The sequence below is a fragment of the Microbacterium aquilitoris genome, assembly GCF_031932285.1.
GTDB lineage: Bacteria > Actinomycetota > Actinomycetes > Actinomycetales > Microbacteriaceae > Microbacterium > Microbacterium aquilitoris.
The window spans coordinates 1-448856 of sequence record NZ_JAUZVT010000001.1 but is presented as its reverse complement, the minus strand read 5'-3'; the positions used below and the strand labels follow the sequence as shown (position 1 = coordinate 448856).

Sequence of the window (448856 nt, the reverse complement as noted above, 5' to 3'; positions counted from 1 at the left end):
GGTCACGGAGACCCCGGACGACGGTGAAGAGCTGCTCGACCTCGCTGCGGTCGAGGCTCGAGGTCGGCTCGTCGAGGACGAGCACGCGGGCGTCGGCGACCGTCGCGCGGCTGATGGCGACGAGCTGCTGCACCGCGATGGAGTGCGACGACAGGGCCGAGCGCGGGTCGATGTCGAGCCCGAGGGCCGCGAGGTAGCGCGTCGCCTCGCGGTGGGTCGCGCGCCAGTCGATGAAGCCGGCCCGCCGCACCTCGCGGCCCAGCATGACGTTCTCACCGACCGACAGGTTCGTGCAGAGGTTGACCTCCTGGTAGACCGTGGAGATCCCGGATGCCTCTGCGTCGGCGGTCGAGCGGAAGACGCGCTGCTCGCCGGCGACCTCGATCGTCCCGCCGTTGATGGCGTAGACGCCCGTGAGCGCTTTGATGAGCGTCGATTTGCCGGCGCCGTTCTCGCCCATGAGGGTGTGGACCTCGCCGGCGCGGAGCGTCAGATCGACCCGGTCCAGCGCGAGGACCCCGGGGAACCGGATGGTGACGTCCCGCATCCGCACGACCTCGTCGTGCTGCGGGGCGGTGGCCGGCGAGGCCGGCGTGGCTGCGACATCGACCATGAGGCGCGCCTTTCCGTGATGACCGCCGGGGACCGGAATCCGGTCCCCGGCGGTGGTTCGGTGATCGTTGAGGATCGTGAGGGTGGCGATCGATCAGTAGGGGCGGGAGTCGAGGACCTCGGCGGCCTGCTCCTGCGTGAACGACTGGTCTTCGACGATCGTGCGCTTCTCGACCGACTTGCCGTCGACGACGGACTTGACGAGGTCGGCGGCCTTCTCTCCCAGGAGGGGGTTGCACTCGACGATGAAGTTGAACTCGCCGTTCGCCAGGGCGGTCATGCCGTCCTTCACCGCGTCGATGGTGACGATCTGGATGTCCTTGCCGGGGGTCAGACCCGCCGCCTTGATGGCGTCGAGAGCACCCAGGCCCATGTCGTCGTTGTGCGCGAAGAGGACGTTGATGTCCTTGCCGTACTTCTGGAGGTAGCCCTCCATGACCTTCTTGCCGCCGTCACGGGTGAAGTCACCCGTCTGCGAGTCGAGCACCTTCACGTCCGTGCCCTTGATGGCCTCGTCGAAGCCGGTGGCACGGTCGAGCGCGGCGGACGAACCCGTCGTGCCCTCGAGGACGACCAGGTTCGCGCCCTTGCCGTCGAAGTTCTCCTTGACCCACTCGCCCGCGGTGCGACCCTCCTGCTCGAAGTCGAGACCGACCCACGAGGCGTAGAGGTCGTCACTCGCCGAGACCGTGCGGTCTTCGAGGATCACCGGGATGCCGGCATCCTTCGCTTCCTTCAGGACGTCGTCCCAGCCGTCGACCGTGATGGGCGCGATGACGATGGCGTCGACGCCCTGGTTGATGAAGTTGCGGACGGCGGAGATCTGCGCCTCCTGCTTGTTGTCCGCCGCGTTGAACGTCAGCTTGAACCCGTTCTCCTCCGAGAACGCCTTCTTCATCGACTCGGTGTTGGCTGCGCGCCATCCGGACTCGGAACCGGTCTGTGCGAACCCGACCGTGATCAGGTCGCCGCCACCCCCGTTGCCCCCTGCGCCGGGTGCGCCGTTGCCCGCGCATCCGGTGACGACGAGTGCCAGTGCCCCCAGCATGGCCGCTGCTGCGAAAGCAGTCTTCTTCATCCCAAAACCTCCTTGTTCGGGTCCGGCTGACCGCCGGTGTTCCGGGCCGCCGTGGCCTCCGGTTGCTCGAATGTTAGCCTTCACATTTCTCGCGGCGCTAGATTGTGAGCGATAACATTTGCGTAACGCGGGTGCCACCACCGAAGGACATCCACGTCCCCCTCCGTCGCCCGCCTCCATGGATGTGAGCACTCACATCCGCCGTCGAGCGAACGGCGGAGATCCCGGCCGCCGCGCCGGGCCCCGGCATCCGCCCCACGGCGCGTCGGGCGGATCTCCGCCACACGGTCCCCCGCGTAACCGCGCCGATCGCGGCACGGCCCCCTCGATAGGATGGGGACCATGTCGAAGGTCCTTCAGTCCCTGCCCGTCGGCGAGCGCGTCGGCATCGCCTTCTCGGGGGGTCTCGACACCTCGGTCGCCGTCGCCTGGATGCGCGACAAGGGCGCCGTCCCCTTCACCTACACCGGCGACCTCGGCCAGTACGACGAGGACGACATCGCGTCGATCCCCGGCCGTGCCCTGCAGTACGGCGCCGAGGGCTCCCGCCTCATCGACTGCAAGCCGATGATGGTCGAGGAGGGCCTCGTCGCCCTCTCGTGCGGCGCCTTCCACATCCGCTCGGGCGGACGCACCTACTTCAACACCACGCCGATCGGCCGTGCCGTCACCGGCACGATGCTCGTCCGGGCCATGAAGGAGGACGGCGTCGACATCTGGGGCGACGGCTCCACCTACAAGGGCAACGACATCGAGCGGTTCTACCGCTACGGGCTGCTCGCCAACCCCGCCCTGCGCATCTACAAGCCGTGGCTGGATGCCGACTTCGTCACCGAGCTCGGCGGCCGCACCGAGATGAGCGAGTGGCTCGTCGCGCACGGCTTCCCGTACCGCGACTCGGTCGAGAAGGCGTACTCCACCGACGCGAACATCTGGGGCGCGACCCACGAGGCCAAGACCCTCGAGCACCTCGACGTGTCGCTCGAGATCGTCGAACCCATCATGGGCGTGCGCTTCTGGGACCCGGCCGTCGAGATCGAGACCGAGGACGTCTCGGTCACCTTCGAGGCGGGACGCCCCGTCGCGATCAACGGTGTCGAGTACTCGGATGCCGTGGCCCTGGTCATGGCCGCGAACGAGATCGGCGGTCGCCACGGCCTCGGCATGAGCGACCAGATCGAGAACCGCATCATCGAGGCGAAGTCGCGCGGCATCTACGAGGCGCCGGGCATGGCGCTGCTGTTCATCGCGTACGAGCGCCTGGTCAACGGCATCCTCAACGAGGACACCCTCGCGACCTACCACGAGCAGGGTCGCCGCCTCGGCCGCCTCATGTACGAGGGCCGCTGGCTCGAGCCGCAGTCGTTCATGTTGCGCGAGTCGATCCAGCGCTGGGTCGGCTCCGCCATCAGCGGCACCGTGACCCTGCGCCTGCGCCGCGGCGAGGACTACACGATCCTGAACACCGAGAGCCGCAACCTCTCGTACTCCCCCGAGAAGCTCTCGATGGAGCGCGTCGGCGACGCCGCCTTCGGTCCTACCGACCGCATCGGCCAGCTCACGATGCGCAACCTCGACATCGCCGACTCCCGGGCCCGCCTCGAGCACTTCGTGTCGCTCGGCATGATCGGCGGCGCGACCGCCGAGCTCGTCGGCGAGCTCGAGCAGGGCGGCGCTGCGGCCATCACGGGGAACACCGGTGAGGTCGACGAGCTGGCGGGTGCCATCGACGAGTCGGGCGACTCGGCATCCTTCGACTTCGGCGCCGACTGAGAGGTCGCTGAATTAAGTTGCACACGACTGTGCAACTTCGTACGATCGTGGGGTGACCACGACCGCATCGCCGCGTCGTCCGCGAAAGGATGCCGCGTCGAACCGCGCCGACATCCTCGCGGCGGCGGCGGCCACCATCGCCCGCGACCCCCACGCCCCGATCGACGCCATCGCGCGCGCCGCAGGGCTCAGTCGACGCGCGCTCTACGGGCACTTCGACGACCGTGACGCGCTGCTGCGCGCCATGATCCTCGGCGGCGCGGAGCGGTTCAACGCCCTCGCCGACGGCGTCGACGACAGCGGTCCCGCCCCTCTCGCGCTCGCCCGCCTCGCCCTGGCCCTCTGGGACGGCGCAGCCGACGTGCAGTTCGCCGCGACCGTCGCCCTCGACGATTCGCACATCGAGGAGACCGCCGCGGTACTGACCCCCGTCCGCCGCCGGGTGCTCGCGATCGTCACGCGGGGGCGCGACGAAGGCACGATCCGCACCGACATGCCCGCGGCAACGGTCGCCCGGCTCGTCGAGGAGGCGGCCCGCACCGTCATCACCCGGCTCGACACCGGTCGCCCCGAAGCCGCCTCGGTCGCGGTGCGGACGATCCTCGGGGTCGCCGGTCTCGGCTGGCGCGAAGCCGACGAGGTGCTGGACGGAGCCCGCGCATGAAGATCGTGCTCGACGACGTCTCGAAGGGACGCAACGGCGGCGTCCTGCCGGCGACCCGGCTCGCCTTCGCCTCCGGTCGCGTCACCCTCACCACCGCCGAGACCGAGCAGCGCCCCTCCGTGCTCGGTCTCATCGCGAGCGGCCGCATGCGCCCCGCCACCGGTACCGTCACGATCGACGGCCGCCGCAGCCCTCGCAGGATGCGGAAGGTCGTGGCACTCGTCGACGCCCCCGACGTCAACGACCCGGCTCCCGACATCGCCGTCGTCGGCGTGGTGGAGGAAGAGCTGATGTTCGCCGGGCGCCGTGCCGATCCGCTCTCGGCGCGCCGGTGGCTCGACGACCACGGCTGGCGGACGCTCGCCCGCACCCCGATCGGACAGCTAGAGGCGGACGACCGCATCCGGATGCTGCTCGAACTCGCCGCCCTGCGCCGCGGGATCGAGGCGCTCGTCCTCGTCTCGCCCGACCGTCACGGCGGCGACCCGCGGCACTGGCAGCGCATCGCCGAGGACTTCGCCGCGCGCGGCTTCGCGGTCCTGGTCATCGCCGGCACCGCCGCCGCGACCGCGCTCGAGGCCGAACCGCCGGCCCCCCGCGGCCGCGTCGGGAGGCCCCGCATCCGGCCCACCTCGGCGCTTCGCCCCCGGCGCCGCCCGCTCACCCCCACGTCTACCGAAGGCATCCTCTCGTGAAGATCCCCGCTCTGTTCGCGGCCGAGCTGCGCCGCCTCACCTCGACCCGCATGCGGGTCATCGCACTGATCGCGCTCATCCTCGTGCCCGTCCTCTACGGCGGCCTGTACCTGTGGGCGAACCAGGACCCCTACGGAAACCTGTCGGAGGTGCCGGTCGCCCTCGTCGTGCAGGACGACGGCGCCTCGCTCAACGGCGCCGACCGCAACCTCGGCGACGAGGTCGCCGACTCGTTGATCGAGGACGGCAGCTTCGATTGGCATGAGGTGGATGCCGCGGGTGCCCACCGGGGCCTCGACGACGGCACTTTCGACTTCGCCGTCACACTGCCCGCCGACTTCACCTCCGCCGTCGCCTCCATCTCGTCGAAGGACCCGCGTCAGGCCGAGATCGACCTGACGACGAACGACGCCAACAACTACCTCGCCTCGACCATCGGGTCGCAGGCGGTCCAGCGGATCCGGACCACCGTCACGGAGAAGGTGGTCCGCGAGGCCGGCCTGACCATGCTCGACGCCCTGAACACCGTTCGCGTCAAGCTCATCGACGCCGCCGACGGCGCGGGAAAGCTCACCGACGGGCTCGGAAGCGCCGGTGACGGCGCCGACACCCTCGCCGACGGCGCCGGGACCCTCGCCGCAGGGACGTCGAAGCTCCGCACGGGCGCCGCGTCGCTCGCGTCGGGCGTCGACACGCTCTCGAGCGGCCTCTCCTCGCTCACGTCGGGCGCCGAGCAGGTCTCCGGAGGCACGGCGAAGCTGCGCAGTGTCGCCGACCGCGTGGGATCGGCCGCCGACCGCGTCTCGTCCGCCGTGCCGACCGTGCGCAAGGACCTCACGGCCGCCCTGAAGAAGCGCGGGCTCGACGACGCGCAGATCGCGGACGTCCTCGAGGTCGTCGATCCGATCGGCACGCGGGTGGGTGAACTCGACTCCCGCGTCCAGCAGGCCGTCGCCCAGATCGACGCGCTCGACAACGGCGCCGCCCAGGTCGCCCGCGGCAGCGCGAAGCTCGCCGCCGGTGCCGCCACCGCGGCGACCGGAGCGCACACGCTCGCCGACGGCGTCGCGAGCGCCGACAGCGGTGCCCACAAGCTCGACGACGGGGCGCACACCCTGGCGACCGGCATCCACAAGCTCGACGACGGCGCCGCCACGCTGCGCGACGCCCTCCGCGCGGGTGCCGAGAAGCTCCCCGACGACAGCGCCGACACCCGCAAGGCGCAGGCCGCGACGCTCTCCGACCCGGTCGGGATCGCCGAGGACTCCCTCACCCAGGCGCAGAATTACGGCGCCGGTCTCGCGCCCTTCTTCGCCGCCCTCGCCGGCTGGATCGGCATCTACGCGCTCTTCCTCATCGTGAAGCCGATCTCGAAGCGGGCCGTCACGGCGCTCCGCTCCCCCATCCGCGTCACCCTCGCCGGCTGGCTGACGCCGGCCGCCCTCGGCGCGGTGCAGATGGTGTCGCTGTTCGGCGTGCTCTCGATCACCCTGGGGTTCGCGTTCACGCATCCGCTGCCGACCCTCGGCATCCTGCTGCTCGCCTCGGCGACGTTCGCGGCGATCATCCTCGCGCTCAACGTCTGGCTGGGGTCGGTCGGCCAGTTCGTCGGACTCGTCCTCATGGTGCTGCAGCTCGTCACGGCCGGCGGCACGTTCCCGTGGCAGACGCTGCCGGCACCGCTCGCGGCGCTCCACCACGTGCTGCCGATGGGGTTCGTCGTCGACGCGATGCGGCAGGTGATGTACGGCGGTGTCGCCGGCAGGGCATGGACGGATGCCGCGGTCCTCGCGACGTGGCTGGTCGGCGCGCTGCTGGTCGCCATGGCCGGCGTGACCCGGATGACGTTCCGGCGCACCATGCGCGACCTGCAGCCGAGCCTCATCGGCTGAGGGTCAGCCGCCCGCTCCCGGCGGGGTCTCCTTCGCGTCGGCGAGTTCGTCGACGTGCAGGTTCCGGCGGTCGATCGTGCCGTTGCGGTACGCCTGCCGGCCGACCATGTGCGCCGACAGCGGTGCGGTCGCGAACTGGATGAGCAGCACCGGGACGAGGAAGGCGACGACCGGCCAGGACTGCAGCTCGAGTCCGACGGCGATCGCGATGAGCAACAGGCCGAGCACCTGCGGCTTGGTCGCGGCGTGCAGACGGGTCGGGACGTCGCGGAACCGCAGCAGACCGATCGCGGCAGTGAGGCAGAGGAGGGCCCCGGCGAGGATCAGCAGCAGCGACACGACGTGGAGGATCTCGGTCATCGGTCGACCTCCGAGTCGCGACGAGCGACGAAGCGGGCGATCGAGACCGACCCGAAGACGCCGACCGCGGCGACGATGAGGAGCACCGGCAGCGTGCGGGTGTGGTGGTTGATCGCCATCTCGGCCCCGAGGGCGCAGATGAGCAGCGTCAGCAGGACGTCCGAGGCGACGGCGCGGTCGAGGATCGACGGGCCGACGATGATGCGCCAAACCGTGAGCAGCGCGGCCACGCCGAAGACGGCGCTGATCACGACGATGAGGACGGCGGTCACGAGCGCTCTCCCTTCACGGAGGTCCGGACGTCCGCCTGGGATGCGCGGATGGCGCCGAGCTGGGCCCGCGACCCGACGGCCCGAACGAGCCGGGCCTCCCACCGCTGCACCAAGCGACGCTGCGCCTCGACCTCGGCATCCGTCGACGCTCCGAGGACGTGCAGGTACAGGATCCGGCGGTCGCGGTCGGTCTCGAGGACGAGCGAGCCCGGGATGAGGGATGCTGTGACCCCGACGTGCGCCATGATCAGGTCGTCGTCGGTCACGAGCGGGACGGCGACGACCGAGACGCCGGGCTGACTGCGCGGCGAGACGACCTGCCACGCGACGACGAGGGAGCCCTTCACGACCGCGCCCAGGAACTGGAGCAGGAAGACGAGCAGCCACCACGGGTTGAGGCGTCCCGACAGTTCGACGGGGGGCAGACGGAAGACGCTCGTGACGAAGACGGCCACGACGACGCCGGTGAGGAAGGCGAGCACCGTGAACTGCCCCCACAGCAGCATCCAGAGGGCGATGAGCCACAGGAAGAACGGCAGCTGCCGCCAGATGCCGGTCAGCGCACTCCGTCGGATGTCAGTTCCCACCGTTCACCTCGTCCTGCAGCTGCGTGAGGCTCACGGGGTCCAACAGTGACGCTCCCATGCTCGCGCACAGGTGGTAGAGAGGCCCGGCGAAGACGGTGAGGGCGATCGTGACCGCGACCATGCCCGTCGTGGAGGCCGTCATGATCTTTGGGATGACGCGACGCTCGGTCTGCACACCGGCGGCGGGAGCGTCGTCGAGGTACGAGATCCGGTCGATGACGCCGGACTCCTCGTTCGCGTCCTCCTCCTCGCGCCAGAACGACAGGTTCCACGCGCGCATGAGGGCGTACAGGGTGAGGAGGGACGTCACGATCCCCGCGACGATCAGGGCGTACATGATCGGCGTGCCAACCGCGGCGGCCGCGTCGAACAGCGCGTATTTGCCGATGAAGCCCGAGAAGGGCGGCAGGCCGCCGAGGTTGATCGCCGGGATGAAGTAGAGCACCGCCAACAGGGGCGCGGCCCGCATGAGGCCCTTCACCTTGAGGATCGAGGTCGATCCCGCGCGCCGCTCGACGAGCCCCACCGCGAGGAAGAGCGTCGTCTGCACGACGATGTGGTGGACCATGTAGTAGACCGTCGCGCCGAGCGATTCGGGCGTCGCGATCGCGAGCCCGAAGACCATGTATCCGATGTGGCTCACGAGCGTGAACGACAGGATGCGCTTGAGTTCGGCCTGGGCGACGGCGCCGAGGATGCCGACGATCATGGTGGCGAGCGCGACGATCAGCAGCAGCTGATTCACGTCGTTGTCCCGGAAGATCTGCGTCTCGGTGCGGATCATCGCGTAGACGCCGACCTTGGTCAGCAATCCCGCGAACACCGCGGTCACGGGAGCCGGCGCGGTCGGGTACGAGTCGGGCAGCCAGAACGACAGCGGGAAGACGGCGGCCTTGATGCTGAAGGCCAGCAGCAGCATGAGGTGCAGGACGAGCTGCACCTCATCGGGGAGCTCCCCCATCCGGTCGGCCAGCTGCGCCATGTTTACCGTGCCGAGGGCGCCGTAGATTGCCGCGATCGCGGCGAGGAACAGGATTGACGAGACCAGCGAGACGACGATGTAGACGACGCCGGTGCGGATGCGGGACTCCGTCGACCCCAGCGTGATCAGCACGTACGAGGCGACGAGCAGGATCTCGAAGCCGACGTAGAGGTTGAAGAGATCACCGGCGATGAACGCGTTGAAGATGCCCGCGGCGAGGATCAGGTACGACGGGTGGAAGATCGAGACCGGCGTCTCCTCGTCGCCGTCGGCGGCACCCTGTCCGACGGAGAAGAGCAGCACCGCGAGGAGCACGATGCTCGAGACGAGCACGAGCAGGGCGGCCAGTCGGTCGACGTAGAGGACGATGCCGAACGGGATCGGCCACCCGCCGACCGAGACGGCCAGCGGCATCCCGCTCACGTCGACGTAGTAGAGCAGCACGGCGGCGATGGCGGCGGCCACGGTGAGGGTCACGATCGAGACGCCCACCTGCACGCGCCGACGGCGACCGAAGATCAGCGCGATGCCCGCGCCGAGCAGCGGCAGGGTGACGAGGAGGGGGACGAGCGCGCTCACCGGTGGCCTCCCGGCTTGTCGAGGCCCGCGTCGTCGCGAAGTTCGGCGATGTCCTGCGCATGGAGGATCAGGATGGGGGAGGTCTCCGTCCCGATGAAGTCGGTCGTGGCGTCGTCATCCTCTTCGGTGATCTCGTCGTCCATCGTCTCCTCGTCGCGAGCGCCGCGCTCGCGCACCTCGCGGTCGGCCTCGTCATCGGCGACCGTGTCGGCCTGCCCGAGCTGCCACGACCGGTAGATCAGGGCGAGCAGGAAGGACGAGATCGCGAACGTGATGACGATGGCCGTCAGTGAGAGGGCCTGCGGAAGCGGATCGCTGAAGGTCTCGCCCTCGGTGGCGCTGCCGAAGAAGGGGGCGACGCCCGGCGCGCCCATGACGATCAGGAGGAAGAGATTGGCCGCGTTGCCCAGCAGCAGGAAGCCGATGAGGACGCGCGTGAGGCTGCGCTCGAGCATCGCGTAGACCCCGGCGGCGAACAGCGCACCCATGATGATGACGAGGACGAGCGAGACGGTCATGCGCTCACCCGATCCCGCTGCGCCTGCGTCTGGCGGTCGACCTCGGCGCCCAGCGAGCGCAGCACATCGAGCACGAGACCGATGACGACCAGGTACACGCCGACGTCGAAGATCGTCGACGTGACGAACTCGACGTGACCGATGACCGGGATGTTCGCCTCCCAGAACGTACTCGTGAGGGGTGCAACGCCGAAGAAGAGCGGCACGATCGCGCACGACAGCGCGAGGACCATGCCCGCTCCCAGCAGCCGACCGGCATCCGTCGGCGCGGCCGCACCCAGCTCCCACCGCCCTCCCGCGACGTAGCGCATGACGAGGGCCATACCGGCGACCAGACCGCCGGCGAATCCTCCGCCGGGCAGGTTGTGCCCGGCGAAGAGCAGATAGACCGACACGACGATGATCGAGTGGAAGAGGACGCGGACGATCACCTCGAGCAGCAGCGACCGGTTCTCGGGTCGCACCTTGAGCCCGCCCACGAGCCACGCCTGCCGGGTCGAACCTGGTGCGGTCGAGCGGGGGCGAGGACCGTCGGCCGTCTCGACGAGCGGCCGACGGCTGCGACCCGTGCTCGACGGGAGCGACGGCAGGACGCGGCTGTCGGAGCGGTTGGTCACGAACACGAGGGATGCCACGCCCGTCGCCGCGAGGATGAGCACCGACAGCTCGCCCATCGTGTCCCACCCGCGGAGGTCCACGAGGGTCACGTTGACGACGTTCTTGCCGTGCCCGATCTCGTAGGCGAGGTCGGGGAACGGGCCCGAGACCGGGTCGGCGACGCGTGCACCCGTCGCGATGAGGGCGACCGCCGCCATCGTGACGCCGACGCCGATGCCGATGACGGCGCGGACGACCGGGAGCACCGAGGCGTTGTGGTCTCCCAGGCGAGCCGGGATGCGGCGGAGGACGAGCGCGAACGCGATGAGCGTCACCGTCTCGACGAGGATCTGCGTGAGCGCCAGGTCCGGTGCGCCGCTCGTCGCGAACAGCAGCACCATGCCGAGACCGGTCACCGAGACGAGCACGACGCCCGTGTACCGCTTGCGCGCTCGGATCGCCACGATGCCCGCCAGAATCATGACGGGAGCGGCGAGCAGCTGCGCGGGGCTCTGCCAGGCGTCGACCGCGATGCGCCATTCGGTCGTCGCCGCCAGCGCGGTGGCCTCGGCAGCGATGAAGACGACGAAGATCGTGCCGACGTAGAAGGGCAGCGATCCGCGCTGGGTCAGCGACGTCGTCCAGACCGAGAGCTTCGCGATACCGCGCAGCGCCAGGTTGTAGATGTCGTTCGCGGTGAACGGCAGCATGCGCGCCGAGAGCGGACGTCGCTGCGTCGCCCAGAAGAAGACTGCACCCAGCGCGATCGACCCCAGCGACAGGAAGAGCGCCGGTTCCCACCCGTGCCAGAGGGCGAGGTGGTACGCCGTGCCGGCGTCGTCGAGCGGGATGCCGTCGGCATAACCGGCGAGGGCCGAATCGAGCACGGGCGCCGCGAGGCCGGCGACCATCGTCAGACCGCTGAGGACGACCGGGGCCACGAGGAAGCCGATGGGCGGGTCGGGCCACTCGGTGCGCTCGCGCGGCGAGCCCGAGGCATCCTTCTTCGTCCAGAAGGCGCCCCACACGAAACGGATGCCGTACGCCGCCGTGAGCGCCGACCCGCCGAGGATGCCGATCAGCGGGATGAGGGCCGCGGGAGACGCGCCGCCCTCGAGGAAGGACGTGAGAGCCGCCTCCTTCGCGACGAAGCCGACCGTCGGGGCGACGCCGGCCATCGACGCGATCGCGATGATCGAGAACGTGGCGAGGGTCGGCGCCTGCCGCCCCACCCCCGACAACTCGGTGATGTCTCGGGTGCTGAGCTGCCGGTCGATCACGCCGACGATGAGGAACAGCGCGGACTTGAAGAGGGCGTGGCCCACGAGCAGAGCGAGGCCGGCGAGCGCGCTGTTGCGTTCGCCGTAGCCGAGGACGACCGTCAGCATGCCGAGCTGGCTGACGGTGCCGAAGGCGAGGATGCGCTTGAGGTCGGATTCGCGGAGGGCCTGGAAGCCACCGAGCACCATCGTGAAGACCCCGAGGCCGATGACGATCGGGCGCCAGGGGTCGGTGTCGGCGAACGCGGGCGCGAACCGGGCGATGAGATAGATGCCGGCCTTCACCATGGCCGCCGCGTGCAGGTAGGCGCTGACCGGTGTCGGCGCGGCCATGGCGCCGGGCAGCCAGAAGTGGAACGGGAAGATGGCCGATTTGCTGAGGGCGCCCACCAGGAGCATGACGATCGCGGCATCCAGCGCGACCGCTTCGCCGCCCTGGAAGACGGGTCCGGTCTCGATCATCGTGGTGATGCTGGTCGTGCCGTAGAGGACGACGAGCATGACGACGCCGATCAGCATGACGAGTCCGCCGAGGGTCGTCACGAGCAGCGCTTGCAGGGCGGCGCGCCGGCTCGCGCCGCGGCGGTGATAGAAGCCGATGAGCAGGTACGAGAGGACGCTCGTGACCTCCCACAGCATGATGAGCACGACGATGTCGTCGGTGAGCACGAGTCCGTACATCGCGCCGGCGAAGGCCAGGAGGACCGCGGAGAACGTCGCGAGGCCCTCGCGCTTGCCGGCGAAGTACCAGCGGCAGTAGATCATCACGAGCGCACCGACGCCGGTGACGATGAGCGCCATGACCCACGAGAGAACGTCCATCCGCATCGAGAGCTGGACGTCGAGATCGGGGATCCAGACGTATGTCTCGAACGGGATATCACCCGAGAGGACCTGCGGCGCCTGCATCGCCGTGTGGAGGAACGCCGCGATCGGCACGAGAGCGGCGACGAGGAAGGTGCGCGATCCCAACCGGGCGACGAGCGTCGGCAGAACCAGGGGGACGAGCGCGAACGCCGCGAGGAGGATCAGCAACCTGGCCTCCTCTGCGCAATCGGGGGTCGAGGATTTCAGTCTACCGGCTGAGGCAAAGGCGGCGCCCGGTTGCCTCTCAGGTCAGACCGTTAACGGACCGGTTGTGTTCCCCCGGCGGAATGTGCACGTCAGGGTGACGGACGCCGGATCCCGCCCGTCGAGCATCGCCACAACCGCCTCGCCCGCAGCGCGACCCTTCGCGAGGGAGTCCTGCTCGAGGGTCGTGAGGGCGTACGGCGCGAGACCGTCGACCGTGATGCCGTCGAAACCGGTCACGCTGAGGTCCTCGGGCACACGCAGGCCGGCCTCTTCGGCTGCGCGGATGACTCCGGCTGCGAGCAGGTCGCTCTGCGCCATGATGGCGGTCGGTCGATCACCGGCGAGCAGGACCCGGCCCGCGGCGAGGCCCTCGTCGATCGAGCTCTCACTGACCGCGTACGCCGGCGCGTCGGGAAAGACCTCTCGCGCGCCGCGCAGGCGGTCGCGGGTGACCTCGACGGTGATCGGAGCGGAATCGTCGATGAAGCCGCGGGCCCGCGTGGCGTCCGTGGACAGCGTCACGAGCGCGACGTCGTCGTGGCCCAAGGAGCGCACGTGCTCGGCCGCGGCGCGCTGCGCGTCCACGTTGTCGAGCAGGACGCGGGGGACGTCGGATCCGGCATCCCCCTCGATCACGACGACCGGGATGCCCCGGCGACGGAGCACGTCGACCGAGGACTGCAGGATCTCGTTGCAGCCGAGCAGGATCGCCGCGTCGAGCGGGGCGGTCGTGAGCGTAGGGCCGGACTCGGCGGGCCCCTCGTCGGTGAGGAGCAGGATGCCGGCGCCGATCGGACCGAGCGCGTCGGTGAGGCCGTCCATCATGGCGGTCGTCACGGGGTCGCGGAACGCGACGCCGAGACGTTCGCGGAACAGCACCGCGACGACGCCGGCCCGGCCGGTGCGCAGGGAGGCGGCGCGAGGATCGGGGCCCGTGTAACCGAGCGCGTCCGCGGCCCGCATCACCTTCGCGCGCGTCGTGTCCGAGACGGCGACTTTGCCGCTGAAGACGACGGATGCCGTCGAGGCCGACACTCCGGCTTCGCGCGCGACATCCGAGATCGTCGCTCGGCGGCTGCTCATGTTTTCGATCGTAGCCGCCGGAATCCGTTTGTCGAATCGATTCGGAGATCCCGCTAGAGTGACGGTCATGACCCTCGAGCTCACCTCCGCACGCCTGTGGACCTGGCGTCTCGCCGTGTTCGCGATCTTCACCGCGAGCGGTCTGAGCATCGCCACGTGGGCGTCACGAGTTCCGTCCATCAAGGCGGCGCTCGACATCGACAACGCCACGATCGGGCTCCTGCTGCTCGGCATGGGAGCCGCGTCGATCATCGGCCTCTCGGTCTCCTCGATGATCGCGGCACGCATCGGTACCCGACGCGGCATGCTCGCGGTCATGCTCGTCCTGTCGGTAGGGCTCTTCCTCATCGGCGTCGGCACCGACGTCATCCCGTCGCTCCCCCTCGTCCTCATCGGGCTCGCCCTGTTCGGTTTCGGCAACGGCACCCTCGACGTCCTCATGAACGTCGACGGTGCCGCGATCGAGGTCGAGGTGAAGAAGACGATCCTGCCGCTGTTCCATGCGTTCTTCAGCCTCGGCACCGTGATCGGTGCCGGCATCGGCGCCTTGGCCGCGAGTGCGCGGCTCGCGGTGTTCCCCCACACCGCCGTGATCGCGATCTCGATCGTGGTCCTCGCATTCGTCGCCTTCCGCTACGTGCCGCACCGGGAGTTCGGTTCGCCCGAGGACGCACCCACGGGGTGGCGCAACCGACTCGCGACCGCACTGTCGGCGTGGCGCGAGCCGCGCACCTACGTCCTCGGTGTCGTCATGCTCGGCATGGCGTTCGCCGAAGGCGGCGCGAACGACTGGCTCGCCCTCGGCGTGAGCGAGGATCACAAGGGCGGTTTCGCGCTCGGCGCGGCAGCCCTGACCGTGTTCTCGATCGCCATGACGGTCGTGCGCGTCTTCGGCGGCCCGCTCGTCGACCGCTTCGGCCGGGTCGCGACGCTCCGCGTCCTCGCCGTGACGGCGGTGGCCGGCATCCTGCTGTTCATCCTGGCGCCGAACCTGCCGCTCGTGTTCGTCGGCGCGGCCCTGTGGGGCATCGGCGCCTCGCTCGGCTTCCCGCTCGGGATGTCGGCGGCGGCCGACGATCCGGCCCGCGCGGCGGCACGAGTGAGCGCGGCGGCGACGATCGGCTACGTCGCGTTCCTGTGCGGCCCGCCGGTCCTCGGCCTGATCAGCACGCACATCGGTCTGCTGAACACGCTGTTCATCGTCGCGGCGCTGGTGGCGGCGTCAGGGTTCGCCTCCGGTGCGGCGAAGCCGCTGCCGGGCACGCGCGGCACCAGCCACTGACGGGGATCAGAAGAGGCGGGGCGCGCCTGACTCGATGCCCTTCATCTCGTCGTAGTCCAGGGTGACGCAGCGGATGCCGCGATCGGTCGCCAGGACCTTCGCCTGCGGCTTGATCTCCTGCGCAGCGAACACCCCTGTGACAGGGGCGAGGTGCGGGTCGCGCCCGAGAAGTTCGAGATAGCGCGTCAGCTGCTCGACACCGTCGATGTCGCCGCGGCGCTTGACCTCGACCGCGATCGTGCCGCCTTCGGGGTTGCGCAGCAGGAGGTCGACCGGACCGATCGCCGTGGGGAACTCGCGTCGCACGAGCGTCAGGTTCTCGCCGATCACGCCGACCTGCTCGGCGAGCAGCCGCTGCAGATCGGCCTCGACGCCGTCCTTCACGAGACCGGGATCGACGCCGAGTTCGTGCGACGAGTCATGGAGCACCTCGTAGATGCGGATGGTGAGCTCGTCGCCGGTCTTGGCGTGGGTGACGCGCCACTTCTCGACGACGTCGATATCGTCCTCGCCGGGCTCGATCATCGTCAGGGTGCACGGCGGGCTCATCCAGTTCAGCGGTTGGTGCTGGATGTCGCGGTGGAACGCGACCGTACCGTCCGCCTTCACCATGATGAGACGGGTGGCGGGGGGCAGATGCGTGTTCAGGCGACCGGTGTAGTCGACGGAGCAGCGGGCGATGACGAGACGCACGGCGACGAGCCTACCCGCGGCATCCGTCCCCGTAGGCTGGACGCATGACGACGAGCTCCCCCTGGTCCTGCATCCTCTGGGACGTGGACGGCACGATCGTCGACGCGTCCGTCGGCATCCTGAGCCGCCTCGATCGCTGCCTCACCCACTTCGGGTACGCGGCGCCGACGCGCGCGGAACTGGTCCACTGGATCGGTCCGCCGATGTACGACTCGTTCCAGAAGAACGTCGGGATGACGCCGGAACAGTCCACCGAGGCGGTCGCCTACTACCGGGCTCTCGGCAAGGCCGACGGCTACACCGCGAACGTGGAGCTCTACCCGGGAGTCGGGGAGCTGATCGCGGATGTCGCGGCAGCCGGCATCGCGCAGGCGACCGCGAGCTCGAAGCCCGAGGTGCAGGTGGTCGCGCTCATGGAGCACTTCGGTCTGTCAGAGCACATGCAGGCCATGGCCGGTGCGACTCCGGACGAGATGACACTCGCCACGAAGGCGGACATCGTCGCCGAGGCACTGCGCCGCCTGAAGGCGGCGGGGGCGGACACGAGCCGCCCGGTCCTCATCGGAGACCGCCATCACGACGTCGACGGGGCCGCCGCGAACGGCGTCCCCGTCATTTTCGTACGGTGGGGCTTTAGTTGGCCCCACGAGAGTGAAGGGGCGCAGGCGGCGGTCGACACGATGGCCGAACTCCGCCGCCTGCTCCTCACTGCTGAGGTGTGAAACCTCAGACGGGGCGAATGTTCTCCGCCTGCAGGCCCTTGGGGCCCTGGGCGATGTCGAACTCGACTCGCTGGTTCTCTTCCAGCGAGCGGTAGCCCGAAGATTCGATGGCTGAGTAGTGGGCGAAGACGTCGGCGCCGCCTTCATCGGGGGCGATGAACCCGAAGCCCTTTTCCGAGTTGAACCACTTGACGGTACCGCTGACGCTCATGAACTGCCTTACTGATTGTTGCCGGCGACACGTCCGCCGGTCCTTCCCCAACCTAGCCCCCGCAACCTGTACAGTCACCCCCTCCGTAGGAAGGTGACACAAACGTTGCCCGCCGGACACCGATCGGTGACCAATATGACAAGCCCGCGACATGTCGTAATACCCCCCGGGGTATAGTCAGAGGTATGCGCACCATCATCATCGGTGGCGTCGCCGCCGGCATGTCCGCGGCGACCCGACTCCGCCGGCTCGACGAACACCGCGAGATCGTGGTCTTCGAGCGCGGCTCCTACGTCTCTTTCGCGAACTGCGGACTCCCCTATTACGTGGGCGGAGTGATCGAGGATCGCTCCTCGCTGCTGCTGCAGACACCGGCATCCCTCGCCGCGCGCTTCGCGCTGCAGGTCCACGTCCGCCACGAGGTCGTCGCGATCGATGTGGCCGCGCGGACCGTCACCGTTCGCGACCTCGACGCCGGCGACGAGCGGATCGAACCGTTCGACGACCTCGTCCTCGCGATGGGTGCGACGACAGTCGATCGCCTTCCCGGTGACGGGATGCCGGTGGTCACCCTGCGCAGCGTCGAGGACGTCGACGCGATCACCGACGCCCTCGCCGATGTCGCGTCGCCTCGGGCGGTCGTCGCGGGGGCCGGGTTCATCGGCGTCGAGGCGGTCGAGAACCTCGTCGCCCGCGGCGCGCACGTGACGCTCGTCCAGCGCGGACGCCAGGTGCTGAGCCCTCTCGACCCCGAGATGGTGTCGCCCGTCCATCGCGCACTCGCCGACGCCGGCGTCGACCTCCGCACCGGTGTCACGGTGTCGAGCGTCGACACGGAGGCCGTCACGCTCTCCGACGGCACCCGGGTGCCCGCCGATCTGGTCGTTGACGCTCGCGGCGTCCGTCCCGACGTGCGGATCGCCGAGGCCGCCGGGATCGCGCTCGGGGCGACAGGCGGCATCGCCGTCGACGACCGACACCGCACGAGCGTCCCCGGGGTGTGGGCCGTCGGCGACGCGGTAGAGAAGACCGATCACCTCGACGGGCAGGCGACCCTCGTCACGATGGCGGGCCTCGCGAACCGCCACGGGCGCGCGGCGGCCGACGACATCGCCGGTGCACCCACCCCGGCCGCGACTCCCGCTCTCGGCACGACCATCGTCGGGGTGCTCGGTCTCACCGTCGGGCTCGTCGGCTGGAGCGAACGCCGACTCGTCGCGGCGGGCCGGCCGCATCGGGTCGTTCACACGCATCCCTTCTCTCACGCGACCTACTACCCCGGCGCGGCGCAGATGGCGATGAAGCTCCTCATCGACCCCGAGACCGACCTCCTCCTCGGCGCTCAGATCGTCGGGCGGGCCGGCGTCGACAAGCGGCTCGACGTCCTGGCCGTCGCGATGACGACCGGGCTCACGGCATCCGCTCTGACCCAACTCGAACTCGCCTACGCACCGCAGTACGGGTCGGCGAAGGACGCGATCAACATGGCCGGGTACGTCGCCGAGAACCTCGCGACGGGCGCCGATCGCACGATCCAGTGGCACGAGGTGGATGCCGCCCGCGCCGCCGGCGCCGTCGTGGTCGACGTCCGCACGGCCGGCGAGCACGATGCCGGCTCGATCCCCGGCTCGGTCCTGCTCCCGCTCGACGAGCTCCGCGAGCGGCACGGCGAGCTCCCCGATGCGCCGCTGATCGTCCACTGCAGGGTCGGCCAGCGAGGTCACACGGCCAGCCGGCTCCTGCAGCAGCTCGGTCACGACGTCCGCAACCTCGACGGCGGATGGCTCACCTGGACCGATGGCGTCGAGGCGGGGCTTCCGCAGGGCGGGTCCGCCCAATAGCGTGACCGGATGACCGGACTCACTCCGTATCTCCACTTCCCCGGCGTCGCGCGCGATGCGCTCACCTTCTATCAGGAGGTCTTCGGCGGCGACCTGGTGCTGCACACCTTCGGAGACTTCGGACGGGAGGACGGGCCGAGCGACTTCATCGCGCACGGGATGCTGAGCGGGCGCGTCGAGCTGTTCGCCGCCGACGGTGGGCCGGGCGATCCACCGCTGGAACTGCGCGGCGTCATGTTCTCTCTCCTGGGCACCGCCGAGCCCGCCGAGCTCGAGACCTGGTTCGCGACGCTCGCCGACGGCGGCAGCGTCATCGATCCGCTGCAGCTGCGCGCGTGGGGCGACCATGACGGCACCGTGACCGACCGCTTCGGGGTCACCTGGCTCATCGGTTATCAGGGCTGACCGGGCTATCAGGGCGGACCGGGCCCCGGGCGCGTGAGTATGCTCGGCCGCGTGAGCGTACTAGGGATCGGCGGGCTCTTCTTCCGCAGTCGTCATCCGCAGGCACGGGCGGAGTGGTATCGCCGACACCTCGGCATCGATGCTGGCGCCGAAGGCCAGGGAGCCGTCTGGCAGCAGGATGCCGGGATGACGGTCTTCGCGCCGTTCTCCGCCGACAGCGACTACTTCGGGGCGGACCAGCCGTTCATGCTGAACCTTCGGGTGAGCGAGCTCGACGCCCTCGTCGCGCGTCTGGAGGGCGCCGGGGTCCCGGTCCAAACCCGCCCGGAGTGGGAGACGGAGTACGGCCGGTTCGTCCGGATCGTCGACCCGGAAGGACTCGAGATCGAACTGTGGGAGGCGCCCGAGGACGGTTCCGGCTGACTTCAGCGGGCCGCCCGACGGCTTCGGACGAACGCCGAGACGACGGCGACGGCTGTTCCCGCGACGATGCCGATGAGCGTCTCCCCCAGTCGGTCGCTCAGCAGCACGCCGACGGTGGTCGGTGCCGCGAGCTGAACCATCAACAGCGCGAGCGGCGTGATGAAGATCATCGCGATCGCGTAGTTGCGACCCACGAACAGTTCGGCAGTCGCCTGCAGACCGACGGCGATCAGGATGACCCCGAGGGGAGGCACGCCCAGGGCGAGGATGGCTGCTGCCAACAGAACTCCGAGCCCGGTCCCGATGAGCCGCTGCAGTCCGCGGATGATGCGCGCCTTCACGTGCGGACCGCTCACCGCCGCGACCGCCCCGACCATCGCCCAATACCAGTGGGAATCCAGGAGCAGAAGCCCCGCGATCCCGCCGAGGAGCGTCGCCACCGCCACCGTGACGGCCATCTCCGTGGCCACGGCGCCGACGGCGATGCGGTTCTTCGTTCGCACCAGGCGCGGAAGCCCTCGGGCCGAGACGGCCTCGTACACGAGCGTGATGAGGATCGAGAAGACCACGGCCGTGAGACCCACAGCGAGGACGTCGATCAGCCGTGTGGCATTGGCGGGAACGGATGCCGTCGCCCCCGCGGCGAACACGATGAACAGCGCTCCCGGCGGATGCCACTGGGCCGAGTACGCGAGCGGGGTGACGACCGAGGCGACCGCCGACACGACGAGGATCGCCCACGGCGCCGCCAGCTGGGCGACCGACGTGGCCGTGCCGATGAGCATGGCGGTGACCAGGACCGCGCCCGCGGCCGCCTGCATCCTGACGCGATCGCCGATCGGATCGGTGCGCCCGTAGAGCGAGGCGAAGGCTCCGAAACTCGCGTAGATGCTGAGATCGAGCCGGCCCATCGCCCAGAGGACGAGCAGGGGGACGCCGACGCTGATCGCGGCACGGATCGCCACCGTGTGATCGCGGTCGTAGGGCGCGACACGGATGACCCCGGTCCAGATCCGGCCACGCGATGCACTCACCTCAAGAGCCTACGCGCGCGGAAACAACGAAGCCGGTCGGTGGTGAGGTTCTCACCACCGACCGGCTTCGTGTCGCACTGTCTGTGGCCGTGTTTGGATTTCCGCGAGCCCAGGCGGCTCAAGGGCTCGCGAACGGTCGTTCCCGACGCTTTCCACGATCGGCCAGAATATTTTCCAACACCCAGGTCAGAAGTCGTTTCTGATGAGACATTTCGAGGGTCCGATTCGGGCGCCTGGAGGCGGCCATTCGATCACCGTGGAGCACGAAAACAGGTCCCCGACGAACGGTGGCGACCCGCGCTCAGTACTCCATCGTGCCTCCTCCAACCAAACTGGCTCTTGGCCGAAGCGCGGGGCGGAGCGCGCATGGCAGCGGTCCGGAGTGATCGTTTCGGCGTCGGACCGGCGAAAGCTCACTCGTCGCAATCGATCAACGAGGGTTGACTGTCGCGCCGTCGAGGCGTCCATGGCGTACTTCTATGTGGGACGCAATGGGCGCGGCGGCGTCCTGAACCATGGGTGGAAGACAGATCCCTCTCACGTGAGGATCGACACCGACGGCGCCGACTTCGCACGTTGGTTGGGCTATCGTCCCGCCCGCTATCGGCGCTGGGACGGCGCCATTGCCGTCGAGGGCACCTACGCCGGCCCGGGCCGCGTGAGCGACCTGGTGTCCCCACGCCGCGATCGCCGCGGAATCTGACGGCTCCCCGGTCGTCAACGCTCCTGGCCGCGCGCGATGCCATGGACGCGGCCGTCGAGAAGTTCGCCCTGGGATCATCTGTCGCTCCCGCCCCGAGCTATCGACGCGGCGGGAATTGATGGGGCAGACTGAGGTCATGCGCCACAGATTCGGCCGAGCAGCCGTCGAGAAGTTGCTGCCTCTAGCGCCGACTGTCGCCGTTCTTGTTATCGGCTCGGTTCTTTTAGTCTCAGGGGTCGAGAAATCATCGGGAGAGCCCATGGAAGACAGCCCGGCGCCCTACAGTCGTGAACAACAATTGCGCAACCTCGGGGTACCCGAAGACGAGTGGCAGCTCGAGGAGCCGTCTTTCTCCCAGCAAGTCCCTCAGCCAGTAGGCGATGAATCAGAGTCCCCGGTTCAGGTGGTCTCGATCGTGGTCAGCGAGGAGCAAGCCGACTGACGGTTTGCATCGAAGAAGTCATATCCCCATAGAATCCAGGTTGCCTGGCGAATGCCAGACAACCTGGGGGGGAAATGAGCTCTACTTCGTCGCGCAAACTGCGCAGGCCCACGATCGTGGCTGCTGTCTTGGGCTTGGTGGTGTCGCTTCTATCGGGGACGCCTGCGAATGCGGTCACGCCCACGGGTGACGGAGGGCTCTTCGTGCCCTCCAGCGGCCGTTTGCTTGATACCTCGAGCGGGAACGGTGGCTATAGCACGCCGATGGAACCACGAGTATGGCGTGAGGTCGCGCTAGGCGGGAGGTACGGAATCCCTGCCGACGGAACGGTCGGTGCAATTGCCTTCATCGCCACGGTACTCGAGGTGCCTGGGACATCCGCTGAGCTTCTCGGGCGCCCTAGCTCCGCTTACCCCTCATCGATGCTCGGGAAGTACGGCGGCCTCGGCGCGCAGTCGACCTCTATCTCATCCATCCTTGCTGTCGAAGCGGACGGGACGTTCGACGTGCAAACGAGCACGTCGTCTCGTCTTGTCATCGACATCCAGGGCTACTACACAAGAGACCCACAAGGCGTCGCGGCCGGCGGGTTCGTGCCGCTCAATGGTGCTCGGATCGCGGATACCCGCTCCGGACTAGCCGTTCCCGCGGGCGAGCTGACTGATGATGCTTCCGTAGACATTCGCGTTGCGGGGGTGGGCGGCGTCCCCGCCGATGCTTCGGCAGTGGTGGTCAGTTTGACAACGGTGAACACAACGCAGGCGCAGGGGATCCTGACGCCGTACCCCGCGGGCCAGTCGCGGCCCAGGAATTCGCTTCATTACGCCAAGAACTTGAACACCACCGTCCAAGCCCAAGTTCGAGTTGGTACCGGTGGGAAAATCACAGTCCACAACGCGGGAGCAACCGCCCATCTAGTCGTCGACGTCCAGGGGTACTTCACGGCCACTCCGGCTGGGGGCGGTTCGATGTTCACGCCCGCTGCGGGAAGAATCTTCGACTCTCGGTATTCCCAGGCCCTTACCGCTGACGAGACGAGAAAAATTCAGATCGCAGGCAAAGCCGACATGCCAGAAATGGACATGGGTATCGTTGCTGCCGTTCTTACCCTTACGTCTACCGGCATCAGTTCAGGGAGCGGACGGGCTGTCGCGTGGGCCGGGGGAGCAACGCAGCCCCCGACGACCTCGCTCAGCTTGGGAACCGGTTTGCGGTCCAACACCATAACGCTCCCTCTGGGTCCGGATGGAACCATCAACCTCAAAAACGGAGGTCCTGAAGGCGACTACATCATCGACCTGCAGGGGTGGTACGCAGAGTTTGAATCGGATGCAGACCTAGGGTTCTCCTCGACCCAAGAGATCGAAGATCACCTCGCCGATGGATCGGTCTGTACAGAGGATGATCCGTCGGACCCCGATTCCCCGGTTATCTGTGTGAGGGAAGCTCCGGTTCCCGAAGGGGAACCAGCCGAGGTGCCTTCCGACCAGGTCATCGGGGTCGATTCTGAGGGAATTGCCAACCTGGACATCGACGACACTGAAGAACCGTCGGGTTGGCAAGACGAGAGCGAACTCTACGACGGCGAAGAATCCGCAGGCGATGGAGTCGGCGAGACTAGCTCAACCACAGCCGAGGGGGCGGGCGTCGAGGCAGCGCCTACAGCCGTCACCTCTTCAGAAGCTGCCGTGACTCCCTCGACCGCACGCTCTGGGGGCCTCAAGGAGATCAAAGCGCCCTCCTGGTGCGAGCGCACGATGTTGCAGACTCGATTCGAGACGTGTCAAATCAAAGACTTTACGATCAAAATGTATCTGAGAGTGAACGGGCGAGACGTATACCAGGGGACCGCCTACGGCAAGACGACCGCCTACTCTTACATGGCCTGGAACAGTCCCGCTTTTATCCATCAAGCGGGCTTTGTCGTCACACGGAAAACTGGCGGCTATGCATTGAAGGTTGATGGCGCGTTCCTGTGCACGGGTAAATGCACCGACAAGTCAGGCGGATTCGGGTCGCGCGCCGTCTCTGTCGGGACAACTATCTATGGTGTCGGGGGTGTAAACCCATCGGTCGATTGGGGCGCGCGAGCGACGGTGGGTACGCACTGGTCGTTCAAAGTCAGCGGTGCCAGTTCGCTGTCGTCGGTGGCTTTCCTGTCGGCATCAACTTTCAACGTCAGGTGCGATAACGCTAGGAAGGGCACGACCAAAAAGGGGTGTGTCATGCCCTCCTACGTTCCTACCCTCTTCTACTCAGCGAATGGGTACCCCGCATTTGCGAACCACGTGAGGCAGGCGCTGACGTCGCGGTTGCCGTCCACGCTCACACGTACGACAGATGACGATTTGCGGAAGAAGAACTACAAGGCCTCGTGCCCAGGAGGTCTCACGCGACCCAGCGGGTATTCCTGTGATGAGTATCCGTTCGCGTCGACGTATCAAGGTGCTGCTGCGGGCGGGGCTCTCCGCGTGTTCCCCAATTGCAAACTCCCCACTGTCAGCCGCTCTGGTGCGGGGTACAGCAGATGCATGATTCCCGTCTCCCAGAATTCGGGTGCGGGCGGCGTGCTTGGCAACTTCTACGTCCAGAACCGAATCCACGACGGTGATCGGTTCCGAGTGCAGGTCGGAGGGTGACCGATCTCGCAAAGGAGCTGGAGATACCAGCGGACTACCATCAGTTCCATCTGACACTGTCGGAAGGCGCCGACCTGTGGGATGGAACGGTGACCAACGGATTGCTCGAACCCCTCGTTGGGCCCGGACTCGCGGTCCTGACGGGAGTACGGATGGGACTCGTCAAGTGTCGAGTCCTCGCAACGAGCTCCACAACGTCATCGCTCGACGATCTAGGCGCCTGGGATGACGCGGCGGAAGCGGTGTTGGAGGCGCCTCGAGGAATGCTCCAACTCCGCGGATGGGGAGGAGACATGCCCGATCCGGCCAACTTCGCTCTCGACGGCCCCGGGTACTACAAGGTCCAGTGCGCAGCGAGAGGCCGTAACCGCCAGTGGGACGAGGCACCCGACATAGCGGTTGAGGATTACCTATTCCAGATCTCTCCCGCCGTTGGGCCGCCAGGTCACGTCCGTACCCTCAAGCGGAGTCGGTTCCCCGAGCGTTGGCAGCTGGACGATAACGCGTAGACAGCCGAACCCTCTCGACGGAAGCAACGAGACAATTTGCCCCAAAACGGCCCGCGTCGCTCAAAGCGCGGAGGGGCCGTTTTGGGGCGAATTCCACTGCGTAAAAACGGTTGTCGGTCGCTGTCCATGTCGCCACCAGGCCAGGAACCTCCTCGGCCTATCGCAGACATTCGTGCACCGCATAGCGAGCCAGTCGACCATCCCGAGTGACGGATGCCCTGAGTTCGATGCAATCGAGGAGGCTGTCGCTCGGTACGTGCTCGGCTAACGCGCTGCACGCCGAACGGGTCAATCGAGGTTGGCGGTGGACTCTTCCATGCCGCGGATGACGGCCGTAGTCTGCATGTCCTCAGGCTGCCAGAACAGGTAGTACTGGACGTCGCGGCCGCGGACCCTCACTGGAACGACGTAAGCATTCGCAGGCCGGATGAGCCTCTTGCGAAGCCTCCAATGCCCGTCGTCGTCGGGATTGTCCCTCTCCAGGAGTTCGAGGACTTCATCGAACGCATCCGCCAGATCGGGGTCGTCCCGATCCCAGGCGTCGAACTGTGCAGTCAGTTCGGGGCTCATCAAGATCTTCACAACCTCACTTTACCACGGCAATGCCCCAATGCCCCAGAACCCACTTGCCATCATTACACCATGAGGGTATTCTGTACTACAGAAGTCGCCTCCCCTAAGGCGCTTCCAGTCTCACCAACACCGACGAAACAAAGCAGGCAACAATGAGCACGCTTATCCAAGTCGACGGCAGAAAGCGCGTGAGCCTCGGCAAGCTCGCGCAGCACGGCCAGTACCTCGTGACGGAGGAGCCTGGAGGGCGCCTCGTTCTCGAGCCGGCTGTGGTCCTCACCGTCGCAGAACAGAACTTCCTCAACGACCCCAAGCTCGTCGCGGCCCTCCAGGCCACCGCGGACACGAGCACGGCGACGGACGGACGCCCGCAGCGGCGAAGCCGCACCACGAGCGCCGCGTAAGACCGAACAGAAAGGCCGGAGCCCTGAGGCTCCGGCCTTTCTGCGTGCCAAGGTGTCGCTTATCGTTCCTGTCCGAGCGAGGCGGTCCGCTGCCGCTGCGCGGCCGCGTCCGTGGCGATGCGTGTTGCCTCTGAGTCCTTCGCGGTCCGCGCTGCGACCTCAGGACTCCGCACGGCCTCGGCCTCCCGCGCCGAGGTAACGTCGGCGCCGCTGCTCGGTTCCGTCGAGGCACGATCGACGGGGCGATCGACGTCGACGCCCCACCATGCCGCCTGCTCGCGCTGGCTCTTGGTGAGTGTCCGTGTTCCCACGGTGCCGTCGAGATCCCTGTGGGCGGCGTCTCGCTTGGCTTCTACACAGTCACGGATCAGTTGATCGGCGCGAGGCCCACGACTCACGGGAAACCTGTCCATCTGTGCAAGAGAACGGAGGGCGCTCCGTGAAAAACACGAGAGGGAGTGCATTTGCACTCCCTCTCGGCCCCACACGGGGAAAATCGCTGCCTTGGACGATGTACCCGACGCCGCTGGCGCCTGTAGAACCGCTTGACCCTCGGCTTACGAACACAACCCTACGGCAACTGCACGACGGGAATCAACCGTCGTGGGAATCTAGAGGGATGACTCAGCTTTCAGAGCCGGAGAAGGCGCACTTGAAGGCTGTCTTCAATGCCCTACCCCGCGAACGCATCCGCTTCTACCTCGAAGCGAGCAGCCGCAACCCCTATGAAGCTCTGCGGCGGTACGACTGGAACTCCAAGCTCTCCTCGGCCCTGTTCGAGACGATAGGTCACTTCGAAGTTGATCTCCGAACCACCATCGATGCCGCTTTGACCGAGCGCCACATCTTCAAGAAGCGAAGTGGAGATTGGCTTGATAATGCCCATGATGAGCTCTCCGAACGGGCCGGCGAGGCCTTAGCGAAGGCGAGAGAGGACGCGATTGCCAATCGGCGGACTGGTCACGGTGATCACCAGAGCGGCCGCGGGCACGTCATCGCCGAGCTCAATTTCTCTTTCTGGCGCCGGCTACTGGACCGTCGTTACGAGCAGTCCCACGGGAGCGCGATCATGCGACGGTACCCAGACCTCCGCCGACTCGGAACCACCAATGCTGATATGAGTCCATTACGCGACCTGGTCGAGCCCATATACGCCCTACGCAACCGGATAGCGCACCACGAACCAGTGTGGCGGCTGTCTTGGCGCCAACGGAATGAGGACATGCTGAGGCTGATTCGAGCATCGAGTCCAGAGCTCGCCTCATGGGTCGAGAAGAAGTGTCGACTAGGTGAGGTGGCTGCCATGAACCCCGCAGCGCCGCCCACGGGACATCGCTCGTAATGATCGGCGGGGATACGTGCGCGGCGTGGCTACCTACATCGCATGGGCCGAGAGGCCCCACCGAGACGGCTTACCCGCGCACTGACAAGCGCCGAGGGTAGAGAAGGACGATGCCGTAAGGCGTTCTGTATTCATGTGGTGATATCCGCTCGACTCTGCCAGGCTCAGGAGAAAGCGGAGCAGGCGGTCGCCGTGGCAGATCGTGGTTTGCGGTCTGGTGCGGAACTGCAGCGGAGGTCCTCGACCTTCTGCGCTCCAGAACTGTTATGGGGGGAAATGTGATGGACATCAGTCGTGGCCGGAATCGGCTCGCGGTTGGCGCCGGGGTCGGTGCAGCAACGTTGTTGATTGCGATGCTGGCAGGGGGATCGTCGGCCAGCGCCGAGGAGGATGAGTTCGGTGTAGACGGGCTCGAGTCGTCGTCTGACCTCGAGGGTCAGCCATTTTTCGAGGCTGATCTCTACGCCGAGGATCACAGTGCTACTGACGAAGGAGCATTTGCGGTTGTTTATGCTTCGCCGAGCCAGGAGACGATCGAGGCTATGCAACTTGGGGAGTCAATCAAGCTTTCCCCGGTCGCATTCGATCGAACTGACGAGTCGGGACACATTGAGATGCGCCTAAGCGACCCAAACGCGCTTGAGCCATTCGCGGACGATGAAGGCAACGTGAACCTCGAGATGCTGGCATCGGATGGGACTAGCTCCTATTCGCACAGCTTCACCGTGGACGCGTCAGCGGTCGGGGAGGAAGCTACAGAAGGCCTTTCGAGGCTAAGTTCGGCGAGGTCCACGAGCGTTCGTCGATCCGCACCAGAACCAGTGAAGGTTCACGCGGTCGGCCCGGTGACGGGCAAGAGCTCCAAGATCGAGAAGTCTGGCTGCACATACACGTACGTGAAGAACCTCGGCCTTATGAATGTCAACGTCGGCTACGGCTACGCGGTAAAAGGTGCGGCAACCGTGAGTTTCAACTACAAGTCGGGGGCTTCCACCTCGCTCGGCATCTCGACATCGGCATCAGGCGTTGCCGGAACGTTCACGTCGGGGGGCACGCAGTCGATGTCGTCAGACGAAGCTCAAGGCTTCCCCGCGACGGATGGCGGCAACATATTCAAGACGAAGTTCCGCTACGGGATGTGGAAGAACCAGTGTTCTGGGCAGCCGTGGGGCAACATCCTCATCTACCAGGTGAAACCCAAGAACTTCGAGGGCGGTTCGATTGTGACGTCCGCTAGCATCCCTTCGGCGACTTACTGCGTGCCGCAGGTGAAGGGTGCCGATTACACCCAGAACAAGTCCACGGCATACGAGAGCTCGGTTGGCGTGGCTTCTGCGCCCCAGATCGGCATCAACATGAGCTCGCGCACGGGGTACAGCAATGCTGCAAGCCTCCACTTCGTATGGAAGAAGGCCGGAAAATTGTGCGGCACTAACGGCACACCGGGTAGCTCTCCTAAGCGGCTCGTCGCCAAGTGACCCGGAAGACACGGGCGATCGGTTCCGCCCTGATCGTGGGAGGCATCATCCTTTGCGGGGCGGCCTGCGCGCCGACTCAGGCGGAGGATTTGCTGGCGTTCGGGAGCGAGCCCGCCACGATCTGTGTGCCCGTCACATCGGGCGCACAGATCGTGGTCGCCGATCAGGTGAGACTGCTTCACTCGACGACGCCGGTAACTCTCGAATCTGCTCACCTCGTCGAGGGAGAAGGCCTTGAGATCGCTGATGCTTTCATAGTCCGGAACAAGGATGGGATGGGGGTCGGGACCATGCTTCTCGATGCACCAGATCCTCTCTGGGCTGACCGCGTACCCCTCGAAGGCGCAACCCTCACGGGGAATCATGTTTGGAGCGTTGCGCTAGTTCTCAAGCGCGAGGGCTCTGCAGCTGGCCAAGCGGACGCGATGTCCGTGACCTATCGGACTCAGAGTGGTGCTGAACTCGAGGCAGCAGGGGCGATGGAAATCCAACTGAGGGAGCGATGCGGCTAGCTCGAATTATGCTGGTCGCGCTGATAGCGACTGTCGGACTTGTTGGGTGCGCTCAGACGTCTCTATCGGCGCCTGTAGGAACCTATCGCGTAGTAGCTCTGGTCAACGCGTCTGCCGTTGATGGGGACCTCTACTCCGGTCAATTCTGCGGCGGCGTGGTCATGAGTCCGGATCAAATCGTCACGGCGTCTCATTGCGTCGCGTCCCGGAGCGCTTCGACAGTTGCAGTGGTGGACGGCATCGAGGACTTGTGCGTGGGGCGTGCTGGTGCGAGTTCGATTGCACTAGTTGAGGCAATTGAGGTACGGCCAGGTACATCAGGCGAACTCACGTCCCTTCAGCTGACGACGCCACTCCCGGGACGTGCGTCATCAGAGAGCCTCCCCATTCCAGCGACCGGGATGACCGCGCTGGGATGGGGTCGCGCGTCCCACGGCGGCATCGCGCCCTGCGACCTGAGAGCTGTCGATCTTCGAGAAGTGGCGGTCTCAACGTGCACCGATCTGCTCCCGCGCGCGCTTGAACAGGGAAGAGTCTCATGCACCGTCCCGAAGTCCGAGGTGAACACGTGCGACGGAGACAGTGGTGGACCGGTTTACACCCTGGCGGACGGGAGGTTGACTTCGGTTGCGATAGTCGTGTCTGGGTTCGGCTGCGGAGAACACGATGCCGGACTGAACATCAAGATCTGGGACACCAAGTGGCCCTCTCAGCCTTGAATCCTGCTCCGGCAACAGAGCAGATCAGTAGGGTTCGACCGTGGGTGAGGTCTCGAGAGAACCGAGAGCAAGTTTGTCCGGTCGACGCCGCCAACACGTCTGACCTGAGGACTAGCCCCTACCGTTGCTGCAGTGTCTGTAGTCGCTTGCCGAGCCTGTCCCGTAGCTGGCGCCGGTCTTCGCTGCCCAGCCCATACTGTAAATAGCGGATCGACTTGAGGTCGAACGGTACGTCGTCGGCGCTCTGCGTCAACAAGATCGTGGGGCGCGGAAGCGCGTGTGCCAAGCCCGCTTCATAGAACACATTCGTGTTGCGGCCCGTGAGATCCGCAACCACCACCTGCGCGCGCCACAGGATCGATGCCACGTCGCCCATAATGTGGTCTTGTTCCCAGATGTCGTCAACCCGGACCGTGACCATGCCAGCGTCAACCGCCGCTGCTGAGATCGTCTCGTAGACGATGTCGAACGCCGGATCGAACGGCATCATCACAGCGACAAGGGAGCGATCGCGCGCCTCAGAGGTCGGGAAACTCACGGCACCCGCGTCCTTCGCGCCAGTCACCTCCGGGGCCTGCTGAAGGGACGCGTAAAGAGCCTCGAAGAGATTCTCTTCTTTCACGGCCCAATGAGTTCGGACGAGCTCCCAGTCATTGATGCCCAACTCGGAAGCAATCCCTTGGACCACGGAAAGCGGAATGGACGTGAACCGCGGGTCTGGAACGAACTTGAAGCGGTGCTCACGATTGACCTGTTTCACGGCCAGCGTCGAGCCGATCTGAGCCACCTGCGGGTATCGATCGTCGCCAACCTCAGGCATGCAGAGCGCTGGTACCGAATGGAGCCCGGAGAGATCATTGGTGAACCGATCGCGCAGATCCACGTGAGTGTGTTCAAACATCCTGCTCGACGGAACTGTGCCGTCGATCAGACCAACCAACAGACTGAACATTTGATCCCTTCTCGACCGATTTCGCTGAGGAGCAAACATCGGTTTGTAGCGGCTCAGCACCCGAAGTCTGGGGGCAAACGCGATCCGAGACGCTAAGCCTTGCAGCGACGCAACAGCCTGCGCCTGGGCTCGCATACGTGCGGAAGAGCAACGCTGCGAACGCCTACCTGTCCCCTCGTTACAAGGCCTCAGGGTCCGGGGTGTAGCCCGCAGCTTGAAGTTCCTTGAAAAGCTTGGCCTTCACTTCATCGATCTTTGCCTTGAACGGGAGGTAGAGCAGACCTTGAATATCGCTCGGCTTCTCCACGTCCTCTTGGTAGAGGATGGCGACCCGCTTGCGGCCCAGATTGGCGAGCACCATGCCTAGCTCGAGTATGACGTTCTGGCGCGCCCGGGCTTGCGCCTTCGTTGCGTCCGACTTCACGTGACCAATGTCGTCCGCGGTGAGCAGTACGCACGCGTATCCCACGTCGCCAGACTGGCGGAGATAACGTTCGAGCTTCTCGATGACTGTGTCCCCTGCCGCTGGGAGGTTTGCCAAGATGATCGGCTTCAGCCCCATTTTGCGCAGGAGGAGCTCGAGAGAATCGGTTGCACCCGTATCGTGCCCATACACGACGAACACGTTCTTGTTTGGACCCGGCGTCGGCTGGATACCCGTGGCTTCACCCGGCTCTGGATTTGGGACGCCGCCGTCCTTCCAGGCCTGAAGCTCCTCCCGCAGAACAGTTTTCTTCCCCTGGATCAGCACAGTACCGGTGTGAAAAAAGCTAACCATCTCGCCCGATTGGGCCCGCACCTGCGTGCAGTGATCTTGCTGCCTGACCTCATACTCGACGCCTCGTTGCGTAAGCAGCGCTTCCACTTCAGCCTGGTTCACTTCATGCCCCCTCTTCTCAGGAGTCAACCTATCCCCTGAGTCCACCGGCTGCGCGGCAAGGCGGAGGTGACCTCTCGGGGGCCACCCCAGGCGAGCCGCCCGGTCACCCGGCCGGTCGGCGCCGAACGTGGTCGCGTGCGTGCAGCGTTTCATGAGCTGGCGGTGTCGGGCTCACGACATGGAACGGTCAGATCCGAGCATTCGGCCGCGCATAGGTTCGGTGAACCCTTCACAATGGAGTAGCCGATGAATACCCCCCCGACCGCCGAGACGCCAAGCCTGCTGGACAGTACCGCTCTGCCCATTCTCGAGCTGGCTGAACTTGCGCGACGCGAGTCCCACCGCCCCCGCCCGGTTTACCTCGCCCACAAGTGGTTTGCGCGTCGGTTCGGCACCGCGATGCGCGCACTTCTGGTGGGGTCACAGACGAGGACCGAGCGCGACTTCTGGGAAGCGTTCGAAAGTGGCGCCTCGCTGACCGGCCTGACGGTGCTGGACCCCTTCGTCGGCGGCGGTACCAGTTTGTACGAGGCTTCCCGTCTGGGCGCGAACGTCATTGGGTCGGACATCGACCCTGTAGCGTGCGCCGTCACCGAGTTCGAGCTCACTGCCCAAGATTGTCCGGACCCGTGGGATGTCTACGCGGATATCGCAGAACAACTGGTTCCCCAGCAGTCGCTTTACGCCACCGTCGGTCCAGAGGGAGACCCGCGCACTGGCCTACATTACTTCTGGGTCCAGAGAATCTCCTGCGGTCTCTGCAGTGCCAGTTATGACGCGCATCCAAATTTTCGGATTGCTGTCGACGGCGATGCACAGATCGCGATCTGCCGCGAATGCGGCGAAATCCATCGCCTCGGTAAAGAAGTCACCAAGCTCGCGTGTCAGTGCGGCGCGGATACGGTGATCGCGGAGGGCCATGTCAGGCGTGGTGTCGCGTCCTGTCCCCAGTGCTCGCACTCTGAAGCACTCATTCAGCATTCCCGGCGTACTGGGGCTCGCCCGAAGTTTGAGCTCTTTGCGGTCGAATCCATTCCGGCTGGCCAAACGTCCCATCGGGCGGTGCCCATCCGGGAACGACTGATTCACCGCCCGAGCGAACTTGACTTCGCAAACCTCGATCAGGCTCAGAGGGACCTGGTACGCGAAAGCGACCGACTTCCCTCACGCAGCATCCCCCGCGCCGGGCGAAGCGATGACCGGCTGACCTCCTACGGTTACAGCAATTACACGGAGCTCTTCACCGATCGTCAGCTTCTCCACGCCAACCGTCTGTTGACGGCGATCTCGAGCCTCTCCAGCGAACATCAGCGTTCCTACGCGCTCGCCTTCTCTAATCATCTGACCTCCAACTGTCTACTCACCCGCTACACCGAACGGTGGCGCCAGGTCACACCCCTGTTCTCCCTTCGCGCCTTCGCTCACTCATGCCGCCCCGTCGAGCTCAACCCGTGGTTGCGCGGAACCGGTCGCGGCACCTTTCCAAATGCTCTAAGGAAGGTGGCGAACGCCATCGCCTTCGCGAAGAATCCCCGGGAGTACACGTCTACCGGCTTCATCGATTCGCCGCTGCCGTCGAATAAGCGGACCGCACGCGTGCTCAACGACGACAGCCGTAACCTCTCGCAGATACCTGACGCGAGCGTCGACATTGTTCTCACCGACCCGCCCTACTTGGACAACATCGACTACTCGGAGCTGGCGGATTTCTTCATTCCTTGGCTTGCCGCGGCAGGCGCAATCGTCGACCCTGGCGGACCGTCGCCCGCCAGTTTGGCGGCAAAGGGGCGCGGGAGTGAACATCAACCTCAATTCAGTGAGGGCCTCCAGGACTGCTTTGCCGAGGCCGCGCGCGTGCTCAAGCCCGGTGGCCGACTTGTCTTCACCTTTCAACACGCAGCCCCCAGTGCGTGGATCGCGCTTGGCACGGCTTTGCGAGGCAGTGGTCTGCACCCGGTGTCGGTCTTTCCATTGCGCGGCGACAGCGACATGAGCCTGCACCGTCGGGACGGCTCAACGGTCTGGGATGCCGTGTTCGTGCTCTCGAAACAGAACGAATCCCCGACGCGTACGCTCGCCTCGCGTCCTAGGGACGTCGTTCACGCGGCCCAGGACATGGCTCGCGAGTGGGCGGTGAAGCTGTCCTTGAAGGGACCGGACGTCGCGAATCTCCGTCGCGCCTTACTCGTGGCTGCATTCCTGGACAACGACGAGGACGCAGGCGATGCGCCGGTGACACTTGAAAGTGCCTTGACTCCGGTTTCATAGGTCCCGCGTAGAGTGGAGCCACTCGTGGGGGACGAGCCCTACGCCGGTCACAAGGTGCGACTATGCCTCGCGTTGCGAAGACAACTATCACGCAGTTCGTCGGATCGGGATGCGAGAGACAACTGCGTCTCTCTATGCACCCCGACGACGCGTCATTCATTCATGAACGTGTCGCGTTGGGTCTCCCACATCGTCAGGTCCGACCGGCGCTGAGGGGTATCCAAGATGCCGGCGATGAATGGGGCCAGGCGAAAGTCCACGACCTGCAAACTGCGTTCGGGGCAGCGAGTCTCCTTGGTGGCTCCTTCACCGTGACGGGAAGCACGACACAGCCCGGTTTGCGGTATCGCGCCGCGCCGCTGGTGCAGTTCCTCACCCCAAGCCTGAGGGTCGGACAGTTTCTCATAGAGACAGAGTTTCAAGCGGACACATCCACGTTCCGTCGTGAACACGATCTCGACGCCATCGTGTTCGCCGAACTGCCCGGTCCGCTGCAATTCACCAGAGTCAGGCCTGATGTGATAGAGGTTGTGGCGGCGCGCGATTCGGGACTCGGATCTCGAGCAGTGAGCGTCGAAGGAGACATCCTCGCTGTCGACGCGAGCGACACTCGCCTGGGCCTGCGGATCATCGACGTCAAGCTCACCAGTGAGCCTGGACCACGCTACTTCGCGGAGCTTGCGTACTACGCGCTGACTCTGGCGGCGTTCCTAGAGGAGGAAGGACTCGCAGATCGGTTCTTTGTCAGCGCCCACCCGGCAATCTGGCCGGGCAGCGAGGCGGAGTCCGCTCTTCAAACGTCCACAGCCGCCGGCCTTGCCCTATCGGCCCGTTACGATGCGTTCCACGAGGACCTCGAAACCGTTCCAATGCGTACTTTCCTCGCGCAGGTCAGACGGGTCCTGCGCGTCGACATTCCGCGCGTTCTCGGTGAACGTCTCGAGGGCTTGCCGTGGTCTGTGACTCCGGCCTGCCAGGGATGCGAGAACCTCGGTCAGAAGTTTTCTACAACTCCGGGCACCAGCGGATCCGCATGGGATCCGCGTCACTGCTTACCCGAAGCTGAGGCGAAGCAACATCTCTCCCGGATCCCCTTTCTTACCCGCGGTGCCTTTCAGGTGCTCCGGTCTCATGGAACGACGACCGTCACAGACCTGGCGGGTATGGATACAACCGATGAGACCTTCGACTCGCACCATCGACTGCGGGGGCAGCGGCAGATCGTCAGCAGACGGGCACAAGCGCTTAACGGCGCTGATGTAGTTGCCCTCGACTCGGACGTTTACACCACCGCGGCAATCCCTTCCTGGGCACGGCTACGCATCTACCTCACAGCGGATTTTGATCCAGGCAGCGCGGTGAGTCTTGCCTTCGGATTGTCCTGGTCCTGGCTCGAACGCGGTTGGCAGCCTTCCAGCATCGGACGTACCCGTGTCCACCACACTGACGTCAAGTCGCCAGATGCCGAATGGAACGCACTCTCTGCGTTGCTCGATGATCTTTCGACGCTCATCGAGGAGTGCACGGCCCGCGACAACACTGAAACAGTCCAGGTGTACGTATGGGACACCGTCACGTTCGAGCACATGACCCGCGTCGTCGGCCGCCACCTTGAGCGAATACTCGCTAGCGGACGCCTCCAACGCTTGGTGTGGCTATTCCCACCCGATGAGATCCTCAATAGTCCCGTGCTGACCGAGGCCCCCGCCGTCAGCATCGTCCGTAATGCGGCCAAGGCCACGCTGGCGCTCGACCTCGCGCACACCTACACCCTCCTTGGAGTGGCACGCCAATTGCGCGACGGGGATTCGCCCTACCCCTTGAACGTGCCTGCCTTCTGGGAAGATCCCTTCACGGACCAGATTCCTCCGGAGCGCGCTCATCAGGTCTGGAACCCCCGTCGCGCCCCATCAGCGCCGACGCCCGCCGAGCTGTCATCGCGCCTGCTCCAGACGGTCTCAACCAAACTGCGCGCACTTAGTGAGGTGACAGGGATCCTCACCGATGCCTTTCGCGACCGGAACGCTCGTCGCGCACCTCAGCTCCGCCAGCTCTCGGCGCCGGCGTTGCAGGGGGCGACAAGCCCTCTCGGAGTGCTTCTCGTCGCCTACGCAAAGCTTGACCGCGCCGTGGCGAAGCTCGACGCAGCACAAGTACGAGCGCTACCTACCGAGGAGAAGGAAGCTAAGTTCGAGACCGCCGTGTTGACGGAAATCACGGGACAAGAGCGGGGAGTCGAGCTTGAAGGGCTGAGCCTTCCAGCTCTGCCGAACCGACGTGTCTTCCGGTTACGCCCGGGAAGCGTCGACGTGAAGGTGAAACCCGGTGATTTCTCCTGGGCCGTGGTTCCTGAGGGCCTGGCCATGGACCTCGACACTACGGTGAACAGTTTTGTGCGCCGCGTTAGCATTCCCGGTCTGAGCGCGTGGTGGGCGGGGCGTGACGATTATCGCACCACGCTCGGGGATGTCCTCGGGGCGACCATCGTGGCCATTGACAGGAACTCCGGCACGCTAGTCGTCGACCTCGACACGTGGGGCAATCGCGCTGACATACGACTTCAGCTGCTCCAGGCAGGTGCTCTACGAGGCCACGGTCTACTAACTCTCGAAAGCGTTCAGAAGGAGTTCTTCGTCAAGCGACTCGAGGAAGCGACGAAAAACATCGGCAACCCACCTGCATCAGTTCGCGATCCCCTCATCGATTCTGCCTTGGGCAGAACCCTACGACCGCGCGCCGGGGACGAGCACCCCGCGGGTGAATTGTTATGGGACGCCGCGACGCTGAATGCAACGGACGTCGGACGCGATATGCAGACCGTGCGCTCCACCGCGGCGACGGTGGTGTCCGCACTGAACGAGTCCCAATCTGCAGCGTGGGAAAGCGCACTGTCCCGACGCGTGACCCTCATTTGGGGTCCTCCTGGAACCGGCAAGACGGCGACCGTCCGTTCCATACTCCAGGGCTTCGCAGCCACGGGCCAGCCGCTTCGTGTCGCTGTCGCTGCCTTCACCTACACCGCGATCGACACCGTCCTTCAGAGCCTCATCCCCAACTTGGGAGCGGAGGTACTGGTGCGTCGCCTCAGTTCAGGCTCGCGAGAATCTCCGAGCTGGCTCGCTCCGGACATGAACGTCCAGCGCAACACCCCCGAGTACGGCGACTTCATTGAGGATCTCGACTCGGGTTCCCCTGTATTCGTGTTCGGCACGACAGAGCAGCTCCATTCTGCGATCACCACACGGGGCGAACGCGGGAACCGCGCGACCTTTGACGTCATCATCATCGACGAGGCCGGCCAACTCGATGTGGGCCATGCTCTCCTGTTGCTGTCTGGCGCCAGTCCTGGTGCGCAGTTGATCGTCGCTGGTGATCATCTTCAGCTTGCCCCCATCCACGCGGCTGAACCCCCGCTTGGATTGGAAAACAAGGTCGGTTCCATCTACAACTACCTGCTCTTGGACCAGGGAGTTCCTCAGGAGAAGCTGTTGGTGAACTACCGTTCGAACAGCACGATCGTCGAACTCGGCAAGCTCGCAGGATATCCAGACGCGTTGCACGCCCACTCTCCCAATTTGCGCATTCAGTACCGAGACGATGTCGATCTCGCCGGTGTACGCGACAGTCTCGAGGTCAGCTCGCACCTACTCGAGGCGGCAGATCCGAGCCGGGTCGCCGTTGCCCTTACGTATGTGGAGGGGGTTTCGGGCCAGTGGAACGATTTCGAATCAGCCACAGTGGCGGGTCTTGTCCGCTGGTACCGCGCAACCCTGTCCCGAGGACTCAGCACCGCCGATGCCTCCCCCATGACGGAAGAGTACTTCTGGACCCAGGCCATAGGCATAGTGAGCCTGCACCGGGCGCAACGTTCCCGCATAATCGAGCTTCTGCGTGCCGCGTTCGTGACCGACACCTCCGACGAGCGGGTTCCCGGATGGATTGATGGTGCGGTCGACACCGTGGAGCGCTTCCAGGGTCAGGAACGTGACGTCATCATTGCCACCTACGCCGTGGGAGACCCGGATACCGTCGCGGAGGAAGAGGACTTCCTGCATAACCTCAATCGATTCAATGTTCTCGCCACACGAGCCCGCGCCAAACTCATCGTGCTTGCCAGCCGGGAGATTATTCAGCACACCAGCAATGACCTGGAAACGATCCGCACCAGTGAGATGCTCAAAGACTTCGTCGACGTGTTCTGCGCGGACGAGATCGCGATCCGTCTTCCATCCCCGACGGGTGACGTCGACGTGGAATGCCGTTGGCGGACCTGACCTGAACCACCCGGCGAGGCTCCTGACCGCAGTACCCGCACCGAGGTTGTTGCCCATCTTCAAACCCGTCGACCTCGCGCGACACGACCGTGCGAGAGTTCGGACTCAGGCGCCGAGCTCCACCCGATCGAACACCCCGGCCCACGCTGCCTCATGACCAAGCCATCGCCCACTCCTCATCAGCATCCACATCGATTCGTGTGAGACCCTGCACTCGGTCCTCTCCGTGGTTCCGCACCGCGTTCGACACAGCCCCTCATCGGTGGATCGGCGGCCGCAAAGCCCCCGTCAAGCTGAGGGGAGCGACGTCGATGCCGGTTTACGAGACTAGAACAAATCTGCGAAACTGGGAGCTATGGCTCCATGGCACCCTCTGCTCGCGTCATGGGAGGATCGCCCGGGTTGGTGGGAGCTCCGGACGCCTGACGGTGAACCCTACGGGCACGTGGAGATCCGGCGGTCAGGCGCGCTGGTCTTCTACCGCTGCTGGTTTCGGGAGACTGAGCTGAGTCCCGCCAGCTCGCTACGTTCCGCAACGATGCGAGTTCACCGCAGGTACATCTCCACGCTGTCACCCGGTCCACCTCCGGCCGGGATCTATCCTGACCTGAAGGGCATCATCCAGTCACCGCGCTCGAGCGGAGACTAGTCGGCGGTGGTTTCTCCTGAGGAGCGACCGCCGGCGGCGGTGCGGAGAACGATGAGGTCGCAATGCGAGCAGCTGTAGCCGCCGACACTGTCGCGCATAACGGTGCCGCAGTGTTCGCACCGGGGTTGCTGTGCGTCGTCGAAGCCGTCATCCACCATCATGCGTGGCGACTCTAGCGCAAAGAACCGGAGGCTCGGAGTTGTCCACACGCTCTGCATCCGGGCGGCCTGTCACAGCCAGGTCGATAGCCACTGCTCACACGCGTCGGCGTCGGCTGGGGTGAATCCGCACTCTCGGTCTGTGACGCGGTGGTACCGGGTGGCGTCGCCTCCACCCTGTCGCCGGACGAGGTGAAAGGCACCTGCCCAGGTGGGTTCGATCTCATCGTCGATCCAGAGCAGCGGGTGGCCTGGTCGGTACTCGGCGAGCTGCCTCGCCTTCCAGATGATCGCGTCCTCGTCGTGGATGCCATCGTTGACGACGGCGACGGGCAGGGTTGGGAGCCCGAGCGGGCCGGCGAAGTGCTGGTTGACGTAGTGGACCCACGTGGTGGCCCAAACGACTTCGACGTCCCTGGTCAGGAGGCTGCGGATCCAGTCGATGGCGACGCCTGAGAAGGAATGCCTTTCGCGCCAGAGGCCGTGCTCGTCCCAGAGAGGTGGCATGTGGTGTTCGGTCGGGAACGCGTCCTCACTGATCGCAATCTCGGCGGTGAGGATGTTGTCGCGGTACTCCTGGCCGGGCCTCGCGTTTGGGATACGGATCACGCCGTCGAAGTCGAAGGCGATGATAGGGCGGTTCGATTCGTTCATGCGTCTGTCTTCCTGTTCGAGTCGGTCTTGCGTGCGTTATCGGCTTGCTTGATCACGGCCTCGATCAGTCCCACGATCTCCTTGACGGAGCCGAGGTCAGCCAGGTCGTAGCCTCGCTCCTGGAGCACACCTTGGATCCCGCCGATGAGTTGCGTAACCCACGCGTCCACCATCGGGAACCGTTGGTTGAGGAAGTCGACTTCAGCCCTAGGGGGAAGCCGTCCTCCGATCGGCACGGTCCGTGGCGCGTCGCGGGGAGGCCGCGCGCGCGTCCTCCGTCGGTGACGTCGCAGAGCCTCCTGGCCCGGGGCGGTGCGACTGAGGGCGAGCCACGCATCCATTTCCGCCATCGTGGTGAGGGTGTGTTCGTCGGAGCGCGTGATCGTCCTCAGCGCCGTGATCGCGCGGTCTGCGGGCCGGCGCGAGCGGATGTAGTCCTCCTCGATCTTCTGTAGTCGGAGGTTGGTGACGATTAGCAGCGGGCGTCCCTTGGCCCGCGTGTGGAGCGGTGACTCCACGAACTCGCTAGGCGACGGGTCGCCGGACTTGTCTGGATGTCGCGCCGAAGGCATCCGCGGCAGGCCCGGGGCGTGACCGAAGTACTCGTACCCAGAGTCATGCCACCGTGACCACCAGACAACCTCGATACCGCGGGCAAGAAGGCTGAGCACCCACGATCGCCCCTCATGCGACAGCCACCCCCAGCGGTCCCCCCGACCGGGCTCATCACCCTCACTGCACTCCGTCTCCCCGGCGTCATCGGGCGTCTCGGCCTCGCGGGGGTACGTCATCGCCGCGAAGCGCGGTGGCGGGTCCTTGTCGACGGCGAGCAGACCCTCCAGCTCGATCGCGACGACCGGTCGGTACCGGTCATCGACTGGCTCGCTCTCCGTGCCCGCACCCACCGCTACTTCTCCGTCTCTGCTTCGTGAGCGCGGAGCTCACGCAGCGACGGCACCTCGACGGACAGATCACGCAAGTCCACGATCGCCACATTGCCTTCCTGCCCGTTGCAGCCCAGGCTGATCAGTCGACGGCCATCCGGGGTGGTGCCCCCGCCTGGGGCGTGCATGTGCCCGTGAAATGCGAGCTTCGGGTTGACGGCATCCCACACCTGACGGACACGCACGCGCGACGCGGCCGACTCGACGATTGACTCGCGAGGGAAACCGAGAGGGTTCGTTCGAAGGATGTGACGGACTGCTCGGACCGGGGTGTCAGACGGGGATTCGTGGGTGACCATGATGTCCGCAGGCCCCCCGCTGATAGCCGCGGCCACATCCTCATCCCGGATGGTCTCGTCTGACGACCACTCCTTCGGGAGCCGCCAGTACCGGTCGACCGAGGTGGCACCGGACAGGGCCAGAACGGTTCGACCGCCCACACCAATCCTGAAGGGCCTGGGCAATAGCCAGGTGCTTCGACTCTCACGAACGGCCACACCGGGGTGCGCATTCAGCACGTTCGACAGGGCGGGGTAGTCGTGGTTACCCGGAACCACGAGGACCCGCTCGATCCCGAACGCGGCGCAGATCTCGTCACTCTTGCTGAGGTTCATCGACCAGTCGCCGGCATGGATCACGGTGGACACGTCTGGTGCGATTCGCGAGAGGCCCCTGAGCACCAGCCGGGCCCAGCCAGATTGACCGTGCCAGTCTCCGCAGACTGCAACGCGGCGATCAGGGAGGTTGATGACGGCCGCGGTCTCCAAGACCTTCATGTGTCCTCCTCGATACTGGGCGGAACCCGTGTCGACTGATCATGACCGACCACATTAATCAGGTCAAGTATCCGCTCACCTGAGGGATATCGACGCTTGCGGCCTGCGCCGATCAGGAGCGTTCGCGCGCGGCCGAGATCACAAGTTGCTCGGGATACACCCACCCCGGCATGCTCTCCACGAATGCCCGCTCAAAGGAGTTCAGTTGATCCCGGTGCTGATTAGTCATCCAGCGGAAGTGGCGGGGCTCCGCCCCGTCATCTCCAGGTCGCGGCATCCTGCCAAGGGTTCTGGCCAGGAACCAGACCTCGTTACCCAGCCGCGCCCATCGTCTGAGGGTCGGAGAGCCTCGGCCACACGTCTGATCCATCACCTCGATCAGCGACGCGCACGCCGCCTTCTCGTCCGTCGTGAGCTCCGCTGGCGCACGTAAGAGGAGAGCCTCGAAGGGGGCAGCGAAAGCGAACGGGTCCGACTCCGGCCGTTCCGAATAGAACTGACGAGACTCGCCGGGTCCTGGCCGACGTGATGCGGACTGCGTTCTCGCGTTGGCGGGGACGACGACGGATAGACGGTCTTGCTGAAGGTGTTGGCCCATACGGACTCCATGCGCGGTCGCTCCGGAGAGTGTGACTATGAAGGTGCCCGGGCGAGCCGACTCAGAGATCAGCCGCCATGAGAAGACCGGACACGCTTATGCCGAAGACGTCGGCGAGGCGAGTGAGGGTGGCCATGCCAGGGTTCGACGGACCCGTACTGTCCTTCGCTCCCGATGACCTCCCGGCCTCGATGATCTGCAGCTGGTTCTTCGTGATGCCGGACAAGGTCGCCAGCTGCTGCTGAGAGAAGCCAGCCCTCAGGCGGAGAGCTCGCACGGCCGCTCCCAGACGACGAGCGCGATCATCGTCCCAAGTCACCGCAGGGACACAGTCTCTGATCTAGTCCCGGAAAGCCGGGGTTGCCTGACCTTTTTCATCAGGTCTAACATGCGGAGGCATGTCGATGTCGGCGGGAGCACCGAGTGTGTGGTAAAGCCTGCCGTCATGGCGTCCGCCTCGCAGGTCGCCCGGGCCACTGGCGCTGGTCCTGCTGCCCGCGCAGCGCCCGCTGCTCGAGCTCCTCACGCTTCTCGAGTTCCTCGCGGATGCGCTCGGGCTCCTTCACCCACCAGTCGAGATACTCATTGAGCCGCTTGAGCACGTGGGGGAAATGTCCACCCCAGAACAAGATGTCCGCGATCGTCGCGATCTGCTCGCCGCGGAGGACGCGCCCCATTCTTCCGGCGCTGAGGCTCCGAACATCCGCGAATGGGGCGAGGAACTCTCCCCTGTGGTGGCCCCGCATGCGAAGGTTCTCGTTTACGGCGTGCGCGAATAGATGCTGCGCGACAGCAGCGCGGAATCGCCAATCCGACTCCTCCACCCCGTCGGCAACAGCGGGCACCGTGTGCACCGAACCGAAGGCCTTCGGCTGCGCGAACATCTCGCGCGGCACGAATCCCACTTCGGATTCTCGCGTCGCCATTAAGTGCCCTCCGATCGAGAACACTCTGCGGCCAAATCCTGACGCCATTCAAATACAGATGACGTTATTCCGACGGCGATGCGAATACCGATCAAACTGCTCGCAGCACTTTTCGTCGGGCCGCCTAGGGGGGAGGTGTCCGACGAATATCAGAACAACAACGAGTCCACCCCGTCCGCCCCTATCTACCGCAATCGCCTCTCCCGCTGGGGCGACACCTCGGAGGCCGCCCGGCACTCCGAGACGCTCGCGGAGCACATCGGCAAGTACGCGAGCAAGAACCTGCCCAAGCGCCTCGCTCGCACCGTCTCGCGGTGCAGCTACGAAGCCCTCCCGCCGGAAGCGCTGAACGTCGTGAAGGGTCAGAAGCTCGGAGACGACTCCGCTGACCTGCACGACTTCATCCGCGACTCCGTCGCCCTCGCCGCACCCCACACCGCCTATGCCGCGACCCTCCTGATGGAGACGGTGACCCGCTACGTGAAGTGGTGCGTCCGCGACAACGGCTGGCCGCTGAACCCGCACGTCATCTGGTCCGTCCGCGCTATCGACATCTACTCGACTACCGCGAACCGTGACCGGAGCGAAGGCACGCGCCGCAACTACCGCTCCCGCCTCATGCGAGTCAGCGAAGTGCTGCTGCCCGAGGAACACCCGGAGAAGCCGACGCCGCTGAACAAGCGCAAGGCCGGCGCCCCCTACACCAAGTCCGAGATGGCCCAATTCCGGGAGTGGGCCACCAGCCAGCTCACCGACAAGAAGCGCGACCGCGCGATGGTCATGCTCGTTCTGTGCGCCGGAGCGGGAATCCGCCCCAGCGAGATTCCGCTCATCTATCCGTCCGACATCACGGTCGACGACGGCGGCATCCTCATCAACGTTCGCACCGACGAGCCCCGCGTGGTGCCGCTGATGGCGGAGTGGGAGGAGTGGATGGTCGCGCTGCTCGAGCGCAGCCCCGCCGACGAAACCCTCTGGGGTGCCATCACCCGCAGCACCACGAACAACCTCACCTCCACCTTCACCGAACGCAGCAACGGGAAGCCTCCGCGCGCGGACCGGCTCCGCCACACCTGGGTGGTCCGTCACCTCGAGGCGGCCGTCCCCCTCAAGGACCTCTACCGCGCTGCGGGCGCCAGGAAGTGGCAGGACCTCTGGCTGATGCTCGAGTACATCGAGCCCAACACGGATGCCGATTACCGGCGCGCACTTCGTGGCGAGGTCGAGGCGTGACCGCCGTGGTCGCCGCGGCGGAGACCGCGATGGAGCGCTTCGACCGTCACATGCTCGAGGCCACGGGGTACGTGCTCGAGGACTACAGCCTCATCCGAGACTCCCCCCTCACGTCACTCGAACGCATGCAGCTCTACGGCACCCTCGTGGATGAGTCCGGTGCCGTCCAGGCACTCGAGGAGTGGGACCAGGAGGACCGGAAGTCCAACGCGGGTCGCAAGCCCCTCTTCACCTTCCGGGCAGTGCTCGTCCTGTACATGATGCACATCGACGACAAGAACAACCGCTACGACCACATCGCCCGCACCCTCTACGCCCAGATGACCCCCGAGACCAGGGCATACCTCGAGCTGCCCAAGAAGTGGGGCAGCAGGCGGGACTGGTACTGCAGGTACTGGCGCGCGATGAACCGCATGCTGGAGCTCTGCGAGCCCTGGAAGGTCGACAAGAAGCACCACCTGACCGCGAAGCAGTACAAGCGTGCGCTGAAGTCGTACTCGCAGTCCAAGCGCGACCGGATGGACGAGCTGATGAACATGCTGGTCCATGCCACCGTCCGCCGGCTTCCCGCAGACATCCGCGCGATGTACAGCGGCAACATCGCCATCGACGGGACCCTCATCGAGGTGGCCGGTCGGCCGAACCCGGGAAAGAACTACGACCACGAGGACCGCCGGAACCTCGACGCGATGAGCGGCCGTTATCGCCGAGGTGGCAAGCACGACGGCAAGGGGAAGGTCACCGACAAGGCCGGGTGGGAGATGCAGACCGTGGTTACGGTCCCCAACAGCCCCAAGCAGCCGAACAGCTTCCCCATCCTGACCACCGGGCTCGCGTTCCACCACCCCGGCCGCATCAAGCACGGACCCCGCATCGCGATGGAGGCCCATGCCCGCGAGTTCACCGAACGCGGGTACATGATGGCCGACCGCGCCTACAACGGCTCGAAGACACCGGGATTTCAGCTGCCCACCCGTCAGATGGGGTTCCGCGGTGTCTACAACTACAAGAAGAAGGAGTCAGACGTGCAGGGCGCGATTGACGATGTCATCTTCATCGGCGGTCGCCCCTACGTGAAGTGGATGCCGCCCGCGCAGAAGACCGCACGCAAGGACTTTCTCGACGGCAAGATCAGCCGAGACACCTACGAGAGCCTCATCGAGAAGCGCAAGGCCTACGAGCTGAAGGACAAGGGAAAGCCAGCGGCGGACGGAAGCCAGCGCTTCACCTACCCGGACCTGTCCGGAGCCATGTGCATCGACCCCGCCACCAAGAACCCCGTCAAGCCGAAGCTCAAGAAGACGACCTTCACGCTCCACCCGAACACCGAAGAGGCGATGCGCGTCATCAAGCACCTGAGCGGCTTCGCCTTCAAGTCCGAACAGTGGAAGGAATGGCACGGACTCCGCAGCCACGTCGAATCGAACAACCAGTACGTTAAGGCCGACGCGGAAACCGACCTCGGTAACCCCGAGAAGCGACGAGCGCGCGGATACGCGTACCACGCACTCACCTCAGCCATGGCGTTCGCCGTCTCCAACATGCGACGCATCGTCAGCTTCATCGAGGCGCAGGCCGTCGCGGCGCTCGGCGAGAAGGAGCTGAGGCAGCGAATGAGAAACCGGGCCGAGTAGCGCCGTCCACCGGGGCGCTGAACCCCGACACTAACTGAACAGAAGCGAGCAGCCCCGAAAGGGGCTACTCGTGTTGGGTAAGTGCCCTTCGGATCACGAGGATCAGCATTCAAAGCGGCCGATTAGCCCAGAAACGACGAAGCCGGTCGGGATTTTCATGACCGACCGGCTCTGCCTATTGATTTCCACACAGCTACTGCCTGTATTTGCACACAGACCCGTCTGTGCGCGAGGGGGGAGTTGAACCCCCACGCCCTTTCGGGCACTGGCACCTGAAGCCAGCGCGTCTGCCTATTCCGCCACTCGCGCGAACCCGTGTCGCCACGGGATCAACTTTCCGAGGATATCATGGCGCGAGCCCGCCGGAGAAACAGCCGCAGCCTTGTTCCCCAGACCCTGCCAGGGTCGACAACTAGCATGTGAGCACCGGTCCAGACTGCCTGAGGAGCCCCGTGGGACTACTTGACAGCTTCGAGAAGGGAATCGAGCGCGCCGTGAACGGTGCGTTCGCCAAGACCTTCCGCAGCGGTGTGCAGCCTGTCGAGATCGCCTCGGCACTGCGGGCCGAGCTCGACGCGAAGGCCGCCGTCGTCTCGCGAGACCGCATCCTCGTTCCCAACACGCTGGTCGTCCGGCTCGCGCCAACGGACCACGAGCGCATGGGGACGCTGGGCCGTGCCCTGCACGACGAGCTGCTGCAGCTCGTCGAAGCCCACGCGAAGAGCCAGCAGTACAGTTTCGCCGGGCCCGTGTCGCTGCGGATCAACCCCGACGAGTCGCTCAGCACCGGGACGGTCCGCGTCGATTCCGCCTCCGCGAGCGTCGACGACGTCTCGTGGCACGGTGTCGTCGAGATCGACGGCACCCAGCACCCTCTCACGGCCAGCCGCACGGTCATCGGCCGGGGGACGGATGCCGACATCACGATCTCCGACGCCGGCACCAGCCGCCGGCACGTCGAGATCCTCTGGGACGGCCGCCGCGCGATGGTCCGTGATCTCGGCTCCACCAACGGCACGCAGCTCAACGGTGTCAAAGTCTCGGAGGCGGCACTCGAGCCGGACTCCGTCGTCACCATCGGGCGCACGCGCATCACCTTCCGCGTCGTTGCGCAGGCCTCCCGCATCCCCCCGCGGCCGCAGGATCCCGCGACCCGCATGTTCGACATCGGAGGCCAGGCATGAGTGAACTGACGCTCCTTCTGCTGCAGATCGGGTTCCTCATCCTGCTGTGGTTCTTCGTCTTCGCGGTGGTCTACTCGCTGCGCGCCGATCTGTTCGGTGTCAAGGTCCGCAAGATGCCCGAGCCCGTCGCCGCTGCGCCCGGCCCCGTGGCGACAGCGCCGGCCAACGCCGAGACGTCGATCGTCTCGCCGATCACCAATCGCCCCGCCGCCCCCAGCGGGCCGCAGAAGGCCACCCGCACCACGGTCTCCCGCATCGTCATCACGAGCGGTCCGAAGGCGGGTCTCGAACTCCCCCTTGGCGACGAGCCCTTGACGATCGGCCGCTCGAGCGAATCTGGTCTCGTCATCCGCGATGACTACACCTCGAGCCACCACGCGCGCCTCGTCCTCTGGGGCGAGCAGTGGATGGTGCAGGACCTCGATTCCACCAACGGCACCTGGCACGACGGCGAGCGCGTCGCCTCTCCCGTCCCCGTGATCGTCGGAGCGCCCATCAAGGTCGGCGCAACGACGTTCGAGCTGCGGAAGTAACGGCCCGCACCGATGGTCTTCGAGGGTTCGAGCGCCGCGATCTCCCATACCGGGAAGGTCCGGTCCAACAATCAGGACTCGGGCTTCTCCGGCTCGAACCTGTTCGTCGTCGCCGACGGCATGGGCGGCCACGCCGGTGGCGACATCGCCTCGAGCATCGCCGTCCACCACCTCGAAGGCCTCGACCACGGCTTCCCGACTCCGGCCGAGGCCGAGCGCGAACTCCGCGAGTCGATCGTGGATGCGGCGCACGTCCTCGTCGACACGGTCGCCGAGCGTCCCGAGCTGGCCGGTATGGGAACGACGGTCAGCGCCGTCCTCATGGTCGACGAGTACGCCGTCATCGCCCACATCGGCGACTCGCGCGTCTACCTCTTCCGCGACGGCGTGCTCACTCAGATCACGACGGACCACACCTTCGTGCAGCGTCTCGTCGACTCGGGACGCATCACGCCCGAAGAAGCGCGGTACCACCCGCGGCGCTCCGTCCTCATGCGCGTCCTCGGCGACATGGGCACCGACCCCGAGGTCGACGCCTTCATCATGCAGACCCAGCCCGGCGACCGCTGGCTGATCTGCTCCGACGGTCTCTGCGGCGTCGTCGACGATGCGCAGACCGCCAAGGTCCTCCGGCAGGACCTCGCCCCCGGCCGCACCGCCGACATGCTCTTGAAGCTGGCGTTGGATGCCGGTGCCCCCGACAACGTCACGATCGTCCTCGTGGACGTGGGCGGGCGGCATCCGATGTACAGCGGGACCGCGACGATCGTCGGTTCCGCCGCGACGCCGAAGGGCATCGAGATCCCCGTCGCGCGACCGGCGCGTACCGGCTGGTTCCAGACCGGGCGCCAGGCGGCCAACGAGCCGAGCCACTTTGAGCCGGCGGCGGAGTACCTCGAGGAACTCATCGAGGAGGACCGCCGTCGTGCCCGGCGCCGTCGCGTCTGGTGGTTCGTCGGCTTCCTCGCGATCATCGCGGTCATCGCCGCAGGTGTGTTCGCGGGCTACGCCTGGACGCAGACGCGGTACTTCATCGGCGCCGACGACGACAGCGTCGTGATCTACCGCGGCATCCAGCAGGACATCGGCCCGATCTCGCTGTCGACACCCTACGAGGACACGAACATCCTCCTCGCCGACCTGGACGCCCTCGAGCGGCAGTCGGTCGAGCAGACCATCTCCGCACGATCCCTCGCCGACGCGCAGGCGATCGTCGACAACCTCCGCCAGGGGACCCCATGACAGCCTCGGTAGAGACCGACACCACGGTCATCAAGGCACTGCGCAAACTGCGGATGCCGGCCACCCAGCGCAACCGCGAGCTGGGGCTGCTCCTGTTCGCCATCGTCGTGACGACCGTCGCGGTCATCCTCGTCCAGCTGGGCACCCGCGACCAGATCGACCCGACGTTCCTCTCGTACTGCGGCGGCCTGGCCGGACTCGCCTTCGCTATGCACATCGTCACGCGGATCTGCGCGCGCGACGCCGACCCGTTCGTCCTGCCGATCGCGACGCTGCTGACCGGTCTCGGGATCGCGATGATCTACCGCCTCGACATCGCCGAGGACCGTGCGGGCTGGGGATCGCTCGGTTTCCGTCAGCTCGTGTGGGCGGCAATCGCCATCGCCGGCGCGATCCTCATCGTCATCTTCCTCCGCAACTACCGCGTCCTCTTCCGCTACACCTACGTGTTCGGCCTCAGCGGCATCCTGCTGCTCCTGCTTCCCTTCGTGCCGGGGCTCGGCATCAAGGCCGGCGCGGACGTCTGGGTGTCGATCGGCGGCGTCTTCTCGTTCCAGCCCGGTGAACTCGCGAAGATCTGCCTCGCCGTCTTCTTCGCGGGGTACCTCGTGCGCACCCGCGAGGCGCTCAGCTCCGTCGGCACGAAGTTCCTCGGCATCACGTGGCCGAAGGCCCGCCAGCTCGGCCCCCTGTTGATCATCTGGGGGGTCTCGCTCGGGATCATCGTTCTGCAGCGCGACCTGGGCACCGGCATCCTGATCTTCGGAATGTTCATCGCGATGCTCTACGTCGCGACGGGAAAGGCCAGCTGGGCGATCCTCGGGGTCCTCCTCGCGGCGGGCGGCGCGATCGTCGCATCGCGGATCCTGCCCTACGTCGGGTCCCGCTTCTCGAACTGGCTCGACGCGTTCAACCCCGACTACATCAACGGCAGCAGCTACCAGCTCGTGTCGGGCATCTTCGGTCTCGCGCACGGCGGACTGATCGGCACCGGATGGGGCCTCGGCCGCCCCGACCTGACACCGCTCGCGCACAACGACTACATCCTGCCGAGCCTCGGTGAAGAGCTCGGCCTCGTCGGTGTGTTCGCGATCCTCGCGCTCTACATGGTGTTCGTGAGCCGCGGCATCCGCATCGGCATCGCCGGTCAGGACGACTTCGGCAAGCTCCTCGCGACCGGGCTCTCGTTCACGCTCGCCCTGCAGGTGTTCATCATGGTCGGCGGTGTCACACGCGTCATCCCGCTCACGGGTCTGACCATGCCGTTCCTCGCGGCGGGCGGTTCGTCGCTCATCGCGAACTTCCTCATCATCGCGATCCTCCTCCGGATCTCGGATGCGGTTCGCTCCAGGCCCCGGGTGGTGATCGGATGACCAAGCAACTCCGCCGACTGAGCGTCGTCGTGCTCTTCATGTTCCTCAGCCTGTTCGCGGCGACGAGTGTCATCCAGGTGGCCCTGGCCGGTCAGCTCAACGAGAACCGGGAGAACCGCCGCACCCTGTACGACTCGTACGAGGTGCAGCGCGGCACGGTCTACGCGGGCAGCACGGCGATCGCCTCGTCGAAGCCGAGCGACGACGTCTACAGCTGGATCCGGACGTACCCGGATGCCGAGATGTGGGCGCCCGTGACGGGGTTCATCAACCCCGTCCTCCGCTCGTCGACGGGCATGGAGTACGCCATGAACGCGGCCCTCGCCGGAACGGGAAGCCAGCAGTTCCTGACCCGTCTCGACCAGATCGTCAGCGGTCAGCCGGCGCGCGGATCGAACGTCCTCCTCTCGCTCGACCCGAAGGTCCAGAAGGTCGCCTACGACGCGCTCGACGGTCTCGAGGGCGCGGTCGTCGCGATGGAGCCCGACACCGGTCGCATCCTCGCGATGGCCACGAGCCCCAGCTACGACACGAACCTGCTCGCCTCGCACAACAGCTCGTCCGTGAACGCGGCGGATCAGAAGCTGCAGGCCGACCCGCTGCGTCCCCTCACCAACCGGGTGACGCGCGAGACCGAGCCCCCCGGGTCGACGTTCAAGCTCGTGGTCGCCTCGGCGGCGCTCGCGTCGGGCAAGTACACGCCGGACTCGACGTTTGACAACCCCGCCACCTTCACGCTCCCCGGAACGACGAACGTCCTGCACAACTTCGATCGCGGCACGTGCGGTCCGGGCGAGAAGACGACGCTCGAGACAGCTCTGCGGCTCAGCTGCAACATCCCCATGGCCGAGCTCGCGCTTGAGCTCGGCACTGACGCGATCCGGGAGCAGGCGCAGAAGTTCGGGTTCAACTCGGCCTTCGAGATCCCGCTCGACGTGACCGCGTCCAGCTACCGTGAGGGCTTCGATGAGCCGCAGACCGCGCTGAGCGGCATCGGCCAGACGGATGTCCGCGCGACGCCGCTGCAGATGGCCATGGTCGCCGCGGGGATCGCGAACGACGGCGTCGTCATGAACCCGCGCATGGTCGACCGCGTCGTCGCGTCGGACCTGACGGTTCAGGACGAGCCCGCCGACACCGAGTTCGGCCGGGCCGTGTCGCCCGAGGTGGCCCAGACGATGACGCAGCTGATGATCGGCAATGTCAAAAACGGCGCCGCGTCGGGTGCGAGAATAGACGGAGTCGACGTCGCCGGGAAGACCGGAACGGCGGAGCACGATCCGGGGGACCCGTACACGCTGTGGTTCACCGGTTTCGCCCCCGCGGAGGACCCCAAGGTGGTCGTCACGGTGATGGTGGAGAACGGTGGTGGGCTCGGCCAGAACGGAACGAGCAACGGGATCGCGGCCCCGATCGCGAAGAAAGTGATTGAGGCGGTGCTGAGCGAATGAGACCGACGCAGGGTGTGAGCTTCGGCGGACGGTACGAACTGGCTTCGCGGATCGCGATCGGCGGCATGGGCGAGGTCTGGGAGGCCACCGACCACGTCATCGGGCGTACCGTCGCCATCAAGATCCTCAAAGACGAGTACATGGGCGACCCCGGGTTCCTCGAGCGTTTCCGCGCCGAGGCCCGCCACGCCGCGCTCGTCAACCACGAGGGCATCGCCAGCGTCTTCGATTACGGCGAGGAGAACGGCTCCGCGTTCCTCGTGATGGAACTCGTCCCCGGCGAAGCCCTGTCGACGATCCTCGAGCGCGAGGGCGCGCTGTCGACCGACAAGACGCTCGACATCGTCGCGCAGACCGCCTCGGCGCTGCAGGCCGCCCACGCCGCAGGCCTCGTCCACCGCGACATCAAGCCCGGCAACCTGCTCATCACGCCCGACGGTCGCGTGAAGATCACCGACTTCGGCATCGCGCGCATCGCCGATCAGGTGCCCCTCACGGCAACCGGTCAGGTCATGGGCACGGTCCAGTACCTCTCGCCCGAGCAGGCGTCGGGTCACGCGGCATCCCCCTCGACCGACATCTACTCGCTCGGCATCGTCGCGTACGAGCTGCTGGCCGGCCGACGCCCGTTCACGGGCGAATCGCAGGTCGCGATCGCGATGGCGCAGATCAACGACACCCCGCCGCCGCTTCCCGACACGATCTCGGAGCCCGTGCAGCGCTTCGTGATGAGCATGATCGCGAAGAAGCCCGACGAGCGTCCGGCGTCGACCTCGGCCGTCGCCCGCGCGGCAGGTGCACTCCGCCGCGGCGATGTCGCCGGCGCGGCCGCGATCGTTCCGGCGATCGCCGGCGCCGTGTCACCGGATGCCTTCACGCAGCTCCTGACGTCCAACAACGGCACCGACGCGACGACCCGCCTGCTCCCCTCTGCGGGCGCGGCCGGAGCGGCCGGAGCAGCCGCCGGCGTCGGCGCAGCGGCAGGCGTCGGAACCGGGACGGCCGCCCTCGCGACCGAGCAGCCCGCTCGCTCGCAGCCCGCCAAGAAGAAGCGCAGCCCGTGGACCTGGCCCCTCGTGGCCCTCATCGTCCTGCTGGCCGTCGTGCTGATCGGTGCCCTCGTCACCCTCTTCCAACCGACCGGCGAGACGGGACCGGCCACGCCGCCGCCCAGCAGCCCGGCCCCGGTCTCCAGCCCGCCGCCGTCCTCGCCGCCGCCGTCGACGCCCGCGGCGCCGACCTCGGCCGATCCCGAGTCCTTCGACATCGAGGGCAAGTCGTGCGAAGACGCGAGGCAGATCCTCAACGACAACGGATTCGCCAACGTCGTCTGCGAGCGCGGCGACCAGGCGAACACCGACGACCAGGTCGGCACGGTCTACAGCATCAACCCCACGGGCAACGTGCAGTTCGATCGTGAGATCACCCTGCTGTACTACGACAAGACGGCTCAGATGGAGACGCCCGCAGCGCCGAGCATCCAGGGCGGCAACGACGACGGAACCGTCACCGCCGGGTCGACCGTGCGGATCATGTGGGACAGCTACACCTGCCCCGCCGGCGCACCGCAGGCCACGAGCTACACGATGACCCTCTCGGGGGGCGTCTTCCAGAAGAACGGCGAGTCGACCGCGAGCTTCGCGATCGGCGACCGTCCGCAGGAGGTCGTCGTCGGCACGAACAGTCAGGCCCTTTCGGTCACCTACAACGTCACCTGCAACGGCGAGGGCACCGAACGGGTCTCGGGAGAGTCGTCGGAGGCTGCGGCATCCATCGTCCCCGCTCAGGAGGAGACCCCTCCCGCTGACGGTGGCGACGGCGGCGGCAACGGCAGCGACGGCTGATCACGACCGCATTCAGCAGGCTTTCGAACACGGTCGGATAGGCTGTCCGGGTTCCATTCCGGGGAGTGAAGTGTCCGTTACGTCACGCGTGCTGTCGGGCCGCTACCGAGTCGATGACCTCATCGGCCGGGGTGGCATGGCTTCCGTGTACCGCGGACAGGACCTGACCCTCGGTCGTCCAGTCGCCATCAAGATCCTCGAGGCCGACCTGGCCGCAGACAGCGCCTTCCGCACGCGGTTCCGGCTCGAGGCGCAGTCGGCGTCGCGCATGTCGCATCCCGCGATCGTCCGTGTCTACGACGCCGGCGAGGAGACGAGGACGGATGCCGCGGGCCAGCCGCATCCCGAGCCGTACATCGTCATGGAGCTCGTCACCGGGCACCTGCTGAAGGACATCATCAGCGACGGCCCGGTTCCGCTCGAGGACGCGCTGCGGTACACCGACGGCATCCTCGAGGCGCTCGAGTACTCGCATCGCGCCGGCGTCGTCCACCGCGACATCAAACCCGGCAACGTCATGGTGACGGATGCCGGTCAGGTGAAGGTCATGGACTTCGGCATCGCGCGCGCGGTGTCGGACTCGTCGTCGACGGTCGCCGAGACCACGGCGATCATCGGGACCGCGTCGTACTTCTCGCCCGAGATGGCCAAGGGCGACCCGGTCGACGCCCGCGCAGACATCTACTCGGCGGGGATCGTCCTGTACGAGCTGCTCACCGGGCAGCCGCCGTTCCGCGGCGAGAACCCGATCGCCGTCGCGTACCAGCACGTCTCCGAGGCTCCGGTTCCGCCGTCCGAGCTGGTCGACACCGTCCCGCGCTCGCTCGACGCCCTAGTGCTCCGCGCGCTCGCGAAGGATCCGTTCCAGCGTCCGCAGACGGCCGTCGCGTTCCGCGACGCCCTTGCGGCCGCGACCGGACGCAAGGCTCCGAGCAAGCGCCGCGTCGAATCGCTCAGCAACGAGCTCTACGGCCCCGATCCGAAGCAGGCCGCCGAGACGGCGCGGTCGCTGCGTCAGCTCACCAGCGACGACACGATGCGCCGCACCCAGTCGGGACCGCCCGTCGCGTGGGTGTGGGCGGGCATCGCGATGCTCGCGGTGCTGCTGGTCTCCGTCTTCATCTGGGTGAACACGCTCCGACCCGACGAGGGCACGGTCACGCCCAACGCCCTGACGGTGCCCGACGTCGTCACCATGACCTGGGACCGCGCGGAACAGGTGATCGACAAGGCCAAACTCGTTCCGCAGCAGATCGACGAGACGAGCGCCGACGTGCCCGAAGGCGCCGTCGTCCGCACCGATCCCGTTGCAGGGACCACGGTCGCACCCGGCGAGCAGGTGACGGTCTACGTGTCGCAGGGCGTCGAGAAGGCAGCCGTCCCCGCGCTCGCGAATCTCACCGTCTCGGAGGTCACCTCCTCGCTCGAGCAGGCCGGCCTGAAGCTCGGCTCGATCACCCGGCGCAACGATCCGCGGCTGGCGGCCGACGTTGTGATCAGCGGGTCTGTGAACGGCGCCGCGGTGACCGACGGGCAGGAGATCCCGAAGGGGAGCGCGGTCGACCTGGTCGTCGCCACCGGCACGGTCACCGTCGAGGACTTCGCGCTCAACTACACGGTCGACAAGGCCGTCGAGATCCTCGAGTCCGACCAGTACAACCTCGATCCGGTGGTGCAGGAGGATCCGTCGTGCCCCGCGACCGACCCGCGGATGGTGAAGGTGCAGTCCGCGATCGGCGAGGTGCCGGTCGGGTCCGAGATCACCCTCACGACCTGCAGCGGCTGACGCCTCAGGCTCAGCCGACCGCCCGATGCGGGCTCAAGCTCGCACCCCGACGCGCGGCATCCGGCAGTCCGACGCCCTCCAGCCAGGTGCCGAGCAGCTGGTAACCGCCTTCGGTGAGGACGCTCTCGGGGTGGAACTGCACCCCCTCGATCGGCAGCGACCGATGGGCCAGGCCCATGACGGTGCCGGAGTCGGTCCACGCCGTGACCCGCAGGTCGACGGGCAGCGACGCGCGCCCCACGGCGAGCGAGTGGTACCGAGTGGCGGTGAACGGCCGCGGCAGACCCGAGAAGACACCGGAACCGTCGTGGTGCACGAGCGACGTCCGCCCGTGCATCAGGTCGGCCGCATGCGAGACGACCCCGCCGAAGGCGACCGCGATCGCTTGGTGTCCCAGGCACACCCCGAGGAGCGGGGTGGCCCTGTTCGCGCACCGCTCCACGATGGCGATCGACGCTCCCGCACCCTCGGGGGTACCGGGACCGGGAGAGATGAGCACGGCGTCGGCTGCACCGACGCGGCCGACGGCATCGGCGGCATCCGACTCGACCATGTCGACCTCGGCCCCGAGCTCTAGGAGGTAGCCGATCAGGGTGTGGACGAAACTGTCGTGGTTGTCGACGACCAGTACCCGGATGCCGCCGCTCACCCGCCGCCGCCGACGGTGGACTCCTCGCTGGGCCACACCGTCTGGAACACCCAGGGGAAGACGTAGAAGTAGAGCAGATACAAGATGATGGCCGCGAGGACCAGCAGGATCAGCACCCGTACCCACCACGGACCCGGGAGCACGCGCCACAATGCCGCGTACATCAGGCACCCACCCCGGCGGTCAGCGCGGCCGGCGGACCGGCGGCCGCGGGAGTGAACTCGTCGAAGACGGCGTAGGCGATGATGCGCTCCAGGGAGTTCAGCTTCGGCGCGCAGCTCGTGAGCGTCAGGTAACGACCGTTCGCGGCGACGCCTTCTTTGTTGGGGACGGGGAGGAGCACCTGGATCTGGGTGTCCTGCACGTATTCGAGGGAACGGAAGCGGTACGTGTACCAGCCGGCCTTGGTCTGGATGACGAGGGCGTCGCCGATGACGAGCCGGTCGATCGGATCGAACGGCGCACCCGAGGTCCAGCGGTGCGCGGCGTAGACCGTATTGCCCTCCGCCCCGGGCATGGCGGTGTCGGGGTAATGCCCGATCTCACCGCGGTCGAGGATGTCGGGGCGCGAAATGCCGGAGGCGATCTTGAACTGCCAGTCCTTGCCGAAGCGCGGCACCTTCATGATGCCGAACACCTCGGCGTGCTTCTGATCTCCCAGGGTCGGGATCGCCGCCGGGTCGTCCGGCGCCGGCGTCGAGGGGGCCGAGGCGTCGGGGGTCGGGTCACCCTCGGCGGCCCACTGATCAGCCAGCGCCTGCGCGGCCGCATGCTGTTCGCCCTGCACGATCGCATCACCGATCCAGGTGTGCCACGTGACGTAGAGGAGGGTCACGACACCGAGCGTCAGCAGGATCTCACCGACGAAGCTCAGGACGGTGGCACGTGGACGAGGACGGTTCCGACGAGTGCGTCGGGTCTGGTGCTCCGTGGGCGAGGAGGCGGTCACGATCGGAGTTTAGCCAGCGCAGGCTGAAACAGGGCTGGCAGGTAGACTTCTCGCCATGGCACGTGGAGACAAGGACGAGGACCGACTGGTCCAGCCCGAGGGCGACGCCGCCCCCAACCCGGTCTGGTTCAAGCCGATCATGATCGGGCTGATGCTCATCGGCCTCGTCTGGATCATCGTCTTCTACCTGAGCGGCCAGGCATTCCCGATCCCCGACATCGGTCCGTGGAACCTCGCGATCGGTTTCGGCATCGCCTTCGTCGGCTTCTTGATGACGACGCGCTGGCGCTGAGCCGCGGCATCCCACCGACAGGAATTACACCGGTGTGATTCATCCCCAGCCTGGGGATGAATCTGTGGATAACTCAGAGGTACAGCAGAGCCGGCACCGTTGCGGTCACCGCGAGGAGACCCACACCGACAGCGACGAGCAGCGCTGCCTGCAACGGCTGACGCTCCTGCGCGCGCGTCCTCGAGAAGATGAACCCGACGAGCAGGCCCACCAGGCCGCCGCCGATGTGCGACTGCCAGGAGACACCGGAGCCCACGAACGAGAAGACCAGGTTGATCCCGAGCAGGATCGCGATCGGCAGGATGTTCACGCCGAGGTTGCGACCGATGATCAGCATCGCCGTGAGCAGCCCCCACACGGCCCCCGAGGCGCCGACGACGACGGTGCCCGGAGCGATGAGCGCGACGAGCGCGGAACCGCCGATCGCGCTCAGTGCGTAGAGCGCGACGAAGCGCGCCTTTCCGAGGAGCGGTTCGAGACTGCGGCCGAGCGCCCACAGCGCCAACATGTTGAGCGCGACGTGGAAGGGGAGCGGCGTCGAATGGACGAACGCGACCGTGAGCATCCGCCACGGCTCGAACGGCAGACCCGTGCCGGGCACCGCGTACGCCGGCACGAACGCGAGCGCACTCGTGACCGCACCGCCCACGACGGGGATGAGCTGCACGAGGTACATCGCGAGCGTGAAGATCACGATCGCGTAGGTGACGACGGGGCGGTCGCTGCGCATCTTGCGCGCGAACCGCCCCGGCATCCGCTTCACCTCAGCCGACCGCGCCCCCTTCTGCTGCTCCGCCAGGCACTCCGGGCAGATGACGCCGACGGGAAGCGGCGTCTGGCACTCGGGGCAGATGGTGCGCAGGCACCGCTGGCAGAGCACGAAGCTCTGACGATCCGGATGCCGGTAGCAGAAGTTGTCCGGATTGGTCCGGGGGTCGGCTGAGGTCACGAAGGTGTCAGGCCTCGGTGATGTCGATCGACGAGATCACGACGGGCTCGACCGGGCGGTCCTGCGCTCCGGTCGGAACGGCGGCGATGGCGTCGACCACGGCGCGCGAGGCGTCGTCGGCGACCTCACCGAAGATCGTGTGCTTGCCGTTGAGCCACGGAGTCGGGTCGGTCGTGATGAAGAACTGCGAGCCGTTGGTGCCCTCGGCCTTGCCGGTGATGGCGTTGCGGCGGAGGCCCGCGTTCGCCATGGCGAGGAGGTAGGGCGTGCCGAAGGTCAGCTCGGGGCTGATCTCGTCGTCGAAGTTGTATCCGGGTCCGCCGACGCCCTGACCGAGCGGGTCGCCGCCCTGGATCATGAAACCGGGGATGATGCGGTGGAAGATCACATCGGTGTACAGGGGGCCCTCGCCGGGCTTGCCCGTGGCGGGGTGCGTCCAGGTCTGGGATCCGTCGGCCAGACCGATGAAGTTCTTGACGGTGCGCGGCGCCTGATCGCCGAACAGGTTGACGACGATGTCGCCGTGGTTGGTGTGCAGTGTTGCGACAGCGGAGTGAATCGGCATACTCATCATCCTCTCACTTGCAACCCCCCGCGCCGCCTGAATGCGTCTGGCAGTATGGACCCACTACGTCCCCGGATGAACCCCGAAAAGGGAGGGCCCCGTGAGCCTCAACCGCAAGACCAAGAAGGAACTCCGCAAGCTGCAGAAGCAGGCTGCGAACCTGTGGGAGTCACAGCAGGTGCTCGTCGGTCAGGCCGGTGACGTCGCCCGCGAGGCGGGTCGCCAGCTCGGCAAGTACAACCACGACCACGTCGTGCCTGCCGCCAAGGACTCCTACGAGCGCTACGCCGCACCGTACGTCGACCGTGGCGTCGAGACCGGCCGCAAGGTGCTGAACGGCGCGATCGTTCCCGCCGCCGGCGCGGTCGTCGGCACCGCGATGTCGGTGTGGGATGTCGCCAACGACCAGCGCCACCGCCTCTCCAAGGGCAAGGGCCTGGGAGGGTTCGACGCCGACTCGTTCCGCAAGAACGCTGCCAAGGCCGGCAAGAAGGCCACCAAGAAGCTGTCGGTCCCCGAGAAGAAGGGCCTCGGCGCCGGTGGCGTCCTCGCCATCATCTTCGGTGTCGCCGCCACGGCCGGTGTCCTCTACGCCGCGTGGCAGACGCTTCGTGCTGACGACGAGCTGTGGGTGGCGGACGACCCGCTGCGCGCACCGGATGCCTGAATCCACGCCCGTACCGTCGGAGCGCGTCGCTGAAGCGGCGCGCTCCCGGTCTTTGTCGGTGGAGTTCGTGGCTCGTCCGGCGGCGGGGAGCCTCGACGAGGCCGCGGAGCTTCTCGGACTCGCGGCATCCGACATCGTCAAGACCCTCGTTGTGAAACGCAGCGACGACACGTACCTGTTCGCCCTCATCCCGGGGGACCGCGCGATCTCCTGGCCGAAGCTGCGCGCCGTCGTCGGGGTGAACAAGCTGAGACTCCCCGAACCCGAGCTGGCGCTTGCCGCGACGGGATTCGAGCGCGGGACCATCACGCCGGTCGGCAGCACGACCGCCTGGCCGGTCTACGCCGATGCGAGCATCGTCGGCAAACGGATCGCGATGGGCGCCGGGGCGCACGGGTTCAGTCTCTTCGTCGACGCGGATGACCTCATCCGCTCTTATGACGCCGTCGTCGACGACATCTCGCAGCCGATGAGCGAGCGACGGGTCTGACCCCTCTTTAGGGGACGCGGGGTGCCCGGCGCCAGCCTTTGTCGTCAGCGGGGGCGTGCACCAGCATGAAGTCATGACTTCCGCCGTCTCGCGTAGCCTGTTGCCCGCCCTCGCCGTGATCGTGACCGCGCTCACCCTGGTCGGTTGTTCCGGGGCTCCGACGGCGACGGGTCCGGCCGCCGGCACGACGGCGTCACCGTCGGCATCGCCGTCGTCCACTCCCACACCGACGGTGTCGGCAGAAGACGCCGCCTTCACGGCCGAGGTGACGGCGAAGCTGCCCGAGGCCGACATGGAGACGCTCATCCCGATGGTGCACCAGCTCTGCGAGGACCTGTACGACGACGACAAGGGCTACATCTTGGGGTACGGGGTCTTCAACGACAAGATCCGGAAGCAGTACGGCGAGGACGCGGTCGACATCATCGTGACGCCCGCCGTCGAGACGTATTGTCCGGGAGACGAGCCCAAGCTCGTCGAGGCCTTCAAGCAGTACACGGCCAAGGAGTTCCCCGACGTCGACATCACCAAGGCCCTCGCGATCTCGCGGGAGTTGTGCGCAGACCTCGAGACCCTGCCGATGAAGGATGCGATCGACAACTTCATCGTCACGGCCGGCACATTCCTCGACAGCGAGAGCGCGTCCGGGATGGTCGGGATGGGGCCGGTCACGTTCTGCCCCGAGCGCGTGGACGACGTGCTCGCCTACATCAAGACGATTCAGTGACCCGGCCGGGTCGCGGTCAGGCGCCCAGGCCCGCCATCCGCATCGCCGTGTCGACGAGCCCGACCCGTGTGAGGGAGGGGACGTCGCTGATGGGGAACCATGCGGCCTCGTCCGTCGAGCCGTCCTCTTCGTTCCGGAGCGCGCCACCGACGACGTGCGCGCGGTAGACGATCCGCAGCGCCTGGATCGGTCCGCTGCCGTGGAATCGGTCCTTCTCGGCGATCACCTGCGAGTCCGTCCCCAGGATCCCGTCGAGTTCCACGTGGAACCCCGTCTCCTCCAGGACCTCCCGCACCGCGGCATCCATCGGATCCTCACCGGGATCCAATCCGCCGCCCGGCATCGTCCACGCGGGACGCGTGGGGCTGTTCCAATGGGCGAGAAGGATGCGGTCTCCGTCGGTGATGACGGCGTAGGCAGCGACGCGGATGTCCACGCGTTCACCCTAGTGGGAGCGGATGCCGGTGGGCGCGCGACTGCCTGGAGCGCGGGCTCCCCAGCCACGCGCCCCAGGCGAATGTCGCGAACATGCTCCGCGTCCCCCGCGGGAGCCGGTGCTCATCGAAGGATCCGAGATTCGGGTCATCGGTTCTTTCGGCGACACGATCATCGTCGCCGCCTCGGCGCAACGAAGGCGCAAGGCCACCGCAAGAAAGCCGCAAGATCCGGCAACGAAACGATCACAGAACGACAGAACGCCGGCATCCGATGCGGATTCCGGCGTTCGTACTGTGGAGCCTAGGAGATTCGAACTCCTGACATCCTGCTTGCAAAGCAGGCGCTCTACCAACTGAGCTAAGGCCCCCGGTGCGGTGACGGTGGGGCTACCAGGACTTGAACCTGGGACCTCTTCATTATCAGTGAAGCGCTCTAACCGCCTGAGCTATAGCCCCGTCGTTGCCGGCTCACGCCTGCAACCTCCAAGACTTTACCCGACGATGGGCCTGTTTGACGAATCCGAGCGACGGGTGGGCCGCGGCATCCGCTCGTTCTGATTCACTGGGCTCATGAGTACGACGTTCCACACCGAACCGCAGGGCGCTGGCCTCGGGCAGCGCCTGAACTGGCTGCGCGCCGGAGTACTCGGCGCGAACGACGGGATCGTCTCCGTCGCGGCCGTCGCCGTCGGCGTCGCCGGCGCGACGACCGACCTCGGTCCCATCATCACGGCCTCCTCGGCGGCGCTCGTCGGTGGGGCGATCTCGATGGCACTCGGCGAGTACGTCTCGGTGAGCAGCCAGCGCGACACCGAGCGCGCCCTCATCGAGAAGGAGAAGCGCGAGCTGGCCGAGATGCCCGAGCAGGAATTGGCGGAACTCGCGGAGCTGTACCGCGAGAAGGGACTGTCAGAGGAGACGGCGCTGAAGGTGGCCGAAGAGCTCACCGCGCACGACGCGCTGGGCGCTCACCTCGACATCGAGCTCGGCATCGACCCGGATGACCTCACGAGCCCGTGGCAGGCCGCCCTGTCGTCGGCGATCGCGTTCACGCTGGGCGCCCTGCTGCCGTTCCTCGCGATCATCCTCCCGCCGGCGGAATGGCGCGTCCCGACGACGTTCGTCGCCGTGCTCATCGCGCTCGCGTTGACCGGGACGATCTCGGCCCGCCTCGGCGGCGCCGGCAAGCGTCGCGCCGTCACCCGCCTCGTCGTCGGCGGGGCGCTCGCCCTCGCCGTCACGTGGGCGCTGGGTCTGCTGCTGGGCACCTCCGTCGCGTGACGGGATGCCGCGGCATCCGACTCAGTTCGAGGTGAAGCCGACCAGCAGGCCGCCGGTGACCTTGACCATGAGGTTGTAGATCCCGGCCATGACCGCGCCCAGCACCGTCACGACGATGAGGTTGAGGATCGCCACGACGGCAGCGAACGCCATCACCTGCGGAAGGTTGATCACCGACGACAGGGTGAAGGAGTTCTCACCGTTGACGGCACCGAGGAGCTGGTCGACCTGGCCGATCAAGTTGGTCGAGCTGATCACGAGGTAGATCAGCAGCGTCGAGACCACCGTGACGATCGCGAGGGCGACCGCAGCCAGGAACGACAGCTTCACGGCCGACCAGAAGTCGACGTAGACGAGACGGAGGCGGACCTGCTTGGCGGTCGTCCGGCTCGAGGACTTCTTGGCGAGTTTGTCGGCAACAGAGCTCATGCGTCACTCTCTTCGGTGGTCTCAGGAGCCGAGGCGGCTGCGGGATCGGCCGGGGCTTCCGCGTCGGCCACGGCTTCGGCCAGTCCACGCTCGCCGTTGCGGGCGATCGCGAGGATCCGGTCGTCGTCGTCGGGCCGGGCGAAGACCACGCCCATCGTGTCGCGGCCCTTGGCGGGCACCTCAGCAACGGCCGAGCGTACCACCTTGCCGCTGGCAAGAACCACGAGGACCTCGTCGTCCGCGCTGACGATCAGCCCGCCGGCGAGCTCGCCGCGATCGTCGTGCAGCTTGGCGACCTTGATGCCGAGGCCACCACGGCCCTGCACGCGGTACTGATCGACCGCCGTGCGCTTGGCGTACCCGCCCTGGGTGACGACGAAGACGAAGCCCTCATCACGGACGACGGATGCCGACAGCAGGCTGTCGCCGTCGCGGAAGGACATGCCCTTCACACCCTCCGTCGAGCGACCCATGGGACGCAGGGACTCGTCGCTCGCCGTGAAGCGCAGCGACATGCCGAGCCGCGAGACGAGCAGCAGGTCGTCGGTCGAATCGACGAGCATCGCGCTGACGAGCTCGTCGCCGTTCTCCTCGTCCTGACCGCGCAGACGGATCGCGATGATGCCGCCCTGACGGTTGGTGTCGTACTCGGTGAGGGCCGTCTTCTTGATCTTGCCGTCGCGAGTGGCGAGCACGAGGTACTCGGCGGCGGCGTAGTCGCGGATGTCGAGGATCTGCGCGACGTCCTCGCCCGGCTGGAGCGCCAGGAGGTTGGCGACGTGCTGACCCTTCGCGTCGCGCCCGCCCTCCGGGAGCTCGTAGCCCTTCGCGCGGTAGACGCGACCCTTGGTCGTGAAGAACAGCAGCCAGTGGTGCGTGGTCGACACGAAGAAGTGCTCGACGATGTCGTCGGCGCGCAGCTGCGCACCCTTCACGCCCTTGCCGCCTCGGTGCTGCGAGCGGTAGTTGTCGCTGCGCGTGCGCTTGACGTACCCGTTGCGCGTGACGGTGACGACGATCTCCTCTTCGGGGATCAGGTCCTCCATCGACATGTCGCCGTCGTATCCGTGCAGGATGTGCGTGCGGCGCTCGTCGCCGAACTTCGCGACGATCTCGCCGAGCTCGTCGCCGATGATCGCGCTCTGGCGGTCGCGCGAGGCGAGGATGTCGTTGAGGTCGGCGATCTTGAGCTCGAGCTCGGTCGCCTCGTCGACGATCTTCTGGCGCTCGAGGGCCGCCAGTCGGCGCAGCTGCATCGTGAGGATCGCATCGGCCTGCGCGTCGTCGACGTCGAGGAGCGACTTCAGTCCCTCGCGCGCCTCGTCGACCGTGGGGGAGCGGCGGATGAGGGCGATGACCTCGTCGAGCGCATCGAGCGCCTTGAGGTACCCGCGCAGGATGTGCATGCGCTTCTCGGCCTCGCGCAACCGGTAGCGGGTGCGACGGACGATGACCTCGAACTGGTGCGTCAGCCAGTAGCTGATGAATCCGTCGATCGGCAGCGTACGGGGCACGCCGTCGACGATCGCGAGCATGTTCGCGCCGAAGTTCTCCTGCAGCTGCGTGTGCTTGTACAGGTTGTTGAGGACGACCTTCGCGACGGCATCCCGCTTCAACACGATGACGAGTCGCTGACCCGTGCGGTCGCTCGTCTCGTCGCGGATGTCGGCGATGCCGCTGAGCTTGCCCTCGCGCACGAGTGAGGTGATCTTCGCCGCGACGTTGTCGGGGTTGACCTGGTACGGGAGCTCCGTGATCACCAGGCACGTGCGGTTCTGGATCTCTTCGACGTTCACGACGGCGCGCATCGTGATCGAGCCGCGGCCGGTGCGGTACGCCTCGCGGATGCCCTTGGTGCCGAGGATCTGCGCACCGGTGGGGAAGTCGGGCCCGGGGATGCGCTCGATCAGCGCATCGAGGAGCTCTTCACGGGAGGCATCCGGGTTCTCCAGCGCCCACATCACGCCGTCGGCAACCTCGCGGAGGTTGTGCGGCGGGATGTTCGTGGCCATGCCGACGGCGATGCCGACCGAGCCGTTGACCAGCAGGTTCGGGAAGCGGGAGGGGAGGACGACCGGCTCGCGCGTGCGGCCGTCGTAGTTGTCCTCGAAGTCGACGGTGTCCTCGTCGATGTCGCGCACCATCTCGAGCGCGAGCTGAGCCATCTTCGTCTCGGTGTACCGCGGGGCGGCGGCACCCATGTTGCCGGGGGAGCCGAAGTTGCCCTGACCGTCGGCGAGCGGGTAGCGCAACGACCACGGCTGAACGAGGCGGACGAGGGCGTCGTAGATCGCGCTGTCACCGTGCGGGTGGTACTGACCCATGACCTCGCCGACGACGCGAGCGCACTTCGAGTAGCTCTTGTCCGGACGGTAGCCGCCGTCGTACATGCCGTAGATGACACGGCGGTGGACGGGCTTGAGGCCGTCCTCGACGCGCGGCAGCGCACGCCCCACGATCACGCTCATCGCGTAGTCGAGGTAGCTCCGCTGCATCTCGACCTGGAGGTCGACCTGGTCGATGTTGCCGTGCTGGTAGCCGGCAGTCGGGTCGGGACGCTCTTCGTCAGCCATGTTCTCTCAGTCTTCGTTCGTCGTCGTGGGAGTGCAGGGGCGGATGCGGCGGACTCAGATGTCCAGGAACCGCACGTCCTTGGCGTTGCGCTGGATGAACCCGCGCCTCGCCTCGACGTCCTCGCCCATCAGCACGGAGAAGATCTCGTCGGCCGCCGCGGCGTCGTCGATGGTGACCTGACGCAGCGTGCGCGTCTCGGGGTCCATCGTCGTCTCCCACAGCTCCTTGGCGTTCATCTCGCCGAGACCCTTGTAGCGCTGCACGCCGTTGTCCTTCGGGATGCGGCGGCCCCCCGCCAGCCCGTCGCGCATCAGCGCGTCGCGCTCGGCGTCGCTGTACACGTACTCGTGAGGAGCGTTCGACCACTTCAAGCGGTACAGCGGCGGCTGCGCCAAGTAGACGTAGCCGGCCTCGACCAGTCCGCGCATGTAGCGGAAGAGCAGCGTCAAGAGCAGCGTCGTGATGTGCTGGCCGTCCACGTCGGCATCCGCCATCAGGACGACCTTGTGGTACCGGGCCTTCGCGATGTCGAAGTCCGGACCGATGCCGGCGCCGAACGCCTGGATCATCGCCTGGATCTCGGCGTTGCCCAACGCGCGATCGAGGCGCGCCTTCTCGACGTTGAGGATCTTGCCGCGCAGCGACAGGATCGCCTGCCGCTCCGGGTCGCGACCCGAGACCGCCGAGCCGCCGGCCGAGTCACCCTCCACGAGGAAGATCTCGCTGATGGACGGGTCCTTGCTCGTGCAGTCCTTGAGCTTCTCGGGCATGGATGCCGACTCGAAGACGCTCTTGCGACGCGCGGTCTCGCGCGCCTTGCGGGCGGCCATGCGCGCCGTGGCGGCTTCGATCGCCTTCGTGATGATGAGCTTGGCCTGCTGCGGGTTGCGGTCGAGCCAGTCCATGAGCTGGTCGCCGACGACCTTCTGCACGAAGGCCTTCGCCTCGGTGTTGCCGAGCTTGGTCTTCGTCTGGCCCTCGAACTGCGGCTCGGCGAGCTTCACGGAGATGACCGCGGTGAGTCCTTCGCGGATGTCCTCACCGGCGAGGTTCTCGTCCTTCTCCTTGAGAAGGCCCTTCTCCTTCGCGTAGCGGTTGATGTACATCGTCATCGCGGCGCGGAAACCCTCTTCGTGGGTACCGCCCTCGTGCGTGTTGATCGTGTTCGCGAAGGTGAAGACGTTCTCGGTGTATCCCGCGGTCCACTGCATCGCGAGCTCGAGCGAGATGTGGCGGACGGTGTCCTCGGACTCGATCTCGATGATCTCGTCATTGATCACCTCGGCCTTGCGGACCTTGTTGAGGTACTCGACGTAATCGACGAGGCCGCGCTCGTACAGGAAGTCGTCGTGGCGCTGGGCCGTCTCGGACCCGCCCTCGGGCAGGTCGACGACGTCGAGGGCCTCGGGACGCTCGTCCGTGAGGGTGATGCGGAGGCCCTTGTTGAGGAACGCGGTCTGCTGGAAGCGCGTGCGCAGGGTGTTGTAGTCGAAGTCCGTCGCCTCGAAGATCGACCCGTCCGGCCAGAACGTGATGGTCGTGCCGGTCTTGTCGCTCTCCTCGCCCTTCGCCAACGGCGCCTCGGGCTTGCCGCCGCCCGAGAAGGTCTGACGCCACACGTGACCCTGGCGCGCGATCTCGACCTCGAACCGCGTCGACAGGGCGTTCACGACAGAGGAGCCGACGCCGTGGAGACCACCGGAGACCGCGTATCCGCCGCCACCGAACTTTCCGCCGGCGTGGAGGACGGTGAGCACGACCTCGACGGTCGACTTGCTCGGGTCGGACGAGTGCGGGTCGACGGGGATGCCGCGACCGTTGTCGACGACGCTGAGCCCGCCGTCTTCGAGGATCGTCACGTGGATCGTGTCGCAGTAGCCCGCGAGGGCTTCATCGACCGAGTTGTCGACGATTTCGTACACGAGGTGGTGGAGGCCGCGCTCACCGGTCGATCCGATGTACATGCCGGGCCGCTTGCGAACCGCTTCGAGACCCTCGAGCACCTGAATCTCGGAGGCGCCGTATTCGGCGGGAATCCGGGGTTCGGCGGGAGTTTCGGGTTCTTCGGGAACGGTGTCGGGGGTTTCTGACGTCATCGGTTTCGTGCGCTCCACATCCATCGTTCAGGCCTTGTTCCCAGTCTATCGGAAAGGGCGGGCGATGAGCGGCTGAACGGCGCTGTGAGCGCGTGAAAGCTTCCCGGATGGTGCGGGACGTGCCTCACCCGTAGGTATCGCGAGGGCCCCGCCCTGGAACGGCTCTGGGGCCCCATTTCCATGAGGGGACGTCCGGCCCCACGAAACGCACCGATTCGACGCCGGCCTCGGGGAATCGTCGGATGAGCTCCGTGACGATGGTCGACCGCATGAGGTGCAGGTTCTTCGCCCACGCCGTCGAATCGCACTGCACGGTGAGGACGCCGTCGCTCAGCGCGACGGGATCCGCGTGACGGGCGGTCTCCTCGCCGGCGACCTGGGCCCACTGGAGGACGAGGTCCTCCTTCGCGAGCTGCGCATCCCACCCGGACTGACGGGTCAGGTCTGCGAGCAGATCGCCGACCCCCTTCGGATCGCGTCCCGACGTGAACGGCTGGTTCTCGTCGTCGTCGTTCCGGCGGCGCTTGCGGCGCTTCTTGGCGGCCGACGGCTCGAGTCCGCGCAGGCGCATGTACGTCGCGACCGTCTCCGGGATGCCGGCGGGATCAGACATCGGCATCCGTCACGATCGTGCCCGCTTCGACTCGGACGGTCCGCACTCGGAGCGCTTCGGGGACGTCGCCTTCGACGGCGGCCGTCACGATGACCTGCTCGAAATCCGCCACCACGCCGGCCAGTCGCGCGCGTCGATCCGCGTCGAGTTCGGCGAAGACGTCGTCGAGGATGACGATCGGGTCGCCGAGCCGCAACTGGTCGCGCAGGAGCTGCGCGGACGACAACCGCAACGACAGTGCGGTCGACCACGATTCGCCGTGCGACGCGTAGCCCTTCACCGGCAGACCGCGCAGCCGAAGCAGGAGATCGTCACGGTGCGGCCCGACGAGCGTCACTCCACGCTCGAGCTCCTGCGAGCGCTTGGCGGTGAGTCCTGCGCGGAAGGATGCCGCGATCGCCTCGGCGCCGACGGCGGAACCGGCTTGTCCGACAGCGGATGCGTCGTCCTCGGGATCCGCGCCCTCGACGGTGAGCACCCACTCGAGCTTCGGGTCGTGATCCGCACCGGCGATCGCCTCGTAGGCGTCCCGCATGGGCTGCGCCAGATCCTCCGCCAGTCGCAGCCGAGCGAGGATGATCTCGGTGCCGAGCGAGATCAGTTTGTCGTCCCATACGTCGAGCGTCGTGAGCTGGTCGGCCTTGAGCCCGCGGGCCCGCGCGGATTTCAGGAGCGCGGTTCGCTGCTTCAGCACTCGGTCGTAGTCGCCGAGGACGCCGCTCATTCGGGGCGCGCGCTGCACGAGCAACTGATCGGCGAACCTGCGGCGGGCCGACGGGTCACCGCGAACGATCTGCAGATCCTCGGGCGCGAACAGGACGACCTGCGCATAGCGCGGGAGTTCGGAGGTACGCACGGACGAGCCGTTGACACGCGCCTTGTTCGATCCGGAGCGGTTCAGCTGCGCTTCGAGCTGAATGCGCCGGTCGCCGTAGCCGAGACGCGCGCGGACGAAGGCGGCATCCGCTCCGTACCGGACCATCGGTGCATCCTGCGAGACGCGGTGCGAGCCGAGGGTGGCGAAATAGCCGATCGCCTCGGCCAGGTTCGTCTTTCCCTGACCGTTCCGACCGACGAAGACGTTGGGGCCGGCGACGAGGCTCACTTCGGCCGACGCGTAATTGCGGAAGTCGACGAGACTCAGATGCTCCACGATCATCAGATCACCCTCCTTCGAGGCACCGACACGCCTCGAGGTGGACGGACGACGGGGTCAGCGCAGCAGCAGGTTCGGCTGCAGCAGGTACTTGAACGTCTCGGGCGTGCCCGAGGTCTGCGGCGTGATGAGAACCGGGCTGAGCTTGTTCGCGTTCTCGCTGGAGGTGAACGTCACACGCGTGAACTCGCTCTTCACTGCGCCGAGGGCCTCGAGCAGGTACTGCGGGTTCAGACCCAGCGTGACCTCGTCACCGGCGAGCGTCGCATCGACCGATTCGGTCGCGCGTGCCTGCTCGGTGCCGGCGGCATCCATCGACACACCCTCGTCGGAGAACGTGAAACGCAGCGGCGCGGAACGGTCGAGCACGAGCGAGACGCGACGGACGGCCTCGGCGAGGTCGGCGGTGTTGACGACGGCGTAGTGCTCGGTCTGCGCGGGGAACAGCCGCCGGACCGGGGGGAAGTTGCCCTTGATCAGGAGCGACGTGACGGTCTTGTTGCCCGCCGTGAAGGCGATGATCTCGCGGTCGCCCGACCCCGAGAACGACACCTGGATGTCGCCGGAGTGGGCGAAGGTCTTGCCGACCTCGGTCAGCGTGCGAGCCGGCACGAGTGCGGTGGTCGCCTCTTCGCGGGCGACGGCTCCGCTGTCGAAGTTGATCTCGCGGAGTGCGACGCGGTAGCGGTCGGTCGCGACGAGGCTCAGCTCGTTGCCCGTCACCTCGAGCTGGACGCCGGTGAGCACGGGGGTGACGTCGTCACGGGATGCCGCGAAGGCGACCTGCGCGATCGCGGTCGAGAAGTCGTCGCCCGGGACGAGTCCGGATTCTCCCGACACCTCGGGTATCGCCGGGTATTCCGCCACCGGCATCGCCGACAGCGTGAAGCGCGCGGATCCGCAGGTCAGGACGATCTCACCGTCGGCGTCCTGCGTGATCTGGATCGGCGCGTTGGGAAGACGGCTGGCGATCTCGGAGAGCAGGCGGCCGTGGACGAGGATCGTGCCCGGCTCGTCGACGGTGGCGTCGATACGGGTACGGGCGGATGCCTCGTAATCGAATGCGGCCAGCGAAAGGCCTTCGTCACTCGCCTCGATGAGGACGCCAGCCAGGATCGGCTGAGGGTTCCGCTGCGGGAGCAGTTTCACGACGAACGACACGGCTTCGCTGAATACATCGCGGTTGACGTGGAACTTCACTGATGCTCCCTTGACGGCGAGATGGGCCCTCTCATGCTAGTGCCCACGAGGAGCGGGTCCGGAAGCACAGGCGACGAGCCGTCGGCCGCTGACCGCTCCCCGTGGGTGTGATCGGATCTGGCTCTCATTAGATAGTTCTCTGTCTTCTTGTTAACAGTTGTGGAAACTGTGGATAAGTCGGTGGATCCCAGTCGTCGAGCCGGAACCACATCCGTGTAACTTGTGCAGAGACTGCGGAAACACGCGGGAGAACGTTGCGGCCGTCGATGCTCGGTTCAGACCGTCATCCACAGGTTGTCGCCGTTCGTTCACATTCGAGGGCCGCCACCGCACAGTTATCCACAGGCTTTCCACACTGTGGGAAACCGCATTGTGAGGGTCTGCCCGGAGGCGTGTCAAGTGCGCCGGAACACTCGGGCGTGTGCGAGCGTCAGCGTGGGTGCATTCGAGCTTCAGCGCGCCGAACGGCCGAGCTGCGACGTGATCTCGGACACCTGGTTGTAGATCGAGCGCCGCTCCTTCATGAGCTCGCTGATCTTCTTGTAGGCGTACATCACGGTCGTGTGGTCCCGGTTGCCGAAGAGCTGACCGATCTTCGGCAACGACAGGCTCGTGCGCTCACGGCACAGGTACATGGCGATCTGGCGGGCGGTTGCGACCGACTGCGAGCGGCTCGAGCCGTAGAGGTCGTCCACCGTGAGGCGGAAGTACTGCGCTGTGGCGGAGATGATGTCGGTCGGCGAGATGACGTTCGCGTCATCCTGGTCGACGATGTCGCGGAGGACGGTCTGCGCGAGGGAGATGTCGAGGTTCGACCGGTTGAGACTCGCGAACGCCGAGACGCGGATGAGGGCGCCCTCGAGCTCGCGGATGTTGCTCGACACCTTCGTCGCGATGTACTCGAGCACTTCGTCGGGGACCTGCAGGCGTTCGGACTGCGCCTTCTTCCGGAGGATGGCAATACGGGTCTCGAGGTCGGGAGCCTGCACGTCGGTGATGAGGCCCCACTCGAAGCGGCTCCGCATCCGGTCCTCGAACCCGGTGAGGTGTCGCGGCGGCACATCGCTCGTGATCACGACCTGCTTGTCGTGGTCGTGCAGCTGGTTGAAGGTGTGGAAGAACGCCTCCTGCGTCTCGGCGCGACCCTGCAGGAACTGGATGTCGTCGATCAGGAGGATGTCGACATCCCGGTAGCGGGCCTGGAACGCGGAGGCGCGGTTGTTCACGATCGAGTTGATGAAGTCGTTCGTGAACTCCTCGCTCGAGACGTACCGGACCTTGATGCCCGTGTAGAGGTTGATGGCGTAATCGCCGATCGCGTGCAGCAGGTGGGTCTTCCCGAGCCCCGAGTCTCCGTAGATGAAGAGCGGGTTGTAGGCCTTGGCGGGCGCCTCGGCGACCGCGACGGCGGCGGCGTGGGCGAAGCGGTTGGACTGCCCGATGACGAAGCTGTCGAACGTGTACTTCGGGTTCAGTCGGGTGTCGTTGCGGGATGCCGGGGCCGCCTGCTCCGCGTAGTCGTCCGCTCCGGGCCGCGTCGGCGCCGAGGGTGTCGGCGCGAGCGCCGACTGGACGGGGACCGGGGCGGTGAGGTGCGCGTCACCCAGTTCGGGATTGACCACGACACGGAATGTGCTCGCCGTTGGCTCGGCATCCACCTGGGCAAGGGCCTCCATGATCGGCCCGCGCAGACGCTTGTTGAACTGACCCGCGGTCAGATCGTTCGGCACATCGAGGTAGAGGGTGCCGCTCATCACGCCCTGCGCGACGGCGAGGTTCACGAACCCGTGCAGCTGCGGTGTCACGCGGTCGTCCTGGGCCAGCACGTCGAGCACAGCGCTCCAGACGGGGACATCTGGAAGTTCGTGCTCGGACATGACCCTCCCGGGGTGTGGACAATGGTGTGTACGGGTCTGTGCACAACCTGTGGATAAGTGTCCGGATCACGCTAGTCATCAGGGCTCCGCAAGGCAAAACCCACTGTAGAACCGGCCCGCGTGTCGTCGCCAGGCCGCTTCCGGCATCGGTGGATAATGGCCGGTCGGCGTCCCGGTTTGGGATCTCAGGAATCTCGACGTATCCTAGGTCGGTTGACTTGCGCCTTTTCGGCGTGGGTCCCCCATGTACCTGTGTCCCCGGTCTCGAGCGTTCGGGTGACCCCGCCTTCCCGGAGTGATCTTCATGAGCAAGCGCACGTTCCAGCCCAACAACCGCCGCCGCGCCAAGAAGCACGGCTTCCGCGCCCGCATGCACACGCGCGCCGGCCGCGCCATCCTCTCGGCTCGTCGCGCCAAGGGGCGCACCGAGCTCTCGGCCTGACGCCACACGGTGCTGGCGCGCGGGAATCGCATCACCCGCGGGGCGGACTACCGTTCCGTCGTCCGCGGAGGTTCTCGCTGTGCGGCAGCGCACACCGTGACCCATGTGGTCAGCACGTCTGAGCAGCGCCCCCCACGCTTCGGCTTCATCGTGAGCAAGCGCGTGGGGGGCGCTGTCGTGCGCAATACCGTCCGGCGCCGCCTGAAAGCGATCTGCGCTGAGGCTCTCGCCGACGTGCGACCGGGTGCCGACGTGGTGATCCGCGTGCTGCCGTCAGCGGCATCCGCCGACTATTCGGATCTCCGAACCGAAGTGGTCCGGTGCCTCGAGCGGAAGGCCGCCGCGTGAGCTCCGCACCACTCCCCTCGTACACACGAGGAGAAGCGGTGATGGATGCCGCGGCACTGCCGGCATCCGTTCTGCTTCTCCCCCGCAACGCCGTCATCGGTTTTTTGCACGGATACCGGGCCACCATCTCCCAGGTGTACGGCGACGTGTGCAAGTACTATCCGTCGTGTTCGGCCTACGCGCTCGGCGCGGTGCAACAGCACGGTGTGATCAAGGGCTCGGCTCTCGCAGCCTCCCGCCTCGCGCGATGCCACCCGTGGGCAGCGGGCGGCATCGACGACGTTCCCGCCCACACGCACTTCCGGCACGACCTGACTTCGCACGGCTTCGTCGTGCCCCGCAGAAAGGACTGATCCTTGGTGGATCTCTTCGCCGCCGCGGCGACCCTGCCTCCGCTTCCGAACCCGACGACCCCGAAACCGGGCGGACTGGACTTCTTCAGCACCATCCTCTGGCCGTTCAAGTTCGTCGTCGAGGCGATCCTCGTCTTCTGGCACTGGGTCTTCACGTCGATCGGGCTGCAGCCGGATGCCGGTCTGACCTGGGTTTTGTCCATCGTCGGCCTCGTCATCGTGGTGCGTGCCGCGCTGATCCCGCTCTTCGTTCGGCAGATCAAGAGCCAGCGGAAGATGATGGAACTCGCGCCCGAGATGCGCAAGATCCAGGAGCGCTACCGGGGTAAGCGCGACCAGCTCTCTCGCGAGGCCATGAGTCGCGAGACCATGGCGATGTACAAGAAGCACGGCACGTCACCGTTGTCGAGCTGTCTTCCCCTGCTCGTGCAGATGCCCATCCTCCTCGGCATGTTCTACACGCTCAGTGAGGTCAAGCGACACGCGGAGTGGGGCGTCGGCGGCACCGGGCTGCTCAACCCCGTCCTGACGCGCGAGTTCTACAACGCCGAACTCTTCGGTGTGGCACCGCTGCACGTCAACATGATCGATGCGATCAACACGAATCAGACCGCGACGGTCGTGATCCTCGTGATCCTCGTCATCCTGATGATCCTGTCGCAGTTCTTCACGCAGCTGCAGATCATCTCGAAGAACCTCTCCCCCGAGGCCAAGACCGGCCAGGCGTACCAGATGCAGCGCATCATGCTCTACGTCCTCCCCCTCGCCTTCATCTTCTCGGGCGTCTTCTTCCCCCTCGGCGTGGTCATGTACTGGTTCACGTCGAACATCTGGACCATGGTCCAGCAGTTCATCGTCATCCGTAACCTTCCGACGCCGGGCTCGGAGGCCGCCAAGGCCCGCGAGGAGCGCCTGGCCAAGAAGGGGAAGGCGCTCGACGCCACCGGCAAGGTCATCCCGATGGCCAAGTACGAGGCCGAGCAGCAGCGACTGCTCGAAGAGGCGGAGCGCGCGAAGGCGGCAGCCCCCAAGCGGCAGCAGCCCGTGAGCAAGAACCGTGCGAAGAAGCAGGCTCAGAAGGGCAAGCAGGACGGCACGTCCTGACGGAAGCGAAGGATCACGATGATGACGACCACTGAACAGAACCCCAGCGCGCGTCCTGAGCCCACCGTCGACGAGCTCGAGCAGGAAGGCGACATCGCGGCGGACTTCGTCGAGGGGATCCTCGACATCGCCGACATCGATGGCGACCTGACTCTCGACGTTCGCGCCGGCCGTGCCTACGTGTCGGTCGAGAACGAGCAGGCCGACGCACTGTCGCTGCTCGCCGACCCCGACACGGTCCAGGCTCTGCAGGAGCTCACCCGCATCGCCGTGCAGACGAAGACCGGACGCTTCTCGCGACTGATCCTCGACGTCGGCGGTTCGCGTGATGCACGTCGCGGTCAGCTGCAGAAGCTCGTCGAACGAGCGGTCGAGCGTCTCGATGACGGTGCGTCGCAGGCATCCCTTCCGCCCATGTCCAGCTATGAGCGCAAGCTGATCCACGACATCGCCGCCGAGCACGGTCTGGTGTCGGAGTCGTACGGCGAGGGTGCAGACCGTCACACGGTTCTCCGTCGTGGCTGACGTTTCACGTGAAACACCCGAGATCGAGCCGGCAGGCGCGGCATCCATCTTCGGTGAACGCCTCGACCTGGCACGGCGGTTCACCGACGCGCTGATCGCGCAGGGTGAAGAGCGTGGGCTCATCGGCCCGCTCGAACTCCCCCGCATCTGGACGCGCCACATTCTGAACAGTGCGGTCGCCGCACCCCTGTTCACGGCCGGCGCTCGAGTCGGTGACATCGGATCGGGTGCGGGACTGCCCGGCCTCGTGCTCGCGATCGCACGGCCGGATGTGCGCTGGGTGCTCATAGAGCCGATGGAACGTCGTATCGCGTGGCTGACAGAGCAGACGAACGATCTGCACCTCGACAACGTCGAGATCGTTCGTGGCCGTGGCGAGGAGTGGGCGGAAGGTCCGGTTCTGGATGCCGTCACTGCACGCGCGGTCAGTGCGTTCCGCACCCTCATCCCGATCACTGCACCGTTGGTCCGTGATGGCGGCGAGCTCATCCTTCTGAAGGGTGCGAATGCTGCAAATGAGATCACGGCGGCCGAGAAAGTGATCCGGAAGTTCCGGCTCTCCCACGTCCGGATCGAGCCGGTCGGCGATGGGGTTGTCGATGAGCCCACCCGCGTCATCCGCGCCACCGTGCGCTGACACGACGTTTCACGTGGAACATCACGGCCCGGTGCGGTGACTGGATTCCGTTTCACGTGAAACACACTCGGATCGAATCAGCTCGTTTCACGTGAAACATCATGACCGTCCGCGGTCGGGGGAGGCCTCGACTACAGTGGGATGGTCCTCGACACGACAGGAGTAACAGGTGCCGGATTCGGAGAACAAGACCTCTCCCGCACCCTTCTCTTTCGACGACAGCCCGATCGCGCGTGAACTCGCAGATCTCACGTCGCGTCGGAAAGCGCTGGCAGACGTGCACGTCGAGTTCGACGGCACGACCCGCGTCCTGACGGTGTCGAACCAGAAGGGTGGCGTGGGAAAGACCACGACCACCGTCAACCTCGCTGCGGGGCTGGCTTCAGTCGGCGCCCGTGTGCTCGTGATCGACCTGGATCCGCAGGGGAACGCCTCGACGGCACTCGGCATCCCGCACAGCGCCGACGTTGCGAGTATCTACGACGTCCTCATCGATGAGGAGCCGCTCGCCGACGTCATCCAGACGAGTCCGGAATCGCCCAACCTCCTGTGCGCGCCCTCCACGATCAACCTCGCGGGCGCCGAGATCGAGTTGGTGTCCAAGGTGGCACGCGAACACCGTCTGCGGACGGCTCTGGACACGTACCTGCGCGACAACCACATGGATTTCGTCTTCATCGACTGCCCGCCGTCGCTCGGACTCCTCACGATCAACGCCTTCACGGCTGCGACGGAGGTCCTCATCCCGATCCAGTGCGAGTATTACGCGCTCGAAGGACTGAGCCAGCTGCTCGGCAGTGTGACGATGATACAGAAGCACCTGAACACGTCACTGCACCTGTCGACGATCCTGCTGACGATGTACGACGGCCGCACCCGCCTTGCACAGCAGGTGGCGGATGAAGTGCGCACACATTTCCCCGAGACGGTGCTCACCACGGTCATCCCGCGTTCGGTCCGCATCTCCGAGGCGCCGAGCTTCGGTCAGACAGTCATCGCCTATGACGGCCAGTCCGTCGGTGCGGTCGCGTATCGCGAGGCCGCCGTCGAGATCGTTCGGCGCGGTCACCAGCAGAAATCAGACGAAGGAGCCCACTGATGGCTAAGAGAACCGGATTGGGCCGCGGCATCGGTGCCCTCATCCCCACCCAGGACTCCTCAGAAGCGCGACCCGTGGACGTGTTCTTCCCGGGCGCATCCCTGTCGGATGCCGCGGCGACGAAGACTGAGTCGGGGACGGATGCCGCCGCCGCATCGCCGGCCGATGACCTGGTGGCGGTCCCCGGTACGCGCCTCATCGAGGTCGATCCGAACGCCATCGTCCCGAACCCGCGTCAGCCGCGTACCAACTTCGATGCGGATGATCTCGCGGAGCTGGTCCACAGTGTTCGCGAGTTCGGTGTGCTCCAGCCCGTGGTCGTTCGCCGCAACGACGACGGTGAGTTCGAGCTCATCATGGGCGAGCGGCGCACGCGCGCTGCTCGCGAGGCAGGACTGACCGCGATTCCGGCTGTCCTGCGCGAGACGGAGGATGAGAACCTCCTTCGTGACGCGCTGTTGGAGAACCTCCACCGGTCCCAGCTGAATCCTCTGGAAGAGGCATCCGCGTATCAGCAGCTGCTCGAGGACTTCGGGATCACCCAGGAGGAGCTCGCGACGCGCATCGGACGATCGCGTCCGCAGATCAGCAACACGATCCGTCTGCTGAAGCTGCCGGTCCCGGTGCAGCAGCGTGTGGCCGCCGGTGTTCTCAGCGCGGGGCATGCCCGCGCCATCCTGTCGGTCGAGGACACCGACACCATGGCCCGGCTCGCCGACAAGATCGTCAACGAGGATCTGTCGGTTCGCGCCGCCGAGGCGGCGGCCAAGACGATCGGCAACCGGGTGCGGCCGCTCCCGAAGGCGGGAACGCGTCGCGCGCACCTCGACGACGTGGCAGAGCGGCTGGGGGACCGACTCAACACCAAGGTGAAGATCTCGCTGTCTGCGCGAAAAGGGCAGATCAGCATTGATTTCGCCACCATCCAGGACCTGAACCGAATCCTCGGCGAACTGGGTGAAACGGAGTTCGGCGGAGCCTGATCCGCAGCTCAGCGGCCCTCCTTCCCAGGGGTCCAGCGTAGGCTGGATGAGTGAGTGACAGCCCGAACCTCCCTCGTCGCGCCAGCCTCGAGGTGTTGCGTGCCGAGGCCGCGGACGAGCTCTCTGTGCTCGTCGAAGAGCGTCTTCGCGACGGTGAGGATCCCTGGGCCTTCATGGAGGACCTCCCCACGGTCGACGAGTTGGTCGTCCTGACACTTCGGGCGGAGAACATCGCCTCCGACGGCGGTCAGCGGCCGACGCAGGCGCGCAATTACCGGGTTCTGCGCCAGATCGCGCTGGATTACCCTGCGCTGAGCCCGGCTGTGTGGCGACTACTCGGCAGCGAGCCACACCGCACCTGGGATCTGTCCGTCCGCGCGTCCTGACCGTTCCACGTGAAACATCGCCGTTCACCGGCGATACGTAGGCTTGGGCCGTGCCACGCGACATCCGGATCGCCTCTCTCGATATCCGAGCCTCCGATGACATCACGGTCGACGTCGTTGCCGATTCACTCGCCCGTCGCGGTGTGCTCGGCGTGGTGGGTGTGGTGGAGGGGCGGACGGCCGCCCGGGCGGCGGTGAACGACGCCGGCGACGTCCTCGTCTCGATCGAGGGGCGACAGCCGACGGTGGAATCCGCCTCAGGAGTCGTCGAATCGCTCGCGGGCGAGTGGTCGGCGGACGTCACGCTCGAATCAGACGTGTGTTTCGTGGCGGCATCCGCTCGACCGGAGCCGACGCGCGACGCGGAGATGCCGCCGCGGCGGCGTGTGTACGTGATCGGCGGTGGCGTGACGGGGGACCCGGCGCGACGGCCTGATTTCGCCGCGCAACTCGAGGCCTCTGTCAGCGTCATCGCGATCGATGGGCGGTGGGTTCTGCAGGCACACGGGGAACCGCAGGACTACTGGCCGAGTGCGCAGCGTCCGGTCGTCGCCGTCACCGCTGTCGGGGATTCGCTGACGGTGGAGGTCTGGAGCCGCGACGCGATGCGCGGTGCGGTCGGGTCGCACGACGCTCAGATGCTCGGCATCCCGAATCTCACGTTCAGCTGGCAGGCGCGATGGCGACCGGTGTCCGATGCACGCGGCCAGATCGCGGACATCGAACGGATGCTGGGGCGCGGCCGGCAGTCGTCGTCGAGCGCCCTAGGACGAACGGTCGACCGGGATGCTGCGCTCGCAGAACTCGGAGTGGAGCGGAACGAGATCGAGGAGACGCTCACGCGGGACAACGACGACGTACTGATCGACGCCGTTGTCGGAGCGTTCCGGCTGCCCACCGAGGTGGGCCGGATCGTTCGGGGGACCGTCGACATCGACGCTCTGCTCGGTGCCGAGCACGTCGAGCGAACTCCGGCCGGCCGGATGGTGTGGCGGCAGTTGCACCCGGCCCGCCGGGGCTCGGTCTGGGCGCGATGGCGTCGGCGTTTCTCGCGTTGACCGGGTGAAACGACGAAGGACCCGGCGACCGGAGTCGCGCGGGTCCTTCATGAAGCGGTGTCTCAGCCGATGTAGTCGGCGAGGTCCTGCTGAAGGGCGAACTTCGGCTTCGCACCGATGATCGTCTTCTCGACCTCACCCTTGTTGAAGACCTTCATCGCCGGGATCGACGTGATCTGGTACTGCATGGCGAGCTGCGGGTTCTCGTCGACGTTGAGCTTCAGAACCGTGATCTTCTCGGGGTTCTCGGTCTGGATCTCGTCGAGGATGGGCCCGACCATGCGACAGGGTCCGCACCACTCGGCCCAGAAGTCCACCAGAACGGGGCCTTCGGCGTCGATGACGTCCTGCTGCCAGGTGCTCTCGCTCGTTGCCTTGGCGGTCATATGTCTGTCTCCTTAGGGGTCGACACGATCGTGTCAGGTGGGAAAACGCGGCGGATGCCGGAATTGTTCCGCGGTCAGGCCGGGGTCGGCAGGCCGTCGATGATCGAGGCGTCCTCGGCAGGCGCCCCGGCGTCACCGCGGGCGGCGAGGTAGTGCTCGAGGTCGAGGGCGGCGACCGTACCGCTGCCGGCGGCGGTGACCGCCTGGCGGTAGGTCGGGTCGATGACGTCGCCCGCGGCGAAGACACCGGCGACCGACGTCTTCGAGGTGCGGCCGTCGACCCAGACCGTGCCGTGCTCGGTGATGTCGAGGACGTTGTGCACGAGGTGGGTGCGGGGGTCGTAGCCGATGGCGACGAACACGCCGTCGAGGGCCAGGTCGCGCTCGGAGCCGTCGACGGTGTCACGGAGGCGCACGCCGGTCACGGCATCCTCACCCAGCACGTCGATGACCTCGCTGTTCCAGACGAACTCGATCTTCTCGTTCGCCTTCGCGCGGTCCTGCATGATCTTCGAGGCGCGGAGCTCGCCGCGACGGTGGATCACGTAGACCTTCGAGGCGAACTTGGTGAGGAACGTCGCCTCTTCCATCGCGGAGTCGCCGCCGCCGACGACGGCGATGACCTTCTCGCGGAAGAAAAAGCCGTCGCACGTCGCGCAGTACGAGACGCCGCGGCCCGACAGACGGGTCTCGCCCTCGATGCCGATCTTGCGGGGAGCGGAGCCGGTGGCGAAGACGATCGCCTCAGCCTCGTGGGTCTCGCCGCGTCCGAGGGTGACGCTCTTGATGTCGCCGGAGACGTCGAGCGAGACGACGTCGTCGTAGACGACCTCGGCGCCGAACTTCTCGGCCTGCTCCTGCATCTTGGCCATGAGGTCCGGGCCCATGACGCCCTCGGGGAACCCGGGAAAGTTCTCGACCTCGGTGGTGTTCATCAGCTCACCGCCGGCCTCGACCGAACTCGCCACCACGAGGGGCGACAGGTTCGCGCGGGCTGCGTAGATGGCCGCGGTGTACCCCGCGGGGCCCGAGCCGATGATGATGACCTTGCGCACGATGAATCCCTTCTCCATCGGGGCGAAATTCCTCGCCCCGACACGTCCAACCAATGCTAGTCGCGTGGCATTCCACGTCGCCTGGGGACGCGGGCCCGTGTCAGCGGCCGGGCAGGAAGCGTCGGAGCGCGCGGCCCGCCGTGGCGAGCTCGGGAGTGCGGAACGCCGCGAGGATGGCGGCGTACACGACGAGGGTGGTGCCGCCGATGAGTGCGGCGCCGAGGAAGCCGAGGAAGCGGTCGGAGACGGTCCAGCCGTGCACGCCGCCGAAGAGAAGGAAGACGCCCCACCCGGCCGCCGCGGCGGGGACCGCCGCGAGTAGGAAGCGCAGGATGCCGCGGAACGCACCGCCGAGTCCGAGCGGGCCGATCTTGCGTCGCAGAAGTGACACGGCGAGAGCGAACTGCACGATGTTGGCGACGGACTGCCCGAGGGCGATGGCAACGGCGAGCCAGGTGAGCGGGAGGATGCCGGCACTCAGCAGGGCGGAGGCGGTCACGGCCGTAGCGATGACCATCGCGGCCTGCACCAGGGTGTAGAAGAACGGCGTGCGCGTGTCCTTCAGAGCGTAGAACGTGCGTTGGATGCCGAACTGGAACGACAGGGGCAGGAGAGCGACGAGATAGGCGCCGAGCACGAAGGCGAAGGCGATCGCCTTCTCGGGCGTAGGGGTGAACAGACGCGAGAGCGGCACGGCGGCGACGGACATGGCGGCGAGGATGCCGACCATGAAGATGCCGACCGTGCGGGTGAGGGAGGACAGGTCGGCGGTGACGGCATCCGTCCGTCCCTCTGCCACGTGCTCGCTGAGCTTCGTGTAGTAAGGCGTGCCCAGCGACAAAACGATCACGGAGAACGGGAGCATGAACAGCAGCCAGGCGTTCTGCAGGGTCGCTCCGGCGGCTGCGGGGCCCGACGCGGCGCCCACGATGTTGACCTGGAACGCCCCGGCGACCTGGCCGACGACGACCATGAGGAAGGTCCAGCCGGCCAGTCGGCCGATCTGGCGGAGACCGATGCCCCGCCAGCGGAAGTCAGGCCGCACGCGGAGGCCTGCGCGTCGCCAGAACAGGAAGAGGATGCCGGCCTGCACGACGATGCCGAGGGTCGCGGTGCCACCCATCAACGCGATCATCCCCGCGGTCCAGCCCGTGGCGGCTTCGTACGTGCCGAAGAGCGCGATGAAGACACTGAAGCCGGCGATAGAGATCACGTTGTTCACGATCGGAGACCACGCGAACGGGCCGAAGACGCGGTTCGCATTGAGGATCTCGCCGACGAGCGCGTACAAGCCGTAGAAGAGCAGTTGCGGGAGGCACCAGTACGCGAGGGCGAGAGTCAGGGTCTTCGCCTCTTCCGTGAACTCGCCCGCGTAGATCTCGACCAGCAGGGGGGCGGCGATCACGGCGACCGCCGTGACGACCAGCAGGGCGAGCACGCCCAGCGTCAGGAGTTTCGACACGAAGGCGTCGCCCCGGTCGTCGTGGGTCTTCACCGCCTTGACGATCTGCGGGACGATCACCCCGGCGAGCAGGCCGGAGGAGATGAGCGCGAAGACGGAGTTCGGCAGCTGGTTCGCGATGGCGAAGGAGTCGGCCGCCTTCGCTCCGACGGTGCCTAGCGCGATGGTCAGGACGATGTTGCGGATGAGGCCGGTGATCCGGGACGCCATGGTCCCGGCGGCGACGGTGGCGCTCGCGCGGCCGAGGCCGGCCATCAGGCGGCCACCACCATCCGTCGGCGTCGTCGGATGGTGCGGACGACACCGAAGACGAGGAGGACGCTGACGAGGGCGCTGAGGATGATGACGGAGACCGCCTCCCATTCGGCACGCACCGAGACGCGGATCGTTTCACCGGGACCGATGTCGACACCGGCGCGGGTGCGCAGCTGGAGCTGGACCGAGGACTCACCGCTGCCGACGAGGGCCGAGACGGGGATCGCGACGCGACTGGTCTGCTGGGCGCCGATCTCCACCTCGGTGCGGGATTCGATCACCAGGCGGGCGTCGCCCGGCGAGGCGAGAAGGTCGAGACGGGCCGGCCACGGCAGATCGTTGCGGACCGTGAAGACGAGCGGTGCGGACGAGCCCGCGAGCGTGATGGGACCGCCGGGGACGAGGGCGACGCCGTCGGTCCAGGTCGCGATGCGTTCGCGCTGCGTCTGGATCGCGGCATCCCACCCCTCACGATCACCGAGCCACGCGTTGCCGAGCAGCTGCAGCTCTGTCGCCCGTTCGGACGAAGCGAGGAGCGAGGGATCCTCGAGGACGCCGGCGATGCGCGAGAGGCCGGTCTGCGCGTCGCGGAACTCGGTGATCACCGCGACGCGGTCGGCGTCGGGGGCGACGGAGGTCAGGGCGACGGCCGTCGGATCGGTGGCGAGCAGAGCGCCGAGGTCGGTGGTGGACCACGAGGGGAGCGCCGTCGCCGCGCGGATCGCGTCGCGGAGCGCAGCTTCGGAGCGGCCCGTCGCGCGATCCACGGTGACCAGGAGCGGGCCGGCGGGCGCCGTCAGTGCGGCGCGCGCCGTGTACTCCGCGAGGATGTCGGCACGTTCGGCGGCGTCTCCCGTGGTCGACGCCTGCGCGAGGAGCGACGAGAGCCCCTCGTCGTAGACGAGCAGATCGGCGCCTCCGGCGGTGGCGTGGGCCGCGGCATCCGATCCGACCACCGAGCTCGGCAGCAGTGTGACGGGGGCGTCGTCGGTGCCGGTCAGGGCGCCCAGGGCGGCGGCGGTCTCGGCGCCGGCCGTTCCGGTCGCGGGCCAGAACACGGAACCGCGATCGGCTCCGACGTCGAGGAGCTCGTCGAGAGTGGGCACCACGGGTGCGCCGGGAGTCGGGCTGGGGGCGGGCGTCGCTCCGCCGGTGCCGGTGTCGGCCTCGAAGTTGGCGGCGTCGAGGTAGGCCGAGTACGAGGTCAGCCGCGCCGGGGCCGTCGCTCCCGCGCCTACCTGCGCGGCGAGGTCGGCATCGCCGTACTGCAGTGCGAAACGGTCGTTCGGAAGGGCCATCAACTCATCGAGCCACGTCACGGCATCGGCGGGCGCGGCCTTGCCGAGCGCGCGGATCGACGCGGTGATGGCGGGGTCGACGGCGAGGATCGCGTCGGTTCCGGACACGGCGTCGAGCTGCTGACGCAGATCGCCGTCCTCCGCCGTCAGTTCGCGGAGGGCGTCGGCTCCGAGCGCACCGGTCGCCTGCGGTCCTGCCGTGATCGGGACGACGACACCCGCACCGCGCACCGGCTCGCCAGTCCGCGGCACGACGACGACCGTCTGCGCGCGGAGGGTCTCGTCACCGGTGCGGTAGACGACACGAGCCGGGTAGACCCCGGGGGCGAGGTCCTGGACCGCGGGCTCGTCGGGGTCGACGGTGACCGACACCGAGGTCGACTGCTGTCCGGCGACGGCCGGCACGTCCGTTTGACCGATCGCGTCGAACGGCACCGCCGCCGCGCCGCGCTCGAGCCAGGAGTCGAGGGTGTCGCTCGTGGTCAGCGCGCGCGTGCCGATCTCGAAGGTCGCCTGGCCGGCCGCGAGGGCGTCCGTGCCGGCGTTGTCGGCGGAGAGGGTGAGTGTGAGGGGGGCGGATGCCGAGAGCACACCGTCGTTCGCCGGCGCCAGGGCTGCGGTCGCCGTCTCGTCGTCCCCGGCACCGTCCACCGCGGCGAAGGCGGCCGGGGCGGGAGCAGCGAGGGCGATGGCCGCGCTCGCCGCTGTCGCCGCACGCAGCCAGCGCGGTCGGCGCGGCGGACGTCGGCCCGGAACAGGCGAGATGAAGGTCATGAAGAGGTCGATTCCCGTGCGATCCATGACCGCACCATCGGGAGCGATTCTAGGGTCACTGCCCTGCAGAGCCCCTGATTGCATGCGAGGGCCGGTTGAATGGGTGGGTGAGCGACTCCCGGCATCCCGACCCGTCTTCGATCGTCGCGCTCCGCGCGGACCTCGCCGCGGCGGGCTACACGGCTGACGCGGTGCGGGCGGCGTGGGGGGCGATCGCCGACGACGCGATCGGCCGCGGGCTGCTCGCTCCCGCCCGCCGGGGCCTCGCGGACCGCGCCGACGCGCTCGCGGTGCTGTGCCGACTCCTCTTCCTCGGTGACCCGGCGTCCGTCACCGACGTCGACGCCGCCCTGCCCACGGCCGGGGCGGCGGGCCTCGAGCGGCTGGGTCTCGTGCGGCTCGGCGCCGACACGGTTACCCCGACCGCGCTGCTGCGCCCGCAGGGGTACGCGGATGCCGGGGGTTCTGGTCAGTGGTGGATCGTGAGCGACCTCGACGAGGCGGCGCTCGGCGGCGCCCTGCCGACGGGACACGTGCTGGGGGTCGGCGGCGCGTCGCTCACGCTCGCGGGACTGCAGCTCGACACCCCCGCGCAGCGCGTGCTCGATCTGGGGACGGGATGCGGCATCCAGGCCCTGCGTGCTCGGCGGAGCGCACCGCGCGTCGTCGCCACGGACGTCTCGGAGCGCGCGCTGCGGTTCACCCTGCTCAATGCAGCCCTCAACGACGTCGACGGGGTCGAGGTGCGCCACGGCAGCCTGTTCGAACCGGTCGCCGGCGAGGAGTTCGACCGCGTCGTCTCGAACCCGCCGTTCGTCATCACCCCGCGCGTCGCCGGGGTGCCCGAGTACGAGTACCGCGATGCCGGTTTCGCGGGCGACGACCTCGTCGCCGCGTTCGTCTCGGGCGTGGGCGACGTCCTCGCCCCCGGCGGCACGGCGCAGCTGCTCGGCAACTGGGAGTACAGGGAGGATGCCGACGGTCTCGAGCGCGTGCGGGCGTGGGTCGCGGCATCCGCTCACCCGCTCGACGCGTGGATCGTGGAACGCGAGCGCCTCGACCCGCTCGCGTACGCGGAGCTGTGGGTGCGAGACGGCGGCACGACCCCCGGCAGCCCCGACTACGCGCGCCTGATCGACGCGTGGCTCGCCGACTTCGCGGAACGCGGCGTGACCTCCGTCGGGTTCGGGTACCTGCTGCTGCGGCGCACGCCGATCGGGATGCCGTCCCTCGCCCGCTACGAGCGGGTCACCCAGCCGGTGGGCGGGGCTCTCGGGACGCACCTCGGTGAGGCGCTCGCCGCGTGGGACCGGCTCGGACTGCTCGACGACGACGCGCTCGCCGACACGACCGTCATCGTGGGCCCGGACGTCACCGAGGCGCGTCACCACCGCCCGGGCGCGGAGGAGCCGTCGGTCATCGAGCTGCACCAGGGCGGCGGGTTCGGGCGCGCGCTGAACGTCGACCCGGCGCTCGCGGCCCTCGTGGGGGCATCCGACGGCGACCTGCCGCTGGGCGTGCTGATCGACGCGATCGCCGACCTGCTCGAGGTGGATGCCGGGGCTCTCCGCGCCGACCTCCTGCCGCGCGTGCGCGAGCTCGTGTTCACCGGGTTCCTGCGCCTGGTCTGACCGGCCGGCGCGCGGGGCGGTGCACACCCACCGGAGCCCCCGGCGACGCTCGGTAGGCTCGTAGGCATGCTGAACATGGCCGAGGGTCTCGCGCGCCTGGGCGCGCTCGCCGAGGCTCCCGTGTCGGCCGCGCTCGCCCGTGCGTTCGCGGATGCCGGGTACGAGCTCGCGATCGTCGGCGGACCCGTCCGCGACGCGCTGCTCGGCCGCAGGGTGAACGACCTCGACTACACGACGAACGCGCGCCCCGACGACATCCTGCGCATCGTGAAACCCCTCTCGACGGCGACGTGGGACATCGGTCGCGCGTTCGGCACGATCGGTGCGAAGGTCCGCGGCGAGCAGGTCGAGATCACGACGTACCGGGCCGACAGCTACGACGGCACGACCCGCAAGCCCACCGTCGAGTTCGGCGACACGCTCGAGCAAGACTTGGTCAGGCGTGATTTCACGGTCAACGCGATGGCGCTGCGGATCCCCGGTCCCTCCCTCGTCGACCCGACCGGCGGCGTCGAGGACCTCGTCGGCGAGTCGCTCCGCACCCCGACCGACCCCGACGTCAGCTTCGGCGACGACCCGCTCCGGATGCTGCGCGCGGCGCGCTTCGCGAGCCAGCTCGGCATGGACGTGCACCCGGCCACCCTCGAGGCCATGACCCGCCTGGCACCGAGCCTGTCGATCGTGAGCCCCGAGCGCGTGCAGGGCGAGCTGGTGAAGCTTCTCGCAACCGACGCGCCGGACCGCGGCATCCGTCTGCTCGTCGATACCGGCCTCATGGAACTGTTCCTGCCCGAGGTCCCCGCGTTGCGGCTCGAGGTCGACGAGCACCACCACCACAAGGACGTCTACGAGCACTCGCTCACGGTGCTCGCGCAGGCGATCGACCTCGAGAAGAAGCGGCACCCGGGCGCGGCGCCTGACGTGACGCTGCGCCTCGCGGCGCTCCTGCACGACATCGGCAAGCCGGCGACGCGCAAGCTGGAGCCGGGCGGCGCCGTCAGCTTCCATCACCACGACGTCAAGGGCGCCCGCATGGCACGCAAGCGCCTGCAGGCCCTCAAGTTCGACGGCGCGACGACGGATGCCGTGTGTCAGCTCATCGAGCAGCACCTGCGCTTCTTCGGGTACGCCGAGGGCGCCTGGACCGATTCGGCCGTCCGACGCTACGTCCGCGACGCGGGTGAGCAGCTCGAACGGCTCCACATCCTCACGCGGGCAGACGTGACCACGCGGAACAAGCGCAAGGCGGGTCGCCTGCGCTCGGCCTATGACGACATCGAGACGCGGATCGCGCAGCTCGCCGAGCAGGAGCAGCTCGAGGCGATGCGCCCGGCGCTGGACGGCAACCGGATCCAGGAGGTCCTCGGCATCCGCCCCGGTCGCGAGGTGGGCGAGGCCTACCGGTTCCTCCTCGACATCCGCCTCGATGAGGGCGTCGTCGAGCCGGAGGTCGCAGAGCAGCGCTTGCGTGACTGGTGGGCCGCGCGAGCCTGACTCAGCCGGCGTCGTCGGGCTCGAACACGGTCTCGATCGACGTCTCGAACAGACGCGCGATGCGGAACGCGAGCGGCAGACTCGGGTCGAATCGGCCGCGTTCGATCGAGATGATCGTCTGACGCGAGACGCCGAGCTCGTCCGCGAGGCGTTGCTGCGACCAGCCGCGGTCCTGTCGCAGCTTAGGCAGTGTGTTCCGCACCCTCAGCCCCGGCGCCGCGCGACGAGGTAGCGGACGGTGAAGCCGCCCATCGCGACGAGAAGGACGCCGATGAGGGCGATGAGCACGTCGATCCGGATGCCGGTGATGGCGAGGAACGCCGTGCCGAGCCCGACGATGAGGAGGATGTCCGAGAAGGCACCCTGCGCGGCCTTGTCGTACCAGGCGCCTTCGACGGACTCCTCGGGCCGGTCGATCGCGCCGCGCAGCGTGTTGCGATCGACCAGGAACGCCCAGACCAGGCCGACGAGCGCGGGGAGGGTGACGACCGTGAAGCCGATGCCCACGACGACGGGCGGGGTGGGGGCATCCCACATCGCGGCGGCGATGACGCCGACCAGGACGGCGAGGACGAGGCCGGCCGGGATCGCGATCGCCATCGCGGGAGTGCTGCTGCCGCCGCGGAGGCGTCCCCAGCGGGTGCGGTCGATGTCCGGCGCGGTCCCGTCAGTGTTCGTCATGATGCTCTCCCAGGTGTCAAGGTCGCTTTACTGTAAAGCAACCTTGACATGCCCGGGCGAGCGGCGCAAGGGTCGTGTCAGAGGCGCCGGGCCGCCGTCAGGTCGATGACGAACAGGGCCGCGCCCTGGATGACGATCGCCAGGCCGTGTCCGCGGGCATCGGCCGCGCCCAGGCGACCGCCGAACGAAGGCGTCCGTGCGGCGAGGTGCGCGCCGGTCGCGACGTAGCCCACGTCGAGCGCCGCGTTCACGAGCAGGATGCGGCGCAGCATCCGCTTCTTCGGGACGGTCTGCTGCCGGCGGGTGAACGCCGCGAGACCCGCGTCGATGGCCCCCCACATCAGCGTCTGCACGCCGAACGCGCGGGTCCGGGGGACCAGCGCGAGCGCACCGCCGACGAGGACGGATGCCGTGCCCCACCGGGTGAGGCGACGGACGACGGTGCCGGTGACGCTCTTCGCGGATGCCATGCGTCCATGATGCGGGAGCGGCGGCGCCGGGAGGCCGTTCGCCCGTCACGATCTGCACCGCCGCGCGGCGAGTCGTGACGGGCGAGGGTCGTCTCAGGCCGCGCGGGATGCCGCGAGGGCGCGACCGGCGTCGACCGCGGCCTGCTCCGCGCCGGCCTTGAGCTCGGCCGCGGCGTCGGTGAAGGCATCGAGCGCCGGGTTGACGCCCACCAGTGTGAAGGGGCGGTGGACGACGGTGAGCTCGAGACCCCAGACGTCCTCGAAGACACGGCGGAGCCACCCGGTCGAGTGGTCCCAGCCCTCGCGCGGGCTGCCGGGCGCGTAGTTGCCGCCGAGGACGGTCACGAGCGTCGCCGGCTTGCCGCGCAGCGCCGTTCCCTGCGGGTCGATCCGGGGATCCGTGTAGGCGAGGTCGAACCAGGTCTTCACGTGCTGCGAGACGCCGTAGTTGTAGAGGGGCACGGTGAACAGCAGCGCATCGGCGTCGATCAGCTCGTCAGCGAGACGCGTGCGGAGCGCGATGGCCTCACGCTGTCCGTCGGTCAGGTCCTCGACCGGCGTGAAGCCGGAGGTCACCGAGTCCCGCCAGGCGGTCGCGACGATCGGGTCGGCGGCGACATCGCGCCGCACGACGGTGGAGGACGGGTGGGCGGCGAGCCACTCCGCCTCGACGAGGTCGCCGAGCTCGCGGCTGGCGGACGTGGCGGGCAGGATGCTGGCATCGAGACCGAACAGGGTCATGTGCTTCTCCGATCAGAGTGACTATGGAAAACATAGCGGCTTTGGGAACGCTAGCACGCCTACGATTGAGTCATGGCCGATGATCACGACGCGCGACAGTGCGACGCCGCGGTCTCGCACGCGTTCTCGATCCTCGGCAAACGCTGGAACGGCATGATCCTCGACGTCCTCGGTGAGGGCGAGCTCTCGTTCTCGGGAGTGCGCCGTGCCGTCTCGGGCATCAGCGACGCCGTCCTGTCGGACCGACTCACCGAGCTCTCCGACGCCGGCCTCATCGCGCGCCAGGTCGAACCGGGCCCGCCGGTCGCGGTGACGTACGCGCTGACCGAGGCGGGGTGCCGCCTGGCACCGATCCTGACCCAGCTCGGCGAATGGGCAGACGGCAACCTCCTCCGTCGCTGAGCCTGTCGCCGTGCGGCAGCCCGACCTAGACTGGCCGGCATCGCTCCTTCGACGATGATCGGAGCCCCATGAGCTCGCCGTGGTCCGCACGGGTAGAGGTCGCCCCCGCCACCTCGCGCCTGCTGATCGAGCGCGCTCACGAAGAGCTCCTCGCGGGGAATACCGGGGATCCGCGTCTCGCCGACGTCCGTCCGCTGGTCCGCGAGTCGTGGCGTCGCTCGCTCGCCTCGGATGCCGCCGCCGAAGGCCTGCCGCGGCTCGACATGACCGCCGACGAACTCGAGGCGTACCGACGCGCGCACCCCCTGGCGGGTGTCATGGAGATGGTGCGCTCGCTGCTGCTCCCCGGCTCCGCAGAGGACTCCGGCGTCGTCGTCGCGGTCGGGGATGCCTCGGGCCGCCTCCTCTGGGTCGAGGGCGACCGCGGCATCCGCACGCTCACCGGCGACATGGGTTTCGTCGCGGGTGCGGACTGGGCCGAGGCATCCGTCGGCACCTCCGCGCCGGGAACGGCCCTCGCCCTCGACCGCGCCGTGCAGATCCGACAGGCGGAGCACTTCAACCGGTACGTGCAGCCGTGGTCGTGCACGGCGGCACCCGTGCACGACCCCGAGACGCAGCGTCTGCTCGGCGTCATCGACGTCACCGGCGGGTCGGAGGCCGTGACCCCTCAGGCGCAGCTGCTCGTCGACGCGACGGCCCGCGCCATCGAGAGCGAACTGCTCGTCGGACGCCTGCGCTCCCGGGCGGCGACGCCCAGGCGCCGGGCGACGCGCCCCGCGACGCGCCCCCACGCGACCCTGCGGGTGCTCGGGCGCGACCGTGCCCTGCTCGAGACGGCGGGGGATGCCGCGGCATCCGTCGTCGAGCTCAGTGCCCGGCACGCCGAGATCCTGCTCATGCTCGCGACCCACCGGGAGGGGCTGTCGGCCGACGCCCTGGCGGGGCTCGTCTACGGCGAGCCGGCCGTCGAGACCCTGCGACCCGAGATGGTGCGGCTGCGGAAGGTGCTCGAGAAGCGCGCGCCTCACCTCGTGCCGCTGTCGCGCCCCTACCGGCTGCCCGCCGAGCTCGAGACCGACGTGCAGCACGTCGTGTCGCTCCTCGGGCGCGGTGCGCACCGGGTCGCGCTCGCCGCCTACCCGGGCGCCGTCCTGCCCGAGTCCGTCGCCCCCGGGGTGGACGCGCTCCGCGAATCCGTCCGCGCGACCCTGCGCGAGACGCTCCTCACCGAGGCGGGCGTGGACGTCCTCCTCGCCTACGCCGACACGGCCGAGGGGTCCGAGGATGCCGAGGTGCTGCGCCTCTGCCTCGGGATGCTGCCGGCCCGGTCGCCGCGCCGCGCCGGGCTCGTCGCCCGCATCGAGGCGCTGGGCTGACGCGCTTGCGGGTGTCCGGGCACGGGGTCGTCCCGCCCGCGCAACCCGATGCAACCTCGGGCGGCGTAGCGTGCGGGCAATCCGATCCGCGGCGAGGACGCCGCATCCATGTCCGTCGAAGGAGACAGCATGACCATCGTCGAAGAGGGCGTCTCGAGCGCCTACGCCGCACCCGGCCAGCGGGGCTCGGTCGCCGAGTACCGTGCGCGCTACGGCCACTACATCGGGGGCGAGTTCGTCGAGCCCGTGAAGGGCCAGTACTTCGAGAACATCACCCCCGTCACCGGCAAGCCGTTCTGCGAGGTCGGCCGCGGCACCGTCGAGGACATCGACCGCGCCGTGGACGTTGCCTGGCAGGCGTTCGCGTCGTGGCGGAAGACGACGCCCGCCGAGCGCGCCGTCATCCTCAACAAGATCGCCGACCGCATCGAGCAGAACCTCGAGAAGATCGCCGTCGCCGAGACGTGGGAGAACGGCAAGCCGGTCCGCGAGACGCTGGCCGCCGACATCCCGCTCGCCGCCGACCACTTCCGCTACTTCGCGGGCGTTCTCCGGGCCCAGGAGGGCACGCTCAGCCAGCTCGACGAGGACACGGTGGCGTACCACTTCCACGAGCCGCTCGGCGTGGTGGGGCAGATCATCCCCTGGAACTTCCCGATCCTCATGGCGACGTGGAAGCTCGCCCCCGCGCTCGCGGCGGGCAACTGCGTTGTGCTGAAGCCGGCCGAGCAGACCCCGGCATCCATCCTGTTCCTGTTCGAGATCATCGGCGACCTGCTGCCCGCGGGCGTCGTGAACATCGTCAACGGGTTCGGCATCGAAGCGGGCGCCCCGCTCGCCTCGCACAAGCGCATCCGCAAGATCGCCTTCACCGGTGAGACGACGACGGGGCGCCTCATCATGCAGTACGCCTCGCAGAACCTCATCCCCGTCACCCTCGAGCTCGGTGGCAAGAGCCCGAACCTGTTCTTCGAGGACGTCGCCAGCCGCACCGACGACGCCTACTACGACAAGGCGCTCGAGGGCTTCACGATGTTCGCCCTCAACCAGGGCGAGGTCTGCACGTGTCCGTCTCGGTCGCTCATCCAGCGCTCGATCTACGACTCGTTCCTCTCGGACGGTCTCGAGCGCGTCGGCAAGGTCGTGCAGGGCAATCCCCTCGACCCGGCCACGATGATCGGGGCACAGGCATCCAACGATCAGCTCGAGAAGATCCTCAGCTACATCGACATCGGCAAGCAGGGCGGCGCGAAGCTGCTCACCGGCGGCGAGCGGGTCGACCTCGGCGGCGAGCTCAGCGGCGGGTACTACGTCGCGCCGACCGTGTTCGAGGGCACGAACGACATGCGCATCTTCCAGGAGGAGATCTTCGGCCCGGTGCTCTCGGTGACGAGCTTCGACGACTTCGACGACGCCATCTCGATCGCCAACGACACCCTGTACGGCCTCGGTGCGGGCGTCTGGAGCCGCTCCGGCGCCACCGCGTACCGCGCGGGTCGGGCGATCGAGGCGGGTCGCGTCTGGACGAACACGTATCACCAGTACCCCGCGCACGCCGCGTTCGGCGGGTACAAGCAGTCCGGCATCGGTCGCGAGAACCACCTCAAGATGCTCGACCACTACCAGCAGACGAAGAACCTGCTCGTGTCCTACGCCGAGGGCGCGATGGGCTTCTTCTGAGCCGACACCCCATGACCGACACCACCTACAGCAGGGTCGCCGTCTCGGACGAGGCGGCGGCTCTGCTGCGCACCCTCACCGCGCAGCACGGACCCCTGATGTTCCATCAGTCCGGCGGATGCTGCGACGGCAGCAGTCCCATGTGCTTCCCGATCGGGATGTTCCTCACCGGACCGGGAGACGTGAAGCTCGGCGACATCGACGCGGGCATCGACGATCCGATCGAGGTGTACATGTCGGCATCCCAGTTCGAGTACTGGAAGTACACGCATCTCACGATCGACGTCGTGCCCGGGCGCGGCGCGGGGTTCAGCGTCGAAGGACCGACCGGGATGCGGTTCCTCATCCGGTCCCGGATGCTAACCGCCGACGAGCTCGTCGCCTTCGGGCTCGCCTGACGCACGGCGCCCCCCGTCCGAGGGACGAGGGGCGCCGTGCGAACAGGGGACTCAGCCGTTGCAGGCTTCGCCGATCTTGCCTGCGGCGTCGGTGAACGCCGTGACGCCCGTGTTGATGTCGCCGGCGGCGGACTGCAGCGCAGCCTGGTCCTTGGCGTCGACCGCGTCGCTGATCTCGGCGAAGGTCTTCTCGAAGCTGCCCCAGGCCGTGGCGTACGCGTCGAACGCCTCGGAGACCTCGGGGTTGGTGATCTTGCCCGAGACGTCGTCGATCTTCCCGCCGATCTCGGAGAGGGTGTCGCGGACGGCGCTCGTGTCGCCGGACTGGATCGCGCTGTTGACCTCGCCGCTCGCGGCGTTGATCTCGCTCGACAGGTCGGTCATGTCGGACTGCAGGATGGAGCAGGCCTCGGCCGTGGTCTGGTCGCCGGCAGGCGCCTCGGCGTCAGCGGACGGGGACTGGGCGGCGGGAGCGGAGCTGACCGGCGCGGGGTTGGTGGTGGTGCCCGATTCGGCCGAGCCGCACCCGGTCAGGGCGAACAGTGCCAGCGTTGCGACGGCGAAGCCGGCGGAGATGGTGTGCGTACGTGACATGTGGGTCTCCTTGGTCTGCGGTGTGCGAGGACACGCACCATGACGACGCGCCCCCCGACGATCGACAACGGTAGCCGAGGAGTCCGAGCAGCTCGAACCGTGGACCGAGGGGTACTGCTGTGCTACGACGCGAACGAGGTCAGCGACCGTTCACCCGGGAGCAACCTCCCGGTCACGACCACTTGTTTGTATCGCGACGTGTCCTCTCCGATCGTGACCGTCATCCTTCCGGCGAAAGACGCGGGTCCCTACATCGGCACGACCGTCACGACTCTCGGACGCCAGTTCCAGGACCCCGGCCGGCTACGGCTGGTGGTCATCGACGACGGCTCGACGGACGACACCCGTGTGCAGGTCCAGCACTTCGCCCGCGACATGCCCCACGTGGAGATCATCTCCAATCCGCAGCCCGTCGGACTCGCCGCCGCCCGCAACCAGGGACTCGAGCGCGTGGACACCGAGTTCTTCTGCTTCGTCGACGGCGACGACTGGATGCATCCCGAGCGCCTCGAGAGCCTCATCGCCTCGATGCGCCGACTGGAATGCGACTTCGTACGCACCGACCATGTGACCGACACCGACGGCCGCCGCCGGTTGATGAGGGCGCCGCACGCGTGGCGCGGACGGGCGGTGTCGCCGCGCGAGGCGATCCTGCCTGCGGACGAGACCACCATGGTCGACTACCCCTATGCCTGGGCGGGAATGTTCCATCGCCGTATCCTGGATCAGGGTCTCGCCCACTTCGAGCCCGGACTGTTCACGGCGGAGGACCGACCGTGGATCTGGCGGCTCCATCTGCGGGCGGCATCGTTCGCCGTCGTCGACGCGCCCGCCATCCTGTACCGCCGCGGCGTCACGACCTCGCTGACCCAAGTCCTCGACCGCCGCCAACTCGACTTCCTCCCCGCCTTCGCCGAGGCGATCCGTGTCGTCGAAGACGACCACGACGCCGACAGGTTCCTGCCGAAGATCGCCACCACGACGATGTCGGTCTGCGCGTACCACCTGTTCCGCGCCCGGGCGATGTCGACCGCCGACCGCACGGCGCTGCGCAGCGGCATCCGCGATCTCCTCCGTGCCATCCCGGCGGACCAGATCGACCCCGCTCTGTCGCGCCTGTCGGATCGGCGACGCCGCATCCTTGCGCGCCTCGTGCGCGAGGTCCGCAGCGCATGACCCAGATCTTCGTCCTCAACTCGGCATACGGTCTCATGACGGCGGTTGCCGCGATGGATGCCGGTGCCCTCCCCGCCTCGTCGTCGGGTCGCATCCTGGTCGCCGTCAACGCCGCGATCATCCCCGAGGCCGGCGACGGCATCGTCGACGCCCCGCACCTGGCGGCGTTGCGGTCCCGCTTCGACCGCGTGATCGACCTCAACGAGCTGCTCGCGCCGGAGCGGCCGCCGCACTGGCGGGTCACCGTCGGCGAAGCGCCCGTGCTCGAGCGGCTGCTCCGACAGGCCTGGGGGATCGGCGACCACGCGGTAGAGCTGTTCCTGCAGAGCCCTCAGGTCGCGCCGTCGCGCGTGTTCATCGACGTCTTCATGGGCGCGCCCGTGTCGATCGTCGGCGACGGCCTGATGACCTATTCGCCCATCCGCAACCGGTGGCCGCACACGGTCGCCGGTCGTGTGGTCGGCGTCGTCTACGCCGACACCGTCCCCGGGGTCGAGCCGCTGCTGTTCGCCGGCACCGACCGGCTGCCCGTCCCGGCGACGGCTCTCCGCGCCGTCGTCGACGAGGTGGCCGCCGCGACCGACGATCCCGCCATCGACGCGCTCGGCGATCTCGATCGGCCCGCGCTCGTCCTGGGCCAATACCTCCCGGCGCTGAAGCTCATCACCGCCGACGAGGAACTGCAGATGCAGTGCGACATGATCGACCGCGCGCTCGAGTGGACGCCCGGCGCGATTGTGTTCAAGCCGCATCCGTCCGCCGCACCCGCGCTGATCGACGACCTCGCCGCGCACGCAGAGAGTCGCGGCGTGCGGTTCACCGTGTTCCGCGGCGGCACCCCCGCCGAGGTCCTGGCGCTGCGGGCCCCGTTCGTCGGCGCGGTCGCGGGATTCTCGACCGCCCTCCCGACGCTGCAGGCGCTGACCGGACTCCCCATCGCCGCCGTCGGCACCGAGCTGCTGCTGCAGCGGCTCACGCCCTATGAGAACGGCAACCGCATCCCGGTCACGATCATCGACGCGCTCACCCGTGCCGATTCGCCGTACCGGGGAGAGCGGATGCAGCACCTCGTCGACGCGGTCGGCTTCGCGATGCAGCCGGTGATCGCCGCGCACCTGCGCCCTCGCGCAGAGGAGTTCCTCACCGAGGCGACCGCCGACGAGCGGCACCGCTACTTCGCCCGCACCCGACTGAGCTCGCTCGGCCTGCCGGGCGGTGCCAGACCCGGACTGTTCGCCCGCGCCCTCGGGGCGCAGAGTGGCGCGAGTCGGATCACCGAGATCCAACTCGCCCTCCGCGGCGCTCGCCGCCGCGGCAAGCGGGCCTGGAAGGCCCTTCGAGGAGGATGACCGTGGCAGGCACCGTCGAGACGATCGCGATCATCCCCGCCCGAGGTGGGTCGAAAGGGGTGCCGGGCAAGAACGTGGCGCGCGTGGGCGGGGTGCCGCTCGTCGTCCGTGCCGTGCGGGCGGCGCACGCGTCCGGAGCCGTCGACCTCGTCGTGGTCTCCACCGACGACGAGGCGATCGCGGCCGCCGCACGCGACGCCGGCGCCCGCGTCATCGCCCGCCCGGCCGACATCTCGGGCGACACGGCGAGCTCCGAGAGTGCACTCCTGCACGCCCTCGACGTCCTCGCCGATGACGGCATCGCGCCGCGGGTGACGGCGTTCCTGCAGGCGACGAGCCCTTTCATCCCGGCCGACGCCCTGGGTGCCGGCATCGCAGCGGTTCGCGGCGGCAGCGCCGACAGCGCCTTCTCGGGACGGGAGAGCTACGAGTTCGTCTGGCGGCGGGATGCCGACGGCGCCGCATCCGCTCTCGGTCACGACGCGGCGCATCGTCCCCGCCGACAGGAGCGGGAGCCGCACTACGTCGAGACCGGCGCGTTCTACGTCTTCACGACCGACGGTTTCCGTCGCGCGCGGCACCGATTCTTCGGCCGCACCGAGATCGTCGAGGTGCCCGAGGCGACGTCGATCGAGATCGACGACCCCGCCCAGCTGCGCACCGCCCAGGCGCTCGCCCACCTCGTCGCGCCCGCCGAGCCGATCGCCGCGACGGTGGTCGTGACGGACTTCGACGGTGTCCACACCGACGACTCCGCATGGGTGGATGCCGCCGGCACCGAGCACGTGAGGGTGAGCCGCTCCGACGGCATGGGCGTCGCGCTGTTGCGCCGTGCGGGGGTGCCGATGCTGATCCTCTCGACGGAGCAGAACGCCGTCGTGCGGGCGCGGGCCGAGAAGCTGCAGGTCGAGGTCGTTCACGGCGTGGCGGACAAGGCATCCGTGCTGCGGCAGTGGGCGGCTGACCGCGGGGTCGACCTCGCCGAGACGGCGTACCTCGGCAACGACGTGAACGACCTCGCTGCGATGGCGCTCGTCGGCTGGCCGATCGCGGTCGCCGATGCGCAGCCCGAGGTCGTGGCGGCCGCACGCATCGTCCTGATGCGCCGCGGTGGCGACGGTGCGGTGCGGGAACTCGCCAACCGCATCCTCGCCGCGCGCTGACCGCACGCATCCGACAGCCAGTCGTCCGGTCCTCGCCATCGGGGGTTCATCCGTCATTCACGGTCGGAACCCACCCTGAGAGGAGTAACGACGAAAGGACTCGCCATGACGGTGACCATCGGAAACCACGTGCTCGGCGGCGGACGCCCCGTGTACGTCATCGCCGAGATCGGCCTCAACCACAACGGCGACGTCGAGCTCGCCAAGCGGCTGATCGACGTCGCCGCCGACGCCGGCGCGGACGCCGTCAAGTTCCAGAAGCGCACGCCCGAGATCGCCACCCCGGCGCACATGCGCGACACTCTCCGCGAGACGCCGTGGGGCACCATGACCTACCTCGAGTACCGCTACCGCGTCGAATTCGACCGCGACCAGTACGTCGAGATCGGCGACCACGCCACGATGCGCGGGCTGGACTGGTTCGCGTCGCCGTGGGACGTGCCGAGCGTCGACTTCCTCGAGGACCTCGGGGTCGTCGCCCACAAGGTCGCCTCCGCGAGCCTCACCGACATCGAGCTCCTCGAGGCGCTCCGCGCCACGGGCAAGCCGGTCATCCTGTCGACCGGGATGTCGACCATCGATCAGATCGACCGTGCACTCGAGGTGCTCGGCACCGACCGCACCGTGCTGATGCACGCCACGTCGACCTACCCGATGGAGCCCGAAGAGGCGAACATCAAGATGATCGCCTCGCTCCGCGACCGGTACGCCGGTATCCCCGTCGGCTACTCCGGTCACGAGCGGGGCCTGCAGATCTCCCTCGCCGCCGTCGCTCTCGGCGCCGTCGCGGTGGAGCGTCACATCACCCTCGACCGCACGATGTGGGGCTCGGACCACGCGGCATCGCTCGAGCCGACCGGCCTCGAGCACTTGGTCCGCGACATCCGTGTCATCGAGACGGCTCTCGGAGATGGCGTCAAGCGCATCTACGACGGCGAGCTGGCTCCGATGGCGAAGCTGCGCCGCGTCCCGGCATGATCATGCGCGGTGACCGTCCGGGACGCCTGCGCGTCGTCGCGATCGCCGACGCCGACTCCTTCGTGAAGTGGTCGGCGGCGCTCATCGATTCCGCGCCGTCCGCCGATCCGCACCTGCTGCTCGTGCAGACCCCGCTCGTGGTGAGCGTGACGCAGGAGCATGCGGCGTTGGCGGGCACAGGCATCCGTCCCGAGGCGGTCACCCGCGTGGCCTACGACGACATCGCCGCGTGGCTGGCGAAGGACCGCCCCGACGTCGTCGTCATCGGGGGCCGCGGTCCGTTCGTGCGCCTCGTGATGCGTCAGATCGACCGGGTCACGCCGCGCCCGGTGGTCGTCTCGGGTCTGCCCGGGATGTCGATCCCGGCCCAGCGGGGTGCGGCGCTCTACCGCCGGCACTGCGACCTGATGGTCGTCCACTCGAAGCGCGAGCTGCGCGCGTTCCGGCAGCTGGCGGATCGGCTCGGGCTCACGATGCGCTTCGGCCTGGCCACCCTGCCGTTCGCCCGCCCCGCCCACGAGGCCATGGGTGGCACGGACCTCGTCTTCGCCGCGCAGGCGATCGTGCCGCGCGAGCCCGAGGAACGGCGCCAGCTCGCCGAGATCCTCCGCGCCGCTGCCCTCGCCGACCCGACCCGGCGCGTGGTCCTCAAGCTGCGCAGCCGGCCCGACCTCGGCGAGGCCGAGACGCACTTCGAGCGCACCGAGCTGACCGACCTCCTGCGCGATCGGCCCGACAACCTCGTCTTCTCGCACGAGCCGATGTCTCGGGCGCTCGAGACCGCCGAAGGGCTCGTGACGGTCAGTTCCACGGCCGCGATCGAGGCGATGGCGATGGGCCTGCCCGTCATCGCGCTCACGACGTTCGGGGTCTCGAAGAGCCACCTCAACACGGTCTTCAGTCGGAGCGGCGTGCAGGGGGGTGCCGACGACGTGATCGCGCGGCGGTTCCGTCATCCCCACACCGCATGGCTGGCAGACAACTACTTCCACGACGCGACCGAGTCGACGTGGTGGTCGGACGTCGAACGGCTCGTCGACATGCGCCGCCGAGGCGCGCTCGCGCCGCGCGTCGTGCCGATCGCCCGCGGCGGGCGCCTTCACGAGGCGTGGCAGCGCAAGGCCGTCCTCGGCGCGGAAGATCACTCGGTCCTCGGAGCCGTCGCGCTCGCCGTGGGCGCCCCTCTCGTCTGGGGCATCCTGACGGCCCGCAAGGTGCTCGGCCGCCGCGGCGCCGAGTCGTGGTCCGACGCGGGCAGCGACATCACGGTGACGCCCGCGCGCTATCAGGACCCCATCGTGCGCCCGCGCCGATCCGTCCTGGCGACCGCCGTCATCGACTGAAGATCGCCCCGAACACCCCGCTCTGCAGCGCGAACCAGACGATCACGATCGCTCCGCCGATCAGGATGGTCGCCCACGGCACGGCCGTCTTCAGTCGGCGACCGCTCGGGGCGACGCCCGGCGGCGGGCGGAGCGCCTCGACCGGCGGCGCGAACGGGAGGGCGCCCGCCACCCCGTCGGGCGCGCTGCCCGCGGCGCCGCCGTCGACGCCGGATGCCGCTGCGCCGGCGGCGGGCATCGCCAACCGGTCGTCCCGCCACCGCTCCCACTGCGCGAGCTTGTCCATCAGTGCACCGACGACGGAGAACAGCCATCCCCACGTCCGCGGATCGAGGGTGGAGAAGTCGCGCTTGCCGTACAGGAACAGCCAGTCGTCGACGATCTCGACATCGAGCTGCGCGGCGTTGTCGATGAACCTCGCCATGATGTCGGGCGTGAAGAGGTAGAGCGCGTCCTGCTCGTAGCCCTCCGGGCAGTAGAGCGAGAAGTATTTGTCGAAGTCGCCCTCGAGGCTGAGCCGCTGGTGCTTGTCGAACGTCTGCGGCAGGTTCGTGCCCAGGAAGGTGTTGTTGCCCTCGGCATCCAGCACGATGTGGGGCAGCGGCGTGCCGAGCCGGATGGCGACGTAGCCCCAGCGGTGGGTGGTGCGGTTCTTGCCCGACCCGGTCGTGTACCGGTAGTTCCCGAACTCGACCAGGCGGGGCTGCTCGCCCCGGAGGATGTCCGTCGCCGTGCGCGAACTGCCGAGCGAGAAGATCATCCCCGGCAGCGGCGGGTTGGATGCCTGCGGGTACCAGGTCATGCCGTTCGCCCGGGCGAAGTGGTCGAGTCGGTACCAGCGCACACCGCCGTTGCGGTACGCCTTCACGATGAGGGCGGTCAGGCCGACCGCGATGAGGCCGACCACGAGGATGATCGCGATCGACCCGGCACCCTCGGGCGGTGAGCCCTCGAAGAACGGGGCGAACACGAGTCGGAAGACGAGGTTGACGACGACGAGGCCGAAGACCCCGACGACGGCGACGATGAGGCATCCCGCGGCCCAGCCGGCGGTCTTCGGCGCGCGCCCCGTCGACAGAAGCTGCTTGCGGTACGCCCGCGCCGTGGCCGCGTCGACGGGGTCGGTCAGAGGTCGCGCGTCGAAGGCGGGGCTGCTCATGCGGCCACGGTACCGAAAGCGCCACCCCGCGAGAGATCCTGCTCGCGGGGTGGCGTCGGGTGCACGTTCTGTGCCTGCGGCGGGTGTCAGCCGGCGTGGGCCGCGCGCGCGTCGACGACCCACGTCACTCCGAAGCGGTCGGTGAGCATGCCGAAGCCGGCGCTCCACGGCGACGCGGCGAGCGGCTCGATGACCGTCGCGCCGTCGGCGAGGGATTCCCAGCGCGCGGCGACCTCGTCGAGGGTGTCGCCCTGCAGCGAGACGAAGAAGGCCCGGTCGGTGATCGTGGCGCCGTTCTCGCGGCGGGTCGAACCGGCCACGGCCTCGGCGCCCCGCGTCTCGCCCGGGACGTCGTACGCCATGAGCTGGAAGCCGTCCGCCGCGAGGAGGATGCCGAACACGACCTTCTCGGCGCCGGGCGCCTCGGCGGGCATGCCGACCTGCGCGTACGTCGTCACCGAGACGGTGCCGTCGAACACGCGGCCGTAGAACTCGAGCGCGGCGCGGGCGTCGCCGTGGAAGTTGAGGTGCGTGGTGGTGGAGAGGGTCATGGTGGTCCTTCGGTCGGTGGCTGTCTGCCGGGATCCACTCTTCGCCGCATAGAGGACCGTTTCTGTCCGCTTCTCGAGCAGGATGGAGGAATGTCGTCGCCGTCGCACCGCATGCTGGATCTGCTGTCCGTCCTGCAGTCGCGCCGCGACTGGGGAGGTCAGGAACTCGCCGACCGGCTCGGGGTGACCGTCCGCACGGTCCGTCGGGACGTCGACCGGCTGCGGGAGCTCGGTTACGCGATCACGGCGGCGAAGGGCCCGTACGGCGGGTACCGACTGAGCCCAGGCGACGAACTGCCACCCCTCCTCTTCGACGACGAGCAGGCCGTGGCCATCGCCGTCGCGCTGCAATCGGCATCCGGAGTCGACATCACGGATGCCGCGGCCCGAGCCCTCGCGACGCTGCGGCAGGTCATGCCGTCGCACCTGCGCCACCGCATCGACGGGATCCGGTTCGAGGCGGGGCCGCCGGCCGAGCAGGTGGCGACCGCCGCGCTCGAAGCGGTGAGCGTCGCCGCACGCGAGAGCCGGACGCTGCGCTTCGACTACGGCGACGACGCCGATCGGCCCACCCGGCACGCGGAACCGCACGCCGTCGTCGCTCGGGACGGACGCTGGTACGTCGTCGCGTGGGACCGGGATGCCGCGGACTGGCGCATCCTCCGGCTCGACCGGCTGCGGCCCCGCCAGGGCGGCGGCGTCCCTTTCGAGCCGCGCGAGATCCCGACGGGGGATGCGCAGACGTATCTCGTGGCCAGGTTCAAGGGATCCGAGACGGCGGACCGGTGGCCCGTGACGGGAGAGATCGCCCTGCCGCTGCCGGCGCGGCAGATCGCGCCGTGGCTCGGCGACGCCGAGCTCGCGGAGCGCCCGGACGGCACGTGCGTCGTGCGGGTCGGGTCGTGGTCGTGGGCGGGGGTGCTCGCCTGGGCACTGCGGTTCGATGAGCCGTTCGAAGTCCTCGGCCCACCCGAGTTGGCCGCCGCGGCGGCCGAGGCGGGGAGCCGGATGGCGGCGTCCGTGGCCGGGCCGGTCATCCGCTAGACTGTTGTGGTTGTCCGTCTGCGCTCATGCGCGGAATCAGCGGACACGTGCATCAACCCTCCTGATGCCGGGAAATGCTCGGCATCCGTTCTAGTCCGAAGGAGGTGGGTTAGTGACGCACATCCACCAGTACGAACTCATGGTCATCCTCGACCCCGAGATCGACGAGCGCCAGGTCGCTCCCAAGCTCGACGGTTTCCTCAAGGTCATCACCGCAGACGGTGGCACCATTGACAACGTCGACGTCTGGGGCAAGCGCCGTCTCGCCTACGAGATCCAGAAGAAGAACGAGGGCATCTACGCCGTCGTCAACTTCACCGGCACGAGCGACGCGACGAAGGAGCTCGACCGTCAGCTCAAGCTGAACGAGCAGATCATGCGTACCAAGGTCCTCCGCGCCGAGGAGGCGATCGCTCAGGTCGCCGCCGAGAAGGAGCGCGCTGAGGCCAAGGCCGCCCGCAAGGCTGCGAAGGCCTAAGGCTCATGGCCGGCGAGACCATCATCACGGTCGTGGGAAACCTCACGGCGGACCCCGAGCTGCGCTACACGCAGAACGGCCTGCCCGTCGCGAACTTCACGATCGCATCGACGCCGCGCAGCTTCGACCGTCAAGCCAACGAGTGGAAGGACGGCGAAGCGCTGTTCATGCGCGCGTCGGTCTGGCGCGAGTTCGCTGAGCACGTCGCAGGCTCGCTCACCAAGGGCATGCGGGTCGTCGCGACCGGCCGCCTGAAGCAGCGCTCCTACCAGGACCGCGAAGGCAACAACCGCACGGCGATCGAGCTGGAGGTCGACGAGATCGGCCCCTCGCTCCGCTACGCGACCGCACAGGTCACCCGCGCCGCGTCCAGCGGTGGCAATGGTGGCGGCGGTGGCGGCAGCTTCGGCGGCGGTCAGCAGCAGTCGCGTCCGCAGGTGCAGGCAGACGAGCCCTGGGCCACGCCCGGGTCTTCGGCCCCTGACGCCTGGAGCGCGCCCGGGACGAGCTACGGCGACGACACCCCGTTCTGATTCGAATTCCGGATGCCGCGGGCTGCGGCATCCACCTCTCTTAAGGAAGACACATGGCTGGAAAGGCAACCGGCGATCGCCGCAAGCCGCGGAAGGGCGCGAAGAACGCCGCTCCCGCGAAGGCGATCCGCGTCGGCGTCATCGACTACAAGGATGTCGCGACGCTTCGCAAGTTCATCTCGGAGCGTGGAAAGATCCGCGCCCGTCGTATCACCGGAGTCTCGGTGCAGGAGCAGCGTCTGATCGCCAAGGCGATCAAGAACGCCCGTGAAATGGCGCTCCTGCCCTACGCCGGCGCTGGCCGGTAAGGAGTACCGACATGGCAAAGCTGATTCTCACGAACGAGGTCGCCGGGCTCGGTAGCGCAGGCGACGTCATCGAGGTCAAGAACGGGTACGCCCGTAACTACCTCATCCCCCAGGGCTTCGCTGTGGCCTGGACCCGCGGTGGCGAGAAGCAGGTGGCGTCTATCCGCGCCGCTCGCGAGTCCCGCGCGATCCACGACCACGAAGAGGCTGTGGCGCTCAAGAACACGCTCGAGTCGAACACGGTCAAGCTGGCCGTCAAGGCCGGCGCAGAAGGCCGCCTGTTCGGTTCGGTGAAGACCGCCGACGTGGCCGACGCCGTCAAGGCCGCCGGTTTCGGTGACCTCGACAAGCGCAAGATCCACATCACCTCGCCGATCAAGGCCGTGGGCGAGCACGAGGCGACCATTCGCCTGCGTGACGACCTCACCGCCGTGATCACCCTGCAGGTGGTCGCCGCCAAGTAATCCTGGCGCGCGGTTCGGATGCCGCGGTTCCCTCCCTTCGGGGCGGGGACCGCGGCATCCGGCGTTTGCGGGGCGTGTGTGCGGGGGTGCGGGTGTTCGCGGGTGTTCGCGGATGCAAGGGTTTCGGGGCGACACGCCGGGCTGAGGGGCTCGGAGTCGGGGTGTCGCTCGGGATCTATTGCACCCGCGCACGGGTGGGGCGGATGCCGCGGGTCGAGGCTCGCGGCATCCGCCCCCTCGGGGGAGATCAGACGGTACGGCGTCGCAGAGTGAGCAGCGCTCCGGCGGCGAGCAGAGCCAGGGCGAGCGCGGGGAGCCACGTCACCGCGACTCCGCCGGTCTGTGCCAGCATCCCGAACGGGGTGCTCGCGCTGGCCTGGGGGGCCATCGGAGCGGTGCCGGCGCCGGGAATTTGGTCGTCCGTGCCCATGCCCGGGGTGTTACCGGGGACCGTGCCCGGGTTCGCCAGGATGGTGCCCGGGTCCGTCGGGTCGGTAGGGTCCGTGCCGGGGGTTGCCGGGTCGACCGGGTCGGTCGGGTCCACGGGGTCGGTCGGGTCCACCGGGTCGACCGGGTCGGTCGGGTCCACGGGGTCGACCGGGTCGGTCGGGTCCACCGGGTCGACCGGGTCCATGGGGTCGACCGGGTCCACCGGGTCGACCGGGTCGACCGGGTCGGTGCCAGGGTCAGTCACCGTGCTGTCGCCGATGATGGAGACCGCGGTGTCGCCGATGGTGACGGGGATGTCGACCGGCAGCAGGATCTGGGTACCGCTGCCGACCCCGTTCTCACCCGAGGTGACCGGGGCGCCGGGCGTGGTGCCCGTGCCAGGAGTGCCGGCCGTGCCGCCGCCGACGGTGGTGCTGTCTCCGATGATGGAGACGGCGGTGTCGTCGATGGTCACCGGGAGGGTGATCGGGGCGACCACCTGGGTGCCCGAGCCGATGCCGTCGGAGCCGTCGGTGGACGGGGTTCCGGTGGTGCCGGTGGGTGCGGCCGGGGTGGCTGCGTCGGTGCTTTCGGTAGTGCTGTCACCGATGACGGAGATTGCGACGTCCTCGACCGTCACGGGGACGGTGATGGGCGCGACGACCTGCGTTCCGGAGACGGCGCCGTCGGACCCGTCGGTGGTGGCCGACGGTGCGGGCGACGACGGTGCAGCCGGGGCCGCGGCATCCGTGCTCTCGGTCTTGCTGTCGCCGATGACCGACACCGCGGTGTCCTTGACGGTCACCGGGGCCTTCACGGGGGCGACGACCTGCGTGCCGGACGCGATGCCGTCGGACCCGCTGGTCGACGCTGCGGGAGCCGTGGCGGGCTCCTTTGCGGGTGCGGCGGGTGCGGCGTCCGTGCTCTTGGTCGAGCTGTCGCCGATGACCGAGACCGCCGTGTCCTTCACGGTGACGGGGACGGACACGTCGATGATCGCCTGCGATCCGGAGGCAGCACCGTTGGACCCGCTGGTGGAGGCGGAGCCGGAGTCGCGCGACGGAGCCGCAGAGGACCCCTTGTCGCTCGAGCTCGTGGACGAGTCGCCGAGCAGCGAGATCGCGGTGTCGCCGACGCTGATGGGGGCGTCGACGTTGAGGAGCGCCTGGGTGCCCGAGAGCAGCCCGTCCTCTCCCGAGGTGTTCGGTTCTGCAGCCTGCGCGGCTGCCGCGCCGAAGAGGGTGATCCCCCCGGCGACAAGCGTGCCCAGCAGGGCGCGCGACAACATGGTGTTCATTTCTCTCTCCTGGAACATGACTGGGGATGGCGCGGATGCGCCGTCACGTGGGACGTGCGGGATGCGTGCCGCGGAAACGCGCGGCGCAATCCCCGTCAGTCGGGAGAAACGTCGGTGTCGAAGAAGGGTGCGGGCAGGCCGTGCTCATCGTTCGGCCGTCCGCGTCGCGCCCAGGCACGGTGCGCGACGGGGAAGCCGAACGTGAGCAGGGCGAACAACCCGGCACCTCCTCCAGAGGAGGCAGAAGTCAGAGAACCGGTTCCCGCCAGGGGCGCTGCGGCCGCGGGCGGGGCGCTGTCAGGCGCAGGGGATGCCTCGGGCCCAGCAGCGGCCGACGATGCGTCGGCGGCGGAACCAGCCGTCACGGCTGCTTGGAAGGCGTCACGCGTTGCCAGAGTGGCGGGGCTCACCCCGGCGGCGGGAGCGGGCGTCGAAGGTGCAGCAGCAGCGGTCGCGGCGGGGGTCGTGCCGGTCGCGGAAGCATCGGCGTCGGGCGACGCCGGTGACACCGGCAGAGGGTAAGCGGGAATGACGCCGAGGCCGGGTGTGGCGGGCTCTGTCACGGGGTCGACGGCGTCCACGGCCGGGGGGAGCACGGTGTCGATCACCGGGTCGATCGCGTCCACCACCGGCTCGATGACCGGGCGGACGGCATCTACGACAGGAGCCACGACACCATCCGTGATGGGCGTCACGACGGTGACAACGGGCGGCAGAACGGTGTCAGTGACGGGCTTGACCACCGTGTCGACGACGGGCTTCACGACCTTGTCGGTGACGGGTGCGACCACCTCGTCGACGACCGGCGTGACGACCTTGTCTGTGACAGGCCGTACGACCTTGTCTGTGACAGGCCTGACGACCTTGTCCGTGACGGGCTTGATCGCCTTCTCGACGACCGGCTTCACGATCTTCGTGGCCACCGGCTTCACAACCTTGTCGGCGACGGGCGTGAGGACCTTCTCGACGGGCGCGACCGCCTTCTCGGCCACGGGCGTGACGACCTCCTCGGTGACGGGCTTCACGACCTTTTCGGTCACCGGTGCGACGGTCTGTCCGACGACTTTGGTCACCCCGCTGAGCAGTCCATCGTCTTCGCGGTCGGCGGCGTGGGCGTGCGATGCGCTCAAGGCCACCGCGAAGGCCACCCAGAGCAGTGCGACGCCGAATCCGATCGCAGCGAGGAGACCGAGTCGGACGAACGCGCGTTGCGTCGTAAGCACAGGTCACCTCCACGATTTCTCATCGGAACACGCGCCGTGATAGCCGCGTTCTGCGGGGTGCCTGGAGCAGACACGGTATCCACTTCCTATGATTTTTACAAGAGCTCTTCGGGCATCCTTTTGAGGAGCCGGAAGACCGCAGCAACCGGCCGACTTTCTCATTTGACAAATCCGGGATTCTGCACATGGGTGGGGATAACCCTGAACCTTCAACCGGCACTTGAGGTCGGATATCTATCCACAGACTGTGGGAAAGAAAACTCCCGGTCGAGCAGGATTTATCGGCGTCGCTTCTGTGAGATTCCACGCGTTGTCCACAGCGTCTGTGCACAGGGTCCGCGGCGTTTTGCGCAGATTGTCCACACAGTTATCCACAGGCCGGTTTGCGTGTGTCGGAACCCCTCCATAACGTGTGCGAGGGCCTTCCAGCGGGCCCGGAAGAGGGGCTTGGATGTCGATTGCGGATCTGTCCGACGACCGGATCGGCGGAGCCCGAGGCCCCGAGAGGGTCCCTCCTCATGACATGCTCGCCGAGCAGAGCACCCTGGGCGGCATGCTCCTTTCGGGCGACGCGGTCGCCGACGTCATCGAGGCCCTCCGCGGCACCGACTTCTACGTGCCGAAGCACGAGCTGATCTTCGAAGCCGTCCTCTCGCTGTACTCCCACGGTGAACCGACCGACGTCGTCGCCGTCACGGACGAGCTGATCAAGACCGGCGATCTTCAGCGAGCCGGCGGTGCCGATTACCTGCACTCCCTCACGTCGATCGTCCCCACCGCGGCGAACGCGGCGTACTACGCATCGATCGTCCGTGAGCGTGCGCTGCTCCGCCGCCTCGTCGAAGCCGGCACCCGCATCGTCCAGATGGGCTACAACGGGCAGGGCGAGGCGCTCGACCTCGTCAACAACGCCCAGGCCGAGATCTACTCCGTCACCGGCGCGGAGCAGTCCGAGGACTACGTCCCGCTGCAGGTCGCCGTGGATGCCGCCGTCGAGGAGATCGAGGCGGCACGTGGCCGCGATGGTCAGATGACCGGCATCCCGACCGGCTTCGCCGCCCTCGACCAGCTCACCAACGGCCTGCACGGCGGGCAGATGGTCGTCGTCGCCGCTCGCCCCGCCATGGGTAAGTCGACGCTCGCGCTCGACTTCGCCCGCGCGGCCGCCATCAAGCACAACCGCCCGACCGTCTTCTTCTCGCTCGAGATGGGGCGCAGCGAGATCGCGATGCGACTCATGAGCGCCGAGGGTGCGGTGCCGCTGCAGAGCATGCGCAAGGGCATGCTCGACAGCCGCGACTGGACGACGATCGCCTCGACCCGTGGTCGCATCAACGATGCGCCGCTGTACATCGACGACAGCCCGAACATGACGCTCGTCGAGATCCGCGCGAAGTGCCGCAAGCTCAAGCAGCGCGTCGGACTCGAGATGGTCGTCATCGACTACCTCCAGCTCATGACGAGCGGTAAGCGCGTCGAGTCGCGTCAGCAGGAGGTCTCGGAGTTCTCGCGTGCGCTGAAGCTGCTGGCGAAGGAGCTGCAGGTTCCCGTCATCGCCCTGTCGCAGCTGAACCGTGGTGCCGAGCAGCGCGCCGACAAGAAGCCCGCCATCAGCGACCTGCGTGAATCAGGATCGATCGAGCAGGATGCCGACATCGTCATCCTGCTCCACCGTGAGGCCGCCTACGAGAAGGACAGCCCCCGCGCCGGCGAGGCCGACCTGATCGTCGCCAAGCACCGTAACGGCCCGACCGACACGGTCGTCGTCGCGTTCCAGGGACACTTCTCACGCTTCACCGACATGGCCGTCGGGATGGACTGAGCCACTCCTCACAGGCACGCGAAGCCCAAGCACAAAGAAAAGGGAATACGCGGGGGGTCGACGCGCTTATGGTTGACCAAACACAACTTGTTCTGCCGGCCGTTGCCGGACCCCCGTCGCGTGAGACCCGTCGCGCGGCATCCCTATCGGCCTTCACCCCTTCGAGGAACCGTGACCACTGCTGCCGTGTCGAGCCCGACCACCCGAAGCACCCCGGTGATGACCCACCGCCAGATCCTGTTCGTCATCTTCGGGCTCATGGCGGGTATGTTCCTGTCTGCGCTCGACCAGACCGTCGTCGGCACCGCGATCCGCACGATCGGCGACGACCTCAACGGCCTCAGCCAGCAGGCATGGGTGACGACCGCGTACCTGATCGTGTCGACGATCTCGACGCCCATCTACGGCAAGCTCTCCGACATCTTCGGACGCCGGCCCCTCTTCATCATCGCCATCGCGATCTTCATCGTCGGCTCGGTCGCCGCGAGCTTCTCGACCTCGATGATCGAGCTCTCCGCCTTCCGCGCGATCCAGGGTCTCGGCGCCGGTGGTCTCATGTCGATGCCGCTGGCGATCATGGGCGACATCCTCGCCCCCCGCGAGCGAGCCAAGTATCAGGGCTACTTCCTGGCCGTCTTCGGCATCTCCTCGGTGATCGGTCCCCTCGTCGGCGGCCTGTTCGCCGGCTCGGGTGAGATTCTCTTCATCGCCGGCTGGCGCTGGGTCTTCCTGATCAACGTGCCGATCGGCCTCGTCGCGTTGGCGGTCGTCCTGCGGTTCCTGCACATCCCGCGGCACCCGCACGGCGCGGTGCGCATCGACTGGTTCGGTGCGGCCGCGGTCATCATCGCGCTCGTCCCGCTGCTGCTCATCGCGGAGCAGGGTCGCGAGTGGGGCTGGACCTCACCCATCGCCATCGCCTGCTACGTCATCGGCGTGATCGGCATCGTCGCCTTCATCCTGATCGAGCGCGGCATGAAGGACGACGCGCTCATCCCGCTGAAGCTCTTCCGGTCGTCGACGTTCTCGATGGCGACGGTCATCGGCGTCTTCGTCGGCTTCGCGATGTTCGGCGCGATGCTCACGCTGCCGCTCTACCTGCAGCTCGTGCTCGGCTCGACGCCCACCGAGAGCGGCATCCAGCTGCTGCCGATGATCCTCGGGCTCATGATCTCGTCGATCGTCAGCGGTCAGATCATCGCCCGCACAGGTCACTACCGGATCTTCCCGACCATCGGCACCGCCTTCATGGTGCTGGGCTTCCTCACGCTGACCTTCGTGCGGTACGACTCCTCGTACTGGCACCTCGCCGGCGCGATGCTCCTCATCGGTCTCGGCCTCGGCCAGCTCATGCAGACCCTCACGATCGCCTCGCAGAACTCCGTCGGTCCGCGGGACATCGGTGTCGCCACCTCGGGGTCGACCTTCTTCCGTCAGATCGGTGGCACGCTCGGCACGGCCGTGCTGCTGTCGCTGCTGTTCACGCTCGTCCCGCTGAACCTGCAGACCAACTTCAAGGATCAGCAGTCACTCTCCGACGCCCTCGACGCCGCCCTCGACCCGACGGTCGCGAGCGCACCGGCCAACGCCGGCATCATGTCGAAGGTTTATGACCCCTTCGTGGGCCAGCTCTCGGACGGCGCGCTCGACGGTGCGCAGAAGGGCGTCGACGAGGCGAAGGCCGCGGCCGCCGACGCGGTCGCCCAGCAGGTCGCATCCGGTGCGATCCCCGCGGCCGCTCAGCAGCAGGCCACCGCCCAAGCCGAGCAGCAGGCCATCGCGCAGGCGGGAGCGAAGATCACCGAGCAGCTGCCCGTCGCGAAGGTGGCGGCCGACGGCACGGTGACGCTGGACTTCACGGATGCCGCCGCCCGTCGCGCCTTCGTCGACCAGGCGGTCCCGCAGATCATCGACGGGATGTCGAACTCGTCGGGCTCCTCCTTCGACGACAGCACGATGGACGACACCTCGTTCCTCAACGGTGCCGACCCGCGCCTGACGAAGCCGCTCCTGGTGTCGTTCAACCAGTCGACGGTGAGCGTGTACTGGGTGGCCATGGGCGTCGCCCTGATCGCGTTCGTCCTGACGCTGTTCTTCCGCACTCCGCCGCTGCGTCAGAAGTCGGCGCTGCAGGAGTCGGCCGACGCCGAGCGCCAGCCTGAGCCGATCGCGCTCGGCTGACGCCGGCGGGATGCCGGGGGTCCACCCGAGTTCCTAGAGTGGGGGAATGAGCTCGCGAGGCGACCGCACCCCGTCGCCGGCCGCGCAGATCGTGATCGTGGTCCTCGCGGTGGGCGTCGGGGTTCCGGTCGGGATCGGCGCGTGGATCGGCGGCATCCTTCTCGCCGAGAACCTCGGGGTGCAGATCTCGCCGGAGCAGGTCTTCGCGTGGATCATCGCCGCTGTCGTCGGCGTCGTCCTCTGGCCCCTCTCGCTCCGCGCTGCACGGCGAGGGTTCTCGAAGGCGACCGGCGCGGGTCCGGTGATTGCGGCGGCGACGCGGGGCGAGCGAGCCCTCCGTGCGTCCATCGTCATGGTGGGTGCCGTCGCGCTCGTGGCCCTCTGCGGACCGCGCGAGACGGCGAGCACGCTCGCCACCGCGTGGGAGGCCCTCGCGATCGGTCGGCGCGAGAGCGGTCTCGTCATCCAGCTGCTCAGCCTCATCCTGGTGGCCATCCTCGCGACGCCGGTCGTCGTCTACACGCACCGCGCGGCGAAGAAGCTGCCTGCGGGTGACCCGCGCCGCCTCGTACTGCAGGAGCGCGAAGCGTGGACCCTGGCCGCTGCCACCGCGTGGACGACCTCGCTCATGCTCGGCCTCATCCTCGCCATCGCCATCCTGCTCTGGCTCTGACACGCAGACCCCCGAAGGAGACATCATGCGCAACCTCGTCTACTACGTCGCCGTGAGCATCGACGGCTGCATCGCCGACGAGAACGGCGGGTACGACGCCTTCCTCATCGAGGGCGACCACAACGCCGCCATCTTCGGCGAGTACGCCGACGCCCTGCCCGGGCACGTGCAGCGCGCGGTCGGCATCCACCCCACCAACACGACGTTCGACACCGTGATCATGGGCTGGAACACCCTGATTCCCGCATTGGATGCCGGGATCACGAGCCCGTACCCGCACCTCCGGCAGGTCGTCGCCAGCCGCCGAGACCACGAGGTCGACCCGTCGGTCACCCTGACGAACGATCCAGTGGCGACCGTCCGGTCCCTCAAGCAGGAGGACGGCGCCGACATCTGGCTCTGCGGTGGGGGTGAGCTCGCCGGAGCCCTGCTGCCCGAAATCGACCGCCTCGTGCTGAAGCGCCACCCGGTGGCTCTGGGCTCCGGCATCCGCTTGTTCGGTGAGGCCGCCCCCGCGGAGTACCCCTTCACGCGGACGCGCGTGCGCGAGTTCGCCTCGGGTGTCACGATCGAGGAGTACGCGCGCCGCGCGAGCTGACGAGGGTCAGGCGGGATGCCGCCGGAGCAGCTTCTCGGCCACCATCATCGCTCCGCCGAGCACGGCCGGAATGCCGCCGCCCGGGTGCACCGAGGCGCCGACCCGCCACAACCACGGCCGCCGGAGGTCGTGGTGCGCAGGCTGGTGGAAGGGACCGCTCATCCACAGCGGGTGCGCGGCGCCGTACAGGGCGCCGTGGCGCTCGCCGAAGGTACCGAAGTAGGCGGGGTCGAGGACCGCGGCATCCGTCATCGAATCGGTGAGCAGCTCGTCGAGGCCCATCGTGCGGGAGATCCGTTCGACCTCGCGCCGCACGAACGGGTGCTCGAGGCTGTACCCCGACCCGTCGGCCGGCGCGGTCAGCAGCACGGCGAGCGTGCTCCGATCGTTCGGGTAGACCTGACCGGCGCGGTAGAGGTTGACGAACGCCATCGTGTCGGCGGGCTCATCGCCCGCGGCGAGGCTGCGGTGCAGGGCGTCGGGCTTCGTGGGGAGGATGACGCTGTGCGCGGCGATCCGCTCGGGCAGCGGCTCGCGGAGCGCGCCGTAGATCGCCACCGCGGAGCACGACAGGGCGCCCGGGGTGCGCCGCCGCCCGCCGAGCAGGTCATTCACCCGGTCCGCGTCGAGTGCGCTCACGACGATGTCGGCCGCGAACGAGCCGCCCGCCGTCGTCACCCGTCCACGCTCGATGCGCGTCACGGTCTCGCCGGTGCGAATGTCGACGCCCGCGGCATCCGCCATACGCTCCAGCGCGAGCGGTATCTCGTACACGCCGCCGCGGGGAACCCACACACCGGATGCCGCCATGACGGCCGGCATGCTCGCGTAGAGCGCGGGGGTGCGCTCGGGCGGGACGCCGGCGTTGAGCGTGTGGATGGCGATGATTTCGCGCAGGCCCTCGGGCATCCACGTGAGGCTGTCGAGGTACGCGCGGGTGCTCAGCCGCGGTCCGTAGACCGCGAGCAGCCGGCGCAGCGCCGGGAGCGATCGCCGATCGAGCGGATCGGCGACGAGGAGCGCGGTCACGTCATCGGCGAGGGGCGCGTGCTCGTCGCTGAACCGCTTCCACGCCGGGTACCAGGGGTGCTCCGGCGGCACGGGGAGGGTGACCTCCTCGCCGTCGTAGTAGTAGCGGCCGACCTCGGGGAGCCGCTCCAGCTCGATCGCGCGTGGGTCGGTGCCGAGGCGTGCGCACAGCTCGTGCCACACGCCCGGGAAGGTCACGAGCGAGGGGCCGGAGTCGATGCGCTCGCCGTCGACCTCGAGCCGGCGGCTCTTGCCACCGACCGTCGCAGCCCGCTCGAGCAGGGTCACGTCGTGCCCGGCGCGGGCGAGCAGAGCGGATGCCGCCAGGCCCCCGAGACCTGCCCCGATGACGACGATGCGGCTCATCCGTACACCTCGAAGAACATCTTCGTCAGCTGCAGCCCGCTCGCGACCGAGCCGGCGACGTAGGGGAAGGCGATCGACACCGGGTACAGGCGACGCCCGGTCGCGGGGGTGGGGCGCAGCAGCAGCCACACGACGAGGACGCCCGCGATCGCGAGGTTGAGAGCTGCGACCGGGATGCTGACGAGGGCGAACAGGACGGTGGACGCCAGCCACCAGCATCCGCTCCACACCGCCGTGCCGCGAGGACCCAGCAGAACGGCGGTCGTCCGGATGCCGGCCTCGCGATCCTCGTCGATGTCCTGCACTGCGTCGTAGGCGTGCTTCGCGACGCTCCACGCGAGGAGGCCGATGACGGCGGGCCACAGCGGCGGCTCGCCGAGCGCGACCGGGACGATCAGCAGGGGCAGGCCGTAGGCGGCGTTGCTGAGGGAATCGAGGAACGGCCGCTGCTTGAACCGCAGCGGGGGCGCCGAGTAGAAGACGAAGACCAGCGTGTAGAGGAGGATCAGCCCGACGGCCGCGGGCGGGTAGGCGATGAGGAACCAGACGAGGAACGGCACGTTCGTGATCGCGACGGCCCAGACGATCAGCCGCACCTCGCGCGGCTCGATCCGAGCGCCCTCGATCGAGCCCTTCCGCGGGTTCAGCGCGTCGGTCTCCTGGTCGAAGATGTCGTTCACGCCGTAGATCAGCAGATTGAACGGCAGGGTCAACCAGATGAGGAGCGGGATCGCCGCGGCATCCAGCAACTGCCCCGTGAGCCACATGCCGAGCACACCGGTGCCGATCGTGTTGATCCAGAGGACCGGGCGCGAGATGTGGACCAGACGGCCGAGCGTCGACCAGGCCGAGGCGCGGCGAGTCGGAGCGGGCTGATGGTCGATGGCGGGACTCCTCGGGTGGCGACGGCGCGGACGACCGTGTCCCGCGATTGTATGCGGCGGGGGTGCCGCACCGGCGGCTCTTGCGCCGGGGTTGCTCGCCTGTCGCGACGTGCGAAGGCGCGCGGCGTGTTGTGACAGGGGAGTAGGGGTCAGGGGCGCGGCGCTCGCTGCCCTGTCGCGATGTGCGGAGGCGCGCGGCGTGTTGTGACAGGGGAGCGCGGGATGCTGCGTGGAGCGGGGGTCAGGCTGCGGGGGCTCCCGTGCCCGACAGCCAGGGCTTCAGGATGTCGCGGGCCGTCGTCCAGGTCTGACGTCCGTAGCGCTCGTTGTCCACGTGGCGCAGTTCGCCCTCGCCGCTGAACATGCTCACGAAGTACTGCATCCCCTGCCAGGCGGGGAACGTCTCGTCGGGGTCGCGCGAGAGGCGTCGTCCCACCGCGGCCATCGCCGAGAGCGTCCTCGTCGTGCCCGCCCACTGCAGTTTGAACGTCTCGCCACTGAGCTCGGAGGCGAGCTCCGCCACCTGGCGGGCGGTGATCCGGTCGCCGGCGACCTCGACGACGCGAGGGGCGTCGGCATCGAGGGCGACCAGGGCGACGGTCCGGGCGGTGTCGTCCTTCGTGGTGACGTCGAGCACCTGGTCGGCCGACGACCAGAACAGCACGCGTTTGTGATCGCGGAGGATCATCGGTGCCTGACCGGCGAGCAGTTCGGTGAACATGCCGTTCAGCACCGACGTCGCCTGGATCGGCGCCGCGTCGAGATCCGCGGCGAACTCGCGGCGCAGCTCGAGGTTGCGGTTGGTCCCCGGGGTGAGGCGCCGGTAGTCGGCGGAGTAGTCCGACGGGAGGAAGCGGGGCACCCCGGCCGCGACCGCTGCGGCGAGGAGTGCGCGCTGCGCGTCGACGATGACCGGCCGGATGCCGCTGAGCGCCGAGACGACGACGTCGACACCGGATGCCGCGGCCACGAGCGCGTCGTGGTCCGCGTAGTCGGCGGTCACGACCTCGACCCGTGCGTCGTCGCCGAACCGGTCGGCGGCGGTCGAGCTTCCGGGGCGGGTCAGCACCCGGAGCTGGACGTCGTGGGACAGGAGCTCGCGGGAGATGCGGCTGCCGATGTCGCCGGTTGCGCCGGCGACGAGAACGGTGGTGGTCACGAGGGGGTCCTGTCTGTGGGGGTGGAGGTTCCGCGGCGCGAGCGCTCGGGCGCGGCGACGGGGTGTTCGAAGTCCGGGTCGGTGCGCGCCGCGTCGGCGGCGACGGCGACACGGGCGAGGAGGGTCCGGAGCGTCGCGCGCTCATCGGGGTCGAGCGTGCCGAGCAGGCGGTCCTCCGCCTGGCGGAGCTGTGCACGCGCGGTGTCGAGGGTGGCGCGGCCCGCGTCGGTCGGATGGACGTGGCGCACGCGTCGATCGGTCGGCGCCGGCCTGCGCGAGACGAGGCCCTCCGCTTCGAGCGCATCGAGCAGGTACGTCATCTGCGTCTTGTCGATCCCGAGGCGCTGGGCCAGCTGCAGCTGCGACGAGGGTTCCTCGGTCGTGATCGCGACCAGCACCTGATACCCGCGCGGACCCTGCGGCATCGCGCTCACCGCTTCGGTCCCCAGGCGCGTGAACGTCTGGAAGGTGAGGGGCAGGGCCCAGCCCAGCTCGGTCTCGATGCCGCCGGCATCCCAGTCGATCTCGGATGATTCTGTCTCGATCACGTCGCAACCGTACATGTGCAAGATCGTCTTCTGCAAATACGATCTTGCGATCGACTGAATCAGAGGCGACGGGAGATGATGTCGAAGACGTGCCAGTGCTTCGGCCCCCGACCCGACGGGCCGTCCCTCTCGCGTTCGCTGAGTTCGACGATCTGCCATTGCGCAAGAAGGTCCGCAACCTCGCTCGCCGAGTGTGTGAGCACGTCGTCGTGCGCAGCCCAATCGTCGCGATGTCCGAAGAGCTGACCCGCGAAGACGCCACCCGGGCAAAGCGCCGCAGTGATCAGCGTCCAGATGTGGGCGAATTCGGTCGCGCGAGCGAACGGCAACGAATAGCTTGCGAGGATGAGATCGGCATCCGGCAACTCGGCGAGATCGCCGAACGACGTATCACGCGCATCGAGACGCGGTGATGCGTCCGCACGTGCCGCGATGCGCTCCCGCAGTCCGGGTATCGCGTCGACGGACACGACCTTCCAGCCCCGATCAAGGAGGAATCGCGAGTCGACGCCGTCCCCGGCACCGAGGTCGATCGCCGTCCCCACGCGGGTCACGTGTTCGAGAGCCGCGATGAGGTGCGGTCGTGGCGCCCGGCCCGCCGCAGCGGAGTAGTACTGCTGCCAGTCGCTCGCCTCCGCCATCAGGCCATTCTCGCGCGGTGCGGGGCTCTCGGGCGCAGCATCCGCTCGTCTGTCACGAAGTGCGCGGGCGGGCGGCGTGTTGTGACAGGAGAAGCGGGCGCGACCGCGCGGCACCCCCTCGTCTGTCGCGAAGTGCGCGGGCGGGCGGCGTGTTGTGACAGGGGAACGGGATGCCCCCGGGGGCGCCCCTAGGCGACGTCGAGGGCGATCCGGGCGCGGCGCGCGACGTCGAGGATGCGCCCGACGTTCTCGACCGCGACGCCTGGTTCGTCCGCCCCGAGGTGCTCGAGGGTCGCGAGCTGCGAGGCCAGGAGCGCAGGCGGCATGAAGTGCTGACGCGACCGCATCCGACGGTCCAGCTCCTCGGGCGAGACGACCAACTCGACGAAGCGCACGTCGGGAGCGGCGGCGCGGATCCGGTCGCGGTAGCGCCGCGCGAGGGCGGAGCATGCGACGACGAGGCCCGGCGCCTCGGCGAGGGTCTGTCCGACGATGTCGAGCCAGGGCGCGCGATCATCGTCGTCGAGCGGGTGACCCGCTTCCATCTTCTCGACGTTGGCAGCGGGGTGCAGATCGTCCGCATCGACGAAGTCCACGCCGAGGTCGACAGCGAGGGCCGCGCCGACGGCGGTCTTGCCCGATCCGCTCGGACCCATGACGACGACGCGCGGTGCAGTGCTCACGATTCCACCTTCGCAGAGTTCATAGCGACGACGACCTTGCTGCTCTCGGCGGAGCGCCGTGCGGTCTCGAACGCGTCGACGGCCGCGTCGGGGCGGAACTCGTGGGTGATGACGGCCTCGATCTCGGGGCGACGCCGCAGGACCTCGATCGCCTCGTCGATCTCGTCGAGGAAGCGGAAGGCGCCCGTGAGCGTCGCCTCCTTGGAGATGAGCGGGGCGATGTTCACGCCGACCGGCTGGTTCGGCAACATCCCGATCTGCACGATGGTGCCTCGACGGCGGACGGCGGCGATCGCGGACGACACCGCGGGTGCGGCACCGGAGCACTCGAGGACGACGTCGTACGTGTCGGACGGGATCTCATCCTGGCCGACGCGCCAGACGCCGTCGGCCCCGAGCGCCCGTGCGCGCTCCAGCGGCTCGGGCAGCAGGTCGGTGATCTCGACGCTCGCCGCTCCCGCCTCCTGCGCGGCGACGACGGCGAGGAGCCCGATCGGACCGGCGCCGCACACGAGCACGCGCGCACCGGCGAGGGAGCCGGCGCGGCCGGCGCCGTGCAGGGCGACGGCGAGCGGCTCGGCCAGGACGGCGCGGCGCACGGGCAGGTCGGCGGGCAGGGTCCGGATCATGCCGGCATCCACCACCAGGTAGTCGCTCATCGCGCCCTGCGTGTGCGGGGTCGTCGCGGCGCTGCCGAGGTAGCTGCCGCCGGGGCGCAGGTGCGGCTCGACGGGAATGGGCTCCTCGGGACCGAAGCGGGCAGGATGCACCGTCACCGCCGTGCCGGGTGCGAAGCGACCGTCGGGGTCGAGGTCGACCCAGCCCGACAGCTCGTGCCCGGGAACGAGCGGCTCCGTCACCACGAACGCGCCGTTCGCGCCCTCGGAGTAGTAATGCAGGTCGGATCCGCAGATGCCCACGTATCCCACCCGCACGCGGACCTGCCCCGCGTCGGGCTCGGGGACGGGACGATCCGCCACCGTGAGGTCGAGCTTGCCGCCGATGACGACTGCGTCCATGTGTGTCTCTCCTCGGATCAGACGACCGCGGTCATGCCGCCGTCGACGAACAGGTTCTGGCCGTTCACGAAGTCGCTCGCCGCCGAGGCCAGGAACACGAGCGGTCCGCGCAGCTCCGCGACGTCACCCCAGCGGCCGGCCGGGGTGCGCTGGGCGACCCAGTCCGAGAAGTCCGCGTCCGCGACGAGCGCCGCGTTCATCTCGGTGGCGAAGTACCCCGGCGACAGCGTGTTGACCTGGATGCCGTGGCGCGCCAGATCCGCGGCCATCCCGCGACTGAGTTGGGCGATGCCGCCCTTGCTCGCGGCGTACGGCGCGATGGTCTGACGCCCGAGCAGCGACTGGACCGAGGCGATGTTGATGATCTTGCCCGAGCCGCGCGCGATCATGCCGGGGGCGACGAAGCGCGACACGTAGAACGCGCTCGACAGGTTGCTCGAGATCACCGCATCCCAGTCCGCCACGGGGAACTCCGCGAAGGGCGCCCGCCGCTGGATGCCGGCGTTGTTGACCAGGATGTCGGGGGCCCCGACCCGCTCGACGAGCTCACCGATCGCCGTCTCGACAGCCGCGGCATCCGTCACGTCGAACAGGGTCGTCTCGGGACGGATGCCGGTGCGCTCGGCGATCACGTCGGCGCTGCGGCGGGCCGCCTCGGCGTCGCGGCCATGCACGATGACGCGGGCACCCGCCTCGGCGAGACCGACGGCCAGGCTCTGGCCGAGCCCCCGCGACGATCCCGTCACGAGGGCCAGGCGGCCGGTGAGGTCGAAGACGTCAGACAAGGGACACCGCGCCGAAGATGCCGAGCACGATGAGGAAACCGACGACCGATTCGATGGCCTGCTGCACGGTCCAGGTCTTGAGCGTCGTCTTGACGTCCATGCCCATGAGGCGACCGACGAGCCAGAAGCCCGAGTCGTTGACGTGACCGGCGAAGACCGAGCCGGCGGCGGTGGCGAGCACGATGCAGGCGACCTGCAGCGGGTTGAAGCCGCCGGAGACCACGGCCGGGGCGACGAGGCCCGCGGCGGTCACGAGGGCGACCGTGGCCGAACCCTGCGCCACGCGGAGGAGGACGGCGATGATGTAGGCGGCGAAGATGACCGGCACGCCGATCGAGGCGAGAGAGTCCGAGAGTGCGTCGCCGATGCCCGAGGCGCGAAGGACCCCGCCGAACATGCCGCCGGCGCCGGTGATGAGGACGACCGAGCAGATCGGCCCCAGCGAGGACTCGACGATCTTGTCCAGAGCGCTGCCGCCGACCCCGCGGCGGGTGCCGAGGACGAACAGGGCGACGAGCACCGCGATGAGCAGGGCGACCTGGCTCGTCCCGATGAGGCCGAGCGCCTGCACCCAGACGGCGTTGCCGTCGACGGCTCCGGACGAGACGAGCGCGGCGGAACCGGTGTTGAGGAGGATCAGGACCAGCGGGATGGCGATGACGCCGATGACGGTGCCGGCCGTCGGCGGGTTCGTGGGCTCGACGTCCTCGCCGAACAGGCGCGGGATGGCGAGCGGGATGCGGCGGTCGATGAAGCGCGCCCAGAGGTAACCACTGAGGTACCAGGTGGGGATCGCGACGACGAGGCCGATGAGCAGGACGAGGCCGAGGTTGGCGCCGTAGGTCTCGCTGGCCGTGATGGGGCCGGGGTGCGGCGGCACGAAGACGTGCATGACCGAGAAGGCGGCGGCGGCCGAGATGCCGTAGAGCAGCATGTGCTTGCCGCCGATGCGCCGGGCCACCGCGAAGATGATCGGCAGCATGACGACGAGGCCGGCGTCGAAGAACATCGGGAAGCCCATGAGGAGCGACGCGACGCTGAGGGCGATCGCGGCTCGCTTCTCGCCGAAGACCGAGACCATCTTCTCGGCGAGCACGCGGGCGCCACCCGAGCTCTCGATGAGGGCGCCGAGCATCGCTCCGAAACCGACGAGGAGCGCGACCGTGCCCACCGTGGAACTGAAGCTGTCGATCAGCACCTTGCCGATGCTGCCGACGGGGATGCCGGTGGCCAGCGCCGTGAGCAGCGAGACCAGCACCAGCACGATGAACGCGTGCAGGCGCACCTTGATGATGAGCAGGAGGATCAGGGCGACCGCTCCGGCCGCGATCAGGAGGAGCGGTAGCGCTCCGAGTGTTTGCGTCCACTCATCCATGGGTGTGTTCTCCAGTGAATCGTCCCGGTGCCGGGGCCATTCCCGGCAGCGAGCCCACGGTGCCACATAAGTAGTACCTTTCGCAAGCGAATGATCGTACTTTTCGCGGTAGCGTGAGCATCGCTACGAAGGACACCGATGCCCACGCTTGCCACCACCGCATCCCACGCTCACATCGTCGAGACCCTCGGCCGGAGGATCGTCGGCGGTGAGCTGCCGCCCGGAACAGGGCTGACCCTCGCCGGTCTCGAGGAGTCGTTCACCGCATCGCGGACGGTCGTGCGCGAAGCGGTCCGGGTCCTCGAAGCGCACGGGCTGCTCACCTCGCGTCGCCGCGTCGGGCTCGTCGTCCGTCCGCAGGCGGAGTGGGACATCCTCAACGCGGACATCATCGAGTGGTCGCTCGACAGCCCGCGTCGGCGCGACGTGCTGATCGAGCTGACCGACCTGCGCGTCGCCGTCGAACCCGTCGCCGCCCGGCTGGCCGCGGAACGGGCGGGGGATGCCGAGCGCGACGAGCTCGTGCGGTGGGCGACGCTGCTCAGCGACCTCGGAAATCAGGGACTCGGTGACTCGGACGAGTACCTCGACGCCGACATCGCGTATCACCGGCTTCTGCTGAAAGCCTCGGGCAACGCCCTGTTCGAGAAGCTCGGCGACCCCATCGCCGAGATCCTGCGCGGCCGATCGGTGCGAGGGCTGACGCCCGGGATGCCGCGGGTCGGCACCCTCGAGGCCCACCTCGCGACGGCCCAGGCGATCCGCGACGGCCGCGAGGCCGATGCGGAGGCTTCTGCCCGGGAGCACCTGACCCTGGTCTCCGGCGAGGTCGAGGAAGTCTGACTCGCACAGGCCGCCGTGGTCGGCGCTCGCCTGTCGTAATGTGCGGGACCGCGCGGCGTGTCGTGACAGGGGAGGGCGTGGCGGGGTTGGCCGTCGGTGCTCGCCTGTCGCGATGTGCGGGACCGCGCGGCGTGTCGTGACAGGGGAGGGATGCCGCGCGGCGCCGGCTGCTTGACGCGTATACCCTAGGGGGGTACCGTATCTAGCATGAACGGATACGACGCGAACAAGGACGACCTGCAGAAGCGGCTGCGCCGCGTCGAAGGCCAGGTCCGCGGCATCGCGCGCATGGTCGACGAGGACAAGTACTGCATCGACATCCTCACGCAGGTCTCCGCCGCGACGAAGGCGCTCGAGACCGTCGCGCTCTCGCTGTTGTCCGACCACCTCAGCCACTGCGTCGCCGAGGCGAGCGCCGAAGGCGGCCAGGTCGCCGCCGACAAGATCCGCGAGGCGAACGACGCGATCGCGCGTCTCGTCCGCTCCTGAAACCCGGAGGAAGAACACCATGACCGACCGCATCCAGCTCGGACTCACCGACGTCTCCGCGTCCGCCGCAGCCCCGGCATCCGCTGTCAACGAAGAACTGCTCGTCACCGGGATGACCTGCGCGCACTGCGTCGCGAGCGTCCGCGAGGAGCTCTCCGAGGTCGACGGTGTCGAGGGCGTGTCCGTCGACCTCGTCGCCGGCGGCACCTCGCACGTCACCGTGCACAGCGCGACCCCCCTCGACGACGACGCCCTGACCGCCGCCATCGAGGAGGCCGGATACACCCGGGTGTCGGCGTGAGCACCTCCGACGTCGAGCTCGACATCTCGGGGATGACCTGCGCCTCGTGCGCCACCCGCATCGAGCGGAAACTCAACAAGCTCCCCGGCGTCGAGGCATCCGTCAACTACGCCACCGAGAAGGCGCGGGTCCGTGCCGAGGGTGTCGAGACGGCGCAGCTCATCGCGACCGTCGAGGCCGCGGGGTACGCCGCGACCGTACCCACGCCCGAGCCGGAAGCGGCCGAGTCCGAGGACGAGACGAAGCCGCTCCGCCAGCGGCTGCTGATCAGCACCGCCCTGTCGCTGCCCATTGCGCTGATGTCGATGATCCCCGCGCTGCAGTTCGAGAACTGGCAGTGCCTCGCGCTGACCCTCGCCGCCCCCGTCGCGGTGTGGGGTGCGTGGCCGTTCCACCGGGCCGCCGCCGTCAACCTGCGCCACGGCGCGGCGACGATGGACACCCTCATCAGCCTCGGCGTGATCGCCTCGTTCGGCTGGTCGCTTTACGCGCTCTTCTTCGGCGGCGCCGGCATGCCCGGCATGACGATGACCTTCACGCTGGTCGGCGCGCCGCAGGCGGGCGGGCACGAGATCTACCTCGAGGTCACCGCGCTCGTGACGGTCTTCATCCTCGCGGGCCGCTACATCGAGGCCCGCGCGAAGCGGGCGTCGTCCGAGGCGCTCCGCGCGCTCCTCGAACTCGGGGCGACGGATGCCGCGAAACTGCAGAACGGTGTCGAGACGCGCGTTCCCGTTTCACAGCTCGTCGTCGGCGACACGGTCGTCGTGCGACCCGGCGAGAAGATCCCATCGGACGGACTCGTCACCGCAGGGCTCAGCAGCATCGACGCGAGCATGCTCACGGGTGAGTCGATGCCCGTCGAGGTCGCCGAAGGATCCCGCGTCGTCGGCGCGACGATCAACGTCGGCGGGCGCCTCGAAGTGCGGATCACCCGCGTCGGCGCCGACACCGAACTCGCCCGGATGCGGCGGCTGATGGAGGAGGCGCAGACCGGCAAGGCCCAAGTGCAGCGCCTCGCCGACCGGGTCTCGGCGGTCTTCGTGCCCGTCGTGATCGGGCTCGCGCTCGCCGCGCTCGTCGGCTGGACGATCGCCGGTGCGCCGTGGGAGCTCGCCTTCACCGCCGCCGTCGCAACGCTCATCATCGCCTGCCCGTGCGCGCTCGGGCTCGCGACCCCGACCGCCCTGCTGGTGGGAACCGGACGTGGGTCGCAGCTCGGCATCCTGATCCGCGGACCTCAGGTGCTCGAGCAGACGCGCACCGTCGACATGATCGTGCTCGACAAGACCGGCACCGTCACGACGGGGCGGATGAGTGTCACCGATGTGCTGCCTGCGGGCGTGTCCCGCGAGGAGCTTCTTGCGGTCGCTGCGGCAGTGGAGTCGGGGTCGGAGCACCCGGTCGCCCGCGCGATCGTCGCGGCATCGGCCCCGGGGAGTGTCGAGTTGTTCCAGTCGCACGCCGGGTTCGGTGTGCAGGGCGTCATCGACGGCGCGGCCGTCGTCGCGGGCCGGCCGTCGTGGCTCGCGGAGCAGTGGGCCGTCGCCGTGCCCGCGGATCTGCCCGAGGGGACGGTCGTCGCGGTCGCGCGCGACGGCGCATACCTCGGTGCGATCGTCGTGGCCGACACGGTGAAGGACTCGAGCGCCGCGGCGATCGCCCGGTTCCGCGAGCTCGGGCTCGAGCCGATCCTGTTGACCGGCGACACGGCCTCATCGGCAGCGCGGGTCGCCGCCGACGTCGGGATCTCCCGCGTCGAAGCCGGCGTGACTCCGGCGGGCAAGCTCGACGCGATCCGTCGCCTGCAGGGTGAGGGCCGGGTCGTCGCGATGGTCGGTGACGGCGTCAACGACGCCGCGGCGCTCGCCGCTGCCGACCTCGGCATCGCGATGGGCGGCGGAACGGATGCGGCGATCGCGGCATCCGACATCACCGTCGTCTCGGGCGACCTCACCGTCGTCGCCGATGCGGTGCGCCTCGCGCGGCGGACCCTGGGCGTCATCAAGGGCAACCTGTTCTGGGCGTTCGCGTACAACGTCGCCGCGATCCCGCTCGCGATGGCGGCGCTGCTGAACCCGCTCGTCGCCGCGGCCGCCATGGCGCTGTCGTCCGTGTTCGTGGTGACGAATAGCCTGCGGCTGCGCGGGTTCCAGGGGGTCGGGCGGGGCTGAGCGTGTGCTCGGCGCGCGGGCGTCGCGCCCGTTCGCGGATGCGATAGTTCGAGCGCGACACGCCGGGCCGCGGCATCCCTCACCGGGGTGTCGCCCCGGATCTCTTGCATTCGTTGACAGGGTGGCGGGCGGGAAGCGTCGAGGGAAATGTTCACCGATGCAATGGATGCCGAGCGACACGTCGCACTCCGGCATCCATCACCCGCGTGTCGCTTCGGATCTCTTGCATCGGCGGACGCCGAAGCGCGTGGAGGTGCAAGCGATGATGGAGCCGATGCTCGCGAACAGCCACGTCCTCCTCACCCCGATCACTCCTGACATCGCCCGCCGGATCATCGATCGCACCGAGCAACCGGGTGACGACTGGCATCCCGACTACCCGTTCGTCGACGAACTCGACCCGTTGGCCGCGCTGGCGGCCTCGGAACTGTCGGAGACTCCGTTCACGATGTACGCGATCCGACGCCCTGATGACCGCGCCGCCGTCGGCGGATTCGGGTTCTTCGGGCCGCCCGATGCGAGCGGCGCGGTCGAATTCGGTTACGGCCTGATACCCGCGGCACGAGGGTGTGGGCTCGCATCCGCCGCGGTCATGCTGGCCCTGCATCACGCCGGGCAGTGGGGTGCGCTCCGCGCGAAGGCCGACACCGAACGCACGAACGCGGCATCCCGCCGGGTGCTCGAGTAAGCAGGGCTTCACGAGGTCGGCCGACGTGGGGACCTCGTGTTCTTCGAACGCGCCCTCGGCACCGTGACACGATCGGACCATGACTGACGCCGTGTACGCCGAGCTCGATCGACTGCTGGCCGCACGCGATCGCGACGACATGGCGCCGACACTGGCGGCTCTGAAAGTCATTTACGACGAGCATCCGACGGACGCGCGGGTGCTCTACGAGTACGCCGGCGCGCACGACACGGCCGGTCAGGAAGAGGCGGCTGCCGAGCTCTACGAACAGGCTCTCGCCGCTGGCCTCGAGGGAGATGTCCGACGCCGTTGCCTCCTGCAGTACGGCAGCACGCTGCGCAACCTCGGTCGTTTCGACGAGTCCCTCGCACTTTTCGCCGGAGCGCGGACGGAGTTCCCGGATGCCGCATCCCTCGCCGTCTTCGAGGCGATCACGCTGCACGCGGCGGGGCACGTCCACGCCGCGCTCGGATCGCTCCTCGATGTGATCGCCCACCACGTCGACTCTCCCGAGCTCGAGCGCTACAAGCCGGCGATCCGCGGCAACGCCGCCAATCTGCGCGACCTGGGCGCGGGAGAATCCGCCGGCTAGACCCCGGCCTCGCCGTGGCGCGCGTTCCGCAGCGGCGAGAACACGATCACCAACGCAGCGACGGCGAAGACCGCGGCCGCGACGCCGAGGCTGGCCGCGTACCCGAGCCAGGTGACGAGCACCCCGGCGCCGAGGGCTCCGAAGAAGAAGACGATGCGGTTCGTCGTGCGGATCGTCGCGTTCATGCGGCCCTGGATTGCATCGGGCGCGATCGCCTGACGATACGAGATGTCGTTCGCATCCTCGACGCCCATCGCCAGGCCGAAGAGGAACTGCGCGATCGACACGATCACGAGGAGCACCGTCATGGTCGTCGCGCTGCTGAGAGGGACGACCGCCAGGAGCAGCCACGGCACGACCGTCAGACTGCGGCCGACGAGGATCGCCCGCCCGGCTCCTATCCGCTCGCCGACGGCGGGCGCGATGATCGCGCCGAGGAAGCCGCCGACCCCGCCGACGGCCACGGCGATGCCGTAGGCCCAGGCCGGCATCCCCAGTTCTCGGAGCGCGAAGACGGCGAACACGGTCGCCACGATGCTGTTGCCGAGGAACCAGACGTGCACCGACAGCGCCAGCGGGCGAAGCGTTTTGTGCCGGTACGTGAAGCGCATGCCTTCGACGATGTCGTGACCGATGTGACGACCCGCCCTGCGGGGAGCGGGCGCGGACTCGGTGACCCGGATGCGGGACTGGAGAACGGCCGACACCGCATGGATGACGGCCTCGAACACGAAGATGAGAGGCGCGCCGACGAGGGTGAGGAGTGCGCCCCCGGCAGCAGGGCCCGCCGTCCCCGCGACGGTCTCGCTCTGGCCGAGTCTCGCGTTCGCCGACACGAGGGACGACCGGGGGACGATCTGCGGCACGAACGGCTGCTCCGCCGACTGGGCGAACAGGGTCAGGACTCCGAGCGTGAGCATGATCGCCGCGAGCGACCAGAAGTCGAGGTGGCCGAGCAGCAGCAGGACCGGGATCAGCGCGAAGACGACCGCGCGGCCGATGCTCGTCAGCACCAGCGTGCGCTGCCGGTTCCAACGATCCATCAGCGCTCCGATGATGAACCCGAGAAAGAGGTACGGCGCGACGCCCAGCGCGTTCAGGATGCCGATCTGCGCCGGCGTCGCCGCGACCACCGTGACGATGAGCACTTGGAACGCGACGTTCGCGATGGCCGACCCGAACCCGCGGATGGTCGTCGCCGTCCAGAAGAGCCGGAATGCCGGGATGCGCAGGACCTCGGTTCGGCCTTCGCCGGACGATCCCGGCGGGCCCGCGTTGCGCATGGTGCGACCCTATCCGCGCGGGTGGGCGGGTGATGCGCGGTCAGCGGAAGTAAGCATCCGGGAGCAGTTCGCCGACCGGCCGCATCACGGGACCGTCGGCAGTGGGGATGGCGACCAGGATGTCCGGGTGCTGGTCGAGCAGGACCTGACGGCACCGGCCGCATGGTGGGATCAGGCCGCGCCCACCGTCGCCGGCCGCAGCGATGGCGAGGAGTCGCGGTGCCCCAGCGGTCGCCGCGACGCCGAGAGCGACCAACTCTGCGCAGGGCCCGCCGGTGAAGTGGAAGACGTTCACGGCCTCGTGGACGCGACCGTCGATGTCGATCACGGCGGCGGCGACGGTGTGGTTCGCGTTCTCCCCCAGCGTGCGGGCACGGGCCTCAGCCGCGGCGATGACCTGTTGGTCAGGTTCAGAGGGTCGCATGGAGGGCAACTGTAGTGTGCGCTGGGTCTTGTCATCGCTGGTGCGCAGGTTCGGACGACGCACACCTTGTCGACCTAGGCGGCGGCGTCCGCTCAATGCACGGCGCTGGCGGGTCGGAGGGTCGCGCCCATCTGCACGCGCCGCCCGTAGCGGTCGAGTCCGAGGCGTGCCTCGACCTCGACGAGGGAGCGGTGGAACGCGGTCGAGGGCTCCTCCTCGGCGAAGCCCACCGTCGCGTAGAACGGTGCGTTCCACGGCACGTCCGCAAACGTCCGGAGCGTGATCCGCGAATGCCCGCGTTCACCGGCGTGACGCTTCGCGGCCTCCGTCAGGGCCCGGCCCAGGCCCCGCCGCGCGAACGCCGGACTGACGGACAGCTGCTCCAGGTGGCACGCGTCGTCGATCTCCAGAACGTGCACGAAGCCCACGACGTCCTCGTCGACCTCCGCGACGAGAACGAACCCCAGGTCCGTGATGCGCTCCGCACCCGGGGGCGCCGGCGACCATGCATCGGGTTCGAGCCGGTCGATCAGGAGACGGTCCGCGTCGTTCTCGATCCGTTCGATCGAGGTCGCGTCCGCCGTGGTTGCGAACCTGATGCGTGGCGACACCTGACCAACGTACAAGTAGGCGGCATCCGGGGTCATGGTCGGAAGCCCGCGAAGCCAGCCTGTCGAGGTGATCTTCCGGCCCCGCCGGTGACGGATGCAATAGTGCAGGGGCGGCACGCCGGTGATGGATGCCGGGGCGCGGCGTGTCGCGCGGCATCCATTGCATCGGCCTACAGCCTCCACGCTCAGCACGCCGGCCAGGAGCCCGCGTTCGACACGGATAGAGTCCCGGAGTGTCCACAAACCCGTTCGGCGAAGTTCCTGTCCTGCCGGTGGCGATTCCGCTCGGCGTCGCACTGTTCGTGCTGCTGATCGCCGTGCTGGCGCGGCGGAAGAAGCTCACATGGGCTCGCGCCGTGACAGCTCTCGTCGTCGCGGTCTACGCCGCCGGGATCTTCGCCAACACGATCTTCCCGATCTACCTGACCCCGGTTGACAGCGGTGAGCCGTGGACCCCGAAGCTCGCGCTGGTGCCCTTCTACGACTACGAGGTCGACGACGCGCTCATGAACATCGCGGTCTTCGCACCGCTGGGAGTTCTGATTCCGCTCCTCGTGCGCCGCGCGTCCTGGGCGAAAGTTGTGCTCATCGCCGTCTCGATCAGCCTGGGGATCGAGTTCCTGCAGCTCGCGGCGCAAGCCTTCTTCGCCGGCGGTCACATCGCCGACGTCAACGACCTGATGTGGAACACCGTCGGAGGTGTCGTCGGGTACGGGGTCTACCTGGTCGCTCTGCGGATCCCCGGATTGTCCGCGCTCGTTCGCCTGTTCCGGTGGCACGAAAGTCCGGCTTCGGATTCAGCGTTGGGCGCACCCGGTGTCGGCGGACCCACGCCCTCGAGATCACCTGCGAAAACGGACGCCTCTTAGTCACCGCGGCTGCGAAAACGTGAAGGCCCCACCGGCTGACCGGCGGGGCCTTCACACATTCAGTCCACCTGGCTTACTTGAACGCGTCCTTGACGTTCTCGCCGGCCTTCTTGAGGTTCGCTTCGCGCTGGTCGACTTCGCCCTCGCGGCGAAGGTCCTCGTCATTGCGGTGCTCGCCCAGGGCTTCCTTCGCCTTGCCGGCGATGTCCTGCGCAGCGTTCTTGATCTTGTCGTCGAGACCCATGGCACACTCCTCAGTTCGTGGGAATCCCAGGATCCGACTCGCGACGATTCCACTCAACCGCTTGATTTCGGCGCCGATTGGTGAGAGTCACAACTCGCGCCGCCGACTCGCCGTCGCCTCGTAGGCGTGCAGCCACACGAGGTCGAACTCCTCGCGGGTGATCCGGCCTCGCACGAGGTCCTGCTCCGCGTGGTCGAGCTCGTCGGCCTGCTGTTGGATGCGGTGGGCCACATCCAACGCCGACGGCGAGACCTCTCCGGCGAAGAACGTGCACCGGACGGAGTGCGCGTCGCGAGCCGCGGCTCGGCCCCGATACGACAGGAACACCCCCGGTCCGACGATCGCCGCGGTCATCAGCAGCAGCGTCGGTACCGTCGGAGCGCCCATCCCGACGAGGGCCATCCAGAGGACGAAACCGGCGCAGACGGCGACCTTCCAGAAGGTGGATGCCGCCAGCGCGAACGTGCGCTCAGCGTCCGAGGACAGCGGCGAGTACACGACGATGCGGTCGGTCACGATGCCGTGACGGGTGACACCGTGCCACACGTGACCCCAGTGCGGGCGGTCGGAGCGGAACAGCCGGATGCGGATGCCGGCCGGGTCTACTTGCCGCATCGCCCCGTCCAGTCCTCGTCGGATTCGCTGTCGACGGTGGGGGCGACCAGCTGGGACCGGGCGACGGTCCCTTCGCAGAAGAGCACGATCCGGTCGCCGGGCGACGTGATCGCCGGCAGCAGCGCGGACACCTTCCGGTGCGACGAGCCCGACCCCACGACGACGCTCGACACCAGACGGCGATCCGTCGCGCCGCCCAGGAGGAGGGCGAGCGTGACCTGGTCTGCGACGTCGTCGAGGTCGCTGTCGACCGACAGGTGGACCGTGCGGCATGACGGCCCCGGCTCCTCCCGGCCCGTGACCGTGGTCACTACGACGCTGACGAAACGCTCACGGTCGCTGCGTTCGGCCGGCGCGATCAGGACGCAGGGAGTCGTCCTCGTCTGAGCCAGCTCCCGTAGCGAACGTCCGCCGATGCGGATGTCGCGTTCCTCGAATCGCGTGCCTGCGGGGAGCAGAGGCGGTCGTGCGGGCGTGGTCCGCGAGTGCTGCCGCGCGGCGGCGATGATCGTGTGCAGAGCGCTCATCAGCGCACGACCGTCGGGATGTCGGCATCCGGCGAGACGCGACGGGGCTTCACGTCGCGCAGCGCGAGCGCGCCGGTGCACGGCACCGCGAGCAGGTCGCCCTCGACGAGGTCGGCGGGCAGGATCGCCTGCATGTAGGGCCAGGTGGGCGCGCCGACATCGCCGGGGACGATGTCGAACATCGCCTGCTTCGCGGTGGACGCGCGACCGATGAGGCGGCAGTGCTCCCACTGGATCGGGAGGTCGTGCGTGGTGCAGTCGACGAGCGCGAGACGGCGCCCGTCCTGCGAGTCGACGCGCAGCGTCACGCGGAAGACGAGGACGGTGACGTCCATGCCGATGCCGCGACGGCGGGCATCCTGCGTGTGCGGGTGGGCGAGGTCGCCGGTCATCACGCACGGCGTCCCTTCGAGCTCGGCCAGGCGCGTGAGCGACACACCCGCCACGGTCACATCGCGTACCTCCGCGACGGTGTGCTCGGGCCATGCCCGCCGTTCGATCGGATCGGGGATGCTGCGTCGCAGCGAGGGGAGGACCGTGGTCAACGTCATGAGCACAGTCCTAAGCGCTCGCCGAGGCCCGCGGAACAGGTCCGAACGGAACCCATACGGCCGGCCCGCGCGTCGCATCCGGCACCTAGGGTGAGGGGATGTTCACCGTCACCGAGTCCGTCACCATCGACCGCCCGGTGACCGAGGTGTTCGACTTCTTCACCGAGGGCCGCGCCCGCTGGGACGAATCCGTCATCTCCGAGGAGCTCACCTCATCGCCGCCCGTCGGCGTCGGGTCGACTCTCCACACGCGGATGCGGGCGGTCGGCCGCGAGGTCGACTTCGACTGGCGCGTCACGGCCTACGACCCCGGCGCGCGGATGGCGGTGACCAGCACGAGCGGGATCATGGCCACGACCTCCGACCTGCAGTTCGCCGACGCGAACGGCGCGACCGTCGTCGCCGTGCGCATCGACGCCGAGCCGACCGGGATCATGCGCCTCGCGGAGCCGATGATCGCCGACTCGATTCGCTCGACGCTGTCGACGTCGCTCGCCCGCGCGAAGCGGATGCTCGAAAGCTCCTGATCCGGCATCATCCTCTCGGCTGACACGGATGCCTCTCCTGGCCGACGCCCTGCGCGCGACGACTGCGTAGACAGGAGGCATGAAGCGCACACTCGCCGCCCTGCCCCTCGTCCTCGTCGCCGCCGGGCTCACGACCGCCTGCGCGCCGGGCAGCAGTGACGTCGAAGATCACGTCGTAAAGGCAGTCAGCGAAGGCTCGTCCGTCCCGGTCGCGGACCTGGTCGACGACGCGGACGCGAAGCGGTTTACGATCGTGTGCCCCTACGAGCTGCCGGCCGACGTCGCGACCCGCCTCGGCGTCTCGGCGAAGGACCTCCCCGATCTGTCGAAACGCGACGACGCGCAGGCGCTCGTCGCCGTGACCGCGACCGGCGTCGACGCGGCCGAGTTCCGACGCGAACGCGTCGACCTCTGCTCCTCGGAGGGGCCGTGGCCGGTGTACGAGAAAACGGACACGGCCACCGTCGCCGTCACGCGGAACGAGGATGACGTCTACATCGTCACCCGAGCGAGCTGACGGCCTGTCACTTCACGAGCGGGCGCACCGTCGTGAAGCCGCCGTCGACCGGGATCACCTGACCGGTGATGCGACCGGCATCCGTCGACAGCAGCCAGTCCATGACGGCCGCGACATCGTCGGCAGTCTGCACACCACCGAGCGGGTACTGCTTCTCGGCGCCGTCGCGCTGCATCGGCACGCTCAGCATGCCGGCGGTCATCGGGGTGTCGGTCATGCCCGGGGCTACCGCGTTGACCCGGATGCCGCGCGCGGCATACGTGGCGGCGGCGCTGCGCACGAGCGCCTCGACGCCTCCCTTTGCGGCGGCGATCGCCTCGTGGTTGGCGACGCCGATCCGCGCGACGACGGAGCTCGCGAAGACGGCGGCGCCGGGCTGTTTACCCGTCGCCTCGAGCCAGGCCTGCAGGATCCAGATGCTGCTCTCGAGGTTCACGCGCAGGATGTCGCGCGCGGCGTCGGCCTTCGTCCGATGCAGCGGGGTGATGAGCGTACTGCCGACCGCGTGCGCGAGCCACGCCGGTGCGTCACCCAGCTCGGACCGGCAGCCCTCGAGCGCCGCGGCGGCACCCTCGGGCGTCGTCACGTCGGCTTCGATGTGCGCGTCCGCATCGACGGAGGCGAGGGATGCGGCATCCCGCCCCACGGCGGCGACGCGCAGACCGCGCGCCCGCAGCCGTGCGACGAGGGCGCTTCCGACACCGCCACGGGCGCCGGTCACGAGGGCGATGTCGGTCGAGGTCATGATGCTCTCCTTGCTCAGGTGTGCGGAACCGCGATGTCGCCGCGCCGGAGCGCGTCGGCGCGCTCACGGATGCCGGTGATCTCGTCGTCGTCGAGGCGCGACACGTTCTTCACCTGCAGCGACATGCGGTGGTTGGCGGCGAGGGGCTCCTCGTGCCGGATGAGGTAGTCCCAGTAAAGGGTGGTGAAGGGGCACGCGTCGTCGCCTACCCGCTTGGCGGGGTCGAACGGGCACGTCTTGCAGTAGGGGCTCATGCGGTCGATGTACTTGCCGGTAGCGGCATACGGTTTGCTGCCCATCAACCCGCCGTCGGCGTATTGGCTCATCCCGAGCGTGTTCGGAAGTTCCGCCCACTCGACCGCGTCGACGTAGACCGCGAGGTACCAGGCGTGGACCTCCTTCGGATCGACGCCGAGCAGCATCGCGTACAGCCCGGTGACCATGAGCCGCTGGATGTGGTGCGCGTACCCGTTCTCGAGCGTCGTGCCGATCGCGTCCTGCAGGCACGCCATCGCCGTGTCGCCGGTCCAGTAGAAGTCGGGGAGCGGTTCGAACGCCTCGAACGCGTTCCGCTCGAGATACCCGGGCATCTGCGTCCAGTAGATGCCGCGGACGTACTCGCGCCACCCGAGGATCTGTCGGATGAAGCCCTCGACGGCAGGCAACGGCGCCTTCTTGTCGCGGTAGGCCGCCTCCGCCGCGGCGACGACCTCGCGCGGGTTCAGCATCTTCAGGTTCATCGACGACGACAGGTGCGCGTGCCAGAGCCACGGCTCGCCCGGCCACATCGCATCCTGCGTCTCGCCGAACCCGGGCAGGCGTTCCTCGATGAACAGGTCGAGGGCCTCGAGCGCCTGCGCGCGGGTGACCGACCACGCGAACGAGTCGAGCGAGCCGGGGTGGTCGGCAAACCTCGCCTCGACGAGGGCGATGACCTCGCGGGTGGTCTCGTCGGGGTCGAACCGAGCGCGCGGGGGAACCAGCCCGGGTCCCTGCTTCGGGAACGCCTTGCGGTTGTCGGCGTCGTAGTTCCACGAACCGCCGACGGGCTGACCGCGGGTCGTCATCAACACGTCGTGCTTCTTGCGCATCTCGCGGTAGAAGTACTCCATCCGCAGCGAGGTCCGTCCCTCGGAGTGTGCGGCGAACTCGGCGACGGTGCTGAAGAAGTGGCGGTCCTCACGGATGTCCAACGGGATTCCGCTGTGCTCGGCCACTTCGCGCAGCGCTTCGCGCACCCGCCACTCGCCGGGCTCCGTCACGACGAGCCCCTCGGGCTTCAGCTTGGTCACGTCGGCCGCGAGCTGGTCGGCCAGCGAGTGCTTCGTCGACCGACCGTCGAGCTTCGCGTAGTGCAGGGGACGCTCGGCATCCGTCAGCTCTGCGGCGAAGTGCCGCATGGACGCGAGGAAGACGGCGGTGCGCTGCTTCGTGCTCCAGACGTGCTCGGATTCGCCGGCGACCTCAGCCATCCAGACGGCATCCTGATCGGGGTCGAAGTCGTCGAACGCGCTCGAGTCGTGATCGAGCTGATCGCCCAGCACGATGACGAGGTGTCGCAGCATGGCGCCAGCGTAGGAAGAGGGTCGGACGGTTCCCAGCGCTTGTGTGCGCGACGGGGCTGCGCTAGCGGAGGGGTGTTCTGCCAGGGACTCCCTCGTCCGGGTCGCGGGGCTTAGCGTCGAGGGCAGGAGGTTGACACATGCACACCAGGACACTTGGACAGGACCTGCAGGTCTCGGCGATCGGGCTCGGAGCGATGGGGATGTCGCAGAGCTACGGACCCAACCCCGGCGACCGCAGCGAGATGATCGCGGTACTCCGTTCGGCGCTCGACGCGGGCGTCACATTCTTCGACACGGCCGAGGTCTACGGCCCGTACGTCAACGAGGAGCTCGTCGGCGAGGCCCTCGAACCGGTGCGCGACCAGGTCGTCATCGCGACGAAGTTCGGGTGGGACATCCAGAACGGCCAGTCGGTCGGACTCGACAGCCGTCCGGAGCAGATCCGTCGCGTCGCCGACGCCTCGTTGCGCAGGCTCCGAACCGACACGCTCGACCTCTTCTACCAGCACCGGGTCGACCCGGACGTCCCCATCGCCGACGTCGCGGGGACGGTCGGCGAGCTCGTCGCCGAGGGGAAGGTGCGTCACTTCGGGCTGTCCGAGGCATCCGCCGCGACGATCCGCGCCGCGCACGCCGTGTTCCCGGTGACCGCTGTCCAGAGCGAATACTCGTTGTGGACCCGCGACCCCGAGGTCGAGGTTCTGCCGACCCTGGCCGAACTCGGGATCGGCTTCGTGCCGTTCAGCCCGCTGGGCAAAGGATTCCTCACGGGAACGGTCAGCACCGACACCGCGTTCGACGACGGTGACATCCGGCGCCGGGTGCCGCGTTTCGAGGCGGAGAACCTGGCCGCGAACCAGGCGCTGGTCGATCACGTGAAGGTCCTCGCCGAGGCGAAGGATGCCGCGCCCGGCCAGATCGCGCTGGCGTGGTTGCTCGCGCAGCATCCGTCGATCGTCCCCATCCCCGGCACGCGGCGCACGTCGCGCATCCGCGAGAACGCCGCCGCGACCGAGGTGGCGCTGTCGGCGGATGAGCTCGCCGACCTCGACGGCCTCGCGCAGCGGGTCGGCGTCGCCGGCGACCGCTACAACGCGACCCTCATGGAGTACGTGAACCGCTGAGCGACGGCGGCCTGCGGCGCGCGGCACCGACGCGGGCTGGCATCCTGGGTGCATGCCCGCGACCGAGGATGCCCCCGACGTCGACGTCGAGCACGTCGGACGCGGCACCCACCGCACGCGGGTGACGCGCGTCGAGACCACGGCCGGCGACGGCGGACGGCCGTTCGTCCTCGTGGCCGGTGTCGGCGTCGCGGCGACGTACTTCGAGTTCCTCGCGCCCTCGCTCGCCGAGCACGGCGACGTCTTCGCGCTCGACCTGCCCGGCTTCGCAGGGATGCCGCGGCCCGGCGACCAGCCCACGGCCGAGTTCTTCGCAGACCGGGTCGAAGAGGTCCTCGACCACTACGGCCTCGATGATCCTGTCGTCATCGGTCATTCGATGGGCACGCAGGTCGTCACCGAGGTGCTGATCCGGCGGCCGCAGGTGCGTCACGCCGTCCTGGTGAGCCCCGTCGTCAACGACCAGGAGTCGTCATTCCCGATCGTCGCGCTCCGCTTCGCCCAGTCCGCGACGCGCGAGACGTTCCACCTCGCGATGACGGCGCTGTCGGCCTACGTCCTCTGCGGCTTCGTCTACTTCATGCAGGTGCTGCCGCACATGCTCCGATACCGGTTGGTCGAGCGGATGCCGCGGGTCGAGGCATCCGTCCTGTTCATCCGCGGCGAGTACGACGCGACGTCGCCGCGCCGGTTCCATTCGCGGCTGGTCGCGGCCGCGCAGAACGCGCGCCGCTGGGAGATCCGCGGTGCGGCGCACTCGATCATCAACGCGCACGCCGTCGGGGCGGCCGAGCTCATCGTGTCGCACGCGAACGACACGCTGCGGCCGAAGGGCCGGATGCCGGCAGAGGAGGCCGCCGTCCCGCCACCGCCGCACGCGGGCATCGGCGTGGTCTGGAGCGCGATGCGCGAACGCGCGGCCGAGTGGTGGTCGGCCGCGCGCCGCGACGAGGCCGGCGTCGAACGCGCGAAGGAACGGCACGCCCGCATCCTGTGGCGCGCCTACTCCCGCGCGCGCCAGGACCCGCGGCGCGAGGTGCGCTGAGCCGCAGGGGGTGAACGGATGCCCGAGGGCGACAGCGTGTACCGGCTGCGGCAGCGGCTGGCCGCGGCATCCGTCGGTCACGTCGTCGTCGCGGGCGAGCTGCGTTCCGGGGCGGCGGCGGGTGCAGTGCTCGCCGGGGCGCGGATCACCTCGTACGACACGCAGGGCAAGCACCTGCTGACCCGTTTCGACACCGGGCAGACGCTGCACACCCACCTGCGGATGCAGGGGAGTTGGACCGTGACGCGGCCCGGTCGTCGCATCCCCTCGCGCGAGGATCACCGGGTTCGCGTCCGGATGCGGCTCGACGACGAGGCGACGCTGTGGGGCATCGACCTGCCGGTCGTCGAGCTCGTCGCGACGGCCGACGAGGGTGCGCTGCTCGGGTATCTCGGTCCCGATCCGCTGCGCGAGGACTGGGATGCCGCCGAGGCCGTCCGCCGCCTATCCGTGCGACCCGAGCGCCCCCTCGTCGCGGCGCTTCTCGACCAGCGCAACATGGCAGGACTCGGCAATCTGTGGGTCAACGAGACGGCGTTCCTCTCGGGTGTGCATCCGTTCGCGCCGATCGCCTCGGCCGACCTCGGGCCGCTCGTCGAACGGGCAGCCCGCATGCTGCGGACATCGGCCACCGTGCCCGGCATGTACCAGGTGACCACCGGCTCGACGCGGAAGGGCGAATCGCACTGGGTCGTCGGTCGCGCCGGGCGCCCATGTCTGCGGTGCGGCACCCGGATCCTCGTGCGCGACGAGGTCGCGAACGACCCCGAGCGCCGCCGCACGTGGTGGTGCCCGCGGTGCCAGCCCGAAACGTGAGACTGCGCGACCGCAACCCCCTCGCCCGTGCTGGCCGCTCGACGTAGCGTCGCGGCATGGCTTCCACCCCTGCACCCAAGACGTGCGCCTCGTGCGGACGCGAGATCCAGTGGCGCAAGAAGTGGGAGAAGAACTGGGACGACGTGAAGTACTGCTCCGACGCGTGCCGGAGGCGCGGCATCCGTCCTGTCGACGAGAAGCTCACGGCGTCGATCCGCGAGCTGCTCGATGCGCGCGCGGCGTCGGCGACGATCTGCCCGTCCGAGGCGGCGCGCGCCGTCGGCGGCGAGGACTGGCGTGACCTCATGGAACCTGCCCGCCGCGCCGCGCGTCGCTTGGTCGCGATCGGCGAGGTCGAGATCACCCAGCGCGGACAGGTCGTCGACCCGTCGACCGCGAAGGGACCCATCCGCATCCGGAAGGCACACTGACGTGCAGACCTTCGTCCCGTTCGACGACCTCGCCCGCGGCATGGCGGCGCTCGACACGAAGCGGCTCGGCAAGCAGCGCGTCGAGACGCTGCAGGTGATGCGCGCGCTCACGATTCCGGACTACGGCTGGCGACACCATCCGGCCGTAAAGATGTGGCGCGGGCACCGAGCCGCGCTCATGGTCTACCAGGACCTCACGGTCGATGAATGGATGCGGCGCGGCTTCGCCGACACGACCCGCGCCTCGACCCTGGCGACCCTCGACGAGATCCCAGAGGACGGCGCCGAGTACCGGTCCGGAACGGTGCCGATGCCGCCCTGGTTCGGCCGCGAGGACGTCCACCGCTCGCACCGCTCGAACCTGTTGCGCAAAGATCCCGAGTTCTACCGGGCGCAGGGATTCGACGATCCCGACGACCTGCCGTACGTATGGCCGAAGGCCGAGGCGGACTGACTCAGGCGGATGCCGCCCACTCCCGCACCTGCGCGAGGAGGTCAGCTTTGCGCCCGGCATCCGCGAAGGACGCCTCGATCGAGTTCGCGGCGAGCTGCGCGAGCTCGGCCGTGTCGAAACCGAGCGAGGCGACGGCGGCGTAGTTGTCGCCGATGTATCCGCCGAAGTAGGAGGGATCATCGGAGTTGATCGTCACGACGACGCCCGCGTCGACGAGCTCCCGCAGGGGGTGGGCGCTCAGTTCGGGCACGGCCCGCAGGCGCACGTTGGAGAGCGGGCACACCGTCAGCGCGACGCGGTGCTCGGCGAGATGCGCCAGCAGCTCGGGGTCGTCGATCGAGCGGATGCCGTGGTCCACCCGCTCGACCTCGAGCAGGCGCAGCGCCTCCCACACGTATGCGGCCGGTGCCTCCTCGCCGGCGTGGGCGACGCGACGCAGTCCCAGCTCGGCGGCCCGGCGGAAGACGCCCTCGAACAGAGACGGCGGGTAGCCGACCTCCGCGGAGTCCAGGCCGATGCCGAGCAGCTCGTGCGCACGTGGCGCGATCTCATCGAGAAGGGCTTCGGCCGACGCAACCGGGTGGTCGCGGACGATGCAGACGATCAGCCCGCCGGTGATGCCGAACCGCTCCCGCCCGATGTCGAGCCCGGCGCGGAGCCCGTCGATGACGACGTCGACCGGCACGCCGTTGACGGCGTGGACCTGCGGGTCGAAGAACATCTCGACGTGACGGACACCGTCGGCCGCGGCCCGCTCGAGATAGGCGGTCGCGAGGTCGGTGAAGTCCTGCTCGGTTCGCAGCACCGCCATGCACGCGTAGTACAGGTCGAGGAACGACTGCAGATCCTCGAAGTCGTAGCGGCGCCGCAGATCGTCGACGTCCGCGAACGGCAGGGTCACGCCGTTGCGCTCGGCGAGAGCGAACGCGAGTTCCGGCTCGAGCGTGCCCTCGATGTGCAGGTGCAGCTCGGCCTTCGGGAGGGTGCGCAGATCAGGGCTCGTCACGGGGAGCCATCGTACGCACCCGCGTGAGGTGAAGACGGTCCGTCCCCGGCCCCGGATAAGACGGAAGGGTGCGGAGGCGGCGAGTCGGCCGTCTTCCGCACCCTTCCAGGTACTCAGCTCTGTGAGCTGATCAGCGCTTGGCGCCCTTTCGGCCGACGAGCGCGCCGTAGATCAGCAGCACGATGAGCGAGCCGCCGATGGCGAGCAGCCACGTCGACAGCGAGAAGAACTCGTTGAGGTTGACGTTGAAGATCAGCCCGCCGAGCCAACCGCCGAGCAGCGCGCCGACGATGCCGAGGAGCAGCGTGACGAACCAGCCGCCCCCCTGCTTGCCCGGCAGGATCAGCTTCGCGATCGCGCCCGCGAGCAGGCCGAGGATGAGGAAACCGAAAAAGCCCATGGTGACTCCTTAGTAGTGAATCGGATACCGCTGGAACGGATGCCGTCAGCTCAGTCGCTTGCGCACGTCGTGCGCTACGTCCTTGACGGCGGCGGTGATCTTCTTCGCTTTCCGTTCGCGGTCCTTCTTGGCCTTGCGCTCATCGCGCAGCCGCACGAGCTGGTGCGGCACCGATTCGGACTTCTTCACGGTCACCGACCGGCTGCCGATGACGTAGGCCGTGAACGCGATCGCGCCGAGGACCAGGATCTTGTTGCGCATGGTCAGGCGACGCGCGACTCGGTCTGCTCGTCCTCATCGTCGGCGATGTGGACGTCGTGGATCTCGACGTTGACCTCGACGACGTCGAGTCCCGTGAGCCGCTCGATGGCGCCGGCAACCGAGGTGCGGACCTCGTCGGCGACGCGTCCGATCGGCGCCGGGTACTCGACGACGACCTTCAGGTCGGCGGCGGCCTGCGTTTCGCCGACCTCGACCTTGACGCCCTGCGTCAGGTCGGTCGCGTTCACAGCCTCGCGGATCGCGCCGAGCGCGCGGGCTCCGCCGCCGCCGAGCGCGTACACGCCGCTGACCTCGCGAGCGGCGATGCCGGCCACCTTGGCCACGACGCCGTCGGCGATCGTGATCCGGCCGGCGACCGCGTGGTCGTCCTGGTGACGGGTGGATGCCGCACGGTCGACGCGCGTGGCGGGGGTGGTCGTCGTCTTCTCAGCCATGGAAGTGTCCCTACTGTGTGCTCTGTGCCGCGCCGTGCCGAAGCGGCCGCGCGGGAGGGCATCCCAATCCGCCCTCACAGATGAGAGGGCCGGAACGCAAGGAACGTCACAAAAAAGTCGCCGGGGATACCCTCGATGTATGACGACCCTGGCGTGCTGCGGAATCGAGCACACCGTGTCGTCGTTCGTCGGCTGTCCGCCGTCCGCGTCCTGAGGCACCCCTCCCACCACGTCTCAGCGACCCCCCGATCCCCCGCGGAAAGCGATCCGTCATGTCCTCTTCATCCCACACGGCACCGCACGAGATCTGGCGCGGGATCCGCCAGACCGTCCGCACCGACACCTTCGGCGGCATCCTGCTGCTGGCCGCCACGGTCGCGGCCCTCGTCCTCGCCAACTCGCCCCTCGCGGACTGGTACGTGGGCGTCCGCGAGACCTCGTTCGGCCCCGAAGCCCTCCACCTCGACCTCACCGTCGCGCACTGGGCAGCGGACGGCCTGCTCGCGATCTTCTTCTTCGTCGTCGGGCTCGAGCTGAAGGAGGAGATCGTCGCCGGGCGTCTGCGCTCGCCGCGTGTCGCCGCCGTCCCCGTCATCGGCGCGCTCGGCGGCGTCATCGTCCCGGCGCTCATCTTCACCGCCTTCACCGCGGCCGTCCCCGGCGACGCCGTGCGCGGCTGGGCGATCCCCACTGCGACCGACATCGCCTTCGCGATCGCGGTCTTCGCCGTCGTCGCGAAGGGACTGCCTCCCGCGCTGCGCGTGTTCCTGCTCACCCTCGCCGTCGTCGACGACCTCTTCGCGATCACCATCATCGCCACCGTCTACACCGACGACCTGCAGCCGGTCTGGCTCGCGGCCGCAATCGTTCCGCTGGTGCTGTTCGCCCTGGCGGTGCGGCGCGGCATCCGTCACTGGTGGGTACTGATGCCGCTCGCGATCGTCACGTGGGGCTTCGTGCACGCATCGGGCGTGCACGCGACCATCGCCGGTGTGGTCCTCGCCTTCATGGTCCCCGCGACGGTGACGCCGCGGGCCCGCGTGCGGGTGGGGACGGATGCCGACGGTTCCCCGATCCACGATGCGTTGACGGCGCACTTCGCCGACCGCTTCGGGCCGATCTCGACCCTGGTCGCGCTGCCGATCTTCGCCTTCTTCTCGGCGGGCGTCACGGTCGGCGGCTGGGAGGGGCTGACGGCGGCCTTCGCCGATCCGGTGACCCTCGGCATCCTGGTCGGACTCGTCCTCGGCAAGCCGATCGGCATCCTGCTCGCGGTGTTCCTGCTGACGCGCATCCCCGCGGTCCGGCGGACGTTCGAGCTGCGGTGGGGTGACATGGTCGGCGTCGGCCTGCTCGCCGGCATCGGGTTCACCGTCGCGCTGCTCGTGGGCGAACTCTCGTACGGGGTCGGATCGCTCGAAGACGAGCACGCGAAGATCGGCATCCTCGCCGGGTCGGTCGTCGCCGCGATCCTCGGCGGCGTCGTGCTCGCCTGGCGGGCCCGACGGGTGCGTCAGACTGGAACCACACCCCCGTCTTGAGGAGCCCCGTGAGCCGCACGCAGCCGACGCCCGCGATGTACCAGCGCAACGCCCTCGCGCCGAGCCTGCTCGCCGCGGCGGTCCTGTTCGTCGCGCCGGCGCTGCTCGAGAGCGACTGGTTCCTCACGGTGCGCTTCGTCGCGACGATCTTCGCGATCATCATCGGGTGGTTCGCGTTCCAGGCGAAGCACTGGTGGTGGATGCCGGTGATGCTCGCGATCGCGGTGGTCTGGAACCCGATCTTCCCGTTCGAGTTCTCGGGTCCGATCTGGAGCGCCGCTCAGGTCGCGGCCGCGTTCGTCTTCCTCGGCGCCGGGGCGACGATCAAGACACCGCGCGACGTCTGAGTCAGCGGAGGTCGAGCGTGACACCCGGGTGACCGGCGAACACCTCGAGCACGCGGTCGAAGTACGTCGCCCCCGTACCGGCGAGCAGGTCGTCGAGTTGCCCCTGCAGGTCGTCCGCGCGGAAGGTCCCCGGCTGCGCGAGCTTGCCGCGGAGCCACCGCTCGGTCTCGGCGACACCGAGCGCGTCGCGGCTGTGCGCGGCATCCCGCCAGACGATCCGGACGGCGTCATCCTCCGCCAGCGCCCCGTACCCGCCGTAGAGCAGGTCGTCGAGCGCGTCGAGGCTCGCGCCGAGCTGCCAGTCCTCTCCGGTCATGAAGAGGCGGTTCAGTTCGACGTACAGATCCGGGATGCCGCCGATGCGGCCCCCCTCGATGACGTACTCGGCCACGCGGCTCAGGGGACCTTGTGCCCTGCCGCGGTGATGAGGCCGTACCACTCGGGTCGGGTGAGGGGGATGTCCGAACCGGCGGCGGCATCCGCGACGCGCTGCGGGTTCGTGGTGCCGAGCACGACCTGCATGTGCGCGGGATGCCGGGTGATCCAGGCGGTCGCGATCGCGGTCGGCGTCACGTCGTACTTCGCGGCCAGGCGGCCCATCAGCTCGTTCAGCTCGGGGTACTCGGGCGCGTCGAAGATGACGCCGTCGAAGAAGTTCTTCTGGAACGGCGACCAGGCCTGCAGCGTGATGCCATTGATGCGCGAGTAGTCGACGAGGCCGCCGCCGTCACGGGTGATGGAGTCGTCCTCGCCCGCCATGTTCGACGCGAGGCCCTGCGCGACGATCGTCGAGTGCGTGATCGACAACTGCACCTGGTTGGCGACGATCGGCTGGGTCACTGCCGTCTTGAGCAGGTCGATCTGCCGCGGCGTGTGGTTCGAGACGCCGAAGGCGCGCACCTTGCCCGACGACTCGAGGTGGTCGAACGCGCGCGCGACCTCCTCGGGCTCGACGAGCGCGTCGGGACGGTGGAGGAGCAGCACGTCGAGTCGGTCGGTGCCGAGGGCCTGCAGGGACTCCTCGGCAGACGTCACGATGTGCTCGTACGAGTGGTCGAAGTGCCAGTCGTCGGCGACGATGCCGGTCTTGGTCTGCAGCGTGATCTCGTCGCGCTCCGCCGGGCTGAGGCCGAGCGCCTCGGCGAAGCGGCGCTCGCAGCCGTGGCGGCTGCTGCCGTACAGGTCGGCGTGGTCGAAGAAGTCGACGCCGGCGGCGCGGCACGCGTCGTAGAGCGCGCGGATGGCCTCGTCGGACATCTCCTCGATGCGCATCATCCCGGCGACGACGTTGGGGACCTGGCGATCGGTGGGACCGAAGGGGACGCGGCGCATCATGCTCCGTTTCTGCGCCCGGCGGGCGCGGTCGAGGGGTCGGTGTGGCCGACGGCGGCGCTCGCGTCGAGCAGGGTGCGCGCCAGGACGGTCGAGCCGGCGACGGCGGCGGGCATCGCGAGGACGGCACCGAGCGGCACGAGGAAGCAGAGCTGGGTCGCGACGCCGAACCCGAGGACCCGTGCGCGGTTGCCCTTGCGCAAGGCCCGGCGGGCCGCGGCATCCAGCCCCCGTGCGACCAGCGCGCGCGAGGTGAGTTCGTCGGCGAGCAGCCAGCCCGTAAGGAAGGCGGCGACGACGGCGCCGAGTGCGGTGCCGACGAGCGGGATGAGGCCGATGAGGCCGGCGACGACCGCCGCGACCAGGCCGCGGAGGATGAGGCCGATGCTGTCGCCGACCGAGCGCCAGAACCCGTAGTCCGACTCAGGCGGAGCGTCACCGAGGTGACCCTCGACGGAGCGCCAGATGCGCTCGTAGAAGGGGTCGCCGACCAGCAGGGTCAGCGCTGTGAACGAGACGACCGCGAGGACGATCGCCCCGCCGAGGATCGCCGCGCCGATGCCGAACCGCACGATACCCGCGAAGAAGTCGGACCACGCGTCGGCGAATCCGGTCAGGGCGGTGACGATGTCGCCGAGGAACACCGCGAGCGTGATGATCCCGCCGAGCAGCAGCGCGCCGACGATCGCCGCGGGGATCAGTCCGAGCGCCATCGCACCGGGCAGGCGCCCCCAGAAAGCGAAGCCGCGGCCCAGGTCGCCGACGCCGCGGAAGAACGAGGCGAGCGGATGCCGCGGGGCGGCGGGTGTGGTCATGTCCCCATCCTGCCGTGTCGCCGCGACGCGCGGTCTCGACACGGAGTGCTGTTTATCGATATACATAGATCGAATAACGATAGATGGGGAATGTATGATCGCACTCGCGAAGGCAGGGGCCAGCTTCGTCTTCACCGTGATCGTCGTTCTGCAGGTGTGGGTCGTGCCGGGCATCCTCGACGTCGTCGTGGGCTGGGTGCCGGAGCTCGCCGGGCTTCGGGATGCCGGTGTGGTGCTCACCGGCATCCTGTCGCTGTGCGTCCTGGCCGCCCTCGTCTGTCTCTGGCGGCTGCTCACCTGCGCCGACCACGGGCGGCTCTTCGAGGACGGCGCCATCCGCTGGGTCGACGCTCTGATCGGATGCGTCGCCGCGGCGATGATCGTGGTCGTCGTCGGCTGCGGGGTCGCCTTCGGCGCGGGGGCGGGGAGCCGCGCTGTGCTGCTGATGACCGGCCTCGCGATGGTCGCCGGGCTCGGCGTCGCGCTCATTCTTGGGGGGCTGCGCGAGGTGCTCAGGCAGGCGGTTCTGTTGCAGGATCAGGTCGCGGCCGGCGCGCACGCATGAGAGAACCCGCCGTGGAAGGGGTTGCATCGCAGGCGCATGTTGGTTGAAGTGGTGCGATGACAAACGACACCTCGGCTCCACCTGCTCAGGAAAAGCCCGGTCTGAAGCGTGCTGTCGGCACCTGGCTGCTCTTCGCCTTCATCGTGGGCGACACCCTCGGCGCGGGCATCTACACACTCGTCGGAACGATGTCGAAGGACGTCGGCGGCGTCATCTGGCTGCCCCTGCTCATCGCACTCGTCGTCGCCCTCCTGACGGCGGGCACCTACGCGGAGCTCATCACGAAGTACCCCCACGCGGGCGGTGCGGCGCGCTACGTCGACAAGGCGTTCGGTCGCCCGTTCCTGTCGTTCCTCATCGGCTTCCTCATGATGGCGTCCGGCATCACGACCGCGGCGGCCCTCGCGAACGCGTTCGCGGGCGACTACTTCGCGGCGCTGTTCAACCTCCCGCCGATCCCCGTCGCCCTCGGTTTCATCGTCGTGCTGACGCTGATCAACCTGCGCGGCGTGAAGGAGTCCCTCGCCGCGAACATGGTCGCGTCGATGATCGAGGTCACCGGCCTCATCATCATCATCGTCATCGCCGGGATCGTCTTCGGCAGCGGTGGAGGCGAGCCCTCGCGCATCTTCGAGTTCGCGCCCGATGTGGCTCCGCTGCAGGGTGCGTTCGCGGCATCCATCGTCGCGTTCTTCTCGTTCCTCGGGTTCGAGGCCGCGGCCAACATGGCTGAAGAGGTCAAGAACCCGACCCGGTCCTACCCGCGGGCTCTGTTCGGTGCGATCCTCACGGCTGCCGTCGTGTACCTGCTCATCGCCGTGGGCGCTGTCATCGTGGTCGACCCGAACGTCCTCGGGGCGTCGTCGGCTCCTCTGCTCGAGGTCGTGAAGGCGAGCGGCGCGGCCCTGCCGCCGTGGCTGTTCAGCGTCATCGCGCTGATCGCGATCGCGAACGGCGCGCTGCTGTTCATGGTCATGGCGAGCCGCGTCGGGTACGGCCTTGCCGAGTCGGGCCTGCTACCCCACGCGTTCGGCAAGGTCCTTCCGAAGCGTCAGACGCCGTGGGTCTCGATCATCGTGGTCGCCGGTGTCACGATGCTGCTCAGCGTGATCGGCGACATCGGGACGCTCGCGAACACGACGGTGCTGCTGCTTCTGCTGGTCTTCATCTCGGCGAACGTCAGTGTCCTGGTGCTGAAGAAGGACAAGGTCGAGCACTCGCACTTCTCCGTCCCGCGCATCGTGCCGATCCTCGCGATCATCGCGTCGATCGTGCTGCTCACCCAGCAGGAGGGTCCGGTCTGGCTCGGCACCGCGGTGTACGTCGTGGTCGGCGCCGTGCTGTTCTTCTTCGCGCGCGCCGGACGCCGTCGCGGCGACCGCAAGATCGCCGAGCGGACGGGTGCCATCCCCACGGTGGGCGGTCGGTGACTGAAAGGGTCAGCCCACGCTGTATAGTCAGCGTGTGCTGACCCTTTCGTCTCGTCTCGACGTCATGAATCGCCTGGGGCGCGCGATGGCCGACCCGTCGCGGTCCCGCATCCTGCTGTCACTCCTGGAGCGACCCGGCTACCCCGCTGACCTCGCCCGCGACCTCGAGCTCACGCGGACCAACGTGTCGAACCACCTCGCGTGCCTGCGTGGCTGCGGACTCGTCGTGGCGACGCCCGAGGGCCGGCGCACGAGATACGAGATCGCCGACCCGCATCTGACCGCCGGACTCGCACAGCTCCTCGATGCCGTCGTGGCGGTCGACGCGGGCCAAGAATGCGCGATCGACGGATGCCGGTGCTGCGGGTGACGGCTCTCGCTGAGGCGCCCTGGAGAGAGCTGCTGCGCCGCCGCATCCGCTGGATCGTCGCCGCAACGATCGCGTACAACCTCATCGAGGCCGTGGTCGCGGTGACGGCCGGGACGATCGCCTCGTCCGCCGCGCTGATCGGTTTCGGGCTCGACTCGACCATCGAGGTGCTGTCGGCGGCGGCGGTGGCGTGGCAGTTCACGCGGCGCGACCCGGAGCGCTGGGAACGGGGGACTCTGCGGGTTATCGCGGTCGCTTTCTTCGCTCTCGCGACTTACGTCACCGTGTCGTCGGTGACGGCGCTGGTCCTTCGCAGCGAACCCGAGACCTCTCCGATCGGGATCGTGCTCACGGCGGTGAGTGTGATCGTCATGCCGTTCCTCTCGCTCGCCGAGCGTCGTGCCGGCAGGGAACTGGGCTCGGCGACGGCGGTGGCCGATTCTCGACAGACCCTCATCTGCACCTATCTCTCGGCTGCGGTCCTCGTCGGGCTCCTGGTCAACGCCGCATTCGGCTGGTGGTGGGCGGATGCCGTCGCCGGCCTGATCATCGCGGTGTTCGCGGTGCGCGAGGGCGTCGAGGCGTGGCGCGGTGACGCGTGCGCGACGTCGGTGGGGATGCTGCTGGAGGACGAGCACGACCACTGATCCGGTCTCGTCAGCTCGACGGTCGGACGCCTGCGGGCACTCGCACGGTTGCGCGCAGTCCCCCCGTCGACCGCGCCGCGAGTGTCAGCTCGCCCCCGTGAGCTCCGACGATCGCGCTGACGATCGCCAATCCGAGCCCGTTCCGCTCCTTATCGGACCGGCGGATGCGGGCTGTGCCGCGCTGGAACGGTTCGGCGAGCGTGGCGACCGCGGCCGGGTCGAGTCTCGCGCCGCCGTTCTCGACGATCAGGACCGCGGCACCGTTATCGCAGTGAGTCGAGACCGTCACAGGTTCAGCCGCATCGCCGTGGATCAGAGCGTTCTGCAGGAGGTTCAGCACAACCTGTCCGAGCAGGCCGGCTGATCCGGACACGATCGTCTCATCGCCGTGGACGACCAACTCGACGCCGCGGGCCTCGGCGAGAGGCAGCAGGGTTTCGACGGCGTCCTCCGCGAGCAGAGACAGGTCGACGGATGCCTGGGGGAACCCGCCCCGGTCCGCACGCCCGAGGAGCAGCAGCCCCTCGACCAGTTCGACGCCGCGCTCGTTGACTGCGGTGAGGCGGTCGAGGAGATCATCGACGTCACGATCGGGGTCCGACCGGGCGACGTCGAGCAGAGTCCGCATGATCGCGAGTGGAGTGCGCAGCTCGTGGGACGCGTTGGTCGCGAACCGTCGTTGCTCTTCGACCTGCGATTCGATGCGCTGCAGCATCCCGTCGAAGGAGTCCGCGAGCTCGCGGAACTCGTCTCGCCGACCCGTCATCCGGACACGTGTCGACAGGTCCCCGGCGTCGGCTCGTCGCGTCGCCTGCGTCAGCAGGCGCAGCGGCGCGAGCATCCGCCCAGCGAGGAACCAACCGCCGACGGCACCGGTGACCAGCAGGGCGATCATCGCCGCTCCGGCAGGTGGTGCGAACGCGCGAAGCAGGTCGCGCTGACTGGGGGCGAAACCGGTGCCGGTGAACAGAGGCTCGTCGGGAACGTAGCGAAGCAGGAACAGCCACACGATGGTGAGGATGAGCGCGCCCGCGACGAGGACGAGCGCGACGTAGCTCAGGGTGAGCTTGATGCGGGCGCTGAGTCCAGGCGGCCGCGTCACGCGGACGCCTCGATGCGATACCCGACGCCCTGCTCGGTGACGATCAGCCACGGCTCGCCGAGTCGTTTGCGGAGCGCCGACACGGTGATGCGCACGGCGTTGGTGAAGGGGTCGGCGTTCGCGTCCCAGGCCTGCTCGAGCAGGGACTCCGCGCTGACGACCCCGCCCTCGGCCGCGACGAGAACGTCGAGCACGGCGAACTGCTTGCGCGTGAGCGCGACGTAACGACCGTCCCGATACACCTCGCGCCGGAACGGGTCGACGCGGAGTCCGCCGTACTCCCGAACGGGGGGCCGCACCGACGCGCGGCGCCGGTCGAGGGCGCGCAGGCGGAGGACGAGCTCACGAAGCTCGAACGGTTTGGTGAGGTAGTCGTCGGCTCCGAGCTCGAACCCGGACTCCTTGTCGTCGAGGCGGTCCGCGGCCGTCAGCATGAGGATCGGCATCCCGCTGCCGGAGTCGACGATCGAGCGGGCGACCTCATCTCCGGACGGCCCCGGGATGTCGCGGTCGAGGATCGCGATGTCATACGAGCCCACGGCGAGGAGCTCGAGCGCCGTGTCACCGTCGCCGGCGATGTCGGCCGCGATCGCCTCGAGGCGCAGACCGTCGCGGATGGCTTCCGCCATCAGGGGTTCGTCCTCGACGATCAGCACACGCACGTGTCGATCGTACGAAGCCGGCCGTATCGTCGGCGTATCGATTTCCGCGTACGCCCTCGCAACACCGCGACCCGTGGGATGGGGGCATGAGATCCACGGCCCTTCTTGCTCCGCTCGTGTTCGTCCTGGCCGCCGTCGTCGTCGGGACGGCGGGATGCGCCGCCGCGGGGTCGGGCGGAAGCCCCGGCATCCGTCCCGCCCTCTCGCCGATCGACCAAGGGGAGGTCCCCGACGACACGACCGTCTACGACACGGACGTCCCTGCCGTCGCCCGGCTCGACGGCGACCTGCGCGCGGCCCTGACCGCGGCATCCGACCGGGCGGCGGGCGAGGACATCACGCTCCGGATCAACAGCGGGTGGCGCTCGCCGGAGATGCAGGAACGTCTGCTGCGCGACGCCGTGTCGACGTACGGGTCGCTCGACGAGGCATCGCGCTGGGTGGCGACTCCCGAGACGTCGGCGCACGTGTCGGGTGACGCCGTGGACGTGGGCCCGTTCGACGGCGCCTACTGGCTCGATCTTCACGGGGCCGAGTTCGGCCTGTGCCGGACGTACGTCAACGAACCCTGGCACTTCGAGCTCCGCCCCGATGCGCCGATGGTCGGATGCCCGGACCAGTACCTCGATCCGACCGAGGATCCGCGGATGGCGGGATGATCCGATCCGGGTCGCGCGCGCAGCCGTAGGCTGGCTCGCATGAGCGACGGCGCAGGCGAGAACTGGTCCCGGAACATCCGCTACTCGGCTGAGCGGTTCGTCGCGCCGCGGACGGTCGACGAACTGCACGAGGTAGTCGCCGCATCCGATTCAGTGAAGGCGCTGGGCTCGCGTCACTCGTTCACGCGCATCGCCGATACGGCGGGGACGCTGGTGTCGACGGCTGAGCTCGACCTTCCGATCCGAGTGGATGCCGCGCAGAAGCGGGTGCGCGTCGGCGGCGGCGTTCGCTACGGAGAGCTGGCGCAGGAGCTCGACCGGCAGGGGTGGGCGCTCGCGAACCTGGCGTCGCTGCCGCACATCTCGGTCGCCGGCGCCGTCAGCACGGGCACGCACGGGTCGGGCGTGGGCAACCACTCGCTCGCCGCGGCGGTGACGGGTCTCGAGCTGGTCACTTCGACAGGCGAGCTGGTTCAGCTGACCGAACGCGACGACGCGCTCGCGGGGGCCGTCGTCGGTCTCGGCGCACTCGGGATCGTGACGACCGTCGAACTCGCGATCGAGCCGTCGTACGAGGTCGCGCAGACGGTCTACGAGAATGTGCCGCTTGAAGCGGTCCGCAAGAACTTCGACGTCATCGCCGGTTCGGCGTACAGCGTCTCGTTCTTCACGACGTTCCGAGAGGACATGTACGTCGACCAGGTGTGGCGCAAGGAGCGGACGGATGCCGCGGCGACCCCGATCCCCGCGGCGCTGCGCGATCGCGAGGCGTCGGGCGCCCGGCATCCGCTCCCCGGTGTCTCTGCCGCGTCGTGCACCGTGCAGGGCGGGAAGGCGGGGCGCTGGCTCGACCGTCTGCCGCACTTCAAGCTGGAGTTCACGCCGTCGAACGGCGAGGAACTGCAGTCGGAGTTCCTGTTGCCGTTCGCCGACGCGGTGGCCGCGTTCGACGCGGTGCGAGAGCTGAAGGATCGGCTGAAGCCCGTCCTTCAGGTGTGCGAGGTGCGCACGATCGCCGGCGACGACCTGTGGCTCTCGCCCAGCTCGGGCCGAGACTCGGTCGCGTTCCACTTCACCTGGACCGACGACGAGGCCGGGGTGGCCGAGGTGCTGCCCGAGCTCGAGGCCGCGCTGGCGCCCTTCGGTGCCCGGCCGCACTGGGGCAAGGTCTTCACCCCGCGCGATCCCGCGGAGCTGTACCCGCGGTGGGCGGAGTTCGTCCAGCTGCAGCGGGCGCTGGATCCTCGCGGTGCGTTCGTGAACGACTACCTCCGCGCGGTCGGACTGTAGGAGAGGCAGGCTATTTCCGGGACGCGCGGAGTGCGGGTCGCGCGGCTCGTCGCCGTCGCCCGTCGCTCTTCGCGCCTGGCTTGTGGCGCGTAGTCACGGGTCGTGCTCGCGAATGCACGGTTCAGCAACGTTTCAGAAGGGTGCGGGGTCTCCAGGTGACGCGGCGGCAGGGGTGAAGGCGACGGCCGGTGTGGGTGCGTCTTCTCTGTAGGTCCTGCCGAGGGGTGAGGTCCATTCGAGGACTCCACCCTGGAGTTGTCGGACTTTCCAGGCGGTGAACTGCTTCATCGAATGGTGTCTCTGACAGAGGTGGGCCAGGTTCGAGAGTTCTGTCTCGCCGCCGAGGGCGTGATCATGCGTGTGGTCTACTTCGCAGCGGATGGCGGCGACCCGGCATCCAGGGAAACGGCAGTGCTGATCCCGAGCTTGCAAGAACCGGCGCATCCCCGACGGGACACGGTACGAATCCGTGGCGACGGTGACCCCGGTGGTGGGGTCGTGGAACAAGCGCTCCCAAACGTGGGTCGCCCCGGCGAGAAGCCGGGTGGTCGCGGGGTCGATCGGCGAGCGTCCCGCGAGATCGCACGGCCCGTCATCTGCACCGGTGAGCGTCGCCGCGGGAACCAGAACCTGCACGCGGGCGCGGATCGCGCCGAGCGGTCCGGCGGTGGTGTCGCGCGTGTCATCGAGAGCGGGGGTGCCGGCGAGGAGCAGGTCGGCGAACACATCAGCCCGGACCTGATCCGTCGAGCGCCCATCGGTCGCGATCACGTCTGAGTTCGTCGCGCGCTCGCCTCGCGTGTCGACGATCGCCCGCGCCTGCTGCGTCAGCCGGTCGTGAATCCCTTCGGCGATCACCGTCGGGAGGGTCGCGATCAGATCGCTCATCCCATCCCGCCGGGGGACCAGCCGCACGCACCGCCCCGCCGCAGCTACCTCGTGCCGCTCCGCGAAGGTCCGAGGGTGCATCCGATGCGCGAGGATCTCCAGCTCGCCCCGCACCCGGTTCGGGGTGTCCCGTTCGCACCGATCGATCGCGACCTTCTCGAACTCCGCCCACAACTCGGCGGGCAGGTTCACCCCGGCATCCACGATCGCCGTGACATGTCCGCGCACGATCCGCCCGGCTTCCCACGCGGCCACCGCTGCCGGGAACCCCTCGATCGTCACCCGGGCCTCCCCGATCCGGCGTTGCACCGTCCGATCCGTCATCCGCATCGCCCCGGCAACTTCCGCGGCGATCGACCGCAGCGCCATGTCATGCAGGAGCACATTCGCGTCTGCGTGGGCGCTCTGTGCCTCGGCCACCCGCCCGGCCGCGGCCAGCGTACGAAGCTGGGCGATCTGCACAGACGCCATTCGCCGCTCGAGATCTTCGACGTCCGCAACGATCCCCGCGATCGCCGCGAGATACGCCTCGCCACCGGGGGTTTCCATCGCTTCCGTCATACCTGCACTATCGCACCAACCTCCGACATCGAGACCCCGAAAACCGCCGGAATCCGCGCTCCGGCGACACCTTGCAGATGAGAGATCGTTCATCCTCGGAGGCGTCGCGGTACCGAGCACCTCGTCGACGCAGACCCCTGCCTTTGCGGCATCCTGAAACCACCCCACGAGCGCTCCCAGAGGACCGATGCCCCACCTCCGCACCCGCCCCGGCGACCACGACGCGACGGTCAGCTTCTTCATCGTGCGCACCGACGGCCCGGAAGCGCGCCTGACCTACCACCTGCACCTCAAGGCGCAGAAGCTCATGATGTTCGGCGGACATATCGAGCGCGACGAGACACCCTGGGCCGCGGTGCTGCGCGAGCTCGTCGAGGAGTCCGGCTACCACCCGTCGCAGGTGCGCGTCCTCCAGCCGCGCGTCCGGATGAGGCAGGTGACGGATGCTGCGGCCCACCCGGTCCCCGTCATGTCGTCCACCGCCTGCACCTCAGCCGAACCGGTGCACTTCCACACCGATCTGCTCTACGCCCTCGTCACCGACGAGGAGCCGGTGGGCGCTCCGGATGCCGGTGAGTCCACGGACATCCGCGTGGTCACGCGCAGCGAACTCGACCGCATCCCCGACGAGGACATCGTGGAGATGTGGCGCGAGGCCGGACGGTTCATCCTCGATGAGATCCTCGACGCCTGGGAACCCGTTGCGATGGCCGACTACCCGGTCGCCGCGCCGCTCGTCGGCTGAGCGTCAGGCCTCGTCCGTCTCGACGTCGCCGTTCGCGATGGCGTCGGCGTAGGTGCGCAGGTCCGGACCCGGCTCCCAATCGATGAACTTGTCCTTCAGCGTGCCGGTCAATGCCGCGAAGGCCTCGTCCGAGGTCATCGCGCCCGACCCCGCGAGGTCCACGACGGCCTCCCGTAGGACGCGGTCGGCGTCGTCGAGGATCTTGCCGCGTGCTTCGTCGTTCCATCGGATCTCTGAGCTCTTCATGCCGGGACGGTAGCCCGCCGGCGGACACCGCAATCCGGGGTTGCGCTCCTGCGCACGATGCGCTTGCGCTCCGTACCCCATCGCCGCACCCCTGGCAACCGCATACCTCCTACCCGGCCCAGGCCGAAGGATGGCCGAAGCGGTCGAAGCTCGACTCCTCGGGTAGATCTGCCCGGTCGGGCCCCCGCAGGAGGAGTCGCCGTGAGCAGCACCACATCCCGAGGCGTCGCCGTCGTCACCGGCGGCAGCGCAGGACTCGGCCGCTCGATCGTCCGCGAGCTCGCCGACCGCGGCTGGGATGTCGCCGTCCTCGCCCGCGGCCGTGACGGGGTGGATGCCGCCACCGCCGAGGTCCGTGCGAAGGGACGCCGCGCCCACGGCATCTCGGTCGACGTCGCCGACCACGCCGCGCTCGACGCCGCCGCATCCGAGGTCGAAGCGGAGCTCGGTGAGATCGACCTGTGGGTCAACAACGTCATGACGGGGTCGATCGCCCCGTTCCTTGACACCACCCCCGAGGACTACGAGCGGGCGACGCAGGTCACCTACCTCGGCACGGTCAACGGCACCCGTTCCGCACTCCGACGGATGCGTGCGCGCGACCGCGGGCACATCATCCAGATCGGCTCGGCTCTCGCCCACCGCGGCATCCCGCTCCAGGCGGCCTACTGCGGCTCGAAGCACGCCGTCCACGGATTCACCGACTCGGTCGTCTCGGAACTCACCCACGAGAACAGCGCCGTCGCCGTCTCGATCGTCGACATGCCCGCGCTCAACACGACCCAGTTCGGCTGGGTGAAGTCGCCCTTCTCGAAGCACCCGCAGCCGGTCCCGCCGATCTACCAGCCCGAAGTCGGAGCGCGCGCCGTCGGCGACGTCGCCGACAAGCCCCGCCGCCGCACCTGGGTGGGGGAGTCGACCGTCGGACTCGTCCTCGGCACCCGCGTCGCGGGCCGGTTCATGGACTGGTACCTCGCCAAGAGCGCCTGGGAGGGCCAGTTCGCCGAAGACAAGGGCTCGTCGACGACGCCGCCGAACCTGTACGAACCGGTCCCCGGCGATCACGGAGCCCACGGCGCGTTCGACGACCGGGCCCGCGGCGAGAGCATCCAGACCCGCGCGCTGCGGCACCGGCCCGAGCTGTACTCCGCGGCATCCGTCGCCGTCGTCGCGGCACTCGCCGGGGTCGTGAAGCTGCTGCGGCGCTGAGCCTCCCGGGCCGCGCAGGCCCCGGGTAGCATCCCTACTCGTGCCCGCCTATTTCGAACGAACCGACGTCACCAGGTTCCAGCCGACGACATTCACCGGCGGAGCCTGGAACGTCACCGAGCAGCACGTCGCCCCGCCGATCGGCCTGCTCGCCCACGCGATCGAGGTCGATCACGCGGCGCGCAGCCCGCAGCCCATGCAGCTCTCGCGGCTGTCGGTGGACATCCTCGGGGTGATCCCGATCGACGAGGTCGAGGTGACCTGCCGTGTCCTGCGCCCGGGGCGGAGCATCGAACTCGTCGAGGCGACCCTCGCGCAGGCAGGTCGGCCGGCACTCAGCGCCCGCGCCTGGCTCATGCACACGCGCGACACCGACGCGCTCGCCGGGTCCGCGCACCCCGCGATGCCCCCGCGCGACGCGATCGAGCGCGCCGACCCCTCGTCGGCCTGGCCCGGCGAGTTCATCGCGACGGTGGGCGAGGTGCGCCGCCGGCAGGAGGCGCCCGGTCGCGCGTGGACGTGGATCCTCCCCGCCGTGCCCCTCCTCGAGGGCGAGACCGTATCGACGACCGCGCGCCTCGTCTCGCTCATCGACATCGCGAACGGCGTCACCCCGCGCGCCGACCCCCGCGACGTCGCCTTCCCGAACCTCGACCTCACCCTGCACCTCGTGCGGCAGCCCGAGGACGGCTGGATCGGGTTCGACACGACGGTCACCTTCGGCGCGACCGGCCTCGGCATGACCCACACCGTCCTCCACGACGAACGCGGTGTCGTCGGCTCCGTCGTCCAATCCCTCACCGTAAGGCCGCACCGATGACCCTTCCCCTCGCAGGAAAGACCGCCCTCGTCACGGGCGTCTCGCGTCGTCGCGGCATCGGCTTCGCGGTCGCCTCGCGCCTCGCCGAGCTCGGTGCGAGCGTCTTCGTGCAGCACTGGCGGCCGCACGACCTCGATCAGCCGTGGGGCGGGGACGACCTCCACGCGGTGCGCGACGGCATCCGCTCGGCCCTCGTCGGCGACGCCGGCTTCGGCGACGTCGAGGCGGATCTGACGGATGCCGATACGGTCCCCGGTCTCATCGACGCCGCATCCGCGCTCACCGGGCGCCTCGACATCCTCGTGTGCAACCACGCCAAGAGCGGCGACGACGGCAGCATCCTCGACATGACCGCCGACCGGCTCGACGCGTTCTGGGACACGAACGCCCGCTCGACGCTCCTGCTCACCGCCGAGTTCGCCCGCCGTCTGGCCCCGCCGCAGTCGGGTCAGCGGCGTCCGGGCGACGCGATCGAGGGCGCGAAACCGTACGCCGCGCCGACCGGTCGGGTGTTCTGGATGACCTCGGGGCAGGGCCACGGCGCGATGCACGGCGAGGTCGCCTACGCGACGAGCAAGGCGGCGCTCGCGGGCATCACCCGCACGGTCGCGGCGGAACTGCTCGAACTCGGGATCGTCCTGAACACCGTCAACCCGGGCCCCGTCAACACGGGCTACATGGACCCCGACACCGCCGACCGCGACACCTCCGCGCTCGAGGAGTGGCTCGGCTCGACGCCGTTCGGCCGGGTCGGCGTTCCGACCGATCCCGCCGCGCTCATCGGCTGGCTGTCGACCGCCGAGGGCGCCTGGATCGTCGGGCAGGTCCTCACCAGCGACGGCGGCTTCAGCCTGTAAGACGACATCCGCACGGCGGCTGGGGCAGGAGCAGCCTCACCCGGGCGGCGCAGGCATCATCCGCACCTCGGGTCGTGCATTCGTTACGGAGACCTGGTGCGAGCACGACCGATGTGGTGGGATCGGCGTCGGACGCTGCGGGGACTCGTCCGTTCCGGGGCAGTCGTTCTGCGAGTCGTACACGACGACGTTCGTGGGTTTCCGCATGGACGTGTGGCCCTGGCTCATCGCCGTCGTCGCCATCGTGCTGGTGACCGCCGTCATCGCGGTCCGTCGCCGCGGCGACCCGGCGGCTTAGAGTCTCTTCAGCACCCGTCACCGACGATGGGTGCGGCGGAGGAGACGCACGCATGACAACGGATGCCGCGGACGCGATCGTCGTCGGAGCGGGACTCGCGGGGCTGGTCGCCGCCTCCGAGCTCCTCGACGCCGGCAAGCGTGTCCTCATCGTCGAGCAGGAGCCCGAGGCGAGCTTCGGCGGGCAGGCGTGGTGGTCGTTCGGCGGCCTGTTCCTCGTCGATTCGCCCGAGCAGCGGCGCCTCGGGGTGAAGGACTCGCTCGAGCTCGCCCGGCAGGACTGGTTCGGCTCCGCCGGCTTCGACCGGCCCGAGGACCGCTGGCCGCGCGCGTGGGCCGAGGCGTACCTCGAGTTCGCCGCGGGTGAGAAGCGGGCATGGCTGCGTGAGCGCGGCATCCGCTTCTTCCCCGTCGTCGGCTGGGCCGAGCGCGGCGGCGATCGCGCGACGGCGCACGGCAACTCCGTGCCGCGGTTCCACATCACGTGGGGCACCGGGCCCGGCGTCCTCGAACCCTTCGTCCGCCGCGTGCTCGCGGGTGTCGCAACCGGTCGCGCCCGCATCGCCTTCCGGCACCGGGTCGACCGGCTCGAGGTCGAGGGCGGCGCGGTCGTCGGCGTGAGCGGCGCGGTCCTCGCCCCCGACACCGCTGAGCGCGGCGCCCCGAGCAACCGCGACGAGACGGGCGAGTTCTCGTTCCGCGCCGGCGCGGTGCTCGTCTCGAGCGGCGGCATCGGCGGCAACCACGACCTGGTCCGCGCGCAGTGGCCCGCCCGGATGGGGCGTGCGCCCGAGACGATGCTCTCCGGCGTTCCCGCGCACGTCGACGGACGGATGCTGGGGGTCGCCGAGACCGCCGGAGCCCACCTCATCAACGGCGACCGCATGTGGCACTACGTCGAGGGCATCCAGAACCACAGCCCGGTGTGGCCGCGCCACGGCATCCGCATCCTGCCGGGTCCCTCGTCGCTGTGGCTGGGTGCCACCGGTCACCGCCTGCCCACCCCCCTGTTCCCGGGCTTCGACACGATCGGCACGCTCGAACACATCGTGCGGGGAGGCCACGACCACAGCTGGTTCGTGCTCAACCAGGCGATCCTGAAGAAGGAGTTCGCGCTGTCGGGCAGCGAGCAGAACCCCGACCTCACCGGGAAGGATGTGCGACTCCTCGCGCAGCGGCTGAAGGGCGACCGGGCGACGGCACCCGTCGAGGCGTTCAAGGAGCGCGGCGCGGACTTCATCGTCGCCGACACGGTTCCGCAGTTGCTCGAGCGGATGCGGGCGGCATCCGCTCTGCTCGACATCGATCGCGTGCGCCTCGAACTCGAGGGCCGCGACCGCGAGATGACGAATCCGTTCACGAAGGACGCGCAGGTCACCGCGGTCCGGCAGGCGCGGCGCTACCGCGGCGACAAGCTGCTGCGCGTCGCGACACCGGGCCCGATCGCCGACCCGAAGAACGGACCGCTCATCGCGGTGAAGCTGCACGTCATCACGCGGAAGAGCCTCGGCGGCATCGAGACCGACCTGTCCGGTCGTGCGCTCGCCGCTTCGGGGGAGCCGATCCCGGGCCTGTACGCCGCAGGTGAGGCGAGCGGCTTCGGCGGGGGCGGCGTGCACGGGTACCGTGCGCTCGAGGGCACCTTCCTCGGCGGCTGCATCTTCTCGGGACGCGCCGCCGGCCGCGCGATGGCCGCCGCCGTCTGATCCTCGCGCGCGTTCCCCTGTCGCAACACGCCACGCGGAGCCGCACTTCGTGACAGGCGAGCGGCGTCCTGGCCTCGCCCGATCGTTCCCCTGTCGCAACACGCCACGCGGAGCCGCACTTCGTGACAGGCGAGCGGCGTCCTAGGCGACGGCGCCGGTCTGCGGTGGCTGGATCGGGGTGGAGCCGGTCAAAGGGAGCACGATCGACTCGGCGAGGGGGCGCGCCGCCTCGCGGAGCTGATCGAGCGCGCTGCGGGTGCGGGACTTCACCGTGGCCAGGGGAGTGCCCGTCATCTCGGCGATCTCGGGCTGGCTGTGGCCGCCGAAGTAGGAGAGCGAGACGACCTGTTCCTGCTCGTCGGGGAGCTTCCGAAGGGCCCGGTGATTGGCCGCGGTGCGATCCGGGGTGTGCGCCTCGGCGCCGGCGGGCCGCGCGTCGCGCAGGCTCTCGACGGCCTGCCGGTGGACGATGGCCAGGATCCAGGTGCGCGGGGACGTCCGGCGCGCCGAGTACCGTCGCGCCTCGTTCCACACCGACACGAAGGCGCTCTGCAGCACCTGCTCGGCGAGATGTCGGTCATCGGTCACGCGCACCGCGACGGCGAACGCCGCCGCGGATGTCGCGTCGTAGAGACGCGTGAAAGAGGCGACGTCGCCGGATGCCGACCGGGCGATGAGTCGCGCCAGCGCGGCATCCGTCGCGGACGCGGGTGTTTCGGACATGACTGAATGGTGCGCTTCCGCGACCCCCGCATCGAGCGCTTGCCGCACGGTCGGGGGAGTGCTAGGAGATTCCATTCATGTGAATCGCTTCACGTGTCGTCAGCGCACCGCTGCACCGAGCGTCGCCATCAGGCGCGCCACCTGCATCGCGAGGACCACGCGGTAGAGCGGTGCCATCACCCAGCCGAACGCGCTCCGTCGACGGGAGTAGGTGCGCTCCCAGGAGTAGTCGATGTGCACCGTCGTCCCACCGGCGGCGGGTTCCAGACGCAGGCCGATGCGTCGCGCGTTCGCCTTCGGTGCGTCGGGGTAGCGGAACGTCCAGGTCACGAGGAGCGCCTCGGCATCCATCGTCCGCGAGATGGACAGGTGACGGAACGCCGGCTTCGCTTCGACGTCGTCGCGAGGCGCTCCGGCCCATCCGCCGTCGGGTGCCTCGCTCACGTGCCCGACCGACTCCTCCCACTCCGGCAGTCGCTCGGGGTCGGACACGAGCGCCCAGGTCTCGTGGACGGGTGCGGCGACGAACGACGCGGCAGACCGGGCGAGCGGATGCCGCCGCCGCACCGTCGTCGCCGGCGGCAGCGCGCCGGCGGCATCGAGTCGCGCACGTAGATCGTCCACCGTCAGGTCCAGCCGGCGCAGCAGGGCCTCGATCGCACCGCTCGGCTCGTCGAGGAGTCGGCGCAGGATGCCGGAGCTCGTCCCGTCTCCCGGTGAGGTCAGCACCCGCTCGGCCACCGGAGACCACGCCCATCCGGCCGAGGGTCCGACCGCGATGTGGCCGGGCGAGAGGGCAGCCCCCGCTGCGCCGAGCGCGGCGAGGTGTGCGGCTTCCTCCGCGGCGACGGCCTCACGGACGGTCGTGATCGTCGCCCCCGCCGCTCGCAGGACCTGACCGGCATCCGCCTCGTCGAGGGTGAGGGCGAGGAACAGGTGCTCGACGCCGAGTTCGGTGCGGCCGGTGCGGGATGCCTCTTCCATCGCGTAGCGCGTGAGGCGATGCGCGTTCCCCAACGCCGTGGTCATCTTGCTCATGCTCTCCTCCGGGGGACCTCGATGGTCGGATCGATCCGCTTCGCATACTTCTTGTGCACGGCCTGGCGGGTGACGCCGAGCGCATCGGCGATGCCCTGCCACGACAGGCCGGCGCGCAACGCGGCCTCGACCTGCCGGAGTTCGAGAGTGTCGGCGAGGATGCGGAGCGATGCGACGGCGCGGAGCCCCGCGCGGGGGTCCGTCGTGTCGCTCGCGACCTCGATCGCGCTGGGAGTGTCCATGAAGCAACCTTGGTTGACAGAACGACGAGTTGTCAACCTTCGTTGCTCGACACGGCCACCGGTGCCGCATTCGTCGCGATTCGTCAAGGCGTAGGGATCGCTCATCCTGCGGTGGAAAGGTGACACCCATGACCGTTCCCACCATCACACTCAACGACGGACACACCATCCCCCAGCTGGGCTTCGGCGTCTTCCAGGTCGACCCGGCCGAGGCCGAGCGCATCGTCAGCGTCGCCCTCGAAGCCGGTTACCGCCACATCGACACCGCAGCCGTCTACGGAAACGAAGAGGGCGTCGGCCGCGCGATCGCGGCCTCCGGCATCCCCCGCGACGAGCTGTTCATCACCACGAAGCTGTGGAACTCCGAGCAGGGCACCGACACCCCCCGCCCGGCGATCGAGGCGAGCCTGCAGAAGCTCGGACTCGACCACGTCGACCTGTACCTGATCCACTGGCCGCGTCCCGACAAGAACCGTTACGTCGAGACCTGGCAGCAGTTCGAGACCTTCCGGTCCGAGGGTCTGACGCGCTCGATCGGCGTCTCGAACTTCCACCAGCCGCACCTGGAGCGACTGTTCGACGAGACCGACACCGTGCCGGCCGTCAACCAGATCGAGCTGCACCCGGCGTTCGCGCAGCGCGAGCTCCGCGCGTTCCAGGAGCCCAAGGGCATCCACACCGAGTCGTGGGGCCCCCTCGGGCAGGGCAAGTACGACCTGTTCGGCGAGAAGGCCGTGGCGGATGCCGCCGAGGCCCACGGTGTGAGCCCGGCTCAGGTCGTCATCCGCTGGCACCTGCAGGAGGGCCTCATCGTCTTCCCCAAGTCCTCGACGCCCGAGCGCATCGCGACGAACTTCGACGTGTTCGGCTTCGAGCTGAGCGCTGACGAGGTCGCCGGTATCAACGCGCTCGACCGCGGCCAGCGTGTCGGTGCCGACCCGGACACCGCCACCTTCTGATCCATCCACGAGGGGAGGGCGCCGAGGAATCGGCGCCCTTTTCTTGTGCGACCCCCCTTTCGGCTCCCAGGGTGAGCTCGGTACAATCGATCGTCCTCGAATCGATTCGAAATCCCCCGAAGCCCCGAAAGCCCGCATGGCCACCTCTTTGACGACGGGCCGCCCCTGGCGCGTCATCCTCCTGTTCACCCTGCCGCTCATGATCGGCAACGTGGTGCAGCAGATGTACCACTTCGCCGACACGATCGTCGTGGGTCGGCTGCTCGGCGTCGACGCGCTCGCCGCCGTCGGCGCCACCGGGAGTCTGCTCTTCCTCCTGCTCGGCTTCGCGTGGGGACTGACCTCGGGTTTCGCCATCCCGACCGCGCAGGCCTACGGAGCGATGGATGCCGCGGGCGTCCGCCGCTCGGTCGCGACCGGCGCGTTCCTCAGCGGCATCACGACGATCCTCCTGACCGTCGGCGCCCCCCTCATCGCCGAGCCGGCACTCGTCGCGCTGCAGACTCCGCGCGAACTCCTCGCCGACGCGACGGTGTTCACCCAGATCAGCTTCCTCGGCGCCGGTGCGCTGATGTTCTTCAACTTCCTCTCCGCCGTCATCCGGGCCATCGGCGACTCGCGGACGCCCCTCATCTTCCTCATCGTCTCGTGCGGGCTGAACGTCGTGCTCGTCATCGCCGCCATCGCCTGGCTCGGCATGGGCGTCGCCGGAGCGGCCCTCGCGACGGTGATCGCGCAGGCGACGTCGGTGCTCCTGTGCCTCGAGTTCGTGCGCCGCCGCATCCCCGAACTGCACCTGCGCCGCGAGGACTGGCGCATCACCCGCGCCGACATCGTCGCGCACCTGCGCCTCGGCCTCCCCATGGGGTTCCAGGCGTCGATCATCGCGATCGGTGCGCTCACCGTGCAGGTCGCGCTCAACACGCTCGGCGGCGAGGCGATCGCCGCCTACACCGCGGCATCCCGCGTCGACGGTCTGGCCGTCGCCCTCCTGCAGTCCATGTCGCTCGCCGTCTCGATGTACGTCGCGCAGAACTACGGCGCCGGTCGTCCCGACCGCATCCGCCGGGGTGTCGTGCAGGCGACGTGGATCGCGCTCGGCACGGCGGTGGCCCTCGGCATCCTGCTGATCTCCTTCGGCGGTCCCATCGTCCGGATCTTCGTCGGCGATGGCGCGGACGAGGTCGTCCATCTGGCCGTCTCGATGCTCGTGATCAACGGCCTGAGCTACACGGCCCTCGGCGTGCTGTTCGTCACACGCGGTGCGCTGCAGGGACTCGGCAACGCCGTCATCCCGACGGTCACGGGCGTCGTGGAGCTCATCGCGCGCGCGGCCGCGGCGATCCTGCTCGGCTCGCTGTTCGGCTTCATCGGCGTCGCGTGGTCGAACCCGCTCGCCTGGATCTCGGCCGCCGTCATCCTCATCCCGTCGTACATCCGCGCGCACAAGCGGTTGGCGACAATGCCGATGGCGCCCATGACGATCACCCCGACGACCCCGATCGCGGTCATCGGCCCGGTCGACGGATCCATGACGGTCGAGACGGTCGTCACGCAGCCGGTGCCGCTGCCGCAGCATCCGTCCCGCATGCGTCAGGCGCTCCGGCGTCGCCCCCGCGCTCCGCGTCGGCTCTCGCGCAAGCGCTGACCCCGCGGCGCCTCGCGCGGGTGCCGGCGCCGAGGTCCCACTCAGGCCGGGTACGGGCCCGCCATTCCCGGCCCGATCGGGACCTCGATCGGGCCCCAGGCCGCGGCCTGCGCGTCAGGAGGTCGCGCCGTCCTCCAGACGCGCCCGTGCGCGATCGTGGCGGCGGCCGATCTCGACCAGTCGGGTCGCGGCCCCCAGGCCCATCGGGGGAGTGTCGACGTAGATCGACTCCGCGGCCGCGACCCGATAGGTCTCGTGCCACACGCCGATCGCGCCCGGGTGCTTCCGCGCGTTGCGGTTGAAGCTCGTCCACGCGGGGCGGTGCGCCTGCTCGGGCGCCGACGCGTAGGCGTAGAGCTTCTCGAGCGACGACCAGTACTGAACGAGGTACGGCCCGCGGCGTCCGAGGAGCATCGTCGAACCGAGCAGGCCCGACTCGGGGTCGCTGAAAAGCTCGCCGAGCATCTTCGGCATGCTGGCGGAGACCGGCATCCACACGTCGGGACGCCACCACTTCTTGATCGTCATACCGATGTGGAAGACGACGAGTTCGCCGTCGTACGAGTGGGTCATGCGGGCCATGTCCACGCCTTTCGATAGTGTCGCTATCTAGAATGGATAGCGGTACTATCGATGTCAAGGGGGAATCGATGCGGATCTCAGAACTCTCCGCCGAGACGGGCGTCCCGGTCGCGACGATCAAGTACTACCTGCGCGAGAAGCTGCTCCCCGAAGGTGAGCGGACCTCTCCGACGCAGGCCGTGTACGGCCCTGCACACGTTGAAAGGCTGCGGCTGATCCGCGCGCTCGTCGACTCCCGCGTCGGGATCGCCGCCTCGCGACAGGTCATCGCCGCGCTCGACGATCCGCCCGCCAACCCGAACCATCTCCTGGGATTGGCGCATGCCGCCGTCTCGCCGCCGGCGCTCGACGATCTCGATCTGTCGGCGGCCGAAGCGCTGATCTCGCGGTGGGGATGGAATCCCGACGCCTGCGGTCCGCAGCAACTCGCCGGCGTCGCCCGTGCTCTCGACACCCTCGATCGGGCCGGCTTCACCGTGCCCGAGGCCACCATGGACGCCTACCTCGCCGGCATCCGTCGGATGGTCGACGCGGAGATCGACGCGATCCCCACGACATCGACCGACGCGGCGGTGCGGTACGTCGTGCTGGGGACGGTGCTCGTCGAACCGCTCCTCCTCGCTCTCCGTCGCGTCGCCGAGGAGTTCGTCTCGGGCGACCGGTACGGCGACGCGGTTTCCTGAGATAAACCTGGGGGTGCACAATCGGGGGATGACGACCGTCTTCCCCGCGTTGACCGAGACCCCCGACCCGCAGTTCGTCATGGTCGGCGACGGGTACCGGATCGCGACCTACGAGTGGGGACCGGCGGATGCCCCGACGGTGCTCCTCGTGCACGGGTTCGCCTCGAGCGCGCGTGACAACTGGGTCAACACGGGCTGGGTGCGCGACCTGCTGCGTGCCGGATACCGTGTGCTCGCCGTCGACCAGCGCGGTCACGGCGCCAGCGACAAGCCGCACGAGTCGCGGGCCTACGCGCTCCGGACGATGGTCACCGACGTCGAGGCGGTGCTCGACACCTACCTCGTCGACGAAGCGCTCTACGTCGGGTACTCGCTCGGCGCCCGCGTCGGCTGGGAGGTCGCCCGCGACCTGGAGCCCCGCATCCCGCGCGTCGTCCTCGGCGGCGTCCCCGACGGCGTTCCGCTCGGAAGACTCGACCTCGACCAGGTTCAGGCGTACGTCGATGAGGGCACGCCGGTGACGGATGCCGTGACCCTGAACTACATCACCCTCACCGAGCGCGTGCCCGGCAACGACCTGCGCGCCCTGCTCGCGATCGCCCGCGGCATGCGCGCGACCGGCACGGTCGACCCAGACCCGGGCAACGCTCCCGCCCAGCCGGTGCTGTTCGCGACGGGGACGAAGGACGGCATCATCGAGGGCTCCCGCACGCTCGCGGCGGCGACCCCCCAGGGCCGGTTCGTCGAGATCCCCGACCGCCACCACTTCAACGCGCCCGGCTCCCGCGCCTTCCGCGAGGCGGCGCTGGCCTTCCTCGCCGAGTAGGGCGCGGCATCCGTCGAGGTCCCGTTCCGGCCGGGAATCGCCGGGGCATACCCGGCCCAATCGGGACTTCGTGGCGGACTACGCTCGCGTCATGACAGACCTCTCGTCGTGGGGCGTGGCCTCCGACTCGCCGACGGCGGAGCACTACCGCACGTTCGGCTCCGTCGAGGCCCGCGGCTCGTCCGACACATACGAAGGCTGGGCCCTCGGCGTCGCGGACGACGCCGAGATACTCGCGCTGATCGACGAGCTGCCGCGCGCGAAGCGGCAGGCCAACCTGGTCTTCGCGGCGATGCGCGTCGCCGGTGTGCCGGTCGCGTCGTGGCGCGATGCCCGCGGCGCGGCGATCGCGCGCTGGCCGCGCATCCGCGACATCGCACTCACCCACGCGACCCAGACGAACGAAGCCGCGCGCTGCGCCGTGCTGCTGCCGCAGCTCGCGCGCATCCCCGGTCCGCTCGCGCTGCTCGAGGTCGGTGCCTCCGCCGGGCTCTGCCTGTATCCCGATCGCTACGCATACCGCTACACCTCCGACGACGGCACCGTCACGACACTCGACCCGACGGAACCGTCCGGCGTCGTGATCGACTGCGACTTCTCGGATGCCGCGCCCCCGACGCGCCTGCCCGAGGTCGTCTGGCGCGGGGGCATCGACCTGAACCCGCTCGATCCCGCCGACCCCGACACGCTCGCCTGGCTCGACGCCCTCGTGTGGCCGGAGCACGAGGACCGGCGCGCCCGGCTCCGTGCCGCCATGGCGGTCGCGGCATCCGATCCCGCACAGATCCGCGCCGGCGATCTCAACAACCTGATCGCGGATGCCGCGGCATCCGCCCCCGCCGACGCGACCCTCGTGGTCTTCCACACCGCGGTGCTCGCCTACCTGAGTCCCGAGGATCGCGAGCGCTTCCGCCGCACGATGGCCGACACGGATGCCGTCTGGCTCTCGAACGAGGGGCTCGGCGTGGTCCCGGAGTTCGAGCGGATCGTCCCGCCGGGGGAGCGGCACCGATTCGTCCTCGCCGTGGACGGCGAGCCCGTCGCCCTCACTCACCCCCACGGCCGCAGCTACCGCGGCCTCTGATCGCGCTCCGGGGACGCCACGCGCCGCTTCGGCGGCATTCCCGCGACACCACGCGTCCCCGGAACCGACCCCCTCGCCCCGCACCCCCGCACCTGGCAACATCGGCAGAAGACACCGAGAGGATCGACCATGGCAGGCAAGACCAGTGACGGCGCCGGCTTCAGCGACGCCGAGAAGGCGGCGATGAAGCAGCGCGCCGAGGAGTTCAAGGCGATGAAGGGACTCAAGGGTCTCGCGAAGATCGAGAAGGAGAACCAGGCCTGCCTCGACGCGATCGAGGCGCTCGAGGGCACCGACCGCATCGTCGCCGAGCGACTGCACGTCATCGTCCTCGAGGAGACGCCGCACCTCAACCCGAAGACGTTCTACGGCTTCCCGGCCTATGCGAAGGACGGCAAGGTCGTCGTCTTCTGGCAGCCGGCATCCAAGTTCACCACCCGCTACGGCACGGTCAGCTTCGACGAGACCGCGCAGCTCGACGACGGTCCCATGTGGCCGGTCTCGTTCGCGGTGATCGAGATGACGGATGCTGTCGAGCAGCGCATCCGCGAGATGGTCAGGACCGCGGCACCGCGAGACTGACGATCCGGTCGTCGCCCTCCCGCGGTGATCCGCGTCCGTCGGTGTTGTTCGTCAGGACGAACACGGTGCCGTCCGGGCCGACGGTCACGTCACGGAGCCGGCCGTAGTCGGCGCTGAGCTCGGTGGACGTCGACGGGTCCGCCACGGGGACGGCGCGCAGCACGCGCCCGCGCAGGTTGGCGATGAGGATCGTGTCGTTCACGATGGCGATGCCGCTGGGGCTGGCGGCATCCGTCGGCCAGGTCTGGACGGGATCGATGTACCCATCCGCCTCGCCGCCGGCGCCCTCGACGGAGGGCCAGCCGTAGTTGCCGCCCGGCTCGATGATGTTGAGCTCGTCGCGGTAGTTGCGACCGAATTCGCTCGCGAACATCGTCCCGTCCTCGGCCCACGCGAAGCCCTGCACGTTGCGGTGTCCGAGGCTGTAGACCGCTGACTGCGGGTCGGGATTGTCCGACGGGATGCCGCCGTCCGGGGCGATCCGCAGGATCTTGCCCGCCAGCGAGCCCGGGTCCTGCGAGGCCGGTTCGTCGCTCGTGTCGCCGTTCGCGATGTAGAGCATGCCGTCGGGACCGAACGCGATACGGCCCCCGTTGTGGTGGGTGCCGGCCGGCATCCCGTCGATGACGGCCGCCGGCTCGCCGAGACCGTACGAGCCGGGAGTCCCGGTCAGCGGGTACTTCTCGACGCGGTTGCCGCTGCGGGCGGTCGAGTAGACGTAGAGCGCGTCACCGTCGGTGGCGAGGCCCAGGAGCCCGCCTTCGTCGCTGTGCACGACGCCCTCGACGGTGGCGGCGACGCGCGTGGTCCCGTCGAGGGATACCTCGAGGATGCGGGCGGTGTCCCGCTCGCTGACGAACACGACGTCGCCGACCACCGCCATCGACCACGGAGCGTCGAGCCCGCTCGCGACGGTGCGGGGCGTCACCGGTACGGGCGTCGGCGTCGGTGTCGCGGTGGGGGTCGGGCGCGGGCTCGCGCTCGGCGCCGAGGAGGGTGTCGGGGATGCGGCGTCGGGGTCCTCCGCCGGCGTGCACGCGCTGAGCAGCAGGGCGGCGGCGACACCGACCCCGGCGACGGACGAGGAGGTGCGGCGACGCGGCGACATGCGCCCAGTCAACCGCATCGGGCCCCGCGGAGAGCGAACCCAGGTGAACGACCTAAACTGGGGGCATCCCGTTCCTGTCTGTGAGAACCACGCCTGTGTCTGACGTCGCCCCCCGCACCTTCGAGGTGCGCCACCTGCAGATGGGTCGCGCCCTCTTCGCGGCTCTCGCGGCGATCATGATCACGTTCTCGGTCGACCATTCCGCGCCGGTCGGGATGTCGGTGTTCAGCGGGTTCGCGATCGCCACCGCGCTGATCCTCCTGCTCTCGGCCTGGCTCGTCTTTCGCGCCGGCGAGCGTTGGCAGGCGGTGCTCCTCGGCACCCTGACCTTCGTCGCCGGGATGGTCGCGTCGTTCCCGGCGCTCCGCACGGTCGACGGCTTCTTCACGACCGTCCTCGTCTGGGCGCTGGTGACGGGGGCGGCCGAACTCGTCATCGGCGTCCTCGGACGCCGTCGCGGCGACGCCGCCGCGCGCGAGGCCGTGTTCGTCGGCAGCCTCACGGTGCTCCTCGGCGTCGCATTGCTGTTCGTCCAACGGGACTACCTGCTCGAGTACTACATCGCCCAGGCGCGACAGTCGTTCAGCCTCACCGGCATCACGATCGGCGTGGGTGTCCTGGGCGGCTACGCGGCGATCGTCGCCGTGTACTTGGGAATCGCGGCGTTCTCACCCCGCCCCGACGCGGCGGCCGCCGTCGAGACGGCCGACACGGATGCCGCTGGAGGCCGCGCATGAGCGAGAAGAACCCCACCCGTCGTGACCTGATGCGTCCGGTGCAGCTGCTCGGATTCGCCCTGCTGGCGGCGGTGTTCGCCGGTGTCGTCACGCTCGTCTCGATGGGCGTGCTGCAGGATCAGCGGCCGGGGAGCGACGTCGACCAGCACCTGCGTGCGTGGGCTGTCGCCGGCATCGTCACGGGCATCACCTTCATCGCGACCCTCGTGATCATGGCGCTGTCGCTGCTCGCCGTCGACCCCGCGCAGATGGCCAAGCCGGTCGAGCGGGGACTGCTGCTCGACGCCGAGGACGAGTCGACGCCCGGTGAGGGCGACGCGGGTCGCCGTCCGGCCCCGCCCTCCGGGCACTGACCCGGGCTTCGGTCTGCGCTGCGGTTCGGCCTGCGCGGTGCGCCGGCCAGCGCTGCGGCATCCGCTCGGCCCGGTTGTCGCGTTCGGTCGCGTCAAAGTGCGGCCTCGCGCGCGCTGAACCCGCCATTCGGCGCGACTGAACGGTAGGGCCGGCGTCCAGCCGCGTCAACGTGCGACTTCGCGCGCGCTGAACCCGCCATTCGGCGCGAGCGGATGCCGGGCCACACGCGCGGCGACCGACCGCACGCCTGGCGCCCCAGACCGCGCGCGTCAGCGCAGCAGGTCGACGAGCCGGTCAGCGACGCCCGCGTAGCCGGCGGGCGTCAGGGCGAGCAGGCGCTGCTTCGCGGCATCCCCGATGTCGAGCCCGTTCACGAACTCGGCGAGCTCCGGAGCGCCGACGCGGCGGCCGCGGGTGAGGTCCTTCAGCAGCGCGTACGGGTCGGTGATCTGCGAGCGGCCGGCGACGATCTCGGCGCGGACGACGGTCTGGATCGCCTCGGCGAGCACTTCCCAGTTCGCGTCGAGGTCCGCGAGCAGCACGTGGCGCGATAGCGAGATCTCGGTGAGGCCGCGCTGCAGGTTGTCGAGCGCGAGCAGCGAGTGCCCGAACGCGACGCCGATGTTGCGCTGCGTCGTCGAGTCGGTCAGGTCGCGCTGCTGCCGCGAGGTCACGAGCGTCGACGCGAGCGTCCCGAACAGGCCGCCGGCGATCTCGAGGTTCGCTTCGGCGTTCTCGAACCGGATCGGGTTGATCTTGTGCGGCATCGTCGACGACCCGGTCGCCCCCGCGACGGGGATCTGGGCGAAGAAGCCCATCGAGATGTAGGTCCACACGTCGGTGGCGAGATTGTGCAGGATGCCGCCCGCGTGCCGCACGCGGTCGTAGAGCTCGACCTGCCAGTCGTGCGACTCGATCTGCGTCGTCAGCTCGTTGAAGCCGATGCCGAGACCCTCGATGAAGCCGCGCGACAGGGCGGGCCAGTCGACGTCGGGCTCAGCGGCGAGGTGCGCCGACCACGTGCCGGTCGCACCGGAGAACTTCGCGAGGTACTCGCCATGCGAGATCTGCGCGGCGACGCGCTGCAGGCGCCAGGCGAAGACGGCGAGCTCCTTGCCCATGGTCGAGGGCGTCGCCGGCTGACCGTGCGTGCGCGACAGCATGACGGCATCCCGGTGCTCTTCGGCCAGCTGCGTCAGCGACTCGACCACGGCATGGAGCTTCGGCAGCCACACGCGCTCGACGGCGCGCTGGACGGTGAGAGCGTACGAGGCGGAGTTGATGTCCTCGCTGGTGCAGGCGAAGTGCGTGAGCTCGGCGATCGGGTCGAGTCCGAGGGTCGAGAGGCGGTCGCGCACGAGGTACTCGATCGCCTTGACGTCGTGGCGGGTGACCGCTTCCTTCTCGGCGAGCCAGCCGATCTCGTCGGCGCCGAAGTCGCGGTAGAGCGCGCGGAGCGACTCCTTCTGCGCGTCCGTCAGCGCGGACGAACCGAACAGTCCGCGATCGGTGAGCGTGATGATCCACTCGACCTCGACCTCGACGCGGGCCCGGTTCAGGCCGGCTTCGGAGAGGTACTCGGTCAGGGGAGCGACGGCGGGGGCGTAGCGTCCGTCGAGGGGGCTCAGCGACATCGAGGGCAGGGAGGACACGCGACTCCGTTCGGTGGGGGGTGCGCTCACCGGCGAAGCGCGGGTTCGAGCTGCCGGAACAGAGCCCGGCTCGCGCTCTCGATCATACCGAGCACCTCGTCGAACATCGTGGGGCCGCCGTAGTACGGGTCCGGGACGTCGAGCGCACCGTCCGCGCGCGCGTCGAAGTTCAGCAGGAGTGCGAGCTTGTCGACGTCAGCGGGGCTCCGTGCCCACTCCGACAGGATCCGTTCGTGCGAGCGGTCGAGCGCGATCACCAGGTCGTTGCGGTCGAAATCCTCACGCGAGAACTGCTTCGCCCGGTGGCGGGTGCCGTCGTAGCCGCGCCGCTCGAGCGCATCGAGGGTGCGGCTGTCCGCGCGCTCCCCGACGTGCCATTCGCCCGTGCCGGCGCTCGTCGAGACGACGCGGTCGCCGAGTCCCGCCTGATCGGCGAACCACCGGAAGACGACCTCCGCCATGGGGGAGCGGCAGATGTTCCCGGTGCACACGAAAACCACGCGAAAAGCATCATCGGGCGCGGGCACCACTCCATTGTGCTGATCGAAGCGCCTTCTGCACAGACCGGGGGGTTCCTGAGGCATCCACCGGGCTTCGTCAGGGTCGCTCGCAGACGGATGCCGCGGGCCACCCTCGACGCATGTCCGATGTCGTCGCGCCCTACCCGTACCTCTGGGGCACCCCTCTCGAGGAGCGTCTCGCCACCTTCGATCAGGCCCTGGCCCTCCTGCGGCAAGCTGACGGGGAGGCACTTCGCCTGCTCGCCGACGTCCGCGGTCTCGCGCACCTCGTGGATTGGAGTGCGGATGCCGCCGATGCATTCCGCGCAGCGGTGTCGGCCTGGGAGAGCGAGCTGGTGCAACTGACCGCCGTCATCCAGGCCGTGATCGACCAGACCTGTCTCGACCGGCGTGTGGCGGAGGCGGCGGGCTGATGGGCGATCTCGAGATCCGCAGCGGGCGGGTCGTCGCGGTGGACACCGAGACGCTCCGACATGCGGCCGCGCGAGCCGACCTGGCCGTGGCCGATGCGGAGACGCTCGGCACGACGCTGCGACAGGCGGACCAACTGCTCGACATCACCGTGACCGGTGTGATGGTCGGCCACCCCGTGACGATCGCTCAGACGGTGACCGAGCAGGGGCGGATGCTGGTGACCGCGCTGCGCGACACCGCAACGGCCTACGAGCTCGTCGAGCTGCAGGCGCGTCACGCTGCCGCGGCGGCAGGGGACGCCGCGGATCGTCGTGACGCGGTGCTTCTCGCCCGCCGGATCGAGCAGCTCGAGGCATCCTCTCCCGCGGCCGCAGCGCTCGCGGAGCAGGCGGTCGCCGATGCTCCGAACCCCTTCGCGACGGTCGCGCGCGAGCTGTTCTGGCCGAGCCTCCTCCTCGGCACGCTCGGCGCCGGCACCATGGGTCTCTACGGCGCGGGCGCGCTCGCGATCCGCGCTGCGGGGAAGGGGGCGATCCCCGACGGCAGCAGACTCGTGGGAACGCCGAGGACACCGACCGTCTCGCTGATCACGGTCGCGAAGGGCAGGGCGCCCGAGTCGATGTCGGCCCTCGCCCGGCGGCAGCCGTCGACGGAGCGACCGGGAGACATCCGCGTCGAGCGGTACACGATGCCCGGCGGAGGTCGGCGGTTCGCTCTCTACGTCTCGGGGACGCGCACCAAGGGCGACGTCGGCACCTTCGGCATGAGGACGAATGTGCCCCTGTACCTCGGTGCCGCGTCGTCGTCCTATGAGTCCGTCCGGATCGCGCTCGAGAAGGCGGGCGCGAAGCCGGGCGACTCGGTGATGGTCAGCGGGCATTCGCAGGGCGCGATGATCGCCAGCCGCGTCGCGCTCGAAGAGGAGTACGAGGTGCCGATGCTGGTCGGATTCGGCAATCCCGTGCAGGCCGACGTCGGCGCCGACACCCTGCAGGTCGACCTCCGCCACAGCGACGATCTTGTGCCCCTCCTGGCCGCCGGAGGGCATGACGGATCGATCGGCGCTCAGGGCAGCATGGTCGTCGAGCGGGACGTCAGTCCTTGGCCGGGTCTCGACTCCCACCAGATGGATGCCTACACCGAGACCGCCGAGATGCTCGACGCATCCTCCGACCCGCGGGTGGATGCCGTCCGGCAGCGTCTCGCCGAGTTAGGGCAGGCCGTATCGGTCGAGGTGTTCGTCTACGACACCGAGGAGGGCGTCACGCCTTCGTCTGCGGACGCAGGATGATCCCGAAGACGAAGTTGATGATCGAGATGATGAGGGCGGCGACGACGCCGAGCCAGAAGGACTCGACCGTGAGGCCCCAGCCCCACCACTCGGTGAACCATCCGGTCAGCCAGAACAGGAAGCCGTTGATCACCAGGGAGATGAGACCCAGGGTCAGGATGTAGAGCGGGAAGGCGAGGATCTTCAGCACCGTCCCGATCACGGTGTTAACGATCGCGAACACGGCCGCCACGGCGAGGAGCGACAGCACGAGCTGCAGCGTCTCGCCGGGGGCGAACGGGGTGACCTCGACGCGCAGCGGCTCGATGAGGGTGACGACCCAGATCGCGAATGCGTTGATCACGACGCGGATGATGAAGCGCATGCTCGCAGTCTCCCACGCGCGCCGCCACGCCGCTCGTAGACTCGTCGCGTGACCGACATCCCCATCCGGGTTCGCCCTGAGATCGCCGCCCTCCCTTCGTACAAGCAGGGCAAGCAGGCCGGCGCCACCGCCTACAAGCTCTCCAGCAACGAGAACCCGTTCGAGCCCCTGCCCGGCGTCGTCGACGCGGTGCGGGGTGCAGTCGCGTTCAACCGCTACCCCGATGCGCTCGCCGGCCGGCTCCGAGCCCGGCTCGCCGAGCGGTTCGGCGTGAGTGACGACCGCATCCACATCGCCGCGGGTTCCGTGTCGATCCTGTACCAGCTCGCTCAGGCCGCGGCATCCGTCGGCGACGAGATCGTCCTGCCGTGGCGCTCCTTCGAAGCGTACCCCGGCATCGTGACGGTCACGGGTGCGACCCCCGTCATGGTGCCGCTGAATGACGACGCCGCCGTCGACCTTCCCGCGCTCGCGGCGGCCGTCACCGACCGCACCCGCGCCGTTTTTGTCTGCACGCCCAATAACCCCACCGGTGCCGTGGTGACCCAGGCCGACTTCGACGCGTTCGTCGCGGCCGTCCCCTCGGATGTGCTGATCGTCCTCGACGAGGCGTACGTCGAGTTCGTGACGGATGCCGCAGCGGTCAAGGGCGAGCAGGTCATCGCCGCCGGGCATGACAACGTCGTGATCCTCCGCACCTTCTCGAAGGCCTACGGGCTCGCGGGTCTGCGCATCGGCTACGCCGTCGGGCACCCCCGCATCCTCGATGTCGCCCGCAGCGCCGGCATCCCCCTATCCGTCACGGCGCAGGCCGAAGCGGCGGCTCTCGCGAGCCTCGATGCCGAGGACGAGCTGCGTGAGCGGGTCGCCGTCGTCGCCGAGCGGCGCGACCGCTTGGTCACGCGGCTGCGCGAGATCGGCTGGGACGTCCCGACCGCGCAGGGCAACTTCGTCTGGTTGCCCGCGGGGGAGCGCTCGCTCGAGGTCGCAGCGGCGTTCGAAGCCGCCGATCTCGTCGTCCGGCCGTTCGCCGGCGACGGCGTCCGTGTGTCGGTGGGCGAGGACGAGTCGATCGATCGCGTGGTCGAGGTCGCGGCATCCGTCCTTCCCTGACCGCGCCCTGAGACGACGACGTCCCCGGAGCCCTGAATCGGGCACTCCGGGGACGCGTCGTTTTCTGTGTCGGGCGGTTCGGGCGACGTCTCGCGTCCCCGGAACCCGTCGCGGCTCAGCGCGAGGACTTCTCCTTCTGCTTGCGCACGAACAGGGTCTCGGTCTGCTCGAGCTCCATGCCCTTCGTCTCGGGCACGCGCCAGGCGACGTACACGAACGACAGGGCCGCGAACAGCGCGTACATGCCGTAGGTGAGCGGCAGCGACCAGCCCGACATCGCCGGGAACGACACCGTGATGAGGAAGTTCGCGATCCACTGTGCGGCGGCCGCGACACCGAGCGCCTTGCCACGGATGCGGCTGGGGAAGATCTCGCCGAGCAGCACCCAGACGAGCGGGCCCCACGACGCGCCGAAGCCGACGACGAACAGGTTCGCGGCGACGAGGGCGATCGGACCCCATGCACCGGGCAGCGATACCTCGCCGTCCACGGTCACCGCGAAGGCGAACGCCAGTGCCATCGTCGCGAGCGACAGGGTCATGAGCACCGAGCCGGTCAGCAGGATCGGCTTGCGGCCGACGCGGTCGACCAGCCAGATCGCGATGAGCGTGACGACGACGTTCGTGATCGAGGTGATGACGCTGATCGTCAGCGAGTTGCTCTCGTCGAAGCCGACTGCCTTCCAGAGCGTCGTCGAGTAGTAGAAGATCACGTTGATGCCGACGAACTGCTGGAACGTCGACAGGATGATGCCGACCCAGACGATGCCCTGGAGCCCCAGGACCGGGCCGCGCAGCGACGCGCTCTTGCTCTTGCGGTCCTGCTCGATCGCCGAGCGGATCTCGTTGACGGACTTGTCGAGGTCGGCCTGGGGGACCAAGCGCGAGAAGACCTCGCGGGCTTCGTCGTTGCGGCCCTTGGCAAGGAGGAACCGCGGGGACTCCGGCATCGTGAAGGCGAGGATGCCGTATACGGCCGCCGGGATGACGCCGACGAGGAACATCCAGCGCCAGGCCTCGAGCCCGAGCCACAGCTGCTCCGCGGCGCCGCCGGCACTGTTGGCGAGGACGGCGTCCGACAGGAGGGCGGCGAAGATGCCGAGGGTGATCGCGAGCTGCTGCAGCGACGCGAGGCTGCCGCGGATCTGGCGCGGCGCGATCTCGGCGATGTAGGCGGGGGCGACGACCGAGGCGATGCCGATGCCGATGCCGCCGATGACGCGCCACACGATGAGGTCGGGCACGCTGAAGGTCAGACCCGAGCCGATCGACGAGACGAGGAACATGACGGCGCCCAGCATCATCGTCTTGAGGCGGCCCCAGCGGTCCGACAGGTTTCCGGCGATGATGGCGCCGACGGCACATCCGAGCAGGGCGACGGCGACGACGAATCCCGTCAACACCTTGTCGAGCTCGAAGTTGCCCTCGATCGCATCGACGGCACCGTTGATGACGGACGAGTCGAAGCCGAAGAGGAAGCCACCGACCGCCGCGGCTATCGACAGCCCGATCGCTCGTCGCCCGTAGGGGCTTTTGATAGAGAAGGCGTCTGCGGGAATCGTGCCGGTAGTGCTCATGAGGGACGAGGTTACCCCCGCTCCCACGAGCCGAGAGTGGACTTGCGCGAGCGCGAGAATCCGGTAATGGATGCCTGTCGGCCCGCGGGTTCTCATCGTCCGGGTGCCGGATGGGGGTGTGTCACGATGCTCGCATGGGGATCCCGGTCACTGACGAGCTTCGCGCGTTGCGCGCCCGCGCCTACGGGCCGGCCGCCGACATCCATCTCGATCCCGCGGCCATGCGGCGCTTGGAGGAACTCGAGGAGGCAGGGCGGCGCTCGCCTGCGGTCGCGGAGCGGACCGATCCGCCGGCGCCTGCCGACACCGACGACACCGACGACACCGTCGACGACGCCGACGCGCAGATGGATGCCGCGCGGGAAGGGCCCGCGCCGTCCCTAGCCGTCCCCGCGCCGAGCGTGTGGCGCCGCCGAGGAGTGAGGCGGGGTCTCTGGGTGGTCTCGGTGGTCGTCGCCGCGGCGGTGGGTGCGGGGCTCGCGTACTCGGTCGCGGAGATCACGCCGGTCCCGAGCTCCGCGGGAATCCGGCAGAGTGCGACCCTCGAACCGACGAACGGCGTCGAGGTGCCGGTCGGCTTCTTCGGGCGGAGCGAGGACACACCGATCTTCGAATACGAAGGCCTCACGCTGTTCGTGCAGACGGTCAACTACGGGCCGGAGGCGAGGGTCGACCCCTTCCCCTGCCTGGCGGTCGCGCCCACCTCGCTGATCCCGTCAGCCCGGGAGTTCGATCCCGACACCGACCAGGGGATCGACGGGCCGATCTACAGCGGATGCGAGACGGGCGCCTTCCCCGCGACGGTCACCTTCGGCCTCGACGACTTCTCGCCCGGTGCGCTCCCCGGCATCCGCGAGGGCCGCGCTCTCCAGTTCGTCCTCGAGGGGGATCGCGTCGGCGTCTTCCTCGACCGGGGCTGAGCTCGGCCACCGATCAGGACGACAAGCGGCGGTAGGCGTCGCCGAGCCAGCGGTCGTAGGCCGCCCAGGGCTCCCCGATCCGGCTGCGCACGTCGGCGATATGCGTCGCCAGGTCGCCGGTCAGCGTGAACCACTCGCCTCCCTCGCGGAGGTCGGCGAACTCCACGTGCCGCTGATGCTCGACGTGGCGATCACCCGGTTCGAACGCGAGCAGCTCGTCGTGCATGATCGCGGCGAGGCGGCGTCGCGGCGTCGCGGACGTTCCGATCTTCACCCGGTCGCGGAACCGCAGGTAGTAGACGACGTCCACGCGCGGTCGGGGAAGGTCCGCGTCGGGGGCGTCGCCCAGTCGCCAGCCGCAACGATCGCAGTACCAGGCGTCGTCGAGACGATCGCCGGTGACGCCTCCGCACACGCGGCACGGGCGGGGGAGAGATGCGGGCACGCGCCCATCCTCGCCGCGACCGCCGACACCCGTTCGTCCGGCGGGAGGGTCCCGGGTCGGAGTCGAGGGGGGAGATCGACTCGACGAACCGGGCCCCCGGATGCGTCACTGCGACGTGCAGAAACGCGATCCCGCGCGGACACCCGGGGCTGGGTTGTCGGCGACGATACGCGCACGCACGCCGGGGCGGAACCCCTCATGGACGAACCCGGCTGGAGAGGGGCGTCCCCCTGACCCCAGCCGGGTCGTGTCGCTGTAGCGTGGCCCGCACGCGGGAACGCCTGGAATCCCCCAGAAACCAGTCCGGGTGCGGGCTAACCAGCTCCCCAACTGTTGGTCTACAGCAGGACGAATATAGAACCTCGCGAGGAGCGATTTGTCCCCCTTTCGGGGGACAAGCCAGATGTGCTAAAAACTTCTCCCACTCCCGCGAGGCAGCCAGGATGGAGGGATGTCCACCCTCATCGTCGTCGCACACCCCGATCCGGCCTCCCTCACCCACCACGTCGCGAAGCGTCTCGCGGCGACGCTCCCCACGGGCGACGTAGAGGTCGCCGATCTCGCCGCGGAGGGCTTCGACCCGCGATTCTCCCCCGCCGACCGGCACTCGTACGCCGTCGCGGGCGAGTACCCGGACGACGTGGCAGCCGAGATCGCGAGGATCGAGCGCGCGGACCACATCGTCCTCGTCTTCCCCGTGTTCTGGTGGTCGATGCCCGCCCTCCTGAAGGGCTGGATCGATCGCGTGTTCGTCAACGGCTGGGCATTCGGCGTCGGTGAGGGCGGCGGCATCCGTCCCGGACTCGGACGTCTGACCGCGCACCTGGTTCCCCTCGCGGGGTCGGATGCGGCGCTCTACGAACGGCGCGGGTACGACGTCTCGTTCTCGACGCAGATCGCGACCGGCATCTTCGACTACTGCGGCGTCCGGCGCGGACTCACCGAGTTCCTCTACGAAGCGGATGCCGGTGTCGCGGCATCCGACATCGACACGGCTGTCGAGCGCATCACGGCTGCCATCCGCGACTGAGAGCTCGCCGGCCTCACCGCGATCCTCATCGGAAGGCGTCGACGACCTCTGTGCGGCGCTGCGGAACGGTCTGCGAGACGGAGTCGAATACGCGGGTCGCGCGCGTCGCCCCGAAGGCCGGCCAGCCCGGGTCGCCGGTGCGGATGAACGACACCCACGCGCCGTGCATCTCGTCGGCGAGGGACTGCGGGGCATCCTCTCCCGAGAGCGCCACCGCGTCGGGGCCGCTCAGCCGGCCGAACGCGAACGCGATCTCGACGGCGTGCGCGGCGCGCAGACCGCGGACGGGACTCTGCCAGGCGAATTCGTACACGAAGGTGCGTTCGGGGCGGTTCTGCGCGAGCCGCGTCGCGGGCGCGCGCAGGATCTTGTCGCTGAGCGCCTGACCGAGCGCTTCGGCGCCGTGTGAGCCGTCGGCCCGGGCAGCGCGCATCGCACCTGCCGGGATCCGCCCGAACAGGGCGAGGGCGGCGACCTTGAGCGGGCCGAGCGCGGCGATCGCGGCCGGCGACAGCCAGAGTCGGTACTCGTCGGTGTTGGTGCCGAGGAGGATCGGGGCCGCGGCATCCGTCAGCGCCTTCTCGGGAGCGCGGGGCACCGACGCGGGGTCGAGGGCGAGGGCGAAGCCGCCGACGGGGATCGGCGACGACTTCCGCGTCAGCTCGAGTCGGGCGTCGACGAGCCGCTGCGGGCTGACGGCGGCGAACGCGTCGCGGGTCGCGGGGATGCCGAGGTGCTTCGCGATCGCCCGGGTGACGCGGCCGGCGCGTTCGGGGGTCGACGCGTCGAGCGGCCCGGACTGGATGATCGCGCCGTGCGCGCGCTCGCCGATGCGGGGGATCGCCATGGCGGCAGCGACCAGTGCACCGCCGGCGGACTCGCCCATGAGGGTGACGCGCTCGGGGTCGCCGCCGAACGCGGCGATCTCGCGGAACACCCAGTCCACGGCCGCCCCGACATCGAGCAGCCCGAGGTTGCGGGGCACCCCGTCGAGCACCGAGAACCCCTCGCTCCCCAGGCGGTAGTTGAGCGAGACGAAGACGACACCGTCGCGGGCGAACGTCGTACCGTCGTACCCCTCGAGCGCCGCCGTGCCGCGCTCGAGGGCGCCACCGTGCACCCACACCACGACGGGGGCGGCGTCGGCATCCGCGGGGGTCCAGACGTTGACGGTCAGGATGTCCTCGCCCGGGATCTCGACGCTGCTCAGCAGCGTCGCCGAATCGCCCTGGTACGGACTCTGAGGTGCGGTGGGCCCCAATCCGGTCGCCTCGCGCACACCCTCCCACGCACGTGCCGGGACGGGGGCGGCGAACCGCCGGTCGCCGAAGGGCGGTTCCGCGTAGCGGATGCCGAGGAACCGGCGGACGCCGGCGCTCTCCGTCCCGGCGACGGTGCCCGTCGTGAGGGTGACGCGGGGTGAGGGGTGAGGCATCGGCATCCTTCCGAGACGGTGCGGCGGATGATGGCCGCGGCAGTCATCGTGGCATCCGGGGCTATGCGAACGCCATGCTCGGGTGACGGACGCCGACGGGCGCGGACCCCGAAGGATCCGCGCCCGGAGCGAGGGATGCTGCGCCGCGGCATCCGCTCAGTCGTCGATCTCGGTGGCGATGACCTTCCCGCCGGCGTCGAGGGTGACCTCGACGATCTTGCGGTCACCGGTGAGGATCGACACGTCGAACGGCGAGCGGTTGTCGTCGTCGGCGTCGATCTCGAGGACGCGGCCGGGCTGCTCGGCCAGTGCGGCGTCGACCATGGTCGCGAGGGTCTTCGCGTCGAGCACGTTCTTCGGGGCGCGGTCGTCCGCGTCAGCGGCCTCGGTCTCGCGGACGACGGCCTTCCCGTCGGCGCTCACGCGCACCTCGGTCTCGGCGCCGTCGGGTGCCGTCAGGGTGACGTCCCAGCTGCCGTCGCGGTCGGCGTCGATCGAGGTCGGAGCACCGTCGGCCACCCCCTTCGCGGCGCTGACGGCCGCGCCGAGCTCGTCGGCGCCCGCCGCGCCGATGGATCCGGATGCCGCACCCGCCGCGTCGTCGTCCGCGCGGTCGTCGGTGCGGTCGTCGTCGGTGTCCGTCGTCGTCGCGGCGGGGACCCCGCTGGACGGGGCGTCGGAGAGCCGGCTCGAGGCGACACTGTCGAGACCGTCCTCGTCGCGGTCGTCGGCAACCGCGGAGCCGATGGCGACGCCCCCTCCGACGAGGAGGAGCGCGCCGAGCGTGGCGCCGCCCGCGATGAGGGCCGTGCGTCCGCGCCGCTTCGGGGCGGTGGGGGCCTCGGCGACGGTCGCGTACTGCTCGGTGGGGGCGGTGGTCTGGTCGGGGGTGGTGTTGTTCTCGCTCATGACCCCAGAGTGCCGAGTGGGCACTGAAGCGGACCTGAAGCGACCTGAAGCCGTCTTCAGGATGCCGGGGTGAGAGGATCGACGGATGTCCGAGAGCCTCTCCTCCGCCGCCTTCCCCCTCGACCGCGACGCCGCCGACCGGATGTGGGCCGACTACCGCGCGGCGCACCCTGCCGCCGCTGCGGCCGGAGCCGAGTACACCGTCGAGCACTTCGGCGACAGCCCGCGCCTCGCCGACCAGCTGCTCGACGCAGTGCTGAACGGTCCGAAGCGGGCGACCTCCGAGCTGGTCGCCGAGTTCTCCGAGCACGGCGACCCGCTGCCGCGGATCGGCTCGCACTGGATCGCATGCGATGGCACGGGCGCCCCGCGGATCATCATCCGCAGCACGGAGCTGCGCGTCGGGCCCTTCGCGAGCGCCGACGCGGCGTTCGCGTTCGACGAGGGCGAGGACGACCGGTCGTTCGTGAGCTGGCAGCGCGAGCACCGTCGCTACTTCACGCGGGTCGCCGCCGCGCGCGGCGCGGAGTGGTCGGAGGGCGACGAGATCGTCTTCGAGCGCTTCGCCGTGGTCTGGCCGCCCGAGCACGCCGACTGAGTCTCAGCGGTCCGGCTCAGCCGACGGCGGGGATCAGCCTGCCGCCGGCAGCCGAACCGTGAAGCGCGCGCCGCCCCACGGCGACTCGCCCACCGCGACGGTGCCGCCGGAGGCCCGCACCACGCCCGCGACGATCGCGAGGCCGAGGCCACTGCCCCCGGCATCCCGCGCCCGTCCCTCGTCGAGACGCACGAAACGTTCGAACACGCGCTCGCGCTCTGACGCGGGGATCCCGGTGCCGTCGTCGTCCACGGTCAGCACCGCGTCCGCTCCGTCGCGCGCGACGCCGACGGCGACGCGGGATGCCGCGTGCCGGGCCGCGTTGTCGGCCAGGTTGCGGGCGATGCGGCCGAGCAGGCGTTCGTCGCCCGCGACCTGCACCGCCGTGATCGCGGAGCTGTCGACCGTGACCCCGGCGGCACGCAGGCGCGACACCTCGGCGAGGGCGAGGTCGTCGAGGTCGACGACTCCTCGCCGCTGCGGAGCCTGTTCGTCGAGGCGGGTCAGCACGAGGAGGCCGTCGACGAGGTCCTGCATCCGCACACCCTCGGCGGCCACCACTTCGGCGAGGTCGTCGAGCGTCGTCGCATCGGGATGGGCGCGGGCGAGTTCGGCGTGCTGTCGCATGGTCGCGAGCGGGGAGCGCAGCTCGTGCGAGGCATCCGACACGAACCGGCGCTGCGCGCTCGCGGATGCGTCGAGCCGGTCGAGCATGCGGTTCATCGTGACGGCCAGTGCGGCGATCTCGTCGCCCGACGAGGGCTCGGGCACGCGACGGTCGAGTCGGTCGGCGGTGATGTCCTCGACCTCGCGACGGATCCGACCCACGGGACGGAGCGCCCGCCCGACGACCCACCAGGTGACGGCGGCGACCACGAGGACGACGAGCAGAGTGGATGCCGCGAGCAGCCAGCCCGCCGTGGCGAGCGTGGCCTCGTCGCCGTCGACCGGAGTCGCCAGCACGACCCGCATGTCGTCGTCGGTCTCCTCCACGACGATGAGGACCGGGTCGCCGTCGTACGTCACGACCTCGCCGTCGCGATCCGCGGGCAGGGTGCCGTCCTCCGCGTCCTCGGATGCCGCGATCACACGACCCGACTCGTCGATCACCTGCACGATGTCGTCATCGAGGTCGGGGATGCCGGCGGTGCCCGTGTCGTCGATGCGGGTGGTCAGCTCGGAGGCGCGCGTCTCGGCCGCTCGGGTGGTCGCGTCCCGCACCTCCGAACCCAGCACCGCGCTAAACCCGATCGACGCGAGAATCATGACGACCGCGACGATGACGGTCGCGGCGGCGGTGATGCGCGCTCGCAGCGTGCGGAGCACCGGCATCCGTCCGCTCGCGGACACCTGGTCAGCCACCGTCGGCCGCCAGTCGGTAGCCGGCGCCGCGCACCGTCTCGATCGCGGTCCGGTCGAACGGTCGGTCGAGCTTGCGGCGCAGGTGCCCGACGTACACCTCGACGATGTTCGGGTCGCCGTCGAAGTCGTCGTCCCAGACACCGGCGATGAGGTCGCGCTTGGACACGACCTGTCCCTTGTGGCGGATGAGGTGCAGCAGCACGGCGAACTCGCGAGAGGTCAGTTCGATCGCGGTGTCGCCGCGGTGGACGCGTCGCGCGGCCGGATCGACGTGCAGGTCGCCGGCCTCGAGCGCGACGGGGCGCTCGACGCCGCCGCGGCGGATGAGGGCGCGGAGCCGCGCGACCAGCACGGGGTAGGAGAACGGCTTCGTGACGTAGTCGTCTGCTCCGGCATCGAGCGCGTCGACCTGGTCCCACTCGCCGTCCTTGGCGGTCAGCATGAGGACAGGGGTCCAGTTCTCCTCGGCTCGCAGCGCCTCGCAGACCTTCCATCCGCTCATCCCCGGCATCATGAGGTCGAGCACGATCGCGTCGTACCGCGTCTCGCGGGCGCGCCACAGTCCGTCGACGCCGTTGTGCGCGACGTCGACGGCGAAGCCCTCGGCCTCGAGCCCGCGCCGTACGCCGTCGGCCAGGCGCACCTCGTCGTCGACCACCAGAACACGCATGCGCCCAGTGTGGCGTGCGCACGCTGAAGCGGGGCTGAAGCGGATGCCGGGGCGGGGCCGGCTTGTCCTGAACGCACGGCGAATCGCGGCATCCGTTGTCGACCTCATGCAGAACCGGCCATGCGCGGGGGGTTAGCGTGGGAGGGTGACCCCCTCGTTCGAGGCTCCGGCCGAAGCATCCGACGTCGTCCGCGTCCTCGCCGCCGACGGTTTGTACGCCCCCAGTGAGGCGGCCGAGCGCTACCTCCCCCTCATCAACGCGCTGACCGACGCCGAGCTCGAGACGTTCTACCGCGACATGGTCGTGGTGCGCGCCTTCGACCGGCAGGCGACCAACCTGCAGCGGCAGGGACAGCTCGCCCTGTGGCCCCCGTCCCTCGGACAGGAGGCCGCGCAGGTCGGTTCGGTGCGCGCCGCCCGCGCGCACGACCACGTCTTCCCGTCCTACCGCGAGCACGTCGTCGTGACGACCCGCGGCGTCGACCCGATCGACATCATCCGCCTGATGCGCGGCTTGACGCACGGCGGCTGGAACCCGGCCGACCACCAGAACACGCACATCTACACGCTCGTCCTCGGTGCGCAGACCCTGCACGCGACGGGCCTCGGCATGGGCCTCGTCTTCGACGGCCGCACCGGTACCGGCGACCCCGAGAAGGACGAGGCGGTCATCGTCTACTACGGCGACGGCGCCTCGAGCCAGGGCGACGTGCACGAGGCGATGGTCTTCGCGGCCAGCTACCAGACGCCGCAGGTCTTCTTCCTGCAGAACAATCACTGGGCGATCTCGGTGCCCGTCTCGACCCAGTCGCGCGTGCCTCTCGCTCGCCGCGGCGAGGGCTACGGCATCCCGTCGGTGAGGGTCGACGGCAACGACGTCCTCGCCAGCTACGCCGTCAGCAAGCTCGCCCTCGACGAGGCGCGCGCCGGTGGCGGTCCCCGCGCGATCGAGGCGCTCACCTACCGGATGGGCGCGCACACGACGAGCGACGACCCGACCAAGTACCGCACGGGCGACGAAGAGCAGTCGTGGGCCGAGCGCGACCCGATCGCGCGCATGCGGGCCTTCCTGCAGAACCGCGGCACACCGGCTTCCTTCTTCGACGAGGTGGACGCCGCCGCCGCCGCCTACGCCGACGACGTGCGCGTGCGCACCAACGCCCTCGGCGACATCCCGACGGGCATCATGTTCGACCATGTCTACGGCGACGCCCACCCGCTCGTGCAGGAGCAGCAGCGCTGGCTCGCCGAGTACGAGGCATCCTTCGAGGAGGGGAACGCGTGAGCGACATCCAGACCCTGCCCTTCGCGAAGGCGCTCAACGCGGGCCTTCGCGCGGCGATGACCGCCGACGACCACGTCCTGCTGATGGGCGAGGACATCGGTCCGCTCGGTGGCGTGTTCCGCGTGACCGAGGGCCTCCACGCCGAGTTCGGCTCGCAGCGCGTGCTCGACACCCCGCTCGCCGAGTCCGGCATCGTCGGCACGGCGATCGGCCTCACGATGGCCGGATTCCGTCCCGTCATCGAGATCCAGTTCGACGGCTTCGTCTTCCCCGCGTTCGACCAGATCACGACGCAGCTCGCGAAGCTCACGAACCGCCACGAGGGGAACGCGAACTTCCCCGTCGTCATCCGCATCCCCTACGGCGGGCACATCGGCGCCGTCGAGCACCACCAGGAGAGCCCCGAGGCGTACTTCGCGCACACCCCGGGTCTGCGGGTCGTCTCGCCGTCGACGCCGAACGACGCGTACTGGATGATCCAGGACGCGATCGCCTCGCCCGACCCGGTCATCTTCCTCGAGCCCAAGGCGAAGTACTGGATGAAGGGCGAGGTCGACGTCGCCGAACGCGCCCTGCCGCTCCATGCCTCGCGCGTCGTCCGCAAGGGCACCGATGTGACCCTCGTCGGTCACGGCGCCATGGTCACGACTCTCCTGCAGGCCGCCGCGCTCGCCGAGGGTGAGGGCACATCGTGCGAGGTCATCGACGTCCGCTCGCTCGCGCCGATCGACTACGAGCCGATCCTCGAGTCCGTCCGTCGCACCGGGCGCATGATCTACGCCCAGGAGGCCCCCGGCAACGTGTCGGTGGGCTCCGAGGTCGCGGCGACCGTCATGGAGAAGGCGTTCTACGCCCTCGAGGCGCCGGTCCTGCGGGTCTCGGGCTTCGACGTGCCGTTCCCGCCCGCGAAGCTCGAGGGCCAGTACCTCCCCGATGCCGACCGCATCCTCGAGGCCGTCGACCGCGCCCTCGCCTACTGACCCCCGACGATGCCCCCCTACCCGCGACCCCCGCACGTCCGCGAGACTGCACGTGTGCGCCGAGACTGCGGCGTGAGCCCGCTGTCTCGGCGCGCGACTGCAGTCTCGCGGGGATGGAGATGACATGAGCACGCAGACCTTCCACCTGCCGGACGTCGGCGAAGGACTCACCGAGGCCGAGATCGTGCAGTGGCGTGTGGCGCCCGGCGACAGCGTCGACGTCAACGACGTCCTCGTCGAGATCGAGACGGCCAAGTCGCTCGTCGAGCTGCCGTCGCCGTTCAGCGGCACGGTCGGCGACATCCTCGCCACCGAGGGCACGACCGTCGAGGTCGGCGCGGCGATCATCACGATCGCCGGTGGCGAGGGGCAGCCGGATGCCGACATCGGCCGCTCCGAGCACGGTGAGAAGCCCGCCGAGGAGCCCGGTGGCTCGGTGCTCGTCGGCTACGGCACCGGCGGCGAGGTGAAGTCGCGTCGCCGCAAGCCCGCCGAGAAGCCCGTGACCCGCGCCGTGGGCGTCGTCGCGAAGCCCCCGATCCGCAAGCTCGCCCGCGACCTCGGCGTCGATCTGGCCGACGTGTCGCCGAGCGGCACCGCCGGCGAGGTCACCCGCGAGGACGTCGTCCGCCACGCCGAGCAGGCCTCGGTCTTCCGCAACATCGCGACCCCCGACCTCCCCGAGGAGCGCGAGCTCTCGATCCCCGTCGCGGCACCGGCGGCATCCGTCCCCGCTCCTGCAGCACCTCAGGCTGACGCCCGCGAAGAGGCCATCACGGTGAAGGGCGTGCGCAAGGCGACTGCCAACGCGATGACCTCGAGCGCGTACACGGCGCCGCACGTGTCGGTCTGGACCGACGTCGACGCGACCCGCACGATGGAGCTCGTCAAGCGGCTGAAAGCTTCGCCGGACTTCGCCGACGTGAAGATCTCGCCGCTGCTGATCTTCTCGCGCGCCGTCATCTGGGCTCTCCGGCGCACGCCGATGATCAACGCCGCGTGGGTCGAGACCGAGAACGGCGCCGAGATCCGCGTGCGTCACTACGTCAACCTCGGCATCGCCGCGGCGACGCCGCGCGGCCTGCTCGTGCCGAACATCAAGGACGCGCAGGACCTCAACATGCGCGGTCTCGCGCGGGCTCTCGAGAAGCTGACCGCCACCGCGCGTGACGGCAAGACGACTCCGGCCGATCAGCAGGGCGGCACGTTCACGATCACGAACATCGGTGTCTTCGGGATGGATGCCGGGACTCCGATCATCAATCCGGGCGAGTCCGGCATCATCGCCATGGGCACGATCCGCCAGAAGCCGTGGGTCGTCGACGGCGAGGTGCGCCCGCGCTTCGTGACGACCGTGTCGGGATCGTTCGACCACCGCGTCATCGACGGCGACGGCATCAGCCGCTTCATCGCCGACGTTGCGTCGGTGCTCGAGGAGCCGGCGCTCCTGCTCGACTGAACGCCCTGCTCGCGCCCGTCGTTGACGAGACGATGCCGGGCACGATAGGCATCTCCCATGGCGATCATCAATCGCGGGTTCGGCGGTCGGCGCGGCACGAGTGACCCCCGGTTGCCGCCGGGTCAGACGCTCGTCGACGACTGGCCCGTTCTGACCGCCGGCCCGACTCCGGACATCTCCACGGACGAGTGGTCTTTCACGATCACCACCGAGACGGGCGTCCAGCATCGCTGGGACTGGGGCACCCTGCACGAGGTCGGCGTGGAGGACGTCGTCACCGACATCCACTGCGTCACCCATTGGTCACGCCTCGGGATGCCGTGGCGCGGTGTCTCCGTCAATCGGCTGTTCGAGGATGTCGAGACCTCCTGCGACTTCGTCATGGTGCGCACGCATGACGGGTACACCACGAATGTTCCCCTCGACGATCTGCTCGAGGGGCAGGCGTGGATCGCGACCGAGGCGGACGGTGAGCCGCTGACGGCGGAGCACGGCGGACCGGCGCGGCTGCTCGTGCCGCACCTGTACTTCTGGAAGAGCGCCAAGTGGGTCGCCGAGATGCGGATGATGCCCACCGATGAGCCCGGGTTCTGGGAGCAGAACGGCTACCACCTCCGCGGCGATCCGTGGCGCGAGGAACGCTACTGGTGACGGAACTGTTCCGAGCGGGCTGGCACGTCGGTCGCGTCGTCGCTCGGCGTCCGGAGACCGCGTCGGCTGTCCGCCTCGAGATCGACGTCCCGACGTGGCCGGGAAATCACGCCGGCTCGCATCTCGACATCCGACTGACCGCGCCCGACGGGTACCAGGCGTCGCGGTCATATTCGATCGCCTCGTCGGGGCCCGCGACACGGGTCGTCCTCGCGGTCGATGAGGTCACCTCCGGCGAGGTGTCGCCCTACCTGGTTCACGATCTGCAGGAGGGAGACGAGCTCGAGGTGCACGGACCGCTGGGCCGCTACTTCGTCTGGATGCCGGAGGACGCCGACCCCGCACCGGTGCAGCTCATCTCGGGCGGCTCCGGCGTGGTGCCCCTCTTCGCCATGGCCGACGCGCGGGAACGGCAGCCCCACGGGGCGGACTTCCGGCTGTTGTACTCGGCCCGCACACCCGACGACGTCTTCTTCGCGAGCGAACTGGGCGAGTTGACGCAGACGCAGGTCGATATCGTGCACACGCGACGATCTCCGATCGGGTCGCCGCGTCAGCCGGGCCGACTGACCCGGGAGTCCCTCGCCGAGCTGACGTTCCCCGCGGAGGTGGCGCCGCGCATCTTCGTGTGCGGGCCCACGCCGTTCGTGGAGACCGTCTCCGGGTGGCTCTCGGAGCTCGGGCACGGTGCCGCGCGGATACGGACCGAACGTTTCGGAGGCAGCGGATGACGCACGTGGACGGGAACGCGCTAGCGGGGATGCTCGCGGATCTGTTCGGGTTCGACTCGACCGGAGCGATCGGCGAGTGCGCGGGGTGCCGACACCGTTCCGAGCTCGCGAGGGCGCATGCCTACGTGACGGCGATGGGTGCGGTCGCCCGATGCGAGGCCTGCCACGGGGTGCTCGCGGTCGTTGTCCGCACGCCCACGGATATGCACGTCAGTCTGTCCGGACTGGCGCGCGTGTCGATCGCGCGACGGTGAACGCGAGGGCTCAGTCGTGCTCCGCGCCCGCCTTCTCTCTGAACCAGCCGCCGAGGGCGTCGGCCGACTCGCGCGTCGACGCGTCGTCGGGTGCGATCTGGATCGCGGCGACCGCCTCGGCAGACCCGTCACCGCGCGTCGTCGGTTCGTAGCCCATCGACCACGTCGAGTACTTCCGCTCGCTGCCCCGCTCGTCGAGGAGGATGCGGACATCGGTGTGTCGGGGATCGCGGCCGATGCGCTCGAGGAGCGCTCGGACTGCGGCATCCGGTCCTTCGAGGATCTGGATGAAGTCGGGGTCGCTGTAGACGAGCATTCCGGTGATCCCGTCGCGCTCGTTGTTCGCCCGGCTCTCGGTGAGGAGCTCGACCAGGCGCGCATGGTCGAAAGGCTCGGTGGCACGGCTCGCGTAGGCGATGAAGGTCAGCTGGTCGGTCATGCTCGAGCTCTCCCGGGGTAAGGCGCCGGGTGGTTCCGATCCCCCCGGTCCGATGACAGTAACACCGGGTGAAAAGCCGATCCGCCCCTTGCGCAACCCCTTGGAAGAACTCTGCGACGACGGGCACATTCTGGGAATGGACGCCGACGAGCAGCAGCAGATCAAGAAGGACTTCGACGATGCGGTCAACATGACGGCCGCTCAGATCGAGAAATGGCTCGACACGGACGAGTCGAAGGGCGTGGGCCAGAAGTCCGGGGGAGGCGAGTCCACCGGGCATGCCTCCGGGCGCCGGATCGTGAAGATCCTCCGTAAGAAGAAGGACGATCTGACGGATGCCGACTACGAGCACATGAAGAAGGTCCATGGATATGTCGCTCGGCACTCGGAGCAGCGCCCGAAAGGCGACGTGACCGACACCGATTGGCGCTACTCCCTCATGAACTGGGGCCATGACCCGAAGAAGTGATGGTGATGGATTGGCTGGGCGCTGGCGGCTGAGTTTGAGAACCGTTATCAACAGGACGTAGACTCGCGGTCATGACCTCTCGTGTGCCCGCTCTCGTCGCTCTCGCGGCGGGATCCGTTCTCGTCCTCGCCGGCTGCTCCACCGCGACCAGCCCCGCAGCGTCCTCGGGTGACGCTGTCCCTCTCAAGATCGTCGCGTCGACGAACGTCTACGGCTCGATCGCCGAGGCGATCGGGGGGAACGACGTCGAGGTCACGTCGATCATCGACTCTCTCTCGCAGGATCCACATTCATACGAGGCGTCCGCGCGCGACCAGCTCACGGTCTCGCAAGCCGACCTCGTGATCGAGAACGGGGCCGGGTACGACGCGTTCCTCGACGGACTCATCGAGGCGAGCGGTACGAAGGCTCCGGTCATCACGGCCGTCGAGTACTCGCACGACTACCCCGGCAATGAGGGGCACTCCGACGAGACGCACGCCGAGGGTGAGGAACACGATCACGCCGGCGACGGTGATCACGCCGGGCACGACCACATCGAGGGGTTCAACGAGCACGTCTGGTACGACCCGCACACAGTGGAGCACGTCGTCGAGGAGATCGCTCACGAACTGGGTGAACTGGATGCCGCCAAGGCCGACACCTTCGAGGCCAACGCGAAGAAGCTCATCGATGGCATCGCGGGGCTCGAGACCTCTCTCGAGAAGATCTCCGCCGCACACGCGGGCGAGAAGATCTTCGTCACCGAGCCCGTACCGCTGTACCTCACGGCTGCGGCCGGTCTCGAGAACGCGACCCCCGAGGCGTTCAGTGAAGCGGTGGAAGAGGGTCAGGACGTGCCGCCCGCGACACTGCTCGCGGCGACGAAGATCCTCGACTCCGGGGAGGTCCGAACCGTCATCGTCAATGCCCAGACCGGCGGTGCCGAGACCACCGAGGTGGTGAAGTTTGCGGAGAAGAACGACATCCCCGTTCTGAAGTTCACGGAGATCCTCCCGGATGGTCTGACCTACGTCGAGTGGATGCAGAAGAACATCGACGAGCTGGCGGGTACGCTGACCCGGTGACCCGGCACGCATCACCCCCTCTCGAGATCCGGGGTGCCGCGCTCCGGCGCGGCGGACGCGAGCTCTGGAGCGGACTCGACCTCACGGTCGAGCCGGGTGAGTTGATCGCCGTCCTCGGCCCCAGCGGCTCGGGCAAGACCACCCTTCTGCGCGCCATCCTCGGACTCGAGGACCTCAGCGAGGGCACGGTCGAGGTCGACGGCAAGCGGGTCGCCCGCGCGGGGAACCGCGGCATCGGCTACCTGCCGCAGACCCGGCCGCTCCCGCGCGACACCGCACTCCGCGGCCGCGACCTCGTCGCCCTGGGGGTCAACGGGCACCGCTTCGGGCCCCCGATCCCGCGGCGCAGAGACCGCGAGCGGGTCGACGAGCTGATCGCCGCGATCGGCGCCACCGACTTCGCCGATCGACCCGTCGGCATCCTGTCGGGTGGGGAGCAGCAGCGCCTGCGCGTCGGTCAGGCCCTCGCCGACGACCCCCGTCTGCTCCTCTGCGACGAGCCGCTGACCAGTCTCGACCTCGCGAACCAGCAGGCCGTCGTCGGTCTCATCGACCGGCACCGCCGCAGCGGTGCCGCGGTCCTGCTCGTCACCCACGACATCAACCCGCTGCTCGGCAAGGTCGACCGCATCCTCTACATCGCGAACGGGCGGTTCACCCTCGGCGCACCGAAGGACGTCCTCACCTCCGAGGTCCTCACCGACCTCTACGGCGCTCCCGTGTTCGTGCTCGAAGCGGGCGACCGTCTGGTCGTCGTCGGCGCTCCCGACGCCGAGGCATCCCACCACCATCACGAGGACCACGCATGAACTGGGACGACATCGCGAACGCCATGTTCGGCGGCGTACCCGTGTACGGGCAGATCCTCGCGCTCGTGCAGAACTCGGTGTGGGCGGGTGCCATCCTCGGCCTCGTCGGCGGGCTCATCGGCGTCTTCGTCCTGCAGCGCGACATGGCGTTCGCCGTGCACGGCATCAGCGAGCTCTCGTTCGCCGGTGCGGCGGCAGCGCTCCTGATCGGCGCGGACGTCGTCACGGGGTCGATCGTCGGGTCGATGGTCGCCGCGGCGTTGATCGGCTGGCTCGGCTCGCGCGCCCGCGACCGCAACTCGATCATCGGCGTACTCATGCCGTTCGGTCTGGGCCTCGGCATCCTCTTCCTCGCGCTCTACAACGGGCGCAGCGCCAACCGGTTCAGCCTCCTGACGGGGCAGATCGTGTCGGTGCAGTCCGACCAGCTGACCTGGCTGATCGCGATCTCCGCCGTCGTGCTGGTGGCGCTTCTGCTGATCTGGCGACCGCTGCGATTCGATTCGCTCGACCCGCAGTCCGCGGCGGCGCGCGGCGTGCCGACGGGGCTGATCTCGCTCGCGTTCATGCTGTTGCTGGGACTCGCGGTCGCCGTGGCCGTCCACATCATCGGCGCGCTGCTCGTCCTCGCGCTGCTCGTGACGCCGGCCGCCGCCGCGGCGCGCATCGCGCACGGCCCCGTCGCGGTCCCACTGCTCGCGGCCCTGTTCGGCGTCGTCTCGGCGGTCGGCGGCATCCTGCTCGCCGTCGCCGGAACCCTGCCGGTGAGCCCGTACATCACGACGATCTCGTTCGTCATCTACCTCGTCTGCCGTGTCGTCGGCGACCGGCGGGGCCGGGTGGAGCGCACGGATGCCGCGCACCGCACCCAGCCCGTCGCTAGCGTCCGCGCGTAGAATCCGCCCATGGCCCAGCGCAACACCTGGCAGCGAGAGCGCGTGCGCTCGGCGCTGTCCGACGCTCCCGGGTTCGTGAGCGCTCAGGATCTGCACGCCGCCCTTCGCGACGAGAACACCGGCATCGGTCTCGCGACCGTCTACCGGGCGCTCGCGACCCTCGCCGCGAGCGGTGAGGCGGATCAGCTCCAGTCGCCCGAGGGCGAGGCGATCTACCGCGCCTGCGCCAGTACCGGCCACCACCACCACCTCATCTGCCGGGTGTGCGGCAAGGCCGTCGAGATCCAGGCCGACGAGGTCGAGACCTGGGCGAAGCGGACGGCGGCGGCGAACGGGTTCACCGATGCCGAGCACGTCGTCGACATCTTCGGCACGTGCGCCGAGTGCTCCGCGAGGATCGCGCAGGGCGACGACCGGCTTGAGGCCCGTGCGGACTGAGGTCCGCCCCGCGGTATCCCGAGCATCGTCGACTCCCTCACCGGGGTCGGCTGCGCGCGGCGCGCTCTGGCTGGGGCTCGGGCTCCTCGCCGTCCTCGCGCTCATCGGCGTCGCCCTGTGGAGCCCGTCGCCCGAACTGCCCACGCGAGCCCAGGACGGTCTGACCCTCGCCCTCAGCGTGCTCATCGAGTCGCTGCCGTTCGTCATGCTCGGCGTGATCCTGTCGATCGTCGTGCAGGTGTGGGTGCCGCCGGGGGTCATCGAACGGTGGATGCCGCGGAACGCGTGGGGTCGCCGTGCCGTCCTGTCGCTCCTCGGCATGCTGATCCCGGTGTGCGAGTGCGGCAACGTCCCGTTCGCCCGCGGCCTCATGATGCGCGGGTTCTCGGTCGCCGAGACGCTGACGTTCCTGGTGGCGGCGCCCATCGTCAACCCGATCGTCATCATCACCACCCACCAGGCCTTCGGCTTCGACGACGGCATCCTCGTCGCCCGTCTGCTCGGCGGCTACCTGATCGCCAACGTCATCGGATGGCTGTACAGCCGGCATCCCGATCAGGACGCCCTCATCACCGACCGCTTCCGTGACGCGTGTCTGGCCGAGCAGGGCGTGAGCGGCGACCGTGCCCGCCGCAGCCTCGCCCAGTTCGTCGTCGAGCTGCGCGCGGTCATGCCGGCCCTCATCATCGGATCCGCCGTCGCCGGCGCTGTCCAGGTCATCGTCCCGCGCAACGTGCTGCTGTCGATCGGGTCGAACCCGGCCCTGTCGATCGCCGCGATGATCATGCTCGCGATGATCGTGTCGATCTGCTCGAACGTCGACGCGTTCTTCGCGCTGTCGTTCGCCTCGACGTTCACCCCCGGTGCGATCGTCGCGTTCCTGCTCGTCGGACCCCTCGTCGACGTGAAGATGCTCGCGCTCCTGCGCACCACCTTCCGGACGCGGGTGCTCGGCGTCCTCGTGGCGACGGTCGTCCTCGCAGCGGCGGCGATCGGAGGGGTGGTGAACCTCCTTGCGTGACACGGTGTGGTTCCGGATGCTGGGCGTTGGTGCCGTGGCATCCATCGCCGCCCTGACGATCGCCCTCGCGGTGACCGGCCGGCTCGGTCTGTACATCAACCCCGAGTCGTCGTGGTTCGCCGTGTCGATGGCGGTGCTCGCGCTGGTCGGCTCGGTCCTGAGCTTCCTGCTGCCGCTCGGCGCGGCCGAGGACCACGGGCACGACCACGGCGATGCTCCCGCGGTGGATGCCGACCACGACCACGACCACCACGATCACGCGCCGCGGACGAGCCGGCAGCTCATCGGAACAGCGGCGACGGTCGCGGGCGGCGTGCTCGCCCTCGGGGCCGCCACGACGATGCTCGTCGTCCCGCCGGCGACGCTGTCCGCGGAGCTCGCGGCCTCGCGCAACACGGGAGCCCCGCCGCTGTTCCAGGGGTCCGACACGGTGGCGCTGGCGATCACCGGAGACACCGCCTCGTTCGGCATCGGCGACTGGGCGAGCGTGTTCGCGACGGCGACCGACCCCGAGGTGTTCGACGGCACCGAGATCTCGCTCACCGGGTTCGTCGCCCCCGGTAAGGGCGGCTTCGACCTGACGCGGCTCATCATCACGCACTGCGTCATCGACGCGCAGCCGGCGAGCCTGCCGGTCACGGCCGACGACATTCCGGACGACGGCCAGTGGGTCACCGTCACGGGCACCATCCGCGACGTGAACGGGCAGCTGCAGGTGGCGGCGGCATCGGTGAAGCCGATCGCCGAGCCCAAGGATCCGTATGAGTTCTGACAGCCGCCGCTCCCATCGCCAGCGGCGGCGGGCGCGCGGGTTCTCGGTGCGCGTCCTCGCGGTCGTCGCGGTGCTCGGCGTGGTGGCGCTCGCCGGCGGCCTGGTGACCACCCTGCAGGGTCCCCGCGTCACCTCGGTGCAGTCCGACGCCGCGGCCGCGGTCAGCTCGGCCGGGTCGCGCCTCATCTTCGAGACGACGCAGTCGCTGCAGAAGGTGGATGCCTCGCAGGTTACCGTGACCCCCGCGGCGCCGTTCACCGTCGATACGTCGGGGCGGAGCGTCGGCATCCGTTTCACCGACCCGCTCTGGGACGAGACGACGTACACGATCCGCATCGACCGGCTCGCGGGCCTCGGCGGCGGGCCGACCTCGACGGTCGAGGAGTCGTTCTCGACCCCGAAGCTGCACTCCTACGTCCTGCAGCGCGGCGAGGGCGGCGACAAGATCTACCGCGTCGGCCTCGACGGCGACAACGAACCCGTCTTCGAGGACGAGCACATCGAGGACTTCCGGGCCACCGCGGCCAGCCTCGTCGTCTCGACCGTGAAGGACGGCGTCTCGCACCTCGTCGTCACCCGCACCGACGGCACACACCGGCAGGAGCTGACCCTGCCGGGCAAGGGCGTCGTCACGAACCTGCAGAGCGCCGAGCGGGGCAACACGATCGGCTACACCTTCACGGATGCCGACATCTCGGCATCCGGCGGCCGTGAGAGCCTGCTCTTCACCGGATCGACGGCCGATCCCGCGGCGAAGCCGACCGAGATAAAGGTCACCGGTGCGGACCCCCGCGTCGAGGACTGGCGCTTCGTACCGGGCACCGACACGATCCTCATGCTCACCTTCGACGGCGCCCTCAGTCTCGTCTCGTCGACGGGCGCCGCGCCCGTGGAGCTCGGCAACGCGACCGGCATCGACGACATCTCGGGCACGACGGCCTACGTCGAACGGCTTGAGGGACCCGTCGTCGTCGACCTCGCCTCGGCGAAGGAGAAGCCCCTGCCCCCGACATCCGCCGACCTCGGCCAGACCGGGTCGGTCCTCGCGATGTCCGATGGCTCGACGCTTCGCGCGCTCACCCCGTTCGACGGACTCAACCCGCTGGGGACGAACATCCTGCGAGTGGATGCCGCCGGCAAGACGAGCGTCGTCGCGAAAGTCGACACCGCCGACGGCCTGCTGCAGACCTGCGTCTCGCCGAGCGGTCGATACGCGGCCCTCGTCATCGCGCCCGACGTGGTCGACAACCCGTACGACGGGTACACGCTGCCCCTCCCGAAGAAGCTCGAGACCCGGATCTTCAGCTTCGACGGGAAGCAGATCACGACGCTCGAGGGGTTCGACGTCGCGTGGTGCCGCAAGGCTCCGTCGCAATGACCTCGCTGGTTCCCGCGACGCGCGAGGCGCTCGAAGGGCTCCCGGCCGAGGTCGCCCCCGCGCTGCTCGGTGGCGAGCTGCGGGTGCAGACGTCGATCGGTTCGGTGGCGCTCCGCATCACCGAGGTCGAGGCGTACCACGGGCGGGGTACCGGCCCGCAGGTCGACCCCGGCTCGCACGCCCGCATGGGGCCGACCGCCCGCAACGCGACGATGTGGGGCGAGCCAGGCCATCTGTACGTCTACTTGAGCCACGGCATCCACTCGTGCGTCAACGTCGTGAGCGGTCCCGAGGGCGTCGCCGGCGGAATCCTGCTGCGCGCCGGAGAGGTCGTCGACGGAGCAGATGCCGCGCACGCCCGCCGTCCCGCGGCGCGCGTCGCGCGCGACCTGGCCCGCGGGCCGGGCCGCCTCGGCGATGCGGTGGGGCTCCGGCATCCGATCCACGACGGGATCGACGCGGTCACGGGGGAGGAGCGGGCCGGCGCGAGCGCGCGGCTGTTCCTGCTCGCCGAGCCGCTGGCCGAGATCGCGACGGGACCCCGGGTCGGTGTCGCGGGGATCGCCGGGACGGATGCGTTCCCGTGGCGCTTCTGGATTCCGGGCGACCCGACCGTGTCGGCGTTCCGCTGGGGCCGCGGCGCGCGCGAGGCGGCGGGCTGATTCGGCGCCCGGGAACACCCGCCGGCCTCGGCGCGTTGCCGTGAGGGTGGGATGCCGCCTCCCACCCGACCCCGTGAGGTGACCCGTGACCGACACCACCGCCGCAGACCGCCTCGAGGCGGCGCTCGCGTCGCTCGACCCGTCGGCGCGTGTGCAGGCCGCCATGACGGCCGGCACCCACCCGCGCTCGGAGTACATCCCGGTGCTCGTGGCGCAGTGCCGCATCGAGCCGCAGTTCCTCGTGCGCGAGATGCTGACCTGGGCGTTGACCCGGCACGACGCCGATGAGGTCATCGACCGGCTCCTCGTCGAACTGGGCTCGCGCGGTGCGCAGATCCGCGCGCAGGCGCTGCACACCATGTCGAAGATCGGCGGGCCGCGCGTGTGGCCGGCGATCACCTCCGACCTCCTGAAGGATGCCGACGACGCGGTCGCACGCGTGGCCTGGCGCACGGCGGCCCGGCACGTGCCGGCAGCCGAGGCATCCGCTCTCGCGACGACCCTGGCGACGCAGTTCGCCCGCGGCGAGGACGACACTCGGCGGAGCCTCAGCGAGGCGTTCGCGACGCTCGGTGAGCCCGCCCGCCCGCAGGTCGACTGGGCCCTCGCGACCGGCGGCCCGTACACGCGCGCCCATGCGGCCGTGACGGCTCGACTCATGGATGACCCGGAGCAGACGTACGACGAGGCAGTGGCCGCGGCATCCGCCTGAGTCAAGGCGACACGCCCGGCCGTGCTAGACTCACTCTTCGTCTGCGCGCACTCCAGCACGCAGTTCGCATCCCACCCTCAGAAGACGGCCTACAGCCGTGTCCGGGAGCGGGGTGCAGACAAGGGATCTTGGGTGGCACCGTCCGGTGTCACGGTACTAAGGAGAATCACTATGGCAGCAGTGTGCCAGGTGACTGGAGCTGTTCCCGGCTTCGGTCACAACATCTCGCACTCGCACCGCCGGACGAGGCGCCGCTTCGACCCGAACGTGCAGAAGAAGACCTATTTCGTTCCTTCGCTTGGTCGCAAGATCACGCTGAACGTCTCGGCTAAGGGCATCAAGGTCATCGACGCCCGCGGCATCGAGTCGGTCGTGAAGGACCTCCTCGCGAAGGGTGTGAAGCTCTAATGGCGAAGAAGGCTCAGGACGTTCGTCCGATCATCAAGCTGCGTTCGACCGCCGGCACGGGGTACACCTACGTGACGCGCAAGAACCGCCGCAACAACCCCGACCGCATCGTGCTCAAGAAGTACGACCCGGTGATCCGCAAGCACGTCGAATTCCGAGAGGAGCGCTGATCGCATGGCGAAGAAGAGCAAGATCGCGCGCAACAACCAGCGCGAGGTCATCGTCGCCCGCTACGCCGAGAAGCGTGCCGAGCTGAAGAAGACCCTCGTGGACCCGAACGCGACCGACGAGGCCCGCGAGGCCGCCCGCGTCGGCCTGCAGAAGCTTCCCCGCAACGCGTCGCCGGTCCGCCTGCGCAACCGCGACGCCATCGACGGACGCCCCCGCGGCCACCTGTCGAAGTTCGGCATCTCGCGTGTCCGCTTCCGCGAGATGGCGCACCGTGGCGAGCTGCCCGGCGTGACCAAGTCGAGCTGGTAAGCACCACTTCCGCACGAAGCCCCCGTCTCCGGACGGGGGCTTCGTCGTTTCCGGGGGCTCAGTCGGCCCGACGTTCGATGAGGATCGTGTCGCGCCAGGTGCCGGCCCACGGGCCGTGAGTCATGTACGCGATGCGTTCGCGGCGACCGACCTGGCGGAAACCGGCCCGCTCGTGCAGCGTCAAGCTGGCGATGTTCTCGGGGAAGATGCTCGCTTGGACCATCCAGATGCCGGCGGCGGCGGCATCCGTCACGAAAGCCTCGAGGAGACCTCTGCCGACGCCCCGGCCCTGGGCGCTATCGGCGACGTAGACGGAATGCTCCACGACCCCTCGGTAGACCTCACGCGTCGAGACGGGGGAAGCGGCGACCCAGCCGAGCACCGTGCCGGTGGGGTCGGCGGCGACGAGTCTGCCGACCTGGAGCTTTGCTCGGTCGAACTCCTCCCACGACGGGGGTGCGCTCTCGAAGGTCGCGTTCCCCGCTGCGATGCCTTCGCGGTAGATCGACTCCACCTGGGGCCAGTCGTGCGCGGTCAGGGCCCGGATGGTGGCGTCGGTCATGGACGGAGGGTCTGGGATGCCGCGCCGAGCGCGTCGGTGACGACGCGGTAGTAGGCCCATCGGCCCCGCTGCTCGCGCGTCGCGAGTCCCGCGTCGACGAGCTGCTTCATGTGATGGGAGACGGTCGGCTGAGACAGCCCGACGGGCTCGGTGAGATCGCAGATGCACGCTTCGCCGTCGGCGGAGGCGGCGATCAGGGAGAGCAGACGCACACGGGTGGGGTCGCCGAGCGCTTTGAAGACCCGCGCGGTGCGCTCCGCATCCTCCACCGAGATCACACTGCCCGTAACCGTCCCGCAGCACACTGCACCTTCGGACGGGGCGAGAAGCGGGAGGTGTGCAGGCATGCGGTCATCTTCTCACGTCGTATTGACATCTGTCGATGGATCTGTGCATCCTCTATCCATCGAGCTTTGTCGATGCGTGTGAGGAGGCCCCAGGTGGACGATGTCCTGCCCGTCGTCGTCATCGGTGCAGGTCCGCAGGGGCTCGCCGCTGCGGCACACCTCATCGAGCGGAACATGCCCGTCGTGGTCCTCGAGGCCGGTTCTGCCCCTGCTGCGGCTGTCGCGGAGTGGGGTCACGTCCGCTTGTTCTCCGAATGGCCCGAGCTCATCGACGCGGCCGGCGCCCGCCTTCTGAGCACGTCGGGGTGGCAGGCGCCCGGTGCCGGATACCCCACCGGCGACCAGTGGATCGGGAAGTACCTCGCCCCCCTCGCCACGGCGTTGGGTGATCGGATCCGCTTCGGCTCCCGCGTTACGGGTGTCTCCCGGATGGGTCGGGACCGGCTCGTCGATGCCGACCGCGGGGAGCAGCCGTTCACGGTCCACATCTCGCCCTCCGAGGGGGAGGAGTACCGGCTGCAGGCGCGGGCCGTGATCGACGCATCCGGCACGTGGGCCAGTCCGAACCCTGCCGGAGCCGACGGCCTGCCCGCGCTGGGGGAGGCTTCCGCGGCGGACCTGCTCTCGTACCGCATCCCCGACTTCCGCGATCGGGCGGGTTTCTCCGGCAAGCACACGATCGTGATCGGCTCCGGGCACTCCGCGGTGACCGCCGTCCTGGCCCTTGCCCGTATGGCTCGTCGCGACCCCTCGACGACCGTGACCTGGGCGCTGCGCCGCGCGACCGCCGGCAACACGTTCGGTGGAGGGGATGCCGACGAGCTGCCTGCGCGCGGCGCATTGGGGATCCGGGCGAAAGAGTATGTCGAGGCCGGTCTCGTCTCCCTCGTCACCGGGTTCCGCGTCGAGCGGGTCACTCATGACGGAGAAAGACCCACTTTGGTCGCGGAGGACGGTCGCACCCTCACCGCCGACCGCGTCGTGGTGTTGACCGGGTTCCGTCCCGACCTGTCGTTCCTCTCCGAGCTGCGATTGGAGCTCGACCCGACACTCCAGGCGCCGGTGCGGATCGCCGCGGAGGTCGATCCGAACGTCCACTCGTGCGGTTCCGTCGCCGCGACGGGCGCAGCGGACCTCGCTCAGCCGGAGCAGAACTTCTACCTCGTCGGGGCGAAGTCCTACGGTCGTGCGCCGACATTCCTCGCCCTCACCGGGTACGAGCAGGTGCGCAGCGTCGTGGCCGAGCTGGCAGGCGATCACGAAGCCGCCCGCCGCGTAGAGCTGGTCCTGCCGGACACGGGCGTGTGCGGCGGCGCGGGACTGTTCGATGCGTCCGGAGCCTCGCTCGGTGGGGCGTGCTGCGCCCCGCCTGTCGCGCTCGTGCAGGTCGGCCGCGCCCCGGCATCCGTCTGATCCGTGGATATGCACACTGCATCGTGTCGGCCACCGGTGGCGCGCCGGATGCTGGCCGAGTTCGTCGGAACGGGGATGCTCGTCACCGTCGTCGTCGGCTCGGGGATCGCCGCCCAGCGACTCTCCCCGAACGACGTCGGCCTGCAGCTGCTCGAGAACAGCCTTGCCACGGCTCTCGGCCTTGCTGTGCTGATCCTCATGCTCGGCCCCGTGTCAGGGGCGCATCTCAACCCCGCCGTCTCGCTCGCGGACTGGGTGCTCGGTCGGCGCCGCGCCGGTGGCCTTCCCACGACCGACCTCGGGGGCTACCTGGCCGCTCAGCTCTCGGGCGGCGTCGCCGGGACGCTCCTGGCGGGCGTGATGTTCGACGTCGCGCCCGCGTTCTCGACGCATCAGCGAGCAACTCCCGGGCAGCTCATCGGAGAAGTCGTCGCCACCGCCGGGCTCGTGCTGCTGATCTTCACCCTCGCCCGTACGAGCACGCCGAGCGTGACCGCCGCAGCCGTCGGGGCGTACATCGGCGCTGCGTACTGGTTCACCAGCTCGACATCGTTCGCGAACCCTGCGGTCACGGTCGCCCGCATCTTCACCGACACCTTCGCCGGAATCGCCCCGGCATCCGCCGTGCCGTTCATCCTGGCGCAACTCGTCGGCGCCACCGTCGGGCTCGGCCTCCTCCTCGTCCTCCAGCCGACAGCCACACGCGCAGCCGGCCGTGCCGTCATCCCCACCGAACCCGAAACCACCCCGCAGGAGCACTCATGACCGAGACCACCAAGCCCGCCGTCCTCTTCGTCTGCGTCCACAACGCCGGCCGATCGCAGATGGCGGCCGGATACCTCCGCGCGATCGCCGGAGACCGCATCGACGTGTTCTCTGCCGGGAGTGAGCCCGGCAACGCCGTGAACCCGAACGCCGTCGCCGTCATGGCGGAGGAAGGCATCGACCTCGCCGGTGCCGTCCCGCAGGTCCTGACCACCGACGCCGTGCGTCAGGCCGACGTCGTGATCACGATGGGATGCGGCGACGCCTGCCCGATCTTCCCCGGCAAGCGCTACGAGGACTGGGAACTCACCGACCCCGCCGGGCAGCCCCTCGACGTCGTCCGTGAGGTCCGCGACGACATCCGCGGGCGGGTTGAAGGACTCGTCGCCAGCCTGGTCTAGGAGGCCGCGGTCGGCGATGACGCTCGGATCGGTAGTCTGAGGGCACATGGCCTGAGGTGTCGATCGGCGGGGGAATGAGAGTCGGCGACAGCGTCGTGAGAGGCAAGGCGTCGCTCGTCGTTTTCGCCGCAGCGCTCGTCATCACGATGGCGGGGTCGTGGGTGCCCTCGTTCTGGTACGACGAGGCCGCCACACTGCAGCTCGCACGGCTGCCCTTGCCGGAGTTCTTCGGCTTCGTGATGCAGCGGGATGCCGTTCACGGACTGTACGCGTTCGTCATGCACGGGTGGATCCAGGTCTTCGGAGAATCCGAGTTCTCGGTTCGGTTCCCCTCTGCGCTCGCCGTCGCCGTCGGGGCGACCGGTGTGTTCCATCTCGGCCGTCGGTGGTTCGGGGTGGCCCCCGGCATCCTGGCGGTGGTGGTCTTCGTCGCCCTCCCGAGGATCACGACGCAGGGCATCGAGGCGCGGTCGTATGCGATGGGCACCGCCTTGCTGGTCGTCGCCGCCGTGCTCGTCGCGTGGGCGCGTGAGCGCCGTGGCTGGGCACCGTGGGTCGCTGTGGGGGCGGCTGCTACGGCTTCGGTGTGGATGTTCGCGTATGGCCTGTTCGTGCTTCCCGCGCTCGCGCTGCTCGCGGACGACCCCACCCTTGCGTGGCGCACGCGCGTCGTTCGGGTTTCGGCCGCGCTGGTCGTTCCCGGATTGCTCGCCGCGCCCCTCGTGCTCGCGATGATTCCGCAACGAGGTCAGGTGGCGTGGCTGTCCGAGCAGGACGTCAACCTCTACACCGTGCTGATAGAGCCGATGTTCGGCTCGGCGTTCTGGATGGCGATCGGGTTGGCGCTGTTGGTCGCAGTGGCGGTGCGAGCGGGGTGGCGGGTCACGCTGTCGAGCCCCGTGGTATCGCTCCTCGTCTGGCTGTTGCTGCCCGGCACCGTGCTCGTGACGCTATCGCTGGCGGGGATGCCGGTGTTCACTCCGCGCTACCTGACCGTCTCGGCGCCGGCACTCGCGCTCCTGGTCGGCTCGCTTCTGGGGGGCGCACGTCGCCGGAGCCTCGTCGCTGCGACCGTCCTCATCTGCGTACTCGCCGTGCCGCACGTCATCGCGTCGCGGTTGCCGACCGCGAAACCCGGGGGCATCGACCTTCGCGCCGCGGCATCCTTCATCGCGTCGCATGCCCGACCGGGCGACGCCATCCTGCTCGAGGCCGGAGGCCCGGCGGGAACCCGGCCACGCGTCGCCATCGCCGCCTACCCAGACGCCTTCGCAGGCCTCCGGGACATCGCGTTCGCATCGAGCTACGTCGGAACCGGCACCTACTCAGACTCCCTCGTCGATCCGAAGTTCACTGAGGTTCCCGGCGACGCCGACATCTGGGTCGTGACGAGAGACGGGTCGGCGTTCGCGCAGCAACTGGCCGCGAACGGATACGCTCCGGCATCCGTTCGAGACGTCGGTGGTCTGACGGTGGGCGAGTGGCGCCGGGATGACGCGCGCTGAGCGGAAGGTCAGAACGGCAGGTCGCGTGACCCCGGCGGGGCGATGAGGATGCCGGTGATCTTGCCGGAACCGTTGTAGGCGACGCGTCCAATCCACTCGCCGGCCTCATGCTGGAGGGTCACCTGCACGATCGCTCCCGTGCTCAGATGCCGGTTGGCGAGCTTGGCCAGTGGTGTGCTGCCGTCGGCCGTCCGCACCGTCGCCTCGACACACGCGTCGAGGCGACCGGATTCGCCCCGGACCTCATCCCACACGCCCATCAGCTTGCGTTTGGTCAGCGCGCGGCCGCAGGTATACGTCATGTGCGCCCGCACCGCCTCGTAGTCGCCGGCGTCCAGGTGCGCGAACACCTCGCTGGTCCGATCCGTCAGGTCTATCCCCGGTGCTGCCATCGTTTCCCCCTCGCCCTTGGCGCCGAATCGCTTGAAGGCCGCCTGTCGGCTGACCCCGAGCGCATCACCGATCTCCTGCCACGAGACGTCGTGAGAACGCGCAGTGGAAACCACCTCCTGCAAGCGCTCGCGCGAACGTCGCACCAACTCGTCGGCGTGACGGATGCCCCGAACCTCACCACCCGAATCGGGAGGGGCGCCTGCTCCGGCGGCCTCCACGAGTGAGGCGAGCTCGGCAAGCGACATGTCGCTCGTGGATGATCCGGCCATGGGGCGAGCGTACGAGCGAAGATCGTGAGTGTCAACCAAAGGGTGACATCACGCAATGCGACGGCGTGACACACTCACGCTGGCGGGCTGGTTGGCTCGATTCGATTGAGAGGATCATCGATGGCGGATGACGCCGGTTCCGATGACGAGCGCTGGCTCACCATCAACGGGCGGCGGTGGCGGCGCACCGATCCGTCCTTGCCCGCAGACCTCGTGGCGGCGCTGACCTCCCACCTCGGGCGCGGTCGATCAGGTGTGCGCCGCGCGAAGGAAGATCCCGACGCCACGTCAGCGGCACGCCGACGGGTCGATCTCGCGAAGCACGGGCTCGGTGAGCGGGGCCCATATTGGTGGGACGAGCCGGAGGACGAGCGTCTCCGCAGAGCGAAGCAGGCGCTCGCCGAGTTGGAGGAACTCGAGGACTGAGAAGCTCAACGTCTTTCAGCGTGCTTCATCGACCTCCACGGCATGCATCAGGTCGCTGCTCGCGGAACGCGTCCTCGCGGCGCGAGCAGGGTGGGTTGTGGCCCGGAGTCGTGGGTCAGGAAGCCATTCGCCACCGCCGATGGGCTTAGTTACTCGTCTGTCCGGCGAAGGCTGCGTCTCGGGAATATCGACTTTAGGTCGACACGGGGAACGTTATGGTCGGAGCAACCTTGGGCAGCGGGTTCCCTGAATGCGCCGTTGTCGGGTTCGTCCGTGGTGCGGTGTCCCTAACATTCTGAGAAGCCCCGACCTTGAGTCCTTGTACTCACGTTCCGAGCTGTTGTTGATCGGGGTAGGGGGACTCATCCGTTCCTTTCCCGCCTCAATAGGCTGGTACTCATGTCTCCCGTCGAGTCCGCTCTTGCCGCTCAGCCCGTGCTCACCACCGAGCGCCTGACGCTCGTGCAACTGGGCCCGGACTATGTAGAAACCACGCTGGCGGGCCTCGAGGATCCCGATGCCCTACGTCTCACGGGCACCCGCGGCGAGTTCTCGCGCGAACGCGTCAACGCGCATCTCCAGCGTCTTCCTGGCGCACCCGACAGGGCGGACTTCGCCATCCTCGACCGGGACGGCATGCACATCGGTGAGGTGGTGCTGAACGAGCTCGACCTCGACAACCTCGCAATGAGCTACCGGATCGCGCTGACCGACTCCACCGTCCGCGGCCTCGGGTACGGCACCGAGGCCGGGCGTGCGGTCGTCGAATGGGGATTCTCGATCGGCCTGCACCGCATTTACCTCGAGGTATACGCCTTCAACCCGTCGGCGCAGCGCTCGTACGAGAAGATCGGTTTCCGTCACGAAGGCCGCGCCCGCGAGGCCCTTCTCTGGGACGACGAGTGGACCGATGCCGTTCTCATGTCGATACTGGCGACCGATCCGCTTCCCTGACCCCCGCTGAGTATGGTCGTCGCATGCGCCCTCCGTTCATGAATACCCCGGAGCAGCTCGAATCTCTCGATGGGCAGCAGTACCTGGTGCTTCGCCCGACTTCAGAGGTGGCGGATCGCTATGCGATGGAGCAGAACGACGCGTTGGCTCTGGGGGGACTTCCACACCCGCACACCGGGCACGTGACGCTACGAGGCTTCTACGAGCCAACACGTCGGGGCGAGCTCACGGCGCTGGTCCGCAGTTGGGCTTCCCAGCAACAGCCGATCGAGATCGTCGGCGACGCCGTCGACTCATTCCCTGAGCCGTGGCAGATCCTCATTCTGCGACTTGCTCGTACTCGCTCTCTCATCGCCGCCTACGCAACGTTGACCGACTTGTTGGATCTGACCGATTTCCACCGCCTCGGTGAGCTGCCCCTCGATGACTGGACCTTTCACATGTCCGTCGTCTACGGCAAGACACTGTCGAGTGAGGGTTGGAAGGCGATCGAATCCGCACGAGTTCAGGAGTTCGAGCATCCGGTTCGCGAGACCGTCAACGAGATAGAGCTCGTCTCGTATGCAAACGGCGAGGAGCACAGCGAGGTCATCCAACTCGGCATTTGAGGTGCGGCTCGCCCGCGCACCTATCGCTTGCGAGCGCCACGACCCGACCGCCGGAAACGATCTTTACCGGCGGAGGAGCGACCGAGCAGCTACGGGGCACCCAGAACAGTCGCGCGAAACCTACTGTCGGCGGGCGTCAGAAGGGCCGTTGTTGTCTCGATCTTGCCGTTCGCGTCTCCGCAGTTCGGCAAGCAGAATGATCATCGCGGCGCAGGTGCACACAGCCCCGAGGACTGACCACCAGTTGGGTGGCTCATCGAAGATGAGCGGAAGCGCGACGGCTGTGAAGATCGCCACCAGCGCCGAAATCGTCAGCACCACGATGACCATAGTGCGCTGTTTGCGGGGCGTCATGAAAGCCATGCTTGCATCACTCACAACACCCGCGTCGGTGGGTAGTTCGGCCTGCCGAAAACGATCGTTTTCGGTGTGTGCCTCCGAGATGCCGAGTATGGTGCGCCACAAACGGCAACCGCTACCTAGTTTTGGCAGACGTTTCTGGTGCACCTGCGATTAGCGGCAGGGGCGTCCAGAGCTGTTCCTAGTGGTGTTCGTACTCGCCGAGGCTCACTCGACGATCAGCCCACATCCGTTGCTCTGAGCGGATTCGAGAAATCAGGTTGGGATCTATGTCAGCTATGGCCATCCCCTCGGCGGTGGGAACGTGAGCGATACGTTGTCCAAGCGGGTTGAACACGGCGGATCCGCCGATGAACTGATGAGTGCCTCCGATGAGGCCGCTGAAAACGACGTACATGCCGTTGTCGAGTGCTCGCGCGGCGTAGTGCAAGTCGCGTCGGTGCTCGCCGCCGGGGAAGTACGCGCCGCTGTTGATGTAGACAACCGCACCGTTGAAGGCGGCCGCGGCCGCGTGCTCCGGGAAATTTGCGTCGTAACAGACCGACAACCCCAGTCTCAGGTCACCCGCGGATAGCGAGCACCCGTGATCGCCCGCAGTGAACCAGCGGCGTTCGCTGTCGTAGAGATGCTGCTTGTCGTACGCCAAGACCGGGGCTCGACCGGGTGCGAGAACGATGTCCGTCAAGGTCGATCGCCCGCCGCGGTCGAGGGCGGTGTTCAAGATGACCAGCAGTCCCGTTACGTCGACGGCTTCCTGGACGCGATCGAGCCAGTCGAGCTCTGCTGATGCAGGCAACGATCCGGTGAAAGCTGCGTCGTCGTAGCCCGTGACGAAAGCCTCCGGGAACACGATGACGTCGACCTTCTCCGAGGAGGCCCGCTGGATGAAATCGACGGCCTTCGCGATGTTGCGGTTGACCTCACCCGGCGAGGCCTCGGCCTGAACGGCCGCTATGCGAAGAGTCACCTTCACACTGTCGCACCTGGCGGGGTTGTAGCTCTCCGCAACCGGCCGAAACTGATGGTTCCTGACCGGGGGCATCTCGTCGACTGGGCCAGCCGGCATTAGACATCGGGCCCGCGGGATCCCCGTCCTCTCAGACTCTCGCGGCCCGATGAGACGGCTCCCAGCCCCAGACCGATGAGCGCGCCCACCAACCCGGATACGGTCCCAAAGGTGCCACTCCAACCCATCAGAACGTTTCGCGGGTCGACGAACTGCCGATTGTCCGCGAAGCTGGCCATTGCGTCAGGAAACCAGGCGATGAGCACATACAAGACGCCGAGGAGCACACCGGCCGCGAAGCCGGCAGCGACCCAGGGCAGCAGACGGAGGCAGCCTGCGGATGCTCGCCGGATCAACCGGGTCATGAGCCCACGATAGGGGTTCATGCTCAAGCCCGTCGTTTGTCCTGAGGCGAACGGGGCCGCCGCTCGACGCGCCGGAAACGATCGTTTCCGGCGGCCCCGAACGAGAGGCAGCAATGTGCCCACCGGAAACGTGTATCAGAACCTGGTTTCGGCGGACCTTTTCGGGAGAGTTGGCGACACGCGCTGGGGTGAGTGTCAAAGCTGCGCGGTACTACGAGCAGCCGGGGTTCACGAAGCTGTCTATGCATGCGCTGGACACGTTCTGTGGGCGTGCCCAGCACACGCATACGAAGATCAGCAGGGCTGGCTGACCGGCGCAATCCTCCCGTAGTCTGCGGAGACCCAGCACTTTTCAGGACTGGCCTTCCAGGCCCGGGTTTCGTTCAGGGTGCTGCGGGAAGTTGCATATTTCCAGGCGGGGTCGACACCTTGAAGTCCCATGCAGTCGGTGAACGCGAACGTTCCGTTGAAGGTACAGAGCGAACTGTCGACGAGCTGAAGGTTGCCACTGACAAGGCTCGAGGTCTTAGTCCCTACCTTCGCGTCGATGAAGGTTTCGAGGCTGGCATTCGGCCCAGCGGGGAAGTTTGGCAGATCGTAGGGAGACGCCAGCCCAACAGCCATCGAATTCAATCCACACGGGTCGAACAGATCGTTCAGATCAGCGTAGGGATAGGCCTTGCTGACGCCGCCGTAGTACGACGAAATCGACCAGCTGTTCAGGTTGTAGTTCTTTGCGATGAACTGATCCCGGAAGTTAGGCCCGCAGATCTGACCAGGAACCACGCTTCCTCGAGTGCCTGAGGCTCCGTTTTGGATGTTTATCTCGAACTCGATGCCGATTGGCCCTGTCAAGGTTTTCGGTCCGTAAGGGGCGTACCAGTCCAGGCTGTTGTAGAAGTACTGTGATTTGCCGCTCCGTATCGTTCCTGCATAGACGACCTGTGGTTGCCATCTGACCGTCGTGGCGGCGGCCGCCGCGGTAGCTGACGAGGCGGATACCTTCTGCGAGTCGGCGGACACTGTCTCAGGTCCCCCCCTGTTATTCTCACGCAGCTCTGCTGCATCCTCGGACGTCATCCGGGGCGCGACAAATGGAGTTCCCGGAACGTCGATCTCAGCAAGGGGCTCATATGTGGGCGAGCTCCCACGCGCGCTTCCAGCTAGTTCCGGATCGCGATAGTCGACAGCGACGAGGAGCGAAGAAGCCTCGGGCTGGGTGCCGTACATGTCAGCGAACTGCGCGAGAAACTCCGCTGGGCTCTTATCGCCGCCTAGAAAGTACTCCCCGACGACCTGATCGTTCTCGAAGCGGACGCCGACCACGTCACCGGGGTAGGACTCGCTGATGTTCAGAGCGTCATCGAGCTCGATGTGATGACTGAAAGCCGCTTGAAGGACGGATATTTTGCCAAGCTCCTCCTCCGTCTCGGCAGGCGTTGCCACTACGGCAGAAGACGCACTAGCCGGGCCGACGATGAGTATCGCCGCGGCCAACATTGCCCCTGCAGTTGTGCTTGTTTTCCTCACACTTACCCCCCGATTTTGCGTTTTGAGCGCACGGAAGCGTAGATCCCCCCAACAGCAAGAGCCATTCCCCCGTACACGATCAACGTACGAGACCACCCGTCGTCTGTCCACACGCGACCGTCCTCCACCGGCCACGAGCAGCGGAGCATCAGAGGAAAGACTGTTGTCTCGCCGCGCACCTCAGCTTCAGTGGCCTCCGTGAGCGGCAAGGCGGCAGGCGGGGCGAGCTCCTTTGTCTGCAGCACACAGCGGCGGTCTGGATCCTCTTTCCAAAAGAGAAACGGCGCGGCAACGGCCCCGACCAGAAGCAGCAGAACAATCGAGACAGTGAGCAGCGTCACCCGCAGCAACTTACGGTTACCAGTCGACGTCGGCGCCATGTCGTCACTCTAGGTGGCTCGCCTTATGCCTCGCATTCTTGAGCTCCGACGACGGAGACGCCAGAAACGATCGTTTTCGGCGCGCGGCCGGTCAGGGCCTTGCGGGCGTCCGACACGCCGTGGATCGACCCGCCGAAAACCCCCACCGAAATCTGCGCTCGCCGAAACTCCCCGCGAACGTTTTCGGTGGGGGCCTGCGGCCCCACCTCGACACCGCCCCACCGGCCGCGCCCGGGCTACGCTCGAACGGTCGGAGGGAGCCCAATGCCGCTGGATCCGTTCTTCCGCGAGCGCCTGCGCACGCATCGGCGATACCTTGCGAAGAAGGCGTGGACCGATCTGACCGCGCGGTTCCGACCGGCGCCGCCGGCGCCGCCGGCATCCGCTTCGGCGAAGAAGACGACGCCGCTCACCCCGCGCGAGCGGCACCGTCGCGCCGCGCTCAACTGGGACCGCATGGAGCTGCGCAACGCCGGCATCCCCGGTCCCGACATGGAGACCACCGACGTCACCGTGCCGGTCGAGGGGCACCCCGACGTCCGCATTCGCATCTACCGCCCCGCCTCCGCCCCGACCCCGGCACCTGCGTGCCTCGTGATCGGCGGCGGTGCGTTCCGCATCGGCGGCATCGACTATCCGACGGCGGATGCCTCGTGTCGCCGCCGCGCCGACCGCTCCGGCGTCGTGCTCGTCACCGTCGGGTACTCGCTCGCTCCCGAGCAGCGCTATCCGACGCAGATCGAGCAGGTCCACGCCGCGTGGGTGTGGCTGCACACGCACGCGCAGGAGCTCGGGATCGACCCGGACCGGATCGGCCTGAACGGTGCCTCGGCCGGCGGATGCCTCGCGGCATCCCTCACCCTCCTCAACCGCGACCGCGGCACACCCCAGGCGACGCTGCAGATCCTCGAGGTTCCGGTCACCGACCTCACCGGCCGGTGGATCGACCTGCGCGCGACGTACGCCTTGGGCGTTCCCGCCTTCATCGCGCTGCGCGAGCTGCGCTCCGTCGCGAGCACTTACCTCGGCGACCGGTCGCGGGCGCGCGAGCAGTACGCGTCGCCGATGCGGGCCGCCTCGCACGCGGGCCTTCCGCCCGCCGTCGTGCTCACGGCGGAGTACGACCCGCTCCGCCGCGACGGCGCGACCTACGCGGCGAGGCTGCGGGATGCCGGGGTCGACACGAGCGCGACCCGCTACCTCGGCGTGACGCACGACACCCCTCTTTATGTCGGCGCACTCCCGGCCGCGCGCCGCTGGGAGGACGACGTCGTCGCCGCGCTCCGCCGCATCTGAGGCGCACTGGTAGCGTGCGCGACGTGCATCCTCCGATCGAACCCCACGCCTCCGGAATGCTGGACCGACCGGACGGCGCCCGCCTCCACTGGGAGGTCTCGGGCTCCGACACCGGCCGCGCCGCGCTCTACCTGCACGGCGGACCCGGCGGCGGCCTCGGCAAGGGCGGCTACCGGCGCGTGTTCGACCCCGAGCGGTACCGCATCGTCGGTCTCGACCAGCGCGGATGCGGCGCCAGCACGCCCTGGGCGATCGACGACCTCGAGAACCTCGACACCAACACCACTCCCACGCTCATCGCCGACATCGAGGGGCTCCGCGAGCACCTCGGCATCGACCGCTGGCTCCTCTACGGCGTCTCGTGGGGGTCGACCCTCGCCCTCGCCTACGCGCAGGCCCACCCCGAGCGGGTGAGCGAAATCATCCTCCTCGCCGTCACCGCCGGTGCGCGCGACGAGATCGAGTGGATCACCGACGGGGTGGGATGCATCTTCCCCGAGGCCCGCGACCGGCTCGGCGACCTCGTGCCCGCGGGTGAACGCGTCGTCGACGCCTACGCGCGGATGCTGCGCGACCCCGACCCGGCCGTCCGCACCCGTGCGGCCGACGCGTGGGATGCATGGGAGTCGGCGCACATCACCCTCTCGCCCTGGGCGACACCCGGCCCGCTGCACGACGACCCGCGCTCGCGCGAGAACTTCGCCACTCTCGTCACGCACTACTGGTCGCAGGACTGCTTCCTCGACGCGCCCGTCCTCGAGCGGATGGACCGGCTCACCGGCATCCCGGGCGTCCTCATCCACGGCCGACGCGACGTGAGCGGTCCCGCACTCACGCCGTGGCTGCTGCACCGCGCCTGGCCGGGCAGCCGGCTGCACATCCTTGAGGAGGAGGGGCACGGTGGTCCGGCATCGGCGCAACTCGCCTGCGACGCGGCAGACGAGTTCGCCCGCGAGTGACCCGGATTCGGACATGTGCGCCGGACTCGGACGGGAGAGCGCCCCCCGATCCGAATCCGACAACAGCGTCCGAATCCGGCAACCGGCGGGCGGACACGCACACACGGCCCGAAAAGCAACCCCCTCCGCGGAATTCCGCGGAATCCGGCCGAAACGGCCTCATTCGCCTCAAAAGTCACATCCGACACGCGACACGCCGTCCGATTACGGCCCAGATGACCGAAAATCCGCGGAATCACGGGGTTCGTGGGTATATTCGGGACCGGTCGCAACGACCAACCGGCGGTCACCCCGTCGGTCCGAGTAACTGAAGACGGCGATCCGCCGTCTGGAGGAGCACCATGGCCATCACCAAGACCGAACTCGTCGCCAGCATCGCCAGCGCCACCGGCGAGAGCCAGGCCACCGTCTCGCGCGTCGTCGACGGCCTGTTCGCGTCCGTGTCCGAGGCTGTCGCCAAGGGCGAGAAGGTCTCGATCCCGGGCTGGATCGCGTTCGAGCAGGTCGAGACCTCCGCTCGCACCGGCCGCAACCCGCAGACGGGTGCCGAGATCAACATCCCCGCCGGCAAGCGCGTCAAGGTCAGCGCCGGCTCGAAGCTGAAGGCTGCCGTCAAGTAAGACGCTGCAGTCGTACGAAGGGGGATGCCGCGAGGCATCCCCCTTCGGCGTTCCCCCACCTGCCCGCGCGTAGGCTTGCAGGGTGAATCCGCGTGCTCTCCGCTTCGCCGGGCCCGCGATCCTCGCAGGCGCCGGTCTGATCGCGCTCCTGCTGGGTCTGGCCTACGGCGGCGGCGCGACGCCCCTCGTCATCGGCGATCCCGGCCCCGTCGTCCGCTGGGTGCTGCCGGTCACCGAGCTCACGGTCAACCTGTCGGCTGCTGTGCTCGTCGGCTCACTCGTCCTGGCTCTCTTCTCGCTGGTCGCCGGGTCGAAGGAGTTCGACTTCGCCCTGGATGCCGCCTCTGCCGGCGCCGCGATCCTCACCGTCGCGAGCGGTGTCACCGGGTACCTGACGTTCCTCAAGGTGATCCCCGCGCGGCCGAGCGCCGACGCCGCGTTCGGCGAGCAGCTCGGTCGCTTCCTCGTCGACACCGACCCCGGTCGTGCGTGGCTCATGACCACCGTCGCCGGAGCGGTCCTCACCGTGCTGGCCTTCGCCGTCCGCGGGTGGCTGCCCACCCTCCTCGTCGCCGTGCTCGCGATCGCCGCCATGGTACCGATGGCGACGGCCGGGCACACCGGCAGCGAGGCGAACCACAACATCGCGGTCACCTCGCTCGCGCTCCACATCATCGCCGCGGCGGCGTGGCTGGGCGGGCTGCTCCTGCTGATCCTCCTGCGCCCGTTGCTGACGCGCGACCGGCTCGCCGACGTCCTTCAGCGCTACTCGAGCATCGCCCTCGCCGCCTTCGTCGTCGTGACCCTGTCGGGCATCGCGCGGGCGGCCATCGGCATCCTCTCGTTCCAGAACCTCTTCTCGGCCTACGGCGCGATCCTCATCGTGAAGGTCGTCGCGCTGCTGGCCATGGGCGTCCTGGGTGCCGTCTACCGGCGTCGGTTGATCGCCGGCATCCGTGACACCGCCGTCGCGGCCCGCTTCTGGACGCTCGTCCTCCTCGAGGTCGTGTTCATGGGGATCGCCTCCGGCGCCGCCGTCGCCCTGTCACTCACGCCGCCGCCCGTCGACACCACGCTGCCGCTCGATCGCACGCCGGCCGAGGTGCTGACGGGCTCGGCCCTTCCGCCCGAGCTCACCATCGACCGCTTCTTCACGGCGTGGGACGTCGACCTGATCTGGGCGTTCGCCGTCGGCTTCGGACTGTTCTTCTACCTCGCGGGCGTCCGCCGCCTCGCCCGCCGCGGCGACCGTTGGCCGGTCGGCCGCACGGTGCTCTGGATCACCGGCCTGGTGCTCCTCTTCTACGTCACCTGCGGTCCCGTCAACGCCTACCAGGACTACCTGTTCAGCATGCACATGGTGGGCCACATGCTGCTGTCGATGGCGATCCCGATGTGCCTCGTCTTCGGAGCCCCCATCACCCTCGCCTCGCGCGCGATCCGCAAGCGGGACGACGGCACGCGCGGCGGTCGCGAATGGATCCTGTGGGCCATCCACAGCCCCTACGCCAAGGTGATCACGCACCCGCTCGTGGCCGCAGCGCTGTTCATCGTGTCGCTCTGGGCGTTCTACTACACCGACATCTTCCGGTGGACGCTCTACGACCACCTCGGGCACGAGTGGATGGTGCTGCACTTCCTGACGGTCGGCTACCTCTTCGTGATGTCGCTCGTCGGCATCGATCCCATTCCGTACCGGCTGCCTCACGCCGGTCGCCTGCTGACCCTCATCGGCGTCATGGCGATGCACGCGTTCTTCGGCATCTCGATCATGATGTCGTCGGGCCTGTTCGTCGCGGAATGGTTCGGGTCGATGGCCCGCCCGTGGGGGCTCGATCCGCTCGCCGACCAGTACATGGGCGGCGGCATCGCGTGGTCCATCGGCGAGATCCCGACGCTCATCCTCGCGATCGTGGTCGCCGTGCAGTGGAGCCGCTCCGACGAGCGTCGTCAGCGCAGCAGCGACCGTCAGGCCGATCGCAGCGGCGATGCGGAGCTCGAGGCGTACAACGCGCGACTCGCGGAGATCGCCGCCCGCGATGAGCGGGATGCCCGGCGCGAAGCGGCGCGCTGACCGCGCTCAGTCGGCGGCCGAGACCGCGATGGACGCCGTGCCGTCGGGGAGGATCGTGATCTTGCCGGTGAGGAAGAACGGCACGAGCTCGTTCACGTCGTAGACCGAGCCGTCGAAGATCGAGCGGATCTGCACGTCGATCTTCGCGACCGCCTGCGTGCGGGTGATCGCCCACCCGGCACCGTCGGGCTCGAGGGTCACGACGGGGTTCTCCTCGATCTTCCACCTCGGCGGCTCGACGATGCGGTTGCGCACGTAGTAGCCGAACGGGCACCCCGTGGGCTGGAGGACCTTCTGCGTCGCGCACTGTGCGAGGAAGTCGTCCACCTCCTGCTGCACGACACCGATGAACTTCTCGGTCGGCTCCGCCTGGAACGACACCGGGATCTCGGCGAGGGGAGTGTCCGAGAGGACGGCGACGCCGGGGCTCGTCGTGGCGGCCGTGTCGACGGTGATGGAGTACAGCCCGGGAGAGAAGGCGAGCAGCGGGATCGGTTCGAGGGGGTCGGCGTCGCTGCCGTCGGGCGAGACCTGACGCTTGTCGATCGAGAAGCCGTTCACCTCGAACTGCATCGAGCCGCGCACCGCGAGCTCGATGACCGCGAGCGGGCTCTGCGCGAAACGCCACCGGGGGAGGAGACCGCTCTCGTCCTCGTCGCGCTCCACCTCGAACGTCGTCGTACCGGCGTGGCCGCCCACCCGGTACGACACGGTGACCGTCGTCGTGCCGTCGGCATCCGTCGTCTCGGAGACCGGCTCGACGTCCGACAGCGGCGTCAGGGTGTTGCTGCGCAACAGGGCACCGCTCGCGTCGGCGGGCAGCTTCGCCGCGGCGAGGGTCGACGACGTCGTCGAGACGCCGGGGACGAGGAGCGCGTCGGTCGCGCGTCCGTCGGCGAGCAGGTGCAGGTAGTCCAGGACGAACGCGGTCGGGCTGTAGAGCTGTCGGTAGAGCACGGCGGAACTCGCACCGATCGCGCCGACGAGCAGGATGCCGACGACCCCCAGCACCGTCAGGTCGATCGCGAGCTTACGTCGGCGTCGGGGCCCCGCGACGGTGGCCGTGCGGGTCGCGACGACGGTGGCGTCCGGCGCAGCGGCATCCGCCGTCTGGTCGGTACCGTCGTGTTCCACGTGCCCAGTCTAGGAAAGCCCCGCTGGTAGCTAGCATGGTTCCGGTGAGCACGCCGCCCCTGTCTCCTGAACAGGACGCGCTCTTCCGTCTGATCGAGGACACCCGCGAGCACGTGTTCGTGACGGGACGCGCCGGGACAGGCAAGTCCACGCTCCTCCAGCACCTGTCGTGGAACACGAGCAAGCAGATCGCGATCTGCGCGCCGACCGGCGTCGCCGCCCTCAACGTCGAAGGCCAGACGATCCATTCGCTGTTCAAGCTGCCGATCGGGCTCATCGCCGACAGCGAGATCGAACAGACCGAGGCGACCCGCAAGATCCTGAACGCGATCGACACGCTCATCATCGACGAGGTGTCGATGGTCAACGCCGACGTCATGGACGCGATCGACCGCTCGCTCCGCCAGGCGCGACGCAAGCGCGCCGAGCCTTTCGGCGGCGTGCAGGTCGTCATGTTCGGCGACCCGTACCAGCTCTCGCCGGTGCCGCCCCGCGGCGACGAACTGCGCTACATCCAGGACCACTACCGCTCGTTCTGGTTCTTCGACGCGCAGGTGTGGGCCGGTCCTCGAGCGGATGCCGGTGCCATCCGCTCCGACGGTCTGCTCGACCTCGGGCGGGTCGGCGCTCCGCTGAACATCGCCGAGCTCCGCAACATCCACCGCCAGTCCGACGACGCGTTCAAGACGATGCTGAACGCGGTGCGCCACGGGATCGTGACCGCCGACATCGCAGGCGCGCTGAACGCGGCCGGTGCGCGGAAGCCGCCGGAGCCGACAGCGGATGAGGTGCCGATCATCACCCTGGCCACCCGCAACGACATCGTGTCGCGCATCAACCAGCGTCACCTCGACGCCCTGCCGGGCCCCGCGCAGACGGCTCGGGCCGAGATCAGCGGCGACTTCGGCCGCGGCGACGCGTCGTACCCCGCCGACCAGGAGCTGCAGCTCAAGGTGGGCGCTCAGGTGATGTTCCTGCGCAACGACGTCGGCGGCTTCGGCGGCGACGGCCCGCGCTGGGTGAACGGATCGATCGGCACCGTCACGCGCATCGCGGGCGGAACCGTCCGCGTCGAGCTCGACGGCGAGGAGCACGACGTCGAGCCGACGGTGTGGGAGAAGTTCCGCTACGCGTACGATCCCGGCACGCGCAAGCTGACCCGCGAGATCGTGGCGGAGTACACGCAGTTCCCGTTGCGGCTGGCGTGGGCGGTGACGATCCACAAGTCGCAGGGCAAGACCTACGACCGGGCGATCATCGACCTCGGCAACGGTGCGTTCGCCCCGGGGCAGACCTACGTCGCGCTGTCGCGGCTCACGACGCTCGACGGGCTCTACCTCTCGCGCCCGCTGCGCCCCGCCGACATCCTGGTCGACCGGGACGTGCGGCGCTTCATGGCCGGGGTGCGGGCGGCGCAGAACGCGGGCTGACAGGCGGCATCCGTCGCCGCGCGACGTGCGCGAGCGGAGGGAGCGGACGGGTGTGCTGTAATCATTGAGACGAAAACCGGGGGTGATCTGCGCGTGGCAGGACGTGTGTCGAGGCGAGTGCTCGCTGCAGTGACGGCGCTCGGCCTCGCGATCGGTCTCGGCGCCTGCGCTCCCGAACCCGACCGGGTCGACATCGGTGTGGACCAGGTCGACGGTGCTCTGCCGTCCGATCTGACGACGCAGATGCAGGAGCTCACGCAGACGGCCATGACGTCGATCGGCGCCAGCGGCGCGATCGTCTCGGTCTCGGTGCCCTGGTCGGGCGAGTGGACCGCGGGCGTAGGCACCTCCGGCGTCGGAGGGCCCAAGGTCGACCCGTCGATGACGTTCAAAGCGGTCAACGCGACCCGCCCCATGACGTGCGACCTGCTCTACGCCCTCGTCGAGAAGGGCACGGTCAAGCTCGACGACACCATCGGGAAGTGGCTCGACTCGTACCCCGGCGAGAGCACGGTCACGCTGGCCCAGCTCTGCGACAGCACCAGCGGCATCCACGGGTACCTGAACGAGATCTTCTCGCGTGTGCTCACGGTGCCCGAGCGCGTCTGGAACCCGCGCGAGCTCGTCGCCTACGGCCTCGGCCAGCCGGCGTCGTTCGCGCCCGGAGCGCGCTTCGGCGAGTCCGACACCGGCTACGTGCTCCTCGGCCTCGTCCTCGAGCGCGCCTCGGGGCAGTCCCTCGACGAGCTGTACGACGAGTACGTCTTCCAGCCGCTCGGCATGGGCTCGACGTCGGTGCCCATGGGCGTCGGCGGCGGCGACCGCCTCAAGGGGTCGTACCTCGACTCGGGTGAGGACGGCAAGCCGAACTGCAAGGCTCCGCTCGACATGACGGACCTGACCTCGAGCGTGGGCTCGTCCGCAGCGGGCGCGGTCTCGACCGTGTCGGACCTGTCGACCTACGTCCGGGCTCTCGCCGTCGGCGCGCGCCCCTACGACACCGACCAGCGGTTCGAGGGCGCCCCGCCCATCAGCGACAGCCTGCCCACCTGGTTCACGGCGAAGGGCGGCGCCTATCAGGGCGGCAGCCTCGTCGGGCAGTACGGGTCGCTCCCCGGTTACATGGTGGCCGCCTTCGCCGACCGCCAGACCGGCATGTCGGTGGTCGTCGTGCTGAACGACTCACGGGCGTCGTCGAACGTCGCGCGCCTGCTCGCGTGGCAGCTCGCGGCACTCGCGTCCAAGGCGCCGGCCGCCGACGGCCGCACGGCGCCCGAGGTCGGCCTGCCGTGGACGGTCGAGAGCCTCGGCGAGGAACTCGCCGGTTACGCCATCTGCGGCGGGTGAACGCGCGCAGCACATCGATGACCGCCATCGGGCTGGTCGTCGTGGGTCTGTGCTGCCAAGAGGTGGGTGCCTCTCTCGCCGTCGTGCTGTTCCCTCAGGTCGGCCCGCTCGGCATGGTGATGCTGCGGCTGGTCTTCTCTGCCCTCATCCTCGGTCTCATCGCCCGCCCGTCGTGGCGGGGACGGACGCGCGCGGCGTGGGTGGGCGTCATCCAACTCGGTCTCGCCTTGGCCGTGATGAACGGGTTCTTCTACCTCGCCCTCGAACGGCTCCCCCTCGGGGTGACGGTGACGATCGAGGTGCTGGGGCCGCTCACTCTGTCGATCATCGCGAGTCGGCGGGCCTCGGCGTGGATCTGGGCGGGGCTCGCGCTCGTCGGCGTGCTCGCCCTCGGCGGCGGCGGGTTCGACCGCCTCGACCTGCTCGGTGTCGTGTTCGCTCTCGGGGCGGCGGTCACCTGGGCGCTCTACATCCTCGCGTCGGCCAAGGTCGGCGCGGCGTTCCCGAAGCTCGACGGACTCGCCTTCGCGATGGCCGTCGGGGCGGTGGTCTCGCTGCCGTTCGGCATCGTGGACGCAGGGTCGGCGCTCCTGCGCCTCGACCTCGTCGCGCTCGGGGCCGCCGTCGCGTTGCTGTCGTCGACGATCCCCTACGCCCTCGAGCTCATCGCGCTCCGGCGTCTTCCCGCGGCCGCGTTCGCGATCCTCATGGCGCTCGCCCCCGCGACGGCCGCACTCGCGGGCTTCCTCCTGCTCGGGCAGCACCTCACCGCGCTCGAACTCGTGGGCATCGCGCTCGTCATCGTCGCCTCGGTCGGCGCGGTCCGCTCCGCGGGTCGTGGTGTCGAGGACGTCGCCGAGCCGATCGGCTGAAACCCGTTCAGGCCACGTCGACGGGAGCGCGGACGGCGGCGAGGTAGCGCTCGACCACGACGGCGGCGACGGCCGCGTCGGGTGCCAACGGGGTCGTGACGGCGTCGGCGCCGGCCCGGGCGATGACGTCGGCGAAGAAGCCGGGGGCGAGGACATAGCTCGCGGCCACGACGCGGCGGGCTCCGGCATCCCGGGCCGCAGAGACGGCTGCGTCGATGCGCGTCCCTCCGCCCGCGGCGAAGCCCACGGACACCGGCGCGGCGACGCGTTCCCGCAGCAGATCGGCCATCGCGGCGACGTCGACGGATGCCGCCGGATCGCTCGACCCCGCGGCGGCGAGCACCACCGCATCGCCCGGTGCGAGGCCGACCTCGCGGAGCCGCGTCGCGAGCAGGTCGGCCAGAAGGGGATGCGGACCGAGCGCGGCGGTCGCGGTCGCGCGGTGCCCGGCATCCGTCACCGCGCGGGCGATGTCGACCTTGGTGTGAAAGCCGGTCGACAGGAGGAGGGGGACGACGATCGCGTCGCGCGGGGCGGTGGCGCGGACGACGTCGTCGATCTCGGGCTGCTGCACGTCGACGAACGCCTCCTCCACTGCTACGCCCGGAAGGAGCAGGCGCACGTTCTCGACGAGGTCGGAGATGGCGGCGCGACCGTCGAGTGAGCTGGTGCCGTGCGAGCAGGCGATGAGGACGGGTGTCATGGTGTCTCTCCCGGGGTGACGACATCGAGGCGGTACCCGCGTTTGACGACGGTGCGGATGAGGGTCGGGATGCCGAGGGCTTCCCGCGTGCGCGCGATCGCCACGTCGACGGCGTGGGTGCTGTCGCCGGTTCCCGACCGGGGGAGGGCTGCGGCGAGCTCGCCGCGCGAAACGACACCGCCTCGCGCGGCGAAGAGCAGGGCGAGGATGGCGGCGGACGTGGGTGACAGGGTGAGGAGCGCGCCGCCCAGGACAGCGGCGCCGCTGCGCAGCTCGAGTCGCCCGGCGGTGGTCTCCAGGGCAGGCGCGCCGCCACCCCCGAAGTGGGTGACGACGGCGCGCACGAGGGAGCCGAGGCGGCCCCGCTCGGCGATGAGCGGAGCTGCGCCGGCGTCGACGAGCGGACCCGCGGTGATCGGCCCGACCGCGGCGAGCAGGAGCGTGCCCGCCGTCGACCGGCGGACGATCGCCTCGAGCGCGCCTTCGCGACGGGCGGTCGCGAGCCACTCCGCGGCGCCGGGCGCGGAGGTGAAGAGGACGGCGTCGACGTCGCCCTGCGCGGTCTGGGTGACCGAGCGGGCGACGGCGGCCGCGTCGGGCGGTGGCCCCCAGCGGTAGACCGTCAGGCTGACGACGTCGGCGCCTGCGGCCGAGAAGAGCTCATCGAGCCCGTCTGCTCCCGACCCGTGGTGCTGCACGGCGACGCGGCGACCGGCGACGCCCTCTGCCAGCAGGAACGCCCCGAGTTCCTCGGAGGTCTCGGACTCAGCCACCCAGTCCGCGGTGAGACCGGCCTGCTGGATCGCCCCGCGTGCCTTCGGTCCGCGCGCGACGATCTGCGCACCCGCCAGGGCGGCGTGGAGTGCGCCCTGGAGCCCGGCCTCGTCGGCGGCCTCCATCCAGCCGCGGAATCCGACACCTGTGGTGGCGACGACGATGTCCGGCGGATCATCGATCAGCGCGCGCGTCGCGCCGATGAGCGCGTCATCGTCGATGTGCGACTCGATCGTCAGCGCGGGGGCGTGCCGCACCGTCGCCCCGTGCCGCTCCAGTGCGGACGCGAGCTCGGCGGACCGACGATCGACGGCGATGACGATCGTGCAGCCGCCGAGCGCGGCCGAGAGGGCGGGGCGGACGGTCGTCACCGAGGCGGTTCCCCCTTCCCCGCGGCGACGGGCGCGGGCAGCAGGAGCCCTGCGGCGGCGACGTCGCCCACCACGATGACGGCGGGATTGCTCACTCCCGCGGCCGCGGCATCCGTCACCGCGGCGGCGAGGGTCGTGCGGGTGGTCCGCTGGGTGGGCGTGTGGCCGCGTTCGACGATCGCGACGGGCCGATCCGCAGGGGCGCCGGCGGCGAGGGCGGCGGCCACGAGCTTCGGCAGGGCGGCGACCCCCATGAGCACGACCGTCGTGATCGTGTCGTCCGCGAGCGCGGCGCGGGTGGCGGGGGTGACGGGACCTTGGCCGATCGTCACGTGGAGTCCCGCGGCGGTGCCGCGGTGGGTGACCGGGATGCCGGCGGCTTGGGGGACCGAGACGACGCTCGTCAGCCCCGGCACGACCTCGACGGGCACGCCCGCGGCCAGGCACGCCGTGACCTCCTCGCCGCCGCGCCCGAAGACGAACGGGTCGCCGCCCTTCAGGCGCACGACGCGCTTGCCGGCCTTGGCGTGGGCGACGAGGAGGGCGTTGATCTCCTCCTGCGGAACCGGGTGGTTTCCGGGCGCCTTGCCGACGTCGATCACCTCGACGTCGGGGTCGAGCTCGACCAGGATGTCGGTGGGCCCGAGCCGGTCCGCGATCACGACGTCTGCCTCGGCGAGCAGGCGTCGACCGCGGACGGTCATGAGGTCGGCGGGGCCGGGACCTCCGCCGACGAGGTCCACGCGCCCGGCGGCCTTCCGGCGGCGACGGAGCGGCAGCATCCCGTCGCGCAGGGCCGCCCCGATCGCGTCACGCAGTCGAGCGGATCGGCGCGGGTCGACGCCGGCGTCGGAGGCGACCGCGACGATGACATCCCCCGAGCGGGTCTCGGCGGTGAGCCTCGCCGTCCCGTGAGCGCCGTCCGACGCGTTCACGCAGAACACGCGAGCCGCCTCGCACCACGCCGCGACCGTCGCATCGACGGATGCCTGGGCCGTCGCCGCGTGCACGAACCACGCCTCGGCGACGTCGCTCTCACGGGCGGTGCGCGCGATCCACGCGACCCTGCCGGCATCGACGTGCGCGCGCATCGCGTCGCCCAGCGCGGGAGCGACGACGGTCACGAGCGCGCCCTCGTCGAGGAATCGCCCGACGCGACGCCCGGCGACGGCGCCGCCGCCGACGAAGACGACGCTGCGGCCCGAGAAGGTGAGCCCGAGCATGGTGGTCATGACTGCTCCCCCCGCAGGTAGACGATGCCGTCCGCGACGGCGGCGGGCCATACGCGCAGGGTGTGCTGCTCTTTGCCGTTCGTCTCGAGGCAGACGCCCGTACGAAGGTCGAACACCTGCTTGTACATGGGCGACGCGACCGTGGGGACGTCCCCGCGGGTGCCCACGATGCCGCGCGAGATGACATGCGCGCCGCTGTAGGGGTCGAGGTTCTGCACGGCGTGCACGCGGCCGGCGTGGGTGAGGAACAGCGCGATCTGCGTGGCGCCGAGGAGGGCGGCCCGACCGCGCTCGGTCTCGAGGTCGGTCACCGCGCAGATCGCCGTCCAGCCCGCAGGTGGGGCCGCGGCATCCGTGTCGTGCGTCACCGTCGTCACCGCCGCACCTCCAGTGTCGTACCGGCGATGAGCACACCGGCGTCGCGGTCCTCGGGCGTCGCGGGGCGCGCCTGGCCGCGCTCGGCGGTGTACGCCAGCGACGGGTCGGGAGTCGTGGGTGCGTTGACGAACGAGGCGAACCGGCGGAGCTTCTCGGGGTCGTCGAGGGTCGCCTTCCACTCGTCCTCGTAGTTCTCGACGTGCCGGGCCATCGCGGCATCCAGGTCGGCGCAGATCCCGAGCGAGTCGTCGAAGATCACCCGGCGCAGCTCGTCGATGCCGCCCTCGAGGTCCTCGAACCAGGGGGCCGTGCGCTGCAGCCGGTCGGCGGTGAAGACGTAGTACATGAGGAAGCGGTCGATCGCCTGCAGCAGCCCGGCGTCGTCGAGGCCTTCCACCAGCAGCACCGCGTGGCGGGGCGTGAAACCGCCGTTGCCGCCGACGTACATGTTCCAGCCCGCCTCGGTCGCGATGACGCCGACGTCCTTGCCGCGGGCCTCGGCGCATTCGCGCGCGCACCCCGAGACACCGAGCTTGATCTTGTGCGGTGACCGCAGCCCCCGGTACCGCAACTCCAGCTGGACGGCCATGCCCACGGCATCCTGCACGCCGTACCGGCACCAGGTCGAGCCGACGCAGGACTTCACGGTGCGCAGGGACTTGCCGTAGGCGTGGCCCGACTCGAAACCCGCGTCGACGAGGCGCTTCCAGATCTCGGGCAGCTGCTCGAGGCGCGCACCGAACATGTCGATCCGCTGCCCGCCGGTGATCTTCGTGTACAGCCCGAAGTCCTGCGCCACCTGCCCGATCACGACGAGGCCCTCGGGGGTGATCTCGCCGCCGGCGATGCGGGGGACGACCGAGTAGCTGCCGTCCTTCTGCATGTTCGCCATGACGTGGTCGTTCGTGTCCTGCAGCGTCGCGTTCTCGCCGTCGAGCACGTGCCGACCGGTGAGGGTCGACAGGATGCTGGCGAGCACGGGCTTGCAGATGTCGCAGCCGCGCCCGGTGCCGAACCGCTCGATGACCGCGCTGAAGGTCGACAGCCCCGAGACGCGCACGGCGTCGAAGAGCTGACGGCGCGACATCGCGAAGTGCTCGCAGAGCGCACTGCTGAGGGGGGCGCCGGTCTTCGCGAGCTCGCTGCCGAGGAGCTTCGTGATCATGCCCACGCACGATCCGCAGGCCGCTCCCGCTTTCGTGCAGGCCTTGATCGCCTTCACGTCCGTGCAGCGCTCGTCATGGACGGCCGAGCGGATTCCGCCGGCCGTGACGCTGTTGCAAGAGCACACCAGCGCCTCGTCGGGCAGCTCGCCCGTCGGGGCGGCGACGCCGTCCTGCGGCATGAGGTACGCGACCGGATCGCCGCCGAGCGCGCCGCCGACGAGGGGGCGGAGCGAACCGTAGGCCGACGCGTCGCCGACCAGGATGCCGCCGAGCAGCGTCTTCGCGTCGTCCGAGAGGACCAGCTTCTTGTAGACCCCGGCGATCGGGTCGGCGTAGACCACGTCGAGTGCGCCGGGCGTCTCGGCGAACGCGTCGCCGAAGCTGGCGACGTCGACGCCCGAGAGCTTGAGCTTGGTCGAGACGTCGAAGCCCGCGAAGGACGCCTCGAGTCCGAGCAGCCGCGCGGCCGCCACCTCGGCCATGGCGTAGCCGGGTGCGACGAGCCCGACGCACTGGCCGCCGAAGCTCGCCACCTCACCGATCGCGAGGATGCGCGGGTCGGACGTGTCGCAGCCGCCGTCGATGACGACTCCGCCGCGCGGATCGACCGTGAGCCCGGCGGCGCGGGCGAGCTCGTCGCGGGGACGGACACCGACGGTGAACACGACGACGTCGGTGCGCTCCCACGAGCCGTCGCGGAACTCGAGGCCGATCACCTGGCCGCTGCGGTCGGCGTCGAGCCGCGTCGTCAGCGCCGAGGTCCGCACGCCGATCCCGCGCTGCTCGATGAGCCGACGCAAGGCGTCGCCGGCGGGCAGGTCGAGCTGCGCCGACATGAGGCGGTCCGAGGACTGGACGACGGTGCAGTCGACATCGAGTCCCTGCAGTGCGCCGGCTGCTTCGAGTCCGAGGAGCCCGCCGCCGATGACGGTTCCGGTGAGCCGGCGTCCGAGCTCGGCCGACCGGCGCTCGACGAAGCGCTCCAGCGCCTCGACGTCGTCGAGGGTGCGGTAGACGAAGCATCCCTCGTGGTCGTAGCCGTCCACCGCGAGCCGGGCGGCGTACGACCCGGTCGCCAAGACCAGCCGGTCGTAGCCGATGCGCTCGCCGCGGTCGGTGACGACCTCGGCGATGCCCCGGTCGATGCGGGTGACGGTCGCGCCCCGGACGAAGCGCACGCGCTCGTCGGCCAGGGGCGACGCGTCGAGTTCGAGGTCCTCTGCGGACGCGCCGGCGAAGAACGAGGTGAGGCCGACGCGGTCGTACGGATGCCGCGGCTCCTCGCCGATCACGGTGACCCGCCACGCCTCGTCGGTGCGGCTGAGCAGGCTCTCGACGAAACGATGGGCGACCATCCCGGCACCCACCACGACCACGTGGGGCGGGGTGGGGCCGGTGGAGCTCATGTCGCGACCGTAGGCGGACGACGTTGCAGCCGAGGTCCCGTCGTGTTGCGGGCTCTTTACGGGGCGGGCCACGGTCGTCACCGGACGGCGACGGGCGCGTCCGCCGCGGCGGCGCGGGCGGCATCCTCACGGCGCGAGGCGCGCACGCGGCGGGGGGCCGCGGGGCGTCCGTACGTGAAGAACAGCGGCAGTCCGACGAACAGCAGTCCGCCGACGAGGTTGCCGACCACCGTCGGGATCTCGTTCCAGATGAGGTAGTCGCCGATCGTGAAATCACCGCCCAGCAGCAGACCCGAGGGGAACAGGAACATGTTCACGATCGAGTGCTCGAAGCCCATGAAGAAGAAGAGCATGATCGGCATCCACATCGCGACGATCTTGCCGATGACGTCCTTCGAGACCATCGCGAGGACGACGCCGGTGGCGACCATGGCGTTGCAGAGGACCGCGCGGACGAACAGGGTCAGCATGCCGTTCGCCCCGTGCTCGGCATAGCCGACGGTGCGGCCTTCGCCGATGTGGCCGATCGCCTGTCCGACCTCGTTGGGCGGGGTGGAGAACCCGTTCGTGAAGACGATCGCCATCAGCACGGCGATCGCGAAGGCGCCGATGAAGTTGCCGAGGAACACGAGTCCCCAGTTCCGGAGGATGCCGCCGAGCGTGACACCCGGGCGCTTGTCGAGCCACGCCAGCGGGGCGAGCACGAACACGCCCGTCAGCAGGTCGTAGCCCAGCAGGTAGAGCATCACGAACCCGATCGGGAACAGCACGGCACCGAGGAGCGGACTGCCGGTGGTGACGCTGATCGTGACGGCGAAGGCGGCCGCCAGCGTGAGGATCGCGCCGCCCATGATCGATCGGATGAGGGTGTCGCGGGTGGAGAGCATGACCTTCGACGCGCCGGCGTCGATCACGGTCTGGACGAGCTCGGTGGGCTTGACGTACGTCATCGCAGAATCCCTTTCAGTCGTGGAGCCGGGTGTGAGGCTCGACGCTAAAGGGCGGGTGTTTCCCCCGATCGCGCGGGGATCGACCGCTTTGGTTACCTCTTCCTCTCAAACGAAGAGGTCGCGATGTGAGAAAGGAGGGGTCTCAGGCGTCGTCCGGCTCGTCGTGACCGACGGAACGGGCTTCGAGGTAGGCGCAGAGCTCGGCGGCGACCGCGAGCTCGACGGCCATGCCGTGGAGCTGATGGCTGTTGAGGATCGTCGTCTCGGGCTGCGGTTCGATCGTCACGCGCCACGGGGCACCGCCGATCTCGACGGGCTCCATCGAGATCGAGACGGATGCGTTCTCGAGAGGAACGATGACGAGCCCCGTGTCGCCGCCGTCGGAGCCGTCCTGCACGATGACCTTGATGCGGTCGCCCGCGCCGCGGGCATCGTGGAAGTCGGACACCCACGCCTCGAGGGTTTCTTTACTGCGGAACGGCATCGGGACTTCCCCTCGTGGTCGGGCGGGAGACTAGCGGATCCGAAGAAACAGTGCCACGGGAACTGGGCCGCTCCTCCCCATCACCTATTCTCGACCATGGCGTCGGATACGGCGCGAACGACAAGGAGTGGATGTGGCGGACGGCGAAGATCGAACCTCCGCTGCGGGTGAGTCGAAGACCGGATATTGGTACGACGAGGCCCCCGGCCACCGTGATCGAGCCCGTCGAGTGCTCGAGGCGCTCCGAACCTATCGAGCTGCCGAGGCGGCGATGAGGCGCCGGACGCGGGACTCCATGGCGATGGGGGAGAACGAGCTCCTCGCCCTGCGCTATCTCTTGCGTCAGCCCGACCATTCTGCGCGACCGGCTGAGCTCGTCAAGTACCTCGGTGTCACCTCGGCGTCGATCACCACGATGCTCGACCGGCTCGAGAAGACCGGACGCATCGAAAGGTTGGCGAATCCGACCGATCGTCGCAGCATCTTCGTGCGCGCGACTCCGCATGCGAACGAGGAGGTGCGCGAGACGCTCGGACGCATGCACGGACTCATGTACGACGTCGCCGTGGGCATGAGCCCAGAGGCGCAGGAGCATGTCGTGGAATTCCTCCGACAGATGTCGGACGCCGTCGACGGCGTCGACCCAGTGGTCACCGAGGAGACGGTCGACGCCTGACGATCGGGATGCTGTACCCGGCTCGGGGCGCCAGCGCAACACCCCCGGGCAAACGCGTATCACCGCGCATAGTGGGGGTATGAGATGCATCACCTACGCCGGCGAGACCGTGGTCACGACCGATGACGTGGCGGAGGCTCTCATCACCCTGACCGCCGCCGTCGCCGAACTCGGACGGGCGGATGCCGTGACGATCCCCATCGTCTTCGAGAAAAATCACGAGATCGGCGAGGCATCCCTCGTCATCGGCGTGGGGAACGACGTCCTGTCGGTGGCGACCGAATGGGAAGGTCCCGAGCCGGACTTCGCGTTCGCTGCGGCCCAGCTGCGCCACCATCCGCATTTCCCTCGCGAGGCCGAGAGCTCGGGCGAACAGGCCTACGAGATCGAACCCGACACCTACTGGGACCCCGACCTCGACGGTTTCGGATCCCGCTGAAACGTTTCGCGACACGACGACCCCGCGCCTCGGCGTGACTCTAGGCTGAGCCTGGTTCACGTCTGAGCGAAGGGGCTCTCCATGCCGGTGTCCGCGTCACCCGTCCCTGTGTCGCCGCTGTCCGAAGCGGTCTTCCTCTCGGCCGAGGCCGCTGAGGGCGTCGCCCCGAGGTTCACCGCGACCGTCCCGCTCACGGCGCTCCGCGACGACGTCGTCACCGCCACGCTGTGGGCGACCGCCCGGGGTGTGTACGAGGCCGAGGTCGACGGCGTGCCGGTGACGGACTCGGTGCTCAACCCCGGGTGGACCTCCTACGAATGGCGCCTGACGTACCAGCAGTTCGACGTCACGGATACGGTCCGCGGCGGGCACGATGACGTGCGGCTGACGCTGATCCTCGGCAACGGGTGGTGGCGTGGGCATCTCGGATTCGGCGACGCCGATGCGGACTACGGCGACGAGATCGCGGTCGCCGCGACCCTCGAGGTCGTCTATCGGGACGGGTCCGTGCAGCGGGTGTCGACATCGGATGCCTGGGGTGCCGCGGCATCCGATGTCACCCGCAACTCGCTCTACCGCGGTCAGAGCGTCGACGCTCGATTGCGCGAGGGCGGTGCCCCGCTGGCCGTGCGCACGAGCGAGATCGATCACGGCGTGCTCGCCCCGCAGACGTCGCCGCCGGTGCGGCGCCACGAGGCGGTTCCCGCGCAACGCGTCTGGCGCTCGCCGTCGGGTCGGACGCTCGTGGACTTCGGACAGAACCTCGTGGGATGGCTGAGATTCACCGTCCAGGGGTCGCGCGGCGACCTCATCCGCATCCGTCACGCGGAGGTGCTCGAGGACGGCGAGCTGGGTGTCCGGCCGCTGCGTTCGGCCGACGCGACCGACGAGTTCGTCCTCTCGGGCGGGGTCGACGCCTTCGAGCCGACGTTCACGTTCCACGGCTTCCGCTACGCGGAGGTCGAGGGGTGGCCCGGTGAGCTGCGCGCCGCCGATCTGGAGGCCGTCGTGGTCCACTCCGAGATGGCTCGCACGGGTCGGTTCTCGTGCTCCGATCCGCTCGTCACCCGGCTCGTCGACAACTCGGTGTGGAGCCAACGCGGCAACTTCCTGAGCGTCCCGACCGACTGCCCGCAGCGGGACGAGCGGTTGGGGTGGACCGGCGATATCGCGGCGTTCGCGGCATCCGCGTCGTTCTCCTTCGACACCGCGGACTTCCTCGACAGCTGGCTGCAGGACCTGCGGCTCGAGACCGAGCACGCCCCCGACGGCGCCGTGCCGTTCGTCGTGCCGGCCGTTCTGAAGTACGCGAACTTCCCCGCGGGTCACCTGAGCGAATGGGCCGGTCCGACCGCGATCTGGGGGGATGCGGCGGTGTGGGTTCCGCAGGCGCTGTGGCAGGCCTACGGAGATGCCGATCGCCTCGCGGCGCACTACCCGGCCATGGCGATGCACCTGTCGTCGATCGAGCCGCTGATCTCGGAGCGGGGCCTTTGGGAGCGCGGCAACCAGTTCGGCGACTGGCTCGACCCCGACGCGCCTCCCGAGGATCCCGCCGCCGCGAAGGCGGATGCCGCGGTCGTCGCCACGGCGTGCCTGTACCGGTCGGCCTCGTTCGCCGCCGAGGCGGCCGCCGTCCTCGGGAACGATGCCGAGGCGCACCGCTGGCGCGGCCTCGCCGCGCGCACGCGGGACGCGTTCGTCCGCCATTACGTCGACGACGACGGCATCGTCCGGTCGGATTGCGCGACCGTCTATGCCCTCGCGATCACGTTCGGCGTCCTCGAGGGCGACCTGCGGAGCCGGGCCGCCGCGCGCCTCGCCGAGATCGTCCGCGAGTCAGGATTCCGGGTGACGACCGGGTTCGCCGGCACGCCGTACGTGACGTGGGCACTCTCCGAGACCGGGCACGTCGACGAGGCGTACCGGCTGCTGCTCGAGAAGGAGTGTCCGTCCTGGCTCTACCCGATCACGATGGGCGCGACGACCGTGTGGGAGCGCTGGGACTCGATGCTTCCCGATGGCTCGATCAACCCCGGCGAGATGACGAGCTTCAACCACTACGCTCTCGGCGCCGTCGTGGACTGGATCCACCAGGTGGTGGGCGGGCTTCGGCCTGCCGCCCCCGGCTACGCCCGCGTGCGCGTCGAGCCTCGGCCCGGGCCGGGCATCGAGTGGGCCGAGACCTCGCTGCGCACCCGGCAGGGGGAGGTCAGCGTCGCGTGGCGGGTCGCATCGGGCGAGCTCACCGTCGAGGTCGCGCTCCCCGATGACGTGCCGGCCGAGGTCGTCCTCCCCGACGGGCGGACGGTCGAGGTCCGCGGCGGAGGACACGTCTTCACGAGCACGCTCTGACCCGCGGTGCTTCCGATGAGACTCATCAGAGGGCGGGCGTAGCGTTTCCCGTGAGGGATGCCCCGACCCGAGGCATCCGTCTATCGATCAGCAAGGAGACCCCATGCCTACTGTCGCCGCTTACGCCGCGCCGTCCGCGACCGACCCGCTCGTCCGCACGACGATCGAGCGCCGCGAGACGGGACCCCGCGACGTCCTCATCGCGATCCGCTACGCCGGGATCTGCCACTCCGACATCCACCTCGTCCGCGGCGACTGGGGTCCGGTGACCTACCCGCAGGTCGTCGGCCACGAGATCGCCGGCGAGATCGTCGAGGTCGGCTCCGAGGTCACGGACTTCGCCGTCGGCGACCGGGTCGGCGTCGGCTGCATGGTCAACTCCTGCCGCGAGTGCGAGAACTGCCTCGCCGGCATGGAGAACTACTGCCTGAACAGAAACACCCAGACCTACGGGTCGGTCGACCGCGACGGCACGATCACCCAGGGCGGGTACTCGACGCACGTGGTCGTCGACCAGGACTTCGTCCTGCGCATCCCCGAGGCGCTCCCGTACGAGTCGGTCGCGCCGCTGCTGTGCGCCGGCATCACGACGTACTCGCCGCTCGCGCACTGGAAGGTCGGCGCCGGCTCCAAGGTCGCCGTCGTGGGCATGGGCGGGCTCGGACACCTCGCCGTCAAGATCGCCACCGCCATGGGTGCGGAGGTCACGGTCCTGTCGCAGAGCCTGTCGAAGCAGGAGGACGGCAAGCGGTTCGGCGCGACGCACTACTACGCCACGAGCGACGCGTCGACGTTCACGACCCTCGCCAACACGTTCGACCTCATCATCAACACCGTGAGCGCGCCGCTGAAGCTCGAGGACTACCTGCGTCTGCTGCGCCTGGACGGCACGATGGTCAACGTCGGCGCACCGTCCGAGCCCCTGTCGCTGCGCGTATTCACCCTGTTCGGCAACCGCCGCTCGTTCGCCGGCTCGAACATCGGATCGATCGCCGAGACCCAGGAGATGCTCGACTTCTGCGCCGCGCACGGCATCGCTCCCGAGACCGAGCTGATCGGTGCGGACGAGATCAACGACGCTTACGAGCGCGTGCTGCGCTCCGACGTCCGCTACCGCTTCGTGATCGACATCGAGACGCTGAAGGACTGAGTTCGGATACCCGACGGGACGGCGTCGTCCGGGGGTGTTACCCTCACGACAGAGCACGACGTCGTCCCGCCGGGGGCACCGGCACGCCGTCGCGCCAGGAAGACGAACACATGCCGTACCGCAGTCGCGAAACCTTGCAGCTCTGGTTGGACGAGTTCGTCGCCGCGCGGCAGGACGGGGACCTCATCAAGGTCGTCATCCAAGACGACTCGTGGGGGGATGACGGGGGTCTCGTCGTCGTTCCGCTGCGGAACGCGTCGACGACGGTCTACGTCCGCCCTCCGATGAACGACGATGCGCGCTGGCGCGTCGTCTTCGAGCCTCAGCTCGACGAGGTCGCGCTGTCGGCGGAGGAGACCGCCGCGCTCGTCGCGGAACTCGGGACCGCCGCGGATCTGTGCGGCTACCTCGAGGTGCGCTCGGTCGCCCACATCGAGGCGTCGCCGACCGCCTGACATGCAGGGGCGGCTCCGCCCCGCACGAGCGTCCTCGCGGGGGCGGAGCAGTGTCGTCAGTGGGCGGAGTAGCCGCCGTCGACGAGGTGGTAGCTGCCCGAGATGAAGGATGCCTCGTCGCTCAGCAGGAAGAGCGTGAGCGCTGCGACCTCGGCATCCGTTCCGAGTCGGCCGGCGGCGTGCTCCTTCTCGAGGGCCGACAGTGCGTCACCCGAGAGGCTCGCGCGCACGAGCGGGGTGTCGATGAAGCCCGGGCCGACCGCGTTCGTGCGCACACCCTGAGCCGTGTACTCGAGGGCCGCCACCTTTGTGAGGCCGACGAGGGCGTGCTTGCTGGCGACATAGGCCGCGTTCTGCGCGAGGCCGACCGAGCCGAGCACCGACGCCATGTTGACGACCGCGCCGCCGCCGGCAGCCACGATCGCGGGCAGCTGGAACCGCAGCCCGTAGAAGACGCCATCGAGGTCGACTGCGCGAACTCGGTCCCACGCCTCGATGTCGTAGTCGCCGATGTTCTGCGGGGCGGCGCCGATGCCGGCGTTGTTGACCGCGAGGTGCAAGGCGCCGTAGGTGTCCTGCGCGTAGCGGACGGCCGTCTCGGAGTCCTGCCATTTCGCCGTGTTCTGAGCGAACGCGGATGCGGTGCCCCCGGCATCCGTGATCTGCGTCACGACCTTCTCGGCCGCGTCGAGCTTGATGTCGGTGACCACCACCGACGCGCCTTCGGCCGCGAGCTTGCGGGCGATCTCCGCGCCGATGCCGCTGCCGCCGCCGGTGACCAGTGCCGTCTTGCCGTCGAACCGTGCCATTGCGTTACCTCTTTTCGCAGGCCTGACGCCGTGACTCTCGCGGCCGGTGCCATGCATCTGAATACAACGGATGCCCGGCGTTGGCATTCCTGCCCAGCGCGGAAAAGTGGGTATCAGAGGTACTGGTCCCGCGCGGCTCGCCGGATCGAGTGATCGCGGATGTCATCCCAGTCGAGCACCACGACGCCGTGCTGGCCCACGGGGTCCGCGCAACGGTCGAGAAGGCGCTCCGTCAGCGCCGGGACGTCCCCGCACTCGCTGACATCCAGGAACGTGACCTCGACGTCCCGCGCATTGTCGCGCTCCAGTTCCGCGTGGACACGCGCACCCAGCGCGGACGCGATCCGGTCGAACGCCAGCGCGTGTCGTGGCGCGAGAGTCACCGCGAACACGACCTGTCGCACCCCGACATGCCGCTTCGTCTCGACAGCCGCCAGGGTCGCGAGCGCTCGCAGACGATCCTTGCCCGTCACGCGGGAGTAGTCGCGCAGATCGGCGAAGGCGACGACCGCGCGCGGGCGGCTCACCTCCTCGCCGTCGAGGGGTCGGCGGGCGGTGATCCCGCGGGCGACAGCGGTGTCCGTGTCGCCGAGTGTCACTACGGGGTGTTCCATCACTGGCTTTCGTTCGAAGGGAACGGTCGAGCGACCGCTGCCGACCAGACTTCCCGGCTCACCATTTCTCGTGCGCAGGCGACGTTACCCCTGGTGCGGCGATGCGGGCGCAGGCGCTTCCTGATAGATGTCGGGCGTGCCGTCGGCATCCTCATCCACGGTCTCTTCGGCTGCGATCCGGCGGTAGCGGCGGTTGCGGGCGATGAGGATGCCGGAGGCGATCAGCGCCGCGAGTACGGACGCGATCATGATGGCGATCTTCGCGTCGTCACCCTCGGTCGAGCCGGCGGGGAAGCTGAGCTCGGCGATCAACAGCGAGACGGTGAATCCGATGCCGGCCAGCAGCGCGACGCCCAGGAGGTCGACCCACCGCAGCGCCGGGTGCAGCCGGATCTTCGTCACGAGTGTCAGCGCGCGGACGGCGAGCAGGATGCCGATCGGCTTGCCGAGCACGAGTCCCGCGACGATGCCGAGGGCGACCGGATCGGTGGCCGCGCGGAGGATGCCGTCGGTGCCGCCCACGGCGACTCCGGCGGCGAAGAAGGCGAAGACGGGTACGGCGAAGCCGGCCGACAGCGGGCGGAAGCGGTGCTCGAACTCGTGGGCGAGGTCGGCCGCGCGGGGGCCGTCGGTCGCGCCACGCGCAGCCTTGACCGGGATCGTGAAGGCGAGGGCGACGCCGGCGATGGTGGCGTGCACGCCCGACGCGTGCAGGAACGCCCACGCGACGAACCCGATCGGCAGGAGAACCAGCCAGGCCGCGAACGGGCGGCCGGCGAACAGCGACCGGTAGCGCTGCGCGATGAAGCCGTAGAGTGCGACGACCGCAACAGCCACCGCGAGCGGGACGACCGCGATGTCCTCGGTGTAGAAGACCGCGATGATGCCGATCGCGATCAGGTCGTCCACCACGGCGAGGGTGAGCAGGAAGATGCGCAGCGGGCTCGGCAGGTGCGACCCGACAAGAGCGAGGACGGCGACGGCGAACGCGATGTCGGTCGCCGTGGGGATCGCCCACCCCTGAGCGAGTCCGTCCTGCCCGCGCACCACGGCGACGTAGATCAGAGCCGGCACGGCCACGCCGCCGATCGCCGCCGTCACCGGGACGACCGCCGTGCTGAACCGCCGTAGATCGCCGACGACGAGCTCGCGTTTGAGTTCGAGTCCCACGAGGAAGAAGAAGATCGCGAGCAGGCCGTCGGCCGCCCATGCGCCGAGGGAGAGCTCGAGATGCCACGGTTCATAGCCGACGCGGAAGTCGCGCAGGGTGAAGTAGCTGTCGGATGCCGGTGAGTTCGCCCACACGATGGCTGCGACGGCGGCGATCACGAGCAGAGCTCCTCCGACGGCCTCCTTGCGGAGGATCGCCGACACGCGGGCGGCCTCGGTGTGACCGCGCCAGCGTGGCGCGCGCAGGTCGGTACGGTCAGTGCTCGGCGTGTTCACGGGGCGGTCCTCCGGAAGGGTCGACAGACAGAAATGTCGACCAGACTTCCCGACGCGCCGCACACCATCTTACGCGGGCCGGTCTGAGGGTCAGGCGAGCGCGGCGAACCGTTCCGTCTTCTCGACCGGACCGATGACGATGAGCAGATCACCTTCGCCGACCACGGACGACGCTCCCGCTGCGTGCCATTCGCCGTCCGAGCCCTTGATCTTGACGACCGTGACCCCGAATCGGCGGCGCACGGCCGACTGCTCGAGTGTGAGACCGGACATCTCCCGCGGGGCGACCGTCTTGGCGACGACGAGGTCGCGGTCGAACTCGACGTAGTCGAGCATCGCGCCGCGGACGAGGTGGGCGATGCGTCGCCCCATGTCGGCCTCGGGGAAGATGACGTGTTCGATACCGAGCTGCTCGAGGATGAGCCCGTGCTGCTCGCTGATCGCTTTCGCCCAGATGGACCGGGCTCCCATCCGTTTCAGCAGCGATGTGGTGAGGATGCTGGCCTGGATGTCCGACCCGATGCCGACGACGACGCGGTCGAAGTCGGCGACGCCGAGCTGTTCGAGGGCAGCCTGTTTGGTCGAGTCCGCGCGCACGACGTGCGTGAGGACGCCGTTGAGGGACTGGACGATGTCCTCATCGGTGTCGATCCCGAGGACCTCGGTGCCCGAGCGGGTCAGCTCGGTGGCCAGGGCTCCGCCGAATCGACCGAGGCCGATGACCGCGACCGCGTGGGCGGACGTGTCGCGGGGGCGGCGACGGGAGAAGAAGTGAGTCGGGTTATCCAATGATCGGACGCTCCTTCGGGAGTTCGTACATGCGCTTCTGGGTGGTGAGGGCGAGGGCGGATCCGAGGAGGACGGGCCCGAGGCGTCCGATGAACATCAACATGATGAGGATCAACTGGGCCGCGACGGGGAGGTCGGCCGTGATCCCCGTCGACAAGCCGACCGTCGCGAAGGCGGAGACGACTTCGAAGAGCACCCGGTCGAAACTGAACGGGCTCAGCAGCATGATCGCGAGGGTCGACCCCACCACGAGCGCGACGGCCAGGAGCGCGACGGTGAGCGCCTCCCGGTGGGTGGAGCGGGGCAGCCGCTTGCCGAACATGTTGACCGCGGTGTCGCCTCGCAGCTCGGCCACGATGATGAAGAAGAGGACGGCGAAGGTCGTGATCTTGAGTCCACCGGCCGTTCCGGCGGGTCCGCCGCCGATGAACATCAGGATGTCGGTGATGAACCAGCTCTCCTCGTGCATCTGCGAGACGTCGATGGAGTTGAAGCCGGCGGTGCGCGGCATGACCGACATCGTGAATCCTGCCAGGAGCCGCCCGGCGGGCGGGAGCGCACCCAGGGTGGCCGGATTGGACCACTCGAGAGCGGTTAGGGCCACGGTGCCGAAGACGAGCAGAGCGGCCGAGCCGACCACCACCGTCATCGTGTTCAGCGTCCATCGGCGGGGGAGCAGGATGCGGCGACGCAGCTCCATGATGACGGGGAACCCCAGCCCGCCCAGGATGATGGCGATGCAGATCGGCAGACAGATCCAGGGGTCCGTGACGAAGGACATGAGGCTGTCGCTGAACAGCGCGAAGCCCGCGTTGTTGAAACTCGAGATGGCGTGGAAGACCCCCAGCCAGATCGCCCGCCCGCCCGTCTCGCCGTACCCCAGCCAGAAGCGGAGAGCGAGAGCTGTCGCGACGATCGACTGAGTGATCAGCGTGATGAGCGCGACTCCGGTCAGCACACGCCGGACATCACCGACGGCGACCGTGTGGGTTTCGCTCACGGCCGTCAACCGAGTGCGCAGGCCGAGCCGGCGTGCGACGAGGAGCCCGAGCAGCGTGGCGAGCGACATCACACCGAATCCGCCGACCTGGATCAGGGCGAGGATGACGACCTGCCCGAACGGGGACCAGAAAACCGGGGTGTCGACCACGATGTGGCCCGTGACGCACAGCGCGCTGGTCGCCGTGAACAGTGCCTCGATGAAGGTCGCGGATCGGCCCTGAACGGCGATCGGCAGGCTCAGGAGAGCGGTGCCGAGTGCCAGCGCTCCGCCGAAGGCGAGAGCGATCACACGGCCGGGCGTGAGGAGAGGTGTCCGAGGGGGTCTGACTCCGCTATCGGGCCCCGAAGCTCCTCGACGCGTGATCACGTCGTTACGATCTCACATCGCGGGTCGGTCTCTACGACAGGGCGGCTCGCACCGCGCGTCGTTCGGCGCGGCTAAGGTGCCTCGCCGCCCGACGCAGGGACTCCTCCGCCATGCGGTCGAACGCGACCGCATCGTCCGGCGCTGTCAGCCGCAGGGCGCGCAGGCACTTCTGCAGTCGGATCTGCACCTCGACGAACCCGGCGCCGTCGCGCGCGAGGGGACGGAAGGCATCCGTCACCAACTCATCGACCCGGGGTCGCGCGATCCACACGTGGGGATGGTCGATCTGGCCGTCGGGCTCGCGGGAATCGAGGGCAGCGGTGAACACACGCTGCAGGGCGGCGATGACCTCGATGGCGGTGCCGGGGTCGTTGGTCGATGGAGACAGGGCGCGGCTGCCGATCTCGGCCAACGCGATCACCCCCAGACGCGGATCCTGGTCGTAGTCGCGGTGGCGTCCGAGAACGAAAGCACTGCGGATGCCGCTCTCGATCGCCTCGCTCACACGGCCGCGCACATGAGCGAGCGGATGCCGGTGGTCTGCGATCGTGCCCGGGATCGCGGTGACGAAGAGGTCGCACCCGTGTTTCTCCGCAAGTGCGTCGAGTCTTGCGACGTCGACGCTCAGGACGTACTCGCCTCCGGCCGCGGCGGTCACCGAGGAGGCGCCCGCGGGCACCCCTCGGAGCTCGCGGGCGCCGAGGGTGGGATGCTTCGCGTAGTCCACCAGGGTGCGGGTCGCGGCATCCTCGACCCGGTCGATGACGTCGGCCATCCTCCCGAAGCGGGCGAGGTGGCCGATCCAGCGCAGAAGTGTGGCGACGATGATGGCGATGACGACGAGGGTGCCGAAGAACAGGATCGTGCGACCCTGCTCGGTGTAATAGCCGGTCGAGAGGGCGATGATCCCCACGAGAGCGAAGACGAACCCGCCCAGGAAGATCGACAACGCGTTCTGCGACGTCGGGTCTGCGATGAGGAGCTTCGTCGAGCGCGGTGTCGCGATGGTGGTGGCCGAGGAGTAGGCCGTCACCATCGCCGTGATCGAGAAGGTCGTCGCGGTGAGCATCGCGGTCGCGATGATCTGGAGCAATGAATCGACGGAGTTCTGCCCCAGTTCGACGCGGAGCTCGAACGGGATCAGCGATCCGACGACGCCTGCCGCGAGAGCGAACATCACCGCGACCGCGGTGAAGGCGATCGCCCGTGCCCAGACGGTTCGCATGATCCGCCGGAGGAGTGCCAGTGAGGTCGTCATGGAGGTAGTCAACCTCGTTCAGTAGTCGGAGGTCGTGTCACTCGGCGCGCCGCTGCCGAGTCGCCGCAGATGCACGTGCCGAGCGAGTCGGATCACAGGGCGGATGAGCAGCTGGATGCTGCCGAGAAGGAACAGCCACGTACCGGCCGTCGTGGTCGACTCCGAGAAGAAGAGGATGCTGCCGACGATGAACCACCCCGCGACCATCACGTCGTTGAGGATGCTGACCACCTCGTACTTCCGGCGGATCACGATCTCGTCGTGTCCGATCGAGAAGCGGACGGTCCGGTCGGTCGGGGGATCCGTCGAAGCCATGCGTCCATGACACCACGGACATCCGAACCCTGCACTTTTGTTCGGTGCGCCTGCAAAAAATGCCGGCGAGGCGGGGTGCAGCCGGCATGGCTCCTGCACACGTGTGCATTCCGCACCGGGTTCATAGGAATCTCCATAGATTGGCGGTCGCGCGACGGGAATGAGCCCGGCGTGGATATCGGGCCCGATGTGGGGTCCGCGTGTGAAGGAGCACCTTTCGATGAGGCATCGAACTTTCCGGCGCAACACCTTCTGGTTGGCCATCTCACTTGTGCTGATGCTGGTCTCCAGCGTCGGCGCGTCGCTCGTGCAAACCGTCGGCGGGAGCGTCGCCGTCGAGGACCTGCGGTGGGAGGCCGCCTCTGGTCGCCAGATGAGCGCCCTGCTGTTCAAGCCGGCTGCGGTCTCGGCGGAGGATCCGCGCCCGGCGATCGTGGTCAGCCACGGGTGGTGGAACAACCGCGAGATGCAGGACGCCAATTACGTGGAGCTCGCCCGGCGCGGCTATGTCGTGCTGTCGATCGACATGTACGGGCACGGCAACTCCGACCCGCTCCCCGCCGGCCAGGAAGCCGTCGGCGGCACCGGCATGTACGACGCCGTGAAGCTCATCGCCGACCTGCCCTACGTCGACCCGAGCCGGATCGGCGTGACCGGCCACTCGAACGGCGCGCGTGCGGCGAACTTCTCGGTCGCCGTCGACAACGAGGCCGAGACGCCGCTCATCGCCTCGGTCCTGCTCGTCGACAACGACCCCGTGTACGTCGACGACACCGGCGCGTTCACGAACATCTACGGCAGTCGCGACACCGGCGTCATCCAGGCGCAGTACGACGAGTTCTTCTTCCGCAGTTACGACGCCGAGGGCAACGCACTGACCCCGCCGCGCGAGTACCTCTCGACCCCCAACGCCCAGTCGTTCCTCCACTTCGGGCAGGACCCGTCCGAGGCGACGGATGTTCGTTCGGCCGGCCAGGTCTACACCCAGGACGTCGACGGTGCCGAGGCGATGCGCGTCGTCTGGTCGCTGCCGCAGACGCACCCGTGGTCGACGATCTCGAGCACGGCCGTCGGGCACCTCGTCGACTTCTTCGACGAGTCCCTCGGCGCACCGAACCCGCTGCCGGCAGGAGACCAGAACTGGCAGCTCAAGGAGATCCTGACGACGCTCGGTCTGATCGGCTTCGGCATCTTCCTCGTCGCGTTCACACGGGCGCTGCTGTCGACCCGCGCCTTCGCGGGGCTGCGCGTCTCGGAGCCGATCGCGGCGGTGGCGAACACGCGCCGCGGTCTGGTGTGGTTCTGGGGCGGACTGGTCGTCACGGCCGTCTTCTCGATCCTCAGCTACGTGCTGCTCAGCCAGGCCGAGTGGGCCGGTGCGATCGCGTTCGGTTCGGTGAACCTCATCGCCCCCGGTGTGCCGTGGTTCATCGGCATCTGGGCCGCGATCAACGGTGTCGCCGGTCTCGTCATCATGATCGTGTCGTACCTGCTGTTCGGTCGCCGCAGCGGTCAGGACCTGCGGGCCGTCGGTGTCATCCCGGGCTGGCGGCGCTTCGGTCTCGGCGTGGCGCTTGCGCTGACGACGACCGTCGCCGCGTTCGGGATCGTGTTCGTGCTGGACTACTTCTTCAAAACCGACTTCCGGTTCTGGGTGATCGCCGTCAAGGCCTTCAACCCCGAAATGATCGGGTACTCCCTGATCGTCCTGCCGCTGTTCCTCGTCTACTTCATCGCGAACTCGGTGGCGATCAACTCGTTCAACCGCTTCACGCTGCGGGGACGCGAATGGGTGAACACCGCGCTGCTCGCGCTGTTCAACTCGCTCGGACCGATCGTGCTGGTCGTCGCGCAGTACACGACGTTCTTCATCACAGGGGAGACGATCGACGGCTTCGGTGGCATCTTCAGCATCTGGCTGTTCCCGGTGGTCGTCATCCTCGCCGTCGCCGCGGTCATCAGCCGGAAGATCTACCGCGAGACGAACAACCCGTACATCGCCGGCTTCCTCAATGCAGCCGTCGTGACCGTGATCAGCGTCACGAACTCCCTCGTGATGAGCTGACGAACCGGTGCCCGGGACGGCGTGGCCGTTCCGGGCACCGAGTCAACGTCGAGCCGCTGACGTCGCGGCGGGCGGCTAGTCCGCCGTCGCGAGGAGGCGCAGGCGACTTGCCATGCGGAACGCGTCGGGTCGCCGAGAGGCTGCCGCGAGGAAGTCGCCCAGGTCGACGTCGGCGTAGAAGTCGACGGGCAGGTCCTCGGCGACGAGCACGTCGATGAGGTTGATGAATCGCTGCTGCGCCGGCGGGTCGACCGCGTCGAAGCGGGGGACACCCGTCACGGTCCACCGGTCGAAATCCTGCGCCCATCGCAGGTACTCGATCGTCGATGTCGGGGTGCGGCAGAGCTGATCGAATGTCAGCGTCAGCTCGCCGGCATCCGCCGACGTCACCGGGAAGACCCGGCCGTTCAGAGTGAGATGCTGCGGTGGTGTCGTCGCCCGCGGCGGGGTCCGCGTCGACCAGGTTCCCGACGCGAATCCTCGCGTGTGGTTTTCGGTGACCGTCCGGTAATCCGTCGGTCCGTGGAGCGGCATCACGTCCATGTTCGCCTCGATGAGGGCGATGCCTGGGACGAAGATGTGGTGCCAGTCCGGGTCGGGGAGGAGGTCCTCGGGCGCATAGTTGGAGGTCGCGAGCACCGTCACCTTGCGGGTGAAGGCGTGGTCGAGCAGTCGGGTCAGAAGCCGCGCGTCTCCCGGATCGTGCACGTGCAATTCGTCGAAGAAGAGCAGTCTGCTGTCGCCGACGGCATCGTCGATCGCCCGCTCCGCCGCGTCGAGCTCAGCCCGGTGCCGCTGGATACTGCGGTGCAGTTCGTGGAAGAAGCCGTGGAAGTGGACACGACGCTTCTCGCGCAGCGGGATGGCGGCGTACGCGGCATCCGCCAACCAGGACTTGCCGCGGCCGGCGTCGCCCCACAGGTACAGGCTGCGCGCTTCTCCGGCCACCAGCTCGCTCCCCAGCCTCGCCAGCCGATCCAGGACCGCCCGCTGCCGCGCGTCGAGCGTGAACCCCTGAGCGGATGCCGCGGCCTCGACCGCGTGGACGAGTTCGTCTCTGCTCAGCACGCTCCCAGCGTGTCACGCTGCGAGCATCTCTTCTGCGTCCGGATCGTTATCCACTCCGGTGGTCCCACCGCCGCGGAGGCCGATAGCTTCGACGCACATGAGAGCTCTGTGGGGTGTGGCGACGGTCCTGACCGCGGTCTGCGTGACTCTGCTCGTCGGCTGCGCGCCCGTCGCGGAGAAATCTCTCGGCATCACGGTGGATGACGTCGCCTTCGTCGAGTACTACGAGTACCCGTGGGGCGACGTACCCGACACGATCGACAGGTTGACTCTCGATGTTCCTGAGGTCCTGAGCGAGTTCGTGCGCGCGTACTCCGACATGCCGGTGACCGACGCCTCTCCGTCTGATCTGAACGACCTCGCCGGTGGGCAGACGCAGTCGACTCGGTTCGTGTTGACGGACGGGCGGACGATCGAGATCAGCAAGGTCTGGCTCGGGCCGAAGGACGCCATCGTGCTGTGGCCGGATGGCACCGTGTCGAAGACCGAGTGGGGTTCTCCGGAACTATTCGACGCCTACGAGAGTGTCGGGACCATTGACGAGGTGGATGCGGCGGATCGGCCGGGAGCTACTTTGGGGCGATAACCCCCGCATCCGCCGGTCCCGGAAAAATCGGCTGGGAGGACGGTCGGAAGCCACACGGGACGCGGCACGAAAAGTGACAGTGGAGGGGCTGACGGGAATCGAACCCGCGCTATCTGCTTGGGAAGCAGATGTTCTGCCATTGAACTACAGCCCCATTGCGCCCGGAGGCGCCCCGTAAGCCTAGCAAGGCTCGGGGACGCCCGCCCGTCGCGGTGCTCAGAGGTTCGTCGGAGGCACCGGCGGAGGCGTCTGCGGCGGAACCGGCGGCTGGCCTCCCACCGGCGGCTGAGCGGGGCGCGGCGGCTGACCCGCCTGCGGTGCCTGACCGGGGTAGGGCGGCTGAGCTCCCGGATGCCCGGCTCCAGGCTGTGCACCCCCGGGGTAGGGCGCGCCGGGGCGGGGAGCGAAGGTCATTCCGCTCTCCTGCATCGCGCGCAGCATCCCGTTCTTCACGGCGGTGCGCTGGATCAGGTAGCCCACCCAGATCGCCAGGGCGAACGTGCCCACGTAGAGGACGACCGCCATGATGATCAGGCCGGCGCCGAGCCCCGCGTAACTTCCGTAGTTGTCCATGCCCGGCACTGTAGCGAGGGCTACGTCGTCAGTCCCGCACCTTGACGGAGGCCAGAGCGACCAGCACGCCGAGCACCGCGACGAGCCCGGCCAACGCCACCCATCCCGCCGCGGTCCACGCGGCGGCGCCGACGGTGCCGAGCACACTCGAGCCGATGTAATACGCGACGCTGTAGAGCGCGACGGCGTGCTGCCGACCAGAGCCGCCGGCCCGCGCCGTCGCGGCGTTGGCCGTCGCGTGGGCGAGGAACATCCCGGCCGTGATGAGGAGGACGCCGACCACGATGACGGCCACCGGCGACGCCAGCGTGACGGCGGCGCCGACGGTCATCGCGGCCCCGCCGGCGACCAGCGGCATCCGTGTCCCGAAGCGCTGGACGAGCGCGCCCGACAGCCGCGACGTCACCGTGCCCGACAGGTACGTCAGGAACACGAGCGAGACCGCCGTCGCCGACAAGAAGTAGGGCGCCGCCTCGAGGCGGAAGCCCAGCGCGTTGAAGACGGCGACCATCGCCCCGACCACCATCGCGCCGATCGCATACAGCGGCAGCGCGCGCACGTTGACGGCCTGCCGTCCGAGGATGCGCAGGCTGCGGGCGAGGGACACCGGCCGATGCTCCTCGGTCGGCGGCAGCAGTACCGCGAACAGCACCGTCAGGGCCGCCGCGAGGATGCCGAGGAGCTCCAGCGACAGCCGCCACCCGACGATCTCGCCGACCGGGGCGGCGACGAGGCGTCCCGCGAGACCGCCCACGCTCGTCGCGGCGACGTACGCTCCTGCGGCGACCCCCGCGCGCTGCGGGCCGGCGGCCTCGTGAACGTAGGCGACCGCAAGAGCCGGGATGCCGCCGAGCGCGACGCCGAGCAGGAACCGTCCCGCGAGCAGCCCGGCGAACCCCGGCAGCAGCGGCGATGCGACGGCGATGACCGCCGCGGCCACGGCGGCGACGCGCAGCATCCGTCTGCGTCCGAACCGGTCGGCGACCAGCGCCCACGGCAGGATCGAGAGCGCGAGCCCGAGGGTCGCGGCCGACACGACCCACGACGCGTCGGCGGCGGTGAGCCGGTACGTCTCGGCGATGCCCGTCAGCAGGCCCTGCGGCGCGTAGAGCACCCCGAAGGTCGCGATCCCCGTCGTCCACATCGCGGCGCCGAGCCGGCGGGGCGACGCGGTGAGGGGAGGGATGCTGACGGTCGTCACCCGCTCCACGGTAGGCATCTGTCGCATGCAGATCCAATACCCATACGCGTGGAGCGATAGCGTTCCTGCATGAGTCGTGATCGTGTGACCGACCTCCTGCCGCACCTTCCGCTGCTCGACGCGCTGGGAGACGACGAGCACGTCACCCGCGCGGCCGAGACCCTCGGGGTGCCGCAGCCGACCGTGAGCCGCGCGCTCCGCCAGCTCGAGTCGCGGCTCGGCGTCACCTTGGTCGCGCGGGACGGCCGCGGCATCCGACTCACCGACGCCGCGCGTCGGATGCTGCCCGGAGTGCGCGTCGCCCTCCGCGCCGCGCAGGATGCGCTCGACTCCCTCGACGACGCCCGGTCGACCGTCGGGCTCGCATTCCAGAACTCGCTCGGTGAGAACCTCGTCCCCCGGCTCGTCCGGCGGCTGCGCGAGGAGCGCCCCGACATCCGGGTGCAGCTGTGGCAGGGCGCGCGCGACGGGTGCCTGGCCGAACTCGACTCCGGACGGACCGACCTCGCGATCGTCTCGGGGGCCGCCGCGACGCATCCCTCCGGAGAAACGCTCCACCTCTACGACGAGCCGCTCGTGGTCGTCGTCCCCGAGGGACACCGGCTCGCGACGGCCGCGCGGGTCACGCTCGCGGACGTCGTCGGCGAGACGCACGTCACGCTCAAGCCGGGGTACGGACTGCGCCGCACGCTCGAGCAGCTCTTCGCCGCCGAAGGCGTGCCGCTCGACATCGCCTTCGAGGGTGACGATCTGCGCACGCTGCACGGCCTCGTCGCCGCCGGGCTCGGCATCGCGATCGGCCCCGAGGTGCCGCATCCACTCGACGGGTGTGTCCAGCGGCCGATCGACGATCCGCGCGCGGCGCGCGACATGAGCGTGGTCTTCCGGGCTGGCCCCCGCCCGCCTGCGGTCGACGACGTCATCGCCGTGCTCCGGGAGCTCACGCGGTCCTGACGCCCGGCAGAATCGAGGCATGCGCGCGATGGTGATGGAACAGATCGCAGGACCCCTCGTCGTCACCGAGGTCCCCGATCCGGTCGCTCCCTCGGGCGGCGCCGTCATCGAGGTGCACGCGACGGGCCTCTGCCGCAGCGACTGGCACGCCTGGGTCGGACACGACGACATCGCCCTGCCCCACGTTCCCGGGCACGAGCTGGCGGGCGTCGTCGTCGAGGTCGGCGCGGGCGTCGAGAAGTGGGCGGTCGGCGACCGGGTCACGGTGCCGTTCGTCTGCGGATGCGGCCGGTGCGAGTGGTGCCGCAGTGGCAACGCGCAGGTCTGCCCCGACCAGCAGCAGCCCGGCTTCACCCACTGGGGATCGTTCGCCGAGCGGGTCGCCCTCCACGCCGCCGACCGCAACCTCGTCGCCGTGCCGGAGTCGATCTCGTTCGCCGCTGCCGCCGCACTCGGATGCCGCTTCGCCACCGCCTACCGCACGCTCACCGCCCGTGCGCAGCTGGCCGCGGGAGAGTGGGTCGTGATCGTCGGGGCCGGCGGGGTGGGCCTCAGCGCCGTCATGATCGCGAAGGCGCTCGGCGCGAAGGTGATCGCGGTCGACCGGTCGACCGCGGCGCTCGACGTCGCCCGCACGCTCGGCGCGGACGAGGTCATCGTCGCGGACGGGCGTGACGTGCCCGAGGCCGTCCACGCGGTCACGGGCGGCGGGGCCCACGTCTCGGTCGACGCCGTCGGCAGCGAACAGACCTGCGCGGATGCCATCCACAGCCTGCGCCGCCGGGGTCGGCACGTGCAGGTCGGGCTGCTGCCCTCGGCATCCGGCCTCACCCCTGCACCGCTGGCACGGGCCATCGCGTGGGAGCTCGACCTGCTCGGCAGTCACGGCATGGCGGCCGAGGACTACCCCGGGATGCTGGAGCTCATCGCCCGCGGCACGCTCCGCCCGCAGGACCTCATCGAGCGGACCGTGTCGCTCGAGCAGGCCGCCGAGCTGCTGCCGGTCATGGACTCGGCCTCGCCGGCGGGGATGACGATGATCGACCCGCGGCTCACGCCTTCGGCTTGAGCAGAGCGCCCAGTGCGACGCGCATCGCGGCGACGGGGTCCGTGCCGTCGGCGAGCCACCGCACCTGGATGCCCTCCCACGTGCCGATCACGAGGTCGGCGAGCATCGTCGCGTCGGCCGTCGTGGTCAGGCGTCCGGCCGCGCGGTCGTGCTCGATCGCGTCGCGGTAGTCGGGGATGACCGACGCGTAGCGCTGCCGCAGCCACTCGTGCGCCTCGTGGTCGGCGTGCGTCGCCTCGGCCTGGACGACCGTGAACATGCGCACGAGCTCGCGTCGGGCGATGTTCCGCTCGACGATCGCGAGCACCGTCGGGATGAAGCTGTCCCGCGCGGAGCGCTCGAGGAAGTCCGTGTCGGCGGCATCCTCCTGCGAGAGGACGGCCGCGAGCAGCGACACCTTCGTGGGGAAGTGGTGCATGACGGTCGTGAGGCCGAGGTCAAGCTGCTTCGCGATCTGGCGCAGCGACCCGCCCCGGTACCCGTGCGTGCCGAAGACGGCCGTCGCGGTCGCGATGATCTCGCTGCGCCGCGCGGCGGACTTCGCGTACGGTCCGCGGGCCGGTGCATCGGTCATAGTCGAACAGTAGATCACGTGAAACCGTGCACCTGCACGTTTTTGGGCTAGCGTGGTCGCGTGCAGAACTATCGCTGGGTGAAGGACGGCTCGCAGGAGCCCGGGACCATGCGCTACGGCGCCGACTACAACCCCGAGCAGTGGCCTCGCGAGGTGTGGGACGACGACATCCGTCTCATGCGCGAGGCGGGCGTCAACATCGTCTCGCTCGGCATCTTCTCGTGGGGCCTGCTCGAACCGCGTCCCGGCGAGTTCGACTTCGCGTGGCTCGACGAGATCATCGAGCTGCTGCACGCGAACGGCATCGACGTCGACCTGGCCACCGCGACCGCGTCGCCGCCGTCGTGGATGGCCCGGCAGCATCCCGAGATCCTGCCGCAGACCGTCGACGGCACGATCCTCTGGCCCGGCGCCCGCCAGCACTGGCGGCCGACGTCGCCGGTCTTCCGCGAGTACGCCCTGCGTCTCGTGCGCGCGCTCGCCGAGCGGTACGGCGACCACCCCGCCGTCGTCGCGTGGCACATCTCCAACGAGCTCGGATGCCACAACCTCTACGACTACTCCGATGACGCCGCGCGGGCGTTCCGCGTGTGGCTCGAGGCCCGCTACGGAACGATCGAGGCCCTCAACGACGCATGGGGCACGGCGTTCTGGTCGCAGCACTACGAGGAGTGGGACGAGATCCTGCCGCCGCGATCGGCGCCGACGATCCGCAACCCCGGGCAGCAGCTCGACTTCGAGCGCTTCTCGTCGGATGCCGTCCGCGACCACCTGCGCGCCGAGGCGGCCGTGCTCGACGAGGTGACCCCCGGCATCCCGCGGACGACGAACTTCATGGTCGCCCAGAACGTCCGCGACATCGACTACCCGTCGTGGGTGGACGACGTCGACTTCGTCTCGAACGACCACTACCTGCGACCCGGCGAGTTCGGCCGCGACGACCTCTCGTTCTGGGCCAACCTGACCGGCAACATCGCCGGCGGGCTGCCGTGGTTCCTCATGGAGCACGCGACGAGCGCCGTGAACTGGCGCGAGGTCAACACGCCCAAGCGCTCCGGCGAGCTCGTGCGCGACGCCCTCACGCACGTCGGCCACGGCGCCGACGCGGTCTGCTACTTCCAGTGGCGACAGTCGCGCGCCGGCGGCGAGCGCTACCACTCCGGCATGGTGCCCCACGCGGGCGAGAACAGCCGCGTGTTCCGCGACGTCGTCACTCTCGGCGGGGCACTCCGCGACCTGTCGCCGGTCACCGGATCGCGTCGCGAGAAGGCGCGCGTCGCGATCGTCGTCGACTACGAGTCGTGGTGGGTGAGCGGGCGCGACGCGCACCCGTCGGACTCGCCCGCCTACGACGACGAGACCCTCGCCTGGTACCGCGCGCTGCTCGACCTCGGCGTCCGCGCCGACGTCATCCCCGTCGGTGCGGCCTTCGACGGGTACGAGGTGCTCATCGCCCCGATGCTGCACGTCATGCCCGACGCCCTGCGGTCGCGTCTCGAGGCGTACACGGATGCCGGTGGCCACCTCATCACGACGTACTTCTCGGGCATCGTCGACGAGAACGACCGCGTCTGGCTCGGCGGCTACCCCGGCGCATTGCGCGAGCTGCTCGGCGTCATGGTCGAGGAGTTCGTGCCGCTGTTGCCCGACGTGCGCATCGCCCTCGCCTCGGGAGCCGTCGCGCACGGCTGGACCGAGCGGATCGTGCACGTCGGCGACGACGTCGAGGTCCTCGACACCTATGCCGACGGCGACCTCGCCGGTGCACCTGCGGTGACCCGGCGGAGCCTGCGCGGGGGCGGGTCGGCGACGTACGTGTCGACCGACATCGGACGGGATGGCGTCCGCGCGGTGCTCGCAGGGCTGGGGCTGGACGCCCTCGCCGGCGACCCGCGGTCGGCGGACGGCCGGCTCGACGTCATCGAGCGCGGCGACGACGAGGCGCGGTATGTCTTCCTCTCGAACCGCACCGACGACGAGGTCGTGGTGCCGGTGGCGGGCGACGTGCTCGTCGGCGCGGCCGCGGCATCCGGTGTCGTCTCGGTGCGGCCGCGGAGCGTGGTGGTCGTCCGCGTCGCGCGCTGAGGGTGCGATGCGCCGGGTGGCTGGCCGCGTGCTGCCTTCGGCGGCCAGTAGGCTGGCCGCGTGCTGCTCAGCGACCGCGACATCCGAGGCGAGATCGACGGAGGCCGCATCGGCCTCGACCCGTGGGACCCGACGATGGTCCAGCCGTCGAGTGTCGACGTGCGGCTCGACCGGTACTTCCGGCTGTTCGACAACCACAAGTACCCGTTCATCGATCCGTCCGAGGACCAGCCCGAGCTGACGCGTCTCATCGAGGTCGCTCCCGACGAGCCGTTCATCCTGCACCCGGGTGAGTTCGCGCTCGGCGCGACGTTCGAGCAGATCACGCTGCCCGACGACGTGGCCGCGCGCCTCGAGGGCAAGAGCTCCCTCGGTCGCCTGGGTCTCATCACCCATTCGACGGCGGGCTTCATCGATCCCGGCTTCTCGGGTCATGTGACGCTCGAGCTCGCGAACGTCGCGACGCTCCCCATCAAGCTGTGGCCGGGTATGAAGATCGGGCAGTTCTGCTTCTTCCGCCTGAGCTCGCCGGCCGAGAACCCCTACGGCACCGGCCCGTACAAGAACCGGTACCAGGGTCAGCGGGGGCCGACGGCATCCCGTTCGTTCCAGAACTTCCACCGCACCGACGTCGGGACGACCGACGCCGGTGCGAAGGGGAACTGACCGCGCTCAGTCGCGCTGCGCCTGCTCATAGCCGCGGCTGAAGCCGCGCTTAAAGGCCTCGGCGACGGCGGGGTGCGGCGCGAAACCGCGGCGCTCGCCGTGGCCGCAGTCGCGACCGTGTTCGCCGTGCCCGTGCCCGCCGTGGCTGTGCCGCGGGCCGAACCCGTGTCCGTGCCCGAACCCGCCGCGCGGGCCGAAGCCGCTGTGCCGGTGGCCGCGCCCGGGGCGGGGTGGCATCGGCTGCGATTCGTCCCAGCCGAGTGCCCGCGCGATCGCGTCGAGCGAACGCAGCAGAGTGTCGTAGTCGTCCTCGGGGACGGCGGTGGAGATGCGGGCCTGGAGGTCCGCTCCGTCCGACGCCGTTTCGTCGTGGAGCTCGCGCGCCAGCAGGCGGTGGACAAGCTTGAGTCGGAATCCGAGGGTGTCGTTGATCGAGGTGTTCATGGGTGTCCTTCCGAGACGTCCTGTCATCGGCGGACTGTCCGCGATGACCATTGCATGTCACTGTGCAAGTACATGCAGTGTGACATGTATCCGTGTTGCATGTCAAGTGACATGGATGGCGCGCCGAGCGGTATCGTCGAGGGGTGACCGATCCCACCGGCGACCTCGACGCGCTCCTCGCCGCCTTCGCGCAGATGCGCGGCCGCGGTCCGCACCGCCACCATCCCGGCGGACTCCACGCGCACGGACCTCACTCCGACGGCGGCGGCCCGCCCTGGATGCGGGGGGAGCGCGGGTTCGGTCCCGGTGCGCGCCTCGCCGGCGCCCCTGCCCGCATCCGGTTGCTCGACGCCCTGGTGCACGCGGAGAACCCCCTCTCGGTGAGCGAGATCGCCGAGGCGATCGGCGTCGACCAGCCACGGGCGTCGCGGCTCGTGCAGCAGGCGGTCGAGCTCGGCTTCGCCGCGCGCGAGGCCGATCCCGACGACGCTCGGCGCACCCGCATCGCGCTCACCGCCGAGGGGCGGCGACGGGCGGGCGACTTCCGGGGCGAGCGCCGCGAGCGGCTGTCGCAGGCACTGGCCGACTTCACGGCGGAGGAGCGCGCGGAGCTCGTCCGCCTGCTCGGCAAGCTCGCGGCATCCTGGCCCCGCGACTGAGGCGCTAACCCGGCGCGCCTCGCCCGCGCAAGGAGATGAACGGATCCGCGTCGGATGCCACCCTGGAGTGGTGAGTACCGAGCAGCAGTCCTCCCCGAGCGCCGATGCCGAGTCGGGCGCAGCCCTGGTCGTCCCCAACGAGAACGGCAAGGGGACGAGCCCCGCAGCCTTCACCCGGGCGATCGCCCCATGGGTGTTCTGGCCGGCCGCGGTCCTGATCGTCGGCTTCAGCCTGTTCGCCATTCTGCTTCCCGCGCAGGCCGAGGCGTTCTTCGGCGGGGTGCAGACGACGATCGTCAACGCGTTCAACTGGTACTACGTGCTCATCGCCGCGTTCTTCGTCGCCTTCGCCATCTTCATCGGCTTCAGCCGGTTCGGTGACATCAAGCTCGGCCGCGACGACGACGAACCCGAGTTCTCAACCGGGGCATGGTTCTCCCTCCTCTTCGCCGCGGGCATGGGCATCGGTCTGGTCTTCTACGGCGTGAGCGAGCCGCTCAGCCACTTCGTCACTCCGCGCCCCGGGGTCGAGGGCAACAGCGCCCAGCTCGCGAGCGCGGCACTCACCCAGACCTACCTCCACTGGGGCGTGCAGGCATGGGCGATGTACGTCGTGGTCGGCGTGGCGCTCGCCTACGCGATCCACCGCCGCAAGCGCCCCATCTCGATCCGCTGGGCGCTCGAGCCGCTGCTCGGCAAGCGGGTCCACGGCGCCGCCGGCAACGTCATCGACGCGGTCGCCCTCGTCGGGACCCTCTTCGGCGTCGCCACCTCCCTCGGGCTGGGTGTGACGCAGATCGGATCCGGGTTGACGGCGGCAGGGATGCCGGAGCTCAACGAGTTCACCGAGATCATCCTCATCTTCGTCATCTCGCTCTTCGTCCTCATGTCCGTCATCTCGGGTGTCACCAAGGGCATGAAGTGGCTCTCGAGCCTCAACCTCATCCTCGCGGGCCTCCTCCTGCTCTTCCTGCTGTTCTTCGGCAGCACCGAGTACCTGCTGCGCGAATGGGTGCAGTCGATCGGCGCCTACATCCAGAACTTCGTCGGGCTCTCGTTCACCGTCAGCGCTTTCCAAGGAACGGAAGGCGAGGAATGGCAGGCGGCGTGGACCTCGTTCTACTGGGGCTGGTGGATCTCGTGGGCCCCCTTCGTGGGCATCTTCATCGCTCGCGTGAGTAAGGGGCGCACGGTCCGTCAGTTCGTCGCCGGCGTCCTGCTCGTTCCGACGCTGGTCGGCGTGATCTGGTTCGCCGTCCTCGGCGGTTCCGCGATCCTGAAGGAGACGACGGACCCCGGTTCGATGCTCGGCCCCGACGGCAAGGTCGACCTGCAGGGCGCGCTGTTCCAGCTGTTCTCGTACCTGCCCGGTGGCGCCGTCCTCACCATCGGAGCCATCGTCCTCATCGCCGTCTTCTTCGTGACCTCGGCTGATTCGGGTGCGCTCGTCATGGGCATGATCGCCTCCGGCGGCAACCCCGAACCGAAGCGCTGGGTGCGCGTGTTCTTCGTCGCCCTGACCGCGGTCCTGGCCAGTGCGCTCCTGCTCGCGGGCGGCCTCGAGGCGCTGCAGACGGCCGCGATCCTCATCGCCCTGCCGTTCTCGGTCGTCATGCTGCTGATGTGCTGGTCGACCGTCCTCGCCTTCCAACGGGAGCGAGCGGCGTATGCGCGCGCGGAACGGCGACGGTTCGTCGCCGACATCGGCGACCACTACGGTCTCGAGGTCGAGGAGCCCAACGAGCGCGGACTGAGCCTCCCCGCCTTCGTGCGGCGTGCGATCCCCACGCGGGCACCCCGGGGCGGTTCTGAGAAGCCGCCGGAGCGGGCCGACTGACCCGCCCCGGCGGACCTCAGGCGGTCTCGAACAGGAGTGCGAACGACGCGTCGCGGGCCGGCAGGCGGTGACGCGGCAGCACGCCGGGGCCGCACGTCGCCGTCCCGACGCCCGACTGCGCGATGTCGATCGATACGTGGGTCGCGGTCGGCGTCGGCAGGAGCGACGCGTGCGACGTCGTGCTGAGGGTCGTCCGGTCCCACGGTGACACGGTCAGGGCGACGCCCGCGTCGAGGGCCTCGCCGCCGACGACGCTCACGCGTACGCCTCCCTCGGTGGTGCGGATGACGGCGGTCCGCACACCGCGTCGCGATCCACTCTCCTGCGGCCGCACGTGCGGGGTGACGAGGTCGTCCGCGCCGGCGTCGAACCAGCCGAACTGGACGCCCGACGCGGTGTCGGGGTAGCTCGGACCGGGGCCGTACCCCGCGAACTCCATGCCGACGGGCGCCCCCGCGAACGTCACGTCGATGCCGAGTCGGGCCCAGTCGACGGTCCACGAGAAGGGCGCCTTCTCGATCCAGGAGTTGTCCCACGAGCCGATGCTGCGCAGGTCCAGCTCCAGCAGCAGTCCTTCGGGAACGGTCGACCAGCGCCACAGCGCGTCGACGCCGCTGTCGAACGAGGGTGCGCCGACGCGGGTGTCGACGACGAGGGCCGCGGCATCCGATTCGACGCTCCGGACGCGGGTCTGCATCCGGTCGATGCGCGCGAGAGCCCAGCGCTCCGCCATCGGCGGGAGCGTCGGCTCGTCCCACCCGGGGAAGAGGTCGTTGTCGGTCGGTGCGCGCCAGATCCCGATGCCCGGTCCGTCGACGACGCCGAGCGAGCCGAGACGCAGGGGACGGCCGCGGCGATCGAACTCGTCGGGCTCGGGCGCCGACGCCTGCCCCACGCGGGGAGTGCCGGCGGCGACGTGCTGACCGGTCGCGACGACGTGCCCGGCCGACGCCCAGCTCGTCCCCTCGCGCAGCACGGCGTCGACGGTGAGGACGTCGGCGACGGATGAGCCCGACACGACGCGGGCCTCATCGGGGAGGGGCACCTCGGCTCGCTGGCGCGGTCCGACGGCAGGAACGGTCAGCTCGCCGTGCGCGACCGTCTCGCCGTCGACCTCGCGCCGCCACCGGAAGGCGAGGTGGCTCGTGTCGACGTGGTCGTAGCGGTTCTGCAGCCGGATGCGGCGACGCGCGGCATCCACCTCGATCACGACGGGCGCGACGATCGCGGCGTAGTCGACGAGGCCGGGGCGCACATCGCGGTCGGCGCTGATGAGGCCGTCGATGACGAAGTTGTGGTCGTGGACGGACTCGCCGAAGTCGCCGCCGTAGCGGAAGGCCCGGCGGCCATGCTCGTCCTCGACCGCGATCGCGTGCTCGATCCACTCCCAGATGAAGCCGCCCGCCAGGCGTGGGAACCGCTCGTAGAGGTCCCAGTACTCCTTCACCCCGCCCGGGCTGTTGCCCATGGCGTGCCCGAACTCGCAGTGCACGAAGGGGAGCGACCGGCGCCGCAGCTCGGCCGCGCCGATGTCGGCGGGCGCGATCTCGTCGGCCTCCTCGCCGATCCGCCGGACCTCGTCGTGCGAGGCGTACATCCGCGAGTACACGTCGGTGTCGCGGCTCGAGTGATCGCCCTCGTAGTGGATGAGGCGGGTGCCGTCGTTCTCACGCACCCACCGCGCCATCGCGCGGATGTTGCAGCCCGCGCCCGACTCGTTGCCGAGCGACCACATGATCACGCTCGGGTGCGTGCGGTCGCGCGTGACGGTGCGACGGATGCGGTCGACGAAGGATGCCTCCCACGCCGGGTCGTCGCTCGGGTTGCCGCGCCACGACACGTACTCGTACTCGTGCGTCTCGAGGTCGCACTCGTCGATGACGTACAGGCCCAGCTCGTCGGCGAGGTCGAGCAGCTCGGCGTGCGGCGGGTAGTGGGACGTCCGGACCGCGTTGATGTTGTGCTGCTTCATCAGGACGAGATCGCGGCGCGCCAGCTCGGTCGTGTGCACCCGCCCGCGGTCGGGGTCGTGCTCGTGGCGGTTGACGCCGCGGAGCATGATCGGGCGTCCGTTCAGTGTCAGCACGCCGTCGTCGGCGCGGACGCGGCGGAAGCCGATGCGCACCGACACGGTCTCGGATGCCGTGCGGAGGGTCGCGGTGTAGAGGCGCGGCGTCTCGGCGGACCAGGGCCCGACCTCGCCCGCGTCGACCGTGCTGCGCCCGGCGGGGACGCCCTGGCGGATGCCGAGCTCCGCGATCTCGAGCACGGCGTCGGCCGACGTGGTGACCTCGACCGCACCCCGCCCGGTCTCGTGGTCGAAGTCGCCCGTGACGACCGCGTCGTCGATGCCGCCGACGGGGCGGGCGAGCAGGGTGACGCTCCGGAAGATGCCCGGCAGCCACCACATGTCCTGGTTCTCGAGGTAGGTCCCGTCCGAGAACTGCGCGACGCGCACGGCGACGACGTCCCCGGTGCCGGTGAGGTGGTCGGTGACGTCGAACTCGTGCGTCAGGCGGCTGCCCCGGGTCGAGCCGAGGCGCGTGCCGTTGACGAAGACGTCGGCGGCCGACTCGATCCCGTCGAAGCGCAGGAGCACGCGGCCCCCGGCATCCGTCACCTGTCGGATCGCGTCGTCGACGTCGATGCGGCGCACGTAGTCGCCGACCGGGTTCTCGTCGGGCGGGTAGGGCGGGTCGATCGGGAAAGGGAACTGCACGTTCGAGTAGGCCGGGGTGCCGAACCCGCTCATGTTCCAGTGCGCGGGGACGGCGATCTCGTCCCACCCGTCCGTGTCTCCGGCGGTCCAGCCGTCGTGCGGTGCGAGCGCGGGGGACGGCGAGAGACGGAACCGCCAGCGCCCGTCGAGCGACTGGGTCGGAGCGTCGGACGTCAGGCGCGTGCGGGGAGCGATCGATCCCTCACCGGGCCCGATGCGGGCGACGTCGAAGACGGGCGCGCTCATCGGGCGGCCTCGACGGGGAGCGATGCGGGGCTGAGGCGCGAGGCGGCTGCGGCGTCGAGGACGAGCGTCACGCGGTCGTGGCGCTGCAGGAAGGATGCCGGGAGTTCCGCGGTCTGCGGCCCCTCGACGGCCCGCGCCACGGCATCGGCCTTCGACTCGCCCCATGCGATCAGGACGATCTCCCGCGCGTCGAGGATCGTGCCGATGCCCTGCGTCAGCGCTCGCGTCGGGACGAGCCCGGCGTCGCCGTCGAAGAAGCGGCTGTTGTCGGCGACGGTGCGCGGAGCCAGGTCGACGACCCGTGTGCGGGAGTCGACGGCGGAGCCCGGCTCGTTGAACCCGATGTGGCCGTTCGCGCCGATGCCGAGGATCTGCAGGTCGACGCCGGCGGCGGCTGCGATCGCCGCTTCGTACCGTGCGGCGGCCGCGGCGGGATCGGCCGCGGCGCCTTCGGGGACGTGCACGCGGGCGGGATCGAGGCCGAGCGGCCCGGTCACCTCGCGCGCGATGACGGCGTGGTAGCTCTCGGGGTGGTCGACCGGCAGGCCGACGTACTCGTCGAGCGCGAACGCCGCCGCCCGCGAGAGGTCGAGACCCGCCTGCACGCGGTCGGCGAGCGCGCGGTAGAGCGGCTGCGGGCTCGACCCGGTCGCGACGCCGAGGACGGGAGCGGGTCGGTCGCCGACGGACGAGGCGATGATCGCGGCGGCGATCTCGCCGGCGCCGGCGGCATCGGGGGAGAGCAGGATCCTCACGAGAGCACCTTTCGGGGGGAGGGGGCGTCGGAGTGGGCGAGTGCGAGCGCGAGCGCGCCCGCGACGGGGGGTTCGTCGAGGACATGCAGACGCAGGGCCTCGTCGTGGCGCTGCAGGTCGGCCCGCAGCAGCTCGGCGAGCAGGGGTTGCGCGGTCATGACGCCGCCCGCGGCGATGACGTCGGTGCCCTGCGCGCCACGGCCGCGGATCGCCGTGACGGCGTCGGCGAGATGGGTGGCGGATGCCGCGATCACTCCGTGCGCGATCGTCGATCCGGCTGCGGCCGCGTCGAAGACCTGGGGGGCGAAGCCGCCCCACGAGGCCTCGCTCGCGCTCGCCTGGAAGCGCAGCGCGAGGTCGACGTGATCGAGGGCGTCGAAGGCGGCGAGGAAGCGCGCCGCGAGCGGGTCGCTCATCGCGCTCGCGCCGTCGCGGTCGACGGCGCGGAGCAGGGCGACGGCAGCGCGCCGCGAGATCCCGGGCGCGCTCGCGTCGTCGGCGATGAGCCAGCCGTAGCCGTCGGCCGTCACGGGCTCCCCGTCGACGTCGAAGCCGACGATCGCCGAACCCGTCCCCGCGATGACGCAGACGGCCGCCTCGAGCCCCATGGCCGGGGCGAGGAGCACGGCGTCGTTGACGACCGCCACGACCCCCGGCATCCGATCGCCGAGCAGAGCCGTGGCCTGGTGACGCTGCCGGGTGCTGTCGATGCCGTGGGCGCCGACGACGGTGACGGCGGGCGCGGTGCCGACCGTGTCGGTCACGAGCCGGGCGAGGCGGTCGAAGTTCTCGGCGTCGTCGAAGATCGCGCCCACGCGCCAGATTTCGCTCGGCACGATGCGGTCGACGACCTCGCCGTCCACGAGCGCGCGCACCTGCGTCTTCGTGCCACCGACGTCGACACCGACGATCGCGTCGGGGGTCGGGTACCGGATCTCAGGCAAGATAGACCGCCCCTTTCACATGGTCGATGGTGAGCTGGCCGATCCCGACGAGGGCCGCGTCCTCGCCGAGCGCCCCCACGACCAGGGCAGGAGGACGGGGGATGCGGCCGGCCAGTCGCGCCGCGACGCCGTCGATGAGTCGGTCGGTCCGTCGCGGCAGGCGCCCGGCGAGGATCACGACGCGGCAGTCGAGGATCACGGTGAGCGCGGCGACCGACATCGCGATGTGGTCGAGCAGCCGCTCGGCGCGGGCGTCGTCGCCCCGGTCGAGGACGGCCATCGTCGAGGCGTCGTCGGCCGATGCGGCGCCGAGTGCGAGCACGCGCGTCTCGAGATCGCCGCCCGTGCCGTGGTCCTGCGCGAACGCCGTCGGGTCGGTGATGAGATAGCCGATCTCGCCCGCGGCGGAGCCCGCTCCGCGCACGAGGCGGTCGCCCGAGACGATCCCGGCGCCCACGCCGATCCCGAAGACGAGGGCCGCGAGGTCTCCGGTGCCCTGCCCGGCGCCCCGGGTCCACTCGCCGATCGTGACGGCGTTGGCGTCGTTCTCGACGACGACGGGGAGTCCCGTGCGCCGGTGCATCAGATCGCGGACGGCGACGCCGTTCCAGTCGAGCTCGACCGAGTCGCTGACGGCGCCGTCGGTGTCGACGACACCCGGCACCGATACGCCGATGCCCTGCGCGGGCGTCCCGAGCTCGGCGGCCGTTCGGATGAGCCTGTCCGCGAGCCGGCCGATGCCGTCGAGTCGAGAGGATGCCGACGGCATCCCGTCCTCGCCGCGAAGGGATTCGCGGGCTTCGTGGCGGATGTCGCCGTTCAGGTCGATGAGCGCCCCGCGGGCGACGGTCGCGGTGACGTCGAGGGCGACGACGGTGCGCGCCTCGCCGAGGGGGCGGTACCGGTGCGTCGGGCGACCGACGCCGCTGGCGTCACGCTCCACGGCGAGGAGCCCGTCGGCGACCATCCGGGCGCACAGGCGGTGGACCGTCGCCGAGGCGAGTCCGGTCGCCTCGATGAGTTCGGCGCGGGTGAGGGAGCCGCCGGCCTGCAGGGCGTCGAGGATCGCGGTGCGGTTGATGCGGGTGACGTCGGCGTTGGTCGCCGTGCCCCTGCTCGCCGCGCGTTCGCCGCTCATCATTCCCCTGACGCCCTTTTCGTCTTACTCTGAGATAAAAGCAGACGGATGCCGCTCCCGCAAGACCACCGGCACCGTCCCCGACATCGGAGCAGCCGTGGCCCCCATCCTTTCCCCGTCCACCGAGTCCCTCCGCGCGGCGGGAAGGTTCGGCCTCGGTGCCGCACCCCTCGGCAACCTGTTCCAGGAGATCGACGACGCCGAGGCCACGGCGATCGTCGACGGCGTCTGGGACAGCGGCATCCGCGTCTTCGACACCGCTCCCCACTATGGACTCGGCCTCAGCGAACGACGCCTCGGCGCCGCGCTCGCCCGCCGACCGCGCGACGAGTTCGTCCTCTCGACGAAGGTCGGACGGCTGCTCGAACCCGACCCGAGCGGTGCGGGGCGCCTCGACGACGAGGGGTTCGTGGTCGAGGCGACGACCCGGCGCCGGTGGGACTTCTCGGCCGACGGTGCGCGCCGCTCGCTCGAGTCCTCGCTCGAGCGGCTCGGGATGGACCGGGTCGACATCGTGCACCTGCACGATCCCGAAGGGCGCGTCGACGAGGCGATCGACGGAGCGCTCCCCGCGCTCGTCGCCCTCCGCGACGCGGGCGTCATCTCGGCCGTCGGCGTCGGGTCGAAGGACCCCGCCACCCTCACCCGCATCATCGAGACCGACATGGTCGACGTCGCCATGGTCGCGGGGCGGTACACGCTGCTCGAGCAGCCCGCCGCCGCCGACGTCCTGCCCGCGGCGCTCGCGCACGGGGTCGCGGTGATCGCGGTCGGCGTCTACAACTCGGGGCTGCTCGCGACCCCGCATCCCGATCCCGCCGCCCCCTATGAATACGGCACGGCGCCCGAAGCCGTCTATCGTCGAGCTGTACGGCTCGCGGACGCGTGCGCGGCGCGCGGAGTGCCGTTGCCCGTCGCCGCCCTGCACTTCCCGTTGCGGCATCCTGCCGTGGTCAACGTGACGGTGGGGCTCGGCAAGGCATCGCACGTCGCGCAGACAGCCGGATACATGAACGAGCCGCCGACCGAGGACTTCTGGCGCGGCCTCGCAGAGGAGGGCCTGGTGCCCGAGGGAGAACGATGACAGAGCACGTCCTGTGGTACCGCCGACCCGCGGAGACCTGGAACGAGGCGCTGCCCCTCGGCAACGGTGCGCTGGGGGCGATGTGCTTCGGAGGTGCGACCGACGCCCTCCTGCGCCTGAACGACGAGACGCTCTGGTCGGGAAGCCCCGCGAGCGAGCTCGCTGCGCCCGTCGTCACGGCGGATGAGGCGCGCGACGCGCTCGCCGAGGCCCGCGCCGCCGTCGCCGACGGGCGTGAAGAGGATGCCGACCGTCACGTCCGCCGCCTGCAGCACCGCCACGCGCAGTCGTTCCTTCCGTTCGCCGACCTGCGCCTGCGCATCGACGGCGCGACCTCCGACGAGGTCGAGGACTACCGTCGCGAGCTCGACCTGGCGACGGCGACCCACGTCGCCACCGGCACCCGCGCCGGCGCGGGGCTGAGCCACCGCACGTGGATCAGCGCCCCGCACGGCGTGCTCGTCCACGAGCTCGAGAGCGACGAGCCGATCGACGTCCGCGTCGAGCTCGAGACGCAGCTGCGCGAACTCGGCCGCGTCGAGATCGACACCGCCACCACCCTGCTCGTGCAGGCACCCTCCGACGTGACGCCCCCGCACGACGAGGTCGACGAACCCGTCGTGTACGAGGACGACGCCGCCTCGGTGCGGGGAGCCCTGCACGCGCGCATCGTCACCGACGGCACTCCCGTGCGCGGCGGACGCGTGCTGCGCGCGACCCGGGTGACCGTCGTCCTCGCGACCGCGACGACCTTCACCGGTATGGGACGGATGCCGGTGGGCACCGAGCGTGCCGCGGCCCGCCGCGCGACCGAACGTGTCGACAACGCGATCGCCGCGGGTCTCGACCAGGTGCGGGCGGCGCAGCTCGCCGACCACGCGAGGTTGTACGCCCGGGCCGAACTCGCGATCGGCGTCGCGCCGGACCCGGAGCGCGACACCGCCGAACGCCTGCGCGACCTCGCCGAGGACGGCGCGGTCGACATCGGCCGGGACGCGGGGCTCGCCGCCCTTCTGTTCCACTACGGCCGGTACCTGCTGATCTCGGCCTCGCGACCCGGGGGACTGCCCGCGACCCTGCAGGGCATCTGGAACGAGGAGCTCCGCCCCGACTGGAGCTCGAACTACACGACGAACATCAATGTCGAGATGAACTACTGGGGCGCCCACACCGCCAATCTCAGCGAGACCGAGGAGCCCCTCCTCGCCCTCATCGAGGCGCTCGCCGACAGCGGCGCCGAGACGGCGCGACGGCTGTACGACGCCCCCGGCTGGGTCGCCCACCACAACACGGATGCCTGGGGCTACACCCAACCCGTCGGTGACGGCGTGCACGACGCCGCCTGGGCGTTCTGGCCGATGGCGGGCTTCTGGCTCTGCCGGCACCTCGCCGAGCGCGACGCGTTCGGTGTCGCCGACGAGGCCGAGCGCCGCCGCGCGTTCCGTCTGCTGCGGGGGGCGACCGCCTTCGCCCTCGCCTGGATGACGCAGGCCGAGTCGGGCGAGCGCGGCACCGCGCTGTCGACGTCGCCCGAGAACACCTTCCGCACCCGCGACGGCGGTTCGGCTGCCGTCGCCGAGTCCGCCACCCTCGACATCGTGCTGCTGCGGGCGCACCTCGACGAGTTCCTGCGCCTCGCGCACCACCTCGGCCACGAGGACGATCCGCTCGTCGCCCAGGCGCAGGACGCCCGTGCCGGGCTGCCCGAGATCCCGATCGAGGACGGCTCGATCGCCGAGTGGCCCGGCGGCCGCGAGGCCGTCGACCCCCATCACCGGCACCTGTCGCCGCTCGTGTTCGCCTACCCGGGGACCGGAGCCCTCACGCCGGAGCTCGGGGCCGCGGCATCCCGCTTCCTCGATCTCCGCAAGGACGAGTCCACCGGATGGTCGCTCGCCTGGAAGATCGCCCTCCGCGCCCGGCTCGGCCAGGCGGATCGCGTCGCGGACCTGCTCGCGCTCGTGTTCCGCGACATGTCGATCGACCGCGGCGACCAGTCCGGCGGTCTCTACGACAATCTCCTCGCGGCGCACCCGCCGTTCCAGATCGACGGCAACCTCGGGTACGTCGCCGGCCTCGCGGAGTGCCTCGTCCACTCGCACGGGGACGCGATCACGCTGCTGCCGTCGTGGCCGGCACCGCTCGGAGCCGGTTCCGTGCGCGGTCTCGTGGCCCGTCCCGGTGTCGAGATCGACCTCGCGTGGGATGACACCGGTGCGGTGACCTCCGCCCGCGCCCGTGCGCGCGTCGCTTCGGCGCACGGCGAGCACACGTTCCGAGCGGGCGAGCGCGAGATCGAGGCGACGCTCGACGACGCGTGGAGCGTCCTCATCGGCGAGTGATCGGGTTCGCACAGCGCGTGCCGGGAATGCGCGCCCGGCGCATGCGTTCTCCCGACGTATGACACACGTAGGAATCATCGGAGCAGGTCACATCGGTTCGGCTGTCGCGCGCGGTCTCGTCGCGCAGGGGCACCAGGTCGCGATCAGCAACTCGCGCGGTCCCGAGACGCTCAGCGATCTCGTCGCCGAACTCGGTGAGAACGCTCAGGCCCTGACCGCGAAGGATGCCGCAGCCTTCGGCGAGTGGGTCGTCGTCACCATCCCGCTGAAGGCCATCGACGGACTCCCCGTCGACGAGCTCGCCGGCAAGTTCGTCGTCGACACGAACAACTACTACTGGGAGCGCGACGGTCACATCGCCGAGCTCGACGAGAAGAAGACCACCACGTCGCGCATGCTGCAGGAGCGCCTGCCGCAGTCGACCGTCGTGAAGGGCTTCAACCACATCCCGGCCGCCGACATCCTCGCCGACGGCGCCCCCGCCGGCACGCCCGGCCGCCGCGCGCTGGCGACCTCGAGCGACTCGGCCGACGCCGTCACCTTCATCACGAAGATCTACGACGACTTTGGCTTCGACACCGTCAACGTCGGCGGTCTCGACGAGAGCTGGCGCGTCGAGCGCGACCAGCCCGCCTACGTCGTGCGCCAGACCGCCGACGAGCTGCGCGAGAACCTCGCCCGCGCGGAGCGCTGAGCCCCGGCATCCCTCGTCGACCCGACGCGACCTGCGTCCATTCGCGGTGAATGGATGCCGGATGCGTCGGGTCGACGCGTTCGCGGGAGCTGCCGCGGTCAGCGCAGGTGCGCCGGCCGCGGCAGCTTCACGAAGAGCATGAGCACGAGGCCGACGACGAGCACGATCGCGATGCCGAGGATGCCCCAGTAGGTCGCACCGAAGACGGCGATGAACAGCGTCCACATGCCCGGAGCCAAGAAGCTGACGACGCGTCCGGTCGTCGCGTAGAGGCCGAACACCTCGCCCTGCATGTGCTCCGGCGTGACGCGGGCGAGGAGCGAGCGCGTCGAGGCCTGCGCAGGGCCGACGAAGGCGCAGAGCGCGAGCCCGAGGATCCAGAACGGGAGCTTGCCCGCGTCGTGCAGCAGGAACACTCCCAGTGCCGAGACGACGAGCCCCACGAGCGACGTGAGGATGATCGCGCGGGCGCCGTACCGATCGTCGAGGCGGCCGGCGAGGACCGTCGAGATGCCCGCCACGAGGTTGGCGGCGATGCCGAAGAGGATGACTTCGTTCGGCGAGAACCCGAATGCCACGGCCGCGAGCACACCGCCGAAGGCGAAGACGCCGCCGAGTCCGTCGCGGTAGACGGCGCTCGCGAGCAGGAACCACGCCGTCGGTCGGTGCGAGCGGAACAGGTCGCGGATCGAGCGGAAGAACGCCCGGAACCAGGCGGCGAATCCGAGCGGCGGCTCACCCGGGGGAGCCGGCGGCTCGGGGACGTTCCGGAAGAGCGGGATCGCGAAGACGATCGTCCACACCGCGCAGCCGGCCGCGATGAGGCGGTAGGCGAGGCCGCCCGACGTGTCGAGGCCGAACCACTCGACGGCGTTCAGGACGACGACCGCGACGAGGGCCAGGATGCCGCCGATGTAGCCGAGTCCCCAGCCGAGCCCCGACACCTTGCCGACGGTGCGCGGCGTCGAGACGCTCACGAGCAGGGCGTTGTAGTTGACGCCGGCGATCTCGGACGCGACGGCACCGAGCGACACGAGGATCGCGCCGAGCCAGAAGTACGACGGGTCGGCGAAGACGAAGAACAGGCTGAACTGGAGCAGCGCGAGGAGGGCCGTCGCGATGAGCAGCCACCGCTTCTTGCGGCCCTTGCGGTCGGCGACCTGTCCGAGGATCGGCGCGAGCAGCAGGATCGCCAGTCCCGCGATCGTCGACACGAGTCCGTAGCCGGTCGACAGGTCCGCCAGAGCCGACTCCTTGATCGGGTCGTCGTCGGCGAGGCGGGCGACGTTCTCGGGCAGGAACGTGTCGGACACGAGGTACAGCGAGACGAAGACGAAGGTCAGGATGACCGAGTTGAAGGGCTGCGTCGCCCAGTCCCACATCGCCCAGGACGCGACGTTCCTGCGAGGGACGGGACGCTCCTCGAGGTCCTGGAACATCACGGGGAGGGCGCCGCTGTCGGCGGTGGCGGGGATCTCGGGCGTCCCGCCGGTGGAACGCGTCATGAGCCGCACCCTACCGCGCGTTCACGGCGCGCCGGTGACGTGGCGCGTCAGGCTTCCCGCGGGGGATCCCAGACCACGGGTGTGACGGTGCCGTCGCGCCAGTCGCGGCGGAGGACGCTGTAGGCGACGGATGCCAGCAGTCGCCCGTCATCGGTCGGCCACCCCTCGCGGTAATAGGCCTCCTGCACCCAGCCGCAGCGGACGAATACCCGCCGCATCGCGATGTTGTCCTCCCGTGTCTGCCCTTCGAACCTGTTGACCTCGGGCATCGTCGTGAAGACGTGGTCGGTCGCCACGCGCAGGACGTCCGTCGCGAGCCCGCGGCCGCGGTGCGCGGCATTCAGCCGCAGGTCGAACAGGGGAGCGTCGTCGCTGAGGTCCTCGAGCCGGAAGAACCCGATCCGGCCGTCCGCGTCCGAGTCGATCCAGAACGAGGCATGATCCTCGTCGGCGTACGCGCCGTCGTCGATCGCCTCTGCGATCTGCGCCGCCGTGGGATCGGTCCGCACGTGGCACGGGAACGACTGCGACGTCATGAACGAGATCAAAGCCTCGCGGTCGGCGCCGGTGGGATCGAGGGGCGTCAGGCGGATCGGCATCCGTCCACGCTAACGGCGATCGCGATCACGCCGAGCCTGCAAACTTGATATGCATCGGCTCAAGTTGGTTTGACGGTCGGCGAGGGCCGGAGTAGCCTTGAGTCATCGCGGCTCAGGTTGTGGCCAGAGCCGCCGGAAGACTTCAGATCTACGCAATCGCCACACGAAGGAGAATCACATGGCACGTGCAGTGGGAATCGACCTCGGAACGACCAACTCGGTCGTCGCCGTCCTCGAAGGTGGCGAGCCGAAGGTCATCGCCAACGCCGAGGGTCTTCGCACGACCCCGTCGGTCGTCGCGTTCACGAAGGACGGCGAGGTGCTCGTCGGCGAGACCGCCAAGCGCCAGGCCGTCACGAACGTCGACCGCACCCTGACCTCCGTCAAGCGCCACATGGGCACCGACTGGAAGACCCAGGCGATCGACGGCAAGAACTACACGCCGCAGGAGATCTCGGCCCGCATCCTCCAGAAGCTCAAGCGCGACGCCGAGCAGTACCTCGGTGACACGGTGACGGATGCTGTCATCACCGTCCCCGCCTACTTCAACGACGCCGAGCGTCAGGCCACGAAGGAGGCCGGTGAGATCGCGGGCCTCAACGTGCTCCGCATCATCAACGAGCCCACCGCCGCCGCTCTCGCGTACGGCCTCGACAAGGGCAAGGAGGACGAGCTCATCCTCGTCTTCGACCTCGGTGGTGGAACCTTCGACGTCTCCCTCCTCGAGGTGGGCAAGGACGACGACTTCTCGACCATCCAGGTGCGCTCCACCGCCGGTGACAACCGCCTCGGTGGTGACGACTGGGATCAGCGCATCGTCGAGTACCTGATCAAGCAGTTCAAGGACACGAGCGGTGTCGACGTCTCGGGCGACAAGATCGCCCTGCAGCGTCTGAAGGAAGCCGCTGAGCAGGCCAAGAAGGAGCTCTCGAGCTCGCAGTCGGCCTCGATCAACCTGCCCTACCTCTCTCTGACCGACTCGGGCCCCGTGTCGCTGTCCGAGACCCTGAGCCGCGCGAAGTTCGAGGACCTCACCAAGGACCTCCTCGACCGCACCAAGAAGCCGTTCGAGGACGTCATCCGCGAGGCCGGCATCAAGGTCGCCGACATCGACCACGTCGTGCTCGTCGGTGGATCGACGCGTATGCCCGCCGTGAGCGAGCTCGTGAAGAAGGAAGCCGGCAAGGAGCCCAACAAGGGCGTCAACCCGGACGAGGTCGTCGCTGTCGGCGCCGCCCTGCAGGCCGGTGTCCTCAAGGGTGAGCGCAAGGACGTGCTGCTCATCGACGTCACCCCCCTGAGCCTCGGCATCGAGACCAAGGGCGGCATCATGACCAAGCTCATCGAGCGCAACACGGCCATCCCGACCAAGCGCAGCGAGACCTTCACGACCGCCGACGACAACCAGCCGTCGGTGGCCATCCAGGTCTTCCAGGGTGAGCGCGACTTCACCCGCGACAACAAGCCGCTCGGCACGTTCGAGCTCACCGGCATCGCGCCGGCACCCCGCGGCATCCCGCAGATCGAAGTCACGTTCGACATCGACGCGAACGGCATCGTCCACGTGTCGGCGAAGGACAAGGGCACCGGCAAGGAGCAGTCGATGACGATCACCGGCGGCTCGTCGCTGCCGAAGGACGACATCGAGCGCATGGTGCGCGAGGCCGAGGAGCACGCGGCCGAGGACAAGAAGCGCCGTGAGGCCGCCGAGGTCCGCAACCAGGCCGAGACGCTCTCGTACTCGATCGAGAAGCTCCTCAGCGAGAACGCCGACAAGCTGCCCGAGGACGTCAAGACCGAGGTCCAGGCCGACGTCGACGCGCTCAAGACGGCGCTCGCGGGCGACAACGACGACACCGTCAAGGACGCCTACGACAAGCTGAACGCGTCGCAGACCAAGATCGGCGAGGCGATCTACGCCGCGAGCCAGGCCGACGCCGCACAGGCGCCGACCGATGCTCCGGCCGGCGAGCAGACGGCATCCTCCGATGAGGATGTCGTCGACGCCGAGGTCGTCGACGACGAGGACGAGAAGAAGTAAGCATGGCGGACAAGGACTTCGAGAAGCCGGACGAGGGCGACGACGTCGCCGCGACCCCGGCCGAGGAGTCGGTGGAGCCCGCCGGGGATGCCGACACGGAGCCGGACGCGCTCACGGTCGACGACATCCTCGGCGCGGCCCAGTCCGACGAGGCTGCTGTCGCGGATGCACCGGAGGAGGAGCACGACCTGCTCCTCGACCTGAAGCGCGTGCAGGCGGAGTACGCCAACTACCGTCGCCGCACTGAGGAGCAGCGCGAGGTGGAGCTCGCGCGCGCCAAGGGCGCCGTCGCGAAGGGGATGCTCCCCGTGCTCGACGACCTCGACCGCGCTGAGAAGCACGGCGACCTCGCCGAGGGCAGCGCGCTGGCGGCGATCGCCGAGAAGATGCGGGCCGTCGTGGCCCGCCTGGGAGTGGAGCGTTACGGCGCTGCGGGCGACGCGTTCGACCCGCAGCAGCACGAGGCGATCTTCCAGGCGCCCACGCCCGGCACGACCGAGCCGACGATCCTCGAGGTCGTCGAGATCGGTTACCGCCTCGGTGACCTCGAGCTGCGTCCGGCGAAGGTCGTGGTCGCGGTTCCGGCTGAGTAGGGGGCGCGCTGATGGCCAGTCAGGATTGGTTCGACAAGGACTTCTACAAGGTGCTCGGGGTGTCCAAGGACGTCTCCGACGCCGACCTGAAGAAGACGTACCGCAAGCTGGCGCGCACCTACCACCCCGACTCGAACGCGGGGGACCCCGCGGCCGAGGCGAAGTTCAAAGAGGTCAGCGAGGCGTACTCGGTGCTCAGCGACAAGGAGCAGCGCGCCGAGTACGACCAGCTGCGCGCCATGGGCTCGGGGAGTGCACGCTTCCAGCCCGGGGCTAGCGGCGGGTTCGAAGACGTGTTCAGCCGGTTCCAGCCCGGCGGCGCGGGCGGCCAGCAGGCCGACTTCGACGACCTCTTCGCGATGTTCGGGCAGCAGGGCGGGGGCCGGTTCGGCTCCGGTCGCTTCGGGCAGCCGAGCGGTGGATTCCGCGGCTTCGGCGGCCCGCAGCGCGGAGCCGACGTCACCGCCCGCACGACGCTCGACTTCACGACGGCCGTGAAGGGCGACACCATCACGCTCCAGGGCGACGACGGCAAGCCCATCAAGGTGAAGATCCCCGCAGGGGTCTCGGACGGGCAGAAGATCAAGCTGCGCGGTCGCGGCCGGCCCTCGCCGGACGGCGGCGAGGCGGGTGACATCGTCCTCACGGTCGGTGTGCGCCCACATCCCGTCTTCACGCGCGAGGGGCTGAACCTCCGCATCCATGTTCCCGTCACGTTCACCGAGGCGGCGCTGGGTGCGACCATCGAGGTCCCGACGCTCGGCGGCGACAGCGTCAAGCTGCGCGTCGCGCCGGGGACCCCGTCCGGGCGCGTGCTGCGCGTGAAGGGCCGCGGGGTGCAGACGGCGAAGGGCACCGGCGACCTGCTCGCCGAGGTCCAGGTCGCCGTCCCGACCCACCTCGACGGACCCGCGCGCGAAGCGCTGGAACGCTTCCACGAGTTGGAGCCCAAGGAGAACCCGCGCGCCGATCTGATGGCCAAGGCGCGCGAGTGAGGTGAGACGCATGGCGAACGAGCAGGTCGACGAAGACGCCCCGATCCTGGCGATCGCGGTGGCAGCTGAGCTCGCCGGCATGCACCCGCAGACGCTGCGTCAGTACGACCGGCTGGGACTCGTGGTACCGGCGCGCACCCGTGGCGGGTCGCGCCGGTACTCCCTCCGTCACGTCGCGCAGCTGCGCGAAGTGGCGCAGATGTCGGCTGACGGCGTGAGCCTCCCGGCCATCTCGCGCATCATCGAGCTCGAGAACCAGGTGCGGATGCTGCGCCGCGAGGTCTCGGGACTGCAGGGTCGCCTGCGCGACGAGGTCGCCACACGCCGCGGTGCCCGCGTGTTCGCCGCCGGCGCGACCGGCTCGGTCGTCACGCTCCGCCAGGGCACGCGCGTGCGCCGCGCGACCGACGTCGTCCTATACCGCCCGCACCCGCCGACTGACTGACGCGCCGGCGCCGGCCCGGGTCCGGCTCGTCGAGCCGACGCGAACTGCACTCACGACCGACGGATGCCGACAGTTCGCGTCGGGTCGAGCCTTCTGCCCGGGTGGTGAGCGCGAGGAGTCGTCCACAGAGGGGCGGATGCCGGGGGAGCTCGGGTGGCGGGCGGGCGAGCCTCTGGGGGTGAGACCGCCGACGCCGTTGCCTGCACACCTTCCACCTGCGTTCGCCCTCGCTGAGGCGCAGGATGCCGGGGTGACGTACGCGCGCTTGCGGGGGCGGGACCTGTCGCGGCCGTATCGCGGGGTCCGCGCACGGCACGATCCGACCGGCACCGTCGCCCGCGCGGTCGCGTACGTGCCAAAGCTGCGCCCTGGCGAGCACTTCTCGCACGCGACGGCGATCGCGCTCGCAGGCGGGTGGATCCCCGACCGTCTGAGGGCGGAAGTGGATGTCTCGGCTGTCCGGCCGACGGGACGTGCGCGCGGCACAGCTGTCCGGGGGCACGAAGCGGCGGCGCCTGTCCGTCACGTGGTCGGCGGGTTGCCATGCGTCGAACCGTCCGCCGCGTGGTGCCAGGCGGCATCCCTTCTCGATGACCGTGAACTCGTCGTCGCGGCGGACTCGCTCATGCGGAGGCAGCAGCCCGCTCTGGCGATCGGCGACCTCGCGCAGGCCGTCGAGGAGCGCGAGCGAACGCGCCATGTCGGCAGGCTGCGACGTGCGCTCATCCGCGCTCGTGAGCGGACGGATTCCGTGGCTGAGACGCTTCTCCGCCTCGACGCGGCGGACGTGGGCCTTCCCGAGTTCGCCGTCAACGAGGTCATCCGCGATGCGCGGGGCACCTTCCTGGCGTACGGCGACCTCGTGCACGCGCCGACGAAGGTGCTGCTCGAGTACGACGGGCAGCAGCACCGGCTGGACGATCGCCAGTATGCGCGCGACGTCGAACGCCTCGATGCGCTGGCCGCCGCCGGCTGGCGCGTGATCCGCGTGAATCGCTCGCACCGCGGTCCCGAGCGTCGCAGCATCCTCGCGCGCGTGCACGCCGCGCTCCTTGAGCGCGGCTATCGTCCCTGATGCTCGAGCCGACGCGAACTGTGCTCATCCGTTGGCGATAGGTGCAGATTGCGTCGGCTCGACGCCTCGCCGACGGCCGAGCGGATGCCGGGGGTCAGGCGGGGTCGATGCGGAGGGTGCCGGGGCCCTCGCCGACCGTCAGGTCGGTCACGAGGCGGAGCGAGCGGGCGAGGGCGTCGACGGCGGGGATGACGGTGCCGAAGCGCTCGCGGTCGGAGATGACGGCGGTGAGGGTGACGAGGTGGGTGCCGGTGTCCCACGTGTACGACGCGAAGGGCGTCTGGCGCGGGTTCGGCGGCAGGGGCATCTCGAGCTTCTCGGCCACGCCGAGCGGGGAGCCGGTGAAGCTGACCGTGTCGTCGTACTCGATCGGCATGCTCGCGCGCATGGTCCGCAGCTGGGGCGTGAGCTCCTGCACCTGCGCCATCGCGACGAGGAGTTCGGGGTCGTCCTTCCACACCCACGCGAGCAGGCGACCGTCGGCGCGGCGCATGAGGGCGGGGATCGCCTGGCTCATCGCCCACGCGGCGACCTTGCTGCCGGGCTGCTCGCGACCGAAGGCGGCGTTCGCCTGGGCGAGGAGCATCCCGATCGCCTTCTTGCGGGCGCGGCGCCCGCGGAACCCGAACGAACCGGTGATCGGGACCCACTGAGCGGGGTCCACCTGGGCGGAGAGGCGGAGGCCGGTGAGAGGCGTCATCGCTCCAGCGTAGGTTGCTAGGATCCGCCTATGCTGCGCGCCCCCCACGTCCGCAGCGCCGTCGCAGTGATCGTCGCGATCGCGCTCAGTCTCGCCCTCCCCGTCTCGCCGGCGGCTGCCGCCGGCAACGTCCCCGCCAAGCCAGGGCTCGTCAACTACGTCGGCGCCTCGCTGACGTCGCTGACCGTCGACTGGGCAGACATCCCCGGCGCGACGAGCTATTACGTCTACGCGAACACCAGCCACGACCTGGTCACCCGACCCGCGCAGCCGATCAACCAGAAGGTCACCTCCTCGAAGGCGACCGTCACCGGGCTGAAGCCGGGGGTCGCCTACTTCATCCAGGTGCGCGGCGTCTCGGCCGCGGGCATGGGGCCCCGGTCATCGCCGGTGGCCCACGAGACGATCACGGCGCAGGCGACGTTGCCCGCGGGCTCGCCGAGCTACCTCGCGGTCAGCTGGAACGTGTGCTCGAACGTCTGCTCCGGTTTCTCGACGCGCAAGAACGTCATCAACAAGCGCATCACCGAACTCGCCCCCGACATCGTCGCCCTGCAGGAAGCGTCGAAGTACACGACGCCGCCCAGCGGCTACACCTTCGCGTACAACGGGCAGAACGACATCCTCATCCGCAACGGCCGGTTCACCCGCGTCGCCGCCAAGTCGGGCGGCGCCACCTCGGGCGCCGTGCTGTTCCCGTCGCAGTACGCCTCGGCGGGCAAGGGGATGTCGTGGGCCGCCGTCCGGCACAGTTCCGGCGCCTACCTCCTCGTCGTCGACACGCACCTCGTGGTCGGGACGTCGGCATCCGTCGTCCGTCAACGCCAGTACGAGGCCGGCAAGCTGGCGGATGCCGTGACCGCGACGCTCACGAAGCTCAACAAGACGCACCGGTCGCTGACCGACTGGACGAAGGCGCCCGTCATGATCGTGGGCGACCTCAACTCGCACAAGTCGCGCGTGGGCGACGGCACCATGGCCGCCCTCGAGAAGCGCGGGTGGCACGACGCGTACGACCAGGCGCGCACCCTCAGCCTGCAGCACTACAACACGGCGAATCCGACCATGTCGCTGACGCCCTTCACGAGCGTGACCTGGGGCGACCACATCGACAAGGTGCTCGTACGGCCCTCGCGGTCGGTCGTCTACTCGTGGAAGAACGCGGGGAAGACCGCGCGCGGCAAGTGGATCGGACCACTCGGGTCGGACCACCATCCGCTCGCCGTCCGCGTGGGCCTCCGCTGAGGCGCGCCGATCCTCCACCGGAGGACGCCCCGGTCCCGGGCTAGAATCGAGCCCCGGCGCCCCGCACATCCCTGCGCCCCATCGGCGAGAAAGCCCCTTGCCTCCGACGCACAGATTGGCCCGTACCCCGTGACCATGACGCCCCCGGACGATCCCGCACCCGAGCGCGGACCCCTCACCATCGTGATCGCGGCCGACACGTTCGCGCCCGACGTCAACGGAGGGGCTCGCTTCACCGAGCGCCTCGCCGCGGGCCTCGCCGCACGCGGTCACGACGTCCACGTCGCGACGCCGAGCGTCGGGCACCGCAACCACGGCGTCTTCACCGAGGACATCGAGGGCCAGCCGCTCACGGTGCACCGCCTTCCCGGCTGGCGCTACCGGCCGCACGACTGGCTGCGGTTCGTCCTGCCGTGGATGGGCAAGCACTACTCGCGCCGGCTGCTCGACGAGGTCGACGCGGATGTCGTGCACAGCCAGTCGCACATCGTGATCGGTCGCGCCCTGACCCGTATCGCGAACCAGCGCGGCATCCCCGTCGTCGCGACGAACCACATCATGGCCGACAACATCCTGGACTTCACGCTGCTGCCGAAGTTCCTGTACGACATCTTCCTCAAGATCGCGTGGGCCGACGCGGAGCGCACGTTCAAGATGTCGCGCGCGGTGACCACGCCCACGCGCAAGGCCGCCGAGTTCCTCGAGGACACGATCGACATCTCCGGTGTCGTGCCGATCAGCTGCGGCATCCGCCAGAGCAACTACACGCCGAACCTCGAGCCGCGGGAGAACCGCCGCCGGGTGCTGTTCGTCGGCCGCCTGACGACCGAAAAGCACGTCGAGGTCACGCTCGAGGCGATCACGAAGCTGCCCGATCTCGACATCCAGTTCGAGATCGTCGGCGGCGGCGATCAGCGCAAGAGCCTCGGTCAGGTGACCGAGCGTCTCGGCCTCACCGACCGGGTGACCTTCCTCGGGCGGGTGTCCGAAGGGGAGCTCCGCGCCGCCTACACCCGCGCCGACGTCTTCGTCATCGCCTCGGTCGCCGAGCTGCAGTCCATCGCGACGATGGAGGCCATGGCCTCGGGCCTTCCCGTCATCGCGGCGAACGCCGTCGCGCTGCCCCACCTCGTCCACGACGGCGAGAACGGCTACCTGTTCGAGCCGGGCAACGCCGACGAGCTGGCCGAGAAGATCCGCACCGTGCTGACGGCGGACCAAGCCGAGTACTCGCGGATGCAGCAGGCCTCGCTCCACGGCGTCGAGATCCACGACATCGAGCGGACCCTCGACACCTTCGAGAAGCTCTACCGCGGCGAACCGCTCGGCGGCTGAGATGCGTCTGTTCTTCGACGCACGTTACATCCGCACCGACTTCCACGACGGCATCAGCCGCTACTCCGCCGAGCTCGCGCAGGCGGTTGCGGATGCCGCATCCGCCTACCGCACCGAGGTCACCTACCTGATCCACGACGATCGGCAGCGCGCCTTCCTGCCCGCCGATGCGATCACCCTGACGATCCACGCGCCCACGTCGGTGAAGGAACCGTTCTCGTCGCTGCTGCTGAACCGCCACAGGCCGGACGTGCTGTTCTCGCCGATGCAGACGATCGGGTCGGCCGGCCGGCGGTTCCGCCTCGTCCTGACGCTGCACGACACCATCTACTACCGGCACCGGACGCCGCCGCGGGCGCTGCCCTGGTACGTGCGTGTCGGCTGGCGGCTGTTCCACCTGTCGTACTGGCCGCAGCGGTGGACGCTGAACGCCGCCGACCTCGTCGCGACCGTCAGCGAGACGAGCGCGCGCCAGTTCGCCCGCGTGCGGCTGACGAAGCGCCCGGTCGTCGTGATCCCGAACGCGCCGCAGCGCCTCGCCGAACTGCTCCCCGACGGTGCCGTCGTGGGCTCCGGCCCCGTTCGGAACCTCGTCTACATGGGCTCGTTCATGCCGTACAAGAACGTCGAGACGCTCGTCGCGGCCATGCGGGAGCTGCCGGATCACACCCTCCACCTGCTGTCGCGCATCACGCCCGAGCGTCGCGCCGAGCTGGCGGCGCTGGCCGGCGGGGCGTCGGTCGTCTTCCACGACGGGGTGACGGATGCCGCCTACGCCGCGCTCCTGGCAGACGACGCCGCTCTCGTCACGACGAGTCTCGACGAAGGCTACGGGCTGCCGGTGGCCGAAGCGCTCGAACTCGGGGTGCCCGCGGTGGTGACCGACATGGAGATCTTCCGCGAGGTGGCCGGAGACGGCGCGCTCTACGTCGATCCGCTCGATCCGGAAGCCGTCGCCCGCGCCGTGCGGTCGCTCGATGAACCCGGGATGCGGGGGCGACTCGTCGAGGCGGGGACGCGTCACATCCGCTCGTTCGAATGGGCTCGGTCGGCGAAGATCCTGCTCGCCGCGGCGACCGATCTGACGCGGCGCTGAGCCGGGTCAGGGGCCGGGGTCAGATGCCGCCGGCGCCGCCCGCGTTGCTGCGGTTGTCGACGTAGACGGCCGTGGCCTTCGCCATGCGCGCTTCGGAGTCGGCACCGCGACGCGCAGCCGCGCCGTGACCCTCTTCATCGGTCACCGAGCGGTCGAGTCGCGCGCGTCGACGTGCGACGACAAGGCTCAGGGCGACGATCGCGACGACGACGGCTGCGAATCCGAGTTCCATGGTCACAACCTAGCCGTTACCGCAGCGGTTGGAGGAAAAGCGGTCAGAGGAACTGTCCGCCGACCGTGGAGGAGAGGAACCCCAGGACCGTCCCCACGAGGGTCGCGGCCGCGAGGCCGATCGCGATCCCGCCGAGGAGGCGGGCCCCGGCATCCCGGCGCACCGCGATGAACCCGAGGATGAGGGCGACGACGGCGAGGGCGCAGGTGAAGAGCGAGAACACGGCGTTGACGATGCCGTACAACTGCGGGTCGTAGACCGACCGATACAGCTGGATGGTGATGGCCGGCCAGAGTCCGCCGAGGAGGACGGGAGCCGCCGCCACGAGCAGCGCGGCGATGGCGAAGCCGCGGCCGCTTCCGGCACCGCCCGCCGGAGGAGGAGTGCCGTACGGGTAGGACGGCTGCCCCTGGGGTGGGTACTGGGGTGAGTACTGCGGCGGCTGGTGCGCGTCCGGCGGGACGGGGTCGGTCATGGCTGTCCTCTCGCGGGGACCCGAGTCTAGGGGCGTGGTCCCGCGGGGCGGAAGGGGGGTGCTCCGGGGGACATGCCGCCGTCGTGGCAGGAACGCTATGCTTGCTCGCATCCTGCCATCAATGGCCGCATCGACGCTGCTCGCAGGAATCCTGCCAGCCGAACACCATCCGGGGAGAACGCCATGATCCGCACCGTCGCCTGCGTCGTCCAGAGCGGGTTCGCGCCCTTCGAGTTCGGGCTCGCCTGCGAGGCGTTCGGGCTCGATCGCAGCGACGACGGCATCCCGAACTTCGACTTCCGGATCGTGACCCCTGATCCCGGCGCGATCCCCAGCAACCTCGCGTTCTCCATCAACGTCGATCACGATCTGACGTTCGCGGACGAGGCGGACGTCGTCGTCATCACGCCGATCCCCCGGGAGGCGTGGGGCAGCGTGGACGAGCGGGTGCTCGACGTGATCCGCAGGGCAGTCGCGCGAGGCGCATGGGTGCTGACGGTGTGCAGCGGGGCGTTCGCGGTCGCGGCATCCGGTGTCCTGTCGGGGCAGCGCGCGACGACGCACTGGCGCTACGCCGAGACCATGGCGAGCATGTACCCCGACATCGAGGTCGACCCGAACGTGCTCTACGTGCAGTCGGGGCGGATCATCACGAGCGCCGGAACGGCGGCCGGGCTCGACGCGTGCCTGCATCTGCTGCGGCTCGAACTCGGGGCCGAGGCGGCGAACACGATCGCACGGCGCATGGTGGTGCCCCCGCAGCGCGACGGCGGCCAGGCGCAGTTCATCGCGTCGCCGTTGCCGGTGTCGACCTCGCTCTCGCTGACGCCGGTGACCGAGTGGATGCTGGAGAACCTGCGGCGCGACCTGTCGGTCGACCAGCTGGCGGCGAAGGCGCACATGTCGCAGCGGACGTTCGCGCGGCGGTTCAAGGCCGACTACGGGACGACGCCGGCGGCGTGGTTGGGGCGGCAGCGGATCCTCCATGCGCAGCGCCTGCTCGAACAGACCGACCTTGGACTGGACGCGATCGCGTACGAGTGCGGTTTCGGTTCGGCGGCCGTGCTGAGGCAGAACTTCGGCCGGGTCCTTGGGACGACGCCGACGGCATACCGGTCCCGCTTCGCCTGCGCCGCCGTCATGGCGTCGTGATAAAGTTGAGCCTGACGGACTCAAGTTTTTAAGAGCTTTCAGGAGCAGATGATGAACGCACAACCGGCATCCGGCCAGGGCGGTCAGGGCAGCGCCCTGGAGCAGTTCGGAATCAACCTCACCGACCGTGCGCGGCAGGGCAAGCTCGACCCGGTCATCGGACGGGACGGCGAGATCCGCCGGGTCAGTCAGGTGCTCACGCGGCGCACGAAGAACAACCCGGTGCTCATCGGCGAGCCCGGCGTCGGCAAGACCGCCGTCGTCGAAGGGCTCGCCCAGCGCATCGTCGCGGGAGACGTCGCGGAGTCGTTGAAGGGCAAGGAACTCATCGCGCTCGACATCTCCGCGCTCGTCGCCGGGGCGATGTACCGCGGGCAGTTCGAGGAGCGGCTGAAGAGCGTCCTCAAGGAGATCACGGAGTCCGAGGGGCGCGTGATCACGTTCATCGACGAGCTGCACACGCTGATGGGAGCCGGCGGCGGCGAGGGGTCGGTCGCGGCATCCAACATGCTGAAGCCCATGCTGGCGCGCGGGGAGCTGCGCCTGATCGGTGCGACGACCCTCGACGAGTACCGCGAGTTCATCGAGAAGGATGCCGCACTGGAGCGGCGCTTCCAGCAGGTGTACGTCGGCGAGCCGAGCGTCGAGGACACGATCGCGATCCTCCGCGGGCTCAAGGAGCGGTACGAGGCGCACCACAAGGTCGCGATCTCGGACGGCGCCCTGGTGGCGGCGGCGGCGCTGTCGAACAGGTACATCCCGGCGCGGCAGCTGCCCGACAAAGCGATCGACCTGATCGACGAGGCCGCGTCGCGCCTGCGCATGGAGATCGACTCCGCGCCGCTCGAGATCGACGAGCTGCGTCGTCACGCGGATCGGCTCAAGCTCGAGGAGCTGGCGCTCAAGAAGGAGAAGGACGACGCGTCGAAGGAGCGTCTCGCGGCGCTGCGCGACCAGCTCGTGAAGGTGCAGCAGCAGCTCGACGACCTGCAGGCGCGGTGGGAGCGGGAGCGCGCGTCGCTGAACGCGGTCGGTGATTACAAGACGCGCCTCGATGCCCTGCGCGTCGAGGCGGAGCGCGCGCAGCGCGAGGGCGACCTCGAACGTGCGTCGCGGCTGCTGTACGCGGAGATCCCGGCGCTCGAGCGCAAGCTCGCCGAGGCGGAGATCGCGGAGGGTGCCGTCGGTGATGGGGCCGAGCGGATGGTGGGCGATCGGGTGACCGAGGAGGACATCGCCGAGGTCATCGCCGTGTGGACCGGCATCCCGGTCGGAAAGCTGCTGCAGAGCGAGAGCGCTCGACTGGTGCACCTCGAGTCGGAGCTGGGCAAGCGGTTGATCGGGCAGAAGCCGGCCGTGAAGACGGTGGCGGATGCCGTGCGTCGGTCGCGCGCGGGGATCAGCGACCCGAACCGGCCGACCGGCTCGTTCCTGTTCCTGGGGCCGACCGGTGTCGGCAAGACCGAGCTCGCGAAGGCGCTCGCGGAGTTCCTCTTCGACGACGAGCGCGCGATGGTCCGCATCGACATGAGCGAGTACGGCGAGAAGCACGCCGTCGCGCGGCTCGTCGGCGCACCTCCGGGGTACGTCGGATACGAGCAGGGCGGCCAGTTGACCGAGGCGGTGCGGCGCCGGCCGTACTCGGTGGTGCTGCTCGACGAGGTCGAGAAGGCGCACCCCGAGGTGTTCGACGTGCTGCTGCAGGTGCTCGACGACGGACGGCTGACCGACGGCCAGGGGCGGACGGTCGACTTCACCAACACGATCCTGATCCTGACGAGCAACATCGGATCACCGGTGCTGATCGATCCGACGCTGACGGACGACACGAAGCGCGAGCAGGTCATGGCGATGGTGCGGCAGGCGTTCCGGCCGGAGTTCCTGAACCGCCTCGACGACGTCGTGATGTTCACACCGCTGACCGAGTCGGATCTGGCTCAGATCGTCGAGCTGGCGGTCGATGCGCTGCAGCGGAGGCTGCACGCCCGCCGGTTGACGCTCGCGGTGACGCCGGACGCGCGGGCGTGGCTCGCCGAGCGCGGCTACGATCCGCTGTTCGGGGCGCGACCGCTGCGGCGTCTGATCCAGTCCGAGATCCAGGACAGGTTGGCGATGGCGCTGCTGTCGGGCGGCGTGCACGACGCTGATGTGGTCCGGGTGGATGTCGCGGTCGACGGCTCGCAGCTGGTGCTGACGAGCAACGGGCCGTCGCCGCCGGAGGAGTCGGGCGACGACACCATCGAGGCGGAGCTGCTCGACTGATGACGCCGGTCGCGCTGGGGCATGGCGTGGTCCTGCGCGAGGTCGTCGGATCGGATGCGGCTGCCCTCGCCGAGGCGTACCGCCGCAATCGAGAGCGGCTGGCGCCATGGGAGCCGGAGCGAGCCGAGCACTTCTTCACCGATGCCGGTCAGGAGTCGGCGATCGAGGCGATGCTGCGCGATCGCGAGGCGGGCACTGGTGTTCCGTTCGTGCTCGAGGCAGGAGAGCGGATCGTGGGGCGGGTGAACCTCTCGGGCATCGTGCGCGGACCGTTCCAGAGCGCGAACCTCGGGTACTGGATCGATGGCGAACTCGGTGGACGAGGCGTGATGACCGCCGCAGTGGATGCCGTGGCTCGAGTCGCCGCTGAGGATCTCGGCCTGCACCGCATCCAGGCGGCGACGCTGCTGCACAACGCATCGTCGCAGTCGGTGCTGCGGCGATGCGGGTTCACCGAGATCGGGGTCGCGCCGAGGTACCTGCGGATCGCGGGGCGGTGGCAGGACCACCTGCTGTTCCAGCGGATCCTGGAGGGCTGAGCCGGTCGCGTGTCGGTTCGTGGCGGTGTCGGTTCTGAGCGGTGTCGGTTCGTGGACGTGCCGGTTTGCGGGCGAGAGGCCCGTGCGCGAGCTGGGGTAGGCGCCCGCGGTCCACGCAGTGCGGGGTCGGGGAGCGGCGGTTCAGAACGGAGCGGGGTCTCCGGGCGTTGTGGTGGCAGGTGTGAAGGCGACGGCCGGGGTGGGTGCGTCTTCTCTGTAGGTCCTGCCGAGGGGTGAGGTCCATTCGAGGACGCCACCCGACAGTTGTCGGACCCGCCATGCGGTGAACTGCTTCATCGAATGATGTCTCTGGCACAGATGCGCGAGGTTGGAGAGTTCCGTCCGCCCGCCCAGCGCGTAGTCGTGCGTGTGGTCGACTTCGCAGCGGATCGCGGCGACCCGGCATCCGGGGAACCGGCAATGCTGGTCCCGAGCTTGCAGAAACCTGCGCATCCCGGACGGGACACGGTACGAGTCGGTGGCGACGGTGACTCCGGTGATGGGGTCGTGAAACAGGCGCTCCCACACCAAGGTGTCGCCGGCGAGTGTGCGAGCGGTGGCCGGGTCGATGGGCGAGCGGCCGGTCAGGTCGCACGGACCGTCGTCGGCGCCGGTGAGTGTCGCCGCGGGAACCAGCACCTGAACCCGCGCACGGATCGCGCCGAGCGGCCCGGCGGTGGTGTCGCGCGTGTCATCCAACGCCGGGGTTCCCGCTAGGAGCAGGTCGGCGAACACATCAGCCCGCACTTGATCGGTCGAGCGCGCATCGGTCGCGACGGCGTCGGCGTTCTCGCCCGTGCTGCGTTCGTCCCGGGTGTCGATGATCGCCCGAGCCTGCTGTGTCAGCCGGTCCTGGATTCCCTCCGCGATCACTGTTGGGAGGGTCGCGATCAGGTCCGACATTCCGTCCCGCCCGGGGATCAACCGGACGCACCGCCCCGCGGCAGCTTCCTCGTGTCGTTCCGCGAAGGTCCGGGGGTGCATTCGGTGGGCGAGGATCTCGAGCTCGCCTCGAACCCGGTTCGGGGTCTCGCCTTCGCAGCGTTCGATCGCGACCTTCTCGAACTTCGCCCACAACTCGGCGGGCAGGTTCACCCCGGTCTCGACGATCGCCCTCACGTGCGCCTGCACGATCCGTCCGGCCTCCCACGCGGCAACCGCGGCGGGGAATCCTTCGATCGTCACCCGGGCTTCGCCGATCCGGCGTTGCACGGTCCGGTCGGTCGTGCGCATCGCCCCGGCGACCTCGGCCGAAATGGACCGGAGCACCATGTCGTGCAGGGTGACTTTCGCGTTCGGGGGCGCGCCCTGCGCCTCCGCCAGTCGGCCCGCGGCAGCGAGCACACGCAACTCGCGGATCTGCACGCGAGCGAGCTCAAGGGCAACGTCCTCGACGTCCGCAACGATCCCCGCGATGGCCGCGAGATACGCCTCGCCACCGGGGGTTTCCGCCGCTTCCGTCATACCTGAACCCTGCCACCAACCTCCGACATCCAGACCCCGAAAACCGCTCAAAACACACGCTCCGCACGCGGCCGAAGGTGAGAAACGTCTCATCTGCGAAGGACCCACCCTCGGTACCTGAGTAGGCCCCAGCCAAGCCCTGTCCGGAGCGTGAAAGGATCGAGCATGCGAACCGCACGGGCCCTCTGGGGTTCCACTCACCCGGGCCCCTCGCTCGTCGTCACCGTGTTGTCCCTCGCCCTCGGCATCGCCGCCGGTCTGGAACCCTGGCGGCTCGTCGTCCTCGTCGTCGCGGTGTTCGCCGGTCAGGTCTCGGTCGGTCTCTCGAACGACGCGATCGATCTGTTCCGCGACGCGACCGTCGGTCGCTCCGACAAGCCCCTCGTCCGAGGCGACACCCGCGTCCGCACCGCGTGGATCGCGGCGGGGATCGCACTCGGGGTGGCCGTCCTGCTCTCGGCGGTGCTCGGCTGGGGCATGCTGTTCGCCCACGTCATCGCCCTCGTCTCGGCCTGGAGCTACAACGCCGGACTCAAGGCGACGCCCGCATCACTGCTGCCGTTCCTCGTCAGCTTCGGGATCTTCCCCTCGCTGGCGACGCTCTCGGCGCCCGCCCCGCAGCCGGCTGCGCTGTGGGCCGCCTTCGCGGGGGCCATGCTGGGCGCCGCGGTGCATCTCACCAACGTCCTGCCCGACCTCGACGACGATCGGCGCACCGGCGTCCGCGGTCTGCCGCACCGGATCGGGCCCGCGGCATCCGTCATGCTGGCGGTCGTCGGCATCGTGGTCGCCGCTATCGCCGTCCTCGTCGGCAGTCTCATCGAGGGCGCCTCACCGCTCGCGATGATCGCGTTCGCTCTGCTCGTCGCGGGAATCGCGGCAGCGGTGATGATCCGGATGCGGCGTCGCGGCCCCGACCGCACCGGTTTCCGTCTCGTGATGCTCGCCGCGCTCGTCCTCGCCCTCCAGCTCGTGGTGGCGTCGGGCGCCGCATGATCCGCGCGGTCGGGTTCGACCTCGACGGCACGCTCTTCGACCACCGCGGTGCCGCCGAGACATCCGCCGCCAGGTTCCTCGCTTCCCGAGGAGCGGCCGTCACTCCGGCCGCGGTCGATGCGTGGTTCGCGGCCGAGGCGACGCACTTCGAGCGCTGGCGGAGCGGACGGATCGATTTCGCGGAACAGCGACGCGCGCGCCTCCGCGATGTGTTCCACCACCTCGGCCTCCCGGTCCCGAGCGGGCCGGCCGAACTCGACGCCCTCTTCGCGTCCTACCTCGACGATTACCGTGACGCCTGGGCGGCGTACCCCGGCACCCACGATCTCCTTCGCGACCTCGGGCGGCGGGGGTACCGGCTCGGTCTGCTGACGAACGGCTCGACGGAGCAGCAGACCGACAAGCTCGACGCCGTCGGCCTCGCCGACCTGTTCGACGCCACCTGCATCTCGGAGCAGCTCGGACACCACAAGCCCGATCCTGCAGCCTTCGCCGCCCTCGTCGAGCGACTCGGCGTGCGCCCCGACGAGTGTCTCTTCGTCGGCGACGACGCCACGACGGATGCCGCCGGTGCGCGCGCGGCCGGCCTCACGGCCGTGCTCATCGACCGCACCACGATGACCCCGCACGACGTCGAGGTCGCGGTCCTCCGCACACTGGCGGGGTAGCTCCGACACTCACCGCGCGGCGCTGTCGAGCCCCATCGCGTAGGCGTGCGGCACAAGCGACCCCGTCGCGGCGAGCAGCGAACCGAGAACCCGCGACCGGACGGCGTCGGCGCCGCGTGACACCGGCCGACCGAGCCCCATGTTCACGGCCGCCATCCGGCCGGCGACACGGGAGGAGTGCAGGCGGTCGCGTTCCCACTGGGCGAGATCCGCCTCGGGCGCCGACCCGAGCCGCACCCATGCCGCGAGAAGGGGCGCGAGGGTCGCGGCATCCAGCAGACCCAGATTGAGGCCCTGCCCGCCGATCGGGCTGATCTCGTGTGCCGCATCCCCGATGACGAACAATCGATCGCGACGCATCGACGGAGCGAGCACGCGCCGCACGCCGAACGCGGTCGCCTCACTCACGACGTCCGCGGCCTCGGCTTCGCCGCGCGTACGCATCGCGTCCTTCAGCCGGCGAGCCAGCGCATGCGGCTCGAGCGATCCGCCGGCATCCCACGCGACGAACCGGCGCCGCCCGTCCGGCAGCGGGAACGACTCCAGCACGCCTCCCGGAGCCAGGTGCACGAGGGCGGTCTCGGCATCCTCACGCGGCGGGAGGGCGGCATCCGTCATCAGATACCTATCCGGGTATGCAGTCCGCCGGAGCGCATCGGGGCGGTACACGAGGTCGCGCGCACCGACACCCCCGGCGACCACGACGATCGGCGCGACCCGCTCCCCGTGATCGGTCTCGACCCGCACGCGAGCGCCGTCGGGCGCCACGCGCGTCACCGTCACGCCGCGTTCGGGACGCGCGCCGTCGCCGCGCAGGGCCGCCTCGGTCTCGACCTGCGGCAGCGTCGCGACGTACGGATGCCGCGCGTCGAGCCTCCCGAAGTCGACCACGCCGATCGCGCGCCCGCCGCTGCGCGCCTCGCCGCGGCGCACGCGGACCGCCCGGGTCAGGATGCGGTCGGTCGCCCCGCCGGCTTCGAGTGCAGCGAGCGTCGGGGCGTGCAGACCGATGGCCCGCGATCCGCCGCCGGCGGCGGGGCGGCGCTCCAGCACGGCGGCGTCGACGCCGAACCGCGCCAGCTCGGCCGCGAGCAGCGTGCCGACCGGGCCGGCGCCGATGACGAGGACCTCAACCATCGCCGTCCGCCACCGCGAGCAACCGGAACGGCGCCGGCGAAGCCACTCGCCACGGCTCACCCAGGGCCGAACGGAGTTCGCCTGCGCGATAGCTCCGGCGGATCGACCGCAGTCCGTCGGTGCGGAGGAAAGTCCCGCGCTCGAGCGCCGTGATCCCCATGCCGTAGAGCGCATACGCCAGAGCGCCGCGCTCGATGTCGGCGTGCATCACGGTCCCGTCGGCGAGCGCCCGGGTGTCGACGGCGAACTCGGTCAGCTCATCCGCCTCGAGATGATGCAGGACGTGGTTCGACAGGACGAGGTCGAACGTCTCACCGTCCGCGCGGAGGCTCGCGGCATCCGTGGCGGCGAAGCTCACCCGATCGCTCGCGCGCGTCCGCGCCACCTCGAGCGCCCGCGGGTCCGGATCGATCCCGAGCCAGTGCACGTCGAGCCCGTCGCGCTCCGCCCACTGCGCGAGTCGCGCGATCACGTCTCCGCCGCCGCTGCCGACGTCGAGCACGCGGGCGGGTCGTCCGAGGCGCTGCAGCCGGGGGCGGATGCCGAGCCGCCAGACCCGGCCCCACCCGCCGATCGCGCGGTTCACGAGGTCGAAGCGTTCGAGGGTTGCCGCGAGCGCGACCGGATCGCAATCCGGGTCGTCCATCAGTTCGCGGAGGGCCGCGTCGCGTTCGGCGAGGTTCATGCCGCCGCCCGCCGGAATGTCAGCCGTGCCGCCTCGAGGGTGAGCCCGGGGCCGAACGCGAGCGTCGCCACCCGGTCGCCGTCGTCGAGGTCGCCGGCGAGCAGCGCGCCGAGGATGAACAGGATCGTCGCGCTCGACATGTTGCCGTAGTCGCGGAGCACGTCGCGCGACACCGTCAGCGCGTCGGCGGGCAAGGCGAGACCCGTCTCGACGCGGTCCAGCACGCTGCGACCGCCGGGGTGGACCGCCCAGGTGTCGACGCCGTCGTCGCCGAGGAACGACTCGACCGCGCCGCGGATCTCGCGACCGATGATGCGGGGCACCTCCGCCGAGAGGATCATCTCGAATCCGGTGTCGCCGATCGTCCAGGCCATGTCCTTCTCACCCTCGTCGGTCAGCACGGTCGCGAACCGATCGAGCTCGAACGAGACCCCGGTCGCGCGCGACGCGTCCGCGCTGACGATCGCCGCGGCGGCACCGTCGGCGAAGACGGATGCCGAGACGATCTCGTCGTGGTCCGCCGGGGTCCGCACGTGCAGTGAGCAGAGCTCCGCGCAGACGACGAGAACCACGGCGTCGGGGTGGGCGGCGCAGATCTGCGATGCCGTTCGGAGCGCGGGCACGGCGGCCGCGCACCCCATGAACCCGAGATGTGAGCGCGCGACGGTCGTCGGAAGCCCCAGGTCGCGGACGAGGCGGTAGTCCGGCCCCGGCGCGAACATCCCCGTGCACGACACGGTCACCACGTGGGTGACCTCGGCCGCATCGACGGATGCCGCAGCCAGAGCCTTACGCGCCGCCTCGGCGAACAGCGGCGGGGCCAGTCGGATGTACGCGTCGTTGCGCGCCCCGGTCGAGGGCGACAGCAGGTCGCCCGTCGCGGTGACCGTCGGCATCCGCTCGTCGCCTTCGGGCGCGGCCGTCGCAGCGGCGGCTGCGGCGAGATCGTCGAGCACCGTGTGGCGGGTCTCGATCGCCGAGGCGTCGAACGCGGCGCCGATGAGGCGCTTGGTGAGGCGATCGGCGCCGGGTTGCCCGGCGAACAGATCGCGCACCTGGTCCTGTCGCAGGCGGGCGCGGGGCACGGCGGTGCCGATCGACAGGATCCGGGTGGTCATTGCCTCACCGTAACCGCCGGAGGCGCGCATGGCGCCGCGGGTTGACCGTGGCGGACCTATGTGGGCTGTCGCAGCGGCAGGCGGAGGGTGAACGTCGCCCCGCGGCCCGGGGCGCTGTCGACCCGGATGCTCCCGGAATGCGCGACCGCGATGGTCCGGAGGTTCGTCAGGCCCAGGCCGAAGCCCTGCACCTGACGGGCTCGGGCCTCGGCCGTGCGGTAGAAGCGGTCGAACACGCGCCGCTGCTCGGCGTGGGTGAGACCCGCGCCCGGGTTCGTGACGGCGATCTCGACGACTGCGCCGTCGGTGCGGCAGGCCACCGTCACCACGCCGTCCGGCTGGCCGAACTTGACCGCGTTCGTCACCAGTTCGGTGACCGCGACGAGCAGCTGCCGAGCGTCCGCCTCGACGACGACGGTGCCCGGGCCGACGATGTCGATGCGCATTCCGCGGGCGGATGCGGCAACCCGCGCCTCGCCGACGGCCTGCCGCACGACCTCCGCGACGTCGACGGGGGCGATCGTGAGCTCCTTGACCGTCTCGGTCGCGTGCAGCAGGTCGCCGACGCGGTGGAAGAGGTCGTCGGTCTTGCGGGAGACGATCTCGATGTACCGCTGCAGCTTCTCGTCCGACGGATCGGCGGCGTCGGCGAGCAGATCGAGGAAGCCGGTGATGCTCGTGATCGGCGTCCGCAGCTCGTGCGAGACGGTGCGCAGGAACTGTTCACGCACCTCTACCGCGTCTGCCAGTTCGGTGACGTCGTACGCGACGATGACGGTACCCAGGAGGCGGCCGTCCTCGCTGTGCACCTGGCCCGAGGACGCGAGGATCGCGACCTGCGAGTCGGCCGGGCCCAGCCACTCGACGTGGTTGTCGATGACCTCTCCGCGCAGCGCACGCGGGATGATCTGCTGGTCGTAAGGGATTCGGCTCACCCGATCGGCGGCGAGCACGTCGTCGCCGGCGTAGGGCGGTTCGTCGAGACGGAACCCGACCATCTCGACCATGCGATGGGCGAGCGAATTGGCGACGTCGAGGCGTCCCTCGTTGTCGTAGAAGGCCACTCCTGCGTTCACCGTGTTCAGGATGCCGAGCGCGATCGCCTCGGCATCCTTCGCCTCGCGGAGCGCCTCCTCCTGCGCCCGCGACGCCTCGGCGAGACGGATGCTGTTGCGATGGAGCTGGCGGGCGGCGAGGAACACGACGACGGCGATACCGACAATGAGGGTCGGGAAGGCGAAGACGTTCGCCCAGTCAGCGGGCGTCGTCGGCCAGGCCCCCGTGTACACGTATCGGAAGCCGATGACGAAGACGGCGCCCATGACCGCCACCGCGATGCCGTACCACGGGAAGCCGTAGGCGAGCCAGAGGATCGGGAAGAGCGCGAGGATCGTCACCGCGGGGACGAAGGGCATCAGTTCGGCCCGGAACAGGGCGACGGTGAGGAGGTCGGCCACCGCTATCAGGATCATCCACGCGCGAGTCAACTTCTCCCACGGGACGACCGCCGCGGCGAGCGTCGCCAGGGCCGCGACGGCGAGCCCCGTGAGCAGCGCGACCGTCCGCAGGCTGTCGGGGTGCGCGATCGCTCCCACCAGGGCGATGAAGACGACACCGATCGCGAAGGGCAGTTGCGCACGCAGGAAGACACGCATCCGACCGGATCGGCTGGCTTCCATCTCGAACAGCGGCACCGTCGCCTCGTCCTTCCTTCGACCGAACGTCAGGTACCCGAACGGTATCCCACTCCGGCCGATCCGCGATCACCGATCGGCGACCCACACTTCGACGCCCGATTCGCCCAGGGTGAAGTTGATCGCCGTCCCGGGCGCGTAGGCCTGCCGGGCGGCGGGCGGGCTCAGCGAACTGACGACGGCCGTCACCGAGACGGGGAACGGGCCAGCCCCGCACGTCGAGAGGGTCTCGCCGATGGTCGGGTCGGCGGCCTCCTCGGGGCTCACGATGCTGAGGCACCGCACGGGATTCGGGTCGGCGGGGGTCCCGACGGTGTTGGTGAACACCGAGAAACCCCGGAAGTCCGCGTACCGGCGACTGTCGGAGTCGTTCTGCGGGCGCAACGGGACGAGCTCGGACAGCCGGGTCACCTCGGTCGCATTCGGATACCGCGGCACGTCTCGCGGGACCGACAGGGTGACGGCCACGGTCGCCGCCACGAGACCGACGGCGCCCATGGCCACGGCGGCGGGTTTTACCCACCGCGGCCAGCGCCGTGGGGCCAGATACGGGCGCTCGGCATCACCGCCGGTGAGCGCGCCGGGAGGGTCCGTCTCGGCCGGACCGGGGGCGTCCGGGGCGCTCTCGTCCTCGTCGTCTGCGCCGGGCGCGACGCTCGGCGCCCGCACCGCGCGCGTTTCGAGCTCGCGCAGGCGCTGCAGCGCTGCAGCATCCCCTGCGATGTCAGCGGTGCGCCCGTAGGCGCGTTCGCGCAGGCGGGCCAGCTCGGCGGCGTCGTCGTCGTCCATCGGGACTACTAAACCAACAACGCGACCCCATCGGGGCGGAATGATCGAGAAGCGGCGGGCGCCGCGACCGGTCAGTCGTCGACGAGCACCGATTCGGCGACGGGGCGCCGTTCGCGGGGGGCTTCCTCACGGGCGCGCAGGTCGTCGCCGGCCGCGTCGATGTCGCCGAGCGGGCCGACGGCCATCACGGTGATCGCGCGCTGGTCGTCGGCCAGACCGAAGGCCTCCGCGACGCGGTCGGCGTGGAACCCGCCCATCTGATGCGTGCTCAGCCCGTTCGCGTGCGCCTGGATCGTGAAGTGCGCCGCAGCCTGGCCGACGTCGTACGCCGCCCAGCGCAACTCCTTGCCGTCCTGCCGGGTCGTCGCGACGAACACGACGAGAGCCGCCGCATCCGCCGCCCATGCCCGGTTGAACCCCATCAGGGTGTCCACCACGCTCGCGTGGGATGCCGTTCCCCGTCGCGCGACGATGAAGCGCCACGGCTGCGTGTTCGACGCGGACGGCGACCACCGTGCGGCCTCGAGAGCGGACGCCAGCGCCTGCTCGTCGATCGGCGCGGACGCGTCGAAGATCCGCGTGCTCCAGCGCTCGGTCAGAACGTCGAGGATGGGGGCGTCGGTGGATGCGGTGCGATTCGGCATCCGTCTATTCCATCACCACCGACGATGCCTTGGCCTCGCCGAGCCCTTAGGACGTGGCCCAGTCGGACGGCCCCGAGGTGCCGGCGACGTACTCGTCGAGAGGGACGCGCCCGTCCCGCCAGGCGTCGATGACGGGCTGGACGATGTGCCAGCAGTCGACGGCGGCGTCGCCGCGCACTGACAGCATGGCATCGCCGTCGAGGATGCCCGACAGCACTTCGGCATACGCCTTCAGCGCCCCTGCGCCGAGTTCCGCCTCGAGCGTCACCTTCTCGAGTTCGAGCGGGTCGGCCTCGCCGTTGACGTTCAGGTCGAGCGCGATGGAGTCGGGTCCGAGCGAGAAGCGCAGCACGGTCGGGCCGGGGTCGCCGGTGAACCCGCGAGGGAGGTGCCGAACGGGGTGGAAGCGCACCTCGACCTTCGCCTCGGCGTTCCCGAGGGCCTTGCCCGAGCGGAGCGTGATCGGAACGCCCTGCCACCGGGCGTTGCGCACCTCGACCGTCATCTCGGCGAGCGTCTCGGTCTCGCGGCTCGGGTCGACGCCGGGCTCGTCGACGTACGAGGGGAAGTCGCGGCCGTCGACGGCGCCGGCGGTGTAACGCGCGCGACGCGACGAGGCCACCGGATCGTCGCCCCAGACGGCGGTGGCTCGCAGGGCGGCGCCCGTCGCGTCGCGGAGGTCCCGTTCGTCGAGGGATGCCGGGGGCTCCATCGTGACGAAGGCCATCACCTGCAACAGGTGGCTCTGGATCATGTCGGTCAGCGCGCCGGCCTTGTCGTAGTAGCCCGCCCGCCCCTCCAGCCCGAGTGGTTCGTCGAACTGCACGAGGATCGACGCGATGTGATCCGCCGACCACGCCGGTTCGATGAGCCGGTTCGCGAAGCGGACGCCCAGCAGGTTCAGGACCGTCGAGCGGCCGAGGAAGTGGTCGACGCGGAACACCTGACGCTCGGGCACGAGCTCGGCGAGCGTCGCGTTGAGGTGCTCTGCGGTGGCGGCATCCGACCCGAACGGCTTCTCGAGCGCGAGGATCGTGCCCTCGGGGATCGTGACCGAGCGGAGCGCATCGCACGCCTTCGCGGCGACGGCGGGCGGCACGGCGAAGTAGAGCGCGGGCCGGCCCTCGGCGGCATCCAACAGCTTCTGCAGTTGATCAGCGTCGGTGATGTCGGCCCGCGTGTAAGTCGTGTCCGACAAGGTCTCGAAGGCGGACTCCGAGTCGGTCGTGGCGAACGCCTTTTGCACGGTCTCGCGCCACGCGTCATCGCTCCACTCCTCGACACCCGCCCCCGCCAGCCGCACGCGGCGTTCGGGCTCGCGTGCGAGCAGCTGCCCGAGCGCGGGGAGCAGCAGCCGCGAGGTGAGATCCCCCGAGGCGCCGAGGATGAGCAGGGTCGTGTCGGCCGTCATGGGCGTCACCCTAGCCCCGCTCCCGATGACGACACCCGTCGCGCCTCGTCTCTTGCCCCGCCGCCCGCCGCGAACGACAATGACGTCGATGCCTGCCCCGATCGAGTCCTATGCCCTGCTCAGCAACTGCCGGACGGGAGCCCTCGTGTCGGATGCCGGGAGCCTCGACTGGCTGTGCCTTCCCCGCTACGACGACGCGTCGATCTTCGGAGCACTCCTCGGCGACGACGAACACGGTCGGTGGAGTCTCCGCCCCGCGGACTCCGCCGCCACGTCTACCCGCCGCTACGACGGCGACACCTTCGTGCTCGTCACGCGCTGGCAGACGCCGACGGGCAGCGCCGAGGTCATCGAGTTCATGCCGATGCACGACGACACGGATGCCGTCGTCCGACGCGTCGTCGGCATCGAAGGCACCGTCGCCTTCGCGAGCGAGCTGCGCCTGCGTTTCGATTACGCTCGGGCGCTCCCCTGGGTGCGGCAGATCGGGCACGCGGACGCGCCGGTGTTGCTCGCGATCGCGGGTCCCGACGCCGTCGCCGTGCGCGGCCCCCGGCTGCACCCGGACGGCACGATGCACCGCGCCGTGTTCACGGTGGCGGCGGGCGACACCGTCGACTCGGTGCTCACCTGGGACCGGTCGTACCACCGGCATCCCGTCGGGATCGACGTCGACGCCGCGATCGCGCACACCCGCAGGTGGTGGAGCGACTTCGCGGCGGGCGTCGAGGACGGCGGACCCTGGGGAGCCCACGTGGTGCGCTCGATGCTCGTACTCCGTGCCCTGACCCACACCGAAACCGGCGGGATCGTCGCCGCTGCGACGACCTCGCTCCCCGAGGACCCCGGTGGCTCGCGCAACTGGGACTACCGGTTCGTCTGGTTGCGGGATGCCGCCCTCACCCTCGAGGCCTACCTCGCCCACGGCTACACCCGGGCACCGGAGCGCTGGCGCGATTGGCTGCTGCGCGCGATCGCCGGCGACCCCGCCGACGTGCAGATCATGTACGGCCTCGGCGGTGAACGGGACCTCCCCGAACGCGAGCTGACGAGCCTGCCGGGCTACGAGGGATCCGCGCCCGTCCGCGTCGGCAACGGCGCCGTCGACCAGTACCAGGGCGACGTGATCGGCGAGGTCCTCGTCGCCCTCGAGGCCGCCCGCCTCGCCGGGGTGACCGAGACTCCGTCGTCGTGGTCGTTGCAGCGCGCGCTGCTGGCGCAGGTCGTCGCGTGGGTCGACCGCCCCGACCACGGCATCTGGGAGATGCGCGGCGACCTGCACCACTTCACGCATTCCCGCGCGATGGTGTGGGCCGCGCTCGACCGCGGCATCCGCGCGGTGCGCGAGCACGGTCTGCCCGGCGACGCCGACACGTGGGATCGGCTCCGCGATCAGGTGCGCGCCGAGATCGATGCGACCGGGGTGGATGCCGCGGGTGGCCACTTCACGCAACACGACGGCACCGACGAGGTCGACGCCTCGCTGCTTCTCCTGCCCGTCGTCGGGTTCTGCGCCGCCGACGACCCGCGGATGCTCGCCACCGTCGCCCGCATCGAGCGCGACCTCCTGCGCGACGGTTTCGTCATGAGGTATCGCACCGCGGCGGGGACCGACGGGTTGCCCGGCGACGAGCACCCCTTCCTCGCGTGCTCCTTCTGGCTCGTCGAGCAGTACGCGGCGACCGGACGCTTCGAGGATGCGACGCGCCTCATGGACCGGCTCTGCGCCGTCGCGAACGATGTGGGTCTGCTCTCGGAGGAGTACGACCCCGGGGTGGGACGCCACATCGGCAACACCCCGCAGGCCCTCAGCCACCTCGCGCTCGTCGGGGCCGCGGACGCGCTCGCCGGGCACACCGGCCGCGCCGCGCATCGGACCTGACCGGGGTCGACACCGTGGCATCCGATCGTCCGTCAAGGCCGTGCGCGGCGCCGCGGCGCTGACTATCGTCGAGGGCACCGCGTCGGAACCCGGAGGAGGACGCGATGACGGACACATCCGAGCCCCTGCCCGGCGACGTGCTGGCAGAGCGCTACCGCCTTGTCGCGCAGATCGGACAGGGCGGCATGGCGCGCGTCTTCCGCGCCGACGACACGGCACTGGGGCGCCGCGTCGCCGTCAAGGTGCTCCGCCCCGGTGTCGAGGGGGCGGTCAGCGCGCCGGATCGGGCGCGCAGCGAGGTCACCCTGCTCGCCTCGCTCAACCACCCCTCGCTCGTGACACTGTTCGATGCGCACCTCACCGGTTCGCCCGACTACCTCGTGATGGAGTTCGTCGACGGCCCCACGTTGAGTGCGCGCATCGCGGAAGGCCCTCTGCCCACCGCCGACGTCGCCGCCCTCGCCGCAGAGCTCGGCGAAGCCCTGCACGTGGTCCACTCCTCGGGTGTCGTGCATCGGGACGTGAAGCCGTCGAACGTGCTCCTCGCCCCGCCGCACCTTCCCGGTGGGCGGCCCCGCGCGAAGCTCGCCGACTTCGGCATCGCGCTCCTCCTCGACAGTGCGCGGGTGACGACGCCGGGCACGATCATCGGCACTGCCGCCTATCTCGCCCCCGAGCAGGTCGAGGGCCGCGACCCTTCGCCCGCGTCCGACGTGTACGCCCTCGGTCTCGTCCTGCTCGAGGCGCTCACGGGTGAGCGTGCCTATCCGAACACCGACGGGGTGGGCGCCGCCCTCGCGCGCCTGACGACGCCGCCGACCGTTCCCGACACTCTCAGCGAGGGGTGGCGTTCGCTCCTCTCACGCATGACGGCGACCTCGCCCGAGGAGCGGCCCACGGCCCTCGAGGTCGTCCACGCCGCGGAGCGGCTGCGGACCGAGCCGATCGACGGCGCGCCGCCGCTGCCTCCGGTGCGTGCGGCGGTGGCCGCCGGCATCCCCGCCGCCGGCGCTGCCGATTCCCGTCGGGCCGGTGAGGAGACCACGGGGGATGCCCCGACCCGCCGCTACCCCCGCCCTTCAGCGACGGCGGCGACCGTCGCGCTCGCCGGGGCCCCGGCAGCAGCCGGAGCCTCGGCGGCATCCGGCGTCTCGACCGATCGGCCCGAGAAGCGACGGTCGCGTCGCCCGCTCGTGATCGGACTCGCCGCCGCCGCGGTCGCACTGATCACGGCGGGGAGCATCTGGGCGGGATCGCTCGCCGGTTCGCCGCAGCCCGCCTCGACCGACCCCGCGCAGACGGAGCCGCAGGAGTCGGCACCCGCCGAGGTCGTCTCGACGGATCCCACGCCGACCCCGACGCCGACCGTCACGACGACGAAGGTCGATCCCGCTCCCAACGACGACGCGGCCGACGAAGCGGCGAAGGACGCCGAGAAGGCGGCCAAGGACGAGCAGAAGCGGGCGGAGCGCGAGGCGAACAAGGACCGCAAGGGGCCGAAGGACAAGCCGTGAACGACGGAACCGCCCCGCCGCGGCTGCGGACGGGACGGTTCCGATCGAGCCGGACTCAGCGCGCGAGCGCGTCGCGGAGCTTGACGCGGGCACCCATCCGCAGGAGCGAGTTCTCGTAGATCTTCGCGCCGACGAGGATCGCTCCCACGCAGGCGGCGAGCATGACGGCCAGCGCGAGCAGCGGCTCCCACCACTGCGCCTCGCCGACGAAGATCCGCACCGGCATCCCGACCGGAGCCGAGAACGGGACGTACGACATGATCGTCAGCACGACGGGGTTGTCGTTGAAGAAGATCACGAGGAAGTACGGCGCCATCACGATGTAGGTGAGCGGTGTGATCGTCGGTCCGATGTCCTCCTGGCGCGACACCAGCGCACCCGCCGCGGCGAACAGCGCCGCGAGCAGCACGAACCCGAAGAGGAAGAAGACCGCGAACCAGGCGATCGGCCCGCCGAGACCGGCGATCAGGAAGTCCTGGCCCGTGACGGTCAGCCCGATGATCGCGACCGCGGCGATGCCGACGATCTGCCCCATCGCGAGGATCGTGTTGCCGAGCACCTTGCCCGCCAGGAGTGCGCGGGTCGGGATCGCCGAGATGAGCAGCTCGACCACACGCGTCTGCTTCTCCTCGACGACGCTCGTCGCGATCGTCGTACCGAAGGTCAGCGCCGCGGCGAAGAACACGCCGCCGAAGGCGATCGCGATGATGTAGCGGAGGAATCCGTCGGTGTTCTCCGGCTCGAGGATCTCGACCTTCGGGGCGATGCTCAACTGCTGCAGCAGGCTGTTCGACACCGACTCGTCGAAGACCACGGTGTAGCCGAGCGGCTCGTCGCCGCCGGGGATGACGGCTGCATCGACCGTGCCGTCGCGGACGAGATCGCGGGCCTCCTCGGCGGAGGCCGCATCGGTCACGTCGAACGCCTTCGGGTCGGTGATGGCCGACGCCGTCTCGGAGGTGACCGCGATCGGCGTGCGGCTGTCGCTCTGAGCCGAGAAGCCCGCCCAGAGGACACCGGCCAGCACGATCAGGAACATGACGGCGGTGGAGATGATGAACGACTTCGAGCGCAGCTTCGAGCCGAGCTCGCGCTCGGTGACGAGCCAGACGCTCTGGCCGAACGAGGGGGAGGCGGACGTGTTCACTGGATGACCTCCGTGAAGATCTGGGCGAGGGTGGGGCGGCGCGGCGCGAACGTGGTCACGTCGCCCGCGGCGACCGCGCGCTGCAGGACGCGCTGGACGGTCTCGTCGGAGTCGGCCTCGAAGAGGGCGTAGCCGCCGTCGAAGTCGACGACCTCGACGCCCGGCTCGTCGCGGAGCCATCCGGCATCCGTCCCCGAGACGAGTTCGACGCGGCGGGTCGTGTGCTCGGCACGGAGCCCCTCACGGGTGCCGGCGGCGCGGATCGTGCCGCCCGCGATGATGACGAGGTCGTCGCACAGGCGCTCGACGACGTCGAGCTGGTGCGACGAGAACAGCACCGAGGCGCCCTGCGCCGCGCGGGTCTGCAAGACGTTCGCGACGACGTCGACGGCGATCGGGTCGAGCCCCGAGAACGGCTCGTCGAGGATGAGGACCTCGGGGTCGTGCACGAGGGCGGCCGCGATCTGCGCGCGCTGCTGGTTGCCGAGCGAGAGGGTCTCGACGTTGTCGCCGAGGCGCTCGCCGAGCCCCAGCTCCTCGAGCAGAGCGGTCGCGCGGGTGGCGGCATCCGTCTTCGAGAAACCGTGCAGACGGGCGAGGTAGACGATGTGCTCGAGCACCTTCATCTTCGGGTACAGCCCGCGCTCCTCGGGCATGTAGCCGAACAGGCGCCGGTCGGCAGCGGTGACGGGGGCTCCGTTGAGGGTGACCTCGCCGGCGTCGCGACCGAGCACGCCGAGCATGATGCGCATGGTCGTGGTCTTGCCGGCGCCGTTGCCGCCGACGAACCCGGTCAGCCGGCCGGGCGCGACGTCGAAGGCGACGTCGTCGAGGACGCGCCTCGACCCGTAGCTCTTGGTGATCCCGCGTAGCTGCAGCATCCGTTCCTCCTGTGGTCGGTGCGCCACCGGCGGCGGCACGTGTCCCACGTTAGGAAGATCGGATGCCGCGGACCTCCCCCCGGCGGGTGAAACCCGTCCCCTCCCCACGGGGGAGAGGCGTTGTCGGTGCATTCATAGGAATAGGGATGCCGGGGGTCTCGTTGGATTCTGCGATGCCCACCGGCATCCCCATCCACTCTCTTTGGAGGACCCATGACGAATCGCACCATCGGCTACATCGTCGGCAGCATCTCGTCGACGTCGATCAACCGGACCCTCGCCAAGGCGCTCGAGCGCCTCGCCCCCGAGGGCACCACGCTGGTCGAGATCCCGATCAAGGACCTGCCCTTCTACTCGGTCGACCACGACGGGAACTTCCCGCAGGTTGCCGTCGACTTCAAGCAGGCGATCGCGGACGTCGATGGCGTCATCATCGTGACCCCCGAGTACAGCCGCTCGATCCCCGGCGTCCTCAAGAACGCGCTCGACTGGGCCGCTCGTCCGTACGGCCAGAACGCGTTCCACAACAAGCCCACGGCCGTCATCGGCACGTCGGGCAGCGGCGTCGCGACCGCTGTCGCGCAGCAGCACCTCAAGGCGATCCTCAGCCACTTCAACGCGCCGACGCTCGGCCAGCCCGAGGGCTTCATCCAGACCACGCCCGGCCTGTTCGCCGAGGACGGCGAGGTCACGAACGACGCGACCGCCGGCTTCCTGACCGGCTACCTCGAGGCGTTCAACGACCTCGTCGACCGCTACGCGAAGGTCCCCGCGAGCGCCTGACCCTCGCTGCCGGAAGAAGCGGCCCCACCCCGACTCGGGTGGGGCCGTTTCTCGTCAGGCGAGGCCGTAGCGGTGCGCCCAGACGACGGCGGCGACGCGGTCGCGGGCGCCGAGCTTCTGCAGGACGTTCGACACGTGCGTCTTCACCGTCGCCTCGCCGATGTAGAGCTCGCGGGCGATCTCGCCGTTGCTCATCGCCTGCGCGAGCAGCCGCAGCACCTCGACCTCGCGGTCGGTGAGCTCCACCGGAAGGCGGGGCGCGGCATCCGTCTCACGGGGGAGGGATGCCGCCGGTTCCGTCGCGGTCGACGCGAACCGCGCGATCACCCGGCGGGTCACCGACGGCGACAGCAGCGCCTCGCCCGAGTGCGCGAGGCGGACGGCGCTCGTCAACTCCTCGGGGCCGGCGTTCTTGAGCAGGAATCCGCTCGCCCCGGCCGAGAGCGCCTGGAACAGGTAGTCGTCGCGGTCGAAGGTCGTGACGATGACGACGGATGCCGCGATCCCGGCATCCGCCACGATCTGCCGCGTCGCCTCGAGCCCGTCCATGTCGGGCATCTGCACGTCCATGCAGATGACGTCGGGCTGGAGCGTGCGGGCGGCTTCGACCGCTGCGCGACCGTCACCGGCCTCACCGACCACCTCGATGTCGCCCGCCGCCTCGAGGATCATGCGGAACCCCGCGCGCATGACGGCGTGGTCGTCGACCAGCAGCACCCGGATCATGCCGGCACCGCCTGCGACAGCGGCACGCGCACGCGCACGAGGAACCCGCCGCGCGGGCGCGCCCGCGCCTCGAGCGCTCCTCCGGAGGACGTCGCACGTTCGCGCATCCCGACGAGGCCGAGGCCCGCCCGTCCGGAGATCGGCGCACGGCCCTCGTTCGAGACCTCGAGTTCCACGGCGTCGTCGGCGTAGCGCAGCCGCACGTCGGCGGTCGCACCCGGACCGCCGTGGCGGCGCGCGTTCGTAAGCGCCTCCTGCGCGATGCGGTACAGGTTCACCTGCACGAGTTCGGGCGTCGGCACGGGGGTGCCCACGACCGAGAGCGTCGTCGGCAGGCCGTTCTCGTTGGCATGGGCGACGAGGTCCGGCAGGGCGTCGAGGCGGACGGTCGAACCCCCGGGCGCCTCGGTCTCGGGTGTCCGGAGCGTCTCGAGCAGCTGGCGCAGTTCGGTCAGCGCCTGGCGTGCCGAGGACTCGACGCCGGTCAGCGCGGTGCGCGCGGCATCCGGATCCCGGTCGAGCACCGTGCGCGCGGCTCCCGCCTGCACGCCCATCGCCGAGACGTGGTGCGCCACCACGTCGTGCAGTTCGCGGGCGATGCGCACCCGGTCGAGGGCGACCGCCTGAGCGGCCGTCCGCTCGCGTTCCCGCTCGAGCTCGGCGGTGCGCTCTTCGAGGGCGGCGCGCTCCGTCGCGCCCGTGTAGGCGCGCTCGCCGAACAGGTACGCCCCGCCGAAGAAGGCCACGTTGACGAGGAACTGGATCATCGCGAAGGCCGCGAAGGGCGAGAACGGTCCCTCCTGCGACAGGCCGCCCTCGGAGGAGGCCGCGCTCTGGAAGATCGTGATCATCAGCCACACGAACATCGCGACGATGAGCAGGATGCGCACGAGCGCCGCGCGGCGACGATCCGCCACCCAGGAGCCGACCGTGTACATCCCGACGAACAGGGCGACGTTGCCGACGTAGAGCTCGGGGATGCGCGCCGAGACACCGACGAAGAACACGACCGAGACGACGATCAGGGCCGTCATCGGGTAAAGCCGCCGGAAGGCGAGAGGCGCGGTCATGGCGACGGAGTAGAGGAGCCCCCAGACGAGGTCGGGTTGCGCATCGTTGTAGATGCCCGAGACCGATCCCAGGGCTGTGCTGATCATCGCGGCGACGAACAGTCCGGCGGCGAGCCAGGCGTCCTGGCGGCGTTCGGCCGCGGTCGCTGCGCGGCGGAGCATCGATTCGGGCATGCTCTCCACGCTAGAGGGGGTCGCGGGCCCCGGCATCCGTCGCGCGGGGGAGCCGCCGGGCCGTCGTCAGAAGATCATCGGACGGTCGTCGTCGTCCTCGCCGTTCAGATCCAGGTCGACCACGACCGGCACGTGGTCGCTGGGGATCTCGCCCTTGCGCTCGTCGCGGTGGATGGATGCCCCGACGACGCCGTCGGCGAAGGCCGGGGAGCCGAGGATGAAGTCGATGCGCAGGCCCTCGTTGCGCGGGAAGCGCAGCTGCTTGTAGTCCCAGTACGTGTAGCCGGTGGGGACGAGCGGGCGGACGGTGTCGGTGAGGCCGGCGTCGAGCAGCGCCTGGAACGCGCCGCGCTCCTCGGGGGAGACGTGGGTCGACACGCCCTGGACGATCGTCGGGTCGCCGTTGTCGGCATCCGTCGGGGCGATGTTGAAGTCGCCGACGAGCGCGAGGGGCAGGTCGGGGTGAGCGGCGAGCGTCGACTGCGTGTAGGCGCGCAGGGCCTCGAGCCAGTGCAGCTTGTAGGTGAAGTGGGGGTCGTCGAGTCCGCGGCCGTTGGGGACGTAGAGGCTCCAGACCTTGACCCCGTCGATCGTGGCGCCGAGCGCCCGGGCCTCCTGCGGGGCATCCGGTCCCTCATGCCCCTTCAGGAACCCCGGCATGTCGGGGAACGCGTACTCGACCTCGGTGATCGGCTCGCGGCTCGCGATCGCGACGCCGTTCCATTGATTCAGGCCGTGCGCCTCGACGTGGTACCCGGCCTCTTCGAACGCCTCGTAAGGGAACTGCTCGGGCTTGCACTTGATCTCCTGCATCGCGAGCACGTCGATGTTCTCGCGCACGGCGAAGTCGACGGTGCGCACGATGCGCGCGCGGATCGAGTTGACGTTCCAGGTGGCAAGCCGCATGGTCTCCAGCCTAGATCGGGCGTCCGACGCCGTCGGTCCTAGACTCGTCCCGTGACCGTCGCCTCCACGCCCGCACTCGAAGCCGACCGCCAGAGCCTCATCTCGCTCATCCAGGAGGAGGCCGTCTTCCACGGCGACTTCACCCTGTCGAGCGGCAAGAAGGCGTCGTACTACGTCGACATGCGAAAGCTCACGCTCGACCACCGCGCCGCGCCGGCCATCGGGCGGATCATGCTCGACCTCATCCGCGACGTCGACGGCATCGTCGCGGTCGGCGGTCTGACGCTCGGCGCCGACCCCATCGCCAACGCTGTCATGCACGAATCTGCGCGTACCGATGCACCGCTCGACGCGTTCGTCGTCCGCAAGGAGCCCAAGGACCACGGCCGCGGCCGTCAGGTCGAAGGAGCGGATGTCGTCGGCAAGCGCGTCATCGTCGTCGAAGACACCTCGACCACCGGCCAGTCGGCGCTGAAGGCCGTCGAGGCGCTGCGCCGCGAGGGTGCCGAACCCGTCGCCGTCGCCGTCATCGTCGACCGCAAGACCGGAGCGCAGGCCGCGGTTGAGGCGGAGGGTCTCACGTGGCTCGCCGCGATCGACCTCGACGACCTGGGACTGCAGCCGCAGTAATCGGTCTACTTGGGCTCGAGGTCGTCCCAGGGTTTGCGATCGTCGCGATCGTCGCCGCGTCGGCGCACCGCACCCACGATGATGACCACGAGTGACGTGACCAGCGAGAGTCCGACGACGGCGAACAGCAGATTCTGCTCGAGTCCGTTCATGCCTCAACTCTCCCACGAAGGGATGCCGCGACGCGGCGCCCGAGCGTAGGGTCGAGGGTGTGGCGCGAAACGACTGGGACCCCAACGATCTCCCCGATCTGAGCGGCCGTCGCTACCTCGTCACCGGGTCGAACACGGGCCTCGGATTCTTCTCCTGCCTGCAGCTCGCCGGCGCCGGTGCCCACGTCGTCATGACGGCGCGGAACCCGTCGAAACTGTCACGTGCGCGCGCCGCGATCCTGGCGCAGGTGCCGGATGCCGACCTCGAGACGCTCGCGCTCGACACCAGCAACCTCGGCTCGGTGCGCGCCGCCGCGGCGACCGTCCGCGGCCGCGTGGGACTGCACGGCGTGTTGTTCAACGCCGGGATCGTGCACCCGCCGAAGACCCGTGAAGTCACCCGTGACGGCCACGAACTCGTCATCGCCACGAACGCCCTCGGCCACTACGCGCTTGCGGGTGCCCTCCTTCCCGCGCTCGCCGCGGCGCGGGGCCGGATGGTGTGGCTCGGCTCGGTCGCGACGAAGCTCTTCCCGTGGGATCCGATCGACCCCGAACTCGTCGACGACTACACGCCGTGGCGTGCCTACGTGCAGTCCAAGGTCGCGACGTCGGCGCTCGGTTTCGAGGCCGACCGGCGGCTGCGGGCGGCATCCGTCCCCGTCGCGAGTCTCGTCGCCCACCCGGGGTACTCCCTCGGCGGTCGTACCCGGCGGATCGCGGGGGTCAGTGTGCCGTCGCGACGCAAGCGGTTCCTCGGCGGGCTGCAGGCCGCGGTCTCGCAGTCGAAGGAGAGCGGCGCATGGGCTCCCGTCCGGGCGCTGATCGACCCCGAAGCCGAAGGCGGGCAGTACTGGGGGCCGGCGCGCACGTACACGGGGTCGCCCGTGCTCGTCCGCCCGTCGCGGGTCACGATCGATCCCGACGTCGGCGCCCGCATGTGGCACTACGCCGAGCACGCGACGCGGGCCGAATGGCCCTACCTCAAGGGCCGTAAGCTGCGCCTGCGCTGACGCTCAGGCGGTGAGCCACACCGCGCGCGCGGCGGCGGGCGGCAGGTCGATCGTCGGGCCGCCGTCGACCTGCACGGCGTCGCGCCCCGTGGCGGTGACCGTGTGGCCGACGTCGAGGCCGACCTCCTCGAGCGAGCGCAGCAGCGCGGGGTCGCGATCCGAGACCCGGAGCACCCGTCCGGTGTGCCCGATCGTCGCCTCGGCGAGCAGGACGAACGGCTCGCGCTCGACGCTGCCGTCGGGTGCCGGGATGGCGTCGCCGTGCGGGTCGAACCGCGGATGCCCCAGCCGCGCGTCGATCCCCGCGAGCAGCCGGTCGCTGATCGTGTGTTCGAGGACCTCGGCCTCGTCGTGCACCTCGTCCCACGCGTAGTCGAACTCGCGCACGAGCCACGTCTCGATGAGGCGGTGCCGTCGGATCACCGCGGTCGCGCGGCGGGTCCCGGCATCCGTCAGCGAGATCGGACCGTAGGGACGGTGCGACACGAGACCCTGAGCGGCGAGCTTCTTGATCATCTCGGTCACCGACGAGGGTGCGAGTCCGAGTTCGGCGGCCAGCACCGAGGGAGTGACGGGATCGGTCTGCCACTCGGTGTGGTGGTAGATCGTCTTCAGATAGTCGTCGACGGTGGACGCGGGCACGCGCCCCAGATTATCCGCCGGCCGATCGCGAACCGAACGCGGCGACATCCTGAGCCGGCGATCCCCGCCCCACGTCACCACGACTGACCCACTCGCGGAGAAGCGCCCTCTCGGCCGCGCTGAGATCCGTCAACTCGTCCGCTACAGCCCGGAGCTGGATGAGAAGGGCATCGACAGGACGAGAGGATGTCTCACCCCGGCCCTCGACGATGCGGCCGAGAATGGCGTCCAGCATGTCGTCGGACAGCGTCGACATGCGCTCCGCGTCGGCGGGCGAGGTGAGCAGTGAGCGGATCACCCCGTCGCCCGCCGCGCGGATCAGGTCTACCGCTCTCTCCTCGGTGACCAGCAGGACTCCCGCCGCCGCAACCGCTCGGACGCGCACTGTCAGGACGTCGGGGATGCCCGTCGGCGCGGAGGCGTCGGCTCCTCGACTCGCCCGGGTGGCGTCGTTCATGAGGAGATACAGCCCCGGATTGGCGAGCCCGAAGTCGATGTGTGCTCGCCATGCTGTCCTTAGAGCAACGACGGGGTCGGCGTCGTCGTCGGCGACATCCTTCGATCGGGCATAGGTCTCGAGGACGTAGGCGGCGACCGCCCGCACCAGACCCTGCTTGTCTTCGAACAGGCGGTAGATCGTGGGGGCCTGCACGCCCGCCCGCACAGCAACGGCGCGGGTGGTCATCGCGGCTGCGCCGCCCTCGGCGATGAGCTCGCTGGCCGCGAGGAGGATCGTCTCCCGCAGACGATGCCGTTGGGTGTCCTCTTCCTCGGTGCTCATGGTTACGACGATACCGTCTCGATGTTACTGTCGATATTATCAGCGATAACACTTCACCGATATCACCGATAGAGCTCAGAAGGATGGTCAGCCATGTCGCAAAAGATCACGATCGTCGGACTGGAGGAGCACATCGCGCTTCCCCTCGTGTTGGATGCCTGGGAGCGCGCCGGCGTCCACCCCAACCCGCACGGCGGGTGGGGGGATGATCCCTTCGCGCGTCGACTTCGCAGCACCGGAGAGGAACGCCTTGCCGACATGGACGACCAAGGGATCGACGTGGCCGTTCTCTCACTGAACTCGCCCGGGGTCCAGAACCTGTCTGCCGCTGACGCGCCCATCGTCGCCCGCGACGCGAACGATCACCTCGCCGCAATCGTCGCGGAATATCCCGACAGGTTCCAGGCATGGGCCGCGATCCCCACGGCTGATCCGACCGCGGCAGCCACGGAGATCGAGCGGGCCGTCACCCGACTCGGCATGGTCGGCGCGATGCTCTACGGCCGGACCGGCGATGTCCTGGCGGATTCGCTCGCGTACGACGAGATCTACGCGAAGGCCGTCGAACTCGGCGTGCCCCTGCACTTCCACCCGCAGGTACCCACTCCCGGGGTCATCGACTCCTACTATTCGGGTCTCGGCCCCGCTGGCATGGGACTGGCCACCGCCGGACTCGGGTGGTACTACGACCTCGGCATCCAGTACATGCGGATGATCTTCAGCGGCGTCTTCGACCGCCACCCCGACTTGCAGGTCGTTGCCGGGCACTGGGGCGAGTTGGTGATGTTCTACCTCGACCACACCGGCATCATGGCCCACAATGCGGACCTCGAGCGCCCGCTGCTCGATTACTGGACGCAGAACTTCTGGATCGCCGGCAGCGGCACCGTGTCGGAGCGTTACCTGCGCTGGACCGCCGAGGTCGTCGGCACGGAGCGTATGGTCTACTCCACCGACTACCCGTATACGTTCGGCACCCGGCCCGGCGGGTTTCCTTTCCTCGACACCTCGGCCGGGGTCGGGCGCAGCTTCCTCGAGGACTCCCCCTTCACCCACGAACAGAAGGTCGCCATCGGATCCGGAAACTGGGAGGCGCTGCGGGCCCGGCGGCGATGACGGCCAAAGGTCGTGTCGTCACGAGCCGAACAGGGTGAGCCAGAGCAGCAGCCCGTTGAGCGCGACGAGGAAGACCGACGCCAGGATTCCGGCGGCCGTCGTCCACGCCCGGTTGCGGTACGCGCCGAGCACGTCCCGCTTCGCGGTGAGCGAGACGAGGGGGATGAGGGCGAACGGGATGCCGAAGCTCAGCACGACCTGGCTGATGATCAGCGCGAGCGTCGGGTCGACGCCGACCGCGAGGATCGCGAGCGCCGGCACGAGCGTCACGAGGCGGCGCGCGAGGAGCGGGATGCGGACGCGCAGCAGGCCGTGCATGATCTCGGCTCCCGCATACGCGCCGACCGCGCTGCTGGCGAGGCCGCTCGCGAGGAGCCCGACGGCGAACAGCGTCGCGACGACCGGACCGATGCCGTTCTGCAGCGCCGCGTAGGCGCCCTCGAGACTGTCGGTTCCCGGGACGCCCGCGAGGTTCGCCGCCGCCAGCAGCAGGATGCCGAGGTTCACCGTCCCCGCGATGGCCAGGGCGATCGTGACGTCCCAGCGCGTGGCGCGGAGCACCCGGCGGGTGTCGAGGGCCGCGCCCGTGGCCGCGGCATCCGCTCGACGGCTCTCGGCAGGACGGAAGCGGTCGCGGGCGAGCGAGCTGTGCGCGTAGATCGCATGCGGCATGATCGTCGCCCCGAGGATGGATGCCGCCAGCAGCACCGATCCGGTCCCCTCGAATCGCGGGAGCAGGCCGCGGGCGACGCCGGACGCCTCGGGCGGGCCGATGAAGACGCCGTAGGTGAAACCGACCGCGATGATCACCATCAGGCCGATGATGACGAACTCGAAGGTGCGCGCGCCGCGGCGGGATTGGATCAGCAACAGCGCGATAGAGACGGCGCCCGTGATGAGCCCGCCCCACACGAGCGGCACGCCGAACAGCAGCCACAGGGCGACCGCACCGCCGATGATCTCGGCGACGTCGGTCGCCATCGCGACGAGCTCCGCCTGCAGCCAGTACGCGCGGCGAGCGGTGTGCGTGCGGAAGCGGGCGCCGAGGAGTTCGGGAAGGCTCCGCCCCGTCACGATGCCGAGCTTCGCCGACAGGTACTGGATCAGCCAGGCCATGACGTTGCCGAGCACGACGACCCACACCAGCAGGTAGCCGTAGCGGGCACCGGCGGTCATGTTGCTCGCTACGTTCCCCGGGTCGAGGTAGGCGACTCCCGCGACGAGTGCCGGCCCGAGCAGCCACGCCGCACGAGGGCCGCGCACTCGGGACGCGGCATTTTTCGGCATACCGAAAAATCTAACAGGGCCAACGGATGCCCGGAAGCACCGTCGTGGCTTCGGCGAGCTCAGCCCGTGGGGGACTCGAGCTTGTACCCCACGCCGTGCACGGTGATGAGTTTCGCCGGCCGCTGGGGGTCGTCCTCGATCTTCAGTCGCAGGTTCTTCACGTGGGTGTCGATGGTGCGCGGGCCGATCCACTGCGCGGAGCCGTGCAGCCGGTCGAGGAGCTGCGACCGGCTGAGGACGATGCCCGACTGAGTAGCGAACTCGAGCAGCAGATCGAACTCGGCCCGGGTCAGCTCGACGGGTCGCGCATCGACGGTCACCGTTCGGCGCTCGGGATCGATGACGAGGCCCCCCACGACGACGTCGGTGCGGATCGTCGTGGCAGGCAGCGCCCGCCGCAGCAGGGCGCGGACGCGACCGACGAGTTCGCGAGGGCTGTAGGGCTTCGTGACGTAGTCGTCGGCACCGAGCTCGAGACCGAGAAGCAGATCGTTCTCGGTCGACCGCGCCGTGAGGATCAGGATCGGCAGCTCGTGCATCTCTTCGCGAAGCGTGCGGCACAAGGTGAGCCCGTCGAGTCCGGGGAGCATCACGTCGAGGATCAGCAGGTCGGGGGAGGAGGCGCGGATCGAGGTCAGTGCGATGGCTCCGTCGTCGATGACCTCGACATCGTGCCGTTCGCGCTCGAGGTATCGGCGGATGAGCTCGGACTGCAGGGCGTCGTCCTCGACGATCACGATGCGGGCCACGTCATCGACTGTAGGCGCGCGACCGGAGCGAAGACGGTCTCGGCACCGCACGCTCACATTCCCTTCACAACCGGCGATCACTGTGGGGGCAACGACAGAGATCGGAGAACCATGTTCCGCCATTCGACCCGCCCCCTGGGCGTACTCGCCGGCCTCGCCCTGACGGTGTTGCTCGCGACCGGCTGCACCGCCGGTACGGCGCCGCAGGGCCAGGATGCCGCCCCTGTTCCGGACGATCAGATCGCGAGTCTCGAGACGGCGGCGCCCGAGAAGACGGCGACGGAGGACCCGTTGACCGCCGAATACGGTGAGCCGGTCCGGCTGCGCCTCGACATGACCGAGGAGGAGGGCGAGGCGGCGTGGCAGCCTCGAGAGCGATGCCTCGCGGATCGGATGCCGAAGGCGACGATCACGGGCGGCCAGGACAGCGGCGTGGGCGTTGCGACCAACGACGACCCCGAGGCGGCTGCCGAGGCGGAGGCGTTCTGCATGAGGTTCGCGCCGCTCCCGCCGCACGAGCTCGACGCCCAGAACCCGGACGCGCTGCGATTCGCTCAGAAGGTGGTCGACTGCCTCCACGCCGAGGGCGTCCGCTACGTCGAGATCACCCCCGCAGACGAGTTCGGACAGATCAACTTCGCTTTCGGTGGTGAGCAGAACGACTCGGCGTCGATCTCGCTGGGGATGGCGAAGGTCGACGGGTGCGTCGCCGGCGTCTCGGGCGGAACCCGATGAGCCGCGACCGCCGTCGACGCACCTTCGCCATCGCGGCAGCCGCCGTGGGGGCGACTCTCCTCCTCGCCGCGGGTGGGGTGGCAGCCGTGACCAACGCGACCGAGCAGTCGCCGGAACCCGCGCCGTCATCGCAGGTGGAACGTGCGACAGCCGAGATCGAGCGGGGCGACCTGTCGTTGACCGCGACTCTGGACGGGTCGATCGGGTTCGGCGCCGCCGAGCCCGTGTCGGTCAAGGCGAAAGGGACGATCACCTGGCTGCCGGCACCGGGTACAGACCTGGCGCGAGGCGCGACGGCACTCCGTGTCGATGACCGCGCCATCCCGGTGCTCATCGGCACGACCGCGCTCTACCGGCCTTTGACCTCGTGGGGCATGACCGGTGCCGACGTGAGCATGGTGGCGGCGAACCTCATGGAGCTCGGGTATCTCCGCCGGGCCGACCCGGCGGATGCGCGGACGAACAGTGCGTTCCGCGCGGCCGTGCGCTCTTGGCAGAAGGCGCTCGGCCTCGAACGGACGGGAGACCTCGCACCGACGGATGTCGTCGTCCTCACCGCCGAGAGTCGCATCGCGAAAGTGACGGCCCGGCTCGGCGACACCGCGACCGGAACGCCGTTCACCGCCTCGACCACCGCGAGGATCGTCCAGGCGGCCGTTCCCGCCGGCGACGCGGGGCTTGTGGGTGCGGGGGCGGCTGCGGAGATCGAGCTGCCCGACGGCCGCATGCTGGAAGGCACGATCCGCGACGTCGGCACGGCGGGCGACGGGGCGCAGTCCCAGGTGCGCGCCACGGTCGAGATCGCGGACCAGAAGGCTGTCGCCGAAGTGGATGCCGGGGCCGTCGTCGTCCGCGTCGTGACGAAGACCGTCACCGACGTGCTCATCGCCCCCGTGCCTGCGCTCATCGCGCTCGCCGAGGGCGGCTACGCGCTGCAGGACGAATCCGGGCGGTTGCACGCCGTCACGATCGGGCTCATCGCGGACGGTCGCGTCGAAGTCGCCGGCGACGGAATCACCGCCGGGATGACGGTGGTGACCGCACGATGACCACGCCTGCTCTCGAACTCGATCACGTGGGCCGCATCCACCCGGGCGGCGTCGCGGCTCTGCAGGACGTATCGCTCCGGATCGATGCGGGCGAGATCATCGCGATCGTCGGGCGGTCCGGCGCCGGCAAATCGACGCTCCTGAACGTCCTCGGCACCCTCGACCGCCCCACGAGCGGAACCGTCCGGGTCGGCGGCATCGACACCGACGACCTCGATGACCGAGCGCTCTCGACCCTGCGGGGGCGGACGATCGGTTTCGTCTTCCAGAGCTTCCATCTGACCGACGGGCTGAGCGCCGAGGACAACGTCGCGACGGCGCTCCTCTACAGCGGCGTGCCGCGGCGACTCCGACGCGATCGCGCCCGAGCGGCGCTCGAGCGGGTCGGGTTGGCTCACCGCCTCTCGCACCGCGCTCGCGACCTCTCCGGCGGGGAGCGCCAGCGCGTCGCCATCGCCCGCGCGATCGTCACCGAGCCGCTCGTCGTCCTGGCCGACGAGCCGACCGGCGCGCTCGACAGTGCGAACGGCGAACGCATCGTCGACCTCCTCGAGCGACTCAACCGGGAGGGCACCACCGTCGTGGTCATCACCCACGACACCGGCTTGGCCGCACGGATGCCGCGTCGCATCGAACTCCGCGACGGCGGGATCGTGTCGGACACGGCCGCTCCTGCAGGGGAAGAGGTCGCTCATGTCTGAACGTCGGCCTCGCCTCGGCATCCGGGACCTTCTGGCCCTCGGCACCGTCGGCCTGTTCACCCGCCCGCTGCGCGCCGTGCTGGCCTCGCTCGGAGTCGCCATCGGCATCGCCACCCTGGTGACGGTCACCGCGCTGCCCGCCTCGTCGCAGGCCGCGCTCGATCAGGAGCTCACGAAGCTCGGAGCGAACCTGCTGCGTGCCGACCCGAGGGTCGGCGTCGACGGTGAGCCGATCCCGCTCCCTCCCGAATCGCGCGGCATGCTGCAACGCATCGGTCCCATCACGGATGCCGCGACGGTCGGAAACGCCCATGCGGGAGTCCGGAGCAACGCGCTCCGCGACTACGTCGAGAGCGGCATCACGACCCTCGCGGTGACGGGCGACCTGCTCGGTGTGCTCCGGGGCGAGCTGGCCGAAGGCCGGTGGGTGGGCGACGATCCGTTGCCGGTCGTCGTCCTCGGCTCGGATGCCGCGGACCGGCTCGGGCTCTCACAGCTCCCCGATCGTGCGGTGTCGATCGACCTCGGCGGCATCCCGTTCCGGGTCATCGGCGTTCTGGAGGACACCCCTCTCGCCCCCGACCTGCAGTCGGCCGTGCTCGTGAGCGACGCGGCCGCCCGGCGATGGCTCGACTTCGACGGCGCCCCCACGGTGGCTTACCTCACCGGCACCGAGTCGCAGATCGAGGCGCTCCGGCCCATCGTGGCCGCGACGCTCTCGCCGGGGGTCGCCGGCATGGTGCAGGTCAGTCGCCCGTCGGCCGTGCTCGCCGCGAAGGATGCCGCCCAGGCGAACTTCGATGGACTGTTCCTGACACTGGCGGGGATCGCCCTCCTCATCGGCGGGATCGGGATCGCGAACACGATGTTCGTCTCGGTGCTCGAGCGCCGGAGCGAGATCGGGCTGCGCCGGGCGCTCGGTGCGCATCGGGGGCAGATCCGCGCGCAGTTCCTCGTCGAAGCGGTGGTCCTCTGCTCGATGGGTGGGCTCCTGGGAGTCTCGCTCGGGCTGCTCAGCACGGTGCTGTGGAGTGCGACGCAGGGGTGGCCGGTGGTCATCCCGGTCGCGACGATCGTCCTCGGCGTGACGGCATCCCTGGTGACGGGGGCGCTCGCCGGGCTCGCGCCGTCGATCCATGCGGCACGGCAGTCGCCGACCGCTGCCCTCGCCGCGGGATGAGGGGCGCAGCGGATGAGGGGGCGGCGGGTGAGAGCATTGCCGACGGGATGAGCGTGCGATCGGACAAGCAGCAGACACGGCGACGGACGCCGCGCCTGCTGCTGCGGTACCTCGCCGCAGGCCTCCTCCTGGTCCTCGCGTCGGTCGGCAGCACGCTGTGGCTCGCGCAGACAGCGGAGTACCGCTTCGACCAGCAGTCATCGGATGCCGCCCTCGCCCGGAACGAGCAGATCCTCGACGAACTGAGTCTGTGGGCCGGCCGGCATCCGACCTGGGACGGAGTCGGACCCGAGCTCCTCGAACTCGCGCACGACACCGGCCGGCGGATCGCGCTCGTCGGGGGGGACGGAGAGCTGATCGCCGACAGTGCGCCGACTCTGCCGCGACCCGAGGAGTCGACGATGACGTTCGATCCGCTCGAGGAATACGCCGAGCCGGGCACCCTCGAGCTGCGCCTGCACCGGGGGATCGTCGGACCCTTTGGTCTCAGCGAGGATCAGCGGACGGCGCTGACAGCGCGCGCTGCTGACGTCCGCGCCTGCCTGGGAACGGCGGTCATCGGCTCGACCGTCTGGACGACGGGACGCCCGGTGGTGTGGGCCACGGACAACGCCCCGGACTGCGGGCGGACCCGACTCGACACCCCGCTGCCGTCCGAACAGGACGCTCTCGACGAACTGCGCGAACTCACGAACCGGTGCCTGCTCGACGCCAGTGCTCCTCCGATCGACCGGGTCGACCTCGACCTCTCGGCCGCGTCGGCGAGAGCGGAACTCGCGTTCCGCATCGATCCCCCTGGGTCGGAGATCACCGCGGGATGCCTCCTCAGCGCACAGGCCGAGCAGGCCTCCGCCGTAACGGCGCCGACCGTCCAGATCGTCCTCACGAACCTCCGGGGGAACGTCCGCGGGCCCTTCGACGCGAGCCCGGGGACGATCGCACGAATCGCGATCGTCGTGGTCGTGCTCCTGGCTCTTCTCGCGGCCGCAGCCGCCATCATCCTCGCGCCGACCCTTCGGAGCGCGCGCAAGCTCGAAGACGCCGCCGACCGCTTCGCCGCCGGAGAGCGTGCGGGTCGGAGCGGAGTCGGTGCGACGGACGACCTCGCCCACGTGGGTGCGGCGTTCGACCGGATGTCGGCCGAGATCGCCGGTCACGAGACCGCCCGCCGCCGTCTTCTCGGTGACGTGGCACACGAACTGCGGAGCCCCCTGACGAACATCCGCGGCTGGGTCGAGGCCGCTGACGACGGGCTCGGAATGAGCGATGCCGAATTGCGGAGCCTCGTGCTCACCGAAGCGGGACGCATGGAGACCATCACGCGCGACCTGCAGCTGCTCGCGCTCGCCGAGACGGGCGACCTCGCCGTCGACCTCGCACCGGTGGATGCCGCCGAGGTCGTCCGCAGCGTCGTTGCGGCCCATCTCGTTCGCGCCGCGGCCGCAGACGTCACGCTGGCCGCCGACGTCGAGGGACCTCTGCCGATGCGCACCGATGCCGCGCGCCTCGGGCAGATCCTGAGCAACCTGGTGGGCAATGCTCTCCGCCACACCGCCGCGGGCGGGTCCGTGCGGGTCGGCGCGGGTGCGACGGGCGGAACCGTCCGCTTCGAGGTGACCGATGACGGCGAGGGCATCGCCGCCGACGACCTGCCGTTCGTGTTCGACCGGCTGTGGCGGGGAGACCCGGCGCGCACGCGGTCGGGCGAGAGCTCCGGACTCGGGCTGTCGATCGTTCAGGGACTCAGCCAGGCGCTGGGTGGATCGGTCGAGGTCACGAGCGAGGTGGGCGTCGGGTCCCGCTTCACCGTCCTCCTGCCAGGATGGCCCGACTAACCTGGACCGGTGCCAGACCCGACCGAGCCCGACGCCGAGCCGCAGCTTCCGGTGGGGGTCGGGCCGTGGCCGGGCGAGTGGCCCGACGATCCGCACTACGACCGCGACCTGCTCGAGCACGGTGACCGCCGCAACGTCGTCGACCGCTACCGGTACTGGACGATGGCGGCGATCGTGACCGACCTCGACGAGAAGCGGCATCCGTTCCACGTGGCGATCGAGAACTGGCAGCACGACATGAACATCGGCTCGATCGTCCGCAGCGCCAACGCGTTCGGCGCCGCCGAGGTGCACATCATCGGCAAACGGCGCTGGAACCGGCGCGGCGCGATGGTCACCGATCGGTACCAGCACGTCCGCCACCACGAGGACGTCGCGACCTTCACCGCGTGGGCGGATGCCGCGGGCCTGCCGGTCCTCGCCATCGACAACGTCGACGGCTCGGTCCCGGTCGACCGGGCGGACCTGCCCGAGCGCTGCGTCCTGCTGTTCGGGCAGGAGGGGCCGGGACTGTCGCCCGAGGCGCTCGCCGCGGCATCCGGCGTCGTCGAGATCACCCAGTACGGGTCGACCCGGTCGATCAACGCCTCGGCCGCCGCGGCGGTCGTCATGTACGAATGGTGCCGCCGCTACGCGTGAGCCCGCGTCGTCAGGCCACGGCGTACCGGCGGGACCGCAGGTAGAAGGCGGCGAGCGTCACGGCGAGAGCGGTTGCCGGCACGGCGAGGACCGAGCCGACGAGCAGGAGCAGTCCCGCTCCGATGTTCGCGAATCCTCCCGCCGCAGCATCCTGGAGGGTCGTCACGGCGCCGAGGAAAATCGTCGCCCCCACGACCAGGTATCCCACCGTCGCGAAGGCGGAGACGACGGTGCTCAACCGGTGCAGCCACACGCCGACGATGCCGGTGACGATGGCGGTGCCGGCGGCGCCGGCGACCACGACGAGCTCGGCGAAGGTGCCGTCCGCTGTCAGCAGGTAGGTCGCGAGTGCCGTGGCTCCGATGGTCAGTGCGAGACCCGATGCGATCATCAGAGCGGTCGCGAGTGTGATCCTGCTGGTGTTCGTCATGGTGGAGTCCGTTCCCCCGAGCGGTTCCTGCGCGACACGGCCGTCGTGGCGTGGTGTCACCTTAGCCCGCGGCATCCGCCAGGCGGAAGCGGTGCTCGGGGCGTCCCGTCGTGCCGTATCGCAGGCTGATCTCCACGAGCCCGCGCGAAGCGAGCGCGGTGAGGTGGCGCTGGGCCGTCGCGCGTGAGATGCCGCTGCGCTCGGCGACCTCGCTCGCCGATGCCTCGCCGTCGGCGAGGGCGCCGAGGATGGTCCGCTCCGTCGCCGACCGCGACACCGACGCCTGGTCGGGTGCGCCGCGCATCGCCGTCGCCGCGCGGTCGATCTGGTCCTGCGTGAGCGGGGCGGCATCGGAGAGCAGGTTGCGGTAGCGCGCGTACCGGTCGAGGCGATCGGCCAGCGTCCGCGCGTCGAACGGCTTCACGAGGTAGGCGAGGGCGCCGGCGCGGAAGGCGCGCCGCACCGTCCGCGCGTCCGTCGCCGCACTCAGCACGAACGCGTCGACGCCGCACGAGCGCACCACCTCGATGCCGTCCCCATCGGGCAGGTACACGTCGGCGAGGATCAGGTCGGGAGTGTCGGCCCGCACGGCACACAGCGCCTCGGCCGCGGTGCGGACCGGCTCGAGCGCGGTGAATCCGCGCACCCCCGTCACGATGTCGCGGTGCACGCCGGCGACGCGGAAGTCGTCGTCGATGATCAGCACGCGGATGTCACTCATCGTCGCTCTCCTCGATCTCGCCCGGTCCCGCCGGACCCATCACCGCGGGCAGACGAGCCCCGAAGACCGCGCCGCCGTCGCGGCCGCCCGCGTCGATGATCCAGACCTCGCCCCCGCGTCGCCTCGCGAGCTCACGGGACAGCGGCAGCCCGATGCCGTGGCCGTGCACCGCCGTCCCGGTCCCCGACACCGTGCGCGCGGCGAACACGTCGCCGGGCTCCGTCACACCGCCTCCCGAATCCGCCACCGTCAGGACGAGCTCGCCTCCGTCCAGCTCGTCGAGGAGCGTCACCTCGACCCAGGCGTCCGCCGACGAGGATGCCGCGGCCGTCACCGCGTTTCCCACGAGGTTCCCGAGCACGGCGAGGGTGTCCTCCACCTCGCGCAGCGTGCTGCGCAGCAGGGTGTCGGGCCCGACGCGCAACTCGACGCCGCGTTCGCGGGCGCTCTCGGCCATCGCGCCGAGGAACGACTGCAGGACCGGGTCAGTCACGGCATTCAGCCCGGCCACCCGCAGGTCGACGGCGCCGCGACCCGAGACCTCGCGCAGGAAGTCGCGGGCCTCCTCGCCGCGGCCCGCGTCCAGCAGACCGGATGCCGCGTGCAGACGGTTCGCGAACTCGTGGCGCTGCGCGCGCAGCGCGTCGGTCAGGGTGCGGACGCCATCGAGACGCTCGGTGAGGGCGAGCAGATCGGTCCGGTCGCGAAGGATCGCCGCGGTGCCGAGTGCGCGGGAACCGCGGCGCACCGAGCGGACGTCGACATAGACGATGCGGTCGCCGACCGCGAGTCCCGACGGCGCGCCCGCCGTGAGCGCGTCCCGCACCGACGGGTCGACCGGGACGTCGCGAAGGGCGGTTCCAGGCGCGGCGGCGACGCCCAGCATCCGCGTCGTCGCCTCGCTCCACACGCGCACGGTGCCGTCCGGGTCCACCGCGACGACACCCTCGTCCGCGCTCTCGAACACGGCGGTCTGCGTCTGGACGAGTGCCGCGAGCTCTTCGGGCTGCAGGCCCAGCGTCACGCGCTCGAGCCGCCGACGCATCAGCAGCGCCGCGACCGCGCCGAGGGCGAGGGCCAGCACGACCGCGACGGCGATGCCGGTGAGGAGGGCGGGCAGATCGCGGAACACGCTGGCTCGCTCGAATCCGACGCTCACCTCGCCGACCGGCCGGTCGACGTCGCCGGGCGCGTACACCGGCACCTTGGCGCGTGCGGATTCGCCGAGCGTGCCGGACTCCCACGTCACGACCTCGCGCCCGGCGAGGGCGTCGTCGAAGCTCGTGCTCACGACGTCACCGAGCCGGTCCGGGTCGGGGTGGGCGAGACGGATGCCGTGATCGTCGGTGATCACGACGAACAGCACGTCCGTACGATCCGAGACGGCGGTCGCGTACCCCTGCAGAGGGCCGCCGCGAAGCTTCGCGGCATCCGGCGTGCCGGGGTCGGCGGAGTATTCCGCGACCAGCTCGCGGACGTCGGGGGTCGCCGCGACGCTCCGGGCGATGTTCAGCGCCGAGGACTCCGCTTCGGCGCGCAGCTGCTGCACCCCGAGGAAGAGGAAGACGCCGGCGCACGCCGCCACGACGCACACCTGCGTGACGAGCTGGAGGACCAGCATCCTGCTCCCGAACCGCACCCGACCACCTCCTGCGCACAATGAGCGAAAGCCACGTTACGCGCACAACGCGGGGGAATGAGCCTTAGCGCGCGCCCTGGCTCACGGCATCCCTACGATCGCGGGACCAGGCACCGAACCCGCCGGAGCCGCTTCACGACGAAGGAGTCGCGATGAGCATCGTGCATACCGAGGCAGCCGAGTACCCGGTGGCCTTCACCCCACCCGACACCGTCCTGGTCATCCTGGGCTTCGTGATGGTCCTGACCTTCATGGCGCTGATCATGACGAGGCGCCTCACCCCCATGGTCGCGCTCATCACCGTGCCGACGATCTTCGGCCTCTTCGCCGGCGCGGGTCTCGGCCTCGGCGACATGGTCATCGACGCGATCGGCGGACTCGCCCCCACGGCGGCGCTCCTCATGTTCGCGATCATGTACTTCGGCATCATGATCAACGTCGGGCTGTTCGACCCGCTGATCCGCCTCATCACGCGTCTGCTGGGCGATGACCCCGCCAAGGTCGTGCTCGGCACGGCGATCCTCGCCGGTGCGGTTTCGCTCGACGGCGACGGCTCGACCACCTTCATCATCACCACCTCGGCGATGCTGCCGATCTACTTGCGCCTCGGCATGAGCCCCGTCGTTCTGACCTGTGTCGCGGGTCTCATGAACGGCACGCTGAACATCGTCCCGTGGGGTGGTCCGACGGTGCGCGCCGCCTCGGCTCTCGGCTTGCAGCCGACCGACATCTTCGTCCCCATGCTGCCCTCGCTGGCCACCGGCCTCGTGATCTCCCTGCTGTTCGCCTGGTTCCTGGGGCTCTCCGAGCGTCGCCGCCTGGCCGGCTCGGTCGACACCTCACGTCTCGAGAACCCGGCCGGCGACGGACGCCTCGGTGCTCCCCGCCTGTTCCGCGGCGCGGAGAACAAGCCCGGCGCCCTCGCCCACCTGCGCACCGGCAACATCGTCACGGTCCGCGGCGCCCGTACGGCCGTCGATGCCGCGAAGCTCGTCGACACGGCCGACACCGCAATGGCCGACACCATGCTCGACCCGAACCGTGCGAGCCTGCGACCGAAGCTCATCTGGTTCAACCTCGCGCTGACCCTCGCGGTCATGGTGATGCTCGTGCTCGACATCTACCCGTTGGCCTATGTGTTCATGGTCGGTGCGGCCATCGCGCTCATCGTGAACTTCCCCCGGCTCAAGACGCAGGCCGACGAGATCGTGGCCCACGCCCCGAGCATCGTCGGCGTCGTATCGATGGTCCTCGCCGCGGGTGTCCTCGTCGGTGTGCTCAACGGCACCGGCATGGTCGACGCGATGGCGAGCTGGGTCACCGAGGTCATCCCGCCGTCGCTCGGACCGTTCATGGCCGTGATCACCGGCATCCTGTCGATCCCGTTCACGTTCTTCATGTCGAACGACGCCTTCTACTTCGGCATCCTGCCGATCCTCGCCGAGAGCGCGACGACCTACGGCATCGAACCCGTCGAGATGGCGCGCGCCTCGATCACCGGCCAGCCCGTGCACCTGCAGAGCCCGCTCGTGCCCGCGATCCTGCTGCTCGTCTCGCTCGCAGGCGTCAACCTCGGCGACCACCACAAGAAGGTCCTGTGGCGCGCCGTGGTCGTCTCGCTCGTGATGCTCGCCGTGGGCGTCCTCGTCGGATCCATCCCGCTGATGGCCTGAGTCCTGGCGCGGGTCAGGCGAACACGCGAAAGGGGCGCATCAGTAGTCGGTTCCGAAGCGGATGCTGCTGGTGACGCCGTGCGGGCCTGCCGCGTCGGCGGCGGCCTCACCGCCGAACAGCACGCGGGAGATTCCCCGGGTGTCGTCGATCATGGCGTCGAGCGCGGTGGCCAGGTCGCCGTCCGTGACGTCTCGGTCGTCGGACACCGCCCGGAGCACCGCGCGTCGGATCACCTCCTTCACGAAGGATGCGGTGACGCCTTCGGCGCGCTCGGCGGCGCGCTCCAGCGCCTCGGCGGAGAACGGCAGGTCGCTCCCGTACACCTGGAACAGCCGCTGACGGGCGGACAGTTCGGGCAGCGGGATCTCGAGCGCGAGGTCGACCCGGCCAGGGCGTGCGGCGAGGGCCGGCTCGAGGATCTCGGCGCGGTTCGTCGTCAGGACGAAGGCGACGTCGGCGTCGCCGTCCAGACCGTCGAGAGCGTCGAGCACCTCGAACAGCAGCGGCTGCAGTCCGAAGTCGCCCCGATCGGCGGCCACGAGGTCGACGTCTTCGAGGACGACCAGAGCGGGGCTCATCGCACGTGCGAGTGAGGCGGCCTCGCCGATCAGCCCGAGTGCGGCGCCCTGCAGCAACACGACCGTCGTTCCGGGCGTCTCGTGGATGAGGTGGCGGATGGTCAGGGTCTTGCCGGTTCCGGGAGGGCCGTACAGCAGCACGCCCCGCTTGAGGTGCTGGCCGCGGGCACGCAGCTCGTCGGCGCGATCCCCGATCTCGACGACGTGAGCGCGGATGCGGTCGAGCAGGCCCTCGGGCAGGATCACCTGATCGGCGGTGATCGTCGGCCGCTCGAGGAACGTCATGCCCCCGACGCCGCTCGCCCCGTACTCGCTCCGCGCGAAGCTCACGACGTTGCCGCGGACGACGCTGAGCTCGTTCATGAGCCGACGGATCTCGGCCAGAAGCCTGGGCGCGACCTCCGGCGTCGCGGTGATGACGTCGAGTGTCGCCTCGCTGCGGCCGGCCCGCGGATCGGCAGCCCGTTGCAGCGCCGCGACCGGCACTCCCTCGAAGCGGAAGAGGTGCACTGCAGTCGACTTGGTCTGCCGAGTCGTCGTCGGACCGGTGGCGACGGTCACGTACTCGACCGGGCCCGGCTGGATGCGCGCGTAGGGCGATGCGAGGAGGCCGGCGAACTCCTCGTGCTGCAGGTGCTGCCCGCCGCGGATGCCGACGACCTCGGCATCCGTTCCCCCGATCGCATCGACCGCGAGATCCAGGTCGACGAGACGATGCGGCGGGACCGCTTCCGCGACCATCGGCAGTTGGGCCGGGTCAGCGCCCAGGTGGTCGCGCACCCGCTCGCCGAGGGGGGTCAGCGGGGCGGTCTCGACCTCCGGCATCCGATTCACCCGCTGGATGAGGCGGTGGAAGTCGCGGAGGAAGTCGTCGTCACGGGAGTCCATGCCCGCACTCTAGGGGAGTGGGGTGACACGCGAGACCGGGCCCCGCAGGCCGAACCCGGCCGTGCAGCGGAGATCGGCATTCGAGCGGGCTCGTCACCCCAGAGCCGTCCGCGGAAAGGCAGATCTCCGCGGGAAGCGCCGCCTGCCGCAGGACTGACGCCACCGCTCAGACCGCGGCGGTCATCCACTCCGAGCGGCGCACACGCCAGCCGAGGGTGCCGAGGCGCGCGAGCATGTAGACGCCGAAGAAGCACGCCGCCAGCCAGGCGAGGCCGCCTGATCCGCCCGGGTGCAGGGCGATCACGATCGCGAGGGCGGGCAGGTACGGCAGGAGGTTGAGGCCGCCGGCGATCGCGAGGTACTTGGCGTCGCCGGCGCCCATGAGCACGCCGTCGAGGACGAACACCACTCCGCACACGGGCTGTGCGATCGCCAGCACGAGAAGGGCGGGCACGATGAGGGCCGCGAGTTCGGGGTCGCCCGTGAAGGCGAGCCCGATCACGCCGGACAGTGCCGCGATGATCACCCCGACGATCACTCCGAACCATGCGCCCCACGCGACCGTCCGGCCGAGCACGCGCCGGACGAACGGTTCGTCGCCGGCTCCGAGCCCGCGCCCGATCAAGGCCTGCGCCGCGATCGCGAGCGCGTCGAGCGCGAAGGCCGCCGTCGAGAAGATCGTGAAGGCGACCTGCCACCCGGCGAGCTCGGCGGTGCCGAGCCCCGTCGCGACCGCGACCGTCGCGAGCAGGGCGACGCGCAGCGACACGGTCCGCAGGAACAGCCACCCACCCGACCGCGCCGATCCGCGCACTCCATCGCGCTGAGGCAGGACGGATGCCGCGTGCCGCCGCGCGAGCCGGCCGATGACGACGACGTAGGCGGCGACCATGCCCCACTGCGCCGCGACGGTGCCGGCGGCGGAGCCCGAGATGCCCCACCCGAACCCGTAGATGAAGAGCCAGTTGAGCAGGGCGTTGGCGCCGAAGCCGAGACCGGCGATCCAGAGCGGGGTCACCGTGTCCTGCATCCCGCGAAGCAGGCCGGTGGCGGCGAAGACGATGAGCATCGCCGGCAGTCCCCACATCGACAAGCCGAGGTAGGCGATCGCCTGGTCGGTCACATCGGGACCGGCGTCGAAGAGCCCCACGAGCCACGGCGTCGCGAGCGACCCGACGAGGGCGAGCAGTGCGCCGAGCCCGAGCGCGAGCCACAGGCCGTCGATGCCGACGCTCACGGCGCTCTTGCGGTCGCCGGCTCCGAAGCGACGAGCGACGGCGGGCGTCGTCGAATAGGCGAGGAAGACCATCAGCCCGACGATCGTCTGCAGGATGGCCCCGGCGATGCCGAGACCCGCGAGCGGAATGACGCCGAGGTGGCCGATCAGGGCGGCATCCACGATCAGGAACATCGGCTCGGCGACCAGCGCGCCGAGCGCGGGCACGGCGAGGCGCAGGATCTCGCGGTTCAGGGTCGGCGCAGGCATGATTTTCAGCCTAGGGGTGACGAGTGGCTCAGCCCGCCCGGCGGTCAGCGAGCGCCGGGCTCGTACCGCCGGGGCTCGTGCGTGCGGGCGACGAGGTCCCGCAGGGCTTCGAGCGAGCCCGAGACGAGCCCCGCGGCCCGCGCCTGCACGAGGATGTTGCCGAGCGCGGTCGCCTCGACCGGGCCCGCGAGCACCGGGACGCCCGCCCGATCGGCGGTGCGCCGGCACAGCAGCTCATTGAGCGACCCGCCGCCGACGATGTGGATGACGCGCACGTCGACCCCGCCGATCCGGCCGGCCTCGTGCGCGGCGTCGGCGAAGGCCTGCGCCAGCGATTCGATGATGCTCCGGGCGATCTCGGCCCGGCTCTGCGGGGCGGCGACGCCGTGCTCCTCGCACCACGCCGCGATGCGCGCCGGCATGTCGCCCGGGGGCAGGAACCGCGCGTCGTCGACGTCGAACACGGCGACCGGGCCGGGCACATCGGCCGCGGCAGCCAGCAGTTCGGCGAGCTCGGTCTCGTGCCCCTCGCGCTGCCAGCCGCGGACGGTCTCGCTGAGGATCCAGAGACCCATGACGTTGCGGAGCAGTCGGGTGCGTCCGTCGACGCCGCCCTCGTTCGTGAACTTCGCCTCGCGGGCCGCGTCGGTCAGCACCGGGCGGTCGACCTCGACGCCCACGAGTCCCCACGTGCCGCACGAGATGTAGGCGGCATCGCCCGACGCCATCGGTACGGCGACGACGGCGGATGCCGTGTCGTGCGACCCGACGGCGGTCACGGCGGACCGCGGTGCGCCGAGGCTCGCCGCGACCTCGGCGGTGAGGGATCCGAGTGTCTCGCCGGGGGAGATGAGCGGGGTCAGCAGGTGCTGGGGGATGCCGAGGGCGGCCGCCAGGTCGGCATCCCATTCGCCCGTGTCGGCGCGCAGGAGACCGGTCGTCGACGCGTTCGTCCGTTCGGTGCGCGCCTGGCCGGTGAGCCAGTACCCGATGAGGTCGGGGATGAGCAGGGCGTGCTCGGCGAGGCGCAGCACGGAACGGTCCTCGGCGGCGAACTGGTAGAGGGTGTTGAACGGCAGGAACTGCAGGCCGTTGCGGGCGAACAGCGCCTCGTGCAGGTGAGAGGCGTGCACCGCCTCGACGCCCCGCGTCGTGCGCTCGTCGCGGTAGTGGAACGGCTCGCCGAGCAGGCGCGAGCGCGCGATGAGGCCGTAGTCGACGGCCCAGGAGTCCACGCCGATGCTCGCGACGTCGTCGCGCAGCGCCTCACGGAGTCCGTCGAGTACCGAGCCGTAGAGGCCCAGGATGTTCCAGTGCAGGCCGTCCGAGACCCGCACCGGGTCGTTCGCGAACCGGGCGACGGTGCTCGTCTCGAGTGTGTCGGAGCCGACGTTGCCGACGATCACCCGGCCGCTCGTCGCACCGAGGTCGACGGCGACGACGGTGCCCCCCGCGGTGCTCACGGGGTGAGGGCCGCCAGGCGCGCGGCGAAGCGGGCCAGCGTAAGGGATGCGGCATCCCCCTCGTCGGGACGGTTGAGGTGGCCGTGGTCGGTGCCGGGCTCGATCACGTGCTCGACGTCTCGGCCGGCCGACGCGAGGGTCCGCGCGAAGTGCTCGCTCGATACGCGGAGCTCGTCGACGTCGCCGGCGACGATGAGCGTCGACGGGAATTCGGCGAGGTCCTCGTGAGTCGCGAGCCCCGGAATGGCCGCCAGCGGCGCGTTGGCGACCGATCCGCCGAGATAGTTCTCGTACATGCCGCGAACGGCATCCGGCCCGAACCGGTCGGCCGCGGGTCGGGCGTCGAGCGCGGCGCGGAGCTCGCCCTCGGGTGCGGGCTGCTCGGCCAGCAGCGTCGGGTAAGCGAGCAGGACGAGCGCGGGCAGGTGTCGATCGTTCTGGATGAGGCGGAGGACCGCGCCGGTCGCGATGTTCGCGCCGGCGCTCGCGCCGCCGATCGCGAGCCGCGCCGGATCCACGCCGAGCGTCGCGGCCTCGGTCAGCAGCCAGTCCCAGGCCGCAAGGGTGTCGTCGGATGCCGCGGGGAACCCCGCGCGCTCGCGCCCGGGTTCGGTCGCGGGAGCCTCCCACCCGTCGGGCAGCGGCGCCAGGCGGTAGTCGACGGAGACGACCGTGGTCCCGGCATCCGCCAACGTCCGTGCGACGTGGTCGGCCTCGGGCATGTCGATGTCGCCGGCGGCGAACCCGCCGCCGTGCAGCCACACCAGTCCCGGGGTCGGGCGCTCGAGGATGCGGGCGGGGTAGACGCGGACGAGGCCGCCGGCAGCGCCGTAGGGGGTGGGGATGTCGCTCATCGGTCGATCATGCACCCCAGCCGGCCTGCGTGCCGCCGACGCGCTCGTCGGCGATCTTCTGCAGGTGACCGGATGCCGCGAACGCGGCCATCGGGTTGGCGGGAAGCCCGCGCGACTCGCGCCACTCGGCGAGGGCGGGCCGGACGTCGGTGTAGAAGGCGTCCATGAGGATGCCGTTGGCGCCGAGCACGTCGTTGGCCTGCTGCGCGGCATCCAGGGCGTCGCGGTCGATGAGCAGGGCGCGCGCCGTCATCTCCTGCACGTTGAGCACCGAGCGGATCTGGCCCGGGATCTTGTCCTCGATGTTGTGGCACTGGTCGAGCATGAAGGCGACGTCGGGGTTGTTGAGCCCACCGCCGCGGACGACCTCGGTGAGGATGCGGAACAGCTGGAACGGGTCGGCCGAGCCCACGATCAGGTCGTCGTCGGCGTAGAAGCGCGAGTTGAAGTCGAAGGACCCGAGCTTTCCGAGACGCAGGAGCTGCATGACGATGAACTCGATGTTGGTGCCGGGGGCGTGGTGGCCGGTGTCGAGGCAGACCATCGCCTTGTCGCCGAGGGCGGCGACCTGGGCGTAGGACGTGCCCCAGTCGGGAACGTCGGTGTGGTAGAACGACGGCTCGAAGAACTTGTACTCGAGGACGAGACGCTGCGCGTCGCCGAGTCGGGCGTAGATCTGCTGCAGCGAGTCCTGCAGGCGGTCCTGGCGTCCGCGCATGTCGTTCTGACCGGGGTAGTTCGATCCCTCGGCGAGCCAGATCTTGAGGTCGCGCGACCCCGTCTCGTGCATGATGTCGATGCACTCGAGGTGGTGGTCGATCGCCTTGCGGCGGATCGCCTCGTCGTGATGGGTGAGTGCGCCGAACTTGTAGTCCTCGTCCTGGAACGTGTTCGAGTTGACGGTGCCCAGCTGCACGCCGAGGTCCTCGGCATGGCGGCGCAGGGCGGCGTAGTCGTCGACCTTGTCCCACGGGATGTGCAGCGCGACGGTCGGAGCCAGCGCGGTGTAGCGGTTGACCTCGGCGGCGTCCGCGATCTTCTCGAACGGATCGCGCGGCGTGCCGGCCGTCGCGAAGACGCGGAACCGGGTGCCGGAGTTGCCGAACGCCCAGCTGGGCAGTTCGATGGCCTGCCCCTCGAGCTGGGTGAGGATGTCGTGTGACAGCGTCGTCATGAGGGGTCGCTTTCTGAGGGGGCGTCGGCGGTCGCCGCCAACTGGTCGTGCAGGTTGAAGACTTCGGCGAGTGGGGTCGCCGCCTGGTCGGGGCGGCCCTCGAGGCCGACGAAGTAGCGGGCCATCTCGGCCTCCCAGCGCGCGGCGACGGGGGAGGCGGCGAGGTAGGCCTGCGCCGCGGTGTCGTCGTCGACCTCGTAGTAGCCGAACAGGCGCCCGCCGTCGCCGAGGAACAGGGAGTAGTTGCGACGACCGGATGCCTCGATCTCGGCGAGCATCTCGGGCCAGACGGGCGTGTGGCGCGCGACGTATTCGTCGATCAGGGCAGGGTCGATCTGCAGCTGGAAGGCGACGCGGATCATGTCACTCCTTCGTGAGGCCGGTGCATCGTCGGGGAAGCGTTTCATGAAACGATTCAAGATTCAGAACAGTAACGTGGGTCCGAAGCATCCGTCAAGGCAGGTCATGTGGCAGTCAGTGTGAAGGACGTCGCTCGCGCGGCAGGAGTGTCGGTGGGGACCGTGTCGAACGTCCTCAACCGGCCGGCGAAGGTATCCCCGGCGACCGTGGAACGCGTGCACGCGGCCATCTCCGCGCTCGGGTTCGTCCGCAACGACGCCGCGCGCCAACTGCGCGCCGGACGCAGTCGCACCGTCGGGCTCGTCGTCCTCGATACGGCCAACCCGTTCTTCGCCGAAGTCGCCCGCGGCGCCGAAGAGCGCGCCGCCGCGCACGGCGTGACCATCCTCCTCGGCAGCAGCGGGCAGGATGCCGTCCGCGAGAACGCCTACCTCGACCTGTTCCGCGAGCAGCGCGTCAACGGCGTGCTCCTCACCCCGTTGGCCCTCGACGACGCACGCGCCGAGACGCTCGAGACCGCCGGCGTCCCGATCGTCCTCCTCGACGCCGAAGCGGACGGCGATCTGCCCTCCGTGGCCGTCGACGACGTCGAGGGCGGATACCTCGCCGTCCAGCACCTGCTGCAGCAGGGGCGTCGCCGCATCCTGTTCGCCGGGGGACCGGCATCCGTCCGCCAGGTGGCGGACCGTCTCGACGGGGCGCGGCGCGCGCTCGCCGAGGTGCCCGAGGCGTCGCTCGAGGTCGCCGGGACCGACGAGCTCACGGTGCTCGCGGGGCGGCTCGTCGGCGAGCAGCTCGCCCGACGCGACGCGGCCGAGCGGCCCGACGGCGTGTTCTGCGCGAACGACCTGCTGGCCGTCGGGGTGCTGCAGGGTGCCGGCATCCTCGGATCGCTGCGCGTCCCCGAGGACCTCGCCCTCATCGGCTATGACGACATCGATTTCGCGCAGTCGACGGTCGTTCCGCTCAGCTCGATCCGTCAGCCCGCGCGCGAGATCGGCGCCGCGGCCGTCGACGCGCTGTTCGCCCTGCTGGAGGACCCGGATGCCGAGCCGCAGCGCATCCGCTTCCGCCCCGAGCTCGTCGTCCGGGCGTCGACCGGGGGCTGAGGCGCGGGCGACCGGGCGTCAGCGCGCGGCCGAGCGCACCAGCGAGGTCAGGAGCGCTGCCGCGTACTCGCGGTTGTCGGCGGTGATGGCGGGCACCGCCGGGGCGCGATGGTCCGACGCGATGCGGAAGCCTTTGGCCTCGGCATCCCACGTGATTTCCGTGATGTCGGCGAGCGGCGTCCGGTGCACGTCCTCCATCAGGTCGCGCGAGTAGAGCGCGGCGTCGGTGATCGCGATCCCGTAGACGCCGGCGAGTGTGGCGCTCGACAGCGAAGCGAGGGGGCGGTCGGATGCCGGGAGTTTCCACTTCGCGGAGAGCTTGGCGAGGTGCTTCGCGTCCTTGGGTCGCGAGGGAAGCGAGAAGTCGGAGGACAGCCTGCTGGCGAGCACCAGCTCCTCGACGGAGGCGGGCGCCTCGACCGGCGGGTCGGTGACGGCGACCGTCCCGCGCACCGTGTCGATGACGGCGGCCAGATAGCGCGCGACCGCAGGACGGTCGTCGGGTGCCAGCACCCGCTCGGTCGGGGCGAGATCGACCGGGGTGTCGCGCACGCGCAGGGCGGTCCCCTCGATCCGGATCTCGGACGTCCCCAGTGAGGCGAGGCTGAGGGGGATCGCGTCGAGGTCGTCGACGCCCTCGACGTAGAGGGAGCGATCGGTCACGAGCACACCGCGGGAGTGGCGCCGGCCGAGCAGATCGAGGGTGTGGAAGCCCCAGAACAGGACCGGTAGATCTCCGTCCGAGAAGGCTCCGCGCAGGTACATCTGCTCGACCGCCTTCCAGAACACGGCTTCGGCGTCGGCGTAGTCGGGGTGGTCGGTCTGGCCGGCGCGGAACACCAGCCGGCTGATCGCCTCGGGCGTCTCGACCGCCGACACCTCGGCGAGCAGGCGGTCGAACAGCTCCCGCCTGCCGGGGCTGAGGGTCTGGAGGTACTCGGTGAGGTTGCTCGGCCCAGGCATGGCTCGTCCCGTCGTCGGTTCCGGATGTCGTGCCCATTGTGGCCGGTCCCGGGGTTTCGCGGGAAGGGAAGGCGCGTGCGCTCCCGTGCCCCCATTGACACGATTCAACGCCGCGCATAGGCTCGGCGAACGACTGGGGAAAACGCATTCCATCACGAGTTCAAGGGTGAACAGCATGAGAAGACCCGTCCGCACATCCGTCGTCGCCGCGCTCGCCGCAGCGGCCCTCCTCATCCCGGCTCAGGCCGCGATGGCGCACCCCGGCCATGGGCCGGGAAAGCCGAAGCCCGGCACGTCGCCACAGCTCGAGAAGCTCGACCGCGGCCTCGTCGCTCTTCCGGGCGAGGACGGTGTCCACCTCACGTGGCGCCTGCTCAAGAGCGAGGCGACCGGCGCGTCGGCGACGGGCCTCACCGGCACCGACTTCGTCGTCAAGCGCGATGGCAAGCGCATCGCGACCGTCACCGATTCGACGACCTATCTCGACCCCGACGGCACCGACCGCTCGACGTACACCGTCTCGCCGCTGCAGGGCAAGCGCGAGGGCAAGCCGTCCGAGAGGGCGACCGTGCAGGGGTCGCCGTTCCTCGACATCCCGCTCACGAAGCCCGCCGACGGCGTGACTCCCGCGGGCGAGGCGTACACCTACTCGGCGAACGACGTCTCCGTCGGCGACGTGGACGGTGACGGCGCATACGAGTACGTCGTCAAGTGGGACCCGTCGAACTCGAAGGACGTCTCGCAGGTCGGCTACACGGGCCCGGTCTACATCGACACGTACGAGCTCGACGGCACGCTGCTGAACCGCATCGACCTCGGTGTGAACATCCGCGCCGGCGCGCACTACACGCAGTTCCTCGTCTACGACTTCGACGGCAACGGCAAGGCCGAGATCATGATGAAGACGGCGCCGGGCACGAAGAGCACGGAGTTCAAGAAGGGCAAGGCGAAGAAGTCCGAGTACGTCACGATGCCGAAGGCCGACCGCAAGGCTGGCTACTCGCACTCCGACGACTATCGGTTGAGCGCCGACGACTACGCCGCGCACCTCGCCGACGTGTTCCAGGGCTGGTCGGAGCGCCCCGAGGTCGTGTCGGGTCAATGGCCCGCCACGATCGAAGAGGCGCTCGGCACCGAACCGACGCACGATTACCCCCTGTCGCGCGCGGACGCCGAGGAACTCGTCGACTACTTCATCGACGTCTACGCCCCCTCGCGTTCGGCCCGCAACGTGCTGCGGAACTTCGAAGGCTTCATCGTCGATGGCCCCGAGTACTTGACGGTGTTCGAGGGCAAGACCGGCAAGGAGCTCGAGACGGTCCGCTACGAGCCGGGTCGCGGTGACGACGGCCTGCTCTGGGGCGACTACGCGATGTCGCGCATCGAGCCCGGCAACCGCGTCGACCGCTTCCTGTCGGGCGTCGCCTACCTCGACGGGAAGCGTCCGTCGGCGGTGTTCGCCCGCGGCTACTACACGCGCTCGACCGTCGCGACCTACGACTGGAACGGCAAGCACCTGACGAAGCGCTGGTTCGTCGACAGTGGGCACGTCCCCCTGACGAACCCGTTCAACGACGGGCCGCACGGCCGCGACGGAACCGATCCCGAGTACGGCACGCTCACGACGCAGGGCTTCCACAGCCTGAGCGCCGCCGATGTCGACGGCGACGGAAAGCAGGAGATCGTCTACGGCTCCGCGACGCTCGACGACGACGGCAGCCTGCTGTACTCGTCGTTCGACACTATGCCCGAGGGCAGTGCGACGCCCGGCGAGAACGTGCGTCTCGGTCACGGCGACGCGATGCACGTCGGCGACTTCGACCCGAACCGCCCCGGCAAGGAGATCTTCACGGTCCACGAGGGCGGCGCGTACGCCCCGTACGGCACGGCGATGCGGGATGCCGCGACGGGTGAGGTGCTCTTCGGCGCCTACTCCGGAAAGGACACCGGCCGCGGGATGGTCGGTGACGTCCGCCCGGACGTCCCGGGCATCGAGGCGTGGTCGAGCATGCCCGCGGGGACGGATGCCTCCGGCCTCCTCTCCGCGGACGGCGACGTCCTGCAGTCCACCAACCCCGGCACGAACATGTCGATCCGCTGGGCCGGCGACCTGACGACGCAGATCGTGAACGGCGCGCAGACCGTGACCCCGACGATCGACGACTGGACGCGCGGGACGATGCTCACGGCATCCGGCACCCTCACCAACAACGGCACGAAGGGCAACCCGTCGCTGGTGGCGGACGTCCTCGGCGACTGGCGTGAGGAACTGCTCGTGCGGACGGCCGACTCGTCGGCGCTGCGCATGTACATCTCGACCGAGCCGACCGAGCACAAGCTCTACACGCTCATGCACGACCCGCAGTACCGGGCCGAGATCGCGCGTCAGCAGACGACGTACAACCAGCCCACGTACACGGACTTCTACCTCGCGTCCGACATGTCGTTCGCGAAGGTGCCGCTGCGCTGAGTGGTGACGTGAGTGGGGGCGGATGCCGGTGGCATCCGCCCCCTCTTCGTTGTCGGACTGTCGTCAGTCGGTCTTGCGGCGACGCGGCCCGGCTGAGCGGGGCGGCGCAGCGCGCATGTGGTCGCGGATCCGTCCGAGGACGTCAGCGAGCATGCGGGCCTCGCCGTCGGCGAGGGGCGACAGGAAGTAGCCCCCGAGGATCTCCAGGTGTCCGGGGAAGACCTTCGCGAGCAGCGCGCGACCGGCATCCGTGATCGTCACGGTCACGCTGCGCTCATCGTCAACCGAGGGGGCGCGCGTGACGAGGCCGCGCGATTCCAGCAGCTGCGCCTGATAGGTCAGGCCGCTGCGGCTGTAGACGACGCCGTCGGCGAGGTCGGTCATGCGCGCGCTGCCATCGGGGGCATCGCCGAGCGTCGCGAGGACGTGGAACTGCACGTAGCTGAGGCCACCGGCATCCTTCAGCTGCTGTTCGACGGCGTGCCGCAGGAGGTTGCCCACCTCGGTCACGGCGAAGTACGCACCCAGGTCGGCATCGCTGATCTCGCTCATGGGTCGAGACTATCATTGTTTCGAGTTCGAACTACTTGCTTCGAATTCCAAATAGCGCTACCGTTTCCCTATTGCTTCAGATTCGAAGCAAAACGAGAGGAAAAGACCATGAAGACGATGCGATTCTTCGAGACAGGCGACCCGTCCGTGCTGACGCTCGACGACATCGAGACGCCGACACCCGCCGCCGGGCAGGTGCTGCTGCGCGTTGCGGGCGCCGGCGTGAACCCCGCCGACAACGGCATCCGCTTCGGCAGGCTGCCGATCCCGATCACGCTGCCGCACACCCCGGGCTACGACGTGTCGGGGATCGTGATCTCGGTAGGCGACGGTGTCGCCGATGTCGCCGTCGGCGATGAGGTGGTGGGATTCCTGCCGATGACCGACGACGGCGCCGCGGCGGAGTACGTCATCGCCCCCGCAGAAGCGCTGGTGTCGGCTCCGACCTCGATCGCGCTGGCGGATGCCGCGGGACTTCCGTCCGTGGCCCTCACCGCCTGGCAGGCCCTGTTCGAGTACGCCGACCTGCACGCCGGCCAGCGCATCGTGATCACGGGCGCCGGGGGCGTCGTCGGTCTGCACGCCGTCCGTCTCGCGAAGCGTGCCGGCGCCCACGTGATCGCGACGGCGACCGGGCGCAGTCGCGCCGCTGTGGCGGATGCCGGGGCCGACCAGGTGATCGACCACACGACGACCTCGGCGGCATCCGTCGTCGACGAACCGGTCGACGTCGTCCTCAACCTCGCCCCGATCAGCGCGGAGGAGTTCGTCGCGCTCGCCGCGAGGGTCCGAGACGGCGGTGTGGTCGTGTCGACGACCGCATGGATGGCGACCCCCTCGGACGAGGCGCGGGGCGTCCGAGGCGTGACCGTATTCGTCCGCAGTGACCGGGATCAGCTCGCCGAACTCGTCCGTCTCGTCGACTCCGGCGAGTTGCGGGTCGACATCGCCGAGCGGATTCCGCTCGCCGCGTTGCCCGAGGTGCACGCCCGGCTCGAGGCGGGTCAGGTGCACGGAAAGATCGTCGTCACGCCGACCGCGTGATCGAGCGGGGTCAGCGCGCGCGGACGAGCGCGTTCACGCGCTGCTGCCAGTCGCGCAGTTGCCACATCGGGTGGTGCGGGGCGGCGTTCGAGCAGAGGACGACGCCCCACACACCGCGGTCGAGAGCGGTGCGGATGCCGTGTTCCGCCAGCTCGCGCCCGGTCTCGGACTCCTCGAACCCGCCCTGCAGCGGCGTGTAGCCGACCCAGCCCTCGCCGATCACCGCGGGCACGCCGTGCCAGCGCGCCCACTCGGCGATCGCGATGACGCGGGATTCGATCTCGCGGTGCATCACCTCGGCGTAGCGCGGGTATTCGTCGTCGAGCCAGGCGTCCCAGGCCGCGGCATCCACCCAGTCGTAGCCGTAGATCATCTGGTCGGTGACGACCGTGGCGCGGAGCTTCCACTCGGCGGGCCGGCCGTACTCGGCGGGCGTGGGCGCATCGGCGCGCACCAGGGCGCCCAGGTCGGCGTTCGGGAAGTCCCCGCTCCCCTCGGAACGGATGTCGATGCGCTTCTGGAGGGCGTCGAGCACCCCGTAGCTGTAGACGTGGCACTGCGCGGCCGAGAGGGTGGCGGGCAGTTGGTGCATCGCCAGGTGCGGCGGCTTGCCGATGCTCGCCGTCACGATCAGGTCGGGATGCCGCTGCTGCAGCCCTTCCAGCGCGGTCGCCCCGCCGTCGGTCACCGCCGGCAGGATCGAGAAGTCGACCTCGTTGTGGATCTCGACGAGGGCGATGAGGTCGCGGGCGCCCTGTTCGTCGATCCACGCGAGCATCCGGTCCCACGCCTCCGCGAGCACCCGGTAGCGGTCTTCCAACGGCACGGCCTCGACGGCCTCGAACCACCGGGGTGACGCGGCGAACGCGCAGGACTGCTGATACTCCCAGCTCGACAGGATCAGCACGAGGCCGTGCCGCCGTGCGGCGGCAAACAGTGCGGCGAGGTGTGCGCGCACGTCGATCGCGTAGCCGCCCGGGGTGTCGTACCAGCGCGTGCGCTGCCCGTAGTACCCGCCGGATGCCGCGGCTCCGAGCCCCTCGATCGTGAGGTCCCGGGCGAGGTCGTCGAGGCCCAGGTCGCCGAACAGCAGCAAGGGAGCGGCGCAGATGCGGATCGCGTTGTAGCCGAGCGACGCGGCGTCGGCGCACGCGGCGTCGAGGTCGGCGTACACGTCTCCCTCGCCGGCGCGGGTGTACCAGGAGAAGTCCCACAGTGTGATCGCGAGACGGTCCGGGAGGTGTGCGGGAACGGGTCCTGTCGGTCCGTACGGGTTTTGGGGAAGGTTGCCCGACCCCAGGTAGCGATCGGTCATGCGTTCATCCTCTCGTTCGCGATGGTGCGGCCGTCGGCGGCCAGGTCGCGCAGCGCGGCGGCCTGCGTCCGGCGACGGTCGGCGGTGTCGAGATCGAACACCAGGAGCTCCGGCAGCGAGGTCGCGAAGTAGTCGACCTCGTCGGGTGCGGCCTCGATCTGTGCGGCACGCGCGTCGAGCGCATCCCAGATCGCCTCGGCGGCGGCGGTCTCGCCCAGACGTGCGTGCGCGACGCCGATCCAGAACGTCGCTTCGTCGGCGGGGCGCGGAGCGACCGCGAGCGGCGTCGCCGCACAGGCCCGCTCCCAGGCGGCGCGGACGGCCGCGTCGTCGCCCGCGAGGCGGTGCGCGTCGCCGAGGGCAACGAACCGTTCCGCCTGTGGGACGGCGGGATGCCGGCCCTCGCCGAGATTCGCGGGGGCGTCGATCCCCGCCTCGAGCAGGGCGACGGCGGCATCCGCACGGCCCGCGGCGCAGAAGCGTCGCGCCATGAGGCAGGCCGCGCGGTCGTAGGCGGCCAGCACGACCCCCTCGCCGCCCTCGAACGGGCGGAACACGCGCGTCGTCAGGATCCGCCACGCGTCGTCGACCCGGTCGGCGTCGAGCAGCAGCCCGACATGGGTGACCGCGAGGTCGTCGCGGGTGTCGAGCGCGGCGGGGTGGCGTTCCATGAGCGCGAGGCGGGCCGCAGCATCCGTTCCCGTCAGCTGCGCGAGCAGGTCGCGCTCGAGGACGAGGCGCGGGTCGGGGCGGTGAGCGAGGGCGGTCTCGTAGAGGTCGGCCGCCTCGGCGGGGTCGCCGCCGGTGCGGACCGTCGCGAGGGCGAGGTTGCGCAGCATGACCGGGTCGTCGCAGCCCAGGTCCCGTGCGCGCTGGAGAGCCGAGCGGGCGTCATGGTCGCGACCGGCGTCGAGCAGCCAGGCGCCGAGCATCGCCGCGGCGGCGGAGGACCCGGCCGCGGTGCCGGCGACGAGGGCATCGTGCTGGTCGAGTCCTGCGGGGAAGGCGCCGCCGAGGTCGAGGAGGTCGGCGGCGGCGCGCTCAGTCGCGGCCAGATCGGGGCGCCCGGCGGCATCCGCCCACGCTGCGCGGAGGATCAGCCGGACCGGCTCGAGGTTGCCGAATCCGGGGTCGCCGGTCGCCTCACGCTCGGTCGCGGCGAGGGCCTCGTCGAGCGCGCCGGCGCGGGCGAACTCGGCGCCGGCGTCGAGCGCGGCGCGCGGGTCCGACGGTGCGGAGCCCGTCAGGCAGGCGGTGATCGGGTCGAGGGGGTCCGCCGCGATCAGGGCATCGAGTGCTGCGTCGTCGTCGCGCCCGAGCCGGCGCAGCGCGAGTACGCGGAGGCGCCGGGCCTCGGCGATCGACCCGGCGGCGTCTGCCCGTCGAAGGGCGTCGGCCGGTCGACCGTCCGCCAGGGCAAGACGGGCGCGAGCGAGGGATGCCGGTGCCGCCCACACCGCGTTCCACGCCGCGCGCGCGAACCGCCGGTCGGCGTCGGCGCGCTCGCCGAGACGCTCGAGCGCGAGCCCGAGCAGGTAGTGCGCCTCGCCGTCACGGGGGTTGAGGTTGCGTCGGGTCTCGCGGGCGACCGCCGCCTCGAGGTGATCGCGCGCCGCGGCGTACTCGCCCCGCGCGAGGTGCCACGATCCGAGCATCGTGCGCGCGCGGGCGTCGTCCGGATCACGCCGGAGTGCTTCGTGGAGGTAGGGGAGGGGCGACCGGGAGGGATGCCGGTACTGCACGAGATGCGTCGCGGTGAGCAGCAGCTCGTCGGTGCCCTCGATTCGCTCGGCCGGCTCGGGCGCTGTCGCGACCCAGGGCTCGATCGGTTCCGCGTCGCGCCGGAACCATCGGACGAGGGTCGCGTCGCCCGCGACCAGCGCCACCGCGACTGCCGTCCCGGCGACCTCGACAACGGCGGGGGAGTCGGGTCCGACGGAGACCTGGAACATCTCCCGTCTGTCGTCGACCTCGACCTCGAGGTGTGCCGCCTCGTGCGCGCGCGTCGTGATCACGCCGATGCGCGATCGGCCGCCCTCGCTGGTGACCGAGACCGCGGCATCCGTCGTCGCCTGCCGAACCGGACCGATCGCGTGGATCGGGAACCAGTGCTGCGAGAACGTCTTCGTCTCGCCGGGGACGAGCCACGCGAAGTCGGGCTGGTTGTCGGTGTAGACGCCAGCCATGAGCTCGACGTAGGGGCCGTCGGTGTCGGTCAGCTGGTCGTCCCACGCGCGTCCGATCGGCCCGTCGCCCCATGTCCACTGCTTCTTGCCCGGTGAGATCGCGGGGTCGGCCCAGTGCACGAAGCCCGCATCGGCGGCGTGGTCGTAGCCGCCGAAGAAGCCGTCGTCGGTGTCGGTGATCATGTACGACGTCGGAACCGGGATGTTGCTGTAGACGTCGATGCGGTGGGCGTCGGGGCGCTCGGTGGCGAGCGCGGGGTAGTCGACGCCGTAGTACGGCCGGTCCGCGCGGGGGAACGCGGTGATCGCGCGGCGGGCGTGATCGGCGACGTAGCTCACGTCGTCGGGGAAGAAGGATTGGTACTGCTCGTGCGACCGGGCGGCGACGTTCGCCCACCACAGGAAGGTCTGCGGAACGTCGGTGCGGTTGTGCAGGCGCACGTCGAGCTCGATGAGGGAGGACCCCGGTCGTAGGCGCACGCCGTGGATGCCCCGCATCCGCTGCAGGGGATCGAGGTCGCTGTGCCAGACGACCGCCGCGCCGTCGTCCTCGCGCTCGATGCGGCTGTCGACGGGGAGGAACGTCGCCGGGCGATGGTGCTGTGGCCAGTTGAACTCGACGCCGCCCGAGATCCACGGGCCGGCGAGGCCGACGAGCGCCGGTTTGATGACGTTGTTCCGGTAGAAGAAGTCGTAGCCGGCGACCTTGTCGTAGCCGATGTGGATGCGCCCGCCGAGCTCGGGCAGCAGCATCAGCCGGACGTAGGCGTTCTCGAGGTGGATCGCCCGCCACGTGCGGGGCCGCTTCTGGTGCGAGATCGACTCGATCATCGGCAGCGGATAGACCCGCCCGCTCGAGCCCTGGTAGACGCGCCGGTCCAGGAACGCCGGGTACGGGTCGGGGTCGCCGGGATCGTACGTGTCGATGATGACGTCCTCGGACCAGCACGCGACCCCGCCGACGTCGAGCAGCGCCTGCTGGTCGGCGGGTGCGTCGGGGAGCAGGATGCGGCTGGGCGCGGCGTCGGGCATGGGGCGAATCTATGCGGGGTGGCGAGTGCCGGCCATGGGTTCGCGTGCGGTCGGCATGGACGATTCGACGATGCGGTGCGGCAGGATGAAGGGATGCAGCGCGCGGACGGGTTCGAGCGGCAGCGGCTGAGCGTCGTGCCGCGTCCCGTCGTCGAGGCAGCCCTCGCCAAGCCGGTGACCCGGCGGATGGTGGTGACGGATGCCGGGTACTTCCCACGCGCGGCGGGCCACGGCCGGCATCGCCCTGCGGGTGCGCCCGAGACGATCGTCATCGTCTGCGTGTCGGGGGCCGGATGGGTCGAGGCGGGCGGTCAACGGACGCGCGTCGGGTCGGCGACGGCGATCGTCATCCCTGGCGATGTGCCCCATTCCTACGGAGCGGATGCCGCGGATCCCTGGACGATCTGGTGGTGCCACGTGCGCGGCTCGGACGTGCCGGAGCTGGTCGAGGCGGCCGGGGTATCGATCGACCGGCTGGTGCTGCCGCTGCGCGCCGTCGACCGGGCGACCGCCCTGCTCGACGAGATCTCGACGTCGCTGGCGCGAGACACGACGCCTGCGCGGATGGTCGCGGCATCCGGGATGGCGTGGCGGTTGTTCACACAGCTCGCCGTCGACCGTCTGCTGCCGGAGCACGGGACGCCCGTCGAGCGGGCGCTGCGCTACCTCGAGCAGCGCATCGACGGCGCGGTGCACGTGGGAGAGCTCGCGGCGATGGTCGGGGTGTCGCCCTCGCACCTCGCTGCCCTGTTCCGCGATGCGACCGGCGGCGGGGTCATCGCGCACCACCTCGCACTGAAGATGGCGCATGCCCGGCACCTGCTCGATACGACCGACCTGCCCGTCGCCGAGGTCGCGCGTCGCGTCGGCATGGACGATGCGTTCTACTTCTCGCGGAGGTTCCGCGTCGCCCACGGGGTGTCGCCGACGGCGTATCGGGGGCAGGGGAAGGGCTGATCGGTCCACCTTCGCGGGCGCAGTCGTCGTCTGAGCGCGCCGCGGACGCTAGTGGGTGCCGTCGAGAATGAGTCGGGTTGCTTCATCCGCCGCGTCCCATTGAGGGAAGTGGCCGCAGCGCTCGAACCAGTGCAGTACGGCGTCCGGGAACAGTTCTGTGGCTCGAGAGGCCTGACGAGGCACCGTAACCAGATCACGCCGCCCCCACCCGATCGTGACCCGGCCAGGTACCGTCCCGGCCGGGGCGCCCTGTTGCTTGGGTCCCTTTGTGAGGGCGTTCATGGCGGCACCGGTCGACGGCGAATCGGCCAGTCCGCGCACGTCCGGCAGCACGGTCTCGGGCGAGAGGGCCCACGGCCGCGCCGACAACTGCGCCAGCAGCAGGGTCCGTCCGACGGGGTTGCCCAGCAGGGCCGGCAGCATGCCTCGCAGCGCTCTGACCAGAGCGATCGAGGGCCGCAACGTGGCGCCGAAGACGGCGAGCTCGCGGTGACTCCAGAAGCCGCCCGGGTCCAACGCCACAGCGTCACCGCCGACCCCTCGCCGCGCGAGCTCGAGCACGATTCGGCCGCCCATCGACTGGCCTGCGGTCGAAACCCCGTCCAGCCCCTGCTCGCGGATGAAGTCCGCGACAGAGTCGGTCAACGTGGTGATCGAGACCTCACCGGCCAAGGCCGGAGTCTCACCGAACCCGGGTAAGTCGACGGCGATGACCTCACGATGTTCCGCCAGTTGGTCGAGGATCGGGGCCCAAGACCGCCACCCTGCACCCAGGCCGTGTACGAGTAGCAGAGGGCTGCCGTTCCCGCGTCGAATGTGGTTCAGCGTCACCCATGCAACGCTATCCCGCGCGGGTCTAGGGAGGGCCGGATCGCCAGAAGCAGCCATCGCCCCTGCGTGTGCGTGCGTTCGATCCGCATCCGCGTTTCCATGGTCGCGAGTTCGGCCCGCTTCGGAGAGTCCTGTCCACGGTGGCAGCGAGGGCGACCGCCGCCGACGGCATGCCTGGACGATCCGACGGCCTCGCCGCGCCACGTCGGCTCGCGCTCCTAGGCTCGGACCCGTCCCCGCCCCCGTTGGAGTCTCGATGACGCGCGTCCACGCCCTCACCGTCCACCCGCCCGCCACGACCGAGCTCGCGGGCATCCGCCCATCGGCGGGTGATGACTCCGGCGTCGAGGTGACGGTCCAGTCCGTCCGGCAGGGCGGCATCCCGATCTTCCCGATCACCGGCGAGATCCACTACTCCCGCATCCCTCGCGGGGAGTGGATGCCGGTGCTCACCGCCGCCCGCGCCGGCGGCCTCACCCACGTGTCGACCTACGTCCTCTGGAATCACCACGAGCCGGAGCGCGGACGGCCGGACTTCACCGGCGGACTCGACGTGCGCGCCTTCCTTGAGACAGCGCGCGACGCCGGTCTCGGGCTCATCCTGCGGATCGGCCCGTACGCCCACGCCGAGGCGCGGCACGGCGGTCTGCCGGACTGGCTCGTCGACTCGGGGCTGCCGCTGCGCACCAACGACCCGGCCTACCTCGGCGAAGTCGAGCGGTGGTACGCCCTGCTCGCCGAGCAGGTTCGCGGCATCCCGCTGTTCTCGATCCAGGTCGACAACGAGCTCTACGACGGTGCCGATCACCTCACCCGGCTGCGCGAGATGGCGGAGGGGCTCGGCCTGCGCGCGCCCGTCTGGACGGCGACCGGGTGGGGCGGAGCCCAGCTGCCGGACGGATTCCTGCCGGTCTACGGCGGATACCCCGAGTCGTTCTGGGTCGACGCCGACGTCGAGCCCGATCTGCGCAGCCACGCGAACTTCTACCCGTCACCGCGCCGCGACGACGATTCGATCGGCGCCGACCACCGCGCCGGCGAGCCCGTCGCCGAAGCGGTGCGGTCGCCGCATCCGTTCACGACCTGCGAGCTCGGGTCGGGTATGACCTCGGCGTACCACCGCCGTCTCGACGTGCCGGCCGCCGACGTCGCGGCCCTCGCGATGGCCAAGCTCGCCTCGGGCAGCGTCTGGCAGGGGTACTACATGTACGCCGACGGCCGGAATCCGTGCCGTGGCCTGCAGGAGTCGCACGCTGCGGCCGGACCGAACGACTTCCCCGAGATCGCCTATGACTTCGGTGCTCCCGTGCAGGTCGACGGAGCGACGCGGCCGAGCTGGGCCGCGCTCCGCCGACAGCACCTCATGCTCGCGCGCTGGGGCTCGGCGCTCGCCGCGATGCCGGCCTTCTTCGCCGAGGACGCCGTCGACTCGCCTGACGTCTCGGGGCTGCGGTGGTCGGTGCGCTCCAACGGATCGAGCGGTTTCGTGTTCGTCGTGAACCGGCATCCCGGGGTCGACCTGCCCGCCCAAGAGGGTGTGCGGTTCGAGGTGGGTGAGACGGTGTTCCCCGAGGTCGACATCCCGACCGGCGCGGTGTTCGCCTGGCCGTTCGGGATGCCGCTCGGCGACGCGACCGTGCACTGGCTCACCGCGCAACCGGTGACCGAGGTGATGTGGCGCGGAGCGCCGCTGCTGGTCGCGGCGGCGACCGACGGCATCCCGCCTCAGCTCTCAGCCGACGCGGACGTCACGGAGATCGCCGCGGACCGTGGGCGCATGTGGGAGCTGACGCGCGACGGTGGGGTGGTCGCGCGGGTGCTCGTCCTCGACGAAGCGGATGGCGATGCGATCGCGGTCGCCGGCGGGCGGGTCGTCTGGGCGCCGGGCGCGGTCGTGGCCGACGGTGGGGCGGTCTCCTTCGCGGGGGATGTCGCGGTCTCGCCGCGCCTCGAGGTGCTGGGCGAAGACGGCTGGGCGAGGGTCGACGTTGGGCGCGGACGTGGGGCGAGCGTCGCGGTGACGCTCGAACGGTCCGCCGGGGCGCCCCCGGCCGGCGCCGAACAGGGCGGTCGCGCGTCGATTCCGGCGGAGTGGGATGCCGCCGCGATCGTGACGATCGCGGTCGACCCGGCCGACGAGCGCACGTTGCGCCTGGAGTGGATCGGCGATGTCGCCCGCGCGTGGGCCGCCGACCGGCTCGTCTCCGACGCTCTGTGGACCGGTCGCCCCTGGCGCATCCCGGCACACCTTCGCGGCGACGCGACCGAGCTGCGGATCGAGATCCTGCCCGGGAAGCCGTCCGCACGTGTGCGCTTCCCCGGCCAGGTGCCCGTCGGGGCGGGGATCACGCGCGCGGAGCTCGAAGGCCGCACGCACGCGCGGGTCTGAGGCGTCCACGCCTCCGGGTCGAACCCACTCTGTGCGAGGGGGATGCAGGGGTCGTCTCGCGCACAGGCGGCCAGGGGGCACTCGGCCACGTGTCCCGTGCTAGTTTTCGGGCGAGCCCGCCCAAGGCGCGTCTACCCGGTAGGGGCGCGCCCAGCCCGCAGTTCGGAGAGGGTGGCCGCCCGTTCGAGCCGGGCCGGGTCCGGGGAACTCACTGCACTGCGGGTGCTGTCGGGGTTCCCGCATGGAGGAGACATCCACCGGTCCCCTTCAAGCCGACTCGCCCTCATCGCGCGGACACCACCGCGTTGTCGAGCGCGTCGAGGTCGACGCCGGGGCGTGAGACGGCGTTGGTGAGCAGCACCCACGCGATCCCCGCACTCGGGTGCACCCAGAACTCGGTGCCCGCCCAGCCGCCGTGCCCGTAGACGTCCTGGTCGATGAGGCCGGGCGCGCGCGAGCGCAGGTTCCACGTGAACCCCCAGTCCTGCCCGCGCTCGGCGATGTACGGCTCGAGCCGAGGGATGTCGCCTGTCAGCGGTCGCCGCATCATCGCGAGCGTCGCCGGCTGCAGGACGCCGCCGGTCGCCCCGCCCTCGATGCGCAGCAGCTCCGAGCCCAGTCGCAGCAGGTCCTCGGCACGGCCGACGAGCCCGGCACCCGGATGCCGCAGCGCGGCGAACCGGGCCATGTCGACGCCCGACGCCGCAGCGTCGACCACCTCGACCGAGCCGGCGTGGTCGAGGCTGAGCCCGTCGGCGCCGATCTCGCCGGCCCACTGGGCGACGGCATCCGCCCAGTCGTGCCCGGTCGCGTGCTCGACGAGCGCCGCGATCCCCTCGAACGCGAGCGACGAGTAGCGCGAGGCGCTGCCCGCGGCGAAGTCCCGACCGCGGGTGACGAGCTCCTCACGCAGCGGCGTCACGGGGTCGAGCGGCGGCTCGGCGATGCCGGCGGTGTGCGAGGCGAGGTGACGCAGCAGCACCACGTCGTCGCGCCCCGCGCCGAACTCTGGCACAGCATCCCGAAGCGGCGTCTCGGTCGTCAGCAGCCCGCGCTCGATCGCCCGCGCCGCGGCGATCCCCAGCAGGGGCTTCGTGATCGAGAAGAGCGGGTACCGATCGGATGCCGCGGCCCCGAAGCCCTCGAGCGCGACCGTCCCCTCGGCCGTGGCCACACCGAGCACGGCCGACGGCAGCCGGCCCGCATCGACGTGCCCGCGGACGCGGTCGAACGCCGCGCTCATGCGGACGGCACCTGCAGCACGCCGTTGCGGCGGTGCGGCAGCCGAGCGAGCGATGCATCGCGGAGCGCCTCGGGCAGCAGCGCGTCGGGCGCGTCCTGGAACGCGACCGGTCGCAGGAACCGGCGGATCGCGGTCGCGCCGACCGAGGTGTGGAGCGACGTCGTCGCGGGCCACGGTCCGCCGTGCTGCTGCGACCACGTCACGGCGACGCCGGTCGGCCAGCCTGCGAACAGTACGCGTCCGGCGCGCAGCTGCAGCAGCTCGAGCACCTCGGCGACGTCCTCGCCCGCTTCGCTGTGGAGGGTCGCGGTGAGGCTTCCCGGCACGGCACGCAGGGCCCGCAGCAGCTCGGCGTGGTCGCTGTAGCGGACGAGCAGCGTGACCGGTCCGAACACCTCGGCGATCAGCGTCTCGGGGCGCTCGGCGACCGCCGCGGCATCCGTCGTCAACACCACGGGGCGGGCGCCGTCGGGCGTCTCGGCGCCCTGGGCGAGCACCTCGACCGACGGGTCGGCCTCGAGGTCGCGGATGCCGTCGGGGAATGCGGTCGTGATGCGCTCGGTCAGCAGCGGCCCACCCGCCGCGCCCGCGACGGCGTCGGCGACGAGCTGCTCGATGCCGGCATCCCGCGGGATGAAGACGACGCCCGGCTTCGTGCAGAACTGGCCGGCGCCGAGGGTGAACGAGCCGACGAGGCCCGTCGCAAGCGCCTCACCGCGCGCGGCGGCCGCGCCGGTCGTGACGACGACGGGGTTCACGCTGCCGAGCTCGCCGTAGAACGGGATCGGGTCGGGCCGTCCGTTCGCGAGGTCGAACAGCGCGCGGCCGCCCGAGAGCGAGCCGGTGAACCCGGCCGCCTGGATGGCGGGGTGCTGCACGAGCGCGTTCCCGGCCTCGCGGCCCTCGATGAGGGCGAGCGATCCGTCGGGCGCCCCCGCGGCGCGAAGCGCCTCGATCGCGATCGCGGCGGTGCGCTCCGACAGCTCGGGGTGGCCGGAGTGCGCCTTCACGATGACGGGGTTGCCCGCCGCCCACGCCGAGGCGGTGTCGCCGCCGCAGACCGAGAAGGCGAACGGGAAGTTGGATGCCGAGAACACGGCGACCGGGCCGACGCCGACCAGCAGGCGACGCAGCTCGGGGCGGGGCGGGGTTGCCGAGGCATCCGCGTCGTCGACCGTCAGCTCGAGGTAGGAACCCTCGCGGACGACCGAGGCGAACAGACGCAGCTGACCGGTCGTGCGACCGACCTCGCCGCGCAGGCGCACGGCGCCGAGGCGCGTCTCACGGTCGGCGATCGCGACCAGCTCGTCGGCGTTCGCGTCGAGCGCGTCGGCGACGGCGCTCAGCCAGCGGGCGCGATCGTCGGCGGACGACGTGCGCCAGATCGGCGCGGCGGCCGCCGCGGCGTCGGTGAGGCGGGTGAGCTCTTCGGGTGACGTGGTCATCACAGTCCTTCCGGGTGGGTGAAGCGCAGTCCGAGACCCTCGTGGGGCACCTCGGTCAGGGTCCCGTCGACGATGGCGACGGGGGAGGGGGTCTCGAGCGCACCGAGGGCGCCGAACGCGGCGTCTTCGATGTCCTCGACGAGGACCTCCTGGGGCAGAACCAGCGCGAGCTGGCCCGACAGTTCGGGCAACAGGTGGGGGTGCAGGTCTATGCCCGCAGTGTGCGCGTCGCCCGCGATCTTGAGGAACGGGGTGATCCCGCCGACGCGGACGATGTTCGGCTGCACGACCTGCGCCGCGCCCGAGCGCACGAAGTCGTCGAAGCGGTAGCGGGTGTGCACGTTCTCGCCGAGGGCGATCGGTACTCCCGATCCGCCCCGCAGGCGCCTCGCGAGCTCGATGTGCCCGGCGAGGTCGTCGGCGCGCAGCGGCTCTTCGATCCAGGCGATATCGGATGCCGCGAGTGCCTCGACGGCGGTCGTCGCCCGGTCGAGGTCCCACCGCTGGTTCGCGTCGACCATGAGTGCGCGGTCGGGTCCGATGACGTCACGCACCGCGGCGACGCGCGCGACGTCGCGGGCGAGGTCGGGGCTGCCGACCTTCATCTTGACGGCGCCGAAGCCGGCATCGACCCAGCGCCGCGCCTGGGCGAGCAGGTCGTCGAGCTCGTAGTGCAGGTTGATGCCGCTGCCGTAGGAGCGCACCGAGTCGCGACGGCGACCGATCGAGGTCGACACCGAGATGCCGGCCGCGCGGGCCGCGGCATCCCACAGCGCGAGGTCGAGACCCGCGATCGCGATCGTCGTGAGGCCGCCGCCACCCGCCTCGTGCAGGTGGCGCCACAGCTCGCGCCAGACCTCCGCCGGCTCGGCCGAGCGGCCGACGGCGAAGGCGGGGATGTCGTGCTGAAGCAGCGCGAGAACCGCCTCGGCGCCGATCTGCGGGGTCCAGGAGAAGCCCCACCCCTCGGCGCCGTCCGATCGCACGACGTGGGTCGCGATGACGCCGACCGACGTGACGTCTGCGGCCCACGGGCGCGTCAGCGGCACCCGGATCAGCCGGGCGCCTAGTGAGGCGATCGTGGTCACAGCAGTGCGCGGCCCGCGGCGAGGATCTCGGCCAGACGGGCCTCCTGGGCCGCGGTCGGGTCGACCAGCGGAGCGCGGACCGAACCGACGGGGAGTCCCTCGAGGCGCAGGCCCGCCTTGATGAGCGAGACGCCGAAGCCAGGGGTCTCGTCGCGGAGCGCGACGAGCGGCGCGTAGAACCCGTCGAGGATCGCCATCCGACGCGCCTCGTCGCCGTCGATGTACGCGCGGTAGTACGCGTTCGCCACCTCCGGGATCATCGCGAAGGCCGCCGAGGAGTACAGCGGCACGCCGATGCCGCGGTACGCGCCCTGGGTCAGCTCGGCGGTCAGCAGACCGTTGAAGAACGCGAAGTCCTCACGACCGGCATCCGCGACCGCCCGGACGATCAGCTGCGTGGCGCCGATGTCGCCGATGCCGTCCTTGAAGCCGATGACCTTCGGGTTCGCGGCGAGCGTGCGGATCGACTCGGCCGTGAACGCCGCCGACCCGCGGTGGTAGACGATGACAGGCAGATCGGATGCCGCGGCGATCGCCTCGACGTAGGCGATGAGCCCGCGCTGCGGGGCCCCCACGAGGTACGGCGGCAGGACGAGCAGGCCGTCGGCACCGGCATCGGCCGCGGAGCGCGCGACCTCGATCGCGTGGCCCAGAGGGCCGCCGGCTCCGGCGATGACGGGGACGCGACCGGCGACCGCGTCGACCGCGGTGCGGACCACGAGCGCCGACTCGCTGGCGGACAGGGCGTGGAACTCGCCCGTGCCGCACGCGGGGAAGACGCCGCCGGCACCGGCATCCACTCCTGCGGTGACGTGCTGGGTCAGGAGGTCGGTCTCGACGCGGTCCGCCGAGTCGAACGGGGTGACGGGGAAGAAGAGGATGCCGCGGAAGTTCATACCGGCACGTCCTTTCGATCGGAGACGGCGTTCAGGGAGGAGGCGGTGAGTTCGGTCCGCCACGAGTGCCGCGGCCGCCAGCCGAGCACGCGCGCCGCCTTCGCGTTCGAGAACGCGGGCGAGGTGCCGGTGAGGGCGCGGGCGAGGTCGTCGGTCCCGGGGACGAAGCGCGGCAGGAGCTCGGCCAGGGGGGCGTCGGCCAGCGCATCGTCGGCGCCGACGAAGAACACCTCGGCGTTCGGGATGTCGGGGAGCGCCCCCAGCAGCAGATCGGTGAACGATGCAACGTCGCGGGCGTCGACGTAGTTGAAGAGGGCCGGAGCCGACAGTGCGGGATCGGCGATCCGCTCGGCGACCGTGTGGCCCTGCTGGGTCGGGGCCCCCGCCCATTCCTCGGGCGCGATGACGTAGCAGGGGCGGAACGTCGCGTAGCGGACGTCGTCGCCGGTGCGCCGGTGCAGCATCGACACGGTCTGCTCGATCATGAGCTTCGACAGCGCGTACGCGTTCCACGGCCGCGGCGCCGACGTCTCGTCGAGCGGCAGGGACTCGGGCAGCCAGCCCGACGGGTTGCCGTAACCGAGCACGGTGGGGCTGGATGCCGCGACGATGCGTCCGATGCCGGCATCCACCGCTCCGCCGAGGACCGAGACGGCGAGGCCGGTGTTCGTCCGCATGATGACGTCTTCGGGGGCGCTGAACGGCACGGCGATCGCGGCGAGGTGGACGATGGAGTCGGCCTTCGCCCGCACGAGCGTCTCGGCCGTGGCCGCCGCGTCGAGCAGGTCGATCGAGATCTGCTCGACGCCGTCGATGCGGAGGTCGTCGGACGGGGCGCGGTCGAGCGAGACGACCTCGTGCCCGAACGCGGCGAGACCGGCGACCAGGTTGCGTCCCAGCCGGCCGGAGCCGCCGGTGACGACGACGCGACTCATCGGGTGGCCCTAGGGGTCGAGTCGCGGAGGATCGCGACGCCGAGGTCGGCGACCTGCACGGGCAGGCCCGTCTCGAGCGAGCGGTTGCCGGCGATGCCGACCGCGATCGATCGGACGCCGTCGGTCCAGTCGGCAGGACGGCCGAGCGGGTCGTTCACCGGCCCTGCGAAGACATCGGCCAGGAGCAGGGCGTCGCCGCCGCCGTGAGCGGATTCGCCCGAGACGATCGGAACCTCGACGGCCTCCTCCCAGTGGCGCTGCACGAGCAGGCGCTCGCCCATGGGGCGGAGGCTCGAGTGCGCGGCATCCTGCACCGCGCTGGGGTCGACGACCGGGTGCAGTCCGTCGCCGACGAGGACGGCGCCCCGCTCGACGACCTCGAGCTCCGCGCGGCCCTCGGTGCCGTTGATCGCGACGCGGTAGCCCTCCCAGGGGGCGTGCGCGTTCAGCGAGTACGACAGGGTCGCGCCGTCCGAGTAGTCGACGACGAGGGCGAGGTTGTCCTCGATCGTGATGCCGGGTCCGAAGACGTCGCGGTCGCGGACGTAACCGTCGTGCTGCTCGGCGTCGAGGTACAGCGCGCGCAGGCGCTCGTCGCCGCGCAGGTCGAGCTCGAACGGGTCGCGGTTGCCGTCGTGCGTGCCGCGGTCGGGGCGGTCACCGAGGCCACGGGCGGCGGCGTTGTCGGCGCCGTAGAAGCGGAGGGCTCCCGAGGCGAAGACGCGGCGCGGGCGCTGCCCGATCCACCAGTTGACGAGGTCGAAGTGGTGGCTGGACTTGTGGACGAGGAGCCCGCCGGAGTGCTCCTTCTCGCGGTGCCAGCGGCGGAAGTAGTCCGCGCCGTGCTGCGTGTCGAGCATCCAGGAGAAGTCGATGGAGGTGACGCGACCGATCCGGCCCTCGGCGATGACCTGGCGCAGGGCGGTGTTGCGCGGCGCGTACCGGTAGTTGAAGGTCAGGACGACCGATCGCCCCGTGCGCTGGGCGGCCGCCTCGATCGTGGCGGCGCTGGCCGCGTCGATGGTGAGGGGCTTCTCGACGACGACGTCGGCCCCAGCATCCATCGATCGGACGATCAGCTCGGCGTGCAGGTCGTCGCGCGCCGTCACGATGACCCGCTCGATGCGCTCTGCGCGGATCATCTCCTCGAGCTGGTCGGGCTGCCAGGTGGACGGAGCGGCGAGGCCGTGGTCGACGAGGCGGTCGACGTAGAACTGCGCGCGGGTCGGGTTCGGCTCGCAGATCGCGACGAGGTCGGCGCGGTCGCGGTAGTCGTCGGCGATGGCGTCCACGTACATCTGTGCGCGGTGGCCTGCGCCGACGAGGGCGTACCGGGTGGTCATGGCTCTCCTTCGTGCCGGACTCCTCCGAGCCGGGAAACAGGCTCAGGAAACGTTTTCTCAGACGGTAGCACGGATGCCACCGGCTCCGCGAGGAATGTTCTCGAGCGGCAGTGGATCGTTTCAGTCGCGCGATTCAGCGCGTGGGCGCGGCGGTCGTTCCGCGGAGGATGACCTCGGGGACGACGGTGTGCGTGGCGTCGGGCGTCTCGCCCTGCAGCAGGGCGCGGAGTGCTCGCCAGGCGAGGGCGCCGAGCTCCGCCGTCGGGACGGCGGCGGTCGTCAGCCCGGGGGAGGTGTAGCGCGCGAAGGGGATGTCGTCGAAGCCCGCGATCGACAGATCTCCAGGCACGGTCAGACCGCGCTCGGTGGCGGCGCTGAGGAGGCCCATGGCGGACAGGTCGTTGAAGGCGAGGACGGCGGTCGCGCCCGAGTCGAGGACGGCGTCGAGCGAGTCGGCGCCGGCCGCGAAGTCGACACCCGCCGGGATCTCGAAGATCTCGCACCCGTCGAGGGTCGCGCGGGCGTCATCGAGTGCGGCGAGTCGCTGCGCGTTCGAGGCGCTCCGCTTGGCGCCGGCGAGGTAGGCGATGCGGCGGTGCCCGAGACCGTAGAGGTGATCGATGACCTCGCGGAGCGGGGTGCGGTAGTCGGCCGCGACGCTGGGGGCGTCGCCGGCGCGGTTCACGAGCACGACGGGCGCCACCTCGGCGAGGACCTCGGCGAGGGCGGCATCCGACATGCGGGGAGCGCAGAGCACGAGACCGTCGGAGCGGCGGCGGGACTCGAGGGCGAGCAGGCGCTCCTGGTCTTCGTGCTCATCGGAGTCGGCGACGAGCACGTGGTAGCCGTCTGCGACGGCGGCGCGACTGAGGCCGCGGAGCATGCCCTGGAACGTCGGGTTCGAGAGGTCGGGCACGACGACCGAGATCGTCTGGGTCTTGCCGAGGACGAGGCTGCGGGCGAGCGGGTTGGCGGAGTAGCCGAGCTCGGCGGCCGACGTGCGGACCCGTTCGGCGAGAGCCGGATCGACGGTCGCGTTGCCGTTCATCACGCGGGAGACGGTGGCCAGCGAGACGCCGGCGTGCTTGGCAACGTCGGTGATCGTGGTCTGCTTCTGCCCTGCCATCGGCTCCCCTTCGCGCCTTCCGGCGTGCGCCGTGCGCGCACCAGTGTGGCCATACTATGCGAGGAAACGTTTTATGACGGGAGACGACGATGTCCGGATCTGCTGCTGACCGAGCCGCGAAACGCGAGCGGGTGGCCGGTGTGCGGCGGGATGCCGGTGGTCGCCCACTCGTGCTCTCGTCGCACGAAGCGCTCGCCTGGTACCTCGAGGGCGTCCGCACGCATGTCTCCCTCGCCGGCCCGCCCGTCCTCGCCGTGCGCATCGACGACGACGGCGACACCCTGTTCGTCAGTGCGAACGAAGCCGAGAGGCTGATCGCCGAGGAGCTGCTGCCCGAGGATGCCGACCGCGTCGTCCGTGTGCCGTGGCACCAGCCCGTGCTCGAGGCCGCAGGTGCCGGTCTCGCCGAGGTCGATGTCACAGCCGCGCTGCGCGCCGCGCGCGCATCGCTGCTGCCCGCCGAGGCCGATCGGTACCGCGCGCTCGGGCGCGAGACCGCGGAGGTGCTGACGGCGGTCGCCCGCGGTCTGCGGGCGTCATCGACGGAGCGGTCGGCCGCGGCTGCGCTCGCCGAGGGGCTCGTGGCGCGGGGTATCGATCCGCTCGTGATCCTGGTCGCGGGCGAGGAGCGGCTGCCCCACCGGCATCCGCTCCCCGCCGACGGGGCGCTCGGGCGTCGGGCGATGCTCGTCGTCTGCGGGCGGCGGCACGGCCTGATCGCCAACGCGACCCGGTGGGTCGGCGAGGCAGGGGTCGACGATGACCGCATCCTCGAGGTCGAGGCGGCGTTCTTCGCCGCCACACGTCCGGGCGCCCGGCTGAACGACGTCTTCGCGGCCGGGACCGTCGGGTACGCGGCATCCGGGTTCGACGCGGACGAGTGGACGAAGCACCACCAGGGCGGACCGACCGGGTACGCCGGGCGCGACCCCCGCGCGACGACGCTGACGACGGATGTCGTCGCGTCACCGCACGCGTTTGCGTGGAACCCCAGCGCCCCGGGCGCGAAGGTCGAGGACACCGTGCTCGTGACGGAGTCGGGTATCGAGGTGCTGACGGTCGACCCCGCGTGGCCGACCGTGGAGTTCGGCGGGGTGCGCCGGCCGGTGGCGCGGGCGTTCGACTGACGCGGCGCGCTCGGATTCGGAGACGTCTATGGCGTTGATCCTGCATTCCCGCACGGGCGCCCGCATCGTGGACGGGTCTCCACCCTCGACACGGCGCAGGGGTCCATCGATATCTCCGCCTTCGGCGGCTCGGCTGCGCTGCGCGAGCTGCACGTGGCGGAGAACCTGCCGCTGCGAGGCGTCCCGGCCGTGCTGGCGGGCGCACCCCACGCGACCGTGCATGTCGCTCGTGATTTCCATGACGCACCCGACGGAGCGGAGCGGGTCCAACGCATCGCGGTCCCGATCAAGAAGCCCCGCGCCACGCGCTGACGTGAGGGCCCGCTCGAGATGAATGAACTCTCATTCTCGGGATGTGGATAGGGGTCGTTTTCGGCTGATTCTGCCGGGGACGATGTCGGAGGTTGGTGGCAGAGTGCAGGTATGACGGAAGCGATGGAAACCCCCGGTGGCGAGGCATATATCGCTGCCATCGCGGGGATCGTCGCGGACGTCGAGACGGTGGGTCGGCAGATCGCTGCGGGGCAGATCGCGCAGCTTCGCGTGCTCGCCGCGGCGGGACGGTTGGCGGAGGCGCAGAGCGCTCACGCGGACGCGAACGTCCTCCTGCACGACATGGCACTGAGGTCGATCGCTGCAGAAGTCGCCGGGGCAATGCGGATGACCGACCGGACGGTGCAACGCCGGATCCGTGAAGCACGGGTGACCATCGAGGGATTCCCGGCCGCGGTCGCCGCGTGGGAAGCGGGGCGGATCGTCCGCGGACACGTCTCGGCGATCGTGGATGCCGGGGTGAACCTGCCCGCCGAGTTGTGGGCGGAGTTCGAGAAGGTCGCGATCGAACGGTGCGAACGAGACACCCCGAACCGGGTGCGGGGTGAGTTGGAGATCCTCGCGCACCGGATGCACCCGCGATCCTTCGCGGAGAGGCACGAAGAGGCGGCCGCGGGACGTTGCGTCCGGTTGGTCGCCGGCCGGGATGGGATGAGCGACCTGATCGCGACCCTCCCCACCGTGATCGCCGAGGGGATCCACGATCGACTCACCCAACAGGCGCGCGCGATCATCGACACGCGAGGCGAGCGTGCGGCGACCTCCGATGTGATCGCGACCGATGGCCGCTCGACGGACCAGGTCCGGGCTGACGTGTTCTCAGACCTGCTCCTCGCGGGCATCCCGTCGTTGGACGACACCCGGGACACCGCGGCTGGGCCGCTGGGCGCGATCCGCGCACGCGTGCAAGTGCTGATCCCCGCCGCGACACTCACCGGTGCAGATGACGGGCCCTGCGATCTCTCGGGGCGCTCACCGATCGACCCGGTCACCGCTCGCACGCTCGCCGGTGAAACCGGAGTCTGGGAGCGTCTGCTGCACGACCCCGTCACCGGGGTCACCGTCGCGACGGACTCGTACCGTGTCCCGTCGAGGATGCGCAGGTTCCTGCAAGCTCGGGATCAGCACTGCCGGTTCCCCGGATGCCGGGTCGCCGCCATCCGCTGCGAAGTAGACCACACGCATGATCACGCGCTCGGCGGCAAGACAGAACTCTCGAACCTGGCCCACTTGTGCCAGAGACACCATTCGATGAAGCAGTTCACGGCCTGGAAAGTCCGACAACTCCAGGGTGGTGTCCTCGAATGGACCTCACCCCTCGGCAGGACCTACAGAGAAGACGCACCCACTCCGGCCGTCGCCTTCACCTCTGCCACCGCAAACCCCGGAGACCCGGCGCCCTTCTGATCCGGGCCTCCGGCGGTCAGGTCGGCGCGTCAGCTCCGCGCCCGCGCGTCAGTGCTTCAGCTCCGCCCCGTCACGCGGCTGCGCGCCGGCGCGCCATGAGCGCTGCGACGCCGAAGACGACAGCGACGACGCCGGCGAGGCCGAGCCAGAAGACGTCGAGCGCGAAGAGGTTGCCCGCGGTGCCCTCTCGGTCTACGCGGTCCATCTGCGCGGAGAGGTTCACCTGCGCGAGTACGACGAGCGCGAGGCCCACGAGGATCAGGGCGGTGCCGACGATGGTGCGCATCAGGGTTTCCTCCGGGATGTGGATGATGCTGTCACCATAGGGCCATGCTGGTCACGCCGTGAAGGTCGACCCCTTCGCGGGTTGATCCCCGTCGCGTCGCTCGATCGCACGCAGGCATTGCGCTACGAACCGTGCGATGCGTCGTGCCCCCTCGACGCGGAAGTGCGTGTCGTCGATCAGACCGTCCGGCCAGGCGGCGGTCTCGCCCGGCGCGTAGTGCGAGAGCAGACGAGCGGATGCCTCGTCCCCGAGGTCCTCGTAGAGCCAGGTCGTGAACGCCGTGAGGTCGATGAGGTCGACGCCGTCGGCGGCAGCGAGGTCGCGGACCGCGTTCGGATAGTCGCCGTGCGTCGGCGTCACGCGATCCCCGTCGAACCAGCGCCGCTCGCACGACGTGCAGAGCACCGGTCGGGCCCCGCGAGCGCGGACCTCGGAGACCATCCGATGCAGCCGATCGGTGTAGCCGCCGCGCGAGGCGAGCGACTCCGGCTGCTTCTGGTCGTTGTGCCCGAATTGGATGACGACGGTGTCGCCAGGGACGACATCGGTCAGCAGCGCATCCCACGCCCCGCTCGCGAGGAACGACTCTGTCGTCGCCCCACCGAACGCGTGATTGCGCACCTCCTCCGAGACGAACTCGTCGAGGCATTCGCCCCAGCCGGCCATGGGCTCCTCACCCGCCTTCATCGGCGCGACGGTCGAGTCTCCTGCCAGGTGGTAGGTCATCGGCATCCCTCTTTCATCCCGCACATGGCGATGCGGCGGCCGGGTGATCCCGACCGCCGCATCCGTCTGTCAGCTCGCGGCGAGTGCCGTCTCCACCTGCGAGATGAGCTCCTTCGCGGCATCCGCGGGAGTCGTCTTGTCGAAGGTGACGTCGTCGAGCAGCTTCGTGATGATCGGCCCGAGCTGCGAGGTCGGCAGCGCGATCGGGTTCTGCGGCGTGCCACCGGCCTTCGACAGGCGGTCGATGAAGGCCACCTGCTCCTTCTCGGAGTCGGTCAGATCGGGCGTGATGGCCTCGAGCACGGTCGGGTCGGCGGGGATGCCGAGGGTCAGCTTGTTGAGCGGACCGGCCTGCTCGCTGTTCAGCAGGAAGTCGATCAGCTTCGCAGCCTCCTTCGGGTGCTTCGACTTCGAGTAGACCGCGTACTGCACGGTCGGCTGGATGACCAGACCCACCTTGTCGGCGCTGTCACCGGGGACGTTGAGGATCTTCAGCTCCTGACCGGCTGCGCCCGCGTAGATGCTGATGAAGTTCAGCGGCGCGAACGTCATGCCGACCTTGCCCTGACCCATGAGGCTCTGCTCGAGCGACGCCGACGCGTCCTCGGCCGCGGTCGAGGCATCGGGCGACCCGCCGGAGTCCTGCAGGTCCTTCGAGAACTCGAAGAACTTCTCGGCCGTGGCCTCGCTGACGCCGAACTTGCCGTCCGCCGTATAGAGGTCCTCGCCGTTCTGGCGGGCGAACGCCATGAGCGACTGGTCGTTCGAGATGGCCGACGAGCCGTACGTGCCCTTGCCTGCCTTGTCGGAGATCTCCTTGGCGATCGAGATGTAGTCGTCCCACGTCCAGGTCGTGTCGTCGGGGATCGCGACGCCCGCCTTCTCGAAGACGGCCGGGTTGACGATGATGCCGCGCGAGCCGACACCCGTCGGCAGGGCGTAGAGCTTGCCGTCGATGATGCCGGCGTCGAGCGAGCCCGCCTGGAACTTCGACTGGTCGATGTCACCCGTGATGTCGGCGATCGCGTTCTTGCTCTTGTACAGCGGCAGCGCGTCGTACGTGATCTGCAGCGCGTCGGGTGCGCCACCGCCGGCGACCTGGGTCGCGAGCTTGTCGTAGTACCCGTTGTACTCGCTCGGCTCGCCCTCGACCTTGATGTTCGGGTTCGCCTTCTCGAACAGCTTGATCTGCTCGGCCTTGATGGCGTTCAGCTCATCGCTGCCCCACCAGGCGAAGCGGAGGGTGATCTGCTCGTCGCCGTTTCCGGCTCCGGATCCACCGCCGCAACCGGTCAGCGTGACGGCCAGCGCCACGCCGGCAGCGGCGAAGGCGAGGAGGCGTCGGTTCTTCATGGGGTTCCTCTCAGACGGTGCGGCGGCGGAGGGCGCGCAGCAGGACAGGGGTGATCCGAGCGGAGCGGAGGTCCGATCCACCGGCGGCCGTGCGTTCGTGTCGGGTCGGGCCGGAGGTGATCGGGGTCATGCCGCTCCTTCGCGGATCAAACGTTTTCTCAGCTGTGAGAAAACGCTTACTGACGGACGGTAGCGCCGGGGTCGCGATGTTGTCAACGATCGGTGTGTCTCGCTTGGGTCACGCCGTCAGTGTCGCGGCGAAGAATGCGCGTGCCTCGTCCTGCATCGCGGGACTCGAGACGTGACCGTCGTCGAAGAACGTCCCGCGGTAGCCCGGCGTCCCCGCCAGGGCTCGGTCCGCGTCGCGCATCCCCTCGATCGGGAACAGCGGATCCTGCGCCCCGTACTGCACGAGGAGCTCGCGCGGAGACGCGGATGCCGCGATTTCGGGGAGGTCTCCCGCCGCCCGGATGCCGGGGCTGTTCAGCAGCCACGAGTGCGTGTCGATCTCGCGCGGGACGAGCGAAGCGAAGGTCGCCATCATGCACGTCACGACGGTCGCCCGCACCCGGTCGTCGAGGGCGCGCAGCATCACGGCGCGCCCGCCGCCGCCCGACAGCCCGAACGTGCCGAGCCTCTCGGCATCCACCTCGTCGAGTCCGGCGAGCACGTCGAGGGCGGCGACGTCCTCGGTCATCACGGCGCCCGCGAGCGACGTGCCGAGCATGCCCGCGGCCTTCGCGAGGGAATCCTCGTGCAACGACGCGACGGCATCGAACCGCTCGGCCTCGGTCGGGGTCACGCCCTCCTCGCGCCAGAGCGCCTCGCGACCTGCGATCAGTCCCGCGAGACGGGGTGTCGGGTGCGAGAGGTCGAACGCCCTGCTGCCCCACGAGAACGTGTCGTGGGCGAGGACGACGAAGCCGTCGCGCGCCAGGTCGTTCGCGGGAGCGAGCCCGCCGTAGACGTTCTCGCGCAGACGGGATGCCGACGGGTGGGGCGCCTGGTCCGTTTCGAGCAGCTGCTCCGCGCCGACCGAACGGACGCCACCGTGGCAGTGCAGGCCGAGCAGTCCGGGGAGGCCGCGACGATCGTCGTCGGGACGCAGCACCCAGGCGCGGGTGCGGGGGCCGTAGGGCAGCTGCCAGGAGAGCTCGCGGCCGTGCACGCCGCCTGACCGCCACTCGCGCTCGACGCGGACGTCGCCGGCGACGGCGCGGCGGACGCCGAGGATCGAGGCGAGGATCGAGGCGAGGATGCGGCGCGTCCCGGATCCGCTCGTCGGCACCTGCTCGCGTTCCAGGAAGGCCGGCCAGTCGGGGTACCCGGCGATCGGGCCGAGGTCCGGCATCTGCTCGTCGACACGGGCGGAATCGGCCATGGCGGCTCCTCGTCTTCGGGGACCGCTTGTGCGCTCCGCTCGATAGTGTATCGTCACAGAAAGCGCTTTCTGAGCGTGTCGTCGGCGGTCGCAGGAGACCGTCGAAAGTGTCGAGGAGGACCCGGATGAGCGCGATCAGCGAGCTGTCCCAGATACGCCGCCCGCGCGGCAAACGAGGCGCGCGCGAGCGACCCAAGGACACGAAGGCCGCCCTGGTCTTCCTGGCCCCGTGGCTCCTCGGGCTGATCCTCGTCACGGTGCTGCCCATCATGGCGTCGCTGTACCTGTCGTTCACGAAGTACGACCTGTTCAACGCCCCCGAGTGGATCGGGCTCGACAACTACGTGCGCATGTCGCAGGATCCTCGACTCGGGGCATCCCTCGGTGTGACCTTCGTCTACGTGCTCGTCGGCGTCCCGCTCGCCATGGCCGCTGCCCTCGGCGTCGCGCTGCTGCTCGACAAGGGACTGCGCGGACTCGCGTTCTACCGGTCGATGTTCTACCTGCCGTCGCTGCTCGGCTCCTCGGTCGCCGTCGCGATCCTGTGGAAGCAGATCTTCGGCGTCGACGGCATCGTCAACCAGTTCCTCGCCGTCTTCGGCATCGAGGGACCGGGCTGGATCTCGAACCCCGACACCGCGCTGTCGACCATCATCCTGCTGAGCGTGTGGGGCTTCGGCGCCCCGATGGTCATCTTCCTCGCGGGCCTCCGGCAGATCCCGGTCATGTACTACGAGGCCGCATCCGTCGACGGGGCCGGACCCGCGCGCCAGTTCTTCTCGATCACGCTGCCGCTGCTGAGCCCGATCGTCTTCTTCAACCTCGTGCTGTCGATGATCGGCGCGTTCCAGGCCTTCACGCAGGCCTTCATCATCTCGGGTGGATCCGGCGGACCGTCGGACTCGACCCTCTTCTACACGCTGTACCTCTACCAGAAGGGGTTCACGGCGTTCGACATGGGCTACGCCTCGGCCATGGCCTGGCTGCTGGTCGCCATCATCGCGGGCTTCACTGCCGTGAACTTCGCTCTCTCCAAGCTGTGGGTGTTCTATGACGACTGAACTGATCACGACCCGCGACCGTCGCTTCGCCCAGGAGCGTCAGCGCATCCGACGGCGGCAGAGCGCGGGTCTCGGCGGACGCTCGAAGGTGAGCGTCGTCGCCCGTCACGTCTTCCTCATCGCGACGTCCGCGCTGATGCTCTATCCGCTCCTGTGGATGGTCGTCAGCTCGCTGCGACCCAACGACGAGATCTTCCGCCTGCCGGGCCTCTGGCCGCTGTCGTTCGAGGTGTCGAACTACACCGAGGGATGGAACGCCCTCTCGCCCTCGTTCGGCACGTACCTGTGGAACTCGATCGTCGTGGTCGCCGGCTCCATCGTCGGCAACCTGATCTCGTGCTCCATGGCGGCGTACGCGTTCGCCCGGCTGAACTTCCACTTCAAGCGCACGATGTTCGCGATCATGCTCGTCACGATCATGCTCCCCGTGCACATCGTGATCGTGCCGCAGTACATCATGTTCAGCCAGCTCGGCATGGTGAACACGTTCTGGCCGCTCATCCTGCCGAAGGCGCTCGCGACCGACGCGTTCTTCATCTTCCTGATGGTGCAGTTCATCCGCGGCATCCCTCGCGACCTCGACGAGGCCGCCCGGATCGACGGCGCCGGACATGCGCGCATCTTCCTGCAGATCCTGCTGCCGATGATGACCCCGGCCCTCGCGACGACGGCGATCTTCACCTTCGTCTGGGTGTGGAACGACTTCTTCGGCGCCCTCATCTATCTGAACAACCCCGACCTGTTCACCGTGCCGCTGGCGCTCCGCCAGTTCATGTCGGCCCAGGGGGCGTCGAACTTCGGCGGCATGTTCGCGATGTCGGTCGTCTCGCTCGTCCCGGTGTTCCTGGCGTTCCTGTTCGGTCAGCGCTTCCTCATCCGAGGCATCGCCACCACCGGCATCAAGTAAGCCCGAACGCGAAGGCGGCGACCCCTGGAGGTCGCCGCCTTCGTCGTGCGTGGGGGAGCGTCAGCCGAGGCGGAGGGCGGCGACGACCTCGGCATCCGACAGGCGACCGTCGGCGACGAGCAGGCGGTACGAGCGGGTGACGGGGATGCCGGGGGCCAGCTCCACGGCACGGTCCCAGGCGAGGGCGGCGCCGATGCCCGGGTAGCCCGCGACCCGGACGAACCAGGGGTCGGCCGCCGAGTCCTCGTCGAGCGGCGCCATCGCGACGGTCGCCGTGCCGGTGGGGAACTCCGCTGACCACGCGAGCCAGGGGGCGACGGTGCCGTGCACCGCATCCTCGCCGTGCGCCGAGGCGGTCCGCACGTCGACGTCGGTCGCCGCGGGCAGCCGCCACGCGAGTCCGCCGTAGCCGCCGCCGACCCGGCCGTTGCTGCCCGGGCCGCCGAGGTGCAGCGTGCCGGCGCGCGTGGCGAGCGTGAACGTCAGGTCGATGGTGGCCGCGCCGGGCCCGGCCTCGGCGACCGTCATCCGACGCTGCTCGGTGAGCATCTGCGCGCCATCGCGGCCGATCCACGCGAACTCGGCTTCGAGGGCGGATGCCGCCCCCTCGACGCGCGTCGCGACGATGCGTCCGTGGTCGTCGCGCCAGACGTAGTCGCGTCCGGGGGTGTAGGTGCGGCCGCCCCAGAAGTTGACTCCCGAGACGTCTTGCAGCGAGACGCTGATGCCGAGGTGCCAGTCGTGGTCGGCGGGGTGCGTGTCTGACACGACGACGCCGCCCGGCGTGCTCACCGGATGGAGGTAGGGACGCGGGCTCGACGATCGGGTCACATCGGCGCCGTCGACGAGGACGGCGATCGGATGCTGCGGCTCGCCCGGTGCGGCGAGGTCGGCCAGGACGGCGGCCTCGGTCTTCGCGGCCCACGGCAGGTGCAGCTCCGCGAAGGTCGCCTCGGCGTCGACCGCGCGCTCCACGGCGTCCTGCACGCCCGTGATGACGACGCGCGGCGAGCGGCCCTCCTCGTTCCACGTCACGAACGCGGCGTCGATCGCGACCGGCTCGGTGTCGGCGACGGCATCCATCACACGGACGAAGGCTCCCGTCTCGTGCAGCGGAGCGAGCATCGGTGTGCCGTGGTCGCGGTGGTCGAGCAGGTTCTCGACGAGGTCCACGCGGCCGAACTCGACGCGGCGGCCGTCGGTCTCGACGACGTCCTCCGTGTAGAAGAAGGTGGCCGATCCGCGGGTGCCGCGGATGAGGACGTACGGGTCCTCGTCCTGCACGGCGCAGAGGGTCAGCGCGGAGGTGACGCGGATGCCGCGGCCGGTCGACAGGCGGATGACGCTGGTGTCGTCCCCCTCGATCGCGTTGGCGCGGTAGAGGTCTGCGGTGATCTGCGTCACGTCCGTGGCGGCGGTCGACTGGGCGACGGCGAGGGCGGTCGCGGTCGCGTGGGCGAGAGGGTTCGCGACGACGCCGTCGAGGACGGGGAACCCGTCGAGCACACGGTGCCCGGCCCACCGGCTGCGCGACCAGTACGCCCGGTCGCGGCACCAGAGCCCGACGGCGCCGATCGCCTGGATCGGTCCGAGCCCGAACTCGTCGGCGATGAGGGCGGGGATGGCGAGCGATCCGAGGCTCTGGAACCCTACCTGGACGCGCGCGCCCGAGGCCGCCGCGGCATCCGCCAGCACGGCGAAGTCGGCGGACGACAGCACGGGCGGCTTCTCGAGGTAGAGGTCGATGCCGCGCGAGACGACGAGGCCGGCGAGGGCCGCGTGGGTGTGCAGGGGCGTCGCGACGATGACGACGTGGATGTCGTCGACGGCGTCGAGCGCATCGGCGAGTGAGGCGAACGCCTGCGTGCCCGCCGGCAGGTTCTCGGGCGGCACGGGGGTGGGATCGGCGACGGCCACCAGCTCGACGCGATCGCCGAGGCGGCGCAGGTTCTCGAGGTGGACGGTTCCGAAGCCCTGGGCTCCGGCGAGGACGATGCGGGTTCGTCGGGGGACGGTCACGGGGACTCCTTCGTCGGCTCCTTCGAGTATGCCAGCAAGCGCTTTCCCCATGCGGCATCCTCTTCTCGTCATCCGCCGATCAGGCGCCCCAGCACGATGCCGAGAAGTCCTGCCGCGACGGCGGCCACCAGCATCCCGACGGCGTTCACCGATGCCAGAGCGTATCGGCGCTGCTGCACGAGCCGGACCGTCTCAAAGCTCGCGGTGCTGAACGTCGTGAACCCGCCGCACAGGCCCGTGCCGATCACGAGTCGCCACGCGTCGTCGAGGCTGCCGCCGAGGGCGAGCTGCGTGACGAACCCCAGGATGAACGAGCCCGACACGTTGATGAGGAGCGTGCCGAGCGGGAACGCGCCCCTCACACGCGCTTTGATGGCACCGTCGACGATGAGGCGGAGCGCCGCACCCACGCCTCCCGCGAGCGAGAGCGCCACGAAGAGAAGGGGCGTCATCGGGCAGCCTGCTTCCGGCGGCGTGCGGCAGCGAGGGCGATGCCCGCCACCGTCGCCAGCGCCCCGACCGCGACGGTGGCGAGGGCGTATCCGATGCCGGCCGCGGCGTGGTCGTCCGCCAACAGCAGCCCGGTGTCGACGGCGAGGGCGCTGTACGTCGTGAATCCCCCCGCGAAGCCGGTGCCGAGCAGCAACCGCAACGACCGACGCCGGCCGACGTCGGGTCCTCGGCGGGAGAGGCCCTCGAGCAGCGCACCGAGGAAGAGGGCACCGACGATGTTGATGGCGAAGATCGCCACCGGGATGCCGCCCACCGCCGGGATCGCGAGAGAGAGCGCTTCGCGGGCCGCCGTTCCCGCCGTCCCGCCGGCGAGCACGAGCAGGATCGACCGCCCCGCGAGATGCACGGGGCGTTGCTCGTGCTCGGGTGCTGGCGTGGTCATCGGGTCCCGGTGTCGAGGGAAGGCGGGCGGTTCCACGATAGACCCGCGGGTTCGGGCGCCCCGGCTGGGCTTGCGGGGACCCGACGTGTCGCGGATGCCGGGGCTCGGCGGCATCCCGCGTCCCCGGAACGCGCGTGTACTGGTCGCGGGGGCTTCCGGCCCGGCATCGGTCGCGCCTACGATGGGACCATGACGCGGAAAACGCTTTCCCATCTGGAAGGTCTCATCGACGGCGACCGCCCCGCGCGGTCGGTGCTGCGTCTGCTCGCCCGGCGGCCGGGACGGATGACCGTCGCCGTCCTCGCGTTCGCGGCGAAGGAGATCCCGCTCTGGTTCCTGCCGGTCGTCACGGCCGCGGTCATCGACGTCGTCGCCGGCCGCGGCGACGTGTCGCAGGTCATGTGGTGGTTCGTGCTGGCCGCCGTCCTCCTGCTGCAGAACTACCCGAACCACATCCTCTACACGCGCAGCTTCATGACGGTCGTCCGCGACACCGGCGCTGACCTGCGCAACGCCCTCGCCGAGCGGCTGCAGAGCCTGTCGATCGGCTACCACACGCGCATCAGCTCGTCGATCGTGCAGACCAAGGTCGTCCGCGACGTCGAGAACGTCGAGCTGATGCTGCAGCAGGTCACGCACCCGCTCCTGTCCGCGACGATGGTCATGATCGGCGCCATCACGATGACCGCGATCGCCGTCCCCGCGTTCCTGCCGGTCTACGCGCTCGCCGTCCCGATCGCGATCGGCATCCGCTACGGCATGCGGCGACGCTCGCACGATCGCAACGCGCACTTCCGCCGCGAGGTCGAGACGCTCTCGGCCCGCGTCGGCGAGATGGCGTCCCTCATCCCCGTCACCCGGGCGCACGGCCTCGAGCAGACCGCTGTGACCCGGGTCGCGACCGGGGCCGACGGCGTCCGACGCGCCGGGCTGCACCTCGACATGCTCAACGGCCACGTCGCGTCCGTGTCGTGGGTCGCGATGCAGCTGCTCGGGGTGGGATGCCTCGTCCTCGCCGCGACCTTCTCGCTCACCGGCATCCTGCCCATCACCCCCGGTGAGGTGGTGCTGCTGTCGACGTACTTCACGCTGCTCACGCAAGGGTTGACGCAGCTGCTCATGCTCATCCCGGTCGGAGCGCGCGGACTCGAGTCGGTGCGCTCCATCGCCGAGGTGCTGCAGGACCCCGACCTCGAGCAGAACGCCGGCAAGCGCACCGTCGACGCCGTCACGGGCGACCTGACCCTCCATCGCGCGTCGCACCGGTACGCCGGCGCCGCCGAGGATGCGCTGCATGCCATCGACCTGCACGTCCCCGCCGGCGCGACCGTCGCCTTCGTCGGGTCGTCGGGGTCGGGCAAGTCCACGATGCTCAACCTCATCCTCGGGTTCCTCCGCCCGACGGGAGGGCGCATCCTCCTCGATGGCGACGACATGCAGGACCTCGACCTGCGCACCGTCCGCCGATTCGTGTCGGTCGTTCCGCAGGAGTCCGTCCTCTTCGAGGGGACCATCCGCGAGAACATCGCCTACGGTCTCGGCGACGTCGACGACGCTCGGATCGAGCGGGCCCTGCGCGATGCGAACGCGTGGGGGTTCGTGCAGGACCAGCCGCAGGGGTGGGACACCGTGGTCGGCGAACGCGGCGCGCGCCTGTCGGGCGGCCAGCGGCAGCGGCTCGCGATCGCCCGCGCCCTCATCCGCGACCCGAGGATCCTCCTGCTGGATGAGGCGACCAGCGCCCTCGACCCCGAGTCCGAGGAGCTCGTGAAAGATGCCCTCGGTCGCCTCATGACGGGGCGCACGACCCTCGTCGTCGCGCACCGGCTCTCGACCGTCCGGCAAGCCGACGTCATCGTCGTCCTCGAGCGCGGCGAGATCGTCGAGCGCGGCTCGCACGACGAACTGCTCGAGCGCGGCGGCCGCTACGCGCAGCTCCATCTCGCGCAGGCGGGTCTCGCATGATCGAGGTCTACCGCGATCCCGTCTACGACGGCGCGACCGATCCGCTCGTCGTGATCGCCGGCCCCGGCGACTGGTGGATGTTCTACACGCAGCGGCGCGCGACCCATCCCGACCCGGGTCCGGGCGTCGCCTGGGTGCACGGGAGCCGCATCGGCGTCGCCCGCTCGACCGACGGCATCCGCTGGTCGTACGCGGGGACGCTCGAGCCGACCGCCGACGGGCTGCAGCTGGATGCCGCCGGCCCGCCCGCGCGCACGGATCGCACCCACTGGGCGCCCGAGGTCGTGTTCGACGGGCAGATCTGGCGGATGTACCTGACCGAGATCGACGGGGTCCCCGACCGGTGGCCGGGGTACGCGCGTCACATCGTGGAGTACCGGTCGGCGGATCTGTCCGAGTGGCATCGGATCGGCGCGCTCGCTCTCGACAGCGACCGCGTGATCGACGCGGGTGTCGCTCGCGCCCCCGACGGGCGCTGGCGCCTCTGGTACAAAGACGAGGCCGCCGAGTCGGTCACCAAGGTGGCCGTATCGGACGACCTGACCACCTGGGAATCCGAGGGCACCGCGATCGGCGGACGGTCCCACGAGGGTCCGACGGTGTTCGAGCTCGGCGGATCCTGGTGGATGATCGTCGACGAGTGGCGCGGCATGGGCGTGTACCGCTCGGACGATGCGATCTCGTGGCGGCGGCAGGGTGGAGCGGATGCCGTCATTCTCGGCGCCGGCACGGTGCCCAGCCCGGGGTTCGGCCATCACGGGGCGCCCGTGCGCGACGGGGAGCGCGTCTGGTTCTACTTCTTCACGCACCCGGGCGTGCCCGATGAGCCCGATGGGCGGCGCTGTGCCGTGCTCCGCGCGCGCCTCGAGGTGCGCGGCGACGAGCTCGTCGTGGTGCGCTGACTCGCGGCCTGGCCGGTCCGCTCGAGATGCGAGTATGGGCCATAGGGTGGGTTGGGACCGGTCACAGCTGCGTCGTAAAAACGTTTCAATCTTCTTGAAAAACGTTTCAATTGGCGCTACTCTCGGGGCAAGCGCTTTCCTGTGGGCATCGATCCACGGCACCGAAGGAAGTCGCAATCACGGACCATGACGTCCACCAGCACTCGCAACACGGACGTTCGAGAGAGGACAAAGATGTTCAGCAAACGCGCACTCGCCGCCGTCGCACTCGCGACGGGGTCAGTCATCGCCCTTGCCGGCTGCGCCGGCTCGCCGGAGCCCGCCGGCACCTACGACCCCGACGAGAAGGTCTCGCTCGACCTCGCGTTCTGGGGCAACGACGTGCGCGCCGATCTCTACAACAAGGCGATCGACGCGTTCAACGAGAAGTACCCCAACATCAAGGTGAGCACGAGCTTCCTCGCGTTCCCCGAGTTCTGGGAGAAGCGGCAGACCGAGGCAGCGGGCAAGAACCTCCCCGACGTCATGCAGTTCGACTACTCGTACCTGCGGCAGTACTCCGAGAACGGGCTCCTCCTCGACCTCGACCCGTACCTCGGCGGCATCATCGAGACCGACCCGCTCCCGCAGAACATCCTCGACATCGGTGTCGTCAACGACACCACGTACGGCATCGCGACCTCCACGAACGCCTGGGGCCTGTTCACCAACCCGGTCCTGCTCGAGAAGGCCGGTGTCGACGAGTTCCCCGGCGGCTCCTGGGACGACTACACCGCCTGGATGAAGGACATCACCGACGCCAGCGGCGGTGAGTACTGGGGCGGCAGCGATTACACCGGCCGCATCCAGAACTTCGAACTCCAGTTGCGCGCGGAGGGTGGCAACCTCTTCACCGAGGACGGCAAGCCCGGTTTCGACGAGGCGCGCCTGAAGGCGTTCTGGGAGGAGGGCCAGTCGATCCGTGACGGCATCGGAGCGCCGCAGCAGACCGTCGAAGAGGCTCTGCCGCTCGGTCCGTTCGACACGGCCATCACCGCCAGCGAACTCACGTGGGACAACTTCGGCGCCGGCTACCTCGGCAACCTCGGCGAGAGCTACACCGAGCTCGGCCTCGTCGCCCCGCCGGTGACCGAGGAAGGCGCCAAGGACCTCTACCTGAAGCCCTCCATGCTGCACTCGATCGCAGCGAACACCGACCACCCCGAGGCTGCGGCGACGCTCGTGAACTTCCTCGTCAACTCGCCCGAGTCGGGTGAGATCTTCGGCACCAACCGCGGTCTGCCCGCGTCGGAGACCGCTCTGGCCGCCGCCGACCTTGACCCGCTGAGCCAGCAGGTCAAGGCGTACGAGGAGTCCATCGCCGACCGTCTCGGCGACGCACCTCCCGTTCCGATCGTCGGCTATGGCACCCTCGAGGAGAAGTTCCGTCAGCTCGGCGTCGAACTGAACTTCGGGACCATGACCGTGGACGAGGCCGTCTCGCAGTTCTTCACCGAGATGGACGTCGCCCTCAACTCGTGACCGATCGCGGGGTCCGGATGCCGCGGCATCCGGACCCCGCACCGTCCCCCCGACATCAGGAGCCACCCGTGAGCACCACCGCGACGAGAGTCATCGTCACCGGCGAGAAGCGGCGTCGCGCACTCGCGAACAAACGCCGGCCCGAGAACCTCAGCCGTCCCACCCAGCGCTCGCGCGCCCGCAAGGAGACGCTCGCCGGCTACGGGTTCCTCATCCCATGGCTGGTCGGCTTCTTCGGGCTGACGATCATCCCGATGGGGTACTCGCTGTACCTGTCGTTCACGCGGTACAACATCTTCACGCCGCCCCGCTGGATCGGGTTCGACAACTACGTCCGCCTGTTCACGAACGACCCGCAGTTCATCCAGTCGGCGCAGATCACTCTCGTCTACGTGTTCGTCGGGACGCCGATCACCCTGATCGCCGCCCTCCTCGTCGCGATGCTGCTCAACTACCGCGACAAGGGCGCCGGCTTCTTCCGCTCCGCGTTCTACGCCCCGTCGCTCATCGGCGGCTCGGTGTCGGTCGCGATCGTCTGGCGCGCGATGTTCGGCTCGGAGGGCCCCGTCGACTCGTCCCTGTCGGCCATCGGCATCGACCTCGGTGGCTGGATCGGAAACCCGAGCCTCGTCCTGCCCGCCATGATCATCCTGTCGATCTGGCAGTTCGGCGCGACGATGGTCATCTTCCTCGCGGGGCTCAAGCAGGTGCCGAAGGAGCTCTATGAAGCGGCCGAGATGGACGGCGCCGGGCCCTGGTACCGCTTCCGCGCGGTGACCCTTCCGATGCTCTCGCCGGTCATCTTCTTCAACCTGCTGCTGGGTCTCATCGGTGCGTTCCAAGTGTTCGCCTCGGCGTACATCATCTCGAACGGCTCGGGCGGCCCCGCCGGCATGACGAACTTCATCACGATCTACCTCTACAAGCGAGGCTTCAGCGACGGCCAGATGGGCTACGCCGCTGCGATCGCCTGGGTCCTGCTGGTGGTCGTCGCGATCATCGCCTTCATCCTCTTCCGCACCCAGCGCTCCTGGGTGCACTACGCCGGAGACAACCGATGAGCACATCCAACGTCGCCACGACCTCGGGCGCGGCATCCACCCCGGTCTTTGCCGCGCAGCAGACGATCGCCGCTCCGCCGCGGCGTCGCCGCGTGAAGCGCAAGACCTGGCAGACGGTCATCTGGCTGGTCGTCCTGATCGCGCTGACCGCCCTCGTCCTGTACCCGCTCGTGTGGCTGGGCATCTCGACGCTGAAGCCGAACTCCGAATTCGGTCAGAACCCCGGACTCATTCCGCAGCAGCCGACCTTCGACAACTATCTGAAGGTCTTCGACGGCATCGCCGGCGTCCCGCTGTGGCAGTTCTTCGGCAACTCGCTCATCCTCGCGGTCCTGGCCGTCGTCGGCACCGTGTTCTCGAGCGCACTGGCCGCCTACGCGTTCGCCCGCATCCAGTTCAAGGGACTCGGCATCCTGTTCGCCGCGATGATCGGCACGCTGCTGCTGCCGTTCCACGTCGTGATCATCCCGCAGTACATCCTGTTCAACAATCTGGGCCTGGTCGACACGTTCTGGCCGCTCGTGCTGCCGAAGTTCCTCGCGACGGAGGCGTTCTTCGTCTTCCTCCTCGTGCAGTTCATGCGTCAGATGCCGCGCGACATGGATGAGGCGGCCCGCATCGACGGCGCCGGACACGTCCGGATCTTCTGGGCGATCATCCTTCCGCTCGTGAAGCCGGCGCTGATCACGTGCGCGATCTTCGCCTTCATCTGGTCGTGGAACGACTTCCTCGGGCCCCTGCTGTACCTGACGAGCCCGGAGAACTACCCTCTCCCGATCGCGCTGCGCCTCTACAACGACCAGTCGTCGACGAGCGACTTCGGCGCGACGGTCACGGCCTCGTTCCTCGCCCTCGTGCCCGTGCTGCTGTTCTTCCTCGTGTTCCAGCGCTTCCTCGTCGACGGCGTCGCGACGCAGGGCCTCAAGGGCTGACGATGGCCGCGACGCGAACGGATCGGCGGGCGGTGCGTGCCGCGGTGCGCGCCGACCGTTCCGGCAGCGGTCCGGTCCTCGAGGAACGGGCTCCGTCCCGGTTCCCCGGCGCCGCCGCGAAGTTCGCGCTCTTCGGGGAGGTCCTCCTCGTGGGTCTGCTCGTCGTGCTCGTCGGCGTGCTGGTCGTGACCCTGCCGATCGCGCTGGCGGCCGGCATCCGTCACCTGGCCCGCTACATCGCGGCGGAGGACTCGCGGCTCGGTCTGTTCTGGCGCGACGTCCGTGCCGGGATCGCCGGCGGCAGCGTCGTCGGGCTCATCGCCGCGGTGATCGCCGTCGTGCTGGCCATCGACATCGACCTCGCACGGTCGGGGTTCCTGCCCGGTGGCGGCGTCATCGAAGCCGTCGGATGGACGGGCCTCGCCGTCCTCACCGTCGGGCTGCTGATCGCAGCCGGCGCGTGGGATCCGCGGACCGGCTGGCGAGCGGCCGTCCGCAGCGTTCCGGCGACCGTCCGCAGCGACCTGCGCGGGCTCGCGTTCTATGTCGCGGCGGTCGCGCTCGTCGTCATCCTGACGTGGATGCTGCCGCCCCTGCTGCCCGCCGCGCTCGGCTGCGCGGTGCTCGCCGTCGTGGCGGTCCCCGAGCGCCGACGCTGAGTCAGCGCACGCGACGGACGGTGAACGTCGCCCGCCCGGGTGTCGTCCCGGTCACGTAGAGCCGCGGACCACCCAGGGCGTCGGTGCCGCCCAGGTAGTCGTAGTCCTCACCGGGAAGGTACGCGGCCGGTGCGGACGAGCCCGTCCCGGGGCCGATCTCGAGGATGTCGTCGCCGACGGCGTACCGCGCGGTCCCCCCGGTGAGCACGGCTGTGCCGTCGGCCCGCACGTCGACCCCCTCGAACGCGCCGCCCGAGCGGAAGGCGAACTCGAGGCTCCACGCACAGATCGGACCCTCGGTCTCGACCGTCAGCTGAACGCCGTCCTCGACGGGCACGACGTCGATGCGGGTACGGAGCGGAACCTCGTCGCGCGGACGCTCGTCGAACGACATCGCGGCCGAGAAGCGACCCTCGTCGACGACGCGGTAGTCGCCGCCCGGGCGGCGGAGCGTGGTGTTCAGCGGCCCGAAGTACGCGGGGGAGAGCCGCTCCTCGAGCACGATGCGGTCGTCCTCGACGGTCATCTCATCGGCGCGGAACGGGCCGAGACCGAAGAAGTGCCGCGAGAGTCGCACCGAGTCGAGGACGGCGTCGCCGGCGAACAGGCGCAGGAACGTCGGGTTGCTCGCGAGGCCCGAGCGGATGCGGCGGGCGACGGTGTAGTCCGACCCGCCGAAGACCACCAGCGAACGGTCGGGCGTTCGGTCGACGACGAGCCCTGAGACCGGCCACACGATGCGCGCCCGGTCAGCCGGCGCCGTGCCCGCGGGCAGCGGCTCGCGCAGCGCCGGGTGCAGGATCATGTCGGCGAGGGCCGTCTGCGGATCGATGACGGGTGCGGATGCCGCGACCCGCGCCGCCCACGCGAAGTCACCCCGTCCCGTCTCGAGGGCGATGCGGCGGTAGTGGAGGGCGAACGGCGCGAGGGGGAACCGGGTCTCTCGCTGGTCCTGCCTGCGGGAGTGCACGGTCTCGACGGAGCCGTCGGGGTGGATGAGTCCCAGGGTCGCCTCGAGGTTCCGTGCCACGACGTCGTGGAGCTCGGGCAGGCCGAGGACGTCGCCGATGACCAGGAGCGAGGGGTTCGAGACGTAGACCGCGTAGTTCGCGCTGCGCTCGGAGTACAGGCCGTCGGCGTCGATGTCGATGCCCTCGGCGAGCCATTCGCGCGCCCGCGCCTCGAGCCGCGGGTCGGGGCGGTGTCGATGCAGCCGGGTGAGCGCGGCGCTCAGCTCCCAGCGATGGTTCGGCGTGTGCACGCCACCCGCGAGCAGCGCCGGGGTGGCGCGATCGGCGATGCCTCCCAGCACCTCGGCGACCCGGTCGAGCCGGGCGTCGCCCGAGCTGCGCGCGAGCTCGAGGATGTCGCCGACGTCGTTGATCGTGAATCCGGTGTCGGGCGGCGACTCGACGTTGTCGCCGCCGAGGAAGAGCCCCGTCGGCGACTGCAGGTCGTGCAGGATCCCCGCATACCTCTCGGCGAGGGCGACCGCCGCCGGGTCGCCGGCGAATGCGGACCCCGGCTCGAGGAAGACCGCGACCAGCAGCTTCGCGCGTCTCATCGACTCGCGGTGCGGTCCGAGCGGGGCGAGCGACACGTCGGTCGACGCCTGCAGGAGCGCGGTGGCCTCGGCATCCGCCGCGGCCATCACGTCGGCGACGAAGGTGTCGGTATCGGGGTCGATCATCATGACTGCTCCGGTTCGTGCAGCGCGATGCGCAGGGTGACGACCTCGAACGCGCGCAGGTCGAGCGCGACGGTGCGGTCGTCGGTCCGCCGCGCGGCGTCGGCGCGGCCGCGGCCGACGGTCTCGACGAGGTCGCAGACCTCGAGTGACGAGCTGGGGACATCGAGGTGCAGCGTGCCGCCGGTGCGGGCGCCGCGCTGCTCGAAGGCGCGGACGATGAGGTCGCCGCTGCCGTCCGCCGCGAGCTTGACCGCCGAGACGACGATGCCGTCGGTCGAGCTCGTCACGAGCGGTGCGACCGGCGCTGCGCCCGTGACCTCGCGCAGCGGCGAACCGACGATCGCACCCCAGCGGGCAGCATCCGTCGTCGCCTCGGCCGGCGCGAAGAGCGACGTGAACTCGTGCACGCCCTGATCCGCGTCGGGGTCGGGGAACGTCGGCGCGCGCAGCAGCGACTGCCGCACGGTCGTGACCGTCCCGTCCTCGTCACTCGTGCGCGTCGCATCGTGGCCGTACATGCCGTCGTTGACGATCGCCGCACCGGTGCCCGGCTCGCCGACGTGCACCCACCTGTGCGCGCAGACCTCGTAGCGGGCGGCATCCCACGACGTGTTCGTGTGCAGCGGGCGACGCACGTGACCGAACTGCGTCTCGTAGGCCGCGTCCTGCGCGTGCACCGCGACGGGGAACGCGAGCTTGAGCAGACGGTGCCGCTCGTGCCAGTCGACGCGGGTGCGGATGCGGACGCCGCCGCCCTCGGGGTGGATGTCGATCCATTGCTCGGCGGTGCCGTTCGGCAGCGGGTGCACGACGTGCACGACGCCGTCGACCAGCTCGGCCGTGCCGCCGTCGACGTCTGTCGTGGCGAGGCGGTACGAGGCGTCGAGCTCCCACGCGTCCCACTTCGACGGTGCATCGACGTGCAGCTGCAGCAGTCCGCCGCGGTGACCGGCGGGGATGAGGTCGCGCCCGGTGGCGAGCTCGACCACGCTCCGGAGGGTGCCGTCGGGTCCGACGCGCACGTCGATCTGGTCGGAGCGCAGGCGGAATCCGCCGTCGACGTTCTCGGCCGTGACCGGCACCGGCGCCGGCGCGGGTCCCGCGCCGCCCGCGGCGATCGCGGCGACGGGTGCCGTGCCCGGGTTGAGCGCCAGGGGCTGCGAACCCTCGCCGACGAGGGCGGCGACGGCATCCGCGATGATCCGCTCGAGCCGGTCGGTCGTCTCGGCGTGCGAGCGCTCCGCCTCGCGGTGCACCCACGCGATCGCGCTGCCGGGGAGGATGTCGTGGAACTGCAGCAGCAGCACCTCGCGCCAGAGCTCGTCGAGTTCGACGGCAGGGTACGGGATGCCGCGGCGCACCGCGGCGGCCGCGCTCCAGTGCTCCGCCTCGACGAGCAGGGCCTCGTTCCGCCGGTTGCCGCGCTTGGTGCGCATCTGCGACGTGAAGATCCCGCGGTGGAACTGCAGATACATCTCGCCGGACCAGACGGGCGGGTCGGTGGGTTCGGCGGCCGCCTCGAGGAAGAACTCTCGCGGCGTGCCGAAGGCGACCGTGGGGGAGCCCTCGAGGTCGGCCTGCAGGCGGGCGTCGGCCATCATCTCGCGTGTCGGTCCGCCGCCGCCGTCGCCGAAGCCGAACGGCATGAGCGAGCGGGTGCTGGCCGCGTGGTCGGCGAAGTTGCGGACACTGCGGGCGAGCTCGGTCGGCCGCATGTCGCCGCTGTAGGTGTTGTTCGGCGGGAAGTGCGTGAAGATCCGCGACCCGTCGAGCCCCTCCCAGACGAAGGAGTGGTGCGGCATCGTGTCGACGTCGTTCCAGCACATCTTCTGCGTGAAGAACCACTCCAGTCCCGCGCCGCGCAGCAGCTGGGGGAGTCCGGCGGGGAACCCGAACGAGTCGGGCAGCCACCCGACGTCGCTGCGCGCTCCGAAGTGCTCCTCGAAGAAGCGCGTACCCGCCAGCAGCTGACGGGCCAGCGATTCGCCAGAGGGCATGTTGACGTCGGATTCGACCCACATGTTGCCGACGGGGAGGAAACGTCCCTCGGCGACGCGTTCCTTGATCCGCGCGAAGAGCTCGGGATCGCTGCGGCGCACCCACTCGAAGTGCTGCGCCGACGAGCTGACGAAGACGGCATCGGGATCGGCGTCCATGAGATCGAGCACGTTCGCGTACGTGCGCGTGACCTTCCGTACCGTCTCGCGGCTCGGCCACAGCCACGCAGAGTCGATGTGGGCGTGCCCAGTCGCGGTGATGCGGTGAGCGGATGCCGCGGCCGGTGCCGCGAGGAGGGGAGCGAGGATGCCGCGGGCCGCCGCCGCACCCTCGGCGGGCGCGTCGGGGTCGATCGCGTACAGCGCGCGCTCGAGTCCGTCGAGGATGCGCGCGCGACGCGGATCGGAGTCGACCAGCTCGCGGGCGAGGCCGACGAGCACGATGACCTCGCGGCGGAGGCGCTCGACGGTCTCGTCGACGAGGCGCAGCTCCATCCGTCCGAGGCGGTAGAGGGGCTCGGCGCCGGCCGTGGCCGGGTCGCCGAGCGGAGTGGGCGAGAAGGCGAGGGGGCTCTTGAAGTCGTCGCCCCCCGACAGGTCGGGATTCGCGGCGGCCTCGACCGTGAACGACACGCGCTCACCGGGGCCGTTCGACACGGGGACGTGATGGTTCCGCGGCTCGAGGCCCTTCACCACGACGCCCTCCCGCGTCCGCACGAGTCCCTCGCACTGGAAGCCGGGTTTGGCCTGCGAGAAGCCGAGGTCGAGCGACAACTCGATGCGGCCGTCGCGCTCGGCCCAAGACCGCGGCACCTCGCCCTCGACGGTGAACCACGTCGTGCCCCAGGCGCGGCCCCAGAGGTGACCGCCCTCGACGGGGGCGAACGCGGCATCCTGCCGCATCCGCTCCACCGACACCGGTTCGCCCGGGAGGTCGCCCTTGTCGGGGACCTGCCAGGCGGACACGTGGAGCGGAGCTCGGTCGGCGACGACGGCCCGGTCGAGGTACTCCCCGACGAAGCGGTCGACGCGTTCCAGGACGAGGTGGTCCCGTGAATGCATCAGTCCTTGAGTCCTGCGTTGATGTTCGACGAGGTCACGTACTTCTGGAACACGAGGTACAGCGCGACCAGGGGGATCATCGACAGCACGGATGCCGCCAGCAGGATCGTCCACTCGATGTTCTCGGCGCCGACCAGGGCCCGCAGCGCGATCTGCAGGGTGAACTGCTCGGGGTCGCCGAGGATGATGAGCGGGAAGATGTAGTCGTTCCAGCGCCACTGGAAGGACATGATCGCCAGCGTCAGCGCGATGGGCCGGGCCAGCGGCAGCATGATCCGGAAGAAGATGCCGTACTCGCTCGCACCGTCGATGCGCGCGGCCTGCATGAGCTCATCCGGGATCGTGATGAAGAACTGGCGGAACATGAAGACGCCGGTCGGGGTGACGATCGAGGGGATGATCACACCGGCGAGCTGATTGTAGAGCCCGAGGTCGCGGATGACGACGAACATGGGGTTGAGGATGACCTCGCCCGGCAGCATCGTCATCGAGAGGATGAAGAGCCCCAGGACGCTCAGCCACGGGTTCTTGTACTTCGCGAGCGCATAGCCCGTCGTCGCGCAGAGGAAGACCGTCAGGACGGTCGACACCGTCGCCACGATCGCCGTGTTCAGGAAGTAACGGGCGAAGTCGATGCGCTCGAGCGCCGCCTCGTAGCCGCCGAGCGTCCACTCCTTGGGGAAGAACGACAGCGGGTAGCTGAACAGCTCGCTGCCCGGCTTGAACGACGAGAGCAGGAACCACGCGAGCGGGAACAGCATGAGCAGCGCCAGGACCCACAGCATGGTGGTCGGCACGACGGCGCGGCGGCGGAGGTTCTTCGACCGGCGGCGACGCTCGAAGCTCTCGCGCTTCTTCTCGTCGGGGACGGTGATGGCGTAGGTGGTCACCATGAGTTGTTGCTCCTCCGGCTGATGCGCAGCTGGATGATCGCGATGACCATGAGGATCACCAGGAGGACCATCGACGCCGCGCTGGCGTAGCCGATCTCGGACTGCTTGAAGCCGGTCTCGTAGATGTACTGGACGATCAGTCGGTTCTGCGTTCCGGGACCGCCGCCGTTGAGCGACTGGACCAGTGCGAACTCCTTCATGTGCCCGAGCGTGGAAAGCAGGATCACCAGGACGGACGTCGGGGCGATGGAGGGCAGTGTGATGCTGCGGAAGCGCTGCCAGCCGTTGGCGCCGTCAAGCTCGGCCGCCTCGTAGTACGACTTCGGGACGTTGTTGAGGGCGGCGACGAACAGCAGCATGTTGAAGGCCGCACCGGCCCACGAGGATGCCAGGATCACGACGAGCAGCGAGAGGTCCGCGTTCGAGGACCACGGCACACGCTCGCCGCCCAGCATGCTGATCACGAAGTTGACGAAGCCGAAGCTCTCGCCGAACATCCAGCGCCAGATGACACCGGTCACGATCGGCGAGACGAGCCACGGGAGGAAGAAGATGATGCGCGCAGCGGTCTTGCCGCGGGCGTGCGCGGCGTTGATCGCGACGGCCATGCCGAGCGAGAGCGCGTAGCTGAGGGGCACCGAGAGCAGTGCGAAGACGAACGTGCGGCCGAGGGCCGAGTAGAAGCTCGGGTCGCTGAGGAGCTTGCTGTAGTTGTCGAGTCCGACGAACTCGGCGTCGCCCCAGCCGCGGAAGTCCGTCAGCGAGTACGACAGTCCGAGGACGCCCGGCCACAGGAAGAACAGGGCGAACAGGGCGGCCGTGACGACGGTGAACAGGAACGGCGCCATCCGGTACCGGCCGAAGGCGCGCTTGCGGCGGGGGGAGGGCGCGCCGGGCGCCCCCGCCGTGGGGGCGGAGGCGTCCGGCGTGATGGTTGCAGTCATGCGTGTGCGGTTCCCTGCGGGTTACTTCATCTGTTCGGTGGAGACCGTGTCGATGTTCTTCACGGTCTGCTCGAGCGACTGCTCGCCGTTGAGGTACTTGATCGTCTCGTCCTTCAGCGGCTCGCTGTCGATGGCGAGGCCGGTGTAGCTGTTCTTCAGGCCGTCGACGGTCTGGCGCGCAGCGATCTCGGGGGACTCGGCGATCTCGCCGTTGTAGAGGTCGAACGCGTACGCGTCGTCCTTGTAGGTGATGTCGACGCCGTCGATCGCGGGCAGGCAGCCCGAGATCTCGCAGTACTCCTTGTAGTTCTCCGGCTGGTACATCCACTTCACGAAGTCGAGGGTCTCCTTCTCGACGCCCGTGCCGTCGTAGGCGACGATCCAGGACGCAGCACCGTAGTTGGTGGAGCGGACCGGCTGCTGCGGCAGCGGCACCGAGACCCAGTCGAAGTCCTTGATGTTGGCCTGGAAGTCGGCGATCTGCCAGACGCCCGACATGTAGCCGGCCACGCGGCCGCTCTTGAAGGTCGCGCTGGGGTCGTCACCGGCGGCCCACACGGCCTTCGGCATGAACCCGTCGTCGTTCAGCTTCTTGAAGTACTCGAGCGCCTTCTCGCCCTCGGCGTCGAGCGCCCAGGTGCCGTCGGACTGCTCGGTGACACCCTGGCTGCCGAACTCGAACATGAAGGCGCGGAGGCGGTGGGCGGAGCTGTCCATGACGGCGCCAAACTCGGCATCCGTCTTGTCGACGACCTCGGTGGCCTTCTGGACGTACTCGTCCCAGGTCCACTTCTGGTCGAGCGAGGTCGGGTACTCGACACCCGCTTCGTCCCAGAGGGTCTTGTTGAGGAACATGCCGACACCGGTCAGGGTCGTCGGGAGGGCCTTGACCTTGCCGTCCTCGGGGTCCTCGACCTGAAGAGCCGGGAGCACCTTGGCGTCTTTGGAGATGTCGGTGAGGTCGAGCATGCGGTCGGTCCAGGCCGGGTCGGCGTCGGGTGCCGCAGCGAGGGCGGGAAGGTCATTGGCCTGCGAGGCGGTGCGGAGGCGGGTGCGGAGGTCATCGCTCGGGACCTCGACGACCTTGACCTTGACGCCGGTCTCCTTCTCGTACTTCTTGGCGAGCGCGGCATAGCCGCCACCCTGAGCGGCGTCACCGGACTGGACGAACTCGAGGGTGACGTCGTCGCCCCCGCCGCCCCCCGAAGACGAGCAGCCGGCGAGCACGAGGGCTCCCACAGCCGCGGCGATGATGGTGGCGGATCGGATGGTGCGGGAACTCTTCACTGCTTCTCCTTCGCGTGCACTCTTCGATGAGCGCGGGGTGAGTCATGAGCGGGTATGTCGGCATTTGTCGGCATGTCATGACAAGGGGTGCTCATAAGGTAACCGGGGAGGCTCAGGACGGCAAGCGCTTACCGATGTCGAATATGTAACGTCTTTGCGACAAGCCCCGGTTCCATGATCACCCGACCATCATCGTTCACGCGAATGACGCAGTTGTTGCGCAATCGCATCGCCGGTGTCACACTGGGGGGAAAGCGCTTACCCATTCGCCTCCGCGGCGTTCAGGGCAGCCCCGACGCCGCACGCAGAGAAGCAGACAAGGACCTCACCGTGTCAGAGACGACCATCACCGCACCCGCCCCGGCGGCTGCTCCCGCCGCCCCCGCCGTCCGCGAGATCGGCATCATCATGAACGGCGTCTCGGGCCGTATGGGCTACCGCCAGCACCTCGTGCGCTCCATCCTCGCGATCCGCGAGCAGGGCGGCATCGAGCTGCCCGACGGGTCGAAGGTCACCGTCAAGCCGCTCCTCGTCGGCCGCAGCGAGGCGAAGCTCGCCGAGCTCGCCGCGAAGCACGGCATCGAGGACTACACGACCGATCTGGATGCCGCTCTGGCAGACCCGCGCTGGGAGATCTACGCGGACTTCCTCGTCACGAAGGCGCGTGCCACCGCCCTTCGAAAGGCCATCGCCGCCGGCAAGACGATCTACACCGAGAAGCCGACCGCCGAGTCGCTCGAAGAGGCGCTCGAGCTCGCGAAGCTCGCCGCCGAGGCCGGCGTCAAGACCGGTGTCGTCCACGACAAGCTGTACCTCCCGGGCCTCCAGAAGCTCAAGCGCCTCATCGACTCGGGCTTCTTCGGCCGCATCCTGTCGGTGCGCGGCGAGTTCGGCTACTGGGTCTTCGAAGGCGACTGGCAGCCCGCGCAGCGCCCCTCCTGGAACTACCGCGCCGAAGACGGCGGCGGCATCATCGTCGACATGTTCCCGCACTGGAACTACGTGCTCGAGAACCTCTTCGGCGGCGTCAACACGGTCTACGCGCAGGCGGCCGTCCACATCGCCGACCGCTGGGACGAGAAGGGCGAGCACTACACCGCGACCGCCGAGGACGCCGCCTACGGCGTGTTCGAGCTCGAGGGCGGCGTCGTCGCCCAGATCAACTCCTCCTGGACGGTCCGCGTGAATCGCGACGAGCTCGTCGAGTTCCACGTCGACGGGACGCACGGCTCGGCCGTCGTCGGCCTGTTCGGCGCGAAGATCCAGCCGCGCAACGCCACGCCCAAGCCGGTGTGGAACCCCGACCTCGAAGACACCCACGACTACGACGCCGACTGGCAGAACATCCCCGTCAACGACGTCTTCATGAACGGCTTCCGTCAGCAGTGGGAGGAGTTCCTCGTCTCGTACGTCGAGGGAACCGACTACGAGTTCGACCTCCTCGCCGGTGCGCGCGGTGTGCAGCTCGCCGAGGCCGGGCTCCGCTCCAGCCGCGAGGGTCGCAAGATCGAGCTCGACGCGCTGTCGCTGGACTGATCGATGACCGACCTCACCCTGCTCTCGGGAGACGGCGCACTCCGGCGCGTCCCCCTCGTCGACACCTCCGGCTACACCCGCCCCGACGGACCGCTCCGCAGCCGGGTCGCGTACGCGGCGGCGCACGTCGTTCCGAAGACGCACGCCGACAACACCCCGGGCCAGCCGGCCGACATCGACTGGGATGCGACCCTCGACTTCCGACGCAACGTGTACTCGTGGGGCCTCGGCGTCGCCGACGCCATGGACACCGCGCAGCGGAACATGGGACTGGATGCCGCGGCCACCCGCGAGCTGATCTCGCGTTCCGCCGAGGTCGCCCGTGAAGAGGGTGGTTCCGTCGCCGTCGGCGTGAACACCGATCACATCGATGAGGAGCGGATCTCGCTCGACGAGGTCGTCTCGGCCTACCTCGAGCAGCTCCACTTCACCGAGGAGCAGGGTGCGGGTCCGGTCCTCATGGCCTCCCGTCACCTGGCACGGGTCGCCGAGAGCGCGGCGGACTACCGCCGCGTCTACGACGCCGTGCTGTCGCGGGCCACGGCACCGGTCGTGCTGCACTGGCTCGGCACCGCCTTCGACCCGCAGCTCGCGGGGTACTTCGGGGCGACCGACTGGCAGACGGCATCCGCCGTGCTGCTCGAGGTCATCGAGGCGAACGTCGACAAGGTGGCGGGCGTCAAGATGAGCCTGCTCGACGCGGCCTCTGAGGTCTCGGTGCGCGAGCGCCTGCCCGAGTCGGTGCGAATGTTCACGGGCGACGACTTCAACTACGTCGGCCTCATCGGCGGTGCGGACGTGCCTGACGCCCCGCAGCCGACGCGGGACCCGGCATCCGCTCGTCAGCACTCCGACGCGCTGCTCGGTGCCTTCGCCGCCCTGACGCCGGTCGCCTCCGCGGCGATCCAGGCGCTCGATGCGGGCGACCCGGCGCGCTACCTCGAGGTGCTCGCCCCGACCGAGGCGCTGTCGCGCCAGGTGTTCGCCGCGCCCACGTTCTATTACAAGACGGGCGTCGCCTTCCTCGCCTGGCTCAACGGACACCAGCCCGCGTTCCAGATGGTCGGCGGTCTGCACTCCGCGCGCAGCCTTCCGCACCTCTCGCGGATCGTCGAGCTCGCGAACGACGCGAAGGCGTTCGAACGTCCCGAGCTCGCCGCGGAGCGGTGGAACGGGATGCTGCGACTGAACGGCCTCGACGCGTGAGCGCCGTCGACCCGCGCCTGTCGATCAACCAGGGCACCATCAAGTACGCCGACCTCGCCACCGCGCTCCGCGTGACCGTCGAGGCCGGTGTGCAGTCCATCGGGCTCTGGCGCGAACCGGTGCAGGAGGTCGGTCTCGCGACGGCCGCGTCGATGCTGACCGACTCGGGGCTGCGGTTCTCGACCCACTGCCGGTCGGGCTTCTTCACGATGCCCGAAGGCCCCGCACGGCGCGCGTCGATCGACGACAATCTCGTCGCCATCGACGAGGCGGCGACGCTCGCCGCCGCCGGCGCGCCGGGGTCGACCGCCGTGCTCGTGCTCGTCGCCGGCGGGCTGCCCGAAGGGTCCCGCGATCTGATCGGCGCCCGCGAGCGGGTGCGCGATGCGATCGGCGAGCTCGCTCCGCACGCGAAGGCGGCGGGAGTGACGCTGGCCATCGAGCCGCTGCATCCGATGTACGCGACCGACCGCTGCGTCGTCTCGACCCTCGGTCAGGCCCTCGACATCGCGGCGGACTTCGATGCGGATGTCGTCGGTGCGGCCGTCGACACCTTCCACATCTTCTGGGACCCCGCGGTGCTCGACTCGATCGCGCGCGCCGGCCGGGAGGGTCGCATCGCGACGTACCAGGTGTGCGATTGGAAGACCCCGCTCCCCGCAGACGTCCTCCTCAGTCGTCACTACCCGGGCGACGGCGTCATCGACCTGGCCGGACTGACGAGCGCCGTCGAGGCGACGGGATACGACCGCGACATCGAGGTCGAGATCTTCAACGCCGACATCTGGGCGACCGACCCGCTCGAGGTGGTGCGCCGGACCGCGGCGGGGTTCGCGGCATCCGTCTCGCCTTCTCTCGCCGGTCGATGACGCGCATCCCGTGCTGCCTGAACCGCCGCCCGTAGACTGCGCACCATGACCGACCGCACCCTGCGTCGAGTCGCGCCGTCCGGCGCGGTCACGCTCGACGACGTCGCCCGCGCGGCGGGCGTTTCGCTCGCCACGGCCTCGCGCGCCCTCAACGGCTCGACCCGCAAGGTCGCCGACTCCTACCGGGAGCGGGTCGAAGAGGCCGCCGCGCGGCTCGGATACAGCGCGAACCTGTCGGCCCAGGCGACCGCGCGGGGAACGTCGGCGATCATCGCCTTGCTCGTGGCCGACATCGCCGACCCCTACTTCGGGCTCATCGCCTCAGGCGTCGCCCGCGGTGCCGATGAGGCCGGGCTCGTCGTGACCGTGGCGATCACGGAGCGCGATCCGGAGCGGGAGGTCAGGCTCGTCCGGGCCCTGCGCGGACAACGCCCGCGCGGGCTGATCCTCGCGGCGTCGCGGACCACGGCGGGACCGTCGGCCGAACTGACGCGCGAGCTGGAGCTCTTGAGCGGGATGGGCGGTCAGGTCGTCGCCCTCGGCAAGGGCGCCGGCGATGTGCGCTCCCTCGTCCTCGACAACCGCAGCGGCGCCGAAGCCCTCGGTCGAGCACTCGTCGAGCGTGGATACCGCCAGGCCGTCGTGCTCGCCGCCGAGGAGGGGACCGCCACGAGCGACACCCGACTCGACGGGTTCACCGCCGGGTTCACCGCTGCGGGTGGGTCCGCGCCCCGTGTCTACCGCGGCGGGTTCACGCGCGAAGCGGGCTACGAGGCCATGACGCGCGCCCTCGCGGACGGCATCGAGCCCGGGACGGTCGTCTTCGGCATCAGCGACGTCGTCGCCATCGGGGCGCTGACGGCGATGCGCGCCGCCGGGCGCACGGCGGGCGAGGACATCGCCCTCGCCGGCTTCGACGACATCCCCACGGGCCGCGACGTGACCCCGGCCCTCACGACCGTCCGCGTGCCGCTCGAAGAGGTCGGCTACCAGGCGTTCCGCGCGGCGACGGATGCCGAGTGGGAGCCGCACCCGGATGACCTGCGACTCGAGGTGCTGCTGCGCGAGAGCACCCCTCCGCGCGCATGAGCGTCGTCGTCGCGCTCGACAGCTTCAAGGGCTCCCTCCCGGCTGCCGCCGCCGCGGCCGCCTTCGCCGCCGGGTGGCGCGAGGTGGACCCCGCGGCAGAGCTCGTGCTGCGTCCGATGGCGGACGGGGGAGAGGGAACCCTCGACGCGTTCGCGGCCGCCGTCCCCGGCGCCGAGCGACGCCCGGTGCGGGTCCGGGGGCCCCGCGGCACCGCCGTCGACTCCTCATGGCTTCTGCTGCCGGACGGCACGGGCGTCGTCGAACTCGCCTCGACGAGCGGGATCGAACTGCTCGGCGACGACCGGCTGCCATGGGATGCCGACACCACCGGTTTCGGGCAGGCGATCGCCGCCGCCCTCGACGGCGGCGTCATCCGACTCGTCCTCGGGATCGGGTCGTCGGCGTCGACCGACGGTGGTAGCGGAATGCTGCGTGCCCTGGGCGCGCGCATGGTCGACGCCGACGGGCGGGACGTGCCCGCCGGCGCGCGTGGACTCGCCGCCGTCTCGGCCATCGACCTCACGCACGTGCGTCCGATGCCCGCGGGCGGGGTGACGGTCCTCAGCGACGTCACCAACCCTTTGACGGGGCCCTCGGGTGCTGCGGCCGTGTTCGGGCCGCAGAAGGGGCTCACCCCCGCCGACGTCGCGGTCGTCGACGGGGTGCTCGAGCGCTTCGCGGCGTGCATCGCGCGTCACGCTCCGGGCGCCGACCCGTTGCTGCCCGGTGCGGGCGCCGCGGGCGGCACGGGCTTCGCCCTCGCCGCGTGGGGCGCGGATCTCGTCCCCGGCGCGGAGCGGGTCGCCGAGCTCGTCGACCTCGCCGGCGCGGTGGGCGCGGCATCCCTCGTCGTCACGGGTGAAGGCTCGTTCGACGGTCAGTCCGCGGCGGGCAAGGTGCCCGCGTTCGTCCACGGGCTCGCGACGTCGCGAGCGGTGCCGGTCGCGGTCGTCGCCGGGCGGATCGGCGCGGATGCCGACACGTCGGGGTACGCGCACGCCGTCTCGACCACCGAGCTGGCCGGGAGCGCCGCGGCGTCGATGGCCGACCCGGAACGCTGGCTGCGGGATGCCGGGCGGACGCTCGCGAGCCGACGAGGCTGACCGGGGCATCCGATGCTCGCCGGGGAGTGGTCGCGCGCGGAGTGGGTCGCGCACGCCGACGCCCTCCTCGATGCCGCGCGACGGTACGCGTCACCCGGCGGCGGTCGCATCCTCTTTCCGGGAGCCGAGGGCGGGTACGGCCGTGACATCGACGGACTCGAGGGCTTCGCGCGCACGCTGCTGCTGGCGGGCTTCCGGATCGCAGGGGAGCGCGGCGTCGGTGTCGACGACCTGATCGCGTTCGTGCGCCGCGGTATCGCGACCGGGGTCGATCCCGGAGCGCCCGACCGGTGGGTGCGACCGGACGAGCACGGGCAGGCGAAGGTCGAAGCGGCATCCATCGCCCTCGTCCTCGACCTCACGCGGCCCTGGGTGTGGGACGCCCTCGACGCCGTCACCCGGCAGCGCGCGATCGAGTGGTTCACGCCGGTCGTGGGCGACGACACGTATCCGCGGACGAACTGGGTATGGTTCCGCATCGTCGTCGAGACGTTCCTGCGCTCGGTCGGCGGACCGTGGTCTCCGGCCGATATCGCGGCCGACCTCGCGCGTCACGATTCGTTCGTGCAGGAGGACGGCTGGCTGTCGGACGGCGACGAGCGCTCCTACGACCACTACGTGGGCTGGGCGCTGCACGTGTACCCCGTCCTCTGGTCCCGGATGACGGGGGCCACGGAGCTCGCCGGCGGACGGACGGCGGGTGACGTCGCCCGGCTGGATCGCTTCCTCGACGATGCGCTCACGCTCGTGGGCGGCGACGGGTCGCCCCTGATCCAGGGCAGGAGCCTCATCTACCGGTTCGCGGCCGCGGCCGTGTTCTGGGTCGGCGTCATCGCCGAGGTGCCGTCGCACTCACCCGGTCGACTGCGCTATGCAGCGGAGCTCATCGTCCGACACTTCGCCGAACGGGGCGCCCCGGACGCCGACGGCATCCTGACGATGGGGTGGCACGGCGAGTGGCGCGTCCTGGCGCAGTCCTACTCCGGACCCGGGTCCCCCTACTGGGCGGTGAAGGGGCTGCTCGGCGTCCTGCTGCCCGCGGATCATCCCGTTTGGACGACGCCCGCCGAGCCGCTCCCCGTCGAGACGGGCGACGTCCTGCGCGCCGTGACCTCGCCGGGGTGGATCGTGTCGGGCACCACCGCCGACGGCATCGTCCGCGTCGTCAACCACGGCACGGACCACTCCCGCGCGGGTGCGGTGTCGACGGACTCGCCGCTGTACGCCCGCATCGGGTACTCGACGGCGACCGCGCCCCTCCTGGACGCGCAGGCGTGGCGCGATCCACTCGAACAGTCGGTGACGATGACGGATGCCGACGGTCGCCGCTCCCACCGCAGCGGGATGCGGCTGCTCGGGACGCGCGTCGACGACGGGGTCGGGTCCGTCTCGGCGGTGTGGGACGCCCACTGGGTCGAGCCGGCCCCCACGACGCACGTGCACGGGTCGGGGCTCACCGGCGTCGCGAGTCGCGCCGGCCGCATCCGGGTCGATTCGTTCGTCCGCGGCAGCATCGAGGTGCGGGTCGTGCGCGTCGAGGATCGCGCGGAAGGCGCGCTGCGTCTGCGCGTCGGGGGGTGGGCCGTCGCCGGCGACGATCCGACATCGCGCGTGAACGGTGCGGCGGCGGAGGCATCGTCGGGCGGGGTGACCAGCGGCATCCGCTCACTCACCGGCGGAGTCGCCGGTGTGCTGCGCTGGGACGGGGCCAGTCCCCTCGGCGACCGCGCCGTCGTCCCGGTGGTCGACCTCGGTTCGTGTGACGAGGCGATCGTGGTGCTGGATCTGCGCGGCTCCGGCGCGCCGGTGCGGAACGATGCGGTCGTCGAGGTCGAGTCGGACGCAGTGTCGATCATCTGGCCGGACGGGCACCGATCGCGAACGCGACTCCCGTCGGCATAGCGCGTCCATAGCAGGGATGCGGAGGGGGTCACAAGGCCTGAGCGAGGAGGCCTGCCCGTCCCTACAGTCGCGTGAACAGACTGGGCGCAATCCGTTCCCGGCCTCGCACCGAATGCTGTGTAGCACCTGAATGCACGGCCGCGGCATCCGTCGCACCAAATGGAGGGACACTCACATGACCAGCTCACCCAACCGCCTCGTCGCCGTCATCTTCGGCGCCGTCTACATCCTCGTCGGCCTGCTCGGCTTCGCCGTCACCGGAGGGGTCGACTTCATCGCCACCGATGGTGGCCTGCTGCTCGGCATCTTCATGGTCAACCCGCTGCACAACGTCGCGCACCTCCTGATCGGTGCCGCGCTGCTGATCGGCGGCCTGTCGAACGTCCGCGCCGCCAAGGGCGTCAACCTCGTCGTCGGAGCCGCGTACCTGCTGCTCGGCATCGTGGGCTTCTTCCTCGTCGGCAGCGCAGCGAACATCCTCGCGCTGAACACGGCCGACCACTTCCTGCACCTCGCGAGCGCGATCGTCCTGCTCGGCGTCGGCATCGCCGCCGACAAGCAGGTCCCCACCCGCGCGGCCGTCTGATGTCGCCGTCCGCCCTCGTCCGCTCCTGGCCCGCGCTCGCCGCGTGGGGAGCAGGGCTGGTCCAGCTCGGGCTGAGTGCGGGCGCGATCGTGAAGGGTGCCGATGCCGCCGACCGTGGCATCGGCATCCTGCTCGCCACCGTCGGCGCGGCGACCCTCGCGTGGGGGATGGTGACGCTGGCCAAGGGCCGGCTCGCGACGCCCCGCTCCGGGGTGGCCGTCTCGCTGGTCGGGATCGTCCTGCTGTTCGCGCTCATGCTCGTCGGGCCGGCGCAGGTGAGCATCTACCCCGTGGTGGTCGCCGCGGTTCTGTCACTCGCCGTCGGCGTCGTGTCGGCGGTCGCGCTGCGTCGCGCCGACAGGGGACGACCGAGTCGGCCCACCGCGCGGGCCGCGGCGCGGACGAGCATCGGCGGTCTCATCGCCGGCGCCTTCCTGCTCGCCGGTGTCGTGACACCGGCCCTTGCCGCGACCCCGATCGGCAGCGACGCTCCCGGCGCCTCGGTCAACGAGGTCTTCATGACGGGCCACGGCGGGCACGGCGGGCACTGAGCCCGTCCGGCATCCCGTTGCCCGTCAGGGCGACGGATTCGGAGATCTTCGCCGGATTCGGATGAGAACGGGGAAGCCGGTCCGAATCCGAGCGCATCATCCGAATCCGCGCCCCGGTAGGCCGCAACACACGAAACGCCCCGGCGCCACATCGGCACCGGGGCGTTCTCGTGTGCGTCTTACAGACCGCGCGCGAGGCGGTAGTAGGCCTGGTTCCAGCGGAGTTCCTTCTGGAAGCCGCGCACCGTCGTGTCCTCGTCGATGACGAGCAGCTCGGTGCCGGCGATGTCGGCGAAGTCGCGGAACACCTCGATGCCCACGGCCGTCGTCATGACGGTGTGGTGCGCGGCGCCCGCAGCGAGCCAGCAGGATGCCGAGGTCGCGAAGTCCGGCGACGGCTTCCAGACCGCGCGACCCACCGGCAGCTTCGGCAGGTCGGGGGCGTCGACGTTCTCGACGACGTTCGCGACGAGGCGGAACCGGTCGCGCATGTCGCTCATCGCGACGACGAGCGCAGGACCGGCGTCCGCCGTGAAGACCAGGCGCACGGGGTCGGCCTTGCCGCCGATCCCGAGCTCGTGCACCTCGAGGCGCGGCCTCGACGTCGTCAGGGTCGGCGACACCTCGAGCATGTGGGCGCCGAGGATCCGCTCGTTGCCGGGAACCAGGTCGTAGGTGTAGTCCTCCATGAGGCTCGCCCCGCCGGGCAGACCCGATCCCATGACGTTCGCGACGCGCACGAGGATCGCCGTCTTCCAGTCGCCCTCGGCGCCGAAGCCGTAGCCCTCCGCCATGAGGCGCTGCACCGCGAGGCCGGGCAGCTGGGTGAGAGCGCCGAGGTCCTCGAACGACGTCGTGAACGCCCCGAAGCCGCCGGCCTCGAGGAACGAGCGCAGCCCGATCTCGATCGCCGCTCCGTCGCGCAGCGACTGGTGCCGCTCGGCGCCGGGCAGCAGCTCCGGCGCCACGTCGTACGAGGCCACGTACTCCTCGACGAGCGCGTCGATCTGCGCCTCGGATGCCTGGGCCACGGCATCCGCCAACTCGTTCACGCCCCACGTGTTGACCTGCACGCCGAACTGCAGCTCGGCTTCGGTCTTGTCGCCCTCGGTGACCGCGACGTAGCGCATGTTGTCGCCGAAGCGGGCGAGCTTGAGGGTCTTGACGGCCTGCCAGCCCGCGGCGGCGCGCTCCCAGTCCTCGATCTGCTGCAGGACGACGGGGTTCGAGACATGTCCGACGACGGTCTTGCGCGCGACGCCCAGGCGCGTCTGGATGTACCCGAACTCGCGGTCGCCGTGGGCGGCCTGGTTGAGGTTCATGAAATCGAAGTCGATGTCGTTCCACGGCAGCTCGACGTTGGCCTGCGTGTGCAGGTGCAGCAGGGGCTTGCGGAGCGCGTCGAGACCCGAGATCCACATTTTCGCGGGGCTGAAGGTGTGCATCCACGCGATGACGCCGATCACCGAGTCGTCGGCGTTGGCGTCGAGGGCGAGCCGCTTGATCGAGTCCGAGTCCTTCAGGACGGGCTTCCACTCGACCTTCACCGGAAGGCCCGCGAGGCCCTCCGCGACGGCCTGCGACTGCTCGGCGACCTGCCGCAGCGTCTCCTCGCCGTAGAGGTTCTGGCTGCCGGTGACGAACCAGACGGTGTACTGCTCGAGGCTGGTGGAGAGGGTCATGCTGTTCCTTCGTTCGATGAGCGGATGCCGCGCAGCGGCAGAGCGGTGATGGCGGCGCCCTCGACGGCCAGGCCGTCGCGGTAGCGCGCGAGGTAGTCGGCGAACCCGGCGACGTCGACCGGGTCGGGGTCGGCCGTGACGGAGGCCGCCCCCGCGAAGACGTGGTCGGTGAGGTACGACGCGAGGTCCTGGCCGGACTCCGCGGCGGCGAACGCCGCCAGCACGGCCATGCCCCACGCGCCGCCCTCCGCGGCGGTGTCGCCGACCGTGACGGGCGCGTCGAGCGCGCCGGCGAGGAAGCGTTGCGCGACACCGGCGGTGCGGAATACCCCGCCGTGCGCGAACATCGCGTCGAGCGCGACGCCCTCCTCGGCAAGGGTCTGCATGCCGATCGCGAGCGTCGCGAAGACGCCGTAGACCTGCGCGCGCATGACGTTCGCGAGCGAGAAGTCCGCGTCGGGGGTGCGCACCACGAGCGGCCGGCCCTCGTCGAGACCGGCGATCGGCTCGCCGCTCAGGTGGTTGTACGCGAGGACCCCACCGGCATCCGCAGCGCCCTCGAGCGCTTCGCGCAGGAGCGTCTCGTAGACGGCGTCCGTCGAGATCGACTGACCGGATGCCGCGGCGAACCGCGCGAACAGCGACGCGAACGACGCCAGCTCGCTCGCGCCGTTGTTGCAGTGCACCATCGCGACCGGGTCGCCGGCGGGCGTCGTGACGAGGTCGATCTCGGTGTGCACGCGCTCCAGCGGACGCTCGAGGACCACCATTGCGAAGATGCTCGTGCCGGCGCTGACGTTGCCCGTACGCGGTGAGACCGCGTTGGTGGCGACCATGCCGGTGCCGGCGTCGCCCTCTGCGGGGGCCGTCACGGCGCCCGGGCGGAGCGTGCCGGCCGGATCGAGGAGGGCGGCGCCTGCGGCGGTGAGAGTCCCGGCATCCGCCCCCGCGGGAAGGACCGCGGGCAGGAGGTCCGTCAGGCTGCGTCCGGCGAGGAACCCGGCGGCGTGCGCGTCGTACGCCGCGATGCGGCCGCGGTCGTAGCCGCCGTCCGTGCCGATCGGGAACATGCCCGACGCGTCGCCGACGCCGAGCGCGAAGCGTCCGGTGAGCTTCTCGTGGACCCAGCCGGCGAGGGTGTTGATCTTCGCGAGCGAGGCGAGGTGCGCCTCGTCGTCGAGGACGGCCTGGTGAAGGTGGGCGATCGACCAGCGGAGCGGGATGTTGACACCCAGCAGGTCGGTCAGCTCGGCCGCGGCAGCGCCGGTGGACGTGTTGCGCCAGGTGCGGAACGGCACGAGGAGGTTCCCCTCGGCGTCGAAGGCGAGGTAGCCGTGCATCATCGCGGAGACGCCGATGCCGGCGAGCTCCGTGAGTTCGGCGCCCTGCCGGCGGACGTCGGCGACAAGGTCGGCGTAGGCGGCCTGCAGGCCCGACCAGATCGCGTCCTCGGAGTAGGTCCACACGCCGTCCACGAGGGCGTTCTCCCATTCGTGGCTGCCGACGGCCAGCACGGTGGTCGGGTAGCTCGCGTCGACGAGGCAGGCCTTGATGCGGGTCGAGCCGAGCTCGATGCCCAACGCCGCGCCGCCGGAGGAGATGACGCTCATCGGCGGGCGTCCGTGCTCTGGCCGTACACGTTCTGGTACCGGTTGTAGAGGGCGTCGATCTTCTCCTGCGGGATCGGGATCAGCTCGCCCCCCTGCCGCGCGAAGTGCACGGTGCGCGCGGCGTCCTCGCACATCACGGCGGCCTTCACGGCATCCTTCGCGCTGACGCCGATCGTGAACGGTCCGTGGTTCTGCATGAGCACGGCGCGAGAGCGGTGGCCGATCAGCGTCTCGACGATGCCGCGGCCGATCGAGTCGTCGCCGATGATCGCGAACGGCCCGACCGGGATCGGGCCGCCGAACTCGTCGGCCATGCCGGTGATGACGCAGGGGATCTCCTCGCCGCGCGCGGCCCAGGCCACGGCGTACGGGGAGTGCGTGTGGACGACGCCGCCGACGTCCGGCATGTTCCGGTACACGTAGGCGTGCGCGGCGGTGTCGCTCGAGGGCGAGCGGTCGCTGCCCGGGGTGCCGGGCACGACGGTGCCGTCGAGGTCGCAGAGGATCATGTTCTCGGGCGCGAGGTCGTCGTACGAGACGCCGGACGGCTTGATGACGAAGAGGTCGGCACTGCGGTCTTCACCAACGCGCACGCGTCCCGAGACGTTGCCCCCGGTCCAGACGACGAGGCCGTAGCGGACGAGTTCGGCATGCAGGGCGGCGACGTCCGCGCGGACGGCCGCGATCGCCTCATCGAGATCGGTCATGCGATTGATGTTACCGGTAACATCTTGCTCGCGCCAGAGCCGGCTCAGTCGGGCGGCGCGGCGCTCGATGCGCGAGCGATGAGCACCGGCTCCGCGACATCGCCGCGCGCGGGCAGGCCGAGGGCCTCGGCGACCACGCGCTGCGCCTCACCGGCCGTGTCGACGCGCACCGTGGTGAGCGCGGGCGTGTAGAAGGCGGCATCCGCGTTGTCGTCGAAACCCGTGACCGAGACGTCCTCGGGAACCCGCAGGCCCTCGGCGACGAGGCCGGCGATGAGGCCGAGCGCCATCTGGTCGTTGGCCGCCGCGACCGCCGTCGGCCCGTCCGCTCCGCGCACCGCGACGGCCACCTCGCGCGCGATCGAGGCTCCCGCCGCCGCGCTCCAGTCGCCGTGCCAGATCGCCGCGGGACGGATGCCGGCGGCATCCAGCGCGCCATCGACGCCCTCGTCGCGGGCCGTGGCCTCGAGCCAGTCGGCGGGTCCCGCGAGTCGCGCGATGCGCCGATGGCCGAGCGTGACGAGGTGGTCGACAGCGAGCGCCGCGCCGGCGCGCTGCCGGGCGGCGCCCTCACCGGTGTGCAGCGCGGCGAGCCGGGTGTCGCCTGCGACCTGTCGCAGGGCGGGGAGCGTCGCGGTGTGCGGGGCGACGACGATGAGCGCATCGACGCCCTGGGCGAGCAGCCGCTGGGCGGCATCGGTGACGGATGCCGGGTCCGCGGCATCCGCGTAGGTCGTCGCCAACCAGCGGCCCGCCGCCCGCGCCGCCGCGTCGAGCGCGGCGATGCCCGCGCCGGGGCCCCACAGGGTGGCGTCGGAGGCGACGACCCCGACGGTGCGGGTCGTCGAGGTGCCCAGGGATCGTGCGGCGTTGTTGACGCGGTAGCCGAGTTCGGCGATCGCCGCTTCGACGCGGGCACGGGTCTCGGGCCGCAGGTTCGGGCTGTCGTTGATGACGCGCGAGACGGTCTGCGTCGAGACTCCGGCGCGGGCGGCGACGTCGCGGACGCTCGCGCGCATCGTCCCGGCCCGTCCCATGGCGCTCACTGTAGCCCTGCCCGCGGCGGCCCCTTGCACGCCGAGTCGCCCGATGTCGAGGAGCGGGAGCTCATCGGCCAGCAGGATTACGGTGGAGGATTCACGCCGACGACGGAGGAGGGACCGGATGCGGCTGCTGCAGCGACTCGCGCTCGGGCGCTTCTACGCGCGCCTGCCCGAGTGGGTGCGGGTGATCGTCGCGGTGGCAGCGGTCGTGCTCGGCGTGGTCATCGTCATCCGCCCGACGACGGCCCTCGGCGTGCTCGCCTGGCTCATCGGCGGCGGCATGGTCCTCACCGGCGTGCTGGATCTGACCGGCCGCGACGGCGAGGGCCAGCGCCCCCGCTGGCGGACGATCACCGGCGGAGCGTGGGTGGTCGGCGGGCTCATCGTGCTCCTCACCCCCGGCCTGACGGTCCGTGTCGTCGCGACGCTCGTCGGCATTCTGCTGTTCGCCGCGGGCGCGGCGGGACTCGTGGCCGTCTTCGCGAAGGGACGCACGCTGGATGCCCGCATCGCGGATGCCGCCTTCTCGATCTCGGGTGTGATCTTCGGCGTCCTCGCGCTGTTCTGGCCCGACATCACCCTGCTCGTCGTGGCCGTCGTGTTCGGGGCCCGCCTCATCATGAGCGGGGTCACCGACCTCTGGATGCGGCTGCGCCGTCGCCGCGACACCCGCGCCGAGCGCCGCCACGAGCCCCGCAGGCTGCGCCGGTGGGGGCGCACCGTGACCGCTCTCGTGTCGGTCGCGCTCGCCGTGACGACCGCGCTCGTGACCGTGCCGCTGCGCGAAGGCTCGACCGTCGTCGACGACTTCTACGCCGCGCCCCGTGACATGCCCGGGCAACCGGGCCGGCTGATCCGGGCGGAGCCGTTCACCGCCGGCATCCCGGTCTCGGCGACCGCGTGGCGGATCCTCTACACGACCACGGGCGTGGAGGGTGAGGTGCGCGTCGCGAGCGGTGTCGTCGTCGTGCCGAAGGAGGGCGACGGGAAGTGGCCGATCGTCGACTGGAACCACGGGACGACGGGCTTCTCGGAGAGCTGCGCCCCCTCGCTGCAGCCGCGCGGTCTGTGGTCGGGTGCGCTGTACATTTTGCCGACGATCATCCGGCAGGGATGGGCGGTCGTCGCGACGGACTACATCGGCCTCGGCACCGAGGGGCCGCATCCGTACCTCATCGGTCCGCCGAGTGCGACGGCGTCGCTCGACGCGGTGCGCGCCGCGCGGGAGTTGCAGGATGCCGACCTCGGCACCCGCACGGTCATCTGGGGCCACTCGCAGGGCGGCGCGGCCGCGCTCTGGGCCGGCTCGATGGCGCGCGAGTACGCGCCCGAGCTCTACGTGCAGGGCGTCGCGGCGCTCGCGCCGGCGAGTGATCCGTCCGCCCTCGTGCAGAACATCTCGAGCGTGACCGGCGGCAGCATCTTCGCCTCGTACGCGTTCGCGGCGTTCTCGTCGATCTACGACGACGTGTCCTATGACGAGTACGTGAGGCCGGGTGCCGACACCGTCCTCCGGCAGATGTCGGAGCGATGTCTGTCCGATCCCGCGATCGTCGTCTCGGTCGCCGCCTCGCTCGGCATGAGCGGCGATCCGCGGCTGTTCTCGGAGCCCCCGGCATCCGGTCCCCTCGGGGTGCACCTCCGAGAGAACGCGGCGCCGCTCCGGCAGAACGCGCCCGTGCTGCTCGCCCACGGCGGGGCGGACAGCGTCATCCCCGTGGCGACACAGACCGCGTTCGCGAAGCGGATGTGCTCGGCTGGTCAGGTCGTCGACTACCGCGTCTACGACGGCTACGAGCACGCGGCGGTCGTCGAGCGTCCGTCGCCGCTGCTCGACGAGCTCATCGAGTGGACGACCGCCCGGTTCGCGGGCGAGCCGGGCCCGGAGAAGTGCTCGACCACGAGGAAGTGAGCCGGGGGTCTGGGTGCGCCCATAGGGTGGGACGCATGACCGAGAACACCCTTCCCTCCGGCATCCATCTCGACGAGTTGAGCTCCGACGTCCGACCGCAGGACGACCTGTTCCGTTACGTCAACGGATCGTGGCTCGACCGCACCGAGATCCCCGAGGACAAGGCGCGGTGGGGGTCGTTCCACCTCGTCGCCGAGCAGGCCGAGCACGACGTCCGGGCGATCATCGAGGAGTCGACGGACGCAGAGCCGGGCACCGAGACCCGCAAGATCGGCGACCTGTACGCGAGCTTCATGGACACCGACACGATCGAGGAGCGCGGCGCCGACGCCGTCGCCCCGCAGCTGGCGCTCGTCGACCGGGTCACCGGCATCCCGAGCTTCCTGAGCACCGCCGGGTCGCTGGAGCGCGAGGGTGTCTCGGGCGTCTTCGGCACCTACATCGAGCCCGACCCGGGCAACCCGCAGCGCTACGTGATGTTCCTCGTGCAGGGCGGGCTGTCGCTGCCCGACGAGAGCTACTACCGCCTCGACAACTTCGAGAAGACCCGCATCGCGTTCCGTGCGTACGTCGCGAAGCTGTTCAGCCTCGCCGGTGTCGACGATGCCGAGGCGCAGGCCGACCGTGTCGTCGCCCTCGAGACCGAGATCGCGTCCCACCACTGGGACAACGTCCGCAGCCGTGACGCCGTCGCGACCTACAACCTGATGTCGTGGGATGCCGCAGTGCAGCTCACCGGCGTCGACCTCGCCCCGTGGCGCGACGCCGTCGCCGCCGGCAAGACGGGCGTCATAGAGGACGTCGACGTCAACCAGCCGAGCTTCTTCGAGGGCCTCGGCACGCTGCTGGTCGAGGGCCGCCTCGAGGACTGGAAGGCGTGGCTGCGTCTGCAGGTCATCCGTTCGTCCGCTCCGTTCCTGTCGCAGGCCTTCGTCGACGCGAACTTCGCGTTCTACGGCACCGAGATGACCGGCGTGCCCGTGAACCGCGAGCGCTGGAAGCGCGGTGTCTCGCTCGTCGAGGCCGCGCTCGGCGAGGCGGTCGGCAAGGTGTACGTCGAGCGTCACTTCCCGCCGCGCGCCAAGGAGGAGATGGACGTCCTCGTCGACAACCTCATCGAGGCCTACCGGCAGTCGATCTCGTCGCTCGAGTGGATGACGCCCGCCACGCGCGAGCGCGCGCTCGAGAAGCTCGAGGCCTTCACCCCGAAGGTCGGCTACCCCGTGAAGTGGAAGGACTATTCGGCGCTCGAGGTCGATGCATCCGACCTCATCGGCAACGTCCGCCGCTCGAACGCGTGGCAGCACGACCAGCAGGTCGCGAAGCTCGGCTCGCCTATCGACCGTGACGAGTGGTTCATGACCCCGCAGACGGTCAACGCGTACTACAACCCGCTCATGAACGAGATCGTGTTCCCCGCGGCGATCCTGCAGTTCCCGTTTTTCGACATGGAGCGCGATCCGGCCGCGAACTACGGCGGCATCGGTGCGGTCATCGGGCACGAGATCGGCCACGGCTTCGACGACCAGGGGAGCGCGTTCGACGGCACCGGTGCGCTCAACGACTGGTGGACCGACGAGGACCGCACGGCGTTCACCGAGCGCACGAAGACCCTCATCGAGCAGTACAACGCGCTGGTCCCGCAGGGGCTGTCCGAGGGGCACACCGTCAACGGCGCCCTCACGATCGGCGAGAACATCGGCGACCTGGGCGGCCTCGGCATCGCGATCGAGGCGTATCGGCTGCACCTGAAGACGACCGGGTCGACGGATGCCGACGGTCCCGTCATCGACGGACTCACCGGCATCCAGCGTCTGCTGCTCAGCTGGGGTCAGATCTGGCAGCAGAAGGGGCGCGATGCCGAGACGATCCGTCTGCTGACGATCGACCCGCACTCGCCGAACGAGTTCCGCTGCAACCAGATCGTCCGCAACATCGACGAGTTCTACGCCGCCTTCGACGTGACCGAGGCCGACGCGCTCTGGCTCGATCAGGACAAGCGCGTCACCATCTGGTGACCGCGGTGCGCGGCGCGCCGGTCGTCAGCATCGAGCTCGAGTTCGATGCGGCGACCGAGCGCGCCGTGCGCGCGGAGTGGCAGGCGCTCGCCGACGCCGGGCTGTCGAGCCTCGCCGCGCACACGTCGCCCTCGAATGCCCCGCACGTGACGCTGCTCGTGCGTCCCGCGGTGACCCTCGCGCGGGTGCCGCTGCCCGCGGCGTTCCCCGTGAGGCTGGGTGCGGTCGCACTCTTCGGGGCGGGGGAGCGGCGGGTGCTGGCCCGTTCGGTCGTCCCGTCGGCCGAGATGCTCGCCCTGCACGCCGCCGTGCACGAGGCCGCCGGCGCCGGCGACGACGCTCCGCACACCGCGCCGGGCGAATGGATGCCGCACGTCACCCTCGCGCGCCGGATCAAGGTGTCCGACCTCGAGCGCGCGCTGCCGCTGCTCGGCGACCCCATCCTCGGGACGGCGCGCGGGCTGAGGCGGTGGGACGCGGCATCCGCCACCGTCACCTCGCTGGGAGAGTTCGGGGGCTGAGCGCGGGGTCTGTGCGCCCGTCGCGCTGTGTGCGGGGTCTCTGCGCTCGTCGCGCTGTGTGCTTCCCCTGTCGCGACACGCCGTGTGGCGCTGCCGTTTGCGACAGGGGAGTGCGGGGCGTGGTCGCCCCCTGTGCTTCCCCTGTCTCAACACGCGGTGTGGCGCTGCCGTTTGCGACGGGGGAGTGCGACGGGCTGAACGCGCGCTCAGTCGCGCCGAAGGTCGGGCTGTGCGCGTCGCGGGCCGCCATTCGGCGCCGATGAACGCTTCCGGGGACGCGACAGGCCGCCCCGACGGGCCCGCGGCGGCGAATCGCGTCCCCGGAACCCCGCGTCAGAAGACGATCGTGTGGTTCCCGTGGCGGATGACGCGGTCCTCGGCGTGCCAGCGCACCGCGCGGGACAGCACCTGACGCTCGACGTCGGCGCCGCGTCGCACGAGCTCGGCGGTCGTGTCGGCGTGGGTGACGCGGATGGTGTCCTGCTCGATGATCGGACCCTCGTCGAGGTCGCCGGTGACGTAGTGGCTCGTCGCACCGATGAGCTTCACGCCGCGCTCCTTCGCCTTGCGGTACGGCTCGGCACCGATGAAGGCGGGCAGGAACGAGTGGTGGATGTTGATGACCGGCACCCCGAGCTCGGCGAGGAACTCCGGCGACAGGATCTGCATGTAGCGGGCGAGCACGACGAAATCGACGTTGCCCTTCAGCAGCTCGAGGATCTTCGCCTCGGATGCCGACTTGTCGGGGCCCGGCGTCGACGGCACGTGGAAGAACGGCACCCCGAACGAGCGCACGTCATCGGCCGACGTCGCGTGGTTCGAGACGACCATCGGCACCGTGATGGGCAGCTCGCCGCGGCGGTTGCGCCACAGCAGGTCGAGCAGGCAGTGGTCCTGCTTCGACGACAGGATCGCCATGCGCTTGGGCACCGACTGGTCGGTGAGCGACCACTCCAGATCGAAGGGAGCGAGCGTGTCGCCGATCTCGGTCTCGATCGCGGGGCGCTGCCCCGCGAAGCCCGGGCGGTGGAACACGACGCGCTGGAAGTACGCGCCGCCGCGGGGGTCGTCGGAGTACTGGTCGAACTGGACGATGTTGCCACCGATCCGCGTGATCATCGCCGAGACCGCGGCGATGATGCCGGGGCTGTCCTTGCCGTGCACGATGAGGCAGGCGTGGTCGGGGTGGAGCTGCGACACGGACGAAGTCATCCCTCGATTCTGCCCTGTGCGGTGACGGATGCCGACCGCGTGACGCGCGGCATCCGTCAGCGCACGCCCTTCATGAGCGACAGCACCGGCTTCACGCAGACCAGCAGCAGCACGCCCATCGCGATCGAGATGAGGCCGAGGGTCGAGAAGTAGGGGACTTCGTTCTCGGGGTCGTACAGCGTCGCGAGCTGGCCGGCGATGGCGGTGCCGAGCGACACCGACAGGAAGAACAGCGCGACCATCTGCGTCTGGAACCGCTCCGGCGCGAGCTTGGTCGCCGCCGACAGTCCCACGGGAGAGAGCATCAGCTCGGCGACCGTGAAGACGAGCAGGATGCCGACGATCGCCAGCAGCGGCGTCGAGTTCGCCCCGCCGCCCGCGAAGGGCAGGAACTGCAGGAAGGCGACGCCCATGACGGCGACGCCGAATGCGAACTTCACCGGCGTCGACGGCTGGCGTGAGCCGAGCTTCGACCACACCGCCGTGAAGACGCCCGCCAGCAGGATGATGAACACCGGGTTGATCGACTGCACCCACGGGATCGGCATCTCCCAGCCGAACAGGTTGCGGTCGAGGCGCTCGGCCGAGTACAGCGTCACGACCGTGAACTGCTGCTGGTAGAGCGACCAGAACACGACCGACGTGAGGAACAGCGGCAGGAAGCCCCACACGCGGCTGCGCTCCTGCGAGGTGATCTGACGGCTGAGCAGGATGACGGCGAAGTACGCGATAGCCGCGAGGATCACCGCACCGATCACGATCAGCGCCAGGTTGTCGGCGCGGATGACGCCGGTCAGGACCAGGACGACGATGACCACCACGGCGGCGACGCCGATCCCGGCGAACAGCGGGTAGCGTCCGCGCGGCAGCGGGTTGGGCACCACGCGCGCCTCGGCGGGCAGGCTCCGGCGGCCGAACGAGTACTGGGCGAGGCCCAGTGCCATGCCGAGTGCGGCGAGCCCGAAGCCCCAGTGGAACCCGAGGGTCGACTGCAGCAGTCCGGTCAGCAGGGGGCCGGCGAAGGCGCCGAGGTTGATGCCGAGGTAGAACAGCGAGAAACCGGCATCCCGTCGGGAATCGTCGGCGGCGTAGAGGGTGCCGACGACGCTCGTGGCGGTCGCCTTGAGTCCGCCCGATCCGAAGGCGACCAGGATGAGGCCCACGGTCACGCCCGCGAAGCCGGGGAGGAGGGCGAGGGCGATGTGCCCCGCCATGATGACGATCGCGCTCAGGAAGAGCACGCGTTCGGCGCCGAGGATGCGGTCGGCGACCCACGCCCCGAGGACGGTCGACAGGTAGACCGCGCCGCCGTAGGCGCCGACGATGCTCGCCGCGACCGTCTTGTCGACGCCGAGACCGCCGTCGGTGACCGAGAAGTACAGGTACAGCAGCAGGATTCCCTGCATGCCGTAGAAGCTGAAGCGCTCCCACATCTCGACGCCGAACACGTGCGCGAGCGCGAACGGCTGACCGAAGAATCGGGTGTCGCGCGCTGCGGTGTCGTCGGAGGATGGGAGGTCGACGGGAGGTACGTTCCGCATTCGTCCCAGGCTAGGCACCGGTCCTGGACGGGGCACCCAGGTTGTGCGACACTCCGCGCGGGTGTATCAGTCCTCGCCGACGGCGGCGCGGGTGGCGTGACGATCGGCGAGCAGCGTGTCGCGGACCCGACGGCGGAGCACCTTGCCGATGAGGGACTTCGGCAGCTCCTCCCACACGACGTAGGTCGTCGGCCGCTTGTACTCCGCGAGGCGCTCGCGGGCGAGCTCGCGCGCGGCGGCCTCGTCGAACGTCGCGCCCTCCTCCAGGACGACCACGGCGGTGACGACCTCGGCTCCGCCACCGCGGGGGATGCCGACGACCGCGGTCTCAGCGACGCCCGGCGTGGCGGTCACGACCTGCTCGACCTCCGAGGGGGCGACGTTGAAACCGCCCGTGATGATGAGCTCCTTCTTGCGGTCGACGACTGTGACGAAGCCGTCCTCGTCCTGCTGCACGAGGTCGCCGGTACGCACCCAGCCGCCCTCGAGGAGGGTCGCGGCGGTCTCCTCGGGACGGTTCCAGTACCCCGCGAACACCTGCGGTCCGTGGATGAGCAGCTCGCCGGTCTCGCCCTGCGCGACCTCGCGGGTCGGCTCGTCGGGATCGACGACCTTGATGTCGGTCGAGGGGAACGGGATGCCGATGGCCCCGATACGGCGCGACTCGTCGAACGGGTTGGCCAGTGCGATGGGGCTCGTCTCGGTGAGGCCGTACCCCTCGTTGAGCATGCTGCCCGCGAGCTTCTCCCAGCGTGAGACGACCGTCGGGGTCAGGGTCATCGCTCCCGAGATGGAGTACACGACGCGGCTGAGGTCGAGGGCGCCGTCGCGGGCGACCCGGGCCAGCCGGTCGAACATCGGCGGGACGGCGGGGATGAACGTCGGCGGGAAGGTCTTCGCGGCATCCACCACCAGTTCGGGGTCGAAGGTGGGGAAGAGCACGGCGCGCGACCCGGTCTCGACCGAGTAGATGACCGACAGCAGCAGACCGAAGGAGTGGAACATCGGCAGCAGGCCGTAGATGCTGCCCTCGCCGTGGCGGAAGTCGGGCATCCACGCGGCGCCCATGCGCGCGTTCGCCCACAGGTTGCCGTGGGTGATCATGGCGCCCTTCGGGTCGCCCGTCGTGCCCGAGGTGTACTGCAGGCAGGCGAGGTCGTCGCGCCCGGGCCGCGGGTGCCTCGGGGCGATCGGTGCGGAGTTCTCGAGCCGTGTGAACGGGATCGTGCCGGGCGCGGCCGCCGTGAGCTTGCCACGCGACTCTCTGGCCTTCGCGACGGGCAGGCGCAGCAGCATCCGCGTCTTCAGCGGCATCGCGGTGGTCACGTCGACCGAGACGACGTCGCGGATGCCGAGCTCGGCCGGCAGCGACTGGACGAGCGGCGCGACCTTGTCCCACGCGATCACGGTGCGGGCGCCGTGGTCGCGGAACTGCACCTCGAGCTCGTCCCGCGTGTAGAGCGGGTTGTGCTCGACGACGACGGCGCCGAGTCGCAGCACCGCGTAGAACGCGATGACGTGCTGCGGGGCGTTCGGCATGATCAGGGCGACGCGGTCGCCGGCGCCGATGCCGAGCTTCCGCAGTCCCTCGGCGACGCGCGCGACCCGCGAGCCGAGCTCGTCGTAGGTCACCGCCCGGCCGAAGAACGCGATCGCGTCGCGCTCGCCGTACCGGCCGACGCGCTCGTCGAGCAGGTCGATGAGCGACCCCGTCACGGGTTCGATGTCGACCGGCGTGCCGGCGGCGTAGAAGCGGTTCCAGGCGCGGGTCTCGTTCAGCTGCACGGCGACGATCCTAGGTCGCGCAGGTGCCCAGCGCGTTCCCCTTGCTCGGTGCGTGCCCGCGCGCAAGCGGGTGGCCGGAGTGTGGGGGCGCCTGCGACGCTCGAGGCATGACCGACGATGCGCTCACCGCCCGCCGCGCCCACTACGCCGGGTTCTTCGGCGACCTTCCCCGCACGGACTACGGCGTCGTCGTCGGCAACTGCCAGGCCGAGTCGGTGCGGATCGTGCTGGACTCCGACGACCTGACGCTCCTGCGCGTCCCGCCGGTGTACGAGATGGATGCCGCCGAGGCGGCGCGCCTGCACGAGGTGCTCGCGGGCGCCTCGGTGCTCATCGCGCAACCCGTGAAGGACGATTACCACGACCTCCCGCTGGGGACGCGGCAGCTCGCGGCATCCCTCCCCGCGTCGGGTCGGGCGGTCACCTTCCCGGTCGTCCGCTTCTCGGGCCTCTACCCGTTTCAGGCGGTCCTGCACGTGCCGGGGACGGAGGAGGATCCGCCGATCGTCGCGTACCACGACGTCCGCACCCTCGCCGAGGCGGGCGGCATCCCCGTCCGCGACGCGCTGGGCGCAGGCGCCGTCCGGGCCGAGGCGGCCGACTCGATCGCAGAGCTCGAGCGGCGTGAGCAGCAGCTCGACGTCGGGGTCTCCGACCTGTTCGCGGCGCCGGGCTTCGACCTCGTCCGCACCGTGAACCATCCGGGCAACCCCGTGATCCTCGCGATCGGGGACCGCGTGCTGCGGGCCCTCGGGCGACCGGGCGCGGCGACCGATCCGGGCCGGCCGCTGCTGGATGCCGTCCACGCGCCGCGCGAGGACTGGGTCATCGACGCGTGGGGACTCGACGCCGTGCCCGAGCCGGTGTGGCGGGTCAACAGCGATCTCGTCGATCCCGCCGAGATCCGCGAAGCGCACCTCGAGTGGTACCGCCGGAACCCCGACTTCGTCCGCGGCGCCCTCGAGCGACTCCGCCCGACGCTCGAGCGCTGGCGGCGCTGACCGGCGTAGCGTGGCGGGATGGCTGACGCGCTCGACATCCGCGAACTGCACACGATCGACGAGATGGTCGCCGCGAGCGGCGTCTTCGAGGCGGTCTGGGGTTCTCCGGACGGCGGGATGCCGCCGAACCTGCTGCGGGCTCTGCAGCACGCCGGCAACTACGTCGTCGGCGTGTTCGACGGCGAGCGTATGGTCGCGGCATCCGCTGCCTTCTTCGGGCCGCCGTCCTCGCGCAGCATGCATTCGCACGTGACGGGCGTCCTGCCCGAGGCGCAGGCGCGGGGCATCGGCCGCGCGCTCAAGGCGCATCAGCGCGAGTGGGCGTTCGCGCGCGAGGTCGGCACCATCACGTGGACGTTCGATCCGCTCATCGCCCGGAACGCCCACTTCAACCTTGAGGTCCTGGGCGGGCGGGTCACCGATTACCTCGTCGACCACTACGGCGACATGGGCGACGCGATCAACAGCGGCGACGAGAGCGATCGGCTGCACGTGGCGTGGCACCTGGCGTCGCCTGTCCCGACGCCCGAGGCATCTGATGTGATCGCGACGGTCGCGATCCCGAGCGACATCGAGGCGCTCCGCCGGGAAGATGCGGATGCCGCGGCCCGCCTCCGCCGCGAGGTCCGCGACGCGTTCCGCACGCAGCTCGACGCCGGCCTGGTCGTCGGCGGCTTCCGCACCGGCGAGGGGTACCTGTTCGTCCGGAGCTGAGGCGCGGCGTCAGCCCGCCCGTCGGGCCCCTTCTCCGAGCGACTCGAGCTTCGCCCAGGCGATGTCGGGGTGGATGCGCCCGCCGAGGCCGCAGTCGGTCGACGCGATGACGCGGTCGGCGCCGACGATGTCGGTGTAGCGGCGGATGCGCTGCGCGACGAGGTCGGGGTGCTCGACGACGTTGGTCGCGTGGCTGACGACGCCCGGGACGAGGACGAGGTCCTCGGGGATCCGTGCGTCGGCCCAGACGGCGAACTCGTGCTCGTGGCGGACGTTTCCCGCCTCGAACGAGATCGACCCGACGTTCGCCTCGAGGACGACGTCGAGGATGTCCTTCAATTCGACGTCGGTCGTGTGCGGACCGTGCCACGAGCCCCAACACAGGTGCAGGCGCACCTGCTCCTTCGGAAGGCCCTCGATGGCGCGGTTGATCGCCTCGATCCGGATGCGGGTGAACGCCCGGTAGTCCGCGGCCGAGGGCTCGGGGTCGATCTGGTCGAAGTTCTCGGCCAGCGACGGGTCGTCGAGCTGCAGGATGAGGCCCGCGTCGGTGATGGCCCGGTACTCCTCACGGAGGGCATCGGCCCACGCGTCGATGTGCTCCTGCTCGGACGCGTAGTAGTCGTTGTGCACTCGTGCGGCGGACCCGGGCGCGATCGCCGTGAGGAAGCCCTGCTCGCCGTCGTGGAGCGCTGCCGTGAGGTTGCGGATGTCCGCCGCCACCGCGTCGTGGCCGCGGTACGAGAGCGGACCCGTCGTGGTCGGGAAGGCCGAGGCGATGCGCCCGGTCTCGACGGCCTCGGTATAGACCGCGGGGAACCGCTGCCGGTCACGACGACCCAGGAAGCTCGTGAGGCGGACGTTCCCCGGGCTCGACAGCACGGGCGGCTCGGTGAAGGCGTTCACCTCGGTGAGCGACAGCCCGGCGACGCGCTGGAAGGAGTATCCCCACCACGCGCCGTAGTCGACCGGGTTCGTCATGGCCTTCCCGAACTCGCCGTCGCCGACGAGGGTGATGCCCGCGGCGCGCTGGCGTTCGACGACGTCCGCCACGGCACGCGCCGTCAGCTCCTCGGCCTCGGCGCTCGGCAGCAGGGTGAAGCCGTCGTCGGCGAACGCGCGCGCGGCGTTCGCCTCGATCAGCGCGGTCGAGCGGGGAAGGCTTCCGGAGGTGGTCGTCTCGAGGGGCATGGGCCGAGTCTAGGAATCGACGGATGCCGCTGCACCCGTCGTGCAACGGCCCGTAACCTGACCCCATGCCGCTCGCTCAGCACGCCGCATCCGTCCGCCTCGACGAGATCGAGCTCCGGGTGCTCCGCATCCCGCTCGTCGCTCCGTTCACGACGTCGTTCGGCACCATGACCGACCGCGAGGTCATCGTCGTCCGCGCGAGGACCGATGCGGGCGAGGGGTGGGGCGAGGTCGTCACGCAGAGCGCACCGGTGTACTCCAGCGAGTACACGCAGGGTGCGTGGGACGTCACGACGCGCTGGCTCGGTCCGGCGCTCCTGCAGCGCGGGACCCTCGCGCCCGAGGACGTCGCCGGCGTCCTCGACCCGTTCGTCGGCCACCGGATGGCGAAGGCGGGGCTCGAGCTCGCCCTGCTCGACGCCGCCCTCCGCGGCGAGGGGCGCTCGTTCGCGTCGTACCTGGGCGGGACGGCGGCGACGATCCCGTCGGGGGTGAGCGTCGGCATCCAATCCGACCCCGCAGTCCTCGTCGAGACCGTCCGCGGCTACCTCGACGAGGGATACGTCCGGATCAAGATCAAGATCAAGCCCGGTCGCGACATCGCCGAGACGGATGCCGTGCGCACAGCCTTCCCCGACATCCCGCTGCAGGTGGACGCGAACTCCGCCTACACGCTCGCCGACGCCGACACGCTCGCGCAGCTCGACCGGTTCGGCCTGCTGCTCATCGAGCAGCCGCTGCAGGAGGACGACCTCGTCGACCACGCCGCCCTCGCGCAGCAGCTGAAGACGCCCGTCTGCCTCGACGAGTCGATCACCTCGGTCAAGGCCGCGCGCGACGCGCTCGCCCTCGGGGCGACGACAGTCATCAACGTCAAGGCCGGCCGCGTCGGCGGGTACCTCGAGGCGCTCCGCATCGCCGATCTCTGCGCGTCGGCGGGGATCCCGGTCTGGTGCGGAGGGATGCTCGAGACCGGGATCGGCCGCGCGGCGAACGCGGCGCTCGCCGCGCACGCCGCGTTCACGCTGCCGGGCGACGTCTCGGCATCCGGTCGGTTCTACGACCGTGACATCGTGGCGGAGCCCGTCGTCCTCGAGGACGGACACGTGCGGGTGCCGACGGGGCCGGGCCTCGGCGTCGAGGTCGACCTCGACGCGGTCGAGGCGTTCACCGTCGCGCGCGCGACGCTCCGCGCCTGACGGTCAGGCGGGCGTCGCCCCCGCATCGTCGAAGGCGATCAGCGAGAACGCGCGCCGTACGACGTCGGCGGGTGGTTCGTCGCCGCCGTGGAACGCCCACCAGACGAGGGCCGCGTTCGACGCGCCGCTGAGCGCCTGCGCGTGGACGACCGTCGTCAGGTCGTCGACCGACGAGCCGTCGCGCTCGGCGATGAATTCCACGACCGCGTCGGCCAGCGCTCCGATCCTCGCGGAACCCATGGCCCAGAGGGTCGGGTTGTCGCGGATGACGTGGAGTCGATGACGGGTGACCTCGATCATCTCGTCGGGGATGGTCGCAGCGGCGGCGAAGGCTCTCCGGATCGCCTCCCAGGTGTCATCCTCTGCCGCGCTGCTCGCGAGGCAGGCGTGGAAGCGATCGACCGCCTCGTCGAGACCGCCCCAGACCAGCGAGGCCTTGCTGGGGAACAGCCGGAACAGTGACCGGCGGCTCACATCGGCTGCAGCCGCGACATCGTCCATCGACACGACATCGAACCCGCGCTCGTCGAAGAGTCGGAGCGCGAGGAGGGAGACGCGGTCGGGGTCGATGGTGCGGGGCCGGCCCGAGGGGCGTTCGCTGGGGGAGTTCATAGACACCTTTCGGCACTGAGTGCTAAAACTGTACCGGCGCACCGAGCGCCACTCTCGAAGGAGGAGACATGACCGAAGCGACCACCGGCCGATTCGCAGGCAAGACCATCATCGTCACGGGCGCGGGTTCGGGCATCGGACGCGCCACCGCGGTCCGGATCGCGCGCGAGGGCGGACGCGTGATTGCGACCGACGTCGTCGCCGAGCGCCTCAACGACGTGCGTGCGGAACTGTCGGACCTTCCCGTCGAGACGGTCGTCGGCGACGTGTGCCGCGCCGAGACGATCGACCTCATCATGCGCGCCGCCGCGGACCGCGTCGACGGGCTCGCCAACGTCGCCGGCATCATGGATGCCTTCCTCCCGCCGAGCGAGATCGACGACGCCACCTGGGAACGAGTGCTGAGCGTCAACCTCACCGGCCCGATGCGGCTGACGCGAGCCGTACTGCCGCTCATGATCGCCGCGGGATCCGGCGCGATCGTCAACGTCGCATCCGAGGCGGCCCTGCGCGGATCCACGTCCGGCGCCGCCTACACCTCGTCCAAGCATGCGATCGCCGGGTACACGAAGAGCGTCGCGTTCTTCCACGGACCGCAGGGGATCCGCGCGAACGCCGTCGCTCCGGGAGCCGTGGCGACGAACATCGAGGCCCCGATGCGCAGTGAATACGCGGCATCGCGAGTCGGTCCGATCTTGCAGGCGATCGTCCCTCCCGTGGCCCAGCCCGAGCAGCTCGCCGCAGCCATCACGTGGCTGCTCAGCGACGACTCGGCCAACGTGAACGGCGTCCTCCTGCCGAGCGACGGCGGGTGGTCGGCGATCTGAGCCGGCGGTCAGGGGGCGGTCACCAGACGATGCCGCCGCCGACCGAGATGCCACCCCACGTGAGCAGCACGAAGATCGCGGCGAAGACGACCGGGGCGATGCCCTTGCCCCTGCGGGCGAGGCCCTTGAACAGGGCGATCACGACGAGGATCGCGGCGACGATCGACAGCCCGCCGCCGACGAAGAAACCGATGAACAGCGGGATCGGCATGAGGATGAGGCCGAGCAGGCCGACCCAGAAGGCGGCCCAGGCGGTCGGGTTCGAGCGGCGTTCGGTGGCGTAGGACATCACCCCATCCTGGTGTCCTGCGCCCGATCCCGCGACGGGGCTGTCGTGGATCCCGAGACCTGATAGAGGGCGCGCGAGCGGTCCAACGGCCCCCGCTGCGCGGCGAGCGGCTGCGTCAGTGGGGCATCGAGGGACGCGCCTCGTGCGGGTCGCGGCGCTGCGGGATGAACAGGGCGACGCCGAGGGCGATGACGGCGGCGCCGAGACCGAGGGCGAAGGAGAGGTGGAACGCCTCGGGCGCCGGGACGGGTGTGCCGCCCAGGTCGACCGTCAGGGCGGCGAGCACCGCGCCGACGACGGCCGCGGCGATCGAGGTGCCGAGCGAGCGGAACAGCGCGTTGAGGCCGTTCGAGGCGCCTGTCTCGTGCTGGGGCACCGAGCGCATGATCAGCATCGGCATGCCGGCGTAGCCGAAGCCGATGCCCACGCCGATGAGCAGGTTCGCGACCAGCAGGTGCCAGACCTCCGACGCCCACAGCAGCGAGTAGCCGTACGCGAGGATCAACGCGCTCGCACCCATGATGAGCAGCAGGCGCGGGCCGATCGTGCGGGCGAGGCGTCCCGAGAAGGGCGAGAGCACCATCATCACGAGACCGGCGGGCATGACGATGAAGCTCGCCTGGACGAGGGTGAGTCCGAAGCCGCCGACGGATGCCGGCAGCTCCAGCATCTGCGGGTACGACACGTTCGAGGCGAACAGCGAGAAGCCCATCGCGACCGACGCGAGATTGGTGAGGAGCACGGCCGGGCGCGCCGCGACCCGCAGGTCGAGGAGGGGCTCACGGATGCGGAGTTCGAACCAGCCCCACACGAGCAGCACGGCGAGGCCGCCGAGGCCCAGGGCGAGGGTCGCCGGCGACGTCCACCCCCACTCGTTGCCGCGCGACACGGCGAGCAGGGCCCCCGTCAGACCGATCGCGAGGCCGATGGCCCCGGCGAAGTCGAACCTGCCCGCGGTCCGCAGGACGCTCGCCGGCACGACGAGGGCGACGAGGACGAAGACGACGACGCCGAGCCCCGCAGCCATCCAGAAGAGCACGTGCCAGTCGCTCGTCTCGGTGATGATCGCGCTGACCGGCATGCCGACGGCGCCGCCGACCCCGAGGGTCGCGGACATCAAGGCGATGGCGGCATCCACCCGGTCCTCGTGCAGCACGTCGCGCATGATCGAGATGCCGAGCGGGACGACGCCGGTGACGGCGCCCTGCAGGGCACGTCCGACGATGATGCCGCCGATGCCGGGGGAGAGGGCGGCGATGACCGACCCGACGATGAGGAGCCCCAGCAGGATGAGGACGATCCGGCGCTTGCCGTACATGTCGCCCAGTCGCCCCGCGATCGGCGTCGAGACCGCTGCGGCGAGAAGAGTCGCCGTCACGACCCATGCGGTGTCCTCGCGAGAGGCATTCAGGAGCTCGGGGAGCTTCGCCTGGATCGGGACGACCAGGGTGAACATGAACGACGACGCGAGTCCCGCGATCGCCAGAACGGCGACGATGGCGCCCTGTCGTGGCATGCGGGTGAGTCTGCGTCTGTCGTCCGAGGGCATCCCTCCAGGTTAAGCCCGGCCTGCGACGTCGGAGGCGGCCGGGCTCATCTCCGGCGGATCATCCCGCCGAACGCCAGTCGTCCGACTCCATGTGCGAGCCCGCCTGCGGGCCCATCTGCAGCATCCCGCCGTCCACGACCCAGGTCGCGCCCGTCACGTACGACGACGCGGGGGAGGCGAGGAAGGCGATCACGTCGGCGATCTCCTCCGGCTTGCCGGGACGGGGGATCGGGATGCCGGGGCGATGCGTGTTCTCGGCGTCCTCGGCATCCATGTCGTTGATGGGTGTCGCGATCTCGCCCGGGGCGACGGAGTTGACCGTGATGCCCTTCGGGCCGAGCTCCTGGGCCATCGTCTTCACGAGCCCTTCGAGACCGTGCTTCGATGCGACGTAGGCGGCCGAACCGACGCGCGGCTGCGAGCCGTGGACGCTCGTGACGGCGATGATGCGCCCCTCCTGGCCGGCATCGGCCATCAGCTTCGCGGCCGTGTGCATGCCGACGAAGGCGCCGTCGAGGTTCAGCCCGACGACGGTGCGCCACCCGTCGATGTCCATGTCGAGGAACGGTCCGCCGGTGCCGCCGCCGGCGTTGTTGACGAAGACGTCGAGACCACCCAGCTGCTCGGCGAGGTGGCGGACCGTGCCGGGGACCGACTCGAGGTCGGTCGCATCGAACTGCGCGACGACGGCGTTGCGGCCGCGGCGGCGGACCTCCTCGGCCGTCTCGTTCGCGCCGTCCTCATCGGAGTGCCACGTCACCCCCACGTCCATCCCGGCGTCGGCGAGGGCGAGGGCGGTCGCGCGCCCGATCCCGGAGTCGGAGGCGGTCACGATGGCGCGGCGGGGCGAGAAGGTCATGGTCCGACGCTACGAACCGACGCGACCGCGGCGCACCCGCTTGACAGCACTGTGGCCCCGGACGTACCGGAGCCGCAGTCTGTCAGTGCGAGGTGGTCGAGCGCAGGCGGGTGATGTCGGCGTCGGACAGGAGCGCCCGCGGCATGACCGCGACCGGTCCGAGCGGCGAACCGACCTTCAGCAGGAGCGCGTCGCCGGCGGCATCCACTCGGCGGAAGGCCGTGTAGCGGATGTCACTCGTACCGAGTGCCGAGGTCGCCCGCATGCCCTCGGCGGTGAGCGTCGCCGTCGCGACGAAGCCCACCGGGTAGGCGCGCAGGATCGAGGATCGGACGGCGATCCACGACGCGATCACCGCTCCGCACAGGATGACCACCATGGCGATGCCCACCCACGCAGCGCCCTCACTCCCCGTGGCGGTGAGGAACACACTCAGGATCACGATCAGGGCCGTGGCGGTCATCAGCACGATCCAGGACGGCCGCGTCAGCTGCCAGCGGAGGAAGCCGCGCGCGAGGCGGGAGGCCAGCTGCTCGTCGACGACGAGCGACCGGCCTCCCTCGGGCGTGCTCACACCGCGTCCGGCGAGGGGGTGTCGACGGGCGCTGCCGGCTCAGCGGCGGGCTCCGCCGCCCGGCGACGCAGCGGCGCGGCGTCCTGCGCCGCCTGCTCGTTCTGCAAGCCCTGGGCGATCCCGCGACCCGTGGCCTGGCCCTGGATGATGCCGCGCAGGTCGATGCCCGTCGCCGCCTGGACGGCGTCGAACGTCGCGCGCATGCTCGAGGCGCTCTCGCCGGCGATGTGGCTCGATGCCCCCTCGCCGCCGAGCACCGTGATCGAGCCGACCTTGTCGAAGCCGCGTGCGAACTCGGTCATGAGCGGCACGAGCGACTCGATGGCGCGCTGCGCGAGCAGGGCCTGCTGGTTCTCGGCGAGGGCGCGTGCCTCTGCCGTGAGGGCCGCAGCGCGTGCTTCACCCTCCAGCCGCACGGCGGCGGCGTCGGCCTCGGCGCGCAGGCGCGTGGCCTCGGCTTCCTGGGCGGCGATCTGCGCACGCGCCTCAGCGGCCTTGACCTGCGTGTAGGCGTCCGCGTCGGCGGAGCGCTCGCGCTCATAGAGCGAGGCGTCGGCGACCTTCTTGACGTCGGCGTCGAGCTGCGCCTGACGGTTCTCGGCCTGCTGCAGGAGGACGGCCTGCTCGCGCTCGGCACGGGCGAGGGCCTCGGCCTGCTCCGCCTCGGCGCGGGCACGACCAACCTCGGCCGCGGCTGCGGCGGAGTTCTTGTCGTACGCGGTCTGCTCGATGAGGTTCGCCTCGTCGGTCGCGATCTGGCGCGCCTTGACCTCGCGGGCGGCGTTGATGCGCGCGACCTCGGCCTCGCGGCGGACGCGCTCGACCTCGGTCGCGCCGAGGGCGTCGATGTAGCCGTTCTTGTCGGTGACGCCCTGGATCTGGAACGAGTCGAGGATGAGGCCCTGCGACAGCAGGTCGCTCTTGATGCCGTCGGCGATCTGGTCCGACAGCTTCTGCCGGTCGTTCATGAGCTGCTCGACGGTCAGGGTCGCCACGACTCCGCGGAGCGCACCCTCGAGCTGCTCGGTCGTGAACTGCTCGATCGCACCGTCCTGCGAGAGGAAGCGCTCGGCCGCACGACGGACGAGTTCGGGGTCCGAGCCGATCTTGACGAGGGCGACACCGCTGACGTTGACCGTGACACCGGTGGATGACTGGGCCGTCGGCTCCATCTTGATCTGACGCGCGCGCAGCGAGATCATCTCGGCCCGCTGCGTCAGTGGGTTGACGAGCGCGCCGCCGCCGGTGATGACCGAGATGCGCGATGAATCCCCCGACGCGTTCTTCTGGTTGCGTCCGACGATGACGAGCGCCTGGTCGGCCTTGGCGACCTTGTACCACGCCCGCAGCACCACCATGAAGATGATGATGAAGACGATGACGGCGACGACGGCGATGGCGCCGATGACGAAAGCCCCGCCTGTGACGAGTGCGTCCATGTGTGATTTCCCCCGAGTCTCGATGTCTCTGCGCGGCACGGTGCACGTGCCCACTACGAACGTATCGGTTACTCCAGCCGCGTGACGAGGGTGCGGCTCCCGCCCTACGCTGGCCTCATGACCACCCCTCCTCCTCCGCAGCCGCCCCAGCCCCCGTTCGGGGCGTACACGCCTGTGCCGCCGATGCGTCCCGAGGACGAGAAGTTGTGGGCGACCCTCACGCATCTCAGCGGCATCTTCACGGGATGGGTCGGGCCACTCGTCGCCTACCTCGTGCTGCGCGACCGCGGTCCGTTCGTGCGCGCGCACACGGCCGCCGCGCTGAACTTCCAGCTCACGATGCTCATCGCCAGCATCGTCGGTGCCATCCTCATCCTCATTGGCATCGGTCTGCTGATCCTGTTGGCCGTCTACGTGCTGCTGATCGTGATCGCGATCATCGGCGCCGTGAAGGCGAACCAGGGGCAGTGGTACAACCCGCCGGTGACGATCCGCTTCGTTTCCTGAGCCGCGTCGCCCCGGCGAAGAGGCCCGGATAGACTGACGGATGCCGCGTTCTGCGGCATCCGCGCTGTCGCGCACCCTCTTCACAACGACCATTGGAGCCACCGTGGCCGAGCAGTCCCGTCTCGACAAAGTCATCGCCCTCGCCCGCCACCGCGGGTTCGTCTTCCAGGCGGGCGAGATCTACGGCGGGTCGCGGTCGGCGTGGGACTACGGCCCCCTCGGGACCGAGCTCAAGGAGAACATCCGCCGCCAGTGGTGGCAGACGTTCGTCCGCGGGCGCGGCGACATGGTCGGCCTCGACTCGTCGATCATCCTGCCCAAGCGCGTGTGGGAGGCATCGGGGCACGTCGCGACGTTCACCGACCCGCTCGTCGAGTGCCTGCAGTGCCACAAGCGTTTCCGCGAGGACACGCTGATCGAGGACTTCGAAGCCCGCAAGGGCCGCAAGGCCGAGAACGGTCTCGGCGATGTGCCCTGCCCGAACTGCGGCACCAAGGGTCAGTACACCGAGCCGAAGTCGTTCTCGGGTCTCGTGAAGACCTACCTCGGCGTCGTCGACGACGAGAGCGGGCTCTACTTCCTGCGCCCCGAGACCGCTCAGGGCATCTTCGTGAACTTCTCGAACGTGCTGACCGCGTCGCGCAAGAAGCCGCCGTTCGGCATCGGCCAGGTCGGCAAGGCCTTCCGCAACGAGATCACGCCCGGAAACTTCATCTTCCGCACGCGCGAGTTCGAGCAGATGGAGATCGAGTTCTTCACGCCGCCCGCCGAAGCCGGTGAGTGGTTCGACCACTGGGTCGAGGCGTGCTGGAACTGGTTCCTCGACCTCGGCATCGATCCCGAGAACATGCGGCAGTTCGACGTGCCCGAAGAGGACCGCGCCCACTACTCGACCGCGACGATCGACGTCGAGTACCGGTTCGGCTTCGCGGGCAAGGAGTGGGGCGAGCTCATGGGCGTCGCCAACCGCACCGACTATGACCTTTCGAGTCACATCGAGGCGTCCGGGCAGAAGCTCGCGTACTTCGACCAGGCATCCGGCGAGACCTACGTCCCTTACGTCATCGAGCCGTCCTTCGGTCTCACCCGCGCCATGATGGCGTTCCTCGTGGACTCCTACCGCGAGGAGGAGGTGCCGAACGCGAAGGGCGGCACCGACACCCGCACGGTCCTGGGCCTCGACCCGCGCCTGGCGCCGGTAAAGGTCGCCGTCCTGCCGCTGAGCCGCAATGAGCGCCTGTCGCCGCTGGCCCGCAAGGTCGCCGACGATCTGCGCGCCAACGGCTGGAACGTGGACTTCGACGACGCGGGTGCGATCGGACGCCGGTACCGGCGCCAGGACGAGATCGGTACGCCGTTCTGCGTCACGGTCGACTTCGATTCGCTCGACGACGACGCCGTGACGATCCGCGATCGCGACTCGATGGCGCAGGAGCGCGTTTCGCTCTCCGAGCTGCACACCTACCTCGCCCCGCGCCTGCGCGGCGCCTGACCCCGCGACGCCTCGTGCCCGCTGCGGCGCGAGGCGTCAGCCCTTCGCGGCCTTGGCTTCCGCCTTCGCGGCGCGCTTGTGCTCCCGCACCTTCGTGAGCGATTCCGGCGAGACGATGTCGGCGACCGAGCGGAAGGAGCCCTCCTCGCCGTAGGCGCCGGCGGCCTCGCGCCACCCGTCGCCCGTGTACCCGTACTGCTTGCCGAGCAGGGCGAGGAAGATGCGCGCCTTCTGGTCGCCGAACCCCGGAAGCGCCTTCAGCCGCTTCAGCACCGTCCGCCCGTCGGGCTCGCCCTGTGTCCACAGCGCCGCGGCGTCGCCGCCCCACTCGTCGACCAGCGTCTGGCAGAGCGCCTGCACGCGAGCGGCCATCGAACCGGGGAAGCGGTGGACGGCCGGGGTCTGGCTGAAGGCGGCCACGAACTCCTCGGGATCGGCAGCGGCGATCTGCGCGGCATCCAGCCCACCCGTGCGGTCGCGGATCTTCATGGGGCCGGCGAATGCGGTCTCCATCGCGATCTGCTGGTCGAGCAGCATCCCGATCAGGAGGGCGAGGGGTTCGTCGGTGAGGAGTGCGTCGGCGGCACCGTCGCCGGTGATGTGCAGGGCCATGCCTCCATGTTCCCACCGTCGGCAAGGTGCGGGTGGGGGAGGATGGGAGGATGACCGCCGACGCCGCCACCGACCTCATCTCGCAGGCCCGACGGGCGCGGGTCGCCGTCGTCGGGGGCGGGATCGCCGGGCTCGTCGCGGCACTCCGCTGCGCGAAGGTCGGGATCGGTGTGACGCTGTTCGAGGCGGGCGATCGCCTCGGGGGGATCGTCGCCTCCGCCGAGCTCGATGGGACGATGACGGATGTCGCGGCCGACGGCTTCCGCGTCGCCCCCGGCGCCCTCGCCGAGCTCATCGACGAACTGGGCCTGCGCGACGCCGTGGTCCCGGCGCAGGATGCCGACACCTGGGTCGCCGGTCCGCACGGCGTCGCGCCGCTGCCGGCGGCGTCGATCCTCGGCATCCCGGCCAACCCGTTCGACCCCCGCGCGCGCCGGATCATCGGTGCACGCGGCGCGTGGCGGGCGTACGTCGACCGCCTGCGACCGCCGCTGACGATCGGTGCCGAGCGGAACCTCGCCACCCTCGTGCGCCAGCGCGTGGGGGCGCGGATCCTGGACCGCATGGTCGCGCCCCTGACGTACGGCATCCATGGCGTGCCGCCCGAGCAGGTGGACGTCGATCGCGCTGCTCGCGGTCTGAACTCCGCGCTCACCCGCACCGGTTCGCTCTCGGGTGCGGTCGCGCAGCAGCTGGCCGGGAAGGATGACGCCGCCCCTTCCCGCGCGAGCATCGGGGGCGGGATGTCGGTGTTCGTCGATGCTCTCGCGGAGCGCCTGACGGACCTCGAGGTCGAGGTCCGAGCGGCGACGGAGGTCACCGAGATCGAGCGCGCGGGTGCCGGGTGGTCGCTGTCGTGGGCGGCGGCCGACGGCGAGAGCGGCGTCCACGAGGCGGATGCGATCATCGTCGCGACACCCGAGCGCACCGCTCGACGGCTGCTCGCCCCGCACCTGGACGGCCTCGACGGCCCGACCCTTTCTCCGGAAGACGTCGACGTCGTGACGCTCGTCCTCGACGCCCCGGGCCTCGACGCGCGTCCGCGGGGACACGCGGTCTACGCCGTCCCGGGCGAGGCGGCGGCGCTCGCGGTCGTCCACGCGACGGCGACGTGGCCGCATGAACACGGCGAACCGCACATCGTCCGTGTGACCCTGCCCGCCGGCGAAGGGACGGATGCCGAGGCGATCGCCGCAGCCACGGCGGCGGCCGCCGAGCTCCTCGGCACCGACGTGGGCACCGTCCGCGCCGCGTACCGGGCGCGCTGGCCGCGCGCGCTGCCGTCGTCGGCCCTGTCGCCCGCGCGCGAAGAGCTGCGCCGTGCGGCCCGCACGAACGATCGCCTCGGCGTCGTGGGCGCCTGGATCGACGGCACCGGGCTCGCCCGGGTCGCCACCGATGCCGAGACCGAAGCGGAACGCATCCGATCGGGCCTCCTGTGGCACTCCGACGGTGAGGGTGCAACGACCTGAGCCACCTGTCAAGGGTGGATACCGCGAACGGCATGCGCCGATACGCTGGGTGCTCGGCACCACATCGCTTCGAACGTGAGGAATCGCCATGAAGGGCAAGATCGGAATCGTCGTCGGACTCACCGCCGGCTACGTCCTCGGGGCCCGCGCGGGCCGCCAGCGCTACGAGCAGATCAAGGACGCCTACCTGCGGGTGTACAACACGCCCGCCGTGCAGAAGCAGGTGGACAAGGTCGCCGAGTTCGGCAAGTCCGCCGCGTTCGCCCTGCCAAGCGTCCTCTGGAACGGTGCCGTCAAGGTCACCCGCGCCGCGACCACCTCGGGCACCCCGGGCCAGAAGCTCGACGCCGCGCTCGACGCATCCGAGGATGCGGCCGACGACGTGAAGGATGCCGCCAAGACCACCGCTGACGCCGTGACCGGCTCCGCGAAGAAGCCGGCGAGCCGGGCCTCGTCCGGTTCGACGGGCAGCTCGCGCAAGAAGCCCTCGTCCGCGTCATGAGCACCCCCCGCGGATTCCGGGACCGCCGCGACGAGAGTCTCCTCGGTCTCGTCGGAGAGCTGCCCGAGCTCGTCAAGAACCTGATCGTCGCCGAGATCACCGCGGCGAAGACGTGGGCGGCGCGGACCGGGAAGGATGCCGGCATCGTCGGCCTCTGGTTCGTCCTCGCCCTCTTCTTCCTGTTCTGGACGCTGCCGGCCATCGGCGCGTTCACCGTCATCGGGCTGTCGTCGTGGATGGCGCCCTGGCTGGCGGCTCTCATCCTCGTCGTGCTCGGACTGCTGCTGGTGGTCATCACCGCGTTCCTCGGGTTCCTGAGGGTCCGGCGTATGAAGAATCGTGAGAATCCCGCGAAGGCACTGTCTACCGACGCCCGAATCGTGAAGGAAGTGGCCGATGAGTTCTGACCTCCCCCGCACCGCCGTCCCGCTCGGGATCACCGACCCGGTCGAGCGTGCGCGCGCTGAGCTGAAGGCGGCCCTCGCCGCCATCGAAGAGAAGGCGAACGTCCCCAAACGGGCGGCTCGCGCCACGCGGCGCGCGCAGGTCTCGGCGCGTGGATTCGCGGACCGCAACCCGTCCGGTGCCGCAGTCGCCGTGGTCGGCGCTGCGTTGGCCGTCGGCGTGGTCGTCTGGGGCGTCGTCCGCCTGTACACGCGCTGACGCCTCCCCGCGTCGTCGCTTCCGACGCCGGGGGTATGCTCGGAACAGGCAGCGGCGACGGCGCGAGTGCTGCCGACGACACGGTCCCGAACGTGCGCATCCGCGCTCATGTCGATGAGCGTCGGCCGTCTCGCTGCGGGGCGGCCACCGCCTATACGAGAGTCGAACCATGAACACATCCGCTGCGACAGCACCGAAGCCCCTCAAGGGCTGGCGTGTGCTCGTCCCGCGCGGAGGTCCCTGGGGTGACAGCGTCGCCGCCGCTCTGCGTGCCCAGGGAGCGACGCCGGTCATCGCTCCGCTCATCAACTTCGCACCCTCCGAAGACCCGACCGACCTCGAATCCGCACTCCGCGACCTCGCTTCAGGCGCGTTCGACTGGGTGACCCTCACGAGCTCGACCACGGTCGACGTCCTGCATGCGTACCGAGCGGTCATCCCGCACACGACGCGCGTGGCCGCCGTCGGCGAGACGACCGCCGCCGCTCTCGGCGCCGTCGGCTACCGCGTGGATCTCGTCCCCGAGGAGGACAACTCCGCCGCCGGCATGGCCGCTCAGCTCATCGCGCTCGAGCCCGACCCGATGCGCGTGCTCACGCTTCGCAGCGAACTCGCCAAACCCGTCCTGACCCGACTGCTCGAAGAGGCGGGGCACGACGTCCGGAGCGTCATCGCGTACCGCACCGTCGGCGTGCCCGTGACCGACAAGGTCGCCACCGATGTCCGTTCCGGACGCATCAACGCGATCCTCGTCACGAGCGGATCGGTCGCCGAGCAGGTGTACGAGCAGTTCCCCGAGATCCCCGAGGCGACCGTCATCGCCGCCATCGGCCCCCGTACCGCGAAGGATGCCCGCCGTGCGGGCCTCGGCGTCAGCGTCACGGCGAAGGAGCAGACGGTCGCCGGTCTCATCGCCGCCGTCGGTCAGTTCCCGCTCCCGCACGCGATCGACGAACTCGCCCCTCCCACCGGTTCGTTCCCCCGAATCCAGGGCTGAGGCCGTGGTCGAGACCGTATCGTTGCGGCTCGGGCATCCGTCGCGGTGGATGCGTTTGGCAGACTGATCCCATGGTGACGCTGCTGCTCGATTCGTCGCGACTGGAGGTCGCGCTCTCCGCCACCGAGCGTGTGCTGGCGTTCCGCAAGGATGCCGTCCGCGTCGAGCGCGCGCACATCGTCAAGGTGCAGCTCGTCGACGATCCGTGGACGTGGCTGCGCGGCGTCCCCGCTCCCGGCACCGTTGTCCCCCGGACGGTTGCCATGGGGGTCTGGCGTTCCGCCGGCGGCGACGATTTCGTCCTCGTCCGGCGTCGGAGGCCGTCGGTCGTGATCGACCTCGAGGGCGACGCGGAGTTCCAGCGGCTCGTGATCACGACCCGCCACGGTCTGGCGCTCGTGCAGGCGCTCCGCCTCGACGTCGAGGATGAGCCGACCGACGTCGTCCAGCTCGTCACGACCGAGATCCCGGTGCAGAGCGGCGATGCCTCGGCGGGTCCGACGGGCCGGCCGTCCCGGCGTCGCGCGCCGCGCCCGGCGCAAGCCTGACCGGTACAGTCCTGACCGACGCCGCTCTCGGCCGGTGCGGGGAGCGGCCCGGTAACGTTGCCCGGGTGAGTGAACCCGCGGCATCCCCTCTGCTCGTCCGTGCGGAGGGCAGTGTCGGGCGCATCACCCTCGACCGGCCCGAAGCGATCAACGCCGTCGACCACGGCATGATCCGCGGCATCGCCGACGCGCTCGAACGCTGGGAGCACCATCCCGACATCCGCCTCGTCCTGCTCGACGGCGCGGGTGACCGCGGCTTTTGCGCCGGCGGCGATGTCCGGACCCTCCGCGAGCAGATCCTGGCGGGGGATGCCGAGGCCGCGATGGGCTTCTTCCGAGACGAGTACGCGCTCAATGCGCGCATCGCCGCTTACCCGAAGCAGATCGTGGTCTTCGCCGACGGCGTCACGATGGGCGGGGGGATCGGCCTCGCCGGTCACGCCTCGGTGCGCATCGTGACCGAGCGTTCGCGCCTGGCGATGCCCGAGACGCGCATCGGTTTCACCCCCGATGTCGGCGGCTCGTGGCTGCTCGCGCACGCTCCCGGCCGCATCGGCGAGTACCTCGCGCTGACGGGCAGGACGATGGATGCCGCCGACGCGATCTACGCCGGATTCGCCGACCACCTCGTGCCCGCCGACCGGCTGGACGACGTCCGCCACGCGCTCGTCACGCGCGCCGACCCCGACACCCCGACCGAGATCGCGATGCTGTTCGACGAGACGCCGGAGCCGTCGCGCCTGGCGTCGGCGCGCCGGTGGATCGACGACGCCTTCGCGGCCGAGACGGTCGCCGACGTCATCGCGCGCTTGCGGGCGCGGCCCGAAACGGATGCCCACACCACCGCGGACGAGCTCGAGACCCAGGCGCCGACGGCACTCACCGTGACCCTGGCCGCCGTGCGGTCCGCCCGAGGGGTGCCCGGGCTGCGGGCGGCGCTCGCGCAGGAGTACGCCCTGGTCGAGTGGTTCGGGCGGACGCAGCCCGACCTCGTCGAGGGCATCCGCGCACAGCTCGTCGACAAGGACCGCTCGCCCCGGTGGCAGCCCGCGACCCTGGCCGAGGTCCCTGCGGGCACGGCGGCGCAGGCGCTGTCGTTCACCCCGACCGTCCCCCTCTGGAGCTGACGTGTTCGACAGTCCTCTCTCCGCCTCGGCCTACGAGGTGCTCGGCGTCGCGGTCGATGCGACCGACGACGATCTCCGCAAGGCCTATCGCCTGCGTCTGAGGCAGACCCACCCCGACACCGGCGGCGACGCCGCGCAGTTCGTGCAGGTGCAGCGTGCGTGGGAACTCGTCGGCACCGCCGAGGCGCGCGCCTCGTACGACCGGGGGCAGGGGTTCGGAGACACCGTGTCGTACGCGCCCGACGCGTCCGCTCCGATGTGGCGTCCGGCCGCGCGCCAGACCGACACCCGGCCGCGCGCCCGGTCGTTCGGACAGCCCGGCGGCTGGCGCCGCGAACGCTACCTCGACCTGATCCGCGAGTGGGCCGGCCGCGGCGTCGACCTGCCCGATCCGTACGACCCGGCCCTGGTGCGGAGCGCCCCTCACGAGGTGCGGCGGCTCTTGGCGGACGCGCTCGCCGAGGAGGCGACGGCGCGCATCGTCGCCGAGCTCGGGATGGGGTACACGGTCTGGCACGACGTCGCCGCCGACCGCCGCGATCCCGACGTGAAGCTCGATCACATCGTGCTGGGCCCGAGCGGCCTGTACGCCGTTCTCTCGGAGGACTTCGGAGCGCCCGTCCGCACCCGCCGGGGCGAGATCGAGGGCGACGCGGTCGTGGGCTCGCCGGTCGCGCAGCTCGTGCTCGCGGCGCGCGGGCTCGGCCGCGCGGCGAAGGTGAAGTTCAGTGCGGCGCTCGTCGTCCTGCCCGACGACGACGTCGTCTCGGCGGTCGAGGAGCTCGGCAAGGTGAAGGGTCTCCCCGTGGCCGTCGTCGCCCGCAGCGCCCTCGCGACGGTGCTCCGCCGTGGCGTCAGCGGAGCGCGCGAGATCGGCGGCAACGAGCTGTTCGACGTGCGGACCCGACTGCAGCAGACGGTCCGGTTCGCCTGAGCGTCAGCCGCCGATGCCCGTGAGTTCGAGCGGGTGCGTCAGCCGCCACCAGGCGTCGGGGCCGGGCAGGGCTTTCTCGACCCTGAGCGGCACCTCGACCTCGGCTGCCGGACCCGTCAGCGTGAGGTCTCCGGCGTCCGCGCCTGCCGTCGCATCGCCCTCGACGTCGAAGGATGCCGCGCTCTTCGCGGTCGCGCCGTTCCACAGCAGCAGCGACGCATCCTTCTCCGTGACGATGCGGCTCTTCGCGCCCCACGCCGTCCTGGCCTCACCGACGACGGTCCCCGCCGGAAGGACCGTCGGAGCAGCGGCCTCGTCGGCGAGGTCGCCGAGCAGGCGCTCGGCCTCGCCGGCACGCGCATCGTTCGTGGGCTGCCCGGCGACCGAGGCGAAAATGGTCGTGGGGATGCCGCCGACGTCGATCTTCTGCGCGGCGACGAGGTTGTAGTACCCCGCGTAGCTACCGGTCTTCAGCCCCACGACGCCGTCCGTGCCGAGGAGGGCGTTGGTGTTCTCGAACGTCCCCGCGCCGGGGAGCTCCGCGGTCTTGGTCCCGACGATCTCGGCGATCACCGGGTTCTCGAGGGCCTTCTCGGCCAGCGCGATCATCGCCGCCGGGGTCGCCACGTTGCCGCGGTCGTAGCCGGAGGCATCCGTCACCGTGATGCCGTCGAGGCCGTTCTTCTCGAGCCACGCATCGGCAGCCGTCGCGTAGTCGGCGACGGAGCCGAACGCGTCGGTCGCGAGACGGTTCGCGTAGTTGCTGGCCGACGCCATCAGCATGCCCTGGAGCATCTGGTACTCGGAGAGGGAGCCGTCGTCGGGCACGTTCAGGGCCGACTGGTTCTGCGCGACGTAGCGCCAGTACTCCTGCCGGTCCGCGAAACCGAAGTCGTAGGCGGGCCCCTGCTCGCCGGACGCGAGCGGCTTCTGATCGAGGATGACGAGGGCGGTGACGAGCTTCGTGGTGCTCGCCATCTGTGCGGGATCGTTCGACGAGACCGCCGCGGGGAAGCCGTCGATGCCGACCGCGGCCCCGCCGGCGGCGGGCCACGAGATGGCGCTCGGAGCACCGGCCAGCGGCGCCGTCTCGGTCGCCGTCGCCGTCGCTGTGGTGGACGAGAGCGGCCAGAGCAGCATGGCCGTCGTGTAGGTCGTCGCAAGGGCGACGATCGCGAGCGCGGGAATCCCGATCACGCGTCCGCGGATCCGCCGCCGACGTCGCATCGGCGGCAGCAGGTCGTACGCCGCCCCGCCCGTCGCCGGGGCGACGCGGGTCGTCGGATGCCCGTCGTCGTCGACCCAGGCGAGAGCGAGCCTCGTCGCCGGCGCGGGGTCGTCGGAGGGTCGGGTGCGCCGGGGCCGGCGCGTGCGGGTAGCGGCGTCGTCCACGGTCACGGGACCACGGTATCGCGCCCGGGGCTGCGGCTATACTCGACCCACAACCACGGGAGTCCGGTGAGCCGGGCTGAGAGGAAGCGACCCACGCTTCGACCGTCGAACCTGATCCGGATCATGCCGGCGCAGGGAGGAGAACACACATGCATGCTGTCGCGTCCGAAACCGACACGCTCACCGCTTCGTCACCGAACCGCTCCCGCTGGCGCGTCGTCGACATCGTCGTCGCCGCCGTCCTCGGCGTCGCCGTCGGACTCCTGTTCTGGTTCTGGAACGGGGTCGGCTACGGCTGGTTCGAGGTGATGGATGCCGCGACCCCCGGCCTCGGCGGCTTCGCCGTCGGCATCTGGCTGATCGGCGGTGTCATCGGCGGTCTCGTCATCCGCAAGCCCGGTGCCGCGCTGCTGGTCGAGGTCGTCGCCGCCGTGGTGTCGATGATCATCGGCAACGTCTGGGGCGCCTCGACCCTGCTGTCGGGTCTCGTGCAGGGTCTCGGCGCGGAGCTCATCTTCGCCGTGTTCCTCTACCGCCGCTTCGGAATCGGGGTGGCCGCACTCGCGGGCGTCGGCGCGGGCGTCGCGGCCTGGATCTTCGAGTTCTTCTTCGGCTCGTCGCCCAACATCGCCAAGACGCTCGAGTTCAACCTCATCTACCTCGGCACGATCATCGTCTCGGGCATCGCGCTCGCCGGTGTCGTGGGGTGGCTGCTCGTCCGCGCCCTCGCCAAGACCGGCGCACTCAGCCGGTTCGCGGCCGGTCGAGAACAGGCGGACGAGGTCTGACCGGCGGGTCCCGGCCCGCGGGACTGCGCGCCCGCGGGTGGGGTTGGCGCTACGCCGGCCGGCGCCTCCCCGCCGTGCGCGAGGTCGATCTCGACATCGCGCCCGGGGAGCGCGTGCTGCTCCTCGGTGCGTCGGGTGCAGGCAAGTCGACGCTCCTCGCCGGGATGGCAGGTCTGCTCGGCGGCGACGAGGACGGAACGACGTCGGGGCGGATGACCGTCGACGGTGCCGACCCGACCACCCAGCGCGGCCGGGTCGGGCTCGTGTTGCAGGACCCCGACGCCGGGGTCGTCCTGTCCCGTGTCGGCGACGACGTCGCCTTCGGGTGCGAGAACCTCGGCGTCCCGCCCGAGCGCATCCCCGAGCGGGTGCGCGCGTCGCTCGACGCCGTCGGTCTCGACGTGCCCCTGGACCGCGAGACGGCGAAGCTCTCGGGCGGACAGAAGCAGCGCCTCGCGATCGCGGGTGTGCTGGCGATGGATCCCGGCCTGCTCCTGCTCGACGAGCCGACCGCCAACCTCGACCCGGTCGGGGTGCGAGAGGTCCGGGCCGCGGTGGGGCGGGCGGTGGATGCCACCGGCGCCACGCTCGTCGTCATCGAGCATCGCACGGACGTCTGGGTCGACCTGATGACGCGCGTCGTCGTGCTCGACGCGGACGGGGGTCTCCTCGCCGACGGCACGCCCGCCGAGGTGTTCACGCGTCACGCCGACGCGCTCCTCGCCGCGGGGGTCTGGCTGCCGGGGCATCCCGTCGACCTCCCCGCGCTGCCGTCGGCCGCGGCGGGCGGTCCGGTCGCCCTCCGCGCTCGCGGGCTCGCTGTCTCGCGCGACGGGCGGACCCCGGTGCGCGAGGGACTCGACATCGACGTGTCGGCAGGCGCGGCATCCGTCGTCACCGGTCCGAACGGCGTCGGCAAGTCGACCCTCGCCCTCACCCTGGCGGGCCTGCTGCCGGAGTTCGCCGGGACGGTCGAGGCGGGCGTCGTGCCGGCCGGACGAAAAGGTGTGCGGCCGTCGCGGTGGACCTCGCGCGAGCTGCTCACCCGCATCGGCACCGTCTTCCAGGACCCCGAGCATCAGTTCCTCGCCTCGACCGTCCGCGCCGAGCTCGAGGTCGGTCCGCGCGCGCTGAAGCTGCCCGCCGCTGAGATCGATGCGGTCGTCGACGGCCTGCTCGACAGGCTCGGGCTCGCCGCGCTCGCGAGGGCGAATCCGTTCACCCTGTCGGGCGGGCAGAAGCGGCGGCTGTCGGTCGCCACGGTTCTCGCCACGTCCCCCGAGGTCATCGTCCTCGACGAGCCGACGTTCGGGCAGGACCGCCGCGGGTGGGCGGGCATCGTCGCGCTCCTGCAGGAGCAGATCGCCGGCGGCCGGGCGGTCGTCGCGGTCACCCACGACGAGGACGTCGTCCGGCTGCTGGGCGGACAGCGCATCGACCTCGGGGTGGTGGCGTCATGACGCTCGCGCGCTCCGGCATCGAGACGGCGAGGCGGGACGCCTGGCTCGACGGCGTGAACCCGGCCGTCCGCATCCTGATCGCCTTCGTCCTGTCGATCCCGCTGCTGACGACGATCGACGCGGTCAGCGCAGCGGTCGCGGTCGTGCTCCTGACGCTCTGCATCCCCCTGACCGGCATCGGCGTCGGGACGGTCCTCCGCCGTGTGGCGCCGATCCTCGTCCTCATGCCGGTCGCGGGGCTCAGCATGCTGCTCTACGCGGAACCGGGCGGACGGGTCTACGCGTCGTTCTGGTACGCCACGATCAGCGACGACTCCATCGCCTTCGCGGTGGCCGTCGGCATCCGCGTCATCGCGTTGGCCCTGCCGACGATCCTGCTGTTCAGCCGCGTCGACCCGATCGAGCTCGCGGCCGCCCTCGCCCAGATCGTGCGGCTGCCGGCGCGGCTCGTGCTCGGCGTCCTGGCCGGCACGCGGACGCTCGGCCTGTTCGTCGACGATTGGCGCGCGATGCGGCTCGCACGGCGTGCCCGCGGCGTGGGGGACCGGAACGCGGTGCGCCGGTTCTTCTCGATGGCGTTCGTGCTGCTCGTGTTCGCGGTGCGACGCGGGACGAGACTCGCGACGGCGATGGAGGCCCGCGGGTTCGGCTCGGCGATCCAGCGCACGTGGGCGCGCACGTCACGGCTCTCGCGGCGGGACGCTATCGCCGTGGTCGGCGCCCTCGCGATCATGGCGGCGGCGATCGGCGTCGCGGTGGCCGTCGGCTCGTTCCGGTTCGTCTGGATGTGACGCGCCTGGCGCATCCGTCGCGCGGGCGCCCTCAGCACACGTACGCGAAGCAGATCGAGCGGGGCATCGTCTCGGCGTACGGCTCGTAGACCGGGATGCGGGTGAACCCGAGCGACTCGTAGAGGGCGACCGATTCGGGCTGCGGGATGCCGGTCTGCAGGATGACGCGCTCCGCGCCGCCCAGGCGGGCCCGGTCGAGGGCAGCATGCATGAGGGCGCGCGCGATGCCGCGGCCCCGGGCCGCCGCGGTGACGACGAGTCGCTTGATCTCCCATTCGTCGCCGAGGCGGCGGAGGATGACGTGGCCCGTGGGGGTGCCGTCGGCATCCACCGCGATCAGCGTCGCGACGATGTCATCCGGGTGCATCGCGAGCGCGCGGGAGCGGGCGGCGCGGCGTTCGGCCGGCTCGTCGCCGTGGAACCCGTCGTAGCGGGCGCCGAGGTCGGCATCCAACTCGTCTCGGAGTGCCGTCGCACGCGGGTCGTCCCACGCGACCTCGAGGAGGCGGGGTCCGGTGCTCGTCCGTTCGCTCACCGGACGAGCCTATGCGCCCGGCCGCGGGTCGGTCTTCGCTCGCGCCATGTGGCGGGTGTTCCGCGCCGCGCGTCGCCCTTCGGCGCGAGCGAACGACCCCGGCGGCTGGTAGCGTCCGCGGTATGACCGCCGGCACCGCAGCGTCGCGCCCCACCGGGGTGGCCGCGGTCCTCGCGGTCGCCGTCATCCAGGTGCTCGCGATCGTCGTCACCGCGGTGCTCTGGTTCTTCCACACCGTCTTCGCCGGCGGTGCCTGCGGGGCGTCGTGCGACGGGGCTGCAGCGGATGCCGCGGGCATGCTGTTCATCGCGGCGGCGGCAGCGAGCATCCTCGTCACCGTGTCCGCGGCGGTCGTCGCCGGCCGGACCGGCCGGGACCTCGCCTGGGTGCCGCTCGTCTCGACGGCCCTCGTCGTCGCCGGCTACCTCGCCGCGGTGGCGGTGTTCGACGCCGCCATACGGTGACGCCTCACGTCGCGTTCCACAGGTCGCGGTAGTACGCGAGGCGTTCCTCGTCGGGGCCGACGCCGTACGCCTCGAGCAGCAGGCCGTCCCAGCCGGGGCCGTAGTTCCAGCCGGTGCTCATCGCCGCAACGGCGATGTCGCCCCAGCGGTCACCGAGTCCGAGCTGCCCCAGGTCCACGTGACCGCTCCACCGGCCGTCGTCGCCGATCAGCGTGTTCGGCGCGCACGCGTCGCCGTGGCACACGACGAGCTGCTCGATCGGCGGCCCCTCCCGAAGGTCGGCCGGCACGACGACACCCCGCTCCGCCGCGTTGGCGATCCGTGACGGCACGGTCCAGTCGAAGGGGCAGGATGCCACGGGCAGGCTCTCGTGCAGGGCGCGAAGGCCCTCGCCGATCGCTCGGACCGCCGTCTCGGGACGCGCCACCCAGTCGGGGTGCACCGCCGAGAGCCCGGCGATCGATCTGGTGACGAGCCACTCGGTCTCCCCGTCGTCGCCCTGCTCGACGACGGTCGGTACGCGGACGTACGGCGCAGCCCAGGCCAGCCGTTCGGCCTCGTCGGACATCGAGGTCTCGAGGTGGACCGGTCCGATCTTGATGTAACGCTCGTCGTCTGTGCGCAGCGTCATCCCGCCGAGCTTGTTGGTCCAGACCGGTGCGAGGGCAGCGCCGCGCGCGAGCCGGCGCGCGATCGGAGGCACCGGAGCGTCGTGCTGCGGGATCGACATCCCCTCATCCTGCCGTCGCAGGGACGGGTTTGTCGTGCCCCCAGCGTGGGACGGCTAGCCTGGAGGCATCCCGTCGCCGTGGCACCCAGTCGCGCGCACAGTGAAACCCGATACCGTTCGAAGGAGAGCGCATGGACATCGCCGGATCCTCCGCCGTCGTCACCGGGGGAGCCAGCGGGCTCGGCCTCGCCACCGCCCGCCGCCTCGCCGCGCAGGGCGCGCACGTCGTCATCGTCGACCTGCCGTCGTCCGCCGGAGCCGATATCGCGGCCGAGCTCGGTGGGACCTTCGCCGCCGCCGATGTGACGGATGCCGCCCAGGTCGAGGCCGCGGTGGCCGCGGCATCCGCCGTCGCCCCGCTCCGCGTCGCCGTCAACTGCGCCGGCATCGCGCCGCCCGCGAAGGTCCTGGCCCGGGACGGGTCGCCGAACGCCGTGGCGGACTTCGAGCGGATCGTTCGCATCAACCTCATCGGCACGTACACCGTCATCGCGCACGCGGCGGCGGCGATGGCGGCGACCGAACCCACGGTATCCGGGGACCGCGGCGTCATCGTCAACACCGCGTCCGTCGCCGCCTTCGACGGGCAGATCGGGCAGCCGGCGTACTCCGCGAGCAAGGGCGGCGTGCACGCCATGACCCTGCCGATCGCGCGCGAGCTGGCGCGCTCCGGCATCCGCGTCTGCACGATCGCGCCCGGGATCATGGAGACCCCGATGCTCGCGGGGCTCCCCGAGGCGGCCCAGGAGTCCCTCGGTCAGCAGGTGCCGTATCCCACCCGGCTCGGCAAGCCCGACGAGTACGCGGCGCTCGTGCAGCAGATCGTCGAGAACGGGTACCTCAACGGTGAGACGATCCGCCTCGACGGCTCGATCCGCATGGCCCCCAGATGAGTGGAGAACCGATGAGCGACACGATCCTGCTGCAGCGCGACGGCGCTCTCGCGCGGCTGACCTTCAACCGCCCCGCGTCGCTGAACGCGATGGACTTCGAGATGGGCACGCGCTGGCGCGACCTCGCGCACGAGCTGACGAGCGACGACACGGTCGGGGCGATCGTGCTGGATGCCGCGGGCCCGGCCTTCTGCGCCGGTGGCGACGTCGTGCAGATGGCGACCTCCGGAGGCAGCGGAGACACGATCACCGAGATGGCCGGCGTCATCCACGACGGCATCCGGACGTTCGTGGAGTCGTCGATCCCGATCGTGGCCTCCGTCCAGGGCGCGGTCGCCGGCGGTGGACTCGGCCTCATGCTGACGGCCGACTACATCGTCGCGTCGCCCCGCGCGGTGTTCGTCAGCAAGTACGCGAACATCGGGCTCACTCCCGACCTCGGGGTCTCGACCCTCCTGCCCGCCGCGATCGGGCAGCGCCGCGCGCTGCGGCTGCTCCTCTCCGACACGACGATCGATGCGCCCACGGCGCTCGAGTGGGGGCTCGTCGCGGAGGTCGTCGACCAGCCCGGCGAGCGTGCCGAGCAGATCGCGCGCGCCTGGCTCGACGGAGCCACCGGCGCGTTCGGCCAGGCGAAGCGCCTCGTCCGCACCGGTGCACACCGGCCCTTCGCCGACAACCTCGACGACGAGGCCCGCACGATCGGCGCCGCGTTCGACACCGCCGACTCGAAAGCCCGCGTCGCCGCGTTCGCCGCGGCATCCCGTTCGCGTCGATCCTGATCCCCTGGAGAACCCATGACCCTCGCCGGAAAGACCATCCTCATGTCGGGCGGCAGCCGCGGCATCGGCCTCGCGATCGCCCTGCGCGCCGCGCGTGACGGCGCGAACATCGCGCTGCTCGCCAAGACCGACACGCCTCACCCGAAGCTCGAGGGCACCGTGCACTCCGCCGCGGAGCAGATCCGCGCGGCCGGCGGCAACGCGCTGCCGATCGTCGGCGACGTCCGTGACGACGGCGACATCACCGAGGCCGTCATGAAGACGCAGGGCGAGTTCGGCGGCATCGACATCGTCGTCAACAACGCCTCGGTCATCGACCTGTCGGGCTCGCTCGAGCTGGCCGCGAAGAAGTACGACCTCATGCAGGACGTCAACGTGCGGGGCACCTTCATGCTGTCGCGCGCGGCGCTGCCGATCCTGAAGGATGCCGCGAACCCCCACATCCTCTCGCTGTCGCCGCCCCTCAACCTGTCGCCGAAATGGCTCGGCGCGCACACCGGCTACACGCTCGCGAAGTACGGCATGACGATGGCGACGCTCGGCATGGCCGCCGAGTTCGCGAAGGACGGAATCGCCGCCAACTCCCTCTGGCCCCAGACGACGATCGCCACCGCCGCCGTGCAGTTCGCCCTCGGCGGCGACCGGATGATGAAGGTCAGCCGCACGCCCGAGGTTTACGCCGACGCGGCGTACGAGGTGCTCTGCAAGCCGGCCCGCGATTACACGGGCCAGACGCTCATCGTCGAGGACGTGCTGCGCGAGGCCGGCGTCACGGACTTCTCGGGCTACGCCGCGACGCCGGGCACGCCCGACACCGAGCTGTTCCCCGACATCTTCCTCGACTGACCCGTTCGCGGAAGCAGGAGTCTCGGCGCGACACGCCGAGGGTCACGAGCGGATGCCGGGGCGTCGCGCCCGATCCATTGCATCCGCGCACGCGCCGCGGCACACGCGCATCGACCGCCGCGCGCAGCCTCAGACGAGGCCGAGCTTGACGAACGCGTTCCAGACGCCGTCGTCGAGCACGTCGGTCGTGACGTTCCCGGCGCGCTCCTTGAGGGCGGGGTCGGCGTTGCCCATCGCGACAGGGGAGCCGACGACGTCGAACATCTCGGCGTCGTTCCAGCTGTCGCCGATGCCGATCGCGTCGGCGACGTCGAGGCCGAGCGTGTCGAGGACCCGGAGGATCGCCGACCCCTTGTTCACGCCGCGCAGGCCGATCTCGCCGTTCGATCCGCCGGGGAGCGGGATGCTGCCGGGGATGACGTGGAACCGGTCGCCGAGGTCGGCCTGGGCCCGGTCGACGCTGTCGGAGCGCTTGCTGATGAACGTGGTCTTCGCGATCGCGTCGAGGTTCGCTTCGCTGATGGGTCGATACGTGACGATCGGCTTCGGCTCGATCGTGTCGGTCTGGCCGAGCCGGCGCGCCTCTTCGAGGTGGCGCTTGCGGCGCTCGGCGAAGTACTCGTCCAGCATCCCGCCGACGCCCTCGCTCGCGAAGACGGCTTCATCGGACTGCAGGAAGAAGTCGATGTCCTCGGACTCGAAGTACGAGATCAGCCGGTCGGTGTCCTCGCGGGGCATCGGGTCGGCGAACAGCAGCTCCTCGCCGCGGACGGCGTACGCGCCGCCGTTCGTGATGGCGCCGTCGTATCCGATCTCACGGACCTTGGGGTGGATGTCGCCCGCCGCGCGTCCCGTGCAGAGGTAGACCAGGTGCCCGTTCTCACGCGCCGTCCGGATGGCGGTGATCGTCGAGTCGGCGATCGCCGTCCCGTGCTCGAGGATGGTTCCGTCCACGTCAAGGAAAGCGATGCGCGTCATCCCTCCATTCTCCCGGATGGAGATGGACGGCCGGTGCGCGCCGGGGTCAGAGCTTCTTGCGCAGGAAGACCTGCTCGGTGCCGTCGTCCCCGGGCACCCGCTCGCTCTCCTCGTACCCCTCGCGCTCGTACAGGCGGATGTTCGCCTCGCTGAGCGACCCGGTGAACAGCTCGGCCGTCGTCGCGCCGGCCTCACGGCCCCGCTCCTCGACCGCGGTGAGCAGGCTCGTGCCGAGCCCGGAACCCTGCTGGTCGGGGGCGATCGCGATGCGGCCGATGAGCAGCAGATCCCCGTCGACGCGGGCACGCACGCAGCCGACGATGCGCTCGCCCTCGAGAGCGACGCAGCCGAGGTTCTCCTCGAGCTCGGCCCGCACCTCGTCGAGGGTCTGCGTGAGCGGCGGCATGTCGACCGCGTTGTAGATGAGCGCCTCCTGCACGAAGGCGGCCCGTTGCAGGGTGAGGACCTCGCCCGCGTCGTCGACGGAGATCGGGCGGATGCGGGGAGTCGTCACATCATTCAGCGTAATGCGGGACCGGGGCCGAAGCCCCGCGAGCCTAAAGTGACCGCATGCCCGATGTCCGCACCGCGATCGCCGACCGCCCCCTGATCCTGGACGGGGGACTCGGGACGATGCTCGAGGCTCGGGGGCACGATCTCACCGGCGCGCTCTGGTCGGCCGGCGTCCTCATCGACGCGCCCGGAGACGTCCGCGACGTGCACGCCGAGTTCGTCGCTGCGGGCGCCGAGGTGATCACCACCGCCTCGTACCAACTCGGGTACGACAACCTCGGCGCGGCCGGGTACGACGGGGCGGCCGTCGACGGGCTGCTCGCGGCGTCGGTCCGGCTCGCCCGCGAGGCGGCGGAAGGACGGGCGTGGGTCGCGGCATCCGTCGGTCCCTTCGGAGCCGTGCGCGCCGACGGCAGCGAGTACACGGGCGACTACGGGATGACGGTCGCCGACCTCGCCCGCTGGCATCGCCGTCGGATCGAGGTGCTCGCCGGTGCGGGACCCGACCTGCTCGCTATCGAGACCATCGCCTCTCCCGCCGAGGTCGAGGCGATCGCCCTCGCGCTCGAGGGGATCGACGTCCCGGCATGGATCTCGCTCTCGGCAGCGAGTACGGCGTTCGAGGGTGACGGCCTCGCAGGCGCGCTCGCCGCGGCGGCCTCCGCCCCGGGCGTCGTCGCGGTCGGCGCCAACTGCTGCGCGCCGCCGCTCATCACCACTGTGCTCGACCGTGTGCCGACGGGGACGGCCGCCGTCGTCTACCCGAACAGCGGCGAGACGTGGGACGCGGCATCCCGGTCCTGGCGGGGCGAGGCGGGAGCGGCGTTCACCGAGGCGGAGGCATGGGTGGATGCCGGTGCCCGCCTCATCGGCGGATGCTGCCGGACGACCCCCGCCGACATCGCGGCGCTCGCGGCACGGCTCGGCGGCCCGGGACACAGCGATGCGGCCGTGGCGAACCACGACCGCATCGGGGGGTGAGTCAGCGCGAGAGCGATGCGCCGTTGGTGCGGATCACCTCGGCGTACCAGTCGAACGACGCCTTCTTGTAGCGATCGAGCGATCCCGATCCGTCGTCGTTGCGGTCGACGTAGATGAATCCGTACCGCTTGCTGAGCTGCGCCGTCGACGCCGAGACGAGGTCGATGCAGCCCCACGTCGTGTAGCCCATGAGATCCACGCCGTCGGCGATCGCCTCGCCGACGGCCTCGAGGTGCGCCTGCAGGTAGGCGATGCGGTAGTCGTCCTGGACGGTCTTCACACCGTCGACCTCGACCAGCTGGTCCTTCGCACCGAGGCCGTTCTCGACGATGAACAGCGGCTTCTGCCAGCGGTCCCAGAACTGGTTGAGCACGAGGCGAAGGCCCACGGGGTCGATCTGCCAGCCCCACTCCGACTCCTTGAGCGTCGGGTTCTTGACGCCGCCGAAGAGGTTCCCCTCGCCCATGACGCGCTTCGACTCGTCGGTCGTCTCGCAGATCGAGGAGTAGTAGCTGAACGACACGAAGTCGACGGTGTTCTCCTTAAGGAGCGTCCGGTCCTCGTCGGTGATGGTCAACTCGACGCCCTGTTCGCGCAGGCTCCGCAGGTAGTAGCCGGGGTACTCGCCGCGCACGTGGATGTCACCGAAGGCGAGGTTCACCCGCTCGGTGGTGAGCGCGGCGAACACGTCGTCGGGGTCCGGGGTCAGCGGGTACACCGGCATCGACAGCACCATGCAGCCGATCTGCGCGTTCGGCGCCAGCTCTCGGGCGGCCTTCGTCGCCAGGGCGGATGCCACGAGTTCGTGGTGGATCGCCTGGTACAGGTCCGAGGGGGACAGCTCGTCCTTGGGGGTGTTGATCCCGCCCGACATGAACGGCGCGTGGACGATCGAGTTGATCTCGTTGAAGGTCAGCCAGTACTTCACGCGCGCGCCGTAGCGCGAGAAGAGGGTCCGCACGTAGCGCTCGTAGAACCCGATCATGTCGCGGTTCACCCAGCCGTCGTAGGTCTCGGCGAGGTGCAGCGGCGTCTCGTAGTGAGAGATGGTCACGAGCGGCTCGATGCCGTGGCGCTCGAGCTCGTCGAGGACGCGGTCGTAGAAGGCGAGGCCGGCTTCGTTGGGCTCCGTCTCGTCACCCTTCGGGAAGATGCGGCTCCAGGCGATCGAGAACCGGAAGGTCTTGAACCCCATCTCGGCGAAGAGCGCGATGTCCTCGGCGTAGCGGTGGTAGAAGTCGATGCCGACCTGCTTGAGGTTGTCGTCCGTCGGGCCGTCGGTCCGGGGGGTCATGATGCCCTGCGGCATCACGTCCTGGATCGAGAGTCCCTTGCCGTCTTCGAGGTATGCGCCCTCGAGCTGGTTCGCGGCGGTCGCGCCGCCCCAGAGGAAGCCGTCGGGGAACGAGATGGTGCTCATGAGTCGCTTTCGTGTCGTGTCGTGTGTCTTCGAGGGGGAGGGTGGATGCCGGGCGCCCCCGCTTCGGGTGCGGGCGGCACCCGGCATCCGGATCGAGTCAGGCCGTGACGGCAGCGGACTCGACCGAGACCGCCGTGAACAGCGGCTCGCCGTGCGAGACGGGGCCCGAGGCGCGGTCCGTGATCGCCGGGTAGAGCTCGCCGTTGGTGACGACGATCGGGGTGGTCAGGTCGTACCCGGCCTTCTCGATCGCGTCGCCGTCGAACTCGAGGAGCAGATCGCCGGCCTTCACCTGCTGGCCGGTGGTGACCTTCACATCGAAGTGCTGTCCGGCGAGCTTGACGGTGTCGATGCCGATGTGGATCAGCACCTCGGCGCCGTCGGCGTGGCGCAGACCGATCGCATGACCGGTCGGGAAGGCCGCGGCGATCGTCGCATCGAACGGCGCGTACAGGGCGCCGCTGCGGGGGAGGATCGCGACGCCGTCGCCGAGCGCGCCCTCCGCGAACGCGGCATCCGGCGTCTCGGACAGGTCGACGACCGTCCCGTCGAGCGGGCTGAGGACGACGAGGTCGTTCTCCGCCGAGGCCGGCGCGGGGGCGGCTTCCTCGGCCGGCTCGACGAAGCCGACGATCGCGGTCAGCAGGAACGGGACGACGATCGCGACGCCGAGGCCGATGATGAGCATGATCATGTTGCCGTTGCCGAAAAGCGCCGGGAGGGCGAGACCGGAGGGGACGACGAACGCCTTCGCGAAGACGCCGCCGATGCCGATGATCGCGCCACCGATCGCGCCGCCGACGATACCGAAGGCGAACGGGCGCTTGAGCGGCAGGTTGATGCCGTAGATCGCGGGCTCGGTGATCCCGGCGAGGAAGCCTGACAGTGTCGCGGGCGCGGCCAGCGACTTGAGGTTCTTGTTCCGGGCGCGCACCCAGACACCGGCGACGGCGGCTGCTTGCGCGAGGACGGCGGCGAACACGGGCCCGACGAGCAGGATCTGCCCCGTCGTCTGGAACTCGAGGGTGAACAGCGGGACGAGGCCCCAGTGCAGCCCGAAGATCACGAAGACCTGCCAGAGGCCGCCCATGATGGCGCCGCCCGCCCACGGAGCGTTGTCGAAGACCCAGCCGATGCCCTTGCCGAGGCCGCCGCCGAGGAGGTCCGAGATCGGGCCGATGACGACGAACACGAGCGGGACGGCGAACAGAACCACGATCATCGGGGTCATGAAGCGCTTCACGGCGCCCGGCAGGACGTGGTAGAGGAACTTCTCGGCGTGGCTCTGCAGCCACACGACCACGATGATCGGGATGACGCTCGAGACGTAGCTGACCATCGTGAACGGGATGCCGAAGAAGGTGAGACCCGGCTGGCCCACGAGGCCCGCCATCGTCGGGTAGACGAGGGCTCCGGCGATGGCCAGCGAGGTCCACTCGTTCGCCTTGAAGTACCGCGCGGCGGTGATCGACAGCGCGATCGGCAGGAAGTTGATGAACGCGTCCGACAGGGCGTTGAGGACGGCGTAGGTGGTCGTGTCCGTCGTGATCCAGTTGAAGGTCACCGCCGCGGCCAGGAACGCCTTCAGCAGACCGGTTCCGGCGAGCGCCCAGAGGACGGGGGTGAAGATCGACGAGATCATCGAGATGAAGCGGTTGAACAGATTGCCCTTCGGGGCATCGGTCGCGGCGCCGTCGGCAGAGGCTGCGCCGAGCTTCGAGATCTTGCCGATCTCGGCGAAGACGTCGGGAACGTCGTTGCCGATGACGACCTGGTACTGGCCACCGGCCTGAGCCACCGTCACGACACCGGGCGTCGCCTTCACGGCGGCGGTGTCGGCCTTCGACTCGTCTTTCAGCACGAAACGCAGCCGGGTCGCGCAGTGCACGAGCGAACTGACGTTCTCTTCTCCGCCGACGCCCTGGAGGACTCCGGCCGCGGTCTTCGAGTAGTCCATGGGGACACGCTCTTCCTTGCCGCATCGGCGCGGCAGTCTCGGGTGGGGCACGCGTCGGGTCCGTTTCCGGGCAACAAAAAAACCTGAACTCGTTCATCGCTCGAAAGCGAGGTGAGTTCAGGTTTTGCCTGCTGCCGCAGTAACAATCCGTCGCGTGCAGGGCTGCATCGCCCTGCGAGTGGTCACGTTAGCATGCACCCGAATGAAAGCGCCAGGGTCAGTTCGCGGTGGGTGCGGCGCCGACCTGGGAGGCCAGGCGCTCGACGTGGACGATCACGTAGAGCAGTTCCTCATCCGTCAGCTCTGACTCGGTCGCCGCCATGACGTAGGCCTTGACCTCCTGGGCGATGGCGAACGAGCGCGGGTAGCTGTGCTTCGCGAACTCGAAGAACGAGCTGTCCCCGCTGCGGAGCATCGTGCGCGACACGAGGCGCTGCAGCAGGAATTGGATGTGCAGGACGAACCGGGCGTAGTCGGGGCTGTCGACGTCCAGCGAGACGCCGAGGCCGTTCTCGACCGTCATCACGACGTGCTGCACGCGCCGGAACAGCAGTGCCGCCGTGCCGTTGGGTTCGTCGCGGGTCGCGTTGAGGACGTGCATGGTGAGGAAGACGGCTTCCTCCGCGGGCAGCTCCGTGTCGAGGGCAGCCGAGATCGACTCGGCCATTGCCTTGGCGGCCGCGAACTCCGCGGGGTGCAGGACCCGCAGCTCCGGCATGTTCGCCACCGGGATGCGGATGCCCTTCGCGAGCCGCTCGAGCACGAACTGCACGTGATCGATGACGGCGATCGTCAGCGGGCGGCCGAGCTGGTGACCGAGCGATCGTTCGGCCTGGTCGACGGCCCGCGAGACCGCTTCGATGATCGCGTAAGGGGTGTCGGTGAGCATGCGGCGCTCGCGCTCGCCGTCCTCCCCGGTGTCGAGGATGAAGGTCTTCTCGACCTTGGCGGGGTCGAGGGTGTCGGACGGCTTCAGCTGGAACCCCAGGCCGCGGCCCATGAGCACCCGCTCCCGACCCTGCTCGTCGAGGGAGATCACGACGTTGTTGTTGAGCACCTTGTGCGCAACCGTTCCGCGACGCTGCGGAGCCCCATCCGTCATGGCGACGAGTCTAGGGCCGCCCGGCATCCGCCCAGCCCGTCCCGGTAGCCTGGGACCATGACCGAGTCCCCCTCCGCGCGCCCTGAGGGCATGTCCGCCGTGCGCACGACATCCCCCAAGCAGGTGCGGCCCGCGACCGAGGGGTGGACGCAGGCGAAGGATGCCGAGGGTCGCCCGCTCCTGCAGTTCGCGAGCCCGAAGCGCGGCAAGCCGCCGGTGCACCTCGCCGACCTCGACCATGAGGCGCGCGTCGAGAAGCTGAAAGAACTCGGGATGCCGGGATTCCGCGCCGGGCAGCTCGAGAAGCACTACTTCCAGCACTACACGTCGGATCCCGCCCACATGACGGACCTTCCGGCGGGCAACCGCGAGGAGCTCGTCGGTGGGCTCCTGCCGAACCTCATGACCGAGGTGCGCCGCCTCGAGACCGACGGCGGCGACACGATCAAGTTCCTGTGGCGTCTGCACGACGGCGCCCTCGTCGAGTCGGTGCTCATGCGCTACACCGGCCGCATCACGCTGTGCGTGTCGAGCCAGGCCGGCTGCGGCATGAACTGCCCGTTCTGCGCCACCGGTCAGGCCGGGCTTACGCGCAACATGTCGGCGGCCGAGATCGTCGACCAGGTCGTCCGTGCCAACCGGCTCATCGCCGACAGCGGCCTCGGCGACCCCCGCAAGGTGGGACACAAGGACGAGCGCGTCACGAACATTGTCTTCATGGGGATGGGCGAACCCCTCGCCAACTACGCCCGCGTCATGCAGGCCGTCCGCACGATGGTCGACAAGAAGCACGGCCTCGGGATGAGCGCCCGAGGCATCACGATCTCGACCGTCGGCCTCGTCCCCGCGATCCGCAAGCTGAGCGCCGAGGAGATCCCGGTCACCTTCGCGCTGTCGCTGCACGCGCCCGACGATCTGCTGCGCGACGAGCTCATCCCGGTGAACTCGCGGTGGAAGGTCGACGAGGCCCTCGACGCTGCGCGCGAGTACTTCGAGAAGACCGGCCGGCGCGTCTCGATCGAGTACGCGCTCATCAAGGACATGAACGATCACGCCTGGCGCGCCGACCTCCTCGCCGAGAAGCTCAACCAGCGCGGCCGTGGCTGGGTGCACGTGAACCCCATCCCGCTCAACCCGACGCCCGGATCGATCTGGACCTCGTCGGACGTCGACGTGCAGAACGAGTTCGTCCGGCGCCTCAACGAGGCCGGCATCCCGACGACCCTCCGCGACACCCGCGGCAAGGAGATCGACGGCGCGTGCGGCCAGCTCGTGGCGACCGAGGACGACCAGGCAGCCGCCGCAGCATCCGTCTGAGCCCGGTCACTCCGTCACGCCGGTGGCGACGGTACCTTCCGTCACGCCGGCGGCGTGAAGGCGATGGTCGGGCGACCGTCGTCGACCGTGACACGGCACCGGACGCCGTAGACCTCCTCGATGAGTCCGTCCGTGAGGACCTCGGCCGGAGGGCCGGCCGTGACGGCGCGGCCGGCGGCCAGGACGAGCACCTCGTCGCAGAACATCGCCGCGAGGTTGAGGTCGTGAAGGGCCACGACGACGGTGACGGGGAGGCTCCGCACGAGGCTCAACAACTCGAGCTGATGGCGGATGTCGAGGTGGTTGGTCGGCTCGTCGAGCAGGAGCTCGCGGGGTTCCTGCGCGAGGGCGCGGGCGATCTGCGTGCGCTGCTGCTCGCCGCCCGAGAGGGTGTGCCAGCGGGCGTCGGCCTTCGCCGTCAGGCCCGCTTGCGCGAGGGCGGCGTCGACGACCTCGTCGTCGCGGGCGCGATCCGGCCCCCAGAGCGAGGCGTGCGGTGTGCGGCCGAGGCGGACGACATCGCGGACCATGAGGTCGACCTCGGTCGTCGCGTGCTGCGTGACCGCGGCGACGGTCCGCGCCACCTCGCGGCGTCCGCGGTGCCGCAGGTCGGAACCGTCGAGCAGGACCCGACCCGCGTCGGGTCTCGCGATGCCCTGCAACAGGCGCAGCAGCGACGACTTGCCCGACCCGTTGGGGCCGAGGAGGCCGACGACGGATCCGGGTTTCGGTGCGAGCGAGACGTCGTCGACGACGAGGGCGCCACCGCGGCGCCACGACACGTGCTCGGCGACGAGACTCATGCGCGCCTCCGACGTCGGACGAGGAGGGCGACGAAGACCGGCACACCGATCAGCGCGGTACCGACACCCACGGGGAGCGGTGTCGGGGCGAACGCGACGCGGGACACGGCATCCACCGCGATCATGAACACCATGCCGAGACCGATCGTCACGGGGATCACGCGGGAGTGGCGCGAGCCGACGATCAGGCGTGCGGCGTGGGGCAGGACCAGCCCGACGAACCCGATCGCGCCGGCGACGCTGACGAGGGTCGCGGCGATCAGCGCAGTCAGGACGAGGAGCAGCATCCGAGTGCGCGCGACATGGATGCCGAGGGATGCCGCGACGTCGTCGCCGAACGCGAAGGCGTCGAGCGGGCGCACCGAGGCGACCGCGACGACCGAGCCGATGAGGACGACGACGGCGCAGAGGACGACGTCGTCCCAGCGGACGCCCTCGAGCGAGCCGAGGAGCCAGAACATCACGCCGCGCGTCTCGTCGGAGTCCGCGAAGGCGAACACCGCGAGTGAGGTGAGCGCGGAGAAGAACTGCGTCGCCGCGATGCCCGCCAGGATGAACGATGCGGTGCCCCCGCCCGTGAAGCGCGACACGACGAGGACGAGCCCGAACGCCACGAGCGCGCCGAGGAACGCGCCGCCCGAGAGGGTGAGGACGCCGCCGCCGACCCCGAACACGCCGAACAGGACCGCGCCGGTCGAGGCGCCGGAGGAGACACCGAGGACGAACGGGTCGGCGAGCGGGTTCCGCAGCAGGGACTGCAGGATGACGCCGCAGAGCCCGAGACCGGCACCGCACGCCGCGGCGACGAGCGCCCGGGGGAGGCGCTCCTGCCAGACGATCGCGTCGGCCGCGACGCGCACGGGGATGTCGGTGAGGCCGAGGTGATTGGTGATGACGTCGCGCACGTTGACGAGTGACACGTTCGCCGGCCCGAGCGTCAGCGCGACGGCGATCGTCAGGACGACGAGGCCGACCGACAGCGCCGTGGCGACGATCGCGAGCGGGATGCGGCGGGCCCGGCGATGAGGCAGCGCCGCGGTGGCGGTCAGCGCCCCGCCTCGTTCTCGTCCCACCAGGCGCGGATCTTCTCGAGTCCGTCGACGAAGCGGATCGAGGGGTTCATTTCGGCGCCGTGCAGGGCGATGAAGCGGGTGTTCTTCACGGCGTCGAGCGAGCGGGTGACGGGGTCGCTCTCGAGGAAGGCGACCTTGTCGTCGAGTCGGTCACCGGGGAAGCGGTCGCGCTGCAGGTCGCCGAGGACGATCACGTCGGGAGCGGCGTCGACGACGGCCTCCCAGGAGGTGGCCGGCCAGTCGTCGGTCTCGGCGGGGAACGCGGGAGTCATGCCGGTCTCGCGCGCGAGGATCGCCGGGGCGCCGCTGCCGCCCGCGACGTAGGGCGTGCGGGTGTCGGCGAACCAGAACAGGACCTTCTCGCCGCCGAAGTCGACGCCCTCGACGGCTGCCGCGGCGCGCTTCTTCAGTGAGGCGATGAGCGCGTCGCCGCGGGACGGGACGTCGAAGATCTCGGCGAGCTCACTGATCTCGCGGTAGAGGTCGTCGACGGTCAGCGGGGTGGTGCGCGTCCCGCCGCCGTTGACGCTCCGGTCGTCGGAGCAGTCGGTGGGCGAGAGGTACGAGCCGATGCCGGTTTCATCCAGCCGATCGCGCGGGACGACGCCGCCCTCGGCATAGTGGCGCCCGAACGACGCCGTCACGAAGTCGGGGTCGGTGCCGAGGACGACCTCGTAGGTCGGGGCGTTGTCCGCGAGGCGCGGGACGTCCTCGTTCGCCTCGGCGAGCGATGGGAGCACGGGGTCCGTCCACGACGCGGTGCCGACGATGCGGTCGGCGAGGCCGAGCGACAGGAGGATCTCGGTCGAGTTCTGATCGAGCGACACGACGCGCTGCGGCGCCGCATCCACCTCGACCGTCCGCCCGCAGTTCTCGATCGTGAGCGGGTAGTCGGTCGATTCCTCGCCGGAGGAGGCGGCCTTCTGCGTCACGACCTCGGAGGCCCCGCAGCCCGAGAGGGCGAGGGCGGCGACGGTCAGGGTGGCGAGCAGAGCGGAACGGCGGGGGAAGGGCATCGATGGTCTCTCGTCGGGGGCCGGGGACGTCGATGGTCGATCGTAGCAAGGTAAGCCTTACCTTCCCGAATCACCCCGCCGGGCACCGGGTGCCTCGACGCCGTCCGCCGCGTTTGGCGAGACTCTGTCAAGGGGCGAATCCGGACGAGGCCCGGGAGTAGCGTCGGTGACATGGTCAACTATCGATTCCTGGGCAACAGCGGCCTCAAGATCACCGAACTCACCTACGGCAACTGGCTCACCCACGGGTCCCAGGTCGAGAACGACGCTGCGATCGCGACGGTCCACAAGGCCCTCGACCTCGGCATCAGCTCGTTCGACACCGCCGACGCATACGCCAACACGGCGGCCGAGTCCGTCCTCGCCGAGGCACTCAAGGGTCAGCGCCGCGAGTCCCTCGAAATCTTCACGAAGGTCTACTGGCCGACCGGTCCCAAAGGGCCGAACGACCATGGGCTGTCGCGCAAGCACCTGCTCGAGGGCATCAACGGCTCGCTGAAGCGGCTGAACACCGACTACGTCGACCTCTACCAGGCGCACCGCTACGACTACGAGACCCCGCTCGAGGAGACGATGCAGGCCTTCGCCGACATCGTCCGCCAGGGCAAGGCGCTCTACATCGGCGTCAGCGAGTGGACCGCTGAGCAGCTCCGCGCCGGACACGCGCTGTCGAAGGAACTGGGCTTCCAGCTCGTCTCGAACCAGCCGCAGTACTCCGCACTGTGGCGCGTCATCGAGGGCAAGGTCGTCCCGACCTCCGAGGAGCTCGGCATCTCGCAGATCGTCTGGTCGCCGCTGGCGCAGGGCGTCCTCACCGGGAAGTACAAGCCGGGTCAGCCGCTCCCCGAGGGGTCGCGCGCGACCGACGAGAAGGGCGGATCCGACATGATCAAGCGCTTCATGAAGGACGAGACCCTCTCCGCCGTGCAGAAGCTGCAGCCGATCGCCGAGGGTGCGGGCATCACGATGCCGCAGCTCGCCCTCGCCTGGGTGCTGCACAACCCGAACATCGCCGCGGCGATCATCGGGGCGTCGCGTCCCGAGCAGCTCGAGGACACCGTGAAGGCCTCGGGCATCGAGCTCGACGACGACACGTACGCCGCCATCAACGATGCGCTCGCGCCGGCAGCGGTCACCGACCCGGAGGAGACGTACTCCGTCTCGCCGAAGTCGCGCCTGATCTGACGAGCGCCGCCCGTCCGTGGTCACGCACAGCGCCGGCATCCTGCTCTACCGTCTCGACGGTGAGGGCGGGGTGTCGGCGTTCGTCGCTCACATGGGCGGGCCGTACTGGGCGAACAAGGACGAGGGTGCCTGGTCGATCCCGAAGGGCGAGCTCGAGGATGGCGAGGATGCGCTGGATGCGGCGAAGCGGGAGTTCGACGAAGAGCTCGGCGTCCTGCCGCCCGAGGTCGACTACGCCGAGCTCGGCACGTTCGCGTACTCGTCGGGCAAGCGGGTGACGGTCTTCGTCGCCGACGGTGCGGGCTTCGAGGCGGACGCGTTCGTCTTCGGCGAGTTCGAGATGGAGTGGCCGCCACGATCGGGCCGGACGGCATCATTCCCCGAGGTCGATCGCGCAGAGTGGATGCCGCTGGCCAGAGCCCGTGAACGCGTCGTGAAGGGGCAGCGGCCCGCACTCGATCGGCTCGTGGAGCTGCTGGCTCAGGCCCGCTGAGTCAGCGCTTCTTCTTGGGCGCCTCGGACACGTCGAGCTTCTCGTGCTTGCCGCCGAGCGACGACCACGCGGATTCCTTGCCGGATGCCGCGTGTTCCGCCCCGCGCACGGCGCGCTCGTCGGCCCACTCGTTGAGGACGTGACCCCGGTGGCCGCGGACGTGCTCAAGCACGACGTCGGGAAGTCCTGCCGCGCGGCGGGCGTCACGAGCCACGATCAGCTGCTCGAGAAGGTCGACGTTCTTGGTCGGCGCACCGGTGGAGGTCTTCCAGCCGCGGCGTCGGTGACCGTCCATCCACCTCTCGTAGGTGTCGATCGCGTACTTCGAGTCCGCCTGGACGACGAGCTCGCTGACATCCGCGTGATCCTCGATCGCCTTCAGGAGACCGAGCAATTCGCCGACGTTGTTGGTGCCCTGGATGACCGAGCCCGCGGCCCAGTGGCCGTCCTCGCCGACCCAGGCCCACCCCGTCGGTCCGGGGTTGCCCTTGCAGGCGCCGTCGGTGGCCACGACATAGCGGGAGGTTTCGGTCACCGGTCCACGGTACCCGTGCGCGGCACGGAGGCCGCGCACAGGCCCCGGGTCACGGGCGCAGCAGGACCTTGCCGACGCGGCCGGCGGTCAGGCTCGCACGGGCGGCGTCGCGCGCCTGCTCGAGCGGGAAGGTCGCCGAGACCGGGAGGGTCAGGACGCCGGACGAGAGGTGCTGGGCGAGCTCGCCGAACAGCTGGCCGCGCTTGGCGGCATCCATCTCGGTGCTGACCTTGCTGCCCCAGAAGCCCTTGATCGTGATGTGGCGGAAGATGACCGGTCCCGAGGCGAGCTGCATCACGGGTGCGTCCATCGCGCCGAAGACGACGAGGGTGGCGTTCTCGCCGAGGAGCGAGAGGACGTGGCCGCTCGACTCGCCGCCGACCGAGTCGACGCCGGCGATGATCGAGGCGCCGCCGGTGATCTCGGCGACCTTGTCCTGCCAGTCGTCGGTGTCGACGGCGACGATGCGGTCGATGCCCTGCTCGGCGAGCTCCGCGACGGCGGCGCTGCGGCGAACGAGGCCGAGGACGTTGAGGCCGCGGGCGCGACCGATCTGGGCGACCATGCGGCCGACCGCGCCATTGGCGGCGTTCTGGACGATCCAGTCGCCGGGCTTGAGGTCGAGGAAGTCGATGAGGCTGATCGCGCTGAACGGCATCGAGACCAGCTGCGCGGCCTGCTCGTCGGGAAGGCCCTCGGGCACGGGGATGAGGCCTGCGGCGCGGGCGACGAACTGCTCGGCCCAGACGCCGAAGGTGCCGCCGGTGGCGACTCGCTGACCGACCTGCAGGTTCTCGACGCCCTCGCCGAGCTCTTCGACGACACCGACGGCCTCGGTGCCGGAGCGGGCGGGGAGTTCCGGCTTGAAGCCGTAGGTGCCGCGGATGGTCCACAGGTCGTGGTTGTGGATGGGGGAGGCGAGGAGGCGGACGCGGACCTCACCGGCGCCGGGCGTCGGGTCGGGGGTCTCCGTCGTCTCCAGGACGTCGGCCGGTTCGCCGAAAACGGGGTGGGTGACTGCGCGCATGTTTTCTCCAAGCGTCATTGTGTAACGATCGGTACAATATACTACGAGTGACCGAGAGGATCCACCATGGGCCGCACCAGCGCATTCGACCGCGACGACGTCATCCGCGCCGCGCGCGATGTCTTCTGGGCGCGCGGCTACGCCGAGACCGGCATCGGCGAGCTCGAGCAGGCGACCGGTCTGAAGCGCTCGAGCATCTACCACGCCTTCGGCAGCAAGAAGGGGCTCTTCGAAGCCGTCGTCGCGCGGTACCTCGACGAGGTCGTGCGCTCGCGCATCGGTCGACTCCGCGAGCCGGATGCCGGTCCCGAGGCGCTCGAGCGGTACATCGCCGAGATGCGCGCTGCGATCGCCAGCGGCACCCCCCGGGCGCAGGCGGGATGCCTGCTGCTCAACGCCGCGTGCGCACCTGTCGTCGACGACGATCCGGACGTGCGTGCGCTCGTCACGGGTTACACGGATGAGCTCCGATCCGCGATCGCTGCGGGCGTCGACTCCGCGCGACCCGAGATCTCCGCAGGGTCGCGAGCGGCGCTGGCGGAGGTCTGCGCATCGCTCGTCATCGCGGCGCTTGCCGTCGCGAGGGTGGATCCGGATGCCGCGGACCGCAGCCTCGAGGCCGTGCTGACGGCCGTCGCCTCATGGGATGCCGGTGCCGTGTCCGTGTATACATAACTTCCCGATTCAGGCTCGCCCGCCCCCGGAGGGTCGCCTTGTGCATACACTGAGGCCATGACCGATGCCCCCGCGCGTTTCGCCGGCGTGCGCGCGTACGAGACGCTGCTGGGCGAGATCCAGGACGGCACGCTGCGCCCCGGCGCCGTGCTGGGCGAGGTCGAGCAGGCTGCGCGGCTCGGGGTGAGCCGGACCCCGCTGCGTGAGGCGCTCCGCCGTCTGGCCGCCGATGGGCTCGTCGAGCAGGCATCGCCGCGGGTCACCGTCGTCACCGGCATCGACGTCGACGACATCCGCGCGCTCTTCGACGTCCGCCGCGCGCTCGAGGAGACGGCGGCGCGGTTGGCCTCGCGTGCGCCGGACCGCTCGATCTTCGCTGCGCTCGCCGCGGACTTCGCCGCCGTCGACGCCGGCGATGGGCCCGTCTCCGATGCCGACGCGTACTACGCGCTCATCGCGCGATTCGATGCGGAGCTCGACGCGGCCGTCGGCAACGACTACCTGACGTCCGCGTTGCGCACCGTCCGCACGCATCTCGTACGCGTCCGGCGTCTCGCCCGCGACAAGCCCGAACGACTCGCGGCATCCGTCTCGGAGCACCGTCTCATCGCGAGCGCGATCGCGTCAGGCGATGCCGACCTCGCCGCGCACGCGACGCACGTGCACCTGCACAACGCCCTGACCTCGATACTCGACTCCCTGTCCGACACCCCGGAGGAAACGACATGACCGTCACCCACCACGTCCGCGTCTACCGCAGCGACGAGCCGCTTCCCCGCGAGGAGCAGCTCGCCTACAAGATCGCCCAGGTCGCCGTCGACCCGGTCGCGGTCGAGTCCGACGTCATCGACATGATCGTCAACCGGATCATCGACAACGCGGCGGTGGCCGCGGCATCCCTCACCCGTCGACCCGTCAGCGCGGCCCGTTCGCAGGCGCTGTCGCACCCGGTGTCGGCGAACGGCCACGGTGGGACGGTGTTCGGCGTCGACAACGAGACCCGCACGAGCCCCGAGTGGGCGGCGTGGGCGAACGGCGTCGCCGTGCGTGAACTCGACTACCACGACACCTTCCTCGCGGCGGAGTACTCGCACCCGGGTGACAACATCCCCGCGATCCTGGCCGTCGCGCAGCACGTCGGCGCCGACGGCGCCGCGCTCGTCCGCGGCCTCGCCACCGGATACGAGATCCAGGTCGACCTCGTCCGAGCGATCAGCCTGCACAAGCACAAGATCGACCACGTCGCACACCTCGGCCCCTCGGCGGCCGCGGGCATCGGCACGCTCCTCGGCCTCGACGTCGTCACGATCTACCAGGCCGTCGGCCAGGCTCTCCACACCACGACCGCGACGCGTCAGTCGCGCAAGGGCGAGATCTCCACGTGGAAGGCGCACGCCCCCGCCTTCGCCGGCAAGATGGCGGTCGAGGCCGTCGACCGTGCGATGCGCGGCGAGACCTCGCCGTCCCCCATCTACGAGGGGGAGGACGGCGTCATCGCGTGGCTCCTCGACGGCAAGGACGCCGCGTACGACGTGCCGCTCCCGGCAGCAGGGGAGCCGAAGCGCGGCATCCTCGACACGTACACGAAGGAGCACTCGGCCGAGTATCAGGCGCAGGCCTGGATCGACCTCGCCCGCAAGCTCGGCACCGAGCGGCCCGAACTCCGCGACCCGGCCAACATCGCCTCGATCGTGCTGCACACGAGCCACCACACGCACTACGTGATCGGCTCGGGCGCCGGCGACCCGCAGAAGTACGACCCCACAGCATCCCGCGAGACGCTCGACCACTCGATCCCGTACATCTTCGCGGTCGCGCTGCAGGACGGCGGCTGGCACCACGTCGACTCCTACGCGCCCGAGCGCGCCGGCCGCCCCGACACGGTCGAGCTGTGGCACAAGGTCACGACCGCCGAGGATGTCGAGTGGACGCGGCGCTACCACTCGGAGGACCCTGACGAGAAGGCGTTCGGCGGCCGCGTGGAGATCACGCTGACCGACGGCTCGACCGTCGTGGATGAGATCGCCGTCGCGGATGCACATCCCCTCGGAGCCCGCCCGTTCGCCCGCGCGGACTACGTGCGCAAGTTCCGGCTGCTGGCGGAGCCCGTGCTCGAGCCCGCCGAGATCGACCGGTTCCTCGCGCTGGTGGAGCGCCTGCCCGAGCTGACGGCCGATGAGGTGCGCGAGCTCGATTTTGTCGCGAAGGCGGGCGTCCTCGAGACCGCGCCGGCCCCGACGGGACTCTTCTGATGATCGGGCTGATGGGTCGTGCGTTCGGTATTCAGTCCCTGCGCTCGCGCGTGCGGCCGGGTGGGTTACTCGACCCGCGGGATCCCGCGGCGCCCGTCGGGGGCGGCACCTCGTCGGGACTGAATACGGAACGCCCCGTGGGCGGAAGGGAGGCGCGCTGATGCTGTACGCACAGACACCCGCGCACGAGAAGCGCCGTCTGTTCCGCGAGCGGCTCGCGACGGGGGAGCTGCTGCGCTTCCCCGGCGCGTTCAACCCGCTGTCGGCCCGCCTCATCGAACGGAAGGGCTTCGAGGGCGTTTACATCTCGGGCGCCGTCCTCTCCGCCGATCTCGGGCTCCCCGACATCGGACTGACGACCCTGACCGAGGTCGCCGCCCGCGGCCAGCAGATCGCCCGCCAGACGGAGCTCCCCGCGATCATCGATGCCGACACGGGGTTCGGCGAGCCCATGAACGTGGCGCGGACGATCCAGACCCTCGAGGACGCCGGCATCGCCGGTGCGCACATCGAGGACCAGGTGAACCCGAAGCGCTGCGGCCATCTGGACGGCAAAGCGGTCGTCGACGAGGACACGGCACTCAAGCGCATCCGCGCCGCCGTCGACGCGCGTCGCGACCCGAACTTCCTCGTGATGGCGCGCACCGACATCCGGGCCGTCGACGGGCTGGATGCCGCGACCGACCGCGCGCGCAAACTGGTGGATGCCGGCGCCGATGCGATCTTCCCCGAGGCGATGCGGACCCTCGAGGAGTTCGCCGCCGTGCGCGAGGCGGTCGACGTGCCGATCCTCGCGAACATGACCGAGTTCGGCAAGAGCGACCTGTTCACGGTCGACCAGCTGCGGGACGTCGGGGTGAACATCGTGATCTGGCCGGTGTCGCTCCTGCGCATCGCGATGGGCGCGGCCGAGCGTGCGCTCGATACGCTGATCGACGAGGGGCACCTGACGTCCCGCCTCGGCGAGATGCAGCACCGCGCCGACCTGTACGACCTCATCGACTACGAGTCGTACAACCACTTCGACACGAACGTCTTCACCTTCCGCATCGACCGCTGACGGTCGACGAACAGGAGCGAACATGAGCGACCCCGACATCAAGAAGGGCCTCGCCGGCGTCTACGCCGACACGACGGCGATCAGCAAGGTCAACCCCGAGACCAACTCCCTGCTGTACCGCGGGTATCCCGTACAGGAGCTCGCGGCGACGCAGCCGTTCGAGGCGGTCGCCTACCTGCTGTGGCACGGCGAACTGCCGACCGGCGACCAGCTCGCCGAACTGCAGGCGGTCGAGCGGGCGAACCGGGCGCTGCCCGCCGACATCCGCTCCTTCATCGACGCGATGCCGACCTCGGCCCACCCGATGGACGAGGCGCGGACGGTCGTCAGCCTGCTCGGCGCGTTCGAGACCGCGGGCATCGCGAACGTGCTGGATGCCGCGGGGACGCCGGCGGAGAACCTGGACCGCAGCATCCGCCTGTTCGCGATCCTCCCCGCCGTCGTCGCGTACGGTCAGCGCCGCCGCCGGGGGCAGGAGATCGTCGAGCCGCGTGAGGACCTCGGGTACGCCGCGAACTTCCTCTGGATGACCTTCGGCGAGGAGCCCGATGAGGCCGTCGTCGACGCGTTCAACCGCTCGATGGTGCTGTACGCCGAGCACTCGTTCAACGCATCGACGTTCACCGCCCGCGTGATCGCGTCCACTCTCAGCGACCTGTACTCGTCCGTCGTCGGTGCGATCGGCGCGCTGAAAGGACCGCTCCACGGCGGCGCGAACGAGGCCGTCATGCACATCTTCGACGAGATCGGTTCGGCCGACGCCGTCGTGGCCTGGCTCGACGAAGCGCTCGCTGCGAAGCGCAAGATCATGGGGTTCGGTCACCGCGTCTACAAGCGCGGCGACTCGCGCGTGCCCACGATGAAGGCCGCGCTCGACACACTCGTCGAGCACTACGACCGGCCCGACGTCGCCGAGTTGTACGAGACGCTCGAGTCCGAGTTCGTCTCGCGCAAGGGCATCTACCCCAACCTCGACTACCCGTCGGGCCCGGCGTACAGCCTCATGGGCTTCGACACGCTGACGTTCACGCCGCTGTTCATCGCCGCCCGCATCACCGGGTGGACGGCGCACATCATGGAACAGCAGGCATCCAACGCCCTCATCCGTCCCCTGGCGGCGTACAGCGGTTCGGACGAGCGGCACATCGAGGGCTACGTCCCGGATGCCGCCGATGTCGAGGCGCTGGAGCGGCCGGAGGAGGCCGCGGGCTGATCTTTTCCCCACCGGGACGCCCCACGTGGTATTCAGGACATCTGCATGACCAGTGGCCGAGCACCTTCGGTCTCGGCGCGCACACGTCACCCTGGGGGGAACGCACCATGTCCTATCGTCCTGCGCGGAAATCGGGGGTCTCGCGCGTCGCCGTGGCGACCGCTGCCGCCACCGTCCTCATCGCGTCACTCACGGCGGCGCCGGCGAACGCCGTCTCGTCGGACCCGAACCTCTTCTGCGATCTGCCGGGCCAGCGCCTGGCGATCTCGCCCATCAGCGGCCTGAAGGAGGGCGAGCCCGTCACCTGGCGCTCCACCGTCAAGGGCACCAAGCCCACGACCTTCACCGGTGAGTACATCGGCAAGCTCGACAACGCGTTGGGGACGGATGCCGCGGGCAAGCCGCGCGATCTGCTCCTCGTCAAGCTCGACGGCGACATCGTCAACGGCACGTCGGGTTCGCTCGCCGCGGGCGTGTGGGCCGGGGCATCGGGCTCGCCCGTCTACGACGCGGACGGCGCCCTGCTCGGCGCGGTCTCGTACGGTTTCAGCTCGCTCCCCGACAACGTCGCGGGGGTGACGCCGGCCGCGTACATGAAGGCGATCGGCGCACTGCCGGCATCCAAGACGCTCAGCCCGTCGCAGACGCAGACCGTCGAGCGGATGGCCGACGAGAAGTCGACGGCTCGTCGCAGCAGCACGCTTCGCCGCATCGAGCCGGTGCGAGTGACGATCGGGACGTCGGCGAGTGACCTGGACGACGCCACCGACAGACTCAGTGAACGCATCCCCGGCTTCCGCGGCGCGGTGGCAGGCGGCCTCGCCGTGCCCGGTGGCGAGAATCGCGCGGCCGACTATCCGATCGTCGTCGGCGGCAACATCGCGATGTCGTACGGCTACGGCGCCGTCACCGAGGCCAGCGTCGGCACCGTGACCGCCATTTGCGGCACGGAGGTCTTCGCCTACGGCCACCCCGGCAGCGGCAACTCGGCTCTCTCCGCCAGCATCCACGGCGCATCGGCGGCGCGCATCGTCCCCGACTCCGCCGGCTCGTACAAGATGGTCAGCGCGATCGGCCGGGTCAAGGGCAAGCTCCTCGACGATCGGACCGCCGGCATCCGCGGCAAGCTCGGCGTGCCCGCTCCGACGATCGAGATCCGGACCACCAGCGCCTACGGCACCCTGAAGAACACGACGGTCACGAAGGTGTCCGAGCCGGGGTTCATCCCCGGCGCCGCGTACGCGCAGATGGGCAACGAGGCGGTCCGGATGCTCGACAACGTGCAGAAGGGCTCTGCGCGGGTCGAGTGGACGATCACGTATCAGCGGGCCAACGGTGCGACGGCGACCCTGAAGAACGTGAACCGCTACGCGAGCCCCTCCGAACTGCCCTACTACGTGGGTGATGGTGTCGCGAATGATGTGGCGGCGCTGCAGAGCAACCCGTTCGAGGATGTGCGGATCCTGTCGGTGAACGTCCTGACGCGTTTCGAGGCGGATTACCGGGCGGCGGCGTTCAGCGGTGTGCAGATGTTGAAGAGCGGCAGGTGGGTGACGGTGGATTCGGGCAGCGTCCTGAAGGCCGCTCGTGGCGGGTCGTATTCGTTCCGCACGGTGCTCGCGCCGGCTCCCGGTGCGAAGAAGGTGACCGAGTACGCGCCGTTCACGGTCACCGTGCCGAAGGATGTGCGCAGCACGTACCAGGTCGAGTTGTTCGCCCCGGACGCCGACGACGAGTTCGGTGGAGAAGGGCCGGACCCGCGGTCCTTCGCGCAGTTCGTCGCGGGGCTCGACGACAACTACCGTTCCGATGTCATCACGCGGGAGACGTGGTACACGTCGACGGCGGGGCCGAGGAAGGCCGGCGAGGCCACGATCGTCGCACCCACGGTGCTGATCGGCAACGGGGCATCCGTGTTCCTCCGGTTCGAGGTCCCGGCCACGCGCTGACGTCATCGATCCCGGCGACCGCGCTGCAGCTCGTCAAAGGCTGCGGCGCGGTCGTATGTACGGCGTCGGCGCGGTCTGCGAGCATGAGGCCATGGTGGACACCACGAGCACGGAGCGCATCGTCATCGTCGCCGGGGCGCGCACTCCCGTCGGCCGCTTCGACGGCGCCTTCCGAGGGACACCCGCACACGAGTTGGGCGCGCAGGCGGTGTCCGCCGCTCTCGACCGCTCGAGGGTCGACCCGTCCCGCGTCGGCGAGGTGGTCATCGGCACGATCGGTCAGGTCGCCGGCGACGCCTACATCGCTCGACGCATCGCGCTCGCGGCAGGCCTCGCCGACGACACTCCCGCCTTCACGGTGAACCGGCTGTGCGGGTCGGGGCTGCAGTCGATCTGGTCGGCGGCGCAGGAGCTGCGCTGGGGCGGCATCGATGTCGCCGTCGCCGGCGGCGCCGAGAACATGACGCGGATGCCGTTCTACGACATGGACGCCCGCTCGGGAGCAACGCTCGGACACCGCCGGCTGCTCGACGGCACCCTCGCGATGCTCACCGATCCGTTCAGCGGGCGGCACATGGGTACGACCGCCGAGACCGTGGCCGAGCGCTTCGGAGTGACGCGCGCCGAGCAGGACGCGTACGCCCTCGAGTCCCAGCGCCGCGCATCGACGGATGCCGCCCGCGCCGCCTTCGCCGAAGAGATCGTCGCCACGACGACCACCGATCGACGGCCCGTAGAGGTGACACGGGATGAGCACCCGCGTCCCGACACGACGCTCGAGGCGCTCGCCCGGCTGCGTCCGGCATTCACCCCGGACGGCACCGTCACCGCGGGGAACGCCTCGGGGATCAACGACGGCGCCGCCGCGACGGTGCTGATGCGGGAGTCGGACGTGCGCGCCGAGGGACTCCCCGCGCTCGCGAGCATCGAGGCCGTCACGACCGCGGCGCTCGACCCGGCGATCATGGGGTACGCGCCGACGATCGCGCTGCGGAAGCTCTTCGCCCAGACGGGGCTGAGCCCTGCAGACGTCGCGACCGTGGAACTCAACGAGGCGTTCGCGTCGCAGGTGATCGCGGTCATGCGCGACACGGGGCTCGACCCGGAGCGGACGAACCCCTACGGCGGGGCGATCGCGCTGGGCCACCCCGTCGGTGCGACCGGCACCATCCTGACCGTCCGTGCGGCGCTGACCCTGCAGCGCACGGGCGGAGAGTTCGCCATCGTCACGATGTGCATCGGCGGCGGCCAGGCGCTCGCTGCGCTGTTGCGACGCTGGGACGCCTGACCGAGGCATCCATCTGCGAGCATGAAGGGATGACGGATTACGCGACCATCCTCACCGAGACGCGCGGACGCGTCGGGTGGATCACCCTCAACCGACCCGAGGCGCTGAACGCCCTCAATGCGCAGGTCATGCACGATGTCGTGGATGCCGCGGAGGCCTTCGACGCCGACGCCGGGATCGGCGCCATCGTCGTCACCGGCAGCGAGCGGGCGTTCGCAGCCGGCGCGGACATCAAGGAGATGGAGGCGCTCAGCGGCAGCGAGATGCTGCTCGCGAACCACTTCGGCCAGTGGTCGCGGTTCGCAGCGGTGCGGACGCCGACCATCGCCGCGGTGGCAGGCTATGCGCTCGGCGGCGGGTGCGAGCTCGCGATGATGTGCGACATCATCCTCGCGGCCGACTCGGCTCGGTTCGGGCAGCCGGAGATCAGTCTCGGGGTCATCCCGGGGCTCGGCGGGACCCAGCGGCTCGTGCGGGCGATCGGGTCGTTCAAGGCAGCGGAACTCGTGCTGGCGGGGCGGCAGCTGACGGCGGACGAGGCGGAGCGGTCGGGCCTCGTCTCGCGCGTCGTGCCGGCGGCGGAGCTTCTGGACGATGCGCAGCGCACGGCGGAGACCATCGCGTCGAAGCCGCTGCCCGCGCTGTACGCGGCGACGGCGGCGCTCGACGTCGCCGTGGAATCGACACTGGCGGAGGGGCTGCGGTTCGAGCGGCAGGCGTTCGCCGGGCTGTTCGACACCGCGGACCAGAAGGAAGGCATGGCCGCCTTCCGCGAGAAGCGCGCACCGGAGTTCCGGCACCGATGAGCGCCGTCCGCCTTGTGCGCTCCGAGGGTCTTGCGGCGGCGCCGTATGCGTATGCGGCATACGTCGAGGCGGGGGCCGACCTGATCTTCCTCGCAGGTGCGTGCCCGCTCGCCGACGACGGGTCGACGGTCGCGGTCGGTGATGTGGCGGGTCAGGCTCAGCGCTGCGTCGAGACGATGCTCGTCGCGCTGGATGCCGCTGGTGCGTCCCTCTCCGATGTCGCGTCGACGCGGGTTCTGGTGGCTTCATCGGACCGGCGCGACCTCGTGGCGGCGTGGAACGTCGTGCGCGAGGCCTTCGGTGAGCATGACGTGCCGAGCACTCTGATGGGCGTGGCAGCGCTGGGGTACGAGGATCAGCTGGTCGAGATCGAGGCCGTTGCGGCGGTCCGTGGGGGTTGAGCCGCCCGCCGCCGTCGCGGCCCGACCGGGAGCCTCGCGCCCGACCGTAGACTCTGAGGCGATACCGAGGAGGAGTCAATGAAGATCGTCGTCCTGCTGAAGGAAGTGCCGGACACCTGGGGTGACCGCACGCTCGATCTCGAGACGGGGCTCGCCGCGCGTGACGCATCCGAGCGTGTCCTCGATGAGATCGGTGAGCGCGCTCTCGAAGCCGCCCTCACGTACTCCGAGGCGAACGAGGGCACCGAGGTCGTCGTCATGACGATGGCATCGGATGCCGCGACCGCCTCCCTCCGCAAGGGGCTCGCGATGGGGGCTCACTCCGCCGTCCAGGTCACCGACGATGCGCTGCGCGGCGCCGACCTCGGCGTCACGTCCCGCGTCCTCGCCGCAGCTCTCCGCCGCACCGGGTTCGACCTCGTCATCACCGGCAACCTGTCCACCGACGGCGCCGGCGGCGTGCTCCCCGCGATGCTCGCCGAGCACCTCGGCGTCCCGCAGGCCACCGCTCTGTCCGCCGTCGAGATCACGACGGATGCCGTCAGCGGCACGCGCGCGACGGACTTCGGCACCGCGTCGGTCACCGCGACGCTGCCCGCCGTCATCTCGATCACCGAGGCGCTGCCCGACGCCCGCTTCGCCAACTTCAAGGGCATCATGGCGGCGAAGAAGAAGCCGTTCGAGGTGCTGTCGCTCGCCGATCTCGACGTCGACGTCGACCCGGCATCCGCCCCGCAGTCCATCATGACCGCGGTCGCGCAGAAGCCGCCGCGGCAGGCGGGGACGAAGATCGTCGACGAGGGGGATGCCGGCGAGAAGCTCGCAGCCTTCCTGCTCGAGAACCGGCTGGCGTGAGAGACCGAGGAGAACATCGTGACCGACTTCGCCCCTGACGCCGTCCTCGTCTGGCTCGACGTGACCCCCGGCGGGGAGCTGGCCGCTTCCGCCGCCGGTCTCATCGGCGCCGCCGCCTCGATCGGCGCCCCCGTCGTCCTCCTCGTGGCCGACGAGTCCCGGCACGCCGACCTCGCCGCCGCGGCCGGATCCCTCGGCGCGTCGACCGTCCTGACCGCCGGGCTCGGCGGCGCCGACGCCGCGCTCACGGTACCGATCGTCGACGCGGTGGTCGCGGCATCCGCTCTCGTGCAGCCGGACGCCGTCCTCATCTCCAACTCCATCGAAGGCCGGGACGTCGCGGGACGGTTCGCTGCCCGGACCTCTGCGGCCCTCTGCGTCGACGCCGTGGGCGTCTCGCGCGACGACGACGGCGTGCTCGCGCAGCACTCCGTCTACGGCGGCGCCTACAACGTCACCGCGGGGGCGACGTACGGACCGCTCGTGGTCACGGTCCGGCAGGGGTCGATCGATGCGCGGTCCGAGGCCGTCGACGCGCCGACGATCGTCGGGCTGCAGGTCGAGGCATCCGGAGCGCCCGCCGCCGCCATCACGGGCTTCGACGAGGCGGTCGCCGTCTCGAGCCGCCCGGAACTCCGCGGCGCGGCGAAGGTCGTGTCGGGCGGGCGCGGGCTCGGCTCGGCCGACCAGTTCGCCCTCGTCGAGCAGCTCGCCGACGCTCTGGGCGCGGCCGTCGGAGCGTCCCGCGCTGCAGTGGATGCCGGTTACGTCCCCTACTCGTACCAGGTCGGCCAGACCGGTGTCTCGGTGTCACCGCAGTTGTATGTCGCACTCGGCATCTCGGGGGCCATCCAGCACAAGGCGGGTATGCAGACGGCGAAGACGATCGTCGCGGTGAACAAAGATGGAGACGCACCGATCTTCGACATCGCCGACTTCGGTGTCGTCGGGGACCTGTTCACCGTCGTGCCGCAGCTGATCGCGGCGCTCGAGGCGGGGAAGAAGTAGGAGCGGATGGCGACATACGCGCGTTCCGTGCGCCGCGGACTCCCGCGCGCCTCCGGCGGCGACCCCTGGCCGCCCGCCGGGGCGGCCCCTGCGCCGGTGGCGGTCGCACCGACGCCCGTCGACCCGCCCGCGCCCGTCGACCCCCCCGCGCCCGGCGCGCCAGCCGTTGCCGTCGAGCCGACGGAAACTGCGCCCACCGGTACCGCGTCGATGCAGAACGCGTCGGCTCGAGGTGCTGCGACACGCCGGGGGCTCCCGCGCGCGCCGGGTGGCGAGGCCTGGCCGCCCGCGGCGTCGACGGCGCCGGATGCCGCGACCCCGGCCGTCCCCGCCGTCGAGAACGCGCCTCGCGAGGCTGATGGCCACGGAGCGGACCCGGTCGTGGACGACGCGGCTGAGCCCGCGGCATCCGCCCCCGTGGCCTCCACAGTCGAAGCCTCCACCGTTGCGGCCTCCGCAGCCGCGGCCTCGGCGGACGACGCAGGCTCCGGCGCGGTCCGCCGCGGCCTCCCGCGCGCCGCCGGCGGAGACGCCTGGCCCCCCGCCGAGACCACGCCCGCCCGGCGCGCCACGCCCCCGTCTCGCGAGACTGCACGTGGGGGCCCAGACAGCGGTCTCGCGCCGCGGTCTCGGAGCGCGGATGCAGTCTCGGCGTCCTCGGAGCCCAAGCCCGCCGCGCCCGCCGCCCCGGCGCCCGCCGCCCCGGCGCCGATGAACCTGATCGCCTTGGTGATCGCCT

At 69.8% G+C, this 448856-nt stretch carries 446 protein-coding genes, 4 tRNA genes, 1 pseudogene and 1 riboswitch (1 of these 452 running past the window's edge); of the genes and pseudogenes, 241 read left to right on the top strand and 210 right to left on the bottom strand.

Going from position 1 to position 448856, the window contains the following annotated elements:
• On the bottom strand, window positions 1-613 hold the beginning of the coding sequence (locus Q9S78_RS02240) for a sugar ABC transporter ATP-binding protein (protein ID WP_311868641.1). 980 nt of this gene lie to the left of the window's left edge; the window shows 613 of its 1593 coding nt (coding positions 1-613); it begins with the start codon at window positions 611-613; its stop codon lies off the left edge, out of view.
• A gap of 93 nt (window positions 614-706) precedes the next feature.
• The gene (locus tag Q9S78_RS02235) at window positions 707-1690 is read right to left on the bottom strand and encodes an ABC transporter substrate-binding protein (RefSeq protein ID WP_018187848.1); all 984 of its coding nucleotides are present in this window, start codon (window positions 1688-1690) and stop codon (window positions 707-709) included.
• A 342-nt stretch (window positions 1691-2032) separates the two neighbouring features.
• On the opposite strand from Q9S78_RS02235, the gene argG reads away from it, so the two are divergent.
• Genes argG through Q9S78_RS02215 form a run of 4 tightly spaced genes read left to right on the top strand, consistent with a single transcriptional unit; the run spans window position 2033 to window position 6714 of the window.
• The gene (gene argG / locus Q9S78_RS02230) at window positions 2033-3463 is read left to right on the top strand and encodes an argininosuccinate synthase (RefSeq protein ID WP_018187847.1); all 1431 of its coding nucleotides are present in this window, start codon (window positions 2033-2035) and stop codon (window positions 3461-3463) included.
• 52 nt (window positions 3464-3515) lie between these two features.
• On the top strand, window positions 3516-4127 hold the full coding sequence (locus Q9S78_RS02225) for a TetR/AcrR family transcriptional regulator (RefSeq protein ID WP_311868639.1): 612 nt from the start codon (window positions 3516-3518) through the stop codon (window positions 4125-4127).
• Entirely contained in the window at window positions 4124-4822 is a 699-nt protein-coding gene (locus Q9S78_RS02220) for a hypothetical protein (protein ID WP_311868638.1), read from the top strand. Before Q9S78_RS02225 ends, Q9S78_RS02220 begins: the two co-directional genes overlap by 4 nt.
• Window positions 4819-6714, top strand: coding sequence for a YhgE/Pip family protein (locus tag Q9S78_RS02215; protein ID WP_311868636.1), 1896 nt, complete (start codon window positions 4819-4821; stop codon window positions 6712-6714). The genes Q9S78_RS02220 and Q9S78_RS02215 overlap by 4 nt, the downstream gene beginning before the upstream one ends.
• Before the next feature lie 3 nt (window positions 6715-6717).
• Here the strand turns inward: Q9S78_RS02215 and mnhG are convergent, their stop codons facing one another.
• The 7 genes from mnhG to Q9S78_RS02180 form a co-directional block, all read right to left on the bottom strand.
• On the bottom strand, window positions 6718-7074 hold the full coding sequence (mnhG, locus tag Q9S78_RS02210; RefSeq protein ID WP_018187843.1) for a monovalent cation/H(+) antiporter subunit G: 357 nt from the start codon (window positions 7072-7074) through the stop codon (window positions 6718-6720).
• Window positions 7071-7346 (bottom strand): MrpF/PhaF family protein, encoded by a 276-nt coding sequence (locus Q9S78_RS02205; protein ID WP_018187842.1) that lies wholly within the window; start codon window positions 7344-7346, stop codon window positions 7071-7073. Before Q9S78_RS02205 ends, mnhG begins: the two co-directional genes overlap by 4 nt.
• Window positions 7343-7933: a Na+/H+ antiporter subunit E gene (locus Q9S78_RS02200; protein ID WP_020097624.1), complete on the bottom strand. Its 591-nt coding sequence runs from the start codon at window positions 7931-7933 to the stop codon at window positions 7343-7345. Before Q9S78_RS02200 ends, Q9S78_RS02205 begins: the two co-directional genes overlap by 4 nt.
• The gene (locus Q9S78_RS02195) at window positions 7923-9494 is read right to left on the bottom strand and encodes a Na+/H+ antiporter subunit D (RefSeq protein ID WP_116227816.1); all 1572 of its coding nucleotides are present in this window, start codon (window positions 9492-9494) and stop codon (window positions 7923-7925) included. Before Q9S78_RS02195 ends, Q9S78_RS02200 begins: the two co-directional genes overlap by 11 nt.
• Window positions 9491-10012, bottom strand: coding sequence for a Na(+)/H(+) antiporter subunit C (locus tag Q9S78_RS02190; RefSeq protein ID WP_116227815.1), 522 nt, complete (start codon window positions 10010-10012; stop codon window positions 9491-9493). Before Q9S78_RS02190 ends, Q9S78_RS02195 begins: the two co-directional genes overlap by 4 nt.
• Complete coding sequence (locus Q9S78_RS02185) at window positions 10009-12924, bottom strand: Na+/H+ antiporter subunit A (protein WP_311868634.1); 2916 nt, start codon at window positions 12922-12924, stop codon at window positions 10009-10011. The genes Q9S78_RS02190 and Q9S78_RS02185 overlap by 4 nt, the downstream gene beginning before the upstream one ends.
• An 81-nt stretch (window positions 12925-13005) precedes the next feature.
• Window positions 13006-14046 (bottom strand): LacI family DNA-binding transcriptional regulator, encoded by a 1041-nt coding sequence (locus tag Q9S78_RS02180; protein WP_311868632.1) that lies wholly within the window; start codon window positions 14044-14046, stop codon window positions 13006-13008.
• Between the two features lie 67 nt (window positions 14047-14113).
• On the opposite strand from Q9S78_RS02180, the gene Q9S78_RS02175 reads away from it, so the two are divergent.
• Entirely contained in the window at window positions 14114-15328 is a 1215-nt protein-coding gene (locus Q9S78_RS02175; RefSeq protein ID WP_311868630.1) for an MFS transporter, read from the top strand.
• A 6-nt stretch (window positions 15329-15334) separates the two neighbouring features.
• Here Q9S78_RS02175 and nucS read toward each other — a convergent pair whose 3' ends face one another.
• Window positions 15335-16021 carry an endonuclease NucS gene (nucS, locus tag Q9S78_RS02170; protein ID WP_311858462.1) on the bottom strand — a complete coding sequence of 229 codons (687 nt, stop codon included), beginning with the start codon at window positions 16019-16021 and terminating at the stop codon, window positions 15335-15337.
• A 44-nt stretch (window positions 16022-16065) separates the two neighbouring features.
• Between nucS and Q9S78_RS02165 the strand changes: the two genes are divergently transcribed.
• Window positions 16066-16743, top strand: coding sequence for an HAD hydrolase-like protein (locus Q9S78_RS02165; RefSeq protein WP_116227812.1), 678 nt, complete (start codon window positions 16066-16068; stop codon window positions 16741-16743).
• Window positions 16744-16747: 4 nt separating this feature from the next.
• Here Q9S78_RS02165 and Q9S78_RS02160 read toward each other — a convergent pair whose 3' ends face one another.
• Window positions 16748-16954 carry a cold-shock protein gene (locus tag Q9S78_RS02160; protein ID WP_018187833.1) on the bottom strand — a complete coding sequence of 69 codons (207 nt, stop codon included), beginning with the start codon at window positions 16952-16954 and terminating at the stop codon, window positions 16748-16750.
• 185 nt (window positions 16955-17139) lie between these two features.
• On the opposite strand from Q9S78_RS02160, the gene Q9S78_RS02155 reads away from it, so the two are divergent.
• Genes Q9S78_RS02155 through Q9S78_RS02145 form a run of 3 tightly spaced genes read left to right on the top strand, consistent with a single transcriptional unit; the run spans window position 17140 to window position 19623 of the window.
• Window positions 17140-18795 (top strand): FAD-dependent oxidoreductase, encoded by a 1656-nt coding sequence (locus tag Q9S78_RS02155; protein WP_311868628.1) that lies wholly within the window; start codon window positions 17140-17142, stop codon window positions 18793-18795.
• 9 nt (window positions 18796-18804) lie between these two features.
• Window positions 18805-19200, top strand: coding sequence for a VOC family protein (locus Q9S78_RS02150; protein WP_311858460.1), 396 nt, complete (start codon window positions 18805-18807; stop codon window positions 19198-19200).
• 39 nt (window positions 19201-19239) lie between these two features.
• Entirely contained in the window at window positions 19240-19623 is a 384-nt protein-coding gene (locus Q9S78_RS02145) for a VOC family protein (RefSeq protein ID WP_020097618.1), read from the top strand.
• Window positions 19624-19625: 2 nt separating this feature from the next.
• On the opposite strand, the gene Q9S78_RS02140 is transcribed toward Q9S78_RS02145, so the two are convergent.
• Window positions 19626-20657 carry an FUSC family protein gene (locus Q9S78_RS02140; RefSeq protein WP_311868624.1) on the bottom strand — a complete coding sequence of 344 codons (1032 nt, stop codon included), beginning with the start codon at window positions 20655-20657 and terminating at the stop codon, window positions 19626-19628.
• Between the two features lie 839 nt (window positions 20658-21496).
• On the opposite strand from Q9S78_RS02140, the gene Q9S78_RS02135 reads away from it, so the two are divergent.
• Together Q9S78_RS02135 and Q9S78_RS02130 are read left to right on the top strand one after the other, a co-directional pair.
• Window positions 21497-21802 carry a hypothetical protein gene (locus tag Q9S78_RS02135; protein WP_311868622.1) on the top strand — a complete coding sequence of 102 codons (306 nt, stop codon included), beginning with the start codon at window positions 21497-21499 and terminating at the stop codon, window positions 21800-21802.
• 422 nt (window positions 21803-22224) lie between these two features.
• The gene (locus Q9S78_RS02130; protein ID WP_311868620.1) at window positions 22225-24441 is read left to right on the top strand and encodes a NucA/NucB deoxyribonuclease domain-containing protein; all 2217 of its coding nucleotides are present in this window, start codon (window positions 22225-22227) and stop codon (window positions 24439-24441) included.
• 797 nt (window positions 24442-25238) lie between these two features.
• Here Q9S78_RS02130 and Q9S78_RS02125 read toward each other — a convergent pair.
• The gene (locus tag Q9S78_RS02125; protein WP_311868618.1) at window positions 25239-25520 is read right to left on the bottom strand and encodes a hypothetical protein; all 282 of its coding nucleotides are present in this window, start codon (window positions 25518-25520) and stop codon (window positions 25239-25241) included.
• Between the two features lie 155 nt (window positions 25521-25675).
• Here Q9S78_RS02125 and Q9S78_RS02120 point away from each other — a divergent pair, with 155 nt between their 5' ends.
• The 5 genes from Q9S78_RS02120 to Q9S78_RS14295 all read left to right on the top strand — a co-directional run bounded on the left by Q9S78_RS02120 (window position 25676) and on the right by Q9S78_RS14295 (window position 29978).
• Window positions 25676-25927, top strand: a complete 252-nt coding sequence (locus tag Q9S78_RS02120) for a hypothetical protein (RefSeq protein ID WP_311868615.1) — start codon at window positions 25676-25678, stop codon at window positions 25925-25927.
• A gap of 619 nt (window positions 25928-26546) precedes the next feature.
• Window positions 26547-27269, top strand: a complete 723-nt coding sequence (locus Q9S78_RS02115) for an Abi family protein (RefSeq protein WP_311868613.1) — start codon at window positions 26547-26549, stop codon at window positions 27267-27269.
• Between the two features lie 278 nt (window positions 27270-27547).
• A complete protein-coding gene (locus Q9S78_RS02110; RefSeq protein WP_311868611.1) occupies window positions 27548-28747 on the top strand; it encodes a hypothetical protein in 1200 nt (399 codons plus the stop codon).
• Window positions 28744-29259 (top strand): hypothetical protein, encoded by a 516-nt coding sequence (locus Q9S78_RS02105; RefSeq protein ID WP_311868609.1) that lies wholly within the window; start codon window positions 28744-28746, stop codon window positions 29257-29259. The genes Q9S78_RS02110 and Q9S78_RS02105 overlap by 4 nt, the downstream gene beginning before the upstream one ends.
• Entirely contained in the window at window positions 29250-29978 is a 729-nt protein-coding gene (locus tag Q9S78_RS14295) for a trypsin-like serine protease (protein WP_376716526.1), read from the top strand. Before Q9S78_RS02105 ends, Q9S78_RS14295 begins: the two co-directional genes overlap by 10 nt.
• Before the next feature lie 118 nt (window positions 29979-30096).
• Here Q9S78_RS14295 and Q9S78_RS02100 read toward each other — a convergent pair whose 3' ends face one another.
• Entirely contained in the window at window positions 30097-30930 is an 834-nt protein-coding gene (locus Q9S78_RS02100) for a hypothetical protein (protein WP_311868608.1), read from the bottom strand.
• 178 nt (window positions 30931-31108) lie between these two features.
• The gene (locus Q9S78_RS02095) at window positions 31109-31810 is read right to left on the bottom strand and encodes a TIR domain-containing protein (RefSeq protein WP_311868606.1); all 702 of its coding nucleotides are present in this window, start codon (window positions 31808-31810) and stop codon (window positions 31109-31111) included.
• 246 nt (window positions 31811-32056) lie between these two features.
• Here Q9S78_RS02095 and Q9S78_RS02090 point away from each other — a divergent pair, with 246 nt between their 5' ends.
• On the top strand, window positions 32057-34078 hold the full coding sequence (locus tag Q9S78_RS02090) for a hypothetical protein (protein ID WP_311868604.1): 2022 nt from the start codon (window positions 32057-32059) through the stop codon (window positions 34076-34078).
• A 134-nt stretch (window positions 34079-34212) separates the two neighbouring features.
• Window positions 34213-38352 (top strand): bifunctional RecB family nuclease/DEAD/DEAH box helicase, encoded by a 4140-nt coding sequence (locus tag Q9S78_RS02085; RefSeq protein ID WP_311868602.1) that lies wholly within the window; start codon window positions 34213-34215, stop codon window positions 38350-38352.
• Window positions 38353-38997: 645 nt separating this feature from the next.
• Here Q9S78_RS02085 and Q9S78_RS02080 read toward each other — a convergent pair.
• The 6 genes from Q9S78_RS02080 to Q9S78_RS02060 form a co-directional block, all read right to left on the bottom strand.
• Window positions 38998-39162 carry a hypothetical protein gene (locus tag Q9S78_RS02080; protein ID WP_311868600.1) on the bottom strand — a complete coding sequence of 55 codons (165 nt, stop codon included), beginning with the start codon at window positions 39160-39162 and terminating at the stop codon, window positions 38998-39000.
• A 69-nt stretch (window positions 39163-39231) separates the two neighbouring features.
• Window positions 39232-39813 carry a hypothetical protein gene (locus tag Q9S78_RS02075; RefSeq protein WP_311868598.1) on the bottom strand — a complete coding sequence of 194 codons (582 nt, stop codon included), beginning with the start codon at window positions 39811-39813 and terminating at the stop codon, window positions 39232-39234.
• Window positions 39810-40718, bottom strand: a complete 909-nt coding sequence (locus Q9S78_RS02070) for a hypothetical protein (protein ID WP_311868596.1) — start codon at window positions 40716-40718, stop codon at window positions 39810-39812. The genes Q9S78_RS02075 and Q9S78_RS02070 overlap by 4 nt, the downstream gene beginning before the upstream one ends.
• A 2-nt stretch (window positions 40719-40720) precedes the next feature.
• Window positions 40721-41533, bottom strand: coding sequence for a metallophosphoesterase family protein (locus Q9S78_RS02065; RefSeq protein WP_311868593.1), 813 nt, complete (start codon window positions 41531-41533; stop codon window positions 40721-40723).
• Window positions 41534-42192: 659 nt separating this feature from the next.
• Complete coding sequence (locus Q9S78_RS14290; protein ID WP_376716525.1) at window positions 42193-42450, bottom strand: helix-turn-helix domain-containing protein; 258 nt, start codon at window positions 42448-42450, stop codon at window positions 42193-42195.
• 124 nt (window positions 42451-42574) lie between these two features.
• Window positions 42575-43081: a hypothetical protein gene (locus Q9S78_RS02060; RefSeq protein WP_311868590.1), complete on the bottom strand. Its 507-nt coding sequence runs from the start codon at window positions 43079-43081 to the stop codon at window positions 42575-42577.
• Window positions 43082-43192: 111 nt separating this feature from the next.
• Here Q9S78_RS02060 and Q9S78_RS02055 point away from each other — a divergent pair, with 111 nt between their 5' ends.
• Together Q9S78_RS02055 and Q9S78_RS02050 are read left to right on the top strand one after the other, a co-directional pair.
• Window positions 43193-44290, top strand: a complete 1098-nt coding sequence (locus Q9S78_RS02055) for a tyrosine-type recombinase/integrase (RefSeq protein WP_311868587.1) — start codon at window positions 43193-43195, stop codon at window positions 44288-44290.
• Window positions 44287-45924 carry a hypothetical protein gene (locus Q9S78_RS02050; protein ID WP_311868585.1) on the top strand — a complete coding sequence of 546 codons (1638 nt, stop codon included), beginning with the start codon at window positions 44287-44289 and terminating at the stop codon, window positions 45922-45924. The genes Q9S78_RS02055 and Q9S78_RS02050 overlap by 4 nt, the downstream gene beginning before the upstream one ends.
• Window positions 45925-46149: 225 nt before the next feature.
• On the opposite strand, the gene Q9S78_RS02045 is transcribed toward Q9S78_RS02050, so the two are convergent.
• Window positions 46150-46233: transfer RNA gene (locus tag Q9S78_RS02045), tRNA-Leu, on the bottom strand.
• Between the two features lie 143 nt (window positions 46234-46376).
• On the opposite strand from Q9S78_RS02045, the gene Q9S78_RS02040 reads away from it, so the two are divergent.
• From Q9S78_RS02040 to pknB, 7 genes are all read left to right on the top strand, one after another.
• Complete coding sequence (locus Q9S78_RS02040; protein WP_116227805.1) at window positions 46377-47108, top strand: FhaA domain-containing protein; 732 nt, start codon at window positions 46377-46379, stop codon at window positions 47106-47108.
• Window positions 47105-47641: an FHA domain-containing protein FhaB/FipA gene (locus Q9S78_RS02035; protein WP_311868581.1), complete on the top strand. Its 537-nt coding sequence runs from the start codon at window positions 47105-47107 to the stop codon at window positions 47639-47641. Before Q9S78_RS02040 ends, Q9S78_RS02035 begins: the two co-directional genes overlap by 4 nt.
• A gap of 12 nt (window positions 47642-47653) precedes the next feature.
• Window positions 47654-48883, top strand: coding sequence for a PP2C family protein-serine/threonine phosphatase (locus tag Q9S78_RS02030; protein WP_018187824.1), 1230 nt, complete (start codon window positions 47654-47656; stop codon window positions 48881-48883).
• On the top strand, window positions 48880-50256 hold the full coding sequence (locus Q9S78_RS02025) for an FtsW/RodA/SpoVE family cell cycle protein (protein ID WP_020097615.1): 1377 nt from the start codon (window positions 48880-48882) through the stop codon (window positions 50254-50256). The genes Q9S78_RS02030 and Q9S78_RS02025 overlap by 4 nt, the downstream gene beginning before the upstream one ends.
• On the top strand, window positions 50253-51707 hold the full coding sequence (locus Q9S78_RS02020) for a peptidoglycan D,D-transpeptidase FtsI family protein (protein WP_020097614.1): 1455 nt from the start codon (window positions 50253-50255) through the stop codon (window positions 51705-51707). Before Q9S78_RS02025 ends, Q9S78_RS02020 begins: the two co-directional genes overlap by 4 nt.
• Complete coding sequence (locus tag Q9S78_RS02015; protein ID WP_311868577.1) at window positions 51704-53551, top strand: protein kinase domain-containing protein; 1848 nt, start codon at window positions 51704-51706, stop codon at window positions 53549-53551. Before Q9S78_RS02020 ends, Q9S78_RS02015 begins: the two co-directional genes overlap by 4 nt.
• Window positions 53552-53639: 88 nt before the next feature.
• Window positions 53640-55337, top strand: coding sequence for a Stk1 family PASTA domain-containing Ser/Thr kinase (pknB, locus tag Q9S78_RS02010; RefSeq protein ID WP_028497432.1), 1698 nt, complete (start codon window positions 53640-53642; stop codon window positions 55335-55337).
• Window positions 55338-55347: 10 nt separating this feature from the next.
• Here pknB and Q9S78_RS02005 read toward each other — a convergent pair whose 3' ends face one another.
• From Q9S78_RS02005 to Q9S78_RS01995, 3 genes are read right to left on the bottom strand one after another with little or no spacing between them, the layout of a single operon-like run.
• Window positions 55348-55986 carry an anthranilate synthase component II gene (locus tag Q9S78_RS02005; protein WP_311858451.1) on the bottom strand — a complete coding sequence of 213 codons (639 nt, stop codon included), beginning with the start codon at window positions 55984-55986 and terminating at the stop codon, window positions 55348-55350.
• Entirely contained in the window at window positions 55983-56150 is a 168-nt protein-coding gene (locus tag Q9S78_RS02000) for a hypothetical protein (protein WP_020097610.1), read from the bottom strand. Before Q9S78_RS02000 ends, Q9S78_RS02005 begins: the two co-directional genes overlap by 4 nt.
• On the bottom strand, window positions 56150-56935 hold the full coding sequence (locus Q9S78_RS01995) for a class E sortase (RefSeq protein ID WP_311868573.1): 786 nt from the start codon (window positions 56933-56935) through the stop codon (window positions 56150-56152). The genes Q9S78_RS02000 and Q9S78_RS01995 overlap by 1 nt, the downstream gene beginning before the upstream one ends.
• A gap of 55 nt (window positions 56936-56990) precedes the next feature.
• On the opposite strand from Q9S78_RS01995, the gene Q9S78_RS01990 reads away from it, so the two are divergent.
• Window positions 56991-57227: a cell division protein CrgA gene (locus tag Q9S78_RS01990; RefSeq protein WP_018187816.1), complete on the top strand. Its 237-nt coding sequence runs from the start codon at window positions 56991-56993 to the stop codon at window positions 57225-57227.
• A 73-nt stretch (window positions 57228-57300) separates the two neighbouring features.
• Here Q9S78_RS01990 and Q9S78_RS01985 read toward each other — a convergent pair whose 3' ends face one another.
• Together Q9S78_RS01985 and Q9S78_RS01980 are read right to left on the bottom strand one after the other, a co-directional pair.
• A complete protein-coding gene (locus Q9S78_RS01985; RefSeq protein ID WP_311868570.1) occupies window positions 57301-58176 on the bottom strand; it encodes a rhomboid family intramembrane serine protease in 876 nt (291 codons plus the stop codon).
• 7 nt (window positions 58177-58183) lie between these two features.
• Window positions 58184-58741: a peptidylprolyl isomerase gene (locus Q9S78_RS01980; RefSeq protein WP_311868568.1), complete on the bottom strand. Its 558-nt coding sequence runs from the start codon at window positions 58739-58741 to the stop codon at window positions 58184-58186.
• A 100-nt stretch (window positions 58742-58841) separates the two neighbouring features.
• Between Q9S78_RS01980 and Q9S78_RS01975 the strand changes: the two genes are divergently transcribed.
• The 3 genes from Q9S78_RS01975 to Q9S78_RS01965 all read left to right on the top strand — a co-directional run bounded on the left by Q9S78_RS01975 (window position 58842) and on the right by Q9S78_RS01965 (window position 60625).
• Window positions 58842-59408 carry a hypothetical protein gene (locus Q9S78_RS01975; RefSeq protein WP_018187812.1) on the top strand — a complete coding sequence of 189 codons (567 nt, stop codon included), beginning with the start codon at window positions 58842-58844 and terminating at the stop codon, window positions 59406-59408.
• On the top strand, window positions 59401-59898 hold the full coding sequence (locus Q9S78_RS01970; RefSeq protein WP_028497431.1) for an aminoacyl-tRNA deacylase: 498 nt from the start codon (window positions 59401-59403) through the stop codon (window positions 59896-59898). The genes Q9S78_RS01975 and Q9S78_RS01970 overlap by 8 nt, the downstream gene beginning before the upstream one ends.
• A 73-nt stretch (window positions 59899-59971) precedes the next feature.
• Window positions 59972-60625, top strand: a complete 654-nt coding sequence (locus Q9S78_RS01965; RefSeq protein WP_018187810.1) for a hypothetical protein — start codon at window positions 59972-59974, stop codon at window positions 60623-60625.
• 16 nt (window positions 60626-60641) lie between these two features.
• On the opposite strand, the gene Q9S78_RS01960 is transcribed toward Q9S78_RS01965, so the two are convergent.
• The 3 genes from Q9S78_RS01960 to Q9S78_RS01950 all read right to left on the bottom strand — a co-directional run bounded on the left by Q9S78_RS01960 (window position 60642) and on the right by Q9S78_RS01950 (window position 61518).
• Window positions 60642-61061, bottom strand: coding sequence for an NUDIX hydrolase (locus tag Q9S78_RS01960; protein WP_311868564.1), 420 nt, complete (start codon window positions 61059-61061; stop codon window positions 60642-60644).
• A gap of 296 nt (window positions 61062-61357) precedes the next feature.
• Window positions 61358-61430, bottom strand: a tRNA-Ala gene (locus Q9S78_RS01955).
• A gap of 14 nt (window positions 61431-61444) precedes the next feature.
• A tRNA-Ile gene (locus tag Q9S78_RS01950) sits at window positions 61445-61518 on the bottom strand.
• A 114-nt stretch (window positions 61519-61632) separates the two neighbouring features.
• Between Q9S78_RS01950 and Q9S78_RS01945 the strand changes: the two genes are divergently transcribed.
• The gene (locus tag Q9S78_RS01945; protein WP_116227800.1) at window positions 61633-62343 is read left to right on the top strand and encodes a VIT1/CCC1 transporter family protein; all 711 of its coding nucleotides are present in this window, start codon (window positions 61633-61635) and stop codon (window positions 62341-62343) included.
• 21 nt (window positions 62344-62364) lie between these two features.
• Here Q9S78_RS01945 and Q9S78_RS01940 read toward each other — a convergent pair whose 3' ends face one another.
• From Q9S78_RS01940 to dnaA, 7 genes are all read right to left on the bottom strand, one after another.
• Window positions 62365-62772, bottom strand: coding sequence for a DUF3566 domain-containing protein (locus Q9S78_RS01940; RefSeq protein ID WP_018187807.1), 408 nt, complete (start codon window positions 62770-62772; stop codon window positions 62365-62367).
• Window positions 62769-65345 (bottom strand): DNA gyrase subunit A, encoded by a 2577-nt coding sequence (gene gyrA / locus Q9S78_RS01935; RefSeq protein ID WP_311868561.1) that lies wholly within the window; start codon window positions 65343-65345, stop codon window positions 62769-62771. Before gyrA ends, Q9S78_RS01940 begins: the two co-directional genes overlap by 4 nt.
• Window positions 65346-65399: 54 nt before the next feature.
• Entirely contained in the window at window positions 65400-67442 is a 2043-nt protein-coding gene (gene gyrB / locus Q9S78_RS01930; RefSeq protein ID WP_311868558.1) for a DNA topoisomerase (ATP-hydrolyzing) subunit B, read from the bottom strand.
• A gap of 124 nt (window positions 67443-67566) precedes the next feature.
• Window positions 67567-68061, bottom strand: a complete 495-nt coding sequence (locus tag Q9S78_RS01925) for a DciA family protein (RefSeq protein WP_018187804.1) — start codon at window positions 68059-68061, stop codon at window positions 67567-67569.
• A complete protein-coding gene (gene recF / locus Q9S78_RS01920; protein WP_311858440.1) occupies window positions 68048-69214 on the bottom strand; it encodes a DNA replication/repair protein RecF in 1167 nt (388 codons plus the stop codon). Before recF ends, Q9S78_RS01925 begins: the two co-directional genes overlap by 14 nt.
• Window positions 69215-69268: 54 nt before the next feature.
• A complete protein-coding gene (dnaN, locus tag Q9S78_RS01915; protein WP_018187802.1) occupies window positions 69269-70411 on the bottom strand; it encodes a DNA polymerase III subunit beta in 1143 nt (380 codons plus the stop codon).
• Between the two features lie 452 nt (window positions 70412-70863).
• Entirely contained in the window at window positions 70864-72288 is a 1425-nt protein-coding gene (gene dnaA / locus Q9S78_RS01910; RefSeq protein ID WP_311868555.1) for a chromosomal replication initiator protein DnaA, read from the bottom strand.
• 304 nt (window positions 72289-72592) lie between these two features.
• Here dnaA and rpmH point away from each other — a divergent pair, with 304 nt between their 5' ends.
• From rpmH to Q9S78_RS01860, 10 genes are all read left to right on the top strand, one after another.
• Window positions 72593-72730: a 50S ribosomal protein L34 gene (rpmH, locus tag Q9S78_RS01905; RefSeq protein ID WP_026302947.1), complete on the top strand. Its 138-nt coding sequence runs from the start codon at window positions 72593-72595 to the stop codon at window positions 72728-72730.
• A gap of 9 nt (window positions 72731-72739) precedes the next feature.
• A complete protein-coding gene (gene rnpA / locus Q9S78_RS01900) occupies window positions 72740-73078 on the top strand; it encodes a ribonuclease P protein component (protein WP_026302946.1) in 339 nt (112 codons plus the stop codon).
• 41 nt (window positions 73079-73119) lie between these two features.
• Complete coding sequence (yidD, locus tag Q9S78_RS01895; RefSeq protein ID WP_018187798.1) at window positions 73120-73431, top strand: membrane protein insertion efficiency factor YidD; 312 nt, start codon at window positions 73120-73122, stop codon at window positions 73429-73431.
• A gap of 6 nt (window positions 73432-73437) precedes the next feature.
• Complete coding sequence (gene yidC, locus Q9S78_RS01890; RefSeq protein WP_020097604.1) at window positions 73438-74535, top strand: membrane protein insertase YidC; 1098 nt, start codon at window positions 73438-73440, stop codon at window positions 74533-74535.
• 18 nt (window positions 74536-74553) lie between these two features.
• Window positions 74554-75060 (top strand): Jag family protein, encoded by a 507-nt coding sequence (locus Q9S78_RS01885; protein WP_018187796.1) that lies wholly within the window; start codon window positions 74554-74556, stop codon window positions 75058-75060.
• Window positions 75026-75697 carry a 16S rRNA (guanine(527)-N(7))-methyltransferase RsmG gene (gene rsmG / locus Q9S78_RS01880; protein ID WP_311868552.1) on the top strand — a complete coding sequence of 224 codons (672 nt, stop codon included), beginning with the start codon at window positions 75026-75028 and terminating at the stop codon, window positions 75695-75697. Before Q9S78_RS01885 ends, rsmG begins: the two co-directional genes overlap by 35 nt.
• Window positions 75698-75866: 169 nt before the next feature.
• Window positions 75867-76796 (top strand): ParA family protein, encoded by a 930-nt coding sequence (locus Q9S78_RS01875; protein ID WP_311868549.1) that lies wholly within the window; start codon window positions 75867-75869, stop codon window positions 76794-76796.
• Window positions 76796-77779, top strand: coding sequence for a ParB/RepB/Spo0J family partition protein (locus Q9S78_RS01870; protein ID WP_028497429.1), 984 nt, complete (start codon window positions 76796-76798; stop codon window positions 77777-77779). Before Q9S78_RS01875 ends, Q9S78_RS01870 begins: the two co-directional genes overlap by 1 nt.
• 50 nt (window positions 77780-77829) lie before the next feature.
• Window positions 77830-78165 (top strand): hypothetical protein, encoded by a 336-nt coding sequence (locus Q9S78_RS01865; protein ID WP_018187792.1) that lies wholly within the window; start codon window positions 77830-77832, stop codon window positions 78163-78165.
• Between the two features lie 50 nt (window positions 78166-78215).
• Complete coding sequence (locus Q9S78_RS01860) at window positions 78216-79223, top strand: hypothetical protein (RefSeq protein WP_311868546.1); 1008 nt, start codon at window positions 78216-78218, stop codon at window positions 79221-79223.
• 62 nt (window positions 79224-79285) lie between these two features.
• On the opposite strand, the gene trxA is transcribed toward Q9S78_RS01860, so the two are convergent.
• The 4 genes from trxA to Q9S78_RS01840 all read right to left on the bottom strand — a co-directional run bounded on the left by trxA (window position 79286) and on the right by Q9S78_RS01840 (window position 84480).
• Entirely contained in the window at window positions 79286-79609 is a 324-nt protein-coding gene (gene trxA, locus Q9S78_RS01855) for a thioredoxin (RefSeq protein WP_018187790.1), read from the bottom strand.
• Window positions 79610-79683: 74 nt separating this feature from the next.
• Window positions 79684-80682, bottom strand: coding sequence for a thioredoxin-disulfide reductase (gene trxB, locus Q9S78_RS01850; protein WP_020097599.1), 999 nt, complete (start codon window positions 80680-80682; stop codon window positions 79684-79686).
• Between the two features lie 82 nt (window positions 80683-80764).
• The gene (gene murJ / locus Q9S78_RS01845; RefSeq protein ID WP_311868541.1) at window positions 80765-82381 is read right to left on the bottom strand and encodes a murein biosynthesis integral membrane protein MurJ; all 1617 of its coding nucleotides are present in this window, start codon (window positions 82379-82381) and stop codon (window positions 80765-80767) included.
• Window positions 82381-84480 carry a DUF6049 family protein gene (locus Q9S78_RS01840; protein WP_311868538.1) on the bottom strand — a complete coding sequence of 700 codons (2100 nt, stop codon included), beginning with the start codon at window positions 84478-84480 and terminating at the stop codon, window positions 82381-82383. Before Q9S78_RS01840 ends, murJ begins: the two co-directional genes overlap by 1 nt.
• A gap of 80 nt (window positions 84481-84560) precedes the next feature.
• Here Q9S78_RS01840 and Q9S78_RS01835 point away from each other — a divergent pair, with 80 nt between their 5' ends.
• Complete coding sequence (locus Q9S78_RS01835) at window positions 84561-86084, top strand: DUF7059 domain-containing protein (RefSeq protein WP_311868535.1); 1524 nt, start codon at window positions 84561-84563, stop codon at window positions 86082-86084.
• A gap of 66 nt (window positions 86085-86150) precedes the next feature.
• On the top strand, window positions 86151-87578 hold the full coding sequence (locus tag Q9S78_RS01830) for a CCA tRNA nucleotidyltransferase (RefSeq protein ID WP_311868532.1): 1428 nt from the start codon (window positions 86151-86153) through the stop codon (window positions 87576-87578).
• 1 nt (window position 87579) lies between these two features.
• Here Q9S78_RS01830 and Q9S78_RS01825 read toward each other — a convergent pair whose 3' ends face one another.
• The 4 genes from Q9S78_RS01825 to Q9S78_RS01810 all read right to left on the bottom strand — a co-directional run bounded on the left by Q9S78_RS01825 (window position 87580) and on the right by Q9S78_RS01810 (window position 89470).
• A complete protein-coding gene (locus Q9S78_RS01825; protein ID WP_311868528.1) occupies window positions 87580-87780 on the bottom strand; it encodes a helix-turn-helix transcriptional regulator in 201 nt (66 codons plus the stop codon).
• Between the two features lie 2 nt (window positions 87781-87782).
• Window positions 87783-88259 carry a hypothetical protein gene (locus Q9S78_RS01820; protein ID WP_311868526.1) on the bottom strand — a complete coding sequence of 159 codons (477 nt, stop codon included), beginning with the start codon at window positions 88257-88259 and terminating at the stop codon, window positions 87783-87785.
• A 77-nt stretch (window positions 88260-88336) separates the two neighbouring features.
• The gene (locus Q9S78_RS01815; protein ID WP_116227789.1) at window positions 88337-88729 is read right to left on the bottom strand and encodes a DUF6992 family protein; all 393 of its coding nucleotides are present in this window, start codon (window positions 88727-88729) and stop codon (window positions 88337-88339) included.
• Between the two features lie 93 nt (window positions 88730-88822).
• Entirely contained in the window at window positions 88823-89470 is a 648-nt protein-coding gene (locus Q9S78_RS01810; RefSeq protein WP_311868523.1) for an FMN-dependent NADH-azoreductase, read from the bottom strand.
• A 72-nt stretch (window positions 89471-89542) separates the two neighbouring features.
• Here Q9S78_RS01810 and Q9S78_RS01805 point away from each other — a divergent pair, with 72 nt between their 5' ends.
• The 4 genes from Q9S78_RS01805 to Q9S78_RS01790 all read left to right on the top strand — a co-directional run bounded on the left by Q9S78_RS01805 (window position 89543) and on the right by Q9S78_RS01790 (window position 93329).
• The gene (locus tag Q9S78_RS01805) at window positions 89543-89872 is read left to right on the top strand and encodes a winged helix-turn-helix transcriptional regulator (RefSeq protein ID WP_018187780.1); all 330 of its coding nucleotides are present in this window, start codon (window positions 89543-89545) and stop codon (window positions 89870-89872) included.
• A gap of 68 nt (window positions 89873-89940) precedes the next feature.
• Window positions 89941-91251, top strand: coding sequence for a GAF domain-containing protein (locus Q9S78_RS01800; protein WP_311868521.1), 1311 nt, complete (start codon window positions 89941-89943; stop codon window positions 91249-91251).
• 129 nt (window positions 91252-91380) lie between these two features.
• Window positions 91381-92931 (top strand): acetaldehyde dehydrogenase ExaC, encoded by a 1551-nt coding sequence (gene exaC / locus Q9S78_RS01795; protein ID WP_026302942.1) that lies wholly within the window; start codon window positions 91381-91383, stop codon window positions 92929-92931.
• An 11-nt stretch (window positions 92932-92942) separates the two neighbouring features.
• On the top strand, window positions 92943-93329 hold the full coding sequence (locus Q9S78_RS01790) for a DUF779 domain-containing protein (RefSeq protein WP_018187777.1): 387 nt from the start codon (window positions 92943-92945) through the stop codon (window positions 93327-93329).
• Between the two features lie 51 nt (window positions 93330-93380).
• On the opposite strand, the gene Q9S78_RS01785 is transcribed toward Q9S78_RS01790, so the two are convergent.
• Window positions 93381-93923 carry a hypothetical protein gene (locus Q9S78_RS01785; RefSeq protein ID WP_311868517.1) on the bottom strand — a complete coding sequence of 181 codons (543 nt, stop codon included), beginning with the start codon at window positions 93921-93923 and terminating at the stop codon, window positions 93381-93383.
• A 198-nt stretch (window positions 93924-94121) separates the two neighbouring features.
• Here Q9S78_RS01785 and Q9S78_RS01780 point away from each other — a divergent pair, with 198 nt between their 5' ends.
• From Q9S78_RS01780 to Q9S78_RS01760, 5 genes are all read left to right on the top strand, one after another.
• The gene (locus Q9S78_RS01780; protein WP_231370911.1) at window positions 94122-95099 is read left to right on the top strand and encodes a glycosyltransferase family 2 protein; all 978 of its coding nucleotides are present in this window, start codon (window positions 94122-94124) and stop codon (window positions 95097-95099) included.
• Window positions 95096-96448, top strand: a complete 1353-nt coding sequence (locus Q9S78_RS01775; RefSeq protein ID WP_311868514.1) for a polysialyltransferase family glycosyltransferase — start codon at window positions 95096-95098, stop codon at window positions 96446-96448. The genes Q9S78_RS01780 and Q9S78_RS01775 overlap by 4 nt, the downstream gene beginning before the upstream one ends.
• Window positions 96445-97611: a cytidylyltransferase domain-containing protein gene (locus Q9S78_RS01770; protein WP_311868512.1), complete on the top strand. Its 1167-nt coding sequence runs from the start codon at window positions 96445-96447 to the stop codon at window positions 97609-97611. The genes Q9S78_RS01775 and Q9S78_RS01770 overlap by 4 nt, the downstream gene beginning before the upstream one ends.
• A gap of 105 nt (window positions 97612-97716) precedes the next feature.
• Window positions 97717-98589: an N-acetylneuraminate synthase family protein gene (locus tag Q9S78_RS01765; protein ID WP_116227783.1), complete on the top strand. Its 873-nt coding sequence runs from the start codon at window positions 97717-97719 to the stop codon at window positions 98587-98589.
• Window positions 98586-99932: a DUF6716 putative glycosyltransferase gene (locus tag Q9S78_RS01760; protein WP_116227782.1), complete on the top strand. Its 1347-nt coding sequence runs from the start codon at window positions 98586-98588 to the stop codon at window positions 99930-99932. The genes Q9S78_RS01765 and Q9S78_RS01760 overlap by 4 nt, the downstream gene beginning before the upstream one ends.
• Here the strand turns inward: Q9S78_RS01760 and Q9S78_RS01755 are convergent.
• Window positions 99922-101091 (bottom strand): hypothetical protein, encoded by a 1170-nt coding sequence (locus Q9S78_RS01755; RefSeq protein WP_311868506.1) that lies wholly within the window; start codon window positions 101089-101091, stop codon window positions 99922-99924. The genes Q9S78_RS01760 and Q9S78_RS01755 overlap by 11 nt on opposite strands.
• Window positions 101092-101177: 86 nt before the next feature.
• Entirely contained in the window at window positions 101178-101642 is a 465-nt protein-coding gene (locus Q9S78_RS01750) for a VOC family protein (protein ID WP_311868505.1), read from the bottom strand.
• 90 nt (window positions 101643-101732) lie between these two features.
• On the opposite strand from Q9S78_RS01750, the gene Q9S78_RS01745 reads away from it, so the two are divergent.
• From Q9S78_RS01745 to rplI, 5 genes are all read left to right on the top strand, one after another.
• On the top strand, window positions 101733-102686 hold the full coding sequence (locus Q9S78_RS01745) for a helix-turn-helix transcriptional regulator (protein WP_311868502.1): 954 nt from the start codon (window positions 101733-101735) through the stop codon (window positions 102684-102686).
• 112 nt (window positions 102687-102798) lie between these two features.
• Entirely contained in the window at window positions 102799-103164 is a 366-nt protein-coding gene (gene rpsF, locus Q9S78_RS01740; RefSeq protein ID WP_018187768.1) for a 30S ribosomal protein S6, read from the top strand.
• Window positions 103165-103169: 5 nt separating this feature from the next.
• Window positions 103170-103697, top strand: a complete 528-nt coding sequence (locus Q9S78_RS01735) for a single-stranded DNA-binding protein (RefSeq protein ID WP_018187767.1) — start codon at window positions 103170-103172, stop codon at window positions 103695-103697.
• Window positions 103698-103750: 53 nt separating this feature from the next.
• The gene (gene rpsR / locus Q9S78_RS01730; protein WP_005054609.1) at window positions 103751-104005 is read left to right on the top strand and encodes a 30S ribosomal protein S18; all 255 of its coding nucleotides are present in this window, start codon (window positions 103751-103753) and stop codon (window positions 104003-104005) included.
• Between the two features lie 11 nt (window positions 104006-104016).
• Complete coding sequence (gene rplI, locus Q9S78_RS01725) at window positions 104017-104469, top strand: 50S ribosomal protein L9 (RefSeq protein WP_018187766.1); 453 nt, start codon at window positions 104017-104019, stop codon at window positions 104467-104469.
• A 247-nt stretch (window positions 104470-104716) separates the two neighbouring features.
• Here rplI and Q9S78_RS01720 read toward each other — a convergent pair whose 3' ends face one another.
• The gene (locus Q9S78_RS01720) at window positions 104717-106195 is read right to left on the bottom strand and encodes an LPXTG cell wall anchor domain-containing protein (protein WP_311868500.1); all 1479 of its coding nucleotides are present in this window, start codon (window positions 106193-106195) and stop codon (window positions 104717-104719) included.
• 95 nt (window positions 106196-106290) lie between these two features.
• Window positions 106291-107418 carry a hypothetical protein gene (locus Q9S78_RS01715; protein ID WP_311868497.1) on the bottom strand — a complete coding sequence of 376 codons (1128 nt, stop codon included), beginning with the start codon at window positions 107416-107418 and terminating at the stop codon, window positions 106291-106293.
• 451 nt (window positions 107419-107869) lie between these two features.
• Here Q9S78_RS01715 and dnaB point away from each other — a divergent pair, with 451 nt between their 5' ends.
• The 4 genes from dnaB (at window position 107870) to Q9S78_RS01695 (ending at window position 112692) form a co-directional block, all read left to right on the top strand.
• Window positions 107870-109240, top strand: coding sequence for a replicative DNA helicase (dnaB, locus tag Q9S78_RS01710; RefSeq protein ID WP_018187763.1), 1371 nt, complete (start codon window positions 107870-107872; stop codon window positions 109238-109240).
• Between the two features lie 219 nt (window positions 109241-109459).
• On the top strand, window positions 109460-111421 hold the full coding sequence (locus Q9S78_RS01705) for an MDR family MFS transporter (RefSeq protein ID WP_311869657.1): 1962 nt from the start codon (window positions 109460-109462) through the stop codon (window positions 111419-111421).
• 46 nt (window positions 111422-111467) lie between these two features.
• Window positions 111468-112094 carry a hypothetical protein gene (locus tag Q9S78_RS01700; protein WP_311868494.1) on the top strand — a complete coding sequence of 209 codons (627 nt, stop codon included), beginning with the start codon at window positions 111468-111470 and terminating at the stop codon, window positions 112092-112094.
• 25 nt (window positions 112095-112119) lie between these two features.
• The gene (locus tag Q9S78_RS01695) at window positions 112120-112692 is read left to right on the top strand and encodes a dihydrofolate reductase family protein (RefSeq protein ID WP_311868492.1); all 573 of its coding nucleotides are present in this window, start codon (window positions 112120-112122) and stop codon (window positions 112690-112692) included.
• Window positions 112693-112698: 6 nt separating this feature from the next.
• On the opposite strand, the gene Q9S78_RS01690 is transcribed toward Q9S78_RS01695, so the two are convergent.
• The 9 genes from Q9S78_RS01690 to Q9S78_RS01650 all read right to left on the bottom strand — a co-directional run bounded on the left by Q9S78_RS01690 (window position 112699) and on the right by Q9S78_RS01650 (window position 121181).
• Complete coding sequence (locus tag Q9S78_RS01690) at window positions 112699-114087, bottom strand: phytoene desaturase family protein (protein ID WP_311868489.1); 1389 nt, start codon at window positions 114085-114087, stop codon at window positions 112699-112701.
• Window positions 114084-114971: a UbiA family prenyltransferase gene (locus tag Q9S78_RS01685; RefSeq protein WP_311869655.1), complete on the bottom strand. Its 888-nt coding sequence runs from the start codon at window positions 114969-114971 to the stop codon at window positions 114084-114086. The genes Q9S78_RS01690 and Q9S78_RS01685 overlap by 4 nt, the downstream gene beginning before the upstream one ends.
• 241 nt (window positions 114972-115212) lie before the next feature.
• Window positions 115213-116130 (bottom strand): NmrA family NAD(P)-binding protein, encoded by a 918-nt coding sequence (locus Q9S78_RS01680; RefSeq protein ID WP_311868487.1) that lies wholly within the window; start codon window positions 116128-116130, stop codon window positions 115213-115215.
• Window positions 116127-116678, bottom strand: coding sequence for a MarR family winged helix-turn-helix transcriptional regulator (locus tag Q9S78_RS01675; RefSeq protein WP_311868484.1), 552 nt, complete (start codon window positions 116676-116678; stop codon window positions 116127-116129). The genes Q9S78_RS01680 and Q9S78_RS01675 overlap by 4 nt, the downstream gene beginning before the upstream one ends.
• 59 nt (window positions 116679-116737) lie before the next feature.
• Window positions 116738-117319, bottom strand: coding sequence for a class I SAM-dependent methyltransferase (locus Q9S78_RS01670; protein WP_311868481.1), 582 nt, complete (start codon window positions 117317-117319; stop codon window positions 116738-116740).
• Between the two features lie 188 nt (window positions 117320-117507).
• A complete protein-coding gene (locus Q9S78_RS01665) occupies window positions 117508-118002 on the bottom strand; it encodes a gluconokinase (RefSeq protein ID WP_020098339.1) in 495 nt (164 codons plus the stop codon).
• On the bottom strand, window positions 117999-119021 hold the full coding sequence (locus tag Q9S78_RS01660; RefSeq protein WP_311868478.1) for an L-idonate 5-dehydrogenase: 1023 nt from the start codon (window positions 119019-119021) through the stop codon (window positions 117999-118001). Before Q9S78_RS01660 ends, Q9S78_RS01665 begins: the two co-directional genes overlap by 4 nt.
• Before the next feature lie 17 nt (window positions 119022-119038).
• Window positions 119039-119806 carry an SDR family oxidoreductase gene (locus tag Q9S78_RS01655; protein ID WP_311868475.1) on the bottom strand — a complete coding sequence of 256 codons (768 nt, stop codon included), beginning with the start codon at window positions 119804-119806 and terminating at the stop codon, window positions 119039-119041.
• On the bottom strand, window positions 119799-121181 hold the full coding sequence (locus tag Q9S78_RS01650) for a GntP family permease (RefSeq protein ID WP_311868474.1): 1383 nt from the start codon (window positions 121179-121181) through the stop codon (window positions 119799-119801). Before Q9S78_RS01650 ends, Q9S78_RS01655 begins: the two co-directional genes overlap by 8 nt.
• A 138-nt stretch (window positions 121182-121319) precedes the next feature.
• Between Q9S78_RS01650 and Q9S78_RS01645 the strand changes: the two genes are divergently transcribed.
• The 6 genes from Q9S78_RS01645 to Q9S78_RS01620 all read left to right on the top strand — a co-directional run bounded on the left by Q9S78_RS01645 (window position 121320) and on the right by Q9S78_RS01620 (window position 126268).
• Entirely contained in the window at window positions 121320-122024 is a 705-nt protein-coding gene (locus tag Q9S78_RS01645; protein WP_311868472.1) for a FadR/GntR family transcriptional regulator, read from the top strand.
• 207 nt (window positions 122025-122231) lie between these two features.
• Window positions 122232-122513: a metal-sensitive transcriptional regulator gene (locus Q9S78_RS01640; protein ID WP_018187744.1), complete on the top strand. Its 282-nt coding sequence runs from the start codon at window positions 122232-122234 to the stop codon at window positions 122511-122513.
• A 19-nt stretch (window positions 122514-122532) separates the two neighbouring features.
• Window positions 122533-122814, top strand: coding sequence for a heavy-metal-associated domain-containing protein (locus tag Q9S78_RS01635; RefSeq protein ID WP_311868470.1), 282 nt, complete (start codon window positions 122533-122535; stop codon window positions 122812-122814).
• Window positions 122811-124988: a heavy metal translocating P-type ATPase gene (locus Q9S78_RS01630; protein WP_311868467.1), complete on the top strand. Its 2178-nt coding sequence runs from the start codon at window positions 122811-122813 to the stop codon at window positions 124986-124988. The genes Q9S78_RS01635 and Q9S78_RS01630 overlap by 4 nt, the downstream gene beginning before the upstream one ends.
• A 262-nt stretch (window positions 124989-125250) precedes the next feature.
• The gene (locus Q9S78_RS01625) at window positions 125251-125676 is read left to right on the top strand and encodes a GNAT family N-acetyltransferase (protein ID WP_311868464.1); all 426 of its coding nucleotides are present in this window, start codon (window positions 125251-125253) and stop codon (window positions 125674-125676) included.
• Window positions 125677-125755: 79 nt separating this feature from the next.
• Window positions 125756-126268 (top strand): tetratricopeptide repeat protein, encoded by a 513-nt coding sequence (locus tag Q9S78_RS01620; RefSeq protein ID WP_311868461.1) that lies wholly within the window; start codon window positions 125756-125758, stop codon window positions 126266-126268.
• On the opposite strand, the gene Q9S78_RS01615 is transcribed toward Q9S78_RS01620, so the two are convergent.
• The 3 genes from Q9S78_RS01615 to Q9S78_RS01605 form a co-directional block, all read right to left on the bottom strand.
• Window positions 126265-127551 (bottom strand): MFS transporter, encoded by a 1287-nt coding sequence (locus Q9S78_RS01615; protein WP_311868458.1) that lies wholly within the window; start codon window positions 127549-127551, stop codon window positions 126265-126267. The genes Q9S78_RS01620 and Q9S78_RS01615 overlap by 4 nt on opposite strands.
• Window positions 127552-127591: 40 nt before the next feature.
• Window positions 127592-127975: a cytidine deaminase family protein gene (locus tag Q9S78_RS01610; protein ID WP_018187738.1), complete on the bottom strand. Its 384-nt coding sequence runs from the start codon at window positions 127973-127975 to the stop codon at window positions 127592-127594.
• Window positions 127976-128067: 92 nt separating this feature from the next.
• A complete protein-coding gene (locus tag Q9S78_RS01605; protein ID WP_311868455.1) occupies window positions 128068-128586 on the bottom strand; it encodes a GNAT family N-acetyltransferase in 519 nt (172 codons plus the stop codon).
• Window positions 128587-128819: 233 nt separating this feature from the next.
• On the opposite strand from Q9S78_RS01605, the gene Q9S78_RS01600 reads away from it, so the two are divergent.
• Window positions 128820-129455: a VanZ family protein gene (locus tag Q9S78_RS01600; protein ID WP_051082826.1), complete on the top strand. Its 636-nt coding sequence runs from the start codon at window positions 128820-128822 to the stop codon at window positions 129453-129455.
• 73 nt (window positions 129456-129528) lie between these two features.
• On the opposite strand, the gene Q9S78_RS01595 is transcribed toward Q9S78_RS01600, so the two are convergent.
• The 4 genes from Q9S78_RS01595 to Q9S78_RS01580 all read right to left on the bottom strand — a co-directional run bounded on the left by Q9S78_RS01595 (window position 129529) and on the right by Q9S78_RS01580 (window position 131392).
• The gene (locus Q9S78_RS01595; protein WP_311868450.1) at window positions 129529-129699 is read right to left on the bottom strand and encodes a CsbD family protein; all 171 of its coding nucleotides are present in this window, start codon (window positions 129697-129699) and stop codon (window positions 129529-129531) included.
• Window positions 129700-129786: 87 nt separating this feature from the next.
• A complete protein-coding gene (locus Q9S78_RS01590; protein ID WP_311868449.1) occupies window positions 129787-130314 on the bottom strand; it encodes a DUF6611 family protein in 528 nt (175 codons plus the stop codon).
• On the bottom strand, window positions 130302-130841 hold the full coding sequence (locus tag Q9S78_RS01585; protein ID WP_311868447.1) for a hypothetical protein: 540 nt from the start codon (window positions 130839-130841) through the stop codon (window positions 130302-130304). The genes Q9S78_RS01590 and Q9S78_RS01585 overlap by 13 nt, the downstream gene beginning before the upstream one ends.
• Complete coding sequence (locus Q9S78_RS01580; RefSeq protein WP_311868445.1) at window positions 130841-131392, bottom strand: hypothetical protein; 552 nt, start codon at window positions 131390-131392, stop codon at window positions 130841-130843. Before Q9S78_RS01580 ends, Q9S78_RS01585 begins: the two co-directional genes overlap by 1 nt.
• Window positions 131393-131490: 98 nt before the next feature.
• On the opposite strand from Q9S78_RS01580, the gene Q9S78_RS01575 reads away from it, so the two are divergent.
• On the top strand, window positions 131491-131919 hold the full coding sequence (locus Q9S78_RS01575; RefSeq protein ID WP_311858383.1) for an SRPBCC family protein: 429 nt from the start codon (window positions 131491-131493) through the stop codon (window positions 131917-131919).
• Window positions 131920-131998: 79 nt separating this feature from the next.
• Complete coding sequence (locus Q9S78_RS01570) at window positions 131999-132436, top strand: hypothetical protein (protein ID WP_311858382.1); 438 nt, start codon at window positions 131999-132001, stop codon at window positions 132434-132436.
• A gap of 7 nt (window positions 132437-132443) precedes the next feature.
• Here Q9S78_RS01570 and Q9S78_RS01565 read toward each other — a convergent pair whose 3' ends face one another.
• Together Q9S78_RS01565 and Q9S78_RS01560 are read right to left on the bottom strand one after the other, a co-directional pair.
• Complete coding sequence (locus tag Q9S78_RS01565; protein WP_311858381.1) at window positions 132444-133181, bottom strand: SDR family NAD(P)-dependent oxidoreductase; 738 nt, start codon at window positions 133179-133181, stop codon at window positions 132444-132446.
• A gap of 14 nt (window positions 133182-133195) precedes the next feature.
• Window positions 133196-134746 carry a cryptochrome/photolyase family protein gene (locus Q9S78_RS01560; RefSeq protein WP_311858380.1) on the bottom strand — a complete coding sequence of 517 codons (1551 nt, stop codon included), beginning with the start codon at window positions 134744-134746 and terminating at the stop codon, window positions 133196-133198.
• A gap of 137 nt (window positions 134747-134883) precedes the next feature.
• Between Q9S78_RS01560 and Q9S78_RS01555 the strand changes: the two genes are divergently transcribed.
• From Q9S78_RS01555 to Q9S78_RS01535, 5 genes are read left to right on the top strand one after another with little or no spacing between them, the layout of a single operon-like run.
• Window positions 134884-135870, top strand: a complete 987-nt coding sequence (locus Q9S78_RS01555; RefSeq protein ID WP_018187729.1) for an aldo/keto reductase — start codon at window positions 134884-134886, stop codon at window positions 135868-135870.
• A 52-nt stretch (window positions 135871-135922) separates the two neighbouring features.
• Window positions 135923-136915 (top strand): alpha/beta fold hydrolase, encoded by a 993-nt coding sequence (locus tag Q9S78_RS01550; RefSeq protein WP_311858378.1) that lies wholly within the window; start codon window positions 135923-135925, stop codon window positions 136913-136915.
• Window positions 136916-136933: 18 nt separating this feature from the next.
• Complete coding sequence (locus tag Q9S78_RS01545) at window positions 136934-137731, top strand: DNA-formamidopyrimidine glycosylase family protein (protein ID WP_311858377.1); 798 nt, start codon at window positions 136934-136936, stop codon at window positions 137729-137731.
• 56 nt (window positions 137732-137787) lie between these two features.
• Window positions 137788-138162 carry a DUF3253 domain-containing protein gene (locus tag Q9S78_RS01540; RefSeq protein ID WP_311858376.1) on the top strand — a complete coding sequence of 125 codons (375 nt, stop codon included), beginning with the start codon at window positions 137788-137790 and terminating at the stop codon, window positions 138160-138162.
• A 1-nt stretch (window position 138163) separates the two neighbouring features.
• Window positions 138164-138616: an MSMEG_6728 family protein gene (locus Q9S78_RS01535; protein ID WP_311868443.1), complete on the top strand. Its 453-nt coding sequence runs from the start codon at window positions 138164-138166 to the stop codon at window positions 138614-138616.
• Between the two features lies 1 nt (window position 138617).
• Here the strand turns inward: Q9S78_RS01535 and Q9S78_RS01530 are convergent, their stop codons facing one another.
• From Q9S78_RS01530 to Q9S78_RS01515, 4 genes are all read right to left on the bottom strand, one after another.
• A complete protein-coding gene (locus Q9S78_RS01530) occupies window positions 138618-139622 on the bottom strand; it encodes an adenosine deaminase (protein ID WP_311868442.1) in 1005 nt (334 codons plus the stop codon).
• A gap of 130 nt (window positions 139623-139752) precedes the next feature.
• Window positions 139753-140022: a GlsB/YeaQ/YmgE family stress response membrane protein gene (locus tag Q9S78_RS01525; protein ID WP_018187723.1), complete on the bottom strand. Its 270-nt coding sequence runs from the start codon at window positions 140020-140022 to the stop codon at window positions 139753-139755.
• Window positions 140023-140067: 45 nt separating this feature from the next.
• Window positions 140068-140283, bottom strand: a complete 216-nt coding sequence (locus Q9S78_RS01520) for a hypothetical protein (RefSeq protein ID WP_116227754.1) — start codon at window positions 140281-140283, stop codon at window positions 140068-140070.
• A gap of 2 nt (window positions 140284-140285) precedes the next feature.
• Window positions 140286-140738: an Asp23/Gls24 family envelope stress response protein gene (locus Q9S78_RS01515; RefSeq protein WP_020098362.1), complete on the bottom strand. Its 453-nt coding sequence runs from the start codon at window positions 140736-140738 to the stop codon at window positions 140286-140288.
• Between the two features lie 272 nt (window positions 140739-141010).
• On the opposite strand from Q9S78_RS01515, the gene nhaA (Q9S78_RS01510) reads away from it, so the two are divergent.
• Together nhaA (Q9S78_RS01510) and Q9S78_RS01505 are read left to right on the top strand one after the other, a co-directional pair.
• The gene (gene nhaA / locus Q9S78_RS01510) at window positions 141011-142279 is read left to right on the top strand and encodes a Na+/H+ antiporter NhaA (protein WP_116227752.1); all 1269 of its coding nucleotides are present in this window, start codon (window positions 141011-141013) and stop codon (window positions 142277-142279) included.
• 8 nt (window positions 142280-142287) lie between these two features.
• A complete protein-coding gene (locus Q9S78_RS01505; protein ID WP_311868440.1) occupies window positions 142288-142626 on the top strand; it encodes a DUF6804 family protein in 339 nt (112 codons plus the stop codon).
• Between the two features lies 1 nt (window position 142627).
• Here Q9S78_RS01505 and Q9S78_RS01500 read toward each other — a convergent pair whose 3' ends face one another.
• The 3 genes from Q9S78_RS01500 to Q9S78_RS01490 are packed head-to-tail and all read right to left on the bottom strand — an operon-like array spanning window position 142628 to window position 144773.
• Entirely contained in the window at window positions 142628-143017 is a 390-nt protein-coding gene (locus tag Q9S78_RS01500; RefSeq protein ID WP_311858369.1) for a barstar family protein, read from the bottom strand.
• Window positions 143018-143022: 5 nt separating this feature from the next.
• Window positions 143023-143958 (bottom strand): aldo/keto reductase, encoded by a 936-nt coding sequence (locus tag Q9S78_RS01495; RefSeq protein ID WP_311859557.1) that lies wholly within the window; start codon window positions 143956-143958, stop codon window positions 143023-143025.
• Complete coding sequence (locus Q9S78_RS01490) at window positions 143958-144773, bottom strand: EI24 domain-containing protein (RefSeq protein WP_311858368.1); 816 nt, start codon at window positions 144771-144773, stop codon at window positions 143958-143960. The genes Q9S78_RS01495 and Q9S78_RS01490 overlap by 1 nt, the downstream gene beginning before the upstream one ends.
• Window positions 144774-144867: 94 nt before the next feature.
• Between Q9S78_RS01490 and Q9S78_RS01485 the strand changes: the two genes are divergently transcribed.
• From Q9S78_RS01485 to Q9S78_RS01470, 4 genes are read left to right on the top strand one after another with little or no spacing between them, the layout of a single operon-like run.
• The gene (locus tag Q9S78_RS01485; RefSeq protein WP_311868438.1) at window positions 144868-145338 is read left to right on the top strand and encodes a DUF2975 domain-containing protein; all 471 of its coding nucleotides are present in this window, start codon (window positions 144868-144870) and stop codon (window positions 145336-145338) included.
• Window positions 145339-145394: 56 nt separating this feature from the next.
• Window positions 145395-146768: an APC family permease gene (locus Q9S78_RS01480; RefSeq protein WP_020098369.1), complete on the top strand. Its 1374-nt coding sequence runs from the start codon at window positions 145395-145397 to the stop codon at window positions 146766-146768.
• Between the two features lie 34 nt (window positions 146769-146802).
• Window positions 146803-147138 carry a Cd(II)/Pb(II)-sensing metalloregulatory transcriptional regulator CmtR gene (gene cmtR / locus Q9S78_RS01475; protein WP_311868437.1) on the top strand — a complete coding sequence of 112 codons (336 nt, stop codon included), beginning with the start codon at window positions 146803-146805 and terminating at the stop codon, window positions 147136-147138.
• The gene (locus Q9S78_RS01470; protein ID WP_311869653.1) at window positions 147120-147785 is read left to right on the top strand and encodes a cation diffusion facilitator family transporter; all 666 of its coding nucleotides are present in this window, start codon (window positions 147120-147122) and stop codon (window positions 147783-147785) included. Before cmtR ends, Q9S78_RS01470 begins: the two co-directional genes overlap by 19 nt.
• A 10-nt stretch (window positions 147786-147795) precedes the next feature.
• On the opposite strand, the gene Q9S78_RS01465 is transcribed toward Q9S78_RS01470, so the two are convergent.
• Both Q9S78_RS01465 and Q9S78_RS01460 read right to left on the bottom strand, forming a co-directional pair.
• Window positions 147796-148887: a sensor histidine kinase gene (locus tag Q9S78_RS01465; RefSeq protein WP_311868435.1), complete on the bottom strand. Its 1092-nt coding sequence runs from the start codon at window positions 148885-148887 to the stop codon at window positions 147796-147798.
• Window positions 148884-149549 carry a response regulator transcription factor gene (locus Q9S78_RS01460; RefSeq protein ID WP_020098373.1) on the bottom strand — a complete coding sequence of 222 codons (666 nt, stop codon included), beginning with the start codon at window positions 149547-149549 and terminating at the stop codon, window positions 148884-148886. The genes Q9S78_RS01465 and Q9S78_RS01460 overlap by 4 nt, the downstream gene beginning before the upstream one ends.
• A gap of 86 nt (window positions 149550-149635) precedes the next feature.
• On the opposite strand from Q9S78_RS01460, the gene Q9S78_RS01455 reads away from it, so the two are divergent.
• Both Q9S78_RS01455 and Q9S78_RS01450 read left to right on the top strand, forming a co-directional pair.
• A complete protein-coding gene (locus Q9S78_RS01455; protein WP_311868434.1) occupies window positions 149636-150208 on the top strand; it encodes a M15 family metallopeptidase in 573 nt (190 codons plus the stop codon).
• Window positions 150209-150247: 39 nt separating this feature from the next.
• Window positions 150248-151498 (top strand): FAD-binding protein, encoded by a 1251-nt coding sequence (locus Q9S78_RS01450; protein WP_311868432.1) that lies wholly within the window; start codon window positions 150248-150250, stop codon window positions 151496-151498.
• A gap of 132 nt (window positions 151499-151630) precedes the next feature.
• On the opposite strand, the gene Q9S78_RS01445 is transcribed toward Q9S78_RS01450, so the two are convergent.
• Window positions 151631-152947 carry an HNH endonuclease signature motif containing protein gene (locus Q9S78_RS01445; protein WP_311868430.1) on the bottom strand — a complete coding sequence of 439 codons (1317 nt, stop codon included), beginning with the start codon at window positions 152945-152947 and terminating at the stop codon, window positions 151631-151633.
• Window positions 152948-153134: 187 nt separating this feature from the next.
• Between Q9S78_RS01445 and Q9S78_RS01440 the strand changes: the two genes are divergently transcribed.
• Window positions 153135-153692, top strand: a complete 558-nt coding sequence (locus tag Q9S78_RS01440) for an NUDIX domain-containing protein (RefSeq protein WP_311868428.1) — start codon at window positions 153135-153137, stop codon at window positions 153690-153692.
• Between the two features lie 3 nt (window positions 153693-153695).
• Here Q9S78_RS01440 and Q9S78_RS01435 read toward each other — a convergent pair whose 3' ends face one another.
• Window positions 153696-153938: a hypothetical protein gene (locus Q9S78_RS01435; RefSeq protein WP_020098378.1), complete on the bottom strand. Its 243-nt coding sequence runs from the start codon at window positions 153936-153938 to the stop codon at window positions 153696-153698.
• A 201-nt stretch (window positions 153939-154139) separates the two neighbouring features.
• Between Q9S78_RS01435 and Q9S78_RS01430 the strand changes: the two genes are divergently transcribed.
• The 4 genes from Q9S78_RS01430 (at window position 154140) to Q9S78_RS01415 (ending at window position 158827) form a co-directional block, all read left to right on the top strand.
• Window positions 154140-155147 carry an SDR family oxidoreductase gene (locus Q9S78_RS01430; protein WP_311868426.1) on the top strand — a complete coding sequence of 336 codons (1008 nt, stop codon included), beginning with the start codon at window positions 154140-154142 and terminating at the stop codon, window positions 155145-155147.
• Between the two features lie 40 nt (window positions 155148-155187).
• Entirely contained in the window at window positions 155188-155967 is a 780-nt protein-coding gene (locus tag Q9S78_RS01425) for a thioesterase family protein (RefSeq protein WP_311868424.1), read from the top strand.
• Window positions 155964-156824, top strand: a complete 861-nt coding sequence (locus Q9S78_RS01420) for an SDR family oxidoreductase (protein WP_311868422.1) — start codon at window positions 155964-155966, stop codon at window positions 156822-156824. The genes Q9S78_RS01425 and Q9S78_RS01420 overlap by 4 nt, the downstream gene beginning before the upstream one ends.
• A gap of 350 nt (window positions 156825-157174) precedes the next feature.
• The gene (locus tag Q9S78_RS01415; protein WP_311868419.1) at window positions 157175-158827 is read left to right on the top strand and encodes an FAD-binding dehydrogenase; all 1653 of its coding nucleotides are present in this window, start codon (window positions 157175-157177) and stop codon (window positions 158825-158827) included.
• A gap of 141 nt (window positions 158828-158968) precedes the next feature.
• Here the strand turns inward: Q9S78_RS01415 and Q9S78_RS01410 are convergent, their stop codons facing one another.
• The 3 genes from Q9S78_RS01410 to Q9S78_RS01400 all read right to left on the bottom strand — a co-directional run bounded on the left by Q9S78_RS01410 (window position 158969) and on the right by Q9S78_RS01400 (window position 160830).
• The gene (locus Q9S78_RS01410; RefSeq protein ID WP_311858349.1) at window positions 158969-159550 is read right to left on the bottom strand and encodes an RNA polymerase sigma factor; all 582 of its coding nucleotides are present in this window, start codon (window positions 159548-159550) and stop codon (window positions 158969-158971) included.
• Between the two features lie 99 nt (window positions 159551-159649).
• Entirely contained in the window at window positions 159650-160588 is a 939-nt protein-coding gene (locus tag Q9S78_RS01405; RefSeq protein WP_311858348.1) for an SRPBCC family protein, read from the bottom strand.
• Window positions 160585-160830, bottom strand: a complete 246-nt coding sequence (locus Q9S78_RS01400) for a hypothetical protein (RefSeq protein WP_311868417.1) — start codon at window positions 160828-160830, stop codon at window positions 160585-160587. Before Q9S78_RS01400 ends, Q9S78_RS01405 begins: the two co-directional genes overlap by 4 nt.
• 128 nt (window positions 160831-160958) lie before the next feature.
• Here Q9S78_RS01400 and Q9S78_RS01395 point away from each other — a divergent pair, with 128 nt between their 5' ends.
• Together Q9S78_RS01395 and Q9S78_RS01390 are read left to right on the top strand one after the other, a co-directional pair.
• Window positions 160959-161789, top strand: a complete 831-nt coding sequence (locus Q9S78_RS01395; protein ID WP_020098387.1) for an aldo/keto reductase — start codon at window positions 160959-160961, stop codon at window positions 161787-161789.
• Between the two features lie 136 nt (window positions 161790-161925).
• A complete protein-coding gene (locus Q9S78_RS01390) occupies window positions 161926-163437 on the top strand; it encodes an MATE family efflux transporter (protein ID WP_311868415.1) in 1512 nt (503 codons plus the stop codon).
• Window positions 163438-163551: 114 nt separating this feature from the next.
• Here Q9S78_RS01390 and Q9S78_RS01385 read toward each other — a convergent pair whose 3' ends face one another.
• Window positions 163552-164019 (bottom strand): DUF4188 domain-containing protein, encoded by a 468-nt coding sequence (locus Q9S78_RS01385; protein WP_311868413.1) that lies wholly within the window; start codon window positions 164017-164019, stop codon window positions 163552-163554.
• A gap of 68 nt (window positions 164020-164087) precedes the next feature.
• Here Q9S78_RS01385 and Q9S78_RS01380 point away from each other — a divergent pair, with 68 nt between their 5' ends.
• The 4 genes from Q9S78_RS01380 to Q9S78_RS01365 all read left to right on the top strand — a co-directional run bounded on the left by Q9S78_RS01380 (window position 164088) and on the right by Q9S78_RS01365 (window position 167194).
• Window positions 164088-164702 (top strand): MerR family transcriptional regulator, encoded by a 615-nt coding sequence (locus Q9S78_RS01380; RefSeq protein ID WP_311868409.1) that lies wholly within the window; start codon window positions 164088-164090, stop codon window positions 164700-164702.
• 28 nt (window positions 164703-164730) lie between these two features.
• Window positions 164731-165528 (top strand): alpha/beta fold hydrolase, encoded by a 798-nt coding sequence (locus tag Q9S78_RS01375; protein ID WP_020098390.1) that lies wholly within the window; start codon window positions 164731-164733, stop codon window positions 165526-165528.
• A 91-nt stretch (window positions 165529-165619) separates the two neighbouring features.
• On the top strand, window positions 165620-166612 hold the full coding sequence (locus tag Q9S78_RS01370) for a DUF2332 domain-containing protein (protein ID WP_311868407.1): 993 nt from the start codon (window positions 165620-165622) through the stop codon (window positions 166610-166612).
• 129 nt (window positions 166613-166741) lie between these two features.
• Complete coding sequence (locus Q9S78_RS01365; protein WP_311868405.1) at window positions 166742-167194, top strand: hypothetical protein; 453 nt, start codon at window positions 166742-166744, stop codon at window positions 167192-167194.
• Here the strand turns inward: Q9S78_RS01365 and Q9S78_RS01360 are convergent.
• Complete coding sequence (locus Q9S78_RS01360) at window positions 167169-168302, bottom strand: PQQ-dependent sugar dehydrogenase (RefSeq protein ID WP_311868403.1); 1134 nt, start codon at window positions 168300-168302, stop codon at window positions 167169-167171. The genes Q9S78_RS01365 and Q9S78_RS01360 overlap by 26 nt on opposite strands.
• Before the next feature lie 95 nt (window positions 168303-168397).
• Between Q9S78_RS01360 and Q9S78_RS01355 the strand changes: the two genes are divergently transcribed.
• Together Q9S78_RS01355 and Q9S78_RS01350 are read left to right on the top strand one after the other, a co-directional pair.
• Window positions 168398-169039, top strand: coding sequence for an acyl-CoA synthetase (locus Q9S78_RS01355; protein ID WP_311868400.1), 642 nt, complete (start codon window positions 168398-168400; stop codon window positions 169037-169039).
• Complete coding sequence (locus Q9S78_RS01350; RefSeq protein WP_116227728.1) at window positions 169036-169392, top strand: hypothetical protein; 357 nt, start codon at window positions 169036-169038, stop codon at window positions 169390-169392. Before Q9S78_RS01355 ends, Q9S78_RS01350 begins: the two co-directional genes overlap by 4 nt.
• A 270-nt stretch (window positions 169393-169662) precedes the next feature.
• Here Q9S78_RS01350 and purB read toward each other — a convergent pair whose 3' ends face one another.
• Together purB and Q9S78_RS01340 are read right to left on the bottom strand one after the other, a co-directional pair.
• Entirely contained in the window at window positions 169663-171045 is a 1383-nt protein-coding gene (gene purB, locus Q9S78_RS01345; protein WP_311858334.1) for an adenylosuccinate lyase, read from the bottom strand.
• Between the two features lie 26 nt (window positions 171046-171071).
• Complete coding sequence (locus tag Q9S78_RS01340) at window positions 171072-171545, bottom strand: low molecular weight protein-tyrosine-phosphatase (RefSeq protein ID WP_018187685.1); 474 nt, start codon at window positions 171543-171545, stop codon at window positions 171072-171074.
• A 140-nt stretch (window positions 171546-171685) separates the two neighbouring features.
• Between Q9S78_RS01340 and Q9S78_RS01335 the strand changes: the two genes are divergently transcribed.
• Window positions 171686-171979 carry a hypothetical protein gene (locus Q9S78_RS01335; protein ID WP_311858332.1) on the top strand — a complete coding sequence of 98 codons (294 nt, stop codon included), beginning with the start codon at window positions 171686-171688 and terminating at the stop codon, window positions 171977-171979.
• Complete coding sequence (locus Q9S78_RS01330) at window positions 171979-173271, top strand: alpha/beta hydrolase family protein (RefSeq protein WP_311868398.1); 1293 nt, start codon at window positions 171979-171981, stop codon at window positions 173269-173271. Before Q9S78_RS01335 ends, Q9S78_RS01330 begins: the two co-directional genes overlap by 1 nt.
• On the opposite strand, the gene Q9S78_RS01325 is transcribed toward Q9S78_RS01330, so the two are convergent.
• A complete protein-coding gene (locus tag Q9S78_RS01325) occupies window positions 173243-173635 on the bottom strand; it encodes a phage holin family protein (RefSeq protein ID WP_018187682.1) in 393 nt (130 codons plus the stop codon). The genes Q9S78_RS01330 and Q9S78_RS01325 overlap by 29 nt on opposite strands.
• Before the next feature lie 48 nt (window positions 173636-173683).
• Between Q9S78_RS01325 and Q9S78_RS01320 the strand changes: the two genes are divergently transcribed.
• On the top strand, window positions 173684-174748 hold the full coding sequence (locus tag Q9S78_RS01320; RefSeq protein ID WP_311858327.1) for a histidinol-phosphate transaminase: 1065 nt from the start codon (window positions 173684-173686) through the stop codon (window positions 174746-174748).
• Between the two features lie 115 nt (window positions 174749-174863).
• On the opposite strand, the gene Q9S78_RS01315 is transcribed toward Q9S78_RS01320, so the two are convergent.
• Entirely contained in the window at window positions 174864-176324 is a 1461-nt protein-coding gene (locus Q9S78_RS01315; protein WP_018187680.1) for a sugar porter family MFS transporter, read from the bottom strand.
• Window positions 176325-176458: 134 nt separating this feature from the next.
• Here Q9S78_RS01315 and Q9S78_RS01310 point away from each other — a divergent pair, with 134 nt between their 5' ends.
• Window positions 176459-177244 (top strand): hypothetical protein, encoded by a 786-nt coding sequence (locus Q9S78_RS01310; RefSeq protein WP_311858325.1) that lies wholly within the window; start codon window positions 176459-176461, stop codon window positions 177242-177244.
• Window positions 177245-177257: 13 nt separating this feature from the next.
• On the opposite strand, the gene Q9S78_RS01305 is transcribed toward Q9S78_RS01310, so the two are convergent.
• The gene (locus tag Q9S78_RS01305) at window positions 177258-177689 is read right to left on the bottom strand and encodes a GIY-YIG nuclease family protein (RefSeq protein ID WP_311858324.1); all 432 of its coding nucleotides are present in this window, start codon (window positions 177687-177689) and stop codon (window positions 177258-177260) included.
• Window positions 177690-178140: 451 nt separating this feature from the next.
• On the opposite strand from Q9S78_RS01305, the gene Q9S78_RS01300 reads away from it, so the two are divergent.
• Window positions 178141-178719: an NAD(P)H-dependent oxidoreductase gene (locus Q9S78_RS01300; protein WP_311858323.1), complete on the top strand. Its 579-nt coding sequence runs from the start codon at window positions 178141-178143 to the stop codon at window positions 178717-178719.
• A gap of 25 nt (window positions 178720-178744) precedes the next feature.
• Here the strand turns inward: Q9S78_RS01300 and Q9S78_RS01295 are convergent, their stop codons facing one another.
• Window positions 178745-180154, bottom strand: a complete 1410-nt coding sequence (locus Q9S78_RS01295) for a carboxylesterase/lipase family protein (RefSeq protein WP_311858322.1) — start codon at window positions 180152-180154, stop codon at window positions 178745-178747.
• A 156-nt stretch (window positions 180155-180310) separates the two neighbouring features.
• Window positions 180311-181063, bottom strand: coding sequence for a PepSY domain-containing protein (locus Q9S78_RS01290; RefSeq protein ID WP_311868396.1), 753 nt, complete (start codon window positions 181061-181063; stop codon window positions 180311-180313).
• Window positions 181064-181148: 85 nt separating this feature from the next.
• On the opposite strand from Q9S78_RS01290, the gene Q9S78_RS01285 reads away from it, so the two are divergent.
• Window positions 181149-181661: an ASCH domain-containing protein gene (locus tag Q9S78_RS01285; protein WP_311868395.1), complete on the top strand. Its 513-nt coding sequence runs from the start codon at window positions 181149-181151 to the stop codon at window positions 181659-181661.
• A gap of 33 nt (window positions 181662-181694) precedes the next feature.
• Here the strand turns inward: Q9S78_RS01285 and Q9S78_RS01280 are convergent, their stop codons facing one another.
• Together Q9S78_RS01280 and Q9S78_RS01275 are read right to left on the bottom strand one after the other, a co-directional pair.
• Window positions 181695-183023 carry a sensor histidine kinase gene (locus Q9S78_RS01280; RefSeq protein WP_311868393.1) on the bottom strand — a complete coding sequence of 443 codons (1329 nt, stop codon included), beginning with the start codon at window positions 183021-183023 and terminating at the stop codon, window positions 181695-181697.
• Window positions 183016-183693 (bottom strand): response regulator transcription factor, encoded by a 678-nt coding sequence (locus Q9S78_RS01275; protein WP_020098405.1) that lies wholly within the window; start codon window positions 183691-183693, stop codon window positions 183016-183018. Before Q9S78_RS01275 ends, Q9S78_RS01280 begins: the two co-directional genes overlap by 8 nt.
• A 145-nt stretch (window positions 183694-183838) precedes the next feature.
• On the opposite strand from Q9S78_RS01275, the gene Q9S78_RS01270 reads away from it, so the two are divergent.
• The 6 genes from Q9S78_RS01270 to Q9S78_RS14285 all read left to right on the top strand — a co-directional run bounded on the left by Q9S78_RS01270 (window position 183839) and on the right by Q9S78_RS14285 (window position 189053).
• Window positions 183839-184978 carry a thiamine pyrophosphate-dependent enzyme gene (locus tag Q9S78_RS01270; RefSeq protein WP_311868389.1) on the top strand — a complete coding sequence of 380 codons (1140 nt, stop codon included), beginning with the start codon at window positions 183839-183841 and terminating at the stop codon, window positions 184976-184978.
• A gap of 56 nt (window positions 184979-185034) precedes the next feature.
• Complete coding sequence (locus Q9S78_RS01265; RefSeq protein ID WP_376716532.1) at window positions 185035-185958, top strand: alpha-ketoacid dehydrogenase subunit beta; 924 nt, start codon at window positions 185035-185037, stop codon at window positions 185956-185958.
• Between the two features lie 124 nt (window positions 185959-186082).
• Window positions 186083-187417, top strand: a complete 1335-nt coding sequence (locus Q9S78_RS01260; protein WP_311868384.1) for a dihydrolipoamide acetyltransferase family protein — start codon at window positions 186083-186085, stop codon at window positions 187415-187417.
• Between the two features lie 57 nt (window positions 187418-187474).
• On the top strand, window positions 187475-188068 hold the full coding sequence (locus Q9S78_RS01255) for a molybdopterin-dependent oxidoreductase (RefSeq protein WP_311868382.1): 594 nt from the start codon (window positions 187475-187477) through the stop codon (window positions 188066-188068).
• Window positions 188065-188799, top strand: a complete 735-nt coding sequence (locus tag Q9S78_RS01250; protein ID WP_311868380.1) for an FAD-binding oxidoreductase — start codon at window positions 188065-188067, stop codon at window positions 188797-188799. Before Q9S78_RS01255 ends, Q9S78_RS01250 begins: the two co-directional genes overlap by 4 nt.
• Window positions 188796-189053: a DUF6510 family protein gene (locus Q9S78_RS14285; RefSeq protein WP_376716524.1), complete on the top strand. Its 258-nt coding sequence runs from the start codon at window positions 188796-188798 to the stop codon at window positions 189051-189053. Before Q9S78_RS01250 ends, Q9S78_RS14285 begins: the two co-directional genes overlap by 4 nt.
• Window positions 189054-189063: 10 nt before the next feature.
• Here Q9S78_RS14285 and Q9S78_RS01245 read toward each other — a convergent pair whose 3' ends face one another.
• The gene (locus Q9S78_RS01245; protein ID WP_311868379.1) at window positions 189064-189492 is read right to left on the bottom strand and encodes a BLUF domain-containing protein; all 429 of its coding nucleotides are present in this window, start codon (window positions 189490-189492) and stop codon (window positions 189064-189066) included.
• A 136-nt stretch (window positions 189493-189628) separates the two neighbouring features.
• On the opposite strand from Q9S78_RS01245, the gene Q9S78_RS01240 reads away from it, so the two are divergent.
• The 13 genes from Q9S78_RS01240 (at window position 189629) to rpsN (ending at window position 198604) form a co-directional block, all read left to right on the top strand.
• The gene (locus Q9S78_RS01240; protein WP_311868378.1) at window positions 189629-189961 is read left to right on the top strand and encodes a DUF3140 domain-containing protein; all 333 of its coding nucleotides are present in this window, start codon (window positions 189629-189631) and stop codon (window positions 189959-189961) included.
• Between the two features lie 71 nt (window positions 189962-190032).
• Window positions 190033-191028, top strand: coding sequence for a metal ABC transporter solute-binding protein, Zn/Mn family (locus Q9S78_RS01235; RefSeq protein WP_311868377.1), 996 nt, complete (start codon window positions 190033-190035; stop codon window positions 191026-191028).
• Window positions 191025-191837, top strand: coding sequence for a metal ABC transporter ATP-binding protein (locus Q9S78_RS01230; protein WP_116227712.1), 813 nt, complete (start codon window positions 191025-191027; stop codon window positions 191835-191837). Before Q9S78_RS01235 ends, Q9S78_RS01230 begins: the two co-directional genes overlap by 4 nt.
• Window positions 191834-192733, top strand: coding sequence for a metal ABC transporter permease (locus tag Q9S78_RS01225; RefSeq protein WP_018187665.1), 900 nt, complete (start codon window positions 191834-191836; stop codon window positions 192731-192733). The genes Q9S78_RS01230 and Q9S78_RS01225 overlap by 4 nt, the downstream gene beginning before the upstream one ends.
• Before the next feature lie 9 nt (window positions 192734-192742).
• Window positions 192743-193171 carry a Fur family transcriptional regulator gene (locus Q9S78_RS01220; RefSeq protein ID WP_311868375.1) on the top strand — a complete coding sequence of 143 codons (429 nt, stop codon included), beginning with the start codon at window positions 192743-192745 and terminating at the stop codon, window positions 193169-193171.
• Complete coding sequence (locus Q9S78_RS01215) at window positions 193161-194192, top strand: permease (protein ID WP_311868373.1); 1032 nt, start codon at window positions 193161-193163, stop codon at window positions 194190-194192. Before Q9S78_RS01220 ends, Q9S78_RS01215 begins: the two co-directional genes overlap by 11 nt.
• 4 nt (window positions 194193-194196) lie before the next feature.
• On the top strand, window positions 194197-194964 hold the full coding sequence (locus Q9S78_RS01210; RefSeq protein WP_311868371.1) for a TIGR03943 family putative permease subunit: 768 nt from the start codon (window positions 194197-194199) through the stop codon (window positions 194962-194964).
• The gene (locus Q9S78_RS01205; protein WP_311868369.1) at window positions 194954-196342 is read left to right on the top strand and encodes a hypothetical protein; all 1389 of its coding nucleotides are present in this window, start codon (window positions 194954-194956) and stop codon (window positions 196340-196342) included. Before Q9S78_RS01210 ends, Q9S78_RS01205 begins: the two co-directional genes overlap by 11 nt.
• The gene (locus tag Q9S78_RS01200) at window positions 196339-197004 is read left to right on the top strand and encodes a DNA-3-methyladenine glycosylase (protein ID WP_311868366.1); all 666 of its coding nucleotides are present in this window, start codon (window positions 196339-196341) and stop codon (window positions 197002-197004) included. Before Q9S78_RS01205 ends, Q9S78_RS01200 begins: the two co-directional genes overlap by 4 nt.
• 85 nt (window positions 197005-197089) lie before the next feature.
• Window positions 197090-197716 carry a HEAT repeat domain-containing protein gene (locus Q9S78_RS01195; RefSeq protein ID WP_020098417.1) on the top strand — a complete coding sequence of 209 codons (627 nt, stop codon included), beginning with the start codon at window positions 197090-197092 and terminating at the stop codon, window positions 197714-197716.
• Window positions 197717-197887: 171 nt separating this feature from the next.
• Window positions 197888-198124 carry a 50S ribosomal protein L28 gene (gene rpmB / locus Q9S78_RS01190; RefSeq protein ID WP_311868359.1) on the top strand — a complete coding sequence of 79 codons (237 nt, stop codon included), beginning with the start codon at window positions 197888-197890 and terminating at the stop codon, window positions 198122-198124.
• Complete coding sequence (gene rpmG, locus Q9S78_RS01185; protein WP_005051772.1) at window positions 198124-198294, top strand: 50S ribosomal protein L33; 171 nt, start codon at window positions 198124-198126, stop codon at window positions 198292-198294. Before rpmB ends, rpmG begins: the two co-directional genes overlap by 1 nt.
• Before the next feature lie 4 nt (window positions 198295-198298).
• The gene (gene rpsN / locus Q9S78_RS01180) at window positions 198299-198604 is read left to right on the top strand and encodes a 30S ribosomal protein S14 (RefSeq protein ID WP_018187657.1); all 306 of its coding nucleotides are present in this window, start codon (window positions 198299-198301) and stop codon (window positions 198602-198604) included.
• A gap of 58 nt (window positions 198605-198662) precedes the next feature.
• Here rpsN and Q9S78_RS01175 read toward each other — a convergent pair whose 3' ends face one another.
• Window positions 198663-199166: a GNAT family N-acetyltransferase gene (locus tag Q9S78_RS01175; protein ID WP_311868356.1), complete on the bottom strand. Its 504-nt coding sequence runs from the start codon at window positions 199164-199166 to the stop codon at window positions 198663-198665.
• Window positions 199163-199513 carry an ArsR/SmtB family transcription factor gene (locus Q9S78_RS01170; protein ID WP_311868353.1) on the bottom strand — a complete coding sequence of 117 codons (351 nt, stop codon included), beginning with the start codon at window positions 199511-199513 and terminating at the stop codon, window positions 199163-199165. The genes Q9S78_RS01175 and Q9S78_RS01170 overlap by 4 nt, the downstream gene beginning before the upstream one ends.
• Before the next feature lie 93 nt (window positions 199514-199606).
• Here Q9S78_RS01170 and Q9S78_RS01165 point away from each other — a divergent pair, with 93 nt between their 5' ends.
• From Q9S78_RS01165 to Q9S78_RS01150, 4 genes are all read left to right on the top strand, one after another.
• Window positions 199607-200926: an FAD-dependent oxidoreductase gene (locus tag Q9S78_RS01165; RefSeq protein WP_311868350.1), complete on the top strand. Its 1320-nt coding sequence runs from the start codon at window positions 199607-199609 to the stop codon at window positions 200924-200926.
• 48 nt (window positions 200927-200974) lie between these two features.
• A complete protein-coding gene (locus Q9S78_RS01160) occupies window positions 200975-201691 on the top strand; it encodes an aquaporin (RefSeq protein WP_311858281.1) in 717 nt (238 codons plus the stop codon).
• Window positions 201688-202092 carry an arsenate reductase ArsC gene (locus tag Q9S78_RS01155; RefSeq protein ID WP_311858279.1) on the top strand — a complete coding sequence of 135 codons (405 nt, stop codon included), beginning with the start codon at window positions 201688-201690 and terminating at the stop codon, window positions 202090-202092. Before Q9S78_RS01160 ends, Q9S78_RS01155 begins: the two co-directional genes overlap by 4 nt.
• Before the next feature lie 74 nt (window positions 202093-202166).
• Window positions 202167-203597, top strand: coding sequence for a glycosyltransferase family 39 protein (locus Q9S78_RS01150; RefSeq protein ID WP_311858277.1), 1431 nt, complete (start codon window positions 202167-202169; stop codon window positions 203595-203597).
• Between the two features lie 8 nt (window positions 203598-203605).
• On the opposite strand, the gene Q9S78_RS01145 is transcribed toward Q9S78_RS01150, so the two are convergent.
• Window positions 203606-204259 (bottom strand): hypothetical protein, encoded by a 654-nt coding sequence (locus Q9S78_RS01145; protein ID WP_018187650.1) that lies wholly within the window; start codon window positions 204257-204259, stop codon window positions 203606-203608.
• Between the two features lie 120 nt (window positions 204260-204379).
• On the opposite strand from Q9S78_RS01145, the gene Q9S78_RS01140 reads away from it, so the two are divergent.
• The 3 genes from Q9S78_RS01140 to Q9S78_RS01130 all read left to right on the top strand — a co-directional run bounded on the left by Q9S78_RS01140 (window position 204380) and on the right by Q9S78_RS01130 (window position 206247).
• Window positions 204380-204685 carry a hypothetical protein gene (locus Q9S78_RS01140; RefSeq protein WP_020098426.1) on the top strand — a complete coding sequence of 102 codons (306 nt, stop codon included), beginning with the start codon at window positions 204380-204382 and terminating at the stop codon, window positions 204683-204685.
• Between the two features lie 399 nt (window positions 204686-205084).
• The gene (locus Q9S78_RS01135; RefSeq protein ID WP_020098427.1) at window positions 205085-205639 is read left to right on the top strand and encodes a GNAT family N-acetyltransferase; all 555 of its coding nucleotides are present in this window, start codon (window positions 205085-205087) and stop codon (window positions 205637-205639) included.
• A 23-nt stretch (window positions 205640-205662) separates the two neighbouring features.
• Window positions 205663-206247 carry a 2'-5' RNA ligase family protein gene (locus Q9S78_RS01130; protein ID WP_020098428.1) on the top strand — a complete coding sequence of 195 codons (585 nt, stop codon included), beginning with the start codon at window positions 205663-205665 and terminating at the stop codon, window positions 206245-206247.
• 120 nt (window positions 206248-206367) lie between these two features.
• Here Q9S78_RS01130 and Q9S78_RS01125 read toward each other — a convergent pair whose 3' ends face one another.
• The 4 genes from Q9S78_RS01125 to Q9S78_RS01110 all read right to left on the bottom strand — a co-directional run bounded on the left by Q9S78_RS01125 (window position 206368) and on the right by Q9S78_RS01110 (window position 209888).
• Window positions 206368-206610, bottom strand: coding sequence for a hypothetical protein (locus tag Q9S78_RS01125; protein WP_020098429.1), 243 nt, complete (start codon window positions 206608-206610; stop codon window positions 206368-206370).
• 178 nt (window positions 206611-206788) lie between these two features.
• Window positions 206789-207574, bottom strand: coding sequence for a carbon-nitrogen hydrolase family protein (locus Q9S78_RS01120; protein WP_196800639.1), 786 nt, complete (start codon window positions 207572-207574; stop codon window positions 206789-206791).
• Window positions 207575-208272: 698 nt separating this feature from the next.
• Window positions 208273-209424 (bottom strand): hypothetical protein, encoded by a 1152-nt coding sequence (locus Q9S78_RS01115; protein WP_155900375.1) that lies wholly within the window; start codon window positions 209422-209424, stop codon window positions 208273-208275.
• A gap of 86 nt (window positions 209425-209510) precedes the next feature.
• Window positions 209511-209888 carry a hypothetical protein gene (locus tag Q9S78_RS01110; RefSeq protein ID WP_020098432.1) on the bottom strand — a complete coding sequence of 126 codons (378 nt, stop codon included), beginning with the start codon at window positions 209886-209888 and terminating at the stop codon, window positions 209511-209513.
• A gap of 264 nt (window positions 209889-210152) precedes the next feature.
• On the opposite strand from Q9S78_RS01110, the gene Q9S78_RS01105 reads away from it, so the two are divergent.
• From Q9S78_RS01105 to Q9S78_RS01090, 4 genes are all read left to right on the top strand, one after another.
• A complete protein-coding gene (locus Q9S78_RS01105) occupies window positions 210153-211184 on the top strand; it encodes an alpha/beta hydrolase (RefSeq protein ID WP_311868334.1) in 1032 nt (343 codons plus the stop codon).
• A 56-nt stretch (window positions 211185-211240) separates the two neighbouring features.
• Window positions 211241-212143, top strand: a complete 903-nt coding sequence (locus tag Q9S78_RS01100; protein ID WP_376716531.1) for an alpha/beta fold hydrolase — start codon at window positions 211241-211243, stop codon at window positions 212141-212143.
• Between the two features lie 341 nt (window positions 212144-212484).
• The gene (locus Q9S78_RS01095; protein WP_018187642.1) at window positions 212485-212763 is read left to right on the top strand and encodes an HU family DNA-binding protein; all 279 of its coding nucleotides are present in this window, start codon (window positions 212485-212487) and stop codon (window positions 212761-212763) included.
• A gap of 82 nt (window positions 212764-212845) precedes the next feature.
• Window positions 212846-214837 carry a bifunctional copper resistance protein CopD/cytochrome c oxidase assembly protein gene (locus Q9S78_RS01090; protein ID WP_311868328.1) on the top strand — a complete coding sequence of 664 codons (1992 nt, stop codon included), beginning with the start codon at window positions 212846-212848 and terminating at the stop codon, window positions 214835-214837.
• A 6-nt stretch (window positions 214838-214843) separates the two neighbouring features.
• On the opposite strand, the gene Q9S78_RS01085 is transcribed toward Q9S78_RS01090, so the two are convergent.
• Window positions 214844-215971 carry a hypothetical protein gene (locus Q9S78_RS01085; RefSeq protein WP_311858249.1) on the bottom strand — a complete coding sequence of 376 codons (1128 nt, stop codon included), beginning with the start codon at window positions 215969-215971 and terminating at the stop codon, window positions 214844-214846.
• A 35-nt stretch (window positions 215972-216006) separates the two neighbouring features.
• Here Q9S78_RS01085 and Q9S78_RS01080 point away from each other — a divergent pair, with 35 nt between their 5' ends.
• The 3 genes from Q9S78_RS01080 to Q9S78_RS01070 all read left to right on the top strand — a co-directional run bounded on the left by Q9S78_RS01080 (window position 216007) and on the right by Q9S78_RS01070 (window position 219620).
• On the top strand, window positions 216007-217401 hold the full coding sequence (locus Q9S78_RS01080) for an ATP-dependent DNA helicase (protein ID WP_311858248.1): 1395 nt from the start codon (window positions 216007-216009) through the stop codon (window positions 217399-217401).
• A gap of 93 nt (window positions 217402-217494) precedes the next feature.
• Window positions 217495-218748: a serine hydrolase domain-containing protein gene (locus Q9S78_RS01075; protein WP_311858247.1), complete on the top strand. Its 1254-nt coding sequence runs from the start codon at window positions 217495-217497 to the stop codon at window positions 218746-218748.
• Window positions 218749-218765: 17 nt separating this feature from the next.
• Window positions 218766-219620, top strand: a complete 855-nt coding sequence (locus tag Q9S78_RS01070; protein WP_311868324.1) for an EamA family transporter — start codon at window positions 218766-218768, stop codon at window positions 219618-219620.
• A gap of 7 nt (window positions 219621-219627) precedes the next feature.
• On the opposite strand, the gene Q9S78_RS01065 is transcribed toward Q9S78_RS01070, so the two are convergent.
• The 7 genes from Q9S78_RS01065 to Q9S78_RS01035 all read right to left on the bottom strand — a co-directional run bounded on the left by Q9S78_RS01065 (window position 219628) and on the right by Q9S78_RS01035 (window position 227084).
• Entirely contained in the window at window positions 219628-220323 is a 696-nt protein-coding gene (locus Q9S78_RS01065) for a sirohydrochlorin chelatase (protein WP_018187636.1), read from the bottom strand.
• Window positions 220320-221468: a uroporphyrinogen-III synthase gene (locus tag Q9S78_RS01060; protein WP_020098440.1), complete on the bottom strand. Its 1149-nt coding sequence runs from the start codon at window positions 221466-221468 to the stop codon at window positions 220320-220322. Before Q9S78_RS01060 ends, Q9S78_RS01065 begins: the two co-directional genes overlap by 4 nt.
• A complete protein-coding gene (gene cobA / locus Q9S78_RS01055; protein ID WP_311868321.1) occupies window positions 221465-222700 on the bottom strand; it encodes a uroporphyrinogen-III C-methyltransferase in 1236 nt (411 codons plus the stop codon). Before cobA ends, Q9S78_RS01060 begins: the two co-directional genes overlap by 4 nt.
• A complete protein-coding gene (gene nirD, locus Q9S78_RS01050; protein WP_018187633.1) occupies window positions 222697-223077 on the bottom strand; it encodes a nitrite reductase small subunit NirD in 381 nt (126 codons plus the stop codon). Before nirD ends, cobA begins: the two co-directional genes overlap by 4 nt.
• Window positions 223074-225650: a nitrite reductase large subunit NirB gene (gene nirB / locus Q9S78_RS01045; protein ID WP_311868315.1), complete on the bottom strand. Its 2577-nt coding sequence runs from the start codon at window positions 225648-225650 to the stop codon at window positions 223074-223076. The genes nirD and nirB overlap by 4 nt, the downstream gene beginning before the upstream one ends.
• A 77-nt stretch (window positions 225651-225727) precedes the next feature.
• Window positions 225728-226600: a formate/nitrite transporter family protein gene (locus tag Q9S78_RS01040; RefSeq protein ID WP_018187631.1), complete on the bottom strand. Its 873-nt coding sequence runs from the start codon at window positions 226598-226600 to the stop codon at window positions 225728-225730.
• A gap of 142 nt (window positions 226601-226742) precedes the next feature.
• Window positions 226743-227084 carry a hypothetical protein gene (locus tag Q9S78_RS01035; RefSeq protein ID WP_020098443.1) on the bottom strand — a complete coding sequence of 114 codons (342 nt, stop codon included), beginning with the start codon at window positions 227082-227084 and terminating at the stop codon, window positions 226743-226745.
• A gap of 295 nt (window positions 227085-227379) precedes the next feature.
• On the opposite strand from Q9S78_RS01035, the gene Q9S78_RS01030 reads away from it, so the two are divergent.
• From Q9S78_RS01030 to Q9S78_RS01010, 5 genes are all read left to right on the top strand, one after another.
• Window positions 227380-227760, top strand: coding sequence for a MarR family winged helix-turn-helix transcriptional regulator (locus Q9S78_RS01030; RefSeq protein ID WP_311858238.1), 381 nt, complete (start codon window positions 227380-227382; stop codon window positions 227758-227760).
• 79 nt (window positions 227761-227839) lie between these two features.
• On the top strand, window positions 227840-228199 hold the full coding sequence (locus tag Q9S78_RS01025; RefSeq protein WP_020098445.1) for a hypothetical protein: 360 nt from the start codon (window positions 227840-227842) through the stop codon (window positions 228197-228199).
• Between the two features lie 81 nt (window positions 228200-228280).
• On the top strand, window positions 228281-230554 hold the full coding sequence (locus tag Q9S78_RS01020) for an alpha-L-rhamnosidase (protein WP_311868311.1): 2274 nt from the start codon (window positions 228281-228283) through the stop codon (window positions 230552-230554).
• A gap of 103 nt (window positions 230555-230657) precedes the next feature.
• Window positions 230658-231704 (top strand): NAD(P)-dependent alcohol dehydrogenase, encoded by a 1047-nt coding sequence (locus Q9S78_RS01015; RefSeq protein ID WP_311868309.1) that lies wholly within the window; start codon window positions 230658-230660, stop codon window positions 231702-231704.
• Window positions 231705-231814: 110 nt separating this feature from the next.
• Window positions 231815-232159, top strand: coding sequence for a hypothetical protein (locus tag Q9S78_RS01010; RefSeq protein ID WP_311858233.1), 345 nt, complete (start codon window positions 231815-231817; stop codon window positions 232157-232159).
• Between the two features lie 56 nt (window positions 232160-232215).
• Here Q9S78_RS01010 and Q9S78_RS01005 read toward each other — a convergent pair whose 3' ends face one another.
• The 7 genes from Q9S78_RS01005 to Q9S78_RS00975 all read right to left on the bottom strand — a co-directional run bounded on the left by Q9S78_RS01005 (window position 232216) and on the right by Q9S78_RS00975 (window position 238759).
• Window positions 232216-232968: an SDR family oxidoreductase gene (locus Q9S78_RS01005; protein ID WP_116227682.1), complete on the bottom strand. Its 753-nt coding sequence runs from the start codon at window positions 232966-232968 to the stop codon at window positions 232216-232218.
• A gap of 113 nt (window positions 232969-233081) precedes the next feature.
• Window positions 233082-233582 carry a hypothetical protein gene (locus tag Q9S78_RS01000; RefSeq protein ID WP_311858230.1) on the bottom strand — a complete coding sequence of 167 codons (501 nt, stop codon included), beginning with the start codon at window positions 233580-233582 and terminating at the stop codon, window positions 233082-233084.
• 84 nt (window positions 233583-233666) lie between these two features.
• On the bottom strand, window positions 233667-235028 hold the full coding sequence (nhaA, locus tag Q9S78_RS00995) for a Na+/H+ antiporter NhaA (RefSeq protein WP_311868306.1): 1362 nt from the start codon (window positions 235026-235028) through the stop codon (window positions 233667-233669).
• 90 nt (window positions 235029-235118) lie between these two features.
• Entirely contained in the window at window positions 235119-235817 is a 699-nt protein-coding gene (locus Q9S78_RS00990; RefSeq protein ID WP_311868303.1) for a potassium channel family protein, read from the bottom strand.
• Entirely contained in the window at window positions 235810-237108 is a 1299-nt protein-coding gene (locus Q9S78_RS00985; protein WP_311868301.1) for a TrkH family potassium uptake protein, read from the bottom strand. Before Q9S78_RS00985 ends, Q9S78_RS00990 begins: the two co-directional genes overlap by 8 nt.
• A 109-nt stretch (window positions 237109-237217) precedes the next feature.
• Window positions 237218-238444, bottom strand: coding sequence for a DUF2254 domain-containing protein (locus tag Q9S78_RS00980; RefSeq protein ID WP_311868298.1), 1227 nt, complete (start codon window positions 238442-238444; stop codon window positions 237218-237220).
• 18 nt (window positions 238445-238462) lie between these two features.
• On the bottom strand, window positions 238463-238759 hold the full coding sequence (locus Q9S78_RS00975) for a YrhK family protein (protein ID WP_311868295.1): 297 nt from the start codon (window positions 238757-238759) through the stop codon (window positions 238463-238465).
• A 220-nt stretch (window positions 238760-238979) separates the two neighbouring features.
• On the opposite strand from Q9S78_RS00975, the gene Q9S78_RS00970 reads away from it, so the two are divergent.
• Window positions 238980-240824, top strand: coding sequence for an alpha/beta hydrolase family protein (locus Q9S78_RS00970; RefSeq protein ID WP_311868292.1), 1845 nt, complete (start codon window positions 238980-238982; stop codon window positions 240822-240824).
• Window positions 240825-240899: 75 nt separating this feature from the next.
• Here the strand turns inward: Q9S78_RS00970 and zapE are convergent, their stop codons facing one another.
• Window positions 240900-241892 carry a cell division protein ZapE gene (gene zapE, locus Q9S78_RS00965; protein ID WP_311868289.1) on the bottom strand — a complete coding sequence of 331 codons (993 nt, stop codon included), beginning with the start codon at window positions 241890-241892 and terminating at the stop codon, window positions 240900-240902.
• A 97-nt stretch (window positions 241893-241989) separates the two neighbouring features.
• On the opposite strand from zapE, the gene Q9S78_RS00960 reads away from it, so the two are divergent.
• Window positions 241990-242478 carry a hypothetical protein gene (locus tag Q9S78_RS00960; protein ID WP_311868286.1) on the top strand — a complete coding sequence of 163 codons (489 nt, stop codon included), beginning with the start codon at window positions 241990-241992 and terminating at the stop codon, window positions 242476-242478.
• Window positions 242479-242558: 80 nt separating this feature from the next.
• On the opposite strand, the gene Q9S78_RS00955 is transcribed toward Q9S78_RS00960, so the two are convergent.
• The 3 genes from Q9S78_RS00955 to Q9S78_RS00945 all read right to left on the bottom strand — a co-directional run bounded on the left by Q9S78_RS00955 (window position 242559) and on the right by Q9S78_RS00945 (window position 244252).
• Window positions 242559-242632: transfer RNA gene (locus Q9S78_RS00955), tRNA-Gly, on the bottom strand.
• A gap of 62 nt (window positions 242633-242694) precedes the next feature.
• Window positions 242695-243051 carry a hypothetical protein gene (locus Q9S78_RS00950; protein ID WP_311868283.1) on the bottom strand — a complete coding sequence of 119 codons (357 nt, stop codon included), beginning with the start codon at window positions 243049-243051 and terminating at the stop codon, window positions 242695-242697.
• A gap of 28 nt (window positions 243052-243079) precedes the next feature.
• Window positions 243080-244252 carry an MFS transporter gene (locus tag Q9S78_RS00945; RefSeq protein WP_311868281.1) on the bottom strand — a complete coding sequence of 391 codons (1173 nt, stop codon included), beginning with the start codon at window positions 244250-244252 and terminating at the stop codon, window positions 243080-243082.
• Window positions 244253-244321: 69 nt separating this feature from the next.
• Here Q9S78_RS00945 and Q9S78_RS00940 point away from each other — a divergent pair, with 69 nt between their 5' ends.
• Both Q9S78_RS00940 and Q9S78_RS00935 read left to right on the top strand, forming a co-directional pair.
• Complete coding sequence (locus Q9S78_RS00940; protein ID WP_311868279.1) at window positions 244322-245206, top strand: LysR family transcriptional regulator; 885 nt, start codon at window positions 244322-244324, stop codon at window positions 245204-245206.
• Between the two features lie 19 nt (window positions 245207-245225).
• Window positions 245226-246275 carry a zinc-binding dehydrogenase gene (locus tag Q9S78_RS00935; protein WP_311868277.1) on the top strand — a complete coding sequence of 350 codons (1050 nt, stop codon included), beginning with the start codon at window positions 245226-245228 and terminating at the stop codon, window positions 246273-246275.
• On the opposite strand, the gene Q9S78_RS00930 is transcribed toward Q9S78_RS00935, so the two are convergent.
• Complete coding sequence (locus Q9S78_RS00930; RefSeq protein WP_311868273.1) at window positions 246259-246849, bottom strand: TetR/AcrR family transcriptional regulator; 591 nt, start codon at window positions 246847-246849, stop codon at window positions 246259-246261. The two genes, Q9S78_RS00935 and Q9S78_RS00930, sit on opposite strands and share 17 nt — an antisense overlap.
• A 60-nt stretch (window positions 246850-246909) precedes the next feature.
• Here Q9S78_RS00930 and Q9S78_RS00925 point away from each other — a divergent pair, with 60 nt between their 5' ends.
• Complete coding sequence (locus Q9S78_RS00925; protein ID WP_311868271.1) at window positions 246910-248934, top strand: beta-galactosidase; 2025 nt, start codon at window positions 246910-246912, stop codon at window positions 248932-248934.
• A gap of 60 nt (window positions 248935-248994) precedes the next feature.
• Window positions 248995-249600 (top strand): dCTP deaminase, encoded by a 606-nt coding sequence (gene dcd / locus Q9S78_RS00920; RefSeq protein ID WP_311868268.1) that lies wholly within the window; start codon window positions 248995-248997, stop codon window positions 249598-249600.
• A 6-nt stretch (window positions 249601-249606) separates the two neighbouring features.
• Here the strand turns inward: dcd and Q9S78_RS00915 are convergent, their stop codons facing one another.
• Window positions 249607-250044, bottom strand: coding sequence for a hypothetical protein (locus Q9S78_RS00915; RefSeq protein ID WP_311868265.1), 438 nt, complete (start codon window positions 250042-250044; stop codon window positions 249607-249609).
• 143 nt (window positions 250045-250187) lie between these two features.
• Between Q9S78_RS00915 and Q9S78_RS00910 the strand changes: the two genes are divergently transcribed.
• Window positions 250188-250703, top strand: coding sequence for a MarR family winged helix-turn-helix transcriptional regulator (locus tag Q9S78_RS00910; RefSeq protein ID WP_020098460.1), 516 nt, complete (start codon window positions 250188-250190; stop codon window positions 250701-250703).
• Between the two features lie 67 nt (window positions 250704-250770).
• Window positions 250771-252540 carry a BCCT family transporter gene (locus Q9S78_RS00905; RefSeq protein ID WP_311858207.1) on the top strand — a complete coding sequence of 590 codons (1770 nt, stop codon included), beginning with the start codon at window positions 250771-250773 and terminating at the stop codon, window positions 252538-252540.
• A gap of 16 nt (window positions 252541-252556) precedes the next feature.
• Here Q9S78_RS00905 and Q9S78_RS00900 read toward each other — a convergent pair whose 3' ends face one another.
• Genes Q9S78_RS00900 through Q9S78_RS00885 form a run of 4 tightly spaced genes read right to left on the bottom strand, consistent with a single transcriptional unit; the run spans window position 252557 to window position 258342 of the window.
• Window positions 252557-255505 carry a glycoside hydrolase family 2 TIM barrel-domain containing protein gene (locus Q9S78_RS00900; protein WP_311868262.1) on the bottom strand — a complete coding sequence of 983 codons (2949 nt, stop codon included), beginning with the start codon at window positions 255503-255505 and terminating at the stop codon, window positions 252557-252559.
• Window positions 255502-256260 (bottom strand): glucosamine-6-phosphate deaminase, encoded by a 759-nt coding sequence (locus tag Q9S78_RS00895; RefSeq protein ID WP_311858204.1) that lies wholly within the window; start codon window positions 256258-256260, stop codon window positions 255502-255504. The genes Q9S78_RS00900 and Q9S78_RS00895 overlap by 4 nt, the downstream gene beginning before the upstream one ends.
• Window positions 256257-257204, bottom strand: a complete 948-nt coding sequence (locus Q9S78_RS00890) for an N-acetylglucosamine kinase (RefSeq protein ID WP_311868259.1) — start codon at window positions 257202-257204, stop codon at window positions 256257-256259. The genes Q9S78_RS00895 and Q9S78_RS00890 overlap by 4 nt, the downstream gene beginning before the upstream one ends.
• Complete coding sequence (locus tag Q9S78_RS00885; protein ID WP_311868255.1) at window positions 257197-258342, bottom strand: ROK family transcriptional regulator; 1146 nt, start codon at window positions 258340-258342, stop codon at window positions 257197-257199. Before Q9S78_RS00885 ends, Q9S78_RS00890 begins: the two co-directional genes overlap by 8 nt.
• Window positions 258343-258439: 97 nt before the next feature.
• Here Q9S78_RS00885 and Q9S78_RS00880 point away from each other — a divergent pair, with 97 nt between their 5' ends.
• From Q9S78_RS00880 to Q9S78_RS00870, 3 genes are read left to right on the top strand one after another with little or no spacing between them, the layout of a single operon-like run.
• Window positions 258440-259426, top strand: a complete 987-nt coding sequence (locus tag Q9S78_RS00880; RefSeq protein WP_020098466.1) for an aldo/keto reductase — start codon at window positions 258440-258442, stop codon at window positions 259424-259426.
• Complete coding sequence (locus Q9S78_RS00875) at window positions 259423-261768, top strand: glycoside hydrolase family 95 protein (RefSeq protein ID WP_311868249.1); 2346 nt, start codon at window positions 259423-259425, stop codon at window positions 261766-261768. The genes Q9S78_RS00880 and Q9S78_RS00875 overlap by 4 nt, the downstream gene beginning before the upstream one ends.
• Window positions 261665-262462: an NADPH-dependent F420 reductase gene (locus tag Q9S78_RS00870; RefSeq protein ID WP_512699416.1), complete on the top strand. Its 798-nt coding sequence runs from the start codon at window positions 261665-261667 to the stop codon at window positions 262460-262462. Before Q9S78_RS00875 ends, Q9S78_RS00870 begins: the two co-directional genes overlap by 104 nt.
• A gap of 98 nt (window positions 262463-262560) precedes the next feature.
• On the opposite strand, the gene Q9S78_RS00865 is transcribed toward Q9S78_RS00870, so the two are convergent.
• Both Q9S78_RS00865 and Q9S78_RS00860 read right to left on the bottom strand, forming a co-directional pair.
• Complete coding sequence (locus Q9S78_RS00865) at window positions 262561-263967, bottom strand: MFS transporter (RefSeq protein ID WP_116227658.1); 1407 nt, start codon at window positions 263965-263967, stop codon at window positions 262561-262563.
• A gap of 47 nt (window positions 263968-264014) precedes the next feature.
• Window positions 264015-264566 (bottom strand): GNAT family N-acetyltransferase, encoded by a 552-nt coding sequence (locus tag Q9S78_RS00860; protein WP_311868241.1) that lies wholly within the window; start codon window positions 264564-264566, stop codon window positions 264015-264017.
• Between the two features lie 178 nt (window positions 264567-264744).
• Between Q9S78_RS00860 and dnaK the strand changes: the two genes are divergently transcribed.
• From dnaK to Q9S78_RS00835, 5 genes are all read left to right on the top strand, one after another.
• Entirely contained in the window at window positions 264745-266607 is a 1863-nt protein-coding gene (gene dnaK / locus Q9S78_RS00855) for a molecular chaperone DnaK (protein ID WP_116227656.1), read from the top strand.
• A 2-nt stretch (window positions 266608-266609) separates the two neighbouring features.
• Window positions 266610-267200 (top strand): nucleotide exchange factor GrpE, encoded by a 591-nt coding sequence (locus Q9S78_RS00850; protein WP_116227655.1) that lies wholly within the window; start codon window positions 266610-266612, stop codon window positions 267198-267200.
• 11 nt (window positions 267201-267211) lie between these two features.
• Window positions 267212-268195, top strand: a complete 984-nt coding sequence (locus tag Q9S78_RS00845; protein ID WP_116227654.1) for a DnaJ C-terminal domain-containing protein — start codon at window positions 267212-267214, stop codon at window positions 268193-268195.
• Window positions 268196-268205: 10 nt separating this feature from the next.
• Window positions 268206-268640: a heat shock protein transcriptional repressor HspR gene (locus Q9S78_RS00840; protein WP_116227653.1), complete on the top strand. Its 435-nt coding sequence runs from the start codon at window positions 268206-268208 to the stop codon at window positions 268638-268640.
• Window positions 268641-268890: 250 nt separating this feature from the next.
• The gene (locus Q9S78_RS00835; RefSeq protein WP_311868236.1) at window positions 268891-269715 is read left to right on the top strand and encodes a DUF559 domain-containing protein; all 825 of its coding nucleotides are present in this window, start codon (window positions 268891-268893) and stop codon (window positions 269713-269715) included.
• 94 nt (window positions 269716-269809) lie between these two features.
• Here Q9S78_RS00835 and Q9S78_RS00830 read toward each other — a convergent pair whose 3' ends face one another.
• Window positions 269810-270415: a hypothetical protein gene (locus tag Q9S78_RS00830; protein WP_018187592.1), complete on the bottom strand. Its 606-nt coding sequence runs from the start codon at window positions 270413-270415 to the stop codon at window positions 269810-269812.
• A 30-nt stretch (window positions 270416-270445) separates the two neighbouring features.
• Here Q9S78_RS00830 and Q9S78_RS00825 point away from each other — a divergent pair, with 30 nt between their 5' ends.
• The 3 genes from Q9S78_RS00825 (at window position 270446) to Q9S78_RS00815 (ending at window position 274091) form a co-directional block, all read left to right on the top strand.
• On the top strand, window positions 270446-271660 hold the full coding sequence (locus Q9S78_RS00825; protein WP_311868233.1) for a fibronectin type III domain-containing protein: 1215 nt from the start codon (window positions 270446-270448) through the stop codon (window positions 271658-271660).
• 135 nt (window positions 271661-271795) lie between these two features.
• A complete protein-coding gene (locus tag Q9S78_RS00820; RefSeq protein WP_311868230.1) occupies window positions 271796-272995 on the top strand; it encodes a glycosyltransferase in 1200 nt (399 codons plus the stop codon).
• A gap of 1 nt (window position 272996) precedes the next feature.
• Window positions 272997-274091, top strand: coding sequence for a glycosyltransferase (locus Q9S78_RS00815; protein WP_311868228.1), 1095 nt, complete (start codon window positions 272997-272999; stop codon window positions 274089-274091).
• Window positions 274092-274110: 19 nt separating this feature from the next.
• Here Q9S78_RS00815 and Q9S78_RS00810 read toward each other — a convergent pair whose 3' ends face one another.
• Together Q9S78_RS00810 and Q9S78_RS00805 are read right to left on the bottom strand one after the other, a co-directional pair.
• A complete protein-coding gene (locus tag Q9S78_RS00810) occupies window positions 274111-274323 on the bottom strand; it encodes a hypothetical protein (RefSeq protein ID WP_018187588.1) in 213 nt (70 codons plus the stop codon).
• Window positions 274324-274366: 43 nt separating this feature from the next.
• Window positions 274367-274798 (bottom strand): hypothetical protein, encoded by a 432-nt coding sequence (locus Q9S78_RS00805; protein ID WP_116227647.1) that lies wholly within the window; start codon window positions 274796-274798, stop codon window positions 274367-274369.
• 183 nt (window positions 274799-274981) lie between these two features.
• Here Q9S78_RS00805 and Q9S78_RS00800 point away from each other — a divergent pair, with 183 nt between their 5' ends.
• Genes Q9S78_RS00800 through Q9S78_RS00790 form a run of 3 tightly spaced genes read left to right on the top strand, consistent with a single transcriptional unit; the run spans window position 274982 to window position 278751 of the window.
• The gene (locus Q9S78_RS00800; protein WP_311858191.1) at window positions 274982-275950 is read left to right on the top strand and encodes a GlxA family transcriptional regulator; all 969 of its coding nucleotides are present in this window, start codon (window positions 274982-274984) and stop codon (window positions 275948-275950) included.
• A gap of 48 nt (window positions 275951-275998) precedes the next feature.
• Window positions 275999-278212 (top strand): ATP-dependent Clp protease ATP-binding subunit, encoded by a 2214-nt coding sequence (locus tag Q9S78_RS00795; protein ID WP_311868222.1) that lies wholly within the window; start codon window positions 275999-276001, stop codon window positions 278210-278212.
• Entirely contained in the window at window positions 278212-278751 is a 540-nt protein-coding gene (locus tag Q9S78_RS00790) for a GNAT family N-acetyltransferase (protein ID WP_311868220.1), read from the top strand. The genes Q9S78_RS00795 and Q9S78_RS00790 overlap by 1 nt, the downstream gene beginning before the upstream one ends.
• Before the next feature lie 141 nt (window positions 278752-278892).
• Here Q9S78_RS00790 and Q9S78_RS00785 read toward each other — a convergent pair whose 3' ends face one another.
• Window positions 278893-280215, bottom strand: a complete 1323-nt coding sequence (locus Q9S78_RS00785) for an HNH endonuclease signature motif containing protein (RefSeq protein ID WP_311868217.1) — start codon at window positions 280213-280215, stop codon at window positions 278893-278895.
• 165 nt (window positions 280216-280380) lie between these two features.
• Between Q9S78_RS00785 and Q9S78_RS00780 the strand changes: the two genes are divergently transcribed.
• Entirely contained in the window at window positions 280381-281211 is an 831-nt protein-coding gene (locus tag Q9S78_RS00780; protein WP_311868216.1) for a UbiA family prenyltransferase, read from the top strand.
• The gene (locus Q9S78_RS00775) at window positions 281208-281879 is read left to right on the top strand and encodes an HAD family hydrolase (RefSeq protein WP_311868215.1); all 672 of its coding nucleotides are present in this window, start codon (window positions 281208-281210) and stop codon (window positions 281877-281879) included. The genes Q9S78_RS00780 and Q9S78_RS00775 overlap by 4 nt, the downstream gene beginning before the upstream one ends.
• Window positions 281880-281888: 9 nt before the next feature.
• Here the strand turns inward: Q9S78_RS00775 and Q9S78_RS00770 are convergent, their stop codons facing one another.
• The 7 genes from Q9S78_RS00770 to Q9S78_RS00740 form a co-directional block, all read right to left on the bottom strand.
• Complete coding sequence (locus Q9S78_RS00770) at window positions 281889-283016, bottom strand: FAD-dependent monooxygenase (protein WP_311868213.1); 1128 nt, start codon at window positions 283014-283016, stop codon at window positions 281889-281891.
• Window positions 283009-283701 (bottom strand): methyltransferase domain-containing protein, encoded by a 693-nt coding sequence (locus Q9S78_RS00765; protein WP_311868210.1) that lies wholly within the window; start codon window positions 283699-283701, stop codon window positions 283009-283011. The genes Q9S78_RS00770 and Q9S78_RS00765 overlap by 8 nt, the downstream gene beginning before the upstream one ends.
• On the bottom strand, window positions 283698-284819 hold the full coding sequence (locus Q9S78_RS00760; RefSeq protein ID WP_020098486.1) for a type III polyketide synthase: 1122 nt from the start codon (window positions 284817-284819) through the stop codon (window positions 283698-283700). The genes Q9S78_RS00765 and Q9S78_RS00760 overlap by 4 nt, the downstream gene beginning before the upstream one ends.
• 56 nt (window positions 284820-284875) lie before the next feature.
• Entirely contained in the window at window positions 284876-286513 is a 1638-nt protein-coding gene (locus Q9S78_RS00755) for a sensor histidine kinase (RefSeq protein WP_116227637.1), read from the bottom strand.
• A 69-nt stretch (window positions 286514-286582) separates the two neighbouring features.
• A complete protein-coding gene (locus tag Q9S78_RS00750) occupies window positions 286583-287302 on the bottom strand; it encodes a hypothetical protein (RefSeq protein ID WP_311868203.1) in 720 nt (239 codons plus the stop codon).
• A 71-nt stretch (window positions 287303-287373) separates the two neighbouring features.
• Complete coding sequence (locus Q9S78_RS00745; RefSeq protein ID WP_311868200.1) at window positions 287374-287946, bottom strand: nitroreductase family protein; 573 nt, start codon at window positions 287944-287946, stop codon at window positions 287374-287376.
• A gap of 46 nt (window positions 287947-287992) precedes the next feature.
• A complete protein-coding gene (locus Q9S78_RS00740) occupies window positions 287993-289366 on the bottom strand; it encodes a glucose-6-phosphate dehydrogenase (RefSeq protein ID WP_376716523.1) in 1374 nt (457 codons plus the stop codon).
• A gap of 70 nt (window positions 289367-289436) precedes the next feature.
• On the opposite strand from Q9S78_RS00740, the gene Q9S78_RS00735 reads away from it, so the two are divergent.
• On the top strand, window positions 289437-291239 hold the full coding sequence (locus tag Q9S78_RS00735) for a glycoside hydrolase family 15 protein (RefSeq protein ID WP_311868195.1): 1803 nt from the start codon (window positions 289437-289439) through the stop codon (window positions 291237-291239).
• Window positions 291240-291343: 104 nt separating this feature from the next.
• Window positions 291344-292753 carry a serine/threonine-protein kinase gene (locus Q9S78_RS00730; RefSeq protein ID WP_311868193.1) on the top strand — a complete coding sequence of 470 codons (1410 nt, stop codon included), beginning with the start codon at window positions 291344-291346 and terminating at the stop codon, window positions 292751-292753.
• 55 nt (window positions 292754-292808) lie between these two features.
• Here the strand turns inward: Q9S78_RS00730 and Q9S78_RS00725 are convergent, their stop codons facing one another.
• Window positions 292809-293900, bottom strand: a complete 1092-nt coding sequence (locus Q9S78_RS00725) for an ABC transporter permease (RefSeq protein WP_311858171.1) — start codon at window positions 293898-293900, stop codon at window positions 292809-292811.
• Window positions 293897-294781: an ABC transporter ATP-binding protein gene (locus Q9S78_RS00720; RefSeq protein ID WP_311858170.1), complete on the bottom strand. Its 885-nt coding sequence runs from the start codon at window positions 294779-294781 to the stop codon at window positions 293897-293899. Before Q9S78_RS00720 ends, Q9S78_RS00725 begins: the two co-directional genes overlap by 4 nt.
• 213 nt (window positions 294782-294994) lie before the next feature.
• Here Q9S78_RS00720 and Q9S78_RS00715 point away from each other — a divergent pair, with 213 nt between their 5' ends.
• On the top strand, window positions 294995-295564 hold the full coding sequence (locus Q9S78_RS00715; RefSeq protein ID WP_018187570.1) for an NADPH-dependent FMN reductase: 570 nt from the start codon (window positions 294995-294997) through the stop codon (window positions 295562-295564).
• Window positions 295565-295618: 54 nt separating this feature from the next.
• Here Q9S78_RS00715 and Q9S78_RS00710 read toward each other — a convergent pair whose 3' ends face one another.
• The 3 genes from Q9S78_RS00710 to Q9S78_RS00700 all read right to left on the bottom strand — a co-directional run bounded on the left by Q9S78_RS00710 (window position 295619) and on the right by Q9S78_RS00700 (window position 298440).
• Window positions 295619-296290 (bottom strand): response regulator, encoded by a 672-nt coding sequence (locus Q9S78_RS00710; protein WP_311868190.1) that lies wholly within the window; start codon window positions 296288-296290, stop codon window positions 295619-295621.
• Window positions 296287-297534: a sensor histidine kinase gene (locus Q9S78_RS00705; RefSeq protein WP_311868188.1), complete on the bottom strand. Its 1248-nt coding sequence runs from the start codon at window positions 297532-297534 to the stop codon at window positions 296287-296289. The genes Q9S78_RS00710 and Q9S78_RS00705 overlap by 4 nt, the downstream gene beginning before the upstream one ends.
• A gap of 66 nt (window positions 297535-297600) precedes the next feature.
• Window positions 297601-298440 carry an exodeoxyribonuclease III gene (locus tag Q9S78_RS00700; protein WP_311868186.1) on the bottom strand — a complete coding sequence of 280 codons (840 nt, stop codon included), beginning with the start codon at window positions 298438-298440 and terminating at the stop codon, window positions 297601-297603.
• A 51-nt stretch (window positions 298441-298491) separates the two neighbouring features.
• Between Q9S78_RS00700 and pyrE the strand changes: the two genes are divergently transcribed.
• Window positions 298492-299070, top strand: a complete 579-nt coding sequence (gene pyrE, locus Q9S78_RS00695; protein ID WP_311868184.1) for an orotate phosphoribosyltransferase — start codon at window positions 298492-298494, stop codon at window positions 299068-299070.
• A 5-nt stretch (window positions 299071-299075) separates the two neighbouring features.
• Here the strand turns inward: pyrE and Q9S78_RS00690 are convergent, their stop codons facing one another.
• Window positions 299076-299222 carry a hypothetical protein gene (locus Q9S78_RS00690; protein ID WP_311858149.1) on the bottom strand — a complete coding sequence of 49 codons (147 nt, stop codon included), beginning with the start codon at window positions 299220-299222 and terminating at the stop codon, window positions 299076-299078.
• A 59-nt stretch (window positions 299223-299281) separates the two neighbouring features.
• Between Q9S78_RS00690 and Q9S78_RS00685 the strand changes: the two genes are divergently transcribed.
• The gene (locus tag Q9S78_RS00685) at window positions 299282-300235 is read left to right on the top strand and encodes an SDR family NAD(P)-dependent oxidoreductase (RefSeq protein ID WP_311868182.1); all 954 of its coding nucleotides are present in this window, start codon (window positions 299282-299284) and stop codon (window positions 300233-300235) included.
• A 3-nt stretch (window positions 300236-300238) separates the two neighbouring features.
• On the opposite strand, the gene Q9S78_RS00680 is transcribed toward Q9S78_RS00685, so the two are convergent.
• Together Q9S78_RS00680 and Q9S78_RS00675 are read right to left on the bottom strand one after the other, a co-directional pair.
• Window positions 300239-300877 (bottom strand): metal-dependent transcriptional regulator, encoded by a 639-nt coding sequence (locus Q9S78_RS00680; protein ID WP_018187563.1) that lies wholly within the window; start codon window positions 300875-300877, stop codon window positions 300239-300241.
• Between the two features lie 10 nt (window positions 300878-300887).
• Window positions 300888-301658, bottom strand: coding sequence for a TetR/AcrR family transcriptional regulator (locus Q9S78_RS00675; RefSeq protein ID WP_116227616.1), 771 nt, complete (start codon window positions 301656-301658; stop codon window positions 300888-300890).
• 93 nt (window positions 301659-301751) lie between these two features.
• Between Q9S78_RS00675 and Q9S78_RS00670 the strand changes: the two genes are divergently transcribed.
• Entirely contained in the window at window positions 301752-302774 is a 1023-nt protein-coding gene (locus Q9S78_RS00670; RefSeq protein ID WP_116227615.1) for an amidohydrolase family protein, read from the top strand.
• Between the two features lie 18 nt (window positions 302775-302792).
• Here the strand turns inward: Q9S78_RS00670 and Q9S78_RS00665 are convergent, their stop codons facing one another.
• A complete protein-coding gene (locus tag Q9S78_RS00665) occupies window positions 302793-304061 on the bottom strand; it encodes an Nramp family divalent metal transporter (RefSeq protein WP_311868176.1) in 1269 nt (422 codons plus the stop codon).
• Window positions 304062-304120: 59 nt separating this feature from the next.
• Entirely contained in the window at window positions 304121-304810 is a 690-nt protein-coding gene (locus tag Q9S78_RS00660) for a response regulator transcription factor (protein WP_311868174.1), read from the bottom strand.
• Window positions 304811-304921: 111 nt separating this feature from the next.
• Here Q9S78_RS00660 and Q9S78_RS00655 point away from each other — a divergent pair, with 111 nt between their 5' ends.
• Genes Q9S78_RS00655 through Q9S78_RS00630 form a run of 6 tightly spaced genes read left to right on the top strand, consistent with a single transcriptional unit; the run spans window position 304922 to window position 310949 of the window.
• Window positions 304922-305545: a hypothetical protein gene (locus tag Q9S78_RS00655; RefSeq protein WP_018187558.1), complete on the top strand. Its 624-nt coding sequence runs from the start codon at window positions 304922-304924 to the stop codon at window positions 305543-305545.
• Window positions 305542-306594 carry a peptidoglycan-binding protein gene (locus Q9S78_RS00650; protein WP_311868172.1) on the top strand — a complete coding sequence of 351 codons (1053 nt, stop codon included), beginning with the start codon at window positions 305542-305544 and terminating at the stop codon, window positions 306592-306594. The genes Q9S78_RS00655 and Q9S78_RS00650 overlap by 4 nt, the downstream gene beginning before the upstream one ends.
• On the top strand, window positions 306591-307295 hold the full coding sequence (locus Q9S78_RS00645) for an ABC transporter ATP-binding protein (protein ID WP_311868170.1): 705 nt from the start codon (window positions 306591-306593) through the stop codon (window positions 307293-307295). The genes Q9S78_RS00650 and Q9S78_RS00645 overlap by 4 nt, the downstream gene beginning before the upstream one ends.
• Window positions 307288-308475 (top strand): ABC transporter permease, encoded by a 1188-nt coding sequence (locus tag Q9S78_RS00640; RefSeq protein ID WP_311868168.1) that lies wholly within the window; start codon window positions 307288-307290, stop codon window positions 308473-308475. Before Q9S78_RS00645 ends, Q9S78_RS00640 begins: the two co-directional genes overlap by 8 nt.
• 47 nt (window positions 308476-308522) lie before the next feature.
• Window positions 308523-310310 carry a sensor histidine kinase gene (locus Q9S78_RS00635; RefSeq protein ID WP_311868165.1) on the top strand — a complete coding sequence of 596 codons (1788 nt, stop codon included), beginning with the start codon at window positions 308523-308525 and terminating at the stop codon, window positions 310308-310310.
• Between the two features lie 9 nt (window positions 310311-310319).
• Window positions 310320-310949: a TrmH family RNA methyltransferase gene (locus Q9S78_RS00630; RefSeq protein ID WP_311868162.1), complete on the top strand. Its 630-nt coding sequence runs from the start codon at window positions 310320-310322 to the stop codon at window positions 310947-310949.
• Window positions 310950-310959: 10 nt separating this feature from the next.
• On the opposite strand, the gene Q9S78_RS00625 is transcribed toward Q9S78_RS00630, so the two are convergent.
• The 3 genes from Q9S78_RS00625 to Q9S78_RS00615 form a co-directional block, all read right to left on the bottom strand.
• Window positions 310960-311379: a hypothetical protein gene (locus tag Q9S78_RS00625; RefSeq protein ID WP_311868160.1), complete on the bottom strand. Its 420-nt coding sequence runs from the start codon at window positions 311377-311379 to the stop codon at window positions 310960-310962.
• 61 nt (window positions 311380-311440) lie between these two features.
• Window positions 311441-312100 (bottom strand): response regulator, encoded by a 660-nt coding sequence (locus Q9S78_RS00620; RefSeq protein WP_311858134.1) that lies wholly within the window; start codon window positions 312098-312100, stop codon window positions 311441-311443.
• Complete coding sequence (locus Q9S78_RS00615) at window positions 312093-313721, bottom strand: sensor histidine kinase (protein WP_311858133.1); 1629 nt, start codon at window positions 313719-313721, stop codon at window positions 312093-312095. The genes Q9S78_RS00620 and Q9S78_RS00615 overlap by 8 nt, the downstream gene beginning before the upstream one ends.
• Window positions 313722-313891: 170 nt before the next feature.
• On the opposite strand from Q9S78_RS00615, the gene Q9S78_RS00610 reads away from it, so the two are divergent.
• Entirely contained in the window at window positions 313892-315412 is a 1521-nt protein-coding gene (locus Q9S78_RS00610) for a CitMHS family transporter (protein ID WP_311858132.1), read from the top strand.
• A gap of 39 nt (window positions 315413-315451) precedes the next feature.
• Here Q9S78_RS00610 and Q9S78_RS00605 read toward each other — a convergent pair whose 3' ends face one another.
• The 6 genes from Q9S78_RS00605 to Q9S78_RS00580 all read right to left on the bottom strand — a co-directional run bounded on the left by Q9S78_RS00605 (window position 315452) and on the right by Q9S78_RS00580 (window position 322218).
• Window positions 315452-316879, bottom strand: a complete 1428-nt coding sequence (locus Q9S78_RS00605) for an AAA family ATPase (protein ID WP_311868158.1) — start codon at window positions 316877-316879, stop codon at window positions 315452-315454.
• A 166-nt stretch (window positions 316880-317045) separates the two neighbouring features.
• Complete coding sequence (locus Q9S78_RS00600; RefSeq protein ID WP_311868156.1) at window positions 317046-318365, bottom strand: MATE family efflux transporter; 1320 nt, start codon at window positions 318363-318365, stop codon at window positions 317046-317048.
• A 44-nt stretch (window positions 318366-318409) separates the two neighbouring features.
• Window positions 318410-319828, bottom strand: coding sequence for a rhamnulokinase (locus Q9S78_RS00595; RefSeq protein WP_311868154.1), 1419 nt, complete (start codon window positions 319826-319828; stop codon window positions 318410-318412).
• Entirely contained in the window at window positions 319825-320682 is an 858-nt protein-coding gene (locus Q9S78_RS00590) for an alpha/beta hydrolase (RefSeq protein WP_311868152.1), read from the bottom strand. Before Q9S78_RS00590 ends, Q9S78_RS00595 begins: the two co-directional genes overlap by 4 nt.
• A gap of 7 nt (window positions 320683-320689) precedes the next feature.
• Window positions 320690-321856, bottom strand: coding sequence for an L-rhamnose isomerase (gene rhaI / locus Q9S78_RS00585; RefSeq protein WP_311868149.1), 1167 nt, complete (start codon window positions 321854-321856; stop codon window positions 320690-320692).
• Window positions 321853-322218 carry an L-rhamnose mutarotase gene (locus Q9S78_RS00580; protein WP_116227599.1) on the bottom strand — a complete coding sequence of 122 codons (366 nt, stop codon included), beginning with the start codon at window positions 322216-322218 and terminating at the stop codon, window positions 321853-321855. The genes rhaI and Q9S78_RS00580 overlap by 4 nt, the downstream gene beginning before the upstream one ends.
• A 105-nt stretch (window positions 322219-322323) precedes the next feature.
• Here Q9S78_RS00580 and Q9S78_RS00575 point away from each other — a divergent pair, with 105 nt between their 5' ends.
• A complete protein-coding gene (locus Q9S78_RS00575; RefSeq protein ID WP_311868147.1) occupies window positions 322324-323325 on the top strand; it encodes a LacI family DNA-binding transcriptional regulator in 1002 nt (333 codons plus the stop codon).
• A gap of 18 nt (window positions 323326-323343) precedes the next feature.
• On the opposite strand, the gene Q9S78_RS00570 is transcribed toward Q9S78_RS00575, so the two are convergent.
• Window positions 323344-324288, bottom strand: coding sequence for a hypothetical protein (locus Q9S78_RS00570; protein WP_311868145.1), 945 nt, complete (start codon window positions 324286-324288; stop codon window positions 323344-323346).
• A gap of 175 nt (window positions 324289-324463) precedes the next feature.
• Here Q9S78_RS00570 and Q9S78_RS00565 point away from each other — a divergent pair, with 175 nt between their 5' ends.
• A complete protein-coding gene (locus Q9S78_RS00565; RefSeq protein ID WP_376716522.1) occupies window positions 324464-326758 on the top strand; it encodes a rhamnogalacturonan lyase in 2295 nt (764 codons plus the stop codon).
• Between the two features lie 63 nt (window positions 326759-326821).
• Here the strand turns inward: Q9S78_RS00565 and Q9S78_RS00560 are convergent, their stop codons facing one another.
• On the bottom strand, window positions 326822-327310 hold the full coding sequence (locus Q9S78_RS00560) for a MarR family winged helix-turn-helix transcriptional regulator (RefSeq protein ID WP_311868141.1): 489 nt from the start codon (window positions 327308-327310) through the stop codon (window positions 326822-326824).
• A gap of 108 nt (window positions 327311-327418) precedes the next feature.
• On the opposite strand from Q9S78_RS00560, the gene Q9S78_RS00555 reads away from it, so the two are divergent.
• A complete protein-coding gene (locus Q9S78_RS00555; RefSeq protein WP_311868139.1) occupies window positions 327419-328354 on the top strand; it encodes an NADP-dependent oxidoreductase in 936 nt (311 codons plus the stop codon).
• A gap of 10 nt (window positions 328355-328364) precedes the next feature.
• Here the strand turns inward: Q9S78_RS00555 and Q9S78_RS00550 are convergent, their stop codons facing one another.
• The gene (locus Q9S78_RS00550; protein ID WP_311868137.1) at window positions 328365-329669 is read right to left on the bottom strand and encodes a cellulase-like family protein; all 1305 of its coding nucleotides are present in this window, start codon (window positions 329667-329669) and stop codon (window positions 328365-328367) included.
• Window positions 329666-332887 (bottom strand): DUF5107 domain-containing protein, encoded by a 3222-nt coding sequence (locus tag Q9S78_RS00545; RefSeq protein ID WP_311868135.1) that lies wholly within the window; start codon window positions 332885-332887, stop codon window positions 329666-329668. The genes Q9S78_RS00550 and Q9S78_RS00545 overlap by 4 nt, the downstream gene beginning before the upstream one ends.
• A 93-nt stretch (window positions 332888-332980) precedes the next feature.
• Between Q9S78_RS00545 and Q9S78_RS00540 the strand changes: the two genes are divergently transcribed.
• Window positions 332981-333844, top strand: a complete 864-nt coding sequence (locus Q9S78_RS00540; RefSeq protein ID WP_311868133.1) for an AraC family transcriptional regulator — start codon at window positions 332981-332983, stop codon at window positions 333842-333844.
• Window positions 333845-333892: 48 nt separating this feature from the next.
• Here the strand turns inward: Q9S78_RS00540 and Q9S78_RS00535 are convergent, their stop codons facing one another.
• Complete coding sequence (locus tag Q9S78_RS00535) at window positions 333893-334675, bottom strand: alpha/beta fold hydrolase (protein ID WP_311868131.1); 783 nt, start codon at window positions 334673-334675, stop codon at window positions 333893-333895.
• A 256-nt stretch (window positions 334676-334931) separates the two neighbouring features.
• Here Q9S78_RS00535 and Q9S78_RS00530 point away from each other — a divergent pair, with 256 nt between their 5' ends.
• Window positions 334932-337064 carry a beta-galactosidase gene (locus Q9S78_RS00530; protein ID WP_311868129.1) on the top strand — a complete coding sequence of 711 codons (2133 nt, stop codon included), beginning with the start codon at window positions 334932-334934 and terminating at the stop codon, window positions 337062-337064.
• A gap of 283 nt (window positions 337065-337347) precedes the next feature.
• Here the strand turns inward: Q9S78_RS00530 and Q9S78_RS00525 are convergent, their stop codons facing one another.
• From Q9S78_RS00525 to Q9S78_RS00495, 7 genes are all read right to left on the bottom strand, one after another.
• A complete protein-coding gene (locus Q9S78_RS00525) occupies window positions 337348-338307 on the bottom strand; it encodes a serine hydrolase domain-containing protein (protein ID WP_311868127.1) in 960 nt (319 codons plus the stop codon).
• The gene (locus Q9S78_RS00520; protein ID WP_311868125.1) at window positions 338304-339752 is read right to left on the bottom strand and encodes an aldehyde dehydrogenase (NADP(+)); all 1449 of its coding nucleotides are present in this window, start codon (window positions 339750-339752) and stop codon (window positions 338304-338306) included. Before Q9S78_RS00520 ends, Q9S78_RS00525 begins: the two co-directional genes overlap by 4 nt.
• Window positions 339752-340840 (bottom strand): mandelate racemase/muconate lactonizing enzyme family protein, encoded by a 1089-nt coding sequence (locus tag Q9S78_RS00515; RefSeq protein WP_311868123.1) that lies wholly within the window; start codon window positions 340838-340840, stop codon window positions 339752-339754. The genes Q9S78_RS00520 and Q9S78_RS00515 overlap by 1 nt, the downstream gene beginning before the upstream one ends.
• Window positions 340837-341736, bottom strand: coding sequence for a 5-dehydro-4-deoxyglucarate dehydratase (locus Q9S78_RS00510; protein ID WP_020098526.1), 900 nt, complete (start codon window positions 341734-341736; stop codon window positions 340837-340839). Before Q9S78_RS00510 ends, Q9S78_RS00515 begins: the two co-directional genes overlap by 4 nt.
• Entirely contained in the window at window positions 341733-342671 is a 939-nt protein-coding gene (locus Q9S78_RS00505; protein ID WP_311868120.1) for an NAD-dependent epimerase/dehydratase family protein, read from the bottom strand. Before Q9S78_RS00505 ends, Q9S78_RS00510 begins: the two co-directional genes overlap by 4 nt.
• Entirely contained in the window at window positions 342668-344014 is a 1347-nt protein-coding gene (locus tag Q9S78_RS00500; RefSeq protein WP_311868118.1) for a Gfo/Idh/MocA family protein, read from the bottom strand. Before Q9S78_RS00500 ends, Q9S78_RS00505 begins: the two co-directional genes overlap by 4 nt.
• Before the next feature lie 133 nt (window positions 344015-344147).
• Window positions 344148-345140, bottom strand: coding sequence for a LacI family DNA-binding transcriptional regulator (locus Q9S78_RS00495; protein ID WP_311868116.1), 993 nt, complete (start codon window positions 345138-345140; stop codon window positions 344148-344150).
• Window positions 345141-345310: 170 nt separating this feature from the next.
• On the opposite strand from Q9S78_RS00495, the gene Q9S78_RS00490 reads away from it, so the two are divergent.
• On the top strand, window positions 345311-346267 hold the full coding sequence (locus Q9S78_RS00490) for a M24 family metallopeptidase (RefSeq protein WP_311869651.1): 957 nt from the start codon (window positions 345311-345313) through the stop codon (window positions 346265-346267).
• 423 nt (window positions 346268-346690) lie between these two features.
• Window positions 346691-348007, top strand: coding sequence for an HNH endonuclease signature motif containing protein (locus Q9S78_RS00485; RefSeq protein WP_311868114.1), 1317 nt, complete (start codon window positions 346691-346693; stop codon window positions 348005-348007).
• A 70-nt stretch (window positions 348008-348077) separates the two neighbouring features.
• Here the strand turns inward: Q9S78_RS00485 and Q9S78_RS00480 are convergent, their stop codons facing one another.
• The 4 genes from Q9S78_RS00480 to Q9S78_RS00465 all read right to left on the bottom strand — a co-directional run bounded on the left by Q9S78_RS00480 (window position 348078) and on the right by Q9S78_RS00465 (window position 351753).
• The gene (locus Q9S78_RS00480) at window positions 348078-348293 is read right to left on the bottom strand and encodes a hypothetical protein (protein ID WP_311868112.1); all 216 of its coding nucleotides are present in this window, start codon (window positions 348291-348293) and stop codon (window positions 348078-348080) included.
• Window positions 348294-348344: 51 nt separating this feature from the next.
• The gene (locus tag Q9S78_RS00475; protein WP_311868111.1) at window positions 348345-349019 is read right to left on the bottom strand and encodes a rhamnogalacturonan acetylesterase; all 675 of its coding nucleotides are present in this window, start codon (window positions 349017-349019) and stop codon (window positions 348345-348347) included.
• Window positions 349020-349088: 69 nt separating this feature from the next.
• Complete coding sequence (locus Q9S78_RS00470) at window positions 349089-350372, bottom strand: ABC transporter substrate-binding protein (RefSeq protein WP_020098534.1); 1284 nt, start codon at window positions 350370-350372, stop codon at window positions 349089-349091.
• Between the two features lie 238 nt (window positions 350373-350610).
• Complete coding sequence (locus Q9S78_RS00465) at window positions 350611-351753, bottom strand: acetylxylan esterase (RefSeq protein WP_311868109.1); 1143 nt, start codon at window positions 351751-351753, stop codon at window positions 350611-350613.
• A 125-nt stretch (window positions 351754-351878) separates the two neighbouring features.
• Between Q9S78_RS00465 and Q9S78_RS00460 the strand changes: the two genes are divergently transcribed.
• Entirely contained in the window at window positions 351879-352814 is a 936-nt protein-coding gene (locus tag Q9S78_RS00460) for a carbohydrate ABC transporter permease (RefSeq protein WP_020098536.1), read from the top strand.
• Window positions 352804-353721, top strand: a complete 918-nt coding sequence (locus Q9S78_RS00455; protein WP_018187515.1) for a carbohydrate ABC transporter permease — start codon at window positions 352804-352806, stop codon at window positions 353719-353721. The genes Q9S78_RS00460 and Q9S78_RS00455 overlap by 11 nt, the downstream gene beginning before the upstream one ends.
• 60 nt (window positions 353722-353781) lie before the next feature.
• Here Q9S78_RS00455 and Q9S78_RS00450 read toward each other — a convergent pair whose 3' ends face one another.
• From Q9S78_RS00450 to Q9S78_RS00440, 3 genes are all read right to left on the bottom strand, one after another.
• On the bottom strand, window positions 353782-355740 hold the full coding sequence (locus Q9S78_RS00450; RefSeq protein WP_311868107.1) for a DUF6807 family protein: 1959 nt from the start codon (window positions 355738-355740) through the stop codon (window positions 353782-353784).
• Between the two features lie 68 nt (window positions 355741-355808).
• Entirely contained in the window at window positions 355809-356192 is a 384-nt protein-coding gene (gene crcB / locus Q9S78_RS00445; protein ID WP_311868105.1) for a fluoride efflux transporter CrcB, read from the bottom strand.
• The gene (locus Q9S78_RS00440; protein ID WP_311868102.1) at window positions 356189-356635 is read right to left on the bottom strand and encodes a fluoride efflux transporter FluC; all 447 of its coding nucleotides are present in this window, start codon (window positions 356633-356635) and stop codon (window positions 356189-356191) included. The genes crcB and Q9S78_RS00440 overlap by 4 nt, the downstream gene beginning before the upstream one ends.
• A gap of 189 nt (window positions 356636-356824) precedes the next feature.
• Between Q9S78_RS00440 and Q9S78_RS00435 the strand changes: the two genes are divergently transcribed.
• From Q9S78_RS00435 to Q9S78_RS00410, 6 genes are all read left to right on the top strand, one after another.
• A complete protein-coding gene (locus Q9S78_RS00435; protein ID WP_018187511.1) occupies window positions 356825-358600 on the top strand; it encodes an ABC transporter ATP-binding protein in 1776 nt (591 codons plus the stop codon).
• Window positions 358597-359502 carry a glycoside hydrolase family protein gene (locus Q9S78_RS00430; protein WP_311858074.1) on the top strand — a complete coding sequence of 302 codons (906 nt, stop codon included), beginning with the start codon at window positions 358597-358599 and terminating at the stop codon, window positions 359500-359502. Before Q9S78_RS00435 ends, Q9S78_RS00430 begins: the two co-directional genes overlap by 4 nt.
• A 234-nt stretch (window positions 359503-359736) precedes the next feature.
• On the top strand, window positions 359737-361023 hold the full coding sequence (locus Q9S78_RS00425; protein WP_116227573.1) for an extracellular solute-binding protein: 1287 nt from the start codon (window positions 359737-359739) through the stop codon (window positions 361021-361023).
• A gap of 68 nt (window positions 361024-361091) precedes the next feature.
• Window positions 361092-362084: a carbohydrate ABC transporter permease gene (locus Q9S78_RS00420; protein WP_018187508.1), complete on the top strand. Its 993-nt coding sequence runs from the start codon at window positions 361092-361094 to the stop codon at window positions 362082-362084.
• The gene (locus Q9S78_RS00415) at window positions 362081-363016 is read left to right on the top strand and encodes a carbohydrate ABC transporter permease (RefSeq protein ID WP_018187507.1); all 936 of its coding nucleotides are present in this window, start codon (window positions 362081-362083) and stop codon (window positions 363014-363016) included. The genes Q9S78_RS00420 and Q9S78_RS00415 overlap by 4 nt, the downstream gene beginning before the upstream one ends.
• A gap of 2 nt (window positions 363017-363018) precedes the next feature.
• A complete protein-coding gene (locus Q9S78_RS00410; protein ID WP_311858072.1) occupies window positions 363019-363675 on the top strand; it encodes a hypothetical protein in 657 nt (218 codons plus the stop codon).
• A gap of 1 nt (window position 363676) precedes the next feature.
• On the opposite strand, the gene Q9S78_RS00405 is transcribed toward Q9S78_RS00410, so the two are convergent.
• The 5 genes from Q9S78_RS00405 to Q9S78_RS00385 are packed head-to-tail and all read right to left on the bottom strand — an operon-like array spanning window position 363677 to window position 371548.
• A complete protein-coding gene (locus Q9S78_RS00405; RefSeq protein WP_311868099.1) occupies window positions 363677-365365 on the bottom strand; it encodes a hypothetical protein in 1689 nt (562 codons plus the stop codon).
• Window positions 365365-368424: an alpha-mannosidase gene (locus tag Q9S78_RS00400; protein ID WP_311868097.1), complete on the bottom strand. Its 3060-nt coding sequence runs from the start codon at window positions 368422-368424 to the stop codon at window positions 365365-365367. The genes Q9S78_RS00405 and Q9S78_RS00400 overlap by 1 nt, the downstream gene beginning before the upstream one ends.
• The gene (locus Q9S78_RS00395; protein ID WP_018187503.1) at window positions 368424-369317 is read right to left on the bottom strand and encodes a carbohydrate ABC transporter permease; all 894 of its coding nucleotides are present in this window, start codon (window positions 369315-369317) and stop codon (window positions 368424-368426) included. Before Q9S78_RS00395 ends, Q9S78_RS00400 begins: the two co-directional genes overlap by 1 nt.
• Window positions 369311-370261 carry a carbohydrate ABC transporter permease gene (locus Q9S78_RS00390; RefSeq protein WP_020098548.1) on the bottom strand — a complete coding sequence of 317 codons (951 nt, stop codon included), beginning with the start codon at window positions 370259-370261 and terminating at the stop codon, window positions 369311-369313. Before Q9S78_RS00390 ends, Q9S78_RS00395 begins: the two co-directional genes overlap by 7 nt.
• 21 nt (window positions 370262-370282) lie before the next feature.
• The gene (locus Q9S78_RS00385) at window positions 370283-371548 is read right to left on the bottom strand and encodes an extracellular solute-binding protein (protein ID WP_116227569.1); all 1266 of its coding nucleotides are present in this window, start codon (window positions 371546-371548) and stop codon (window positions 370283-370285) included.
• A 408-nt stretch (window positions 371549-371956) separates the two neighbouring features.
• Between Q9S78_RS00385 and Q9S78_RS00380 the strand changes: the two genes are divergently transcribed.
• The 8 genes from Q9S78_RS00380 to Q9S78_RS00345 all read left to right on the top strand — a co-directional run bounded on the left by Q9S78_RS00380 (window position 371957) and on the right by Q9S78_RS00345 (window position 380390).
• Window positions 371957-373084, top strand: coding sequence for a Gfo/Idh/MocA family protein (locus Q9S78_RS00380; protein WP_036324548.1), 1128 nt, complete (start codon window positions 371957-371959; stop codon window positions 373082-373084).
• A 3-nt stretch (window positions 373085-373087) separates the two neighbouring features.
• Window positions 373088-374290, top strand: coding sequence for a dihydrodipicolinate synthase family protein (locus Q9S78_RS00375; RefSeq protein WP_311868095.1), 1203 nt, complete (start codon window positions 373088-373090; stop codon window positions 374288-374290).
• The gene (locus Q9S78_RS00370; RefSeq protein ID WP_116227567.1) at window positions 374287-375159 is read left to right on the top strand and encodes a sugar phosphate isomerase/epimerase family protein; all 873 of its coding nucleotides are present in this window, start codon (window positions 374287-374289) and stop codon (window positions 375157-375159) included. The genes Q9S78_RS00375 and Q9S78_RS00370 overlap by 4 nt, the downstream gene beginning before the upstream one ends.
• A 45-nt stretch (window positions 375160-375204) precedes the next feature.
• On the top strand, window positions 375205-376248 hold the full coding sequence (locus Q9S78_RS00365) for a LacI family DNA-binding transcriptional regulator (RefSeq protein WP_311868091.1): 1044 nt from the start codon (window positions 375205-375207) through the stop codon (window positions 376246-376248).
• Complete coding sequence (locus Q9S78_RS00360) at window positions 376245-377351, top strand: glycerate kinase (RefSeq protein ID WP_311868089.1); 1107 nt, start codon at window positions 376245-376247, stop codon at window positions 377349-377351. Before Q9S78_RS00365 ends, Q9S78_RS00360 begins: the two co-directional genes overlap by 4 nt.
• A gap of 12 nt (window positions 377352-377363) precedes the next feature.
• Window positions 377364-379253, top strand: a complete 1890-nt coding sequence (locus Q9S78_RS00355; RefSeq protein ID WP_311868087.1) for a DUF2264 domain-containing protein — start codon at window positions 377364-377366, stop codon at window positions 379251-379253.
• Window positions 379254-379428: 175 nt separating this feature from the next.
• Window positions 379429-379839 carry a DUF4383 domain-containing protein gene (locus Q9S78_RS00350; protein WP_116227564.1) on the top strand — a complete coding sequence of 137 codons (411 nt, stop codon included), beginning with the start codon at window positions 379429-379431 and terminating at the stop codon, window positions 379837-379839.
• Entirely contained in the window at window positions 379839-380390 is a 552-nt protein-coding gene (locus Q9S78_RS00345; RefSeq protein WP_020098557.1) for a hypothetical protein, read from the top strand. Before Q9S78_RS00350 ends, Q9S78_RS00345 begins: the two co-directional genes overlap by 1 nt.
• Before the next feature lie 179 nt (window positions 380391-380569).
• Here Q9S78_RS00345 and araA read toward each other — a convergent pair whose 3' ends face one another.
• Genes araA through Q9S78_RS00325 form a run of 4 tightly spaced genes read right to left on the bottom strand, consistent with a single transcriptional unit; the run spans window position 380570 to window position 385426 of the window.
• Window positions 380570-382072 carry an L-arabinose isomerase gene (gene araA, locus Q9S78_RS00340; protein WP_311868083.1) on the bottom strand — a complete coding sequence of 501 codons (1503 nt, stop codon included), beginning with the start codon at window positions 382070-382072 and terminating at the stop codon, window positions 380570-380572.
• Complete coding sequence (locus Q9S78_RS00335) at window positions 382069-383682, bottom strand: FGGY-family carbohydrate kinase (protein WP_311868080.1); 1614 nt, start codon at window positions 383680-383682, stop codon at window positions 382069-382071. Before Q9S78_RS00335 ends, araA begins: the two co-directional genes overlap by 4 nt.
• Window positions 383679-384389, bottom strand: coding sequence for an L-ribulose-5-phosphate 4-epimerase (locus Q9S78_RS00330; RefSeq protein WP_311868077.1), 711 nt, complete (start codon window positions 384387-384389; stop codon window positions 383679-383681). The genes Q9S78_RS00335 and Q9S78_RS00330 overlap by 4 nt, the downstream gene beginning before the upstream one ends.
• A 44-nt stretch (window positions 384390-384433) precedes the next feature.
• Window positions 384434-385426, bottom strand: coding sequence for a substrate-binding domain-containing protein (locus tag Q9S78_RS00325; RefSeq protein ID WP_311868075.1), 993 nt, complete (start codon window positions 385424-385426; stop codon window positions 384434-384436).
• 127 nt (window positions 385427-385553) lie between these two features.
• On the opposite strand from Q9S78_RS00325, the gene Q9S78_RS00320 reads away from it, so the two are divergent.
• The 3 genes from Q9S78_RS00320 to Q9S78_RS00310 are packed head-to-tail and all read left to right on the top strand — an operon-like array spanning window position 385554 to window position 389883.
• The gene (locus tag Q9S78_RS00320; RefSeq protein WP_311868074.1) at window positions 385554-387344 is read left to right on the top strand and encodes an alpha/beta fold hydrolase; all 1791 of its coding nucleotides are present in this window, start codon (window positions 385554-385556) and stop codon (window positions 387342-387344) included.
• Window positions 387345-387379: 35 nt separating this feature from the next.
• Window positions 387380-389362: a M13 family metallopeptidase gene (locus Q9S78_RS00315; protein ID WP_311868072.1), complete on the top strand. Its 1983-nt coding sequence runs from the start codon at window positions 387380-387382 to the stop codon at window positions 389360-389362.
• A complete protein-coding gene (locus tag Q9S78_RS00310; protein WP_311868071.1) occupies window positions 389359-389883 on the top strand; it encodes a 2'-5' RNA ligase family protein in 525 nt (174 codons plus the stop codon). The genes Q9S78_RS00315 and Q9S78_RS00310 overlap by 4 nt, the downstream gene beginning before the upstream one ends.
• Before the next feature lie 333 nt (window positions 389884-390216).
• Here Q9S78_RS00310 and purU read toward each other — a convergent pair whose 3' ends face one another.
• The 3 genes from purU to Q9S78_RS00295 form a co-directional block, all read right to left on the bottom strand.
• Window positions 390217-391095 (bottom strand): formyltetrahydrofolate deformylase, encoded by an 879-nt coding sequence (gene purU / locus Q9S78_RS00305; protein ID WP_018187485.1) that lies wholly within the window; start codon window positions 391093-391095, stop codon window positions 390217-390219.
• Window positions 391096-391151: 56 nt separating this feature from the next.
• Window positions 391152-392636, bottom strand: a complete 1485-nt coding sequence (locus tag Q9S78_RS00300) for a peptide MFS transporter (protein ID WP_311868068.1) — start codon at window positions 392634-392636, stop codon at window positions 391152-391154.
• A gap of 66 nt (window positions 392637-392702) precedes the next feature.
• Window positions 392703-394421: a long-chain-fatty-acid--CoA ligase gene (locus tag Q9S78_RS00295; protein ID WP_311868067.1), complete on the bottom strand. Its 1719-nt coding sequence runs from the start codon at window positions 394419-394421 to the stop codon at window positions 392703-392705.
• Between the two features lie 107 nt (window positions 394422-394528).
• Between Q9S78_RS00295 and Q9S78_RS00290 the strand changes: the two genes are divergently transcribed.
• The gene (locus Q9S78_RS00290; protein WP_311868066.1) at window positions 394529-395422 is read left to right on the top strand and encodes a WcbI family polysaccharide biosynthesis putative acetyltransferase; all 894 of its coding nucleotides are present in this window, start codon (window positions 394529-394531) and stop codon (window positions 395420-395422) included.
• 18 nt (window positions 395423-395440) lie between these two features.
• On the top strand, window positions 395441-396136 hold the full coding sequence (locus tag Q9S78_RS00285) for a GNAT family N-acetyltransferase (protein ID WP_020098567.1): 696 nt from the start codon (window positions 395441-395443) through the stop codon (window positions 396134-396136).
• Window positions 396137-396145: 9 nt separating this feature from the next.
• On the opposite strand, the gene Q9S78_RS00280 is transcribed toward Q9S78_RS00285, so the two are convergent.
• Window positions 396146-397327: a cobalamin-independent methionine synthase II family protein gene (locus Q9S78_RS00280; RefSeq protein ID WP_311868064.1), complete on the bottom strand. Its 1182-nt coding sequence runs from the start codon at window positions 397325-397327 to the stop codon at window positions 396146-396148.
• Between the two features lie 65 nt (window positions 397328-397392).
• Between Q9S78_RS00280 and menC the strand changes: the two genes are divergently transcribed.
• Complete coding sequence (menC, locus tag Q9S78_RS00275) at window positions 397393-398526, top strand: o-succinylbenzoate synthase (protein ID WP_311858040.1); 1134 nt, start codon at window positions 397393-397395, stop codon at window positions 398524-398526.
• A 3-nt stretch (window positions 398527-398529) separates the two neighbouring features.
• Here menC and Q9S78_RS00270 read toward each other — a convergent pair whose 3' ends face one another.
• Complete coding sequence (locus Q9S78_RS00270; RefSeq protein WP_311868062.1) at window positions 398530-399138, bottom strand: acyl-CoA-like ligand-binding transcription factor; 609 nt, start codon at window positions 399136-399138, stop codon at window positions 398530-398532.
• A gap of 68 nt (window positions 399139-399206) precedes the next feature.
• Here Q9S78_RS00270 and Q9S78_RS00265 point away from each other — a divergent pair, with 68 nt between their 5' ends.
• On the top strand, window positions 399207-399965 hold the full coding sequence (locus tag Q9S78_RS00265) for an SDR family NAD(P)-dependent oxidoreductase (RefSeq protein ID WP_311868060.1): 759 nt from the start codon (window positions 399207-399209) through the stop codon (window positions 399963-399965).
• A 19-nt stretch (window positions 399966-399984) separates the two neighbouring features.
• Here the strand turns inward: Q9S78_RS00265 and Q9S78_RS00260 are convergent, their stop codons facing one another.
• The 5 genes from Q9S78_RS00260 to Q9S78_RS00240 form a co-directional block, all read right to left on the bottom strand.
• On the bottom strand, window positions 399985-400254 hold the full coding sequence (locus tag Q9S78_RS00260) for a hypothetical protein (RefSeq protein WP_116227553.1): 270 nt from the start codon (window positions 400252-400254) through the stop codon (window positions 399985-399987).
• 115 nt (window positions 400255-400369) lie between these two features.
• Window positions 400370-401770, bottom strand: coding sequence for an MFS transporter (locus Q9S78_RS00255; protein WP_311868058.1), 1401 nt, complete (start codon window positions 401768-401770; stop codon window positions 400370-400372).
• Window positions 401771-401861: 91 nt separating this feature from the next.
• Entirely contained in the window at window positions 401862-402662 is an 801-nt protein-coding gene (locus tag Q9S78_RS00250) for an SDR family oxidoreductase (protein WP_311868056.1), read from the bottom strand.
• Window positions 402663-402744: 82 nt separating this feature from the next.
• The gene (locus tag Q9S78_RS00245) at window positions 402745-403236 is read right to left on the bottom strand and encodes a hypothetical protein (protein ID WP_311858037.1); all 492 of its coding nucleotides are present in this window, start codon (window positions 403234-403236) and stop codon (window positions 402745-402747) included.
• Window positions 403233-404675 carry an SPFH domain-containing protein gene (locus tag Q9S78_RS00240; protein ID WP_018187472.1) on the bottom strand — a complete coding sequence of 481 codons (1443 nt, stop codon included), beginning with the start codon at window positions 404673-404675 and terminating at the stop codon, window positions 403233-403235. The genes Q9S78_RS00245 and Q9S78_RS00240 overlap by 4 nt, the downstream gene beginning before the upstream one ends.
• Before the next feature lie 117 nt (window positions 404676-404792).
• On the opposite strand from Q9S78_RS00240, the gene Q9S78_RS00235 reads away from it, so the two are divergent.
• The gene (locus Q9S78_RS00235; RefSeq protein ID WP_040570577.1) at window positions 404793-405182 is read left to right on the top strand and encodes a DUF4870 domain-containing protein; all 390 of its coding nucleotides are present in this window, start codon (window positions 404793-404795) and stop codon (window positions 405180-405182) included.
• Window positions 405183-405285: 103 nt separating this feature from the next.
• A complete protein-coding gene (locus Q9S78_RS00230; protein WP_018187470.1) occupies window positions 405286-406674 on the top strand; it encodes a glycine--tRNA ligase in 1389 nt (462 codons plus the stop codon).
• Between the two features lie 36 nt (window positions 406675-406710).
• On the opposite strand, the gene Q9S78_RS00225 is transcribed toward Q9S78_RS00230, so the two are convergent.
• Window positions 406711-407286 carry an HhH-GPD-type base excision DNA repair protein gene (locus Q9S78_RS00225; protein WP_311868055.1) on the bottom strand — a complete coding sequence of 192 codons (576 nt, stop codon included), beginning with the start codon at window positions 407284-407286 and terminating at the stop codon, window positions 406711-406713.
• A 50-nt stretch (window positions 407287-407336) separates the two neighbouring features.
• Here Q9S78_RS00225 and Q9S78_RS00220 point away from each other — a divergent pair, with 50 nt between their 5' ends.
• The 8 genes from Q9S78_RS00220 to Q9S78_RS00185 all read left to right on the top strand — a co-directional run bounded on the left by Q9S78_RS00220 (window position 407337) and on the right by Q9S78_RS00185 (window position 413529).
• The gene (locus Q9S78_RS00220; RefSeq protein ID WP_311868053.1) at window positions 407337-408758 is read left to right on the top strand and encodes a protoporphyrinogen/coproporphyrinogen oxidase; all 1422 of its coding nucleotides are present in this window, start codon (window positions 407337-407339) and stop codon (window positions 408756-408758) included.
• A gap of 88 nt (window positions 408759-408846) precedes the next feature.
• Complete coding sequence (locus tag Q9S78_RS00215; protein WP_116227543.1) at window positions 408847-409260, top strand: hypothetical protein; 414 nt, start codon at window positions 408847-408849, stop codon at window positions 409258-409260.
• Window positions 409257-409667: a phage holin family protein gene (locus tag Q9S78_RS00210; protein ID WP_116227542.1), complete on the top strand. Its 411-nt coding sequence runs from the start codon at window positions 409257-409259 to the stop codon at window positions 409665-409667. The genes Q9S78_RS00215 and Q9S78_RS00210 overlap by 4 nt, the downstream gene beginning before the upstream one ends.
• Window positions 409657-409923, top strand: a complete 267-nt coding sequence (locus Q9S78_RS00205) for a hypothetical protein (RefSeq protein ID WP_018187465.1) — start codon at window positions 409657-409659, stop codon at window positions 409921-409923. Before Q9S78_RS00210 ends, Q9S78_RS00205 begins: the two co-directional genes overlap by 11 nt.
• Window positions 409924-410092: 169 nt before the next feature.
• Window positions 410093-410920 (top strand): uroporphyrinogen-III synthase, encoded by an 828-nt coding sequence (locus tag Q9S78_RS00200; protein WP_018187464.1) that lies wholly within the window; start codon window positions 410093-410095, stop codon window positions 410918-410920.
• Between the two features lie 71 nt (window positions 410921-410991).
• Window positions 410992-411468: a hypothetical protein gene (locus Q9S78_RS00195; RefSeq protein WP_020098578.1), complete on the top strand. Its 477-nt coding sequence runs from the start codon at window positions 410992-410994 to the stop codon at window positions 411466-411468.
• A gap of 65 nt (window positions 411469-411533) precedes the next feature.
• Window positions 411534-412595 carry an enoyl-CoA hydratase/isomerase family protein gene (locus Q9S78_RS00190; RefSeq protein WP_311868050.1) on the top strand — a complete coding sequence of 354 codons (1062 nt, stop codon included), beginning with the start codon at window positions 411534-411536 and terminating at the stop codon, window positions 412593-412595.
• Window position 412596: 1 nt separating this feature from the next.
• Window positions 412597-413529 carry a J domain-containing protein gene (locus Q9S78_RS00185; protein ID WP_020098580.1) on the top strand — a complete coding sequence of 311 codons (933 nt, stop codon included), beginning with the start codon at window positions 412597-412599 and terminating at the stop codon, window positions 413527-413529.
• A gap of 3 nt (window positions 413530-413532) precedes the next feature.
• Here Q9S78_RS00185 and Q9S78_RS00180 read toward each other — a convergent pair whose 3' ends face one another.
• Window positions 413533-414927: a D-alanyl-D-alanine carboxypeptidase family protein gene (locus Q9S78_RS00180; RefSeq protein WP_311868046.1), complete on the bottom strand. Its 1395-nt coding sequence runs from the start codon at window positions 414925-414927 to the stop codon at window positions 413533-413535.
• 39 nt (window positions 414928-414966) lie between these two features.
• Window positions 414967-415076, top strand: a riboswitch (TPP riboswitch).
• Here Q9S78_RS00180 and Q9S78_RS00175 point away from each other — a divergent pair.
• The 3 genes from Q9S78_RS00175 (at window position 415071) to Q9S78_RS00165 (ending at window position 417960) form a co-directional block, all read left to right on the top strand.
• Window positions 415071-415709 (top strand): ECF transporter S component, encoded by a 639-nt coding sequence (locus Q9S78_RS00175; RefSeq protein ID WP_018187459.1) that lies wholly within the window; start codon window positions 415071-415073, stop codon window positions 415707-415709. It overlaps the preceding riboswitch by 6 nt.
• 74 nt (window positions 415710-415783) lie before the next feature.
• Window positions 415784-417169, top strand: coding sequence for an ABC transporter ATP-binding protein (locus Q9S78_RS00170; protein ID WP_311868045.1), 1386 nt, complete (start codon window positions 415784-415786; stop codon window positions 417167-417169).
• Complete coding sequence (locus Q9S78_RS00165; RefSeq protein WP_311868043.1) at window positions 417166-417960, top strand: energy-coupling factor transporter transmembrane component T family protein; 795 nt, start codon at window positions 417166-417168, stop codon at window positions 417958-417960. The genes Q9S78_RS00170 and Q9S78_RS00165 overlap by 4 nt, the downstream gene beginning before the upstream one ends.
• Window positions 417961-417991: 31 nt before the next feature.
• Here Q9S78_RS00165 and Q9S78_RS00160 read toward each other — a convergent pair whose 3' ends face one another.
• A complete protein-coding gene (locus Q9S78_RS00160) occupies window positions 417992-418495 on the bottom strand; it encodes a GNAT family N-acetyltransferase (protein ID WP_311868041.1) in 504 nt (167 codons plus the stop codon).
• A 122-nt stretch (window positions 418496-418617) separates the two neighbouring features.
• Here Q9S78_RS00160 and Q9S78_RS00155 point away from each other — a divergent pair, with 122 nt between their 5' ends.
• A complete protein-coding gene (locus Q9S78_RS00155) occupies window positions 418618-418959 on the top strand; it encodes a hypothetical protein (protein ID WP_311868039.1) in 342 nt (113 codons plus the stop codon).
• A 4-nt stretch (window positions 418960-418963) separates the two neighbouring features.
• On the opposite strand, the gene Q9S78_RS00150 is transcribed toward Q9S78_RS00155, so the two are convergent.
• Entirely contained in the window at window positions 418964-419689 is a 726-nt protein-coding gene (locus Q9S78_RS00150; RefSeq protein WP_311868037.1) for a phosphotransferase, read from the bottom strand.
• A gap of 131 nt (window positions 419690-419820) precedes the next feature.
• Between Q9S78_RS00150 and Q9S78_RS00145 the strand changes: the two genes are divergently transcribed.
• Genes Q9S78_RS00145 through Q9S78_RS00135 form a run of 3 tightly spaced genes read left to right on the top strand, consistent with a single transcriptional unit; the run spans window position 419821 to window position 422210 of the window.
• Window positions 419821-420582: an SDR family NAD(P)-dependent oxidoreductase gene (locus Q9S78_RS00145; protein ID WP_311868035.1), complete on the top strand. Its 762-nt coding sequence runs from the start codon at window positions 419821-419823 to the stop codon at window positions 420580-420582.
• An 11-nt stretch (window positions 420583-420593) separates the two neighbouring features.
• Window positions 420594-421364, top strand: a complete 771-nt coding sequence (locus Q9S78_RS00140; protein ID WP_311868034.1) for an enoyl-CoA hydratase/isomerase family protein — start codon at window positions 420594-420596, stop codon at window positions 421362-421364.
• Between the two features lie 15 nt (window positions 421365-421379).
• On the top strand, window positions 421380-422210 hold the full coding sequence (locus tag Q9S78_RS00135) for an SDR family oxidoreductase (protein WP_311868032.1): 831 nt from the start codon (window positions 421380-421382) through the stop codon (window positions 422208-422210).
• A 129-nt stretch (window positions 422211-422339) separates the two neighbouring features.
• Here the strand turns inward: Q9S78_RS00135 and Q9S78_RS00130 are convergent, their stop codons facing one another.
• Both Q9S78_RS00130 and Q9S78_RS00125 read right to left on the bottom strand, forming a co-directional pair.
• Window positions 422340-423188, bottom strand: a complete 849-nt coding sequence (locus Q9S78_RS00130) for a Cof-type HAD-IIB family hydrolase (protein WP_018187450.1) — start codon at window positions 423186-423188, stop codon at window positions 422340-422342.
• 46 nt (window positions 423189-423234) lie between these two features.
• Entirely contained in the window at window positions 423235-423702 is a 468-nt protein-coding gene (locus Q9S78_RS00125; protein WP_311857999.1) for a GNAT family N-acetyltransferase, read from the bottom strand.
• Window positions 423703-423758: 56 nt separating this feature from the next.
• Between Q9S78_RS00125 and mmuM the strand changes: the two genes are divergently transcribed.
• Complete coding sequence (mmuM, locus tag Q9S78_RS00120) at window positions 423759-424682, top strand: homocysteine S-methyltransferase (protein WP_311868031.1); 924 nt, start codon at window positions 423759-423761, stop codon at window positions 424680-424682.
• Between the two features lies 1 nt (window position 424683).
• On the opposite strand, the gene Q9S78_RS00115 is transcribed toward mmuM, so the two are convergent.
• The 3 genes from Q9S78_RS00115 to Q9S78_RS00105 all read right to left on the bottom strand — a co-directional run bounded on the left by Q9S78_RS00115 (window position 424684) and on the right by Q9S78_RS00105 (window position 429161).
• Window positions 424684-426102: a glycoside hydrolase family 1 protein gene (locus tag Q9S78_RS00115; RefSeq protein ID WP_311868029.1), complete on the bottom strand. Its 1419-nt coding sequence runs from the start codon at window positions 426100-426102 to the stop codon at window positions 424684-424686.
• Window positions 426103-426199: 97 nt separating this feature from the next.
• Window positions 426200-428059: a beta-glucoside-specific PTS transporter subunit IIABC gene (locus tag Q9S78_RS00110; RefSeq protein WP_311868027.1), complete on the bottom strand. Its 1860-nt coding sequence runs from the start codon at window positions 428057-428059 to the stop codon at window positions 426200-426202.
• Window positions 428060-428276: 217 nt separating this feature from the next.
• Window positions 428277-429161, bottom strand: coding sequence for a PRD domain-containing protein (locus tag Q9S78_RS00105; RefSeq protein ID WP_311868025.1), 885 nt, complete (start codon window positions 429159-429161; stop codon window positions 428277-428279).
• A gap of 90 nt (window positions 429162-429251) precedes the next feature.
• On the opposite strand from Q9S78_RS00105, the gene rlmN reads away from it, so the two are divergent.
• On the top strand, window positions 429252-430478 hold the full coding sequence (gene rlmN, locus Q9S78_RS00100; protein WP_116227526.1) for a dual-specificity RNA methyltransferase RlmN: 1227 nt from the start codon (window positions 429252-429254) through the stop codon (window positions 430476-430478).
• Window positions 430479-430519: 41 nt separating this feature from the next.
• On the opposite strand, the gene Q9S78_RS00095 is transcribed toward rlmN, so the two are convergent.
• Genes Q9S78_RS00095 through Q9S78_RS00085 form a run of 3 tightly spaced genes read right to left on the bottom strand, consistent with a single transcriptional unit; the run spans window position 430520 to window position 433370 of the window.
• Window positions 430520-431281, bottom strand: a complete 762-nt coding sequence (locus Q9S78_RS00095) for an ABC transporter ATP-binding protein (RefSeq protein WP_311857984.1) — start codon at window positions 431279-431281, stop codon at window positions 430520-430522.
• Window positions 431278-432354: a FecCD family ABC transporter permease gene (locus Q9S78_RS00090; RefSeq protein WP_311868023.1), complete on the bottom strand. Its 1077-nt coding sequence runs from the start codon at window positions 432352-432354 to the stop codon at window positions 431278-431280. Before Q9S78_RS00090 ends, Q9S78_RS00095 begins: the two co-directional genes overlap by 4 nt.
• Entirely contained in the window at window positions 432327-433370 is a 1044-nt protein-coding gene (locus Q9S78_RS00085; RefSeq protein WP_311868021.1) for an ABC transporter substrate-binding protein, read from the bottom strand. The genes Q9S78_RS00090 and Q9S78_RS00085 overlap by 28 nt, the downstream gene beginning before the upstream one ends.
• A 171-nt stretch (window positions 433371-433541) precedes the next feature.
• On the opposite strand from Q9S78_RS00085, the gene Q9S78_RS00080 reads away from it, so the two are divergent.
• Together Q9S78_RS00080 and Q9S78_RS00075 are read left to right on the top strand one after the other, a co-directional pair.
• Window positions 433542-434555: an aldo/keto reductase family protein gene (locus Q9S78_RS00080; protein ID WP_018187440.1), complete on the top strand. Its 1014-nt coding sequence runs from the start codon at window positions 433542-433544 to the stop codon at window positions 434553-434555.
• Window positions 434556-434571: 16 nt separating this feature from the next.
• Window positions 434572-435048 carry an NUDIX hydrolase gene (locus tag Q9S78_RS00075; RefSeq protein WP_311868020.1) on the top strand — a complete coding sequence of 159 codons (477 nt, stop codon included), beginning with the start codon at window positions 434572-434574 and terminating at the stop codon, window positions 435046-435048.
• A 1-nt stretch (window position 435049) separates the two neighbouring features.
• Here the strand turns inward: Q9S78_RS00075 and Q9S78_RS00070 are convergent, their stop codons facing one another.
• Together Q9S78_RS00070 and Q9S78_RS00065 are read right to left on the bottom strand one after the other, a co-directional pair.
• Entirely contained in the window at window positions 435050-435583 is a 534-nt protein-coding gene (locus Q9S78_RS00070) for a ribonuclease H family protein (RefSeq protein ID WP_018187438.1), read from the bottom strand.
• Window positions 435584-435632: 49 nt separating this feature from the next.
• On the bottom strand, window positions 435633-436610 hold the full coding sequence (locus tag Q9S78_RS00065; RefSeq protein WP_116227520.1) for a zinc-binding dehydrogenase: 978 nt from the start codon (window positions 436608-436610) through the stop codon (window positions 435633-435635).
• Between the two features lie 66 nt (window positions 436611-436676).
• On the opposite strand from Q9S78_RS00065, the gene Q9S78_RS00060 reads away from it, so the two are divergent.
• The 12 genes and pseudogenes from Q9S78_RS00060 to Q9S78_RS00005 all read left to right on the top strand — a co-directional run.
• Complete coding sequence (locus Q9S78_RS00060) at window positions 436677-437285, top strand: TetR/AcrR family transcriptional regulator (protein ID WP_116227519.1); 609 nt, start codon at window positions 436677-436679, stop codon at window positions 437283-437285.
• Between the two features lie 57 nt (window positions 437286-437342).
• Window positions 437343-438014, top strand: a complete 672-nt coding sequence (locus tag Q9S78_RS00055; RefSeq protein WP_091356953.1) for a GntR family transcriptional regulator — start codon at window positions 437343-437345, stop codon at window positions 438012-438014.
• Window positions 438011-439537, top strand: a complete 1527-nt coding sequence (locus tag Q9S78_RS00050; protein ID WP_311868016.1) for an MmgE/PrpD family protein — start codon at window positions 438011-438013, stop codon at window positions 439535-439537. Before Q9S78_RS00055 ends, Q9S78_RS00050 begins: the two co-directional genes overlap by 4 nt.
• Before the next feature lie 160 nt (window positions 439538-439697).
• Window positions 439698-440597 (top strand): methylisocitrate lyase, encoded by a 900-nt coding sequence (gene prpB / locus Q9S78_RS00045; protein WP_116227516.1) that lies wholly within the window; start codon window positions 439698-439700, stop codon window positions 440595-440597.
• Window positions 440598-440619: 22 nt separating this feature from the next.
• A complete protein-coding gene (locus Q9S78_RS00040; protein WP_311868013.1) occupies window positions 440620-441810 on the top strand; it encodes a bifunctional 2-methylcitrate synthase/citrate synthase in 1191 nt (396 codons plus the stop codon).
• A gap of 107 nt (window positions 441811-441917) precedes the next feature.
• The gene (locus Q9S78_RS00035) at window positions 441918-443759 is read left to right on the top strand and encodes a hypothetical protein (protein ID WP_311868011.1); all 1842 of its coding nucleotides are present in this window, start codon (window positions 441918-441920) and stop codon (window positions 443757-443759) included.
• A gap of 91 nt (window positions 443760-443850) precedes the next feature.
• Entirely contained in the window at window positions 443851-445047 is a 1197-nt protein-coding gene (locus tag Q9S78_RS00030; protein ID WP_376716520.1) for a thiolase family protein, read from the top strand.
• A 29-nt stretch (window positions 445048-445076) separates the two neighbouring features.
• Window positions 445077-445853, top strand: coding sequence for an enoyl-CoA hydratase-related protein (locus tag Q9S78_RS00025; protein WP_311868005.1), 777 nt, complete (start codon window positions 445077-445079; stop codon window positions 445851-445853).
• Window positions 445850-446254: a RidA family protein gene (locus Q9S78_RS00020; RefSeq protein WP_311868003.1), complete on the top strand. Its 405-nt coding sequence runs from the start codon at window positions 445850-445852 to the stop codon at window positions 446252-446254. The genes Q9S78_RS00025 and Q9S78_RS00020 overlap by 4 nt, the downstream gene beginning before the upstream one ends.
• A gap of 78 nt (window positions 446255-446332) precedes the next feature.
• Window positions 446333-447109: an electron transfer flavoprotein subunit beta/FixA family protein gene (locus Q9S78_RS00015; protein ID WP_311868001.1), complete on the top strand. Its 777-nt coding sequence runs from the start codon at window positions 446333-446335 to the stop codon at window positions 447107-447109.
• Window positions 447110-447127: 18 nt separating this feature from the next.
• Complete coding sequence (locus tag Q9S78_RS00010) at window positions 447128-448117, top strand: electron transfer flavoprotein subunit alpha/FixB family protein (protein ID WP_311867999.1); 990 nt, start codon at window positions 447128-447130, stop codon at window positions 448115-448117.
• Between the two features lie 6 nt (window positions 448118-448123).
• Window positions 448124-448856: pseudogene (locus Q9S78_RS00005) on the top strand (cytochrome b/b6 domain-containing protein); the annotation flags it as partial.

Bases quoted from the DNA above. Each gene is read 5' to 3' on its own strand.
- Q9S78_RS00225 (WP_311868055.1), bottom strand. From the start codon at position 407,286: ATGGCCCTGCACATCACCGGCGACGGTGCCGCCGACGCACTCCTCACC.
- Q9S78_RS00455 (WP_018187515.1), top strand. From the start codon at position 352,804: ATGACGACTGAACTGATCACGACCCGCGACCGTCGCTTCGCCCAGGAG.
- Q9S78_RS00145 (WP_311868035.1), top strand. From the start codon at position 419,821: ATGGACATCGCCGGATCCTCCGCCGTCGTCACCGGGGGAGCCAGCGGG.
- Q9S78_RS02030 (WP_018187824.1), top strand. From the start codon at position 47,654: ATGGTCTTCGAGGGTTCGAGCGCCGCGATCTCCCATACCGGGAAGGTC.
- Q9S78_RS00930 (WP_311868273.1), bottom strand. From the start codon at position 246,849: ATGACCGATGCACCGGCCCGCGGACCGTACGCGAAGTCCGCCGCGCGG.
- Q9S78_RS00825 (WP_311868233.1), top strand. From the start codon at position 270,446: ATGCTGCGCGCCCCCCACGTCCGCAGCGCCGTCGCAGTGATCGTCGCG.
- Q9S78_RS00495 (WP_311868116.1), bottom strand. From the start codon at position 345,140: ATGGCAGGGCAGAAGCAGACCACGATCACCGACGTTGCCAAGCACGCC.
- Q9S78_RS01220 (WP_311868375.1), top strand. From the start codon at position 192,743: ATGGCCCAGCGCAACACCTGGCAGCGAGAGCGCGTGCGCTCGGCGCTG.
- Q9S78_RS01690 (WP_311868489.1), bottom strand. From the start codon at position 114,087: ATGAGCCGCATCGTCGTCATCGGGGCAGGTCTCGGGGGCCTGGCGGCA.
- Q9S78_RS00875 (WP_311868249.1), top strand. From the start codon at position 259,423: ATGACAGAGCACGTCCTGTGGTACCGCCGACCCGCGGAGACCTGGAAC.
- Q9S78_RS00765 (WP_311868210.1), bottom strand. From the start codon at position 283,701: ATGAACCTCGCCGAACGCGACGCGGCCCTCCGCGAACTGATGGACGAC.
- rlmN (WP_116227526.1), top strand. From the start codon at position 429,252: ATGTCCGCCGTGCGCACGACATCCCCCAAGCAGGTGCGGCCCGCGACC.
- Q9S78_RS01525 (WP_018187723.1), bottom strand. From the start codon at position 140,022: ATGGGCTTTTTCGGTTTCCTCATCCTCGGCCTGCTCGCGGGCGCGATC.
- Q9S78_RS02015 (WP_311868577.1), top strand. From the start codon at position 51,704: ATGAGACCGACGCAGGGTGTGAGCTTCGGCGGACGGTACGAACTGGCT.
- Q9S78_RS01315 (WP_018187680.1), bottom strand. From the start codon at position 176,324: ATGAGCACTACCGGCACGATTCCCGCAGACGCCTTCTCTATCAAAAGC.
- Q9S78_RS01490 (WP_311858368.1), bottom strand. From the start codon at position 144,773: ATGACCACACCCGCCGCCCCGCGGCATCCGCTCGCCTCGTTCTTCCGC.
- Q9S78_RS01755 (WP_311868506.1), bottom strand. From the start codon at position 101,091: ATGAGCAGCCCCGCCTTCGACGCGCGACCTCTGACCGACCCCGTCGAC.
- Q9S78_RS00080 (WP_018187440.1), top strand. From the start codon at position 433,542: ATGGTCAACTATCGATTCCTGGGCAACAGCGGCCTCAAGATCACCGAA.
- Q9S78_RS00710 (WP_311868190.1), bottom strand. From the start codon at position 296,290: ATGATCCGGGTGCTGCTGGTCGACGACCACGCCGTCATGCGCGCGGGG.
- Q9S78_RS01870 (WP_028497429.1), top strand. From the start codon at position 76,796: ATGGCTAAGAGAACCGGATTGGGCCGCGGCATCGGTGCCCTCATCCCC.
- Q9S78_RS00815 (WP_311868228.1), top strand. From the start codon at position 272,997: ATGCGTCTGTTCTTCGACGCACGTTACATCCGCACCGACTTCCACGAC.
- mnhG (WP_018187843.1), bottom strand. From the start codon at position 7,074: ATGACCGAGATCCTCCACGTCGTGTCGCTGCTGCTGATCCTCGCCGGG.
- Q9S78_RS00335 (WP_311868080.1), bottom strand. From the start codon at position 383,682: ATGAGCGTCATCTCCTCCGGCGGCGCGGCGTTGGGCATCGAGCTCGGC.
- Q9S78_RS01365 (WP_311868405.1), top strand. From the start codon at position 166,742: ATGGCAGGCAAGACCAGTGACGGCGCCGGCTTCAGCGACGCCGAGAAG.
- Q9S78_RS01820 (WP_311868526.1), bottom strand. From the start codon at position 88,259: ATGACGAACACTGACGGGACCGCGCCGGACATCGACCGCACCCGCTGG.
- Q9S78_RS00430 (WP_311858074.1), top strand. From the start codon at position 358,597: ATGATCGAGGTCTACCGCGATCCCGTCTACGACGGCGCGACCGATCCG.
- Q9S78_RS01885 (WP_018187796.1), top strand. From the start codon at position 74,554: ATGATGACGACCACTGAACAGAACCCCAGCGCGCGTCCTGAGCCCACC.
- Q9S78_RS01575 (WP_311858383.1), top strand. From the start codon at position 131,491: ATGTTCACCGTCACCGAGTCCGTCACCATCGACCGCCCGGTGACCGAG.
- Q9S78_RS02085 (WP_311868602.1), top strand. From the start codon at position 34,213: ATGCACCCCGACGACGCGTCATTCATTCATGAACGTGTCGCGTTGGGT.
- Q9S78_RS00805 (WP_116227647.1), bottom strand. From the start codon at position 274,798: ATGACCGACCCCGTCCCGCCGGACGCGCACCAGCCGCCGCAGTACTCA.
- Q9S78_RS01810 (WP_311868523.1), bottom strand. From the start codon at position 89,470: ATGACCCTGTTCGGTCTCGATGCCAGCATCCTGCCCGCCACGTCCGCC.
- Q9S78_RS01080 (WP_311858248.1), top strand. From the start codon at position 216,007: ATGGTTCCGGTGAGCACGCCGCCCCTGTCTCCTGAACAGGACGCGCTC.
- Q9S78_RS01020 (WP_311868311.1), top strand. From the start codon at position 228,281: ATGCCGGTGTCCGCGTCACCCGTCCCTGTGTCGCCGCTGTCCGAAGCG.
- Q9S78_RS00715 (WP_018187570.1), top strand. From the start codon at position 294,995: ATGACGAATCGCACCATCGGCTACATCGTCGGCAGCATCTCGTCGACG.
- Q9S78_RS01010 (WP_311858233.1), top strand. From the start codon at position 231,815: ATGCCGTACCGCAGTCGCGAAACCTTGCAGCTCTGGTTGGACGAGTTC.
- Q9S78_RS00800 (WP_311858191.1), top strand. From the start codon at position 274,982: ATGATCCGCACCGTCGCCTGCGTCGTCCAGAGCGGGTTCGCGCCCTTC.
- Q9S78_RS00670 (WP_116227615.1), top strand. From the start codon at position 301,752: ATGTCGCAAAAGATCACGATCGTCGGACTGGAGGAGCACATCGCGCTT.
- Q9S78_RS01990 (WP_018187816.1), top strand. From the start codon at position 56,991: ATGGCACGTGGAGACAAGGACGAGGACCGACTGGTCCAGCCCGAGGGC.
- Q9S78_RS00395 (WP_018187503.1), bottom strand. From the start codon at position 369,317: ATGGTGACCACCTACGCCATCACCGTCCCCGACGAGAAGAAGCGCGAG.
- gyrA (WP_311868561.1), bottom strand. From the start codon at position 65,345: ATGGCTGACGAAGAGCGTCCCGACCCGACTGCCGGCTACCAGCACGGC.
- Q9S78_RS02150 (WP_311858460.1), top strand. From the start codon at position 18,805: ATGACCGGACTCACTCCGTATCTCCACTTCCCCGGCGTCGCGCGCGAT.
- Q9S78_RS01790 (WP_018187777.1), top strand. From the start codon at position 92,943: ATGACCGACACCACCTACAGCAGGGTCGCCGTCTCGGACGAGGCGGCG.
- Q9S78_RS01255 (WP_311868382.1), top strand. From the start codon at position 187,475: ATGGCGATCATCAATCGCGGGTTCGGCGGTCGGCGCGGCACGAGTGAC.
- trxA (WP_018187790.1), bottom strand. From the start codon at position 79,609: ATGACCGCCAAGGCAACGAGCGAGAGCACCTGGCAGCAGGACGTCATC.
- Q9S78_RS00290 (WP_311868066.1), top strand. From the start codon at position 394,529: ATGACCGACGATGCGCTCACCGCCCGCCGCGCCCACTACGCCGGGTTC.
- Q9S78_RS00570 (WP_311868145.1), bottom strand. From the start codon at position 324,288: ATGCCTGGGCCGAGCAACCTCACCGAGTACCTCCAGACCCTCAGCCCC.
- Q9S78_RS00040 (WP_311868013.1), top strand. From the start codon at position 440,620: ATGAGCGACCCCGACATCAAGAAGGGCCTCGCCGGCGTCTACGCCGAC.
- Q9S78_RS00380 (WP_036324548.1), top strand. From the start codon at position 371,957: ATGAACGGCGTCTCGGGCCGTATGGGCTACCGCCAGCACCTCGTGCGC.
- Q9S78_RS01660 (WP_311868478.1), bottom strand. From the start codon at position 119,021: ATGGACGCAGTCGTCATCGGCGGCAAGCTCGACCTCACGGTGGCGGAT.
- yidD (WP_018187798.1), top strand. From the start codon at position 73,120: ATGGATGCCGCGGCACTGCCGGCATCCGTTCTGCTTCTCCCCCGCAAC.
- Q9S78_RS01145 (WP_018187650.1), bottom strand. From the start codon at position 204,259: ATGGCCGGATCATCCACGAGCGACATGTCGCTTGCCGAGCTCGCCTCA.
- rpsR (WP_005054609.1), top strand. From the start codon at position 103,751: ATGGCTGGAAAGGCAACCGGCGATCGCCGCAAGCCGCGGAAGGGCGCG.
- argG (WP_018187847.1), top strand. From the start codon at position 2,033: ATGTCGAAGGTCCTTCAGTCCCTGCCCGTCGGCGAGCGCGTCGGCATC.
- Q9S78_RS01520 (WP_116227754.1), bottom strand. From the start codon at position 140,283: ATGCGCAACAAGATCCTGGTCCTCGGCGCGATCGCGTTCACGGCCTAC.
- Q9S78_RS00560 (WP_311868141.1), bottom strand. From the start codon at position 327,310: ATGAGCGAGATCAGCGATGCCGACCTGGGTGCGTACTTCGCCGTGACC.
- Q9S78_RS01595 (WP_311868450.1), bottom strand. From the start codon at position 129,699: ATGGGTCTCGACGACAAGATCAAGAACGCTGCGCAGGACATCGCCGGC.
- Q9S78_RS01785 (WP_311868517.1), bottom strand. From the start codon at position 93,923: ATGTCACGTACGCACACCATCTCCGCCGGCTTCGCCGTCGCAACGCTG.
- Q9S78_RS01540 (WP_311858376.1), top strand. From the start codon at position 137,788: ATGGCTTCCACCCCTGCACCCAAGACGTGCGCCTCGTGCGGACGCGAG.
- Q9S78_RS00480 (WP_311868112.1), bottom strand. From the start codon at position 348,293: ATGCGCACCATCGTCGGCACCGCCCTGATCCTCGTGGGCCTCGCGCTC.
- Q9S78_RS00135 (WP_311868032.1), top strand. From the start codon at position 421,380: ATGACCCTCGCCGGAAAGACCATCCTCATGTCGGGCGGCAGCCGCGGC.
- Q9S78_RS01555 (WP_018187729.1), top strand. From the start codon at position 134,884: ATGCACACCAGGACACTTGGACAGGACCTGCAGGTCTCGGCGATCGGG.
- Q9S78_RS01515 (WP_020098362.1), bottom strand. From the start codon at position 140,738: ATGGCTGAGAAGACGACGACCACCCCCGCCACGCGCGTCGACCGTGCG.
- Q9S78_RS00465 (WP_311868109.1), bottom strand. From the start codon at position 351,753: ATGGCCGATTCCGCCCGTGTCGACGAGCAGATGCCGGACCTCGGCCCG.
- Q9S78_RS00770 (WP_311868213.1), bottom strand. From the start codon at position 283,016: ATGGTTGAGGTCCTCGTCATCGGCGCCGGCCCGGTCGGCACGCTGCTC.
- dnaK (WP_116227656.1), top strand. From the start codon at position 264,745: ATGGCACGTGCAGTGGGAATCGACCTCGGAACGACCAACTCGGTCGTC.
- Q9S78_RS01805 (WP_018187780.1), top strand. From the start codon at position 89,543: ATGGCCGATGATCACGACGCGCGACAGTGCGACGCCGCGGTCTCGCAC.
- dnaB (WP_018187763.1), top strand. From the start codon at position 107,870: ATGTCGATTGCGGATCTGTCCGACGACCGGATCGGCGGAGCCCGAGGC.
- Q9S78_RS00845 (WP_116227654.1), top strand. From the start codon at position 267,212: ATGGCCAGTCAGGATTGGTTCGACAAGGACTTCTACAAGGTGCTCGGG.
- Q9S78_RS01545 (WP_311858377.1), top strand. From the start codon at position 136,934: ATGCCCGAGGGCGACAGCGTGTACCGGCTGCGGCAGCGGCTGGCCGCG.
- Q9S78_RS00205 (WP_018187465.1), top strand. From the start codon at position 409,657: ATGAGTTCTGACCTCCCCCGCACCGCCGTCCCGCTCGGGATCACCGAC.
- Q9S78_RS02125 (WP_311868618.1), bottom strand. From the start codon at position 25,520: ATGAGCCCCGAACTGACTGCACAGTTCGACGCCTGGGATCGGGACGAC.
- Q9S78_RS00440 (WP_311868102.1), bottom strand. From the start codon at position 356,635: ATGACCACGCCAGCACCCGAGCACGAGCAACGCCCCGTGCATCTCGCG.
- Q9S78_RS01285 (WP_311868395.1), top strand. From the start codon at position 181,149: ATGTCCGAGAGCCTCTCCTCCGCCGCCTTCCCCCTCGACCGCGACGCC.
- Q9S78_RS00320 (WP_311868074.1), top strand. From the start codon at position 385,554: ATGCGGCTGCTGCAGCGACTCGCGCTCGGGCGCTTCTACGCGCGCCTG.
- Q9S78_RS00355 (WP_311868087.1), top strand. From the start codon at position 377,364: ATGCTCGCCGGGGAGTGGTCGCGCGCGGAGTGGGTCGCGCACGCCGAC.
- Q9S78_RS00330 (WP_311868077.1), bottom strand. From the start codon at position 384,389: ATGACCGATCTCGATGAGGCGATCGCGGCCGTCCGCGCGGACGTCGCC.
- Q9S78_RS01765 (WP_116227783.1), top strand. From the start codon at position 97,717: ATGACGGTGACCATCGGAAACCACGTGCTCGGCGGCGGACGCCCCGTG.
- Q9S78_RS00635 (WP_311868165.1), top strand. From the start codon at position 308,523: ATGAGCGTGCGATCGGACAAGCAGCAGACACGGCGACGGACGCCGCGC.
- Q9S78_RS01275 (WP_020098405.1), bottom strand. From the start codon at position 183,693: ATGCGTGTTCTGGTGGTCGACGACGAGGTGCGCCTGGCCGACGGCGTA.
- Q9S78_RS00900 (WP_311868262.1), bottom strand. From the start codon at position 255,505: ATGAGCGCGCCCGTCTTCGACGTCGCCCGCATCGGGCCCGGTGAGGGA.
- Q9S78_RS01000 (WP_311858230.1), bottom strand. From the start codon at position 233,582: ATGGAACACCCCGTAGTGACACTCGGCGACACGGACACCGCTGTCGCC.
- Q9S78_RS14295 (WP_376716526.1), top strand. From the start codon at position 29,250: ATGCGGCTAGCTCGAATTATGCTGGTCGCGCTGATAGCGACTGTCGGA.
- Q9S78_RS01610 (WP_018187738.1), bottom strand. From the start codon at position 127,975: ATGCGACCCTCTGAACCTGACCAACAGGTCATCGCCGCGGCTGAGGCC.
- Q9S78_RS00390 (WP_020098548.1), bottom strand. From the start codon at position 370,261: ATGACTGCAACCATCACGCCGGACGCCTCCGCCCCCACGGCGGGGGCG.
- Q9S78_RS00215 (WP_116227543.1), top strand. From the start codon at position 408,847: ATGAAGGGCAAGATCGGAATCGTCGTCGGACTCACCGCCGGCTACGTC.
- Q9S78_RS02190 (WP_116227815.1), bottom strand. From the start codon at position 10,012: ATGACCGTCTCGCTCGTCCTCGTCATCATCATGGGTGCGCTGTTCGCC.
- Q9S78_RS01965 (WP_018187810.1), top strand. From the start codon at position 59,972: ATGACTTCCGCCGTCTCGCGTAGCCTGTTGCCCGCCCTCGCCGTGATC.
- rplI (WP_018187766.1), top strand. From the start codon at position 104,017: ATGGCAAAGCTGATTCTCACGAACGAGGTCGCCGGGCTCGGTAGCGCA.
- Q9S78_RS00790 (WP_311868220.1), top strand. From the start codon at position 278,212: ATGACGCCGGTCGCGCTGGGGCATGGCGTGGTCCTGCGCGAGGTCGTC.
- Q9S78_RS01970 (WP_028497431.1), top strand. From the start codon at position 59,401: ATGCCTGAATCCACGCCCGTACCGTCGGAGCGCGTCGCTGAAGCGGCG.
- Q9S78_RS01100 (WP_376716531.1), top strand. From the start codon at position 211,241: ATGCTGGACCGACCGGACGGCGCCCGCCTCCACTGGGAGGTCTCGGGC.
- Q9S78_RS00730 (WP_311868193.1), top strand. From the start codon at position 291,344: ATGACGGACACATCCGAGCCCCTGCCCGGCGACGTGCTGGCAGAGCGC.
- Q9S78_RS00510 (WP_020098526.1), bottom strand. From the start codon at position 341,736: ATGAACTTCCGCGGCATCCTCTTCTTCCCCGTCACCCCGTTCGACTCG.
- Q9S78_RS01770 (WP_311868512.1), top strand. From the start codon at position 96,445: ATGACCGTGGCAGGCACCGTCGAGACGATCGCGATCATCCCCGCCCGA.
- menC (WP_311858040.1), top strand. From the start codon at position 397,393: ATGCCGCTCGCTCAGCACGCCGCATCCGTCCGCCTCGACGAGATCGAG.
- Q9S78_RS00250 (WP_311868056.1), bottom strand. From the start codon at position 402,662: ATGACCTTCTCGCCCCGCCGCGCCATCGTGACCGCCTCCGACTCCGGG.
- cobA (WP_311868321.1), bottom strand. From the start codon at position 222,700: ATGACCACCATGCTCGGGCTCACCTTCTCGGGCCGCAGCGTCGTCTTC.
- Q9S78_RS01420 (WP_311868422.1), top strand. From the start codon at position 155,964: ATGACCCTTCCCCTCGCAGGAAAGACCGCCCTCGTCACGGGCGTCTCG.
- Q9S78_RS02025 (WP_020097615.1), top strand. From the start codon at position 48,880: ATGACAGCCTCGGTAGAGACCGACACCACGGTCATCAAGGCACTGCGC.
- Q9S78_RS01360 (WP_311868403.1), bottom strand. From the start codon at position 168,302: ATGTCGCCGCGTCGCCGCACCTCCTCGTCCGTCGCCGGGGTCGGTGTC.
- purU (WP_018187485.1), bottom strand. From the start codon at position 391,095: ATGACTTCGTCCGTGTCGCAGCTCCACCCCGACCACGCCTGCCTCATC.
- Q9S78_RS00550 (WP_311868137.1), bottom strand. From the start codon at position 329,669: ATGACCGATCGCTACCTGGGGTCGGGCAACCTTCCCCAAAACCCGTAC.
- Q9S78_RS01265 (WP_376716532.1), top strand. From the start codon at position 185,035: ATGACCGCCGACGACCACGTCCTGCTGATGGGCGAGGACATCGGTCCG.
- Q9S78_RS00325 (WP_311868075.1), bottom strand. From the start codon at position 385,426: ATGGGACGGGCCGGGACGATGCGCGCGAGCGTCCGCGACGTCGCCGCC.
- Q9S78_RS01290 (WP_311868396.1), bottom strand. From the start codon at position 181,063: ATGAGCGAGAACAACACCACCCCCGACCAGACCACCGCCCCCACCGAG.
- Q9S78_RS00270 (WP_311868062.1), bottom strand. From the start codon at position 399,138: ATGAACTCCCCCAGCGAACGCCCCTCGGGCCGGCCCCGCACCATCGAC.
- Q9S78_RS01015 (WP_311868309.1), top strand. From the start codon at position 230,658: ATGCCTACTGTCGCCGCTTACGCCGCGCCGTCCGCGACCGACCCGCTC.
- Q9S78_RS00655 (WP_018187558.1), top strand. From the start codon at position 304,922: ATGTTCCGCCATTCGACCCGCCCCCTGGGCGTACTCGCCGGCCTCGCC.
- Q9S78_RS01140 (WP_020098426.1), top strand. From the start codon at position 204,380: ATGGCGGATGACGCCGGTTCCGATGACGAGCGCTGGCTCACCATCAAC.
- Q9S78_RS01620 (WP_311868461.1), top strand. From the start codon at position 125,756: ATGACTGACGCCGTGTACGCCGAGCTCGATCGACTGCTGGCCGCACGC.
- Q9S78_RS02000 (WP_020097610.1), bottom strand. From the start codon at position 56,150: ATGTACGCGGCATTGTGGCGCGTGCTCCCGGGTCCGTGGTGGGTACGG.
- Q9S78_RS02175 (WP_311868630.1), top strand. From the start codon at position 14,114: ATGACCCTCGAGCTCACCTCCGCACGCCTGTGGACCTGGCGTCTCGCC.
- Q9S78_RS01245 (WP_311868379.1), bottom strand. From the start codon at position 189,492: ATGACCGACCAGCTGACCTTCATCGCCTACGCGAGCCGTGCCACCGAG.
- Q9S78_RS01745 (WP_311868502.1), top strand. From the start codon at position 101,733: ATGTCGTCGCCGTCGCACCGCATGCTGGATCTGCTGTCCGTCCTGCAG.
- Q9S78_RS00850 (WP_116227655.1), top strand. From the start codon at position 266,610: ATGGCGGACAAGGACTTCGAGAAGCCGGACGAGGGCGACGACGTCGCC.
- Q9S78_RS00625 (WP_311868160.1), bottom strand. From the start codon at position 311,379: ATGACGAACACCAGCAGGATCACACTCGCGACCGCTCTGATGATCGCA.
- Q9S78_RS01640 (WP_018187744.1), top strand. From the start codon at position 122,232: ATGAACGGATACGACGCGAACAAGGACGACCTGCAGAAGCGGCTGCGC.
- Q9S78_RS01840 (WP_311868538.1), bottom strand. From the start codon at position 84,480: ATGGATCGCACGGGAATCGACCTCTTCATGACCTTCATCTCGCCTGTT.
- Q9S78_RS00415 (WP_018187507.1), top strand. From the start codon at position 362,081: ATGAGCACATCCAACGTCGCCACGACCTCGGGCGCGGCATCCACCCCG.
- Q9S78_RS02145 (WP_020097618.1), top strand. From the start codon at position 19,240: ATGCTCGGCCGCGTGAGCGTACTAGGGATCGGCGGGCTCTTCTTCCGC.
- Q9S78_RS00165 (WP_311868043.1), top strand. From the start codon at position 417,166: ATGACGCTCGCGCGCTCCGGCATCGAGACGGCGAGGCGGGACGCCTGG.
- Q9S78_RS01005 (WP_116227682.1), bottom strand. From the start codon at position 232,968: ATGGCACGGTTCGACGGCAAGACGGCACTGGTCACCGGCGGCGGCAGC.
- Q9S78_RS00950 (WP_311868283.1), bottom strand. From the start codon at position 243,051: ATGGACAACTACGGAAGTTACGCGGGGCTCGGCGCCGGCCTGATCATC.
- Q9S78_RS02180 (WP_311868632.1), bottom strand. From the start codon at position 14,046: ATGAGCAGCCGCCGAGCGACGATCTCGGATGTCGCGCGCGAAGCCGGA.
- Q9S78_RS01750 (WP_311868505.1), bottom strand. From the start codon at position 101,642: ATGACCCTCTCCACCACCACGCACCTCAACTTCCACGGCGACGCCCGC.
- Q9S78_RS01720 (WP_311868500.1), bottom strand. From the start codon at position 106,195: ATGAACACCATGTTGTCGCGCGCCCTGCTGGGCACGCTTGTCGCCGGG.
- Q9S78_RS01980 (WP_311868568.1), bottom strand. From the start codon at position 58,741: ATGCCGATTCACTCCGCTGTCGCAACACTGCACACCAACCACGGCGAC.
- Q9S78_RS00435 (WP_018187511.1), top strand. From the start codon at position 356,825: ATGACGCGGAAAACGCTTTCCCATCTGGAAGGTCTCATCGACGGCGAC.
- Q9S78_RS00260 (WP_116227553.1), bottom strand. From the start codon at position 400,254: ATGTCCTACGCCACCGAACGCCGCTCGAACCCGACCGCCTGGGCCGCC.
- Q9S78_RS02160 (WP_018187833.1), bottom strand. From the start codon at position 16,954: ATGAGCGTCAGCGGTACCGTCAAGTGGTTCAACTCGGAAAAGGGCTTC.
- Q9S78_RS02120 (WP_311868615.1), top strand. From the start codon at position 25,676: ATGAGCACGCTTATCCAAGTCGACGGCAGAAAGCGCGTGAGCCTCGGC.
- Q9S78_RS01945 (WP_116227800.1), top strand. From the start codon at position 61,633: ATGAGTACGACGTTCCACACCGAACCGCAGGGCGCTGGCCTCGGGCAG.
- Q9S78_RS00210 (WP_116227542.1), top strand. From the start codon at position 409,257: ATGAGCACCCCCCGCGGATTCCGGGACCGCCGCGACGAGAGTCTCCTC.
- Q9S78_RS01800 (WP_311868521.1), top strand. From the start codon at position 89,941: ATGAGCTCGCCGTGGTCCGCACGGGTAGAGGTCGCCCCCGCCACCTCG.
- Q9S78_RS02165 (WP_116227812.1), top strand. From the start codon at position 16,066: ATGACGACGAGCTCCCCCTGGTCCTGCATCCTCTGGGACGTGGACGGC.
- Q9S78_RS00980 (WP_311868298.1), bottom strand. From the start codon at position 238,444: ATGACGACCTCACTGGCACTCCTCCGGCGGATCATGCGAACCGTCTGG.
- rpsN (WP_018187657.1), top strand. From the start codon at position 198,299: ATGGCGAAGAAGAGCAAGATCGCGCGCAACAACCAGCGCGAGGTCATC.
- exaC (WP_026302942.1), top strand. From the start codon at position 91,381: ATGACCATCGTCGAAGAGGGCGTCTCGAGCGCCTACGCCGCACCCGGC.
- Q9S78_RS01670 (WP_311868481.1), bottom strand. From the start codon at position 117,319: ATGGCGGAGGCGAGCGACTGGCAGCAGTACTACTCCGCTGCGGCGGGC.
- Q9S78_RS01440 (WP_311868428.1), top strand. From the start codon at position 153,135: ATGCCCCACCTCCGCACCCGCCCCGGCGACCACGACGCGACGGTCAGC.
- Q9S78_RS00675 (WP_116227616.1), bottom strand. From the start codon at position 301,658: ATGAGCACCGAGGAAGAGGACACCCAACGGCATCGTCTGCGGGAGACG.
- Q9S78_RS01240 (WP_311868378.1), top strand. From the start codon at position 189,629: ATGGACGCCGACGAGCAGCAGCAGATCAAGAAGGACTTCGACGATGCG.
- rpmH (WP_026302947.1), top strand. From the start codon at position 72,593: ATGAGCAAGCGCACGTTCCAGCCCAACAACCGCCGCCGCGCCAAGAAG.
- Q9S78_RS01650 (WP_311868474.1), bottom strand. From the start codon at position 121,181: ATGGATGAGTGGACGCAAACACTCGGAGCGCTACCGCTCCTCCTGATC.
- Q9S78_RS01380 (WP_311868409.1), top strand. From the start codon at position 164,088: ATGCGGATCTCAGAACTCTCCGCCGAGACGGGCGTCCCGGTCGCGACG.
- Q9S78_RS00690 (WP_311858149.1), bottom strand. From the start codon at position 299,222: ATGAACGGACTCGAGCAGAATCTGCTGTTCGCCGTCGTCGGACTCTCG.
- Q9S78_RS00475 (WP_311868111.1), bottom strand. From the start codon at position 349,019: ATGACCTACCACCTGGCAGGAGACTCGACCGTCGCGCCGATGAAGGCG.
- Q9S78_RS01940 (WP_018187807.1), bottom strand. From the start codon at position 62,772: ATGAGCTCTGTTGCCGACAAACTCGCCAAGAAGTCCTCGAGCCGGACG.
- Q9S78_RS00600 (WP_311868156.1), bottom strand. From the start codon at position 318,365: ATGCCTGCGCCGACCCTGAACCGCGAGATCCTGCGCCTCGCCGTGCCC.
- Q9S78_RS00590 (WP_311868152.1), bottom strand. From the start codon at position 320,682: ATGAGCGACATCCCCACCCCCTACGGCGCTGCCGGCGGCCTCGTCCGC.
- Q9S78_RS00155 (WP_311868039.1), top strand. From the start codon at position 418,618: ATGACCGCCGGCACCGCAGCGTCGCGCCCCACCGGGGTGGCCGCGGTC.
- Q9S78_RS01325 (WP_018187682.1), bottom strand. From the start codon at position 173,635: ATGCGCTTCATCATCCGCGTCGTGATCAACGCATTCGCGATCTGGGTC.
- Q9S78_RS00035 (WP_311868011.1), top strand. From the start codon at position 441,918: ATGTCCTATCGTCCTGCGCGGAAATCGGGGGTCTCGCGCGTCGCCGTG.
- Q9S78_RS01200 (WP_311868366.1), top strand. From the start codon at position 196,339: ATGACCTCGCTGGTTCCCGCGACGCGCGAGGCGCTCGAAGGGCTCCCG.
- Q9S78_RS14285 (WP_376716524.1), top strand. From the start codon at position 188,796: ATGACGCACGTGGACGGGAACGCGCTAGCGGGGATGCTCGCGGATCTG.
- Q9S78_RS00775 (WP_311868215.1), top strand. From the start codon at position 281,208: ATGATCCGCGCGGTCGGGTTCGACCTCGACGGCACGCTCTTCGACCAC.
- Q9S78_RS00505 (WP_311868120.1), bottom strand. From the start codon at position 342,671: ATGAGTCGCGTCGTCGTCACCGGCGGCTCCGGCCGGCTGGGACGCAAC.
- Q9S78_RS00020 (WP_311868003.1), top strand. From the start codon at position 445,850: ATGAGCGCCGTCCGCCTTGTGCGCTCCGAGGGTCTTGCGGCGGCGCCG.
- Q9S78_RS00735 (WP_311868195.1), top strand. From the start codon at position 289,437: ATGACGTCGATGCCTGCCCCGATCGAGTCCTATGCCCTGCTCAGCAAC.
- Q9S78_RS00300 (WP_311868068.1), bottom strand. From the start codon at position 392,636: ATGCGGAACGTACCTCCCGTCGACCTCCCATCCTCCGACGACACCGCA.
- Q9S78_RS01295 (WP_311858322.1), bottom strand. From the start codon at position 180,154: ATGCCTCACCCCTCACCCCGCGTCACCCTCACGACGGGCACCGTCGCC.
- Q9S78_RS00060 (WP_116227519.1), top strand. From the start codon at position 436,677: ATGGGCCGCACCAGCGCATTCGACCGCGACGACGTCATCCGCGCCGCG.
- Q9S78_RS00545 (WP_311868135.1), bottom strand. From the start codon at position 332,887: ATGCCCGACGCCGCGCCCAGCCGCATCCTGCTCCCCGACGCACCCGCC.
- Q9S78_RS00810 (WP_018187588.1), bottom strand. From the start codon at position 274,323: ATGGAACTCGGATTCGCAGCCGTCGTCGTCGCGATCGTCGCCCTGAGC.
- Q9S78_RS02115 (WP_311868613.1), top strand. From the start codon at position 26,547: ATGACTCAGCTTTCAGAGCCGGAGAAGGCGCACTTGAAGGCTGTCTTC.
- Q9S78_RS00255 (WP_311868058.1), bottom strand. From the start codon at position 401,770: ATGCCACGACAGGGCGCCATCGTCGCCGTTCTGGCGATCGCGGGACTC.
- dnaA (WP_311868555.1), bottom strand. From the start codon at position 72,288: ATGTCCGAGCACGAACTTCCAGATGTCCCCGTCTGGAGCGCTGTGCTC.
- Q9S78_RS00410 (WP_311858072.1), top strand. From the start codon at position 363,019: ATGGCCGCGACGCGAACGGATCGGCGGGCGGTGCGTGCCGCGGTGCGC.
- Q9S78_RS00140 (WP_311868034.1), top strand. From the start codon at position 420,594: ATGAGCGACACGATCCTGCTGCAGCGCGACGGCGCTCTCGCGCGGCTG.
- Q9S78_RS00650 (WP_311868172.1), top strand. From the start codon at position 305,542: ATGAGCCGCGACCGCCGTCGACGCACCTTCGCCATCGCGGCAGCCGCC.
- Q9S78_RS00050 (WP_311868016.1), top strand. From the start codon at position 438,011: ATGACCGTCACCCACCACGTCCGCGTCTACCGCAGCGACGAGCCGCTT.
- Q9S78_RS02135 (WP_311868622.1), top strand. From the start codon at position 21,497: ATGCGCCACAGATTCGGCCGAGCAGCCGTCGAGAAGTTGCTGCCTCTA.
- Q9S78_RS00555 (WP_311868139.1), top strand. From the start codon at position 327,419: ATGAAGACGATGCGATTCTTCGAGACAGGCGACCCGTCCGTGCTGACG.
- Q9S78_RS00860 (WP_311868241.1), bottom strand. From the start codon at position 264,566: ATGCCGATCCGCCTGACGCCCCTCGATCCCACCGGCGCCGACCGCGAG.
- Q9S78_RS01400 (WP_311868417.1), bottom strand. From the start codon at position 160,830: ATGGACACTCCCAGCGCGATCGAGGTCGCGAGCGACACGACGGACCCC.
- Q9S78_RS02090 (WP_311868604.1), top strand. From the start codon at position 32,057: ATGAATACCCCCCCGACCGCCGAGACGCCAAGCCTGCTGGACAGTACC.
- Q9S78_RS00285 (WP_020098567.1), top strand. From the start codon at position 395,441: ATGGCTGACGCGCTCGACATCCGCGAACTGCACACGATCGACGAGATG.
- Q9S78_RS00935 (WP_311868277.1), top strand. From the start codon at position 245,226: ATGCGCGCGATGGTGATGGAACAGATCGCAGGACCCCTCGTCGTCACC.
- Q9S78_RS02080 (WP_311868600.1), bottom strand. From the start codon at position 39,162: ATGATGGTGGATGACGGCTTCGACGACGCACAGCAACCCCGGTGCGAA.
- Q9S78_RS00345 (WP_020098557.1), top strand. From the start codon at position 379,839: ATGTCGCCGTCCGCCCTCGTCCGCTCCTGGCCCGCGCTCGCCGCGTGG.
- Q9S78_RS00840 (WP_116227653.1), top strand. From the start codon at position 268,206: ATGGCGAACGAGCAGGTCGACGAAGACGCCCCGATCCTGGCGATCGCG.
- Q9S78_RS00130 (WP_018187450.1), bottom strand. From the start codon at position 423,188: ATGACGCGCATCGCTTTCCTTGACGTGGACGGAACCATCCTCGAGCAC.
- Q9S78_RS00610 (WP_311858132.1), top strand. From the start codon at position 313,892: ATGAGCATCGTGCATACCGAGGCAGCCGAGTACCCGGTGGCCTTCACC.
- Q9S78_RS02100 (WP_311868608.1), bottom strand. From the start codon at position 30,930: ATGTTCAGTCTGTTGGTTGGTCTGATCGACGGCACAGTTCCGTCGAGC.
- Q9S78_RS00865 (WP_116227658.1), bottom strand. From the start codon at position 263,967: ATGACGCGTTCCACCGGCGGGACGCCCGAGATCCCCGCCACCGCCGAC.
- Q9S78_RS01095 (WP_018187642.1), top strand. From the start codon at position 212,485: ATGGCCATCACCAAGACCGAACTCGTCGCCAGCATCGCCAGCGCCACC.
- Q9S78_RS00200 (WP_018187464.1), top strand. From the start codon at position 410,093: ATGAACACATCCGCTGCGACAGCACCGAAGCCCCTCAAGGGCTGGCGT.
- Q9S78_RS00970 (WP_311868292.1), top strand. From the start codon at position 238,980: ATGAGGCATCGAACTTTCCGGCGCAACACCTTCTGGTTGGCCATCTCA.
- Q9S78_RS00315 (WP_311868072.1), top strand. From the start codon at position 387,380: ATGACCGAGAACACCCTTCCCTCCGGCATCCATCTCGACGAGTTGAGC.
- Q9S78_RS00795 (WP_311868222.1), top strand. From the start codon at position 275,999: ATGATGAACGCACAACCGGCATCCGGCCAGGGCGGTCAGGGCAGCGCC.
- Q9S78_RS01150 (WP_311858277.1), top strand. From the start codon at position 202,167: ATGAGAGTCGGCGACAGCGTCGTGAGAGGCAAGGCGTCGCTCGTCGTT.
- crcB (WP_311868105.1), bottom strand. From the start codon at position 356,192: ATGACGCCCCTTCTCTTCGTGGCGCTCTCGCTCGCGGGAGGCGTGGGT.
- Q9S78_RS01385 (WP_311868413.1), bottom strand. From the start codon at position 164,019: ATGGCCCGCATGACCCACTCGTACGACGGCGAACTCGTCGTCTTCCAC.
- Q9S78_RS01695 (WP_311868492.1), top strand. From the start codon at position 112,120: ATGCGCAACCTCGTCTACTACGTCGCCGTGAGCATCGACGGCTGCATC.
- Q9S78_RS01445 (WP_311868430.1), bottom strand. From the start codon at position 152,947: ATGACGGAAGCGATGGAAACCCCCGGTGGCGAGGCGTATCTCGCGGCG.
- Q9S78_RS00025 (WP_311868005.1), top strand. From the start codon at position 445,077: ATGACGGATTACGCGACCATCCTCACCGAGACGCGCGGACGCGTCGGG.
- Q9S78_RS00750 (WP_311868203.1), bottom strand. From the start codon at position 287,302: ATGGACGACGACGACGCCGCCGAGCTGGCCCGCCTGCGCGAACGCGCC.
- Q9S78_RS00615 (WP_311858133.1), bottom strand. From the start codon at position 313,721: ATGCTGGTCCTCCAGCTCGTCACGCAGGTGTGCGTCGTGGCGGCGTGC.
- Q9S78_RS00195 (WP_020098578.1), top strand. From the start codon at position 410,992: ATGGTGACGCTGCTGCTCGATTCGTCGCGACTGGAGGTCGCGCTCTCC.
- Q9S78_RS00470 (WP_020098534.1), bottom strand. From the start codon at position 350,372: ATGAAGAACCGACGCCTCCTCGCCTTCGCCGCTGCCGGCGTGGCGCTG.
- Q9S78_RS00915 (WP_311868265.1), bottom strand. From the start codon at position 250,044: ATGAACACCTCGATCAACGACACCCTCGGATTCCGACTCAAGCTTGTC.
- Q9S78_RS01110 (WP_020098432.1), bottom strand. From the start codon at position 209,888: ATGGCGCCGACGTCGACTGGTAACCGTAAGTTGCTGCGGGTGACGCTG.
- Q9S78_RS00360 (WP_311868089.1), top strand. From the start codon at position 376,245: ATGAGCGTCGTCGTCGCGCTCGACAGCTTCAAGGGCTCCCTCCCGGCT.
- Q9S78_RS00085 (WP_311868021.1), bottom strand. From the start codon at position 433,370: ATGCCCTTCCCCCGCCGTTCCGCTCTGCTCGCCACCCTGACCGTCGCC.
- Q9S78_RS00015 (WP_311868001.1), top strand. From the start codon at position 446,333: ATGAAGATCGTCGTCCTGCTGAAGGAAGTGCCGGACACCTGGGGTGAC.
- Q9S78_RS01225 (WP_018187665.1), top strand. From the start codon at position 191,834: ATGAACTGGGACGACATCGCGAACGCCATGTTCGGCGGCGTACCCGTG.
- Q9S78_RS00665 (WP_311868176.1), bottom strand. From the start codon at position 304,061: ATGCCGAAAAATGCCGCGTCCCGAGTGCGCGGCCCTCGTGCGGCGTGG.
- Q9S78_RS00485 (WP_311868114.1), top strand. From the start codon at position 346,691: ATGACGGAAGCGATGGAAACCCCCGGTGGCGAGGCATATATCGCTGCC.
- Q9S78_RS02155 (WP_311868628.1), top strand. From the start codon at position 17,140: ATGCGCACCATCATCATCGGTGGCGTCGCCGCCGGCATGTCCGCGGCG.
- Q9S78_RS01125 (WP_020098429.1), bottom strand. From the start codon at position 206,610: ATGGCTTTCATGACGCCCCGCAAACAGCGCACTATGGTCATCGTGGTG.
- Q9S78_RS01495 (WP_311859557.1), bottom strand. From the start codon at position 143,958: ATGCGCCGCGTCCCCTTCGGTCCCACCGATCGCCAGGTCCCCAACGTC.
- Q9S78_RS00365 (WP_311868091.1), top strand. From the start codon at position 375,205: ATGACCGACCGCACCCTGCGTCGAGTCGCGCCGTCCGGCGCGGTCACG.
- Q9S78_RS00540 (WP_311868133.1), top strand. From the start codon at position 332,981: ATGCAGCGCGCGGACGGGTTCGAGCGGCAGCGGCTGAGCGTCGTGCCG.
- nirB (WP_311868315.1), bottom strand. From the start codon at position 225,650: ATGAGCTCCACCGGCCCCACCCCGCCCCACGTGGTCGTGGTGGGTGCC.
- Q9S78_RS01370 (WP_311868407.1), top strand. From the start codon at position 165,620: ATGACAGACCTCTCGTCGTGGGGCGTGGCCTCCGACTCGCCGACGGCG.
- Q9S78_RS01570 (WP_311858382.1), top strand. From the start codon at position 131,999: ATGAAGCGCACACTCGCCGCCCTGCCCCTCGTCCTCGTCGCCGCCGGG.
- Q9S78_RS02220 (WP_311868638.1), top strand. From the start codon at position 4,124: ATGAAGATCGTGCTCGACGACGTCTCGAAGGGACGCAACGGCGGCGTC.
- Q9S78_RS00220 (WP_311868053.1), top strand. From the start codon at position 407,337: ATGACCGCCGACGCCGCCACCGACCTCATCTCGCAGGCCCGACGGGCG.
- Q9S78_RS00425 (WP_116227573.1), top strand. From the start codon at position 359,737: ATGTTCAGCAAACGCGCACTCGCCGCCGTCGCACTCGCGACGGGGTCA.
- Q9S78_RS01470 (WP_311869653.1), top strand. From the start codon at position 147,120: ATGCCGGTGCTGCGGGTGACGGCTCTCGCTGAGGCGCCCTGGAGAGAG.
- Q9S78_RS01035 (WP_020098443.1), bottom strand. From the start codon at position 227,084: ATGCCGTTCCGCAGTAAAGAAACCCTCGAGGCGTGGGTGTCCGACTTC.
- Q9S78_RS00175 (WP_018187459.1), top strand. From the start codon at position 415,071: ATGCATGCTGTCGCGTCCGAAACCGACACGCTCACCGCTTCGTCACCG.
- Q9S78_RS00745 (WP_311868200.1), bottom strand. From the start codon at position 287,946: ATGCCGAATCGCACCGCATCCACCGACGCCCCCATCCTCGACGTTCTG.
- Q9S78_RS01235 (WP_311868377.1), top strand. From the start codon at position 190,033: ATGACCTCTCGTGTGCCCGCTCTCGTCGCTCTCGCGGCGGGATCCGTT.
- Q9S78_RS00700 (WP_311868186.1), bottom strand. From the start codon at position 298,440: ATGCGGCTTGCCACCTGGAACGTCAACTCGATCCGCGCGCGCATCGTG.
- Q9S78_RS00975 (WP_311868295.1), bottom strand. From the start codon at position 238,759: ATGGCTTCGACGGATCCCCCGACCGACCGGACCGTCCGCTTCTCGATC.
- Q9S78_RS02130 (WP_311868620.1), top strand. From the start codon at position 22,225: ATGCTCGGGAAGTACGGCGGCCTCGGCGCGCAGTCGACCTCTATCTCA.
- Q9S78_RS01155 (WP_311858279.1), top strand. From the start codon at position 201,688: ATGACCGAGACCACCAAGCCCGCCGTCCTCTTCGTCTGCGTCCACAAC.
- Q9S78_RS02065 (WP_311868593.1), bottom strand. From the start codon at position 41,533: ATGAAGGTCTTGGAGACCGCGGCCGTCATCAACCTCCCTGATCGCCGC.
- Q9S78_RS01170 (WP_311868353.1), bottom strand. From the start codon at position 199,513: ATGCCTGCACACCTCCCGCTTCTCGCCCCGTCCGAAGGTGCAGTGTGC.
- Q9S78_RS01700 (WP_311868494.1), top strand. From the start codon at position 111,468: ATGAGCTCGCGAGGCGACCGCACCCCGTCGCCGGCCGCGCAGATCGTG.
- Q9S78_RS00720 (WP_311858170.1), bottom strand. From the start codon at position 294,781: ATGCTGCAGCTACGCGGGATCACCAAGAGCTACGGGTCGAGGCGCGTC.
- Q9S78_RS01395 (WP_020098387.1), top strand. From the start codon at position 160,959: ATGACCGTTCCCACCATCACACTCAACGACGGACACACCATCCCCCAG.
- Q9S78_RS01310 (WP_311858325.1), top strand. From the start codon at position 176,459: ATGGGGATCCCGGTCACTGACGAGCTTCGCGCGTTGCGCGCCCGCGCC.
- Q9S78_RS02020 (WP_020097614.1), top strand. From the start codon at position 50,253: ATGACCAAGCAACTCCGCCGACTGAGCGTCGTCGTGCTCTTCATGTTC.
- Q9S78_RS00580 (WP_116227599.1), bottom strand. From the start codon at position 322,218: ATGATCCGCGTCGCCTTCCAGCTGCAGATCGACCCTGCCCTGATCGAC.
- Q9S78_RS00620 (WP_311858134.1), bottom strand. From the start codon at position 312,100: ATGAGTGACATCCGCGTGCTGATCATCGACGACGACTTCCGCGTCGCC.
- Q9S78_RS01375 (WP_020098390.1), top strand. From the start codon at position 164,731: ATGACGACCGTCTTCCCCGCGTTGACCGAGACCCCCGACCCGCAGTTC.
- Q9S78_RS01160 (WP_311858281.1), top strand. From the start codon at position 200,975: ATGCTGGCCGAGTTCGTCGGAACGGGGATGCTCGTCACCGTCGTCGTC.
- recF (WP_311858440.1), bottom strand. From the start codon at position 69,214: ATGATCGTGGAGCATCTGAGTCTCGTCGACTTCCGCAATTACGCGTCG.
- Q9S78_RS00960 (WP_311868286.1), top strand. From the start codon at position 241,990: ATGAGAGCTCTGTGGGGTGTGGCGACGGTCCTGACCGCGGTCTGCGTG.
- rpmG (WP_005051772.1), top strand. From the start codon at position 198,124: ATGGCGAAGAAGGCTCAGGACGTTCGTCCGATCATCAAGCTGCGTTCG.
- Q9S78_RS01435 (WP_020098378.1), bottom strand. From the start codon at position 153,938: ATGAAGAGCTCAGAGATCCGATGGAACGACGAAGCACGCGGCAAGATC.
- Q9S78_RS00030 (WP_376716520.1), top strand. From the start codon at position 443,851: ATGGTGGACACCACGAGCACGGAGCGCATCGTCATCGTCGCCGGGGCG.
- Q9S78_RS00785 (WP_311868217.1), bottom strand. From the start codon at position 280,215: ATGACGGAAGCGGCGGAAACCCCCGGTGGCGAGGCGTATCTCGCGGCC.
- Q9S78_RS01065 (WP_018187636.1), bottom strand. From the start codon at position 220,323: ATGACACCCGTCCTCATCGCCTGCTCGCACGGCACCAGCTCACTCGAC.
- Q9S78_RS01105 (WP_311868334.1), top strand. From the start codon at position 210,153: ATGCCGCTGGATCCGTTCTTCCGCGAGCGCCTGCGCACGCATCGGCGA.
- Q9S78_RS00095 (WP_311857984.1), bottom strand. From the start codon at position 431,281: ATGAGTCTCGTCGCCGAGCACGTGTCGTGGCGCCGCGGTGGCGCCCTC.
- Q9S78_RS00150 (WP_311868037.1), bottom strand. From the start codon at position 419,689: ATGTCGATCCCGCAGCACGACGCTCCGGTGCCTCCGATCGCGCGCCGG.
- Q9S78_RS00460 (WP_020098536.1), top strand. From the start codon at position 351,879: ATGAGCGCGATCAGCGAGCTGTCCCAGATACGCCGCCCGCGCGGCAAA.
- Q9S78_RS00885 (WP_311868255.1), bottom strand. From the start codon at position 258,342: ATGAGCGGCGAACGCGCGGCGAGCAGGGGCACGGCGACCAACGCCGAC.
- Q9S78_RS01390 (WP_311868415.1), top strand. From the start codon at position 161,926: ATGGCCACCTCTTTGACGACGGGCCGCCCCTGGCGCGTCATCCTCCTG.
- Q9S78_RS00240 (WP_018187472.1), bottom strand. From the start codon at position 404,675: ATGGACGCACTCGTCACAGGCGGGGCTTTCGTCATCGGCGCCATCGCC.
- Q9S78_RS01815 (WP_116227789.1), bottom strand. From the start codon at position 88,729: ATGGCATCCGCGAAGAGCGTCACCGGCACCGTCGTCCGTCGCCTCACC.
- Q9S78_RS00400 (WP_311868097.1), bottom strand. From the start codon at position 368,424: ATGCATTCACGGGACCACCTCGTCCTGGAACGCGTCGACCGCTTCGTC.
- Q9S78_RS00110 (WP_311868027.1), bottom strand. From the start codon at position 428,059: ATGGACTACTCGAAGACCGCGGCCGGAGTCCTCCAGGGCGTCGGCGGA.
- Q9S78_RS00760 (WP_020098486.1), bottom strand. From the start codon at position 284,819: ATGACCACCCGGATCCTGTCGATCGGCACCGCCGTGCCCCGCGCCCGC.
- Q9S78_RS01030 (WP_311858238.1), top strand. From the start codon at position 227,380: ATGGCGATGGGGGAGAACGAGCTCCTCGCCCTGCGCTATCTCTTGCGT.
- Q9S78_RS01615 (WP_311868458.1), bottom strand. From the start codon at position 127,551: ATGCGCAACGCGGGCCCGCCGGGATCGTCCGGCGAAGGCCGAACCGAG.
- Q9S78_RS00280 (WP_311868064.1), bottom strand. From the start codon at position 397,327: ATGCCCCTCGAGACGACCACCTCCGGAAGCCTTCCCCGCTCGACCGCG.
- prpB (WP_116227516.1), top strand. From the start codon at position 439,698: ATGCTGTACGCACAGACACCCGCGCACGAGAAGCGCCGTCTGTTCCGC.
- Q9S78_RS00525 (WP_311868127.1), bottom strand. From the start codon at position 338,307: ATGAGCGCGGCGTTCGACCGCGTCCGCGGGCACGTCGATGCGGGCCGG.
- rhaI (WP_311868149.1), bottom strand. From the start codon at position 321,856: ATGACGACGCTGTCACACGACATCCTCACCCAGCTCGAGGGGCAGGCC.
- Q9S78_RS01760 (WP_116227782.1), top strand. From the start codon at position 98,586: ATGATCATGCGCGGTGACCGTCCGGGACGCCTGCGCGTCGTCGCGATC.
- Q9S78_RS00940 (WP_311868279.1), top strand. From the start codon at position 244,322: ATGAGTCGTGATCGTGTGACCGACCTCCTGCCGCACCTTCCGCTGCTC.
- Q9S78_RS00830 (WP_018187592.1), bottom strand. From the start codon at position 270,415: ATGACGCCTCTCACCGGCCTCCGCCTCTCCGCCCAGGTGGACCCCGCT.
- Q9S78_RS01405 (WP_311858348.1), bottom strand. From the start codon at position 160,588: ATGAGCAAGATGACCACGGCGTTGGGGAACGCGCATCGCCTCACGCGC.
- Q9S78_RS02035 (WP_311868581.1), top strand. From the start codon at position 47,105: ATGAGTGAACTGACGCTCCTTCTGCTGCAGATCGGGTTCCTCATCCTG.
- rpmB (WP_311868359.1), top strand. From the start codon at position 197,888: ATGGCAGCAGTGTGCCAGGTGACTGGAGCTGTTCCCGGCTTCGGTCAC.
- Q9S78_RS01415 (WP_311868419.1), top strand. From the start codon at position 157,175: ATGACAACGGATGCCGCGGACGCGATCGTCGTCGGAGCGGGACTCGCG.
- Q9S78_RS01040 (WP_018187631.1), bottom strand. From the start codon at position 226,600: ATGACGTACGTCAAGCCCACCGAGCTCGTCCAGACCGTGATCGACGCC.
- araA (WP_311868083.1), bottom strand. From the start codon at position 382,072: ATGACCCTCTCCACCAGCCTCGAGCAGTACACCGTCTGGTTCGTCACC.
- Q9S78_RS00115 (WP_311868029.1), bottom strand. From the start codon at position 426,102: ATGAGCACCATCTCGTTCCCCGACGGCTTCCTCTGGGGCGGCGCGACC.
- Q9S78_RS01590 (WP_311868449.1), bottom strand. From the start codon at position 130,314: ATGCGGCAAGTAGACCCGGCCGGCATCCGCATCCGGCTGTTCCGCTCC.
- Q9S78_RS00265 (WP_311868060.1), top strand. From the start codon at position 399,207: ATGACCGAAGCGACCACCGGCCGATTCGCAGGCAAGACCATCATCGTC.
- Q9S78_RS01625 (WP_311868464.1), top strand. From the start codon at position 125,251: ATGATGGAGCCGATGCTCGCGAACAGCCACGTCCTCCTCACCCCGATC.
- Q9S78_RS02075 (WP_311868598.1), bottom strand. From the start codon at position 39,813: ATGAACGAATCGAACCGCCCTATCATCGCCTTCGACTTCGACGGCGTG.
- nhaA (WP_116227752.1), top strand. From the start codon at position 141,011: ATGTCCTCTTCATCCCACACGGCACCGCACGAGATCTGGCGCGGGATC.
- murJ (WP_311868541.1), bottom strand. From the start codon at position 82,381: ATGGCCGGCCTCGGCCGCGCGAGCGCCACCGTCGCCGCCGGGACCATG.
- Q9S78_RS00350 (WP_116227564.1), top strand. From the start codon at position 379,429: ATGACCAGCTCACCCAACCGCCTCGTCGCCGTCATCTTCGGCGCCGTC.
- Q9S78_RS01485 (WP_311868438.1), top strand. From the start codon at position 144,868: ATGATCGCACTCGCGAAGGCAGGGGCCAGCTTCGTCTTCACCGTGATC.
- Q9S78_RS00520 (WP_311868125.1), bottom strand. From the start codon at position 339,752: ATGACCACGTCACCCGAAGAGCTCACCCGCCTCACCGACGCCGCGGCG.
- Q9S78_RS01645 (WP_311868472.1), top strand. From the start codon at position 121,320: ATGCCCACGCTTGCCACCACCGCATCCCACGCTCACATCGTCGAGACC.
- Q9S78_RS01135 (WP_020098427.1), top strand. From the start codon at position 205,085: ATGTCTCCCGTCGAGTCCGCTCTTGCCGCTCAGCCCGTGCTCACCACC.
- Q9S78_RS01735 (WP_018187767.1), top strand. From the start codon at position 103,170: ATGGCCGGCGAGACCATCATCACGGTCGTGGGAAACCTCACGGCGGAC.
- Q9S78_RS00640 (WP_311868168.1), top strand. From the start codon at position 307,288: ATGTCTGAACGTCGGCCTCGCCTCGGCATCCGGGACCTTCTGGCCCTC.
- Q9S78_RS01560 (WP_311858380.1), bottom strand. From the start codon at position 134,746: ATGCTGCGACACCTCGTCATCGTGCTGGGCGATCAGCTCGATCACGAC.
- Q9S78_RS01410 (WP_311858349.1), bottom strand. From the start codon at position 159,550: ATGTCCGAAACACCCGCGTCCGCGACGGATGCCGCGCTGGCGCGACTC.
- Q9S78_RS01175 (WP_311868356.1), bottom strand. From the start codon at position 199,166: ATGACCGACGCCACCATCCGGGCCCTGACCGCGCACGACTGGCCCCAG.
- Q9S78_RS00820 (WP_311868230.1), top strand. From the start codon at position 271,796: ATGACGCCCCCGGACGATCCCGCACCCGAGCGCGGACCCCTCACCATC.
- Q9S78_RS01455 (WP_311868434.1), top strand. From the start codon at position 149,636: ATGAGATCCACGGCCCTTCTTGCTCCGCTCGTGTTCGTCCTGGCCGCC.
- Q9S78_RS01300 (WP_311858323.1), top strand. From the start codon at position 178,141: ATGTCCACCCTCATCGTCGTCGCACACCCCGATCCGGCCTCCCTCACC.
- Q9S78_RS00705 (WP_311868188.1), bottom strand. From the start codon at position 297,534: ATGCCCGAATCGATGCTCCGCCGCGCAGCGACCGCGGCCGAACGCCGC.
- Q9S78_RS00605 (WP_311868158.1), bottom strand. From the start codon at position 316,879: ATGGACTCCCGTGACGACGACTTCCTCCGCGACTTCCACCGCCTCATC.
- Q9S78_RS00530 (WP_311868129.1), top strand. From the start codon at position 334,932: ATGACGCGCGTCCACGCCCTCACCGTCCACCCGCCCGCCACGACCGAG.
- Q9S78_RS01580 (WP_311868445.1), bottom strand. From the start codon at position 131,392: ATGACGTTGACCACGGTCCTCCCCTCGCTGCGACGCAGCATCCCCGAT.
- Q9S78_RS00235 (WP_040570577.1), top strand. From the start codon at position 404,793: ATGACCACCCCTCCTCCTCCGCAGCCGCCCCAGCCCCCGTTCGGGGCG.
- mmuM (WP_311868031.1), top strand. From the start codon at position 423,759: ATGCCCGATGTCCGCACCGCGATCGCCGACCGCCCCCTGATCCTGGAC.
- Q9S78_RS01565 (WP_311858381.1), bottom strand. From the start codon at position 133,181: ATGACCTCGACCGACATCGCCCTCGTGACCGGCGCCCGTGGCGGTGTC.
- Q9S78_RS01585 (WP_311868447.1), bottom strand. From the start codon at position 130,841: ATGAGCGCTCTGCACACGATCATCGCCGCCGCGCGGCAGCACTCGCGG.
- Q9S78_RS01925 (WP_018187804.1), bottom strand. From the start codon at position 68,061: ATGCCGATGTCTGATCCCGCCGGCATCCCGGAGACGGTCGCGACGTAC.
- Q9S78_RS01025 (WP_020098445.1), top strand. From the start codon at position 227,840: ATGAGATGCATCACCTACGCCGGCGAGACCGTGGTCACGACCGATGAC.
- Q9S78_RS01705 (WP_311869657.1), top strand. From the start codon at position 109,460: ATGACCCACCGCCAGATCCTGTTCGTCATCTTCGGGCTCATGGCGGGT.
- Q9S78_RS00500 (WP_311868118.1), bottom strand. From the start codon at position 344,014: ATGACCACCCGGTACGCCCTCGTCGGCGCAGGCCACCGCGCACAGATG.
- Q9S78_RS01335 (WP_311858332.1), top strand. From the start codon at position 171,686: ATGTCCGATGTCGTCGCGCCCTACCCGTACCTCTGGGGCACCCCTCTC.
- Q9S78_RS01070 (WP_311868324.1), top strand. From the start codon at position 218,766: ATGACCGCCATCGGGCTGGTCGTCGTGGGTCTGTGCTGCCAAGAGGTG.
- Q9S78_RS01130 (WP_020098428.1), top strand. From the start codon at position 205,663: ATGCGCCCTCCGTTCATGAATACCCCGGAGCAGCTCGAATCTCTCGAT.
- Q9S78_RS00065 (WP_116227520.1), bottom strand. From the start codon at position 436,610: ATGCGCGCAGTCACCCACCCCGTTTTCGGCGAACCGGCCGACGTCCTG.
- Q9S78_RS02235 (WP_018187848.1), bottom strand. From the start codon at position 1,690: ATGAAGAAGACTGCTTTCGCAGCAGCGGCCATGCTGGGGGCACTGGCA.
- Q9S78_RS00645 (WP_311868170.1), top strand. From the start codon at position 306,591: ATGACCACGCCTGCTCTCGAACTCGATCACGTGGGCCGCATCCACCCG.
- Q9S78_RS01260 (WP_311868384.1), top strand. From the start codon at position 186,083: ATGAGCACGCAGACCTTCCACCTGCCGGACGTCGGCGAAGGACTCACC.
- Q9S78_RS01330 (WP_311868398.1), top strand. From the start codon at position 171,979: ATGGGCGATCTCGAGATCCGCAGCGGGCGGGTCGTCGCGGTGGACACC.
- Q9S78_RS01205 (WP_311868369.1), top strand. From the start codon at position 194,954: ATGAGTTCTGACAGCCGCCGCTCCCATCGCCAGCGGCGGCGGGCGCGC.
- Q9S78_RS01450 (WP_311868432.1), top strand. From the start codon at position 150,248: ATGAGCGACGGCGCAGGCGAGAACTGGTCCCGGAACATCCGCTACTCG.
- Q9S78_RS00105 (WP_311868025.1), bottom strand. From the start codon at position 429,161: ATGACGGATGGGGCTCCGCAGCGTCGCGGAACGGTTGCGCACAAGGTG.
- Q9S78_RS01635 (WP_311868470.1), top strand. From the start codon at position 122,533: ATGACCGACCGCATCCAGCTCGGACTCACCGACGTCTCCGCGTCCGCC.
- Q9S78_RS00055 (WP_091356953.1), top strand. From the start codon at position 437,343: ATGACCGATGCCCCCGCGCGTTTCGCCGGCGTGCGCGCGTACGAGACG.
- Q9S78_RS01350 (WP_116227728.1), top strand. From the start codon at position 169,036: ATGAGCGAGAAGAACCCCACCCGTCGTGACCTGATGCGTCCGGTGCAG.
- gyrB (WP_311868558.1), bottom strand. From the start codon at position 67,442: ATGACGTCAGAAACCCCCGACACCGTTCCCGAAGAACCCGAAACTCCC.
- Q9S78_RS01775 (WP_311868514.1), top strand. From the start codon at position 95,096: ATGACCCAGATCTTCGTCCTCAACTCGGCATACGGTCTCATGACGGCG.
- Q9S78_RS00780 (WP_311868216.1), top strand. From the start codon at position 280,381: ATGCGAACCGCACGGGCCCTCTGGGGTTCCACTCACCCGGGCCCCTCG.
- Q9S78_RS00375 (WP_311868095.1), top strand. From the start codon at position 373,088: ATGACCGACCTCACCCTGCTCTCGGGAGACGGCGCACTCCGGCGCGTC.
- Q9S78_RS01830 (WP_311868532.1), top strand. From the start codon at position 86,151: ATGCTGAACATGGCCGAGGGTCTCGCGCGCCTGGGCGCGCTCGCCGAG.
- Q9S78_RS01480 (WP_020098369.1), top strand. From the start codon at position 145,395: ATGACAAACGACACCTCGGCTCCACCTGCTCAGGAAAAGCCCGGTCTG.
- Q9S78_RS01550 (WP_311858378.1), top strand. From the start codon at position 135,923: ATGCCCGCGACCGAGGATGCCCCCGACGTCGACGTCGAGCACGTCGGA.
- Q9S78_RS00405 (WP_311868099.1), bottom strand. From the start codon at position 365,365: ATGATCGACCCCGATACCGACACCTTCGTCGCCGACGTGATGGCCGCG.
- Q9S78_RS00565 (WP_376716522.1), top strand. From the start codon at position 324,464: ATGAGAAGACCCGTCCGCACATCCGTCGTCGCCGCGCTCGCCGCAGCG.
- trxB (WP_020097599.1), bottom strand. From the start codon at position 80,682: ATGGAGAAGGGATTCATCGTGCGCAAGGTCATCATCATCGGCTCGGGC.